This is a genomic window from Pararhizobium sp. DWP3-4, from assembly GCF_049898205.1.
GTDB lineage: Bacteria > Pseudomonadota > Alphaproteobacteria > Rhizobiales > Rhizobiaceae > Pararhizobium.
In genome coordinates, this window is sequence record NZ_JAFCXF010000002.1 from 1 (window position 1) to 443,908 (window position 443,908).

Below are 443,908 nucleotides of genomic sequence, written 5' to 3' on the forward strand. Positions count from 1 at the left end.
CAAGCTCTCGCCGCAGAGCCGCCAGTACACGCTTGATGCTCGTCTGCGCCGGTCTGGCCAGCACCATCCGGGCCCGGTTTTCTTCCGACACGATCATCTGCACGATCTGCCGCCTGCGGCCGACGAGTTCGGACAGAGCCTGCGTTTCGGCATCCCGCAACGGCCGGATTTCGGGCTTCGTCGCCGCAACGAAGGCGGCGATGACGGCTGCATCGATCGGATCGGTCTTGGCTCTGCGGCCGATCGCATTGGCGTAGGCACGTACCTGCGCCGGATTGACCACCAGGACCGCAAATCCCGCAGACGACAGCGCGGCCACCGCCAGCGTCTCAAAGCCGCCGGTCGCCTCCAGAGCAATCACATCGGCCTGCTGCGCCTTCAGGCGGGAAACCAGCCCGTCAAGACCGGCATGGCTGTTGTCGACGAAGAACACGTCGCCTGACGGTGCCAGCGCTATGTCCAGCCGATCCTTCGAAACATCGATGCCAACGATAATATCCATCTTATCCCATCCTTGCCTAATCGGGCTTTGCCTTAGCAAGCGGCCCCGGCGACTGTTCGGGTTCAATGGAACGGCGGACGGAGACCCTTGCTCTCCCACGGGCTTGGTGTCCCAAAGGTGCGACGGTCTTCCATCCGCCACCGCAACTGGCATTACAGCGCCAAATGCGGAAGAAGGGAAGTTACAAAGGTGGCCCGAAGGGCCGGATGAGGGGGCCGCAATCTCCAAATATGCTGACACAGCAGAAGCGGCGAAGCATCCCGCCTCGCCCACTTTTCCGACTGTGCCATAAACCTATCAAACCACCGTCACGCCGTCAAGGATTATTTTCCTATTAGGATTATTTTCTTGAATTTGCGCTCATCGGGATGCGTGTTACACTTTGCCGATGAGAACCGAGGACCTGGAAAAGCGGGCGTTGAGCCTGCCGGGTGCCGTTGAAAGCGCCCATTTCGGCAAGCGCGATTTTCGCGTCGGCAACCGCATCTTCATGTCCCTGCCGGAGGCTGGCCGCGCCGTGGTCAAGTTCACCCCAGGCCAGCAGAAACTGTTCCTCGAAACCGAGCCCGGCGTCTGCGCTGCGGTTCCCGGCGGCTGGGGCCTGAAGGGCTGGACATCGGTCTATTTCATCGACGCCGATGACGGCATCATCGCCCATGTGATGGACACCGCCTGGCGCAATGTCGCGCCGAAAGGTCCGTCAAATGGTCACAAGACATCCGCTGCTTCAGCCGTCCCAGCAAGATTGGGCACCGCCGCTACAGCGCCGTCGTCAACGCAAACCACACGGCAACCAGTGCCAGAAGAGCCGATAAGCCGCGCCGGGCCAATCGTTCGCGGCGCGGATCGTTGAGCACCGGCTCAAGACGCGCTGCCATCAGGGCAATCAAGGCATGAATGATTGTGGCCACCGCGACATAGGCTGCGGTCAATGTCAAAGTCTGTTGCATGACCGGCTGTTCCGGCACCACGAAGGACGGCAGCACCGCGATATAGAACAACAGAGCCTTGGGATTGAGCAGGTTCGTCAGCAACCCACGCAGGAAATAGCCGCGATAGCTGCCCGTCTGCGTTTCCTGCGGCCTGCTTGCAGAAAACCACCCTTCCGCGGCGAGGTAAAACAGAAAGGCGACCCCTGCCCATCGCAGGGTCTGGTAGAGCGCGGTTGAGGACTGGACGAGTGCTGCCATCCCCAGAGCGCTGGCCACACCGATGACGGAAAGCCCCAATGCAATACCGGTGACAGCGGCAAACCCCGCCCGGCGTCCGTCCAGCGCCGAAATGACCGCAAGCCAGGTCATATTCGGCCCCGGAGTGATCTCGATCACCACGGCTGTCAGGATGAAAGGCAGCAGATTGACGGCGGACACAGGCTCGATCATTCCCGACTATAGGACTGAAGACACCGGAGCCAAACGGTTTCTCCGCGCTTACAGCGCAGAAATCCGTTTCCGCAACGCACCCGGTACTTACCGCGCGCTGTGCTCGCCCACCGTCAGCGGCCATTCCACCAGATAATCCTCCAGCTCCTCGACATCGATATCATCTTCGGAAACCGTGCGGCCGCGCACCGAAATACCGGCCTGATGCACGGTTTCCGGATTGCCTGATACCAGCGGATGCCACCAGTAGAGATCGATCCCGTCGCGCACCAGCCGGTAGCCGCAGGTCGGTGGCAGCCAGCTCAGCGTCTCCACCTCTTGCGGCGTCAGCTGGATGCAGTCCGGCACCGTCGCCTGCCTGTTCGGATAGTCCTTGCACCGGCAGCTTTCGCCGTCGAGCAGCGTGCAGCCGACATTGGTCCAGGCGATCTCGCCCGTGTCCCAGTCCTCCAGCTTGTTGAGACAACAGAGCCCGCAGCCGTCGCAGAGGCTTTCCCACTCGACATTGCTCATCTCGGCCAGCGTTTTCGTCTTCCAGAAGGGCTGTTCGCCCATGACGCTTATTCTTCCATCTGTTGGATTTCGACGACAATTTTACAAAACATTGCCGGATTTTTAAGGCTCATTACCGATATCGGCGTAGAATAGAAACCCGGCCCATGCAAATATCGGCCCTGCATAATTTCTTAAACCCAAATCGTTTTAAGGATAAAATTATGCAGCAGGTATAAAACGCTACAGCGACCTTGGTGCGTCGTACGAAGCACTGCGCTGTAGAACTTGACGCCATCAGGATGCCACCGCCTTGCAGGATCCAAGCCAAGACGACAGCCCGACCCCCGAGAATGGCGTCCTGAAGGACGACCGTCCGAGGAAGCGCCATTTCCTGCTGCGCGTCGATTCCTGGATCGATTCGAGCGTCTGGAATGCCGGTTTCCGGCTTGGCGTCTGGTGGGAGGACATCACCATCTTCTTCCGCCGGTTTCGCGTGCGCGGCTGGAAGAAAGTGCTGTTCGAGGTGCTCGGCGAAGGCATGACCTGGGGCACGGCCGGCGCGGTGCTGATGCTGGCCTTGGCGCTCCCGGCTTTTGAGGACACCAAGGGCAACTGGCGGGCGCAGGGCGATTTCGCCGTCACCTTCCTCGATCGCTACGGCAACGAGATCGGCCATCGCGGCATCATCCACGAGGATTCGGTGCCGATCGACGAGCTGCCGGATACGCTGGTCAAGGCGGTTCTCGCCACCGAAGACCGCCGCTTCTTCGATCATTACGGCATCGATTTCTTGGGCCTTGCCCGCGCCATGACCATCAATGCCCGGGCCGGCGGCGTCGTCCAGGGCGGCTCGACCCTCACCCAGCAACTGGCGAAAAACCTGTTCCTGTCGAACGAGCGCACCATCGAGCGCAAGATCAAGGAAGCCTTTCTTGCCGTCTGGCTGGAATGCAATCTGTCGAAGAAGGAAATCCTGCGCCTCTATCTCGACCGCGCCTATATGGGCGGCGGCACGTTCGGGGCGGCGGCGGCCTCGCAATTCTATTTCGGCAAGAACATCACCGATATCAATCTGGCCGAAAGCGCCATGCTGGCCGGCCTGTTCAAGGCCCCTGCCCGCTATGCGCCGCATGTCAACCTGCCGGCCGCCCGCGCCCGCGCCAACGAGGTTTTGACCAATCTCGTCCAGGGCGGGCTGATGACCGAGGGCCAGGTGATTGCCGCACGTCTCAACCCGGCAAAGGTCATCGACCGCGCCGAGGTCACAGCCCCGGATTTCTTCCTCGACTGGGCCTTCGACGAGACCAAGCGCATCGCCACGCCCTTTGCCCAGCATTCGCTGGTCGTGCGTACCACCATCGACATGGGCCTGCAGCAGGCGGCGGAAGAATCGGTCGAATCCAGCCTTAGGCAATATGGCGAGACCTACAAGGTCAAGCAGGGCGCCATGGTGATGATCGAGAATGGCGGCCCGGTGCGCGCCATGGTCGGCGGCCGGGATTATGGCGAAAGCCAGTTCAACCGCGCCACCAAGGCGCTGCGCCAGCCGGGCTCGTCCTTCAAGGTCTATACCTACACCGCCGCCATGGAGAAGGGCCTGAAGCCGGAATCGACCATCAGCGACGCGCCGATCACCTGGCGCGGCTGGTCGCCGCAAAACTATTCCAAGGGCAGCTATTCGGGCAAGGTGACCCTGTTGACCGCCATCGCCAAATCGATCAACACCGTGCCGGTGCGGCTTGCCAAGGATACGCTCGGCACCGAAGTCATTGCCGAAACCGCCAAGAAGATGGGTATCGAAACACCTATTCGTACCGACAAGACCATGCCGCTCGGCACGTCCGAAGTCACAGTGATGGATCAGGCGACGGCCTATGCCGTATTTCCCGCCGGCGGCCTGCAATCGCGCCGCCACGGCATCAGCCAGATCCTCAATTATGACGGCGATATCCTCTATGACTTCAACCGCGACGAACCGCCCGCCCAGCGCGTCGTCAGCGAACAGGCCAATGCCTCGATGAACTACATGCTGACCCAGATCCCGATCATCGGCACGGCGCGCAAGGCAGCGCTGGACAACGGCATTGTCGCCGGCGGCAAGACCGGCACGACGCAGGCCTACCGCGACGCCTGGTTCGTCGGCTTCACCGGCGATTACACCACCGCCGTCTGGTTCGGAAACGACGACTATACCTCGACCAACAACATGACCGGTGGCTCGCTGCCGGCCATGACCTTCAAGCGGCTGATGGACTATGCCGAACAGGGCATCGAGCACCGGGCCATCCCCGGCATCGACAATCCCTTGCCGGGGCCGGATGCGAAAAAGAAGCAAACCGAGACCGCTGCGGCAAAACCCGCCGACGAAAACGCCCTGCCGCCTTTGGTGCGGCCGCGTTCGCTGTCCTCGGAGGTCACCCGGCTGCTGAAATCGCTCGGTGAAAAGTTCGATACCGCACCCGCCTTGAAAATCCAGGCCGAAACGCCCGGCAAAGTCGCCGAAATCGATCCGCAACCGACCGGCGACATCACCAAGGGAGGCCGTGATGGCGGGCGGTGATACTTCCGCTTGTGTGGTGATGGCGGTCACTGGCCTCTCGCCCAGTCGCCCCCCTCTGTCCCTCCGGGACATCTCCCCCACGAGGGGGGAGATTGGCCGAAAGCTCCGCGCACTATCCGTAAGGTGGGCAACGAAGTTTATGGCGATCTCCCCCCTTGTGGGGGAGATGTCCCGGAGGGACAGAGGGGGGTATTCTACCAAGCTCTCGAAACCATCCTTTTCCGCCAATATCCTCGCGCATTCCCGGTAGAATATCTTGTTCCGCATCCCCCTCCTCGTCGCCCTTGCCCTGTCCGTCGCCTTCGCCGTCGGTATCGTTTCCAGCGTATCGGCGCTCAAAGCCACGGCCGGCTTCGGGGCTATTGCGCTTGGTCCCTGGGTGGCCTTTCCGGATGCGCAGACGGAAAACACCGATCCCTATGCCAAGGCCCACCGGGCGCGCGCCGGCAAGCTGCTCTATGGCGGGGCGGAAGGCCTGCAGTTTACCGCTGCCGCAGACAGCACCGGACTAAAGCTGTCCTCCAACTGCTCCTATGATATTACCGGCGTCACCCCGCCCGCCCGCTTCTGGACGCTGTATGCGACCCATGCCAACGACCAGCCGATGAAGATCGCCCCGGAACTGCCGGCGGCAACCAATGCCTGGACGGTGTTGCGCCAGCCCGACAGTTCCTTCGTCATCCACGTCTCGCCGATTGCCCAGCCGGACAATTGGCTGGCGATACGCCGCGCCGGCGCCTTCAAGCTGGTCCTGACCCTGCTCGATACCCCGACGGCCGGCTCGTCCGGGCTCATCGATCTCGCCATGCCGACGATCGTCAAGACGGGGTGCCCGGATGCGTAGCGCGCTGTTTGCCATCCTTGTCGGCCTGGTCGGTGCGGCTCTCCTGCACATCGTCATTATTCTGGCCTTGCCGCAATTTACCGGCAAGGATGCCTATAGCCGGGTGCTCGGCCTCTATGAGATGGACAGTTTCTTTTCGCTGACCAGCGAGCCGGGCCCGACCGGACTTGCCAATGACGATCCGTTCCTGCGGGTCGCCGTCTGCGGATTTTCGGTGGATGCCGGGCCAGCCCGGTTCGTCGCCAAGGGTGCCGTGCCCTTCTGGTCGCTGGCGATCTACGACGCCAATTCCAACGAGATCTTCAGCATGAACGACCATACGGCCGTCAACGGCAATCTCGATCTGGTCATGGCCACGCCGATCCAGCTCGTCGATCTCAGAAAGACGCCGCCCGCAAGCCTTGCACAGTCGATAATGGTGGCGATGCCGCAAGAGGAAGGCTATGCGGTCCTGCGCGCGCTCGCGCCGACGAACAGCTACGAGGAAACCGTGCGCAACTTCCTGGCCGAATCCAGCTGTGAGCCGTTCCGGCGATAGGTCTTTTGGAATGCTCCCGCTGCCCAACGGCCGGGTCTTAAGACAAAAACTCTGAAATGCAATTCACCACGCGCCGGCGCTCCGCCGGAAAGCGTCGAACCGGTAAAAGTCTCAATGCTTCTTCGCGCTGCCTGGGGTCTTTTTCGCCGGGACATGGCCCGGGTGACCGTCCAGCCGCTCATAGCGGATGCCGGTAAACAACAGGATCACCGCATTGCCTGGCGCAACGGGACCCATGGATGGTTTTGGTGGCGCCCGTACAAGGCGCTCCTCTAGCCTGATAACGTCTGCCATGCTCGTCTCCAAAAATGGTTGAGACGGATGAACTACCGTACTGATTTCACCCTGCCCGCTGTGCGGGCTGACGCGTCCGTTGTCATCAGGCTTGGTGGCCGTCAGGCTTCGGGCATCTGCGCCTTTCTCGTTGCTCCTTCTTCCGGGAATTCCGGACGTCATGCCATTCCAATGCGAGAATGCCGATGATATCCAACGACATCACCTGCTGTCGGATTGAGCCATACGATAGTTAACAGCTCCTTAACGGTCAAAACGTCAACTGACGCAAAACGTAACTTCTCAGAAAAAACATCGCTGAAAATGGCACTATCCGCAAATCGAAATGCCCGGCTCCTTGGCACCGGACATTTTTCCCGCCTTGCAGGAATTAGTATAGACGAGCGCTCACGCCAGTCAGTTTCGTAGGGAACATCCCAAACGCGGATGTCTAGCGCCGCGCGAGCAAGCCGAACACGAATGAGACGCCGGCAATCGCCAGGAGGGTCGACACGGGTTCGTCGCGAATGCGGTCGCGAAGCCGCTCGGTCAGCACCTCGACTTCCGAGACCGCAACCGCTTTGGCACTGCTGCCGATGGCGGACACGGAATCCGTCAGGCGTGAAATTTCAGCACGCAACTCGGCCAGCTGGTTCTCCAGATCGGCTTTTGCCGTGCCGGCTTCGACCTCCGCACTGATTTCGGCATCATTGGGCACAGCTGCGAATTTCTTTTCGACCATGGTCAGGGCTCCTTTTTCAATGCTCCCTCAACGCATAGCTCCGCATTTGGTTCCCGCATACAGGCGGCAAACCGCACCTTTCTGCACCTTTTCATCGGCGCAAAATCCTATCCGCTCGTGATTGGTTCATCGCCGCTCGCACTGCTCCGCAGCTTAGGAACGAAGCAGGCGGCCTGCGCGTTACAAGGCATCGAATATTAAAAACGGCACGCCCGGACGCCCCAAAAAAGTCACCTCAAAAAAGACAAAAAACAAAGGTGTCTGCAGAAAACCGCGCCCCACATACGCGCGCCGGATCGATAGGGATGGAAACCAATGACACTACCGCGACGATATTCACTGAAATCAGCATTGATGGCGATAGCGGCGGCTTCGGCCGTTTTCATGCTGCCAGCCATCGCTCAGGCCGCAGAGGGATTTTCGACGGCGAATGTCAACATGCGCTCCGGCCCCAGCACCCGTTACCCTGCAGTCACCGTCATTCCGGTGGGCACGCCGCTTGAAATTCACGGCTGCCTTGCCGACACGCCGTGGTGCGACGTGTCCTTCTACAACGGCCGCGGCTGGGTCGCCGGCCGTTACGTTCAGGCGCAGTACCAACAACGCCGCGTTTTCGTCGGGCCGGACTACTATGGCTCGCTCGGCATTCCGCTCGTGACGTTCGAACTCGGAAACTACTGGGATCGCAACTATCGCAACCGCGACTTCTATCGGGAGCGGGATTTTTACCGCCGCGACCGCGACCGCGTCACTCCGGATCGCCGGCCACGGCGCGACTACAACACCTATGAGCGGCCGCGCGACAACTTTAACGACGGCATCGTCATCGAACGTCCTGGCCGCGACCGGGATAGCGAACGCATCGAACGCCGCCGGGACGACAATGCCCGGCAGTTCGAAAATGATCAGAACAACCGGCGGGAACGCGACCGGGAGCGCATCGAACGCCGCAACAACAACAGCGAGCAGCAGTTCGAGCGTCCGCGTGATCGCAACCGCGGCAATGACGGCGAGCAGTTCCAAAGACGCGACGGAAACCGGGATCCCAATCAGCGTCCCCGCTGCCGTCCTGGCGACGAAAACTGCAGCTAAGCCACGCTTTTCCGCAGGCGGATGAGCGGTAAACGACGGGCGGCACCATGCCGCCCGTTTTTGTATCCGCAACACCAACACGCCCTAGCCGATTTAACGGAAATCGATTTAACGGAACGAAATCCTCGCGCATGGGTTGTCCCTTGTTGATGGGAGAACACCATGTTTCCAAGCCCTCTGCTGCACTGGATCGGCGAATATCGCCGCCGGCAATGTGCTCGAAGCGTCTATCCCGCCGTCGCTCTCATCGCCGACCAAGGCCATCTGGCCGGCTGGAGCCGCGAGGAGGTGCTCGTGGCGATTGCCGATGCTGCAGATCATCAGTTGGCGGATCTCACCGGCGGTCCCAATGCCCCTGTTTCCGGCCAACGCCCTGTTTCCGGCCATACCAAGCCGCAGGCTGCCTCGCCCGAGGAACCAGTGCAAAAGCGCCTCGCCATGCAGCGCAATGGCACGTTTCTCCTGCGGTAAACGGAATATTAACCACGTCGCCCTATTCTCCAATCATCATTCAGCCATGATCGGCAGGGTCGGCATCGCCATTGTCGGCGCCAATGTTTTCAGCGCCTTAGCGTCGATGATAGTGGTAGCGCCAGCGGCATGCAAAGACGCTTTCTCCGGCTGTGTCTGAAATTTCGCCACCCTTTCGAACAAGCAGCAATGCTCAGGTGTTCGAAATCGGGACATTGATGTTATGCGTATGAGTGGGTGTATCCGTGGCGGACCGGTTTCGTGAGTTGGAAAGACCGCAGACAGGGCGGCTGAAGGACGTGGTCCTGATGGCGACCGTGACCGGTTTTGAAGGACTGCGCCATCCCCGCCGGACCGACCTCAAGCAATTTTCCGAACTGTTCGACCCGCTGTTTTCCGCCTCCAGCGACGAAGCCCGCCGCCAGGCTGCCGCCGCCCTCTCCCAATGCCAGCATGTACCGCCATCCGTGGCTCTGCAGATCGGCAATGCCCCCATTTCCATTGCCGCGATCTTCCTCACCCGCTCCAACGCGATCGATGACGCCACGCTGCTGCAGGTGATCCGCAGCCAAGGACAGGCCCACGCCACCGCCATCGCCCGGCGCGACAACCTTTCGGTTCATGTCGTCGATGCGCTTGTCGAGCGCCGCCAGACCGCCGCCGCACCGGCAGAGACGGCCGTTCCCGCCTCGCAGGTCTCTCCCACCGCGCCGACGCCCGACGAGCCGTTGCAGCGCCGGCCGGAGGCGACGGCACAGGGCATGACCACGGCAAAACTGCTGCGCGAGGAAAAACTGCGCAGTGATCTGAAATCGCTGGCCCGCATCCCCCAAAAGACCGTCCCCGTCCTGCCGGGCATCGAGCCCCTCGACCCGGTGCACGAGGCCCTGCTCGTTCGCTTCGCCCGCTCAGGCGAGGCCAATCTCTTTGCCGCCAGCCTGTCGGCGGCACTGTCCTCGAGCCCGGAACTGGGCGAGCGCATCCTGCTCGACATTTCCGGCCAGCAGCTCGCCACGGCATTGACGGCGCTGGACATGCATGCCGATGACAGCCTTTTCATACTCTGCGCATTCTATCCCGACCTTATCGGGCGGCTCGGCGGCACCACGCGCGGCGAAGCACTGCTCGCCTCCCTGTCAGCGGAAACCTGTCGCGTCCGCGTTCAGGCCTGGCTGCAAACGGACAGGAAAGACACGGTCGGCCCCTCCGAGCATCAGGCCTACCTGTCGCCCGACCGTGGCGCGGACCCGCGCCAGCCGGCAGCCCGCCAGGAACCGGCACGCATTGCCGCCGATCTCCAGCAGAAACGGACCTTCGGACGCAGCCGCTGATTTCTTAAGGATTCAGCTGTGTTTTTCGCTCACCACGTCGAACAGGTCGCCGCGCCCATCGACTTCGATCTCCACCACCCAGCAATCCGGGTCGAAACGGATTTCGCGGGCAATCGCCTGATCGACCGCATCGCCTTCTGCGTTGTCCAGCCGGATCTCGAACAGCCGGCCGGGAGCCAGGTCATCGAAGAAACTCTGCGGTGCCGGCGCATAAAGCGTTTCGGTGCCGAGGCGTGACCGCTGCCGGATGAAGATCGCCCCCGCCTCGCCGGCCCCCTTGCGCAGCACGGCCGCATAGGCACCAAGGCCGAAGACCCGGCGAACGAGGGCGGATACGAAGATTTCGGATTTCAGGCGCATGGATGGCTGATACACCGGTGTTGGCGCGGGCGCAAATCTGCGGCCCCTTCACCGGCGCACTCGACCATCGTTTGCGGCAGCAAAAACCGTGACGCAACCGCGTGCCCAAAAAATCAGAGCGCGCCGATTTCCTTCATTTTTTTCAGCACCTTGTCGCTCGGCTGGCCGGTTTCGGGCAGGCGGTAGTGCTTTTCGAAATGGCGGATGGCGGAACGGGTCTGCTCGCCGGCAACGCCGTCGACGGAGACATCGCTATAGGCCAGATTGCTGAGGCCCTTCTGGATGTTCATCACCAGTTCGCTGGAGGCGGGAATATCGGCCTTGGGGATATATTGCGGATCGATTTCGGCATTGCGGATCGCCGCCGCCACCGGATCGAGGTCGCCCTTGCCGCCCTTGACGTTTTCATAGGGCCGCTGTGCCGGTTTTGCCGTGGACAGCGTTTTTGCTTTTGCCGGCGGTGCACCGCCTGCTCCCTGCAGGGCCGCCAAAAGCGTATCGCTGGCGGATCCGGTTTCCGGGCGGCCCGCCTGTTTTTCAAAACGCAGGATCGCGGCAGATGTCTTCGGGCCGGTCTTGCCGTCGGCAGGGCCGTCGTAGAAGCCGCGGCGCGCCAATTCCCTCTGGATGCCGGCAACAAGTGACGTATCCGTTGCGGGCGTCTCTGTGGGTGCGGACTGGATGACCTGCGAAACGGTGTCCGTCTCCGGCTCGGGCTTGGGCTGTTCGATGCTGGCGGTCTGCTGCTGCTCATCCTCGCGCTGGATGACGAATGTCGTCACCTTGCGCGGCGCAAGGCTGTCGTCGTCAGCGCCGATCCTGGCCGATTGCGGATCGCCCAGCGGAAGACGCGTGCGCAGGAACGGCGACGGATGGGCGCCGGGCTGATACCACATGGCATTGGCGGCAACGAAACTGAAGGCGACGGCAAACGCCAGCGAACCGCCGAAGGCGCGCGGATTGCGCGACGCCAGGCGGCCGGCGAAGGTCAGACCGCGCATCGCCAGGCCCAGGCTCACAAGCCCGGGGCCGCGCTGCGCCTTCTTTTTCTTCTCAGGCTGTTTTCGCTTGCGAGCCGTCATGACCTGCACCCCCGTTCATTCCATCGGCATCCCACCGGCTCGCTTCCGGATAGGTCTGGCCATCGGTCTTTACTCGCGTACGCTCCTTCAGGCGCGGCGGAAACTCCACCATTGTCTGTTCCACAGGTTCCTGCTCGTCGACGCCGACAATGCCCGAGCCGTCGAGTGCGATCGTCACGGTGATCACCGTGCCTTCGCCCGGACGGCTGCGGATGTCGAATTGCCCGCCATGCAGCGCCACCAGGCCCTTGACCAGCGACAGGCCAAGGCCTGTGCCCTCGTATTTGCGGGTATAGGCGTTCTGGATCTGCACGAAGGGCTGACCGAGCATCGACAGCTTGTCCTCGGCGATGCCGATGCCGGTATCGCTGACGATCAGGTTGAGATTGCTGCCGGCGATTTCGGCGTCGATGGTCACCAGCCCGCCGCGATCGGTGAACTTGATGGCATTGCCGACCAGATTGATCAGGATCTGCTGGATGGCGCGCTGGTCGGCGTTGACCTCCGCGACATTGCGCATGATCCGGCTGGTCAGCTGCACGCCCTTTTCGCGCGCCTGCAGGCCGAGCATGGCTTCGCAGGCATTGACGACATCGGCGACCCGGAAAGGCTCGGGGATCAGTTCGTAGCGGCCGGCCTCGATCTTGCTCATGTCGAGCATGGTGTTGACCACAGACAGAAGATGGTGGCCCGACTGGTTGATCAGCGAGACATATTCCCGCTGCCGGTCGTTTTCGAGCTTGCCGAAATATTCGCCGGCCAAAATATCGGAAAAACCGAGAATGGCATTGAGCGGGGTGCGCAGCTCATGGCTGACGGCAGCCAGGAACCGGGTCTTGGCATCATTGGCGGTCTCGGCAAGACCGGTCTTGTGAATCGCCTCGGCGCGCAGCCGCGCTTCTTCGGAAACGTCGCGCGACTGGACGAGGATGGAGAACGCGCCTTCCGCCTCGCCAATCGCCGTCATTTCGCAGCGCATGTGGACGAACTGCTCGCCGCCGGCAAAGACGTTGGGATGCTCCAGCCGGATATCGATGGTCGCCTGGCGGTCGCCCTGGCGCAGCGCATCGATGGCCTGCATGAAGAGGATGCGATCGGAAACATGGATCTGCTCGATGAAGCCCCGGCCGTAGGGATTGCGCATCCAGGCCAGATAGGCTTCGGCATCGCGGCCATGAACGGATGTGACCGAGCCGCGGATATCATGGACCGTGACCAGACCGGCAAAACAATCATAGTGGCGGGCGCCGTTATCGATTTGTGTCTCCCGGTTTTCAGCGATGAGATAGGACGGCTTGCGACTGCGCTGATAGGCGATACCGCCGACGGCGGCGATCAGGGCGCTAGCGCCGACCAGGGCAGCACCCACCGGCAGGGCCAGCGAAACCGGCAGGGCGACGGACAGAGCGAGAGGAACGGTCGGGAAGGCCACGAGCGCGGTGGCGGCGACCGCCCGGATAACGGCGAACTCGCGGCTTGCCTCCGGCTCTCCCGCCTGCTGGCGGGGCAGCCAAAGGCGCGCGGCGTCGTCGATGCGCGACGCCATCCTGCCAGCAATGTTACGCAATACTCTCAACGTCCAACCCTGTACGCTCGTTCTTTTCCGGACCCCGTCATGGTTCCGTCCTTTATGGCCGAGCTGTCATCCGGGACCGGAAACGGTCTTTTCGGATGATCGCTTTGCACATCCGAATTTCGCACTGGCGGCTTAATGAAAGGATAAATGAAATTGCGACAAATCCCGCGAAAGGCCCTCAAAGTCCCATTCCGGGACAAATCGCCGGGGCTTTGTCTTTTGTGGTTAATGGGGTGTAAGCGCTGGATTTCAGGTGGTTTTCGGCCTCCTGTTAACCTCTGTGGCAACGATGCCCGGCTGCGCACCCCGCGTTTGCCGCCTTGGTCTGCAATCCTTCGCCTTGAACCTTAATGGCGGCCGCTAAAATACGATGCAAATGCCATTCAAAAGCCGATAATTTCAATTTTAAGAAAATACGGTGCAAATGCCACCGGTTTTGGCAAAGGCATGTTCCGAATCCACGCCTAAGGTGTGATGACAAGGCGCCAAGGGAGCGAACCCGGCAGAGACCGGACGCAGGTTTGAGTGCCTTACCAAAGGATGGGCAAGACAATGTGGTTTCTGATCAAGGGAACATTCTGGTTTTCGCTGGTGCTGGTGCTGTTGCCGTTTCTCGATCCGGCCAGCACCTCGACGCTCGAGCGCGGCCCGAAGGTCGATGTCGGCGACACGGTCTCGGCCGCAACCGAAGCCTTCGGCTATTTCAGTGCCATCTGCATCGAAAAACCGGATGTCTGCGTCAAGGGCACCGAGACGTTCGTGGCGCTCGGCCACCGGGCCCGTGAAGGCGCCAAGATCGCCTATCAGTTTCTCGACCAGCAGTTTGCCGAACCCAGCGATGCCGTGACCACAGGCACAGTGGCCGCCTCCGGGCAGCCAGCCATCGACGTCGCCACCGCCGAACAGGCCGCCGCACAGCCGGAACCGATCTTCAACAGAATCCCGGTGCCGGAAAAGCGCATCGAACCGAAGGCGTCGGTGGTGCGGTAGCGCCTGCCCGGCTTACTACCATGATTTTCGAGACTGCCTGAACTGCCGATTTTACGGTCGCCGTGAGGAACGCCCCTCCCTCACGGCTTTTCTTTTTGCAGTTCTCATTTCGCGGCCCATCGCCTATATCAACGGCATGGACCAGACGAACACATCGCCGATCACCCCGCTTGCCGAGATCATCGACAATTGCGCCTATCTGGACGATTGGCAGGACCGGATGAGCTATGTCATCGAGCTCGGCCGCAAGCTGCCGGAAATGCCGGAAGACAAGCGCACATCCGAGAACAAGGTGCAGGGCTGCGCCAGCCAGGTCTGGCTGGTCACCCATGCCAGCCCTGCGGCAAGCGATCCGATCCTGACCTTCGAGGGCGAATCGGATGCGCATATCGTGCGCGGTCTTGTCGCCATCGTGCTGTCGATCTTTTCCGGGCAGCACGCCTCCGATATCATCAAGACCGATGCCATCGACCTGTTCGGCCGCATGGGCCTGATCGAATACCTGACGGCGCAACGCGCCAACGGATTGCGGTCGATGATCAAGCGCATCAAGGACGAGGCCGCCCGCCAGCTTATCGCCTAGCTTACCAGTCGCCCGCATCGGGCCGGTAGCCCTCAGCACCCCAGGCATGGTTCCTCCTTGGTGCCGCCGGTGGCGGCGCGTAATGGCGGGCAAGCGCCATCAAGGCGGTGCGCAGCATCAGCTTGGCCGAACGCGCCGGCCATTGCCGCTCCCGCTCGACGATTTCCAGCCCCTTCTGGAAGCAGCAGACATCCAGCGCCACACCGCAGAGTTCCGGCCCGATCGCCTCCATCGCCTTGCCGATGCGAAACCGTGCAGACATGGCCGAATCGCTGATATCCGCAGCGCCGCCGGCGCCACCCTTGGTCTTCGTCGACAAGCGTGGCTCGTAGGACATGGTCAGCCGTGGCTGCAGATGCGCCCGGGTGAAATCGGCATGCAGCCTCTCTCCTGCCGCGATCGCCTCCTCAGGCAGGAAAGGCTGGCCGGATTTTTCCTTCAGGCGTGCGGCCGCACCGAGCGGCGATTCCAGGTGATTGACCCGAACGGCCTGACGCACACCCTCGACGTCAGCGGTCGCGGTTTCGATGTCGCGGTGCTGTTCCTGATACGCGTCCGGGGCGCCGACAAGGGCGCGGCGCAGGAAAGGCAGCGCCTGTGCCGTTGGCCGGATGACAGAGCCGTCAAGGCGCAGCAGTCCGAGGGAAAGCGCCCGCCTGACCGTCGATCCCGCGACCGGGCGCGGCGGCTTGCCTACCTGCGGCCCCTTGCCGTGGAGAACGAGCGTGTCTGCCGCCGCGCCGGGCTCCAGCCGCACCGGAGCATGCGTGACGACGGCACGGACGAAACGGACGAGGTTGTTTTGCGCGGTGCGGGCGCAGGGTGTTGCCTCACGCATGGTCCCGCCCTCCCGGCGCGCCGAAGAAGCAGGTGACGACACGCTCCAGCGCGGCGATGAAATCGTCGAAGGCCCGATCGTCGCGCCGGTCCTCGACGACATTGCAGGCATGGCTGACGGTGGTGCGATCACGGCCGAAGGAATAGCCGATATCGGTCAGCGAAATCTGCAGCACGACATGGCAGACATACATGGAGATCTGCCGGACATGGCAGCTGGTGCGGCGGCGGTCGCGCCTGAGCGGCACGCGCTCGCCGACCAGCATGACCATCTCCGCCGTCACCTGGCGCACAAGACGGCATCTGTGGTGGGCGGCAACGGACAGAACCGGGCCCCAGGGATCGGCCAGCGTCCCGGACCCGGGCGGCTGGATGGACTGTGTGACCACGCGCGCTCTTGGGGCCGGCAAAGATTGTTTTGGAGACGCGGGCCGATGAAGAAAATGGCTGAGGTGCATGGCTCACTCCTTTGATAGGAATTAATTCATACACCCTAGTGCGATTGCGGGGATGAATGAAAGCACACGATCACAACTATCCGTTGTTTTTCCAGTGTTTTCGAGCTTTTTGCAGAAAATAATAGGTATTTTTTCCTCGCTTGATTTCTTTCCGGTCTGTGCCGGGCACGAAAAAGCCGGCCTGTGGGAGTCAGACCGGCTTGAAAATCGATTGCTGAAATCGGGTGGTTTACTTGGCGCGGCGCTTGCGGCGCTGACCCAGGCCCATTTCCTTGGCGAGGCGCGAACGCGCTTCGGCATAGGCCGGTGCGACCATCGGATAGTCAGACGGCAGATCCCACTTCTCGCGGTACTCTTCCGGCGACAGCGTGTGATGGGTCATCAGGTGGCGCTTCAACGACTTGAACGTGCCACCGCACTCCAAACAGGTAATCTGGTCGTCCTGAACGGACTTGCGAACCGAAACGGCAGGCTTTGGCTTTTCGATCACAACCGCAACCGGTGCCGGGCTGCTGGTGTTGTTCAGAGCCGCATGCACGTCACCGATCAGTGTCGATAGTTCGGCGACCGGCACGACATGATTGCTGACATAGGCAGCGACGATCTCGGCGGTCAATTCGACCAGCAGGTCGTGGCCCGAGCCCAGCGGTAAATCCGTCATTTTTTCTTTCTCCTATCGGAATCACTTCAAACGTGGCCGCGACGGGTTTATCGCGGACACAACTAAACCATCTTGAGAAAGTGCCCGAACATCATACTCGTCCGCCTGGCCAGATGCGCTTTGCTCCTGACGACGACAGAAAACCACGAGAACCGCATAATACTCCTAATTCCCAGGGATTGGAATCCGTTACCAAAGCACCGGGACAACCCTGCGCCTCAAAGCAACGATCAATAGTCACAACCCATGCTGGAATTTCACAATGAAGTAATACGGAAATGGACACTTTGCCTTTACTCGATTAACATCGATCGAGCAAAAGTCCAACCATAATTTATGCGAGATTTAGCCTATTGAACTTCAAAGGCGGCGCATTCCAGGGTCAACTTGGAAACATTACGATACATTTTGCCGCAGAGGCTGTGCGACTTGCCAAGTAATCGACATTTTACTTGGCATTAACCATATTGTTTGCAGCAATACCAAGCCCCAGCTTCGAGACATTCTAATGAGGAACCCGAGTGGCCGGCGTGACAAAACCGGCGGGGCCGGATCAGAATCGCGCCAAAGCATGCATCGCGGCAGAATGCGTTCGATTAAAGGCACGGGCGCATTCACAGGCTATGGGATTTCGGTGGAGACTGCGGCATCTGGTCGGTCACCGACAGATTGCTCAGCCGGTACCCCGCCTGATGGGCGGCCTTGGCCAACAGGTGGGCCGCGAGCGGCGCTGTCAGCACGAAAAAGGCAAAGCCGGCAAGGGCGCGCAACAGGATGGCGATATCCATCGCATGGATGCCGGCGGCCAGCAGCAGCAGGCCGGAGCCGATCGTGCCGGCCTTGGAGGCTGCGTGCATGCGTGTGTAGAGATCGGGGAAGCGCAGCAGCCCCAGTGCTGCCAGCACGCTGAACAGCGAGCCGGTCACCAGCAGCGCACTGACGGCGAGCGCAATCAGCATATCGAGATCGCCTTCCATTACCGGGCTCCCTTCTTATTGCGGCGCACCGGCTTGCCACGCTTGGCCTTTTGCGCGGCGGGCAGCGAGCGCCCTGCGCCCTGGCCCCTCTCCGGCGACAGTCCGCGCGCCAAAATGAAACGGGCAAAGGCGACGGTGGCCAGGAAACCGACGAGGCTGAGCGCAATGGCGATGTCGATATAGAGATTGAAGCCGCTTTTGATGGCGAGGACGGCGATCAGGCCGATGGCGATCGCCACCAGCATATCGAGACCGAGCACCCGGTCGGGCAGGGTCGGCCCGCGCAGGATCCGCACCACCGTCAGCACCAGGCCGAGCGACAGGGCGGCGAGCGCGAAATAGATCGAGGAAGACAGGATGACGGAGGGGCTCATAGCGGAAAGGCCTCCCGGATGCGGCGTTCGAAGCCGTTGGAAATCGCCCGCTTTTCCGCCGCCGGATCATGGCAATCGAGCGCGTGGACATAAAGCGTCCTGCGGTCTTCGGAAACATCGACCGACAGCGTGCCCGGCGTCAGCGTGATCAGGTTGGCCAACAGGGTGATTTCGAAATCGCGCGTCAGCGACAGCGGAAAGGCAAAAATGCCCGGCCGCAGCCGCATGTTCGGCCGAACCACCAGGATCGCCACCTTGATGGCCGACAGCGACAATTCCTTGAAGAACAGCGCGGCAAGCAACAGCAGTTTGACGGGACGGACACGGTGGCGTGCTACGGCAAACTGTTCGCGCACCAGCCAGATCGACAGCGCCCCGACGGCAAAGCCGAGCAGCAGATTGTGGATGCTAAAACTGCCGGACACGGCCGCCCAGGTCAGCATCAGCAGCAGGTTGACGGCAAGGAATGTCATGGCGCACCTCCCGCCGGGAAAACGGAGTTGAGATAGGCGGACGGCTCGTTGAGCGTCGCTGCGGCCTGTTGGGCGAGGTTCAGCAGGGTTTCGGGAAACAGCCCGATGACAACGCTGGATACCGTCAGGACGAGGATCGGCAACAGGGCGGTGATCGACGGCGGCTGCGGCAGTGCCGCCTCCTGGGCATCCGCCGGGCGCCAATAGGCCAGAAGGAAGACCCGGCCGGTGGCAATCATGGAGAGGAAGCCGGACAACAGCAGGATGGCAGCCAGCCAGGCAAAACCGCCGTCGATGGCAGCCTTGACCAGCATGACCTTCGGCCAGAAGCCGGAAAACGGCGGCAGGCCGGACACCGAGAAGAACAGCATCAGCGACAGCGCCGCAAACAGCGGGAAGTGGCGATAGAGGCCCCCGGCATTGGTGAGCGAAAACCCGCCACTCAACCGGGCGGCGGCACCGGCGGCCAGATAGAGCGCCGTCATCACCAGCATCGAATGCACCGCATAGAAGATCACCCCGCCGATCGCGTCTGCCCCGCCGATGGCGATACCGGCAAGCATGGCGCCGATGCCGGAGATGACGAGGTAACCGAGCAGGCGGCGGGTGTCGCTCTGCGCCAGAGCGCCGAGCGAACCGGTCAGCATCGTCAGCGCCGCAACAATTGCCAGCACAAGGCTCAGCTGCTCACGCTCTGCCGGAAACAGCATGATGCCGATGCGGATCAGGGCATAGATGCCGACCTTGGTCAGCAGGCCTGCAAACAGCGCCGACACGACGATGCGTGGCGTGTGGTAGGAGGCGGGCAGCCAGAAATTCACCGGGAATGCCGCCGCCTTCATCGCGAAGGCGAGGATGAAGAGCGCCGTCAGCGTCACCAGCGGCGCCGTCATCTGCAGGCCGGGCGCCTTGGCCGCGATATCGGCCATGTTGAGCGTGCCGAAGATGCCGTAGAGATAGCCGGTGGTGATCAGGAACAGCGTGGTGGCGACGAGATTGAGAAAGCCGTATTTCACCGCCCCGTCGATCTGCTCGCGCTCGGAGCCGAGCACCAAAAGGCCGAAGGACGAGATCAACAGCACCTCGAACCAGACATAGAGGTTGAAGACGTCGCCGGTCAGAAACGCGCCGCTGACGCCCGCCATCAACAGCATCAGGAAGGGATAGAAGCCGTAGCGCCTGCCGCTGGCATTGATGTCGTCGATGGCGGCGACCGCGCCAATCAGCGCCACCACGGCAGATGTCAGCGCAAACAGCGCCCCGGTGAGATCCACCGTGAACGCGATGCCGAACGGCGGCAGCCAGCGGCCCATGACCATCGTCACCGGTCCGCTTTGGGCGACATGCCAGAGAAGCGCCGCGTCGAGCCCGACCAGAACGGCAAGCGCTGCGACCGCGACCAGCGGCTGGGCCAGACTTTTGTGGCGGATCATCAGCAGGATGGCGCCGATGGCAAGGCACCAGGCAACCGGCAGGATCACCAGCCAGTCGAGCGCCGCCACCGGCTGAAGAACCAGGGCTGCGGAGAGATCGGCGGGAGAGGTGGAAGCGGCCATATCTGTCAGTATCCAAGCGGCGGCGGCTGGACGTCGTCCGGCTCGGCCACGCGCATCGCATCGGTATTGTCCGTTCCAAGGCTGCTATAGGCGCGCCAGGACAGAACCAGAAGGAAGGCGAAGAACGAGAAGGAAATGACGATCGCCGTCAGGATCAGCGCCTGCGGCAAGGGATTGGCGGTGGCGCCAGCCGGCACATCCAGTCCTGCCCCGATCACCGGCGGCACCTCGCGCATGATGCGGCCGCTGGTGAAGATCAAAAGGTTGACCGCATTGCCGAGGATGGCGACGCCGAGCAGCATGCGGATGATGAGTTTCGACAACAGCAGGTAGACGGCCACAGTGAGGAAGATGCCGGTCAGAACGGCGAAAACGGGTTCCATCAGTCTTCTCCCCTTTCCTCAAGCGAGAGGGCAATGGAAGTGACCGCGCCGACGACGACCAGATAGACGCCGATATCGAAGGTCATGACGCTCGACAGCGGGATCTCCTGCCCGAAAACCACGGGATAGACCCAGAGCCCGGTCATGAACGGCACATGGAAGACCATCGACAACAGGCCGGACAATGTTGCCAAAAGCAGCCCGGCACCGGCGACCGACAGGGGATGAAAGACGATTGCCCGCCGAACCGTCTCGACGCCGAAGGCGATGCCATAGATCGACAGGGCGGCAACGGCGATCAGGCCGCCGATGAAACCGCCGCCCGGCTCGTTATGGCCGCGCAACAGCACGAAGATCGAAAACAGCACCATGACGCTGACGATCACCGGGGCGATGGTGCGGAAGATCAGCGATTTCATCGGCCACCCTCCTCTGCATCCGGATCGTTATCGGCGATGCGGCGCATCGCGCCTGCCCGCAGGCGCACCAGCGACAGAACGGCCAGCCCGGCGATCATCACCACGGCAATCTCGCCCAGCGTATCGGTGCCGCGGAAATCGACGATGATGACGTTGACGATATTGGCACCGTGGGCAACGGTTTTCGAATAGTGCGCGAAGAAATCCGACAGCGCCGTATCGAACTGACCCTGCGTCACCTTGAGCAGCAGCAGGCCGGCACCGAGCCCGCAGGCAATGGCGATCGCCGCATCCGGCAGGGTCTGGCGGAACGGCCGGTGATCGGTCGGCGACAGCCTGAGCCGCGTCATCACCAGCGCCAGGATGACGACCGCCAGCGTTTCGATCATGAACTGGGTGAAGGCCAAGTCCGGCGCGCCATAGAGCAGGAAGATGACCGCGACCGAAAAGCCCTGGATGCCCAGCGATACGATCGCCGTCAGCCGGTCCTTGGCGAGGACGACGGCAAACAGCCCGATCACCGCAATGATCATGATCGCCAGTTCGTGCAGGGGGATAGAGGGAAACACCGGTGCCAGTGCCAGTTCGCCGAACAAGAACGGCGGCACGAGAAGGACGATCGCCACCATCACGAAGGTCGCGGTCATGTAGGTATCCAGCCGGCCGTTCTGCAGCCGCCGGGTCACGGCAAATGACACACGAAGGAGGCTGCGAATCGCTTGGTCGAAGCCGCGATCCGGACCCCAGCCGATCCAGTCGAGAACCGACGCCACGCCCGCCCTCACCCGCGCCAGGCCGAGATAGAGGGCAATGCCGATCACGACGGTGCCTGCCGACAACGCAAGCGGTACGCCGATATGCGGCTCGAGCGACATGGTGACGGTGCGTGCTTCGCCGGCGATGGCCGATGCCATCGGCGACGAAATCAACGCGTGGACAGTGCCGGACAGGAACGCGGCTGCAAGTCCTGCAAGCGCCAGCATGCCGGGCCCGAGCCACAGCAGAAGCGGCGCCTCATGGGCATGTTTCGGGGTTGCGACCCGCGTGCCGGCGAATGGCTTCAGCGCAACGGCGAAAGCGACGGCGAACATCAGCGCGTTGCCGGCAATCACCAGCGCCGCAAAGGTGACCGACCGGGGGCCGAAGGCCGAGAGGGCCGCGTAGACCTCCTCCTTGGCCAGAAAACCGAAGAATGGCGGCAGCCCCCCCATCGAGATGGCAGCAGCGAGCGCGATCGCAAAGGTCAGCGGCATGGCCGAGCGCAGACCGCCAAGCTGGGTGACATCGCGCGTGCCGGTCTCGTGATCGATGATCCCGGCGACCATGAACAGCGCGCCCTTGAACAGCGAATGGGCGACGAGATAGAGCACCGCAGCCTCGATCGCATAGGGCGCACCGAAACCGGTGAGCATCACCAGAAGGCCGAGCGACGACATCGTCGTATAGGCGAGCATCAGCTTGAGGTCGGTCTGGCGCACGGCCAGCAGCGCGCCGATGAGGAGCGTGGCGGCACCGAATACCGGCAGGATGAGCTGCCATTCCGGCGTGCCGCCCAGCACCGGATTGAGCCGCATCAACAGATAGACGCCCGCCTTAACCATGGTGGCCGAATGCAGATAGGCCGAGACCGGGGTCGGCGCTTCCATCGCGTTCGGCAGCCAGAAATGGAACGGAAACTGTGCCGATTTGGTGAAAGCGCCTCCGAGCACCAGAACGAGCGCCGCGAGATAAAGCGGGCTCGCCTTGACCACCGGACCAAGCGACGACAAAGCCGAGAACTGGGTGACGCCGGAGATCTGCCACAAAACGATCAGGCCGGCGAGCAGGAACAGCCCGCCGCCGCCGGTGACGACCAGCGCCTGAAACGCGGCCCGGCGCGCGGCCTCGCGGTGATGATCAAAGCCGATCAGGAGGAACGAGGTGATCGAGGTCAGTTCCCAGAAGACGAACAGCATCAGGAAGCTGTCGGAGGCGACCAGGCCCAGCATCGATCCCATGAACATCAACAGGAACGAAAAGAATCGGCCCTGGTGCGGATGGCCCTTGAGGTATCCACCGGCATAGAGCACGATCAGCGCACCAATGCCCGAGATCAGCAGCATGAAGCTCAGCGACAGGCCGTCGATCAGCCAGGAAAACCGCACGTTGAAGGACGGGACCCACGTATAGCCGCCGGTCACGGCTGTGCCTTGGGCGATCTCGGCCGTAAAGCCGGCAAAGTGAACAAAGATCGCAGCCGGTATCAGGGCCAGCACCCAGGCGGCATTGCTGCCAAGCATTCGTGTCAGCAGGGGTGCAACAAGAGCGCCGAGAAAAGGCAGGCAGAGGGCCAGAAATGTCAGGTCGGTGACATTCATGGGTCAGCAGGTCCTTTCGTGCGCGGGGCGGCGGAAAACAGGAAGCGCGGCACGCAAATGCCACAGTGTCTACCGTTGGGAATAAGGCAAGCGATGGGCAAACTCAAGGTTACGGCGGGATATACAGATCCTATTCCCCGGTTGCGGTCCCCAAAACGCCGGCTGCGTTCCGACGCCAAATCTATCGTCAGGCCCGTGACGGCAATTGCCGCCGCCGAAGTTCGTCCTATGTCCTGCGCCATAACGTCACGGAGAAGCCGATGAACGAGAAAAACACCCTGAAAGTCGAAAAGACCGATGCGGAATGGCGGGCGCAGCTGACCCCGGAACAATACCGCATCACCCGTCAGCACGGCACCGAGCGGGCCTTCTCAAGTCCGGATTTCGCGCTGGGTAAAACAGGCGTCTATCACTGCCTCTGCTGCAACCGGCCGCTCTATCGCTCGCAGACCAAATTCGATTCCGGAACGGGGTGGCCGAGTTTCTTCGAACCGATTTCCGGCGACGCGGTGACGGAACATCACGACACCTCCTACGGCCTGAGCCGGACGGAAATTCGCTGCGCCGACTGCGACGCCCATCTCGGCCATGTCTTTCCCGATGGCCCGCCGCCGACCGGCCTGCGCTATTGCATGAACGGTGTCGCGCTGACATTCGAGCCGGAGTGAGTTGTTGCCGGTTTATATCGGGCCGCTGTATGTGCACAGCCCTGCGGCCGATCGCGAATATTCGCCGGGTCTGCAGCGTTCCGTTTCTAAGGGCTTTGCAGCACCATGCTGATGGGGGAGACAGTCTTGAAACATGCGCTCTTGCTGATCGCCGGTCTTTTCATCGCAATTCCTGTTTTGGCAGCGGAAAGTTGGACCCGCTATTCAAATCCGCGCTTCGACTATAGTGCCGACGTGCCGCCCGGTTTCACGCTGACAGCGGAAAGCGACAATGGCGACGGCGCAACGTTTGACGCAAAGGACGGCGCCAGACTGTTGATTTACGGCGCTTATGTCGAGGACGGCGCTTTTGCGGCCGATATCCGCCAGCGCATCATCTGGGACAATCAGAAAGGCTGGCAGATCACTTATGAAAAAGTGACGCCGCGATGGGCAAGCTATTCCGGCGCAAGGGGCGCCGATATCCTCTATTCCCGGGCGGTCGCTCTGTGCGACGGCAGCATTGCCTATTTTCAGCTGACCTACCCGCGCCAAACGCTAAAGGCCTATAACAGCCTTGTCGGCCGCATGGTGAAATCCCTGCGCCCTGCGGCAGGATGCAATCAGGCGCCGACATCAGCACCGGCCGCCGCGCCGAATTAAATGGGCTCCGGTCCGCAACAGAGAGAATTTCATGAACCGTTTTGTGGTGATTTCAGGCTGCTCGGGCGGCGGCAAGTCCACCTTGCTGGCAGCGCTTTTCGATCGTGGATACGCGGTTGTCGAGGAGCCGGGCCGGCGCATTGTCGAAGACGAGACGAAGGGCAGCGGGTCTGCCCTGCCCTGGATCGACATGACCGCCTTTGCCCGCCGCGCCGTGGTGATGGCGCTTCAGGATCGGGATGATGCCAGCCGATATGAGGGCTGGGTGTTCTTCGACAGGGGGCTGGTCGATGCCGCCGCAGCGCTGGAGCACGTTACCGGTGAACCAGCATTGGAAAGGTTCTGTCAGGCGGATCGTTATCACAAACGGGTTTTCCTGGTGCCGCCATGGCCGGAGATTTATGTGACAGATCCAGAGCGGCGTCACGGCCTTGATGCCGCTATGGCAGAGTACGACCGGCTTCTGGCTGCCTACAGCCTGCTTGGCTACGACATCTGCATTCTGCCGAAGACCGGCATTGCCGAACGGGCGGATTTTGTCTTGCAGATGCTCGCGGGCGGCGAACCGGCGCAGTAGCGCCAGTTTCTTCAGTCCGGCGGAACTCACCCCACGTTTCACTCACGTCAAAATGGCACCGGGTGTATAATCGTTGCGTCTATCGCAGCTGCGTCCGCCGTTCCGGCGGCAGGACCGCATAACATTGGCGGGAGTTGAACAATGACACATGTTGAATCCGGGCTGGGCAGGGAAATGGCGAGCCTGCGGGCCGATGATCCGTTTCTTGTCGAGGCTCCATCGCAAGCGCTGGCGCTGACGGGTTATCTTGCCTCAGTGCTCATGACTGCTGCCGCCACGGTCGTGGCTATCGGCATCGATAGCGGCATGAGCATCCCGAACGTTTCGCTCGTTTTCGTCATACCAGTGATCATCGCCGGCGTGATCTACGGGCTCGGAGCCTCCATCTGCTCGGCGATCCTGGGTGCGCTCGCCTACAATTTCTTCCTGACCGAGCCGCGCTACACGCTGGCGGTCAGCGACCCCGCCAATGTCTGGGCGATCGCACTGCTCCTTTTCGTCGGGCTGATCGTCAGCAGCGTTGCCTTCACCTCGCGCCGCAGGGCGACCAACGCCGCCCTCCTGACGAAACAGGCCACCCTGTTGCAAGACTATAGCCGCGACATCGGGGCGGCCGCCGATACGAAAGCTGTCGTTTCCATCACCTCCAAGGCACTTGCGGCGCTGTTCAACGTTCCCGCCGTGGTGATCCTGATGACCGGGAATGAGGCCGTGTCCGTCAACAGCGCCGGTGGTCTGGAGCTTCAGGCGGCCGATCTTGATGCAGCGCGTTCGTCATTGGTGATGAGATCCGTGGCGCGTGCGGGTGTCTACCCGGCCGTGGCCTCACGGTTTGATTTCTGGCCTGTGCCGGCTGCGGCGGGCGAAGATGCCGTCATCGGGATCGCATTTGCGCCCGGCCAACGGCCTTCATCGCCGCAGACGTCTGTCGATATCATTGCGCGTATTTTGGCGCTGGCGCTCGATTGCCAGCGCTTGTGGGCCGGACGCGGCTCTCCCGCATAACCGAAGGTCAGCAGGGACCGGATCGGCCGCTCAGCTCGACGCGCTGCTGATGCAGGTGAGAACGGCGGAATAGTGCACGGCAGCGGCGGTGACGACGAAGCCGTGCCAGATCGCATTCTGGAAGCGCAGCTTTTCCCAGACGTGAAAAATCACCCCAAGCGAATAGATGACGCCGCCAGCCAGGATGAGGATCATCGTCGTTTCCGTCAGCTGCGACAACAGTGGGCCGGCAGCGAAGACGCCGCTCCAGCCCATGGCGAGATAAAGCAGGATCGCCAGCTTGTCGAAGCGGCCGGGAAAGACGCATTTGATCAAGACGCCGACGATGGCGATCGACCAGATGCCGATCAGCATGCCGAACAGAAAGGGATCGTCCCAGCCGCGCTGCAGGAAAGGCGTATAGGTGGCGGCAATGAGGATGAAGATCGACGAGTGATCGAAACGGCGCAGGAACCATTTGGTCTGCGATACCGGATAGAGATTGTAGAGGAAGGAAATCGACAGCGTCGCCACCAGCCCGGCACCATAGATCCAGGCGGCGACCAGTTGTCCCGACGTGCTCCAGACGCTGGCATAGAAGATCATCGCGGTGACGCCGATCAGCGCGAAGGCAAGCCCGACGCCGTGGACGACGCCATCGGCGATCAGCTCTGAGCGATCGTAGTTCCACTTGATGCCCTTGATTTCCACGTCCAGCCTCTCAACATTTCATTCGGTTCGTTGGCACGACGGCCCTGCCTTCGGCAAACCGCCATCGCACTTTGCCGTCAACCGGAGCGCTCGGCAAGCCGATAACGATAACAATTTGACAGGGGGTTAAGGCTGGAACAGGGCGGCAGATCAACATTTGCGACAGGCCCACACACCGGCAGGGCGGAATCAGCTGTTCTGCCGTCCTCCTTCGACGCGGCGGTGCATCGGCGTCCTGCCGATCAAACGCGTTGCCGGAGCGACCGGCGGCGTTTACGGCGTCCCGCTAGCTCAGGCGGCCACGCTTCTCGCCGACGGACGCTTCCAGAGCAAAGCCGTGGTCAGAAAAACGAAAACGATCGCGCCGGCGACGTATAATATCCGCGTGGAAAACGATTCCGCAGCACTGCCGGGCAAGGGCGAAACGCCGAGCCCGAAGAGGATCAGGAACGTCGTCAGCGCACCGGCGTAGACCTTTGCGTCCGCACTTCGCGCCGCCGCACGGCCGCCGACAAAAAGGCAGACGACCAGCACGATGACGAACATGGAAAACAGGTTCGGGCGGATGGTCAAAATGGCATAGGCGACCGATGCGACGATCCCGCCGAACAGGTTGACGATCACCAGCCCAACGGATGCCCGGCCGCTTTCCGTCGTATCGAGTTGCCCCAGCAGGGACGCCACCGTTATCGGAATGACGATCGCCGCGCCCAGCGCCGCACTGGTCAGGCAGATCGTCACGCTCGACAGCAGGATCGCGGTGTTGGCCAGTGCCCGCAGATATCCGGGCGGTGCCGGGACCGGAGGTTGCAGCTGCGGCACGATCGAAGCCGGCTCCGGAATGACCGCATGGGCAAGCCACATCATCGCCGCACCACTTAAAACCCCGAAAGCCAGGATCGACAGGATGGAGGCAGCCAGATCCTTGTTGAGAACACCCAGCAACGGCACCATGACGGCGACGACAAGGACGAGGAAAACCGCCGGGCCGCCTTTGCCGCTCGCCTGTGCGGCGAAACACAAAAAATAGATCAGTCCGAGAACCATGAGAAAGGTCGCCGGGTGGTCGCCGAACCACGCGGTCAAAAGCAGCATGACGATGCCGGTGGCCAGAATGAGGACAGCCATGCCGAGCGTCTTGCCCGCAGGCATGGGCTGCGAACTCGACAGCAGAAACTGGGCGGCAAACAGTGGCCCAAGAAACGGAACGATCGCTCCCATCGCGACCGAGACGGTGAAGCCCACCGAGACCGCGAGCGCGACCCGCAGCCCCTTGCGTCGCTGTTCGGCAACGGGATCAGCCAGCATAGGTCAGGACCGACATGATGCGGATCCAAAGCGAGCCCCAGGCGTTGGTGACCGGGTTGTCGCCGGTATAGACGACCACTGTCGCCTGCGACCCGTAGCGAACCCCTTTCGGCCTGCCTTCGTCCAAAACCAGGCGAACGGGAAAGCGCTGCGCTTCGGCGACCCAGCCGCTGTCGCTTCGAATGGTCGGCAGGCCGGTACTCGGATCGGTGCCGCCCTGCGACACGCCGAGACCGACACTTTCCACCCGGGCTTTGAACAGTTGCCCCGGAAGGGCATCGAACAGCACTTCGGCTTCGTTGCCGACCGTGACATTTTCGAGACTGTTCTCCTTGAAGGCCGCAGCGATCCAGACGGTACCGACATCGATGAAGGTCATGGCGGACTGGCCGGCACTGACGACCTTGCCGATTGACAGCTGCAGGTTGGTGACGACACCTGCGGCCGGTGCGCGAACGGTCGTGCGCAGCAGATCGAGCTGCGCCCTTTGCAGCGCCGCAAGCGCCTCCTTCAGCTGCGGATTGTCGCTGCCCGCCGGACCGAGGTCCTCTTGCGCGCTCAAAAGATCGGCTTGCGCACCGTTTACGGCCGCTTCCGCCTGATCGAGGGCAAGTTTGGCTTCGTCGAGTTTCGCCTGTGCGTAAACCCCTCGCTTGACCAGTTCCGAGGCCCGGCCGAACTGCTCGAGGGCATTGTCGCGGTTCGCCTGCGCCTGGACGAGCCGGGCCTGTACGGCATCGACCTGCGCCGTCGAGGCACCGATCGTCTGGCCGACGCGCTCGAGAGCTGCTTCTGCCTCCGCGACGGCGATCTGGTAGCGGCTCGGATCGATGCGAAACAACACCTGCTCCGCCTCGACAGGGGAATTGTCCGTGACATTGACCTCGACAACGCGTCCCGTCACTTCCGGGGCGATGCCGACGACATAGGCCTGAACCTGCGCCTGCGCGCTGGAGGGGGTTCTTCGTTCCATGAAGATGGAGAGGACGAGCAGAACGAGGGCCAAAGCCACGATGATCAGGGCAACCCGGCGCAAAGGATTTCCGGGCGCCGGCGCCGGCACAGGTTCGCTTGACGTTTCTTCAGAAGCCACGGCTCGTTCCTTTGACTTTCAGCGCTTACGCAGCGGGATTTGTGGGATAGACGACGCGGCTGCTGCGAATGAACAGCGAGCGGATCTTGTCCCAGAAATTGCCGCCGAGGACGAAGAAACTGGCAAGGAACATCACGTCGCCCAGCAACTGCAGCTGCCACATGTTCGGACGAAGATCCGGCCACAACGCGTCGATATAGGGCTCCAACGAAGCCGAGATCAGCGGGATACAGAACATCACCAGGCCGAGATTGTATCGCGCCCGGCTGATATGGGTGTCGGCAGACAGGCGGAAAACGCCGAAAATCTTCCTCTTCAGCTCCTGAAAGCCAGCCTTGCCCATCACCGCGATGACCAGCAGCAGCAGGACCTTGTTGACGATGAAGATCACCCCGGTGATGGCGGCGATTCTTGTGCTCGGCACCCCTGCCCATGCCGCAACCGGCACGCAAAGCCACATGGCGATGGCGATGCAGACAAGAACGATACCGAGCTTGAAACGCCAGGCGGGTGCTTGCGGCGCGACATTGTCTTCCAATTGAACTGACATTTCCTCGTCCCCTCCTGAAGCGCTGACGGGTATCGGCCAGCGCGGTTCCTGCTCTTTTGCCGTCAGAACAAATATAAATCGCAAGTTAGACTTTTAGTACATGGGAAAATACAATCTGCCGGGCCGAATTAGGCTGCGGGATGGTGGCTGGCACGTTCCGCATCGCCGGGGCAGGCAGCATGCTTGCAGACATCGCGCTGTTCGACATCTGCAAGCGATGGATGCGCATCCGTTTTGCATCGGAACCAGGCGCTACCCTGGCCGAATAGCGCCTGCCACTCTCAGAGACGGTTCGGCAACCGCGGCGTTCCGTTCTAACGGTCGATCAGCACCGCGCATTTGCAGTGGCTGGCGACGCGGCTGGCGGTGGAGCCGATGAAATAATCGATCAGTCCCGGCCGGTGCGAGGCGATGATGACCAGGTCGCCTTCCGCCTCCTCGGCAAAATTGTTGATGACGCCGGCGGCACCGCCGATGCGGATTTCGACGCGGCCGTTCGTCACCCCATGTTTTTCCATAAGGCCGGTCAGCGTCTTCTTGGCATGGTCACGCGACGCCTCGATCAGTTCCAGCGGGAAATCGACGATCATATAGCCCTGGGCATAGGCGTTCAGATCCTCGACGACGTTGAGCAGGATGATCTCGCCGCCCTCGTCGACAAGCGACTTGGCGCGCTCCAGAACCTTCTCGCCGTGCTCCAGATGATCCATGGCGATCGGCACGATAATTCTCGAATACATGACTGTCTCCTCGGGTTCGTCGCAGCGAGCGCAGCGCGTGATGGCCGCTGACGGCCAACCTTTGCGCCGCATTGCGCGGATGGATTCAATATAGGTGTGCGGCGGCAAAAGTCACAACCCGCCATACGGTCGCAGGCGATTGTCAACAGGGTGAGAACAGTACATCCTCAACTCAGCATCTTCCGTGAACGCCGCGCGCGCGTCATATAGTCCAGCAACACGATCAGACGGGACCGGACCAGTGGCCAGCTTCGACAGACGCACGTTCATGAAGTTTTCGGCCACGGCCCTGGTCACCGGAGGCACCGTCACCACAGCCAAGGCAGGAAGCACGTCCATGACCGTTCAAGCCGAAGACCACGCCGTCCGCATGCCCGCCTATGTCGATCATTCGCATCTGGTGGTGCGCGACCTGCCGATGGTGTCTGCCTGGTACCAGACGATCATGGGGCTTTCGCCGATCGAAAAGACCGCAAGCGGCGAAACGCTCGGCGTTGCCGGCCGGCCGCTTTTGACATTGACGACGCAGGGCAATGCGGCAATCGCGCCGCAGAATGCGCCGGGCCTGTTCCACACCGCCTTCCTGGTGCCCGACCGTACCGAGCTTGGCCGCTGGCTCGCCCATATCGCCCAGAACAACGTGCCGCTTCAGGGCGCTTCCGACCATCTGGTTTCCGAAGCCATCTATCTCGGCGATCCGGAAGGCAACGGCATCGAGGTCTATCGCGACCGGCCGCGCGAGGAATGGACCTATCTGCAGGACGGCATGGTGAAGATGGCGACGCTGCCGCTCGACCTGCAGGCGCTCTATGACCAGGCCCCGAAGGACAAGTGGAATGGCATGGCCGGCGGCACGGCGATCGGCCATATCCATCTGCAGGTTTCCGATATCCCGCAGGCCAATGCCTTCTTCGGCGATGTGCTCGGGCTTGATCTGATGGCCAGCTATCCCGGCGCCAGCTTCTTTGCCTCGGGCAAATACCATCACCATGTCGGCGCCAATATCTGGAATTCGCGCGGCGCGCCGAAACGCCAGGCCAACATGACCGGTCTGTCGGACTATACCGTGCATTTCAACGATCCGGCCAAGCTGCAGAACGCCGTCGCCAAGCTCGACGAACTGGAGATCCCGGTGACGCGCAACGGCGATACCGTCTCTCTGATCGACCCCTGGGGCATCGGCCTGAAACTGGCCGGCTGACGCCCCGGCGGCACCTCGCCTCAACGTTTTCAACAGGTGCCTGCGACGGATCGTATCAATCCGCCCCTTAAAATTGACTAATATTGTCAAGTATTCTACCCCGCCCGGACATTCGCCATTGCGAATATTTATCCAGGGGTTAGCATTTTGAAAAATAAGAGAATTCTTGCATACGCACTCGCTACTGCGAGCGTTGCGCCACTTCCCTTGCGCGCCGCCGATTGGCGCCCTTCGGTGGAAATCGACGGCACTTGGCGGAGCGGCGATTCGAGCGCCAGCGGCGGCTTCTTCCTGCCCATCCTGCTTGATTCGGGCAGTGCACTGTTCATCGATACGCAAGGCGCCTTCATCGAGGGTGGCGTCCGGCGCGGTTCGATCGGCGCGGGCTACCGCACGCGGGCGAGCGATGAATGGGTCGTCGGCATCTACGGCTATTACGACTACCTGAACAGCGCCTATGACCATTCGTTCAACCAGCTTTCCGTCGGTGTGGAAGCGCTCGGGCCGGTATTCGAAACGCGCGCCAACATCTATCTGCCGCTCGGCAGCGATCACGCGCTCGCCGGCATGGGCCGCGGCGAGATCGATGGTGGCAAGCTGATGTTCCGAGAGGGTATGGAACGCGCCCGGCGTGGTGGCGATATCGAGGCCGGTTTTCGCGTACCGCTGTCGGCCGCCAGCGACACGGTGCAGCTGAAGGTCTTTGCCGGCAGCTACTTTTATGGCGGCGACAATCTCGACGATAAGCTGGGCGCCAAGCTGCGCGCCGAACTGTCCTTTGCCGACCTGCCCGGCCTTCCCGGTGGATCGACGGTGACGATCGGCGCCTCCGGCACCTATGACAACGAAGACCACTTCAAGGGTGCGGCGATGGCGCGGCTGCGCGTCCCGCTCGGTGCTTCCTCCTCGACCGGCCCGGCCGATCCGTTCGACCCGCTGACGCAGCGCGTCGAGCGCAACCGCACCATCGAGACCCATCGTGGCGCCACGGGCGACCTTGAAAACGCGGTTATCGCGTTGAACGGCCTGACCGCCGGCACTGTCGTCGGCGTCTCCGCCGCCAATGGCGATGCAGCCGCCATCAACGCCATCATCGCTGCGGCCGGCGAAAACGCGCTGATCCTTGCCAATGGCACGGTCGGGCTCAACCAGTCGCTGACGCTGAACAACGGCCAGGTGCTGCTCGGCGGCGGCGGTGTTCTCAGCCTGCGCGGCGCCTCCAGCGGCGGCGAAGGCTGGTTCCAGAACGAGGGCGCCGCCACGACGCTGACCGGCTACAATCCGGCCCAGGACGTTGTCACCATGGCATCCAACAGCGCGGTCTCGACCCTGTCGATCACCGGCGGACTGGCCGGCATCGGCAGCACCGGTGCTTCCAACCTGATGATCGACCGCGTCGACATTTCCGGCACCAGCCATGACGGCATCCGTTTCAACCGGGTGGATGGTGCAATCATCCAGAATTCGAGCATCCACGATCTCTACATCTGCGAAAGCAGCACGCAATGCGAATTCTCGGTCTTTAAACCGAACCTTGCACCTTATGCTGCCGTCAGCGCACATGCGACCAAGAACCTGACTGTCCGTGATACCCGAATCGACAACGTGACCTACGGCGTGTTCGCCGGTAGCGCGATCGAAAACATCGATTGGGAGCCGACAATCATCAATGCCGCCAGCAATATCAAGCTGGACAACGTGACGATCTCGCGTTCACGTCGCGAAGGCCTGCTGTTCGTCGCTGCAAGCGACGTTGATCTCAACAAGGTGACGATCGACAACTCGATGCAGGACCGCGACATGGATCTTGTCGTGCTGCAGGGCACGCGCGATGTCGTGATCACCGACATGGTGCTGAAGGGCGGCATCAACGGCCTGATGCTGGTGACCTCCAGCAGCATGCCGGAGGGCGCCGTCACCACCGATGTCAATGTCGATGGCCTGATGATCGACGGCACGCGCAATGCCGGCATCTTCCTCAACCCGGTTTCCGACATCGCCTTCAACAATGTCTCGATCACCAATGCCGGAACCTATGGTGCTTATGTTTATGGTAGCGACTTCGAGTTCCTTGGCGGGCCTGTCAGCGGTATTGCGTTCAACAATGTGACGGTCGATAAGGCTGGCAAGGCCGGATTCTACTTCTCGGGCCCATCGCTCGACCTGACCGGCAATGTCACCGTCACCAACACCCCGAGCAATTGCAAGGTCGATACCGGGTGGAGCGGCGGATCGCTGACGCAGGCGCCAGGCAAGGTTCTGACGTTCAATGGCGGCGTTCTGGACCAGACGAATTTTGCCGGCCGCTGCAAATAATCAGCCTGGGCAGCGACGGCCCGCACCTCCAAGAAGTGTGCGGGCCGTTTTCATTTCAGGCACCGGGGCTTCCCGGTGCCGCCGTTTTCAATCCGCCGCCGCTTAGTGCGTAGCACCAGAGCCGCCGACCGCGACGATCGCATAGGGCATGCCCTCGACCGGAATGGTCGCGGTTTCCTTCAGCGTTTCGCTGTCGATCATCCGTACAAGGCTGTGGCGGGGATCGGTGATGGCGATGCGATCGCCGGCAACAGCCAGCCGCGGACGCGGGTCGCGCCAGTGGCCATCCTTGCTGTAGGGCTCGGTGACGCCGGCGGACCGGACGATCTCGCCGCTGACGACATCCAGCACATGCAGCTGGCCGTCTTCCGTCAGGATATAGGCGTTGCGGAGATTGGCCGGATCGAGGATGAAATCGACGCGGCGGGTGGGAAGCTCGACGAGGCGATAGGGTGCCGCAGCCTCCGGATCGATCAGCACGACCTTGTCCTCACCGTAATTGCCGAGGAAGAACTGCATCGACCGGCCGCCGAGCAGGGTCGAAACCTTGCCTTCCGGCAGATCGCTGCCATAGGCGATCATCTCCAGCTTCGGGCCGTCAAGGCCACCTGGGCGGGCGATGAGAACCCCTTCGGCGCAACCGAAGGCGACCAGACGCGCCGAGGTCGCTTCGCCGTGCAGGCCCGTGCATGTGGCCACATCTCCCAGCTGCTGGCCCGCCCGGTCGACGATGCGCAAGCCGAGCCGTGGGGGAAGCTCGTCCGGCTTCACCTCGGTCCTCATGTTGGGTACGGAAACCAGGACATGCTGGCCCATCGGCACGGCGACGCCGTGATGCGCGGCCGTCGTATCGATGCTTGCGGCATTGCCCTTGCCCTCAAGCAACGCGCTTTCCTGAAACAGATCGACCTTGCCGCCGCGATCGTAGAACACCGCCACATCGTCGCCATGCGTGACCACATGGCCCGGCTTCTTGCCGGAGATGGCGCCGGACAGCAGTTTCGGGTCGGAGATTTCGATATCGCGATGCTCGCCATGATCGGAAAGGGCGATGCCCGACGCGATGACCTGCACCGTGTCCTTGTCGCCCTGCACCGCGAAAACGGACTTGCCGCTCTCGCTCACGGACAGTGCGGCATAGCCACCCAGATCGAAACGGCCGAGCTCGCCGCCGCTTGCCGCATCGAGTGCGCGCACCACCGGCTGGCTGTGATCGGCGACGAACAGCCGCCATGTTTCCTTATGGTCATCGGCAAAGGCCGGAAGGGGAGACAGCGCCGTCAGCGCCAGAACGGCAGCGGTGCGCATCGGTTTGCCAAGATGGATCAGCATGAGGTTCTCCTGCAAAATATTTATGTAATAACGTAACACTCACGGTTGTTATAAAGTTACGATCCTGTTGTCCATACGGAAAATGCGGCACGGGGCCTTCTGCCGCTGTTTAAGACGCGGCTACGGCATGCTGTCTCAATATCGGGAAACACCGGCGGCAGGCCGGTCGGTCGCGTGATGCGGATGCCACATTGACGTTCGATCCGGCGGTGCATGGGCCATTCAACATGGCAGGGGGGCGGCAAGGACATGCTTCAAGCCTCGGGATACCGTCCCTTGGCCTGCACTGATTTCCCCCCCAATAAAGGCCAGGGCCGCGCGGTTACATTCGTGTCAACTACTATTGCTCATCCACAACATCTGGTGTATCCAAAGAATAACAAGATTAAAACTGTGTTACAAATTGATTACGAAGACAAAATTTCATCTTTTTGTCACAAATTTGATGGTTTTCTTGCCTGAAATTTAGGCACAAAGCGCAATATTTTTGTTTGTTTTCGCTCATTACGCAACGAAGAATTCAAGAAACAAAAATCAACTCTCGGTAGAGAGTCTTGCTAGTAGATATAGTGTGAGGCTTAAAAAGATGACCAATATTGCTATCATAATACCTTTCTATCAGGCAGAAGACGGAATTTTGCGCAGGGCGCTCGAATCAGTCGACATGCAGCAGCTGCCTGCCGGCGTTACGCTGAAGGTTGTCGTCGTCGATGATGCTTCACCGCACCCTGCAAGCAAGGAACTGGATGGCTTTGCGTTCAAGGGCGCCCATTCGCTGAACATCATCACGCAGGTCAATTCCGGCCCTGCCGGAGCGCGAAACACGGGCCTCGACAGCCTTGCCGGCGAAGAGATCGATTTCATTTCCTTCCTCGATTCCGACGACATCTGGACCCCTCTTCATATCCAGAGGGCGCTGTCTGCTCTTCGCAACAGCGATTTCTTCTTCTGCAATCACGTCAGAAGCAAACACTATGGCGACTATTTCCGCTGCCTGCCCGAAACATGGCAGGCCCTCAGCCAAAATCGGGGGGCTGGACAGTCGCAGATGGTGAAGGTTTTCGCTGCCGGCGAACTGACGCGGACAATGATTCGCGAGTGCCCGCCACAGACATCGACGGTCGTCTACAATTTCCGCAAAAACCCGAACCTTCGGTTCAACACCTCGCTGAGAAGTGCGGGCGAGGATCACATCTTCTGGATCGAGTTGTCGATTGACAACGCAACGGCGGTGGACCTGCGGGTCAATGTGAGCTGCGGCGAAGGCCTCAATCTCTATTGGTCGAACGTTTCCTGGGAAAGCCCGAAATCGGTCAGCATCCAGGGCTGTCTTGCCATCCAGTACAACTACATGCGCAACAATGCCCGCATCTATTCCATGGATGTCGAAACCATCGCCTTCAGGCAGAGGCTGTATGAGGGTGCCTATGTCTATGCGCTCCTGCGTGGGGCGGCGAAACGGTTTCTTCCTGACCCCAAGGTCTTTACCAAGCTGGTATCACATTACCCGGCCTTCCTCCTGCGCAGCCCCGCCAACCTTGCCTTCTTCGTCATGAACAGGAAGGTGATGACGGACGTGACGTCGGTGAAAAACGTCCCTAACGCGGATCTGGCCGCGTAGGGGGGGCTTCATTTTTTATAGGCGTCGCGCCTTGCCTTCCAACCACTTGGCTTTGGACTGCGCGGCAGGCTTTTGAAAATTCAAAACATTTCGAGCTCAACATGATATCGTCAGCAGCAAGAAACGGTAAATATTCCCTCCTGCATATCGTCAATCTTCAGTACAGACCGACTGGAGGTTTCACCAAGCGTTTCCTGGACGTGTTTATTTCCCTTTCGATGATACTGGTATTCCTGCCAATCATTCTGATGATCGCAGCGCTGGTGAAGCTATCAACCACCGGGTCGATCATCTGCGGCCATGGCGAGATCGGATATGACGGCGTCTCCCTCGTTCGCCTGAAATTTCGGACATCCTCCCCCATGGGCGGAGAGGATTTCGCCCAATATCTGACAACGACGTCGGATGCGGTCTGGACGCGCAAAGCTCAGCCGGACGTCTCGCTTCCACCGCTCGGTGCCGTCCTTCAACATCTGGGTCTGGACGGGCTGCCGCAGCTCTTCAACGTGCTGCGTGGCGATATGAGCATCGTCGGCCCCTCCCCCCTGAGCATGAGGGATATCGAGCGATACGGCTCCAATACCTCGCATTACATCAAGTCGCGCCCGGGCCTGATCGGTTACCGGATGAGCAGCGGCGTGGACGGCCATTACTTCCGGCGTCTGCAACTCGACAAGGATTATTCCGAAAACTGGACGGTGGTGACCGATTGCCGGGAAATCTGGCGCTTTCTGACTGCGGCGCGGCATTGACGGCGGCTCAACAACGAGCAGCCCCGCATCGGCCTGGCGCGCCGTCCGCTTTCGGCATCACGGGCCGGCGCCGGTCCATTCGCACCGGAAGGCCAGGATGGGCTTTGAAAACCCTTTCAGCCGGCGCCGCTTGGCCTGGGTGAAGAGGTCGGCCGCGCCGTACTCCCGAAAAATGTTCTCAGACACCAGGATCTGATCGCTGGAAGCGGCATCGCACAGGCGGGCTGCCAGCTGCACCGTGGAACCGAACAGATCGTTGCTGTCCTCGACAGGTTCGCCGCAGTCCAGCCCGATGCGGATATGAAGCGGCTCGGCATTGCCACGATTGTAGCGCTCAAACCCCTGCTGGATCGCTCTGGCGCAATCGACGGCCGACGCTATCGAGGCGAAGGTCGCCATGACGCCGTCGCCGGTGTGCTTCACCTCGCGGCCGGAGAACTGTCCAAGACACCTGCGCACCACCGCGTCGTGCGCCCGGACCAGTCCGGTCGCCATCCGATCGCCAAGGCGCGCCGTCATCTCAGTGGAGCCGACAATATCGGTGAACAGGATGGCCCGGTGGCCCGAATCCATTTCGGCCGAGGATTGTCCCGGCGCCGGCTCGGGGTCGTAAATCCGGCCAAGAAACGCCTCGACCGCCGACAGGGCAACTTCGACGACCTCGCCGGAAACGAAGCCGTGCGCCTCGCGGTGAACGCATTGGGCTGTTTCAGCGTCAGGCGCGTCCATGAGGCAAAATACGGTTCCGCGCCGCTGGTCGAACCAGTAGGTCAGGAACTTGACACCGTACTGATCCTGAATCGCAATATCCTTGCGATGTGCCTCGGCAGCGTCTGCGGCCGTGATTCCCGTAAGCTCATGCCGGTCGATGAAGATAGGCATCGGAACGCTCCTTCCCCCGGGGCCTGCACCTGCTGGAAGGCTTCATTCTACGTCCTGGAGGCAGCTCCGTCCACCTTTAGTGCCTCCTAAAATACAAAGGGAGGACATCGCTGCCCTCCCCTTTCATTACGATACCTATGTAATACCCGAACTCAGGCCGCGTAACGGGTGCGCTGCTGCATCGGCTGCGCGCGGCTGGTTTCTTCCAGCTTGAAGCGGGCAAGCAGGGTCTGCAGCTGGCGGCTTTCCTCAGCCAGCGTTTCGCTGGCAGCCGTGGTCTCCTCGACCATGGCGGCGTTCTTCTGGGTCATCTGGTCCATATGGTTGACCGAGGTGTTGATTTCGGCCAGCGCCATCGACTGTTCGCGGGCGGCCGTGGCGATGCTCTCGACATGATCGTTGACGCGCAACACCAGCCGCTCGATCTCCACCAGCGCATCCCCGGTTGCCCGCACCAGCGAGACACCGCCTTCAACCTCGGCGGCCGAGGCGCTGATCAGCGTCTTGATCTCCTTGGCGGCATTGGCCGAGCGCTGCGCCAGTTCGCGGACTTCCTGGGCGACGACGGCGAAACCACGTCCGGCATCGCCTGCCCTTGCTGCCTCGACACCGGCATTCAGCGCCAGCAGATTGGTCTGGAAGGCGATCTCGTCGATGACGCCGATGATCTGGCTGATCCGGCTGGACGAACCCTCGATCCGGCTCATGGCGGTGACGGCATTGCGGACGATCTCGCCGGACTTTCCAGCACTTTCCTTGGTTTCGCGCACCATGTCGCGGGCCTCGACGGCGCGGGACGACGAGGTGCGCACGGTCGCCGTGATCTCGTCGAGGGCTGCGGCGGTTTCCTCAAGCGCTGCCGCCTGCTGTTCGGTGCGCTTCGACAGGTCGTTGGCAGCCGAGCTGAGTTCGGCCGAGCTGTCCTTGATGGTGCCGGCGGCACCGCGAACATTGTTCATGGTCGAGCGCAGCGTCACCATCGTCGCATTGACGTTCTGCTGCAATTCGGCGAACGCGCCCTGGAAATGACCTTCCATGCTTTCCGAAAGGTCGGCATCGGCAAGCGCTGCGATGACGCGGCGCACTTCGGTGACGGCAAGATCGATGCTGCCGACCAGTTCGTTGACGCTGCCGGCAAAGCGGTTGAGGTCGTCGTTCTGGTAGTCCTTGCCGATCCGGCCGGTGAAATCACCGGCGACGGCGGCGGCAACGACGGCGCTGATGCTCGACTGCAAATCGCTGCTCAGCGCGTGAAGGGCTGCTTCCTGCGCCTTCATGTCGCGCATCGCCAGTGCGTTGCGGCGGAAGACCTCGACGGCGCGGGCCATTTCTCCGATCTCGTCCTTGCGGGCGGCGTCGGTGCCGGTGCTGTCGAGATTGCCTTCGGCAAGACGGCTCATCGCGGCGGTCAGATCACGGACCGGCGTGGAGATGCCGCGGCGCGCGACCAGCAGGCTGACGACGGCGCCGATGACGATACAGCCGGCAGCGGCAAGGACGGCAATGGCGAGTGCGACCGAGGACGACTGCAGGGCATCGGCGCGGGCTGTCGCAAGCGCCTCGCCGGAATAGGTGCTGTAGACCTTGACGGTGCTGGTGACGATCTTTTGCGCATCCAGCGCCCTGTCGAGACCGGCCTGGATGGCGGCCGCATCCTGCGGGCTGGCCTCGGCGATGGCGACCATGGCGCGGATTTCACCAAAATAGGTTTCCAGCGTCGTCCGGATGGCCTGCAGCTGCTTCAGCTCGGTTTCGTCGGCGGCGGCCTCGATCTTCGGCAGGCGTTCCAGCATTTCCTTGGAGCGCTTCTCGGTCTCGGCGCGGAAATCGGCCGCCTTTTCCGGCTGCGCGGCCAGCTGGTAGGTCATGCGGCTGATGGCGATGATATCGACGCGCAGGTCCATGGCCTCGCGGGCGACTTCTTCCCTGGCGCCGACCGAGACGATGGCCGTTTCCAAGGCCAAAATGCCGCGCGCGCCTACGGATGCAATGACCAGGCATGACAGCCCCATGACGAAAACGACAAGGCTGATCTTCTGGAGAATGGAGAGATTGCGAAAATTCATGGCGGAACTCCGGCTGGGCAACTGACCGCGTGCTGAACGAAAAACGGGAAAGCGAGGCATGATGCCTCTGATAAAGCGCTGCAGGAGATGGGACATCGCGCCACGGCGCAATGACATCACGCCGAAGCGCAATCTGAGGTAATTGCGCTAACACTAAGTTAAGATTGCACTAACACTAAAGGTCAAGCTGGCAATCAAGACGCCGAGGCGGCTGATCCAATACAAAAAAACGTATCGTTTTGACTCTTCACCACTTAAAGTTGCCGACTGCGCCAGCGATCAGATGACTTTCAGCTTGAACCTTGCCCACCCGGTCTCTATCTCGGACATAGACCCCTCGCATTCCCCGGAGATTTCCTTGTCCATCTTCAAGAACCTGCCGCCCGCTCCCGCCGCCCCGAAAAAACCAGTCACCGATACCCGCCACGGCATCACGAGGACCGACGACTATGCCTGGCTGCGCGCCGGCAACTGGCAGGCGATGTTCAAGGATCCGACGATCCTCGATCCGGACATCCGCAAGCACCTGGATGCCGAGAACGCCTATATGAAGGCGGCGATGGCCGATACCGAGGCGCTGCAGAAGACGCTGTTTGCCGAAATGAAGGGCCGGATCAAGGAAGACGACTCATCCGTTCCGGTCAAGGACGGCCCGTTCGCCTACGGCACCTTCTACGTGACGGGGGGCGAGCAGCCTTCGTTCTTCCGCACGCCGCGCGATGGGGGGACACGCTCCGTGCTTCTCGACGGCGACAAGGAAGCTGAAGGCAAGGCCTATTTCCGGCTGGGCGGCGTCGATCATTCGACCGATCACAGAAGGGGTCTGTGGAGCTATGACGACAAGGGCTCGGAATATTACACCCTGCGCGTCCGCGATCTTGCGACCGGCGAGGACCTTGCCGATGTCATCGAGAGCACCGGCGGCGGCGGCGCCTGGGCGCCGGATGGCAAGAGCTTCTTCTACACCGTGCTCGACGACAACCATCGTCCGTCAAAAATCTTCCATCACATCGTCGGTACGCCGCAGGCAGACGACCGGCTAGTGTATGAGGAAGAGGATCCGGGCTTCTTCATGGGCGTCGGCGGCTCGATGCTCGACGACTTCATCTACATCGACATCCACGACCACGAGACCAGCGAATACTGGCTGTTGCCGACCTCCGATCTCACCGGCAAACCGCAGCTGGTGGCTGCCCGCGAAACCGGGCTGGAATATTCGCTGTCGGAAGGCGGCGACGTGTTCTACATCCTGACCAATGCCGACGGCGCCAAGGATTTCAAGATCATGCAGGCGCCGGTTGACAAACCGTCACGCGAAAACTGGACCGACGTCGTGCCGCACACCGCCGGCCGGCTGATCATCTCGCATGGCGCCTATGCCCGCCATCTCGTCTGGCTGGAGCGTGAGGCCGGGCTGCCGCAGATCAAGATCCGCGACCGCCGCACCGGCGAGGAGCATTCCATCGCCTTTGCCGAAGAGGCCTTCTCGCTCGGCCTGCAGGGGGCTGCCGAATACGACACCGACGTCATCCGCTTTTCCTATTCGTCGATGACGACGCCGAGCCAGCTCTACGACTACAATATGGTGACGCGCGAGCGCACGCTGTTGAAGACGCAGGAAGTGCCGTCCGGCCACAATCCCGATGACTACGTCACCCGCCGCGTCATGGCCCCGGCCTCAGATGGCGCCGAGGTGCCGGTCACCCTGCTCTACCGCAAGGATACGCCCCTCGACGGCTCGGCTCCCTGCCTGCTCTATGGCTACGGCGCCTACGGCATCGCCATTCCGGCCTCGTTCAACACCAATTGCCTGTCCTTGGTTGACCGCGGTTTCGTCTATGCCATCGCCCATATCCGCGGCGGCAAGGACAAGGGTTTTGCCTGGTACGAAGACGGCAAGATGGAGAAGAAGACCAACACGTTCAAGGACTTCATCGCGGCGGCGGACTATCTGAATCAACAGAAGTTCACCTCCTACGCCAACATCGTCGCCGAGGGCGGTTCGGCCGGCGGCATGCTGATGGGGGCGATCGCCAACATGGCGCCGGAAAAATTCAAGGGCGTCATCGCCGCCGTGCCCTTCGTCGACGTGCTCAACACCATGCTCGACGACACGCTGCCGCTGACGCCGCCGGAATGGCCGGAATGGGGCAATCCGATCGACTCCAAGGAAGCCTATGAGCGCATGGCAGCCTACTCCCCGTACGACAACGTCTCGGAAAAGCCCTATCCGGCGATCCTGGCGCTGGGCGGCTTGACCGACCCGCGCGTCACCTATTGGGAACCGGCCAAATGGGTCGCCAAGCTGCGCGAAAAGACCACCGGCTCGGAGCCGATCCTGATGAAGACCAACATGGACGCCGGCCACGGCGGCGCCTCTGGCCGCTTCCAGCGCCTGGAGGAAATCGCCTTCGAATATGCGTTCGCGATCAAGGTGGCGGGGAAGATCTCCTAATTCGCATCAAGGACTGATAGTTCCTGCTTCCCGACAGAATATTCGTGATGCGGATGGTCTCGTTTTGAACGACGTAAAGAAACGATGCGACGTTCGAAGACAGCCATCCGCAGCCCCGGCCAGATGTCGGGACGCTCCAAATGGGCAAGGGGCGCGATACCGATCTCTTCGCATTTTCTTTGGATGCGCCGCACGTATTTGAGCGCGGTGCCGCTACTTCCGCTTTTTTCCAAGACATAGGAAAAGATCGTGCGCAAATCCGCCTGGGCGGCCTTTCTGAAAACCACCTTGTGCGGCTTCATCAACGGCGGGTTTCTTCAGCCAGTCTCTCCAGCCAATCGTCCATCTCCTCCATGCTGACATCAGCAGAGCCATCGCCCAGCGACCCGGCGACCCTTGATCGGATTGTTGTCAGCTGGAGCTCATCGTCGCTTTCACGTTGAAGCAACAATTCCACAGCCTCCTGCAGCACATCACTGGGGGAAGCATAAGCGCCAGCCTTCACGCGGTTTTCTATGGCGTCCACCATCTCGGACGGCAGCGATATTTTCAAAATCTCGTTCATGGCCGGTCTCCAACCTCGACAGGTAAAGTAAAGCGAGCGGGGCATGTTGGCAATTCGCCAGAAACAATTTCCGGAGCCAACTCCGGCAGCCGGTGCGCAAAATTACAAGCTCCGCACATGCCTAGAACGCTAATTCTCCCTGCAACCTTGCAGGGAGAATCGGCATGAAGATCGGCGACAGCATCAGCAACTATTATCGCCCGCAAAACGGCAACCAGGCAGCGGGTGCGGCCTCTTCCGGCCTCGCACTCAATATCGACGGTGGTGGCAGCAGCGAGCGCACGCAGGCGCCGACCGTCTCGATCAGCGGCTCGACCCCCTCCTCCTCGCTGTCTTCGGCTCTCTGGCTATCGATGGCCGACAAGCTGGAAGGCGAAACCGGCGCTTTGACCGAGGCGCCGAAGGACAATCCGGCCGACGAACTCATGACGTGGTCGAAGATGTCGGTTGCCGAAAAGATCCGGGCGCAGATCCTCGCCGACAAGGACCTGACCGAGGCGGATCTCGCAGCCATGGACGCCGATGCCCGCGCGGCCATCGAGGCGGACATCAAGCGCCAGCTGGACATCCCGCAGGATGGCGGCACGGCTGAGGCGGAGGCGGCTTCGAACGCCACGATCTGATCCGCGACCATCGGCACCCCGGTTTGAAGGCCCGTTTGCTTGGCAACGCCACTTCTCGCCCGTAACCGGCAGGCCACCAAATCGGCGCGCATTATCCCATCCGCTCCAGCCGCTCGAAGCTGCCGGCGCTGGAACAGCCGACAGCGCGCAATCCGAACGCTGCTGAAACGGGGTGGCTTGCGGCGGAGATGGAAAACGCCGGCGGCTCATCTCTCAGGCGTGCTGCACCGGCTGAAAAAGCATTTTCACCAGACTCCGGAACACGAGAATCTGTTCTGGCAGGCTTTGCGGCTCCTTCAATGCCTTCGACAGCACGATGCCCCCTTCGATCACCGTCGAAACCATGTCGGCAAGCTGGTCCACATCGAATGGTTCGCGCGGCGCATGCACCGCCATGATCTGCTCGAACATGCCGCGGAACCGCCGCCGCCACGTCAATGCGGCCTGACGGTTGATTTCCTGGATCTCGCGATCGAAAAGCCGCTCGTAGTAGCAGATGGTCGCCACCAGACAGCCGGGGTGGCCGTTCGGCAGGTCGGAGAGAAGTTCGGACAAGAGCTTCAGGCCGAGCAGGAAGGATTGCAGCGGATCGTCCATCAGCTCGCGCGCACGGCTGAAAATCTCGTCGTAGATCCGCTCGTCGTTTTCGATGTAACGCGTCAGCAGGGCTTTGGCGAGTTCGTTCTTGTCGCGGAAATGGTAGAAGAAACCGCTCTTGGTGATGCCGGTCTCGGCGATCAGTTCCTCGATCGATGTGCCGCCAAACCCCTTCTGCAGCACGGCTGCCTCCGCCACATCGAGAATGCGGGTCCTCGTCTCCTCGCCCTTGCGCATGTCCCGCTCCTGTACCGCCGGTACGGTTTTGGCCGGTGGCGATGGGAAAAATCGTCCGGCCAGCCACCGGTTTTCCTGCAACCTCATTGATATTGTTGGCATTTCCAAAATCACCCGCCAGTATACCGCAAGACCTCTATTTTAGCAGGAGATAAAACGGCACAAATTCCTTCATCCGGCAGCACCTTCCGGCACTGCCCGAAAACCAAGAAAGGGTGGAGACCATGAGCAAGTACAGACGCGACCTGCCGCAGCTGAAGGGCGGCACCTACCTGACGGACGGCGGCATGGAAACGACACTGATTTTCCACGAGGGCGCAGACCTGCCGCATTTCGCCTCCTTCGTGCTTCTGGCGGATCCGGCCGGGCGGCAGCAATTGAAGGACTATTATGTCCGCTATCTCGACATCGCCGCGAGAGCCGGCGCTGGCTTTGTTCTGGACACCGCGACCTGGCGCACCAATCCCGACTGGGGCGACAAGCTCGGCTATAGCGCTGCGGCGCTGAAGGCGGCGAACGAAGATGCGGTCGAACTGCTGAGCGAGCTTCGCGCTGAATTCGAGCGTCCCGGCGCGCCGATCGTCATCAGCGGCATGGTCGGCCCGCGCGGCGACGGCTACAAGGCCGGCAACATGGACGCCGATGAAGCGGAAGCCTATCACGCGGCACAGATCGAAACCTTTGCCGGCACCGATGCCGACATGGTGAGCGCCTTGACGCTGACCAGTATCGACGAAGCCGTCGGCGTCGCCCGCGCGGCCAAACGGATGAACATGCCGTGTGTGATTTCCTTCACCGTGGAGACCGACGGCAATCTCGTCACCGGCCGGACGCTTCAGGAAGCGATCGAGGCGGTGGACGCTGCAACCGCAGCCTACCCGCACTACTACATGATCAACTGCGCCCATCCGAGCCATTTCGACACCGTCGTCGCGGGCGACGGCGCATGGCTGAAACGGATCGGCGGCATCCGCGCCAACGCCTCGACGATGAGCCACCAGCAACTCGACGAGAGCGAAACGCTGGATGACGGCGATCCCTTCGATCTCGGCCAACGCTACCGGCAACTGACACGCCGGATGCCGCAACTGAAGGTGCTGGGCGGCTGCTGCGGCACCGATCACCGCCATGTCGCGGCCATCTGCGCAGCCTGCGTGCCGATCGACGTCATAGGCGGCTGATCGCGATCGTTCACGTCAGGACAATGATGGTGGCACGCAGGAGCGGCGGCAAACGAAGGCTTGCAATCGAGCATGTCAGGCACGATATCCGGATCAGCTGCGGCTCGCGAACGGGCAATCATGCACTGCCGCTCAAGCTGCGGCATTCGCTGGAGATCGGGATATCATGGACCACACCAAACCGGCACCGCAGACCGACGCCGCCCCGATCCCCTTCGACAACAGCTATGCCCGGCTGCCGGCGCATTTTCATGCGGCGGCCGTTCCGACTGCGGTTTCGGAGCCGTGGCTGATCAAGTTCAACCGGCCGCTGGCGCTTGAGCTTGGCCTCGATGCCGATGCGCTGGAACGTGACGGGGCGGCGATCTTTTCCGGCAACACCATTCCTGCCGGTGCCGAGCCGCTCGGCATGGCCTATGCCGGGCACCAGTTCGGCCAATTCGTGCCATTGCTGGGTGACGGCCGGGCGATCCTGTTGGGGGAAGTCATCGATGGCCATGGCAAGCGCCGCGATATCCAGCTGAAGGGTGCCGGCAAGACGCCCTATTCGCGGCGTGGCGACGGGCGGGCAGCCCTTGGCCCGGTGCTGCGCGAATATATCGTCAGCGAGGCGATGTTTGCGCTTGGCATTCCGACGACACGGGCGCTGGCTGCCGTCGTCACCGGCGAGCCGGTCTACCGCGAACGGGTCCTTCCCGGCGGCGTCATCACCCGCGTGGCAGCCAGCCATATTCGCGTCGGCACCTTCCAGTTCCTGGCGGCGCGCGGCGATACCGAGGGGGTGAAGGTTCTGGCCGATCATGTCATCGACCGGCATTACCCCGAGATCAAGGGCAGCGAGCGTCCCTATCTGGCGCTGCTTCACGCCGTGATCGAGCGGCAGGCATCCCTGATTGCCCGCTGGCTTTCCGTCGGCTTCATCCATGGGGTGATGAACACCGACAATTGTTCGGTCTCCGGCGAAACCATCGATTTCGGCCCTTGCGCCTTTCTCGATGCCTATGATCCGGCCAAAGTGTTTTCCTCGATCGACCGGGGTGGGCGCTATGCCTATTCCAGCCAGCCGGCGATCGGCCAGTGGAACATGGCGCGGCTGGCCGAAACGCTTTTGCCGTTACTCGACCCAGAACCTTCGGAAGCCGTCAATCTCGCCAATGATGCGGTTGCCGGCTATGGAGCACGGTTCCAGACCCACTGGCTTGCGGGCATGAAGGCGAAGATCGGTCTGCATGCGCGAGAAGACGGCGATCTCGACCTCGTCCAGGGACTGCTCGGCGCCATGCACCGCAACGAAGCCGATTTCACGCTGACATTCCGCAGGCTCTGCGATGCCGCTGAAAGCAACGCCGGGGACGGCCCACTGCGCGACCTCTTCGCCAACACCGCCGATATCGACGCCTGGCTTCTCGCCTGGCGCGAGAGGACGGGGCGCGAACCCCTTTCGGATGCGCAGACGGCGGCAGCAATGCGCGGCGTCAACCCCACCTTCATCCCGCGCAACCACCGCATCGAGCAGGCGATCCGCGCGGCGGAAGACAACGGCGATCTGTCGTTGTTCGAAGCGCTGAACGACGTTCTGGCAAGGCCGTATGAGGACCAGCCGAAATTCGCAGCCTATTCCGCGCCGCCTGCCCCTTCGGAGGAAGTGCTGAAGACTTTCTGCGGAACGTGAGGAAGAGCCTTGTGCGAGGCGCTCAGATTGTTCACAGACACTGAAATCGATTGTCTGGCGAGAGTGACACCCCACTCTCCGTCATCCTCGCCCTTGTGGCGGGGATCCAGCGACCCGACGTCTGTCGGATCAAAAAAACCTTTCAGCCCAAAGACTTGGGCTGGCTGGATCTCTGTGACGAGCACAGGGATGACGGAGGATTTGGAAATCGCATAATTTCCCAAGTGACCTGCTGAATGGTAAGAAAATGAGTTCGTCACCCGTCCGAAAGCCTCGTACTAAGTCTCCTCCGGTCACTCCCAGCCGGTTCCGCCGATGGCGGCGCATCCATAAGGCGGCAGGCGGTTTTCGAAATTGGTTTTGAGCTGGGCGCAACCCCATTGGCGCAAGGGTTCCGGCATCCGGCTGTTGAGCTCGATGCCGACCTCGTCGAGCGGATCGTTGGTATTGGTGACATAGAGCAGCCAGCGCCCGCCGATCACGCCAACGACAGCCACGACCGCAACCAGCAGAACCATCAGCAATTTCTTCATCTCGAACCTCGTTGTGGTGAACGTTGCCGTTGACCTATCCTATTTCTCAGCGCGACCGAAATCCTTTCGCGCGGCTTTGCCCGGCTGTGCGTCAAACGCCTGCCTGCCATGCTGAATTTTGATGGCTAGGCCGAAATGTGGCCATTGAAAGGCGGCGGCCTTGCGGTATGTTCGGTGATGTTGCGCGGCGGTTCAACGTCTGCGCGCGTCAAATACCAAGGTTCACCGCGCACAGACCCATCCCGCGCGATGGCCAGCCCCAAGACCGGACTGCCTTTCCCTGAGGCGTTGGATCCAAATGCCCACCGCAACCGGCATTCGTCGCGCGGCGCAGCTTTCCATAACGGGAGATTTTCATGTTGATTCTGTTGACGGCCATCGTCTTTTCACTGATCGGGCTGGGGCTCGGCGGCGGCGGACTTTGGCTTATCGTGCTCGGCGGCAGCTGGTATTATGCCATTGCAGGCCTCGGCTTCCTCATCACCGCCTTCCTGTTGTTTGCGCGGCGCGGCGCGGCGCTGACCGTCTACGCACTTCTGATCATCGGCACGCTCGCCTGGGCGATCTGGGAAGTCGGCTTCGACTGGTGGCAGCTCGGGCCGCGTGGCGGCATCATCATCCTGCTCGGCCTCTGGCTGCTTTTGCCGGCCATCCGCCGCGGCCTTGGCTTTGCAAGCCCGACCGGCCAGGTCTACAAGGCCAGCGCCCTGCCGCTGGGACTGGCCGTTCTCGCCTCGATCGTGGTTGCCGGCTACTCGATGACGCAGGACCCGCTCGATCTGGCCGGCGAACTGCCGGTCGGGACCGCGACTGCGGCCGTCGATCTTGGCGGCAATGTGCCCGATGGCGAATGGCACCAGTATGGCCGCACGCCATACGGCCAACGCTATTCGCCGCTGTCGCAGATCACGCCTGAAAATGCCGGCAGGCTGGAAGTCGCCTGGCAATATCAGACGGGTGACGTGAAACGGCCGGACGATGTCGGCGAAACCACCTATCAGGTGACGCCGCTGAAAATCCACGACACGCTCTACATGTGCACGCCGCACAATCTCGCCATCGCGCTCGATGCGGCGACCGGCAAGGAGAAATGGAAGTTCGACGCCAATTCCGGCATGAACCCGGACCGGCAGCACCAGACCTGCCGCGGCGTGACGTATTATGCCGATCCGGCTGCCGTTGCCGGCAGCGCCTGCGCCGAACGGGTTTATCTGCCGACCGCCGATGCACGGCTGATCGCGCTCGATGCCACCAATGGCAAGGTCTGCGAGAGCTTTGCCGACAAGGGCACGCTGCATCTTGAAACCGGCATGAAATACAATCCGGCCGGCTATTATTACTCGACCTCGCCGCCGGTGATCACCGCGGGCAAGATCATTGTCGGCGGCGCCGTCAACGACAATTACTCGACGCAGGAACAGTCCGGCGTCATCCGCGCCTTCGACGTCAACACCGGGGCGCTGATCTGGAACTGGGACAGTGGCAATCCGGACGTGACGACGCCGCTGCCGGAGGGCCAGACCTACACGACCAACTCACCCAACAGCTGGTCGGTGTTCAGCTATGACGACAAGCTCAACCTTGTCTATATCCCGCTCGGCAACCAGGTGCCCGACCAGCTCGGCATGAACAGAAGCGAGCATGTCGAGAAATACTCCTCGTCGATCGTGGCGCTCGACATCACCACAGGCGCGGTCCGCTGGGTGCGCCAGACCGTGCATCACGATCTCTGGGACATGGACGTTCCAGCCCAGCCGGTGCTGCTCGACATTACCGGCAAGGACGGTCAGCCGGTTCCGGCCTTGGTCGGTCCGACCAAGCAGGGCGATATCTATGTGCTTGACCGGCGCACCGGCGAGCCGATCATCCCGGTCAGGGAAATCCCGGCACCGACCGGCGCCATCGCCGAGGATTTCACCGCCCCGACCCAGCCGATCTCCGATCTCACCTTCTCGCCGCCGCCGCTGACGGACAAGAACATGTGGGGCGTGACGATGTTCGACCAGCTCGCCTGCCGGATCGACTTCAAGCGGCTGAAATACGAAGGCCGCTACACACCGCCATCGCTGGAAGGCAGCCTGATCTATCCCGGCAATTTCGGCACGTTCAACTGGGGCTCGGTCGCTGTTGATCCGGAGCGGCAGGTGATGTTCGGCATGCCGACCTATCTGGCCTTCACCTCCAGACTGGTACCGCGCGAGCAGATCCCGCCTAAGGGACAGGACGAGAAGGGTTCCGAACAGGGCCTCAACCGCAATGACGGCGCGCCCTACGGCGTCTTCATGGGGCCGTTTCTCGGCCCGCTCGGCATTCCCTGCCAGGCGCCGCCATGGGGCTATGTCGCCGGCGCGGACTTGAAGACCGGCAAGATCGCCTACAAGCACCGGAACGGCACCGTGCGCGACATGACGCCGCTGCCTTTGCCCTTCAAGGTCGGCGTGCCCGGCATCGGCGGCCCGATGATCACCAAGGGCGGCGTCGCCTTCCTCGGCGCGGCGGTCGATAACTACATCCGCGCCTATGAGCTCACCACCGGCAGGGTGCTGTGGGAAGGCCGTCTTCCGGCCGGTGGCCAGTCGACACCGATGAGCTATGCCACCGACGACGGTACCCAGTTCGTGCTGATCGTCGCCGGCGGCCACGGCTCGGTCGGCACCAAGCCGGGCGACTATGTGATCGCCTACAAGCTGGCGAAGTAGGCCTGCTTTCAAACGACGGAAAAGCCCGGCGCGAGCAATCGTGCCGGGCTTTTTTCGTGCGCGGGGCCGACCTTCCCCCTCAACCGGCGTCACGGGTTCTTACCGCCTGCAGGTTGCATCCGCCGGTATCATCGGGAACATAAGCGCTCGACGCGAATCGGAGGCTCCATGCACAACGCCGCACTCCCCTCACTGACCCGACCATCCTGCTGAACTATTGGCGATCATCGCAGCTGACGCTTCTGACGGTCGCAGCCTGCGTCTTCCTGTCATCCATTTCCGCTGTCGCCGCCCCCTATCTCTTCTCGCGGCTCATCGACCAGCTCAACAATGACCGCTTTGCCGAAACGCTCGTAACGGGCTTTCTCGTCTATGCGCTGCTCATCGGACTCTCCAACGCGCTGCAGACCATGCTGCAATATCTTTCCTACATGAGCGCCGAAAGCCTCGGCTTTATCGCAGGCACCAGCTTTTTCGAGCGGCTGCTGAGAAAAACAACCGACTTTTTCGTCGAGCATAATCCCGCAGAAATAGAAAATGCGCGCAAGCGCGGCGAACAGGCCCTGACCACATTGGTGGAACTGGCGCTGATCGTCTTCATTCCCGGCACGACGCAGATTGTCCTGACGCTGATCCTGCTCGGCACGACAGTCAATCTCGAGCTTGTCGCCGTCGTTCTGGTCTACGGCATCTGCTTCATTGCGCTGACGAGCTTTGCCAATCGGCGCAGCCGCCCCTTTCTCGATCGGGCTATCGAGGCCGGTCAGGAAAATGCCCGCTTTGTCGGCAATTCAATCAATGCCATGGAGACGCTTCGGTATTTTGGCGCGCACCAGTGGATGCTTTCGCGGTTTTCCGCCAAGGCGCGGGAGATTTTCAACAACTGGCGCGCCTTCTGCCTGCAGAAGATCGGCTTCAGCGTCATTCAGGGGCTGGCGCTCACAGTCCAGTTTGTCATCACATTCCTCATGCTCATGCCACGCCTGCGCGAAGGCACGCTGTCAGTCGGCGACGTGGTGCTTTTCAACGCGTTGTTGCTTCAGCTCAACCAGCCCTTCGAAATGATCGGCCACGCGCTTGATGACGTCATGCGCTCAAAAGCCTCGCTGAAACCGCTCGCCAAGCTTTGGAACTTGCCCGAGGAAACCGAGGCAGGACCAGCCGGTGCATTTGCCGTCGATACCGGTAAGGTTCAGTTCAAAGGCGTGTGCTATCGCTATCCCAACGGCCGCGGCGTCGCTGATATCAACTTTACCGCCCAGCGAGGGCGGATCACCTATCTGACGGGGGAGACGGGATCAGGCAAATCGACGGTGTTCCGCTTGGCACTGAAATCACTGCAGCCGCAGGTTGGCAGGATCACCGTCGATAGCACGCCACTTGACGAAATCGATCGCCGCGAATGGTACCGGCATATCGGCATCGTACCGCAGGACCTGATGCTGCTCAACGAAACGCTGGCAATCAACATCACGCTTGGCCGCCCGCTCGACCAGGAACGGCTGCGGCTGGCTGCAGGGCGTGCTGCAATCCTTGATTTCATCGATGCGCTGCCGGACGGTTTCGAAACGGTCATCGGCGAACGTGGCCTAAAACTCTCCGGCGGCGAACGCCAGCGGATCGCCATCGCACGGGCGCTTTACAGCGATCCGGCAGTCCTGTTCCTCGACGAAGCAAGCTCCGCCCTCGATGCGTCAACGGAACGCGATATCATGGACCACATTCGCACGGTCTGCGACACGGTCACGGTGATTGCCATCACCCACCGCACCACCATGATCCTCCCCGGCGATCAGGTGGTCCGCATTGCAGAAGGCACGCTGGTGGCCGATTGAAACGGGGTGCCACCTTGCCCCAAGGCTGCGGCATCGCCCGCTTGACATGCCTTCGAAAACGCCTGTAGGCTTGCTCTCATCGGTGCAAAATCAGACGGTTACGCATCGAACCATGAATTGCCAGCCCGGAGAGAATCCCAATGCGCCGACTCATTTCTCAAGAAAATCACATTCGAAATTCTGAGAAATTGAGGAACAATGCGTATTTTGAATCTGGGTATCCTGGCCCATGTGGATGCAGGCAAGACTAGTCTTACAGAGCGGCTGCTTTTCGACGCCGGCGTGATCGACAAACTCGGCAATGTCGACGCCGGCAATACGCAGACCGACAGTCTCGAACTCGAACGGCAACGGGGCATCACCATCAGGGCCGCCGTGGTGTCGTTCACCATCGGCGACACGACCGTCAATCTCATCGATACGCCCGGGCATCCCGACTTCATCGCCGAAGTCGACCGGGTGCTTGGATTGCTCGACGCGGCGGTGGTCGTCGTTTCGGCAGTCGAGGGCGTGCAGGCGCAGACGCGCGTGCTGGTGCGGGCGTTGCAGCGCCTTGGCGTCCCGTTCGTCTTCTTCGTCAACAAGGTCGATCGCCCCGGCGCCCGATATGAGGAGCTGCTGGATGTTCTTGGCACCCAGCTGCCGGTTCGGCCGATTGCCATGTCGGGCATCTCGGATGCGGGCAGCAAGCTTGCCCGGGTCGAAGCATATGATCTGCGGAGCGAACCACTGTTCACAGGTCTCTGTGAAACGCTGGCGGAAAACGACGATGCGCTGCTGGGCGATTATGTCGTCGCGCCCGATTGCCTGAACCGTGAAACGCTGGCCCGGTCTCTGGCAGATCAGGTCGCCAAAGGCCTGGTGCATCCGGTCTTTGGCGGAGCGGCAACGACCGGCGTTGGCGTGCCGGCACTGATGTCGGCGATCGCGACGATGCTGCCTTCCCGCAGTCCAGACCCGGATGGCCCGGTCATCGGCACGATCTTCAAGATCGAGCGGGGATGGGGCGGCGAAAAGCAGTGCTTCGTCTCCCTGACATCGGGCACGGTCAAAGCCCGGCACTATCTGGACTTGCCAAGGGGCCAGGCACGGGTAACCGGAATTCATTTGTTCGAGGCTGGGCGGGTTCACAATGTTTCCAGCTTCCGGGCCGGACAGATCGCCCGCGTCAGTGGCCTTAACGGCGCCCGCATCGGCGATATCGTCGGCACGGATCCGTCCTCGGCCAGCCGCGCTCACTTTGCCCCGCCGACCCTTGAAACCCGTGTGCTGGCGCAGCGTGCGTCCGACAATGCAGCACTCTGGCTCGCCCTCAACCAGCTGGCCGAACAGGACCCGCTGATCAATCTTCGCAGGAACGACGATGCGAACGACGTTTACGTCTCTCTCTATGGCGAGGTGCAAAAGCAGGTCATTCAATCGACCTTGCTGACGGATTTCGATCTTGAGGCCACGTTCGAGGAAAGCACGGTCATCTGCGTCGAGAGACTGCTGGGGAAAGGCGCCGGTCTTCAGACCATCTTCAAGGAGCCCAACCCTTTTCTCGCGACCGTCGGGCTGCGCGTCGAACCACGTCCGGAGGGTGCCGGCCACAGCTTTGCCCTGGAAGTCGACGTCGGCCAGATGCCGGCAAGTTTTTACCGGGCGGTCGAGGACACCGTGCTGGAAACGCTGAAACAGGGTGTCTTTGGCTGGCAGGTCATCGATTGCCACGTGGCGATGACGGCGGCCAAGCACAGTTCGCCATCGAGCACCGCCGCCGACTTTCGCCAGTTGACGCCGTTGGTGCTGGCTGAGGCTCTATCGGCGGCTCAAACCGTCATCTGCGAACCGGTCGATCACATCGACATCGAAGCGCCCGTCAGCGCCTTGAACGGCCTGCTTACCCTGCTTGCGAAGGCCGGTGCATCGATGACGGATACCGTGATCGCCAACGGCGTGGTGCGCCTGGAAGGCACGGTCGCATCTGCCAAAACCCAGAGCTTTCAACAGCAGCTGCCGGGGCTGACAAGCGGTATGGGAACGATGGTCGCCAGTTTTGACCATTATGCCCCGATCGCCGGTCCCCAGCGTTTGCGCCAACGCTCAGGCCCCGATCCGTTCAACATGATGGAATATCTGCTGCGCATGCGCCGAAACTCGCTGGACTGAACTTCGGGGCCAGAGAAAGGAAGCTGACGCCCGAGCAGATATATGACCACCTTCGTTGTCCGCTCAGTGCAAGGTTTGCCGCGAAAACTTCAAATTTCGCGACAAACCGATCAACTCTGAAAAGCCGAACTGTTTCCGTCACGCCGCGACTGGCGTGACTTCGACGGTGAGATGCGACAGCCCGGTGAGCTTGGCGAGCTTTTCCTTGTAGAAAGCCGGCGGGTGCGGGTTTTGCGTGGCGATGGCGACGATGGCGGCATTGTGCCCCGGGCCGACCTGCCAGACATGCAGATCGGTGATCGTCTCCTGCGGCGTTTCGATGCGCTCACGGATTTCCGACTGCAGGTCGCTGACTGTGTCGGTCGCGTCGATCAGGATCAGGCCGGTCTGGCGGATCAGGCCGTAGGACCAATGGGCGATGATCAGCGCGCCGACGACACCCATGGCCGGATCGAGCCAGAGCCAGCCGTAGATGCTGCCTGCCAAAAGCGCCAGAATGGCCAGCACCGAAGTCAGCGCATCCGCCATCACATGCAGATAGGCGGACCGCAGATTGTTGTCGGCACCGGGCTTTGCCGCTGCGTGGCCGTGATCCCCGTGGCTGTGGCCGGCATGATCGTGGTGATCGTGGCCGCCCGCAGGCTGGGCCTCGGCACCGTGCGAATGGGTACTATGCGAGTGAGACGCATGAGAGTGACCAGCATGCGCATGAGCAGCATGCGAATGACCGCCATGGGAATGGCCGGTGTGGGAATGGCCGGTGTGGGAATGGCCAAGATGCTGGTGATCGTCCTTGAGCAGGAAGGCGGAGATGAGATTGACGGCAAGGCCGGCGACCGCCACGGCAATGGCCTGCGAAAAGCTGATCTGGACAGGATTGGCGAACCGCAACAGGCTTTCCCAGCCAATCAGCAGCGCGATCATCGCAAGAACGATGGCGCTGGCGAAACCGGCGAGATCGCCGAGCTTACCGGTGCCGAAGGTGAATCGCGGATTGCGCGCCTGGCGCCGTGCGTAGAGATAGGCGAGCGCCGTGATCAGCATCGCACCGGCATGGGTGGACATGTGCCAGCCATCGGCCACCAGCGCCATCGAGCCGTAGATATTGCCGGCGACAATCTCCCCGACCATCATCGTTGCGGTCAGCGCGATGACCAGCCAGACACGCCGCTCGTTGCGCCGGTGGCCGGCGCCGAGGAAGACATGTTCGTGAACCAGGTTTTCTATCGGCATGGAGCCATCCTCTCGATATCGGCGCATCAGGGTTTTAGCGTACGTACGTCCGCAGCACGGCGGACAGTTCATCGACGGCCCGCAGACGTTCCGCGTCGCTTTCGGCGAGCAGCACATGTTCGCGCAGGTGATCTTCCATCACCTCGCCGGTCAGCCCGTTCAGCGCACCGCGAATGGAAGAGAGCAGCTGCAGAATATCGCCACAGGGCGTCTCCACCTCAAGCGCCCGCTCGACGGCCTCGAGCTGCCCTTTCAGGCGGCGCACCCGCGCCAGCAGTTTCGTCTTTTCGCGAACGGTATGGGACATCGGCACCTCAATATAGTATAGGGGGGTATACTATATTGGCGAGATTGGAAAGGCCCTGCGGGCGGCGCCGGATGCGGGAGCGAGGCGTTGCCGATCCGCCATGCTGGCGTCACGGGGACTCTTGATCATGATCTGAGCTGTGGAGACGGCGATCGACGCCGATTGTTTTTTACGGCCTTGGACGGTGCGATGCGCGGCTGGAAAGGCGGCGGCCTGAACAAAGCCGCCGCACAATGCCACCCTTGGAGGGTGGCTGGTTGACAAAGCGGGCACTCCCCCCTCCGTCATCCTCCCCTCGGGTTAAACCCGAGGCTCGTGGCGGGGATCCTGTGACCCGACGTCCGTCGGGTCGAAAAACTCTTTCAACCCAAAGACTTGGGCCGGCTGGATCTCTGTGACGAGCATAGAGATGACGGAGTTTCAGATGATGCACGGTTTCCCAACACGATCTGTCAGCGACGTTGCCGTCAGTCCGCCGCCGCCTGCCTCACCCCACCATCGCGGCGATCAGCTTGCCAACCTCGGCAAATACCGGCTCGAGCTCCTTGGTCGGTTTCTTGCCCTCGGCGATATAGACCGAGGCCAGGATCGTATGGCCTTCGGCCGGGCGCATGAAGCCGATATCGCCGGCCTCGCCCCGGCCGCTGGTGCCGGTTTTTTCACCGATGGTCCAGCTCGTCGGAAGCCCTGCCCGCAGGCGCCGGTCGCCGGTGGTGTTGGCGACGAGCCATGCTGAAAACTGATCGCGCGACGCCGGGGACAGAACATCTTCCAGCAGCAGCTTGCCGAGCGTTTCCGTCATCGCCTTCGGCGTCGTGGTGTCGCGCGGGTCGCCGATCTTTGCTTCGTTCAGTTCCGGCTCGATGCGATCGAGGCGGGTGGTCGCGTCGCCGATCGAGCGCAGCCAGTCCGTCAAGCCCTTCGGACCGCCGAAACTCGCCAAAAGCAGGTTGCCGGCGGCATTGTCGCTGTAGCGTACCGTTGCATCGCACAGTTCGCGCACCGTCATGCCGCCGCCGACATGTTTTTCGACGACCGGCGAATAGGACAGAAGGTGTTTCTTCGAAATCGGAATTCGCCGGTCGAGCTTTTCCTCGCCCTTGTCGGCACGTGCCAGAACGAAGGCGGCAGCCAGTGCCTTGAAGGTCGAGCACATGGCAAAGCGTTCGTCAGGCCGGCGCTCGAAGGACAGCTTGGTTTTCGTATCGAGGACATAGACGCCGAGCCGTCCGCCAATTTGCTTTTCCAGCGCAGCCAGCTGTTCTTCAATGCCCCTTCCGGCGGCAAAGGCCATTTTCGGGCCTAGGCCGATGCTGGGCAACAACAGGCCGGAGCCGATGATGAACGACCGGCGATTGAACGTGAACGACATGTGATGGGTTCTCCATGAATGACTTTGCGGATGGCATCAACGTCTTGATCGCAAAGGCTAATATTAGCCATTTCTCAACCGGCTGTTGCACCAATGGTAACGATCCGTAGAGCGCGATTGTGGCCGGTCTTGGCCGGAAAAGCGGCATCCCAAAATCTTGTTTCGGCCGCAAAAATGAACGGGCACACGATTTCCCGTTGACAATTTTCCGGAAAAGGCGACATTGCCCGCCATGATCAGAACCGCAAACATCGCCCGCTGGTATTTTACGCTGCTCCCATAGGTGCGGCTGTCTGATCTCGTTCAAACAAGCCGCCATCAGGCGGCTTTTGTTTTGGACAGCACCTGATGGCGCAAGAGCCATAAGGTGCCATGAAATGCTGCAGACGACGACCCCAACATCCCTTCTCCATCCCGCCACCCGCGCGCCGATGGTGACCATCCGCGCGGCCAAGCAGCGCGACTTGCCCGAACTGCGCGCGCTGATCAGCGAGCTTGCCGCCCATCATGGCGATGCCGCAGCCGTCACCCCGGAAAATCTCGAGCGCGACCTGTTCGGCCGTATGCCCTGGATCACGGCCCTTGTGGCCGAGGCCGCCGGCGAGCTGATCGGTTACGCCATCCTGGTGCCGCTCTACCGCGCCCAGCAGGGTGCGCGCGGCATGGAACTGCATCATCTCTATGTCCGCCCCGCCCATCGCGGCACCGGCATCGGCCGCCATCTGGTCGCCAAAGCCCGTGAACAGGCCCGCATGGCGGGCGCCACCTATCTCTCGGTCAGCGCCGCCACCGGTAATTTCCAGGCCCACCGCTTCTACGAATCGGAAAACTTCACGCCCGGCCCGGTCACCGGCATGCGGTATCTGCAGACGCTCGCCTGAGGGCGGGCGGTTTTCAAGGCAGCAGCATCATGGCGATGGGCGCGTTCCAAGGAACGCGCCTTGGCCGTCCCCAGCGTGTATGGTTATCTGACAAGCATCGAAAAGCAGGCCGGTTTGAAACTGAGGTAGCCCATGCGCAACTATATCGGACTGATCCACAAGGACGCCAAGAGCGACTACGGCGTATCCTTCCCCGATTTTCCGGGCGTGATTTCTGCGGGAACCGATCTTGACGACGCCCGGCAGATGGGGGCAGAGGCACTGGCCTTTCACCTTGAAGGTCTTGCCGAGGATGGCGTTGCCATTGCCGAACCCTCCAGTCTCGAAACGGTCATGGCCGATCCGGACAACAGGAAGGGCGTTGCCATTCTGGTCGGCGTCAAGATGGATACGAAGAAAGCAGTGCGTGTGAACGTGACACTGCCGGAAGATGTTCTGCGCCAGATCGACCGCTTCGCCGAAGCCAAAGGGTTGACACGATCCGGGTTCATCGCGCTCGCAGCCCTGCACGAGATCGACCGCGACGACGCGGCGTGATCAAAGTCAACACTGTTGAGGCCATATTCAGACTGCTGATAAAGTCATTCTCTCGGCATTTTGCAGGTCATTTGGGAAATTATGCGATTGCCAACCCTCCGTCATCACTGTGCTCCTCACGGGGGTCCAGCCAGCTCAAGTCCTTGAGCTGATTTACGGATGCCCGAAACGTAGGCAAGCGCCTGCCTTGTCTTTAAGAACAGCGAGGTGGGGCACTGCGGGCCGACCCAACCACTCTACTCAACCGCCGGCACCGCCTTCAGATAGGCCGCGATCGCTTCGCGATCGGATGCAGGCAGTTTGGCCATGTTTTTCTGGACCTCGACCATCGAACCGCCGGCGGAATCGAATTCGGGCGTGAAGCCGGTTTGGAGGTAGTTGACGATATCGCCTTCGCTCCATGAACCCATGCTTTTCGAGCCTGGCGTGATGTTGGGGATGCGGCCCTCGCCTTCCGGATTGGGCGCGCCGGCCAGCCACTCTGTTGTCTCGAAACCGCCGAGCGCATTGCGTGGCGTGTGGCATTCGCCGCAATGACCGGGGCCTTCGACGAGGTACTGGCCGCGGGCGATTTTCGGATTGGCCGTATCGACCGTGACACGCGGTTTGTCGGTGAAGAACAAAAGTTTCCAGCCGCCGAGGGCCAGGCGGATGTTGTAGGGGAATGGCAGGTCGTGCGGCGGCGCGACATTGGCGCTCTTCGGCAGGGTTTTTAGAAAACCCCAGAGGTCGTTGATATCCTTCGGCGTCAGCCGGGCGTAGGAGCCATAGGGAAACGACGGATAGAGATGTTCGCCCTGTTTACCGACGCCACGCGTCATCGCATTGCCGAATTCGGCCAGCGTCCAGCTGCCGATGCCGGCGGCTTCATCCGGGGAGATGTTGGGGACGTGAAACGTGCCGAACGGGCTTTTGAGCGGCAATCCACCCGCCAAAACCAACTTGGCATCGCCTTCCGATTTCGCCGCCGCATGACAGCTGGTACAGCCGCCCGCCCAGAATATCTGTTCGCCATTGGCAAGATCCGGCTCGCCCAACCTCTCCCAATGCGAGGTCGGCCAAGGCTCGGGTTTGGTCAGGAACCAGGCCGCACCACCGGCCAAGGATGCAAACACGACAACCGCCGTGACCAGTTTTCGAACCCGCACACCCATCACCCGCTCCACTTGCTCATCCGGAAAACACATTTGGCGCGCCGGACCGGGCGCGCCAAATATCGCAGTTTTAGGGGGACGAGGCCTACCGCATCACTTCTTGATGCGGTAGGCCTGATGACAGTCGCCACAACCTTTGCCGATAATGCCAAGCGCAGCACCGACGCCGGCCTGGTCTGCGGGAAGCTGGGCAAGCGCAACATCGGCGTCGGCGCCGAGCTTGGCGGCCTTGGCCTTGAAGTCGTCCATATTGTCCCAGATTTTCGGGGATGCTTCGGAATTTGCCTCTGAGCCTGCCGGAAACTGATCCGGGAATGCCTTGATATTGGTGCTGATCGTCGTCAGCGCCGTCTTGACGATCTCGGCGTCATAGGGTTTTTCGCCCTTGGCGATCCCGGCAAGCGCGCCCATCGATCCGCCGATCTGCTTCATCAGTCCTTCGCGGACCTTGACCGGATCATCCGCAGCGATGACGGCGCTTACGCCACAGCCTGCAATCACACATGCCGTCAGTATCATTTTCAGCTTCATACAAATCTCCAGCTCTGGCGAGACGCCGCCCGGACTGCCGAAGCGGGCTCTCTCTATCGATGCGCGGGCATGATTGCATTTTGGAGACTTGAGGGAAGTAACATTTTCTTGAAACGGATTTATTTTCAGCGCTGTAACTGCCTGATAAACAGGAGTATTATACTCATATTATCAGTATGTTACCCTTGCGACACCCAGCCATGCCACGCCGTCAGCGCTGCCACCGCGATCAGCACCACGCCGACCGTCTTGCCGATGATTGCAGTGGCGCGGGGGCTGGAGACGATGACATCGCGGCTGCGGCCGGCGGCGAGCGCCAGGCTGCCATAGACGGCAAGCTGTGTCAGCGAGATCATGATCGCCATTATCAAGGCCTGAGACCACAGAGGGCCGAATTCAGGCTTCAGGAACTGCGGGTAAACGGCGAGCATGAACAGATAGGCTTTTGGATTGAGGATGCTGGTCAAGGCGCCGCGGCGAAAACTCGTCCAGCGCGACAGCCGGGCGCCGGGCTCGACCGAGGCGATCGCTATGCTGCTGCGGGCAAGCGACAAGCCGATCCAGGCGATATAGGCGGCGCCGGCGAGCAGCAGCACATTGAAAAGCGCCGGCACCAGGTGCAGCAGGAAGCCGACGCCGAGTGCGGCATAGAGCGTGTGGAACACGCCGCCCGCCATGATGCCGGCGGTCGCCATCAGCCCGGACGCCCGGCCGCCGGTCAGCGCATTGGCCATGACGAAGACCATATCCATGCCGGGCACGATGATGATGCCGAACAGAAGCGTGAAGAAGAGCCAGAGGTTTTCCGCGTAGGTCATGTCAGTTGTCCGTTGCTCAAGAGAAAGGTGCGTTGGGCACAGCGCTGGTTTTTCAAGCGCTTGCCAACATGCTATAGCCTCACCCAACTGACAGGGTTCTGTCAGGAGCGTTTTGCCTGACGAGGAAAATTGGCCCATGCGCAAGGCATCGCGACTGTTCGAGATCATCCAGATCCTGCGGCTGGCCACCCGTCCGGTGACGGCAGCGCAGATCGCCGAAACGCTCGAAGTCACGGTGCGCTCGATCTACCGGGATATCGCAGCGCTTCAGGCAATGCGGGTGCCGATCGAGGGCGGGCGCGGCATCGGCTATATCATGCGCCCCGGCTTCGACCTGCCGCCGCTGATGTTTTCGATCGAGGAAACCGAGGCGATCGTGCTGGCCCTGGCGCTGCTCGAGCGCACCGGCGACGATGAATTGAAGGAGGCGGCAAGGCGGGTCAACCAGAAGATCGCCGGCGCGATACCGGTGCCACTGCGCCAGACATTGCACGCAAGGGCGCTGCATGCCTGGGGCACCATCGCTCCCGCACCGTCCGGGCTCGATCTGGCGCTGGTGCGCCGGGCGATCCGCGACGAACGGAAACTCGCACTCGATTACCGCGACGAATCCGGCCGTGCCAGCCAACGCACGGTCCAGCCGCTGGCGCTGATCTATTACTCCGCCACCGCCGTCGTCGTCGCCTGGTGCGAACTGCGCCAGGCCATCCGCAATTTCCGCGCCGACCGGGTGGAAAATTGCGAGGAAACGGACGGGTATTTTCGCGGTGAAGGTGATGGCTTGCGGGATTTGTGGATCAAAGGATGGCGAACCGGTCCACAATCCGGTCCGCCACTCGCATTAATTCCCTGAGAAGGAATGTTACTTCGTTGCGCCGTGCGCCGGGCCCTCTTCCTTGACTGCGCGCGGGGTTGGCGCGGTGATCGCGCCGTGATTGGGATCGTTGACGTCCTGGCCTTTCGAGCCGTCGGCGGCCGTCGCGCGTTCATGTTCGCGGCTGTCGCTCAGTGTCTGGCGAAGGCTGGTTGCCTCGTCGATAAGGGCGGTCAGTTCCTGTTCGGACAGGCCGGAAATATCAAAAGTGGTTGCCACGGTAGCCTCCTGGGATGAATTGGACCCAGGCTAAACGCACAAGTCGGCAAATCGGCTCATTTGCCGGAAAATTTAGTCGAGGCCGGCAACACGGCGCTGCCTATGCGCCGATCCGCATCACCCGGCTCACTTCCCGTCCAAATCCTTCGATCCCGATCCGGTCGGCAAAAACCGTGACGATCGCAAAGGTGGTTTCGTCCGGCGTGTCGACCATGCCCTTGAACGTCACGAACGGGCGACCGTCGATCTCGCCGAAATTGCCCTCATGGTTATGGCCGCAGAAATAGCCGCGGAAGCAGGAAAAACCCGTCAGCATATCGATGATGCGCTGGCTGTCCCACATGTTGTGGCTATTTTCCGGAAAGACCGGGTAGTGGCCAAGAACGAGAACGGCCTCGCCATTGGCCTGCGCCTTTTCCATGACCCGCGTCAGCCACTCAAATTGCGCCTCGCTGAGCGAGCCATTCCAGGTCTGCGCGTTGATCGCACCTCCGGCCGCAAGCGCGGCCAGCCGTTCGGCTGCCAGCGCCGTGCGCGGATCATCCGGCGCGGCGGAAAAGGTGCTGACATCGCTGCCGTCGAGCACGGCGAAGCGCCATTTTCCGACGGCAAAATCATGGTAGCGGCCGGGCATGCCGAGCCGTTCGGAAACAGCGCCCAGATGTTCCCGTGCCACGGCGAAATCATGATTGCCGAGCAGGAACAGCGTCTTGTGGCGCGACGTCTGATAGATCGGCATGATGTCGTCGAAACTGTTCCAGTCGCGATCGATGATATCGCCGAGCGTCATGACGAAATCCAGTTCCGCCGCGTTGAAGACAGTGATCGCCTCGGTGAGCTTGGCGAGGCTGCGGGCATAATGGCGGTTCATCGCCTCGTGCGGCGGGATATCGGCATATTGCGGATCGGCGATGATACCGAAGCGGAGGATGGGTGTATCGGTGTCTTTTTGCATGGCGCCTGCCTAGAACCGGCTTGTAACAACTGCGTGACATTTGCCGGTCAAAAAGGGCGGCCACAAGCGGCGAAAGGCCTTTGCCCAAACGAAAACACCCGGCGCTTTTCGGCGCCGGGTGCAAATCTGCAATCCGATGAAATGCGGCTTACGCAGCGGCTTCGTAAAGCTCGAGCACGTAATCCCAGTTGATCAGGCTGTCGACGAAGGCTTCGAGGTACTTCGGACGGGCGTTGCGGTAGTCGATATAGTAGGAATGTTCCCAGACATCAACGCCGAGGATCGGCGATGCGCCGTGGACCAGCGGATTTTCGCCGTTCGGGGTTTTCGAGATTTCAAGCTTACCGCCCTTGACGGAAAGCCACGCCCAGCCCGAACCGAACTGGCCGGTACCGGCTGCGATGAAATCGGCGCGGAACTTGTCGTAGCCGCCGAGATCCGACTTGATGGCTGCGTCGAGCTTGGCCGGCAGCTGCGTGCCGCCGCCGCCCTTTTTCATCCACTTCCAGAAATGAAGGTGGTTGTAATGCTGGCCGGCATTGTTGAACAGCGGCTGGTTGGTGCCGTAGGACTTCTTGACGACTTCTTCCAGCGACAGGCCGGAGAGACCGGCTTCTTCAGCCAGCTTGTTGCCGTTGGTCACGTAAGCCAGGTGATGCTTGTCATGGTGATACTCGAGCGTTTCGCGCGACATGTAGGGGGCGAGCGCGTCGTAGTCGTAAGGCAGGTTCGGCAATTCGAAAGCCATGATGGTATCTCCTCTTGTTGGCGGGGTCCATGAAAGCCGGGTTGGAATTCATGAAAGAAATCTGTGAGGCGGAACATAGGGACCACCGCCGCAACAGGCAACCGCCGCCATGCCAAATTTCGCCACAGGTATGGAAAATACTTTCACCGCCGGAATGTTCCACAGGGATGGCCGGGCACAGAATGGACATGATCGTCTCGCAGGGTCGTCATCCCAAATATACGCCATAACGCAAGGAAATCAGATGTCTTTTCACCATCGCACCGCCGTGATCGCCCTTCTCGCCTTGGGCCTTTTGCCATCCGTCGCCACCGCGTCGTCGGATGATGCATGGGCCGCGATGCGGGCCGACGTCTCGGCGAAATGCCTGAAGGCGGCAGCCGGATCGATCGACAAGCCGAAGGCTGTCGTCGATCCGTTCGGCTCCGAAAGCTTCGGCCTGGCGCTCATCAGCGGCAAGCCGAAGGGCGCCAAGGGAACGATCACGCAGATCTGCGTCTACAACAAGCAGACCAAGACCGTCGAGCTGGGTGGCGAACTGACCGAAGCTATGTTGAAAGCCAAAGCAAAATGATATCCGGCGAATGGCGCCGTCAAAATGACACCGGGACAATCCGGGCATTGACCTCCAACGGCCGGACGGTCACAGCTTGCGGACATGCTTCCTCCAGCACAGAGACCCGATATGCTGTTTCATGGCCTGTCCGCCTTCCCGATCACCCCATGCGACGCGGCTGGCCGCGTCGATACCGGCGCCTTGAACGGCCTGCTCAAGCGCATTGACGCCGCAGGTGCCGGTTCCATCGGTCTTTTGGGCAGCACCGGCTCCTATATGTATCTCGACCGGGCGGAAAAACGCTGCGCCATCGAGGCGGCCGCCGATTGCCTTTCCGGCCGCATGCCGGTCATCGTCGGCGTCGGGGCGTTGCGGACCGACGAGGCGGTGGCGCTTGCACAGGACGCCCGCGATGCAGGCGCACAGGGGCTTTTGCTGGCGCCGGTCTCCTACACGCCGCTCGGCGACGATGAGGTGTTCGAGCATTTTTCCGCGGTCGCTGCGGCCACGCCATTGCCGCTCTGCATCTACAACAATCCGGGCACGACGCATTTTACCATCAGCCAATCGCTGTTGTCGCGCCTCTCGGCCATCCCCAACATCGCAGCCGTCAAGAACCCGGCTCTGCCGGCCGCAGACATCACGGCAGCCCATCAGGCAACCATGTCTGCCGTTCCCGCCGGGTTTGCCGTCGGCTATAGCGGCGACTGGCTGGTTGCAGACGCGATCCTTGCAGGCGGCGTGACCTGGTACAGCGTCGTCGCCGGGATATTGCCGGAACCCTCCGTCAAGCTGATGCGGGCAGCCCAAGCCGGTGACGGCGCTGAAGTTCAGCGCATCAACGCGCTGTTCGAGCCGCTCTGGACACTGTTTCGCGACCTCAGCAGCTACCGCACCGTTCATGCGATCGCCAACCTCCTGGACCTCAGCCCCCACGATCCGCCGCTGCCGATCCGCCCGCTTTCGCAGGCCGACCGGGCACGGGTAAAGGCTGCACTTGAGGTTTTGGCGGCGGTCTAACAACGGTGGCGTGCCAAGATGGGCGCGCCTGCTTTTTCTACTGGGCAAAAGCAATGACGGCGGCGGTAGCGCCGACCGCCAGAACCGCCACGATGCACAGCCGCAGCAACATGGCTGCGTCCTCCCGCCCCGTCGTTGCAGGGGTGACGGCAAGAGGAGCAGCGGCGGCATCGCTGCGCCTTTGATACTGATGTAAAAGAACCGCACCACGACCATACAGCATTGAACGAAATCCTTTCCGGTTGGTCTTGCAGGCCGGCAAACCTTAGAAAAAACGTGGCTGTCCGGCGCGTTCCCATTTACGGCGAAACGGCATAGGATTTCGATTGCGCTGGCTCGATGAACATATCAAAATCCCATAAGTCCGCAGCCGCCCGGCGCCTGTCCGCCCGGTCTTAACGGACGGCGAAACGGCTCATTTTTCTGCGCATCGATATTCATCATTCAGGGGGATTTTCCATGGCCAATCCATTGTCCACGCTTGGTATCATCCATACCATCATCAGCGTCGTGCCCATTGTCGCGGGGCTCTATTCCTTTTCGAAATATGCCGCCATCGTTCCGAAATCCAATTCCGGCCGGATCTACATCATTACGCTGTTCCTCTCCGCCATCACCTCGTTCGGCCTGTCGAGCACCGGCGGCTTCAATGCGGGCCACGCGATCGGCATCATTGCCATGCTGGCGGTGATCTTTTCCATCGTCATCGCCCAGCTCGGCTGGTTCGGCCGCCTCAATCGCTACCTGCAGGCGCTGTCGATGTCGTTCACCTTCTTTCTCTTGATGATCCCGGGCATCAACGAAACCCTGTCGCGCCTGCCGCCCTCCAGCCCGATCGGCGCCGGCCCGGATTCGCCGCCGGTCCAGACGGTTACCGCCATCTGGGCGGTGATCTTCCTGCTCGGCATCTGTCTTCAGGCGTTTATCATGCACCGCCGCGCGGGTTCCGGCTCGGGCGCCCTGCCCGCGTGAGACCAGAAACGGCCAGCGCGCAGACAGCCTTGATTTCGCCGGTATTTTAAGGGTTTGTTAAGCCACCTCAGCCGGAGAAACACCATGGCGCTTGGCGCATCGCATCGCTTGCAGGACGGTATCGAGGCCGTCGAGACCATGACCCGTTTCGCCCTTGCCACGCTGGCGCTGGCATCGGGGGTCTATACCTATCTCGGGGTCCGCTCCATCCTCGATGGTTCGGCGACGGCGGTGTTCTTCGCGGCGCTGATCTATTCCTGTGCCGTGTCCGTGGCGATCTATGCGTTCTGGACCTATATGGCGCGGTTTTATCCGCACATCATCGGCGCTGCGGCCCGGACCGCGATGCTCGGCATCATGGCGCTCGGCTGCCTAATGATCATCGCCATGGCGAGCTGGCTGAATGCCGCTGCCCTTGCGGGCTCGGCGGCCCTTGAACAGCACCTGGCCGAAACGGTGGAGGACTACACCGCCGATCTCGACCGCGCCCATCAGAATGCCCTGGCCGCCCAAAGCCTGCTGCCGGATATCCAGCGCGCCTCCGAACGTTTCCAGCGCTTGTCTGATCAGGAACGCGAAAGCGGCGCCCTGACCGGCACCACAGGCGCCGGCAGCGTCGTGCAGCTGCTCGGCCAGATGGCAGCGCAACTGAACGAGCTCGAAACCGGCATTACCGCCTCGCGCGAACGCGTCACCACATTGTTCGACGAAGGCCGTGCCCATCTTGCCACCATGCGCGGCCTCGTTTCCGCCCCCGGCGCCATCGATCCGCGCGCCGACCAGTTTGCCGCCGAAGCCGTGGCGCTGACCGGCACGATCACGGCGCTGGAGCAGACGTCAATCGCCGCCTCCGTCAAGCGCGCGGCCGAAGACCTGTCGCTCGGCTTCATCGCCCCGGTCGCCAGCGGCCTTGAGGCCGATCTGGCCAACCGGCAGGATCAGGTGATGGAAACCATCCGCACCTCGGTTGCCGCGCAATCCAAGGTCCTTTCGGAAGCGGCCGACCAGATCCTCACCCGCGAGCCGGTCGGCGAACGCCGCTTCGTGCCGCTGTCGTCGGCCGCCGCCGTGCTGCGCTACGCCTCGGATTTCATCCCGAGCTGGGCCGGCGCCATCGCCATCGATCTTCTACCTGCCGTCCTCGTCTTCATGCTGTCGATCGCCCATGGCGCGCTGCGCCGGCAGGAACAGAGCCTGCCCTTTGCCGAACGGATCACCGCTGCCGAACTGCTGGAAGCGCTGGAGGTGCAAAAGGCGTTGCAGCGTAGCGGCTTCGATATCCAGACGGCAATCAGCGAGGCGGAGGCAAGAGAACAATCCAACATCACCAATCTCGACCTCTCCGGCAAAGGTCCGCGCAAATGAACGCGACGACCCGTCTGCAAGGGTTCGGGCAGCGGCTGAAAACCTATCTGCTTTCGGCCGATGACGGCATGCTGATGCGCCATTTCTTTCACGGACTGGTGGTCACCTCGCTGGTGTTCATCGTCATCGACTGGAACGAGCTGAACACGGCCAACCAGGCCCATCCCGGCTTCGACCCGATGCAGCCGCAAGCGGCACCGGTGCTGCCTCCGGCGCTCACCGAAGGCGAACCGCAAAACGCCCCCTCCGACATTACCACTGACCCAAGCACGCTGAAGCAGGCGATCCGCTTCGAACTCAAGCCGGGCGGTATCCTGTCGGCCGAAGGCTCGATCGAGCCGGGGGCTGCGGCGCGTTTTGCCAGCGAGATCGAGGCGCGCGGCGAATATGTGAAGACGGTGCTGCTCAACTCCCCGGGCGGGGCGGTCGGCGATGCGCTGGCCATGTCGAAGCTGATCCGCGAGAAGAAGCTCGGCACACGGGTGGCCACCGGCGCCCTCTGCGCCTCCTCCTGCCCGATCGTCATGGCCGGCGGCGTTTCCCGTGAGGCCGAAAAAGGCGCCGTGATCGGCGTTCACCAGATCTTCAACGGCTCGAAGGAAAAACTCTCGCCCGAACAGGCGATGTCGGACGCTCAACGGACCACGGCCGATGTCAGCCGCCATCTGGAGGAGATGGGCATCAAATCCGGCCTTTGGCTGCATGCGATGGAGACACCACCGGACCGGCTGTATTATCTGACCCCGGAAGAAATGACGGCGTTCGCGCTGGTGACGGATGCTGCAACGCCGGTCGCAAAGGCGAAGACGAAATAACCGGGACGTTGACTTCGGCCGATGCCCCGGCGTCGCCCGTGCCTTACTCCGCCGCTTCCGCCCGTCCGAGACCCGTGGCGATGGCTTCCTTCACCGCCAGTTCGGCCATGGCAAGCGCCGCCTCACGCGTCCTGGCGGCGGCAACGAAGCGGCCGTTATGGCAGAAGCTTGCGCCCTTCACCCCGGATGCCGCCTCCAGATCGTCATTGGTAAGCCCGGCCCAGGCGGCAGGCAGGTCGGCCCGGACCTCAAAACCTTCGTCGGCGCGGCGGATGGTGGTCAGGCACCAATCCTTGTCGCGCGGATGGACGACGAACAGCAGGTGATCGGCGCCCGCCTTGACGACGGCCGGACGGAACGGCATACCCATCGGCAATTCCAGAATACGGCCCTCACCCGCATCGACGATCGCCTGATGCACCAGCGCCTCGGCGCGCAGTTTGGCAGCACTTTTGGCAATCCTAGCCTCGACGAAGGCGCGAGCAATGGTGAGCGCGTTGTGGAAAGCACGGTCGTCGGCTTCTGGATCGGTTTCGTCGAAAACAGGTTTCAGGGTTTCCAGCAGCACTGGCAGGGTCAGCCCACCCAAAAGCCCGGCAACCGACGGGCTGAGGGCACCATTGTCGACAAGATCGACCGGCAGCACGAAGCTGGCATCGAACGACGCATGGATATCGGCGGCATGCGCCTCGGGAACACCCGACGCGACGAGATAGTCGCGGCCATAATGCTTCCAGATCAATCCGAACGAACTGTAGGGCTGGCTGTCGTCACGCAGCGGCGCACCGCGCTGATGGTGGTCGAAGATGCGCGCTTGCGCATCATAGGCGCCGCCGACATCATAGATGATCCGGTCGCCGCCGGGCGAAATCCATTCCGGCGAACGGCTGCGCACGATCCGCGCCTGAGGGAAAAGCCTCGTGAGGATGACGCTCGACAACAATTCGTCAGCATGGAAGCCACCGGAATGGGTGACGAGGAATTCTGGGGTCATGCCGGGATACGCCTTGTTGCTTGCGGATGTTCGCTTGGGGTTTTGCACCAGATAGCCATTGCCGGGTGTCATCTCAACCCGTCATCGGCGTGCCTCACATGCGAAATGGAGACTTTTCGGCACAGCGATGCCCGTTTATCGCCAATCGCGGCCATCGGCCTTAACCGATAGCGCCGGTTGGTCACCGGGTTATGACGGGCGCCGAACCGGGAGCGGGACGTCGGACAGGGCTTCATTCGGCCTCGTGCTGATGGCGTGCACCTGGCCGGGGATCTCATCGCCCAGATAGCTCTTATTGCCTGGTAGACCCATCGGGTAGAGTGCGTCGCGGCTGGCCTCGTAGGCAGCGCTCTCACCGGTGCAGAGGCGAATGCGCATATCCTGCGGCGCGACGTCGGTGCGGTTTTGCAGATGAGTGACAAGCCCTGCCTTGGATGGCAAGCGGCCCTCGAAGGCCTGTGTCAGATATTGCGCCGAGCGCTCGTTGCGTTCGCGCTCCGTGGTCGCGCCCAAAACCACCACCATCACGCGTTTTCCATTGCGCGTGGCCAGCCCGACGATATTGCGGCCGGAGGCACAGAGAAAACCGGTCTTCATGCCGATCGTGCCTGAAAAGCGGGTCAAGAGCAGATTGTTGGACTTGATCTCCTTGCCGTCGATGGTGACGGCCGAGGCCAGGAAGAAGCGGCGATATTCCGGAAACAGCCGGTCCACTTCCATGCCCAGGATCGCGAGATCGCGCGCCGTCGTATAATTGGTCTTGTCGAACAGGCCGTTCGGATTGGAAAAATGCGTGCCCGTCAGCCCAAGACGGATTGCCGCTTCATTCATTTTCCGCACAAAAGACGTTTCGTCGGGCGCCACCGCTTCAGAAAGAGCAACAGCGACATCGTTTGCCGATGCGGCGATCATGGCAAACAGCGCGTCTTCGAGCGTCATCGTCCGCCCGAAGGTCAGACCGGATTCGAGAAAGGCCTGTTTCGTGGCGTTGCGGGTCATGGTGACGGGTGTTGTCAGCGTCACCTCACCAGAGCGCAGGGCCTCAAACACCACGAACGCCGTCATCAGCTTGGTCGTCGAGGCCGGATACCAGGGCACCCCGGCATCCTCCTGGTAGAGCACCTGCTGACTATCGGCATCGACGACCAGCACCGGCGTCGCATGGGCCGGTGCCGCCAGGAAAAGCGAGGCAATCAACGCCAATTCTTTCCAGGGCCGTCCAGCCAATATGTTTTCGGTCATCTGCCAGTCTCCGGAGAAAGGCGTCCTCATGACATGCTGCGCCACCAGAGGACAAGCGTTTGCTGCGAAAGCGCAACGAATTGGTCGGCCGGGAGTTCCGGCCGACGATCGCGTTGGGCCACAAAAGCCGCCGGCCCCACAGCCGACAGCTCAGCCATCCGCTTGCGGCGAGGATGGCTGACTGCAACATCCTTACAAATCCGACGCCGATGAATGGGCCCAGTCCATATAGAGGTCCTTGGCCTTGGCGGCGATCGGGCCGGGCTGCAGGTCGCGGTCTTCGAGTTTGGTGACGGGGACGACCTTGGAATAGTTGCCGGAGGTGAAGATTTCGTCGGCGGTCTCGAAATCGGACAGCGTCAGCGTCGTCTCGACCACGTCGAAGCCGGCGTCGCGCAGCAGGGTCATCACGCGCAAGCGGGTGATACCGGCGAGAAAAGTCTTGTTGGAGGCGGGCGTGAAGACGACGCCGTCCTTGACCATGAAGACGTTGGACGAGCCGGTCTCGGCGATATTGCCGAGCATGTCGCGCACCAGCGCATTGGAGAAGCCGCGGCTGCGGGCCTCGATCAGGATGCGGCCATTGTTGGGATAGAGGCAGCCGGCCTTGGCGTCGGTCGGCATGCACTCGATCGTCGGGCGGCGGAAGGGCGAGATGGTCAGCGACTGGCCGCCGGGGCCTTCGCCCATCGGCGCTTCGAACAGGCAGAGCGCAAACCGGGTCGAATCGGGATCGACGGCAACGACGCTGCCGGGCATGCCGTGTTCGCCCCAATACATCGGCTTGATGTAGATCGCGGTCTGGCCGTCGAATTTCTTGACGCCTTCCCAGGCCAGCGCCTCGATATCCTCTGCCACCACCACCGGCTTCAAGCCCAGCGCCAGCGCCGAGCGGTTGACGCGCTGGCAATGCAGGTCGAGATCCGGCGCGATGCCGTCGAACCAGCGGGCGCCGTCGAACACCGTCGAGCCCAGCCACATGGCATGCGAGGTCGGGCCGATCAGCGGCGGATTGCCGGAAAGCCATTCGCCATCGACATAGGTAAAGGTGGTGCTGCGCGCGGACGTATCGACGGCCATGACGGTCTCCTGTTTGTCTTTGTTTGACCCGGCATAACCGGAAAATCGAGAAGTGGGGTAAATAGGTACATCAAAAAAAGTCATGGCGGCAATCGCTGCTGCTCTCTGGCCAAATCCTTGAGGAGAGTTTACCCCCTCTGTCACTCCGTGACATCTCCCCCACAAGGGGGGAGATTGACCGGCCCCATTTGCGCCTCCCTTACGTTGAAACCGATGAGGAAAGCGAATGATCTCCCCCTTGTGGGGGGAGATGTCACGAAGTGACAGAGGGGGGTTTACGCGGCATGATCTCACGATAGGTTCAACCGTCCGCATCCACTGTCATATAAAGGACCGCACCGATGAAAGCCATGTATTACGACGCCTTCGGCAAGACGCCCGACATCCGCGTGCTGCCGGACCCGACGCCGAGCGCCGATGGCGTCGTCATCAAGGTCGAGGCGACCGGGCTTTGCCGCAGCGACTGGCACGGCTGGATGGGGCATGATCCCGATATCAACCTGCCGCATGTGCCGGGCCACGAACTGGCGGGCACGGTCGCCGCCACCGGCAAGGGCGTGCTGCGCTACAAGGTGGGCGACCGGGTGACCGTGCCGTTCGTCTCCGGCTGCGGCCGCTGCGGCGAGTGCCATTCCGGCAATCAGCAGGTCTGCGCCAACCAGTTCCAGCCGGGCTTTACCCATTGGGGCTCGTTTGCCGAATATGTCGCGATCGATTTTGCCGACCAGAACCTCGTGCATCTTCCCGAAAATCTGGACTATGCCACCGCCGCCAGCCTCGGCTGCCGGTTCGCCACCTCGTTCCGGGCCATCGTCGATCAGGGCCGGGTGCGCGGCGGTGAATGGGTGGCGGTGCATGGCTGCGGCGGCGTCGGTCTGTCGGCGATCATGATCGCAACCGCGCTCGGCGCCAATGTCATCGCGATCGATATTTCCGAGACGAAGCTCTCCTTTGCCCGCGAGATCGGCGCCGTCGCCACCATCGACGGCAGCGTCACCGGCGATGTGGCCGAAGCCGTGCGCGAGATCACCAAGGGCGGCGCGCATGTGTCGATCGATGCGCTGGGGTCTCCCGTCACCTGCTTCAATTCGATCAAGAATCTCCGCCGCCGCGGCCGCCATGTGCAGGTCGGGTTGATGCTCGGCGAGCATGCCAGCCCGCAGATCCCTATGGGCCAGGTGATTGGCCACGAGCTGGAAATCTACGGCAGCCACGGCATGCAGGCCTGGCGCTACGACGCGATGATGGCGATGCTTGAGACCGGCAAGCTCAACCCGCAAAAACTGCGCAGGACCTGGGGATCAGCGTCATCACGCGGTTCTGAGGCACGGCCGTCCGGTGTGGCTGCGATGGCGCGCAGCACGACGGTTCACCGCCGCAACCAGAGCGCCGCCGCAAGGCTTCTGCATATCATCTGGCGATTATATTCTGCCGGGGCAGCTTCCCTTTAGCCATCGCCGCCCTATTTCACGTCATACCGCGCAATGCGTCGTTCTTTTTAGGAGTGGGATAAATGGCTTCATCCATGCTGATCAGTATTCTGATCACGTTTCTCGTCATCGTACTTGTTTTGTATCTCGTTGCGCGCCTGCCGATCGACGGCCGCGCCAAGCAGATCGTCCAGATCATCGTGATCATCATCGGCGTTATTTCACTTCTGAAATACCTCGCGGTGTTTTAAACATCGCTCAAGGTTCAGTCGTCCCGGGCGGGAGAGCGATCTCCCGCCTTTGCCCCGTCAACGTTTCAAAGCGAGTTCATTCCATTGGCCGATAAAACCGACGTCAAAACTCCTGACAAAGTAACCGTACGGCGCAGCCCGGACGAAACGTCCGCGGCCGCCCTCAACATCATCAACCAGGAACTGGTGGCCCGAACCAAGAAGACCGCGATGCTGAAAGCCCTGCGGCTCGGCCAGGAACAGGCTGAAGAAAAGCCGGTGAAGAAAGCTGCCGCCAAGAAGAAGAAATAAGGGGCGGGCCGAGCCGCTTGGCCCTGCGTCATTTCGGGGCTTTTCGCAGAATCCAGTGCGCCGTGTTCATGAGCCGCAAGGCTGTGGACTTGATGGATCAAAGACGATCTCGGCATTCTCCCTCTTCTCCCCAGCGCGGAGAAGTGCCGAGCGCATGCGAGGCGATGAGGGGGTTTCCTTACAATTTCAGAGCGTGCCGCCCCCTCATCCGGCCTGTCGGCCACCTTTGCAGGAGAAGAGGGAGCGCCACCCCGGCTCACGCCGCCCGGCGGTAGGCGAAGGTCTTGCCGCCGTCTTGGGTGGAGATCAGGCCCATGCGATAGAGCGACACCAGCACGCTGCAATCTTGCAAGCGGCAAAATAGCCGCAACATCCCGCCGGGTTGCATTCGTCAAAACGCCTCTTCCCCCAACCCCGCTGTCGCTGGTATTTTCAAGCCTGACGGCAACGGAATCATGAGGCGACCGATGGCAGTGGCGGCGGAAAGGCAGGAGAAGCGGGCGGATGCGCTTTATGCGCCTTTGCTTTCGGCCAATGCGGGGCATCCGAACGGCTGGCCGGTGCGGGTGATCGTTTCATCGCAGACCCAGGCGCGGCATAACAAGGCCGTGTGGGCGCCGAGCCATCTGATCTCGATCCGGGCGCCGGGCACCAAACTTCTGTCGATGATCGACCTTCCGGCCGGGCGGCATCTCGAATTGCTGTTCGGCGACGCCACCGATCCGGATGAAGCGGATGCGGCCAAGTCCGCCGATATCGAACAGGCCTTTGTCTTCATCGACACCCTGCCGCAGGACGCGCGTCTGCTCATCCACTGCCTGCGCGGCATCGGCCGCTCGACGGCGCTGACGCTCGGCATCCTTGCCCGCTATATGGAGCCGGAGGATGCGGCGGCGGCTTTGCATGGGCTGAGGCCGGAGGCCAAACCGAACCGGCATGTCACCGGGCTTTGCGACGCGGCGCTCGGTCTGAAGGGGCGGCTTGCCAAACAGGCGCTGCGGTTTCCCGCCAAGGTGTGGAAACCCGCAAAGAGTTGATCCCGATTGCGCCGGGAAACCCCGGTTGCGCCAAGAAACATTGTGCGGCGCACAAATCTTTGACATGATCCCGGCAGAGAACCGTATGGAAGCGGTGATTGCGTGATGCCGCAAGCCCAAGGGCACGGCCAGGCGAAAAAACGCGATCAATCAAGGCGCTGACAGCTCTGTTTCGTGTATTGAAGGAGAGGAGTGCCAAGGGAATGACGGGAGAATTCGATGTCTCATGCGGCCTATGTGTTCGATGCCTATGGCACGCTGTTCGACGTGCACGCGGCGGTGCGCAGGCATGCGGGCGCGATGGGGCCTGACGGCCAAGCCTTTTCCGATCTCTGGCGGGCCAAGCAGCTGGAATATTCCTGGATCCGCACGCTGATGGGCACATATACCGATTTCTGGACGCTGACCGAACAGGCGCTGGACTATGCCTTTGCGCGGTTTCCCTCGGCCGATAAAAAGCTCAAGGCCGCCTTGCTCGATGCCTACTGGCATCTCGATTGCTATCCGGAAGTGCCAAGTGTCTTAAAACATCTGAAGGATCGCGGCGCCCGCATCGCCATCCTGTCGAACGGCACGCCGCAAATGCTGCAATCGGCGGTGAAGAAAGCCGGTCTCGATCTGATCATCGACGACATCTTTTCGGTCGAGACGGTGAAAGCCTTCAAGACCGCGCCTGCGGTCTACGATATGGTGACGACCACTTACCGGCTTTATCCCGATGCCGTCTCGTTCCAGTCGTCCAACCGCTGGGACATTGCCGGCGCCACCAAATTCGGCTTCCGCACCGTCTGGATCAACCGGGCCAACATGCCCGACGAATATGCCGATTTCGGCCCGTCGCTGATCCTGCCGTCGCTGGAAAGTCTCTAGAGTATTTTTGTTTTTACGCATTTCCGGACGCAAAACCGCTCCGCACTTTTGCTGGAACTGCTCTAACACTCAAAGGACACGTCATGTCTTGGTCTGCCGAACAATATATGAAATTCGAGGACGAGCGCACCCGGCCGGCCCGCGACCTGCTCGACCAGATCCCAAACCTGCCGGACGGTGCGCTCTACGATCTCGGCTGCGGCCCCGGCAATTCGACCGAGCTGATCCACGACCGTTTCCCCGCCTATATCCTGACCGGTATCGACAGCGACGAAAACATGCTGGTGGCGGCGCGCAAGCGCATGACCAATACGCGCTTCGAGAAGGGCGACCTGACACAATGGGCGCCGCCGAAGCCCGCCGTGCTGCTGTTTGCCAATGCCGTGTTTCAATGGCTGCCGGATCATCTGAGCACCATCGAGCGGCTGATGGGGCAACTGATCCCCGGCGGCACGATTGCCGTGCAGATGCCCGATAATCTCAACGAGCCGTCGCATGTTTCGATGCGGGAGCTGGCGGAAGACCCGCGTTTCTCGCAATATTATCCGGATGGCGGTGAGCGGCGCGCCGCCCTGCCCGCGCCATCGACCTATCTCGACCGGCTGGAATCGAACTGCATCAAGATCGATGTCTGGCACACGATCTACTATCACCGGCTGGCAAACGCCGAAGCCATCGTCGAATGGGTCAAGGGCACCGGCCTTCGCCCCTATCTCGATGCGCTGCCCGCCGATGCGCGCGAAGCCTATCTGGCTGCCTATCTCCGGCGCATCCGCGAGGCCTATCCGCCGCTTGCGGATGGACGGGTTCTGCTGAAATTCCCGCGCCTGTTCGTGGTGGCGGTCAAGCGGTAGCAATCAACCGCCCACCCGAGGACTACGGCTTTTTCATCAGATGTTCGGCAACCGCCTCGAAGGCCGGCAGCGTGGTCGGGTCGTTGGCGGCGTTGCCGGCTGTCGGGTGCGAGGAGAAGCGGGCAATGACCATGCGCGCCGCCGGGTCGATATAGATCGACTGGCCGTGCACGCCGCGCGCCATGTAAGCGCCGTGCGCATTGTGCGACACCCACCACATGCCGCGATAGCTCCAGCCGGGAAGATTGGCATAGCCGGCCTTTTCGAATGCCGCCTTGTCGCCACCGCCGCCGATACTCTGGATGGCCGCTTCCGGCACCAGCCGTTTTTCGCCCACGACGCCATCGTCAAGCAGCAGTTGACCGACCCGGGCCATGTCGCGCAAACCGGCGTTCAGACCGCCGCCGGCAAAAGGCGTACCGGTCGAATCGACCGTGTAATAGGCATCCTGCTCGGCACCTATCCTGCTCCAGATGCGCTCCGACAAGAGATCGGCAACCGACTTGCCGCTGACGCGCGCAATGATCCACCCGAGCGCATCGGTGTTGATCGTCTTGTAGCCGAAGGCGGCGCCGTGTTCGCCCTGTTTGGCGACGGTCTGCAGATAGTCGTAATAACTTTGCGGGCCTTTATAATCGGCCGGCTTCGGCAGCGGATTTCCGGCGGCCGAATAGGTCCAGACATCGGCATCGGGGTCGGCATAATCCTCGCTGTAGCGCAGGCCGGTGGTCATATCGAGCACCTGGCGCACCGTCGCATCGCCAAAGGCGCTCTTTGCCAATTCCGGCACGATGGTGGCGACCTTTGCCGTTGCGTCGAGCTTGCCTTCGGCCACCAGCATTTCGCCGAGCAACCCGGTCAGCGATTTCGTCACCGACATCGCCCCATGCTGGCCGGCCTCATCCAGGCAGCCGGAATAGCGCTCATAGACAACCTTGCCCTCATGCAGGACGACGATGCCATCGGTATAATTGGCAGACAGCGACTGCGCCCAGGTCATCGGTGTGCTCGCGGCCGATGGCGTGAACGTCAGGCCATCGATTGCAGCGTCGATCGTCCGCTTCAGCGGGCGTGGCGCGCCGAGCCCGCGGCTGACGCCGACCGTCGGCATCAGCTGGCGGAAATGACAGACGGTCCAGCGCATCTTCGGGAAGCTGAAATAATCCGGATCGGAAAAACGGATGATCTTTTCGGCAGGCGGCGGCGCGCCGAGCATCCAGCCGAGCGCCTTCGGATCGGATTGTTCGGCCGTCACCGCAGCCCCCTGTGCATGGCCCAAGACCGGTATCGACAGAGTGGCAAAAGCGATTGCGGCGCTGATCTTAAAAATTGACGACCACATTGATGAAGCCTCCTGTCCAGTTCGGTGCTTTTTTGCCAATCGCGGCGTCCAGTCCGGCGCCCGGAAACGACACGGCGCTGGGGCTTCCCTCGAAATAGAGCGGATCGAAGCGTTCGAGCTTCGAAGTCGAGGGTTCGTCGCCGCCGGGTTGTCAACCCGTATCACAATCTGTCTATCCGATTCCCCACCGGCATGCGCGCCGCGATGACGTGTCCGGTAAAATTACACGCCAAGCTGACAAACAGCCCTCTGGCGCACCGGCCCGGTTAAGGGCATCCTGTCACCACAGAGAATTGTGCCTATGGCTGTTGGAGGACCGCCCATGCGCTGCTTTACTGTACTTGGACCGTCGCAGACCGGAAAATCGACGATCGTGGAAAAGCTCGGCGCGCTGGAGGGCACCCCGAGAAAATCCACCTCTCCCTACGGACTGAACCTCACGGAATTCACCTTTTGCGCCGAAGCCTGGTGTGCGCTGGATACGCCGGGGCTGAACGAGGCGCTTGCCCATGCGCAGCAGGCGCTTCTGGCCAGCGACGCCTGCATTCTCTGCGTCTCGCCCGTTCCGGAAGAAGCGGTGCTTGCCGCCCACTATCTCAGGATGATCGAAGCGTCGGGCACGCCCTGCATCCTGTTCGTCAACCGGATGGACGCGCCGAGGGGCCGGTTGCGCGACGTGATCGCAGCCCTTCAGGACTATGCCAGCCACACGCTTTTGCTGCGCCAGATCCCGATCCGTGAAGGCGACCGCATCGTCGGCAGCTGCGACCTGATTTCGGAGCGGGCCTGGCGCTACCGCGAAGGCCAGACCTCGGCACTGATCGCCATTCCCGACAGCACCTCCGAGCGGGAGCATGAGGCGCGCACCGAACTTCTGGAACATCTGTCGGAGTTCGACGACTGGCTGCTGGAAGAGCTGATCGAGGATCGCGAACCGCCGAGCGACGCGCTCTACGCGATCGCCACACGGGTACTGCGCGAAAACAGGATCATCCCGGTGCTGATCGGTGCTGCCAGCCATGGTAACGGCATGATGCGGCTGATGAAGGCGCTGCGCCACGAGGCGCCGCCGGTAGATGCGCTGCGCGAGCGTCTTGCCATGGCCGGAAAGATCGACAAGAGCAAACTCAAGGCCGTCAGCTTCCACGCCTATCATCGCCAGAACATCGGCAAGACAGTTTTGGCACGCGCGCTGACTGATGGGTTCAAGCAAGGCGCCTCTCTCGGCGGCTCGGGGCTGGGGGCCGTCCAGGATCCGGCCAACGGCAAGGGCAATGTGGTGTTTTCCCCGGTGGCCGGCGACCTCTTTGCGACGGTCAAATCCGATCACCTGCCCGTGCCGGCGCTTTTAACCAATGAGGCCGCCCTTGCCGCACCGGAATGGACGCAAGCGCCGACGCCGATGCTGGAAAGGATATTGGTGCCCGGCAGCGAGCGCGACGAGAACAAGCTTTCGGAAACGCTGGCAAAACTGTCGGAAACCGATCGCAGCCTCAAGATCGTGCAGGAGGAAGGGACCGGCGCCCAGATGGTCTGCGCCCAGGGGCCGGTGCATCTGCGCGATCTGCTGCGCACCCTGTCCGACGTCTTTCACGTCACCACCACCGAGCGCGCACCGACACCGGTCTATCGCGAGACGATCTCGAAACCGGCAGAAGTCCACTACCGCCACCGCAAGCAGACCGGTGGTGCCGGACAGTTTGCCGATGTGAAACTGACCATCCATCCGAATGGGCGCAGCCAGGGATTTTCCTTTACCGAAACCGTCAAGGGCGGCGTCGTGCCGCGCAACTATATCCCGGCCGTCGAAGCCGGAGCCCGCGAGGCGATGGAGAAAGGCCCGCTCGGCTTTGCGGTGATCGATGTCGGCGTGACGCTGACGGACGGCCAGCATCATGCGGTCGACAGTTCCGAACATGCGTTCCGCTCCGCCTCGAAAATGGGCGTGCGGCAGGCTCTGTCGGAAGGGGCGGCCGTTTTGATGCAGCCGGTGTTCCGCAGCGAGATCCACATTCCCTCGGTCTATTCCGGCAATCTGGTGCAGATCGTTTCGTCTTTGAAAGGCCAGGTACTCGGCTTCGACCGGGACGAGACTGCCAAGGGCTGGGATATTTTTCGCGCCCTTGTTCCCGGCGGTGCACTTGACGAACTGGCCCGCGCGCTGCGCTCGGCCACGCAAGGCATCGGCTATTTCTCCAAGACCTTCGATCATTTCGAAGAACTCTACGGCAAGGAGGCCGATGCGATCGTGCGGGCCCATGGGACGCAGCGCGCCGAGCACTGAACGTCAGGGCTTACCGCGCCGCGGATGGATGGTTTCGCCACGGCCAAGCACGGCGACCAGCCTTTCGATGATGCGCGCGCGGGTTTCCGGTTTCCTGGCGGTATGGACACGGTAGAGCACGGCGTAGCGGTTGGCGCTGTCCAGCGTGCCGAACAGGGTTTTGGCACCTTCGTTTCCGTCGAGCGCCTGCTGCAGATCATCCGGGACAGTGATGGTGCTCTGGGACTGATAGGCAGCCTCCCAACGTCCATCTGCCTTCGCCCGTTCGATTTCCACAAGGCCGGCCGGACGCATGCGCCCCGCCTCGATCAGGGCCTCTGCCCGCTTGCAGTTGATCGCTGACCATTTGCCTTTCGGCCGCCGTGGCGTGAAGCGGATCAGTCAGTAATTGCCGTCAAACGGTTTCAGCTGGCCGTCGATCCAGCCATGGCACAGTGCTGAATCGATCGCCTCCGGTTTGGAGACGGTGGACACGCCCGACGCCTTCTTGGCAAATTTCAGCCAGAGCCCGCTCGCTGACAGCGGCTGACTGGCGAGCCAGCTTTCCCATTCGGCGGCATCTGCGAAAGCCAGTACGGGCAGTTCGGCTTGATCCACGGCCATGACCGGTCTCTCCTCACACTGTCAGCGCGCCTGCGGCTCCAGGGTCTGGCGATGGATCGACGTGATTTCCTCGGCCACCAGTTGCTGCAGGCGCCAGAGATTGCGGTCGTGAATGCCGAAATCCTCCAGATGCGAGACGGTGTTGTAGAGATATTCGGCACCCGAACCGAAATGTCCGCAAGCCCGGGCCAGAACGCCCGCCACCTCGTTCAGCGGCAGGCGGGAACGGATCCGCTCGCCGGTTGCCCCCACCCAGAAACCCAGAGCCCGGCAGGGGCCGCTTTCGGATTTGACCGATATCCACCGGACGGCATCGATATTCTCGACGGCGCTGACTTCGCGGCGCAGCATGCGTTCGATCTGTGCGGCGCGGTCGTTGTCCGGCAGCCGGTAGATGACCCCGTCGCAGCGGCCGCCGCGCTCCAGCGCCATCATCAACCCGGGCTGATCGTGCGAGCCGCGCCAGCGGTTGATATGCAGGCAGAAGGACCGGTGCCAACCGAAGGCCGTCGCCCGCTGCCGGTCGGTCGCTTCGAATTCCGGCTTCCAGATCAGCGAACCATAGGCAAACACCCAAAGCGGCTCGCCATGGCTTTCCCGCTCAAGTGCCACGGCGAGATCGCGATATTGCCCGTCGCTGATCGCGGTCCATCGTCCGTCCGGGCCGGGATCGGTGATATCGCGATGGCAAAGCGCCACCATATCCGGTGTCAGAGACATTTTTCGCGGTTGAGGCATCAGTATCTCGTCTCGGCAGGGCAGTGTCGGAAGAAGCATGTGGGGCCTGCCTTCCCAAACTGCCAGACCCAACTGATCAGTCAAGCGGTGAAACAGCCACCCGATACCTGCCTGTTTCCTGTGGCTCCGTTGGTCTCCACAGCTTTCAGGGCCCGGCAAACAATCCGTTCGGCCGCCGCTCAACGCAAGGCATTCGCAGACCTGGTCACGCCGGCCGGTAAATCTGCGCCACCGAACCTCCCGGAAAGGCTGTTGCGCTGATCAGTTTGAGGCGCCTTGGCAGGACTAAATCAGAAAAGATCGGCAAGCCCTTGCCGAGGATCACCGGATGCACCAGCAAGGCGTATTGATCGACCAGCTCCCGGCCGATGAGGCTGCGCGCAAAGGCGACGCCTCCGTGGGCGATGATCGGCTTGCCGTCGCCGCTCTTCAGCCTGGCGATGTCGCCGGCCAGATCGCCGCTGGCCACAATGGCCTCGTCCCAACTGTCCGCGCCGGGCTGTAACTGTCCGGATTGCGTGTTTGCCGCCGCCTTCAGGATCGCGGCCCCTTGTCTTGAAAAGACGGCCTTCGGAATCTGGTTCATCGGCGGCGCGAACACGCCGGTGGAGGTCGGCCAAAAGGCGGCCATGTCCTGGAAGGTACGGCTGCCCATGATATGCAGGCTGGCGTTCGATACCGTCTCCACGCTCCAGGCAATGGCCTCCTGGTCGCCGCTGAACATCCATTCGATCTCGCCATGAGGACCGCTGACAAAGCCGTCGAGCGACATGGACATTTTCAGGATCAACTCTCGCATGGTTTTCTCCTTCGCCAGGACGGGCTGGGCCAATCGGTTCCGGCACCGGGCATTTCCTAATCCATCTTTGCGGCAATAAAATCGATGAAGGCGCGGATGCGCGCCGCCAGATGCTCATGGCCTGCAAAAACCGCGTGCACCTGTTCCGGTTCGTGCGGATTGTAATCCTCAAGCACTTCCACCAGCCTGCCACTGTCAATATCCGGATCGACGTCGAATTTGCCGATGCGGGCAATGCCGAGCCCCGTCAGGCACAGGTTGCGGGCGATCGAGCCGCTGGAGGCCTGCACATTGCCGGGCGCCGGGCGCGTATAGAGCGCCCTGGTCTGCGGATCGCGAAACAGCCACTCACCGGGATTGCGGCCGAAGGTGAAGGTGATGCAATTATGCGTACCCAGATCATCCGGCCGCTGCGGCGTGCCGAAGCGTACCAGATAGTCGGGCGTCGCCACCGTGATGCGGTGACTGTCGAGAAGCTTTCGCGCCTTCAGGCTCGAATCCCGCATCGGCCCGACGCGGATGGCGATATCGGTACGCTCCTCGATCAGGTCGATGACCCCGTCCGTCAGCGACAGTTCAAGCCGCACCTCCGGATACATCGCCAGGAACTCGCCCGCCAGCGGGATGATGTAGCGCTCGCCAAAGCCGACGGTGGCATTGACCCGCAAAAGCCCGCGCGGCGTTGCCAGCCCGCCGCCGGAGACGATCTGTTCCGTCTCGGCAATATCCGCCAGGATCCGCTGCGCCCGGGCGAGATAGATTTCGCCTTCCGGTGTCAGAAGCAGCGACCGGGTGGTGCGCACCAGAAGGCGGGTGCCGAGCCGGTCCTCGATACGGGTGACCAGCTTGCTGACCGCCGATGGTGATAGTTTCAGCCGCCGTCCCGCCGCCGAAAAACTCTTTGCCTCCGCCGCCGTGACGAACACCTCCATTTCGCCCGCCCGATTGTCCATGGCATCGCTTTCTGTGAATTCAATTCACAGTCATTTATCCATTCCCATGGATTATCGCGCAAGTGCCTTTGGCCCATATTCCCCTCAACGCAACTCATGACGGCCAGGATTACCAGTGTGCCGCCACCAACATGTCCGGCCTCCCACCGGCGACAAAGGTGCTCCCATGCCTCTTGCCCTCTTCGCACTGACGATCGCGGCCTATGCGATCGGAACCACGGAATTCGTCATCGTCGGCCTGTTGCCGACCGTCGCCACCGATCTCGGCATCACTTTGCCGCTCGCAGGATTGATCGTCTCGATCTATGCACTCGGCGTCACGTTCGGCGCGCCAATCCTCACCGCGCTCACCGGCCGGATCGAGCGCAAGCCGCTGCTTCTCGGGCTGATGGCGCTGTTCATCGCCGGCAACGCCATGGCAGCCCTTAGCCCGTCCTATGAGACATTGCTGATCTCCCGCGTGCTTTCGGCCTTTGCGCATGGCGTGTTCTTCTCCGTCGGTGCCACCATTGCTGCCGACCTCGTGCCTGAGAATCGCCGCGCCTCGGCCATTGCGCTGATGTTCATGGGCCTGACCGTCGCCATCGTCACCGGCGTTCCGCTCGGCACATTCATCGGCCAGACATTTGGCTGGCGCGCCACCTTCTGGGCTGTTGCAGGTCTCGGCGTCATTGCGCTTGCCGCCATCGCCGCGCTTCTGCCCTCCACCCTGTCCAAGGCCGCACCGGCCAGCATTCTCGATCAGGTTCGCGTGCTCGGTTCGGGCCGCCTGCTTCTGGTCTTCGGCATGACGGCGCTCGGTTATGGCGGCACGTTCGTCACCTTCACCTTTCTGGCGCCGATGCTGCAGGACGTCACCGGCTTTGCCGCCTCCTCCGTCAGCCTCGTTCTGGTGCTCTATGGCCTGGCGATCGCTGCCGGCAACATCATCGGCGGCCGCCTTGCCGACCGCAATCCGGTGAAGGCGCTGAGCTGGCTGTTTGCCATGCAGGCTGCGGTGCTGGTGATCTTCTCCTTCACCGCTGCCTCGCCCATCCCTGCCCTGATCACGCTGGCAGCGCTCGGCTTCCTGTCGTTCGCCAACGTGCCCGGCCTGCAGCTTTATGTGGTGCAGCTGGCCAAGCAGCACCGCCCAGGCGCCGTCGATGTCGCCTCGGCGCTCAACATCGCCGCCTTCAACCTCGGCATTGCTGCCGGCGCCTGGATCGGCGGTCTGGTGGTGGCCTCGCCGCTCGGGCTCCAGGCAACCCCATGGGTCGGCGCCATCCTGGTCGCGGGCGCCCTGGTGCTCACCGTCATCAGCGGCATGCTCGACCGCAAGCCGGAGCCGATTGCCCAGGCGGCGTGATAGTCCGGCCTAACCAATACGGCCTGACCAGCACAGCTTGACCAGAACGGCTCACGCCACATCTATAAGACGTCATTCCAGACCCGGCTCTTCGCCGGGTCTCCTTCCTGAAAGGACATTTCCATGCAGACAGTCAGCGCCAACGGCGCCAATATTCCCGCTCTCGGCTTCGGCACCTTCCGCATGCCCGGCCCCGACGTGCTGCGCATCGTGCCGCAGGCGATCAAGCTCGGTTTCCGCCATATCGATACCGCGCAGATCTATCGCAACGAGGCTGAAGTCGGCGAAGCCATCGCGGCGTCCGGCGTCGCCCGCGGCGATATCTTCCTCACCACCAAGGTCTGGGTCGATCATTACAAGCATGCCGATTTTCTCACTTCCGTCGATGAAAGCCTGAAGAAGCTGCGCACCGACCATGTCGATCTGCTGCTTCTGCATTGGCCCAGCAGCGGCGTGCCGCTCTCCGAGCAGATCGGCGCGCTGAACGACGTGAAGAAGGCCGGCAAGGTCAAGAATATCGGCGTCAGCAATTTCAACACGGCGCTGATGGCGCAATCGGTTGAATTCAGCGAAGCGCCGATCGCCACCAACCAGATCGAATATCATCCCTATCTCGACCAGACCAAGGTGCTGGAGGCGGCCCGCGCCACCGGCATGTCGATCACCGCCTATTATGCCATGGCCGATGGCAAGGTGCCGAACGAGCCGCTGCTGAAAGATATCGGTGCCAGGCACGGCAAGACCGCAGCCCAGGTGGTGTTGCGCTGGCTCACCCAGCAGCAAGACGTGATCACCCTGTCGAAAACGGCAACGGGAAGCCGCCTGAAGGAGAATTTCGACATCTTCGATTTCGATCTCACCAGCGACGAAATGGCCGCGATCCACAAGCTCGCCCGCCCGAACGGCCGCATCGTCAGCCCCGGCGGACTGGCACCGGATTGGGACCGGGCGGACTGAACTATGTGGGACAATGGAGCCGCCGGGCAACCGGCGGCTTGGACTGCTGACAACTCCTGCAAACGATTGTCTGGCGAGAGCGGCACCCCATCCTCCGTCTTCCTCCCCTCGGGTTAAACCCAAGGGGAGGAAGACGGCGGTTTTGGCTGCCGTTTCATTTCCCATACCCCGCAACGATCAGAAACGTCTTTTCAGCAGTCTGGCCACTTGGCATTTCAACACTGCCGATGTTCGGATAAGAGAGGCCCGGGCCGCATTCAAGATGGCCGCGAGGGTCTCATGCAGTCATCACACATAACCACCGATTTCATGCCGGACTGGGCGGCCATCATTGCCGTCATTTTGGGTGCGTCGGCCTTTTCGGTGGCGCAGGGGATCACCTATCCGCTGATTTCGCTGACGCTGGAAAGCCGGGGCGTGACGCCCGCGATGATCGGCTTCAATGCGGTCAGTTTCGCGCTCGGCCTTGCCACCTCGACGCTGATGATCGGCCAGTTGACGGCACGGCTGCGCACCGACAAGCTGATCATCCTCAGCCTTGCCGGCTGCTCGATCTGCCTTGCGACGTTTGCAGCGACAGCCTCGCTGCCGGTCTGGTTCCTCGCCCGGTTTCTCCTCGGCTTCTTCGCCAGCCTGATCTTCATGCTGAGCGAGGCCTGGATGAACTCGGCCTGCCCCGACCGGCTGCGCGGCCGGGTTTCCGGCCTTTATGGCGCCGGCATTTGCGGTGGCTTTGCCGCCGGGCCGCTGGTCATTCCGCTGATGGGGACGGAAGGCGGCTTCGGGTTCGCGCTGACCGCCGTCTATGTGGCGCTCGTCGCCTTCGCCACCGCCCTGTTGACGCTCTCGACCCGCACGACACCGGAGGCTTCCTCCACCCGCGACGTGTTCAGCTTCCTGCGCAAGGCGCCGGTGCTGATCGCCATGGTCCTTGCCTTCGGGTTTTCGGATATCGCGGCGATTTCGGTAATGCCGGTCTATTTCGTCAAGACCGGCCATTCGCAGGCCTTTGCAGCGCTCAGCGTCACGGTTCTGGCCCTGCCGACAGCTTTGGCCCAGCCTTTCATCGGCGTGCTGCTCGACCGGCTGCCGCGCCGGCGCGTGGCGATCGCCATGGGCGGGATCGGCGCCTTCGCCTTCCTGATCATTCCGTTCCTGACCTCGCCGGTTGCCATTCTCGCCGACTTCGCGCTGATCGGCGCGGCGAGCTTTTCACTCTATACCTGCGCGCTGACCATGCTTGGCGAACAGTATCGCGGCAGCATGCTGGTGGCGGGCAGTGCTGCCTTCGCGCTGGCCTATGCGGTCGGCAGCGGCATGGGCTCGGGCGCGACGGGATCGATCATGGACCTGTTCGGCGCTCACGCGGCGCCGGTCAGCGTCGGGCTGATCCTGGTGATTTTTACGCTGTTCCTGTCTTTCGGCGCGCGGGCGAAAACGGCCTGAGGTCTCAGACCTTCACCGGGGTTCCCTGATGAAAAGCCATGCGCCAAACCCCGTTGGTGCGGCGCCAGATCGATGATCGCAGTACGCGCCGGTTTTCCGCCGCCGTTTCATAGGTGAGCAGCGCCACGGTCTCCGACAGGCGCTTCAGCCGGTAGTTTTCCGATTGCACCGGCGGCCAGGCCTGCCCCGCCTCGGCGGCCAGCGCGGCGATGGTGTCGGCGCGGCCATAGGCTTGGCCGGAGCTGCCGAACTCGGTGAAATCCTCGTCCAGCAGTTCGCCGGTCAAAAATGCGGAACCGCGCACCTGCGGGGCGTGGAGACATTCCTCCAGTTGCCTCAAGTGCGCGGCCAGATCGCTATCGGACGTATCGTCCATTCCTTGGCGCTATCAGACGAACTGGCTGAGGCCCGGAACCGAGGCGACGACTTCGTCGACCACGTCCGCGCCGGCCTTTTCCTTGGCGTAGCCGATGGTTTCCTTGGCAAGGGCGGTGATTTCGCCCATGCCGAGCCCCTGCGACATCAGCTGCTGGCCAAGGGCCATGACGCCGCCACCGGCGCCGACTGCATTCAGCAGGCCGCCGAGCAGACCGCCGCCGCCGGTGCCTGCGCCATTATACTGCGCGACCAGCGCATCGGCGCCCGGAATGGCCTCGATCATCTTGGCAACCGGGCCGTCGGCGGCTTCGCGCTGCAGGAAGCCGAGCATCATGCCGATGGCCTTTTCAGCCGTTGCCGGATCGATGCCGACATTTTCGGCGACGCGTGTGACCAGTTCGTTCATGGGTGATTCTCCTCATTTAATTGACGTGAACGTCAAGGTAAATTATCTAGAATTGAAACTCAAGCGCGGTTCGGAACGGGTATCCACAGCGCGAGAACGCAATGATCGTTTCATGCCTTGCTGGCAATGACAATGCGGCCATCCAGCGCGCCAAAGCCGTTTTTTGCATGGCAATCCTTCTGTTGCCGGTGAAAGGCACTCCTCCTATAACAGGCATGGGAAAACAATGTGATGGGGGCCTGCGAACCGCTGGCTTTCATCGGCGAAACGGAGACAAGGCCCATATGCTTGAGGACGGGAAGCTCTATATCGGCACCAGCCGGAAACCGGACGACACGATCAACAAGGGCGAATATCTGGATTTCAAATTCGGCAACCGCCACGGGCTGATCACCGGCGCCACCGGCACCGGCAAGACCGTGACGCTGCAGATTCTCGCGGAAAGCTTCTCCAATGCCGGCGTGCCGGTGTTCTGCGCCGACGTGAAGGGCGACCTGTCCGGCATCGGCGCCATCGGCGAGCCCAAGGACTGGGTGACCAAGCGGGCCGAGCAGATCGGCTTTACCGATTTCGCCTTCCAGGAATTTCCGGTGATCTTCTGGGATCTCTATGGCGAAAAAGGCCACCGGGTGCGCACCACCATGTCGGAGATGGGGCCGCTCTTGCTGTCCCGGCTGATGAACGCCACCGATGCCCAGGAAGGCGTCATCAACATCGCCTTCAAGATCGCCGACGAGGGTGGCCTGCCGTTGCTGGACCTCAAGGATTTCCAGGCGATGCTGAACTACATGGCGGAGAACGCATCGGCGCTGTCGGGCAAATACGGCCTGATCTCCAAGGCCTCGGTCGGCTCCATCCAGCGCGAATTGCTGATCCTCGAACAGCAGGGCGCCAAGAATTTCTTCGGCGAGCCGGCGCTGAAGGTCTCCGACATCATGCGCACCACCCGCGATGGCCGTGGCGCCATCTCGGTGCTGGCCGCCGACAAGCTGATGATGAACCCGCGTCTCTACGGCACGTTCCTGCTGTGGCTGATGTCGGAACTGTTCGAGGAACTGCCCGAGATCGGCGATCCGGACAAGCCGAAGCTGGTGTTCTTCTTCGATGAGGCGCATCTGCTGTTCAACGATGCGCCGAAGGTGCTTTTGGAACGCATCGAACAGGTCGTCCGGCTGATCCGCTCCAAGGGCGTCGGCATCTATTTCGTCACCCAGAACCCGCTCGACGTGCCGGAAACCGTGCTCGCCCAGCTCGGCAACCGCATCCAGCATGCGTTGCGCGCCTATACGCCGCGCGAGCAGAAGGCGGTAAAGACGGCGGCCGATACCTTCCGCCCCAATCCGGATTTCGACTGCGCCACCGTCATCACCAACCTGGGCACCGGCGAGGCGCTAGTCTCGACGCTCGAAGGCAAGGGCGCGCCCTCGATGGTCGAGCGCACGCTGATCCGCCCGCCATCCAGCCGCGCCGGCCCGCTGACGGAGGCCGAGCGCGCCAACGTCATGAGCATCAGCCCGGTGGCTGGCCAGTATGACGCGGATATCGACCGGGAATCCGCCTATGAGCTCTTGGCCCAGCGTGCTGCCAAGTCAACACAGCAGGCAGAAGAAAGCCGCGAGGCATCCGAAGCCCCGGCGCCGGCCGCTCCCGGCGGCAGCCGCTGGACCCTGCCCGGCTTCGGCGATGACGATGCGCAGGCGCCAGCCCAGCCCAAGCCGAAACCCCGCGCCGGCTACCAGCGCGAAAGTGTCGCCGAAGCGGCGATGAAATCCGTCGCCCGCACGGTTGCCTCGTCGCTCGGCCGGGCTTTGGTGCGCGGCATTCTCGGAAGCTTGAGGCGGTAAACACCACACGGATTTGAAACGGAAAACGGCGGTCCAGATGGGGCCGCCGTTTTTTGTTTGTCCTGACCTGCCTCGCCTTAGGCGAGCGTTGCCGAGATTTCAGTGGAGGTGCGCAGCGCGTGGCTGTAGGGGCAGACGATGTGGGCGGCGGCGACGAGTTTTTCGCCCACTTCGCGGTCGACGCCCGGCAGGCTGACGGAGATCGACGGGCTGATGTAGAAGCCGGTGCCGTCCTCGCGCGGGCCGATGCCGACGGTTGCGGTGACCGTTGCGTCTTCCGGAATCTTGACCTTTTCCTTGCCGGCGACGAATTTCAGCGCACCGAGGAAGCAGGCGGAATAGCCGGCTGCAAACAGCTGCTCGGGATTGGTGCCGGTCGCGCCATCGCCGCCGAGTTCCTTCGGAACGGTCAGCGTCACATCGAGAACACCGTCTTCACTGACGGCGTGGCCGGCGCGGCCACCGGTTGCGGATGCCTTGGTCGTGTAGAGAATGGGCATGTCTGTCTCCTTGGTTTCTCAGCGGTTGATGGCGGGGCAAATCCTTGCCTGAATTTTCAATAGCGCATTATTTAATTGTACGCAATATAATTTTGCAAATTGCAAAATCATACTGAAACTGCGAGAATGGACAGTATGACCCGCGATAAAGACATGCGTAAGGACGATCTGAAAGAAGGCGATGCCCTGGCGCTCGGCCAGCAGCTGTGTTTTGCCGTCTATTCGGTCGCCCATGCCTTCAACCGCACCTACAAGCCCCTGCTTGAGAAGTTCGGCCTGACCTATCCGCAATATCTGGTGCTGCTGGCGCTCTGGCAAAAGGACAGGATGACGGTGAAGGGGATTGGCGAGGAGCTGGGGCTGGATTCAGGCACGCTTTCGCCGCTGCTCAAGCGGCTGGAAACCGCCGGCTTCGTCAGCCGCATCCGCGACAAGGGCGACGAGCGTCAAGTGATCGTCACGCTGACCCCGAAAGGCCAAGCGCTGAAGACCGATGCTTTCGGCATTCTGACGGAAATCGGCAAGGCGACCGGATGCAGCATGGCAGAAGCCGCCGCGCTGCGTTCGGCGCTGCATGATCTCAACGATCATCTGGGTGAGAACCAGCCCTTAGGGAACTAGTATCCGCCACGGTGCGGGGTTTTCAGATGACCAGGATTGGAGCCTTGTCGCGCACGCGGTCATAAAGATCGATGACGTCCTGGTTGATCAGACGGACGCAGCCCGACGATACGGCCTTGCCGATCGACTGCCATTCCGGCGATCCATGCAGGCGGTAGAGCGTGTCTTCGCCGTTCTGGAAGATATACATCGCCCGTGCGCCGAGCGGATTGTCGAGACCGGGCGCCATGCCGCCATTGGCGATCGAGTATTTTTGCAGATGCGGCTGACGCGCCACCATCTCGTTCGGTGGCTTCCAACGCGGCCATTTCTGCTTCCACTGGAGAACGCCCCTGCCTGACCAGGCAAAGCCTTCGCGGCCGATGCCGACGCCGTAGCGCATCGCCGACCCGTTGGAGAGGATGAGATAGAGGAAACGCTCGCCGGTATCGACGATGATCGTGCCGGGCTTCTCGCCGAACGTATTGTCGACCTGCTGGCGATAGAAACGGGCGTCGATCTGCTCGTAGGGCACTGCCGGTATATTGAACCCGCCATCGAATTTGGGGCCGTACATGTCGGCATAATAGGCCGATTGCAGCGGCAGGCCCGTCGGGGTCATGCCGTCGCCGACCGGACCCTCCAGCTCTGCACCATAACGCGGATCGGCGAAACGGCCCTCCTGCGAGGGATCGCGAAAATACGGCGCTGTTTCGGCGCGGAAGCGGTCGGTGTTCATCGACGACGCACAGCCTGCAAGGCCGGCGGACGCGACCGCAAGTCCGGACATATTGAGAAACTGCCGGCGGGAGAGTGCTTTTGAGAAGGTCATTGAACTCTGTATATTCCGTTGACGCATATGGCGAAGGCGCGGGCCCAAGTCCGCACAGGCATTCTATCCCGGCAAGCAAATACCGATCTCTTGCCACAAGTATGGCAATTGCGGCTGGATCGGGGCTTGCGGCCCCTCGACGCCTTCACGACTGCGCGAGGGAACGCCGGCGATGCAAAAACGACACAGAAACCGGTTAGCCGGCCAGCAGGGACACGAATGCCGCCGACCCGACCGGACGGCTGAAGAAATAGCCCTGGATGTCGTCGCAGCCGCTTTCTCTCAGGAAATCGACCTGTTCCTGCGTTTCGACACCTTCGGCAATCACCTGCATCTGCAGCTTCTGGGCCAGCGAAATGATCGCGCCGGTGATCGCCCGGTCGTCGGCATCGCCCGGAATATCCTGGACGAAGGAGCGGTCGATCTTCAGGCGGCGCACCGGAAAGCGCTTCAGCGCGCTGAGGCTGGAATAGCCGGTGCCGAAATCATCGATGGCGAGATGGACGCCGAGCGCTTCCAGTTCGTGCATGGTGGCGACAGCCGATGCGACATCCTGCATGATCAGGCTCTCGGTCAGTTCCAGCTCGAGATAACAGGCTTCCAGTCCGCTTTCCTCCAGCGCTTCGGCGACCTTCGACACCCAGTTGCGCTCCTTGAACTGCCGGGCGGACACATTGACGCTGACGACGATCGGCGGCAGGCCGGCGTCCTGCCAGGCCTTGTTCTGGCGGCAGGCCTCGTTCAGCACCCATTCGCCGATCGGCACGATCAGCCCGGTTTCCTCGGCCAGCGGAATGAAGTCGCCCGGTGAAATCAGGCCGCGTTCGGGGTGCTGCCAGCGCAGCAGCGATTCCGCAGCAAAAATCCTGCCCGTCTTCAGGTTCATCTGTGGCTGATAGTGCAGCACGAATTCGCCGCAGGCCACCGCATCATGCAGTTCCTCGTGGCGCCGTAACCGTTCGTGCGCCTTGGCCGCCATCTGGGCGTCGAACACCTGCAGATTGTTGCGGCCGACCTCCTTGGCCCGGTACATCGCCGAATCGGCATTGGCCAGAAGCTCGCTGGCGCTCTCTCCGTGTTCGGGATAGCAGACGACCCCCATCGAACAGCTGACCTGCAGGCTGCGTCCGGCCAGCACGACCGGTGCGCCGATGGCCGCGCGGATCGCCTCCAGCCGCGACAGCATCACGCTGTTGTCCGGCGGCAGGCTATTGAGCAGAATGATGAATTCATCACCGCCGACCCGCACGATCATGTCCGACTTGCGCACGCAGGCCAGCATCCGTCCGGCGACCACCCGCAGCAGTTCATCCCCGGCATGATGCCCGAGCGTGTCATTGATCAGCTTGAAATTATCGAGATCGAGGAAGGCCAGCGCCACCCATTGGCCGGTCACGCGGGCCTGCTCCAGGGCGCTGGCAACGCGCCCGTCAAACAGGGCCCGGTTCGGCAGCCCCGTCAGGGCGTCGTGATGCGCCATGAACTGGATGCGCTCTTCCGCTTGCCGCCGCTCGATGGCAATACCGGCAAGGTGTGCGGCCATGGAAATGAGGTCGGTCTGGTCTGCCGACGGCATGCCGGGTTGATGCGAATAAAGCGCGAACGTGCCGAGCACCTGGCCCTGATAGGACAGGATCGGCATCGACCAGCAGGACCGGTATCCCAACGGCCGCACCATGCCGGCATAGTCTTCCCAGAGCGGATCGGACTGAATATCGCAGACGAACACCGGCTCGCCACGAAACGCCGCCGTGCCGCAGGATCCGGCCTTGGGTCCGATGGCGACGCCATGGATCGCTGCGCAATAGGCAATGTCGAGCCCCGGCGCAGCACCCGTCAGAAGATGCTTCTTGTCGGGTGACAGAAGCAGGATCGAGCCGATAATGCCGGGCAAATGCGCCTCGATCATCAGGATCAATTCATTGAAGAAGTCGGGCAGCGGCGTGCTCGTGGCAATCAGTTCCAAAAGGCGCGCCTGTCCAAGCAGAAGGCGCTCGGCCCGTTTGCGGTCGGTGATATCGCGCGATATGCCGACAACGCCGATGGTTGTCCCCTGCTTGTCGCGCAGCGGCACCTTCGAGGTCATCAGCCAGCGCTCATCCCTGCTGACCGCGTTCAGCTCCTCGATACCGAACATCGGTTCGCCGGTTTCGATCACCCGGCGTTCGGCCTCCTTGAAATGCCGGGCGTTTTCAGGCGTATGAATATCGAAATCGGTCTTGCCAATGATCTCATGAGCTTCACGGAAACCGTTTTCCGTGGCCGTCGCCTGGTTGGCGATCAGAAAGCGGCCTTCGAGGTCCTTGGCATAGATGTAATCGGGAACATGGTTGACCATCGTCTCGAGCCAATAATGGCGATCGGCGATATCGGGTTCAGGGCCGAACATGCGCGTAACTTCGGCGGCAAGCCGCTGACTTGCCGCGATCAATCGCTGCGTGTCGTCGTTGCTGGAAATCCTGGCTCCGCTGTCCCTTCGATAGCGGCTTAAATTCTTCGTCAAGCTGGCCTCCAAAGACGGTTACACCGGTCTAGCCGTCTCTTCCTTGTTCCCCAGCCCGACTTCTAGCAGCCATAAGTTATTCTTCCCTAAAGATAGGGCGGCCGAACAAACGCATTCCGTACAGGAACGGAACAACCACCAACCCCTAATTGCCATAGACCACCTTGCATCGTATCGTTTTGGTGTATTCCGCCCGGCACGATCCGTGCTTTGGCAACCCAAAGGATCTGCCATGCTGAACCGCCGCCTGCTTCTGTCTTCAATAGCCTCGATGGGGTTTTGCGCAGCGGTCAGCCGCGTTTCCAGCGCTGCTGCCATGAAGCCTGCACCGGATGGCCTGCGCGGCACGATCGATATTTCCGGCTATGGCATCACCCCGGATACTGCCGGCGATCAAAGCCAGGCCATCAGCCGTCTGTTCGAGGAAGCCGCAGCACAGGGCTTGCCCGTCTTCCTGCCCGCCGGCGATTACCGCGTCTCCGGCATTGCGCTTCCCGACACGCTCTGGGTCAGCGGCGTTCCCGGCCGCACCCGGCTGATCCACGCGGGCGGTCGCCCCTTTCTCACCGGCGACGGACTGAAAAAGCTCACCCTGTCGGACCTTGTTTTCGACGGCGAAGGCAAATCTCTGGGGAACGAAGCCGGAGGGCTTCTGCATCTGCGCGGGATCGCCGATCTGACCATCGAGAACTGCACGATCACCGGAGCTTCGAAACATGGCGTTCATGCCGAGCGTTGCGGCGGCCGGATCACCGGCAACGGCATTTTGCAAGCGGCCTTCGCCGGTCTCTATGCTGTTGACAGCGCGCGGCTGGCGATCACCGCCAACACAGTCTCCGACTGCGGCAATGGCGGCATTCTCGTGCATCGCTGGGAGGCGGGCGAAGACGGCACGATGGTCAGCGGCAACCGGGTGCTCAAGATCGCCGCAAACAATGGCGGCACCGGCGAAAACGGCAACGGCATCAACATTTTTCGCGCCTGGAATGTGATGGTGAGCGACAATCACATCTCCGACTGCGCCTTTTCCGCCATCCGCGCCAATGCCGCCACCAATGTGCAGATTTCCAGCAACCAGTGCCTGCGCTCCGGCGAGACGGCGATCTATTCCGAATTCGGCTTTCAGGGCGCCGTCGTTTCCGGCAACCTGGTCGATGGCGCCGCCAACGGCATCCTGATCGTCAATTTCGACGATGGCGGCAGGCTGGCCACCGTCAGCGGCAACATCGTCCGCAACCTGCATATCGATGGCCCCTATGTGCATGACGGTGCCGGTTTCGGCTTCGGCATTGCGGCGGAAGCCGACACGGTGATTTCCGGCAACGTCATCGAGAACGCGCCGAAATGGGGGCTGATGCTCGGCTGGGGACCCTATATGCGCGGCATCGTCGCAACCGGCAATCTGGTGCGCGGTTCTGGTGGCGGTTGCGCCGTCACGGTGGTCGAGGGGGCGGGCACAGCGCTGATCGCCAACAACCTGTTTCAGGACGTCAGGGACGGCGCCATTCTCGGTTACCGCTGGAACGGCAAGGTGACGGGCGATCTGCTGACAGGCGGAAGCGAAGCCTTTGCGCACCTCACCCTTGCCGGCAACCGGCTCGCCTGACCCCGTCACATCAAAAGATTTCATGGATGATATCAACGCTCTGCGCTTCAAGCGCCGGCGCGCTTGCCATAGCGTGCGGCGACCGCAAGCAAAGGGGAACGGACATGCTGACGATCTACGGAGTTTACTGCTCGCGCGCCTCGCGCAACTACTGGATGGCGGAGGAACTCGGCATTCCCTTCCAGTCGGTGCCAGTGATCCAGGCGCGGCTGCTGACAGACCCGCTGGCAACTGACGCCCGGATCAACACAAAGTCGCCCTCCTTTCTCGCCGTCAACCCGATGGGGCTGATCCCGGCGATCGAGGATGACGGATTGGTGCTGGCGGAATCGCTTGCCAACAACCTTTATCTCGCCCGCAAGCATGGCGGCCCGCTGGCCGGCGCCACAGTGCGCGAAGAGGGCGAGATGACCGCCTGGACCTTGTGGGCGGCAACCGAGGTCGAGCCGCATACGGTGAAGATCGTGCTGACCCATGACAACGGCGCGGAAAAAACCCCGGACGGCAAGGTTTTGATCGAGGCCTGCGTCAAGGGGCTGGAGCGTCCGCTGGCGCGGCTCGAACAGCAACTGCAGGCACAGGACTATGTGGTCGGCAACCGTTTCACCGTCGCCGATCTCAACCTGGCGGAAGTGCTGCGCTATGCGATGAGCGAGACCTATCTGTTCGACAGATATCCCGCTGTGAAAGCCTGGCTTGGCCGCTGCCATGCACGGCCGGCGTTCGAGGCTATGATGGCCGGGCGGCGCAGGGAGGTGCAGGCCGCCTGACGCCTATTGGAACCCCAGACGGCGCATGCTCCCGGCGATTTCGTCACGCACCCATTGCTTAAAGGCCGTCACTGTCTTGGTTTCACGGCGCGAGGGCGGCGTGACGAAATAATGCGCGAACCCCGTCGTCGCCCGCAGAGGGAAAGGCATCACCAGCCGCTTCTCGATCAGCGAATAGGCGGCCAGCGTCTGCCAGGCGAGCATGACACCCTGCCCGGCGATCGCCGCATCGAGACACAGCGAAGCATCGTTGAAGATATGCCGCGTGACCATCTGCTGTCCCGACAGGCCCACCTCGCGCAGCCACATCTCCCAGCTGAGCGTCGAATGGCCATCGATGACGGCCGGGATTTTCAAAATATCCGCCGGTTGCTTCAGTTTTTCTGCAATAGCGGGTGAACAGACGGGAAAGACCTCCTGCGCCAACAGAAGCTCGGCCTTGACGCCCGGCCAATCGCCAGCGCCGACGCGGATGCCGATATCGACGCCGGCACTTTCCAGATTGACCAGCGCCGTCGTCGCATCGATGCGCAGGCGGATATCGGGGTGTTTTTCGGTAAAACGATCCAGACGGTGAACCAGCCACCGCGCTGCGAAAACCGGGGCGACCGAGATCGTCAGGATCGTTTCGTCGCGCCGCTTTGCCGAGGCGACCGCCTGATCCAGCGTTTCGAAACCGCCGGTCAGGCGGGGCAGAAAACTCTCGCCGAAAGGTGTTGCCACCAGGCCGCGCGGGCTGCGCTCGAACAGGATGCGGCCAAGCTGTTTCTCGGTCTTGATGATCTGCTGGCTGACGGCCCCGACGGTGACGCCAAGCTCGCCCGCCGCCGCCTGCAGCGAGCCGAGACGTCCGGCAACCTCGACCGCCCGCAATCCATTGAGGTGAATGCTGTTCAGATCCTTCATATAGTTTTTCTATATCATGCACGCCACAATCTCAATTGAAATTGCTGAGAACGAGGAGGATCATGTGATCATCGAAGAAGGATGGTGATGCCATGTTGAAGATTTTCTCGATACTGGACCAACTGCTTCCCGCTCCCGCTGACGATGACGCACCGGCAAACTGGAGCCGCGACCCGTTGCGCCACCCGGACATTGCCCGGATGGATACGCGCGAACTGGGCGACCTGCCGTTTCCGGGCAATACCGTGCGGTTGTCGCCGAAACTGCCCTGTGAGGCATGCCAGGCCTGAGCTTGCCGAAGGACTTGAAGCGGGTGCGTTTCAGGCGGCCAGTGATCCGTCTCAACGGGCAAGACGATGACCGGCCATCAGGAAACGGATTTCGAACGGGTAATGCGGCTCGCCACAGCGGCGGGCCTGCCCGGGATTGCGCCGGGAACCTCCTACGGAACGCCGGCGCTTCAGGTGCGCGGCAAGATGTTCGTGCGCATCAAGGAAGCGGGCATTCTCATCGTCCTGTGCGCGCTGGAAGAAAAGGCCATGCTGATCGAGCTGGCGACCGAGTTCTATTTCGAGACCGATCACTACAAGGGCTGGCCGGCCATGCTGGTTCGCCTCGACATCATCGGCGACCGGGATTTGACAGAGCGGCTGATCGCCGCGTGGCGGCAGAAAGCGCCGAAGCGTCTTGCCGCCGGTTTCGTTGCATCTGCAACGCCTTAGCCTAACCGGCAGCGACGGACAGAACCTTTTTCACGGCTGGCCGCTCGGCCATACGCTGGCTGTGTTCGTAGACTTTCGGAAAGCGCCTGGAATCGACCCCGTCGCCTTCCAGCCAGCTGGCAAGGGTGAAGAGGTATGGATCGGCGATCGAATAGGTCTCTCCCATGACCCAGGGACCGGAAAACATGGTGGTTTCGATCAGCTCGAAACACTCGCTCATATTGCTGGCCACCTTCAACGTCATGGCCTCGATCACCGCCGGGTCATCGGCCCAGCGGCCGCCGCGGCGCTTGTGTGCATGCGCCACATGCACGGTCGAGCACAGATAGGCGTTGAAGGACTGGATGCGCGCAAACTCGAAAGGATCCCGCGGGATGCCGACCGGCGTTTCCGCAAATCTCTGGCCGATATAGGCAAGGATCGCAGGGGATTCGGTGATCACCCCGCGATCGGTGAGCAGCGCCGGAACGCGTCCTTTCGGATTGAGGCGCAGAAAATCGGCTGACCGTTGTTGTTGCGTGCCGAAATCGACCCTTTCGGCCTCATAGACCGCGCCGGCTTCCTCAAGGGCGATATGAGAGGCCTGCGAGCAGCTTCCCGGCGAAAAATAAAGCTTCAACATGCAGGCGCTCTCTCCATCTGCCGGCGGTCGGCCGGCATCTTCCGGTGCGGAGCATAGCAACCGCGCCGGCTGTTTGCCAGCCGGCGATCGGGCCGTTTTGATCAGGCGCAACCCGGCACGTCGTCCAGCCGGAAATAGACCGGAATGCCACGCTCGCGGGCAATGCGCACATCGTTGTCGGCGCCCTTGCTTTCGCCCGGCAGACGCAGGACAGCCTCGCACAGCTGCAGAAGCCGCCCGGCGACGGGATGGAAAATCTGCTCGTAGAGGTCGTCCCCCACCTCACGCCCGCCCGCCGCGTGCCAGATCGGCAGCGCCACCCATTCGCCGATCATCGGCACATGCCCTGCCTGAAACAGCGCATGCGACGGCGCTTCCAGACGCTTGAGGTTTGCAGCCATCTTTTCCGGGTCGTCGCTTGTGCCCGATCGGTAGGGGCCGGCAATCAAAATCAGCATGGTTCTCTCTGTTAAATTGCACGATAATTCCAGATTTTTCTGGATATTTCATGATAAATCATGCAATATCGTGCAGTGTCAAGAATGATTTGGAGGCGGAGATGTTGACTTCACAACGGCGGGCGCTGATCGCGGCACGACTGGCCAGTGACGGGCAGATCGTTGCCGGTGAGCTGGCGCAGGAACTTGATTTGTCGGAAGACACGATCCGGCGGGATCTGCGCGACATGGCGGCAGCCGGCCTGTTGAAACGGGTGCATGGCGGCGCGCTGCCGGTAGCGCCGCCTCTGCCGGACCTCGAAACCCGCCAGACGATGTCCACAGATGTCAAGAAACGGCTGGGGCGCAAGGCAGCAGACCTGGTACGTGCAGGACAGTTGATCTTCATCGACGGCGGCACCACCAATGCCGAACTTGTGCGCGCCCTGCCGCGCGAGATGGAGCTGACGATTGCGACCCACAGCCCGGCGATCGCGGCGCTGCTGGAAAAACACCGCGCCGAGGTGATCCTGATCGGCGGCAGGCTCTACAAACATTCGATGGTATCGATCGGTGCCGCCGCGCTTGCTGCGATCGGCGGGCTGCGGCCCGACATCTTCTTCCTCGGCGCCACCGCCATTCATCCGGCCCACGGCCTTTCCACGGGAGACTATGAGGAAGCCGCCATCAAACGGGCCATTGCAGCGCAATCGGCCGAAACCGTGGCCCTTCTCACCGAGGAAAAATTCGGCGCCGTTTCACCGCATCACATCACCGGCATCGAGGACATGGCGGCCCTGATCATATCAGCCGGAATGGCCCCGGAGGCCAGCGCACCCTACCGGCAGAAAGCGGCGCGGATCATCGAGGCGTGAGGATCAGGCGGCTCTTGGCGTGATGCGATCCAGCGCGCTGCCCAATTCCCGCCGCGTCTCCATCAGGTCATGATCCGTCTGCAGCCGAAGGAAAAAACCTTCCGACAATCCAAAATAGCGGGCGAGCCGCAGGTTGGTATCGGCCGTCACGATCCGCTTTCCGAGAACGATTTCATTGATGCGGCGTGGCGGCACGTGAATGGCCCGGGCCAGACCATTCTGGCTCAATGCCATCGGCACCAGAAAGTCCTGCAACAGGATTTCACCCGGATGTGGATTGGCGAGCAGATCGCCGTCAATGATAGTCTGCGATTTCGACATCGTTTGCCTCACCTTCCTGCCATGTAAAACAGATGGGCCACTGATCATTGATCCGTATAGAATACTGCCCTAAGCGATTGCCCTTCAGCATTTCAAGCCGGTTTCCCGGAGGAATGCGCAAGTCATTCAGACTATTGGCGGCATTGATCAATCACAATTTTCGCAGGGCAATTGCCTGAATTTCGGCAGGCAGCCTGTGACTGCGCCGACCACTCCAGATACTTTCAGTTCACGGTCGGTGAAACTCTTGCTCATGGGCAACTATAACGCATCACGTCATAGCCTTCAAACGTGCGATCACGCCGCAAAAGCGTTGGTCACCCGGACATCGCCGACATGGAGGCCGTTCCAGTTTTTCATCGAATGATTGGCCTGGGCCATCAGGCTTTGGTGCAATTCCGGCTCATCGGTGAAGAAGCGGGCGAGCGTGGCGGCGATCATGGCTTCGGCGGCGCGGGTGGTGCCGTCCTCGCATTTCAGCGCAATCGCGATGCCCTTTTCCGGAATGGCGGCGCAGAACACGCCTTCGGCACCGGTCTTGGCAAAGATACGGCCGGGGGCCGTCTGCATCAGCCTGGTGCAGGCGCGCTTGCTGCCGGCGACGTAGAAGGGCTCGGCCATGCAGGCTTCGATCAGGCGTTTCGACGCCTTGGCCCGCAGCGGCTCCAGGCCGTTGCCGGTCGCCATCCTGGCAAAGCCGTGGGCAAGGCCCTTCAAGGGCACGGCGTAAGTCGGGATCGAGCAGCCGTCGATGCCGCAATTGTCATGGGCAAGCACCGCACCTGTCAGGCTTTCCATCACACCGCGGATTTCGCGCTGCAGCGGATGATCATAGGCGACGTAGCCTGCTGGTTCCTCGCCGCTATGGCAGCAGGCGCAGATGAAACCGGCATGTTTGCCGGAGCAATTGTTATGCAGCGCCGAAGGATGCTCCAGAGCGCGGGCCTGGCTGATGATGGTGTCCTGATTGAACGACCAATGGGCGCCGCATTCGAGCGTCGAAACGTCCCTGCCCGCTGCCGCCAGCATCTCGGCGGCCAGAGCCACATGTTCCGGTTCGCCATTGTGCGAGGAGCAGGACAGCGCCAGGGCCCGCTTGTCGAAACCGTAGGCATCGGCGGCACCGGTTTCCATCAGCGGCAGCGCCTGCATGGCCTTGCAGGCCGAGCGCGGAAAGACGCCGGCATCGGTCTCGCCGAGCGAAAACACCGTCTTGCCGTCGCCATCGACAACGATCACCATGCCGCGATGGCGGCTTTCGACCAGATTACCGCGCGTGACTTCAACAAGAACCGGGTTCGACATGGTTGTGCCCTCAAAAATCCAACTTCTCCCCTGTCTTTAGACCAAGACAAAGCAACGCAAAACCCGGGCCTGCCAATGAAATTTGTTCGACGATTGTTTCTTGCCATCCTGTTCGTCTATCTCGTGCCGGCGCTCGCTTCCGCCGGCTGGTGGTATGTCAAGGAAAGGCCCGTCAACTGGCGGGAAGCGGACTGGACGTCGGCCCATATCCTGCCCAAACCGGGCGATGACCAGGACGCGGCGATCTACATCTTTTCGGCCACGACAGGCGGCATGAAAGGTGCGGTCGCCAGCCATTCCTGGATCGTCACCAAGGGACAGGGCGACACGACCTATAACCGCTATGACAAGGTCGGCTGGGGCTCGCCGATCCGCCGCAACGGCTATCCGGCCGATGCGCGCTGGTATTCGAACACGCCGAAGCTGGTCGTCAGCGTCAAAGGTGAAGAAGCCACACGCCTCATCCCGAAGATCGAGCAGGCGATCCAGTCCTACCCCTATTCGAAGCCCGGTGGCTACCGGATCTGGCCGGGGCCGAATTCCAACACCTTCGTCGCCCATGTGCTGCGCTCGGTGCCGGAGCTTGGCGCGGTTCTGCCGCCGGACGCCGTCGGCCGCGATTATCTGCCGGAGGGCAAGCTGTTTTCGGTCGATGCCGACGGAATGGATATGCACGCCACGCTCTACGGGCTGCTGGGCATTTCGGCCGGTGTGCGCAGCGGTTTCGAGGTGCATTTCATGGGGCTGGTCGCAGGGATCGACGTCATGCACCCGGCGGTGAAGATCCCGGCGCTGGGGCGTTTCGGGGTCTGAAAAGGAAGCAAGCGCAATCCTCAAGCGGGAGACAACTCTCGAACGAGGCCTCGATTTATGCTAAAGAGAAGACAAGATATTTCGGAGCAATCCAATGACGCTTTCCATTCGTCTTTCTGATGCCGCTGAAAAGCAACTGGAACAGCTTGCCCGCGAAACCGGGCAAAGCAAGGAATTCCATGTCCATCAATTCATAAAGCAGGGCCTTGAGGAAATAGAAGACTACAATCTCGCCGCAGAAATTGCCGCGCGCGTCCAAAACGGAGAGGAAGCTGTCTACTCTCTGGCCGAGGTGAGGAAAGACCTTGGCCTGGACGATTGAAATCACGGCAAGAGCGCGAAAAAGCATCAACAATCTGGACAGACAAGCCGCAATTCGCGTCCTTTCCTTTCTTTCAGACAGGCTTGCTGCAACTGACAATCCGCGTCAACTCGGCAAACAGTTGACCGGCCCGCTCAAGCATTATTGGAGCTACCGCGTCGGTGACTATCGTCTGTTATGCGAAATCAAGGATGAGAAATTGATCGTGCTGGTTCTCGACGTTGGAAATCGCCGGGAAATATACCGGTAAGGCGAAACACAATCCCGGAGACATTGCAGCAGACAAACAAAAAGGGCCGCTTTGCAGCGGCCCTCCATGAGTTTTGGCCAGGTAAAAGGCCCGGACCGTATCTTCTTGAAGACACGACCCGCAGGAAGGTGTGTTCAGATCGAGGGCTGCCTCGTTCCGATCACTACAACTCCCATGCCCGTTACGAGGTTTATAATCTCATTAGACACTGGATCACCTTCCTTTCGTTCAATTGATGATGGGATAAAGGTAATCCGATTCTTGCCGATTGCAAGAGCCCCTGCTTTAGACTTTAGAACGTCATGACGATCTTGCCGATGTGATCGCCGGCTTCCATCAGGCGGTGCGCTTCGGCGACCTCGGTGAACGGTACGATCGCGTGCATCACCGGGGCGATGTCGCCGTCCTCCAGCAACGGCCAGACATTGTCCTCCAGATCGTCGCGGATCGATTCCTTCTCGACGGCCGTGCGCGGCCGCATGGCGGAGCCCATGATGTGCAGGCGCTTGCCGAGGACGGCTGCGATGTTGGCTTTTTCGACCACGGCGCCGCCGAGGAAGGCGATGATCGACAGGCGGCCGTCCTTGGCGAGGCAGCCGATGTTGCGGTCGAAATAGGGCGCACCGACCATGTCGAGGATGACATCGACGCCGCGTCCGCCGGTTTCCTCGAGGATCACCGACTTGAAATCCTCCTCGCGATAATTGATCGCCCGCTTGGCACCCAGCGCACTGCAGGCGTCGCATTTGTCCTTGCTTCCAGCGGTGACGAAGACTTCGGCGCCAAAGGCGCGGGCCAGCTGGATGGCGGTGGTGCCGATGCCGCTGGAGCCGCCATGGATAAGGATCTTTTCGCCTTCGACCAGATCGGCCATCTGGAAGACATTGGCCCAGACGGTGAAGAAGGTTTCCGGCAATGCCGCCGCACGCGCCGCATCATAGCCTTTCGGCCAGGGCATCGCCTGCGTCGCCGGCAGCGCGCAAAATTCGGCATAACCGCCGCCATTGGCAAGGCCGCAGACCTTGTCGCCGACGATAAACCCTTCGGCCCCCTCGCCCATGGCCACCACTTCACCGGCGACTTCCAGGCCCAGGATCGGGCTTGCGCCCGGCGGCGGCGGATAATTGCCCAGCCGCTGCAGCACATCGGGGCGGTTGACGCCTGCGGCTTCGACACGGATCAGAATGTCGCCGGGCTTCATTTCCGGCAATGGCCCGCGTGCCAAAACCATCTTTTCCGGACCGCCGGGGGACGGCAGGTCGACATAGGTCATTTCGCTCGGCAGGGTCACGGTCTTCTCCTTGATCGGTGCTGACCGCTTATCTAGCGCGCCGGATGAAAACGGCAAAGCCGCTGTTTTTCATCCGCCACCCGCACCGGTTCGACTCAAAGGCTATGCGGGCATGGCTCAGCGCCGCATCGTGGCGAAATTGGGCCGTCCGCGGTGCTGAAAAGATTAAGTTTCTTTAATTTGAAACCGCTGAAAACCCGGCCTAGCGTTGCAGTCGAACCGGGAGCCGCCGGCGGCTCGCAAGCCGCGACGCGACGGGCTTCGGACGGTTTCGAGACGGTCCCGTGCGCGGGACCAAACAAGGACGACACCATGCGTGCTCTTCTGACCTCATTGACGATCCTTTCCGCCATCTCCCTGTCATCGGCCGCCTTTGCGGCCAGCACCACGACCGGAACCATCCGCGCCTATGACATGAAGGCGATGACCGTGACCTTGAAGAACGGCACCAAATTCATGCTGCCGGCGTCCTTCAACAATCCGGGCCTCAAGGTCGGTGAAAAAGTGACGATCGCCTATGAGACAATGGGCAAGAAGCATCAGGCAACGGCAATCACGCCCGTCATGCACTGATCCCGTTCGCATGAGCGTCCCCGATCGCGGCCAGACGCTTCGGGATCATGCAGAAGCGGGCTGGAACCCATGATGGGTTCCAGCCCGTTTTCGTTGAGCAAGACCAGTGCTATGCGCGCTCACCCCTGTGCGGCGCCAAACGTCTCGAAGACCAGGCCGTCATCGCTTTCCTTGGCGCGGCTCTTGATCTCGGCGATGCGGGTGCTGACGGCCTGCGCGTCGGAGAAGACAAAGCCTTCCGGCAAGATAAGTACGGCGATCGAGCAACGCATCAGCGGAAAGATGGAGGTCTCGCCGCTGCGGCCATGGCCGGTCATGTAGCCGGCCTCGCGGTGCTCCGGCGAATAGAGCTGGCGAACGTCGCTGCGGAATTCGCAGAGAACACGGAAGAGAACGGTCGCAACCTCCTCGCGTGTCCAGCCGCTGACGCCGATGAAGAAATCGTCGCCGCCGACATGGCCCAAAAACTTTTCCTCGCCGATGAAATGGCGGCGCATCAGGGCGGCAAACAGCGAGATCGCCAGGTCGCCCTTCTGGAAGCCGTAGTGATCGTTGAACGGCTTGAAGCTGTCGAAATCGCAATAGCAGAAATAGCGGGCCTCGTCGGCATCGAGCACCGCACCCTGCACATAGTCGCGAATGGCGCGGTTGCCCGGCAGGCCGGTCAAAGGGTTCTGTTCCTGCGCCGTCTTCAGCTGCTTTTCGCTGATGATCTTCAGGAGCGACGACGCCGACAGGATGCCGGCATAGCGCATGTTTTCCGTCAGAATCACGCAATCGCTGCCATCCATACCGGCAAAGATCTTCAGCATCTCATCGGCCGGCGTCTCCAGATCGGCAATCGGCGCCGGGCTGACGAAATGCGAGATATGGCGCTGATAGAGATGGTTCTTCAGGAGATCGCGGCCGAAGGGGTGATAGATCATTTCCTTGACGTGATATTCATGCAGCACGCCGCGCGGTTCGCCATTGGCGTTCAAAACCGGGAAGAAGCTGCGCTGCGGCGAGCGGCGGAACAGTTCGAACACCGAATCCAGATCGTCGTTCTCGCGCAGCGCCGGCACCTGTTCGATCTGCTTGCGGATCAGGATGCTGTCCAGCGAGGTCGATTGGCGCCGCGCGCCGGCGGTTTGCTCCAGATGCGGATAGGCCGGCTGCAGATCGGCGAGATGCACGGTCGGACGGGCGACGAAATAGCCCTGGACGAGATCGCAGCCGAGATCGCGGCAGATGGCAAATTCGGCTTCGGTCTCGACCCCTTCGGCGATCACCCTTGTGCCGAGAACATGGGCGGTGTTGACCGTATGGCGCACCATATGGCGTTTGCGCGGGCTGGATTCGATGCCGGAGATGAAATGCCGGTCGATCTTCAGATAGTCCACCGGCTGGTCGCAGAGCAGTTTCAAACCGTTGAAGCCGACACCGAAATCATCGATCGCCAGCTTGAAACCCGCCAGCCGCAGCCGTTTCACCAGGCCGGAAAAATCCGGCATCTTGCCGCTGTCGAAGCGTTCCGACAGTTCGAAGCAGATCGACGACGGCGGAATATTCGATCGTTTGAGGTGCTTGCCGAGCCGCTCGACCAGATCGCCTTCGTGGCCGATCAACCGGCTGTCGAAATTGACGAACAGGGTGCGCGCGGAAAAATCCGGCAGGCTGGCAAATCCGGCAAAGGCGCGGGTGTTGATCATGTGCTCCAGCGCCAGAAGCTGGCCTGCCTCCTCGGCCTTGTCGAGCAGTTCGATCGGCGACTTGAAGCCCAACCGCTCGAAGCCGCGCATCAGTGTTTCGTAGCCGAACACGGAACCCGTGGCGATTTCGGCGATCGGCTGGAAGGCATTTTCGATCGCAAGCTTGGCCAGCGTGACGATCTGGTCGTTGCCAAAACGGCGCAAAGACAACATTTCGGCGGGGACGGCGGACATGGGGAACTCCGGAGGCGATGTAGGATCGCGCGAAGAATCGTTCCACAGGCCTGAATTTTCCGTTTCGCCAACATGACAGTTTGATGAAAGTTCAATGACTGCCGGGAGTTAGCGGCAGGCGCAATCACATCTTCCAAACCGTCCTATCCTTTGGCGAGAACCCCGAAGGCAATGAGGGCAAGGCCCTGCATGACCAGATCGATCGCCAGGAACAGGCCGAGGATCCACAGGCTGTTGACCGGCCAACCGGCGGCAATGATCAGGCCCGCGAGAAGCGTGACGAGACCGCCGAGCGCGATCCATCCCCAGCCGGCAAGCGGCCGCAATTTGAACGCCGTCCAGATCCGGAAGCCTCCGGCGATGATCAGGGCAGCGGCCATCAGCAATGTCAGAGCGGCGGAGGCGAGCAACGGGTTGAGGAACGCAAAGACGCCGGCGACGGTGTAACAGGCGCCGCTGAGTATCCAGTAGAACACGCTTTCCCATTTCTTGACGCGGAAGGCCTGCATCAGGTGCAGCACGCCGCCGATCAGCATGATCATGCCGACATAATAGACGGAGGCGACCGTCGCGGCCATGACATTGCCGAAGGCGATGCCGCCGCCCATGATCAGCGCCACGCCGAGGGCGACAAACCATCCCCACTTTTCCTTCAGCGAAGGCCTGAGAGCAATACTGACAGCTTCAACCATGATGCAACCTCCAGATATTTCATCATTTTCATATGTAATCCTGGATAGAATAACAACATTTTAACATGCGCTGCCCGGCTTCAGAATTTCGCATTCAAATCTTCAGCGCCAGGAGCACGGCGCCGCAGCCGACCATGCAGACACCGAGCCAATGGGCGGCAGAGAGCCGCTCGCCGAGGAACAGCACCGCGAACATGGCGACCAGCACGACGCTGAGCTTATCGACCGGCGCGACCTGCGCCGCATTGCCCATTTTCAGCGCCCGGAAATAGCAGAGCCACGACGCCCCCGTCGCCAGCCCCGACAGGACGAGAAACAGCCAGCTTTTGCCAGATACCGTCGAGGGCTCCTGCCAGTTGCCGGTCAGGAACAGCATCAGGGCGATGGCAAACAGGATGACGATGGTGCGGATGAAGGTGGCGAAATCGGAATTGACGTTTTCAATGCCGATCTTGGCGAAGATGGCGGTAAGAGCAGCAAAGGCGGCGGACAGAAGCGCCCAGGCCTGCCAGGAGGAGAACAGGGATTTCATGGGCGCGCATCCTCTTGCTCGGCCGCTCGCGACAGCCATTGCCAGTTGAACCCGGGATTGTTTCAGTGGCAAGAAAATCCTTGTCAGAGCCTCGATTTTTTATTGATTGATGGATCAATCAAAAATACACTGACGGCAACACAGGGAACAATGATGCCGAAAGTCGGAATGGAACCGGTGCGCCGCAAGGCGCTTGTCGATGCGGCGCTGCATGTGATCGGCGACCAAGGTACGCTGTCGGTCACCATGTCCGACATCGCCCGGCAAGCCGGCGTTTCGGCGGCGCTCGCCCATCATTATTTCGGCAGCAAGGAGCAGCTGCTGGTCGAGACGGTGCGGTCGCTGCTGAAGCAGTTGCGCGACGACACGGTGACGGCCCTGAGCGCCGCCTCAACGCCGCGCGAGCGGCTGTCGGCGATCGTGCGGGTGAGCTTCCAGGCCGACCAGTTTTCGCCGGAGACCATTGCCGCCTGGCTTGCCTTCTACTCCGAGGCGCAGCGTTCGGAAGAGACGCGCCGGTTCCTGGTGATCTATGCGCGGCGGCTGCATTCCAATCTGGTTTCCAATCTCAAGCAGCTCTGTGTCGCAGATGATGCGCAGCGCATCGCAGAGGGTACGGCGGCGATGATCGACGGGCTTTATATTCGCCGGGCGCTAGGCTCTTCGCCGGTGACGGCGGACGCTTCGATCGCGCTCACCGACGACTATATCACGCTCAATCTCAATGCCCGCCAGCCACAGGACAATGCCGCATGACGACCAGGCCGAACATTCTCATCATCATGGTCGACCAGCTGAACGGAAAGTTCTTTCCGGACGGTCCGGCGGACTTCCTGCACGCGCCGCATATGAAGGCGCTGGCCAAGCGCTCGGCACGCTTCCGCAACAACTACACCTCCTCGCCGCTCTGCGCTCCTGCCCGCGCCTCGCTGATGGCCGGGCAATTGCCGAGCCGCACGCAGGTCTATGACAATGCCGCCGAATATGTCTCGTCGATCCCGACCTATGCCCATCACCTGCGCCGCGCCGGCTATTATACGGCGCTGTCGGGCAAGATGCACTTCGTCGGACCCGACCAGCTGCACGGCTTTGAGGAGCGGCTGACGACGGATATTTATCCCGCCGATTTCGGCTGGACGCCGGATTACCGCAAGCCGGGCGAGCGGATCGACTGGTGGTATCACAATCTCGGCTCCGTCACCGGCGCCGGTATTGCCGAGATCACCAACCAGATGGAATATGACGACGAGGTGGCGTTTCTGGCCAACCAGAAGCTCTATCATCTCAGCCGCGAACAGGATGACGAGGCCCGCCGCCCGTGGGCGCTGACCGTCTCGTTCACCCATCCGCACGACCCCTATGTGGCGCGCCGCAAATTCTGGGATCTCTACAACGATTGCGACCAGCTGCTTCCCGAGGTCGGCGACATCCCGCTTGCCGAGCAGGACCCGCATTCGCAGCGGCTGATCCTTGCCTGCGACTACCGGAATTTTTCGGTCACCGAAGACAATGTCCGCCGTTCGCGGCAGGCCTATTTCGCCAATATTTCCTATCTCGACGAAAAGGTCGGCGAACTCGTCGATACGCTGACCCGCACCCGCATGCTGGACGACACGCTGATCCTGTTCTGCTCGGATCACGGCGACATGCTCGGCGAGCGCGGGCTATGGTTCAAGATGAACTTCTTCGAGGGTTCGGCCCGCGTACCGCTGATGGTCGCCGGTCCCGGCATCACCCCCGGCCTGCATCTGGCGCCGACCTCCAACCTCGATCTGACGCCGACGCTCTGCGATCTCGCCGGGATTTCGATGGACGAGATCATGCCCTGGACCGACGGCGAAAGCCTGGTTCCGGTGATCAACGGCGCGGAGCGTATTGCGCCGGTGCTGATGGAATATGCCGCAGAGGGCTCCTATGCGCCGCTGGTCGGCATCCGCGAGGGCAAGTGGAAGTACATTCACTGCGCGCTCGATCCGGACCAGCTCTACGATCTCGAGGCCGACCCGCTGGAATTGACCAACCTTGCCACCGTGCCCGCACATGCGCCGACTTTGCGTGCCTTCCAGGCGATGCGCGACAGCCGCTGGGACATGGAAGCCTTCGATTCCGCCGTGCGCGAAAGCCAGGCGCGGCGCTGGGTGGTCTACGAGGCGCTGAGGAATGGCGCCTATTATCCCTGGGATCACCAGCCGCTGCAAAAAGCATCCGAGCGCTACATGCGCAACCACATGAATCTCGACAATCTCGAAGTGTCCAAACGCTTTCCGCGAGGGGAATAAGATGAAAGCCCAGCCACCAGCCTCCCATTTCATCGACGGCGAATATGTCGAGGATATCAACGGCGCCGCCTTCGACAGCATCTATCCGGCCACCGGCGAAGTGATCGCCCGGCTGCATGCCGCAACCCCTGCCATCGTCGACAAGGCGATCGCCAGCGCCAAGCGCGCGCAGGGCGAATGGGCCGCCATGAGCCCGACGGCGCGCGGCCGCATCCTCAAGCGCGCCGCCGACATCATGCGTGCGCGCAACCGCGAACTGTCGGAGCTGGAAACGCTCGATACCGGCAAGCCGATCCAGGAGACCATCGTCGCCGATCCGACCTCGGGCGCCGATGCGTTCGAATTCTTCGGCGGCGTCGCGGCAGCGGCGCTGAACGGCGATTACATCCCGCTCGGCGGCGATTTCGCCTTTACCAAGCGGGTGCCGCTCGGTGTCTGCGTCGGCATCGGCGCCTGGAACTATCCGCAGCAGATCGCCTGCTGGAAGGGTGCACCGGCGCTGATATCCGGCAATGCCATGGTGTTCAAGCCGTCGGAAAACACGCCGCTCGGCGCCTTGAAGATCGCCGAAATCCTGTTCGAGGCCGGCCTGCCGAAGGGCCTCTACAATGTTATCCAGGGTGACCGCTCCACCGGGCCGCTCTTGGTCAACCACAAGGATGTCGCCAAGGTGTCGCTGACCGGCTCGGTCGAGACCGGCCGCAAGGTGGCGGGCGCCGCCGCTTCCCAGCTGAAGCACGTGACGATGGAGCTTGGCGGCAAGTCGCCGCTGATCGTTTTTGACGACGCCGATCTCGAAAGCGCCATCGGCGGCGCCATGCTCGGCAATTTCTATTCGACCGGCCAGGTCTGCTCGAACGGCACCCGCGTCTTCGTCCAGAAGGGCATCAAGCAGAAATTCCTGTCGCGGCTGAAGGAGCGCACCGAAAAGATCATCATCGGCGACCCGATGGTTGAGGAAACCCAGCTCGGCCCGATGGTGTCGCGCGCACAGCTCGACAAGGTGTTTGCCTATATCGAAAAGGGCAAGGCCGAGGGCGCGACGCTTCTGACCGGCGGCGGCATTCCGAATGATGTGCCGGCCGAAGGCACCTACATCCAGCCGACCGTGTTTGCCGACGTCACCGACGCGATGACCATCGCCCGGGAAGAGATTTTCGGGCCTGTCATGTGCGTGCTCGATTTCGACAACGAGGACGAGGTGATCGCACGTGCCAACGGCACCGAGTTCGGGCTTTCGGCCGGTGTCTTTACGTCCGACCTCACCCGCGCCCACCGCGTCGTCGATCGGCTCGAAGCCGGCACGCTGTGGATCAACACCTATAACCTGGCACCGGTGGAAGTGCCGTTCGGCGGATCCAAGCAGTCCGGTTTCGGGCGCGAAAATTCGCTGGCGGCGCTCAATCACTACACGGAGCTGAAGAGCGTCTACGTGGCGATGAGCCCGGTGCAGTCGCCTTATTGACGGAATCCTGCGGCTGATCTCCCCCCTTGAGGGGGAGATGTCCCGGAGGGACAGAGGGGGGTGGCTCTCCTCGAACTCCGGGCTGGCCCACCCCCCTCTGTCGGCAACGCCGACATCTCCCCCTCAAGGGGGGAGATGACCGAACCACCGCATGCCGAACCAAAAGAGGCCTATTCCATGCACAGCGCAGATTTCGTCATCATCGGTTCGGGCTCCGCAGGCTCCGCACTCGCATACCGCCTGTCCGAGGACGGCAAGAATACGGTGCTGGTATTGGAGTTCGGCGGCAGCGATTTCGGGCCGTTTATCCAGATGCCGGCGGCGCTGGCATGGCCGATGAGCATGAGCCGCTACAACTGGGGTTATCTCTCCGAGCCCGAGCCGAACCTCAACAACCGCAGGATCACCGCACCGCGTGGAAAAGTGATCGGCGGGTCGTCGTCGATCAACGGCATGGTCTATGTGCGCGGCTCGATGGAAGACTATAACGAGTGGGAAGCGCTTGGCGCCCGCGGCTGGGGCTATGCCGACGTGCTGCCCTATTTCAAGCGGATGGAAAATTCGCATGGCGGCGAGGACGGCTGGCGCGGCACCGACGGGCCGCTGCATGTGCGGCGCGGCTCCTACAAGAACCCGCTGTTCAAGGCCTTCGTCGATGCCGGACAGCAGGCCGGCTTCGAGCTGACCGACGACTATAACGGCTCCAAGCAGGAAGGTTTCGGCCTGATGGAGCAGACCGTTCATAACGGCCGGCGCTGGTCGGCGGCATCGGCTTACCTCAAGCCGGCCTTGAAGCGCCCCAATGTCGAACTCATCCGCTGCTATGCGCGAAAAATCGTCATCGAGAACGGCCGGGCTGTCGGGGTCGAAATCGAGCGCGGTGGCAAGATCGAGGTGGTGAAGGCCAACCGAGAGGTGATCGTCTCGGCCTCCTCGTTCAACTCGCCGAAGCTCTTGATGCTGTCGGGCATCGGTCCGGGCGCGCACCTGAGGGAGATGGGCATCGCGGTGAAGGCCGACCGGCCGGGTGTCGGCGCCAATCTGCAGGACCATATGGAATTCTATTTCCAGCAGGTTTCGACCAAACCGGTGTCGCTCTATTCTTGGCTGCCCTGGTTCTGGCAGGGGGTTGCGGGTGCACAATGGCTGTTCACCAAGTCGGGGCTTGGCGTCTCCAACCAGTTCGAGGCCTGCGCCTTCCTGCGTTCCGCCCCCGGCATCAAGCAGCCGGATATCCAGTATCACTTCCTGCCGGTGGCGATTTCCTATGACGGCAAGGCGGCGGCAAAGAGCCACGGCTTCCAGGTGCATGTCGGCTACAACCATTCGAAATCGCGTGGCTCGGTGACGCTGCGCTCGCCCGACGTCAAGGCCGATCCGGTCATCCAGTTCAACTATATGAGCCATCCGGAAGACTGGGAAAAATTCCGCCACTGCGTCCGCCTCACCCGCGAGATCTTCGGCCAGCAGGCGTTCGACCAGTATCGCGGCCCGGAAATCCAGCCGGGCGAGAGCGTGACGACCGACGACCAGATCGACGCCTTCCTGCGCGAGCATCTGGAAAGCGCCTATCACCCCTGCGGCACCTGCCGGATGGGCGACAAGAACGATCCGATGGCAGTGGTCGATCCGGAAACCCGCGTCATCGGTGTCGATGGGCTGCGCGTGGCCGATTCATCGATCTTCCCGCATGTCACTTATGGCAATCTCAACGGTCCCTCGATCATGACCGGCGAAAAGGCCGCCGATCACATTCTCGGCAAGCAGCCCCTGCCCCGCAGCAATCAGGAACCGTGGATCAACCCGCGCTGGCAGACCAGCGACCGGTAAAGGTGTTGCAGCTCTGTGGTCATCATCTTCGCGCTGATGGCAGCCTCCGAAACAGTGATCGTCTCGCTATCCTCGATTTCGAAAAGCATGATGTAGTCGGTTGAGCCGAATGGAAATGAGACCGTCCGTGCCGAGCGCCCGTCATCGACCGTCTCGGCGGAATGTCCCCCTCACAGAAAGCCGATCCACCTGCCCGCCAGAACCGCACCGATCCACACAGCCAGCGATACAAACGCGGCGAGACGAACGCGGATGGAAAGAAGACCATCCGCAATTGCTGCGCGCCAATGCGGATGAAGATGCAGCAAGAGCGCATTGGCGACGCCGAAACAGAGGAGCGCGACCTTCGTCAGGAAAGCGACATTCGTCGCGTAAGCAAGCGGACGCACGCTGAAAAGGCAAAAGCCGGTGACGATTGCCAGCAGGAGGCCCGTCGCCGCCATGCGCGAGAGGAGCGGGCCGACCACGCTGACGGGCACATGTCCGAAAAACCCGAGCAGCCTCAGGTCAAGCGGCAGGATGGCTCCCACCAAAAGCCCGATCGACAGGATATGTGCGGCATTGACGAAGAGGTACAGCGTCGCCGAGCCGCGCATCGCCACGGCGACGGGCCATGCCCCAATCCATGCCAGAAGATCCGGCCCGCTCATCAATTCGTCCGTATGCGCTCCGGATAGATGTCATAGACCTTGCCGGAAACGGTGATCCGGACGGCTTTCAGTCTTTTCTCTTCGGGATCGAGCGAGCGATTGCCGAGCACAACGACTGAATCGCCGGCCTTTGCCGATCCTTGAACGAAGCCTGACCGTTCCGTCTGCCGGGGATTGCCCAGTTCGATCAGCCAGACGCCATCCGTCTGGGTTTCAACATTCAGCGTCGGATGCGGCGGCGCCATCGAAATCTCGCGGATCGTTCCGGAAAGCTCGATCTGATCGGCCTCGGCCCAGGACCAGCCGTGATGCGCGTAGGCGCTTGCAGTAATCATCATCCCGATGAGGCTACCGGTGACAAAGCGCAAGGAAAATGCTCCGGCCATCTCGTGTCTCCTTTTTTGCGACAGGCGATCAGGAAAAACTGGAGCTACAGATGAAAAGAAAAAGGGCCATCACCGATTCTTGAACAGAAGAAGTTGCCGGCAAACAAAGGTGACGGGGGCCGCCGTTCGTTTTCACCACCTCCCGCTAATTGTAAAGAAGGAATAATCTATCAAATTACTAGGTTTTCTTAGAATTTTCCGGTTCGGAGAGATATTTGCTCTGATCCGCCAACATTAGAAATCCATTTTTCTGTCTTTTGTCACACACGGCTGCGATATTCCCTAACAACACAACAGGATATCCTCCCATGACATCCGCATCGCTTGAAAACCGCGCCATAGCGCTCAACAGCCAGCTGGAAAGCCTCGATCTGTCCGGCCGGCTGGCGTTGATCGCATCGCTTGAGGGCAAATCGGTTTTCACCACCAGCCTTGGTATCGAAGACCAGGTCATCACCGCTGCCATCGGCACCGGCAAACACGGCATCGAGGTTTCGACACTCGAAACCGGCCGCCTCTTCAACGAGACCGTGGCGTTGATCGACAAGACCGAAGAGACCTATGGCATCCTGATCAAGCGGTTTTATCCCGAGCAGGACGATATCGATGCCTACGCCGCCAAATACGGTTTGAACGGCTTTTACGACAGCGTCGAAGCCAGGCACGCCTGTTGTGGCGCGCGCAAGGTGAAGCCACTTGCGCGCGCACTCGAAGGGGCATCCTTTTGGATCACCGGCCTGCGCCGCGGCCAGTCGGGCAACCGTGCCGACACGCCGTTTGCCGAAGCCGACCTCGACCGTGGCCTGATCAAGATCAATGTGCTGGCCGACTGGGACATCGAAAAGATCCGTGCCCATGTCGCTGATGAAGCGATCCCGGTCAATCCGCTGCATGCCCGTGGGTACCCGTCGATCGGCTGCGAACCCTGTACCCGCGCCATCAAGCCGGGCGAGCCGGAGCGCGCCGGCCGCTGGTGGTGGGAAAACGACGAGACGCGCGAATGCGGCCTCCATGTCGCAGAAACCGCAGCCTCGGCTATCCCGCCAACCTCATCGATCTCAAGCAGCCCGCTTTCCAGCAGCCCCCTCTCCAGCAGCATTGCGCGATAATCCGCGCAGGCTCGTATCACAGACACTCCCGGAGACTTGAAATGCCCAGTACTCTTCCGGAAACGGAACTGCATAATCCGCAGACTGCCAAGACACCGCTCGACCCGCATCTGAAGGCGCTTGAGAACGAGGCGATCCACATCTTTCGCGAAGTGGCCGCCGAATTCGACAAGCCGGTCATGCTCTACTCCGTCGGCAAGGATTCCTCCGTCCTGCTGCACCTGGCGCGCAAGGCGTTCTATCCCGGCCGGGTGCCATTTCCGCTCTTGCATGTGAACACCGGCTGGAAATTTGCCGAGATGATCGCGTTCCGCAACGACATCGTCAAGACATACGATCTCGACTTCATCGAGCACATCAATCCCCGCGGCAAGGCCGAGAACGTCACGCCGTTTACCCACGGTTCGGCGCTGTTCACCGACATCATGAAGACCGAAGGCCTGCGTCAGGCGCTGGATGCCGGCGGTTTCGACGCCGCTTTCGGCGGCGCCCGCCGCGATGAGGAAGCCAGCCGCGCCAAGGAACGCATCTATTCTTTCCGCACGCCCGAGCATCGCTGGGATCCGCGCGCACAGCGTCCCGAACTCTGGAACGTCTATAACGGCATGATCCGCAAGGGCGAAAGCGTGCGCGCCTTCCCGCTGTCGAACTGGACCGAGGTCGATATCTGGCGCTACATCCAGGTGGAAGACATCCCGCTGGTGCCGCTCTACTATGCCAAGGAGCGCCCCTATATCGAGCGCGACGGCATGATGATCCTGGCCGAAGATCCACGGCTGGAATTACAGCCGGGCGAAACCGTCCAGCACGGCTCGATCCGTTTCCGCACCCTTGGCGACTTTCCGCTGACGGGCGCCATCCCCTCTCAGGCCACCAACCTTGAAGAGGTCATTGCCGAACTGGAAATCGCCACGGTTTCCGAACGGCAGGGCCGCGCCATCGACCGCGATCAGTCCGGCTCAATGGAAAAGAAGAAGCGCGAAGGATATTTCTGATGACCGTTTCCGCAACCGCTCAAGCGACTGAGATTACCACCGGCACGATCACCGCTTTCCCGGCAGTCGAGCCCACGCGCGCGGTGCGCGACACGCGCCCGCTGCGCCTCATCACCTGCGGCAGCGTCGATGACGGCAAGTCCACCCTGATCGGGCGTCTGCTCTGGGATACCAAGGCGGTCAAGGAAGACCAGGCAGCAACGCTGCGCCGTGACAGTGGCAAGCAGAACGATCTCGGCCTGCCCGATTTCGCGCTTCTGCTCGACGGCCTGCAGGCTGAACGTGAACAGGGCATCACCATCGATGTCGCCTATCGCTATTTCGCCACCGACAAGCGCTCCTTCATCGTCGCCGACACGCCCGGCCACGAACAGTATACCCGCAACATGGCAACCGGCGCCTCGACCGCCGACCTCGCCGTGCTGCTCGTCGATGCCCGCACCGGCCTGCTCGAACAGACCCGCCGCCATGCGACCATCGCCTCGCTGATGGGCATCAAGCAGTTCGTTCTGGCCGTCAACAAGTTCGATCTCGTCGGTTATGACCGCGCCCGTTTCGAGCAGATCACCCACGAATTCCGCGAACTCGCCGTATCGCTCGGCGTGCGCCAGATCACCGCCATCCCGATGTCGGCGCTGAAGGGCGAAAACGTCGTCTATGACGGCAAGGCTTCGATGCCCTGGTACGAGGGCCAGACCTTGGTCGAAGCGCTGGAACTGGCAACCGTCCGCTCCGCCCAGACGGTCGGCTTCCGCCTGCCGGTACAGCGCGTTTCGCGCCCCGGCGAAAGCTTTCGCGGCTATCAGGGCACGGTTGCCGGCGGTTCCGTCAAGCCTGGCGACAGTGTCGTCATCCTGCCGTCGGGCATGGTGGCCAACGTCACCAAGATCGTCACCTTCGATCTGGTGCGCAACGCCGCCGTTGCCGGCGATGCGATCACCCTCGTGCTCGACCGCCAGGTCGACGTGTCGCGCGGCGACATGATCGTTTCGCTCGAAAGCCAGCCGCAGGTCGGTCTCGATTTCGATGCTCACCTCGTTGCCCTGCAGTCGGAAGGCATTCAGCCGGGCCGGCGCTACTGGCTGAAAAGCGGCTCGCGCCGCCAGCGCGTCACCGCCAACCCGTTCAGCCAGCTTGACCTGAAGACCGGCAATTGGCACCAGCGGACGGGCGTCCTGGCGATGAACGGCATCGGCAAAGTCCATCTTTCCTTCGACGAGAATGCCGTTTTCGACGCCTATGAACAGAACCGCACCACCGGCGCCTTCATCCTGATCGATCCGGACACCAACAACACGGTGGCCGGCGGCATGATCACCGCCAAGCGCTCCTCGGTGACCGGCCTTCGTTCGGACGAGACCCGCGTGGTCCTGTCGCTGCCGGCCGACCTGGCCGACCAGCTGATGGCAACCGAGCTGTTCTCGCGCCGCCGCGACGAAACCGACCTGCTGCGTATGACTGCCAGTGAAGCGTCGCAGATCTTCGAGGATGCCGCCGGCGGCATCTGACATGGTTTGTCTCGCACGCGCTGGCGCCGACAAGAGGTCGATGGCGGCGCTTGCGGCCATTTCTCTAACAGGCTGATGAAAAACCCTGAAGATGATGATTTGACGAAAGCCGCACCCCACTCTCAGTCCTCCTCGCCCTTGTGGCGGGGATCCAGCGACCCGACGTCTGTCGGGTCAAAAAACTCTTTCAGCTCAATGACTTGAGCTGGCTGGATTCCTGTGACGGGCACAGGAATGACGGAGGATTTGGCAATCGCATAATTTCCAAAATGATCTACCAAATGCCGAGAGAATGACTTTATCAGCAGCCTGCAAAAGCGTTGGAAGTGTCGGCGGCCTCGTAACCTCAGCGGCCATTCAACCGTTCAATATCTGACGCGATCAGCTCCCCGCCTCGACGATCGCCTTCAGCCGCTCCAGATCGGCTGCCTTCAGCGCATCGTCCTCCAGATCGCGCAGCGGCTTGAACCAAGCGGCGGCTTCGCTCAGCGGTTCGGCATAGGGCGCCGGGTATCCGCCGAGGCCAAGCACCCATTCGCGCACGGTTTCGCGCTCCATGCGGCCTGCCTTGTAGCGGTCGTGGATGCTGGTCACGGAAGCGATCAGGTCGTCTATCTTTTTCAAGTCATGTCCTCAAACGGCGTTGTGCGCGACAGCCATAACATGCCGGTGGCTGTGGCCAGAAACATCTTGCTCACGCCAGGAGCAGTGCCGTGCCGTACATGCCGGCGGCAAACACCGTGTGCGAGAGAAAATTCAGCAAACGCACCTTGTTGGCATTCGGCAGTTTCGAGGCCGCCCAGCCGATACCGAGGCCCGGCTGCAGCAGGAACCAGCCGGCGCCGATGGTGACGATGCCGACGATCCAGGCCGGCAGGAAGGTCGGTGCTGCCAGCCATAAAGGCCCGGTGACGGCGACGAGCAGGATGCCATAGGCGATGCCGACGGCATAATGGCTGATCCAGCCGAGCGCCTGCTCGTGGGCATAGGGCTCGGCCGTGCCGATATCGTCGTGAAAGACTTTTCCGGTGCGCAGGTGCCAGAACCAGCGCCCGACCGGCGCCCAGTTCGGCTTGCTCTGGCCAGCCAGCAGGAACAGCAGCAAGGCCCAGACATCCATCAGCACGGTGCCGCCAACGCCGATTGCCACGCTGCGCCATAAAATATCGAACATCGCGGAAATTCCTGCTGAGAAGCCGGGTGACCGCCGGGACAGCGGGCGCGGGAGATGACGGGGGCTGCAACACTGCAGAGATCAGCCGTTGTAATTCACATTTCGTTTTTCGGTCAAGCAAGACTGCGGTGCGATACAGGGGAGAGCGCCGGTCCAGGGACGGGAGGCCTGATCCAGCCGCCTTGCCGGTGCAAGCGCAGGTGCGCAGGTCATCAGCCGGTAACCATCTCTTTCATTTCCCGCCCTGACGGCGGTCGAAATACGGCGGATGCCGTATGTCCCTTGGACGCTGACCGGCCTAGGCACGGATTCTTCCTGCGCATGCAGCGAAGACACGCTCCGTTTGGAGCCTGTCAGCACTAAAGGAGACAGATCATGAAGTTCATTTTTGCCGTTGCGGTATCGTGCACCCTGGCCGGTGCGGCATTTGCCGCCACCGCGCCCTCGCCCATGAAGAAGCTATCCGTTGTGACGAATCAGGCGGGGTTTGAAGTCGCTTACGGCGCCGCTCGGCAGAACGCATTCGGCACCTCCAAGGGCAAAGACGGCGGGCCCGGGAGCGGCAAGTCGCCCCATTGGGGCTGAACCAGCCCCTCCCCTCGGTCACAGACTGGGGGGAGGACTTATCCGCGGTGGGGATGCTTCGCGCTCGGTTACGCCGCTGAACGCGAGCAGACAAGGCACACAGCCAACTGCCGCACAAACGGACGATCCGTTTTGAGGCAATCTGAAAAAATCCGAGATAAGGGGACACAAGGCTTTGAAAGCCTTGAACAAGCTGGTCGGAGTGAGAGGATTCGAACCTCCGACCCCGTCGTCCCGAACGACGTGCGCTACCAGGCTGCGCTACACTCCGTGACCAGCGGCGCCTCTATAGAACAGCATTTTCCTTTCCACAAGGCGCAATTGTGAAAAATCGGCAAGCGGCCTGAAAACAACAGGATAAGTCGCGCGACAACACCGGAACCGACACCGTCCGGCATCTTCCGCCAGCCCGTAATACGACCGCCCCGTCGCCGCTTTCGCCGGATTTCCGCAGCCATCCGCCGCCCCTGCTGGGGCCTTTCGGCAACGCTTGCAAATTTATGCGCATGACCGCGCATATAAGTCGTTGCGCCGATTTTCTTTCAATCGGTTTAGCGCTAGAGGCTGAGGCGACAAGCCTTGGCTGCCAGCGCTTTGCGCCGCCGGGGCGACCGATGTTTCAGAACGAAAGCCAAAGGACGTGACCAGATGAATTTCCGCTTGATGACTGTGGCTGGCCTTGCGCTGGCACTTGCCGGCTGCACCACCGTGGGCCCGGCCCGCAATGCCGTCGAAGCCCGCTGGAAGGGCCAGCCCGCCGGCGTCTTCTTCGCCGCCTTCGGCCCGCCGCAGTCGGACGTTTCCAGCGGAGACATGACGGTCTATTCCTGGAAGGGCGGCTACAAGAAGCGGAAGATCCCGGCGCAATATGCCGAAGGCGAAAACGGCAAGAAGGGCAAGAAGACCGCCTCTGCCCGCACCGAATTCCTCTCCTGCTCCGTCCAGCTCAACGTTTCCTCCGACTACGTCATCCGCTCGATCACGGTACTCGGCGACATCAAGAAATCGTCCGGCCCGAGCTGGTGCGAGGAGTTTTTGGCGGGCGACCAGGCGAAGTAAGGTTTTTTGCCACGGACTGTGCTGATACAACAAAGCCCGCCGATCTTCACCGGCGGGCTTTGTTTTGAGACATTTAATGAGATTCAGCTATTATCCTCAACGGGCGCAACGGGGCCATTTTTCTTGATCGAATCGATGGCATTCTGAGCACTCGCCTTGCTGGAATAACCTTCCGTCGCAAACATCACTTCGTTGTTGTATTTGAAGCGAACACGAAATTCGCCAGCCTTGTCTTTGTAGATTTCAAACTTGTGAGCCATGTGCTCCCCCTCTTATCAGCGTGAATCAAGCCAGCTTAACGTGGCAGCCGCGACCGGCGTTGGCAAGTTTGAACCTGATGTAAAGCGAACGGCGCGCCGGCGAAAATCGGCGATTTTCTCTTTTTGGGCCGCCGGACCAACGCGCTATCTTCTGCAACGTTTCTAAGGGGCAGGCATAGCCCGCTCAATGTTCATCTAGAGGATCCACAAAGCCGCCATACCAAGGGGGGCCTTGATATGATCTACAGATTTGAAAAACAACGAGAAATTAAAATGGCTGGGGCGCCTGGATTCGAACCAGGGGTGCCGGTACCAAAAACCAGTGCCTTACCACTTGGCTACGCCCCAACGCTTGGCGCGAACATATTGCCCTGCCAAATCGAGAGCCGGTTTAGCAAAGCCGCACGTCTGCGACAATGTTTAAGTTTGGGTTTTGCGTGGATTTTTTTGCGTAATTGTGGACGTGGGGCGGGTTACCCCCTCTGTCGGCGACGCCGACATCTCCCCCACAAGGGGGGAGATTGACCGCAAGCTGAGTGCGGCCCTTACTTTGGTTTCCGAGCTATGAAGGAAATGAATGATCTCCCCCTTGTGGGGGAGATGTCACGCAGTGACAGAGGGGGGTGAAAGCGGCAAACACTGTGCAAGGTGATAAGCCAAGGCCCTTCACATCCCCCTTCCCGCCCTCTAGTCTCCATGCAAACCCGGAGACCCCCATGAGCATTTTTCGTGCCCGACCGCCTGCCAAGCCGACCGTTCTTCTCGATGACGATGTTGTCAGGATTACCCGCTGGGATTTCGAGCCGGGGGCGGATACCGGGCATCATGTGCATGGCATGGGCTATGTGGTCATCCCGATGACCGATTGCCGGTTTCTTCTGGAGGAGCCGGGCGGCGAGCGGCGGGTGGATATCGCCAAGGGCCAGGCCTACCGGCGCGAGGCCGGCGTCGAGCACAATGTCGTCAATGCCGGCAAGGAGTTCATGTCGTTCATCGAAGTCGAGTATAAGTGAAGAGACGGCGCATGGACGGTCCGGATTTCGACCTCGACTTCAAGCCCGCCCATGGCGAGGCGGTGACGGTGGCAGACGGCGTTCAACGCATCACCGTCAACAATCCCGGCCCCTTCACCTTCCACGGCACCAACAGCTACATCGTCGGCGGCACATCGGTTGCGGTGATCGATCCGGGGCCGGAGGACGAAGCGCATTTTCAGGCGCTGCTCACGGCGCTGAACGGCCGCAAGGTCACCCATATTGCCGTCAGCCACACCCACCGCGACCACTCGCCGCTCGCCCGGCGGCTGAAGGCGGAAACCGGCGCGCTGATCGTCGCCGAAGGGCCGCACCGGGCGGCGCGGCTGCTGCATTCAGGCGAGATCAATCCGTTCGCCGAAAGCTCGGACATGGATTTCATGCCGGACATCGCGCTGGCCGATGGCGACCGGGTAGAAGGCGACGGCTGGTCGTTGACCGCGCTTCTGACCCCCGGCCATACCGCCAACCATGCGGCTTTCGCGCTCAGTGGCCCTCAAGAGACCGGCATCGTCTTTTCCGCCGATCATGTCATGGCCTGGGCGACCTCGATCGTCGCGCCGCCGGATGGATCGATGACCGATTACATGGCCTCGCTGGAAAAGCTGCTTGGCCGCGACGACCGGCTCTACCTGCCCGGCCATGGCGGCCCGGTACAGCAACCCGCGGCATTTCTACGCGGCCTGCGCGCCCACCGGCGGATGCGCGAGCGCGCCGTGCTGGAGCGGGTGCGGGCCGGCGACAGCCATATAACCGACATGGTCAAGGTGATCTACGCCACCACCGATCCGAGGCTGCATGGCGCTGCCGCGTTGTCGGTGTTTGCCCATCTGGAGGACCTGCTCGAGCGCGGCCAGGTCGAGACCGACGGAGCGCCCTCGCTGACCGGCGCTTTTCGCCTTGCACCCGGCGGGGCAAGCTGATGCAGCCGAGACCGGCCTATAGCTACCGCAGCGATCCGTCAGTACCGGGTTTTGCCGACGATCATCCGATCATCGTCTTCGATGGCGAATGCATCTTCTGCTCGGGCTGGGTGAATTTCGTTCTGCGCCACGACGAACAAGGCCGTTACCGTTTCATCACCGCGCAATCGGCGCTCGGCGCGGCGCTCTACCGGCACTATGGCCTCGACAGCCGCGACTACGAAACCAATATCCTGATCGAGCGCGGCATCGCCTATCTGAAATCCGAGGGGTCGTTGCGCATGGCGGCCGGGCTCGGCTTTCCGTGGAGGCTTGCAAGCGCCCTGCGCATCATTCCGAAAAGCATCCGCGATCCGCTCTACGAACTGGTGGCGCGCAACCGCTACCGGATCGCCGGCCGCCGCAACACCTGCTTCATGCCGAAGCCGGAGCATCGGGCCCGGTTCATTGCATAGGCTGCCGGCGTCTTCGGCTTTAGCATCGAGATCACCAGTCCGCTGACCGGCCGGATCGTTTGCCATAGCGGCTGGCTTCGTCCGGGCTCCGGCTGAACCGCTCGGCGCTGCCGTCCAGAAATGTCCGGGGCCGGGCGCCGTACTGGAAGGTTACGAGCAGAATGACGTCCAACCAGAATCTGAGGAGCGTCGTCATTGTCATCGTCCTTTTCAAATCCAACGATGGCTGAGTATGATCCCGCTTGCCGGCCGGCGACAAACGAGCTTAATGTCGCCTTCGAATGACTTGAGGTTATGCGATGAAGCGCGGACGTTTACCCCTGACCGCCCTGCGCAGTTTCGAAGCAGCCGGAAGGCTGGAGAGTTTTACGCTGGCGGCGGACGAACTGTTCGTCTCGCAAGCGGCCATCAGCCGCCAGGTGCGCGAACTGGAGGCGCTGCTTGGTACTGCCTTGTTCACGCGGCATCATCGCCAAGTGCGCCTGAGCACTGAGGGTGCCCGGCTGCTCGAAACGCTGGCTTCCGCCTTTGATGGCATCGATGCGCGGCTGGAGGAAATCAGGGCGTCGAAGGCTCCTGCGCTTTTGACCATCGATGCCGAACCGGCATTTGCCAGTTGCTGGCTGGTGCCCCATCTCGCCGGTTTTCGGGCGCTGCATCCGCAAATCGATGTTTCGGTGGAATCCGAGGCCCGGCTCGTCGAGTTTCGGGGCAGTGCGACGGAACTCGCTATCCGCCACAGCGCCAAGGCAACCGCCTGGCCACGTTCCGAGGCCCGCAAGCTGTGTGAGGTCGCGATGATACCGGTCCTGTCGCCAGCAATCCTGACCGGGCCGCCGCTTCTGACACCGCAGGACCTTTTATCTTACGCCCTGCTACACGAGGAAAACCGTGATGTCTGGACCCGCTGGTTTGCGGCAGCCGGGCTGACACCCGGCACAGAAGCGATGCGCGGCCCGATCTTTGCCGATTGTGCACTTGCCCTGCAGGCAGCGATGCGCGGCCATGGGATTGCGCTGGTCGATACCATTCTGGCGCAGGACGACCTTGACGCCGGGCGCGTCGTGCAGCCGTTCGATCTATCGATTCCGCACGGAGCCTATTTTCTGGTGGCGCGCGACTTCGCCCAGCTTTCGCCGGAAGCCCTGGCCTTTGTCGCGTGGATTACCGATTGCTTTGCCCAGGCGTCCGGCTGACGGCACGGGATCAATCCCCGGCGATCCCGAGCAATTCCGCATCGAGCGCATGCAAAAACTGGTCGGCGAAGCCGGCACCCCGGCCGAGATCGTGGGCGCCGTAACGCGAGGCGACGCGCATGTCGACGAAGGTGGTTTCAGCCTCTTCGCGCAGCCGGATCAGCACATCGAAACGCAAGCCGACGATCAGCGTGCGCCATTCGCCCTGAAGCAGGATATCGGAGGACCGCCGGCCCGGCGGCATTTCGCCCGTGACCACCTCCGGACGCGACAGCGGGATCGGCACATCATCGGGGTCGCTGTCGGCCGGGGCCGCGTCCGCAGGCTTGACCGCCATGTCTTCAAGGTCGGCCTCGGCATTTTCGACGCCTTCCTGCGCAACGATGGTGATGCCATTCTGCTCCGCCACGATCTTCACGCCCTGAAACACCCGGTCGAGCGCGCCATCGTAGCGGCGGCCGGTCAGCCCCGGATAGGCGATGATCTGTGCTTCCCGGTCGGCCGGCGTCACTTCGGGTGACCGCTTCAGCCAGCCCTGGGCCGCATCCGGCGGCTTGATCCAGGGTGGCGGCGTGACAGTGTCGGTGCTGACATCATAGATTGCCGGCTTGGAGAAATATTCGCCGACCACAAAGCCGGCGGCAGCGATGGGAACAGTCGCGTAGACAAGCGCCGCGAACGCGGCAATGCCGCCGACGGCAGCGACCTGCCAGAACCGGACGAAGCCGGCGATCGCCAGTATCACCGCAAGAACCGCCAGCCCCGCCGACAGCACAACAAGCGCCACGAAATGCGGCGTAACCAGCGGGCCGAACCGATGCGCCAGCAAGGCGCCGATAAACAGACCGAAGGCCAAGCGGGCGATCCGCCGCGCCCAGCGGGCGGCAACAGATGTCGGGCGCTCATACTTGATCATCATCTGGCAGAATCAATCCCTTGGCCGGACACGGCAACCATCTCCTGTTTAGAGCATCATGACGAAAGCTGTGAAGTGGTTTTCGCCGCGATCGCCGGGAGGGGCGCCGAGATCGCCGGGGAGGTGCGGATCCGCGCCGGACAGGACGGCAAACAGCAGCAATTCCGGCCATGCCGCAAATTCGCCATTCTCCTTGATCATGTCTTAACATGGGGATCAGCCGTGTTTTCCCGGTTCATGCGGCGTTGGACCGGTTTGCACACACATCGGAATTTCCAGGTGCGCAGGAAGACCTCTCTTCCTGCGGCTTGAAAGGAGAGTGAGCATGCTATCATCCAACATGGCCGCACCGGCCACCCAAACAGTGATACCGGCGTCCGACACCGGACTGACCATGGAACTGCTCGAACTTGAACTGTCGCTGGACGGCTTCACGACCGGGCCTGACGGCTTTGCCGCCCATGTCCGTGCGGCCGCCGCCGCGATCGACGGCGCCGTCCTGTTCGAATTGCCCGCCTCCGGCTTGGTCGCCGATTGCGACCGCATCGCAGTGCTGCGCATTCCCAAGGATGGCGGTGCCGTGATGGCAACGATCTTTGCCTGCCTGGAAACCGGCGGCAATACGATCCGCATCGAGACGCCCGACGAGACGACGGCGGATCTGAAGAATTTTGCCGAAGCCTTTGTGGATGTGTTGCAACGTATCTGATAGACAGATGCAAATCTGCAATCGATTCAAGGTCTCAGCATGCATATCCGGACGGTCCTGCCGCTTATCGCCCTTGGCGCAATCCTTGGCGGTTGCACCACGTTGACGCCGCAGGAACGCCGTGCCGCAGACGAGAAAACTTGCCTGTCCTACGGTTTTCGCCGTGGCACCGATGCGCTTGCCACCTGCCTGCAGCGCATCGATCTCGACCGCCGTGCCGAGTCGCGTTCGCTCCGATATGACAACGACCCGATGCTCTGGGGCTGGAACCGGCCGGTCATCGTCCGGTAATACTCTCACGTAACGCCGATATCGCCGGCAACGGCAAGGCTGCTTGCAAGAAAATTCCCTATCCGGTGCCAAATGGCGCAGGCTTTTGCTTTGGCAAAGCCGATTGGCACCTATGATGGGCGTGTAACCGATCGGGAGATTTTTCCATGAAAGCCGTGCTGAAAATACTCTGCGCCCTCTTCCTTCTTTCCGCCGTGCCGGCCCTGGCCATCGAGCGATGGCAGCAACTGCCCGACCCCGTGCCCCTGCCGAAAGCGGACAAGACCGGCACCGCCCCGGTCAACGGCATCAACATGTATTATGCCGTCTACGGCTCCGGCCCGCCGGTTCTCCTGATCCATGGCGGCCTTGGCTATGCCGATGTCTGGGGCGCCCAGGTGGCCGATCTGTCCAGGGATCACACCGTCATCGTCGCCGAAAGCCGTGGCCATGGCCGCTCGACCCGCAATGCCGAGCCCTATAGCTACGACCTGATGTCGTCGGACTATCTGGCGCTGCTCGACTACCTGAAGATCGACAAGACGGCGATCGTCGGCTGGAGCGACGGCGGCATTATCGGCCTCGACATTGCCATCCATCACCCGGAACGGTTGACCAGACTGTTTGCCCAGGCTGCCAATTCCAAGGTCGATGGCTTGATCCCGACGGTGATGGAAAACAAGACTTTCGCCAGCTACATCGAGAAGGCCGGCGAGGTTTACAAGAAGATTTCGCCGACACCCACCGAATACGATGCCTTCGTCACCCAGATCAGCGGCATGTGGGCAAGCCAGCCCAACTGGAGCGACGGCGACCTGAAGAAAATCACCACGCCCACCGCCATCGTTCTCGGCGACCATGACGAAGCGATCAGCCGCGACCATACCGACTATCTGGTCAAGACCATCCCGGGGGCTGAACTGATCATCCTCAAGGACGCCAGCCATTTCGCCATGCTGCAGGACCCGCAAGGGTACAACAAGGCGGTACGGGATTTCATCGACAAGTAGGTGAGCTCTGCGCCTCCCGCCTTGATCATGAAGCCTTCGGGAGTTAAGCTAGCTCAGCTAGATTTTTTAAGGAGAGTTCGGATGCGCAAAATTGGAGCCTTCGAGGCCAAGAACACGCTCGGTACCCTTCTTGACCTTGTCGAGCATGGCGAAGAGATCGTCATTACGCGCCACGGTAAACCCGTAGCGCGGATGATCAGAGAGACGCCTTTGCGTGATCGTACAGCTGCGATCGAAGCCGCAAAAGGGATTCGCGCACTTGCGAAAGACATCAAACTCGACGCTTTCGAATGGGAAGAATGGAAGCAGTATCGCGATGAGGGCCGCCGGTGAGTATGGTTCTCGATTGTTCGGCGACGCTGGCCTTTTTGCTGGAGGACGAACAGACACCGGCAATAGCCTCAGTCTTCGACGGGGTCGTTCAAGACGGTGCTGTCGTTCCCTTTCTCTGGTATCTGGAAGTGGCCAACAGCCTGTCTTATTCCGTGCGCAAAAAGCGTATTCCGATCGAAGCAAGAGATCAGCTTCTCGGCTACCTTCAGAAGCTGGACATAACGACCGACGAGGAAACCCATATCCATGCCTGGGCAGCAACACTTAAACTCGCCGACCTGCATGGCCTGACGATATACGACGCTGCCTATCTAGAACTCGCACAGCGACGCCGGTTGCCTTTGGCAACGCTCGATAAGGCCCTTGCACTTGCAGCCCGTCAGTCCGGCGTTACTGTCCTTCCGGAAGGTTAACCGGCCTCACCCCTTGCCATTAATCGCTGCCTGGGCGGCTGCCAGCCGTGCGATCGGCACGCGGAAGGGGGAGCAGGAGACGTAGTCGAGGCCGGTTTCCTCGCAGAAGCGGATGGAGGCGGGATCGCCGCCATGTTCACCGCAGATGCCGAGTTTCAGGCCGTTCTTGGTGCGGCGGCCGCGCTCGGCGGCGATCTGGATGAGTTCGCCGACCCCATCGAAATCGAGCGAGACGAACGGGTCCTTCTCGACGATGCCCTTCTGGATATAGGTGTTGAGGAACTGCGCCGCATCATCGCGCGAAATGCCGAAGGTGGTCTGCGTCAGGTCGTTGGTGCCGAAGGAGAAGAAATCGGCGCTCTCGGCAATCACATGGGCGCGAAGGGCGGCGCGCGGCAGCTCGATCATCGTGCCGACCAGATATTCGATCTCGATACCGGCCTCGCCAATGACCTCCTTGGCCACCGCGTCGATGCAGGCCTTGACGTAATCGAGCTCCGATTTCAGCCCGACCAGCGGCACCATGATTTCGGGGACGACGGGAGCGCCGGTTTCGCGGGCGGCCTCGACCGCGGCCTCAAAGATGGCGCGGGCCTGCATCTCGCAGATTTCCGGATAGGAAATCGCCAGACGGCAGCCGCGATGGCCGAGCATCGGGTTGAACTCATGCAGCGCATCGACGCGCTGGCGCAAGTCCGAAGGGTTCATGCCGAGCACGGCCGCGACATCGGCGATCTCCTCGTCGGTCTTTGGCAGGAATTCATGCAGCGGCGGATCGAGCAGGCGGATCGTCACCGGCAGGCCGTGCATGATCGAGAACAGTTCGGTGAAATCGGAACGCTGCATCGGCAGGAGCTTGGCAAGCGAGAGCCGCCGTCCGGCCTCGTCTGCCGCCAGGATCATTTCGCGCATGACATTGATGCGCTCGCCCTCGAAGAACATGTGCTCGGTGCGGCAGAGACCGATACCCTCGGCACCGAAGGAACGGGCCGCCCGCGCATCGGCCGGGGTCTCGGCATTGGTGCGTACGGTCATGCGGCGGCTGGCATCCGCCCAGGCCATGATCTTGCCGAAATCACCCGACAGTTCCGGCTGCAGCATCGGGATTTCGCCCTTCAGCACCTGACCGGAAGATCCATCGATGGTGATCACGTCGCCTTTGTTCAGCGTCATGCCGGCGCAGATCAGCAGTTCGTTGCGGGCATCGACGCGCAGGTTGCCGGCACCGGAGACGCAAGGGATGCCCATGCCGCGCGCGACCACCGCCGCATGGCTGGTCATGCCGCCGCGACAGGTGAGAATGCCTTCGGCCGCGTGCATGCCGTGAATATCTTCCGGGCTGGTCTCGACCCGCACCAGAATGACCTTGCGGCCTTCCTTTTCGGCCAGTACCGCCTCTTCGGAGGTGAAGACGATCTCGCCGGTCGCAGCGCCCGGCGAGGCCGGCAGGCCCGAGCCGATGATATCGCGGCGGGCGCGCGGGTCGATCGTCGGGTGCAGCAGCTGGTCGAGGGAGGCCGGATCGATACGGGTGACGGCCTGATCTTTGGTGATCGTGCCGCCTTCGGCCATGTCGACCGCAATCCGCAGCGCTGCCTTGGCGGTGCGCTTGCCGGACCGGGTCTGCAGCATCCAGAGCTTTCCGCGTTCGATGGTGAATTCGAGGTCCTGCATGTCGCGGTAATGGCCCTCCAGCCGGTTGCAGATCGCCTGGAATTCCTCGAACGCCTCCGGCATCAGCTTTTCCAGCGACGGCTTGTCGGAACCCGACGCGATGCGGGCGGCCTCGGTGATATTCTGCGGCGTGCGGATGCCGGCAACCACATCCTCGCCTTGCGCATTGACGAGGAATTCGCCGTAAAGCTCGTTCTCGCCGGTCGAGGGGTTGCGGGTGAAGGCGACGCCGGTGGCGGACGTATTGCCGAGATTGCCGAACACCATGGCCTGGACGTTGACGGCGGTGCCCCAGGCGGCGGGGATATTGTGCAGATGGCGGTAGGTGATGGCGCGCGGGTTCATCCAGCTGGAGAAGACGGCGCCGATCGCGCCCCAGAGCTGCACTTCCGGGTCCTGCGGAAAGGCTTGGCCGAGTTCCTCCTCGATCACCCGCTTGTAGAGCGAGATGATATGCTGCCATTCGACGGCGGAAAGCTCGGTATCCTGCTCATGGCCCAGACGGCCCTTTTCATCTTCGAGAATTTCCTCGAAAACCTCGTGGTCGAGCCCCATGACCACATCGGCATACATCTGGATGAAACGGCGGTAGCTGTCCCAGGCGAACCGGGCGTCGCCGGCATCATGGCCGAGCGCCTGCACGGTTGCGTCATTGAGACCGAGGTTGAGCACGGTATCCATCATGCCCGGCATCGAGGCCCGGGCACCGGAGCGCACCGACAGCAGCAGAGGACGCTCTGTATCGCCGAACACGCGGCCGGTGACTGTCTGCATCTTCTCAAGGCCGGCCGAGACCTGCGCCTTCAATTCATCGGGAATGCGGCGGCCATCGGCATAATATTTGCCGCAGGCTTCGGTGATGATCGTCAGGCCAGGTGGTACCGGCAGGCCGAGATTGCACATCTCCGCCAGATTGGCGCCCTTGCCGCCCAGGAGATCACGATCGCCCGCATTTCCCTCGGCTTCTCCCCCACCGAAGGTATAAACCCACTTCGTCATGCCATTTCTCCACCCATACGGCTCCCACCGGAGGTTACAGTATCCTTTTCGGCTTTAAAATGCACCGGTGGCGGAATTATGCTGCATTGCAGCAAAATCTCCGCCAAACCTGTCACAAAAGAGGAAATTGAGGTTTAAGCAGCCGTGCGGCTGCGGCGCCATGTGCTCTTGCCGGAGGCCTTTGCCTGATAGAGGGCCGTGTCGGCGGCACTCATCAACTCATCGGGGTCGAAACCATTTTCGGGGGACACTGCAATGCCGATGCTGACGCTGATGCCGATCTGACTATTGGCGATCCCAAACGGTTTTCCAAGCGCCAGAATGCAGCGGTCGGCGATATCGGCCACCGCCGACGCGGAGGCATGCTGAAGAATGGCAAATTCATCGCCGCCAAGCCGTGCCACCAGATCGCCGTTCACCAGGACCGATTTCAGCCGTTCGGCAACCTGCTTCAACAGCATGTCGCCGGCGGCATGGCCAAATGTATCGTTGACCGGCTTGAAGCCATCGAGATCGAGGTAGTGTACGGCCAGCTCCTGCCCGTCGCGCGCCGCCTTTTCCAGCGCGGATTCAAGCTTCTGGCGAAACTGCATGCGGTTCGGCAGCCCCGTCAGCGGATCGTGATGGGCCAGATGGGTGGCGTGGGCCTCGGCGCGGATGCGGTCGCTGACATCGGCGATCGTCAGAAGCAACCGCCGCGACGGTCCCTCGTGGATGATCCGCACATAGATCAGCACATGATGTTCCGCTCCGTCTGCCGCCTTCTGGTGCCAGACGGTGCGCGCCTCGCAATCCCCTTCCAGCCCCCGCAGCATGGTGCCCAGCCGCTCGCCTTCGCCGCCCGCATGAAAATCGGTAACGCTCTTTTGCCGCATCGCTTCGGCAGGAAAGCCGTAGAGCCGCACCGCCGCATTGTTGACCGCCAGGATGTCCAGCGTCACGGCATCGCAGACCATCATCGGCATCGGATTGGCATCGAACAGCAGCCGGAACGATTCCTCGCGGCGCTTGAGATCGGTGATATCGATGCGCATGCCGATGGCGCCGCCATCGGGTGTCCGGCGGTCGTCGTGGCGCAGCCAGCGCCCGTCCCGCAGCATCTGCTCTTCCTGCGAGACGGGGAGCCGATGCTTCTTCATCCGTTCCTCGATCCAGTGTTGCGGATCCGTGACCAGTTCGGGCATTTCGCCACTGGCCAGGCTGATCTCCAGAATCTCGCGGAACGGCATTCCGGGGCGCAGATGGTCCGCGATCTCAGGATAAAGCGCTGCATATTTCTCGTTCCAGAGGATGTAGCGATCCTCGGCATCGAACACGCAGGCTGCCTGCGGCAGCATGTCGATGAAAAAACCGAGGCGCCGGTGGGCTGCCCTCGCCTCCAACAGTGCCTCATCATTCTGCCGCTCAAGCTCAAGCCGCATCGATTCCATCGAACGTTCATCGATGAGATCGCGGATGACGACACCCGTCAAACCATCGCCGAACCGCACAACGGAGAGTTCTACGGGAATGACACTGCCATCGCCGCGCAAAAGCAAGGTTTCGCGGCGGAAGGAGTTGGCGGACGCGTTCGAGACACCGTGCCATTCCGGCAGGAGCCGCGACACCGGGGTTCTCACCAGAGCCGAGCCGCCACCGGACATCGCCGTCACGGCCTCATTGGCGAAGACGATGATACCGCCCGCATTGACGCACAGCGACGCCACGGGAGCGGCTCCCAACAGCAGCAATGCATCTGCGCCCGTGAACTCCGTCAAGCTGCATACCCTCCGGCGGCCCGGCGCCGCACTTTAAAGGTTATAGGCAAAAGTGTGCGCCCAGATATGAAAGATATCCTTACCGGCCTGGTACGCCAATGGATTGTGGCCGAGTAGCCTCTCTACCATCTTTGCGCATCACTTAACCAATGCTAATATTTATGACCAAGCGGGATATATCGAGGCTGACAACCGCCTCCCCGCTGAGTGCGTCGAATTCTTCCTCCACACCACGCGTGCCAATCTGTGACAGCCGGGGAGTGATTACGATGAGACCGTGCCTGCTGTGGCTGTATTTGCTGGTTTTTGCTTTTGCCGCGCCGCTCGGCGCTACCGCTGCGGAGACGGGAAAACGGCTCGCACTCGTCATCGGCAACGGCCAATACGAGGCTGCAGGCACTTTGCCCAACGCAGTCAGCGATGCACGCGATTTCGGAGCGTTTCTTTCAGCCCGGGGGTTTGAGGCCGATGTGGTGACCGATGCGGATCGCAGTCACCTGGCCGAAGCGATGTCGCGCTTTGTCCGCAAGGTAGGCAAGGACGACACGGCGCTGTTTTATTTCGCCGGTCACGGCATGCAGCTTCGCGGCGAAAACTATCTGGTCGCCACGGATGCGCGGCTGGCCAGCGAATTCGATGTCGCAGCCGAGACGCTGGCGCTTGCGGATGTCATCGAAGCCATTGAGAAAAAAGCGAAGATCGCTCTCGTCTTCGTGGATGCATGCCGCAACAATCCGCTCGCCAACCGTCTCAACCAGGAGATCGAAGGCGCCACCAGAAGCATCGCGACCCGCGGACTGGCGCCGGTCGAAACAGACAGCGCCGGCACCATGGTTGCGTTCGCTGCGGCACCCGGGCAGGTCGCATCCGACGGCAGCGGCAAGAATTCGCCCTTTACCACGGCCCTGATCAGCCATCTCGCAGGCCCCGGCCTTGAAATCGGCACCGCCTTCAAGCGGGTCATCCGCGACGTTCGAAAGGCGACGGATGGCAAACAATCGCCGCAGATCCTGTCGTCGCTGGCCTTGGAATTCTATTTCGACCCCTCATTGCCGAGCGGGGAACAGGCGCCGGTTGACACGCCGGCGATCGATCAGAAGACGATCGCGGTCGAGGCGGATTTTCGCAAGGCATTGCGGATCAATACGCCGCGCGTCTGGACGCTTTTCCTCGGGCAACACCAGACGGGCGAGCAGGCGATACTGGCGCGGCAGATCTTGAACCAGCTGCAACCAAACCCGGCGCTGGGCAGCGGCGCAAACGCTGAAACGCGGGAAACCGGGCTGGGACTGAGCAAGACCCAGCGGCACGATATCCAGGTGGCGTTGATCGGCCGGGGTTTTGCGGCCGGCCAGCCGGACGGCGCTTTCGGCCAGCAGACCCGGCGGGCGCTCGCCGACTATCAAAAGTCCATCGGCATCGGCAATTCCGGCTATTTCGACGAGCAGACAGCCAAAAGCCTCGGAATGGCGGTGCAAGCCTATGGAAACGGCCTTTATTCCTCGCCGCTGGCACGTGTCTACAATCCAAAGGATTTCGAAGGCCTCGAAACCGATCCGCGCGTTCTGAAAGCGGTTGCCTGCAGTCCCTATTATGAAAGGATCTACGGCTCCTTTGACGGACATCTCTACGTCCTCATGCGCGCCGGCCTCATCACGCGGAAATCTGCAGCATCGATTTCGAAACGCTGCGGCGGCTATCTCGCGACGATCACCTCGGAGGCGGAAAACAGCTTCATCGCATCACTTCTCAACAAGGACCCGCGACTGTTCCTGATGGGCTACGATCCCAAAGGGCCTGTGTCCTACAAGATGGGCGCTTGGATTGGCCTCATCCAGGATCCGTCGGGCAAGGAACCACGCGGCGGCTGGAAATGGGAGAATGGCGAACCGATGACATATTCGAAGTGGTACACGAACATGCCGAACGAAAATAAACCCGGCGATGATTATGCCATGTACTACGCCCACAAGCAGGGAAAAGCGGATACCAAGACACAATATGTCGATACCTGGGACGATATGGGGGAAAGCGACGGGGGCTATTCCTTTGTCATGGAATTGCAGTGAGAACTACACCGCTTCACGCAACTGCTCGGCCGTCTGCAGATCGACGGAGACGAGCTGGGAGACGCCCTGCTCGGCCATGGTGACGCCGAACAGGCGGTTCATGCGGGCCATGGTGATCGGATTGTGGGTGATGATGACGAAGCGCGTCTCGGTCGAGGCGGCCATCTCGTCCATCAGGTTGCAGTAGCGCTCGACATTGTGGTCGTCGAGCGGCGCATCGACTTCGTCGAGCACGCAGATCGGCGCCGGATTGGTGAGGAAGACCGCAAAGATCAGCGCCATCGCCGTCAGCGCCTGTTCGCCGCCGGACAAAAGCGTCATCGTCTGCGGCTTCTTGCCCGGCGGACGGGCGAGGATTTCAAGCCCGGCGTCGAGCGGATCGTCGCTCTCGATCAGCTGCAGTTCGGCCGTGCCGCCGCCGAACAGGTGGGTGAACAGCCGCTGGAACTGGACGTTGACGACATCGAATGCGGCCAAGAGCCGTTCGCGGCCTTCGCGGTTGAGGTTCTGGATCGCCGAACGCAGCTTGCGGATCGCGTCTATAATGTCCTCGCGCTCCTTCAGCATGGCATCGAGCTTGTCGGACAGTTCCTTCTGCTCTTCCTCGGCCCGCAGGTTGACGGCGCCCAGCCGCTCGCGCTCGATCTTCAGGCGGTCGAGTTCGCGCTCGATCTGGCGGACATCCGGAAGCTCGGCATCGACGGCAAGGCCGGTCAGCCGCATCACCTCGTGCGGGGCGCAGTTGAGCACCTCGCGGATACGGGCTTCGCTCTCGATCCGCTTTTCGCGGGCGGAAACAAGCCGTTCCTCGGCCCGGCCGCGCTTTTCGCGCGTCTCTGCCAGTTCCGACAAGGCGGTGACGGCGATCCGGTCGGCATCGCGCTGGCGCGTCTCGGCGACGGTCAGCACGTCGGCTGCCTGGCGGCGCGCCTCTTCGGCCTTCGACAGTTCGCTCATCAGAGCCCGACGCTTCTCGTCGAATTCATCGGGGGCTTCGAGCAGTTCCTCGACTTCCTCGCGTGCTTCGCTTTCGCGCTCGCGCAGGGTCTCGATATGTTCCTGCGCGCTCGCCGCCCTGGAGTTCCAGGTCTGCCGCTCCGCCGCGATGGCGCGAATGCGGCGTTCGCGGGCTTCGTTTTCGCGAGCCAAGCCATCATTGATGGCGCGGGCTTCGGCGACCAGCGCCCGGTCTGTGGCAACCGTGGTCATCTGGCTGTTGAGTTTCTGCTCCAGCCCGGCAACGTCTGGGGCATTTTCCAGCGCCTCGCGGCCGGCTTCCATCTGCTCGCCGATTTCCTCGACCTGCAGCGCCAGCTGGCTCGAGGTTTCGGAAAGAACGGCGCGGCGGCGGACGAGATCGCCGGATGCACGCTCGGCTTGCGCCAGCGCATCGCGGGCTTCGGCGAGCTTGCGCACCACCATGCGCTGGGTTTCGCGCGACAGCCGCAGGCGTTCGTCTTCAGTGCGGATGCGAGCCGCAGCGGCGGCAAGCTCGGCTTCGCGCGCGGCCAGCTGATCGCGGGCATCCGTGAGTTCGCCTTCGAGTTCGGCAAGGCGGTTCTTCTGGGCCAGACGCAGCGCTGCGGCACTTGGCGCATCCGCACCGGTGACATGACCGTCCCAGCGCCAGACGGCCCCGTCGCGCGTTACCAGCCTTTGTCCCGCCTTCAACAGCGGCAGCAGGCGCTCTGCCGTGGCGTCGTTTTCAACGATGCCGATCTGGCGCAGGCCGCGATCCAAAGTTTTCGGCGCACGCACGTGTTGCGTCAACGATATGGCGCCATCCGGCAATTGCGGATCATCCGAGGCATCGCCGGGCGCACGCCAATGGGCGGGCGCACCGGGGTCGAGCGGCGATTCCAGATCTTCGCCAAGTGCGGCGCCCAGCGCCGTCTCGAAACCGCGATCGACCTTCATGTCATCAACGACGGGCGGCGCTGCTCCCTGCACGGCCGACGCATCCAGCATGCGCCGGATGGTGCGGGCTTCGGTCTCGATGCCGTTGACCCTTGAGCGGGCGGCATCGACCGACGGGCGGGCGGCAACTTCGACCTGCCGGGCAACAGCCAGCGCCTCTTCGATATCGGCAACGGCATTTTCCGCCTGTTCCAGCGCGGATTCGGCAGCCTCGACCTCTTCCTGCTTTTCGGCTGGATCCGGAAGCGTTTTAATCTGCCGGTCGAGTTCGTCGAGATCGCGGTTCTGGTCGGACAGCTGACGGGCAAGACGCGCCTGCCGCTCGCTCAGATCGCGGATGGTCTTTTCAAGCTGGTTGCGCGACGCCTGGGCCTCGGCCTTTTCGGCCGTCAGCAGGCCAAGGTGGCGTTCGCTGCCGGACAATCTTTCGCTTGCATCGGCAAGCCGCTCGCGGGCTTCCTCGGCCCGCTCGCCGGCTTCGGCCAGCATATCGGCAAGCTCGCTCTCTTCCTCGTCCAGACGGGCCAGAATACCGGCATTGTCGGCGACCATCCGCTCCTCGCGAACGATATCCTCGCGCAGCTGCGACAGGCGGCGCTGCAACTCGTCGCGGCGGCGCAGAATGCGGCCGGCGTCTTCCTCCAGCTGCGACTTGGCGATCTGCAGGCGCTGCAAGGCGGCTGCGGCCCGCGCCTCGGCCTCACGCAGTTCCGGCAGTTTCAGGTTGGCAACCGCCTGCGCTTTGGCCGCTTCCATCTGGGCTTGCGCCTTTTCGGCGACCAGCGAGGTCGCCTGGTTCAGCTGGCTGTCGGCTTCGCCCTCGGCTTGCTTGGCCTGGACCCAGCGGATATGCAGAAGCATCGCCTCGTGGCGGCGGATATCGGCCGACAGCATCTTGAAGCGATTGGCCTGGCGCGACTGGCGTTTCAGGCTTTCGATCTGGCTTTCGAGCTGCGAGGTCACATCCTCCAGCCGCTCAAGATTGGTTTCCGCCCCTTTCAGCCGCAGCTCGGCCTCATGGCGGCGCGAATGCAGCCCGGAAATGCCGGCGGCCTCTTCGAGCAGCTGGCGCCGTGCCTGCGGCTTGGCCGCAATCAGCTCGCCGATCCGGCCCTGGCCCACCATCGACGGCGAACGCGCGCCGGTCGAGGCATCGGCAAAAAGCAACTGCACATCCTTGGCGCGGGCTTCCTTGCCGTTGATGCGGTAGACCGAGCCGTTCTCCCGCTCGATCCGCCGCGTCACCTGGATCTCGTCGCTATCGTTGAAGGCGGCGGGCGCTGTGCGATCGGAATTGTCGAGATAGAGGCCGACTTCGGCGGTGTTGCGAGCGGGGCGATTTCCGGAACCGGAAAAGATCACGTCGTCCATGCCGGACGCCCGCATGTTCTTGTAGGAATTCTCCCCCATCACCCAGCGCAGCGCTTCGACCAGATTGGACTTGCCACAGCCATTCGGCCCGACAACACCGGTCAGCCCACGCTCGATGACGAATTCGGAGGGCTCGACGAAGGACTTGAAGCCGAGAAGGCGCAGTTTGGTGAATTTCATGCGGCTTGCCCCCTCTTCTCCCCAGCGGGGAGAAGGTGGCCCGAAGGGCCGGATGAGGGGGTGGTTCCGCGCCCGGGGTTCCCCCTCATCGCCTCGCGATGCTCGGCACTTCTCCCCGCAGGGGAGAAGAAAGAAAGAAAAACGGGCGCACTGAGGCGCCCGCTGGCCGTTTTGTTAAAACGCTGGGGATCAGAGCATCGAGTCGATAAGGGCCGACATGGTGTCAACCGACATTTCTCCGGAATACTTCTTGCCATTGACGAAGAAGGTGGGGGTGGCCTTGACGCCGAAATCCTTGTCGCCCTTCTGCATCGTTGCCTGCACATCATCCAGAAGTTTCTGGTTCGTCAAGCAGGCCTCGAAGCTCTCCTGTGTAAAACCGGCGAGTTTCGACATCTGCAGCAGCGCATCGCGGCCGTTCGGCGCGGCAGCCCAGGTTTCCTGCTGCTTGAACAGCATCGAGATCATCGGGAAATACTGGCCTTCGGGGGCGCAGCGCGCCAGCATGAAGGCGGCGGCCGCACGCGGATCAAACGGAAATTCGCGCAAGACGAAGCGGACCTGGCCGCTATCGACATATTTGGTCTTGATGGCATCATAGGTTTCGTTGTGGAAACGGGCGCAATGCGGGCAGGTCATCGACATGTATTCGACGATCGTCACCTTGGCGTCGGCCTTGCCGACCGACATTTCCGGCAGCGGGCCTGGCGCCATCAGCTTGGCAATATCGACTTCGCCTTCCGACTGCGGAACCTCGACCTTGGCTGCGGGCGCTGCGGCCTGCGCCACCTGCGTCTGGCCGGCCTGCGCCGTTGCCGGCGTTGCAGCCGAAGACATGGTGGAGGATGTCGTCGTGCCGTCCACCGGCTTGGCTGTGTTGGCAGCCATCATCGAGCCACCCTCGGCCGGCTTCATCGCAGACGTGGACGACATCATCGAGCCGCCATCAACCGGCTTGACTTCGGTCTTGGCGGCCGTGTCGGTGCTTTCCGTCGCAGGCGCGTTTGCAGCCGCATCCTTCTTCTCGTCGCTACAGGCGGCTAGCGTCACAGCGATGGCAGCCACGGCAACGCCGCTCAGGAGGCGCTTGAAAGGGCTCAGTTCAGAAAGGGACATGGTTTCACCTGTGTAAGGGGATAAACGAAAACGGTCGAAAATTCGATAACTTGCCTTGTTCAAGGCGACAAGGGGCTGTTGCTCACCAACGTTCAAACAATTGTGACCGGCCGATGGTCGCGTTCATTTTTTTCGCGGCGCAAGCACCGCCGTGCCAAGGCGCGTCAGCGCCGCCTTCAGGGCATCGTTTTCGATGCCATCGACCAGCGTCTCAAGATGCCGCGCCCGCTCGCCGGTCAGCGGTCTGGGTTTGCGATAGGGTTTGGGCGGGGCCGAGACCGGCTTTTGCACGATGCGCATCTGGTTGATCGCCGGAAAACCGAAGAAACCGTTGATCCGCTGGATCAGTTCGCCCTGCGCATGGGTGAGGAACAGGGCGCGCGCGCCTTCGCAGGCAATGGTCAGCACACCCGGCTGGTAGCCGCCCTCGCCGGTCATTTCTGAGGCGCGGCGCGGCCAGGCGATCTTTTCCGGCCGGGTGCAATCGGCAAAGTCCTCGCCGGCGATCTCATCCCAGGAACCGAGCAACAGCGTGTTGATACCGGCCCGCTTGGCAAGCACCGGATCGATCATGCCATTGGCGATCTCGCTGATCTGACGGCCGCCCTTGCGGGTATAAGGTTGTTTCAACAGATATCTTTCGGGTTGCGAATCCGCCTTGAAGGATGGCGAACACTCCGCCAAGTATAGGAGCCAATCAACCTTCCGGCAAATGATGCAGCAGACAATGAAATCGGCCGATGTGGCCAATACGGCCAAACGGCTTCTCTCCTGGTACGACAGGCACCATCGCGACCTGCCCTGGCGGGTGTCGCCGCCGATGGCACGCGATGGCGTGGTCGCAGACCCCTATCACGTCTGGCTGTCGGAAGTGATGCTGCAGCAGACCACCGTGCAGGCGGTCAAACCGTATTTCCAGAAATTCCTGGCGCTCTGGCCGAAGGTGACCGACCTTGCGTCTGCCGATACCGAGGAAGTGATGAAGGCGTGGGCGGGCCTTGGCTACTATGCCCGCGCGAGAAACCTGAAGAAATGCGCCGAGGCGGTGGCGCGCGAACATTCCGGTATCTTTCCCGACACCGAGGACGGATTGAAGGCCCTGCCGGGGATCGGCGACTATACCGCCGCAGCCGTCTCCGCCATCGCCTTCAACCGGCAAAGCGCCGTCTTGGACGGCAATGTCGAGCGGGTGATCTCGCGGTTGCACGCGATCGAGACGCCGCTTCCATCAGCAAAGCCGCAGATGCGGGCGCTGGTGGCCGAGATGACGCCGGCGGACCGGCCCGGCGATTTCGCGCAAGGGATGATGGATCTCGGTGCGACGATCTGCACGCCGAAACGGCCGGCCTGTGCGCTCTGTCCGCTGAACGAAAACTGTCTGGCCTTGAAAAGGGCCGATCCGGAGACCTTTCCGCGCAAAGCGCCGAAAAAGGAAAAACCGCTGCGCGTTGGCGCCGCCTTCGTCGCCAGCGGCATCGATGGTGCCGTCTATCTGCAAAAGCGCGGCGACACCGGGCTGCTCGGCGGCATGACGGAGGTTCCGGGCACGCCCTGGACCTCGCGCGTCGACGGCGACAATACGATTTCCGCCCAGCCTTTTGCCGCGCCATGGGAACCCTGCGGAACAATCTCTCATGTTTTCACGCATTTTGAGTTGCGCTTGTCGATCTATCGGGCCAAGGTCGGCACCCAGAACAAAACAGGAAACGGCTGGTGGGAACCGCTTGCCTCACTTCGGGCCCAGGCGCTGCCGACCGTCATGAAAAAAGTAATCGCCCAGGCTATACCGGACGCTTTCAAAGACGGTCCGGACAGCCTTGGAAACTGAGGAATACCCGATGAGCAGCGTCGAAATCCGCCACATCGTCTTCGACATCGGCAGGGTGCTGATCCATTACGATCCGCATATCCCGTTCTCGCGAATCATTCCCGACGATGCCGAGCGCAAGTGGTTCTTCGCCAATGTCTGCACCCATGACTGGAACATCGAGCAGGATCGCGGCCGCGATTGGCGCGAGGCGGAAGAGCTTTTGATCGCGCAGCATCCTGATCATGCCGACAGCATCCGGGCCTTTCGCAAATACTGGCACGAGATGGTGCCGCATGCCTATGTCGAATGCGTCTCGATCATGGAAAGCCTGATCGCCAAGGGCTATGACGTCACCATGCTGACCAATTTCGCCTCCGACACATTCAAGGAAGCGCAGAAATTGTTCCCGTTTCTCACCCTGCCGCGCGGCGTGACGGTGTCGGGCGACATCCGGCTGATCAAGCCGGACGTGGCGATCTATCAGACGCATACGAAGGCGTTCGGCCTTGATCCTGCGGCAACGCTGTTCATCGATGACAGCATGCCCAATGTCGAGGGTGCTCGCGCCGCCGGATGGCATGCCGTTCACTTCACCGATCCGCAGACGCTGCAATCCGACCTCTCGGCTTATGGGCTTGCAGTATGACGATGGAAACCAGCATGCCCTTCGATCCCGTGGCTGCCGCCGCGCGCTTTCATGCCGTGATCGGCGATCTCGATTTTGAAGCTATCGACGATTTCTTCGCCGATGACGCAACCTATTCCTCCGGCAAGGTCGGGGGCCTCAAGGGCCGCGCCGATATCATGGCAGCGTTCCGGCGCTATTTTGCCGAATATCCGGACCAGGTGGCCGAAGACAGCCTGATCGAACAGGTCTCCGCGCTCGCGGCCCGGGCCGTCTGGAGCCTCAGGGCCACCAGCGCGACCACCGGATATCCACTTGTCCGCCAGGGCGAGGAAACCATCACTTTCAATGATCAAGGCAAGGTCACCAATGTCGATGTCACTGATTTCTAAGGCTCGTTTCCCGATGCCCGTTGCCGGCGCAGGATGAGCCCTCGGAATCCGGCATGGAACGAGGCTCGCTTGCCAAAAGGCAGCAATGACGGCACCGCCAGCGGAGGCTTCGTCTCTCGGGCATCGTGCCAACAGCACGGGAGATAAGCCTGGCGGAAGAGAGCATCTGAACTTCCGGTGCCGGAAACAGAAACGCCCAGGACCATCGCGGATCCTGGGCGTTTAAGTCTTCTTCCGGGACTGAAGGTGCTAAACCGGTCGAAAACTATCTGTGAACGGAATGGCTTCGATGCCGCGCCGCCAAGCAATTTACGGGCCTGCCCGCGCGCCTCGCGTGGTTGATCACGCGGTCGTCCTTGCTCGTGGTCAAACTATCCGTGAGATGGTTAAATTGTTCTAAAAGACGGCTTCGTCTTCGCGGAAATCAGGTCCGGATTGTCTGGATTTTTTTGACGGCAACAGGCACGGTCGGCACCATCACGCCGACTCACAGCGCGAAAAATCCGCCACTTCCGCCACTGTGGTGAAACTCGTCTTTTCAGGAACTCGTTCCCGTCCGCAGACGGGAAAGGCAGGCCATATGAACGAGACTACCGAGATTTCGAACAGACCCAAAGACAGGCAACACGGCCCGGAGAACAATTCCGAAAGCCCTGCCCGATGGGTGATTCACTGTATCTGCTGCGAAGAGCCGGTCGAGCCGTGGCAGACCAGCGGCTATCAATTCGGCTATTGCGCCCACTGTTTCGATGTCCTGATGGAACCGGCAGGGAAATCCTGAGGCGCACTTTATGCGCTGAATTAACATGCAAACGCCGCGCGACCTCAAGGTGCGCGGCATTTGGTTTTCGGTGGGCGCGGCTGATCAGTTGACCTTGGCCATGCCGCTGCGGATGACGGCGCGCAGGTCGTCGATCGGCTTGAGCGCCGTGCCGTCCTCGTAATGCCAGAAGGTCCAGCCGTTGCAGGCGTCCAACCCTTGCACCTTGGCGCCGAGGCGGTGGATCGAACCGGCGTCGCCGCCGCTGGCCACTGTTCCGTCCGCACGCACGATGGCGCTGTAACGGCGCTTGGCGTCGGTCAGCACCGTGCCGGGCTTGATCATGCCGCTTTCGATCAGCGTGTTGAAGGCGACGCGCGGTTCGGCCTTCTTGCCGGTCATCACCGACAGGGTCGCCTTGCCGAGCGGCTCGACGGCCGCAATCCGCTCGGATGCCGCGTCGATGTAGGCCTGCTCGCGTTCGATACCGACGAAATGGCGGCCGAGGCGCTTGGCAACGGCACCGGTGGTGCCGGAGCCGAAGAACGGGTCGAGCACGATATCGCCCGGCTTGGTCGAGGCCATCAGGATCCGGGCCAGCAGAGCTTCCGGCTTCTGGGTCGGATGCGCCTTCTTGCCGTCGTCGCCCTTCAGCCGCTCGCCGCCCGAGCAGATCGGAAACAGCCAGTCGGAGCGCATCTGCACGTCGTCGTTCGAGGCCTTGAGGGCATCGTAATTGAACGTGTAGCCCTTGCCCTTGGCGCTCGGGCTTGCCCAGATCAACGTCTCATGCGCGTTCTGGAACCGGCGGCCCTTGAAATTCGGCATCGGGTTGGTCTTGCGCCAGATGATGTCGTTGAGGATCCAGAAATTCAGGTCCTGCAGGGTCGCGCCGACGCGAAAGATGTTGTGGTAGGAGCCGATGACCCAGAGCGTTCCGGTGGGTTTGAGGACGCGGCGGCAGGCAAGCAGCCAGGCGCGGGTAAAGGCGTCGTAGGCCTCGAAGGACACGAACTGGTCCCATTCGTCATCGACGGCATCGACCAGCGACTGGTCGGGCCGGTGCAGCGAACCGCCAAGCTGGAGGTTGTATGGCGGGTCGGCGAACACGACGTCGACGGAGTTGTCGGGAAGCGCCTCAAGAGCGGCGACGCAATCGCCTTTGATGATGGAATCGAGCCAGCCTGCAGGGCTGACGCCGCGGGAGATTTCGGCCAACGAAACAACTGATGACATGGACACTCGCACCTACGCTTACTCGGAACTGATTGCCCTTATGGTTACCGAACTTGGTTACCAAATGCTGAAGGGGGCGGAAAATTTGCGATATGATACAGCAGGATGCTGGAAAAGCGCCGATATGACGCGTTCCCGTCACGCTTAACGGGAACGCGTCTTGTGCCGCTTATTGCCTCTGTTCGCTTGCCGCGTGAAATACCCGGCTGTCCTCCGGCGCCTCATCCCGCTCGGCCATGCCGTAATCGCGGATGACGCTTGCAATGCGCAGCCGGTAATCGGCGAAGGTGCCGTTACGGCCGGCATGCTGGGCCGCGCGATGCTCGGGACCGTTGCGCCAGGTGGCGATCGCCGCCTCGTCGCGCCAGAACGACAGAGACAGGATCTTGCCGGGTATCTTCAGGCTTTCGAACCGCTCGATCGACAGGAAGCCGTCGATCTCGTGGAGCCGGGTGTGAAGTTGCGCGGCCAGATCGAGATAGGCGCCGCGCCGGTCGTCGGCCGGCGTCACTTCGAAAATGACGGCGATCAAAACGACACTGCCTTTGCATGCGGGCCGGAGACGTTCTTGAGGAAAATCCGGTCTTCCCTATGGATGAACCGTTCTTTCCTCGCAAACTGATAGTTTTCGATGCCAAGCGGATCGGCAGCCAGCCGCGCGCGATAGGCTTCGTAGGCGGCCAGGCTCTCGATGTGATAGGCGGCATAGGCCGTGGTGGCGGAGCCCTCGTGCGGGGCGAAATAGCCGATCAGGTCGGCGCCGTTGCGCGGGATCGCCTGTCCCCAGTTGCGGGCGTAGGCGGCGAATTCCTCGCGCTTGAACGGGTCGATTTCGTAGCGGATGAAACAGGTGATCATGGGTCTCTCCTTGGTTTGCGGATGCCCCGTTGTGCCATTTTACAGCGACCGGATGCTTCGATGACGATCGAAGTGTCGGGCCTTGCCGGGGTTGCGGGCTGCGGTTAACATCCGCGCATGAAAGAAGGTCCAGATATCGCCCTCATCGGGTCGCTGATCGGCGATCCCGCCCGCGCCAACATGCTGACCGCCCTGACCGGCGGCAAAGCACTGACGGCCACGGAGCTTGCCGGAACGGCGGGGATCACCCTGCAAACCGCCAGTTCGCACCTGTCGAAGCTGGAGGCCGGCGGCCTGATCGCGCAACGAAAGCAGGGACGCCACCGCTATTTCACCCTTGCCGACGACGATGTCGGGCTGATGATCGAGGGACTGATGGGCTTTGCCGCCTATCGCGGTTTTACCCGCCATCGCACCGGCCCCAAGGACCCGGCGCTGCGCAAGGCCCGCGTCTGCTACAATCACTTGGCGGGCGATTACGGCGTGCGCATGCTCGACAGCCTGGTGGCGGAAGAGGTGATCGCCGGAGCCGGTGACACGCTGCATCTGACGCCATCCGGCAAAGACAAAATGACCTCGCTCGGCATCGATCTTGCGGCTTTGACGCGACTGCGCCGGCCGCTCTGCCGCGCCTGCCTCGACTGGAGCGAACGCCGCTCGCATCTTTCCGGCTCGCTTGGCCAGGCGCTTTTGACGCTGTTTCTCGACAAAGGCTGGGCCAGGCGCGAGCCCGACAGCCGCGCCATCCGCTTCACCGGCACCGGCGAAACGGAATTTGCAACACTCTTCCCCCTGCCCGCGCCATCGACGGCCGATCCCCGTCACCGGCACACCGTCGAAGCGTGACCAAAAGCCCGTTGCCGGGCTGGGGTTTTGCCGGAAGGCTGTTTATAGGTCGGATCACCCCTTCAACGCGATACGGCCAATGACATCCTCGACCAGTTTCCGCGAGCGCATCGCGCTCTATGCCTGCCTGACCTCGCTGACCTCCATCAGCATCGATGCGCTTCTGCCGGGGCTGCGGCAGATCGGGGCCGATGTCGGCGCCGCACCTCCACTCTCCACCCAACACGTCATCTCCCTATTCATCCTCGGCATGGCGTGCGGAGAATTGCTGCTCGGGCCGCTCTCCGACGCGCTCGGACGAAAGAAGGCGCTGGTACTCGGCCTTTGCGTCTACGCACTTGGAACGGTGATCGCCATGACCGCCGGGTCGCTGGAAATGGTCATCCTTGGCCGGTTTGTTCAAGGCATCGGCGTCTCCGGCCCGAAGATCGCCACGCGGGCGATGATCCGCGACCAGTTCGAGGGCGATGCAATGGCGCGCGTCATGTCGTTGATGTTCACGCTGTTCATTCTCGTGCCGATGCTGGCGCCGGCCTTAGCGCAGGGCATCATCGCTGTTGGCGGCTGGCGCAGCGTCTTTGTTGTTTATCTCGGGCTGGCGGGCCTTCTCGGCCTCTGGCTGGTGATGCGGCAACCGGAAACCCTGCCGCCCGCTAAGCGCATTCCGTTTCGCCCCCGGCTGCTCGTGCTGAACGGATGGCGCATCCTGTCGAACCGGCGGGTGACGCTGCTGATCGTAGCGACCGGGCTCGTCTTCGGCGCCCAGCTCGTCTACCTCAGCACCGCAGCTGACCTGTTCTATGATGCCTATGGAATCGCTGAGACTTTTCCGTTCTATTTCGCGGCGCTGGCCACCGGGATCGGGCTCGCCTCGTTCCTCAACGCCAAGCTGGTGCAACGTTTCGGTTCGGACACGATGGCGCGCTGCGGCTTCGCCGGCCTCGCAATGGCAGGCCTGGCGATGCTGGCAGTCTCCGCGTTCTGGGGCGGAAGGCCGCCCCTGCCCGTGCTGATGGTGCTCGCCTTTTCGGCATTCTTTGCCATCGGCGTGCTGTTCGGCAACCTCAACGCCATGGCCATGCGCTCGCTGGGACAGGTTGCGGGGCTCGGCGCATCCTTGATCGCCTCCGGCTCAAGCCTGATCGCCACCCTGTTCGCAATCACTCTCGGCGCGTTTTATGACGGCACGACGTTCACGCTGTCGGCCGGCTTCCTTGTCGCCGGCATCAGCGCGCTGGTGCTGGCCGAGCTTGCAGCGCGGGGAGATGCCGCACCCGTGGAAGCCCTACGGTAGACAGCCAGCAGTAATTCGGGCCGTCTTCGTACCTGGTGGCGGTGGACATGGCGGCACCCCTGCAACCGCGTCAGCCTGGGTCACCACGGTGGTGGGCCAGCCGTTGCCACGACCAGCACATCATCGAAACCGGAAATGGCAATGCCGGTGCAGAGCGGCGACCATTCGCAGCGCTCGCAGGCGTCGCGGATCGAGCCTTGCGCAAAGGCCGCACGCATCCGCTGCAGGAAATCTGTGCTGGGCCGGATCGACGCACCGGGACCAGCGGATACCCCGAGCAAAGCCTCAACCGCTTCGCTCGCCTTCAAATCGCGGTCGGTCACACTCTCGCTCAGACAGTGCATGCCCGGTTCGCCAAGCATCGGCCCACAGACATCGTCCGGCCCCTCGACCACCACAATATCCTCGCCCGCAGAAAGACGGGCGGCGATGCGGATGTAATTTTCGGTGAAAGCCTCAGTGTACCCCTTGCCGATGAAGGTCAGCATGCAGAGCAGATGATGCGGGCGCAGGCGGACGGTCATTGTGGGCCTTGGCGGGGTCAAAATCGGGTTTTACCCGGCAATTCCACCAGCGGCAACCGGTGGCCAATGTAGATCATCCGCCTTCGACACGCAGCACTTTGCTCCGCCACGGGTAAAAGTGGCGGAGCCTATGACGGACCATGACCGGGTCCCGTCAAGCGGCGGCACTGCCCACCTGATCCAGTTCCTTGACGACGTCTTCAGCCAGAACAAGGTCCGCTGCGGCAAGGTTTTCGCGGAGATGGCCAACGGACGAGGTGCCGGGGATCAGCAGGATGTTCGGTGAACGGTGCAGCAGCCAGGCGAGCGCCACCTGCATCGGCGTGGCGTCCAGCCGTGTTGCGACGTCCGACAGCGTCGACGACTGCAGCGGGCTGAAGCCGCCGAGCGGGAAGAACGGCACATAGGCGATGCCGTCGCGGGCAAGATCGCCGATCAGGGCATCGTCGTCCCGATGGGCCAGATTATACTGGTTCTGGACGCAGACGATTTTGGCGATGCCACGCCCTTCGGCGATCTGCGTCGCGGTGGCATTGCTCAGCCCGATGTGACGGATCAAGCCCTGCCGCTGCAGGTCCGCGAGCACGGTGAGCGGCGCTTCCAGCGATCCTTCGGCCGGACCGTGCACGCCGAACATCAGGCGAAGATTGACGACATCGATGACGTCCAGGCCGAGATTGCGCAGATTGTCGTGAATGGCGCTGGTCAGCTCTTCGCGGGAAAAAGCCGGGGCCCACGACTTATCCTCGCCCCGCCGGGCGCCGACCTTGGTGACGATGAGCAGGTCGTCGCGATAGGGGTGCAGCGCTTCGCGGATAAGCTGGTTGGTGACGTGCGGGCCGTAGAAATCGCTGGTATCGATATGATCCACACCGCTTTCAACAGCCTCGCGCAGCACGGCGAGTGCTGCATCATGATCCTTCGGCGGGCCGAACACACCGGGGCCAGCAAGTTGCATGGCACCGTAGCCAAGCCTTTTGACCCTGCGGTCGCCGAGAGTGAACGTTCCGGACTGATCGACAGTTGACATGATCTGTTTCCTTTCAAGAGACGATCTCAAGATAGGCGTTGTCGGCACGCATGAAAACGGGGCATAATCAGCACAGCGTGTGCGGGGTGGCGAACAATGAAGACCGATCTTGATGATCTGAACGCGTTTGTGGCAGTGGCGCGTGCCGGTGGTTTTCGCGAAGGCGCGCGCACGATTGGCAGCAGCGCCTCCTTTCTCAGCGAGGCAGTGCGCCGCCTCGAGGCTCAACTGGGCGTCAGGCTGCTCAACCGGACGACGCGAAGCGTGGTGCCGACCGAAGCCGGCAAGGGTCTGCTGGAACGGCTGGGCCCGGCATTGACCGAGGTGGAGGCGGCGCTCGACGTGGTCAACGGCTTTCGCGACCGGCCGGCAGGCACGCTTCGCCTCAATGTGCCGGTCAGCGCGGCGCGGCTGGTGCTGCCGGCGATCATACCGCCGTTCCTGGCCGCCTATCCCGATATCCGGCTGGAGATCATGGCCGACGACAGCTTCGTCGATATGCTTGCGGCCGGCTGCGACGCCGGCATCCGCTATGACGAAAAGCTGGAGCAGGACATGATCGCAGTGCCGATCGGGCCGCGTGTCCAGCGTTTTGCCACGGCAGCTTCCCCCGCCTATCTCGACCGCTGCGGCCGGCCCCGGCATCCGCGCGAACTGCTCGGCCATGCCTGTCTGCTCGGCCGCTTTGCAAGCGGCAGGACGACGGCACCGTGGGAGTTCGAGCTTGATGGCGAGGTGGTGCGGGTCGATCCCGCGGGGCCGCTGATCGTCAGTGTCGGCGGATCGATCGATCTCGCCGTCGATGCCGCCATTGCCGGAACAGGGATCATTTCCCTGTTCGAAGACTGGCTGCGCCCGCATCTGGACACAGGCGCGCTGGAGCCGGTTCTGGAACCCTGGTGGCAATCCTTTTCGGGGCCGTTCCTTTACTATCCCGGACGGCGCCTGGTGCCCGCACCGCTCAGGGCTTTCATCGACTTCGTCAAGGCGCTGCCCAACTGGACCTGATGCTTGGCTGAAACAAATCCGCATTTCCATGTCCGGCGAAACTTGGGCCGCTCCGCCCTTGGCGCATGGCAGGTTTCCGTTCCGCGCGGTTGAGCTTTCCGGGCGCATCGTGTAAACGGCCAGCATCTCCCCAAAGGATTATTTCGGCATGACCAGCATTGATCTCATCATCTTCGACTGCGACGGCGTTCTCGTCGATTCGGAAATCATCGCAAGCGAAGTCGAGGCCGAGCTTCTGACGGAATCGGGCTACCCGATCAGCACCGAGGAAATGGCCGAGCGCTTTGCCGGCATGACCTGGCACAACACGCTGCTTGCCATCGAGAAGGAAGCGGACATCCCGTTTTCGGCGTCGATACTGGGCAAGTCCGAAGCCATTCTCGACAAGCGCCTGGCAAACGATCTCAACATCATTGACGGCGTCAAGCCGATGCTGGCACAGATCAAGCTGCCGCATTGCATCTGCTCGAACTCGACTTCGGCGCGGCTCTCCTCGATGCTGGCCAAGGTCGGTATCAAGGATCATTTCGGCAAGCATATCTATTCGGCCCGCGATCTCGGCGAAGACAAGGTCAAGCCGAAGCCTGACATCTTCCTGCACGGCGCAAAGCAGTTCGGCGTTGATCCGTCGCGCGTTCTGGTGATCGAGGATTCCGTCCACGGCATCCATGGCGCCATCGCCGCCGGCATGCGCGTCGTCGGCTTCACCGGCGCTTCGCATACCTATCCCTCGCATGCCGACAAGCTGACCGAAGCCGGCGCCGAAACGGTGATTTCCCGCATGAGCGCGCTTCCGGGCGTCATTGCGGCGCTGTCGGAATGGTCGGAAACGCTGACGGCGTAACGAATGGGGTTAGTGTATCAGCTAGAGCCAGCACCACCCGCCTCCGTCATCCTCGGGCTTGACCCGAGGACCCATTCCCGAGCATCATCGGGTCATCGCGGGCTATGTCTATATCATCACCAATCACAAACGAGGAACGCTCTACATGCGTGACCTCGGATCTTGAACGCCGTATCTTCGACCATCGTGAAGCAGCTTCACCTGGCTTCACCGCCAAATATGGCTGTAAGCAACTCGTCTGCTACGAAGAACACTTGTCAATCGGCACGGCGATCCATCGCGAGAAATCACTCAAGCGGTGGTACCGACAGTGGAAGATCGAATTGATGAATCCCAAATGGCGGGATCTTTATCACGAGCTTTGGTAGGCTTGGGAGTGGATCCTCGGGTCAAGCCCGAGGATGACGGTATGGTATTTGCGTCTTCCCGATAAAAGCGGCTGAAAAGCCGGTCACGCCAGACAAAAAAAACCGGCACGAAACCTCGCACCGGCTTTTTCGATCAAGCAAAAATCCCGCTTATTTCTTCTTCTTGCCCGCAGCCGGACCTTCGTCGAAGCCGACATAGATCTTGGCGAAATCGCCGGCGCCGCCGGGCAGAGCGATGTTGGTCTTGGTGAAGATGAACTGGGCAGAGCCGGTGCCGGTCTGGACATCGACCGGATACTGCGTCAATTCCGAATAGAGCGTGTTCTTGCCGTCGGTCGCAGCAACACGGATCGGCAGGTTAACGGTACCAGCACCTCCGGCCGGGCCGGAAACGACGCGGCCCTGGACGACGACGGTCATCACCAGCTGGCTTTCGTTCTGGACGCACTGGCGCGTCGTATCGGCCAGCGACGCCTGGTAGACGATCTTGGTCGGATCATCCTTGGCGCCCTTGGCGTAGGTCCGGTAGTTGGCGGTGCCGTCGAGCAGGTAGACCTGCGGGCAAGCGCCCTGGATGACCGCCGGTGTCGGTGCAGCGGCGCTGCCGCCTGCGTCGATCGCACCGCCCGTGTCCGTTTTGTTGCAGCCCGCGACGACCACGAGAAGTGAAATTCCGAGAAGACGGATGGAAACTTTACCAAACACCTGACTTGACCCCCTGCCTTGCACAAATTGATGCCGCAAGCGTGACTGACCGCAAAATAAGGTATTTTTCGGTTTTCAGCCCTGCAACTTGAGCCTTTCAAGACCCTTGGCGATGGTCTATAGCAGCGACGCATTGAAAAATCGATTGGAGTCTGATGCCGGAACGCCAATTTTTCAGGACGCACTGAATCGGCCGGGTACAGACGAAAATCCGATATTTCCGTCAGCTTTGCCAAGGGTTGACGCAAAAAGAACCGCGGTTCGCACCGGGTTCGACTACTGCATATTCTATCCCTCGATCGGAATCGATTTGGGAAAGACTATGAGTGGACTTGAAATGCTGCAGCGACCTTTGCGCGTCATGAGATGGCGCGCGGCGCTGCAGGGTGCCGGTCAATTCCCGCCGCAACGTCTGCGGCAGCAAACAGACGACGAAGGATGGTCAAGGTGAAGTATATCTCGACGCGGGGCGAAGCCCCTTCGCTGGGTTTTTGCGATGCGCTTCTGGCCGGTCTCGGCCGCGATGGTGGTCTCTATGTGCCTGAGGAATGGCCAAGCTTCACCAAGAAGGAAATCCGGGCGATGCGCGGCAAATCCTACCAGGACATCGCGTTTACGGTTTTAAGCCCCTTCATCGACGGAGAAATCCCCGGCGACAAGTTCCGCGCGATGATCGACGAGGCCTATGCGACCTTCCGCCATCCGGCGATTGCCCCGATTGTCCAGACGGGTCCGAATGCCTTCATCATGGAGCTCTTCCATGGCTCGACGCTGGCTTTCAAGGACGTGGCGATGCAGCTGCTCGGGCGGCTGATGGACCATGTGCTGACGACACGTAACGAGCGCGCCACCATCGTCGGCGCCACCTCGGGCGATACCGGCGGGGCTGCCATCGATGCCTTTGCCGGACGCGACCGTACCGACATCTTCATCCTCTTCCCGCATGGCAAGGTCTCGCCGGTTCAGCAGCGCCAGATGACCACCTCGACGGAAAGCAATGTCCACGCAGTGGCGATCAACGGCAATTTCGACGACTGCCAGAGCCTCGTCAAGGAAATGTTCAACGACATCGCCTTCCGCGACAGCGTCGCGCTCTCCGGCGTCAATTCGATCAACTGGGCCCGCATCATGGCCCAGATCGTCTATTATTTCACCACCGCGCTGGCCCTCGGCGGCCCGGACCGGATGGTCTCCTTCACCGTCCCGACCGGCAATTTCGGCGATATCTTTGCCGGCTACGTGGCGCGCCAGATGGGTCTGCCGATCGACAAGCTGGTGGTTGCCACCAACGAGAACGACATTCTTGCCCGTACGCTGGATACAGGCCGCTACGAGATGCGCGACGTCAAGGCCACCACCTCGCCGTCGATGGACATCCAGATTTCTTCCAATTTCGAACGGCTGCTGTTCGAGGTCTATGATCGCGACGCCTCCAAGGTGCGCGGCGCCATGGCCAACCTGAAGCAGTCCGGCTCCTTCGAAATCGAGGACGATGCGCTGAAATCGATGCGCAAGGTGTTCCGGGCAGGCCGGGCAACCGAGAAGGATGTGGCGAAGACCATCGCCAAGACGCTGGAGACCACCGGCTATCTTCTCGACCCGCATACGGCCATCGGCGTCTTCGTCGCCAACAAGCATGAAACCGCGAGCGTGCCGATGGTGACGCTTGCCACCGCGCATCCGGCGAAATTCCCGGCTGCAGTAAAATCGGCCAGTGGTATTGACCCGGCGCTTCCAACGTGGCTTGCTAATCTGATGGTAAGGGAGGAGCGTTTCGACGTTCTTGACGCCGAGCTAAAAGCTGTTGAAACCTATATCAACGAGCGGGCCCGCATCCGGAAATAAGGACGCAGAAAGACGTATGATGAAAGTTGAGTGCACCCGGCTGCAATCCGGGTTGACGGTCGTCACCGAGAACATGCCGCATCTTGAAAGCGTCGCGCTCGGGGTCTGGATCAAATCCGGTTCACGCGATGAAACCACGGACGAGCACGGCATTGCCCATCTGCTGGAACATATGGCGTTCAAGGGCACCGCGCGGCGAACAGCCCGCGATATTGCCGAGCAGATCGAAAATGTCGGCGGCGAAGTCAACGCCGCGACATCCACAGAAACCACCTCCTACTATGCCCGTATTCTAGAGGGCGATGTGCCGCTCGCTGTCGATATTCTCGCCGACATCCTGACGGAATCCTCCTTCGACGAGGACGAGCTGCAGCGCGAAAAGCAGGTCATCCTGCAGGAAATCGGCGCTGCCAACGACACGCCCGACGATGTCGTTTTTGATAAATTCGCCGAAACCGCCTTTGCCAACCAGACGATCGGCCGCCCGATCCTCGGCACGCCGGACACGGTCTTGTCCTTCACGCCTCAGCAGATCCGCACCTATCTCGACCGCAACTACACCACCGACCGGATGTTCGTCGTCGGTGCCGGTGCTGTCGATCATGATAGTTTTGTGCGACAGGTTGAAGACCGCTTTTCCAGCCTGCCGCAAAAGCCGGTGGCTTCTCCGGTGGCCGATGTCGCCCACTATACCGGCGGCGATGTCCGCGAAAGCCGCGACCTGATGGACGCGCAGGTGCTGCTCGGCTTCGAGGGCAAGGCCTATCACGCCCGCGATTTCTACTGTTCGCAGATCCTTGCCAATATTCTCGGCGGCGGCATGTCGTCCCGCCTGTTCCAGGAAGTCCGCGAACATCGCGGCCTGTGCTATTCGGTCTACGCCTTCCACTGGGGCTTTTCCGATACCGGCATCTTCGGCGTTCATGCGGCAACCGGCGGCGAAAACCTGCCGGAACTGATGCCCGTCATCATCGATGAACTGCGCAAGTCGTCGATGAACATCGAACAGCAGGAAATCGACCGTGCCCGGGCGCAGATCCGTGCCCAGCTTTTGATGGGCCAGGAAAGCCCGGCGGCGCGTGCCGGCCAGATCGCCCGCCAGATGATGCTCTACGGCCGCCCGATCCCGAACGAAGAACTGATGGAGCGCCTGTCCGGCATCACCGTCGAACGCCTGACGGATCTTGCCGGCCGGCTGTTCTTCGATACCATTCCGACGCTCTCGGCGATCGGCCCGGTCGAGAAGCTGGCGCCGATGGACGATATTCTTGGCGCACTTTCCAACAAGGCTGTCCGCGCCCGGGCTGCCAACGGCTAGCTTTTTTCTGATGAGCGACCTCCGGGCGTTCGTCGAGCGCCCGGCACTCTCGCATATGGTCTCAACCCATCCGCTGCGGAGGCTTCCATGACACGATCGGTCTTTCGGTTTCTGTCACGGCAGCCGGGCCCGGTCGAGATTGGCAACGCGACGCATATGCTGCGCCTGCCGAAATCAACCGATTACCGCCAATGGTATCAGCTGCGCAGCGAAAGCCGCGACTTTCTCGAGCCCTGGGAGCCGACCTGGCGGGCCGACGAGATGACCGAGAGCGCCTTTCGCTCCCGCGTCATCCGCAACGAACAGGAATTTTCCTCTGGCCAGGCCGTGCCGCTGTTCATCATTTCCCGCGGCGGCGACCAGCTGATCGGTGGCTTGACCATCGGTTATATCCGCAGGGGTGCCGCCCAATGCTGCATGATCGGCTATTGGATGGGCGAACGATATGCCGGCATGGGGCATATGGCGCAGGCCGTCAAACTGTCTATTCCCTACATCTTTTCGAGCCTTCAGTTGCACCGTATTGAAGCAGCCTGTATTCCCGAGAACCACAGAAGCATCCGGCTCCTTGAAAAGGCCGGGTTTCAGCGCGAAGGCTACTTGCGGGAATACCTGAAAATCAACGGGCAATGGCGGGATCATCTGATGTTCGCGCTGCTCTCGCAGGACAGCATGCAACATAAGAATTCGAGTGATTGATGTTTTTGACCCGCCTGCCACTTTCCCCGTCAGCACGAAGGCTCTTGGCGCTTCTCACCGCCATGATGATCGCGTTCTGGCTGATCGGCAACGGCGCGGCTTTTGCCACCGAACCGGTCAAGATTTCCCGCGAGGACACGGCACTCGACCTGACGGCGACGACGGAAATCTACACCGGCCGTGGCGAAGCCTTCCAGGTCTCGACGGCGCCGGGCACCGACGGCATCGTGCGGCGCATCGAGGTGCGCTCCAGCGCCGAAAACCACCAGGGCGACTGGGCCGTGTTTGCGCTTGCCAACGTTTCGGAAGAGCAGCTGGAGCGCGTCATCGTCGCCCCGCATTTCCGTCTGGTGAATTCAAAACTGTTCTGGCCGGACCTCGGCTCGCAGCGCATTCTGTCGATCACCCCGAGCGAAGGCTTTGCGCTCGACCGCCAGCCGAGCGACGAGGCCGACGTGTTCCGCATCACGCTCAACCCCGGCTCGGTCATCACCTTCGTCGCCGAACTCGCCGGTCCCGACCTGCCGCAGATCTACCTCTGGGAGCCGGACGCCTACAAGGACACGGTTAACGCTTTCACACTCTATCGCGGCATCGTGCTTGGCATTGCCGGCCTGCTTGCGGTGTTCCTGACCATTCTGTTCGTCGTCAAGGGAACCTCGATGCTGCCGGCGACGGCAGCGCTCGCCTGGGCGGTGCTGGCCTATATCTGCGTCGATTTCGGCTTCCTGTCGAAGCTGATCTCGATTACCGCCGGCGATGAGCGGATATGGCGCGCCGGCAGCGAGGTGTTTCTCGCCGCAGGCCTTGTGATCTTCCTGTTCACCTATCTCAACCTCAATCGCTGGCACCAGCACCTGAGCTACGCGACGCTCGCCTGGATCCTCGGCCTTGGCCTCTTGTTCGGCGTGGCGATCTATGACCCTGCCATCGCCTCCGGCATTGCCCGCCTCTCCTTCGCGCTGACCGGCACGGCCGGGATCGTGCTGATCGCCTATCTCGGTTTCAACCGCTACGACCGCGCCATCCTGCTTGTACCGGCCTGGCTGTTGATCCTCGTCTGGCTGTTTGGGGCCTGGCTGACCGTCACCGGCCAGCTCGCCAATGACATCGTCCAGCCGGCGCTCGGCGGCGGTCTCGTGCTGATCGTGCTTCTGATCGGCTTCACGGTGATGCAGCACGCCTTTGCCGGCGGTGCCTATAGCCAGGGGCTGTTTTCCGATCTGGAGCGCCAGTCGCTGGCGCTGACCGGCTCCGGCGATACCGTCTGGGACTGGGACGTGGCGCGCGACCGCGTCGTGACCATCCCCGACATTTCCGCCCAGCTCGGCCTGTCGCCCGGCACCATGCACGGCGCCGCCCGAAACTGGCTGCCGCGCCTGCATCCCGACGACCGCGACCGGTTTCGCGCGACGCTCGACGTGCTTCTGGAACACCGCAAGGGCCGCCTGAACCACGAGTTCCGCGTTCGCGCCGAAGACGGCCATTATCACTGGCTGTCGATCCGCGCCCGGCCGGTGCTCGGCGCCAACGGGGAAATCATCCGCTGCGTCGGCACCATCGTCGATATTACCGAGCAGAAGAATTCCATCGACCGGCTGCTGCACAATGCGCTCAACGACAATCTGACCGGGTTGCCGAACCGGCAGATTTTCCTCGACCGGCTGCAATCGCTTCTGTCGCTGGCGCCGGGATCAAGCGCGGTGCGCCCGACCGTCATCACCATCGACATCGACCGCTACAAGCAGGTCAACGACATGCTGGGCATCGCTGCCGGCGACAATATCCTGATTGCGTTGACCCGCCGTCTGCGGCGTCTGGTCAAGCCGCAGGACACGCTGGCGCGTCTCGGCGGCGACGAATTCGGGCTGATCCTGATGTCGGAGCGCGATACCGCCAAGGTCGCCGATTTTGCCGATGCAGTCTCAAAGGCGATCATGGTGCCGCTCAATTTCGGCAATCGCGAAATCAACCTGACGGCCTCGATCGGCCTCGTCTCCTGGGTCGATCAGCAGGAAAATGCCGCGGGCCTGCTCGACGATGCCGAACTGGCGATGTTCCGCGCCAAGAAGGCCGGCGGCAATCGTGTCGAACCTTTCCGCCCGGCCTTCCGCGCTTCGGGCACCGACCGCCTGCAGCTGGAAACCGACCTGCGCCGCGCCATCGAGCGCAAGGAACTGAGCCTCGTCTACCAGCCGATCGTCCGCCTGGTCGATGCCGAGATCGCCGGTTTCGAGGCGCTGATGCGCTGGGAGCATCCCAAGCGCGGCAGCATTTCGCCGTCGGAATTCATCCCGATCGCGGAAAACTCCGATCTGATCAACGAACTGGGCATGTTCGCCTTTGAGCGGGCGACCAGCGACCTCATCGAATGGCAGATCCAGACCGGCGAACTGCCGATCTTCGTCTCCGTCAACCTGTCGAGCGCACAGCTGCTCAACAACGACCTCTATGACGACATCCGCGCGGTGCTGAACAAGAACCATTGCGATCCGCGCAAGGTGAAGGTGGAGCTGACCGAATCCGTCGTGATGGAAAACCCGGAACAGGCGCGGCTTGTGCTGGAAAAACTGAAGGATGCAGGCCTAAAACTGGCGCTCGACGATTTCGGCACCGGCCATTCGTCGCTCGCCTACCTCACCCGCTTTCCGTTCGACACGATCAAGATCGACAAGTCGCTGGTCAGGGACCCCAGCGACAAGCGCTCGATCCTCCTGCGTTCGGTCATCACCATGGCCCGCGAACTCGAAATGCAGGTGGTTGCCGAAGGCATCGAATCCGAGGAAGACGCCATCCAGCTCGCCCAGATGGGCTGCGACTTCGGCCAAAGCTTCCTCTTCGGCCCCCCGATCGGCTCGGAATCGATCCAGCGATTGCTGAAAGAACGATTTCCGCTGATGAAGCGGGCTTGAGTGAGCCGGTTTATATCTTGTGGGTAATTCGACGGGCGTCTGTTTTGGGACCTTTGCGGACATCAGACCGCTTCCAACGATTACGTTATTTTCGGGCAGCAAAATCTGATTGTCAGGCCGGATATTTTTGGTCGCAGAAACGTATGTGCCGCAGCGTAAAATCTTCATCCCTCTCCAATAATGCGAGAAGCTGGTTCACACGTTCTTTGTAAACCTCTTGGGCCTCCTGTTTGCTTCGACCAACACTTACAAATTCGTCCTCAGATCTTTTAGACAACCTGTCGAATTTTTCTTTGTATGGTTTGGACTTTTCGGCCTGCGCCATATCTGCATATGCTTTGGCGATTATCGCAAACAATGCTCCGCATTGAATTACAGTGTCATCGTAAGGAGCCTTGTCATATGGGAGTCTCGTTTGCGAGTGCACAGGAAATGCGCTGACCGCGAAGGCAAAAAGTGCAAAAGAGGCATAATTTCGCATGCTTTGGATGTCCTGACACGGGGATTTTAGCTGCGATGGATAAGGACACACTTTCGTTAAACATTGGTTTTCGTTCACCATATGCGGTTGCCCGGAACGGTGTGAGTCAATCGCAGCTACGGGCGCAAAGCAGCCGGCAGCGATATCTTAGGCGCGGCCGGCCGCATCCGCGAAGGTAAATCGGAATTTTCCCACCATTTCTCAACGAAGCCGATGATCGCGCCCTACCCCGCATACACAGCCCCGGCCTCCCGGATCAGCCTGTTGATGAAATCGAGTTTCTGCACCACCGGTGGCGAGAGCACGAAGGGGTAGCTGTCGGGCTGGCCCATGCTGCGCTGGATGCTGTTCAGCGCGACGCTGAGGGGAACCCAGGCATCGACCAGGGGCTGCGCGCCCACCGCCCTGTAGGGATCGAAATCGACCTCGGCGGCCATGGCCTCGTGGCGGCGCGGTTCGGTGGACAGGCCGAACGAGCGGGCGGTTTCCAGCGTATCGACGATGTGGAAGAAATGCGCCCAGCATTCGGCGAAATCCTCGGCCGGATGGGCGCTGGCATAGGTGCTGATGAACCTCACCTGCCAGTCCGCCGGCGGCCCCTGTTCATAGTTGCGCTTCAGCGCCTCGGCATAGTCCTCCCGCTCATCGCCGAACAGGGCCCGCGCTTCAGCGAGCGTCTGCTCGTCGCGCACGAGCTGCGCCCAGTAGAAATGGCCGATCTCATGGCGAAAATGGCCAAGCAGCGTCCTGTAGGGCTCGTTCATCGATACCCGCACGCTTTCGCGCGTCGCATCATTGGCCTCTGCCGCCCGCAGGCTGATCAGGCCGTCCTCGTGGCCGGTCATGGCCGGCACGATATTGCCATTGGCATCGACCTCGTCGGCGAGGAAATCAAACACGAGGCCGCCCTGCGGATCGGCGTCGCGGCCGGGACGCGGCAGCTTCCAGCGCAGCAGCGAATAGAACAGGTGACGTTGCGCCTGGCCGATCTTCTGCCAGCGGGACAGGCCTTCGGCGTTGTCGGTCACCGGTACGATGCGGTTATAGCGGCAGGCCTGGCAATAGACATGGCCGTCATTGGCCGAGATCAGCCAGTTGCAGATGTCGTGCGCCGCATTGGCGCAGAAGCGGACGTCGGCTTGCGTGCGCGAGGACGCCTGCCACAGGTTTTCACCGGCGGGCGTCAGAGCCTCTACCGCCATCGCCTCGGGCAGGAAACCGAGCTGCGACCCGCAATTGATGCAGACGCGATTGTCGAAGTGAACGGGATTTCCGCAATTACCGCATTCGTAAAGTCTCATGGCCCGCCCGATATGCTTGATGGATTGGATTTCGGCGCAGCTGATGCCGGCCGTGATGTGGTCCCATTCACAGAGAAATGCCCGCCGGCACAAGGCACAGCGGGCATCGGCGCTGAAATCTTCTATCCAGTTGAACCCGTCAGGACAGTCGATTCGCGCACTTTGGAGCCGCCGGGCCCTCTTTTCGAGGTCACCGGCGGCAAGCCGGATTAGAGGCGATCAACAGTGCCCTTGACGGCATCCTTGGCCTTGCCTGTCGCCGTCTGGACCTTGCCCTTGACTTCCTGGCCCTTGCCTTCGGCCTGCAGCTTGTCGCTACCGGTTGCCTTGCCGGCGGCCTGCTTGGCCTTGCCTGCAACCTGATTGGCGGCGCCGGAAATCTTGTCGGAAGTGCTACCCATGATCAGTCTCCTTGAGAGGTTGAGGACAACAACGGAGCGTCCTGTCCTTGCGACTGGAAAACGGAGAGCGGCCTAAATTGTTCCGGCGCCACATCAAAAAGACGGAAAATAGATTGGCTAAGCGTGCCCAGCATCAACCGACAGCATTGCCGCCGCAACGCCCATCGATGCCAGTGCCCGGTCGTATTTATCGCCGAGATCGCGGTCGAAGATCAGTTCCTCGCTCGCCGGGCAATTCAGCCAGCCATTGTTGGCAATCTCGTTTTCGAGCTGGCCTGCGCCCCAGCCGGCATAGCCGAGCATCATCATCGCTTTTTCGGGCCCCTCGCCGCGCGAAATGGCCCGGACGATGTCGAGCGTCGCGGTCAGGCAGATATCGTCGTTGACGGGAATGCTGGATTCGCTGAGATAATCGTCCGAATGCAGAACGAAGCCGCGCCCGGTTTCGACCGGCCCCCCGGTCTGGATCTGGAAGTCACGGGTGACGCCCGGCAGCCGGATCGCCTGATCCTGATCGATGATGTGCAGATGCAGAAGAACGTCCGGAAATGTCAGCTGCTGCGGCCGGTTGAGAACGAACCCCATGGCACCGTCCTCCGAATGGGCGCAGACGAAGATGACGGTGCGGGCAAAATTGCTGTCGAACATGCCGGGCATGGCGATCAGGAACTGACCGTCCAATACGCCGCGTTCGCGTTTTTTCTGAAACGTTGCCATCATGGTCTTAGCCTATCAACTCAGGTTCAAATGAAAGCGTTTCTACCCTGCTCTTTTGTTTTGAAGACCCCTGCCGATCCTTGAGGCCGCGTGCCATCAAGAGAAAATGATCGCGGGGTGAAAGCCGGCATCTTTCAACCCTGCCCCAAAACCGATAAGCCTCAGCGTCATGAAACATCATCGCCTGTTAGAGAATGTGCCTCATTTGGCTGCGCTGGCAACCCTCCCGGCGTATTTTTTTATCACCCCTGCCGCCGATGCCGCGCAGAGCCGATGGGTACAGTCGGAGGGCGGCGAGGTGCGGATCGTCGCCGACAGGCCCGAGCCGGACGGCACGATCCCGGCCATTCTCGACATCCGGCTGAAGCCCGGCTGGAAAACCTATTGGATCGAGCCCGGTGCCAGCGGCATCCCGCCCCAGGTCACCATCGATCCGCGCGGCGGCATCTCCTTTTCCGGGCTGCGCTTTCCGGCGCCAAAAGCCTTTCACGACGGCATTGCCGGCTATACCGGCTATGACCATTCGGTGGCGTTCCCGCTGTCCTTGAAGCGGGAGAAGACTGGGGATCTCAGCCTGAAGATCTCGGTGTTCCTGGGCATCTGCAAGGACATCTGCATCCCGGTTCAGGCCGATCTTGATCTTTCCCTGCCGCAGGAGCTTGCGGAAAACCCGCTCGACCGGGCGCGGATCGACGATGCGGTCGCGGCGCTGCCAATGCAGCCGTCCGACACGTTCAAGGTGACGGCTGCCTCCTTCGATGCCGTTGAAAAACGTCTGCACCTGTCGCTCGTAACGCCGCCGACGGCAACGCCCGCCGAACTGTTCCTGTCCGGCCCTCCCGGCTACAGTTTCGGCACGCCGGAGACTGTCGCGACGGACGACGGCAGGATCACGGCTGAAATCCCAGTGCGTGTTTCAGCAAAGAGCGGCGCATTGAAAAGCGGCTCGGTGAGGCTGGTCGCGCGCGCCGGCGATCGGAGCATCGAAACCCTGCTTGCCTTTGACTGAACCAAATCTATATTCGCATCCGACGCCATGGAGCCGCCGCGCTCCAGCCTTCCCGCAGAGACTTTTAGGAGTGAGACCGTGACCATTTCCGTCGGAGACAAGCTGCCCGCCGCCACCTTCAAGGAAAAGACCGCCGATGGCCCGGTCGAAATCACCACCGAGCAACTGTTTGCCGGCAAGAAGGTCGTTCTGTTCGCCGTTCCCGGCGCCTTCACCCCGACCTGTTCGCTCAACCACCTGCCGGGCTATCTCGAAAACCGCGACGCCATCCTTGCCCGCGGCATCGACGATATCGCCGTCGTTGCGGTCAACGACCTGCATGTGATGGGCGCCTGGGCGACCGCATCGGGTGGCATCGGCAAGATCCACTTCCTGTCCGACTGGAACGCCGCTTTCACCAAGGCACTCGGCATGGATATCGACCTGTCCGCCGGCACGCTCGGCCTGCGCTCGAAGCGTTATTCGATGCTGGTGGAAGACGGCGTGGTGAAGACGCTGAACGTCGAGGAAAGCCCAGGCCAGGCGACTGTTTCGGCTGCGGCCGCAATGCTTGAGCAGATCTGAGCGGTACCGATCCGAGACACGGCCCCCCGCCTCCGTCATGCTCGCCCCTGTGGCGGGCATCCAGAGACCCGGCGTCCGTCGGGTCAAAAAACCTGTCAGCCCGATGACTTGGGCTGACTGGACTCCTGTGACAAGCACAGGAGTGACGGTGGTTCTGGCTGCCGCAGGATTTTCCCAATCACCGTCCGAGAAATGAACCAGCGCTGGGCTTTTTCATTTACGCCATCAGCGCCTATTGCACGTGCCGCTCAACCAGCCTTGCAAGCTGCTCGATGACCGTGCCCCAGCCGTCGTAGAAGCCCGCCTCTTCGTGACTGTTCCGGTCGGCATTGCTCTTGTGCATGACATGGGCGTGATAATCGGTGCCCTCAGGATGATCCTGCAGCGTGACCATGGCCGTCATGAACGGTTGTTCGGCCGGCCGCCAACCGCCGGTCAGGGCATTGGTGAAGACAATCTTTTCGCCATCCTCGACAGCGAGGAAGCAGGCGGAGAGATGCGGCTGGAACGCGCCGCCGTTTTCGCTGATCTGCGTGGTGAAGGCGCCGCCGGGCCTCAGTTCCATCGCGACGACCTTGCATCTGGCCGGTTCGGGTACCCACCATTGCTCGAAGCGCGATGGATCTGTCCAGGCGCTCCAGACCAGCGATCGCGGCGCCTTGATGATGCGGGAAATCGCCAGGTCGAGTTCGGGATTGGGTGATGCACTCATTTTCAATCTCCTTTTGCCTGTGCCTTGGTAACGAATTTTTCCAGCCTGCCGGTGCGGCCGTCCCAGAGCGCGCGTTGCGCCGACAACCAGGCTTCGACAGCGGCGAACCGCTGCTTCTCGAGAACGCAGGTCCGAACCCGGCCCTGCTTGCGGGTCTGGATCAGCCCACTGCCTTCGAGAAAATGAATGTGCTTCATGAACGACGGCAGGGCCATGTCGAATGGCTGCGCCAGGTCGCTGATGCTGGCCGGCCCCTCGCCCAACCGCGCCAGAACGGCGCGGCGGGTGGGGTCTGCGAGCGCCTGGAAAATGCCGTTGAGCTGCGTTGAATGGTGATCCATAAGGCTAAGTATCAGCATCAGACAGTTAGCGCAAGAGCTAAGTGTTCGACGCAAACGCCTCCGCGTTCTTGACTTGAGCAGGCATCCTGTCAGGCTGAGACTAACGCGCTTTGCGGTTCCTTTTCTGCTTCGAGCGCGCGTTCGGGAGACCACGATGAAGACGTTTCTGGGTATTGTTGCTGCTTGTGCCGTCATGACAATTGCCGGACAGGCTGCGGCCAAAATTCCGCTGGTCAATGCCACCTGCCCCGGCAAGATCTTGGTTCACGCCGATCAGGGCGGTCCGATCTACATCAATGGCAAGGAAGGCAAGCTCAAGGTGTTCAATGAGAACTATTACGAAGCCAAGGGCAGCGGCATCACCATTTCGCTCAGCATCAACCCCGATGGATCGGCCGATGTCAGCTATACCGGCAAGGGCGGCGCCAACGGCGTTTGCACCTTAAAATAATTCACAGAGGTATCATGAACCAGAGCCTTGCCCTGATCGCCCTTGTCGTTGCCGACTATGACGAGGCGATCGATTTCTACGTCAACAAATTGGGTTTCGTGCTCATCGAGGACAGCTACCAGCCGGAGCAGGACAAACGCTGGGTCGTCGTCAAACCACCCGGCGACGGAGGCACATCGCTGCTTTTGGCCCGCGCTTCCTCGCAGCATCAGGAAACATTCATCGGCAACCAGGCCGGCGGCCGGGTCTTCCTGTTCCTGCAGACCGACGATTTCTGGCGCGACCATGCGAAGATGGTCGAGACCGGCATCCGCTTTACCCGCGAGCCGAAAGAGGCCCCCTACGGCATCGTCGCCGTGTTCGAGGACATCTATGGAAACCTTTGGGATCTGATTCAGTTCACCGACGGGCGATAGGGCTCAACGCTTCTTCTTGAACGGCTCCATGCCCTTGCGGGCCAGTTCGTCGGCGCGTTCGTTTTCCGGGTGGCCGGCATGGCCCTTGACCCAGTGCCAGGTGACCTTGTGGCTCTGGTTGGCGACGTCGAGCGCCTGCCAGAGTTCGCCGTTCTTCACCGGCTTCTTGTCGGCGGTCTTCCAGCCGTTTTTCTTCCAGCCGTGAATCCACTTGCCGATGCCGTCCATGACGTATTTCGAATCGGTATAGAGATCGACCTCGCACTGGGTCTTCAGGCTGGTGAGCGCGGTGATCGCCGCCAAGAGTTCCATGCGGTTGTTGGTGGTTTCCGCCTCGCCGCCGCACAGGTCTTTCTCGGTCTCGCCATAGCGCAGCACGGCGCCCCAGCCGCCCGGACCCGGATTTCCGGAGCAGGCGCCATCGGTAAAAATATCGACATGTTTCATGCGGGTATTGTCTCGTTAATCAGGCCGTATTCGGCAGCAGTTGCGATCGAGCGGTGGAATTGCAGCTTCTTCAGATATTCGAGCGGGTCTTTCTTGACCACCAGCGCTCCGGCCGGCGTCATCAGCCAGTCGTAGAGCCGGGTCAGGAAGAACCGCAGGGCGGAGCCGCGGGCAAGCAGCGGCAGGGCTTCGATTTCGGCAGATGTCAGCGGCCGCACGCTCTGATAGCCTGCCAGCAGCGCCATGCCCTTGGTGATGTTATAGGCGCCGTCCTTTTCGAAGCACCAGGCGTTCAGGCAGACGGAGACATCATAGGCGAGCAGGTCGTTGCAGGCGAAATAGAAGTCGATCAGGCCGGACAGGCCGTCGCCGAGGAAGAAGACGTTGTCTGGGAAGAGGTCGGCATGGATGACGCCTTGCGGCAGGTCCTTCGGCCAATGGGCTTCGAGGAAATCCAATTCATTGGCGATCTCGGCCGCAAGGCCCGGCTGCACCTCGTCGGCGCGGTCGCGCGCATTGTTCCAGAGCGGCCGCCAGCCGCCGACAGACAACGCGTTGGGGCGGCGGATCTCGAAACCCTCGCCTGCCACATGCATGGCGGCGAGCGCCTTGCCGACTTCGCGGCAATGGCTGGCATCGGGCTTGCGCAGCCACATGCCTTCGAGAAACGAAATCACGGCGGCCGGGCGGCCGGACAGATGGCCCAGCAGTGCGCCATCGGCGCGCGGCAGAGGCAGCGGGCAGGACAGCCCCTTGTCAGCGAGGTGATGCATCAGCCCCAAAAAGAACGGCAGGTCGTTCTGGTCCACCCGCTTTTCATAAAGCGTCAGGATGTAGGCGCCCTTGGTGGTGTGCAGCAGGAAATTGGTGTTCTCGACGCCTTCGGCGATGCCCTTGTAGGATGTCAGCGTGCCGACATCGTATTGCTGCAGGAAGCCGTTGAGATCGTCTTCGGTGATGTCGGTGTAAACTGCCAAGGTCTGATCTCGTGATTGGAGCGGAGGCGGATGGTCTGAGGTCGAGGAGGCCTACCCCCTCTGTCACTATCGTGACATCTCCCCCTCAAGGGGGGAGATCATTCTTTTTCCTTACAGGCTTTCCGGTAAGGCGGGCAAAAGCTTGCGGTCAATCTCCCCCCTTGAGGGGGAGATGTCCCGGAGGGACAGAGGGGGGTACCCTCGGCAGAGCGACAACAGCGAAACCGTTATTCCCCATTCACAAACGCCATGTCCTGCGCCGTCAAAGGCACGTGGCGAAGCTCGCGGTTGACGAGGAAGTTTTCGGTTTCCTCGACCGTATCGGCAAGCTCCACCGCAGCATCATAGCGTTGGCGAAAAGCCTCGATGATCTCGTTGACGATGACTTCCGGCGCCGACGCGCCTGCCGACAGGCCGACTGTAGTGATATCGGCGAAATCATCCCAGTCGATTTCCGACGCGCGCTGGACAAGCACCGATTTTTTCGCACCGGCCCGCAGCGCCACTTCGACCAGGCGCTTGGAGTTCGACGAATTGGGTGCGCCGACGATGATGAAATGATCGCAGCCGGGGGCAGCCTGTTTCACGGCTTCCTGGCGGTTGGTCGTGGCGTAGCAGATCGAATCGGCGGCAGGTGCCGTCAGGTTCGGAAAGCGCTCGTGCAGCCGCTTGATGACGCCGGCGGTGTCATCGACAGACAGCGTCGTCTGGGTGACGAAACCGAGATTTTCCGTATCCGGCGGCATATAGATTTCAGCGTCCTCGACCGTCTCGACCAAAGAGACTGCGCCTTCCGGCAGCTGCCCCATCGTGCCGATGACTTCCGGGTGTCCGGCATGGCCGATCAGCACCACGTGGCGGCCGAGCTTCTGGTGGCGCATGGCCTGCTTGTGGACCTTGGAAACCAGCGGGCATGTGGCGTCGAGATAGAAGAGATTACGCTCCGTCGCATCGGCAGGCACCGACTTCGGCACGCCATGGGCGGAAAAGACCACCGGCTGCTTGCGATGCTCCGGCGGGATTTCATCGAGTTCCTCGACGAAGATCGCACCCTTGGCTTCAAGGCCTTCGACGACGTAGCGATTGTGGACGATCTCGTGGCGGACATAGACCGGCGCGCCATATTCCTTCAGCGCCAGAACGACGATCTGGATCGCCCGGTCGACCCCGGCGCAAAAGCCGCGCGGGCCGCAGAGGCGCAAGGTGATCGGTGTCTTTGCTGGAAGGGACGTCGTCATTGATCAGAATGCCAGTAGGGTGAACATAAGGCCGAGAATTGCCGGCCCGCCCTGCACAAGCAGGATGCGCGGCTTGACCGACCATGCGCCATATATAGCGGCAACGATCACGCACACAAGGAAGAACAGCTTCAGCTGGACGGCAAATTCCGGCGGCGACGCGATCAGCGACCAGACAAGGCCAGCGGCGAGAAAGCCGTTATAGAGCCCCTGATTGGCCGCGAGAACCTTGGTCGCCTGCGCCTGTTCAGCCGTCATCCGGAAGACTTTTCGCCCCTGCGGTCCCGTCCAGAGAAACATTTCAAGCACGAGAAAACCGGCATGCAGGAGAGCCGTCAGGACGATCAGGATGTTTGCAACAATGGCCATTCGATTTTCCCCGCAGTGGTACTGCCTCGACCTTATGTCTTCCGCCGGAAGATGAAAATGCCGCTGATGACGACCAGTGCTCCGGCCAGCCCATACCAGGTCATTGCGTATTGCAGATGGCTGTTGGGCAGGTCGAACTGGGTGACGCCGCCGATCGGCATGCCGCCTTCATGCGGCGTCGCGTCTGCATCGACAAAGAACGGCACGACCTTGGCGGGGTCAAGCCCGACGCTCGACGCCATGACGTCGAGATCCTTCCAGTAAAAAATGTTCTTGGCGATATCATTGTCCGGCACGGCCCAGGACGGCTTTTCCAACAGCTTGGCGCGGGACAGGCCGGTGACGGTCTGCTCGCCGGTCAGCTGGCCCTGCTTGCGCATCTCCGGCTCCTTGGCCTCGAAGGTGACGAAGCCGCGATTGACGAGGACGATCTGACTGTTGGCCAGCTGCAGCGGCGTATAGACATAATAGCCGGTGCGGCCGCCATAGGTGGCGAAGAAATGCCGCTCCTTGTCGTTGATATAGGTGCCGGTGATGCGCACGGTGCGATAATCGATATCCTCGCCCGCCTTGGCCAGGGCCTCGATTTCCGCCAGGTCCGCAGGCGGTGCAGCGCGGCGCTCGGCAATCGATGCCAGAAGCCCCTCTTTCCAGGCCAGCCGCTCCATCTGCCATGTGCCAAGCACCAGGAGGATTGCCAGTGCGACCAGAACCAGACCGATGCCAATGATGCGGCCGGCAAGCCCGCCGCTCTTCTTGCCCGACACGGTATCAGCCACGATCGATTTCGCCTTGGTGTGCATTGTTGCGGAATTGCAGCGTGATCAGCACGCCCTTGAGCATGCGCATGAGAACCAGGCTGAAGACGATGGCGAGCGGTATCCACAACAGGAAATGCACCCAGAGCGGTGGATTGATATTGACCTCCATCCAGAGTGCTGCCCCGACGACGATGAAACCGACGATCAGGATGACGAAGACGACCGGACCATCGCCGGCATCGGCAAATGAATAATCCAGGCCGCAACTCGCACAGGCAGGCTTCATCGTCAGGAAGCCGTCAAACAGCTTGCCCTGCCCGCATCGCGGGCAAAGCCCTCTGATCCCTGCCCTGAGCGGCTCGACCGGCGGGAAATGTGCGCTGTCTTGGTTCATTCGGATCTTCCAAACTGTTCGCCACGGCATGGCGCGGGATATTCAACCGACTACGTAACGCCGGCTCTGCTCGTCGTCCAATGGCAAAGCCTGCGACAAAGACGCCTTTTGCAAGGGGAATGACGGCCTCCTCAAGAAGCAGCGCGATCCGCTACGATCGTCATCTTCAACCCCAGCGTATTGACGATCTTGTGAAGCGTTTCAAACCGGGCCTTGGATCCGCCCCGAAGAGATTTGTAGAGACTTTCGCGCCCCAGCCCAGAAGCCTTGGCAATCTCTGCCATTCCCCGCGCTTTGGCGACATCTCCAAGTGCCGCGATGAAGACATCAGGATTTTCATCCTCCATGGCAGCGGTCAAATATCCTGCGACAAGCTCATCGTCGTCCAGAAATTCGGATGCGTCGAATCTTGCGATGGTTGTCATGATTGATCCTTCCGAAGATGTTTCGCCATCTTCAAGGCCGCCGCGATATCCCGCTTCTGATCGGATTTGTCGCCGCCGATCAACAGCAGATAGACGACATCGCCGGTCCGCTTGAAATAAAGACGGTAACCGGGTCCGTAATGAATTCGCATCTCCGACACACCCTCGCCGATCGGTGAACAGTCCCCAAGATTACGAACTCGGCGGAGCGGACCCGTGCAAGAATTCTAGCCTTCGCCCTCTGGTCCCGCAGTGAAAGCAGCCAATCCCTGAAGACACCGGTTGTTTCAAATACGAGCATGACCATTTGTATCCGAATAGATACATCTCGTCAATCTCAGCATGAGGGCTGAAACAGAAACGGCCGCATCGCTGCGGCCGTTCGGAAGTCTCGCGTTCAATCGATCACATATGAGCGATCGGGGCACCCCAGCCGCCCCAGACGTAGATCGAGAAGAACAGGAACAGCCAGACCACGTCGACGAAGTGCCAGTACCAGGCGGCGGCTTCGAAGCCGAAATGCTGCTTCGGAGTAAAGTCGCCCTTCAGTGCGCGGATCAGGCAGATGCCCAGGAAGATCGTGCCGACCAGAACGTGGAAGCCGTGGAAACCGGTCGCCATGAAGAAGGTCGCGCCGTAGATCGAATCCTTGAAGGCGAACGGTGCGTGAGCATATTCGTAGGCCTGAACGCCCGAGAACAGGACGCCGAGCAGAACCGTCAGCGTCAAGCCGTTGATCAGACCCTTGCGGTCGCCGTGCAGCAGCGCATGGTGCGCCCAGGTGACCGTCGTGCCGGAGAGCAAAAGGATGACGGTGTTGTAGAGCGGCAGGTGCCAGGGATCGAGAACTTCGATGCCCTTCGGCGGCCATACACCGCCGGTAAAGACCGAGCGCGTTGCCTGGATTGCCTCGCCCGGGAACAGGCTGGCATCGAAATAGGCCCAGAACCAGGCAACGAAAAACATCACTTCCGAAGCGATGAACATGATCATGCCGTAACGCAGGTGCAGCGACACGACGCGGGTATGGTGGCCCTCGTGCGCTTCCTTGATCGTATCAGCCCACCAGCCGTACATCGTGTAGAGCACGACGGCGAGACCGATGAAGAAGAACCACGGATGCGCCCAGTTCAGGCCGAACAGGTGCAGCGTGCCGCCCGAGAGGTATCGCATGTAGCCGACGCCGCCGAAGGCCATGACGAAGGCGCCGATCGAGGCGATCAGCGGCCAAGGGCTTGGATCGATGATGTGGTAGTCGTGGTTTTTCTGGTGCGCATCGGCCATGTGGACTATCCCCGAAAAGTCTTTCTCATGTCGTCATTTCCGGCATAGCCGAAAACTGTGATCTGTCAAAGTTTGTTGTCAGTTTCGCCCGGCTTTACCGTCAGCGCCGCAACCGGCTTCGACGGCTCGCGGGCGTAGAACGTGTACGACAGGGTCAGCGTGTTGATCCCCTTGGTCTCAACCGCCTTGACGATTTCCGGATCGACGAAGAACACCACCGGCATCTTCATGTCTTCGCCCGGCTGCAGCGTCGTCTCGGTAAAGCAGAAGCACTCCACCTTGTTGAAATAGGCTCCTGCCGCCATCGGCGTGACGTTGAAGACCGCCTGACCGGTCGTCGCCTTCTTCGCCATATTGGTTGCTTCGAACTCGATCTGCACGGTTTCGCCGATCTTCAGTTCGATCTCGCGCTGCACCGGTTTGAACACCCACGGCAGGTCGGAGGCGATATTGGCATCGAACGTCACCTTGATCTTCTTGTCGAGAATGACGTCGGAGGCCTGCTCGACGCGCTTGGTCGTGCCATTATAGCCGGTCACCCGGCAGAACATGTCGTAGAGCGGCACGGCTGCATAGGCCATGCCGGTCATGCCGACGACGAAGGCGAGACAGGAGGCGACGATGACGCCGTTTGCCCGCTCCTTCTTCTGCTCTGGCGTTTTGATCGGGGCCATGGTCGTTTCCCTACTGAACCATGCCGTTGCTGAACTTGATCAGCGTCACGACATAGAAAATGGCAACGAGGCCGAAGAGCACGATACCGAGCGCGATATTGCGGCCGCGACGCGATTTCTTCTGGGCGTCCGTGAGTGTCACGAGTTCCATCAGGCAACCTTTCCGGCGGTAAGCCACAGCGTGGCAATCAGATGATCGGCCATCAGCGCGGAGAAGATCGCGAAGAGATAGACGATCGAAAATGCAAACAGCTTCTTGGCAGGCACCATCTTTTCGTCACCCTCCGGCATGCGGTGCACGCCGATCGAGTACCAGATGAACCCGAGACCGAGGGCTGCGGCGAAAGCGCCGTAACCAATGCTCGAAAAGCCGAGTATGGTCGGCACGACGCCGATGATTGCGGTCAGGACGGCATAGATGACGATCTGCGTCTTGGTGGTCGCCTCGCCAGAAACATTCGGCAGCATCGGCACGCCGACGGCGCCATAATCGCGCATCTTGAACAGAGCCAGCGCCCAGAAATGGGCCGGCGTCCAGAGAAACGTGATGAGGAAGAGCACGATGCTCTCGATGGCGATGCCATTGGTAACGCAGGCCCAGCCGATCATTGGCGGGAAGGCACCGGCAGCGCCGCCGATGACGATGTTCTGCGGCGTCGAGCGCTTCAGCCACATCGTGTAGATCACCACGTAGAAGAAGATCGTAAACGCAAGCAGACCGGCCGACAGCCAATTGACGACGATGCCGAGAATGCAGACGGAAAACGCCGAGAGCGTCATGCCGAAGGACAGCGCCTCATTCGCGGTGATCTTACCAGCCGGAATAGGCCGCTTTGCCGTGCGGGTCATGATCGCGTCGATATCAGCGTCGTACCACATGTTGAGGGCACCGGAAGCTCCAGCACCCACGGCGATACAGAGGATGGCAATGAAACCGATGAAAGGATTGATGTGGCCCGGAGCCATGACCATGCCGGCCAGCCCCGTAAACACCACCAGCGACATGACGCGCGGCTTCAGCAGCTCGAAGTAATCGCGCGCAGAGGCTTCGGAGAGACGAACGCCGCCTTCCGTGCCGATCGCCTCGTGATTGTCGATAACCTGCATGTCGTCCAGTCCTTGGAATCGTCCGGCGCGTCTATCGCGCCGTGTTGCCGGGCATTCCCGGCGTTGCGAGAAGCCGCCGTTTCCGGCGGCTTCGGATCACATGCGGCGCTTACTTGATGCGCGGCAGCTGTTCCCACTGGTGGAACGGCGGCGGCGATGTCAGCTGCCATTCGAGCGTGTTAGCGCCCTCGCCCCATGGGTTGTCGCCGGCAACGCGCTTCTTGGAGAAGGCTTCGAAGACGCCGAACAGGAAGATCAGCACAGCGAAGGCCGAGATGTACGAACCGTAGGACGACACGGCGTTCCAGCCGGCATAGGCATCCGGATAGTCGATGTAACGGCGCGGCATGCCGGCAAGGCCGAGGAAATGCTGCGGGAAGAACACCAGGTTCACGCCGACGAACATCACCCAGAAGTGCAGCTTGCCGATGAATTCCGAATACATGTAGCCGGTCATCTTCGGGAACCAGTAGTACCAGCCGGCGAAGATCGCGAACACGGCACCGAGCGACAGAACGTAGTGGAAGTGGGCAACCACGTAATAGGTGTCGTGCAGCGAACGGTCGAGGCCGGCATTGGCGAGCTGAACGCCGGTGACGCCGCCGACCGTGAACAGGAAGATGAAGCCGATCGCCCAGACCATCGGCGTCGTGAAGCGGATCGAACCGCCCCACATCGTCGCAATCCAGGAGAAGATCTTCACGCCGGTCGGCACCGCGATGACCATCGTCGCGAAGACGAAGTAGCGCTGCGTGTCGAGCGACATGCCGACGGTGTACATGTGGTGCGCCCAGACGATGAAGCCGACGGCGCCGATGGCGACCATGGCATAGGCCATGCCGAGGTAACCGAAGATCGGCTTCCTCGAGAAGGTCGAGACGATGTGGCTGACAATGCCGAAGCCGGGCAGGATCAGGATGTACACTTCCGGGTGACCGAAGAACCAGAACAGGTGCTGGAACAGGATCGGGTCGCCGCCGCCTTCAGGCGCGAAGAACGACGTGCCGAAGTTGCGGTCGGTGAGCAGCATGGTGATGCCGCCTGCCAGAACCGGCAGCGAGAGAAGCAGAAGGAAAGCGGTGATCAGGACCGACCAGGCAAACAGCGGCATCTTGTGCAGCGTCATGCCGGGAGCGCGCATGTTGAGGATCGTGGTGATGAAGTTGATCGCACCGAGGATCGACGAGGCACCGGCAATGTGCAGGCCAAGAATCACGAGGTCCATCGAAGGCCCTGGCGTTCCCGCCGTCGATAGAGGCGGATAGACCGTCCAGCCTCCTCCCGAGCCATAACCACCGGCCGGGCCTTCGACGAACATCGACAGAAGCACGAGCAGGAAGGCCGGGATGATCAGCCAGAACGAAATGTTGTTCATGCGCGGGAACGCCATGTCCGGCGCGCCGATCATGATCGGAACCATCCAGTTGGCAAAGCCGCCGATCAGCGCCGGCATGACCATGAAGAAGATCATGATCAGCGCATGCGCTGTGGTGAAGACGTTGAACATCTGCTTGCCGCCGTCGATGGCAGCATCGCCCTCGAAGCCATAGACCATGGACGCCAGACCGTGGAAGATCTGGATACCCGGCTCCTGCAGCTCGGCGCGCATGAAGACCGACAGCGTGCCGCCGATGATGCCCGCGAAAATCGCGAAGATCAGGTACAGCGTGCCGATGTCCTTGTGGTTGGTCGAGAGGAACCAGCGCTGAAAGAAAGTCAGCGGCTTGTGGGCGTGGTCATGGTCATCATGCGCATGGTCATGCGCGTGATCATTACGGTGATCGTGGGTAGTGGTAGTTCCGGCCATCGGCCTGTCCCCCTTCGAAATACTTTTCGGGCGAATTACTGTGCGGCGTTTTCAGCGACGTCTACGGTCTTGGCCGCGCCGTCGATGGAAGCCATGAGTGCCTTGTTCGCCTCACCCACATTGGTGGCGGCGGCAGCGAGCCAAGTGTTGTACTTGTCTTCGCTGACCACACGGATGGCGATCGGCATATAGGCATGGTCCTTGCCGCAGAGCTCGGAACACTGGCCGTAGTAGAGACCTTCGCGCTCAGCCTTGAACCAGGTTTCGTTGAGACGGCCAGGAACGGCGTCGATCTTCACGCCGAAGGCCGGCATGGCGAAGGCGTGGATGACGTCGGCTGCAGTCACCAGAACGCGGACGGTCTTGCCGACGGGAACGACGACTTCGTTATCGACGGCAAGAAGACGCGGATATTCGTGCTTGTCTTCCTTGCCGAGCGTCGCGCGGTCTTCTTCCTTCATCATCAGGCTATCGAAGGAGAGCGGGGTTTCGCCGACCTCGTATTCGTAGGACCAGTACCACTGGTTGCCTGTCGCCTTCAGCGTGATGTCCGGATTTTCCGGCGGCGTCAGCTGCGCGGTCAGAAGCTGGAAGGACGGGATCGCCAGGAACAGGAGAACGACGACCGGGCCAAGCGTCCAGACGATTTCGATTGCCGTGTTATGGCTGGTCTTGGACGGGACCGGATTCTTGCTTTCGCGGAACCGGAACACGATCCAGATCAGCAGCGCCAGGACGAAAAGCGTGATCGGAATGATGAACCAGAGCGTGTAATGCTCGAACCATGTAATTTCTTCCATGATTCCGGTTGCTGCGGTCTGAAAATTGGTCTGCCATGCGACCGGCTTGTCAGCCAAAGCATTCGAAGCAAAGAGCAGACAGGCAATCGATGCCAAAACTGCAAAAGCCTTGTTTTTCACTATAGTGTCTCCCTGGGCGCTTGATCAGGATCAAACCGTAACGCAGAATCCTTAGCCATACTGAAGCGCTTCAAACCACAGTTTGATGAACGCCGCAACATCTGTCCATTCAAGCCCATGCGGCATTTTGCGCAAACGACGCTTTTCACACAAACTGTTAAGGCCCTGCGGGCCTTACGAATACCGCCAGCGCGAGAAGTGGCGCTGTTGGGCTTGAGCATTTACGCCAGTCGCCCCGTCCCTATACCATATATAAGGAGCGACAGGCACTCCCACGGCAGCGTCTTACAGCCTGTATCGGAGCCGACTTGCCGTTTTAGGCCTGTTCAGGAGCCCCATTTCCGCCACACCGGGCTGGAATGTACCGCGCAGGGCTTTTCATTTGCGGCTACGCCCTTCAAGAATAGCCAGACTGATTCTTAAGTTTGAGGTTTACATGGGCCTGTCCCTCCTTTCCCGGCTGCCGATCGCGGCGTTCGGACTTGCTGCCACACTCTTTTCCTACACGGCAGCAGCCCAACAGCCCGGAGCACAACAGCCAGGTACACCCGGCACCGTGAAATCCAACCACGGCGCGTGGTCGATCGTCTGCGACCAGCCGGCGGGGGCAACCGCCGAGCAGTGCGCGCTGATGCAGAACGTCATTGCCGAAGACCGGCCCGAAGTCGGCCTCTCGGTCGTCGTCCTGAAGACGGCGGACCGCAAGGCGAAGATTCTTCGCGTTTTGGCCCCGCTCGGCGTGCTTCTGCCGAACGGCCTTGGCCTCAATGTCGATGGCAAGGATATCGGCCGCGCCTATTTCGTCCGCTGCTTTTCCGACGGCTGCTATGCCGAAGTGGTTCTGGAAGACGAACTGTTGAAAACCTTCCGGTCCGGCGCACAGGCGACCTTCATCGTCTTCCAGTCCCCTGAAGAAGGCATCGGCATCCCCGTCGATCTGAAGGGTTTTGGCGAAGGCTACGACGCGCTGCCGTAAGGCATTCAGGCAAATCCGAGGAATACGGCCAGCAGGCGGTTGACGGAAACCATCGTCTCCGCGTTGAGTTTACCGAACGGCGCGCCGACTTTGTCCCTGCGCATCGTCATCACCTTGTCGACCATAATCTGCGACGGCTTGCGCAAACCGTTTTCGTCGTCGGGCTCGACGGAAAGGCGCAGAAGCGGCGTATCCTGCAGTGTTCCCGAAATAAGCAATACGGTCACTGTCGGCGCCTGGTCGAAGAGATCGGATTGAATGATCAGCGCGGGACGCGGTTTGCCGAAATCCCCTGGCAAAGCGATGGTCACAAGATCGCCCCGCTTCATTCTTCGATCTCGCTCAGATCGGCAAAAGCGGCATCCATAAATCCCGCAAGGTCATCATCTGCGGCCTCGGCCTGGGCAATGACCATGGATTGGCGCCGGCACTCGGCTGCAAAACCCGCCTTTCGGGAATCCGGCACCCAAATCTGCAGCGGCCGAAGACCGGCCGCCCGCATGGCGTCCCTTCTCTGCTGAACACGCTCGCTCAAAGCCTTTGCCATCTGCGTCAGCTCCTATTCGTTACATGTAACATAATCCCCCGAACCGGCCTGTCAATAATAACGGCTGACCCCGCACTCAAAACTTGCGGCCATGGTGACGCGTCTCTACATGGGAACAATCATACACGTTGCGGAGCTTCGCCCATGAACACCGATCTCATCAAACTGTTCGACAGCGACGAGGCTGCCATTCGCGAGGTATTGGCGCAGACATTGGCGGGCGCCGATGACGGGGAACTGTTCATCGAGCATAGCCAGTCGGAATCGCTGTCCTTCGACAATGGCCGTCTGAAGGGCGGCAGCTTCAACACCGACCAGGGGTTTGGCCTGCGCGCAGTCGCCGGCGAAGCGGTCGGCTATGCGCATGCGGGCGATCTGTCGCTGTCGGCGCTGAAGCGGGCGGCCGATGCGGTCGGCGCCGTCACGCGCGGTTATTCCGGCACGTATGCCGCAGCCCCCCAGCGCACCAACAAGAAACTCTATGGCGACGAGAACCCGATCGGCGAACCGAGCTTCGAGGCCAAGGTTTCGCTGTTGCAGGAGATCGACGCCTATCTGCGCGCCAAGGATCCGAAGGTCCGGCAGGTCACCGCCTCGATCGCCGCCAGCTGGCAGGTGGTCGATATCCTGCGGGCCGATGGCGAGCGCATGCACGATATCCGCCCGATGACGCGCCTCAACATCTCCGTCGTGGTTGGCGAAGGCGACCGGCAGGAAGCCGGCTCCTATGGCGTCGGCGGCCGTCGCGGCTTTGGCGATTTTGTCGCTGTCGACAACTGGCAGCGCGGCGCCGACGAAGCCCTGCGCCAGGCCCTGGTCAATCTCGAAGCCATCGATGCGCCGGCCGGCACCATGGATGTGGTGCTGTCCTCCGGCTGGCCGGGCGTCATGCTGCATGAGGCGGTCGGGCACGGGCTGGAAGGCGATTTCAATCGCAAGAAGACCTCGGCCTTCGCCGGGCTGCTCGGTCAACAGGTCGCGGCCAAGGGCGTGACCGTCGTCGATGACGGCACGATCGAGAGCCGCCGGGGCTCGCTGACCATCGATGACGAGGGAACGCCTTCCGCCTATAACGTGCTGATCGACGACGGCAAGCTGGTGGGCTACATGCAGGACCGCCAGAACGCCCGGCTGATGGGCATGAAGGCGACCGGCAACGGACGGCGCGAATCCTACGCGCATGTGCCGATGCCGCGCATGACCAACACCTATATGCTCGGCGGCGACAAGAGCCCGGAAGAGATCATCGCTTCGGTCAAGAAGGGCATCTATGCCGTCTCGTTCGGCGGCGGCCAGGTGGATATCACCTCCGGCAAGTTCGTCTTCGGCTGCACCGAAGCCTACCTGATCGACAATGGCAAGATCGGCGCGCCGGTAAAGGGCGCCATGCTGATCGGCAACGGGCCGGATGCGATGCAGCGGATCACCATGATCGGCAACGACATGAAGCTCGATACCGGCATGGGCAATTGCGGCAAGGGCGGCCAGTGGGTGCCCGTCGGCGTCGGCCAGCCGCATCTGCGGATGAACGAAATGACGGTCGGCGGCACGCAGGCCTGATCGGTTTTTTTGGCGAAACCCGGCGGCGATGAGCGCCGGGTGCCGACCTTCAGATTACCCTCCCCTCAGCCGCGCGCCGGCAAAAGCATGCAGTCGTAGGAGTGCCGCTTCAACCAGTCGCAGGCAGCATCGGCCTCCTCGCGGCTATCGAACCCGACGAACCGGGCGCGGTAGATGGCGCCGGCGCCGTTACCGACAGCCTCCGTATAGGGCGAGGCTGATTTCAGCGTCTTTCCCGCAACCGATCTTGCCTGCGCCAGCAGCGCACGCGCTGCCTCTTGCGTCGGTGCGGCCGAAATCTGGATTTGCCAGGTGCCTGCAGGCAAGACGTCTGCGGTATTCTCAAGCTCGTCGATGACCGCTGGACGCTCGGCCGGGATTGTCGCGTGCGACGCGGCGATCAGCGCCGCAACGGCATCGCCGCCCTGGCGCGTGGGCGCGGCAAAGGGCAATGGGACATCGGATGCGCCAATGGCAGCGACCTCCACGGTGCCACGGGTCTTGGCCGCAGCCACCAGCGTGCGGCTGGCCGCGTTCGAAGCCTTGCCCAGATGGCGGTCCAGAAGGGCTGCCATCCTGTTGTCTCGGCTTTTGGCGGTACGGCCACCGAGCACCACGCCGACCACGCGCCGGTTGCCGTGGCGCACGGCGCTGACCAGGTTGAAGCCCGAGGCATTGGTATAGCCGGTCTTGATTCCGTCCATGCCGTCATAGCGATACATCAGGTTGTTGTGGCCGCGAACCTTGCGGCCGCGAAAGACGAAGCTCTGGGTGGCAAACAGTTTATACTCCCGGGGAAAGTCGCGCATCAGCGCGATCGCCAGCGTCGACATGTCGCGTGCCGTCGTTACTTGGGCACCGGCCGGCAGGCCCGAAGCGTTGATGAAGACGGTCCGGCTCATGCCCAGCTGGCGCGCCTTCCGCGTCATCGCCTTGGCAAAATTGGCTTCCGTGCCCCCGAGCTTCTCGGCCATGGCGGCGGCCGCGTCGTTGCCGGAGCGGACGATCATGCCGAGCACCGCCTCGCGAACGGTCAGCGACGTGCCGGCCTTGAGCCCCAGCCGCATAGGCGGCTTGGCCGCCGCCGTCTTCGACACCTTAATCGGGGTATCCCATCTGATCTTTCCACTGCGCAGGGCCTCGAAGGTGAGGTAGAGCGACATCATCTTGGTCAGCGAGGCCGGATGGTTGAGCGTGTCGGGATTTTCCGCAGACAGCACTTTGCCGGTGCGGGCGTCGATGATGATCGCGGCGCTGCCCGCCCACGCCATGGCCGGTCCGGATGCGAACGCCAGGATCGCCAAAAGCAGGCATCGGAAAGTCGTCATGTCGGCCCCCATTTCGAAGGCACCCGCACCCGGGCGCGCACTTGTATCGTTTTGCGACAGAGCCGTGGCTTTGCTGCAACTTTGCGGCGGATTGCGGTTTTACGCGACGACTTTTACCGCAGTGGTAAACGAAGATTTAACGTTGAGCCCGTTCGGCGGGCCTTGAGCGATCAGGAACCGCCGGACAGGACCTTTTCTCCCGCGACCGCGCCATTTTGCGATTTTCATCGGTCGCGGAACCAAACTCACTTGTCCGCGTTAACCGGGCACGCCGCATAACCGACTGAAATTGCGGCCTGTTCAATGCAAGTGGAGATACATCATGGGACGCGGAATTTTGCTCTGGCTGCTGGGGATTCCGATCCCTATTATCATTCTTCTCGCTCTGTTCTTCCGATAGGTGGCGCGATGACAATCCCGGTTTCAACGGTACCAGCCGGCACCACCATCGAATCATCGGATTCCGCCGTGAGCTGGGGTGCAATTATCGCAGGCGCCGTGGGTGCGGCTGCGATCACGATCGTTCTGACGCTGCTCGGCTCCGGCATTGGCCTCAGCATGGTCTCCCCATTCTCATCGCAAGGCGCGTCCTTGACGACCTTTGCCATAACCACGGCGATCTGGCTGATCATCGTGCAATGGGCGTCTGCCGGTTTCGGCGGCTATATCGCCGGCCGTCTGCGGACGAAATGGACGGGTGTCAACCGCGATGAAGTGTTCTTTCGTGACACTGCGCACGGCGTCCTCGCCTGGGCCTTAGCGACATTGATCGTCGCCGGTGCCCTGGGTTCAGCCATCTCCGCGACAGTCGGTGCCGGCGTGCAGGCAACTGCAACCGTGACCGCCGGTGCTACGGCCGCAGGTGCTGCGGCAGCTTCGTCGGATGCGGGCAGCAATGCGACGTCCTACTTTGTCGATAGCCTGTTGCGACCGGCCACCCCGGCTACCGCACTTGCCGGTACCGCTGCCGACGACACGGCAGGCCAGATCTCGCGCATCCTTTTCACCAGCGCCGCAAACGGTGAAATGTCGGCTGGTGACCGCACCTATCTCGATCAGCTAGTCGCAGCCAAGACCGGTCTTCCGGAAGCGGAAGCCAAAGCCCGTGTCGATGGCGTCTTGAAAAGCATCGATGATGCCAAGGTGGCGGCGACCGAAGCTGCGGAGACGGCACGCAAGGCCAGCGCGTCCATCGCCCTGTTCGGCGCCCTCTCCCTGCTGATCGGCGGTTTTGTTGCCGCTGTTGGGGCAGCCCTTGGTGGTCGCCAGCGTGACGAAGTTGATGGCGTCCTGGCTCGTTAACAGCACGCAGCTCCTACAATAATGGAAGGCGGATCGTTAAAGCGGTCCGCCTTCTTCGTTTTCCAACGGCCCGCCACTCTGCCATTCAGCCGGTGTTAACGCCGCCGCCGCTAAGGTTCCTTCTCGACATTTACGCCGGGGAACACTCTTGAAAACCATGCTGCGACAGGCTGCCAAACGTTCGGCCATTACCGGCGGCCTGACGATCGCCGGGCTGTTGCATTCTCTTGGATTGATGCGGCAGGCGCGCGGGCGCGGCGCGATCTTCACGCTCCATCACGTCCGACCGAAACAAGCCCGTGCCTTTGATCCCAATGCCCATCTGGAGATCACGCCGGAATTTTTGGATATGACCATCACGGTGTTGAAACGCGACGAATACCGGTTCATCGCCCTGGATGCCTTGCCGGCCCATCTCGCTTCCGGCGACCGCCGGCCGGTTGCTATTTTCACGCTGGATGACGGCTATCGCAACAACCTCGACCATGCCGCCCCGATTTTCTCCAGGCACGGTGTGCCCTTTACCGTGTTTGTCGCCGGCGGCTTTATCGATCGCACCCATACGCTCTGGTGGGAAACACTCGCCGATCTGCTGGAGGGGCAATCGCAGCTGAGTTTCGACTTCGGCGCAGGCAAAGAAACTGTCGCGCTCGGCAGCCTGCATGAGAAACAGGCAGCCTTCGACAGGTTCGCCGACTTCGTTCATTCGATCGACGAAGCCACCGCGATCGCCCGCTTGAACCAGACGGCCCAGACACTCGGAATCGATGCCATCAAAATAACCGCCGCTATGACGCTGGACGAGGCCGGCCTCAAGGCGCTGATCGAAAATCCGCTCGCCAGCCTTGGCGCGCATACGATCAGCCATCGTTCAGTGACGCGCCTGAGCGACGAAACGGCGCGCGCGGAAATAGACCTTTCGGCCCGGAGGGTGGAACAGATCACCGGATACCGGCCAAAATCGCTTGCCTATCCCTATGGCTTTGCCAGCGCGGTCTCGGCCCGCGACCACCGGCTGGCCGCCAACCTTGGCTTCACCACCGCCGTGACGACGCAACCGGGAACGCTGTCCGATACAGTCAACACCGCGGCCCTACCGCGCATCTCGCTCAACGGCCATTTTCAGAAGGCGGGCTATGTCAGCGCACTGGCATCGGGCATCGCCTTCAAGCTGATGGGAATGCGCTAAGGGGGCGCTGCGGTCACGGATACATCCGCACCTTGTTCCAATCGCCTTCCGCTCCGTCGCGGCGGAATTCGATCCGGTCGTGCAGACGGAAAGCCCCGTCCTTCCAGAACTCGATCGAGGTCGGCTTGATGCGGAAACCCGACCAGTGGGCGGGACGCGGAATCTCGCCGATGGCATATTTCAGCGTGTATTCGGCAACGGCTTTTTCCAGCGCAAACCGGCTTTCGAGCGGCCGCGACTGTTTTGACGCCCAAGCACCGATACGGCTGCCGCGCGCCCGCGTCTTGTAATATTCGTCGGCTTCTTCATTGCTGACGATCTCCACCGGCCCGCGCACGCGCACCTGCCGGCGCAGCGTTTTCCAGTGGAAACACATGGCTGCCTTCATGCTGGCGAGAATTTCCTCTCCCTTCTGGCTTTCGAAATTGGTGTAGAAGACGAAACCACGCTGGTCGAAGTCCTTCAAGAGCACCATGCGCACATCCGGCAGGCCATCAGCGTCCACGGTGGCGAGCGCCAAGGCATTGGGATCGTTGATTTCTGCGGCCTGCGCTTCCTTCAGCCACGTGCCAAAAAGAGAAAAAGGCTCATTCTCTTGCGTGAAGTCACCAGTTGTTAACCCAGTCTCACTCATATTGCCATCCAATGCCGTAACGTGTGGCGGGGACGCGGTCCCGCCCGCCGAACAATAAATGTCAGAGCTTGCACGTTGCGTCTTAGGACCTTGAAGCCGCTCTTTCCAGTCTGACAGGTATGCCATTGCAAGACATAGCAAAGTGGATAGAGGACACAAAGGTTTTATCCCGGTTGAGCGGGATTGCCGCAGTGTGCCTGGCCACGACAACCCTTTCGGGATGCCTCGGCGGTCTTGATTTTTCCGGAACTCCCGATGTCGACAGAACCGTCGCGACCAATTCCGTGCCCTCCGTCCGCAACGGCGAAGACAATTCCGACGCGCTCACCGTCAGGAACGCCGTGTCATCCGCCGATGTGACGAGGATTGCCGGAAACCCCATTCCCTGGGCGAATTCGAGCTCCGGCAGCGCGGGGGTGATCAGCAGCATTTCCGAGGAGCAGGTCAACGGCACCACCTGCCGCCGGTTCACCACCACCCGCCATTCCTATCAGGGCATCGCCAAATTCGACGGCAATACCTGCCTGCTCGGCAACGGCGAATGGTATCTGACCAGTTTTGGCCCGCGCAGCTGACGGCGGGGTGGGTGCCCTTCGCTACCGCGCATTAACCACGCTGCAACAAAGACGCGGCCCGGGGCCATTTACACAACCGGCGCAGGCCCGCAGCTAACCGGAATTTAAGCAGCAGCTTCTCATCATCACCGGCAAAGGGACAAGACCGTCAGAACGCGGCTTTCCGATTGTTTCAACAGGCTGAAAGAACCGCTGGACGCGGCATCGGCTTTCAAGGGCGGTGAGATAGATGCGTGATCCCTATTCAGTGCTCGGCGTCAGACGCAATGCCGGACCGGACGAGATCAAGGCCGCCTGGCGGTCCGTGGCAAAAGCCGTGCATCCCGACCAGAACCAGGACGATCCGCTGGCTACCCAGCGTTTTGCCGAGGCCGGTCGCGCCTACGAGGTGCTGAAGGATCCGAAGCTGCGCAACCGCTACGACTATGCCCGCCGCGAGGCCGAACTGCGCCGCATGGAAGAGATGAAGCGCAAGGCGCGCGGCACGGACGAAGAAACCATCGATCCGGAAACCGCCGAAGACATGATCTCGCGCATTTTCGGTGCAGACGACCGGGCAAAGGCACAGAACGCCCGCCCGCAAGAGAAGAAACCGGCAGCGGCGGCACCGCAGGCGGAAGCGAAGCCGGAACCCAGGCCCGAACCAAGACCCGAGCCAAGGGCAGAGGCGGCGGCCGAGCCCGAAGCCAGCACGGAAGCGAAGTCCGAGCCGGCCGACAAGATGCCCATCTTCGGCGGCTTTCCGCGCGCCGCAGCACCAGCCGCAGAACTGGTCTCGGCCATCGTCCGGCGGATTCGCGGCGCTGCCGGCAAACCAGCGGCTGACAAGGTGCCGGACATCTTCTGCGACGTCACGGTCTCGATCGAGGATATTTTCCGCCGCGAAAAGGCAACGGCAACGCTGCCCGACGGACAGACACTCAAGGTCGCGCTGCCCGCCGGCACCACCGACGGCAGCATCGTGCGCCTCAAGGAGATGGGGTACCGGTTGAACGGCATGCAACGCGGCGATGTCGTCGTTGCCGTGCGCGTCCTCCAGGACGGCCGCTTCCGCACCGATGGGACAGACCTGCGCACCACCCTGCCCGTCAATATCCAGGACGCGATCCTTGGATGCGACATGACAGTGGAGACCCTGACCGGCCCGGTCAGCGTGACCATTCCGGCTTGGTCCGGTTCCGACCATGTGATCCGGCTTGCGGGCCACGGCCTGCCGGCAGCAGACGGCAAACGCGGCGACCTTCTGGTGGAACTGCGGCTGATGCTGTGGGAAAAGCCGGATGAAAAGGTCACCGATCTGATGCGCAGCCTGCGCAACGGCTTGTTCCTGTAAGGGTTTTGCGGCAAAATGCGTGGACGGCTGCGGACGCTTTGACCGCTGACCCAATATTACGGGGACTAACAGTTCCTGATCTCCCCCGCGCTTGAACCACCGGGACGGCTATGTCATAGCCAATGCTCGAAAAATTCAGAGCCGACGCGACCGCAATGGGCGCGAAGGTTCCGGCAGGTTCAACATATGCGAATTCCAGTCGGCCAATGCCTGACTGATGAAAGCATAGGCTTTATTGGGGGCATAACATCATGTCGCAAACATCCGGTCTGATGACAGGCAAACGCGGCCTCATCATGGGGGTCGCAAACAACCGGTCGATCGCATGGGGCATTGCCAAGGCAATTCACGCGCAGGGCGGCGAACTGGCATTCACCTATCAGGGTGACGCCCTGAAGAAGCGGGTCGAACCGCTAGCCGAGGAACTTGGTGCCATCATGGCCGGCCATTGCGACGTCAGCGATGAATCCACCATCGACGCGGTGTTCGAACACCTGGAGAAAACCTGGGGCAAGATCGACTTCCTCGTGCACGCCATCGGCTTTTCCGACAAGGACGAACTGACCGGCCGCTACGTCGATACCTCGGCGGCAAACTTCGCCCTGACGATGAACATCTCGGTCTATTCCTTCACCGCCGTCGCACGGCGGGCGGAAAAACTGATGACCGATGGCGGCTCGATGCTGACCATGACCTATTACGGCGCCGAGAAGGTGATGCCGAACTACAACGTCATGGGCGTCGCAAAGGCCGCACTCGAAGCCAGCGTCAAGTATCTGGCCGTCGATCTCGGCCCGAAGAACATCCGCGTCAACGCGATCTCGGCCGGCCCGATCAAGACGCTTGCAGCCTCCGGCATCGGCGACTTCCGATATATCCTCAAGTGGAACGAGTACAACGCGCCGCTGCGCCGCACCGTCACCATCGAGGAAGTCGGCGATGTCGGCCTCTACATGCTATCGGATCTGTCGCGCTCGGTCACCGGTGAAATTCATCATGCCGATAGCGGCTACCATGTCGTCGGCATGAAGGCCGTCGACGCGCCGGATATCGCCGTCGTCAAGGACTGATCCGCCTGCAAAAACTCCGGGGCTCTCGAACAGACGGGTGTCCCGGCTCCTCGCGTCGGGCTTTTCAGCCCCCTGCCCCGGAGTGTCTCCGTGACCATCTACATGATCCGCCACGGCCAGACCGACTGGAATGCGCAAATCCGCATGCAGGGTCAGAAGGATATTCCGCTCAACGATACCGGACGGCGGCAAGCCAGCGGCAATGGCCGCGCGCTTCTGGCTGTTCTCGGCGATGAGGCTGAAAGATTCGATTTCGTCGCAAGTCCGCTTCACCGCACCCGCGAGACGATGGAACTCATGCGCGAGGCGATGGGGCTTGCCCGCGCCGGCTACCGGATGGACGACCGGCTGAAGGAAGTTTCTTTCGGCGATTGGGAAGGCTACACGATGGCCGAACTCGAGCGGGAAATGCCCGAGCGGGTGGCGGAACGCGAACTGTCGAAATGGGATTTCATCCCGCCCGGTCCGGATGCCGAAAGCTACGAGATCCTCTCCTGGCGCGTCGGCGCATGGCTATCCAGCGTTTCGGCGCCGACCGTCTGCGTCAGCCATGGCGGCGTCATCCGCACGCTGTTCAAGCTCTGCGGCGCCATGGACGCGGAAGAGGCCGCCCTTGGGGCTATTCCTCAGGACAGGATTTTGAAGATCGACAATGGAACGATCGGCTGGCTCTAAGCTTCGCCTTTGCCGAAGGCGGGAAGCGGCCGACTTTTAAATCAGCCCCACCGTCCAAAAGACCCGACACTTGGCCAGTGCCGCGCATGTGGTTTCACTGCACGACTTCCAGATCATTGATGACGCGCTTGCCATCCACTTCAGTATAGAAGACCAGAACCTTGACCCCGGCCTTCAGGCCGTCGAAGTTGAATTCCTCGGGCGCCTGATAATTCTTGCCGTCGTCCAGCGACAGGCTCAATTTGTCGGTATCGACGCCGGTGATCACGGCTTCGACATCGGCACTTTCGGCAAACGCGGCGAGCGGCGAAAAGAAACCGGCCGCGGCCATCAATGCAGCAACGATGAAACGCATCTGTCGTGCCCTCTTCAGTAATTCATTCAATTTTGTTGTGCTCACTGTTTGACCTCCGATTGTGGCAAAAATCGCCCGTTGCCGTGTCATTTAAAATTTTATCGAATTTTGGTCACGCATGGTTAACCAAATTCCCAGCGACGGTGCCCCTCCCCGCTGAAGTGCGAATTTGATAGCAGGAACAGCGTCTAAAGCCAATCTTAAGACTCCCTCACTAGCGTGAGGCCCGGGAATATGAGGTGCATGGCAGTTGAGTAAAAGCGCTACAATCCGTCATCGCGTCTGGACGCTTGCCAGACTGGCGAAACCGTCTCTTATTCCCGCGTTCATCGCCGCCGCCGTCGTCTTTACCGGCGGCTATCTGTTCAAGGAACAGAACCGCCAAAACTTTCGAAACGAGTTGAAGAGCAACGTCCAAAACGAGCTCAATCTTGTCTCCATTCGTCTGCAGAGCGAGATCAACAACAACATCACGGCACTGCGCGGATTTGCCAACAACTTCTCCGTCGATCCGACGATAGCGCAATCGCAATTTGACCAGTTGGCCACCAAGCTGCTCATTCAGAATCCCCAGATGGTGCGCGTCAGCGCAGCGCCGGACGCCGTCATTCGCACGACCTTCCCGCTGAAGGGGAACGAGCGGATGATCGGTACCGACTTCAAGAAATTCCGCTCCTCGAGGATCGCCATCGACCGTGCCGAATCGAAGGCCAAACCCATCCTGGCCGGCCCGGTCAGGCTGCCAAGCGGCCGGACCGGCTTCAACCTGTTTTCTCCTGTCTTCACCCGAAGTGAAAACGGCCTGACCTTTTGGGGCTTCATGGAAGCCGTCGTCGATGAGCGCGACATTTATGCCAGTGCCGGCCTGCTCGGCGGAGACAAGCATAATGACGAAGCCGACGGCGGCCACCGGCACATCAATATCCAGCTGGCCATCCGCGACGTTTCGATCAAGACCAGCGTCCAGGACGCCTTTTACGGCGACACCGACCTTTTCGAGAAATCGCCCGTCATCCGCCGTTTGCAACTGCCCGGCGGAACCTGGGAACTGGCGGCGATCCCGGCAGACGGCTGGGCGCAGGAGCCCGCCAACAGCAGATGGCTCGAGATGGCGATTGTGGTCGCCGCAGCAGTCATCATCATTCCGATCTTCCTCACCGGCGGGTTCGTCAACGAACGTCAGCGCAATATCGCCAAGCTTCGCTCGCGTGAGCGGGAACTGCTGACCGTCTCGCACCGGCTGAACCTGGCGCTCGAATCCTCCAAGATCGGCATCTGGGAAATCGACCTCGACACGCAGGAACGCTCCTGGGATGAGCGCATGTACCATCTGCATGGTCTGCCACCGGGCGGCGGAGCGCCAAGCTACGCGGAATGGCGCAGCACAGTACACCACGACGATATCGGCGCGGCATCGCTGACCCTGTTCAGGGCGCTGGACGAAGATCTGGAATACCGCTCGCAGTATCGCATCGTCATGCAGGACGACAGCGTCCGCCACGTCCGCAATGCCGGATCCACCCATGTTGGCGCCGATGGCAAGGCCAAGATCACCGGCATCAGCTGGGATGTGACCGACGACGTGATGATGACGGAGCAATTGCGAACGGCGAAAGCCATTGCCGACCAGAAGAACGCCGAACTGGAAGAGGCGTTGACCGGCCTGTCGGAACGGGAGCAGCAGCTGGAGGCCATGACCAGACGCCTCGATCTTGCGCTCGGTTCCTACCAGTGCGGCATGTGGGAAGCCGATCTCGTCACGGGCATCACCTATTGGGACGAGCGCATGCACCAGCTCTACGGGCTGACCTATAGCGACGGCGTCACAACGAACGAAACCTGGATCAACGCACTGCATGCGGACGACCGCGAAGAGGCGCTTTCAAGCGTCAGCCGAACAATTTCGCAAAATGTTCCCCATGTCCAGGCCTTCCGGGTGGTCCTGCCGGACCGCACGATCCGGCATGTCCGCTCCGTCGGCAAAATCCACGAGACACCGGGCGGCGGCCGAAAACTGATCGGCATCGCCTTCGATATCAGCGAAGACGTGCTGTTGACGGATGAGCTGCGCAGCGCAAAGGCGATGGCGGAGGCCAAGAACGACGAATTGGCTGACGCCAAGGACCGCATCGAACACAACGCCTTGCACGATCCGCTGACAGGCCTTGGCAACCGGCGCATGCTCGACAAGGCGCTTGAAACGCTGTCGAACGAACGCCAGGACGGCCTGCAGAACATCGCCATCCTGCACATCGATCTCGACCGCTTCAAGCAGATCAACGACACGCTCGGCCATGCGGCCGGCGACGCGATGCTGGTGCACGCATCGAAAATCCTGCGCTCCAGCGCCCGGCCCGGCGATATGGTGGCGCGCATCGGCGGCGACGAGTTCGTCGTGCTGGTCGCCAATCCGCCGAGCAAGGCCTTCCTGTCCGATCTTTCCGAACGCATCATCGTCCAGATGCGCCAGCCTGTCGATTACAACGGCTTTCCCTGCCGTTTCGGCGTCAGCATCGGCATCGCCTGTGCCGGCGACATGGCGATCGATGAGCGCCAGTTGCTGGTCAATGCCGATATCGCGCTCTACCGGGCCAAGGAAAGCGGCCGCAACCGCCACGAATTCTTCACCGACGCGCTGCAGGCCGAAATCATCACGACGAAGCGCATCGCCGACGAAATTCTCGAAGGCATCGAGAAGAACCAGTTCGTCGCCTGGTATCAACCGCAATTCGACGCGGGCACGCTGCGTTTGTCCGGCGTCGAGGCTTTGGTACGCTGGAATCATCCGCGCGAGGGCATTTTGACACCGGACAAGTTCCTGCACATCGCCGAGGAGCTGGATGTGGTGGCAACGATCGACCGCATCGTGCTCGACCGGTCATTGATGGATGCAATGCGCTGGGCTGCAATGGGTATCGACGTGCCGAAGATTTCCGTCAACGTTTCGGCCAAACGCCTGAGCGACGAGACGCTGCTCAACTCCCTGAAGGGCCTGTCGTTCAAGCCTGGCCAACTGTCGTTCGAACTGGTGGAATCGATCTTCCTCGACGAGAGCGACGATATCGTCACCGCCAATATCGACGGCATCAAGAAGCTCGGCATCGACATCGAGATCGACGATTTCGGCACCGGCCATACCTCGATCGTCAGCCTGTTGAAGATCAAGCCGAAACGGTTGAAGATCGACCGCCAGCTGGTCGCCCCCATCCTCAACTCCCGCAACGAACAGGCGCTGATCCGCTCGATCATCGAAATCGGCCGGTCGCTCGGCATCGAGACGGTGGCCGAAGGCGTGGAGACCATGGCGCATGCGGAAATGCTGGGCCTGCTCGGCTGCGACCTGTTGCAGGGCTATGCCTTTGCCAAGCCTTTGAGCTTCGACAAGTTCGTGGCTTTTGCCAGCAAGGAAGCCTTGCAGCTGGCGTCCTGATTGGCCTTTGCGGCGAGACAGACTGTTCACGCGGCAATCGTCATATTTCGCCAGAAAGGTTTTCCCTTTCCGGCGTTTTCCACTATGAGTGCGCCTACTGAATGGCGCAGCGGCTCGCCCGGATGCGCTTGGCCTCATATCCGGTTGCCTGATCCATGTCGCACAATACTTTCGGTCATCTTTTCCGCGTCACCACCTGGGGCGAAAGCCACGGGCCGGCGCTCGGCTGCGTCATCGACGGCTGCCCTCCCGGCATCCGTTTCACCCTGCCCGAGCTGCAGGCCTGGCTCGACAAGCGCAAGCCCGGCCAGTCGCGTTTCGTCACGCAGCGCCGCGAGGACGATCTGGTCAAGATCCTCTCCGGCGTCATGCTGGATGCGGACGGCGAGACGATGATCACCACCGGCACGCCGGTGTCGATGATGATCGAGAACACCGACCAGCGCTCAAAGGACTATTCCGAGATTTCCAAGAGCTACCGGCCGGGCCATGCCGATTACACCTATGACGTCAAATACGGCATCCGCGACTATCGCGGCGGCGGCCGCTCGTCGGCGCGCGAGACCGCAGCCCGTGTTGCCGCCGGCGGCCTTGCCCGCAAGGTGGTTCCGGGACTTCTGGTGCGCGGCGCGCTGGTGCAGATCGGCAAGCACAGGATCAACCGCGACAACTGGGACTGGAACGAAGTGGGCAACAACCCGTTCTTTGCGCCGGACCCGGCCATCGTCCCCGTCTGGGAAGAATATCTCGACAGCATCCGCAAATCCGGCTCCTCGGTCGGCGCGGTCGTCGAAGTGATTGCCGAAGGTGTACCGGCCGGGATCGGCGCGCCGATCTATGCCAAGCTCGACCAGGATATCGCCTCCAACCTGATGTCGATCAACGCCGTCAAGGGCGTCGAGATCGGCAACGGCTTTGGCGCCGCCGAAATCACCGGCGAGGAAAATGCCGACGAAATGCGGATGGGCAATGACGGCCAGCCGATCTTCCTGTCCAACCATGCCGGCGGCATTCTCGGCGGCATCTCGACCGGCCAGCCGGTGATCGCCCGCTTCGCCATCAAGCCGACCTCCTCGATCCTGACCGAGCGCCAGTCGATCGACAGTGACGGCAACAATGTCGATATCCGTACCAAGGGCCGCCATGACCCCTGCGTCGGCATCCGCGCCGTGCCGATCGGCGAGGCCATGCTTGCCTGCACCATTGCCGATCATTACCTGCGTGACCGTGGCCAGACAGGCCGGTTGAAATAACATCCAAGGAAGAACCCCATGCCCTTTGACCAGAAGCGCGTTGCCGATGCCATCCGGGCCTTCGAGGCCGGCGAAATCGTTGTCGTTACCGATGACGACGGCCGCGAGAACGAAGGCGACTTGATCGTCGCAGCCGTCCACTGCACGCCGGAAAAGATGGCCTTCATCGTGCGCCACACATCCGGCATCGTCTGCACGCCGATGCCGAAGGAAGAGGCCAAGCGCCTCAACCTCAACGCCATGGTGGCGGAAAACGATTCGGCCCACACGACGGCCTTTACCGTGACCGTCGATTTCAAGCACGGCACCACAACCGGCATTTCGGCCGAAGACCGGACATTGACGGTGCGCAATCTTGCCAACCCGAATGTCGGTGCTGCCGATTTCACCCGTCCCGGCCACATCTTCCCGCTGGTCGCCCGCGAAGGCGGCGTCCTGATGCGGTCCGGCCATACGGAAGCGGCCGTCGATCTCTGCCGCCTTGCCAGCCTGCCGCCGATCGGCGTCATCTGCGAGCTGGTCAACGACGACGGCACCGTTACACGCGGCCCGCAGGTGACTGATTTCGCCGAAAAGCATGGTCTGAAGCAGGTCTCCGTTGCCGATCTCATCGCCTACCGCCAGCGCAAGGAAACGCTGATCAATCTTGAGGCGACCTTCGACGTCGACACCCCCTATGGCAAGGCCAAGGCGCATGCCTATTCCCTGCCCTGGGATCCGATGCAGCATCTGGCCGTCACCTTCGGCGATATCCGCGACGGCGTCGATATCCCCGTCCGCCTGCATCTGGAAAATGTCGCCGCCGACGTCTTCGGCCGCGATTGCCAGCTCGATCCAATCATGAAGCGCATGTCCGAACAGGGCCGCGGCGTCATCGTTTACCTGCGCGAAGGCTCGGTCGGCGTCGGCGTCTCGACAACGGCACGCGCCGGCAAGCATGAGCGCGAAGAGCACAGCGAAGCACAGGCCCGCGAAAGCGAATGGCTGGAAATCGGGCTGGGCGCCCAGATCCTCAAAGACCTCGGCATCACCTCGATCCGCCTGCTCTCCTCGCGTGAGCGCCACTATGTCGGGCTGGAAGGTTTCGGCATCGAGATTGCGGCGACCGAGATCATCTGAGAGGCAGACGAACAATATGTGAAAGGCCACCGGTCAGCACACGACCGGTGGCCTTTTTGCGTTTGGGGATTATGTTTTTTAACAATCACATATCAGACTTTTTAACATGATTCACGATCGCATTAAGTGTTTGATTTTGCGGCCTTGTTTTAGACGCTGGATTATCTTGAATTATGCGGAAAAGAATAAGTACAGCGGACCATAAATCAGATATCTTCTTTAGCTTGAATAACTGGTTTTATCTTCAGCATTTTCGCGACGACTTGAAGGTGGCGCTTTGAAAACATCCAAGCCTTACCGCCCGTTTTTAGAGAAATCCACTTTCCACCAGCGTTCAAAAGTTTGTCCTTGAGCGCTATGGTGTCACCGCCACGTATAATGAACGATCTTGCCGTATACTCCTCAAGATAGGCCTTAGAAATCTCTTCAGGCAATACATTTTCGGTAGGCGGAATTTCCTGATTACGAGTTGATGCCTTCGCTGCCTCGACAATACGCTTATCAATTACGGGACCAATAGACATCTCACGCAAAACTATAGTTAAATGACGTGACAGTTTCTCTCGAAGCTCATGGATATCTTTGTATTCCTCCTGAATTCCCTTATCTCTAATAGACGCCTTAAACTGCTTCAATTTTTGGTACTGTTCAAGATCTACGGCATCTATATCAACCTGCTTCTTCGAGTAGTAAAGCATTACCGGCTTTTTTTGACTAAGAAACCATTTAATTTCTTCAACTGTACCGCTAATTTCAACCCCAGTAGGAGATCCCAGACGAGTCCAAAACGACCCAATCAAAATGTCGCATCCACGCACAACACGATCATTTATCAAGCCTTGTGGCCGGTCACCCATGGCGGGGGCACTATGAGTTTCCCACATGACTGGTAGAAGGATAATACCCTGATCGGAGGAGTGCAGAGAGTTCCACTCATGCAAACTCTGCGCGATTGCAGCACGCTCATCCAGTACGTCTGAGGGAGAGGCAATCAATACATTCAAAACGGTAGCAGAAAACGGCATTAACTTCCCCCCATGATTTTGATATCCCGCATATAGCAGCGCGAAAACAACTTCAAGTGGAGTTAATTTAAGAGATTCAGCGACAGCCAGTCTGAACCGTTTCAAGAAACATTAACGGATTTAGTTGGCGCCGTTAGTGTTTCTTCCTGCAGAAGCCCACCAAATATTATGCGCGTAAAAGAATGGGTTAGGAACCTGAGTCCTGATCGGCCTTGTAAAAACAAAGAGCGCGTAGGGAGTGAACCATCCGCGCTCCCATATCTTTCTCTGAGGTAGTTTATGCTGCTGCCCTAACCCTCCCACCCCTCCAGAAACACCACCTTCTCGACGCCGGCGAACTTTGCCACGCGGGCCAACTCCGCCTCCAGCCGCTCCATCCGGCCGGCGGATGAACGCACGCCCTTTTCCCACCAGAGCCGCTTGACGTTCAGCGAGCCGGTCTTGCGTTCCGCCTTCATGTCGATGCGGCCGACGATGCGGTCGCCTTCGAGCAGCGGGAAGACGTAATAGCCGTATTCGCGTTTCGGCTCGGGCACGAAAATTTCGATGCGGTAGTAGAAGCCGAACAGGCGTTCGGTGCGGTTGCGGTCGCGGATCAGCGGATCGAAGGGGCTGAGCACCCGAAGACGTGCCGGAGGATCGGCGAGGTCGCCGAGATTGCCGGGAAAGCCGGTGAAGGCGTAGGACAATCGCGGCTTGTCGCCATCGGCGGGCTCGATCATCACCTCGCAAAGTTCATCGCGATGATCGACGACCCAGGTCTTAGCCTCTTCCGGCGAGATCAGCGCAAAAAAGGCAGAGAGTTCGCCGTGGGTGGCAAAACCGAGCCGCGTCAGTGCTGCCCGGCAGCACCAGTCGACGAACTCCTCGTGACTGACATCCGGTTCGTGATGATGGCCGGGGATGACCCGCTCGGTCAGATCGTAGACTTTTTGGAAATTATCCCGCCGGGCGATCGCCACCTTGCCGGTGCGCCAGAGATATTCAAGCGCCGTCTTGGACGGATGCCAGTTCCACCAGCCGCCCGACACCCGGCCCTCGAACTTGAAATCGCGCGCCATGACGGCGCCCTCGGCATGAATTTTCGCGTAGATTTCGTCGAAAGCCTCTTCGAAACCTTCCTCGCGCCATTTGCGCCAGCGCTCCATAATGGTTTCGCCCTCGCGCCGGAAGCGGTGTTTCCAGTAGACGAAAAAGCGGCTCGGGATGATCGAGGCGTCGTGCGTCCAGTGTTCGAACAGCGCGCCGTCCTTTTCCAGAAGCTCGGTCAGGTGCTCGCGCTTGTAGGTCTGGTTGCGGGAAAACAGGATCTGATGATGGGCGCGCTCCACGGTCGAGATGCTGTCCACCTGGACGAAACCGATCTCATGGATCAGATCGAGCAGGCCCTGCTTGCCAAGCGCCCGGTTGGGGGCTGCGGCCAGGCCTTGCTTGTTCAGGAAGATGCGCCGGGCATCGCGGTTGGAAACGAGAATCGCCATGAAACAATCTAGGCAAATGTTCACACTTTGTTCAAGCCCAAACCGGAAGCCTATTTCCATCGGCAAAGAAATCGTCCTATAGAGCCTCGACATTCGAACGCGGGGGACGCGGATTGGACATACGCTTTTCCGGCGCATCAGTGAGATACGGCGAGCGCACGGTTCTTCAGCCGCTAACGCTGTCGCTGACCGAGCGGCGCATCGGCATTATCGGGCTGAACGGCTCGGGCAAGACCACGTTCGCGCGGCTGATCAACGGACTGGTCAAGCCGACCGTGGGCCAGGTGACGGTCAACGGCCTCGATACCGTGCAGGACGCCAGTGCGACGCTGGCCGAGGCCGGCTTCATCTTCCAGAACCCGCAGCATCAGATCATCATGCCGATCGTGCACGAGGATATCGCCTTCGGGCTGAAGAACCGTGGATTGAAGGCCGGCGAGATCGAACGCCGCACAGCCGCAGTTCTTGAGCGCTTCGGCATCGCGCATCTGGCGAGGCGCCGCGTCCACGAGCTTTCCGGCGGCGAGACGCAGCTGGTCGCCATTGCCAGCGTGCTGGTGACCGGCCCCGGCATTCTCATTCTCGACGAACCGACCAACCAGCTCGACCTGAAAAACCGTCTTCTGGTGGAACGCACCATTGCCGGGCTTACCGAGCACACCATCGCCATCAGCCACGACCTGCCGCTGATCGAACGTTTCGACCGGGTGCTTCTGTTCAATGATGGCCGGCTGATTGCCGATGGTCCGGCGTCTGAAAGCATCCGCGCCTATCACGCGGTGGCCGGATGCTGAACGGGCTGAATGTCGAGGGCACGACGCCGCTGCACCGGATGTCGGTGCGGGCAAAGCTCGCCATCCTGCTGGTCTGCGGGCTGGCGCTCTATGCCGTGTCCTCGCTGTTCATTCTCGTCCCGGCCTTCCTCATCGCCGCCGCGATCTATTTCACCACCGGCCTTGCCTTTCGCGAGGCCGTGTCGCGGCTGAAACCGATCCTTTTCACCATCCTCATCCTTCTGATCGCCACCGCCTATCTCACCTCGATGCGCGAGGCGGCCGAAAGCTTTTTCCGGCTGATGGCGATCGTGCTGTTTGCCGGTGCGGTGACGGCGACGACGGCGACCGGCGCCTTCATCGACGAGATCACCCGTTTGCTGCAGCCGCTCGACCGGCTCGGCCTGGTGCGGGCCGCCGATGTCGGGCTTGCCTTCGGGCTGGTGCTGCGCTTCGTGCCGGATATCTTCAACCATTACCAGTCGATCCGCGAGGCGCACCGGGCACGCGGACTGAAGGTGCGGCCGTTGACGATCCTTGCGCCGTTGATCATCCTGACCCTGAAAGACGCCGACACCATCGCCATGGCAATCGACGCACGCGGCTTCCGGCGGCCGAGGGAGAAACAGAGCTGAGGTTTGCCGCGCCTTGAACTTCTTTTCCGGCTTGGCCGGACGCATGTGAAAAAAACACCAATCGACAAAGGACCTGCCATGACCACCAGAGACCTCGTTCTCATTGCCCTCTTCACCGCGATCATCGTCGTGCTCGGCCTTATCCCACCGGTGACGCTCGGTTTCATTCCGGTGCCGATCACCGCCCAGTCGATGGGCGTGATGCTGGCCGGTTGCATCATCGGCGCCAAGCGCGGCGCGCTCGCCTATGTGCTCCTGGTGCTCTTGGTGGCGATCGGGCTTCCGGTTCTGTCCGGCGGCCGTGGCGGACTGGCCGTCATCCAGGGCCCGACCGGCGGCTTCGTGCTCGGCTGGATCGTTGCTACCTTCGTCACCGGCCTGATCGCCGAGCGGCTGGTCAAGGAAGGCCAGAGCGAGGTCAGGCAATTTGCCGGTTTCTTCATCGCCTCCGTCGTCGGCGGCATCGGCGTGCTCTATGCCATCGGCATGCCATGGGTCACCGCAGTGACGGGTACGCCGCTTTCGGCCGTCGCCACCGGCTCGCTCGCTTTCATCCCGGGCGATCTCGTCAAGGCCGTGATTGCAACGCTGGCGGCGCGTGCCGTTCTCGCCGGCTATCCTTTGCTGCACGCACGCGCCTGAGCGCCTCATCATCGTCAAATAGCCCGGGCGCTACGTCCGGGCTATTTGCATTGGCGCACCGCTGTTGAAAACACAGCAAACGCCCTACCTAACGCATGGACCTCGACATCCCGAAGCCATAGGTTCCCGCCATGACCACGATCCTGTTCGAAAACCCGATCTTCCTGGAACACCAGGTTCCCGAAGGCCATCCGGAACGGCCCGACCGGCTGAAGGCGCTGAACCTGGCGCTGGAGCATGAGCGGTTCTCGCCGCTCACGCGGCTTGAAGCGCCGCAGGGCAACGAGGATCTGGTGCTGCTTGCCCACCCGGAACAGCATTTGCGGACGGTGATGTCGGCCATTCCCGAAGAGGGCATCGAGGCGCTCGAGGCCGACACCTATGCCAGCCCTGCCAGTCTGCAGGCCGCCTTGACCGGCATCGGCGGCGCGGTTGCGGCCGTCGATGCGGTGTTTTCCGGCAAGGCCGACAATGCCTTCGTCGCCTCGCGCCCGCCCGGCCACCACGCCGAGAAGAACAGGGCGATGGGCTTCTGCTTCTTCAACAATATCGCCATTGCCGCCCGCCATGCCCAGCAGACATACGGCGTCGAACGCGTCGCCATCGTCGACTGGGACGTGCACCACGGCAACGGCACGCAGGATATCTTCTGGGACGATCCGTCGGTGCTTTTCTGCTCGACGCACCAGATGCCGCTTTATCCCGGCAGCGGCGCCAAGACCGAGACGGGGGCCGGCAATATCGTCAACGCGCCACTGTCACCCGACACCGGCAGCGATCATTTTCGCGAAGCCTTCAAGTCGCGCATCCTGACGGCGCTCGACGATTTTCGCCCGGACTTCATCCTGATCTCGGCCGGCTTCGACGCCCATCACCGCGACCCCCTGGCGCAGATCAATCTGGTTGCCGAGGATTTCGATTGGGCGACCGGGCGGCTGCTCGATATCGCAGGGAAAACCGCCAACAACCGCATCGTCAGCCTGCTCGAAGGCGGCTACGATCTCCAAGGGCTGGCCGAATCGGCCGGAACCCATATCTACCGCCTGATGAGAGGATGACCATGACCACCACCCCGCAAACGGGCGCCGCCCCGATCGACGTATCCGCCCTCTCCTTCGAAAAAGCCGTCGAGGAACTCGAAGCCATCGTTTCTGCGCTGGAGCGCGGCGATGTGGCGCTCGACAAGTCGATCGAGATTTACGAACGCGGCGAAGCGCTGAAGAAACATTGCGAAGCGCTGTTGGGCGCTGCCGAAAACCGCATCGAGAAGATCAGGCTGGACCGGGCCGGAAAACCGCAGGGCGTCGAGCCGCTCGACGGGGAGTGAGTGGATGAACGCTATAGGGCGATGGTCGTTCTGATTTCATCATAGCCTGCATGCAGGCCGGAGGCATCGTGTTCGATTAATCCGGCCTTGGATAAGATTTCCACGTCCTCGTGAACACGCCGGTAGTCGCGACCCAAGCTGCGCGCCAACGCGGCGATGCTGGCCTGCGGGTGGCGGCGCAGATGGCGCAGCAATTCAAGCCGCTTTGTCGTCATCGTCTGCGACAGCGCATCCCAATTCACGAAGGTCAGATGGTCCTCGGAAACAGCTTCGCCCCTTTCAGCGCGATGCCATGCGTCGGCGACCCGCTTCTCCAGGTCGTCAAAAGAACCGCCAATATGGAGCTGCACGTCCTTGCTCATATTCGCTCTCTTCTCACTTTCTCGACATCCAGCCGGAAATCGGCCAGAAGTTTTTCAATGGAGACAAACGCGTACTCTTCTTCGCGGTCGCTATAATGGCGATGATCGCCTTTGCCGCGCTCATTGTCATATCCAACAATTCTCTCGCCCGGGCGGCCGTAAAACAGAGAATATTTGAGAGAGTGGGACGCTGGCGGAACGGATGCCGGCACGCGCCAAACCTTGACCTCCAGGATCGCACCATACTGGAAAACCAGGCGATCGCGAATGATCAGTATCGCTTTCATCACTCAAAATATGTCATGTGACGCCATATGGCGTCAAGCGCCATAAATTGGGGAAAGGACACTGGTAGTTTTGTTGCTGCGAGCCTACCTTAGTCTCGATTTGAACCGACGAGGATCCCCCATGTCCTTCTTTCCCGGAAACGACCCCGAGGCCGGTGATGCGCCGGCATGCGATGCGATCGAGCATCTGATCATTCCGCGCACCAGCGATATCGGCAATCTGCAGGTGCGCCGGGCGCTGCCGTCGGTCAAGCGGCGGCTGGTCGGGCCGTTCATCTTCTTTGACCGGATGGGACCAGCACTGCTCAAGGCCGGGCAGGCACTGGACGTGCGGCCGCATCCGCATATCGGGCTTTCGACCGTCACCTATCTGTTCGACGGCGAGATCAAGCATCGCGACAGTCTCGGCACCGAAATGGTCATCTCGCCCGGCGATCTCAACCTGATGACGGCGGGGCGCGGCATCGTGCATTCGGAACGGTCGCCGGAGAACCTGCGCGGCAAACCGCAATCGATCTCCGGACTTCAGACCTGGCTGGCGCTGCCCGATCAATATGAGGAGATCGACCCGATCTTTGCTCATACGGAAAAGCGCGACCTGCCCTCCTTCACCGTGGACGGGCTGGAAGGCCGGGTCGTCATCGGCCAGTTTGAGGGCATGAAATCGCCGGTCTCGGTGTTTTCAGATACGATCTATGTCGATCTGAGGATCGATCCTGGCAAGAGCGCGCCGTTTCCAGCCGAATGGGAAGAACGGGCGCTTTACATCCTCGAGGGCGAGGCGATCATCGCAGGCGATCATTTTGCCGGCAATCAACTGCTGGTTTTCCGGGCGGGCGACCCGATCACCGTCACCGCCGGCCCATTGGGCTGTCATATCATGCTGTTCGGCGGGGCCGCCCTTGGCTCGGCCCGGCATATCTGGTGGAACTTCGTTTCGTCATCCAAGGAACGGATCGAGCAGGCCAAGGAGGAATGGCGAACCGGCCGTTTCGACATCGTTCCGGGCGACGAGGAAGAGTTTATCCCTTTGCCGGAACGGTAATATTGGTTAAACTCGCAACTGTGCCGCAAGAAAACCGGTTTTTGCAATCCATAACGAAACTGTTTAAAGACGCGGCTCCCAGCGGACACCAACACCAGACATCGCGGCTCCCTTGAAGCCGCGAGAACGAAGGCCTTAGCGTGACACAATTGCCAGTCCATCCAATGCCGGCGACCCCCCTTCTCGATCAGGTTGTTTATCCCGACGATTTGAAGAGGATCGACGACAAGGACTTGCCGCAACTGGCAGCCGAACTGCGCACCGAGATGATAGACGCGGTATCACGCACCGGCGGGCATCTGGGTGCGGGTCTCGGTGTCGTCGAACTGACAATCGCCATCCACAAGGTCTTCAACACCCCGCATGACCGATTGATCTTCGACGTCGGCCATCAATGTTATCCGCACAAGATTCTCACCGGCCGCCGCGACCGCATCCGCACGCTGCGCCAGGAAGACGGCCTGTCCGGCTTCACCCGCCGCGCCGAAAGCGAATACGATCCCTTCGGTGCCGCCCATTCCTCGACCTCTATTTCCGCCGGTCTCGGCATGGCAGTCGCGGCCGATCTCTCCGGCGAAAACCGCAACGTCATTTCCGTCATCGGCGATGGCGCCATGTCGGCCGGCATGGCCTATGAGGCGCTCAACAATGCTGGCGCGCTCGATGCGAGGCTGATCGTCATTCTCAACGACAACGATATGTCGATCGCGCGGCCAACCGGCGCGATGAGCGCTTATCTCGCCCGTCTCGCCTCCGGCCGCACCTATATGGGCTTCCGCGATCTCGGCAAGAAACTGACCGCCTATCTTGGCAAGACGGTCGACCGGGCGATCACCCGCGCCGTCGAACATGCGCGCGGCTATGTCACCGGCGGCACGCTGTTCGAGGAGATGGGCTTTTACCATATCGGCCCGATCGACGGTCATTCCTTCGAGCATCTTTTGCCGGTGCTGCGCAATGTGCGCGACAATTCCAAGGGCCCGGTGCTGATCCATGTGGTGACGCAGAAGGGCAAGGGCTATCCGCCGGCGGAAGCGGCGGCCGACAAATATCACGGCGTCAACACGTTCGACGTCATCACCGGGGCGCAGGCGAAAGCCAAGCCGAATGCGCCGGCCTATACGTCCGTCTTTGCCGAAGCGCTGACGCAGGAAGCCGGCTATGACGACAAGATCGTCGCCGTCACCGCCGCCATGCCGTCCGGCACCGGCCTCGACAAGTTCGCGCTGGCCCACCCGTCGCGCTGCTTCGATGTCGGCATTGCCGAGCAACATGCAGTGACCTTTGCCGCTGGTCTGGCGTCTGAAGGCTACAAGCCGTTCTGCGCGCTCTATTCGACCTTCCTGCAGCGCGGTTACGACCAGGTGGTGCACGACGTGGCGATCCAGGGATTGCCGGTGCGCTTCCCGATCGACCGGGCCGGTTTCGTCGGCGCCGACGGCCCGACGCATGCCGGTTCGTTCGACACCACCTATCTTGCCACCCTGCCTGGCTTCGTCGTCATGGCAGCGGCCGACGAGGCGGAACTCAAGCATATGGTGCGCACTGCGGCGGCCTATGATCAGGGTCCGATCTCGTTTCGCTATCCGCGCGGCGAAGGTGTCGGCGTCGAGATGCCGGAGCGCGGCCAGATCCTTGAAATCGGCAAGGGCCGGGTGATGAAACAGGGCTCGAAAGTGGCGCTGCTGTCGTTCGGCACGCGCCTGGCCGATTGCCTGCTCGCTGCCGAAGATCTCGATGCCGCCGGGCTTTCGACGACCGTCGTCGATGCGCGTTTTGCCAAGCCGCTCGACCACGACCTGATCCGCCAGCTGGCCAAGCATCACGAGGTGCTGATCACCATCGAAGAGGGGGCTGTCGGCGGTTTCGGCAGCCATGTGCTGCAATTCCTTGCCCATGAGGGCCTGCTCGACAACGGCTTGAAAATCCGGCCGCTGGTTCTGCCGGATATCTGGATGGAACAGGCCAAGCCCGAGGCTATGTATGCCAAGGCGGGCCTCGACCGCGCCGGCATCGTTTCGACGGTGTTCAAGACGCTCGGCCAGAAGCAGCAGATCGGCTCCAGCGTCGCCGGCTGAAGCTGTCGGCGCTCATCAACTCTGCCAATCCCACGTGGTACATGCAGGGTTGGCCGACCGTTATAAGCTCATCAGACCACGGATGTTCTCCCGCTCGCCGTTCATCTCTGGTTTCCAAGGTTGCCACCGTCGCGGCATGCGCCATCCAGCCCGTCCTGGAGCAAAACCGTTCCTTTCCCGCCTGATGCTGCCGATACAATTTTAGCAATCGGCCATTTCGGCTGAGCCTTCGCGCGGCGCTCGCTTATTCGGCCTTCGCTGCAGGATCAGGACAGCCATGAGCCTGTTTCGGCACTATTTGAACGCGCCCGGCCGCATGGCCCTTGCCATCCCGGGCCTGACGCGCCATGAGAACCCATGTCAAACGAACCAAAAACCTCCGTCCGCCTCGACCAGCTGCTTTTGAACCTGGGGCTTGTCGCCAGCCGTTCGCGCGCCCGCGATGCGATCCAGCGTGGCACCGTCACCGTCAACGGCAAAGTCGTCACCAAGGCAAGCTCGACCTTTCCCGAGGATGTGACGATCGCCATCGACGATCCCGTCCAGCCCTATGTTTCGCGCGCGGCGCTGAAACTGAAGGCGGGCCTCGAGCATTTCAAGCTGTCGCCCGAAGGACTGGACTGCCTGGACATCGGCGCCTCGACCGGCGGCTTTACCGAAATCCTGCTGCACAATGGTGCCGCCCACGTCATTTCCGTCGATGTCGGCCACGGCCAGTTTCATCCACGCCTGGAGGCCGATCCGCGCGTCACCAATATCGAGGGCCTCAACGCCCGCGTGCTGGACGAGGACAATCTTGATGGCCGCGCGATTTCCTTCATCGTGTCCGACGTCTCGTTCATTTCGCTGAAACTGGCGCTGCCGCCGGCCCTGGATCTCGCCGAGCCAGGCGCCCATTGCATCCTTCTCGTCAAGCCGCAATTCGAAGCCGGCCGCGAGGCGATCAGCAAGGCGGGCCTGCTGAAAGATCCTTCAACTGCGCCTGCGGTGGCGGCCGAACTGGAACGCTGGCTGGTTGAGGACATGGGCTGGACAAGCCTCGGCCTCATCCCCTCGCCGATCGCAGGCGGTGACGGCAACGAGGAATATCTGCTGGCCGGCCACAAACCGCTGGATGAAGACGATGCCTCGGACGACGATGCCGCTGAGGACGAAGGCGAATGAGCACCGAGACGCTGACCATCGAGAAGATCGGCCAATCCGGCGACGGCATCACCCGTGGCCCGTTCGGCCCAGTCTATGTGCCCTTCACGCTGCCCGGCGAAACCGTGGCTTTGGCGGTCAACAAGGACAAGGGCACGGTCATGTCGATGTCCGACGTCTCGCCCGAGCGGGTCGCGCCGAAATGCCGGCATTTCGGACCGGACGGCGAGAACGGCACCTGCGGCGGCTGCAGCCTGCAGCATGCCAGCGACAGCCTTTACCAGGGTTTCAAGCGGCAGCTGGTTCTCGATGCCCTGAAATCGAAGGCGTTGCAGGCCGATGTAGGCCCCCTCGTGCTTGCCCATCCCGGCGAGCGCCGGCGCACGGTGTTTACCGCGCGGCGGACCGAGAAGGAACTATTGCTCGGCTATAACCAGCCCGAAACCCATCACATCGTCGCTATATCGGAATGTCCCATCGCAAGCCCCGGCATCGTGTCGCGGCTTGCAATCATCCGCACGGTCGCCAACGCCATGGCGGTCAATGCCGAACCGTTCCGTATCACCGTGCTGGAAACACTGTCCGGCCTCGATCTCTCGTTCGAGGGCATCAAGGCGATGGACGACCGGCAGCGGCGGATGGCGGTCGAAACCGTTCTTAGCCAGAAAAGCGTTGCCCGTCTCAGCCTCAACGGCGAAATCCTGGTCGAACCGATCAAACCGGTGATCGATTTCGGCGGCGTCTCCGTTTCGCCGCCGCCCGGCAGCTTCGCGCAGGCAACGAAGCCTGGCGAGGAGGCGATGGCCGAACTGGTGATGGCGCATCTCGGCAAGGCCAAGCGCGTCATCGACCTCTTTGCAGGGTCGGGCACCTTCTCGCTGCGCATCGCCCGCAAGGCGCGCGTGCATGCCGTGGAAAGCGAAGACAAGCCGCTGAAGGCGCTGGATTTTGCCGCGCGCAACACGCAAGGCCTGAAGCCAGTCACCGTCGAGAAACGCGATCTCTTCCGCCGGCCGATGATGGCTTCGGAACTGAAGGTCTATGACGCCATCGTCTTCGACCCGCCGCGGGCGGGTGCCGAAGTCCAGACAAGGGAAATGGTCCGCTCCGGCGTCAAGAAGATCGTCGCGGTGTCCTGCAATCCGGTAACTTTGGTACGCGACCTGCGCATCCTCGTCGACGCCGGTTACCGGATCACTTCGGTCACCCCGATCGACCAGTTTCTGTGGTCGTCGCATGTGGAAGTCGTCGCGACGCTGGAGAAGTGAATTTTCAGCCGGCCGATCCGGAGGCTTCAGGTCTTCGGATTGCGTCGCGTATCCAGCACCTTGCGCAGATTTTCCAAGACCGGCAGTGCCTTGGCGATCTCGGACAGGGTGATTTCGCCGGCAATGCCGCGCAATTCCGGCCCAAGAGCCTCGATTGCAGCATCCCGGGCAGCCCTGCCCTCCGCCGTCAGCGAAACCCGCTTTGAGCGGCCATCATGCGGATCGGGGGCGATGGTGATGAACTGCTTGCCCTCGAGATGGCCGAGCGTATTGGTCATCGCACCCTTGGTCACCTGCATCGCCTGCGCGATCGACAAAGGCGTGCGCCCATCCCCCAGCCGGACCAGATGATTGAGCACGACGAATTGCGGCAAGGTCATGCCCTCCGGCATCACCTTCTCGAATGCATTGGCTGACAATTGCGCGACGATGCCGACTTCGTTGAGGAACCGGAACAGCGTTTGCAGGTCGTTTTCGCTCGCCGTCATGCGCTCCTGATCCGGGTGTCCACGGGCCAGCGGGGTGCGCCCTCAATAGCCGGACCGTAGCCGAGACGAACGAACATTTGAAGCGTTTCATTCTCTTCGACCGCAAGCGCTTGACGCATGGCGAGAAAGTGCGGGCGCATTTCGGTAAACTCCTGCAGTGCCTGGCTGAATGGGTGCATCGAGACGCCGGCCGCCGTGGCGGCCAGATTGAGGCGGATATAGTCGCGCCCGGCGGCGATCTGGTCGGCGCGGCTATTGCCTGCGGTCTTCAACCAAAGGAAAGCCATTGCCGTGTCGACCGGCTGTTTGAGGATCGGAATCTGCTGCTGGAACGTCGATGACGTCTGGTCGAGCATGGCATCGCGCGACAACAGACCGGCCATCGACAATCCCTCGATGAACGGGCCGGACAGATCGATACCGTCCGGATTGGCCTCAATTTCGGCGCGGCCGACGCGGATGAGGTCGATGCTCTCCTTCAATGTGTGCGGCGTGGTGATCTCCGTGAAATAGGCCTGCCAGGCGAGCTGTCGCAGCGTCTCGACGCGGGCGGGATCGTTGGTATGGCCAATGGCAGAGATGCGGGCGGCGGCGGCAATTTCGGCAAGTTTGTCCGCCTCTACCGGCCGGGCAAGATCATAGGGCTCCTTGTTCGAGCGGCGCGACAGGACATGCGCAAAAAGCGGATCAGCGCGGATCGTCGCATCCTGAACGAGCCGGATATGGGCGACCGGCCGGTCATCCAGCCGTGGTTGCGGCTCTCCCTTTGGAAACAGCACGATGTCCGCCCGGTATCCCTCCTCGGCCGCCGCTTGTGCCAACAGTTCAAGGAAGCAGCCAAGGCCGATGGTGATCTGCCGGTCGTGCGGATCGGTCTGCGGCAGGCGGCGATCAGCCTGGCAATAGAGCGTGATTTCGTTTTCCGCGAGATCGGCAAACCAGGGCTGCCGGTTGTGCGGGTTGGGCGCCAGGATCGCGAAGGACAATATCCGGCGCTGGAGATCGGCGTCCCGGCGGCCGGCATCCTGCCATGGCCTTCTTGCCGAGACAGGATCGCGGGTGGAAACCCAAAGAGCGCCGGCGGTTGCCGCCAGTACCACACCGCCTGCAACGATACCCATAAACATCCGCCGTGTCGCTGCCATGCCATCCTCCATTTGGTTTAATGAAGAACTATATAGTTTAATGTTAAACCAAATGCAATACCCATCGAGATCTGCGATGGAAACGAAAACACCCGCGCCGGAGATCGGGCGCGGGTGTTTGGGATGCGAGACTGATGTTATCAGGCGGCGCGGCGGGCGTAGTTGCTCTGCCTTGCAGCCGGCACCGACGACTGGGTGTCGCCGATGTTGAACTGGGCGAGCAGGTCGTTGAGGGCGGCGGCTTCCGAGGCGAGGCCGTGGCTGGCGGCGGTCTGTTCCTCGACCATGGCGGCGTTCTGCTGGGTGCCCTGGTCCATGGTGTTGACGGCCGTGTTGATCTCCTGCAGTCCGACTGACTGTTCGCGCGTTGCGGTGACGATCGCACCGATATGCCCGTTGATCTCCTGGACTTCCGCGACGATCGCCTGCAGCGACTGGCCGGTTTCACCGACCAGCGTCACACCGGCACGGACCTGATCGCCCGAGGTGGTGATCAGCGCCTTGATTTCCTTGGCGGCGTTGGCCGAGCGCTGGGCAAGTTCGCGCACTTCCTGGGCAACGACGGCAAAGCCCTTGCCTGCATCGCCCGCGCGGGCCGCCTCGACGCCTGCGTTCAGCGCCAAGAGGTTGGTCTGGAAGGCGATGTCGTCGATGACGCCGATGATGTTGGAAATCTCGCCGGAGGATTTTTCGATCCCCTGCATGGCGTTGACGGCATTGCGAACGACTTCGCCCGACTTTTCAGCACCGGCGCGGGTGCGGGCAACCAGCTGGCCGACTTCTTCGGCACGGCGGGCGCTGTCCTTGACCGTCGTGGTGATCTGCTCGAGAGCTGCGGCTGTTTCTTCGACGGAGGCTGCCTGCTGCTCGGTGCGGCGGGCAAGATCGTCGGCGGCGGTGCGGATTTCGGTGGCGCCGGCATCGATGGCACGGGCATTGGCGCCAACGGCCTGCAGCGTCTGGTGCAGCTTGGTCACCGAATTGTTGAAGTCGGCGCGCAGGCGGTCCAGATGCATGACGAACGGCACCGAGATGCGGTAGCCGAGATCGCCGTCGGCAAGACGACCGAGACCGGTTGCGAGCGCCTCGACAGCCTGCTGGATATCGGCGGTTTCCTTGGCCTTCAGCGTTTCGCGCTCACGGCGCTCCTGCTCGGACAGCGAACGGCCGGTCTCGGCTTCGCTTTCCAGGCGGGCACGCTCGATGGCATTGGTGCGGAACACGGCGACGGCAGCGGCCATCGAGCCAATCTGGTCGCGGCGTTCCTGGCCGGGGATTTCAGCCTTGAGATCGCCGGCAGCCAGGCGCTCCATCGCGCCGGTCATATCGGTGACCGGGCGGATGACGAGGCGGCTGAGCAGCGTTGCGAGGAAGGCGATCATCACGCCGACCGCCAGAAGCGTGGCGATGGTGGCAGCGATCCGGAACTGGCCGATGGCGGAATAGGCAAGATCGGCATCGACGACGAAACCGACATACCATTCGACCGAGGGAAGACCGGCGACCGGCACGAAGCTGACGAGCATCGGCTTACCGTCCAGTTCGGTCTGCATGATCGTCGAACCGATCGACGGCGTCTCGGCCGGGAAAGCGTCGGCAAGCGTCTTGGTGACCAGCTTGGCATCCGGATGCACGAGGATCTGGCCCGACTTGTTGACGAGGAAGGCAAAGCCCTCGCCGCCGACATCGATGTCCTTGACCATCGACACCAGCGTCTTCAGCGAGAAATCGCTACCGGCAACGCCGATCAGCTTGCCGTCCTTCTTCACCGGCGCTGCTGCGCTGATGATCAGTTCGCCAAGCGAAGCATCGATGTAGGGATCGGTCAATACGGTTCCATCAGCCTTGACCACATCCTGATACCAAGGGCGCTTGCGCGGATCGTAGGTCTCCGGCATGGCCTGGACCGGCCAGTTGGTGAATTTTCCGGTTTCCTCACCGACATAGGTGCTGATGAACTCCTTGATCAGAACATCGTTTTTCATGATGCCGAGGAGGCCCGCCTGGTCGGTGGCACCGCCAGCGGCATTGGCGACCATGGCCGTCAGCGTAACGCGGCCGTTCAGCCAGTTGGCGACGCTCTGGGCGGCCTGCTTGCCGGAGGAGGAAATATTCTCCTCGACGGCGCGGGTCGTCACGTCATGCTGGAGGCTGTCGATATAGACGGAAAAGCCGGCAAAGGCGGCAATGACGACAAAGGACGCGGCAACAAGAATGCGCGTCATGAGATTGGATCTTTTCAAGGCTGACTTCCCTAATGCGGACCGGCTGTGGCGCCGGGCGGAGGCTCGAACGGGTCCGCGCACGGGACCGGCGGGCGGCGTTGCCGCGCCAAACCGTTCCGGATTGCGGGTATGGGATGACATGCCACGGAGGCGCAGACGGCGCGCCTCATGCGCCCGACAAAGACCGGCAGACCGGACCTGTGATTGTCAGGACCATACGGGCGGCCGCTTAAGGCAGGGTTAAATTTTCATTGCCGGAAAAGTGAGGATTTGAAGGGCTTTCCGCCTGGGCCACATCCGCCTGCCTTCAAAATCGCAAAAACGGTCCAGCTTTTTTGTTTTACGCAAAGGCGGACGCAATGCCCACTTTTGCCGGAACTGCTCTATTTGGCCGCCTGTTTCAGCGCGGAAAGCAGCGGCCGCTTCTTCAGGCCCCAGGCGGTCGCCAGATGCATGGACGAGGAAATGCCGGCATCGAGCATGTAGGGGCCGGGCGTATCGGCCTTGACCCGCGATGCCGGCCTCGGCTTCAGCGGCGTCCCGTGGCCCATGCTGTCGATCAGGTAGAGTTCGACCGCGACATTGCCTGACGCGTCCTTCCAGACGCGGTGGAGATGGCCATCGACTTCGTTCTGCGCATAGGCATCGCTGCCAAGACCGTGCACATCAAGCCATTGCTGGACGAGCGCATCCGCATTGTTCATGGACACCGTATGATCCTTCGTGCCGTGCCAGATCGATATCGCCGGGAAATCGCGCGTTACCGGCGATGCCGCCCGCACCAGATCCCCCCATTCCCCGGCTGCCCGTTCCGGCGCCGACTTCATCGCAGACAGCGCGCGCTGAACGTCACGGGCGGCACCATAGGGCAGCCCGGCGATCACACCGCCGCCGCGAAAAACGTCGGGATAGGTTGCGAGCATGGCCGCCGCCATCGCGCCGCCTGCGGATAGGCCGGTGACGAAGACACGGCTGCGGTCGATGCCGTGCGAAGACGCCATCTTGGCGACCATCTGGCGGATCGACATCACCTCGCCGCGATCACGCGTGACGTTGCTCGGGCGAAACCAGTTGAAACAGAGATTGCCATTGTTGGAGCGCTTCTGCTCGGCATAGACGACGGCAAAGCCGCGTTCCCGTGCCAAGGTCGACCAGCCGCTGCCGAGGTCATAGGCTTCGGCAGTCTGCCGGCAGCCATGCAGGACAACGACGAGAGGCGACTTTTTCGGCAGGTCCGCCGGGACATAGCGCAGCATGCGCAGGCGGCCGGGATTGCTGCCGAATGCCTTGACCTCCTGCAGCCCCGCAGCCGGTTTTGCCGCCGGCCGGGGCTTTGCCGCCGGTTTCGATGCCGATGTCTTTGGCGAAGCCGTGGAGGCGAGCGCCTTGCGCGTCGCCTTGGCGGCCTTTGCGATGGTCTTTTCCCAACGCCGGTGCTGCTTGAAAATATCGGACAGGGAAAAACCGAAACGAGACCGCATGGACGGATCCTTGGTTGGCGGCATGCCTCCAATGCCGAAATTCCTCCACACACCCGAGGCTATATGGGTCTCTCCGGCGTTCCGGCAAGGTCGGATTGGACTATTCTACGGTCAGCTTCGGAGCGCGGTGGCCCCCCTCTGTCGGCGACGCCGACATCTCCCCCTCAAGGGGGAGATTGGCCTTTAAATCCGTCGCCACAAGGAAAAAGAACAATCTCCCCTCTTGAGCGGGAGATGTCACGGAGTGACAGAGGGGGGTGATGCGGCATATTCAAAGCTTGCGCCCCCCTCATCCGGCCCTTCGGGCCACCTTCTCCCCGCAGGGGAGAAGAGGGAGTTAGCGGCGCATGAAGGCCTCGAAGGCGGCGCGGGCTTCGGCGCTTTTCAATTGCGCGGCGAAATGTTTTGCCTCCTCGTCGATGCGCGCCAGCACGTCGGAGCGGTCGCCGCGAATGAGGTCGCGGGCGATGCGCAGCGCTTCCGGGGGCTTCCTTGCCAGGCTTGCGGCCAGCGACAGCACCTCTTCTTCGATCGCATCGGCACCGGCGATCTTCCAGATCAGCCCGGCCTCCTGCGCCTCAGCGGCCGTGAATGGTTCGCCGGCAGCCAGAAGCGCAAAGGCGCGCTGATGACCGGCGATGCGCGGCACGATCAGGCTGGAGGCCGCTTCAGGAACCAATGCCAGATCGACGAAGGGCGTCTTGAAGATCGAACGGTCCGAGGCGATCGTCAGGTCGCAATGCAGGTGGATGGTCGTGCCGATGCCGATCGCCAGACCGTCAACGCCGGAAACGATGGGCTTTGCCGCACGCGCCAGCGCCTTGAGGAAATCGATAACCTCCTGCCCCATCGATCCGCCCATGGCGAAGGCCATGAAATCGGCCATGTCGTTGCCGGCAGAAAAGCAGCCTTCGGTTCCGAGAAAGGCCGTGACGCGGATGGCCTCATCGGTTCCGGCGACCGTCAGCGCATTGGCCATCTTGGCGTACATGGCTCTTGTGATGGCATTCTTCTTGGCCGGCCGGTTGAAGCGGATCACCTGAACGCCGGGATAGGCTTCGGGGCGCTCGATCAGAACATCGTCGGTCATGGTCGTCTCCTTTAAGCCCGCGTCGATCAGGCCAGTGTTCAATCAAGAAAGTGTTCAATCAAGCAAGTGGTCTATCAAGCAAGTGCGATCCGGGCGCCGGCAAGGCTTGCCGCGCCGGTGACGATGCCGGTCTTCAGCGCCGCCGTTTCGGCCAACAGATTTTCGGCGGCGAAACGGCAAAGCGCGATGCGGACATCGCGGCCGCCATCACCCACATCCGCCAACCCGCCCTTGGCGAGATAGATGCCGGTCAGGGTCAGGCCGAACAGGCGCTGATAGGCGGTCGCACCGGCAAGGGCATCTGCGGACTTGCCTTCGGCCAACCGAGCCAGAAGCCATTCGGTGGTTTCTTCCAGATCGGCGATCGCATCGTCGAGCCTGCTGCCGGTTTCGCCGAAATCGGCAAGGTTGGATGAACCGACCTCTTCGGCCACGGCCTTCAATTCGGCGATGAAGCCGCGCACATGGCCGCCGTCGGACAGAGGCAGCTTGCGGGTGACGAGATCGATCGCCTGGATACCGTTGGTGCCTTCGTAAATCGGTGCAATCCGGGCGTCGCGCAGATAGCGTGCGGCACCGGTCTCCTCGATGAAGCCCATGCCGCCATGGACCTGGATGCCCATCGAGGCGGCATCGACACCGACGTCGGTGCCGAAGGATTTGGCGATCGGCGTCAAAAGACTGGAGCGCTCCTGCCAATGGCGGGCCTCGTCGCCTTGCGACACATGCGCCCGGTCGACGGCACGGGCGCAGGTCAGCGCGATGGCGCGGGCGCCCTGGGTCAGCGCCTTCATGGTCAGCAGCGTGCGGGCGATGTCCGGGTGCTCGATGATCGGGCTCATGCCCGTGCCCTTCCAGCCCGGCGCCTTGCCCTGCGTGCGTTCGCGGGCATAGTTGAGCGCATGCTGGGTGGCGGCATCGGCCATCGCCACGCCCTGTATGCCGACGGCGAGGCGGGCATTGTTCATCATCGTGAACATGCAGTTGAGACCTTTGTTCTCCTCGCCGACGAGATAACCGGCGGCGCCCTTCTCATCGCCGAATCGGCCATCGCCATAGACCATGGTGCAGGTCGGCGAAGCATGGATGCCGAGCTTGTGTTCCAGCGAATGGCAGAACAGATCGTTGCGGGCCCCGAGCGAACCGTCGGCGTTGACAAGGTATTTCGGCACCAGGAACAACGAGATGCCGCGCGTTCCTTCCGGCGCACCGGCAATCCGCGCCAGCACCAGATGAACGATGTTACCGGTGACCTCGTGGTCGCCCCAGGTGATGAAGATCTTCTGGCCGAAAATCCGGTAGGTGCCGTCGTCGCGGCGCTCGGCGCGGGTCTTCAAGACGCCGAGATCGGAGCCGGCATGCGGTTCCGTCAGGTTCATCGTCCCGGTCCATTCGCCGGAAATCATTTTGGCGAGGAAGGTTGATTTCAGGGCTGGGGAGCCGTGCTTTTCCAGCGCATCGACAGCGCCCATGGTCAGCATCGGCGCCAGTGCAAAAGCCATCGAGCCAGCATTCCAGAATTCCATGGCGGCGATATGCAGCATATGCGGCAGCGCCTGGCCGCCGAATTCCTCCGGCGCCGTCAGGCTGTTCCAGCCGCCGGCCGCCCAGTTGCGATAGAGATCGGCCCAGCCTTCCGGAATCTGCACCTTGCCATCGACGAGCTTCGATCCCTGCCGGTCGCCGATATCGGCCAGCGGTGCGACTTCCTCCGTGGCAAAGCGGCCCGCTTCACCGACGATCGCATCGACCAGATCCTCATCGAGATCGCCGAAAATGCCGGCGGCAAGATCCTCACCGAGCCCGGCCACATGCTTCAGCGTGAACAGAATTTCCTCAACCGGCGCCTTGTACATCGTCGTCTCCTCCTGCAATCACCTGACAACATTGCCGCTCATCCGTCCAGCAATGGCGTGTTCGTTGATGCCGAAATTATTGATTTTTACGTAAACGTCAATATTCGATCCGCGGCAGTTATCACGGCTAGTGGCCAGGCCTGTAACAAAACTGTCATGAAACCCGCATACAGCGAAGTCTGGCCTCTCCCGGGACAATGCCGCATGAATCTGATCTCGACCGAAATACCGGGGCTCGTCTGGGCCTATCGCTTCCTGCCGGGCGAAAGCCGCTGCGTGCGGATCGCCGCGGATTCGTCCATCGATGCGCTGCTGGAAGGCGACGGCTGGGTCTGGCTGCATCTGGCGCTCAGCGATGCGCGCACCCCTGCCCTGATCGAACGCATCACCACATTGCCGCAGAATGCGCTGTCGACCCTGACCAGCCATGACACGCAGGCCGCCGTGACCATTTCCGACGATATCGTCTATGGCACGCTGGTCGATTTCGAACGCACGTTCGATGCGGAGACGAAGACCATCGGCTGGCTGCATTTCACCGTGACCGAAAAGATCATCATCACCACGCGGCTGCATCCGCTGCGCAGCATCGACAGGGTCAAGGCGGCGGTGGAGAAGAATGCCCGCTGCGCCCGGCCGATCGATCTGTTCGAGATGATGGTGGTGGAATTCCAGCGCACGTTGATCAGCCTGGTGCTGGAACTGACCGAAGACCTCAACGTCATCGAGGACGATGTCTATGGCGAGGCGGGCCACAACCACCAGCCGCGGCTGGCACCGCTCCGGCGAACCGCCGTTCGTCTGCACCGGCATCTGCGCACGTTGCTGGCGCTGTTGCGGCGGGCCGGCACCTCGGAGGAGGACGAAGTGCCGGAGGGCTTTATCGACGTTGCCGAACGACTGTCGGACAGGCTCGAAGCGGTCGACCGAGATGTGTTCGCGCTGCAGGAACGCGCCCGACTGCTGCATGAAGAGATCGACAGCAAGCTCTCCTCGGAGACCAACCGCCATCTCTACATTCTCTCGCTGATGACCGCTTTCCTCTTGCCGCCCACCCTTGTCACCGGCTTTTTCGGCATGAACACCAGCGGCCTGCCATTTGCCGAAGGCATTCATGGCACCCTGCTGGCAGGTTTTCTGATCATGATGTCGATGGGTGTCGCCTGGACGATCCTGAAGCGGATCGGAATTTTATGACGAACATGAAAATGGCCGGAGATAAATCCCCGGCCTGAAGTTTGTGCTGATCAGATCGTCGAATCAGTAGGGCGAGTTGCACTGCCTGCGCGGGCCATTGTTCGGCTGATAGGTATTGTCGTAGGCGCGGTAGCTGCGATAGCGGTTGGCGCACCATTCGACATGGCTGCCACCATAGCGTGCCGGTGGCTGAGCGACCGCACCGCCGATGATCGCACCGGCAGCAAAGGCGCCAAGCGGGAACCACACCCCATTATATTCGCGGTAACCCGGGCGGTAGTAATTATATCCCCGATGGCCGTTGTAGTAGGAATAGTTCCCCCGGCGATAATAGCCATTTCGGTTGTTATAGACACGCCGGTTGGTATAGCGCGGCCGGTACTGACCATCGCCGCGGCGGGTGTATTGGACGGGCTCGACATTGGCCCGTTCAGCCGCGACCGGGATAGGAACCTGGGTGACGGCCTGCGAAGGCGTAAATGACGTGGCCAGCAACACAGCGGACAGTGCCAGCGATGCCACTCTTAATTGGAAAACACCCATTGGGGCTCCTCCATCAATTGCTATCGGACGATATTGTCGTGCCGATGGAACGATTTGCGGCGGTCTTTGTTCCACGGCACGCTGCAACTAACCACGTTCACGGAATACGCGCCAGACGTGTTAATGCTCGGTTAACCATCTTTCCGCACCCTCGTGACATGGAAAAGCGCCGGACCACACGCTTGGGCAAGTTTTTCCGCCTCGCCGCTTGTCTCGGCGTCGCGCTGCTTTCCGGTGGCGGCCTGATCCCGGACACATCGGCACGCGATCTGATGCCATGGAAATCACCTGACCACGCGCTTGTCATCGATGCCTATGAACTCAACATCATCGACTGGGACGCGATGCTGAAGGACAAGCGCATTGCCGGGTTCATCTCCAAGGCATCCGACGGACTGCCGGAGAGTTTTGACTGTACCGGCGATCACGCCGGCGATACCGTGGCCCACTGCAAGACGATGTGGCGCAAATACGCCGTCAGCCGCGAGCTCTACCAGACACGCCGGCTGATCGCCCGCGCAAGCGGCCTGCTCTGGGGGGCATACCACCTTGCCCGGCCCGGAAATCCGGTCGACCAGGCCAATCACTTCCTCGATTATGCCCAGCCGCGCGACGACGAGCTGATGGCGCTCGACATCGAGGGCATCGATCCTGAAAAATACATGTCGCTGGAAGATGCCGCGATTTTTGCCGGCCATATCAGGACCCGCACCGGCCGTTATCCGATACTTTATACCAATCACACCACCGCCAGATACATCGCTGCCAATCGCGACCGGTTCCCGATCCTGTCGCGGCTGCCGCTGTGGTATGCCCGCTACAAGCCCGGCATCCGCAATGTCTTCCCGATGGGAAACTGGAACGACTACGCGCTCTGGCAGTTCTCCGCCGGTCCGAACTGCGGCAAGCAGCGCTGCCCTTACCGCGTCGCCGGAACCCTTCCGGATATCGACGTCAATGTCGCGGCCATGGATGCCAAGGCGCTGAAGGCGATCTGGGCCAAAGGCGAACTGCTCCCGGAGAAACCGTTCGACAAGCCGCTGCTGATCGCCTCGGGCAAAGCGGAATCCTTCTCCGGCGCCGGCATAAGCATTGATATGACCATGACGGGATCGATCGCCAAAATATCGGTTCCGCTGGGCCTTCGCTAGCCATCGCCAATGCGGTGCAACTGGACATTACGCTACGAGCCGAAACGCAGCGTTCGGGGTGAGCCTGTCCGCTCTTTTTAGACGAACCGTCACTGACGCTCCCGTCAGGCTGCGCCGCTGAGCTGTTCAGCCTGACTTTTCTCTTCGGATTTGCAGGCGTTTTCAGCCGAAACAGCCGGGCCCGACGTTCAGCCTCCTGTCAGCAGACGAGCGCAAAAAAGGGGATCGTCACCCTTCCTGCCCTGATTGCCGGAGCCTGTCTTGAATTTTCGCTCATTGAAGCGGCCCGTCATGGGCAGCATCCCGCTCAGCCTGTCGGCCGCCTTTTTCATTCTCCTTTTCCAGAACCTGACATTCTGGAACGAAGCGTTCTATGTGTTCGGCGGCTTCCACCTCGGCTTTTATACGTTCGTCGCGGCGATCACCCTGCTTGTCATTGCTGGCGTCGTGCTGTTCTCGGTCAAGTACCTGATCAAGCCGTTTCTGGTCTTCCTTCTCATCGCCGGGGCGATGTCCTCCTACTATACCGATTTCTTCGGCGTGGTGATCGACAAGGACATGATCCGCAACGCCGTGGTGACGACACCGCAGGAAGCCGGTCCGCTGATCACCGGCACGTTTCTCCTGCACATCCTCCTCTACGGCATCCTGCCATCGGCGCTGGTCTGCCTGATCCGGATCAGACATCGTCCCTTCATCGGCAAGTTCTTCGTGAACGTCGCGGTTATTTCGCTCTGCCTGTCGCTGTGCGTCGGGCTGATCGTCTCGAACTATTCGGGGATATCCTCGAATATCCGAGAACATCGCGACATGATGGCCAAGCTGACGCCGTTTGCAGCCATCACCTCGGCGATTGGCCTGGGGGTCAGCACCTATCGCGAGATCGGCATCGTCCGTGCTCCATTGGGCACAGACGCCAAGCTCGGCCCGATCTACGCACAAGCGAAAAAACCTATCGTCACCATCATCGTCGCCGGCGAAACCGCCCGGGCCATGAACTTTTCGCTGAATGGCTATGACAGGGAGACCAACCCGCAACTGAAAGCCCTTGGCGTTACCAACTTCACCAAAACCACCAGCTGCGGAACGGCGACGGCCGTTTCGTTGCCCTGCATGTTTTCCGTCTATGGCAGGCAAAACTATTCCGACCGCAAGGCCCGGTCCACCGACACGCTGATGGACGTTTTGCGCCGCGCCGGCGTTGATGGCTATTGGTGGGACAACAATACCGGCAGCAAGGGCATCGCCGACCTCATCAGCTTTGCCAGCCTGACCAAGCAGAAGGATAGCCCGCTCTGCAGGGATGACGGCTGCCTGGACGACATTTTCCTCGGTAAACTCGATGAAAAGCTTGGCGGCATCACCAGGAATACCGTCATCGTGCTGCACCAGCTCGGCAGTCACGGTCCGGCCTATTATCAGCGGTATCCTGAAGAATTCCGGCGCTTCACGCCCGACTGCCGCACGCCCCAGCTCTCCGATTGCTCCCGCGAGGAGATCGTCAACGCCTATGACAACTCGATCCTCTATACCGACCATAACCTCGCCGAGGTGATCAAGCTTCTGAAGAAACACCAGGACAGCGTCGATGGGGCCATGATCTACATGTCGGATCATGGCGAATCGCTCGGCGAGAACGGATTGTTCCTGCATGGCGCGCCGTACATGTTTGCGCCTGCGGAGCAGACGCATGTGCCCTTCATCGCCTGGTTTTCCGACCGATATGCCCAGCTGACGGGCCTCGACCGCAGATGCCTTCAGACCTATGCGGATGCGCCGACCTCGCACGACAACCTGTTCCACACCGTGCTGGGGATGATGAACGTCGTCACCAAGGTCTACAATCCGGCGCTCGACGTGTTTGCAGCCTGCCGCTCGACGGCGGTAGCAAGCCCGGCCGTCCCGGAATCGTAGAACCGCGATTGTAGCAATCCGGCCAGTTTCATGTATTTCCGACGTCGATACGCGATTTTCCGGATCGGGGTATCTGGGGAATATGGACCGGGTGGGTGCGCTTGATATCGATGGTCGGCGGCATGGACAGTTCCGCTTCCAGCAGTGCCATCTCGATCAGGAACACAAGCATCTTCTTGTCGCTGCGTTCGGCGCTCATCTTCGAGGCCTGGAGAAGCTCGTAGGTCAGATCTTTGGTTCGCATATGTCACGCCCCGTATCGATTGTCTTTCTAAACTAGGCCTGGCAACTTACGCGAAGCTTGCTGCGCTTGAACACCCTATGATGGTGGATACATTTTGAAGAGCTGACGTTGATGCAGCAGCGGGCGCCAAGGCCGGGCGTGTTCTCACAGTAAACGACATGTTTTCGCGCTAGGTTGTCGCGCGCAACGGGCGTTATGCCTCGATCTGTACGTCGCCGATCGGCCGTGAACAGCATGCCAAAATGTAGCCTTCGTCGATTTCGTCGTCCAGAATACCGCCATTGTGGTTCATCTCGACTTCTCCGGAAATCTTCATCACCCGGCAGGTCCCGCACAAACCACCCTCGCAGGCAGCACCGATGCGCACGCCAGCCAAGCGCGCCGTCTGCAGGATGGTCTGGCCGGGCTGACACTTGGCGTCCTTGCCGGCCATGGTGAAGGTGACGGTGGAGACGGCTGCCGCATCCGCTTCGCCTGCACCGGCGCGGATGGCAAGCTCTGCCGGATCCGGCGCATTGGCCGGTTGAAAGCTTTCCTCGTGGTAGCGGTTCATGTCGAATCCGACGCTTTCCAGCATCGATTTGACGCCACGCATGAACGGTTCGGGGCCGCAGCAAAAGACGGTGCGTTCGCGGAAATCCGGTGCCAGCAAGGCGAGTTTGGAGGTCTCGATACGGCCACGCAGCCCGTGCCAGCTGTGGCGCGGCGCATGGGTCTCGACGATGAAGCCGAGATTGAGGTTCGGCATATTGCGGGAAATGTTCTCCAGCTCGTCGCGGAACAAGAGATCATCCGGCTGGCGGGCGCAGGACAGAAAAGAGACGTCCGTCTGCGGCGCGCAATCGGCCATCCAGCGGGTCATCGACATCATCGGCGTGATGCCGGACCCGGCCGAGATGAACAGGTATTTTTCGCCGGGATGACGCACGAACGAGAAGTCGCCGAGCGGTCCGAAGGCCTTCAGCTTCATGCCCGGCTTGAGGGTTTCGAACATCCAGCGGGTGCCGATGCTCGACGCCTGCGCCTTGACGGTGACGGCGACCGAAAACGGCCGCGACGGCGTCGAGGACAAAGTGTACGTGCGCATCACCGGATCGTCCGCCTTGACCGGCAGTTCCAGCGTGACGAACTGGCCCGGCAGATAGCGGAACCAGCTGTCCTTGTCGGCCTTGAAGCCGAACGTCATCACGTCCGGCCCTTCGGCGGTGACGGAGATGCATTCCAGGAGCTGCTGCCGGTCGTTGAACGGCTGCAACTCGTCAAAGTGCCGGAAGGATGAGGCAATCGTCATGTCAGGCGACCCGAACCAGAGGGGTGGAGATGGAGCTGCCCTGCAGGCGGTCCGCCAGGAAGTTGGTGTACCATTCGACGAACTGCATCACGCCGCCTTCGTGTTCCGGCGAATAGGGACCGGGCTGATAGGCGAGCGAGCGGATGCCGAAGGCGTTTTCCTCGACGATCTGGCGGTCCTGGTCGTTGGTCTCGGTCCAGACATGCGTCAGCTCGTCGATGCTGTAATCGACGCCCTCGACGGCATCCTTGTGCACCAGCCACTTCGTCGTGACCTGCGTCAGTTCGGGCCCAAGCGGCAGGACGCGGAAGGTGATGGCGTGGTCGGCCAGTACATGGTTCCAGGTCGACGGATAGTGGAACAAGAGCAGCGTGCCGATATGGCTCTGGCTGACATCGTCGGACAGCTGGCGCTTGACGGCGCGTTTGCCGGACATGGTGTAGCTTTCAGCGCCCTCGATCAGCGGCATGCGGGCGACGCGGAACTGGCCCTTGTGATCGATCTTGAACTCGCTCGGCAGGCCCGAGGCTTCGCAATGTGCCCAATGGGCGGCGATGACCGGATCGTCCTTGGCGCCCTGCACGCCGGTTGCCGTCGGTGCTTCCGGATAGGTGCGGCAAAGTTCGGGGTGGTTGGCGGCGCAGTGGTAGCATTCCCGGTTGTTTTCCCAGACGAGCTTCCAGTTGCCCTTTTCGATGATGGTGCTTTCGAAGGCGACCTTGGTGTCTTTTAGATTGTGCGGCGTCAGATAGGACGAGACCATGTCGCGCACCGGTTGGAAATCCATCGCCTCTTCGGCCAGGCAGATAAAGATATAGCCGCCGATGGTTTCGCAGTGGATCGGTTTCAGACCATGCTGGTTCTTGTCGAAATCCTCGCCCATCTGGCGGGCGAACAAAAGCTTGCCATCCAGCTCGTAGGTCCACTGGTGATAGGGACAGACAAGCTTGGCGGACGAGCCCTTGGCACCGGCGCAGACGCGCGAGCCGCGATGGCGGCAGGAATTGTGCAGCGCCCGCACGGTGCCTGTGCGATCGCGGACGATGACGACCGGATATTCGCCGACCTGCACGGTGAAATAATTGCCGGATTTCGGGATTTCGCACTCATGACCGATGAACAGCCAGTCCTTGTACCAGATTTCCTCCATATCGAGCCGGTAGAGATCGGGATCGGTGTAGAAGGCCTGCTCGAGACTGTGCGTGCCGCGCCGGTTCTTCAATGTGCGGAGGACTTCGCTGCGGAGATCCATGGTCATTTCCTTGTGCTCGCCAACTTTTTGAACGTTGCAGCAGACAGGAAAGGAACCGCCGGCGCGCCGGGAGAGCGCGTGGTTACAGTGGTTCTCCTTCCGGCTGCCCGCCGCAACCCAGATATCAATTTCATCACAAGGCTGGTTTCCGGGCTCTGGAGCTGTCCTTGCGGACGATCCCGGCGCCTTCCCGGATTTCTCCAGTGGCCTTTTGCCGAGGTTTCGCTCCACCACCGTTGCGGGGGCAGCGCCGGATTTCGACCGGCTTCCCAATTCTCCGCCCTTCCCTATAAAGACGGCACCTTGAGTGTCTTCATCTAATCCGCACGCCCGGAAAAACAGCCGCCAGTTTACGACATCCGATTCCAGAAAGACGACACGGAACAGATTGCATGCGACCTCGGCCCATGTGGCTATTTTATAAGCATAAACAACGCGATCTGCTGAATTTTCAGCAAAAGGCCGGTTTTCCGCGCAACGCTTCGGCAATCGGCTGCGAAGCGGCCTCTTTGCGACATCGCGCGGCACCAGTGCTGGCGCCGCCATGTGCATACTGCGCGGCAAAAGGTTGATGCCTGGAAAGACTGCATTAACCATAACACGTTAGCTTCATCTCATGAGCGATTACGCCCCGGAGTGCTTTGTCTGCATTCCGCGCATTCTGGTACAGGCCGATGTCAAACTTGAGATATTTCGATGCCGCCGCAGTCAAGAAGCCGGCTCCATCGCCGAAGGCGGCGATCTATACCGAATTCCTGCGCACAGGGCGGATCAACCGGCACCAGCAGGAATGGAGTGCCACAGAAAAACGCTATCTGACCCATCAGGAAGTCGCCACCCGCACCGGCAAGAAGCTCGAAGCGGCCGGTACCGCGACGCATGAGCGGATCAACGGCTTCCATCGGTCGATCCGGTTTCCCAGACTGCTTTTCCACCGCACGCTCGCCGATAGCCCGCATCTCGGTTACTGCCATGTGACGGCCGCGCGGACGAAATTTGCCAAGTTCGAGGATGTCCGCTGGTCGTTCTACATTGCCAATTTCTTTTCCGATATCGGCGACGACCAGCATTTTTTCGAGAAGATCAAACTCGGTTATTCGCGGATGTATTTCGCTGTGGCAACCGAGATGGATGCCGAGGCCGGCAAGCTGACGGTCAATCGCGCTGTGCATGACAACGGGCTGTTGTTTCGCACCCGCGACCCCAAGGAAGCCCTGAAGAACGTGCTTCTGCTCGGCGCCCGCAACGAACAGCTTCGCAAGATCATCGGCAGCCTCTGATCACTGCTTGTAGATCAGCCAATCGCGCCCGGGCGGCTGCTCGCCTTCTGCGCCATGAACGATGGTCTGGTCGCCGCCCTTGCCCTGCGCCCTGGCAAGCGCCTTTTCCGCCGTACCGACAAGATCGAAGGCGTTGCTGGCATCATCCGACATGCAGATGCCCACCGAAAGCGTCACGCAGCCGAGATCGCGCCCGGTTTTAGGATGTGTGAAATGCGTGCCGCGCAAGGCCGAACGCAACAGCGCCACAAGCCGCACCACCTCCCGCTCCTCGCCCGCATTGACCAGAAAACCGAAACGGGTGCCGTCGAAACGGGCCACGAGTTCGCTTGACGGAAACGCCTGCTGGATGATGCCGCCGATATGCCGGGCCAGCGGCTCGGCCAATGCCGCCGCCTGTTCGCCCGACAGGCGGCGGCTGGTATCCGGTTCGGCAATGGCGATGCCGCAGGCAAGCGGCAGATCCGGATCGGCATAGACCTTGGCCAGCGCCTTGTTGAAGGCGCGGCGATTGGCAAGCCCGGTGACTGCATCCGAAAATTTCCGCGCTTCGAAGTCGGCAAGATCCTTCTGGACGCCGGCAATGACGCTCGATTGCGCCGTGACGCTTTGTTCCATTTCGGCATTGTGCGACACCTGCCGCTCGGTGGCCCGCTTCAGCGCCTGGATGGAATTGGCAAGCGCCGCCTGGCTCGCGTCACCGGACACCACCAGCGCTTTCGTCGCCTCGCTGATCAGCTTGCCATAATCATCGAGCTGATCTTTTTCGCGCGACAGGAGGTTCATGAAATTGCTCATCTCGTCGCGCACGATCGTCGTCGATCGCGCCAGCACGCTCGCCTCGTGATGATGCGGCAGATATTTGCGGCCCAGTTCATCAAGCGCCGATTGCGACTTGTACTTGCCGAGCGCGATGAACTCGCGAACCAGGTCCGGATTGGCCCCGCCATAAGCCTCGTAGACGAGTTCGTAATTCCTCGGGATGGCATCGATCCCCATCTGATGCATGGCGGTGGCGATGCGCAGCGCAAGGTCGTTCGGCATGGATTTCTTGTTGGCCATAAGGGCTCCGGCTGAGTGCAGAATCCGACAGCTAGCATGGGCAACTTTCCCCGCTGCTAACCGGACCTGTCGCATTTTAAGAAACCCGAATTCCGGCTGTGGCGAAACGGCACAATCGGCGCAAGCCTGCACATCGCCAGCGAATGCGCTTGGCAACGTCCAGCTTCGCCCTGTAAAGAAAACGCCGGAGCGCCTGCCTGGGTTTTTAAGGACTGGCGCATGACGTTTGGAAGTTTGATGGCGCTGATCATAGACACACGGACCGAGCCGGACCGCGCCTTGGCGGCCGCCTGCGAAACGCTTGGCGAAGGCCTGCCTGTGGCGATCCCGACAGAGACGGTCTACGGGCTGGCGGCAGACGCTACCAATCCGGACGCGATCAGCCGAATCTATGAAATGAAAGGCCGTCCGCGCTTCAATCCGCTGATCTGCCATGTCGCCGATTTCGCCATGGCGGAAGCCCATGTCGCCTTCGATCCCCTATCGCGAAAGCTGGCCGAAGCCTTCTGGCCGGGACCCCTGACGCTGATCCTGCCGATCAAGCCGGACAGCAGCGTCCATCCGCTCGCCTCCGCCGGCCTCGATACGCTGGGCATCCGCATGCCGGACGGTTTTTCACGGGAGGTCATCAAGCGCTTTGGCAGCCCCCTGGCAGCGCCCAGCGCCAATACTTCCGGCAAGATCAGTCCGACCAGCGCCGCCCATGTCGAAGCCGATCTCGGCGGCAAACTGGCACTGATCCTTGACGCGGGTTCAGCGGAAATCGGCCTGGAATCGACCATCGTCAAGGTCGAGGGCGATGAAATCCGGCTGCTGCGTCCAGGCGGTCTGGACGTCGCCGATATCGAGGCGCTGACCGGCTGGAGGGTCCCGAGACCGGACACGGCCGGAGCTGCAATCGAAGCGCCGGGCATGCTGGCTTCCCATTATGCGCCGGGCGCTGCGGTGCGGCTGAACGCAACGGATGTGAAAGCCGGTGAAGCCTTGATCCGCTTCGGTGGCAAGCCCTTGCCGGGCGAGGAAAACGCCGTCGTCGTCCTCGATCTCAGCCCGTCCGAAAACCTGCGCGAAGCCGCTGCCAATCTGTTTGCCTTCATGAAACGGGCCGATGCCTCCAGCGCCCAAACCATTGCCTTCGGCGTCATCCCCAATGAGGGGCTTGGCGAGGCAATCCTCGACCGGATCGAACGGGCTGCTGCCCCACGGGAATGACCCTATGACCAACGCCCTGCCCTCTGCCGATCTCATCGCCCGCTTCGCTGCCATTGTCGGCAACGGGAATGCACTGACGGATCAGGCCGACATTGCGCCTTATCTGATCGAATCCCGCGGCCTCTACAAGGGCAATGCGCCGCTGGTGCTGAGGCCCGGCAGCGTTCAGGAAATCTCGCAGATCCTCAAGCTTGCCAGCGAAACCGGCGTCGCGATCGTGCCGCAGGGTGGCAATACCGGCCATGTGGCGGGACAGATCCCGCGCACCGGGGCCGCCGATATCGTCCTGTCGTTGCAGCGGCTGAACCGCATCCGCGATATCGATCCGGTCGGCAATGTCATCGTCGCCGATGCCGGCTGCATTCTCGCCGATATCCAGAAGGCGGCGGAAGCGCATGACCGGCTGTTTCCGTTGTCGCTCGGCTCGGAAGGCTCCTGCCGGATCGGCGGCAATCTCTCCACCAATGCCGGCGGGACTGCGGTTCTGGCTTATGGCAACATGCGGCAACTCTGCCTCGGCCTCGAAGTCGTTCTGCCGACCGGCGAGGTCTGGGACGGGCTGCGGCGGCTGAAGAAGGACAATACCGGCTACGACCTGCGCGACCTGTTCATCGGCGCCGAAGGCACGCTCGGCATCATCACCGGCGCGGTGCTGAAACTGTTTCCGCGGCCGCGCGGCCATCAGGTCGCTTTTGCCGGACTGAAGAGCGTCGCTGATGCGCTCAGCCTGTTCGACAAGGCCTCCAGCCTCTGCGGCACGGCCCTGACCGGCTTCGAACTGATGCCGCGCCTCGGCGTCGAATTCACCGCAAAGCACATTCCCGGCGTGCGCGATCCGATGGACACCGTGCATGCCTGGTATGCGCTGATCGACATCTCGACCTCGGATTCAGCCGAAAGTGCGGAACGGATGATGTCAGCGCTGCTCGAAACCGAAATTTCCAGCGGCCTCGTCGAGAATGCCGTCGTTGCCGCGAGCGAGGCGCAGCGCAAGAGCCTCTGGCACATGCGCGAAAGCATGTCGCCGGCGCAAAAGCCGGAGGGTGGGTCGATCAAGCACGACGTATCCGTGCCGGTCTCCAGCATTCCGGCGTTCATGGCGGAGGCCGACGCTGCGGTGATGAAAGCCATTCCGGGTGCCCGCATCTGCTCGTTCGGGCACATGGGCGACGGCAATATTCACTACAATATTTCGCAGCCGGTCGGTGCCGACAAGGATCAGTTCATCGGCCGCTGGCGCGAAATGAACGCCATCGTCCATGGCATCGTCCTGAAATACAACGGCTCGATCTCCGCCGAGCATGGCATCGGCCAGTTGAAGCGCGACGAACTTGCCGAAGTGCGCGCGCCGATCGAGATCGACCTGATGCAGCGCATCAAGCATGCCTTCGACCCGGCCGGGATCATGAACCCCGGCAAGGTCCTCAAGGCCTGACGAGCAGAAGGTCAGTAGCCACCCATGCGCAATTGCGACAGGCTGAACAACGTGTCGGCACTGATGCCGCCGCCGCCGCCCGACAGGATCAATTGGGCGCCGGACACATCGACATTGTTCTCGACATCGTAGAGTGCGGTGAAGCGACGCAGCAGCTTTTCCAGTTTTTCCGGATCCTGCAGATCCTTCACATCGAGCACGCGGTTGATATAGGCATATTGGATATCGACATCGGCGCTCGACATCCCCTCGGGGATGCTGAACGCCGTCCGGATGACTTGCATCAGCGCGCCGTCGGCCAGGAGATCATAGGCGGTGTTGACGCCCGTCGCCTGACGCCGGAAATAGAGCGCAAGCCGCACGCCGGCATTGTCCTCGCCCTTTTGCTGCTCAAGCGTCTGGTTGAGGTAGAGGTCCTCGGTTTCCAGCAGCCCGCGCTTGGTCTGTATGCCGATTTCCGGCCGGGCCAGATCGCCCTTGCTGTCGAAATTGTAGGAGGCGACCAGCTCCTTGTAGATCGTCGTGTTCGGCTCCGTATTGATGAAGCTGTCCGGATCGTTGACATCGGATTCGAACATCTTGCGGAGGTAGTCCGTCGTCACCGTTTCCGGATCCAGCTTCGCGGCGACTAGCACGAAATCGACCAGGCGCCGGTTGGACAGAAGATCGTCGAGCGATTTGATCTTTTCGACTTCGGCGCTGTAATACTTCGCTTCGGCGGTCGCCTTGGTTTTGTCATCGTCCGTGGCAAAACGGCTCTTTTCGATGACATAGGATTTGGCGGTGTTGAGGATTTCGGATTCGGCCTGCGCCAGCATCGGAATGCCGGCCGACCCGTCCGCATTGAAATTGAACGCCTTTGCCAGCTGAAGATAGCGGTCGTCCTTCAGCGTATAGACATAGCTCTTCGGATCGGTGAGATCGCTGGTCAGCACCTTCTTCATCTTGCGCACCGTGTCGCCCTCGTTTTCGAGGCCGACGGCAGTCAGTGCCAGTTTCATGATCTTGTTGTCGGAGAGCAGATCGTCGACATTGGAGACGATCTTCATCAGGTTCTTGAAGGAATTGATCAGGGTCTGGTCGGCAGCTTCGTCGGCGTCGTTGTAGCGGACCATGTAGTAATCGGACGTCACCTTGGTTTGCGCCGCCGTCTGCGGCTTATCGCCGGCTGCAAGCGTACCGTCGGCCTTGAAATTGAACGCCGCCCTCAATTCCTTATAATTGGCGTTGTACTCGCCCCCCTTGGTGTTGACGAAGCTCGTCGGGTCGTTCGGATCGCTGGTCAAAATGCTTTCGAGCGTCGCTACCGTCGAGCTGGACGGCAGGCCGAAGGCTGTGAGGATGTAGGAATAGAGCCGGCTGTCACCCTTGATCTGCGCAACTGTCGTAATGGTTCCGATCTTGTCCTCGTAATAGGACTTGTGCAGCAGGGCGACCGATGTCGTGGCGCGCGGTGCCTTGTAGGCATACACTTCCATAGTCGCCTTACGGCTGTCTGCCGCCTGCGCCGTTCCGCCAGATGGTACGGAACCATCCGCCGTGAAATCGTACATCAAGGCCAGATCCTTGAAGACGGCGAGCCGCGCGATCGTCGAGGAACTCTCCGAAACCTTGGCATTCAAATCGGCAGAATAGAAGCTGGTGCCTTTCATGGTCTTGAGCGCGGTCTGCCGCTGCTCGATCTGCGCCTGAAACGCGGCCCGTTCTGCCTCGGTGAGACCGGGTTGGGCCATCTGCGTTTTCAAACCGGCGATTTCGGCCTCGACGCCGGCATAGGCATCGATATTGCCGGTCATTTCCGGGAAAGCGGTATTGATCGTGGTAATGTTGTTCGTCAGGGTCGTTTTTTCGGCCTGCAACGTCACCTTGTCTGCTTCCGGTGTCTCGGGCAGCGCCAGCAGGGCGTCGATCTTGGTTATGCGTGCCTGCGACAGGCCCCGGCTCGTCAGGGCGGAAAGCGCCTGGCTCGATGAAGCCTTGGTCGCCTCTGCGGCCGCTAGCGCGGGTGCAAAGTTTTTGTTGTAGTAGCTGTTCGGATCGCTGGGATCGCTGACCAGCGCGCCGCGCACCTGCTCATAATTGAAATATTTCTCGTCAACGCCGAACACCCGGAACGTATAGGATCGTAACCTATCGTTCTGCAGGAACTGATCCACGTTGGTGATTTTGTCCATCATTGTGTCGTAGTAGCGCGTCTCCTGCGCCATCTTGGAATCGACGTTGGCGACAGACCGGGTATAGAGGCCGATCAGCGCGTCCTCCTGTGCATCACTTTGGACCACCTCTGTCGAATGGGAAAAGCTGAACGCCCTGGCGAAATTGCCATAGCGCTCGTCCGTCAGCATATTGGCGTAGCTGCTGTCGTCGTTGAGGTCGCTCTCCAGCACCTTGCGCATGAAGGCCTTGGCATAAGTCATGTCTTCCAGGCCATGCGCCTTCATGGCATAGGCATAGAGCCGGTAGTCGCCGAGGAACTCGTCGATCGAAGTGACTTTGCCGATATTGGCCTTGTAATACTCGGTTTCGCGGGCGACCAGCGTCTGCTGCGACGTGCGCTGAAGGCTCGTCTTCATGTCGCGCGTGAGGAGATTGTAGTCGATATATGTGGAAACCATTGCCGCTCTGCCGATCGCCTGAAATTGTCCGACGCTAAGACGTCCGGATGGACGCAATGCCGCGCAGTGCGGCCATGATCCGCACTACAATCGCTGGTCATGCTTGTGCGTGGCTTTTCCTCAACCCGGAGGCACGGGATCGGCGGGCCGGAAAAATGCGGCCAATTTTCTTCAGATTTCAGAAACCCTGCTGCGTTGGCCTTTGCTAACCATCAGGAAATGCAAAGTTTTTTAACTGCGATTTTTAAGTGGTCTCAAACCCGGCCCGCCTATCCTTGGCCCACAGAGGACGAAAAGTCCCGACGAGAAGACCGGGAACCGGCTCTCAAGGAAAACAAGGGCGATTGAAATGCTGAAGACACTTTCACAACCGGCTTGGGTTGAAACCACACTGCGCATGGATCCGAAACGCTTTCCCCAGCAGGCAAGCTACACCTTGCACGGACAGTCCAGCAATGTCACCATAAGCCTGGACGAACGTGGAGCGGTGCTGCGCAAGGTTTTGCCGTCCAGCGGCTTGCCGCTGTCGATCGCGCTTCCGGCCCGCGCCTTCAAAGGGGTGGCCGCCCGCGCCATAGACCATGGAGACGGAGAAGTGACCGTGACGCTTGAACTGCATCATGATGACCCGGATCTCTGCATCCCGCTTCTGGTTGCCCACGATCTTGCCGACATTGCCGCCGATTGGCGCACATGGTCGGAAGCCTACCGGATCCCGATGCTGATGGTCGAAGCCGACGGCGTCGCCCGCCCGTTGGAAGATCATCTCGGCGAAGTCCGGACCCGCGATATCAAGCCGCGCCGCCGCCATTCGCTGTTCAACGACCGCCGCCCGCGCTTCCTGATGCGCCGCGCAACCGGCAGCCTGGGCGTCAACTTGAAGATCGACGGCCGGGAAATCATCGCCCGCAACTGATTTTCGACACAATCTCCAAGCCTCCTCCAGTGCGAAAGACCGGCTGTCCCTGCAGCCGGTTTTTTGTTTTTCTTTTCAAACTCTTATCGAGCCTTTGGAAAACCTTGGAAGCGCCTTTTTGATGCCACAGGCAGACGGCACATTGCCGCAACGAGAAGGAGACAAATCATGCGCACATTCATCTTCGCGGCGATTGCCGCCTTTTCCACCCGCTTTGCCCGGACGAAGAAGAACCGGAACAAGGAATTGAGCTGGGCTTGAGGCTTTAAAGCCCCGCTCCCTTGGCGCTGCAAGCGCTGCCCGGTGAATATTTCCTGACGCGACCCCTGCCCTCCGGCCATCCGGAGGGCTTTTTCATGCCAGCCGAACCAGCAGCGCTGCACACAGGCTGGCAAACAGGATCGCCCCGACGACGTTGTTGAACTTGAACAGGGCCAGACACTGAGCGGCATCGTGAATATCGAGCACGAGAATCTGGTAAAACAGCAGGACGGCTGCGATCAACAGGCCGATATAGGCCAGCAGCCCTGCACCCGCGAGCGCAAACGAAACGAACAGCAGCAGGGTCGTCAGCCCATAAAGCGCAAAGAGCCACGGGCGCGGGCGTTCGCCGAACCGCCGCGCGGTCGAGCGCACGCCGATCAGTTCGTCGTCCTCCCTGTCCTGATAGGCGTAGATCGTGTCATAACCGACCGTCCAGGCGATGGCTGCGGCATACAGCACGACCGATGCCCATCCGATCGTTCCGAATTCCGCCGACCAGCCCATGATCGCGCCCCAGGAAAAGGCAAGGCCGAGGAAGAACTGCGGCCAGTCGGTGAAACGCTTGGCGAAAGGATAGACGGCGACGAAGACCAGCGAGAAAACGCCGAGGAAAATGGAAAAACCATTGAACTGCAGCAGCACGATCAGACCGGCGAGCGCCTGCAGCACCATGAAGATCTTGGCCTGCAACCGGGTGACGCGCCCGGACGGCAAAGGCCGCGAGCGGGTACGCGCCACTTCCATGTCGATATCATGATCGACAATATCGTTATAGGTGCAGCCGGCACCGCGCATGGCGACAGCGCCGATAAAAAACAGGATCAGGTGCAGGACGAAACGGCCGGGCGAAAACGTGCCCAGCGCCGCTGCCGTATTGGCCGCCAGCGCTGCCGACCAGAAGCAGGGCCACATCAGCAACTGCCAGCCGATCGGCCTGTCCCAGCGGGCAAGCTGCGCATAGGGCCAGAGCGGCCTTGGCAGCACGCGGTAGACCCAGTTGTTGGACGGCGCATCTTGGACGCGCCCGGAATCGGCAGGACGTGTGTTCATGCCGTTTGTTTGCAGCGCCGGCGGCCGCCGGTCAAGCCGACAGGCCGCCTGCCGGCAAAGCCGGCGGCTATTCCAGCGTGAAATCGAAACGGTATGTGGCCGCGAGACCGACCAGGAACTGGTTGCGGCTGCCGCCCTCGTTGACGAGGCTCGAATCCGCCGCCGGGCCCATCAGCCGTTTGTATTCGGCAAAGGCGCTGGTTTCGAGCTTTTCGGTTGCCTGCCAGGTGATGGCAGCGCCCGCTCCAATGGAGTTCAGGCCCCCCGAAGGGCTATATGTCGAATAGCCCGACTTTGCCGATTCCGATGAGCTGACGCCGTAATAGGCATCGAAATAATCGCTGGTGGCGGCCGAAAGACGCGGGCCGGCGGAGACACGCACATTGTCGCTGACATCGACGAACCCGTCGGCCGCGACATCGGCGACGAGACCGTGATGGCTGCGGATGCCCTGGCGCAACTCGGCGCGGATGCGCAGCCAGTCGGTCGGATAGACCTCGGCAAAACCGCCGAGTTCGCCGCCGAAACGGACGGGATCGAGCCCCTTGAGATCGGACGAGGTATCGTCATCGCGTTCGAAGATCAGCTTGCCGACGACACCGGCGCGAAAGGCGCCCTTGTCGACGAAGGCGAAAGCCGGATTGTCGTTGCGCGAGGAAAACCGCACCGTGCTGCCGGCCCGGCCAAGCGAAATGAGCGGCGCCGCCTGGAAAAGTCGATCGGACGAGCCGTCATATTTCGGTCCGATAAAGCCGGTCGCGCCGACTTTCAGGTACCAGTCTCCGGACCAGAAACGCTGGCGCTCCTGCGCCTGGGCGCAAACGGACGCGGCGAGAAACAACCCTGCGGAAAGGGCAAACAAGGATCGGTGGAACACGTCGCAACTCCAGACACAAAACGCTTCGTTCAGCGGCTTATAGGCTTTGCCTCACTACCATCGCGTTAACCAACCGATTTCAGCGTTTATTTTCCATATGCAGTTCAATCGCTCCCGTTTAGTCGCCATTTTGCCATAGCCGATGTCACGTCAGCGTGCGGGATTTCAGGTAGGTGCTGGGTGAACTCCCGAGCATCCGCCGGAACATCGTGGTGAAGGCGGCGATGTTTTCATAACCGGCATCGAGCGCGACATTGGTCACCGGTTCGCCTTCGGCCAGCCCCGGCAGCGAGGCGAAAATGCAGGCCTGCTGGCGCCAGGTGACGAAACTGACGCCGGTTTCGGCACGAAACAGCCGGGTGAAGGAGCGGCGGCTCATTCCAAGACCACTCGCCCATTGGTCGATGCCGGCATTGGCGTCGGGCGACTTCAGAAAATGCCGGCACAGGCGGCCAAGCCGCGCGTCACTGGGAAATGGCAGGCCGAGCGGCCGCTCCGGCAAAAGGCTGATTTCGTCCAGCAAAAGCTCGATGATCAACCGGTTGCGGCGCGGCGTCAGCGGCTTATGCTCCGCAAGCACCAATTCTTCCATCAGGCTGGACGCCAGCGGCGTCACTGCCAGAACGCGGGGCTGAGCGGCGGATATCACCGAGGGATCGGCATAGATGGAGTGCATTTCGACGTCGCTGATCATCTCGCTGAAATGTTCGAGACCGGCAGGAATGAGCAGGCCATGACCGGGCGGGATCATCCAGCGCCCACCGGCGGTATTGACCAGCACGACACCCCGGCGGGCACACCAAAGCTGCGTCTTGGTATGGCTGTGCGGCAGTCCGCGGGAGCCGGCAGGATACTGGCGGCCAAGCGCCGTGATCGGATCGTCGTTCAGGTCGATCCATAAAAGGTTCTCACGATGGACATCATCGGCTGCAGGATTCCCCGATTTCATGTCGTAATTCTGCATTTGGCCCACTCTCGAAAGAATGCGACCAGAGCACAAAAGCAGGCCATACTCAAGCGATGTAGAGACAGCACATATTCGTGGTTACAATCTCCGTCCGGCGAGGAAGACAACATGGCGAGCATTACATCCCCCACAGGCATCAGCCCGGAAAAGACAGCGGTCTCCGTCATCGTGGCGGTCAGCTTCTGCCACATGCTGAACGACATCATGCAGTCGCTGCTGACCTCGCTCTATCCGCTGCTGAAGGAGAACTATGCGCTCGATTTCGTCCAGATCGGCCTTTTGACCTTCGCATTCCAGGTTACCGCCTCGCTGCTGCAGCCCGCAGTCGGCGTCGTCACCGACCGCTGGCCGATGCCGTTTTCGCTGCCGGCTGCGATGCTGTCGACCTGCGCCGGCCTGATCACGCTTGCCAATGCCCACCAATTCTATGTGCTGGTCATCGGCGCCTGCCTGATCGGCATCGGTTCGGCGATCTTCCATCCCGAAGCATCGCGCGTCGCACGGCTTGCCTCCGGCGGGCGTCACGGCCTTGCCCAGTCGCTGTTCCAGGTCGGCGGCAATACCGGCACGGCAATCGGCCCGTTGCTGGCTGCCTTCATCGTTATTCCGCAGGGCCAGGGAAGCCTGAGCTGGTTCTCCGTCATTGCCCTGGCCGGTTTCATGGTCCTGTCCTGGGTCAGTGTCTGGTATACCCGTCATCGCCGTAGCTCGGCCGGCCGCAAGAGCGTCAGCCGCGCCTTGCCGCTGCCGCGCAACCAGGTGATCTGGACGCTGATCGTTCTCGTCATCCTGACGGCGACGAAAAACGCCTATCTTTCCAGCCTGTCCAGCTACTTCACCTTCTTCACCATCGAGAAGTTCGGCGTCGGCGTCCAGCAAGCCCAGATGCTGCTGTTCCTGTTCCTCGGCGCATCGGCTGCAGGCGTGATCTTCGGCGGACCGATCGGCGACCGTTTCGGCGCCCGCTTCGTCATCTGGTTCTCGATCCTCGGCGTCATTCCCTTCGCGCTGCTGTTGCCCTATGCCAACCTGTTCTGGACGGCGGCACTGGTTGTTATCATCGGCTTCATCTTCTCGTCGGCGTTCTCGGCCATCGTGGTGTTCGCGCAGGAACTGGTGCCTGGCCGCGTCGGCCTGATTGCCGGCATGTTCTTCGGTTTTGCCTTCGGTTTCGGCGGCATCGGCGCTGCGGTCCTCGGCGTCTTTGCCGATCGCAACGGTATCGAGTTCGTCTACAGGGTCTGCTCCTACCTGCCGTTGCTGGGCCTGCTGACGGTGCTGCTGCCGAAGCTTCCGGGCCACCGGTAAGACGCGACGGTTTGTTGAGGGGCGGATAAGCCCCTCAATTCCGCAGCGGCGAAAAGCCTTTCGACCACAAGGGATTGGGTCAGTGGCATCTCAACCCAATTGCAACCCCCGCATTCTATTGTAAGTATTCATCAAGCATTGAGCGTTAAGGTTCTGCCCGGGGACTATCGGGGTGAATTCGATGCGCAATACGTTAATTGCCGCTTCCACTGCGCTCGGCGTATCGATCGCGCCGGCGCCTGCGCATGCGGAAACGCTGAACCTGTTGATCTGGGAATCCTATATCGATCAGAAGATTCTTGATCGATGGACCGAGAAGACCGGCGTTGACGTGCACCAAATCTATTACGACAGCGGCGATGCACGCGACGAAGTGCTTTCGGATCCCGGCAGCAATATCGACATTGCCGTCATCGGCGAGAATGGGGCAGACCTGTTTGGCAAGCGCGGCATGCTGGAGCCGTTGTCGGACAAGAACGTCACCTCGATGAAAGACTACAAGCCCGAGTGGAAATCCCGGTGCGCCGGCTACGCCATGCCCTACCTCTGGGGCACGATGGGCATCGTCTACCGGTCCGACATGGTCAAGACCACACCGACCTCGTGGTACGACCTGATGTCGCCGGATCCGGTCCTGGCAAAACATATCGCCATGTATGACGATCACAACGAGGCCTTCGTCGCGCCGCTGGCCATGCTGGGCAAATCCATCAATGCCAATGATAGCGAGACGCTGAAAGCCGCGTTCGAAGTGATGAAGAAGCAGGCACCCTTCGTTCTCACCTACGATTACGTGATCACTTCGATCCAAAGCCCTGAAAACGGCAGGAATATCTATATGGCGCTGGCCTATAGCGGCGATCAGCACGTGCTCAACGACAAGGCCGGCACGCCGGGAATCTGGCGCTACGCGGTGCCGAAGGAGGGCACCCTCTCCTGGCTCGACTGCATGGCGGTCACCGCCGCCTCGCCCCGCAAGGCGCTTGCGCTGCAATTGGTTGACTTCATCGGCTCGCCGCAAAGTGCTGCAGATAACGCCGTGGCCCTGACCATGCCGACCGCCAGCGAAAAGGCGCTCGAACTGATCCCGGCCGAGATGCGGTCCAACCAGGAAATATATCCGCCCGCCGATATCCTGGCCAAGAGCCAGTACCAGAAGGAACTATCGATCCAGTCGATCCAGACTCGCCGGCGCATCATCAGCTCGATGGCAAATTTCCAGTGACACTTGGCAAACGCGCATTCTTCCTGATCTTTCCGGTCGTTCTGGCAGGCTACCTGCTGGCCGCCCTCTCGGTCTATTTTGTCCAGGGACGGTCCGTTCTGGCTCTCGAGCGGACACGGCTTTCACAACAGCTCGACCATATGGCCGCGCTGTTTCGCAACGAGGTCAGCCAGAGCAGAAGCTTTCTCTATTCCATCCTGGAAGGCAACGCCGTTCGCCTGTTCGTCTCTGAACCGGACGAGGCCTACCGCAACAATGCGCTCGGCCTGCGGTTGCAGCAGAGCGTGCGCTCTCTGTCTGATGATCCGAAGAAATTCATCTCCTTCGCCATTCTCAATCCCGACCTGACCCAGGGTTACTATTTCGAAAACAGCGATGATCCGTTCGCCGAGATCGGTGCGCCGCAATTTGCGCTGGCAAGCCGGCTTGCCGGCGGCAGCCAGCTGCGGGATTGGAGTTTTCTCCACGACGCCGGCGCGCGCCAGTTGATCGTCTACTCGGAGTTCATCGACCCCGTCACCTTCAGCCGCCCGCTGCCGAGCGGAAAAGCCGATGCGCTTCTGGTGCAGGTGGCGATCGAGCCGACGCAGTTCCTGAGCATGCAGCGCACGCTGCAGCACGAGTATGAAACCGAGATCACGTTCGAGACCGCGCCTCAGATGCCGACACCCGGCGACCTGACCGCATCCGTTCGCATGGCGCCCTCGTTGTTCGTAACGCTGACGGTCCCGCCGTCCCACGGTTCCGGCAATATGGGGCAGCTGAAACTGCTGCTGATTTTTGGCGCGCTGGTGATGAGCTTCGTCTCCGTCGGCCTGATGATCGCGCTGATCCGCCGGTTCATCACCAACCCGATCTCGGTTCTCGACCGTCAAGTGACGGCGGTGATGAGCGGCGAGAACGAAGACATCAGGCAAACCGGTGCCGAGGGGGAAATCGGCCGGCTGACCGGTAATATCAAGCAATTGCACGATCAATCGCAGCGCGCGTTGAAGCTGGTGCAGCAGACGTCCTGGACCGATACGCTGACCGGCATCAGCAACCGCGCCCATTTCAACATGCTCGCCGCCGAGGTCATCGAAACGGTCACAACGCAGGCCGGCCATTGCAGCCTTCTGTTCATCGATATCGACCACTTCAAGTTCGTCAACGACAAATATGGACACGAGGTCGGCGACGACCTGCTGAAGACGCTGGCGCTGCGGATCGCCGCAGAAATCAGCGGGATCACTGCCCGGCGGCGGATGGCGCGGGCTGTTTTTGCCCGCCTGTCCGGTGACGAATTTGCGGTTCTGGTACAATCGAAGCCCGGTGACGGCACGATCAGGGAAATGTGCGCCGCAATCCTGGCGCTGTTTTCCAATGGTTTCGAAGTCCGCGGCAAATATTATCCGGTCACGGCCAGCATCGGCGTCGCCATCTGCCCGACGGATGCCACAAACCTTGCCGAACTGATCTCCAATGCCGATGCGGCGATGTACCAGGCAAAGACCAACGGCAAGAACCGATCCTCGCGCTTTTCGCGGGCGCTGCAGGACAAACGCGACCGCATCCGCCATATCCAGGAGGAATTGCGGCTGGTCGATCCCGACGAGCAGTTTCATCTCGTCTACATGCCGATCGTCGATACCGGTGGCAAGGTGATCGGCTGCGAAGCGCTGTTGCGCTGGTTGTCGCCGACGCTCGGCAATATCACGCCCGATGAATTCGTGCCGATCGCCGAAAGCACAGGTCTGTTCACCAAAATCGACTGGTGGGTGATCAACCGGGCGATGTCGGAACACAACCGTCTGAAGCAGCTGTTCGGGCCGGACGCCATTCTTGCGATCAACATCTCGTCGGCGGAACTGCACTCCAAATCGATCAGCGATTATTTCTCCGACTGCGTGGCCCGGCACGGCCTCGATCCGCGCACCATCGAGATCGAACTGACGGAAACCTATGCCGTCAAGCTTGGCGACCAGCTGCGCCGCAACATCGAGACCCTGCGCCAACGCGGTTTCCGTATCTCCATCGACGATTTTGGCGCCGGTTATACCTCCGTGCAGCAGATCATCGAATATACCGCCGATACCATCAAGCTCGACCGGGCCATGGTGCAGAACCTGGCCAACGAGGCATCGTTGCCGGCCTTGAAGGCGATGATCGCACTTTGCCATGCGCAAAACATGTCGGTGGTCGGCGAAGGCGTCGATACCTGCGAGAAGCTGGCCATGCTGACTGCGGCCGGCTGCGACTATTTCCAGGGTTATCTCATCAGCAAGCCGCAGGCGCTGACCGAACTCAGCATCTGGGCGTTGAAACAGACCGTGAGAATTGCCGGCCTTTCAGACGACCGCCTGCCCTTCAACGATCTCGGCGGTCATTCCGGCGTGTCGAATCTGTCCTGAAACGCCGGTATCGCCGGCCCTGTGCCGATTCTGCCTTGACCTTGAAGCCCCCTCGCCTTAACCGCACCTCAACACTGCGGATTGCGGGAGTAGGCGATGAAAGTTCTGTTGATCGGGTCGGGCGGGCGCGAACATGCGCTGGCATGGAAACTGGCACAATCGCCTCGCCTGACGGCCCTCTATGCCGCGCCAGGCAATCCCGGCATTGCCGAAGAGGCGATCATCGCCGGCATCGATACGGCCGACAATGATGCCGTTCTCGCCTTCTGCCGCAAGCAGGCGATCGATTTCGTCGTCGTCGGCCCTGAAGCGCCGCTGGTCGCCGGTCTTGCCGACACGTTGCGCAACGCCGGTATTGCGGTTTTCGGCCCTTCGGCCGCCGCCGCCCAGCTTGAAGGCTCCAAGGGTTTTACCAAGGACATCTGCGCCAAATACAACATCCCGACCGGTGCCTATCAGCGCTTCACATCGGCCGAACCGGCAAAAGCCTATATCCGTGAACAGGGCGCGCCGATCGTCATCAAGGCCGACGGCCTTGCCGCAGGCAAAGGCGTGACCGTTGCCATGACGCTGGACGAAGCGCTCGAGGCGGTCGACAGCTGCTTTTCCGGCACCTTCGGCGCGGCCGGTGCAGAAGTCGTGGTCGAAGCCTTCCTTGACGGCGAGGAAGCGAGCTTCTTCTGCCTTTGCGACGGCAAGACCGCTCTCGCTCTCGCCTCGGCGCAGGACCACAAGCGCGTCGGCGATGGCGATACCGGCCCGAATACCGGCGGCATGGGTGCCTATTCGCCAGCCCCGGTGATGACGCCTGAGATGGTCGAGCGCACGATGCGCGAGATCATCGAGCCGACGATCGCTGGCATGGCCGATAGCGGCCACCCGTTCACCGGCGTGCTGTTCGCCGGCCTGATGATCACTGCCAAAGGCCCGGAACTGATCGAATACAATGTCCGCTTCGGCGATCCGGAATGCCAGGTACTGATGATGCGGCTGAAAAGCGACCTGCTGCCGCTGCTCCATGCTGCGGCCACCGGGACGCTCGCCTCCGTTACCGCCGAATGGCGCGACGAGGCGGCCTTGACCGTGGTAATGGCGTCCAAGGGCTATCCGGGTGCCTACGCGAAGGACACACCCATTGGGAACATCCCGCAGGGGGACGCCGGGACCAAGGTGTTTCATGCCGGAACAGCGCTGAAGGACGGGCAACTGGTGGCAACCGGCGGCCGGGTGCTCAACGTCACCGCAATGGGCAGCACCGTCGGCGCGGCCAAGGACAGCGCCTATGCGGCACTTGACCTTGTGGAATGGGACAACGGCTTTTGCCGCCGCGATATCGGCTGGCAGGCGGTCGAGCGCGAAAAGGCCTGACCGGCGCAAGAGCTCGGCCAACTGGGAAACTCATTCAATTTTTACCAATTCTCCTGACGGGAACGTAACGGAGAACAGATATTTTCCTCTTCTGGATAAGTGCTACAGCCACCTTTGCGCGTCATGCGCGGCGCTGTATCGATCTTAGAGGAGAAAGCCGATGCGCGCCCTTTTGTTCACGTTCGCCAGCCTGGCTGCGGCCAGCACAGCCGGTGCGTCTTCGCTTGAAAACGTCATTTCCGGAGAAAAGGTCAACAGCAGCATCTCGCAGCTTTCCTGCGGCCAGTGCCCGCCTTTGGTGGTCAAGAAGAAGACCGGCTATATCGTGCCGGACGTCGCGCCCGGGACGGAACGGGTCGAACTGAAAACGATCAATGGCGAGATGAAACTGGTGCGCACGGAAGCTTGGCTTGGCGGCTCGCCGGTCGTCTTCATCAGCAAGGCGTCGGACGAAGACATCAGGCAGGCGCAGGCCAACAGTGCGCCCTCGTTCGATCTGGCCAAGGCTGCGACAGGGGACGCGCCACCGGTGGAAGCCGAGGCAAAGGCTACGGTTGAAATTGTCGATATGGCGGCCAAAACCAGCTCTCTCGACCTTGCATCGATGGCCGGACCAGCCGCAGTCACGCCGCAAGACAGCCGTTCACAAGAAGTTGATCTTAAAAATTTCCAACTTCGGCTAAATTGACACTGAACTCCCTGTCCCTGCCCTAACCAGCCGCACACAAAAGGCTGACCGGGCATTCGCCCTCCAGGCGAAAGATTGCGCCCCTGAGAGAAGCAGGGGCGCAATTTTTTGTGTTGTGGCCCGACCTTTCGCACTCAGCCGCCCGCAGCGGCCACCAATTCCTCAATCTGCCGGTCGGAAAACACCTGAATGCCGTTGGCCTTCAAAAGTGCGGCCGTGACCCCGGCTCCTGGCTGGCGTTGCCGCGAAAAACTACCGTCATAGATGAAGCCGGAGCCGCAGGACGGGCTGCCATCGATCAGCAGCGCGTAAGAGCAGCCGGTTTTTCGCGCCAGCGCCAGCGCATTTTCGGCGGCTTGGCGAAACGAATCCGTGACATCGCCGCCCTGGCTTTCCAGCACGCGCGCAGCCCCGGACAGGACGTCGGCACCCGCCTTCCCCTTCGCAATCTCCGCCGGCAGACGCGGAACCGGCATGCCCGCCGACATTTCCGGACAGATCGTCACCAGCCGCCCCTCCTTGCGCCAGCGGTCGAGGGCCGGATGCACAAGCGGCTTGGCCTGCCCGTCATAACGGACGGCATGGCCCATAAGACAGGCGCTGACGAGGATTTTGGCGGTCATGGGTTTTGGCGTTACGCCGCAGCGACGGCGAGGTGAACGCCGGTTTCTTCCTGAAGCTGTCTGATGACATGGAACAGGTTTTTCGCGCGCGGGTTTCCCTTCGGTCCAAACATCCGCATCAGGCTTTTGGCGGGCGTTCCCACCTTTTCAGCGAGGCTTTCGAAGCCCACCGTTGCGTTGATGAAATCCCGCAGAACCGCCTTACCGGTTTCCACATCACCAGACAGCAGAAGCTCGACAGCATCCGACAACAGTGCCGCCTTAAAGCTTGCATCATTGCGGGCTCGCGCTTGAACCGTTGTCTTGAAGTCGCGCGTCAATGGCATGTCAGCTTCCTTTGCGGCGCTTGTAGTCACGCCAGCGCTCCTGTGCGGTATCGATGTCGTTTTGCTGCCGCTTTTTCGTACCACCGGCGAGCAGAATGATGATCTCCTCGCCATCCCGGCCGAAATAGATGCGGTAGCCAGGCCCGTAGTCGAGGCGATATTCGAGCAAACCGTGTCCAACGCCCTTGACGTTGGACAGATTGCCGGACGAGACGCGCGCCAAGGCAATCGTCACTTTCGAGGCGGCTCTCGCTTCGATCGACCCGAACCATTCAGCAAAAGGACTTCTGCCCGTCTGATCCAGATATTCAAGGATCTTCATGTGTCAATGGTAACATATACGCCACCATTGACAAGCGTTGCATCAGCCCGAAATTTTCGAGAAATCGGCAACCGTTCCCGTTGCCGCACGGATAAGACCGAGCAGAGCGAGACGGTTGGCGCGAATGGCCGGGTCTTCGTCGTTGACGAGAACATCGGCAAAGAACTGGTCGACCGGGCCGCGCAGCTTCGACAGGGCTTCCATGGCGGAGCGGAAGTCTTCACCGGCGATAGCGGCACTTGCCTCGGTGGAGGCCTGTGTCACGGCGGCGTAGAGCGCTTTTTCGGCGTCGAGCTTGAGGAGCGCCGGATCGACGGTTGCTGCGATCTGCGTCCCCTTCTTTTCCTCGGCGGCCAGAAGCTGCGTGGCGCGCTTGGTGCCGGCCAGCAGGTTGAGTCCCTCTTCCGACGTGACGAAGGCGGTCAGCGCCTCGACGCGGCGGGCGACCATCAGCAGATCGTCGGCATCCGGTGTCAGAACCGCGTCAATCAGGTCATGGCGGGCGCCGAGATCGCGGAGGTAGACTTTCAGGCGGTCGTGGAAGAAGGAGACGAGGTCGAGGTGTCCCGCTTCAAACCCGAATAAATTTTCAGAGGAAATCCATTCAACGTTGGCGTTGGCCTTTGAAAAATCATCAACCTCACGTTCAATGACTTTATCAAGATAGTTCATTGCTACGTATTTCAAATTCTGAATAGCATCGTCAGTTAACGGGTAGTCTTCGCTATCAACGAACTTCTCGATCTCATGGCCGTTTATAAATTGGTCGGGAATATCGAAGCGCGTAGCACGTGCTTTCTTTTGCTCAATGGTACTAACCCGATACACCGGTAATTGGTGTAAACCGAAACGCACCTTCCGCTCCAGCAAAATCCGCACAACACCCAAAGCGGCACGCCTCAGCGCATAGGGATCCTTCGAACCTGTCGGCTTCTCGTCGATGGCCCAGAACCCGATCAGCGTATCCAGCTTGTCAGCCAACGCGACTGTCAGACCGACCGCATCGGCGGGCAGACGATCGGACGGTCCCTGCGGCTTCCAGTGATCTTCAATCGCGGCGGCGACGGAGGCGTCTTCGCCCTGCAAACTCGCATATTTGCGGCCCATGATACCCTGAAGCTCGGGGAATTCGCCGACGGCTTCGGTGCGCAGATCGGCTTTCGCCAACACAACCGCGCGGTCAACCAGTATTGGGTCGGCGCCTGTCACCTTGGCCAGTTCGGCAGCCAGTGTGCGGATGCGCTGGACGCGTTCGCCCTGCGAGCCGAGCTTGGCATGGAAAGTGACGTTCAGCGCGTCGAGCTTGGCCATGCGCTGGTCGAGCGGTTTTTTCAGATCGAGATCGAATTTTGCAGCCGAGGCTTCGAGCGTTTCGAGATCCGGCAGGTTGCCCTGGTCGCGGGTCCAGAAGTGCTTGGCGTCGGAGAGACGGGCGCGCACGACCTTGCCGTTGCCGTGGACGATTTCCTTGCCGCCGTCCTTCGCCTCGATATTGGCAACGAGGATGAACTTGTTCGACAGGGTTTCCTCGCCCGGCCGGCGGGTGACGAAACATTTCTGGTTGGTCTTGATGGTCAGCCGGATGATTTCCGACGGGATGGCCAGATAGTCTTCCTCGAACGAGCCCATCAGCACCTGCGGCCATTCGACGAGGCCGCAGACTTCCTCGAGCAGGCCTTCGTCCTCGACCAACTCGAGACCATTGGCAAAGGCGATATTGGCAGCGTCGGCGGCAATGATCTGCTTGCGGCGCTCGGCATCGAGGATAACCTTGGCCTTTTCCAGCTTCTCGATGTAATCGGCAAAGCGGCGCACGGTGATGGCTTCCGGCGCGTGGAAGCGGTGCCCGTAGGTGATGTTCGATGCGGTGATGTCACCGACCGTAAACGGGATGACGTGGGTTTCCTCGTGTTCCGGGCCAAACAGGCAGACGATCGACTGCAGCGGCCGCACCCAGCGCAGGGAGCCCGGCTTGGCCGACGCGGCGCCCGAGCGCATCGGATTGCCCCAGGGGAAATTGCGGATGATGCCGGGCATCACCTCGGCGATGATCTCTTCTGCAGGACGGCCGGGCTTGACGATATGGGCGACGTAGAAATCGCCCTTCTTCGGATCGCTATGCACATGCGCCTGATCGATCGAGGTGAGACCGGCGCCGCGCAAAAAGCCTTCGATCGCCTTTTCGTTGGCATCGGTGCGCGGCCCCTTGCGGTCTTCACGCACATCGGCGGAACGGGTGTTGAGGCCGCGAATATCGAGCGTCAGCCGGCGCGGCGTCCAGTATTCCCGCGCCCCCTCATAGGTCAGCCCCGCCTCGACCAGCGCATCGGTCAACAGCTTCTTCAGATCACCGGCAGCCTTGCGCTGCATACGGGCCGGGATTTCCTCGGAGCGGAGTTCAAGCAGAAGATCGGGCATGGAATGGATGCTTTTCTAAGGGATCGATTGACTGCGGGGGATTTAGCAAGCCCGGCGGCAAAAGTCATCCATTCAATGGCGGAAAAGTCAGTGCTCAGGCGGCATCGCGAACCGGGATTCGTTCAATCTCGGCGCGTTTGCGTTCTGCTTCGATCTTGAGATCATAACTTACCTGCAGATTCATCCAGAGTTCCGGCGTGGTATCGAAGAATCGCGCAAGGCGCAGGGCGGTGTCCGAGGTTACCCCAGTCTTGCCCGTTACGATGCGTTCGATGCGGGTCCTTGGAACATTCAGTTGCTTGGCAAGTGTCCCGGCACTCATTTTCAGCGGGTCAAGATAGAGATCTTTCAGAATTTCACCAGGATGGATGGCCGGCAGGCAGATATCACTCATCTGATCAGTCCTTGCGCTCAATGGTAATCGGCGATTTCCACGTCATCGGCGCCGCCGTTCGACCATCGGAAACAGATGCGCCATTGCTGGTTGATGCGGATCAAGTACTGACCTTCCCGATCTCCGGACAATTTCTCCAATCGATTGCCCGGCGGAGAGCGCAAATCCTTCACGTCGGACGCCGCATTCAATAAAACCAGCAATTGCTGCGCCCGGCGAATGAGATCGACCGGAAAACCCTTTTTCACGCTGCCGTCTGCAACGGACGGAGACAGTTTTCCCTTGAAGGAACGGATCACCACTCATCTCCAAAACTGTATCATATACTGATACAACGATTTGGCCGCGTCAAGTATCACGACTTGATACAAGCACCTTAGAGCAATTTAAAACTACCATCCGCCTCCACCGCCACCACCTCCACCGCCGCCGGAGAAGCCGCCGCCGGTGGAGAAGCCGGAGGATGAGGAGCTGGGGGGCGGGGGTAGTGAGGAGGTCATGGTGCTGGCCATCGAGCCTGCAAAGCCGCCCATGCGGTCGCCGAACGAGCCGGCGGCAAAACTATTGCCGCTATACCAGGCCGGCTGGTAGGCGGAAGCACCGGCGGCTGCGGCCAGAAGCCAGCGATCAAAGGTTTCCGACCAGGGTTTTTCGACGCCAAGTGCCACGGCATAAGGCAGAAGCTTTTCGAAATGCTGCGGCGACATCTCCGGCGCACCGGCCATGTTCATCCGCTCTTTTTCCGCGAGCGTCAGATATTGCCGCAGGCCATCGATGCCATCCATCATCTTCGAGCCGATCGGCGTCGGGGCGCCCATCAGATGGAAGAACAGCATGTTGACCAGCACGATGCCGCCAACGCCGATCAAAAGCGGCACCTGATGCGCCTCCAGCGCCATGCTGATGACAACCGCCAAAACGCTGAGCGCGGACGCGACGACAAAAAAGGTCAGAAGGGCGGCGGCGATCAGCAAGCCGATCCGCGCAAACAGGCTGCCGCGCTTATTGAAAGCCTTGCCGATGGCGACCGAAAACACCGAGATGACCACAGAGGCGAACACCGGCACGATCACCAGTGCCACCGTCGCACCGTCGAGAAGGCCGAAAATCAAGATGGCGAGCAGAAACAGTACCGAGATGGCGATGCCCCCGACCACATAGGCCGTGTTGGCATGGTAATATTTGTTGCGGTGCTCCTTTTCCATGGCCGTGCGGAAATCGGCTCCGGCCTTCTGCACCGCCGGACCGTTATCCTTGTCGATCGTCAGCTCACCGCCATTGCGCTGCACGGCGGCCAGCACCGTCGCCTCGCCGGTCGGCAGCGACGGCGGCTTTGGCTTGTCCGTGCGGGTGATGACCAACGAGTTCTTGAAGTCTTTCAGGACGACATAGCCTTCGACCGCGAGATTGAGGGCGGCGGCGGAGAGCGCCGTCCAGCCCTGGCCGGAAAACCCCCTATTGTCGATATAGTTGACCAGTGCCGGGGAGATCCCGTCCGGCGCGTCCCAGCGCGGCACGATGACGCCGCGGGCCGGATCGCGGCCGACCTTCAGCCACATGCGGGAATAATACAGCGCGGCAATTACGAAGCCTGCGATGGCCAGGATCGGCGGCAGATGATCGTAAAACCACCAGGTCCTTTCCTGTGCTACCGATGGCGGGTCGATGCTGCCCTTCGGCATCTTGACGGCGATGGTCAGCCCTTCGTTGGCCTCGAGACGGCGCGTCGTGGTGAAGACCAGCCGGTCGCCATCCTCAAGCGCGCCGGCGTTCTTGCCGGTCGCGCCATGGCTGCCGGTAAAGACATCCAACGCTTCGGCTTTCACGCCGGCAGGCAAGGTAACCGTCGCGGACGCCTCGTCTATCGGAAATGCCCATTCATTGCCGGTGACATTCCAATAGAGCTCGTCATGATCGGGAAAGAAGCGGATCTGGCGGGCGGTCTCGTAGGTGAACTGGAACGTATGTTCGCCGTCGGCCAAGAATACATCCTTGTCGCCGGTATAGATGCGGATGCCGCCGCTGATGCCTTCGGTGCGATAGGGCTCCTGCGCACCGTCCCGCTCGACGGAAATCAGCTTGAAATCGACCTTGACGACGCGACCGTCCGCATCGGTGACGGTCAAGGGAAAATCGCGATAGATGCCGCGCTTGATGCGGTTTCCCTCGACATGGACGGTGATCGTTTCAGTGACGCTCAAAACGCCACTTTTCGCGACGTCGATGACCGAGCGATAGGCGGTAAACACTTCCTCTGCCCGCACAGGCCCGCTGACGGTGAGCAGCAGGGTCAGAACAAGGGAGAGCCATCCCAGCGCCGCGAAAACACGTCTCATGCGATCGATCCCTCCCCGGCCCCAACAGCCGAATATGTCTGCCCGTTAAGGCCGGTCGCCTTCAAGCCCGACGCCCAGCGAGGCGAGCTCATCCCAATAGCGCGGATAGGTTTTTGCCACGCAGCCCGGGTCGAGAATGGTGATGCCTTTGATCTTCAGGCCAGCCAGTGCAAAGCTCATGGCGATGCGGTGATCGGCGAATGTATCGATATCGGCCGGCAGCGTCTGGCCGGCAAGGGCCGGATCGGAGGCAACGAGCAGATCGTCGCCCTCCTCGATGGCGAGACCGGGGCGAATATTGGACAGGCCGGTGGACAGAGCGCGCACACGGTCGCACTCCTTGACGCGCAGGTTTTCGATGCCGACGAAACGCACCGGTGTCTCGTTGAAGGCGGCAAGCACGGCAAGTGTCGGAATGGCATCCTGCATCTGCGAACCATCGATGATCGCCGGCATATGCGGGAACGTGGCGATCACGTCATAGGCTTTCGCATCCGGCTGCGAGAAGGATGCTGCAACAACCCCCAGATCGATCCGGCCGCCGGTCAAGACTTCCGCCGCCCAAAGATAGGTTGCAGCCGAGGCATCGGGCTCGATCAGATAGTCGGCGGCGTGGTAGCCGGTCGGGGCCACCTGCCAGATCGACGGGCTGACCTGGGTGACTTCGGCGCCGAAGGCGCGCATCGCCGCAACAGTGAGATCAATATAACCACGCGCACCGATCTCTTCACCGGCAAGCTCGATATTGACCGGGCGGGAAGCGCCGGCGGCGGCCATCAGCAGGGCGGAGACATATTGGCTGGAAAGGCCGGCATCGATGGTGACGTGATCCCTGGCGAAATCGCCTGTGCCTGAAACAGTTACCGGTGGGCATCCGGTTTCGGCTTCCACCGCCACGCCGAGCGAGCGCAGCGCGGTCACCAGCGGCGCAATCGGCCGCTTGCGCATATGCTGATCGCCATCAACGATCACGGTGCCATCGACAAGAGCCGCAGCGGCCGTCAGAAAGCGCGTCGCAGTGCCGGCATTGCCAAGGAACAGCGGCTTTTCCGGCGGCAGAAGCTTGCCGGTTCCGGTGACGATGAATGTCGTGCCGTCAGGCTCGGAAATCTCCACGCCCATGGCGCGCAGGGCATCGGCCATGTAGCGAGTGTCGTCGCTCTTCAGCGCACCTGTCAGGCGGCTGGTGCCCTTGGCGAGACCGGCCAGAAGCAGCGCCCGGTTGGTGATCGATTTCGAACCGGGCGGACTGACGCGGCCTTCAAGCGGATGGCCGGGCGGAAGGATGGTCAGTTTCTGGTCTGCGGCTTTCATGCTCTTGTCTCTTCATGCCTTCAGCACCGCCAGTCCGTGGCTGTGTGCGCTCTCTCGATTGTGGATAGCCGTCTACGACGGAATGCCCGACCGGGCTAGATCAAAACTTCACCACCGGGACAGTGCGGTCGGCCTCGTTGGTGATTTCGAAAAAGGCCGCTTTGGTGAAACCGAAGGGGCCGGCGATGAAATTCGAGGGGAAGCTTTCGACCTTGACGTTCAAGTCGCGCGCAGCACCGTTATAGTAGCGGCGGGCCATCTGCACTTCGCTTTCGATCTCCTCCAATGATTGTTGCAGTTCGGAGAAATTCTGGTTGGCCTTGAGGTCTGGATAGGCCTCCGCCAGCGCAAACAGTTTGCCAAGCGCCTGGCTCAGCAAGCCCTCGGTTGCAGCGCGTCCGGCAACATCGCCGGCCGGCAGGGCCTGCGCCTTGTTTCGAAGTGCGATGACCTCTTCCAACGTGCCCTTTTCGTGGGCGGCATAGCCTTTGACGGTTTCGATCAGATTGGGGATCAGGTCGGCGCGGCGCTTCAGCTGCACGTCGATACCCGACCAGGCTTCCTCCTTCACCTGCCGCGCCTTGACCAGGCCGTTATAGACAAAGATCAGGTAGAGGATCACGACCGCAGCAATGGCCAGAGTAATCATCGGGGTTCCTTCCGCGCTCGATTTTGCCGCAGCTTAAGGATCGAACGCCGCCGTTGAAAGACAAATTTCAACCGCCCGCTTCACCCTGCCGGTTTTCCCGTTTTATGCATACCAGCCTGTTCCTCCGGGAACCGTGTGACGGCGGCGCTTGATCGATAGTGAGGCATCAGATCAACGCCGAACCCGCAAAGCACCGCCCCCATGAAAACGCTCGCCGCCCTCATCAACGTCATCGCCTTTTCGGCCTTGTTCTTTGCCTATGCGAACATTGGTACCGTTGAAAAGCCGGCAGGCGTCCGCCGTGCCTTGCAGACCTATGCCGGCCAGCTTTCGACCGGCGCGTTTGCGACCGAGAAACCGGCATGGCAGGTTGGCGCTGATGAGCGCGGTCTGATTTGAGTATTGTTTTCTGCGCCAGACGTTTAGCCGTATTCGCCGACATGTCCGCGCATAAGAGCGCCAAAGCTTTCGTACTTCCCTTTTAGGAGCGGCCTAATTTTCCCCATTCCACCGAGTCTTCCGGGGAAAGGACTTCTTCCAGGATCTGCCCGAAACAGACGACGGCGACGCGCTGTTCGCTGGTCTTGGCGATATACATGTATTCGTCTGCCCGGCGGACGAAGGATGCGACGGTATCGTCCGGCTGCAGGAAGGTAACGCCGACGGCAGCACCGGTATAGGTCACTTTGCCCTCTATGGCGATCGGCTTGAAAACCCGCTCCATCGCATCCTGGACATTCTGCTGCACATCAGCGGCCAGTTTCAGGTCGATATCGAGCAGGACGACGAATTCATCGCCGCCAATTCTGGCGATGAAATCGGTGGCGCGAAAGCTTTCGCGCAGGCGGCTGGCGATGGTTCTCAAGACCTCGTCTCCGGCGGCATGCCCCAGCGTATCGTTGACCATCTTGAAGCCGTTGAGGTCGATGAAGGCCAGCGCCAGCTTGCGGTCGTTCAACATGCTGCGCGCCACGGCTTCGACAATCACCTCGTCGAAACAGGCCCGGTTGGGAAGACCCGACAGGGCGTCGGTGCGTGCCGATGCCCGCAAGGCGTTCTCGATTTCGCGCTGCTGCCTGACACGCGCCGATACGTCGACGATAACTTCGACATCGAAGGAGACGCCATCGACAAGGGTTCGCTGCGCCGAGATCAGCGTCGGGATGATCGTGCCGTCGGCATAGACGAGATCGACCTCTTCAAGCTCGTAGGACCCCACTTCCGCCAGCAGCCGGTGGCGGCGATCGCGGGCCGGGTTATCGATCGCGGCGCCATCCGACGTCAGCTTCCTGCCGCGTATATTTTCCCATTTCAAACCCGTCAGCTTCAGATAGGCGTCGTTGACCTTGGCGTAGCTCGACGTCTTCGTATCACTGGTGGTAATCGCCATCGCGATCGGTGCGAACTCGAACATTCGCATCAACATCGAAGCCAAAACTTCCGGGGGCAGAATATCCTCGTCGTCCATTGCGCGTCCTGAACTCAATCACTGGACAAAGCTTAGAACAAACTCCTTAAACGCTTACTGAACAACACGATGCACTGAGGGAATTGATTATGCCCCCATAAGGAGAGCTCCGGAAAAAATCATCCACTGCTTGTATTTTTACTGCAGTTCGATGATTACAGGTGTCAAGGAGGCCGCTGCGCTCTGACAGATTGCACCCCATGCCCGCGCTTTTGTGCAGAGGCCCGGGTGAGCCTGGTGTTGTGGTCAACGGTTAGGCAGCGTCTTTCGCCAGATTGATGCCACCGGCGTCCGTCAGCAGGAAGGCCTCGCCGCAGGCCGTCGCCAGCGTGCGAACGCGCAGAATGTAGCTTTGGCGCTCGGTCACGGAAATCACGCCGCGGGCATCCAGCAGGTTGAAGACGTGGCTGGCCTTGATGCACTGGTCATAGGCCGGGAACACACATTTGTGCAGGATGGCGTTGGCGCCGGTATCGGGTGCTCCGGCTGCCAGAAGCGCCATGCACTCCTTCTCGGCATCGACAAAATGCTGCTGCAGCATCGCCGTGTTGGCATATTCGAAATTGTGCCGGGAATATTCCTGTTCCGCCTGCAGGAAGACATCGCCATAGCTGATCTTCTCGTCGCCCTCGCGGCCGTTGAAGTTCAGGTCGTAGACATTGTCGACACCCTGGACATACATGGCGAGACGTTCCAGACCGTAGGTGAGTTCGCCCGAGACAGGCGAGCATTCGATGCCGCAGACCTGCTGGAAATAGGTGAACTGCGAGACTTCCATGCCGTCACACCAGCATTCCCAGCCGAGACCCCAGGCGCCCAGCGTCGGGCTTGCCCAGTCATCCTCGACGAAGCGGATGTCGTGCAACAGCGGATCGAGGCCGATGGCCGCCAGCGAACCGAGATACAGCTCCTGCAGGTTCGGCGGATTGGGCTTCAGGATGACCTGGTACTGGTAGTAATGCTGCAACCGGTTGGGGTTTTCGCCGTAACGCCCATCGGACGGGCGGCGTGATGGCTGCACATAAGCTGCCCGCCAGGGTTTGGGGCCAAGCGCCCGCAATGTCGTTGCCGGATGGAAGGTACCGGCGCCGACTTCCATGTCATAGGGCTGCAGAACCGCGCATCCCTTGTCCGCCCAGTAAGCGTGCAGCGTCAGAATCAGCGCCTGGAACGAGCGCTTGGGGTTCATGTGGTCCGGGAGAGCGGCGGCGGTCATGGCATCAGTCCAGGTTGAAGGTATCTGGCTGTCTGGTGCCATGATGGGCGAGGAGGGTCAAGGGGCGGAGAATACACCGAATGGAAGGACGATGAAATCACTCACTTTTCGAGATTCGAGAACGGATTGAAAATAGCGAGGCGATCGTCAACGATAAGACCATGTTGCATATCTTCTGAGAAGCATTGTTCAGAGCCCGCCTGCAGGGCTGTGGCAATCATCAACGCATCGAAAACCGAGAAATTATAGCGTGCCGCAAGATCGAGCGCGAGCAAATTGCATTCCTTATCAATCGGCACGATAGCCGCTGCAAGCGCGCTTAAATCACCGATTGCAAGCCGGATTTCCACCCAATTCATGCCCAGTTTACGCCGAGCGACGTTGGCAAACTCGTTCAATGCCTGAACGCTCAAAATAAACGGCTCTGACAGGAGTACTTGCGCCACAGCAGAGCGCGGATCATCGGTGAAAGCGTAAACTAGGATATTTGTGTCAAGCAGCGGCGCGGTCACCGTGTGTTCGCCTCGTCACGATCGAATTTCCAATCGGCTGGCAAGCGCTTGGCAAAAGCCTTGATACGCGCAAGCGCCTTTTCTCGGCTTCGATCATGTTCGATTTCGAAATCGCGCTCGCCCGCAATCCGGACGGCCACTTCATCGCCCTCTTTCAACTGCAAGGTCTCGACCACCGAAGAAGGAATGCGGATGGCGAGACTGTTTCCCCATTTCGAAACCTGCATCGGAGAACCCCATGATATACGCTGGGGAACGTATATCATACTCGGTGCGAAAATTCAAAGAACGCGAAAATAACATCACTCCGGCTTCTTCAGCCGATACTCCCCCGTCACCGGGTCCTTGACCAGCGTGCCTTGCGTGCCGGTTTCCTGCTGGCGGCGGGTCTCCTGCTGGCGGCGGCTCAGTTTTTCGGCGTCGGCCACGAATTTGCGGTAGCCCACCCAGGCGATGGCTGCAAACACCAGCAGTATAATCAGTTGCGGCATGCGCCCTCCCCCGTTTCCGTCAGACTATCAAAGCCCAAAGCGGCCCCATAATGCCTTTTCTTCCGCAACCTCGGCAAGGCCGGAAACGGCGGAGACCGCAAAATGCTCGGCCATGCCGCTTGCCAGCGCCGCACCGGGCTGGCGGCGGCCGAACAGGCCGCGCGAGGCGGAGACCAGTTGCAGCTGGGTCTTTGCGCCGAACCGCTTCGTCATCTCGCCGCGCATGTCGCCGAGGCTATCGACAAGTCCGAGCTCCTGACCACGTTTGCCGGTCCAGAACAGGCCCGAGAAAATGTCGGGCGTATCGGCCAAAAGATGACCGCGCCTCGCCTTGACCATGCCGATGAAGATGTCGTGGATTTCGAGCTGCAGCCCTTTGAGGAACTCGATATCCTTCTCCTTTTCCGGCTGGAATGGGTCGAGCATCACCTTGTTGGACCCGGCGGTATAGACCCGCCGCTCGACACCGATCTTCTTCAACAGTTCCGGAAAACCGAAACCGCCGGACACGACGCCGATGGAACCGACGATCGAGGTCGGGTCGGCAATGATCTCGTCGCCGGCCAGCGCGATCATATAGCCGCCGGAAGCCGCCACATCCTCGACGAAGATGATGACGCGCTTCTTCTTGTCCTCCGCCAGATCGCGGATACGCTGATAGATCAGCCGCGACTGGACGGGCGAGCCGCCGGGAGAATTGATCGAGATGGCAACGGCCGGTGCGTCCTTCATCGAAAAGGCTTTTTCAAGCACCGGCGCGATCGTCGCCAGATTGAGTGCCGGGCGAAACTGGCTGCCGCCCGCCATGATCGCACCATGCAGCCGGACGACCGGGATCGTCACGCCGTCCTTGCGAAAACGCTTCGGCAACAGTTTCCTGAACAGTCCGGCCATCTGAACTCCCTGCATTCATTGTACGTATTGGCAATCATTATGCGTGTTGGCATGTATGCATTGGCGCGGCAAACACAATGGCACATGATGAAAATCATCGATTGCGGTGATAGGCGGTACGGCCGTTGTTCATGTCATCGACAACGGCGGCAAACTTGTGCGTCTCTGCCTCATGCACGATCAGTGGCGCCCGCAGCGTCAGCCGCGCGCGGCTTTGCTTGATCGCCGTGACTAGGATGCGAACGGCATTTTCACCGGCGCGCGGGTGCACGGGCGTGATCTCGATGCCGCCGAAACGGCGGCCGCAGGCGGAGATGATCTCGGCGATCGATTCCGGCCGGGCGATCAAAGACAGTTGTCCGCTGGGCCGTGCGATAGCGCAGGCCATCTTGATCCAGGTGTCGAACAGGCCTTGCGTCATCGCATGCGCCTCAGCCTTCAATGCATCCGGCGTCTTGCGGTCCGAGGCATCGTTGAAGGGCGGGTTCATGATGACATGATCGAAACTGTTGTCGGCAAGACCGGCTGCAACCCTTGCCCGGCCGGTCAGCGATACGTCGGCTTCGAGAACGGATATCCGGCTGGTAAAACGGGCGTTTTCCGCAAGTACCAGGCTTCGCCTGGCAAAATCCGCCATCAACGGCGACCGCTCGACCAGTAGCACTTCGGCATTGTCCAGCCGCGAGGCAACGGCAAAGCCGGCTGCACCGGCACCGGCACCGAGATCGGCGACACGACAGGGCCTTGCCGAAGCGACCAGCGAGGCCAACAGCATCGCATCCATGCCGGAGCGGTGTCCCTGCCCCAGCGGCTGGATCACCTGAAATTGACCGCGGTGAAAGCTGTCGATGGTTTCGGTGGTCATAGGGGAAGCATCCGGAGACGTTTGCATTCTTGGTAGCAATACCCCCCTCTGTCCCTCCGGGACATCTCCCCCTCAAGGGGGGAGATCGCAAAAAACCTCAAGCCCGCCTCACCCTGCCTGATTTCCAGATTGCTGCGGGAAAAGAATGATCTCCCCCCTTGAGGGGGAGATGTCAGCAAAGCTGACAGAGGGGGGTGACTGGACGCGAGTGACATGATTGCGCTTAATCCCGCAATTCCGCCTCGAGCCCGGCATCGATCAGCACCTGCCGCGCCTCGTCGGCATCGTCCTCATCGACCAGAAAACGCCGGGGCAACAGGCCGAGCGACCCTTCAAGAATGCTCATGCCCTGATCGGCGATGAAGCAGCCGATGCCGGCATCCTTCATCAGACTTTCGGCAAACGAGAGCACGACGACGTCGTTGGTACGGATCAATTCCTTCATTCCGGGTCGTTTTCCTGCCTTATTTGAGCAAGCGGGACAATTCGCCTCTTGCCGCCACAAGCCCCCCTTTCTATTGTCCGAACTGGAATTTGAACAGGAGTCCCTTGTGTTGGGCGTAGTGATACCGCTGGAAGACAGCAAAAACAAACAGGCATCGGTCAAGCCGCTCGTCGATCTGACGAAGGCGGACATGGAGCGCGTTAATCAGCTGATCCTGTCCAAGGCGGGATCCGACGTCCAGATGATCCCGGAGGTGGCCAACCACCTGATCTCCTCCGGCGGCAAGCGCCTGCGCCCGATGCTGACGCTGGCCTCGGCCGCCATGTTCGGCTTTACCGGCGACGCCCATATCAAGCTTGCGACCGCAGTCGAGTTCATGCACACGGCCACGCTTCTGCATGACGACGTGGTCGACGAAAGCGATCTGCGGCGCGGCAAATCGACGGCACGGATGATCTGGGGCAACCAGGCCAGCGTTCTTGTCGGCGATTTCCTGCTCGGCCAGGCATTCCGCATGATGGTCGATGTCGGCTCGCTGGATGCGCTCGACGTGCTGTCCACAGCCGCTTCCGTGATTGCCGAAGGCGAAGTGCTGCAACTGTCCGTCGCCAAGAACATGGAGACGACGGAGGACGACTATCTGTCCGTCATCCGCGCCAAGACAGCGGCCCTGTTTGCAGCCGCGTCCGAAGTCGGCCCGATCGTCGCCAAGACCGACAAGGCCAGCCGCAACGCGCTGAAATCCTACGGCATGAATCTCGGCCTCGCCTTCCAGCTGGTCGACGATGTGCTCGACTATGGCGGCAAGGCGGCCGATCTCGGCAAGAATACCGGCGACGATTTCCGCGAAGGCAAGATCACCCTGCCCGTCATTCTCTCCTATCGCCGCGGCACGGCCGAGGAGCGCAGCTTCTGGCGGCAGGCCATCGAAGGCGGTGAGAGCAGCGACCAGAACCTGGAAAAAGCGCTTGGCCTGATCACCCGCTACGGCGGCCTCAGCGACACCATCGCCCGGGCCCAGCATTACGGTACGATTGCCCGCGATGCGCTGGCACCGCTGCCCGAATCACCTTGGAAGGACGCGCTTCTCGAGGTTATCGATTTCTGCATCGACCGCGTCAGCTGACGCGCCGTTGCAAGGATCGGCTGTCGCTTCGAGGAATTTCTTGCCGCACTGCGCCAAAAAAGCCATTCTATCCGTCCATGTTCCAGCTGCCGTCGAGCGGCGCTCACGATCGAGTGAGCCGAAGTTGACGGCAGTATGTCGAATTGCGTTTTGCCTTGCGTTCAAACCGATTCCGGTTTGCCGGGTTATGCGTTATTGATTTGGGACTGATTCCGCGCGAATCCGGTGTCGGCGCCAAGGGGCGCCGCTCGTAACGAAAGGCTTGTCATGCGGCAAAAACACCTTCTTCGCCTGCTCAGCGGCGCTGCCTTCCTGGCCCTGGCGTCGTTTTCCGGCGTAGCCACGAGCTTTGCCGAGGAAAAGCCTGCGGTCGAAGAAAGCAAGCCATTCGATCTGAATTCGGTCAACAGCTTCTCCGGCGCGTTTCTCGCTGCCCGCACGGCCGATGTCGATCACGATCTCGATACGGCAACCAAGCTCTATCGCACGGCGCTCGAATTCGAACCTGACAATGTCGACGTCAAGCAGCGCCTGATGATCACCTCGCTGATGAACGGCGATTTCGACGGCGGCGCCAAGATTGCCGAAGAGTTGAAGACCGACAGTTCCGTCGAGCGCATCACCACGATCACCCGCGCCGTCGAGGCGATCCGCAAGCGCGAATATCGCCACGCGCAGAAAATCCTCAATTATGAAGGCCCGAACGATCTCGACCGGCTGATGAACGGCCTGTTGCTCGGCTGGGCGAAGGCCGGCGAAGGCAAGCCGAAGGACGCGATCGCCGAGATCGAGGCGATGGAGGGACCGGAATGGTTCCGGATCTTCAAATCGTACCACCAGGGCGCCATTGCGCTGGCCGCCGGCGACAAGTCCACGGCCCGCTCCAAGCTGAATGATGCCGTTCTTGACCGCGAAGGCGGCAGCGCTGCCCCCGACACCTTCATGCGCGCCGTCGTTGCGCTGGCAAAACTCGAGGCCCGCGACGGCAACAAGCAGAAGGCACTCGACGCGGTTTCGGTCGGCGAAGGCTTCATCAGCAATTACGCACCGCTGAAAGCATTGCGCACCAGCATCGAAGAAGGCAAGCCGCAGGAACAGCAGGTCCGCAGCGCCACCCAGGGTGCGGCCGCCGTTCTGTTTTCGATCGGTGCGGCGCTCAACCGCGACGGCGCGGAAGACATCGTTTCGCTCTACCTGCAGACGGCGCGGGCGCTGGATCCGGAAAGCGCCGATATCCTCGTCATGCTCGGCGGCATCGCCGAAAACCTGAAGAAGCCCGAGCGGGCCATCGCGCTCTACAAGAGCGTGCCGGAAAATTCGCCGATGCGGCGCCTGTCGGAAATGCAGCTGGGGCTCAGCCTTGCCTCGATCGGCAAGGTCGATGAGGCCAAGCAGCATCTGAAGGAATTGATCGACCTTGATCCGAAGGACGTGCGCAGCTACCTCGCCTATGGCAGCGTGCTGTCGGATGCCAAGGACTACAAGGAAATGGGTCTGGTCTACGACCGCGCCGTCGAGGCGATCGGCCCGGTTCCGCAGCGCAGCGATTGGACGATCTTCTTCCAGCGCGGCATTGCCTATGAGCGCCAGAAAATGTGGGACAAGGCCGAGCCGAGCTTCAAGAAGGCGCTGGACCTCAACCCCGACCAGCCGCAGGTCTTGAACTATCTCGGCTATTCCTGGGTGGATATGAACATCAACCTCGACGAAGGCCTCGGCATGATCCGCAAGGCCGTCGATCTGAAGCCGGATGACGGTTACATCGTCGATTCGCTCGGCTGGGCCTATTTCCGGATGGGCCGTTTCGATGACGCCGTTGGCGAACTGGAGCGCGCGGTCGAACTGATGGCCGGCGATGCCACTATCAATGATCATCTCGGCGATGCGTACTGGCGCGTCGGCCGCAAGCTGGAAGCGGTGTTCCAGTGGAACCAGACGCTGGCGCTGAAGCCCGAGGAAGCGGAAATTCCGAAGATCAAGGCGAAGATCGAAAGCGGCCTGCCGCCGGTCGAAGTCAAGGTTCCGGCTGCCGCCGAAGCCGGCGACACTCAGCCGAAGAAGGTGACGCCGGACGTCGCTGCCGGCAAGAAATCCTGATCTTGCCTTTCAATGGTCATTGAGGATGGCATTTTCGGATTTTCTCTGACGCGCATAGCGCCGGCGAAAATCAATCTGGCTCTGCATGTGGTCGGCCAGCGGGCCGATGGTTATCATCTGCTGGAAAGCCTCGTGACCTTTGCCGATGCGGGAGACCGCATCGGCTTTTCCGTTTCCAATGAAGACCGCTTCACCCTCTCCGGCCGCTTTGCCGCCGATCTGCCGAACACGGGGGAAGCGTCGTATAGAAACCTGGTGCTGAAGGCCCGTGACCTGTTGCGCGCGCATCTCCACGAAAAGGGCATCAAGGCCGCGCCGGTCCATCTGCACCTCGAAAAGAACCTGCCGGTCGCCTCCGGCATCGGCGGCGGCTCGGCGGATGCGGCGGCGGCACTTCTTGGCTTGCTCGATCTCTGGCAGGCTTCCATCGATCGCAGCAGCCTGCAGCAAATAGCGCTGAAACTGGGCGCCGACGTGCCGATGTGCCTTTATGGCCGGCCGCTGGTTGCGCGCGGCATAGGTGAAGACATCCGGACGGTGATGGATTTTCCATCTTTTCCGATGCTGATCGTCAATCCGCTGAAGGCCGTTTCGACCCCGGTGATTTTCAAATCGCTGACGGACAAGACCAGGCCGCCGCTCTCGATGCCTCCGGGCAAGCCGCCGCGTGATGGCTGGATCGATGTTCTGAAAGACCTGCGCAACGATCTGGAGCCGCCTGCCCGCGCTCTTGAGCCGGAGATCGGAGCGGTCTCCGAGGCGCTTGGTCTGACGGGCGCCTCCTTTGTGCGGATGTCCGGATCGGGCGCTTCTTGCTTTGGCCTTTATGCAAGCGCTGAAGCCCGCGACGCGGCGGCGGCTGTTCTTTCCAGGCAGAACCCGAACTGGTACGTTCTGCCCTGCCACAGCGTCCATGGAGAGGAAGACCACGATGACCGAGAGTAAGGAGACAAGACCCTTCGTTCCGGTCGGCATCGCGGTCCTGACGGTTTCCGATACCCGCACGCTGGCGGACGACCGGTCCGGCGACACGCTGGCCGCCCGCATCACCGAGGCAGGACACCGGCTTGAGGCCCGTGCCATCGTACCGGATGACACGCAGAGAATTGCGGCACAGGTAAAGGCCTGGACGCTCACCGACACGATCGACGTGGTGATCACCACCGGCGGCACGGGCTTTACCGGACGTGACGTGACGCCGGAAGCGCTGGAGCCCTTGTTCGAAAAGCGCATGGACGGCTTTTCCGAGGTCTTCCACCGGATCTCCTATGACAAGATCGGCACCTCGACGATCCAGTCGCGCGCCACCGGCGGCGTCGCCAACGCCACCTTCATCTTCGTGCTGCCCGGCTCCCCCGGTGCCTGCAAGGATGCCTGGGACGGCATCCTGAAGCAGCAACTCGACTACCGGCACATGCCCTGCAATTTCGTCGAGATCATGCCAAGGCTGGACGAACACCTGAAGCGCGGCTGACCTCTCCGTTTCAGATAAACCCGATCTTCCCTGTTCCTTTCGTAACAGCGCGCCACGATGCGGCAGTGTAAAACTGTCCTCATCGAAAGACGGAACGAGGATGACAGGATGCAGGCTTATCTATCGACGGCGTCCGGTTTCCAGATCAATCCAGACAGCATGAACGAGGCGGATTTCACGCACTGAAAACCGCCACGCCAAGCGATACGACGCGGTGGCTGGGTTTTACGCGGCAAGACATTTTCACGGTCGATTTTTCAATGACGTCAGGGCAGGTTCGAAAGGGCCTGCTCTTTTTGCGGCGAGTTGCAGCTACAGCGTTTCCGCGCCCGGACGGTTGGCGATCGCCACCCAGGCCGGCACGAGTTCGCTTCCAAGCTTGCGTACGGCTCGCCCGCTGGCAAAATCGCCAAGCTGCATGGACGTTTTGGCGATCACCGCTGCCTGTTGCTTCGACAGCAGCAGCCCCAGCTCGAGCGGCGCCGGGCGGGCGACGATGCGCTGCAGCAACGGCCGGCGATACTGCCGGGAGGGCGAAAAGCGCGCCGGCATCTTGTTCAGCGACATATACTCCGCCACGTCGTCGATCCATCGCCCTACCGGCCGCGCACCTGCTTCAAGCAAGAGCAGCCAATCGCCGCGCGCGGAACGGACGATATCCGTCATGTCCCAACTGGTGCAGAAACGCGCACCCGCAGCGTCTGCCACCCGGCTGGAGCCATCCTGCGATGCGTGATCGAGAACGATCACGTCGCTCACCAGACCTTCCACGGCACCCGCCACAAGCGCCGACAGCGTCTGCGCAAGTTCAGCCTCGTTGTCGCGGGTTTCGGTGATGATCGTCAGCATCGCCGTCCATACCGCATTGCACACAGAATTTCCACAAGCCCTTCGTTTCCGGCCGATTAACATTTGATTCATGATGAATGCGCGCGCGCCCAAGCAGGATGCGGCACTCGGGAGAACGAGATCAACAGCTTTTTCCGATTTTTGTTCTTGCATTGTTCTCGTTTTCGCGATAGGAAAATAATCAGAGGATACTAAAAAGTCTGCAAGGATATTCCTCCGGAGAAACCCATGAACGAGCTGTCTCAGATCAGGCAGGGTGCTTTGGCGCCTGCCAATACGGCAGATATGGCCGAAGCGATGATTGCCAGCTCCGGGCTGCGCATCGAGATCGACCGGCGGCGCGGCCGGGGTGCTGCGATCAATTCGTCCGGGCGGTTCGAACCCCTATCGCGGCAACTCGAGGATGACGGCTGGGATTCCCTGGAGGATCTGCCGGTCTTCAAGACCGAAGTTCAGATCGAAAAGCCCCGCTCGATCATCAGCCGCAACGATTCGCCCGACATTCCCTTCGACCGTTCCGTCAATCCTTACCGGGGATGCGAGCACGGCTGCATCTATTGCTTCGCCCGCCCGACCCATGCCTATATGGGACTGTCGCCGGGGCTCGATTTCGAGGCAAAGCTGTTTGCCAAGCCGGATGCCGCAAAGCTTCTGGAGCGGGAGCTGGCCAAGCCCGGCTACAAGGTGCGCCCGATCGCCATCGGCACCAATACCGACCCCTACCAGCCGATCGAGAAGGAATGGCGGATCATGCGCCAGATCCTTGAGGTTCTCAAAGGAGCCGATCATCCTGTCATGATCGTCACCAAATCGGCGATGGTCATGCGCGATATCGATATCCTGGCGCCGATGGCGGAAAAGGGTCTCGCCAAGGTCGGCCTGTCGGTGACGACGCTCGACCGCAAGCTTGCCCGACTGATGGAACCACGGGCCTCGACACCGTCCAAGCGGCTGGAAGCGATCAAGGCGCTGACGGAGGCCGGCATTCCGGCAACGGTGATGATGGCACCAGTCATCCCGGCTCTCAACGACCATGAGATCGAACGGGTGCTGGACGCGGGCAAGACGGCCGGTGCGACGCATGCGAGCTACGTGCTGCTGCGCCTGCCGCTCGAAGTCAGCCCGCTGTTTCGCGACTGGCTGCTGCGCAACTATCCGGATCGCTACCGCCACGTCATGTCGCTGGTCCGCTCGATGCGCGGCGGCAAGGATTACGATGCCGAGTTCGGCAAGCGCATGAAGGGTGCCGGTCCCTATGCCTGGCAGATCGGCCGCCGTTTCGAGCTGGCGGCAAAGCGGCTGGAACTGAATGTCACGAGGCGCCCGCTGAACTGCGATCTTTTCGTTCCGCCACTCGGGACCGGCGTTCAGCTGTCGCTGCTCTAACGCAACGCTCAAGGGTTTTTCCGGGATCGATCCCGGAAATCGCAATACCGATGCTGTTTCCTGCCCCGAGGCAGCAGCGGTCATCCTGCGGCAACCGCCTCATTGCCGAAGGACTTGCAGGGAATCGGGCTTGTGTGCGAGTTTCGCCGCATGTCACGACGCACACCGCCCGATTCCCCCTTTCTTTTCGACACTATTGAAGGTCCCGACTTCAGCTTCGAGCTGGCCGGGCGCCGCGATGGGCTTTGGCCGGTCGCAGGCACCGATGAGGCCGGACGCGGCCCGTTGGCCGGCCCCGTCGTTGCCGCTGCCGTCATTCTCGATCCCGACAACATTCCGGACGGCTTGAACGACAGCAAGCAGCTGTCGATCGCCCGACGCGAGGAATTGTTCGATCTCATCCTGTCGTCCTCCATCGTCTCCATCGCCTCGTCTGCTGCTGCCAGGATCGATGACACGGATATCCGCAAGGCGAGCCTCGATGCCATGCGGCGGGCAGTCTTTGGCCTTTGCGTGGCGCCGGCCCTGGTGCTGGCGGATGGCCGCGACATACCCCCTGGGCTTGCCTGTGTAGGCAAGGCGGTCGTCAAAGGCGATGCCCGCTCGCTGTCGATCGCGGCGGCCTCGATCATTGCCAAGGTTTCGCGCGACCGGATGATGACCCGCGCCCATCTGGTTTTTCCCGCCTATGGGTTTTCCACCCATGCCGGCTATGCGACACGGCGCCACCGCAGCGCCATCGACGATCATGGCCCCTGCCCGCTGCACCGGATGAGCTTCCGGCCATTGCGGCAGGACGGCGTTGAAACAACGGACGAGGAATTGCCGGGCTGAGCCTTGAGACGACTGGCGCAGTCTTGGAGCAAGGGCTTGGAACAAGGGCCTGCGCCCTGCGTTTCCCTTTTTGTCATTGACGTCAAAAGCACAGCTGCGGTTTTTCTTGTGCGCGGCGCGCCCCCGGTAACAAACAGCCAGGCGGACGGGTTATAGAATCAAAAGCTACATGCACCCGCGATTCCCTCGAAAGGTTTTAAACCGTGTTTATTGGCTTGATCTTCCTCGCCGCCACAACAGCGACCAGCGTTCCCGCTGCGCAAGAGCCGACTGCGGACGCATTGCAATCGGATCTTCAGACCGCCTATAGCTGCAAGGATATCGATGGCCGCAAGGTCTGGAAGGGCGGGCTTGCCTATTACATCCAGTCGTTCGTCTACGACGACGGGACGCCGGATGATGCGGGCAATATGGCAACCGACGCAGTCCTGCCCAGTGATAACAGCGCAGAGACGATGCAGGAGTTCGAACAGGCCTGCCTGACCATGGCGCCGACTGCGAGTACCAGCAACTAAAAAGCTGGGCGCATCCGGCTGCCGATGGCTTTTGCTGGACGAGAGACACATACCGGCTCTCTTCAGCCCCCCGTCACAGGCACATCTTTCCCGGCAGGCGGCACTTCGCAAAAAAGGCAGGCACAAAAAAGGCCGGCGCGCGCCAGCCTTTTCAAATCTTTATGATGCAGTCGTTCAGTTCAGGCGCGTCTTCACGTCGCCGATCGCCTTGGCGAACAGGGCGGCCTGGGTTGCCGCATCCGACTTTGCCGTGATGACGCTTTCGGCAGCAGCGATGGCGATATCGACGGCGGTGGCACGAACCGAGTTGATGGCGTCGGTCTCGGCCTGCTTGATCTTCTGTTCCGACAGAGCCGTGCGGCGAGCGACGAATTCGTCGGTCTTCTGCTTGGCTTCGGCAGTCAGCATTTCAGCTTCGCGTTCAGCAGCGGCAACGATGTTGGCAGCTTCCGCTTCGGCTTCCTTGCGCTTGCGCTGGTATTCGACGAGCAGCGCTTGCGCTTCTGCGCGCAGGCGCTTGGCTTCCGCCAGTTCGTTGGTGATGCGGCCAGCGCGCTCGTCGAGCGACTTTGCCAGCATGCCCGGAACCTTCAGGTACACGATGAGAGCGAGGAAAAGCACCAAGCCGACTGTGGCCCAGAATGTGGCCAGTGAGGTCAAATCCATGATGCTCTCCTTACTTCGCCGCTTTGACCGCGGATGCGATCTCGGCCTTCGATACCTTGCCGCCGATCAACTGCTCGACGACGGCGGCCGCAGTTTCCTCAGCGATCGCACCAACGTCGGCCAGGGCCTTCGTCTTGATATCGGCGATACGGGCTTCGGCAGCGGAAATCTTGTTGTTCAGGCTGACTTCGACCGCAGTGCGATCGGCAGTAGCCTTTGCCTTTGCAGCTTCGCGCGCAGTCGATGCGATCGCGTTGCCCTTGGCCTTGGCAGCGGCCAGTTCCTGTTCGTAGGCAGCAATGGCTGCATCCGCCTCTGCCTTCGAGCGGGCGGCATCGTCGAGGTCGCGTGCGATCGTGTCGTTACGCGTCTCAAGAATGCTGCCGATTCGCGGCATGACGACCTTCGACATCAGAAGGTAGAAAAGACCGAAGGTAATCGCCAGCCAGAGAAGCTGCGATGCGAATGTCGAAGTATCGAAGGGCGGGAACACTCCCGAGCCATGTCCGCCTTCATGGGCTACACCGGTTTCGGTGTGGACCTCGCCGGCAGCGGCGTCGTGGGTCTCTGCGCCTTCGGTGGTGGTTGACTGGGCGTATGCCGCGGTCACAAACATGCTCACCTCCAGGTGCACTCAGAAAAGATGCGGGCCGCGACTTGAAACCGCGGCCCTGCCTTCAAGCCGAACTTAGACGGCGAAAAGGAGAAGCAGAGCTACGAGCAGCGAGAAGATGCCCAGAGCTTCCGTAACGGCGAAGCCGAATACGAGACGGCCGAACTGGCTGTCTGCTGCCGACGGGTTGCGCAGGGCGCCCGACAGGTAGCTACCGAAAATGTTGCCGAGGCCGAGAGCCGTGCCGGCCATACCGAGGCAAGCGAGACCTGCGCCGATGTACTTTGCTGCTTCCGCTTCCATGATTTTCTCCTTCGAAATGGTTGTTGCGGCTAATTTTGGTGCCTTGGCCGGTCGAAACCGGCCAGGCCCACGACTTTATTCCTTAGTGTCCGCCCGGATGCACTGCGTCGTTGAGGTACATGCAAGTCAGCACCGCAAAGACATAGGCCTGGAGGAAGGACACGAGGAATTCGAGGCCCGTAAGGGCCACGGTCATGATGAGCGGAAGGATCGCACCACCGATGCCCAGCGCGCCGAGGGTTCCGAGCGAGGCGACGAAGCCTGCGAACACTTTCAGCGTGATGTGGCCGGCCAGCATGTTCGCAAAGAGACGAACCGAAAGGCTGATCGGACGGGACAGGAAGGAGATCACTTCGATTGCAATAACCAAAGGCAGAAGGATACCGGGTACGCCAGAGGGCACGAACACATTGAGGAAGCCAAGGCCGTGCTTATAGAAACCGTAGACGAGAACAGTGCCGATGACGAAGAGCGCAAGCGCAAAGGTCACGACGATCTGGCTGGTAACGGTGAAAAAGTAGGGAACCATGCCGAGCATGTTCGCTGTCAGGATGAACATGAACAGCGAGAACACCATCGGGAAGAATTTCATGCCGTGGGAGCCGGCGCCTTCGCGCAGCATCGAGGCGATGAATTCATAGGAAATCTCGGAGACGGACTGCATGCGGCCGGGAACCAGACTGCGCGTCGACGTCGTGAAATAGAGGAATGCCGTGGCCACGGCGAGCGTTGCCACCATGAACAGAGAGGCATTGGTGAAAGAGAAATCAATACCGCCAATTTCGATCGGAATGATCTTGTTGACCACAAACTGGTGTACCGGATCTACCTTATCGCCTGCCACAGCCGCTCTCTCTCGTTACAAACCGCCAAGGGGCGGATATTTCAACCTGCGACAACAGCGTGTTTACGCGTCGTCACTCTTGTTCTTGATGCCCTTGCCCAGCGTATCTGCCGGGTGAGGCGCTGCCACCATGCCCGCCGAACGCAGCACGTTCAGCACACCGGCACAAAAACCAAGCAGGAGAAGCACAATCATCCCCCACGGCGCTGTACCCGCAAAATGGTCCAAAAGATAGCCCAGAAGTGCACCGACAATGATCGCCGCCACAAATTCGCTCGAAAGCTTGATAGCGACCTGATAGCCCTTGCGGTTCTGCGCAGCGCGCGCTTCATCCGCAGCGTATTTCGGGTCTTCCTTGCGCTTTTCAGACAGCTCGGACCCGAGGCGTTTCAGCCGATCTTCCAGACCCTCTTTCCGGTTCTCCGTCATGTGGCGTCCTCCCTTTTGCTACCGTCACGGTGATAAACCATGAGCTTGGTCACACAAAGGCCGGATTTGAAGCCACCGCTCGGCCCGTTCTGAAGTCGGCCGCAACATAGTTTTAGGGGCCTGCATAGTCAAGGCACCTGAAGCCCTTGTTAGGGCACAATATTATTGAATAAAAACATTGATTTAGTCGATGAAAGCGAAGACTTGGCCGGATTCGCCGGGAATCACTTGAGGCTTTGCCGGACCATCACAGGAATGGTGCGCCCGGCCTCAGCCGCTTGGCTGGCCATCAGCTCCAGCCGCCGCCATAGGTGCGGTAGAAGATATGCTTGCCGATCTTGGAGACCCGCTTCATCGTCGGACCCCAGTCAGGCTTCACATAGGTCGCATGATAATGCGTCGCGGAGCCGACTTCGGGGAACCAGATCTTGCCGGCAGTCACAGCCAGGGCGATTTCCTTGGCGGTCGCCCAGGCGGAGCGCGACCAGACGATGTCGGGAATGCGATCGCAGGCAAACGAGAACTGGCACCGATTGTACCAACCCTTGTTCTGATAGACGACACCGCAGACCGTCGACGGATAGGCCGGATTGCGGACGCGGTTGAGAATGACCTGGGCGACGGCCGCCTGGCCTTTCAGCGTTTCGCCGCGCGATTCGAAATAGATGCCCGAGGTCAGGCATTTCTGTTCGGCTTCAGAAAAGACCGAGGCAGGCAGCGGATTGGCAGCCCAGGCGTGATCTTCCGGGGCGATATCGGGAATGAAACGGCCACCGGTCTTGTTTTCCCGCAGGATCGAATCGAACGGCGACTGCCGAGAATAGTCGGGCTCAGCGGGTGCGTAGGCGGTGGCAAGAATATCGGCAGACTGGTTGGTCACCAGGCTGGCCAGCATCGGCGACATGCCCGGATCGATCTTCGGAGCCTTCTTCTTGTAGAAGGCCGTGGCAATCTTGATTTCCTTGCCCTGGATCTTGGACTTGGAAAACACCATCCGCTCCGCCGCATCGAACAAAGGATCGGTCAGCGAGCTGGTACGCTGCAGGATCGAGCCTGCGGTAAAATCCTTCGGCGGCGTGACGGGCGCAACGGCAATGATGCGGCCCTTCTTGTCCTTGCGGTTGACACGGTCTTCGTCGGTGCGCGGATCGGCCTGTTTCTGCTCGGCGCTCAGGGAGACCTTGCCACCATCCGGCATGTCGATCCCTGCCCCATCGCCGATCGCGCCGGTGACGACCGGATCGTTGAAGACCATCTCGACCTCGTGCAGCGAGCCTGCCGGCGAGCGGGTCATGTGCATGCGCCAGCGTTCGCCGCCGCGATTGATGCCGGAGAGGAAGGTGGCAAGATCGGAATGGGCAGCGACCGAGGGAAACCCGACGAACAGACCGATGCCCAGCATCAAGGGGGCAGTCCAGCGCGCGGACGGCAAACCGGACGGAAAACGCAACACTTTACTCTTACGCACCAACCGTACTCCACGCACTGACAGACGCGGGTCTCCATCCGGCAAAAATACCCGGACCGTCTATCCCCGCGGAAGTGAATCGGACGAGCGGTGACATCGCGTTCAATCACGTGTTTACCGCTTCAACTGCCCTGACAATGAAGCATTAACCTTGATGGTTGGTTAATGACGCCGGCCTGGAATGCGGGGGCTGAACGCAAAACGCCTCCCGGCCAAGGCGCAGGAGGCGTTTTGGAATTCTGCTTGCAATCAGATGATGACGTGCGAGCCCAGTTCCACCACGCGATTGGTCGGCAGGCGGAAATAGTCGGATGGGTCGATGGCGGCATTGGCAAGGCCGATGAACAGCCTGTCCTGCCAGTGCGGCATGCCCGATTGCGCATCCGGAACCAGCTTGCGCCGTCCCAGATAGAACGAGGTCGACATGATGTCGAACTTCAACCCGGTCTTGCGGAACAGGCCGAGCGCCTGCGAGACGTTCTGGGTTTCCATATAGCCGAAGCGCATTTCCAAGAGGCTGAAGCGCTCCGACAGGCTGCTTGCCGTGACACGCTGGTCCTTGGGCACCACCGGTGTGTTCAACGTGCGGATCGTCAGGATGAAGTTCTGCGCGTGCAGCACGTGGTTGTGCTTGATATTGTGTAAGAGCGCTGCCGGCGTCGATTCCGGATCGCTGGTCAGGAAGATCGCCGTTCCCGGCACCGACACAGGCGCATGTTCGCTCTTGCGCTCGATCGACTTGACGAAGGAGGCGAGCGGAATGTCGGTATGCCGCGTCTTGTCGTGCAGGATCTTGGTGCCGCGCCGCCATGTCCACATGATGACGATGATCGCTGCGGCGATCAGCACCGGCACGTAACCGCCGTCATGGATCTTCAACATGTTGGCGCCGAAGAAGATCAATTCCAGCATGAGCAGCGGCAGCAGGGTGCCGATCGCCAGATAGAGCGGCCACCGCCAGCGCACCCGCACGAACTCGTAGGCGAGGAACGTATCGACGACCATCGCGCCGGTGACGGAGATACCATAGGCGGTGGCGAGCGATTCGGACGAGCCGAAGACGAACACCAGCAGCATGACGCCGAACATCAGCAGCATGTTGACATTGGGAAGATAGATCTGGCCGGTCTGGGTTTCCGACGTATGAAAGATCGCCATGCGCGGCAGGAAGCCGAGATGGATCGCCTGGCGCGTCAGCGAGAAGGCACCCGTGATGACGGCCTGGGCGGCGATGATCGTGGCACAGGTGGCAAGGATGACCACCGGCAGCAAGGCCCATTCCGGGAACATCAGGTAGAACGGATCGGACATCGCTTCCGGATGCTTCAGGACGAGAGCGCCCTGCCCCAGATAGTTCAATGCCAGCGCCGGAAAGACGAGGCCGATCCACGCCCACTGGATAGGCTTGCGGCCGAAATGGCCGAGATCGGCGTAAAGCGCCTCGGCACCCGTGACCGTCAGGAAGACGGCGCCGAGCACGACAATGCCGACATAACCGGCATGAAATAGGAAATGAACGGCATAATAGGGATTGAACGCGGCGAGAATGCCGTAGTCATCGGTAATGTGGCTGATGCCGGCAACCGCCAGCACGATGAACCACAAAGCCATGATCGGGCCGAAGAATTTCGAGACCGCCGCCGTGCCGCGCGATTGCACGGCAAAGAGCAGGAGCAGGATGACCACCGAGATCGGCACCACATAGGGCGACAGCGCCGGCGTCACCAGTTTCAGGCCTTCGACCGCCGAGAGTACGGACAGGGCGGGCGCGATGATCGCATCGCCGATGAACAAGGCAGCACCGGCGATGCCGAGGAAGAACAGCCGGTTGGCGCGCTTGCTGGAATATTTCATCAAGAGCGCCAGCAGCGACAGCGTACCGCCCTCGCCATTGTTGTCGGCCCGCAGCAGGAACAGCACGTATTTCAGGGTGACGATGATGGTCAGCGTCCAGATCATCAGCGAGATCAACCCGATGATCTCAAGACGGGTCACGCCATCAGCGGAAACCGGGCGCAGGGCTTCACGAAACGCGTAAAGCGGGCTGGTACCGATATCGCCATAGACAACACCGATCGAACCAAGGGACAGAGCCAGAAGCTTCCGTATTTCCTTGTCGCGCGTCTCCGGTTTAGCTGCAGAATGAGACATCTGAATATTTCGGGCTCTCAGAGCCAGCCTTTCCAGCGAAAGAAATAGTAGGGGACGATGGCCGAAATCACCATGCCGATCACGGCCATGGGATAACCGAACGCCCATTTCAGTTCAGGCATGAAGTCGAAGTTCATGCCGTAGAGCGAAGCGACGAGGGTCGGGGGCAGAAAGACGACCGCTGCAATCGAGAAAATCTTGATGATGGCGTTCTGTTCGACGTTGATCAGCCCAAGGGATGCATCCAAGAGGAAAGTGATGTTTCCCGAAATGAACGAGGCATGCTCCGACAGCGACTGGATATCGCGCGAAATTGTCCGACAGAGCTCCTTGGTCTCCTTGTTCTCTTGAACAGCCGGGACGGTATAGAGAAATGTCAGGACGCGGGAGAGCGACGCAAGGCTGTCGCGGGTCTTCGCCACCAGCCGGTGATGCGACGCCACGTCCATCAGCTTGGCTTCGAGATAATGCGGCGGGCGGCGCTTGCCGACGGGCCGATCACCGAACACCTGCAGTGACAAGCCATCGATCCGGGCAACGGCGATCTCGAGAATCTCGGCGGTGCGATCGACGATGGTTTCGAAAAGCCGCGTCACCAGGACCGTTCCGGTCGCGCACCCGCCGGGAATGCGGTGCATCGCGGCCGTGAACAGATCGAATGCCTTGGGCTCGTCATAACGGATGGTGATCAACAGGCCCTTGGTCAGAACGAAGGCGATATCGGCCAGCTCCGGATGTCCGCCTTCAGCCTTGCAAACCAGCGATGCCGTCATGAAAACAGCATCCTTGGCGGTGTAGAGACGGCTGGAGGGCTCGATGTCCTTCAGGTCGTCGCGGGTCGGCACGTCGATGCCGAGGAACCCCTCAACCAGAAGATCTTCGGCCTTGTCCGGACGCAGCATGTCGATCCAGACCACATCGGACGGCAGGGACGTGGGAGGCTGCACCGCGCTGATAACCACGGCTTGCCCATTGTCACGATAGGCAGTGATCATGCTGCGGACCTTGTGCGGGCGCCACCGGCGCAGACGCAGGCTATCACCGCATCGCGGTGGCGACGGACGGTAACAGGAGCTGGACTATGGCGAACCGGAACCGGCCGGCCGTATAACATCAAAGCTGCGCGCGGCAGATCCATATGGAAACTCTCGTCGTTTACGACAAACCCTCAAACGGTCATCACAGTCATGCGGAGCCCGACGGAGGGCAGCACCGCTGGTGCAGCCTTGCGGATGCGGGGAGGCATATGGAACAAGGCACGCTCAAAATCAATGCAGAAAGTGGCAAAGCGCCACAATGTCGCCTAAAGACTTAACGACGCTCGCCGCCCGAATGTCAACAGCCGCCCTTTTCGGGTCGGGTTTTCCGCAGCCCGCGCGGCAGATATCAGCGACTTCCCGCTTTCCTCGCGGCTCACTCGAACACGATGTTCGGCATGGTGCGGGCCTTGTCTCCCTGATGGGCGCCGACCTGCTCCCAGACCTTCCTGGCGATCTCGCGATAGACGCGGGCGATCTCGCTGTCGGGCTCGGACGCAACAACCGGCGTGCCTGCATCGGAGGTCTCGCGGATACCCATGGTCAAGGGCACTTCGCCAAGGAACGGCACGCCGATCCGCTCGGCCTCCTTGCGGGCGCCGCCATGGCCGAAGATGTCGTAGCGATTGCCGGTATCGGGAGCGATGAAATAGCTCATGTTTTCGACGATGCCGAGGACCGGCACCTCGACCTTGCGGAACATCGCCAGTCCCTTGCGCGCATCGATCAGCGCCAGGTCCTGCGGCGTCGAGACGATGACGGCACCGGCCAGCGGCACCTGCTGCGCCATGGTCAGCTGGGCGTCGCCCGTCCCCGGCGGCATGTCGACGACGAGCACGTCGAGATCGCCCCAGGCGACTTCGCGCAGCATCTGCAACAATGCCGACTGGATCATCGGCCCACGCCAGATCATCGCGACTTCCTCATCGACGAGGAAGCCCATCGACATGACCTTCAGACCGTAATTTTCCATCGGCCGGATCATCCGGCCTTCGATCTGCTGCGGCCGTCCGGAAATCTTCAACAGGCGCGGCATCGACGGGCCATAGATATCGGCATCGAGAATGCCGACGCGCAGACCATTGGCCTTCAGCGCCAGGGCGAGGTTGACGGATGTGGTCGACTTGCCGACTCCACCCTTGCCGGAGGCAACAGCGATAATTGCGCCCACGCCCGGAATCCCGGCTTTTGCCGCAGCTGTGGGTGTACGCGGGGCGGCCGCGGCGGCAGCCGGTGAGTGACTGTGGCCCGTATGGGAATGGCCGGCATGCGAATGGCCCGGCTTGGATGGCGCGGCAGCGGGACGCTGGACCGGCGCGGAAGACGAGGCGCCTTTCTTGTCGGCCGTCAGCGCCACCATGGCGCCCTTGACGCCCGGGATATCCTTGACCACCCGTTCGGCGGCGGCACGCAAGGGATCGAGTTCGCGCGCCCGCTCGGCCGGGACGGTAATCGAGAAATAGACCTTGGAATCGGAAATGAAGACATCGGAGACCAAGCCCATATCGACGATATTGCCGTCCATATCCGGTCCTCGAACGCCTCTGAGCTTGTCGAGAACCTGTTCCTTGGTCACGTCGGTCATGTCATTCACTCCTGCCGCCAGCGCGGCTGGTTTGCCCTGCTGTCTCTGCCATGCGTTTCTGCACTGTCATTCATACCAGTCCCGCCACTGGAAAACCGACCATCGGGACTGGCTATTAGATAATCGAGCCGGAGTGTTTCGCCAATGAGGCGGGTCAGAAAAACCGGAACAAAAGAAAAGGCCGCTCTCTGCCGTGTGGTGTCCGTACATCCGGGATCACCTTTGGCTGAAAGCGGCCTTGTCTGTCGCGACCTTCTTGGGCGCAGTCCTTATTATAGTCCCCTCTGGACATGCCTTTTACAAAGCAGGAACCGTGCCAGTTTGGGAAAGCCGTTGAAAACCGGCGTTTGGCGATCGGCGCCAGTGCGGCGCAACATCAAATCCGGCTAGTTATTGTGCAGTTGCGTTGCACAGCTTGCGGCATTGCCGGATTTTGCGACAAGGACGTTGGCAGAAGGGCGCCGCCAGGCGGCGCCCTTGTTCTTGCTCAAAATTCGTCCCAGCCGTCATTGGCCGGTGCAGCAGCGGCGCCACCATGTCCCTGGAACGCACCGGCAAGTTTCTGGCCGAGCGAGCGGGCGGGCGACTGGACAGCCGGTGTCGTCACCGAGGCCGGCCGGATGCCCGGCTTTGACAGGGAGGAACTGCGGACGGGAGCGGCGGGTGCCCGGTGCGATCCGGTATCGGCCGCAGCACGGTGCAGGCTCGCCTGTGACACCTCGCCAAGCTGGAAGTTCGACAGCAGCGTCGTCAGCGCCGAGGCTTCGGCGGCAAGCGTGTGGCTGGCAGCGGTCGATTCCTCGACCATGGCCGCATTCTGCTGCGTGCCCTGATCCATGACGTTGACGGCGCGGTTGATGTCGTTGAGGCCGATCGACTGTTCGCGGGCCGCCTCGACGATCGAGGAGACACGCAGGTTGATTTCATCGACCTCGTGGACGATCACTTCCAGCGCCTTGCCGGCCTGGCCGACCAGTTCGACGCCGGTCTTGACCTGCTGACCGGATTTCGAAATCAAAGCCTTGATTTCCTTGGCCGCATTGGCCGAACGCTGGGCGAGTTCACGCACTTCCTGGGCAACGACGGCAAAGCCCTTGCCTGCATCGCCGGCACGCGCGGCTTCGACACCGGCGTTGAGGGCCAGCAGGTTGGTCTGGAAGGCGATTTCGTCGATGACGCCGATGATGCTCGAGATTTCCTGCGACGACGTTTCAATCTGGCCGACGGCATCGATGGCACTCTTGACGACGGCGCTCGATGTCTGTGCACCCGATTTTGCCTTGGCGACCAGCTGGCCGGCCTCTTCGGCACGCACGGTGGAGTCCCGCACCGAGGCGGTGATCTGGTCGAGCGCTGCGGCGGTTTCCTCGACGGAGGCAGCCTGCTGTTCGGTGCGCTTGGCCAGATCGTCGGCCGAGGAACGGATTTCGGCCGATCCGGCCTGAATGCCGAGCGCATTATTGCCGACCGACTGCAGGGTCTGCTGCAGGGTGGTCATCGAGCTGTTGAAGTCTTCGCGCAGCGCGTCAAGCGAGCCGATGAACGGCGTCATCAGGCGGAACGTGACGTCGCCGTCGGCCAGCCGCTGCAGGCCGGTGCCGAGTTCGGTGACGGCAAAGCGCATCTGGCGCTCGTTTTCCTGCGTCTCTGCGGCGCGGCGCTGGCGTTCTTCCTCGCTGAGCGTACGGGTTTCTGCGGCTTCGGCCTCAAGGCGCTGCTTGGCGATCGTCGCGTCGCGCAGGATGGCAAGCGAGCGGGCCATGTCGCCGATTTCGTCATTGCGCTCGGCATCGCCAATGACGATACCGGTATTGCCCCTGGCGATTTCGCCGGTGGCATTGACGATGGCTTCGAGGCGGCGGCGGAAGCGGTTGGAGATCAAGACACCAAGCAGCACCAGCAGTACCGAGGCGACACCGATGATGATGACGGAAATCCAGGCCATGCGCGTCAGATAGGCAAAGACTGTCGATTTCGGCACGGAGACGATTGCGTACCAGGCGGTATCCGGCAATAGCTGGACGGGAACGGCCACGGAAAGGAAGTCCGTCCCATCCTCGCCGGCGACCTCGACCGGCTTGCCTGGGTTGTCAATCATCTGCTGCCACGCGGCAGCATCGACGCTGCTATCCTTGAATGCCTTGCCGAGATTGTCGGCGTTGACGTGACTGAGGAAATGTCCGCCTTGCGAGACAAGCGCGACATTTCCATCGCCGAGCGGCTTCATGCCGGCGAGTTTCGATGTCAGGCTGTCGAGCGCAATGTCGATACCGGTGACGCCGAGTGGCTTGCCATCAACGGTGACGGGACCGACCAGTGTGGTCATCATCACGTCCTTGCCGTCGACCACGTATTTGTAGGGTTCGATCACCACCATCTTCTGTGCCTTGAACGGCAGCTGGTAGTAATCGCCCGGCCCAGGCTTGTCGTAGTCGGTGAGCGGCGTCACATCGATCTTGCCACCCGCACGAACCCAGTAAGGAACATAACGACCGGTCGCGTCATGTCCCGGCTTGTTGACATAATCCGCGTCCTTGCCGTCGAAAGCGTTCGGCTCCCAGCCGCTCCAGACACCGAGCGCGAAGGGACTGTCCTGAAGAGCCTTTCGCATCATCGCATCGGCCGAGGTGCGGTTTGCCGCCCCGGATGTTTCAAGCGCTGAAAAAACGCTCTGGAAGGTCGCGACGAGCTGCAGGCCCTGGGTCAGCTGCGATTTCAGATCGGCGGCGGTCAGCGCGGCGGCGGCGTTCATTTCGTCGACGCTGCGACGTTTGACTTCGGAATAGGAGATCCAGAACAGTGTGCCCGCAGTCACCACCGTGGCAAAGAGCCCGGTCGCCACCACGGAGAATATATTACGGGAGGTCGCAGTCTTGAACAGCATCTCGTATCCTCGCAAGCGCGACGGCAACGGGCGAAGGCCACACGTGTTGCTGCGTCACATGAATATCATTTTGGAAAATGGTGCGGGGGATGCATTCATCCGGCAGTGCAATGCGTCCTTCCAGACGAACGATGCCGGCAATGTAAACAGCGTCTGACGATCCTTCCCCGGTCATACCGAAGACAGGAGTGTTGACGCATCCTCCCAGTGAAATCATTCCACCGGCAGTAAAGGTGCGCTGCAAATCTTAATGTTCATCTAAAAAGCCAGCAATAATCGCAGGGGCTGCTTAAATCTTGGCCGGGCGGCAGCAAGCGCACTCAGCTGATATAGCCCTTCTTCATCGCCTTGACGACAGCTTGCGTGCGATTGACCGCATCCAGCTTCTTGCTGACATGGTTGAGGTAGTGGTTGACCGTGTGTTCGGACAGGCCAAGTATCCCGGCAATCTCCGAACTCGTCTTGCCGGCGGCAGTCCAATTGAGACATTGGATTTCACGCTCCGACAGCGCAACGGGGGCACCCTTCCAGAACGAGCCGATTTCCGTCAGGCGGTTGTAGACATGGATAGCGATCATCTGCAGTTCCATCATCGCAGACATCGGCAGATCAGCACGCCGTCCCATCCAGATCACCGTGGCCCGGCTGCCATCGGCATCGTGAACCGGGAAATAATTAGCCTGCAAAATCCCGTGATCTCGCAACATGCCGATATACTCGTTCGTCTGCGGCAGGCGGCCACTCTCCTTCTCCCAATCGTCAAGCGTCAACTGGAACGGCGTCGTGGTTTCCCTCAGACGGCGGATGCCGGTCGAATGTTTCAGCAGCGAGATGCTGTCATATGTCGTGACCAGATCCGCCGGCATGTTGGACAGGATCGAGGCGCTGGAGAGCTTGTCCGCGTCGAAGGACGGAACCATGCAGACAAGAAACGCCTTGAAGCCGAAGGCCTGGGTGATCCTTTTCATGTAGCGGATCGCATCGAACTGGGTTTCCAGTGCTGCGATATCCGAGGCGAAATCTCCGCCGCGCGACTGCTCTTTTTCAATCGGTTCTGCCATCAACGTATCGCGCATTCACAAACTCCGCCGCACAGTTGAGTGCGTTGCCGGCCAAGCCCGTTGGGGCTTGCCCGATATTTCACCCTACGCATCATGCCGGTTTCCTGCTTGCATTCATAAACATTTCTCAATTGATCAATCCGGCACGTATCGCTTTTGCCACGGTCTGGACGCGATTGACAGAATCCAGTTTGCGGGTGGCGCGGCTGAGGTAGTGGTTGACGGTGTATTCCGACAGATCGAGGATCTTCGCCATTTCCGTGGTGGTCTTGCCCTCGGCCGCCCAGTGCAGGCATTCGACTTCGCGCCGCGACAGCACTGCGGGCATCGGCGCGCGGATATCCCTGAGTTCACTCAGCCGGCCGAACAGGTGAGCGGCCTTGTAGGTCAACTCCTTCAATTCGGCGGAATTGACCAGTTCGCGATTGCCGCCAAAAGCGATCGCGCCACAGGTGCCGTGCACATCGTGGACTGGGATATAGACGCCGCGCCGCAGGTTGACCCGCTCGAACAGGCTGAGGACTTCGCTTCCCCTGCCATCCGAGCGCCTCGGGGAATCAAGCGTGGTATCATAGGTGAAGGGAATGGTGCTCTTGCGCAGACGGGCGATGACCGGACTGCCTGCCATCATATTGGCCGCATCATAGTTGATCAGGAAATCCTTGGGCCAATTCGTCATGACCACCGTATCGGACAGGCTGGAGCAGGTTTTTGCCGGCACGACCATCACCAGAAAGCCGTGAAAGCCGTAGATATGCGAGACTGTTTCCAAAGCCTGCCGGACATCCGCTTCCCGCGTCATCGTCTCGGTCCCCCGTTGTTCCGCGGTAACCGTGCAGGGTGATAGATGTCCGCTGAAATCCACCATTTTCTACCTCTTCCAGGCCCGCACCCAAAGGATTCGGCGTCACGAAATCCGTTCCGCCGCGCCCCAGGCTTTCTTGCCGGTTTCAATCCCGGCAATCCCGTCTTCGAGGCGGGATTTCGAACGTCGGCAGGCACAGAATCTGATATATTAAAACTACAGGTCCGATTTCCCCACGTCCAGTCGATTCGCCATTCACCGTAAAGGCATTACCAAAGTCTAACGGCCAGGGCCAAGACGGATTTCGACGTCTTCGCTGATCGCCAGGGCCACTTGGCGAACAGGGCGTGCCCAGTTTTCCAATTGCTCCATCGTCACCCGATATGCCGGCCCCGTCACGGATATGCCGGCGACAAGATCGAACCCGGCATCATGGATCGGAGCGGCAACACAGCGGATTTCCGTTTCGTGTTCCTCACGATCAAAGGCATAACCCCGCAAACGGGCCTCGTCCAGATCATGCATCAAAGAGGCCACGGAAAGATGTGTATTGGCGGTAAAACGACGGAAAGTCAGCTGGCTCAGCGTGTCGGCGAGCCGGTCCGGCGGCAGCACGGACAGCGCCGCTTTCCCAAGGCCGGTGCAATAGACTGGAGAGGCATTGCCGATCTGCGATTGCATCCGCACCGTCTGGCGGCTCTCGACCTTGTCGACATAGATGATCTCAGTACCACGCAACACACCCAGATGAACCGTTTCGCCGGTTGCTTCATGCAGGCGCCGCAGATGCGGAGCGGCGACGGCGCGGAACTGGTTCTTCGACCAGGAACGGTAGGCAAACTTCAGCAATCGCAGGCCGGGCTCGTAGCAGAGATCACGCCCCTGCGTCAGCAATCCTTCTTCGACGAGATGGGAGAGCTGCCTGTGCAGGGTGCCACGCGGCTGGCCGGACAGGGCCAGAATATCGCTGAACCGCAGCGGCTGGTCCGACGTCACGACCGTCTCCAGCACGGAAAGAACCTTGCCCAGCGTGCCCGTCCCGCTATGGTGTGCAGAAGCCGAAGAAGACATATCCGTTTGGTCGCGTTCCATCATGCCTGTCCATTTGCCGCACGCCGGGGCATTGACTTGACAAGCCAACATCTCCAGCGCGATAATTCCAAATAATAAGATACCGTTCCAAATAATGGAACAGTTAACATGTAAAAGCAAGCATGCGTTGAGATGGCTTGCATCCGGGAGAGCACACAATCATGGCCTTGCCAGCCGCACAATTTCACGACCTGAAAGGGCGTGGCGTCCTGATCACCGGCGGCGGCTCGGGCATCGGGGCCGCTTTGGTCGAAGGCTTTGCGCGGCAGGGTGCGCGCGTTGCCTTTATCGACATTGCCGAATCGGAAAGCATCGCGCTGGTGGAACGGCTTGCCGCTGCGGTCGACCATGCCCCGGTTTTCATCCAGGCCGATCTGCGCGACATTGCCGCGATAAAGTCCGCCGTCGATCAGGCCGCTGCCGCAATGGGGTCGCTCAGTATTCTCATCAACAATGCCGCGCGCGACGACCGTCAACCGCTTGAGGACGTGACCGAAGCGAGCTGGGACGAGAGCCAGGCGGTCAATCTGCGCCATGTCTTCTTTGCCTGCCAGGCCGCCGCCCCGCATATGCGGCGGGCCGGTGGCGGCTCGATCATCAACTTCTCGTCGATCGCCTTCATGCTCAATATGGGTGATATCCCCGCTTATGCGACCGCCAAGGCGGGTATCGTCGGCCTGACCAAATCGCTGGCCGGCAAGCTCGGACCGGACACTATCCGCGTCAATGCGGTGCTGCCGGGCATGGTGGTGACCGAGCGACAGAAGAAGCTCTGGATAGACGATGCCGCGATTGCCGGCATGCTGGAAAAACAGTGCCTGAAGCACATGCTCGTCGCTGAAGACATGGTGGGGCCTTGTCTCTATCTCGCTTCCGACTGTTCGGCGCGCATGACGGCTCAGGCCATGATCATCGACGGAGGCGTATTTTAATGACGGCAGCATCCTATGCGGCAGTGGACTGGGGAACCTCGAGTTTCCGCCTGTGGGTCATCAGCGAAAGCGGGGAGATCCTTGCCGAACGCCGCAGCGGCGAAGGCATGACGACAGCCACCAAGACCGGTTTTTCCGCCATCCTCGAATCCCATCTTGCTGCTGTTGCAGCACCGCCGCATCTGCCGGTGATCGTCTGCGGCATGGCGGGTGCCCGCCAGGGCTGGGTCGAGGCAGGCTATCTCGATACGCCGGCTCCGCTCGGCGCCATCGTCAAGGCGGCCGTCACCGTGCCCGATACCAACCGGGATATCCGCATCCTGCCCGGCCTTGCCCAGCGCAACGAAGACGCGCCCGATGTGATCCGCGGCGAGGAAACCCAGCTGCTCGGCGCCATATCGCAACTCGGCAACGGCAGTCATCTGATCTGCATGCCGGGCACGCACAGCAAGTGGGTGCGCGTCACCGGCGGCATCGTCGATGGTTTCTCCACCTTCATGACCGGCGAACTGTTCGACGTCATCGCCAGGCACTCGATCCTCAGCCATGCCGTTGCCGATGCCGGCGCCTTTGCCAATGATGACCCGGCCTTTCTCGGTGCGGTTGCCAGGGCCGTCAAAACTCCAGCCCTTGCCACCAATCTGGTCTTTACGGTGCGCAGCGGCCAGTTGCTGCATGGGCTGTCTGCCAATGATGCCAAGGCCCGGCTGTCCGGAACCCTGATCGGCCTCGAAATTGCCGGCGCGCTGGCCACGGCAAAGCCCGGAAGCAGCGTTTGCCTCGTCGCGTCCGGAGCGCTTGCCGGTCTTTATCAATCGGCCCTGTCAGCGCTCGACCTTACCCCCGTGACCATCGATGCCGATGCCGCCGTTCGCCAGGGCCTCGCCGCCGCCGCCAACGCCATCTGGCCAGCCTGAAGCCACTCGCCTATTCAAAGAAAGAACAGTCATGACCCGCATCCCTTTCCCGCCGATGAAATATCCGCTGATCGCCATCCTGCGCGGTCTGAAGCCCGAGGAGACGCAGGGCGTGGTTGGCGCACTGCTCGAAGCCGGGTTTACCGCCATCGAGATTCCGCTCAATTCGCCTGATCCGTTCCGTTCGATCGAGACTGCCGTCAAGATGGCGCCCGCCAACTGCCTGATCGGCGCCGGGACTGTGTTAACCACCGAGCAGGTGGAAAAACTCGACGGCGTCGGGGGCAAGCTGATGGTCAGCCCGAATGTCGAGACCGACGTGATCGCGCTTGCGGCTGCCCGTGGCATGGTCACCATGCCCGGCGTGCTCACCCCCACCGAAGCGCTGGCCGCCGCCCATGCCGGCGCAACGGGTCTCAAATTCTTTCCCGCCAGCGTGCTTGGCCCGGCCGGTATCGCGGCGATCCGCACCATCCTGCCGCCGGACCTGGAAATCGCCGCCGTCGGCGGCGTCTCCGACACCAATTTCGGCGACTATGCCAAGATCGACATCAAGAGCTTCGGCCTCGGCTCGAGCCTGTACAAGGCCGGCATGAACGCTGCCGAGGTTGCGGAGCGCGCGCGGGTCACGATCAAGGCCTATGACGCAGTGTTCGGGGCCTGAGCATGAGCGAAACAGTTCCCTTTTCCGGCAGTATCCTCAGCGACCTGACACTCGAACTCGGCGAAGGCCCGACCTTCGATCCGGCCACCGGCATCGCCTGGTGGTTCAACATCAAGGGCCGCGAGCTGCATGAACTGCATCTGGAAAGTGGCCGCAAAACCCTGCATGCACTGCCCTTCATGGGCAGCGTGCTGGCGGTGATCGATCCTCTGCGCCAGTTGATCGCGTCGGATCGCGGCCTGTTCATCCGCGACAGCAAAAGCGGCGAACTGACGGCCTACGCAGCATTGGAAAGCAATCCGAACAACCGCTCCAACGATGGCCGCGTGCATCCGTCCGGCAGCATCTGGGTCAGCACCATGGGCCGCAAGGCCGAAAAGGAAGCCGGCGCGATCTATCATGTTGCCAAGGGTGTGGTGACCCGGCTTTACGGTGGCGTGAGCATTCCGAACGGCATCTGCTTTTCACCGGATGGCAGCATCGGCTATTTCGTCGATTCCGCCATCAATCACATCATGCGGGTCGATCTCGACCCGGCGACCGGTCTGCCGACCGGTGAGGCAACGGTCTTCAGCGACCAGAGCGGCAATCCCGGCGATGTCGACGGCTCTGTCTGCGACGCCGGCGGGCTGATCTGGAATGCGCGCTGGGGCCAGGGTGCCGTCGATGTCTACGCGCACGACGGTACACGGATTGCCCGCCACGCCGTCCCCGCCACCCAGTCCAGCTGCCCTGCGTTCATCGGCGCCAAGGCGGACCGCCTGCTGGTAACCTCCGCCTGGCAGGACATGGACGACGCAGCCCGCAAGGCCGATCCGAATGCCGGCAAGACGTTTGAACTCGGGCTTACCGTCAAGGGCCGTTTCGAACCGGTTTATCAGCTCTGAAGGCTGGGGGATGCTGCACAAAAGCCAAAACTGACAGACGAATGAAAAAGCAGGGTTCAATGCCCGGCTTTGTCATTCCGTAATTTATCGCCCCGCAAGTTCGCGCGGCTACGCATCAGCTATTCGCCACGGCGGATCTTTTCTGTTTGGCCCGGCAAAATAGAGCACTATCCGGTTGCCACCTGGGTCGAACAGCTCAGCCTCGCGCCAAAGCCAGCTCTTGTCTTCCGGTGGTCCAGAGAACGTCACACCGGACTGCATCAGACGACGCACCGTTTCGTCCAGATCGCCGCACTCAAAATAGACGGTCGTTCCGCTGCCAGTGTTTGCACCCTGATGCAGGGAAAACGTGCTGTCACCGTCCGGGCAGGCAAAGCGGACATAATGCGGTCGTGCATCAACGATCGGCTTCAGCCCGAGCGTTTGATAAAAGTGCCAACCGTCATGGAGATCCGGCATCGTGACTGTCACCTGGTTCAAACGCATCGCCCAATTCCCCTTCCGTTTTGCACGCAGCAGTTTTCGTTACATGCTTATATACCGAAAAGTTCCCTCGAAAATTGCATAATTTTTTGCGGAACCACTCATGGCCTGCCACGTTGTGTCTGCATCACCGGTGCGGCGGTAAGATTTTGGATGCCGCGCCTTGATCGACAAAAAGAACGAAAAGGTAGGTTCACAATGACCAAGAAACTCGTGACTTCCGTCGCTGCAGGTGCACTTTTTGCAGGCGTCACCATCTTCGCGCCAATGGGCTTTGCTCAGGAAACCACCCAGCCTTCGGCACAGCCGCCGGCCATGGAAACGCCGATGACCGGCGAACAGCCCGCCGACGCGATGAAGAAGCCGATGGACCAGGCAGCCGCAACTGCGCCTGCGTCTGGCGCCGGTTACCTGACCGAACAGGGGGCCGACCAGATCGCCGCCAGCACCTATATCGGCCAGTCCGTTTACAATGCGTCGGATGAAAGCATCGGCGAGATCAACGACGTGATCTTTACCAAGGACGGCTCGGTCGAAGCAGCCGTGATCGGCGTCGGCGGCTTCCTCGGTATCGGCGAAAAGAACGTTGCCGTTCCGCTCGATACGATCGCCGTCGCCGATGTGCCGAATTCCGACGACCTGAAGCTGACCACGGCGGAAACCGCCGATACGCTGAAGGCCGCACCGGAATTCAAGACCAAGTCGCAACAGGTTGCGGAAAAGAATGCCAATGCCCCGGTCGATACGACAACCACGTCGGCCACGGCACCGGCAACGGACGTGAAGCCGGCTGAATAAGCCTGCATCCAACCTATTAGTAATGGTTTGGATAGTTGGTAATACACAAAGGCGTCACCTTTTGGGGTGGCGCCTTTTTCATATTGAGGCTGCTGGTTCATGAGACGACATCCCCACCGTCTTCCTCGCCCTTGTGGCGGGAATCCAGTGGCGCCGCGTCTGTGGCGCTAAGACTCTTTTCACGCGACGGACGTCGCGTGGCTGGATTCCTGTGACAGGCACAGGAATGACAGAGGTGTTGCGGCTTGAGGCCCAAATTCGCCTCGGTAGTAAGGCACAAAAGCACCGCCGCGTTTCACTCAAAACAGCACCCCATACCTTAGAGCGTCATAAATTCCCGCATGGATATTGCGGCTGGCGACGGCGTCGCCGATGCGGAACAGGTCGAACTCTCCGTCGGGATTTCGCATCTTGATCGGGTTTTCCTGGCGGATCAGGGCTTTGTAATCCACCGCGCCAAGATTGCGCGACAGGGGTTTCAGCTCGAGATAGAGGCCGGCCATCGGCAGGGTGCCGTGCTCGACGACGACCTGGGCGACGCGGCGTTCGATCAAGGCATGCGCCGAATAGTCCGAGCCCAGCACCGCCACCAGCTGATTGCCCTCGCGGCGTACCGATTTCAGCCTTGTGTTGATGGTCACCCGCACATTCTTTTCCGCAAAGGCCTTGGCATAGGGCACATGGTTCATGCCGCCGATCTCCGGCGCGAACATGCGCTCGGGCGAGACGATCTCCAGCTCGGCACCGCTGGCCGCAATCATTTCCGCTGCCGTCATGCCGGTATGCGCACCATTGTCATCGTAAAGCAGGACCGGACCTTCGGGCTTGATGGCACCTGCGATGATATCCCAGCTGGACACCACCAGGTCGTCACCCGCCTCAAGCAGCGGATTTTGCGCGATGCCGCCGGTGGCGATGACGACCAGATCGGGTTTTCGCTCCAGAATATCGGTGGCTTCGGCAAAGACATTGTAATGGATGGGAACGCCGAGCCGCTCCAGCTCGGACAGGCGCCAGTCGACGATGCCGATCATTTCCTTGCGGCGCGGATTGCGGGCTGCCAGCAGAATCTGGCCTCCGGCCGCGCCGGTCGCCTCCAGAATTTCGACCGAATGGCCGCGCTCGGCCAGTACCCGGGCCGCCTCCAGCCCGGCGGGTCCGGCGCCGACCACGACCACCTTTCGCAGTGGCCCGCTTGTCTTGGAAATCACATGCGGGATGGCCGCCTCGCGGCCCGTCGCCGCATTGTGGATACAGAGCGCCCCGCCGCCCTCATAGATGCGATCGAGACAATAGGTGGCGCCGACGCAGGGGCGGATCTGGCTTTCGCGGCCCTCGATGATCTTCTTGACGATATGCGGATCGGCGATATGAGCCCGCGTCATGCCGACCATGTCGAGCTTGCCCTCGGCAATCGCATGCCGCGCGGTGGCGACATCGGCGATGCGGGCGGCGTGGAAAACGGGGAATTTCGTGGCCGCGCGAACGTCGCCGGCGAAATCCAAATGCGGCGATGCGGCCATGCCCTGAATCGGAATGACATTGGTCAGATGCGCATCATGATCGATATGACCGCGGATGATGTTGAGGAAATCGACCTTGCCGGAACCGGCCAGCCGCCTGGCGATCCCAACGCCCTCCTCCCGGGACAGGCCGATATCCCATTGCTCGTCCGCCACCATGCGGATGCCGACGATGAAATCCGGCCCGACGGCCTTGCGGACGGCATCGAGCACCATGTCGGAAAAGCGCATGCGGTTATCCAGCGAGCCGCCAAATTCGTCGTCGCGATGGTTGGTCGCTGGCGACCAGAAGCCGTCCATCAGATGGCCATAGGCTTCGAACTCGATGCCATCGAGCCCGGCCGCCTGCATGCGCTGGGCGGCACTGGCATAATCACCGACGATGCGCTCGATGTCCCAATCCTCGATCTCCTTGGGAAAGGCGCGGTGGGCGGCTTCGCGCACGGGCGACGGCGACAGCACCGGCAGCCAGTCACCCTTGTTCCAGCCGGTGCGGCGGCCAAGATGGGTGAGCTGGATCATCACGGCGGCGCCGTGCTCGTGACAGTCGTCGGCGATCTTCTTCAGCCACGGCACGATCTCATCGGAATAGGCATAGAGATTGCCAAAAGCGGGTGGTGAGTCTTCCGAGACGATCGCCGACCCGGCCGTCATGGTCAGCGCGATGCCGCCCTTGGCCTTTTCCACATGATAGAGCCGGTAGCGGTCCTTCGGCATGCCGTCTTCGGAATAGGCCGGCTCATGCGAGGTCGACATGATCCGGTTTTTCAGCGTCAGATGCTTGAGCTGGTAGGGCTGGAGAAGCGGGTCTTTTGTGTCGATCATGATCTCGGGGCTCAATTTACAAATGTCATGCTGTCATACCCCTCACCAGCGCGCCCAAGCACTCAGCTTCGCTTCGTGCGGGCTTGCTATCCTCTCCCGCAAGGGGAAAGGGAAAACTGAGGCGCCCTGCGCAGACCTTCCTCTCCCCTTGCGGGAGAGGATACGAAGGCCGCGAGAGGCGAAGCCGATCGCTTGGCCGAAGTTGGTGAGGGGTGAACCCTCCCTCCCCTCAATACCAGGCATCCGCCATGCTGTTCTTGCGTTTCGTCATATACTCCGTCAACGCCTCGTCGATTGCCACGTCCAGAGGCGGCGCTTCGTATTCGGCCAGCGTCTTTTTCCAGCGTTTGTTGGCGCGCGCCGCCATGTCGGTGGAGCCGCCCTCCTCGCTCCACTTCTCGAACGGCTCGTTGTCGGACAGGCCTGAATCCCAGAATGCCGTCTGGTAGTTGCGCATCGTGTGGTCACAGCCGAGAAAATGGCTGCCGGGGCCGACCTGCAGGAAGGCATCCATGGCGAGCGTATTGTCGTCCACCACCACGCCTGCGAGGTAGGAATGCAGCGCGCCGCAGAAATCCGTATCCATCACGAATTTCTCGTAGGACATGGCGAGCAGCCCATCGAGGAAGCCAGCGGAATGCAGGATGAAATTGGCGCCGCAATGCACGGCAGACAGCATCGACATGACGCCTTCCTGCATCGCCTGCCCATCCGGCAGCTTCGAATTGGAGAAATTGCCGGCGCAGCGCAGCGGCAGTTTCAGCCGCCGGGCGAGCTGGCCGATGACCATCGAGCCGATCGCCGGCTCCGGCGTACCGAAGGTGGGAGAGCCCGAGCGCAGCGACATCGACGAGAGGAAATTTCCAAAAATCACCGGCGCACCCTTGCGTTCCAGCTGCGTCAGCGCACAGCCGGCCAGCGTCTCGGCATAGGATTGGGCGATGGCCCCGGCATTGGTGACCGGACCCATGGCACCGCCGAGAATGAACGGGACGATGACCGCCGCCTGGTTGGCGCGGGCATAGGCGCGCAGCGATCTGGTCATGGTGCCGTCCCAGACCAGCGGCGAGTTGACGTTGACATTGCCGAGGATGACACAGTTGCGATCAACGAAATCGCGGCCGAAGACGATCCGCGCCATATCGATTGAATCTTCCGCCCGGTCCTCTGCGGTAATCGAGCCCATGAAGGCGCGGTCGGAATATTTGATATGGCTATAGACCATGTCGAGATGGCGCTTGTTGACGGGCACGTCGACCGGCTCGCAGATCGTGCCGCCGGAATGATGCAGCCACGGGCTCGACTGGGCCAGCTTGATGAAGTTGCGGAAATCCTCCAGGGTGCCGTAGCGGCGGCCGTTGTCGAGGTCCATGACGAAGGGCGAACCGTAAGCCGGGGAAAAGACGACGTTCCTGCCGCCGATCTCAACATTATGAGCGGGATTGCGGGCATGCTGGGTGAACTGGGCCGGTGCAGTCGAGACGATCTCGTGCAGCATGCCCGGCTCAAAGCGCACCAGCAGACCATCGACCTTGGCCCCTGCCCGCTTCCAGTGATCCAGCGAGGCCGGATCGTCGCGAAACTCGATGCCGACTTCGCTGAGGATGCGGTCGGCGACGCGTTCGATCTTCTGGAGGTTGTCTTCGCTGAGGATATCGTAGGTCGGGATGTTGCGGGCGATATAGGGAATGCCGACGATCTTCGCCGCATTGTCACGCCGGGCCGTGCGGGCGGGCCGTGCGCGTCTTGCCGGATCTGCTTCAGTAGCCAAGAGCGTTTCCATATGATGCCTCCCCTTTTCCTAATCGAGGCTAATCGTGAAAAAGCCCAGTGTAACGCTGGAAAAATTGGAGGCATGATATAAGCTCACCTTATGGAAACTCTTCGCCGCCTGCTGCCCTCTGCCTCCAGCCTGATCGTCTTCGAGGCGGCCGGAAGGCATCAGAATTTCACCCGCGCCGCCAATGAGCTGGCGATGACGCAGGCCGCCGTCTCCTATGCCATTCGCGGGCTGGAAGAGCAGCTCGGCGTGCCGCTGTTTCACCGGGTGCATCGGGCCGTGCAATTGACCGAAGCGGGCGAAAAATTCCATGCCGACGTCTCGCTCGGCCTGTCGCGCATCCAGAAATCCGCCGAGGAAATCCGCGCCAAACGCCGCGAGACCAATGTGACGCTTGCCGCTTCGACCGCCTTTGCCTCGATGTGGATGCTGCCGCGGCTGACGAAACTACGCGAGGACCTGCCCGAGATCGACCTGCGCATCCAGACCAGCGTGCGCGATCTGGACCTTGAGGAAGAGCCGATCCCGCTAGCCGTCCGCGGCGGTGGTGATCCGGTCCACTGGCCACGCTATCATACGGCACTTTTGGCGCCCGAGGTGATCTGCGCGGTCGCATCGCCCGCCTTCGTCGAAGCCAACGGCATGCCGCAGCGGCCGGCTGACCTTTTGAAACATCCGTTGATCCACCTGGAGGAGCCGGTGAGGCAGGCTTACAGCTGGCAGGAATGGTTTGCCAGCGCCGGCGTGTCCTATCCCGCCAAGGCGCGGCGGCTGACGTTGAACGATTATGTCCTGGTGATCCAGGCGGTGCTGGCCGGCGAAGGGATTGCGCTTGGATGGAACCATCTGATCGAACGGCAGGTCCGCTCAGGCGCGCTCGTTCCGGTGGGCAATCATGTGCTGAAGACGGATCTGGCCTTCTACGTCGTCTGGCCGCGTTCGCGCGAGCTCAATCTCCAGGCACGCCGGGTGCGCGACTGGCTTCTGGAGGAAGGAACGCCGGGAGCGGGAGAGTTGAGCGAAAAATCTCAGACCGCGACGGAGAGCGCCGGGCCGGCTTCGTGATAATTCTCGGCGAGATAACGCAGGGTGGTGACGGAATCGGCCGGCTTTCCGTAGAAATAGCCCTGCCCCATGCCGCAGCCGAGCCCCTTCAGTTTCAAGGCTTCCGAGAAATCCTCGATGCCTTCGGCAACGACTTCGAGGTTGAGGCCATCGCACATGGCGATGATCGCCTTGACGATATGTTCGGATGCCCGGTCGGCGGAAATGCGCGAGACGAAGGCACGGTCGACCTTGACCTTGTCGAAGGAGAAATCTCTCAAACGCCCGAGGCTCGACTGGCCCGTACCGAAATCGTCGAGCGAAATGCGAACACCGGCGGCGCGAAGTTCGGTGACGATCTTTTGCGCCACGTCCGCATCGGTCATCACGGCGGTCTCGGTGATTTCCAGTTCCAGCCGGCGCGGATCAAGGCCGACCTGCCGGATGATCGACAGGACATTGGTGCTGGTCGATGGGTCCATCAGTTGGGCCGAAGACAGATTGAAGGATAAAAACAGTTCCTTCGGCCAGAGCAGCGCGGTCTCGGCCGCCTTGCGCAGCAGCGTTTCCGACAGGGAATCGATGAAGCCGCGCTCTTCGGCGAGCGGCACGAAAACGGCCGGCGAGACATAACCGAGATCAGGATCGCACCAGCGGGCGAGCGCCTCGAAACCGACCACCGTGTCGTTTTTCAGGCTGACGATCGGCTGGAAATGGACATCGACCTCATCGGCGATGATGGCATTGCGCAGCGCCTGTTCGAGCTGCGTCGCGCGCTTCATCTCCTGGGCGATTTCCTGGGAATAGACGGTGATCTGCCCACGGCCGCGCCGCTTGGAGCGATAGAGCGCCGTGTCGGCGCTTTTCAGCAGGTCCTCGAATTCCTCGCCGGCGAAGGGATAAACGGCAAAACCGAAGGAGGCGGACAGGCGGACATTGCGCTCGCCGAGATCGAAAGGGGCCGAGAGCACTTCTTTCAGCATATGGCCGATCTTTTCGGCGGCCTTGCGCTCGAACACCAGCGGCAACACGAAGGCGAACTCGTCGCCGCCGGCGCGGATCACGGTGGCGCCATCCGGCACGCAGGCAAGCAGCCGGTTGGCCACCTGGCAGAGGATTTCATCACCGGCCTCCGGGCCGAAGAGATCGTTGATCGGCTTGAACCCGTCAAGATTGGCAAGGCCGATCGTGAACGGCGCGGGATCACTGGCGCGATCGGCAGCGATTTCGCGCACCTTGTCGCGCAATCTGTAGGAATTGCCCAATCCAGTCAGCGGATCGGTGTAGGCCATTGCATGCAAATCGTTCCGGCTGATGTGCTGAGACGGTGTTTCAGCAGAATTCATAAACGCATTCCCAGGATTGGATTCAAGGCAGTGTCAGGAACAGACGATGGGCATGGAGGGTTAAGATTTCGAAAGCGCCCCTTCCTCTCTTTCCGCATGCTTCTCCCTAATTCTAGGGAGTTGACATGAATAGGGTTCAAACCTGTGCTCTTGCTTGCCTTTTCTGGGCGTTTCATCGCCATTCGGACAGAAAGGGTCGTCAGCCCGTCATGCGCTCGGCTTTGGTGTTGACGAACTTGCGGTAGACGGCCTCGATCATGTCCGGGCTGATCGGCTTGGTGATGTAATCGTCCATGCCGGCCAGCTTGCTCTGCTCGATATCGATATCGAGCGCCTGCGCCGTGACGGCAATGATCGGCGTCTGGAAGCTTGCAGTCTTCTCGAGAGCGCGGATGGCGCGCGTCGCATCAAACCCGTTCATCACCGGCATCGAGACATCCATCAGCACCAGGTTCGGCCGGTATTGCTGCCACAGCTTGACGGCCTCCTCGCCATTGGCGGCGATGCGGTAGGATATGCCGAGGCCTTCGAGGATCTGGGCAAAAACGAACTGGTTGATTTCATTGTCTTCGGCAACCACGACCTCGACCTCGGGCATCGGCCGGCCGGTCAAGCTCACGTCCGGTACGATGATGTCCCAATCGGCCGGGCCTTCAGACTCTGCCGACGGCAAGGCGCCGATCCCGTTTTCGCACAAAGCCAGAATGCTGGCGCGCAGTTCGATGGCTTTCCAATCCTTGGCAATCACCAGCGACGGAGACATCGTCCAGTTCGCCACCGTCGCCAGCGCATCCGCCATCGTGCCATCGATCAGCAGGGCCTCGATCGTGATCCCGCGCGCCGCACACGCATCCCTGAAGGCTGCAAGCTCGGTGGTATTTCTGACCGCGCAGGCGTCATAACCCCAGCGGCGCAATTGCGGCACCAGGTTGATTTCGACAGCTGCCGCCGATGTCATCAAGAGAATTTTCTGCTTGCCCTTCATGTCGGGATCGATGATGGCGCCGGCTTCGACCAGATGCTGCATATCGATCGAACGGAACGGATCGTAGCAATTCTGCGCCGGGGCGAAGGCGCCGTAGTCCTTGATGTCCAAAGGCGACCGGCCGGACGTGATATCATCCAGTCCGCCATAGCCGACAACCAGATCGGTCACGTCGTTCATGCAGGTGACAAGCAGATATTTGCCGGGATCGCCAACGCGGAACTTGCGGGTGACGACCCAGAGATCTTCGCCATCCGCCTGGACGATCTGTTCCGGCTGGCAGTGGGCATCGCCGTTCTCCAGCGTTTCCCGGTCGGAACGTTCGAATTTTTCAGCCAGATCCGGCTCCAGCAGATCCCAGACGGACCGCCCGAGGATGGCGTCGGCGGTCATGCCGTGGATGGCACAGAATGCTTTGTTGACGGCGACATAGCTCAGATTGCGATCCTTGACGCAGATCGGATTGGGCAGGCAATCGAGGATGCCCTCGGTCAGTTCGACGCGCTCCATATCGAGCTGCATCTTCTCTTCGCGCTTCTTCTGCTCGGAAACGTCACTGATCGCGACGATGCCCAGGCCGCTCGACAGGCGACGCTTGCGCACATTGATCCAGCGTTGGCGGCCGATGCGCTCGACGGCGTCGAAACGTTCGCGCCAGTGATGCGACAGATGTTCGGAAATCCATTCGTCGCGATTGGCATGACGGCGGCTGGTCTCGGGCGCCGTGCCGCTGCGAACGCCGGAATCAAAGATCGCGCCGAGAAAATCCTTCAGCCGTGTTCCCGCCTCCAGAAAATGCACCGGAATGGGATAGAACTGGAGAATGGGGCGACTGGCAAAAACGATCTCATCATTCTTGTCGCAGACAAGAATGGCCAAGCCGAGTGCGTCAGATGTCGCCTCGAGCACGGTTTTCTGGATGTTCGCGCCGAAAGACGCTACATCATTCATTGCATAGCCCTCTTATAACCTTGGCGGCTTCTTTTTCCGGGGACATGCTGACAAACGCGCCTATCAGGCCGTATTTGGGGTTCCGTTCCTGGGCGGACAGCTGCGCCACAGGCTCCAAATGACAAAACCTGTGCTCATTCAGGTTGTCGCAGACCGTCGCAGCTTTGTATTAAGGCCAGATTAAACCCGGCCGAATTCGTCCCGGACCACCACCTCGACACAGCCGGGGATAGACCCTCCAGCATCCTTTTCATGTGCAGCCGAATCCCGGACAATAGACCATGGCCATCAAGCAACTCTCAGAAACCCTCATCAACCAGATCGCCGCCGGCGAGGTCATCGAACGCCCTGCCAGTGCGGCCAAGGAGCTGATCGAGAATGCGCTCGATGCCGGCGCCACCCGCATCGAGATCGCCACGGCGGGCGGCGGCAAGACCTTGCTGCGGGTAACGGACAATGGCTGCGGCATGGGGCCGGACGATCTGGAACTGGCGGTGCGCCGCCATTGCACATCCAAGCTCGACGGCAATCTTCTGGACATCCGCACACTGGGGTTTCGCGGCGAAGCCCTGCCCTCGATCGGCTCGGTGGCGCGGCTGACGATCACCAGCCGTCCGGGTGGCGCCAGCCATGGCGCCGAAATCGGCGTGTTCGGCGGCAAGCTGCAACCGGTGAAGCCCGCTGCCGTCAACCAGGGCACCGTGGTCGAGGTGCGCGACCTGTTCTTTGCGACGCCGGCACGGCTCAATTTCATGAAGACCGAGCGGGCCGAGGCCTCGGCCATCTCCGAGGTCGTCCGGCGCATGGCGATCGCCTTTCCGGGCGTGCGCTTCGTGCTGTCCGGGTCCGACCGGACGACGCTGGAATTTCCCTCGACCGGCGACGACCGGCTGGCGCGGATCGCCCAGGTGCTCGGCCGGGATTTCCGCGACAACGCGATCGAGATCGATGCCGAACGCGAGGGCGCGCGGCTGACCGGCTTTGCCGGTGTGCCGACCTTCAACCGCGGCAATTCGCTGCAGCAATATGCCTTTGTCAACGGCCGCCCGGTGCAGGACAAGCTGATCTGGTCGGCCCTGCGCGCCGCCTATGCGGAGACCATTCCGCAGGGGCGCTATCCGGTGGCCGTACTGTCGCTGACGGTCGATCCGGATGTGGTCGATGTCAACGTGCATCCGGCCAAATCGGATGTCCGCTTCCGCGATCCCGGCCTGATACGCGGCCTGATCATCGGTGCGATCCGCCAGGCACTGGCACAGGATGGCGACCGCGCCTCGACGACCGGCGCCAGCGGCCTGATGCGGGCCTTCCGGCCGGAGCCGCAGCGGCCGAACGGCAACTGGACGGCCGCCGCCTCCCCCTACCGGCCGATGGATTTCGGCTCGGCACCTGCCGGTTTCGGTGAACGGCCACAGGCAGCCTTTGCCGGGATGACAATGCCGTCGGCCCGCACACCGTCGAGCGAACCCGAACTTGCCGCCGCCCCGCAACCGGAAAAAGCCCACCCGCTTGGCGCAGCCCGGGCGCAGCTGCATGAAAACTATATCGTCGCCCAGACGGAGGATGGCCTTGTCATCGTCGATCAGCATGCGGCCCATGAGCGGCTGGTGTTTGAGGAATTGCGCAAGGGGCTGAATTCCCGGCCGATCCCGGCCCAGGCTTTGCTCATTCCCGAGATCGTCGATCTGCCGGAAGACGATTGCGACCGGCTGATCAGCCATTCGGCGGAATTCTCGCGGCTCGGGCTCGGCATCGAGCGCTTTGGGCCGGGCGCGATTGCCATTCGCGAAACACCCTCGATGCTCGGCGAGATGGATGCCGTCGGGCTGGTGCGGCAGCTGGCCGACGAGCTGGCCGAATGGGACACCGCCAACGGCCTTGCCAGCCGGCTGGACTATCTGGCGGCGACCATGGCCTGCCACGGCTCGGTGCGGTCCGGCCGGCGGCTCAGGCCCGAGGAAATGAACGCGCTGTTGCGGCAGATGGAGGCGACGCCCGGCTCCGGCCAGTGCAACCACGGGCGGCCAACCTATATCGAGCTGAAGCTTTCCGATATCGAACGGCTGTTCGGACGCAGTTGAGCATCCGGGACGTCAATTGCGCTGGAAATTTCGGCAATGTCGCGCTAGAGCATGGTCACGACAGATGACGCTGGAACGCTCATCTTGACGCGTCCACCGGGATGCCTGTCGAGATGGCGCTTCCAAACAGCGGACGACACTTGATGCGAGGTCGCAGGACGATGAACAGATTCGAGGGCAACGGTAACCGGGAAGCCAAGATCCGCTATCTCGACGGCGACTTTCAGATCGTCTTGCCCGGATCGCATGTCATCTGCGCAATGACCGGCGCCGTCATCCCGGTCGATGAGCTGCGCTACTGGAGCGTGGCGCGGCAGGAACCCTATGCCGACGCCGAAGCCTCCTATGAGGCGGACAAGCGCGCCGGCATCCTGCCAAACCAGATTTAGACGTTCCGTCATTCCAACATAATCGCGCCCGGTGGCACTCGTGCCTACGACTTGCGCAGATTGCGGGTGCGGGCCGCCTTGACCGCAGCATCGATGATCTTGCCCGGTGAGCCGGGATCGTCGAAGCGGACTTCCACCTCGATCACCCTGCTCTTTTCTATCAGCTCCCCGGCGCGGCCATGCCCGGGTTCCAGCCGCACCATATCCTTGGCGGTGGTCACCAGCTGGTAGCCATGGGCGGCGGCATGATCGAGCAGATCGCCGATCTCATCCTCTGAAAAATGGTGATGGTCCGGAAAGCTGCGGGTTTCGGCGATGATCGCCCCTGTTTCGCGCACCGTGCGGAAGAATTTTTCCGGATCGGCAATGCCCACCCAGGCCATAACCGCAACATCCTTCAGCCCGCCATCGTCGAGATGTTCGACATTGGCGGCGTAGATCGGCTTGCCGGCGCGCGCCGAGCGGCGGATCAGCGCGTCGGCACGATCGCCATTACCGATCTTCAACAAAGCTGAGGCATGGCGGATCTGCTGGGGAATCGGCGCGCGCACCGGACCGGCGGGGATCAGGAAACCGTTGCCGATGCCGCGGCGGCTGTCGATCACCAGCAGCGAAAAATCGAAGGTCAGCCGGGCGCTCTGGAAACCGTCGTCCATGATGATGATGTCAGCACCCTCGGCCACCAGCCGGCGGGCGCCCTCGACGCGCTTGCGGCAGACCACGGCCAGGCCCTCGCGGGCGAGAAGCAGCGGCTCGTCGCCGACGTCGCGGGCGCGGTGATGGGTGGGATCGACCACTGTCGTGACGTCGAGCGAGCCGCCATAGCCGCGGCTGAGGAATCCCGGCTTCAGCCCGCGCTGGCGGGCAGCACGGGCAAGCGCGATCGCGGTCGGCGTCTTGCCAGCTCCACCGACGGTGAAATTACCCACGCAGATGACCGGGACAGGCACGGACGCGCGGCGCGCGTGATCCATGCGCGAGCCGGAAATGCGGCCGTAAATCCAGGAGAAGGGCCAGAGGCCGTAGGCGCGCCAATCCGCCTTGGTCCACCAGAATGGCGGTGCATCAGAAACCATCAGTCCTTCCGGGCCTCCCAGCGCCGGCCGGTTACTTCCGGATTTCGCAAAGTCTTGCGCGGCGACATTCTTGTCCTATCAAAACATTTTTTCCATCGAAAAAATGCCGTCTCGGTCCGCGACACAAAACGTCAGATTGCCGGGAATTGCAAGCCGTGCGCGCCTGGAACGAAGCAACGAGCCGTTCATGTGACACCGCCGAACGGTATTGCCAGGCCGACGGTGGCCGCGCGCGATACACCGAGTATTAACCAGGCTAAGGCACTCTCGGTTAACCAGATTTGGTGCCTTCCGTTTTCCTGTTTTTTGTAGCGGACATAAAAATGAACATAAGTTTCAACTCGGCGGCCACCGCCGCTTTGGCGATTCTGCGCCATAATGACAGCACCCATGCCAAGATGCAGGATGTCATCACCACCGGCATGCGGATCTCGGAGGCGGCCGACAATGCCGCCTATTGGTCGATCGCCACCGACATGCGCAACACCACCAAGGCGACGAGCACCGTGATCGACGCGCTGGAGCTGGGCGCTGCCCTCGTCGATGTCTCCTATCAGGGGATGGAGGACCTCATCTCCATCACCTCCGAGATCAAGACCAAGATCATGGCGATGAAAGAGCCGGGCGTCGATCGCTACAAGGTCAGCTCGGAGATCTACGAGCTGGAAAAACAGTTTCTTTCGACCGCCCAGTCCTCGTCGTTCAACGGCCGCAACCTGCTGGTGCCGGGCGAGTTGCACTATACCGAAAAAAGCTATGTCGACGGCAATGGCAAGACGCTCAACTACATCGAGATGAGCCCTCCCGATGCCAATGTCGCCTTCGGCGGCATCGTGGCCAGCTACACGAAGGGCAAAGTCGGCATCATCAACATCTATGGCGACAGCAATCTCAATGTCTTCGGCCCGGCCACCTACAAGAATGACGATGGCAGCACCTCGGCGCAGAACGGACTGGTCGATACCCCACAGGCCGACGGCATGACCGGCGGCGTGGCTCATCAAGACCCCGGCAAGGGAACGGCCTGGCTGCCGGCCTTTAACGGACGCACCCAGATCGGCTTTGCCAACGGCGCCCAGACCGACGACATGTACAGCGCCTCGCATATGGGCGAAGTGCCCGCCGAACTGGTGGGCTACGCGACCGATCTTCTCCTGAAACGCTATGACGATATCCACGAAACGCTGACCGACCGGGGCGCGACGCTTGGCTCGCTCAGCATGCGCATCGAGATGCAGACGGACTTCAACCGCACGCTGACGGCAACGATTCAGAAGGGTGTCGGCCGGCTGGTTGATGCCGATATGAACGACGCCTCCACCAAGCTCAAAGCCATTCAGGCCCAGGTCCAGCTGGCCGTTCAGGCGCTCAACATCGCCAACAATGCGCCGTCGCTGCTGATGCAGCTGTTCCGCTAGAAAACAGGGCCGGCGTTAGACCAAAACCGTCTCAAGCTCGGTAATGTCGTTGAGGCAGTGATCGGATGCCGCCGCCAGCGATTGCGGCGAGCCGGTGCCGGTCAATACGGCCACTGTCAGGCCGGCGCCGGCATTGCGGCCCATGTGCAGGTCGTGGTTGTTGTCGCCGACGACGGCGACCTGGTGGGGCTGAAGCCCGGTCGCGGCGCAGAAACCATGCACCATGCCGGGCTGCGGCTTGGTGCCGAAACCACTGTCATAGCCGGCGACATAGTCAAGATAACCGTCGAAACCAAAGCGCTTGGCGGTTTCGCGGATCGAGCGTTCGTTATCGCTCGAAGCGACGCCGAGGCGGTAGCCCTTGGCATGCAGGCCGGAAAAGAACGCAGCAAGGTCGGTTACCGGCACCGCATATTCAGCCGAATTGGAAAACAGCCCGTCGAGCTTCACCGTCAGGGCCTCGACCGTATAGGGCGCGCCCGCCGCGACCATGCCGGTGGCGATTTCGACGGTGTTGCCCGCTGCCAGCAGGCTATCGGGCAGCACGTGGCCGGTATCGGGATCCATGCCACCGGCGGTAAGCAGGCGCCTTGCCAGTGCCGCGTCGCCATTGGCAGCGATGCTGGCGACTTCATAATTCACCGGAACCCAACTCTTCACATAATCGAGCAGCGTTCCGTCCTTGTCGAAGAGGATGCCGGAAATGGTCCTGTCGGCCGTCATCAATACCCCACCGGAAAAAAATCAGTTATCGCCGCGTGGCTGCAGCCGTGCCTTTACCGTCAGCGGGTTGATATAGGGCTCGAGGCCCCTAATCGTCGCCGACAATGCTCCGCGCATTTCATGCACGGTTTCAAGCCCGGCATCGATCATCTTGCGACGAACCTCGTCGTTGACGAGAAGATAATTCACGCCCTTGGCCAGCATCTCGACATCGCGGATGATCTTGGCGCTGCCGTTCTTGGCGAGCGTCTGGTAGGTGTCGCGGAAATTCTGGACATTGCCGCCCGACAGGATGGCGCAGCCGAGCATGGCCGGCTCCAACGGGTTCTGTCCGCCTTCGGCAAACAGCGAGCGGCCGACAAAGGCCACCTCGGTCAAACGCAGGTAAAGCCCCATCTCGCCGATCGTATCGCCGAGGAAGATATCGGTTTCTGCGGTGATCGGGTCATTGCGGGTGCGCCTTGCGACCGTCAGCCCCTTGGAGGTCAGCATCGTCTCGATCGCATCGCAACGCTCGGGATGGCGCGGCACGATGATGGTCAGGAGGCCGGTGCGCTCCTTCAGCGCCCGATGAACGATACCGGCGGCATTCTCCTCGCCCTCGAAGGTCGAGATGGCAGCCCAGGTCTTGCGATCGCGGATTTGCTGGTGGTAATGCTTCAGCGCATGACTGTCGTGCGGTGGCGCATCGGTATCGACCTTGAGATTGCCGGACACCATCACCGGCAGTGCACCAAGGGTGCGAAACCGGTCGGCGTCTGCCTCGGATTGAGCAATGACCAGCGCCAGGTTTTCAAACAGCGCGTCGGCAAGCCAGAGACGCTTCTTCCAGCGGCCGAACGTACGGTCCGACAGGCGGCCGTTGACCAGCACTTGCGGAATATGGCGCCGCCCCAGTTCCATCATCGTCATCGGCCAAATCTCCGATTCCGCGATGATTGCCAGATCCGGTTCCCAATAATCGAGGAAACGGCTGACGGCAGGTTTGAAATCGAGCGGCACATACTGATGGATGACGCGCGAGCCAAGCCGGTCGGCGACAATGCGTGCCGATGTCTTCGTGCCGGTGGTCAACACCACCGAGATACCGCGGCGGGAGACCTCATTGATCAGCGGGATGATGGCAGTCGTTTCGCCGACGCTGGCGGCATGAAACCAGACCAGCGGTCCGTGCGGACGCGGGGCACTGGCATGGCCGTAACGCTCCTGACGGCGGGCGCTGTCCTCCTTGCCCTTGGCGGCGCGGGCGGCAAGATAGCCCCAAACCAGCGGATAGACCGCCGTGCCGATCCAGCGATAGCTGGACAGAGCCAGCCGGGCGAGCATGTGGGTCATGCGGACAAAACTCCCGTGCACCGGCCAGCCGGAAGGCCGGCCGCATGTGCGGCTTCCGCCTGTTCAGCCGCAAGGCCTGGCTGTCCGAAACGCCCTGGCATCAAGCCTGTTCCGGATCCAGGAGCCGGTGCATGTGGACGATGAAATAGCGCATATGCGCATTGTCGACGGTCAGCTGAGCCTTGGACTTCCAGGCCGTCAGCGCGCTGTCATAGTCAGGGAAAATGCCGACGACATCGAGTTTTTCGAGATCACGGAATTGAACACCGGTCAGCGTTGTCAATTCACCGCCGAACACCAGATGCAGCCGCTGTTTTACTTCCGAATTCTGAGCCATCAGACCTTCCAATTTTTTTGCCGTATTTTGCTCGTGGTTTGCGGCATTCAGGCGGAAAGGTCAATGGCCCTCCAGCCCTTGCGATGCGGCAATCAACGCTGGTAATGCAGGCCTTGCAGCCGCACACAGGACGGTATGGCGAACATTGGGGCGATTGTAGGAAAGCGGCTGCGCATCAAGGCTGAAAAGTGCGCCGCCTGCCCGCTCCAGGATCAGATCGGCCGCCGCCAAGTCCCAATCATGCGAGTTTTTCTTGACGATCGTGCCGTCGATCCGGCCGTCGGCGATCATCGCGATCCGGTAGGCCAGCGACGGCACATGCGGAATCCGCGACACGCTCGCCCGGTAGCCGGGTTCCAGAAGTCCGACCGTTTCCTCGGCAAGCGCGATCCGCAAAACCTCCGCACCGATTGCCTTGACCGTGATCGGCGCGCCGTTCTTCAGCGCTTCACCCGTTACGGTCGCCTGAAACAGCTCACCAAGCGCCGGAGCAAAGAGCACACCGGCGACCGGACGGCCGCGATGCACGACAGCGACGCTGACGCACCAGACATCCTTGCCGGCGATAAAGGCGCGGGTTCCGTCGATAGGATCGACGACGAAGACGGTATCGCAGCCAAGCCGAGCCTCATCGTCGTCAGTTTCCTCCGACAACCAGCCATAGTTCGGCCGGGCCGCCAGAAGTTTTTCCTTGAGGATATCATTGGCGGCAAAATCCGCTTCACTGACCGGCGAACGGCCGCCATTTTTCCACTGGACGTCCGGATCCTTGCGGAAGTAGGACAGCGCTTTTTCCCCTGCAGCCTTCGCCGCCATCGTGATCAGGTCCAGATCGCCGGACCATTGCTCCGGCGATGGGCGAACGGCATTCATGTCAAACTTCCGTTTCCCGCGGCATCGGCCGCGTTAAAGATATTTGGTCGGGCGCTTATCTGCCCGCGAGCGTCATGCCTTCGATGGCGAGCGTCGGGGCAGCGACGCCGAACTTGCGGTCGATATCGTCGGCCAGCGTGATGGCAAAGAACATCTGCTTGAGATTGGACGCAATGGTGACTTCCGAGACCGGGAAGGTCAATTCGCCATTCTCGATCCAGAAGCCGGAAGCGCCGCGGCTATATTCGCCGGTCAGCATGTTGACGCCCTGGCCGATCAATTCGGTGACGTAAAAACCCGTTCCGACGCTGCGGATCAGCTCTTCGCGCGAGACGTCGCCGGGTTCCAGCGCAAAATTGGTCGCCGACGGTGATACCGCCGTGCCGCCACGCGCGCCGCGTCCGTTGGTTTCCAAACCCAGTTCCCGGCCGGTCGAAGTGGACAGGAACCACTGCTGCAGCACGCCATCCTCGATCATCGACAGTTTCTGTCCGGTGACCCCTTCGCCATCGAACGGACGCGAAGAAGAGCCGCGGACCACCAGCGGATCATCGGTAACGGTGATCCCGGCCTTCATCACCGGCTTTCCCATCATGTCGCGCAGGAACGAGGTCTTGCGGGCAACCGAGGCACCATTGATCGCACCGGCAATATGCCCGGCAAAACCGCGCGACATGCGCGGATCGAAGATAACCGTGACATTCTTCTGCGTCGGCACCTGGCGTGGGCCGATACGGGCAACCGCCTTTTCGCCGGCGGTGCGGCCGATCTCGGCTGCGGATTTCAGGTCGGCGAAATAGAGGCGGCTGTCGAAGTCATAGTCGCGCTCCATCTTGGTGCCGTCGCCGGCAATGGCGCTGACGGAACGGCCGAAGCGGGTGCCCATATAGGCGCCGGAAAATCCGTGCGACGTGACCAGGACCATGCCGCCCATGCCGGCAGAGGCGCCGGCCCCGCTCGAATTGGTGACGCCGTTGACGGCAAGTGCGGCCTCTTCGGCTTCAAGGGCAGCCGCCGTCAGGGTTTCCGTCGAGACTTCCGTCGGGTCGTACAGCTCGAGATCCGGATAGGAGCGTGCCAGGCGCTCGCTGTCGGCAAGCGTTGCATAGGGGTCTTCGGGAGAGGCCTTGGCCATCGCCACCGCGCGCTCGGCCAAGACCTTCAGATCAAAGCCCGGATTGGCCGAAACGCTGGCGACACGGCGGCCGACGAAAACCCTCAGCGAGAAATCATCGCTTTCCGATGCGTCGGTGCCCTCGACCTTGCCGAGACGCACGGAGACGGAGCGGGAACGGCCCCGGACCACCACGGCATCGGCCTGATCGGCACCCGCTTTCAGCGCCAAATCGATGAGCGCGGCCGCCCTTGTCTGCAGAACACCGGAATCGATAATATCGGACATGATTTAGCCTTTCATTCCCGCTCCATTTATTGTGCAGTGGGACCGGCATCAAGGGCATATCCTGATTCTTGACCGCCGCCCCCGACCAAATGCCGAATTTAGGGCAAACTCCTGCCCAGCCAGACACGCCAGAGCCGCAATATGCGGCTGCGCGCCAGGGAAAAACACGTATGTCGACGACACCCGCCCTCACCTCACAGGCCCTGCTCTTGCTCGGTGGCGCCGTCGTGGCAGCGCCGATCTTCAAGAAGCTCGGGCTCGGCACCGTTCTCGGTTATCTCGCAGCCGGCATCATCATCGGCCCGCTGCTGCACCAGATCAGCGATGGCGAGCAGATCCTCGGCTTTGCCGAACTCGGCATCGTGTTCCTGCTCTTCATCATCGGACTGGAGCTGAAGCCGTCGCGGCTGTGGCAGATGCGGCGCGACATTTTTGGGCTTGGCACCGCGCAGGTGCTTGTGACCGGCACCGCGATCTCGGCGATCGTTTTCTGGGGCGGCCTGCTCGACTGGAGCGGCAGCGTCATCACCGGTTTCGGACTGGCGCTATCTTCAACAGCCTTTGCGCTGCAGATCCTCGACGAAAACGGCGACACCAACACGCGATACGGCCAACGCGCCTTTTCGGTCCTTTTGCTGCAGGACCTGGCGATCGTGCCGCTTCTGGCGCTGATCCCGCTGCTCGCCCTGCAGGCACCGGAAGATACGACGCCGCCGCTGCAGGATTTTGCCGTCGCCATAGGTGCAATCCTGATCATGGTCATCGCCGGCCGCTATCTGCTCAATCCGCTGTTCCAGGTCATTGCCCGCACCGGTGCGCGCGAAGTCATGATCGCGGCAGCGCTGCTGATCGTGCTGGGCGCCGCAACGCTCATGCAGCTCGCCGGACTTTCCATGGCGATGGGGGCCTTCCTGGCCGGCGTGCTTCTGGCGGAGTCATCCTACCGCCATGAGCTGGAAGCCGATATCGAGCCTTTCCGTGGGCTGCTGCTCGCTTTGTTCTTCATGGCGGTCGGGCTGTCGCTGGATCTGCATGTCATCGTTGAGAACTCTGTGCTGATCCTGATCGCCGTGCCCTTGCTGATGCTGGTCAAGGCCGTGGTCATCTACACGCTTTGCCGTGTTACCGGTTCGCCGCACAATGACGCCGTACGAATCGGCCTGCTCCTGCCGCAGGGGGGTGAGTTCGGTTTCGTGCTGTTTACCGCTGCCGCCACCGCCGGCGTATTTTCCGACAGCTGGGCCTCCCTGCTGATCGTCGTGGTGACCTTGTCGATGGCGCTGACGCCTGCGGCTTCGGCCCTGGCCGGCCTTCTGATGCAGGAGCAGGACGAGGCGATGGAGGAGATGGAGGAGGATTTCGATGGTGCCGGCGCCGATGTGCTGATGATCGGGTTTTCCCGTTTCGGCCAGATCGCCTCGCAGATCCTTCTGGCCGGCGGCCGCGAGGTGACCATCATCGACCATTCCGCCGCCCGTGTGCGCCAAGCGGCGACCTTCGGGTTCCGCATCTATTTCGGCGATGGAACACGGCTGGACGTGCTGCGCGCCGCCGGCATCGAGCGCGCCAAGATCGTCGCCATCTGCACGCAGAAGCAGGAGATCACCGACCGGATCGTCGACATGGTACAGGCGGAATATCCGAATGCCCGGATTTATGCCCGCGCCTATGACCGGCTGCACACCCTGTCATTGCGCGCCCGTGGCGTCGATTACGAGCTGCGCGAGACGTTCGAATCCGGTCTGGTGTTCGGCCGCAAGACGCTGGAAGGGCTGGGGATCGCCGACAACCAGGCAGAGGAAATCATGAACGACATCCGCCGCCGCGACGAGGCCCGGCTGGTGGTACAGGAAGCGGAAGGCATCAGCGCCGGCCGCGACATGCTGCATTTCGAACCGGTGAAGCCGGAGCCGCTGATCAAGCCGAGGCGCGAGACGGCGCCGGCGCTCGCAGCCGACGACGATATCCTGCCGGAATCCCCACCGGTGAAACCGAAGCCGGCCCCCGATGTTCTGGCCGGAGCCGATTGATCCGTCCTAGCCCCCAATTCTGGCGTTGAAGGCGGTATCGAGTGCGGCCTTCAGCTGATCCTTGACCGCGGCAGTGGCGGTCAGCACTTCCTGGGCTTTGAGAAAATCCATCACCCGGAAGCGGCTGACATCCGGGCGCAGGAGGATTTCCGGCGGTTGTGCCTTCATTTTCATCGCGATGATCGACTGCATCATCAACTGGCTGGCGCCGAACAGGCTGTCGATCCGGCTCGGCATGGTTTCGCCGTCGCCATCCGGTCCGCCGACCACATCGACGGCGATGACGATATCGGCCAGCCCCGTCAGATGATCGAACGGGACCGGATTGTAGATGCCGCCGTCGATCATCACACGGCCATCGATGCGAACCGGCATGAAGACGGCCGGAAGGGCTGCCGAGGCGGCCAGCGCCTGATGCAGGTCGCCGTCCTCACAAACGCGCTCGGTCTGTCCATAATAGTCCGTCGTCATCACCTTCAACGGAATATGCAGCGCGGCGAAGTCATTCGGAATGGCCTCCGGGAGGAAGGCAGGCAGGATGCGTTCTATATTGAATTGTCCGACCCGAAAACCGCCGGTCACGGCCTTGGCGAAACTCGCCGGGCGCAGGCTCCAGAGCCGGTTGACGATCTCCTTGCGCCGGCCGACGGTTGCCAGCGTGTGCTCGCGGATATCGGTACCGCTCATCCCCGCCGCCATGCCCGCCCCCATGATCGCGCCGATGGACGAGCCGGCGATGGCGACCGGGCGAATGCCGAGTTCGTTCAGCGTTTCGATCACATGAATATGAGCAAGCCCGCGCGCACCGCCGCCGCCGAGCGCAAGGGCGACGGTCGGGCCGGCTGATGTCTGCGATGTGTCGAGGCCTTGCGTCATGCTCAGCGTCTTTCCGGTATCACGCGGTGCGGTAACGGTAGAAATGCATCTTGGTTTCGCCGAACAGGCGGTCGTCGATGAAGTCGAACCCATCCTGCGGCACGGGATACACATCGGCCCGCTCTTCGAGAACGGCAAGCGCGCCCGGCACCAGCCAGCCGCCATTGGCAGCCGAAGCAAGCGCCTTCTCCCCAAGGCCCTTGCCATAGGGCGGGTCGGCAAAGAGGAAATGGAACGGCTCGACGGTGCCGGCGGGACCGAGATCGGTGGCATCGCGGCGGAAGACGCGCGCCCGGCCGGTCAGGCCAAACGCTTCGATATTGGTGCGCAACAGGCCCCTGCCCTCCGTGCCCATTTCCACGAACAAAGCCTGACGACAGCCGCGCGACAGGGCTTCAAGCCCGACCGCGCCGGTGCCGGCGAACAGATCCAGCACGCGGCCCTCAAGCGCTTCCGGATAGGAATGGCTGAGGATATTGAACAGGCTTTCGCGCGTCCGGTCCGTGGTCGGCCGGATGTCGTTGGAATTGGGTGTTGCGAGCCCGCGCCCGCGAAACTCGCCACCGACGATCCGCACCGGCGCTTAGTTCCCGCGGCCGCGTGGCTTGCCACCACCGGCTGGGCGGCCACCCGAAGGCTTGCCACCACCCGTGCTTGGCTTGCGAGGACCACCAGTTTTCGCGCCGAACGGTTTTGCGCCGCCCGGTTTGCCGCCGAAGGATTTTCCGCCAGCTGGCTGGTCGCCCGAAGGCTTGCCGCCAAACGGACGGTCGCCGTCGCGGCGTGGGGGGCGATCCCCCTGTGGACGGTCGCCCTGCGGACGATCTCCACGCGGCGGACGATCGCCGAAATCACGCGGCTTGCGATCGCCATCCTCACGCGAGAACGACTTTTCGCCAAACGGCTTGCGGGGACGATCGCCTTGCGGGCGGTCACCGGCAGGCCGGTCGCTTCTCGGACGATCGGAGAACGAGCGGGCGCCTTCGGCACGCGGCTTGCGATCGCCGAACGGCTTGTCGCCATCGCGGCGTGGCGGGCGGTCACCTTGGGGACGGGCACCCTGCGGACGATCACCACGTGGGGGGCGGTCACCGAAGCTGCGGGCACCACGATCGTCGCCACCCGAACGCTTGCGGTCGCCACCACGGCCTTCGTCGCGGCTCGGCTCTTCCGTTGCGCGGATCCAGTCGTTGTCATCTGCATCACGCGTGACGATCACGCGCGGGCCGCGATCGGGACGATCGTACACGCTTGCCTTCTTGCGGTCCGGATCGAACTTCCGGTTGGACTTGGTCGCCAGACCATCCCTGGACTTGCCGTAGCGCTTGACGTCCGGCGCGCCTTCCGGGCGCTCGCGGCGTACAGGCTTTTCCGCAACCTCGGCGCCTTGGGCGTCCTTCGGCTTTTTTTCGGCCAAGGGCCGGGCGCCCGGCGCCATCCAGACATTGGCCTTGCGGGCACGGAAACCCGGCTCGCGCTTGGGGCCGTCAAATTTCGCCTCGGGCGCATCGCGTCCGCCACGGTCATTGCGGTCAGGACGGCCGCCGCTGCGGTCGTCATGCCGTGTCGTATCCAGCCGCGACAAAGCACGCTCGCGCTTGTCGCCGGCCTTTTCCTTGAACGCACCACGCTCGCGGGCTTCCGGCTTTCCGGCCGCCCATTCGTTCTTCTGCGGCTTTTCGTCCTCGGCGGCTGCGGCATCGAAGATCGGCGCATCGAAATTCGCCTTGGCATCCTCGATCAGGCGCGGGCCGAGCTGGTCGCGCAGCGTGCGGCCGCGAATTTCCTGGGCCTGGCCTTCCGGCAGTTCGCCGAGCTGGAACGGACCATAGGAAATGCGGATCAGCCGGTTCACGTCGAGGCCAAGCGCACCCATGACGTTCTTGATTTCGCGGTTCTTGCCTTCACGCAGGCCCATGGTGATCCAGACGTTGGAACCCTGAACCTTGTCGAGTGTTGCATCGATGGCGCCATAGAGCACGCCGTCGACGGCGATGCCGTCCTTCAGCTTGTCCAGCGCAGCCTGGTCGATGGTGCCGTGGGCGCGGACGCGGTAGCGGCGCAGCCAGCCGGTGGCCGGCAGTTCGAGCACGCGGGCGAGACCGCCATCGTTGGTCAAGAGCAGCAGGCCTTCGGTATTGATGTCGAGGCGGCCGATGGACAGCACGCGCGGCAGATCTTCCGGCAGGTTGTCGAAAACGGTGGCGCGGCCTTCCGGATCGGAATTGGTGGTCACCAGGCCGGACGGCTTGTGGTAGAGCCAGAGGCGCGTGCGCTCGATGCCGCGGATCGGCTGGCCGTCCACTTCGATGTGATCGGCAAGCGTCGCGTTGACGACGGGGCTGTCGAGCAGCTTGCCGTTGAGCGAAACGCGGCCTTCCATGATCATGCGCTCGATGTCGCGGCGCGAGGCCACGCCGGCGCGCGCCATGATCTTGGAAATGCGCTGCGGCACGTCGGCGCCGACGGTTTCCGTCGCTGATGGACGCGGCTTGCGCGGCTTCTCGGCATCGGTGCTATCAACAGCCGAATGATCGGCAGCGGTGTTGCGCGCGCCGGTATAGGGCTTCTTGTCGGACCGTGCGGGTTTGCCGCCAGGCCGCTGGGGCTTGTCTTTGAATGTCATTTGTGTTGCCTGCCTTTTGGGCTGTCCTATCAGGTCACAGCCCTTGGGTTAAGAGAAATTATCACGGGTATCGACGATGGCTGAGACGAGCCGGTTTATGGATTTGGCCTTGGAACAAGCCAGGATGGCGGCTGCCCGCGGCGAAGTGCCTGTTGGTGCCGTCCTTGTGGTCAACGGCGAGATCATCGCCAGCGCCGGAAACCGCACGCGCGAGCGCAACGATGTGACCGCGCATGCCGAAATCGAAGTGATCCGCACGGCTGCAAGCGCCATCGGGGCAGAACGGCTGAACGGTGCCGATCTCTACGTGACGCTCGAGCCCTGCACCATGTGTGCGGCGGCCATCTCGTTTGCCCGCCTGCGCCGGCTCTACTACGGCGCCGAAGACCCGAAAGGCGGCGGCGTCGATAACGGCGTCCGCTTCTTCAGCCAGCCGACCTGCCATCATGCACCCGACGTCTATTCCGGTCTTTCCGGTCAGAGTGCTGCAGACATCCTCAAGGAATTCTTTGCCGGAAGACGCTGAACGCCCGATCCGGAAATCTTACCCGGCGGCAAAGCTCTCGAGTGCCGCACCGGACAGACGGTAGCGCGTCCATTCCGACAAAGGCTCGGCGCCGATTGCCTCATAGGTCTTGATGGCCGGCTCGTTCCAGTCGAGCACGCTCCACTCGAAACGGCCACATCCCTTCTCGACCGCGATCTGCGCCAGATAGCGCAGCATCGAACGTCCGGCGCCCGATCCGCGTTGATCCGGCGTGATATAGAGGTCTTCGAGATAAAGGCCGTTGCGCGCCAGCCATGTGGAATAGCTGAAGAACCAGACGGCAAAGCCGACCGGCACGCCATCGCGCTCGCAGATGGCGGCATCGGAAACGGAATTTTCGCCGAACAGCGAAGAGGTCACCGATTGAACGGTCGCCTCGACCTCATGTCCGGCCTTTTCGTAGACGGCCAGTTCGGTGATGAAACGCAGAATGGTTTCTGCGTCCTGGGCGGTAGCTTTGCGGATCTCAAACATCGAGCATCAGTAGATCTGGTACCATTTCTTGCCGCTGCCCTTGATTGCAGCTTCCTTCTTGCGGCGGCGGTCCTTGACCTGCTCCGGCTCGCCCAGATCCGCCGTCGCCTCTTCCGGCAGCTTGCGGTATTCGAGCGGCGGGTCGCTGAGGAACCGGCGCTTGTCGGCATAGGCGCCCATCTGGATCTTGCGGGCGTCGCGATAGGCCTGCGTCTGCTCGGCCGTCGTCAGCTTGCGGCCATTGGCGCTGGATTTGGCCAGTGGCGAGACGTAGCTGGGATTATCGGCGTTGGCGTCGGCTTCTTCGCGCAGACGCTGGCGCGTGTCTTCCGGCGATTCGATCCATTGCGGATTGTCCTTGGTGGCCAAATTCTGCTGCGGCTGAACCAATTGCGCGGTTTCGCCTGAAGGCGGCAGCACCAGGCCGGGACGCGGCTGATACTTGACATTATTGGGCTTGGTCGATCCGAGGCTGACGGAACTGCCGAGATCGTCTATCAGATGCTCGCCGGCCGTCTTGTCCGTCCCGTAGGTCGGGCCACCGATGCAGCCGGTCAAGACGACGCTGCCCGCCACAACGGCAAACAGGCCAGCATACATTCGAAACTCTCGCGTCATTCCCATGAAAACCCTTCCAGCGGTGCCGGCACGATCGATACTTGAGCGGCATTGCTGCGCCCATGACGGATAAATCCGCCGATTTTCAGGCAGGTTTACCGGATGAGCGGCAATTACGCAATTCACCCGGTAAACTATCCCTTAAGAAGCGTAGCCGAGTTCGCGCAGCGCAGCGGCATCGCGGGCGGACACATCCGGGAACGCGGCATCGGAGCCGACATCGGCGGTGATACGCCAGGACCGGGCGCATTTGACGCCTTCGGCAAGCGCCGGCTCGACACTGACGGAGGCAACATCGTCCAGCCGGAAGGCTTGCGCCGGGCCGGCATCGGCAACGATCGTCACACCGGACGTGATGCAGATTTCCGCCAGATCCTCGCCTTCGAGCGCTGCCAGAAGATCGGCATCGCCGACGTGGACGACAGGGGCTGCTTCAAGCGAGGAGCCGATCCGCTTGTCGCGGCGCTCGACTTCGAGCGCGCCGGTGACGACCTTGCGCACCGTGCGAATCTTCTTCCACTTTTCAGCCAGTGCCTCGTCGCGCCATTCAGCCGGCACCGCCGGGAACTGTTCCAGATGCACGGAGACGGCCGACGGATCACGCGACAGCCAGGCTTCTTCCGTGGTGAACGGCAGGACCGGGGCAAGCCAGGTGACGAGGCAATTAAACAGCTTGCGGATGACCACCAGGCTCGCACGGCGGCGCGGGCTCGACGGCGCATCGCAATAGAGCGCGTCCTTGCGGATGTCGAAATAGAATGCAGACAGCTCGATGTTGGAGAAGTCAATCAGTGCACGGGCGATCCGCTTGAAATCGAAGGCGTCGTAGCCTTCGCGCACCAGCTGGTCGAGTTCCGACAGGCGGTGCAGCATCAGACGCTCAAGTTCCGGCATTTCGGCAAAGGCGATGTCTTCGCCGCCTTCCCGACCCTTGTCATGCGCCAGCGTGCCGAGCATCCAGCGGATGGTGTTGCGCAGCTTGCGATAGCTGTCGATATTGGTCTGGATGATCGCCTTGCCGAGCCGCTGGTCTTCCCAGTAATCGGTGGTGGCGACCCAGAGGCGCAGGATATCGGCGCCCGATTCCTTCATCACGTCCTGCGGCGCAACGACATTGCCCTTGGATTTCGACTGCTTCTCGCCCTTTTCGTCCATCGTGAACCCGTGGGTGACGACGGCGTTATACGGCGCACGGCCGCGCGTCGCGCAGCTTTCGAGCAGCGACGAATGGAACCAGCCGCGATGCTGGTCGGAGCCTTCGAGATAGACATCGGCCGGCCATTTCAGGTCCGGGCGATCTTCCAGCGTGAAGGTGTGGGTGCAACCACTGTCGAACCAGACATCGAGAATGTCCATGACCTGGATCCACTTGCCGTGGTCATGATCACTGCCGAGAAAGCGGTCCTTGGCGCCTTCGGCGAACCATGCGTCCGCGCCTTCGGCCTCGAAGGCTTCGATGATGCGGGCGTTGACGGCCTCATCGACCAGCACTTCGCCCTCGACGTCGGCAAAGACGGCGATCGGCACGCCCCAGGCGCGCTGGCGCGACAGAACCCAGTCCGGACGGTTTTCGATCATCGCACGCAGGCGGTTCTGGCCGGCGGCCGGCACGAAGCGGGTGTTGTCGATGGCAGACAGGGCGCGGTTGCGCAGGGTGTCGGGCTTGGTAGATACGGCACTGTCCGAACTCGCGGAGACCCCGCCCCCCTCACCCGGCGGATACGCGCCACCCTCTCCCCGCTGGGGAGAGGCGATTTCCGAGGCAGCCGCTTGCTCCCTCTTCTCCCCCACGGGGAGAAGGTGGCCCGAAGGGCCGGATGAGGGGGCCTGCCCCAGATCCTTGTCCATGTAGACGAACCATTGCGGCGTGTTGCGGAAGATGATCGGCTTCTTCGAGCGCCACGAATGCGGATAGCTGTGCTTCAAGCGTCCCCGGGCGAACAGGGTCTTCGTCTCGATCAGCGCCTTGATGACGAGATCGTTGGCATTGCCCTTCTTGCCGTTGTCGTCCATGACGCGGGCCGCGCCGCCGTCGCGATCCGGACCGAAGCCGGGCGCGTCGGCCGTATAAAAACCGGCGTCATCGACGGTGAACGGGATTTTCGACGAGATGCCGCGTGCTTCCAGAGCCCGGGCGTTGTCCATCCAGGCCTCAAAGTCATCGGCGCCGTGGCCGGGAGCCGTGTGCACAAAGCCGGTGCCGGTGTCGTCGGTGACGTGGTCACCGTTCAGAAGCGGAACCTTGAAGTCGTAGCCAAGGGCGGCCAGTGGATGGGCGCAGGTGATAGCTGCCAGTTCATCAGCCTGAAGATGCGCAACAAGCTTCAGCGTCAGTTTAGCTTTCGCTGCACACTCCGCGGCCAACTTGTCAGCGAAGATAAGCGTCTCGCCCGGCTGAGGTCCGAATTCATTCTCGGTTGTCACCACCTCATAGAGACCGTAGCTCAATCGCGAGGAGTATGCGATTGCTCGGTTACCTGGGATGGTCCAAGGCGTGGTTGTCCAGATAACGACAAAAGCGCTTGTCAACTGCTGAAGGCGAGTAGCACTGACTGCTTCGCCTAAGCTAGTCTTTCGAACATCACTGAGCGAGGCTTCGAGCACCGGGAACTTCACCCAGATCGCATCGCTCTCGATATCGGCATATTCGACCTCGGCTTCCGCCAATGCCGTGCGCTCGACGACCGACCACATGATCGGCTTGGAGCCGCGATAGAGCTGGCCGGACTTGGCGATCTTCAACAGCTCGCCGGCGATGCGGGCTTCTGCATGGAAGGCCATCGTCGTGTAGGGATTGTCGAAGTCGCCCTCGATGCCCAGGCGCTTGAACTCGGCCGACTGGATCTTGATCCAGTTGGCTGCGAAGTCACGGCATTCCTGGCGGAATTCGTTGACCGGAACCTCGTCCTTGTTCTTGCCCTTGGCGCGATAGGCTTCCTCGATCTTCCATTCGATCGGCAGGCCGTGGCAATCCCAGCCCGGAACATAGTTCGAGTCGAAGCCGCGCATCTGGAACGAGCGGGTGATGATGTCTTTCAGGATCTTGTTCAGCGCGTGGCCGATATGGATATTGCCGTTTGCATAGGGCGGGCCGTCATGGAGGACGAATTTTTCGCGGCCGGCGGCAGAGGCGCGCAACTGCTTGTAGAGGCCCATCTCTTGCCAGCGGGCAACCGTTTCCGGCTCCTTCTGCGGCAGGCCGGCGCGCATCGGAAATTCGGTTTCCGGCAGATTGAGGGTCTTGGAATAATCAATCTTTTCAACGGTATCGGTCATGGTTTCAGCAATCATATCTGGGCGCGTGTCGCCGCGCATGCGAACGGGATATCATAAGGGAAACGGTGGCGCTCGTGCGGAACGCCGAAAACCCGGACCTTCCGGCGGCTATCAAAGCGCTGGGAAGGCCGGGCCAATAATTCGCTGATCACGTATCAATCGACGATATCGGGTCATGGTGGCCGGTTGTTTAAGCGGTTTTTGCGCGAAAAGGAAGATGACAACGGCAAAGTTTCAAAGAACGATGTGCGCCACGGCGATGGAATGCAATTTCAAGCGCATTATATGATACTGGAGACGGTGGCGAGTTAGCGATGGCACGTTCGATGCGGGAGCAGCACATGGTCAAGCGGACATTTTTTGTGAAGGCGGTTTGGGATCCGGAAGCCAAGGTCTTTTATTCGGAAAGCGACATCGAAGGCTTCCACATCGAAGCCGATACGGTCGACGAATTCGAAGAGATCATTTTCGATACCGCGATAGACCTGATCGTCGCCAATCATATTTAATTTAGATGAGCAGCGTGCAACGGGTTCCCTCTTCTCCCCAGCGGGGAGAAGTGCCGAACGAAGTGAGGCGATGAGGGGGCGCTTCGGCGAAGCCGGAGCAAGACAGAAGTGGCCTTCGGCCCCCTCATCCGGCCCCTACGGGCCACCTTCTCCCCGCTGGGGAGAAGAGGGAACGCGGCAGAAAAGCCCCATCATTCCTTCGGATTTGCCACCATCACGGCGCGGAGCGCGTCGTTGATACGGTCCTGCCAGCCGGGGCCGTCGTCCTGGAAATAATGGAGCACGGCACTATCGAGCTTGATCGATACGAGTTCCCTGGTTTCCGGCAAAGCACGCTTCTCGACAGCCGCTGCTGCGACCTTCTTGACCGGCTTGAACAAAGCTTCGGCGGCATCCATGGCGCTGACGGGCCGGCGGGGCGTGGTGGCCATTGGGATCATCCTTTTAGGAGTTTGCATCCAGACCGAATGCGATTTTGCTGTCGATCATACTGAGCGCCTTGACGCCGGAGAGCAAGGCGCGGGCTTCGGCGTCGTCCTGCTTCATCTGCACCACCAGCGGATCGAGGCCGTCGAATTTCAGCTCGCCGCGCAGGTGGCCGAAGAACGAGACGGAACAGACTTCGCCGTAGAGATCGCCGGAAAAATCGAAGACGAAGGTTTCGAGCAGGGCGATGCCGTTGCTATCGACCGTCGGGCGCTTGCCGAAGCTGGCAACGCCATCATGGATGCTGCCGTCGGCGCGGCGGAAGCGGACGGCGTAGATGCCGTTGCGGAGTTCGACTTCCGGCGGAAGCTGCATGTTGGCGGTGGGATAGCCGAGTGTGCGGCCAAGCTTCTTGCCGTCAATGACTTCCGATTCCACGGTGTAGCGATAGCCCAGCAAACCGGCAGCCTGGGACACATCACCCTCGCCCAGCAGCGCGCGGATATGGCTGGAGGAGATCACCGCAGCACTTTCATCGCGAAAAGCATCGACCAGCGTCACGCCAAAGCCGTTTTCGCCACCGGCGGCCATCAGGAAAGCCGGGCCGCCTTCCCTGCCCTTGCCGAAATGGAAATCGAACCCGGTGACCACATGGCTGGCATGCAGCCAGTCCATCAGGATGGAGCGGATGAAATCGGATGCGGAAAGCTCGGAGAAAGTCCGGTCGAACGGATATTCGATGACGGCGGAAAATCCCATTCCTTCGAGGATGCGCGCCTTCAGTGGTGCCGGCGTCAGGCGGAACACCGGCCTGTCCGGGCGGAAGACGCTGCGCGGGTGCGGCTCGAAGGTCAAAACCAGGGCTGGAACGCCGCGCACTTGTGCCTCTTCCAGAGCCCTGTCGAGCACCGACTGATGGCCGCGATGCACGCCGTCGAAATTGCCGATGGCGATGACCCCGCCACGCAGCGCTTCTGGAAGGGGTTCGCGGGTCTCGTTGCGATGAAAAACCGTCATGTCCGTTAGCCAGTCATCTCTTCGTGCAGGTCAATCACGCCAAATCCGTTACGCCAGTCTCGGCATCCACCATTTCGGCGTGGCACCCTCGTTTTTCAGGAATGCCGTCAGCTTGGTCTCATCGGTCTTTTCGGCAACCATGTATTCGGCCGCATGAATGCCTGCGCTGATATAGAGTACGTCGAGGCCGAAATCCTGTGCGCCCTTGACGTCCGTCGGCATGCCGTCGCCGACCGCGATCACCCGCGACAGGTCGAGCCCGCCGCGAACGGCCTTGGCTTCCGTCAGGGACGCGCGATAGATCGGCACATGCGGCTTGCCGGAAATCCGGGTTTCGCCGCCCAACTCCGCATAGACCTTGGCGATGGCACCGGCGCAAGGAATGAGCTTGTGGCCGCGCTCGACCACCAGATCCGGATTGGCGCAGATGAACGGCACCTTGCGCTTGGCAAGGCTGGAAAGCGTGGCGCGATAGTCGTCGGCAGTTTCCGTTTCATCATCGAAAAAGCCAGCGCAGACGACGATTTCGGCTTCCTCGGAAGAGACCATGCCGACGTCGAGGCCTTCGAGCAGCGGCAGATCCTTTTCCGCGCCGATGAAATAGACCTTCTTCGGACCGGCCGAGATCAGCGCGCGGGTGACGTCGCCAGATGTTACGATCCGATCGTAAGCTGTGTCCGGCACGCCAAGGCCGCGGATCTGGACGATGACGCCGGGATGTGGGCGCGGCGAATTGGTGATCAGAACGACGGTCAGGCCTTTGGCGCGCGCTTCGGTCAGCGCCTCGCAGGCACCCTTGAACGCCTCGACGCCATTGTGCAGCACGCCCCAGACATCGCAGAGCACGACATCGTAGCGGCTGGCAATGTCGCGAAAACTGTTGATCCGAACGGCCATGCTGGCTTCCCGCAGAAAAGAAATGGTCGGGCTGACATCGCAGGCAGGCGTTAAAAACACAAGTCTCCATCGGGAAAAATCGCGGCCGAATTCCAAGGTTTCCGGCGTGCAAAGCGATGGAACCGCTAAAATCCGCGGATCAGCCAACCGGCAACCGCGCAGATGGCCAGCGTCACGACGACGCCGCGCTTGAAGAAAAACAACAGCACGGCTGCCAGAAGCGCCAGGCAGAAGGCCGAGAGCTGGAATGTCTGCCAGACGGGAAGCGGCATCGACATCGGCCCTGTCGCAAAGCGATCCACACTGGCAAAGAGAACATGCAGGCCGAACCAGACGGCCAGATTAAGGATAACGCCGGTGACGGCCGCCGAGATCGCCGCAAGCGCGCCCGATAGCGCCCGGTTGTTACGCAGGGTCTCCACATAGGGGGCGCCCAGAAAGATCCAGAGGAAGCATGGGATGAACGTCGCCCACGCCGCGAGCGTCGCTCCGAGCAAGCCGGACACAAGCGGATCAAGCCCCAGCGGTGCGCGAAAGGCCGCCATGAAGCCAACGAAGGACAGCACCAGCACCAACGGTCCCGGTGTCGTTTCAGCCAGTGCCAGGCCATCCAGCATCTCGCCGGGTTTGAGCCAATGATAGGTCTCTACCGCCTGCTGCGCGACATAAGCAAGCACCGCATAGGCTCCGCCGAAGGTCACCACCGCCATCTTCGAAAAGAACAGACCGATGGCGGTGTAGACGGTGGCGAAACCGAGCACGATGCCAATGATGATGAAGGGCGCGATCCAGAGGACCAGCCAGGTGGCGAGAACCTGAAACGTACGGCTCCAGCTTGAAGCGCTGTCGGGAAAAAAACTGCTGTCGATGACCGAAGGCCTGTCGGCAAGTGCCTGTTTTGCCGCCGCTGCCACGGCTTTTTCGCCCGTTGCCGGCTGCAGGCGCGTGGCGACGTATCCGGCAACGCCGGCCGCCAGCACGACGAGCGGAAACGGCAGATCAAAAAAGAACAGGGCTGCGAAGGCAAGCGCCGCGACGATGAGGGAAAACCGGGTTTTCAACGCCCGGCGGCCGACCCGGATGACGGCCTCGATGACGATCGCAAGCACCGCCGCCTTCAGCCCGAAGAACAGACCGGTCAGCCAATCCGTTTGCTGAAACAGCGCATAGGCGCAGGACAGGCCGAGAATGACGAAAAAGCCGGGCAGGATGAACAGCAGTCCGGCGGCGATGCCACCGCGCGTACCGTGCAACAGCCAGCCGATATAGGTGGCAAGCTGCTGCGCTTCGGGACCCGGCAAGAGCATGCAGAAATTCAGCGCATGCAGGAACCGGCTCTCGGATATCCAGCGGCGCTGCTCCACCAGTTCCTTGTGCATCAGCGCGATCTGCCCCGCCGGGCCGCCAAAACCCAACACACCGATCCTTGCCCAGACTTTTGCAGCCTCCGCGAAGGAGGGATGGCCGGGTGTCACATTGAGGTCGTGTTGTTGGGGCAAGAGCATGCCTGTCAGATAACCATGATCGATGAAATATTTTCGACAGGCCGTTCTTGACTCATCTCGCGGCCATCCTTATCTCCAGGCCGCTAGCACTCAAGCAATAGGAGTGCTAACATCCATCCATCGGATCGCGAAGACGATCCGTGAAGTCATTTGATCGAGGGATTAGACAATGACAAGCACCAATTTCCGCCCGCTGCATGACCGCGTCGTCGTGCGCCGTATCGAGGCCGAAGCCAAGACCAAGGGTGGCATCATCATTCCGGACACCGCCAAGGAAAAGCCCCAGGAAGGCGAGATCGTCGCTGTCGGTACCGGCACCCGTGACGACAAGGGCGCTCTTATCGCGCTCGACGTCAAGGCTGGCGACCGCATCCTGTTCGGCAAGTGGTCGGGCACCGAAGTCAAGCTCAACGGCGAAGACCTTCTGATCATGAAGGAAGCCGACATCATGGGCGTTATCGGCTGATCCAGCCGGTTTCCACCTTTCCACTTTCCATAAAACCAGTTGGGCACCAGCCCGGGAGTTTTTAACATGGCAGCCAAAGAAATTAAGTTCGGCCGTACCGCGCGCGAAAAGATGCTGCGCGGCGTCGACATCCTCGCAGACGCAGTGAAGGTCACGCTCGGTCCGAAGGGCCGCAACGTCATCATCGACAAGTCCTTCGGCGCACCGCGCATCACCAAGGACGGCGTTTCCGTCGCCAAGGAAATCGAACTCGAAGACAAGTTCGAAAACATGGGCGCCCAGATGGTCCGCGAAGTTGCTTCGAAGACCAACGACATCGCCGGTGACGGTACCACGACTGCAACCGTTCTCGCCCAGGCCATCGTTCGCGAAGGCGGCAAGGCCGTTGCTGCCGGCATGAACCCGATGGACCTGAAGCGCGGCATCGACCTCGCAGTCGCAGCCATCGTCAAGGACCTCGTTGCCAAGGCAAAGAAGATCAACACTTCGGAAGAAGTGGCCCAGGTCGGCACGATCTCCGCCAACGGCGAAAAGGAAATCGGCCAATACATCGCTGAAGCGATGCAGAAGGTCGGCAATGAAGGCGTCATCACGGTTGAAGAAGCCAAGACCGCCGAAACCGAACTCGAAGTCGTCGAAGGCATGCAGTTCGACCGTGGCTACCTCAGCCCTTACTTCGTCACCAACCCTGAAAAAATGGTTGCCGAGCTGGAAGACGCTTACATCCTTCTCCATGAGAAGAAGCTCTCCAACCTGCAGGCCATGCTTCCGGTTCTCGAAGCCGTCGTTCAGACCGGCAAGCCGCTCCTGATCATCTCGGAAGACGTTGAAGGCGAAGCTCTTGCTACGCTCGTGGTCAACAAGCTGCGTGGCGGCCTGAAGATCGCCGCCGTCAAGGCTCCTGGCTTCGGCGATCGCCGCAAGGCCATGCTCGAAGACATCGCGATCCTGACCGGTGGCCAGGTTATCTCCGAAGACATCGGCATCAAGCTGGAAAACGTCACGCTCGAAATGCTCGGCCGTGCGAAGAAGGTTTCGATCTCCAAGGAAAACACCACCATCGTCGATGGCGCTGGCAAGAAGGCCGAAATCGAAGGCCGCGTTGCTCAGATCAAGGGCCAGATCGAAGAAACCACATCCGATTACGACCGCGAAAAGCTGCAGGAACGCCTTGCCAAGCTCGCTGGCGGCGTTGCCGTCATCCGCGTCGGCGGTGCGACTGAAATCGAAGTGAAGGAAAAGAAGGACCGTATCGACGACGCGCTGAACGCAACGCGCGCTGCCGTTCAGGAAGGTATCGTTCCTGGTGGTGGTACGGCTCTGCTGCGTGCCTCGATCGTTCTCGACCTCAAGGGCGCAAACGACGATCAGACCGCCGGTATCTCGATCATCCGCAAGGCACTTCAGTCGCTGGTTCGCCAGATTGCTGAAAACGCAGGCGACGAAGGCTCGATCATCGTTGGCAAGATCCTCGAAAGCAACACCGACAACTTCGGCTACAACGCCCAGACCGGCGAATTCGGCGACATGATCGCCATGGGTATCGTCGATCCGGTCAAGGTTGTTCGCACGGCCCTGCAGAACGCAGCTTCGGTTGCTTCGCTGCTGATCACCACGGAAGCCATGATCGCCGAACTGCCGAAGAAGGATTCGGCTGTCGGCGGCATGCCTGACATGGGTGGCATGGGCGGCATGGGCGGCATGATGTAATAAGGCGTTTGCCTTATTACGAATGACGACCATACAGCTTCGCCCATGATCCAAAGTGCTTCAGCGCGTCAAGCGCGCTGAAGTGGCGGCATGGGCGGCATGATGTAATAAGGCGTTTGCCTTATTACGAATGACAACCATACAGCTTCGCCCATGATCCAAAGTGCTTCAGCGCGTCAAGCGCGCTGAAGTGGCGGCATGGGCGGCATGATGTAATAAGGCGGTTGCCTTATTACATCATGCCGCCCATACAGCTTTCCGGGTTTCCGGATTGGGGCAGGCCGCGAGGTCTGCCCTTTTTCGTTTCCCCTCGACGATCTCCATGAAAAGCTCTCAGGCTTATTGCCGAGCTCTGCGGATCATGCTCTGATTGTACTTCGGCCAAATCGCTGCAATCGGGAATATTTATCTCGGATCACAAAATATTTCTTGAACACCATTGAAGCGCTAGAAAAAGCAATTATAACAGCGCTCCAAGTGAACCACAGATTCACAGGGATCAAGAACTCGGACGAATTGACAATAAGATAGTTCAACTTTTCCGTATTAACCGTTTGCCCAACATCCTTTTGATTCCAGATCGCAAAGCCTTTAGATTTTCCTCGCATACAATTTGTTTCGTCTTGCCGACGCACGTGCCCAAGACTAGAAAATTGAGCTTTCTATTTTTTTACAGCGAACCATGCCTCGCCATATATTTGCCGCGTCGCCCGATCCTGTTGAGAAGTAGAAATTGTTTCTTGTGAACACTTACGGGAACAGACGAATGAATTTTGGATTTTGTGACCATACCGGGGTCCGCCTTGTTTAAGATTGCAAGAACAGGCCTAGCACAGCCAGCGAGCGCTGATTCCTTTGCCCATGGCGAAAGCGGGCTGGAGATGCTCGGTCAATTCTGCTTTTCCGAAGGCTGGTCGGGCGACCTGTCGAACGGCCTGTTTCGTCTTGGCGAAAGTGCGGCTGCCATGCATGGCCTCAATCAGGCCGAATGCGGCTTGCTCAACCTGGTCCGCTGCTATGACACCACCGACCGCAATCACGTGCTGGCCCTTTTCGAGCAGGCAGCAACGACCTCCTCGTCCTTCTGCTTTTCGACGACGATCATCCTGCCGTCCGGTCAGAAACAGCCGGTTTTCTGCATCGGCGAATCGACGGGGCTGGAACAACGCTATTCAGGCTCGATTACCGGCGTGTTCTTCTTTCCGCGCTTCCAGCTGGAGGCACGCAGGCACGCCTTCGCCCACCATCAATAGAAGCAGGCGGTAGGCGGGCGCTTGGCCGCTACGGCAGAAGCGTCTTCAAATCGGTCTGCGGGTCCTCGAGCAGAGCCCGGTCCGGCGTCAGGCCGAGATCCAGCAGCTTCTTGCCGGTGACATAGGCCTTGGCATCGTTGAGCGCATCAACGGCGACCAGCTTGCCGGCCGTGAAATACCAGACCGAAATACTGCCTTCGCGCTGTCCCTTGCGCACCACCGTCTCGTCGTGACCGTGGCCAAAGCCGGCGATCTGCAGCTTGACGTCATACTGATCCGACCAGAACCAGGGTTTGGGCTCGTAAGGCGCTTCGCCGCCAGCCAGCAACGCAGCCACAGCCTCGGCTTGATCAACGGCATTCTGGACTGATTCCAGCCGGATGCGGATGTCCTTCCAGGGCAGCACGGCGCAGTCGCCCATTGCATGGATCGAGGGATCGGACGTACGGCCAAAACCATCGACGACAATGCCGTTGGCAACGTCCAGACCGGCGGCGTGCGCCAGCGCGTCGTTGGCCGTCACGCCAATGCCGACGATGACCAGATCGACCGGAATGGTGGAGCCATCGGTCAGTTCCGCAGATGTCACCCGGCCATCGGTGCCGACGAGCCGGACAAGGCCGGTGCCCTCGCGGATATCGACGCCGCGCGATGTGTGAATGTCCTTGACGAGGTAGGAGGTCGCAACCGACGCGACCCGCTGCAGGATGCGGTCGGCCATTTCGATGACGGTGACGTCAAGCCCGCTTGAACGGGCCACGGCTGCGGCTTCCAGGCCGATATAGCCGCCACCGACGATCAGCGCGTGTTTGCCGGGCTTCATCTCCTCGGCAAGACGGTCGGCATCGGTGAAATCGCGCACCACGAAGACGCCGTCGAGATCGCCGCCGGCACTGGCCGGCAATTTGCGCGGGGTCGAGCCGGTGGCGAGCGCCAGCACGTCATACTCCAGCGTCGAGCCGTCGCTGAGGGTGACTGTCTTTGACGATCGGTCGATCGCCGTCACCGACGTGGAAAGGCGGATATCGATAGCGTGCTCGGCGTACCAGCTTTCCGGCCGGTAGAGCAGCCGGTCGAGATCCATTTCGCGCAACAGGTATTTCTTAGACAGCGGCGGCCGTTGATAGGGATGGCTGGCTTCCGCTGCGACGATCGTGATCGGACGCTCGTCCTTCAAGGCCCGCAATTTGGCCACCAAGGCAAAAGCGGCCTGCCCACCGCCCACAACAACAAGTCTGCCTGTCACGTTTGTTCACCCGTCGAGAATGCTTCTTTTCCCCAGACGTAGCCTGTCCGCCCGAGCGTCGTCAACTCGGGCGGACGATGTGCATGTTGGGCGGCGCGCGCGATCAGTCGCGCTTGGGAATGTCCATGCCCTTTTGTACGGCGGGGCGGGCAAGGGCACGATCAACCCAGGCCATGACATTGGGGAACTTGGCATATTCCAGCACATCGGCAGCGCCGTAGAATTTGCGGGCGCCCTCGATCCAGGAATAGGTGGTGATATCGGCGATGGTATATTGATCGCCCATCAGCCATTGCCGGCCTTCGAGACGCCCTTCCAGCACGCCAAGAAGCCGCTTGGCCTCATCGCGGTAGCGCTCCATCGGATAGGAATTGTTGGCGACCTTGTCGGCGGCGAATTTGAAGAAATGGCCGAACTGGCCGAACATCGGCCCGACGCCGCCCATCTGGAACATCACCCATGCCAGCGTCTCGTAGCGTCCGGCCGCATCGGCTGGGATCAGCTTGCCGGTCTTTTCGGCGAGATAGATAAGGATGGCGCCGGACTCGAACAGGCCGATCGGCTTGCCGCCCGGACCATTCGGATCGATGATCGCAGGGATACGGCCATTGGGATTGAGCGAGAGGAATTCGGGCGTCTTCTGATCGTTGGTACCGAATGAAATCAGGTGCGGCTCATAGGGTAGACCAAGTTCCTCAAGCGCGATCGAGACCTTCACACCATTCGGCGTCGGCAGCGAATAGAGCTGGATGATATCGGGATTTTTGGCGGGCCAGCGGGTGGTGATCGGGAAGGAACTGAGATCGGCCATAAGGAACTCCTTGAGGTTGGAATTCGAATATAAGACAGTCGTGTCCAAAATGTCAGGGTGACAAACGGGATTTTTTGGATACGTTTTTGAGGCGACCACAGAGCCAGCCGCCGTGCAGATTGCGTTCGGTAGGATTTTATCCTACCTTCCCTGAGATACACTCTGGAGTTATCTCATGGTAGAGAAACTGAGCATCACGCTTCCCTCCGAAATGGTCGACGCGATCAAGAGCCGCGTCGAAGCCGGTTCCCACGCCTCGACCAGCGAGGTCATCCGCGAAGCGATGCGGACATGGCTACGACTGGAAGAAGAACATGAAGAGCGGATCGAGGGACTGCGTGCCCGCGTGAAGCATTCACTCGAAGACCCTCGACCGAACTTGACTGGCAAACAGGTGCGGGAACGGCTCGACGCGCTTTATGTGAAACATAACAGTTGATCGCGATGCAGCGCTTCCCGGTCGAATATCGCGCCGATGCTGTTGAAGATATCGAGTACCTGTTCAGCTATGTCCTGGAAACAAGCTTCGATGCGGTAACGGCCGCCCGGTTCACTGATCGTGTCTTCGAGCGCTGTGAAAAAATTGGTGATGCCCCCTTTGGCGGCGTATCGAGAGATGATCTCGGGCCGGGCATCCGTGTGGTCCACTTCGAGCGGAAGGCCGTGATCCTCTACATCGTTCGCGATCAAACTGTCTGGATCACCAATGTTTTCTCGGGACGCCGCGATTACGCGGCGCTTCTGCGTCAAACACCAAAGGAATGACGCCATCCGGCCACAAGGCTAGGCGACAGCTCTCTGTACCGCCTCGATAATCTTTGCCACCAGCGGATCGCCCGCATGCTCGGCCTTGCGCGCCCGTACCAGACAGGCCTCAGATCGCAGCATGATGCCATCCGAGAGGATCTTCAGGTGGTTGGCTTTCAGCGTCGAGCCGGTCGAAGTGATATCGACGATGATATCGGCCGAACCGGAGGCCGGTGCGCCTTCGGTGGCCCCTAAGCTTTCGACGATGCGGTAGAGCTGGATGCCGTGCTGGGACGAGAAGAACTGCTGGGTCAGGCGCCAGTATTTGGTGGCGATCGCCAGCCTGCGGCCATGGCGGGCGCGAAAATCGGCGGCGACATCGCCAAGGTCGGCCATGGTATCGACATCGAGCCAGATTTCCGGGACGGCGACGACGACATCGGCATGGCCGAAGCCGAGCCGGGCGCAGAATTCGACGCGGGCATCGGCTTCCGACAGTCCTTCGCGGATCAGGTCTTCGCCGGTGACGCCGAAATCGATCGAACCGCTGCCGATTTCGCGGGAGATTTCTGACGCCGACAGGAAGGCGATCTCGACATCGTCGAGGCCTTCGACACGGCCGCGATAGGAGCGCTCGTTGCCGACGGCGACAATCTTGAGGCCTGCCTTTTCGAAGATGGCGGAGGCATCGTCCTTCATCCGGCCCTTGGAGGGCAGCGCGATGGTGATGGTCATCGGGCGGCCTCCGCTTTTGGCCTGGCGAGCGCCTGCTCCATCCGGTCGAGCCAGAGTGCGAAGCCGACGGCCGGAATGCGTTGCTTTGCGCCGAGCAGCGTCATCAGCCGGTCGAACCGGCCGCCACCGGCCAACACCGCCGAAGAACCTTCGATGACGATCTCGAAGACCATGCCTGTGTAATAATCGAGCGGGCGGCCGAAGGCGGCGCGGTAGGTGAGCGCCTTGGCATCGACACCGGCAATGCCGAGCGCTGCGACACGCGCGTCAAACCGCGACAGGGCGCCGTCAAGCGTCAGCCCGGATTTTTCCGCAAACGCAAAAAGGGCAGCCGGTGCATCGGCAAGCGGCATGTTCAACGACAGGAATTGGCGCAGGACGGAAAGCGTGCGGCCATCGAGCGCGGTCTTTTCCAGCGCCCGCTTTTCCTTCAACCGGGCGGCAATTTCCGTCGGGCTGCGGCTGGCATTGGTGGAATAGCCGGTGGCCTCCATCGTCTCGTCGAGATGGGCAATCAGCGTGGCATCATCGCCGGATGCCAGCAGCGCCTCGATCTCGGCGCTGAGCCCGGTGACCGGCTGCGGGCTCGACAACCGTGTCAAAAGGGTGTCGATCTGGGCTGGATTGCCAAAAGCGTGGATCAGGCGCTTCTGCCAGCCGGCGGGCAGCCCGCAGGCGGCGACCACGGCTTCGAACACCGACTGATCGCCGAGCGTCACATTGAGCGTCTTGCCCGGCAGGCGCGCGGTGAGAATGGCGATGGCATCGCTGATGGCGCGGGCATCGGCGCTCGCCACATCCGTCTCGCCGAGGTCCTCGATACCGGCTTGGTAGAACTCGTTCGCCCCTTCCCGCCGCTGGCGAAAGATTTCGCCGAGATAGGAATAGCGCTGCGGCGTGCCGGTGGCGGTCTCGATATGGCGCAGGCAGACGGGGATGGTGAATTCCGGGCGCAGGCAGAGGCTCTTGCCCGTCTCGCTCTCGGTCATGAAGATACGGCGGCGCAGGTCTTCGCCGGCCATATCGAGGAACGGCTCGGCCGGCTGGATCACCGGCGTATCGACACGCAGCGTTCCCAACCGCTCGAAATCGGCCAAGAGGTCAGCGGCAAAGGCTGGGAGGTTGATCAGGGGCATGAACCGGCAGTTATCCTTCAAGGCACCAAAGGTTGGATCAGTTCGATGCGGTTGCCGAACGGATCGTAGACATAGACCCGCTCATACCCTTCAAGCGGCTCATCATCAACAACCCGGCAGCCCGCAGCCTTAAGGTTTTTCGCCAAAGCCACGAGGTCATCGACCAGAAAGGCCGGATGAGCCTTGAGAGCCGGGCGAAAATCCGCCTCGACGCCGAGATGCACCTTCAGCGCACCTGCTTCGAACCAGCAACCGCCACGCTTGGCCAGATTGGCCGGTTTTTCTCGCTCTGACATACCAAGTAGACCGGAATAGAAAACGCGGGCCTGATCTTCTCCGCCTGCCGGCATGGCGAGCTGGACGTGATGGACGGATAGGAGCGCTACCATGGGCGTTTTGTTCCCAAGCGGCCCCACCCCCCTCTGTCCCTCCGGGACATCTCCCCCACAAGGGGGGAGATTGGCCGCAAGCTCGTTGCCTCCCTGACATTGGACGCGGGGGAAAAGAATGATCTCCCCCCTTGAGGGGGAGATGTCAGCAAGGCTGACAGAGGGGGGTGAACCATCCACACACTCAGTTCCGCCCTATCCGCGCGCCCGGTCTTCCGCCTGCTCGGCCAGCATTTCGCGCACCTTGGCGACGAGGTCTGCTTCGGGCACCGAGACCTGCGCCACGCGGGCTTCGCGCCACGCCGTGTTGTCCTCGATCTCGCCGGACAGGCGCTTGCCTTCGATCAGGTCCTTGATCTGCACGACCCCCTGCGCGCGTTCGTCGCCGCCCTGGATGATGGCGAGCGGCGAGCCGCGGCGGTCGGCATATTTCAGCTGGTCGCCAAAGTTCTTCTTGTTGCCCTGGTACATTTCGGCACGGATGCCGGCATGGCGCAGCGCCTGGGTGAATTGCTGGTACTTGCCAAGGCTTTCAATATCGCGGTCCATGACGCAGACGACGACCGGGGCGATGACTTCCTCCATGCCGAGCTTGCCAAGGTTCTTCAGCGCCGTCATCAGGCGCGAGACGCCGATGGAAAAGCCCGTTGCCGGTACCGGCTGGCCCATGAAGCGGGAGACCAAGCCATCGTAACGGCCACCACCACCGACTGAGCCGAAGACGACCTTTTCTCCCTTTTCGTTGGTGACGGCGAACTGGAGTTCGGCTTCAAAGACGGGGCCGGTGTAGTATTCGAGGCCACGGACTACCGAAGTATCGATACGAACCATTTGCGAACCATAGCCCGCAGCACGGCACAACGCGTTTATTTGAATCAGCTCATCGATGCCCGCCGTGCCTGTGACACTGTCGCTCACCGCAGATCGGCGGCCTTCAAGATAAAGACTGTTGTCGTAGAAGGCGTCGGCGCCTTCATCGGAGTTTAGTCCAAGTCCTAGACCCGACCAAAAATCTGCCGATTTTGCGTCTGTGGCAATCGCCTGAGACAGGTTAGAGTTTTTCGCAGAACCGGGCGATAAGACGAGTAGAACTTTTGAAATCTGTTCGTCATTAAGCCCGACACCCTTGGTGACATCACCGGACTCGTCTTGGCGGCCGGGACCGAGCAGCAGCTTCACGCCTTCCGGCCCAAACTTATCGAGCTTGTCCATCGCCCGCAGCACATTTAGCCTTCGCCCAGCATTCTCCTCACCACCAAGGCCGATGGCTTCGAGCACACCGTCCAAAACCTTGCGGTTGTTGACCCGGATTACATAATCCCCACGCGCAATGCCCAGCGCTTCCATCGTATCGGCCATCATCATGCACATTTCGGCATCCGCCTGGACACCGGCGGCGCCGACCGTATCGGCATCGAACTGCATGAACTGGCGGAAACGGCCCGGACCCGGCTTTTCGTTGCGGAAGACGTAGCCGGCGCGATAGGTGCGGTAGGGCAGCTGGATATCGTTGAAATTTTCAGCGACATGGCGGGCGAGCGGCGCCGTCAGGTCGTAGCGGGCGCTCATCCATTGCTCGTCATCGTCCTGCAGCGAGAAGACGCCCTCGTTCGGGCGGTCGCTGTCGGGCAGGAATTTTCCGAGCGCATCGGTATATTCGAACAAAGGCGTTTCGACTGGGTCGAAGCCGTAGCGCTCGTAGACTTCGCGGATCTTTGCGGTCATCTCGTTGACGGCGCGGATGTCGGCGGCGGAGCGATCGACAAAACCGCGCGGCAGCCGGGCTCTCAGCTTCTGTGGCTTCTTCTTTTTGTCGTTCATGGCAGCAACACTTTCAGCGTCGATCGGTCATGCCCGATCCGTCATGGGAATTGGCGCTTTCCCTAGCCGATCAAGGCCATGGCGGCAAGTCTTTGCGCTGCCGGCACCGGCCTAAAGCGGCCGTGACAGCGTATCCCAGCTGTGAACGATCGCGCCCTCTGCCATGGGTGCTTCGGCCGCAGGAATGAGGATCGTATGGGTGTCGCCGCGGATGATGCCCCTGACTTCCGACTGGAAGCTCATTCGCTTGAATTGCACGAAGCCATCGGGAATGCTGGTCAGCGACATGGCCGCCCCGCCGTAGAAATCGATGCTGGCCAGTTCGCCTGATTTCAGGCTCGCAACTGTTGCCTGATCCTCGATGAAATCGTGATAGAGCCCGGTCATGTAACGGCGGATGCTTTTGCCGACCATCGCCCGCATCAGCGGCGTATCCGTGAATTCCTGCCGCGAGCCGGCGAGATAGCGGATATCTTCGCCCTCCCAGAGATTGCGGCTGTCCTTGGCCGACAGGATCGATTGCAAAAGGACCCTTTCCGTATGTGCGTCAGCACGCCGCAGGAAATCGACGATGGCACCGATGGCGCGCAGGTCCGGCGTGCAGATGCCCCGTTCCCAACGCGAGACGGTCGGCAGCGAAAAGCCCAGTTTCCAGGCAATGTCGCCCTGCGTCAGCCCGGCCTTCAACCGGTAGGCCTGCAATTGCCCGATCAGTTCGCCCCGAATCAGATTCATACAATGCAACTTTTTGTAAAATCAGGAGTTGTGACGGGAAATTTCAATGCGCCAAAGGAAGAGTCAATGATCAATTGCCACGGTTTCGGCAAAAGCTTTTGTCGACTATTTTTTAAAACCATGAAGACCGATTTCTGCTGACTGCAACGCTGCGGCGAACCATCAGAGACAGCGCTTTTCCGGCTGCCTGTAAAGCGCTTTTTGATGAGCGCCCTCAACATGCTGCAGAAAACGTCTCAAACTTGAAAATGCCGCGTACCGGCGGCCATGAAAAAGCGGAACAGCATGCTCAGATTGGTGAAACCCGGCTTCGGCACGATCCTTCCCGAGGACACGCGCGCCCACGAAGAGTGGATCGCCGAACTCACCGGGCATGATTTTGTCATCGAGGGCTGGCACTGCGATCTTTCCACCGGCATATTCTTTGTCGGCGAGGTGGCACAGCGTGTTCACGCGCTTGAGCAGAGCCTCTGCGGGTTGCTGGATATCATTCGCGGATACGCGGAAAATCATCGCAAGATCGTCCTGAGCATTCTGGAAGAAGCAACGGCTGCGGCCTCATCCTTCTGTTATTGCACGGATATCACCGATTCTTCCGCTGGCCCGCTCTTCTGCATCGGGACATCGTCGATCGATGCGGAAGCCGCGACCGGCCGCATGCAGGGTATCTTTGCCTTTTCAATGCCGGGACGCTGACGGAGCGGCCACCTTTGAGCCGATCGAGGCGCCGCCGGTGCTTGTCTGCAGCGCCTGCCGGCGGTGCTTTTGACGGATGTTGACCGAACGCCACCTTGGGCACATAATTTCCTCCAGTGCGTGGGAGGACGTCATGAAGGTATTCAAGAATATCGCAGGCATCGTCATCATCTTGCTCGGCGGCCTGTGGATGCTGCAAGGCTCCAACATCATTCCCGGCATGGCCATGTCGGGCAACAGGGAATGGCTGGTGATCGGCGCCATGCTGGTGATCTTCGCCATCGGGCTGCCTTACCAGAACAACCGCCCCACCACCCGGCTGCACGGCATGCCCGACGATCTCTTTTAGGCCTCTGCCATCCGGGTCAGGATGCAATGTCTAGGGCCGCACGAACGCGCTCCGCAGGTCTTCGATCCGGCTGCGGCAGTAGCAGCCTTCGATATGATCGTTGACCAGGCCCATCGCCTGCATGAAGGCATAGACCGTGGTCGGGCCGACAAAGGTCCAGCCGCGCTTTTTCAAGTCCTTGGAAATGAGCGTCGAGGTCGGCGTCGTCGGGTTGGCAACAATCGCCTCCCAGGTGACCACCTTCGGCCGCTCGTTGCCGCCCGGCTCATGGCTCCAGAAATAGCGCGCCAGCGAACCAAACTCGGCCTTCAGTTCCTGCGCCCGTTTGGCATTGTTGATCGTCGAAACGATCTTGCCGCGATGGCGCACGATGCCGGCGTCGCCCAGGCAACGGACGATATCCTCATCGCCGAAGGTCGCCACCACATCGAAATCGAAACCGGCAAAGGCAGCGCGAAAGGCCTCGCGCTTGCGCAGGATGGTCAGCCATGAGAGGCCGGACTGAAAGCCTTCCAGGCAGATCTTTTCGAACAGCCGGATATCATCGGCCATCGGCTTGCCCCACTCGTCGTCATGGTAGCGCTGATAATCCGCCAGATTGGCATGCCAGGCGCAGCGGTCGATACCGTCCTCCCCGGTGATGATGCCCTTTGCAGTCACGCGATTCTCCCTGAATTGTTTCAACTTCCACGGCGACCACTGCCCGTCATGAACGCGCCACGCTGCCGTTTACCGATTGCCAACCATAGTCCTAAAGCCTCCGATAACCCTACCCAAAGCTTTATCCGGGCGAAGGGGTTTTAATGAACCGGCATTTACCATTCGGTTGCTGGCGGGTGCCACGATCCTTCCATTCCGCCAATCCTTTAATTGGCGTCCGTACCGCTTGTCATCCGCTGAACCGCGGACGGCGAAGCTATGACAGATCCCGGCGAAAGGTAATGAGCCCGTCCGATGCTGAAGAAAACCCTGATCCTTGCCACATCCCTGCTCGTTGCGCTGACCAGTCTTGCCGAGGCGCAGGACCGGTATCAGAACCGGCCGCCTGTCGTCATCAGCCCGGACCTGACCGCGCCCTGGGTAACCCAACTCGGCGGCACACCGGAGCGCGTCGTCTATCGTCAGCAGCGGCCTATCGCGGTTCAGCAGCCGGGCGCCACCCGAAAACAGTATCTGTTCCAGCAGCGCGTCCAGCGCTCCGGCGCCGGTATTGCCCAACCGGTGGCGATGACGCGCGCCCAGAGGCCGGTGCGGCAACTGGACCCGCAATTCCTGCCGCAGACCGTTGCCTATGACAGCCAGGAAAAGGCCGGCACGATCATCATCGATACCAACAACCGGTTCCTCTATCTTGTCACCGGCAACGGCGCGGCGCGGCGCTACGGCGTCGGCGTCGGCAAGCCGGGCTTCGAATGGGCCGGCGCCCACAAGGTGACCCGCAAGGCCGAATGGCCCAACTGGACGCCGCCTGCCGAAATGCGTGCCCGCGAGGCGGCCAAGGGGCACTTTCTGCCGGTCAGCATGAGTGGCGGCCCGGAAAATCCGCTTGGCGCACGGGCCATGTATCTCGGCTCGACGCTCTACCGCATCCACGGCACCAACGCGCCCTGGACGATCGGTTACGCAGTTTCGTCGGGCTGCATCCGCATGCGCAATGAAGACGTCAGCGATCTCTACGAACGCGTGAAGGTCGGCACCAAGGTCATCGTCATCTAAGCCGCCGCTTACCCGCCGAAGGGCCGCACCGTGGCCTTTCGGCAACAGCGGCGCCTTGGGTTGCAGCCCGATCGATCACATTTGCCCTAACCAGAACCCATAAGACTTGCGTAAAACGCGATATTGAATAGCGTTTCGCAACTTGGGACTGGATGAGGGAACTGCCTATGAAATATGTCTTGCAGACAATGGCCGCGATTGGATTTGCCGCTGCTGTTACGTTTAGCGCCTCAAGCGCCTCGGCTTTCATGCCGGGCGAACCCGGCGCAAAGGCCAATTCCGACGTCACGCTGGTGGCAACGGAGCGGAAGCCGGCGCAAAAGTTCTGGCGCACCAAGGTTCGGCTGAGCACGGATGAAGCACCGGGCACCATCATCGTCGATACCAACAACAAATATCTCTATTATATCGAAGGCCCGAACCGGGCGACCCGCTACGGCATCGGCGTCGGCCGCGAAGGCTTTGGCTGGTCGGGCGTCGTCAAGGTGCAGCGCAAGGCCGAATGGCCGGGCTGGACACCACCGAAGGAAATGATCGCCCGCGAGCGCAAGAAGGGGCATATCCTTCCCGCCTTCCAGGAAGGCGGCATCGACAATCCGCTCGGCGCCCGCGCGCTCTATCTCTACAAGGGCGGCAACGATTCCGGCTTCCGCATTCACGGCACCAACCAGCCCTGGACGATCGGTCTCAACATGTCGTCCGGCTGCATCCGCATGATGAACAAGGATGTCGAGCACCTCTACGAACGCGCCTCGATCGGCACCAAGGTCATCGTCGTCGGCCCCGGCAACAAGCAGGGCAATGTCTCCTACAATGACCGTGGCGTCGACCTCCTGCGGACGATCTTCGGCGGCTGAGGGTCTATCTCCCTCTTCTCCCCTGCGAGGAGAAGTGCCTGATGTAGCGAGGCGATGATGGGGTGCTTCGGCAAAACCGGGGCGTACCGCCCCCTCATCCGGCCCTGCGGGCCACCTTCTCCCCGGCGGGGAGAAGAGGGATTTTTACCTCCCCCTTGAGGGGGGAGGTCGCGGCGCAGCCGCGGGTGGGGGTGACCCACCGCAAACACCACAATCCATTGTGCATGCCGCAGATCACCCCACCCCGGCGCTTTGCGCCGACCCTCCCCCTCAAGGGGAGGGTGAAATGCCGGCGGGCTGCTCGCCGCCATAGGCCCAGTCCAGCAATTCGACCGTGTGCAGGATCGGCATGGATGTGCCGGTGGCGATCTGGGTGATGCAGCCGATATTGCCGGTGGCGATGATGTCGGCCTTGGTCGCCTCGATGTTCTTCACCTTGCGCGCTTTGAGCGTCGCCGAAATTTCCGGCTGCAGGATGTTGTAGGTACCGGCCGAGCCGCAACAGAGATGGCCTTCGGCCGGATCGCGGACGGTGAAGCCGGCATTGCGCAGCAACAGTTTCGGCGCCAGGGTGATCTTCTGGCCGTGCTGCATCGAGCAGGCCGAATGATAGGCGACGATCAGGTTTTTTGGCTCCTGGCGGGGCAGATCGAGCGTCGCCAGATATTCGGTAATGTCCTTGGCCAGAGCCGAGACACGCGCGGCCTTTTGCGCATAGGCCGGATCGAGCCGCAGCATATGGCCGTAATCCTTGATGGTGGTGCCGCAGCCGGACGCGGTGATGATGATGGCATCGAGCCCGCCCGTATCGGCAGCCTTCACCCAGACATCGACATTGCGGCGGGCAGCCGCAAGCGCCTGTTCCTCGCGGCCCATATGGTGCACCAGCGCGCCGCAACAGCCCTCGCCTTGCGGCACCACGACCTCGACGCCGAACCGCGTCAACAGCCGGATGGTTGCCTCGTTGATCCCGGGCTTCAGCACCGGCTGGGCGCAACCGGTGAGAATGGCGACCCGGCCGCGTTTTTCGGTTTGGGCAGCGCGGATGCCGGGCACGGATGCTGCGGATGCCGGGGCTATGTCTGAGGGTGCAAGCTCCAGCATGACGCCGAAGGTTTTGAGGAACGGCACCCGCTTCATCGCCGCCGCGAGCGGCTGACCAAGCCGGGCCGCCTTCAGCGCCAGCCGGAACCGGCCGGGATAGGGCAATACCGCCGCCAGCACGCTGCGCACCAGCCTGTCCTTCAAGGGGCGCTTGTAGGTCTGCTCGATATGGACCCGGGCATGATCGACCAGATGCATGTAATCGACGCCCGACGGACAGGTGGTCATGCAGGCCAGGCACGACAGGCAGCGGTCGATATGGGTGACCACTTCCTCATCCGCCCGGCGGCCGTTTTCCAGCATGTCCTTGATCAGATAAATCCGCCCGCGTGGACTGTCGAGCTCGTTGCCGAGCGTCACATAGGTGGGACAGGTGGCGGTGCAAAAGCCGCAATGTACGCATTTGCGCAGGATCCCCTCGGATTCGGCCACATGCGGATCGGTGAGCTGATCGGGGGTGAAGTTGGTCTGCATCAGGTGGCATTCCCCATGTCTGGCCCCTTATCCGGGGACGCATACCCCCCTCTGTCCCTCCGGGACATCTCCCCCACAAGGGGGGAGATTGGCCGCATGCTTAGTGCCACACCCATAAATGCCTCATGGGAAAGGGATGATCTCCCCCCTTGTGGGGGAGATGTCACGCAGTGACAGAGGGGGGTAGCGCGCCGCATACTCATCATCTCCATCACCCCATTTTCCCCGGATTGAATATCCCCCTGGGATCGAACTTTTCCTTGAGCCGCACCGACAGTGCCGCCACGGAAGCAGGCTCCGGCTCGAAGGCCGGGGTGACCGCGCGAACCGCATCCGACGCTCGCACCAATGTTGCATGGCCACCACCAATGCCCCTGATAAACCGGCGCAGCATATCCGCTTCGGTATCAGCCTCCATACGCAGCCAGACGAGGCCGCCCTGCCAGTCGTAGAAGGCGTCGACTCCAGTTTGCAGCCGCAGCGCGGCGACCAGCTGATGACCTGCGGTTGGGGCGACGGAGACGCGCCAGAGCGGTTTTTGCGTGCCGTCGGCATAGGGTTTGACATCGCGGATATCCCGCCAGAGCTTTTCCGTCGCCTCCTGGTCGAGCATTGTCGCAGGCGCGACCTGAGCGAAGGCGGCCTTGAGTTTTTCGGCCCGGACAGCAACCGAGGCCGGTAGCCCCTCAAGGCGCAGGGCCGTTGCAGCGCCCTCCGGATGGCTGCTGCCGACGAAGCGGTAACGCACACTCTCCGTCAGGTGGGCGGCACCGGACACTTCGACCGGCATGGACAGCGCATGCGCCATGGCAGCGGCGGCCTGCGCATCGTCGAGGCCGAATGCCACGATGGTGGCGGCGGCAGGTGGCAGAGGCAGAACCTTGAACGTGACTTCGGTCAGAAGCCCCAGCGTGCCGTGCGAGCCGCACAGCAGCTTGACCAGATCGAGCCCGGTGACGTTTTTCATCACCCGGCCACCGGATTTGATCACCTCGCCCGCGCCGTTGACGAAACGGATGCCAAGCAGGTGATCGCGGGCGGCACCGGCGGTGATGCGGCGCGGACCGGAGACGTTGGCGGCAAAGACGCCGCCGATGGTCGGCTCGCCGCTGGTGCCCATGACACCACGATGATCCATCGGCTCGAAGGCGAGCATCTGGCGATTGCCGGCAAGTGCTGCCTCGATCTCGCTCATCGGCGTTCCCGCCTTGGCGCTCATGGTCATCTCGGCCGGATTGTAGCTGACGATGCCGGAAAGTTTTCGCGCCGTGAGTACCTGCTCTGCCCGGACGCGGTTTCCAAAGCCCGAGCGTGTTGCACCACCGGTTATCTCCAGCGGCATTCCCGCTCCGGCAGCCTGCCGGATGATATCGGCAGCTTCCATCTCTGATGTCGGTTCGAAGTTCATGCTCATGCGGCCGGGCGTCCTTCCAGCGGAAAGACTTTTGACGGGTTCATGATCCATTGCGGATCGAAGGCGGCGCGCGCGGCCATCTGCTGGTTCAGATCGATCTGGGTGAACTGGTGCAGCATCAGGTCGCGTTTCTCGATGCCGACGCCATGCTCGCCCGTCAGGCAGCCGCCGGCATCGACGCAGAGCCTCAAAATATCGTTGCCTGCGGCTTCGGCGCGGGCGGCGTCTTCCGGATCGTTGATATTGTAGAGGATCAGCGGATGCATGTTGCCGTCTCCGGCATGGAAGACGTTGGCGACGCGCAGGCCGTAGCCGTCGATGATCTCGGCGGTTTTCTTCAGGACATAGGACAGCTGGCTGAGCGGCACGGTGCCATCCATGCAGATATAGTCGGCGATGCGGCCGGTGGCGCCGAAGGCGGATTTTCGGCCTTTCCAGATCAGCGCGGCTTCCGTTGCCGACTGGCTTTCGCGGATGGTGGCGACGCCGTGGCGGCGGGCGATGTCGATGATGCTGGCCAGCATCGCCTCCATCTCTGCTTCCGATCCCTCGACTTCGACGATCAGCAGCGCCTCCACATCCATCGGATACCCAGCCTGCGCGAACGCCTCGCAGATGCCAATGGCCGGCTTGTCCATAAATTCGATGGCAACCGGGATGATGCCGGAACCGATGACTTCGGCGACGCAAGATCCCGCCTCTTCCGACGACATGAAGCCGAACAGCACGGGCCGCGTCCCCTCCGGCTTGGCCAGCAGCCGCACCGTCGCCTCGGTGACGATGCCGAGCTGGCCCTCCGAGCCGCAAACGAGACCGAGCAGGTCATAGCCCGGCGCATCCAGCGCCTTGCCGCCCAACTCGATCACCGTGCCATCGAACAGCACCATCTTGACGCCGAGCAGATTGTTGGTGGTGACGCCATATTTCAGGCAGTGAGCACCGCCGGAATTCATGCCGATATTGCCGCCGATGGTGCAGGCAAGCTGCGAACTCGGATCCGGCGCATAGAAGAAACCATCGGCGGAGACCGCTTCGGAAATGTTGATATTGGTGACACCCGCCTGCACCGTGGCAGAGCGGTTGGCAAAATCGATATCGAGGATGCGCGACATTTTTGACAAGCCGATCACCACCGCATCGGATTGCGGAATGGCGCCGCCCGACAAGGACGTGCCTGCCCCGCGCGGCACGACGGGAATGCCGTAGCGGCTGCAATATTTCAACACGGCCGCCACCTGCGCCGTGGTTTCAGGCAGAGCGACGGCCAGGGGCACCTGGCGATAGGCGATGAAGGCATCCGTCTCGAACGGGACAAGCCCGCGTTTCTCGCTGATCAGGCAGCCGGCGGGCAGGATATCGCCGAGGTCCTCGACGATCTGATGGCGGCGCGCGAGCACGGATGGTTTCGGCTCCAGAAAGGCAATCGTCTCCGGCATATCGGCCTCCCGGCGTAGTCGTCCTGCGGCAAACTTGGCACTTTGCGGCATGATTGGTATTTTTTCTTTACCACTTTCACCATGACGCAGCAAATGCTAATCAGTTTTTCTATTTTCGAAACAATGGTCAAGATTGATGACAAATCTGGGCGATCTTGAGGTGTTCACGCGTGTCGTATCCACCGGCAGTATGTCGGCGGCGGGGCGGGCATTGGGTTTTTCCCCAGCTGTTATTTCCAAACGCATCAAACGGCTGGAAGACCGGCTCGGCACGCGGCTGTTTCAGCGGACCACCCGGCAGATATCGCTCACCGAAGCCGGACAGGGATTTTACGACCGGGTGCTGGGGATCATGGCCGGCATCGAGGAAGCCGAGGCCTTTGCTTCCGGCCGCTCCGGCCAGCCGCAGGGCACGTTGCGCATCACCGCCCCCACCTCCTTTGGCCGCATGCATGTGGCGCCGCATCTCGCCCGCTTCATCGAGGCGCATCCCGATCTCATTTTGAATATCGTGCTCTCCGATGAATTCACCGACATCGTCGCCGAGGGGTTCGACCTTGCCATCCGCATCGGCGAACTCAGCGATTCGACGCTGGTGGCGCGCAAGCTGGTGCCGGTGCGGCGTATCCTCTGCGCTGCCCCCACCTATCTCGCGCGCTACGGCGTGCCGGACACGATCGACGATCTCGGCGAGCATATCTGCCTGCGCCAGCACAATCACGACACCTGGAAGCTGGAAAGCGAGGCGGGTTCGATGAGCTTCAAGCCGCAGGGCCGGCTGATCACCAATTCATCGGAAGTGGTGCGCGAAGCCGTGCTTTCAGGCGCCGGCATCGCATTGCGCTCGACCTGGGATATCGGCAGCGACCTGAAATCAGGAAAGCTGGTGCAGGTCCTGCCCGCCTGGGAAGGCTCCCGCAATCTGTTCGTCTCGGCGCTTTATCCCAGCCGCCAGTTTCTGCCAGCCAAGGTGCGGCTGTTCATCGATTATCTGGCTGGGCTTTACGGACCCGATCCCTACTGGGAACGATAGCTCTCCGGTGGAATACGGTCCCAGAAGCCATGCCTGCGGATATGCTGCCTGCGCAGATCCGCGACATAATCGGCATGCGACATCAAACCGTCATTGCCGCCGGGGCGTTTGGCCAGCGCCGCAAGCCGTGCAAGATAATCGGCGCCGTATCCATAGGCCTCTGACAGGCCCCGGCCGATGATGCGATCAAGCAGGGCACGGTAGAGCGCAGTAGCCGCTGCCGGATAGTCGGCAGCCTCGAAAGCCTCGGCGGCGGGTAGCAGAAACTCGTAGAATTCGCCCTCCCAGACACCCCAGCGGGCAACGACATAGCGTGCCGCCAGATCGAGCCTCCCCCAGGCCAGATAGAAACGCAACGCGGCATGCGGTTCGCGGTGATGCTCGACGAACGCAAAGGCCTTGTCCAGCGCCTCGAATTCCTCGAAATCACCGGCCTTGGCGATATATTCGCGCAAGATCCCGGCATCGAGCCCCTGCTCGAAAATCTTCCAGCGCACGGCTTGCGAAGCGCCACGGTCCTTCATCCCATCGAGAATGGCGGCCTCGATCCTGTCCTTGTCCGGCAATGGTTTTAGCCCGCCGGTGAGGATATCGACACGGCGGGCAAAGCCGATCCGGGACTTGCGGGGCTTGCGCACCCAGATCAGTGCTTCGGCGTTGCGCCCGGCCGTATGGAGCCGCTCGGCGACCACGACCGGTTCGCGCAACGCCTCGGGCAGGCTCTCCTCGATCGCCACATAGGCATCGAGATCGGTGCGGGCATCGGCAATGGCGCGGCGCACATGGACGATGGCCGGCAGAATTGTGGTTCCGGCCGGTATCTTCGTGGCCGCAGCCAGGGTTTCGTCCCAGGCTTTCAGGACGCTGGGCGACAGCGCAGCCGCAATCCGCACCGCCAGCAACGTCTTGACGCCGTGATAGTCCATGCCCTGCAGGCCGGGCGTCAGCAAGGGCGGGATACGCGCCTGCTGATCGACGGGCACGAGCGGTGCCAAACGCCCGGCCGCTTCGCAGGCCTGGACATAGATGTTGGCGATGCGGCCGCTGGAATCGTTGACGCGCTCGGAAATCCCCTCATAGCCGAAGACGAAACGGATCAGCCTTTCCAGTGCCATGCCCGGATCGACGGCGCCGAACTCCTTGACGATGCTGGCCGCAATGCTGTCGAGGTCGTTGCCGAAGGCACGTTCCTTCTGCCAGCGGATGCGCGTGCCCGATTTTTCGAGCGCAGTCAGGCGGCTGTCGATCAGCTTGGCCACGCCAGCGGCACCGCTGATGCCGGCAAGCGCCGCGCTCAGCCGTTTCTTGAAGGATGTGTTGAGGGCCGCCTCATCCAGCGCGATCTCGATCAGCCGTTCCAGACCGAGCGCCGTCAGGCCATCCCGGTCGAGTTTCGCCTTCTTCGCCGCTTTTACCGCTTTTGCCATGGTGTCGCCGGGTCGATTCGTTTCGAATATCCCAAAGGCTTAAAGGCTTTCGCGGTCCTCGTCAGCATGGTGCTTGCGGATGCGCCTGACGACCAGCCACATGGCGAGAACGGCAACCGGCACGAAGATACCGGTCAGCACGCTCGACTTGATCGGAATGCCCTCGCTTTCCAGAGCCTTGGCAATGTAACCGAACAGGCCGACGACATAATAGGAGATCGCGGCAACCGAGAGGCCTTCGACCGTCTGCTGCAGGCGCAGCTGCAGTTTGGCGCGGCGGTCCATCGAATTGAGCAGCACGCTGTTTTGCCGCTCGAGCTCGACATCCACCCAGCTTCTGAGCAGCGCCGTAGCACGGGTGAGTTTTCGCGATAGGTTGGCCTGGCGCTCCTCTACCGACTGGCAGGTGCGCATGGCCGGCGCCAATCTCCGCTCCAGGAAGGTTCCGAGCGTTTCATAGCCCGGCACGCCGGTTTCGATCAGCGAGCGGATGCGTTCCTGGACAATGCCGTAATAGGCGCGGCTGGCGCCGAAACGATAGAGGCTCAGCGCCGCACCGGCTTCGAGTTCGGCGGCCAGAAGGGTGATTTCGGCCAGCATCTCGTCGGCCTTTTCGCGGGCGCTGGTGCGCATCCGCTGGGTGACGCCGGTCAGCCCGTCCTCGATCCGGCGGATATCCGGCGAGAGCGATTGCGCCAGCGGCAGGCCGAGCATCGCCAGCGTGCGATAGGTTTCGATATCGAGCAGCCGCTGGACCAGGGCGCCGGTTCCAGCCTCGGTCATGCCGCGGTCGATGACGAGGATCTGCGTCAGGCCGTCACCGTTCTGACGAAAATCGGTCAGCACCACCGACTGGCCATTCTTGATATCGCTGTAACAGAGGCTGGTCGGGTCGAAGGCGCTCATCGCGGCGCGGGTTTCCTCGGAATCCGGGCGGATTTCCAGCCGGATGCCGGAGATCAGCGTTCCCGGCGGCGAAAAGCCATCGCCGAAGGGATGGGTGGTGACCTCGCCGCCGAACTGGTCGGGAATGACGCCGTCCCAAAAATAGGTCGAGAATTCGGTGTGGCGCTCCCAGCGTAGCGTGCCCTGCCCCCAGGACAGCGCATGATGGCTGGCCTCGCGGCTGGGTGGCGAGACACCCCGTGCACGCGACAATTCGGAGAGAACGGCATGATCGACGGCAGCCCCGCCATCGGTCATGAAGGCGAGCTGGAAAATGACGCGCGGCGACGTCACCAGCGCATATGGACGCGCATGGATCTCGCCCAGCGCCTGGGCGCGGGCCGGAGCCGATGGAAATGCAAAACTGCGTTTGGCCATGAAGCGTTTTCCCCTCTCACGCATCAATCAGAACTGTCTTATCAACAGGATGAGCAAAAGGGAAAGGACGCTTTGACGCAGGCCTGCTTTTGCCCTGGGCCAGACTTGCAACGCCCGGCCTTACAAAGTGGCTAAAGAAATTGACCACTTTCGAGCGGGTGACTAAGTTGACGCCAAGGAGAGCTGCCGTGACCGACGACACCATCGACGCCTTTGCCCGCATCCCGCACAGCCGGACCTCCGGCGAAATCATCCAGCAGATCGAGCTCCTTATCCTCGAAGGCGTTCTGCGCGACAGCGAAAGGCTGCCGAGCGAACGGGACCTGTCGCGCCGTTTCGACGTTTCGCGGCCGATCCTGCGCGAAGCGCTGAAGGAGCTGGAGGCACGTGGGCTGCTGGTCAGCCATCACGGCGGCGGCACGTTTGTCGCCGATGTCATCGGCCAGGTGTTTTCCAAGCCGGTGATCGACCTGATCTCGCGCCACCAGAAGGCGACGCAGGATTATCTCGAATATCGCCGCGAACTGGAGGGCATGACGGCGGAGCTGGCCGCACGCCGCGCCACCCGTTTCGACCGGGACATGCTGACGCGCATCATGGACGAGATGCGGGCGGCGCATCTGTCCGGGTCTGCCGAGGGCGGGCTGAAGACCGATGTCGAACTGCACAGCGCCATCGGCGAATGCGCGCATAACATCATCCTGCTGCACACTCTGCGCGCCTGTTACCGGCTTTTGAGCGGCGGCATCTTCTTCAGCCGCGAGGTGCTGTTTGCAGCACCGGGTGCCGGCGACATGCTGCTTGCCCAGCACGAGGCGATCTATGAGGCGATCATGGCGGGAAACCCGGCGCAGGCGCGTGAAGCCGCCCAAGCCCATATCGATTTCATTATCACCGCCACACGGGATGCCGAACGCTCCGGCGAATGGGCCCGCATATCCCAGCTGAGAATGCAGCAGCGCGACCGGCAGGCTGGCGTCTGAGCGTTATCGGCGGCGGAGAAAAGACATGCCCCCGGACAAATAGGCGCTCTTGTCTCGCCAATGCCGCAAACATGCTCTATAAAGCCGCTACAGGCACATTTTTCTGGCGCAATCTCATTAAATTGCCCGTCTTTCGCGTTGCTGCGCCCTTCATACGGTACGCCGCGATAACTATATGTGCTTCACCAAATCTGCGCGTTTACAGGCCGTATAAAGCGAGCATATTTAAGCGATATTGCAGGCTGAAAATGATTCGTTTTTTGAAAGGATGCCCCGACGTTGAATATTCTGAATCGCATTGTCACTGACGTACGCCTGATGTTCCGCCGTCCGGTGCGAATGCAGTGTGCTGCTCTCTGCTACCGGTTCAAGAAGAAAAGCGCGGCTCCCGAGATGCTTCTGATCACCAGCCGCGACACCGGCCGCTGGGTCATCCCCAAGGGCTGGCCGATGGAAGGCAAGATGTGTCATCAGGCTGCCGAACGCGAGGCGTATGAAGAAGCCGGCGTCAAGGGTGAAACCGGCGCAGAGCGGATCGGCTTCTATATGTACGACAAGGGCATGGATCAGGGCCTCAAGGTCCAGTGCATGGTTCAGGTCTATCCGCTGGTCGTTCTGGATATGCTCAAAAGCTTTCCGGAAAAAGGCAGCCGGAAGATGGAATGGGTGAGCTTTCAGGAAGGCGCCAAGCGGGTGGCCGAACCGATGCTCAAGGATCTCATCCTGAGCTTCGAACAGCGGCTGCTTGGCACGATGAACCCGGCTCAAAAGGCCGTGACGCGATAAACGCTGATATAAATGGATAGAACGACGCGAGGCTTCCCCGATCCTGCTGCGCCGGCCGGTGCTTACCCAAATCTCAGGGTGGCAGACTGAATTGGAGAACAGACGGTGACAAAACCGCGCCCGAGCCTCGAAAAGCCGACCCTCGACAAATACCTGGACAAGGTGACCCTGACGGAGGAAGCAACGCACCATGTGTTGCGGCCGTGGGCCGGTGTCGGCCTCGGGCTTTTGTTCATGCTGGTCAGCATGATTTTCGCGGCTGTCTATGTTTCCGAAGAACCAAAATACCTGATCATCCTCGCCGCCGCAGCCGTCGCCGGTTACATGGCGATGAACATCGGCGCCAATGACGTGACCAACAATGTCGGCGCTGCCGTGGGATCCAAGGCGATCACCATGACGACGGCGTTGATCATTGCCGCCATCTTCGAGATCGCCGGCGCCGTGTTTGCCGGGGGACGCGTCGTTTCAACGATCGAGGCGGGCATTGTCGATGCGGCCCAGATGCCGTCCGGCGAGGCCTTCGTCTGGGTGATGATGGCCGCCCTGATTTCGGCCGCGGTATGGATCAACATCGCCACGTGGTCGGGCGCACCGATTTCGACCACCCACTCGATCGTCGGCGGCATTCTCGGATCCGGCGTTGCGGCGGCCGGGTTTTCCTCGGTCCACTGGGGATCGCTTGCGGGCATAACGGCGAGCTGGACGGTGTCGCCTCTGCTCGGCGGCGGCATAGCCGCGCTGCTTCTGGCTTTCATCAAGACCTTCATCATCTACCGTGAAGACAAGATCAAGGCGGCAGTCTTCTGGACACCGATCCTGCTCGCCGTCATGACGGGATCGTTCGCCACCTATTTCGCCGTGATCGGCATCGAGAAAGTGGCTCATATCGGCATGACCCGGGGTATCCTGATCGGGCTGGCGGTGGCGGTGATGACCATCATTGCCGCCAAGCCCTGGATCGTGCGCCAGGCCCAGGGGCTCGACAACCGCAACCAGTCGCTGCGCAAGCTGTTTCAGATGCCGCTGATCCTGTCGGCAGCACTGCTCTCGTTTGCCCACGGCGCCAATGACGTGTCGAATGCAGTAGGCCCGCTTGCGGCGATCGTTGCCAACGTCAACGGCCTTGCGATCGCGCAAACGACCTATGTGCCGCTTTGGGTGATGCTGATCGGGGCCTTCGGCATTTCCTGCGGCCTGCTTTTGTTCGGCCCCAAACTCATCCGCGTCGTCGGTGAGGAGATCACCAAGCTCAATCCGATGCGCGCCTATTGCGTGGCCCTGGCAACGGCGATCACCGTCATCATTGCCACCTCGCTCGGCCTGCCCGTCTCGACCACGCACACCGCCGTCGGCGCGGTTTTTGGCATCGGCTTCTTCCGGGAATGGTACACCCGCAACTCGAAGCGGCGGCTGGAATATGTGCGTCAGAAAACCGGGCATCTGGACTTCGAACGGCGCGTCCAGCACAGTCCGGAAGAATCGCACCGGCGCCGCCTGGTGCGGCGGTCGCACTTCATGACAATCATCGCTGCCTGGGTTATTACCGTTCCCGTTTCAGCGCTGTTGTCGGCGGCGGTCTACATGGTTTTCGCAGTACTCTTCATCTAAGGACTGATCTATGCGCGCCAACTTCCGCATGCAGCGGCTTTTCATCGACGTGCCGCTGGTAAAGGGGACGATCTACGAAGTCTCGCGGGAGCAATTCAACTATCTCGTCAATGTACTGCGCTTCGAAGCGGGCGACGCCGTGCTCGTCTTCAACGGCCGTGACGGCGAATGGCAGGCGGAACTTTCATTTCCGACCAAGAAACGGCTTTTCCTGACGGCGACCGAACAGGCCCGCCCACAACCGGCGCCGTGCGATCTGCACTATCTGTTTGCGCCACTGAAGGTCGGCAGGCTCGATTATCTCGTGCAGAAGGCCGTGGAGATGGGGGCCGGCCTGTTGCAGCCGGTGATGACCCAGCATGTGCAGGGCAAGATCAGCAATCTCGACCGGGTCCGCGCCAATGTCGTCGAGGCGGCAGAACAGTGCGGCGTTCTCGGCATTCCCGAGGTCGCAGAACCGCGCAGGCTGGAAGACATTCTGACCGGCTGGCCGAAAGACCGCCGGATCATCTTTTGCGACGAGGGCGATAGCGGGCAAAATCCGCTGCCGGTTCTGGCGGCGGTGAAAGAACGCAAATTGGCGCTGCTGATCGGTCCAGAAGGTGGTTTTTCGGACAGCGAACGGTCTTTGCTGCGCAGTCTCGATTTCGTCACGGCCATCCCGCTTGGACCACGAATCCTGCGGGCGGATACGGCGGCTGTGGCAGCGATGGCGGTGATCCAGGCGTCGATCGGCGACTGGCAATAGAAACTGAGCAATTCAAGCCGTTCGAGGTGTTGAAAATTTGATCCGGCCTTGAAACAATTTCACTTGCACCACACCTGAAACCGGTTCAATCACCCTCCTGATGTCTGCCGTCCGGCAGGTCCAGCCCGTTCAAAAGAAGACGCCCATGGCCAGAGACACCACCGACCAGACGCCGGTTACCTCCGTTGCAGACCTGACCGAATATCTGGCAGAGGGCAACAAGCCGGAGGACAAATTCCGCATCGGTACGGAGCACGAGAAATTTGCCTTCTTCAAGGCAGACAACAGCCCGGTTCCCTATTCCGGTGAGGCCAGCATCTCGGCACTCTTGAACGGCATGGCGCAGAAAAGCGGCTGGGAGCCGATCATCGACGCCGGCAACATCATTGGCCTCGCCGAACATTCCGGCCAGGGCGCGATTTCGCTGGAGCCCGGCGGCCAGTTTGAACTGTCTGGCGCGCCGCTCGAAAATCTGCACCAGACCTGCAAGGAATCCAACCGCCATCTGGCCGATCTGCGCGAGATCGCCGAGCCGCTCGGCATCCGCTTTCTCGGCATCGGCGGGAGCCCGAAATGGACGCTGGCGGAAACGCCGCGCATGCCAAAATCGCGGTACGACATCATGAGCCGCTACATGCCGAAGGTCGGCACGCAGGGCCTCGACATGATGTATCGCACCTGTACGATCCAGGTGAACCTCGACTTTTCGTCCGAACAGGACATGCGCCGCAAGATGCAGGTGTCGCTGAAGCTGCAACCGCTGTCGACGGCGCTGTTTGCAAGCTCTCCGTTTACCGACGGCAAGCCGAACGGCCTGCTCTCCTGGCGCGGCGATATCTGGCGCGACACCGACAACCAGCGCGCCGGCGTGCTGCCTAATGTCTTCAACGCCGATTTCGGTTTCGAGGATTACGTCAAATGGGCGCTCGACGTGCCGATGTATTTTGTCGTGCGCGACGGCAAGTATCATGACTGTACCCATGTCACCTTCCGCCAGTTCATGAACGGCGCGCTGAAGGGCGAACTCGCCGACTGGGAGCCCAACATGGGCGACTGGACCAACCATCTCTCGACGCTATTCCCGGATGTGCGCCTGAAGCGCTTCCTCGAAATGCGCGGCGCCGATGGCGGCCCGTGGCGCCGCATCTGTGCGCTGCCGGCCTTCTGGGTCGGCCTGCTCTACGACGGCGCAGCGCTTGACGCTGCCGAAGACCTGACCCGCGACTGGACCTATGAAGACACGCTTGCCATGCGCAATGCGGTTCCGGTACAGGGCCTTTCGGCCACCCATCGCGGTACGTCCCTGTTCGACATTGCCCGCGAAGTGCTGTCGATTTCGCGCCTCGGGCTGAAGAACCGCAATCGGCTGAACGGCGACGACGTCGACGAGAGCATTTTCCTCGCCCCGCTCGACGAAGTGCTGGCCAAGAAAGCGACGCTCGCCGAGGATCTGCTGGCGCTCTACAACGGCCGCTGGAACGGTTCGGTCGAGCCGGTTTTCACCGACTACCAGTATTAAGCGCTAAAAGCGCTTCTTCAGGAAATAACGCGGGATCGCGTTCGGCGCGCCTTCGAGTTTGCCGAATACGCTATAGCCGAGCTTCTCATAGAACGGCCGCGCCTGGAACTCGAACGTATCCAGCCAGATGCCGATATAGCCGCGGGCACGCGCAATCGCTTCTGCTTCCGCAAGCAGGCGCGAGCCCAGCCCTTGGCCGCGATATTCGTCAGGCACTGCCAGATATTTGACGAAGGCCCAGCCGAAGCCATCCATGCCATAAAGACCGCCGACGACCGCCTGCGTGTCCGGATCGCGCAGCAGAATGGCGAAATCCGGCTTCTCCTCGATGACACCGATATGGAGCGCTGCATGCTGCTCCAGCACGGCAAGGATGGCTGCCGCATCCTGCGGGCTGGCATTTTCGGGGATGATTTCGATCATGGGACGTTTCATGCGGTTCCGCTCTCAGCTTCGGCAATGCCGAGGATAGGCGAACACCCGAACGTTGTGGAGCGTGAAATTATCCCCGCATGGACGGCTTTGTCCCGGCTAACAAAAAGCGGTGTTCTCGCGGGTTTTTGCCGTTATAGTGCAGACACATGCGTTGCGCTGCCTGCTGGAGAGGACGAAAAGATGATCCCGCTTTTTGATATGATGATGCAGGCGCAGAATGGCAACGCCATGGATGTGATGGCCAAGCAGTTCGGCCTTGCCCAGGAACAGATGGCCAAGGCGACGGCGGCACTGATGCCGGCCTTTTCCACCGCGCTGAAGCGCAACACTGCCAATCCCTATGATTTCAGTACCTTCCTCGCTGCCATGTCGAACGGCAATTACGCCCAGTATTTCGAGGACATGAACAAGGCCTTCACGCCACAGGGATTGGCTGACGGCAACACTATTCTCAACCAGCTTTTCGGCTCCAAGGACATGCTTCAGGCCGTCTCGGCGCAGGCAGCGCAGATAACCGGCATCGGCCAGGACATCTACAAGCAGATGTTGCCGGTAGTGGCGAGTGCGATCATGGGCGGACTGTTCAAGCAGGCATCCGGACAGATGGGCAGCCCGATGGGGGGAATGGCAAACCCCTTCGCCAATACGCCGATGGAAGCGATGATGAAGCCGTGGCTGGAAGCATCCGGCTTTACCAAGAAGCCGCAGCCGGCAGCCAATCCCTTCGACAATCCCTTCACGCAGGCGATGCAGGGCTTCTTCGGCATGGCCAAGCCTGAGGAAAAACAGCAATCCGCACCGGATATGTTTGCCGCAAATCCTTTTGTGAAGGCTTTTCAGGACATGATGAGCGGAAAGCCGCAAGCGCCCGCCGCATCGGAGCTGGAAAAGAAGCCCGCCGATGCCAATCCGATGGCGCCGTTCACCGACATGTTCAACAGCATGTTCGACAGCGGGCTGGAAGCGCAGAAGGAATACCAGAAGAATATCGACGGGTTGTTCGATACCTACCGGAAGAACACCACGGCTTGAACGTCACTCTGCTGGAAGTTGAAGGTCCAAACCCTCGGCATAGTGGGATAACTGTACCGACAATTCCCGTGCTGCAGCGGCCGAGATCGACACTTGGATCTGGTGCGGTGCCTGATCCGTGTCGTGGTAGATTTCGTGTTCGCGCTGCGAGCGGACATAGCCTACGCGCAATACGATCTGCCCCAGGACCGATGCGACCCCCCATTCGACCAATCCATGGGTCTTCATCTTCCCATCATTATCGAAATTCCATTTACTTGTGTCGGCATTGTTCACTGCAAAACTCCTTGCGGGAGGAAGTCGTGTAGCTACAATACGTTGAGCCTACCTAATGTTCCATCAGCCTTAAGAAGTAAGCAGGAGGTACGCGCGCTATCCGCAGATCGCGACAGGAGATGGCGCCCGCAAACTCGCCCTGAGAGTTTCGCCCAACCCACCCATTCTCTCACCAGACCCGGAAAAGAAAAAGCCCGGTACCGGGTCTTGGGGACCGGGCACCGGGCAAGCAGCAGGGCAATTGGCTCTAACCCTGCGGGGAACGGTAACGCGCAGAGGCGGCTGCGCGTCCCTGTTGCGTGCAACGTTTTTCAACGTCTGAGGCACGCAACAAAACTCTTGAACTGCTTAGCGGGACCTTCCGGCCTTGAGCCCCGCGTAGCCAATGCGCGGATCAATCGAGACGCGCATTCCGGTAAAACGTGTTCGCCCGATTGCGGGATGCCTGTGTCAGGTGACGGCCCGCATCGTCGAAAAAGGACGATGTCAGCGCCTCGCGTACTTCGTGGCGGCAAAGCCCCATGTCGAGCAGTTGATGATCGTCGAGATCGCGCAGCCGCCCGATGGAATTTCGGCTTCGCAGCTGGCGCCATACCGACATCAGCACGCCCATCAACCCCGTCTGGCGGGATGTCGCGGACAGCTTCCCGGTTAGGGTGAGGTCAAGTGCGTGGTCGGTCGTGCGCATGATGCTTACTCCTTTTTCAGGGCACGTCAGCGCCGCACGTCTTTCAGACGTGCAAAGGTCGCTGTCATTCTAGGTTTTCCCCGATCGATTTCGATCTTGGAAATTATGCAAGGGCGACCCATCCCCCGCAGGGAGGTCGGCGCGGGGGCTGGGTCGAAACCATGATGGTGGACCGGCTTTGCAGGTGGCTCGCCGGGAACTTTCAGAATGCGATTTGCCAGACCAGATTCGCAAATCCTTATTGATCAGTCCAACGAATGTTTCTAATGGTATTCATCAAACAATCTTATGAGTGCTCTTTTTTGAGGACCAGGACCATGTCCGCACCGCTCGATATCGATCAACTGCAAACGTTCGTTGCCATCGCCGATACCGGTAGCTTCACCAAGGCTGCGGATCGCGTTTTCAAAACCCAGTCAGCTGTCTCGATGCAGATGCGCCGGCTGGAAGAGCGCATCGGCAAGCAGCTGTTCGCCAAGGACGGCCGTGGCAACCGGCTGACGACCGAGGGCGACCGGCTGCTCAATTTTGCCCGCCGGATGATCCGCCTCAACAATGAGGCAATCGCTTCCTTCGACGACAACCGGCTGGAAGGCACGCTTCGGATCGGCACGCCGGACGACTATGCCGACCGCTACATGCCGGAAATCATCGTCCGTTTTGCCAAGACCCATCCGAATGTCGAGCTCAACATCGTCTGCGAGCCCTCGGTGGATCTTGCCGAGAAGATGGCCAAGGGTGAACTCGACATCGCGCTGGTGACGCATAATCCCCGCGCCCGCGCATCCGACGTCGTGCGCACCGAGCCGCTCTGCTGGGTCAGCTCGATCAACCATCCGTTGCCGGAAAACGCGCCGGTACCGCTTGCCGTCGGCAAACGCGACTGCGCCTGGCGGCAAGCCGCCTGCTCGGCGCTCGATGCCACCGGCAAGGAATACAATATCCTGTTTACCAGCTGGTCCTCGACGGTGGTGGCCGCTGCCGTATTGGCCGGCATGGCCGTTTCGGTGCTGCCGGAATCGGCGCTGCGCACCGGCATGAAGGTTTTGACCCAGGCGGACGGCTTTCCTGCGCTGGCTCCGGTGCAGATCGGCATCATGAAGCGTCCGGGTCTCTCGCCCTCGCTGTCGAATGCGATCACCAACCACATCACCGCCTGTCTCGACAACATCACGCCGACGACAAGCACCGATGATCTGGACGGCGACATGAAGAATTTTCCGCGCTATCCGCGGCTGCGGCAGAGCCATATGCTGCCTGGCTGGTAAGGCCAGCGCATCCGGACCAGCAAAAAGGCCGTGCTCCTTGCGGAGGCGCGGCCCTTTTGTATCTGCTTTAATTGATACTCGGCCATAAAACGCGGCCGTAAAAATCGACTGCAATATAATTTGGTCATACGCAGCCCCAAAAAGCACTGCCGGGCATTTATACGATAATTTGAATATATGCCCAATAGGTCAAGTGGACCATTTTTGGTGGAATCCCCTAGGAAATTAGGGGTTGGTTAACGACAGACGGCTTTCATCTCGCCCGCGCAACGCAAACCGGGCCCTTTTCAGAGCCCGGCTTCTTAAATTTTGATGGTTGACCTCCGCCGCCTTGCGGCGTCGATCGCGTGCCGTAGACCGGATCAGGCGATATCGAACCGGTCTGCGTCCATCACCTTGTTCCAGGCCGCAACGAAGTCACGGACGAATTTGCCCTGTGCATCGTTCTGGCCGTAGACTTCGGCCAAGGCGCGCAGCTGGGAATTCGAGCCGAAGACGAGATCGGTGCGGGTGGCGGTCCATTTCAGCTCGCCGGTTGCCCGGTCACGTCCTTCGAAAACGTCCTTATCCGGCGAGGCCGCCTTCCAGACCGTGCCCATATCCAGCAGGTTGACGAAGAAGTCGTTGCTCAGGGTTTCGGGGCGCGTTGTGAAGACGCCGTGCTGGATCTGCCCATGATTGGCGTTCAGCGCCCGAAGGCCGCCGATGAGAACCGTCATTTCCGGAGCCGTTAGGGTGAGCAGCTGCGCCTTGTCGATCAACAGTTCCTCGGCCGATACCGTGAAGCTTGCCTTCTGATAGTTGCGGAAACCGTCCGAAACCGGCTCAAGCACCGAGAAGGATTCGATGTCTGTCTGTTCCTGCGTCGCGTCGGTGCGGCCGGGCGTGAAGGCAACGGCAACATCCTGACCGGCGCTCTTTGCCGCCTTTTCGACAGCGGCTGCACCGCCGAGCACGATCAGATCGGCCAGTGACACCTTCTTGCCGCCCAGGTGGGCGTCGTTGAACGCCCTCTGAATGCCTTCGAGCGTGGCGAGAACCGTCGCCAGCTGCTCGGGCTGATTGGCCTGCCAATCCTTTTGCGGAGCAAGACGGATGCGCGCACCATTGGCACCGCCACGTTTGTCGGAACCGCGGAAGGTCGATGCCGAGGCCCAGGCAGTCGAGACCAGTTGCGAAACCGTCAAGCCCGACGCCAGGATCTTTTCCTTGAGGTCGGCAATATCGGCCGCATCGATCAGCTGATGATCAACAGCCGGGATCGGATCCTGCCAGATCAGGTCTTCGCTGGGCACTTCCGGACCGAGATAACGCACCTTCGGACCCATGTCGCGGTGGGTCAGCTTGAACCAGGCGCGGGCAAAGGCATCGGCGAACTGATCCGGATTTTCGTAGAAGCGGCGCGAGATCTGCTCGTAGGCCGGATCGAAGCGCAGCGCCAGATCGCTGGTCAGCATGGCAGGTGCATGACGCTTTTCAGGGTCGTGAGCATCCGGGACCGAGCGGGCGCCCATGCCGTGCTTCGGGGTCCACTGGTGGGCACCGGCCGGGCTCTTGGTCAGTTCCCATTCATAGCCGAACAGGTTCCAGAAGAAGTTGTTGCTCCAGCGCGTCGGCGTCGAGGTCCAGGTGACTTCCAGGCCGCTGGAAATGGTGTCACCACCCTTGCCGCTGCCATAGCTGCTGGCCCAGCCGAGACCCTGTTGCTCGATATCGGCGCCTTCCGGCTCCCGGTCGACATGGGCGGCGTCGCCGGCACCATGGGTCTTGCCGAAGGTATGGCCGCCGGCGATGAGAGCAACGGTTTCCTCGTCGTTCATGGCCATGCGGGCGAAGGTTTCGCGGATGTCGCGGGCAGAAGCCAGCGGGTCCGGATTACCGTTCGGGCCTTCCGGGTTGACGTAGATCAGGCCCATTTGCACAGCTGCCAGAGGGTTTTCGAGATCGCGGTCGCCGCTATAGCGTTTGTCGTCGAGCCAGGTGCGTTCCGCACCCCAATAGATATCTTCTTCCGGCTCCCAGACATCGGCACGGCCACCGGCAAAACCGAAGGTCTTGAAGCCCATCGATTCCAGCGCGCAATTGCCGGCCAGGACCAGAAGATCGGCCCAGGAAAGCGTGTTGCCGTATTTCTGCTTGATCGGCCAGAGCAGGCGGCGAGCCTTGTCGAGATTGACGTTATCCGGCCAGCTGTTGAGCGGCGCAAAGCGCTGGGTGCCGGAGGACGCACCGCCGCGGCCATCGCCGGTGCGATAGGTGCCGGCGCTGTGCCAGGCCATGCGGATGAAGAAGGGACCGTAATGGCCGAAATCGGCCGGCCACCAATCCTTCGAATCCGTCATCAGGGCGAAGATGTCCTGCTTGACTGCGGCAAGATCGAGCGTCTTGAATGCCTCGGCATAATCAAAACCAGTGCCCAGCGGGTCGGACAGGGCCGAATTCTGGTGCAGAATCTTCAAGTTGAGCTGGTTCGGCCACCATTCCCGGTTCGATGTCCCCTCGCCCGAGTTGCTGGTGAGCGACCCGTGCATGACCGGACACTTGCCCGTATTCTCGACTTTGGCGTCCATTCCTGCCTCCTGTTTGAAATGCAATTTCGTCGGTTCCGCCGCAACATCCCCTAAAAGTTCCATAATTTCCAATTGTATTTAATTGAATTATCGATAGGATAAACTTATCATGATCACCATACGCCAAATGCGCTATTTTGATGCGCTCGCCAGCGCCCGGCATTTCGGGCGGGCAGCCCTGATGGTCAATGTCAGCCAGCCTGCCCTCTCGGCGCAGATCGCCGAAATGGAACGCGAACTCGGCGTCAAGCTGGTCGAGCGCGGCAGGGGGCCGACACTTTTGACCCGCGAGGGCGAAGCGCTTTTGCCGGAAATACGCAAAATTCTCGGTGGTATCGATCAACTCTACCAGCAGGCGCGGCAGGTCACCGGGGTGCTGGAAGGCAAACACCGGCTGGGGATCATCCCGACCGTTGCCCCCTATCTCGTGCCCGTGCTCATTCCGCTGGTGCGCCAGCGCTATCCCAATCTGCAGATCGAGCTGAAAGAGCTTCTGACCGGCCCCCTCCTCGACGAGTTGCGCCACGGCCGGCTCGACAGCGTCATCGTTGCGCTGCCGATCGACGAGGAAAACCTGTCGAGCTCACTGCTGTTCGAAGACAGGTTCCTGATCGCCAGCACGGAGGATGAAAACACCATCCTGATGTCGCCGATGACCGAGGACAAGGTCGATGTCGAGCGGCTGCTTCTGCTCGAGGAAGGCCATTGCCTGCGCGATCATGCGCTGGCGGTTTGCGGCATTCATTCCGGCCGGCGCGTCGCCAATTATGGCGCGACGTCGATGGCGACGCTTTTGCAGATGGTCAGCCACGGCATGGGCATCACGCTGATCCCGGAGATCGCCGTCAACGACGAAAAGACCCGCAACCGCATGCGGATCGTCCCCTTCGCCGAACCGCAGCCATCGCGCAAGATCGGGCTGGTCTGGCGCACGCGCAGCGGCCGCCAGAACGACCAGCACGCCTTGGCCAGCCTGATTTCGGAGGCCGCCAGGCGTCTGCTGCAATAGGTCAGACGACCTTGGCTTTCAGGAACTCCACCGTCCGGCCCCAGGCCAGATCCGCAGATTTCTTATCATAACGGGCTGCCGACGTGTCGTTGTTGAAGGCGTGGTTGACGCCGTCGTAGACGTGGATGGCGAAGTCCTTGCTGTTGTCGGTGAGCGCCTTCTTATAGGCATCGATGCCGGCATTGATGCGGTCGTCGAGACCGGCGTATTGCAACAGAAGCGCCGCCTTGATCTTCGGTACGTCCTCGGCCGGCGGCTGGGCACCGTAATAGGCGACGCCGGCTTTCAGGTCCGGAGAGGCAACGGCCAGCTTGTTGACCATGCCGCCACCCCAGCAGAAACCGATCGCACCGGCCTTGCCGGTGGTGAGGTCATTGCCTTCAAGATAGGTGACGGTCGCAACCGCATTATCGACGGTCTGCTTGCCATTCAGCGCACCGATCATTTCGCGCGCCTTGTCCTCATCGGCCGGCGTTCCACCGGCGGGAGACAGGAAATCCGGGGCGAGCGCCACGAAACCTTCCAGCGCCATGCGGCGGGCGACGTCCTTGATATGCGGATTGAGGCCACGGTTCTCGTGGATGACGATGACGGCGGGCAGCTTGCCGGTCGCATCGGCCGGGCGGACCAGATAGCCCTTCATATCGCCACCGGCACCGGGATAGGTGACATCCTCGGCTTTCACACGTGCATCGGTTTCCGGGACGATTTCCGCCTGAGCGCTATCGGCGGCCAACAGCGGCGCGATGGCTGCGGCGGTTGCGGCCGATCCGGTCAGCGCCGTCAGCTTTCGCATGAAAGCGCGGCGGTCGAGGCTCAAATGGGTGTACTCGTCATAGGCGTTGATCATCGCCTGGGTGATCTGCGGCTTGTCCATGCTTTCCTCCTGTGGCCGGCGCCGTCAGGTCCCAAGGACATGCAGACGCGCTGTAATGGCTTTCGGTCACGACACAGTGCGAGCATGACCGGCCAAAACACAGAATTGCGGCACTTGCAGCGTTAGACAATGACAACACCGCACAGTTGACGCAAACGTGATCCGGACGATGCCGGCCGGATCACGTTTGTTGCCTATTGCATGTACCAGCCGTGGCTGACGACGAGCGACTGGCCGGTCAGCGCATTGGTCTCGAAGCCAGCGAACAAGAGCGCCACTTCGGCGACGTCCTCGACGGTGGTGAATTCGGCATCGACGGTGCCGCCGAGCATCATCTTCCTGACGACCTCGTCTTCCGAGATGCCGAGCGCCTTCGCCTGTTCCGGGATCTGCTTTTCAACCAGCGGCGTCTTTACGAAACCAGGGCAGATGACGTTGGCACGCACGCCGTCCGGTCCGCCTTCCTTGGCCACCACGCGGGCAAGGCCGAGCAGGCCGTGTTTGGCGGTGACATAGGCGGATTTCAGCGGCGAAGCCTCGTGGCTATGCACCGAGCCCATATAGATGATCGCGCCGCCCTTCTGCGCCTTCATGTGCGGAATGCAGGCCTTGGTGGTGAGGAAGGCGCCGTCAAGATGGATGGCGAGCATCTTCTTCCAGTCGGAAAAGGCATAGTCCTCGATCTTGTTGACGATCTGGATACCGGCATTGGAGACCAGCACATCCACCCGGCCCCATTTGGCAACGACGGCGGCAACGCCGGCATTGACGGCGTCTTCGCTGGTCACGTCCATGGCAAGGCCGATCGCCTCGCCTGGCCCCTGCGCCGTCAGGTCCTTGGCCGTCGCTTCCGCCGCTTCGAGCTTCAGGTCGGCGATGACGACCTTGGCGCCTTCCGATACATATTTCTTGGCGATCGCCAGGCCGATGCCGCTGGCCGAGCCGGTGACGATGCAGACCTTGTCCTTGAGTTTCATGGTTTTAACTCCCTATTTTGCAAGATAATCATGGACCACTTCGCCGAGGCCCAGCGTCAGGTCGGAAAGAATATGGACGGCGGACCTGACCTCCAGCACCGGCAGGTCGGCGACAGGCGCCAGCGCATGCGGAAACAGCGCCAAGGCGCCTGGACCTTCCCAGGCGCCCTTCACCGTCAGGTCTTCGAGATAATAGCGGACCAGCTCGCAGATGCGCGGCGTGCAATCGACATGCGGAATGATCTTCAGCATGAAATTCGGCTGTTTCAGGCTTTCCAGGACCTTGGCCGCGTCGAGCGTGCGATGCTTGAAACCCATCGTCGCGGTCGCCACCCGCTGCCCGCCATAATCGAGCGTGCCGACCAAAGCATCTTTCATCGATGACAGCGACGGCTCGGCGAGTTTCTTCGGAAAACCCCAGATCTCGCGGCCACCGGCGATCGGCGCGTCGTCATTCAGATACATCGAGTGCACATAGCCGCCGTGCACGCCCTCGTAAGTAACCGGGATGACCTGGCCGGACTCGGTATAATCGCCAAAGCCGGTCGAATCCGGCATGCGGATGAATTCGTATTTCACCAACGGTTCGTCGAACTGCAGCGGCTCCGGTACCACCCGGCGCAAGGCTTCCGGGTCGGTGCGGTAGGTGATGATCATGTATTCGCGGTTGACGAACCGGTATGGCCCCGGCGGATAGGATGGGCTGGTCAGCGGCATGGCGAAGGCATTGCGGACGACATCTTCGATTTTCATGATTTTTCCCCACGCAGGCGTTGCTCGGCAAGATCGAAAACCCGTATCCCATTGGTCGGGCGCGTGCGATTGAGCCAATCCGGATGGTTGAGCGTCTCGACCACATCGTCATGTCCGGCCTTCCAGTGTTCCTCCACCGAGAGCCGGGAAAACTCGTAATCCTTGGACCCGCTTTCATAGGCCGCATGCCGGTAGATCAGGTGCACCATGGTGACGGCGCTATCATTGCCGATCTTTTCGAGCAGCCGCGCGTCCGGATCGTCCTTCAACTCCGGCGGTAGCTTTTCCATCAGCCGCTTGGCCGCCATGCGGACAGTCTGCAGCTTGCGGAACTGGTCGGTGTTGAGGCGCGTGCGGCTGGAGAAGCGGATTTCCTTTTCACGGGCCTCGACATCGAACAGATCCTTCGGCATCTTCCCCCTCGCGCTGAACAGATCGACCTGGAAAATGCACATGTCGCTTTCCAGTTCGCCGCCGCCGAGAATGCGCTGGAGAGGCGTATTGGAAACGATGCCGCCGTCCCAATAGTACCGGCCATCTATTTCCACCGGCGCAAAGCCCGGCGGCAGGGCGCCGGACGCGGCCACGTGTTTCGGCGAAAAATCGCATTCCGTATTGTCGAAATAATTGAAATTGCCGCTAACGACATCGACCGCTCCCAGACTGAGGCGGACGGCACCGGCATTGATCAGGTCGAAATCGATCAGACCGGCCAGTGTTTCCTGAAGGGGGGCGGTGTCGTACAGGCTGATCGCGGCCATCGGATCGCCTGGAATGTTCCAGGGCGCGAAGGCACGCGGCGTGAAGAAACCGGGAACGCCCGTCAGCGAACCGAGGACGGCAGCCGACTCGTTGAACCACTTGCGCATAACATCGCCATTGCCGAGGAAATGGCCCGGCAGACCGGACGATACGCGATGCCAGAAGGTGCGCAGGTTATCGACACGGGCATCTATCGGGCTACCGGCAATGATGGCGGAGTTGATGGAACCGATAGAGATGCCGGCCAGCCAATCGGGGCGGATACCGGCTTCGTGCAGAGCCTCGTAGGCACCGGCCTGATAGGCGCCGAGAGCACCGCCGCCCTGAAACACCAGAACAGTCTTTCCCGTCGGAATGGTACTCACTGAATGCGCCCCCTTCGTATGCTGCGATTGCGAAATGTTAGCACTTGGAAATGACGGCGTCCTGCTTCCGCAAATTAAGTTTTCGTAATGCGGGACGAGCAGAAGGAAAGCTTATTTCATTTATATTCAATTCGTTAGAAGAACATTCGACGCGCCACCCTACCCGTTCGCCGGGATGCTAACCCAGGACTGCGCGCTGTGCAATGCAACAGAATGTGACGCCGGACCCCGTCAAAAACCGGCGATGTGAACCGCGAAAATTATCCACAGGACGAAATTCAACACGAACCCGGCGACGAAGAGCCGTTGGCGGACGCGCAACCGGTTGGACGTTACATGAATATAGGCATGGGCAAAACGGCTGAGCACGAACAGCCAGGCGATGGCGACCACGGCATGACTGACGCCCGCCGTTACATACAGCAGCGTGCAAACCAGAAAGAAAAGCACGGGCAGCTCGAACTGGTTGATCAGGCTGCGGGCGACGGTGGCGCTGGGCTCCGGCTCGATCGCCGGAATCCAGAAATCCGACGCTTTGGCGGTTCCGGCGCGCACGGCACCGTAACGGCGCCTCAACATCAGGAAATAGATCGCGTGGATCAGCGCGACCTGCGCGATGACCGGCCAGAAGATTGCAGTCGATATGGGCATGATCACTCCGTCGATTCGCACCGGACTTGATCTATAGCGGGCAAGCAGGAAATCCAGAACAGCATCGGCAGCGCTCCTGCAGCCCGCTCCATGCTTGACAGCTGTTTTGTGAATGAAGGATGCTCAAAACAGTGCCTCCGCAGCCGTAAGAAAGACCCGTATGTCCGAACAGCATGCTCCCGTAGCCCCACTGCCCACCCATCATGCCGCCCCGATGCGCGGACGCGACCCTCACGAACACCACCGGGTGGCGACGCCGCTCGAACTGCTGTTCGACCTGACCTTCGTCATCGCTTTTGGCGTTGCCGGGTCACAGCTCGCCCACCTGCTGGCCGAAGGCCATTACGCCGCCGGGCTGATGGGCTTTGGCTTTGCGATGTTTGCCGTCTGCTGGGCCTGGGTGAACTTCTCGTGGTTTGCCTCCGCCTTCGACACCGACGACTGGATCTACCGGCTGACCACCATGGTGCAGATGGTCGGCGTGCTGATCCTGGCGCTCGGACTGCCGCAGATGTTCGAATCGATCGACAAGGGCGCACATGTCGATAATGGTATTATGGTGCTCGGCTATGTCGTCATGCGGGTGGCGATGATTTTTCAATGGCTGCGGGCCGCCCGGCAAACACGGGATTGCCGCCCTGCCTGTCTGTCCTATGTGACGGCGATCTCGATTGCCCAGATCGGCTGGATCGCGCTGATCTTCATCGACATGCCGCTGCTGCCGACCTTTCTCTGCGTCGTCCTGCTCACCCTCATCGAAATGCTGGGCCCAATCATTGCCGAACGCAAAGGCGGCGGCACACCATGGCACGCACACCATATCGCCGAGCGCTACGGGCTGCTGGCAATCATCACGCTCGGGGAAGGTGTCGTCGGAACCGTGGCATCGATTTCGGCCATCGTCGGCGAGCAGGGATGGAGCCTTGATGCCATCCTGATCTGCGTTGCCGGCACCGGGCTCACCTTCGGCATGTGGTGGCTGTATTTCCTTATGCCGTCAGCCCAGGTCCTGCACCGCTTCCGCGAGCGCTCCTTCCTCTGGGGATACGGCCACATTCTGATCTTCGCATCGATCGCGGCGACAGGTGCTAGCCTGCATGTGGCGGCCTATTACATCGAGCACAAGGCGCATATCGGCGCGGTTGCCGCTGTTCTCACCGTCGTCGTGCCGGTGTTTGCCTATGTCACCCTGGTCTTTGCGCATTACGTCTATCTGCTGCGCAAGCTGGAGACCTTCTATCTCGGGCTGATGATCGGCATGACGGCGGTGGTTATCCTGGCCGTCCTGTGTGCTGCCGCAGGCGTCAACATGACCTTCTGCCTTATCATCCTGATGTTCTCGCCGCTCGTTCCCGTCGTCGGTTACGAGGTCAAGGGCCATCGTTACGGCAGCGCCGCCCTTCAGCGGGCGCTGGGGGCGTAGACAAAGAAAAAGCGGCGAAGACATCTCCGCCGCTTTTCATATTCAGAGTCAGTACAGTCGCTCAGCTTGCGCCCGGATAGTTCGGGCTTTCGCGGGTAATCGTCACATCATGGGCGTGGCTTTCGCGCAGGCCCGCACCGGATATGCGCACGAACGTGGCGCGCTCCTGGAAGTCCTTGATGGTCGCGCCGCCGACATACCCCATCGAGGCCTTCAGACCGCCTGCCAGCTGATGCAGAACGCCGGAGACCGGGCCCTTGTACGGAACCTGGCCTTCGATGCCTTCCGGCACCAGCTTCAGGGTGTCGCGCACTTCTGCCTGGAAATAGCGGTCAGCCGAGCCGCGCGCCATGGCGCCGACGGAGCCCATGCCGCGATAGGCCTTGAACGAGCGGCCCTGGTAGAGGAACACTTCGCCCGGGCTTTCATCGGTGCCGGCAAGCAGCGAGCCGATCATGCAGGCCGAAGCACCGGCAGCGATCGCCTTGGCCAGATCGCCCGAGAACTTGATGCCGCCATCGGCGATAACCGGGATATTGGCCGCCTGGGCCGCCTCGACAGCCGACATGATGGCTGCGAGCTGCGGCACGCCGACACCGGCGACGATGCGGGTGGTGCAGATCGATCCTGGGCCGATACCGACCTTGACAGCATCCGCACCTGCATCGATCAGCGCCTTGGTGCCGCCGGCAGTGGCGACATTGCCGGCCATGACGCGAACCGAGTTCGACATGGTCTTGACCTTGGTCACGGCGTCGAGAACGCGTTGCGAATGACCATGGGCCGTGTCGACGACGATCAGATCGACGCCGGCATCGATCAGGCGTTCGGCCCGCTCGATACCATCATCCCCCACGCTGATGGCGGCAGCGGCGCGCAAGCGGCCCTGCGCATCCTTCGAGGCATTCGGGTTGAGCTGCGACTTTTCGATATCCTTGACCGTGATCAGACCGACGCAACGGCGGTCAGCATCGATGACCAGCAGCTTTTCGATGCGGTGCGTGTGAAGAAGACGCTTGGCTTCCTTCTGATCGACGTTTTCGGTGACCGTGATCAGGTTTTCACGGGTCATCAGTTCGTAGATCTTCTGGCCCGGATCGGATGCAAACCGCACATCGCGGTTGGTGACAATGCCGACCAGACGGCCGGGTATGCCGCCCGTGGCATTTTCGACGACCGGAATGCCGGAGATCGAATACATCTTCATCAGCGCCAGGGCATCGGCCAGCGTCGCGTCAGGGCCGATCGTGACCGGATTGACGACCATGCCGCTTTCGAATTTCTTGACCTGGCGGACCTGCTCGGCCTGTTCGATCGGGGTGAGATTGCGGTGGATGACGCCGATGCCGCCGGCCTGCGCCATGGCGATTGCAAGACGGCCTTCCGTGACCGTATCCATCGCCGAGGAGAGGATCGGCAGGTTGAGGTCGATATCCTGGGCGATGCGGGTGGCGATATTCGTCTGCCCCGGCATGACCTCGGAATGTCCGGGTTGCAGAAGAACGTCGTCGAAGGTCAGAGCCTCCAAACCGGTTGCCGTTTCGATGATGCGCGCCATTGCCAAATCCCTTCAGTAAAAGGTGTTCTCCCCGCACAGTTTGACAACTGTGCGGTGGAAGACTCGCCGCGCTCAAGCGGGCGAGAGTTTCTTGGAAGTTGGCGAGGGCTGGTAACACGGATATGACGGGTTGGAAATAGCAAAAGCCCGGCAAGAGTGCCGGGCCAGCCAAGATTCTGTTCGCAAGTGCGATATCAGGTTTCGAACTGGTAGGTTTCCGGCACGAATCGATAGCCCTGTTCGAACTTCTCGATGAAGCCGACGGCCGGGAACGGCATGTGGTAGCCGACGAAGGGCAGGCGGTCGGCGGCGACCATGTCGAAGACCTTTTTGCGCGATGCGGCAGCCTTGGCCTTGTCCATGTCGAACTTCACTTCCCAATCCGGGCGCTGCAGCGACAGCACGAAATGGTTGGCGGTATCGGCGGTCAGCACCAGACCCTTGCCTTCCGATTCGACCTTGAAGACCATATGCCCCGGAGAATGGCCAAAGGCCGCCATCGAGGTGATGCCAGGCACGACCTCTGCACCATCGGCGATGAAGGTCATCTTTTCGGCCAGCGGCACGACATTTTTCAAGACGCCCTTGTGCCCGCCCTCCGCCGGCGTTCCGACGCGGGCTTCGTCCTTCCAGAAATCGAACTCGGCCTGGCCCGCGACATAGCGGGCATTCTTGAAGGCCGGTGCGCCGCCTTCCATCAGTCCGCCGATATGATCGCCGTGCATATGGGTGATGACCACGATACTGACCTGATCGGCCGTGTAACCGGCGGCCGAAATCCCTTCCAGCAGATGACCGGCACCGGCCTGCCGTCCGCCCTCGCCCATGCCGGTATCAAACAGGATCACGTCCTTGCCGGTATCGATCAGGGTCGGCGAGAAGCCGTTGACGAATTTGTCGGTGGGCAGGAAGTTGGCTTTGAGCAGATCGCCGACCGCCTGCGGGGTCTGGTCGGTGCCGAAGGTTTCCTCCGGTTTTTCGCCGATACGCAGGCCGTCGCTGATGACGGTGACGCCGAAAGTGCCGAGCTTGAAACTGCTGGTCCTGCCTGCCGGTATTTTCATCGTGTCCGCTTTCGGTTCGCTTTGCGCAAAAGCCGCCCGCGTCATCACGAACGGTGCCGCCAGGGCGCCAGCGGCCGTCGCTCCAAATAGGGCACGGCGGCTCAAGGGAATAGACGTCGTCATGCTGTTCTCCATTTTTTTGATTGGAAGGCTGGCATTGTTGGACTGAACGGGGGGTGCGTCCGATCAACAAGGCGACAACTAGGGTCTTGACAGGAGATGGCCGCTGAACTCACACGGATGTGATCGCAAAGTGAGCACCGGGCCGCGACTTTCGCCGCGAAAGTTCTATGTTCCCGACGCTCCGCCCCACCGCGCAAGGCCGTTCGCATGAATCGCATCGTTCCGATGATCCTCGCCGTCGCTCTGTTCATGGAGCAGATGGACTCCACCGTCATTGCCACATCGCTGCCGGCGATCGCCCACGACCTCGGCGTCGGGCCGATCACGCTGAAGCTGGCGCTGACGTCCTACATGGTATCGCTGGCGATCTTCATTCCGTTGAGCGGCTGGATGGCCGACCGGTTCGGCGCCAAGCGCATTTTTCGCGCGGCCATTCTCGTGTTCGTCTTCGGCTCGATCCTTTGTGCCGTCGCCGACAGCGTGCTTGCCTTCGTCGTTTCGCGCTTCCTGCAGGGCATGGGCGGGGCGATGATGACGCCGGTTGCCCGCCTCGTCCTGGTGCGCTCGACGCAGCGCAGCGAACTGGTCGGTGCCATGGCGCTACTCACCATTCCCGCCCTCATCGGGCCACTCGCCGGTCCGCCGCTCGGCGGCTTCATCACCACCTATTTCTCCTGGCACTGGATCTTTCTGATCAACGTGCCGGTCGGGATCATCGGCTACATCCTGTCGGGCATCTACCTGCCGGAGATCAAGAGCGATGCGCCGCCACCAATCGATATCAAGGGGTTCTTCCTCAGCGCCATCGCCGCCTCGGGCACGATGTTCGGGCTGTCGGTGATGAGCCTGCCGGCACTGCCGCCGCAAATCGGCGCCGCCGCCGTCGTCATCGGCATCATCTGCGGCTTCCTCTATGTCCGCCATGCGCGGCGCCACCCCGCGCCGCTGCTCGATCTCAACCTGTTCAAGGACAGCGCGTTTCGCGCCGCTGCGATCGGCGGCACGCTGTTTCGCATCTCGATCGGTGCGGTGCCCTTCCTGATGCCGTTGATGCTGCAGGTCGGCTTTGGCCTGACGCCGTTCCAATCCGGCATGATCACCTTCGTCGGCGCCGTCGGGGCGCTGACGACGAAATTCTTTGCCAAGCGCGTGCTGATCTTTGCCGGTTTCCGCACAACGCTGATCTTTGCCTGCGTCGCCGGCACGATCCTGACTTTCGTCAACGGCCTGTTCACACCGGCAACGCCTTACATCGTGATGATGTTCATCCTACTGCTCGCCGGTTTTGCCCGCTCGTTCTTCTTCACCAGCGTCAATGCACTGGCCTTCGCCGATATCCCGGATTCGATGGCGAGCAAGGCCACATCGATGACCGCCGTGTTGCAGCAGATGAGCCTGGCGCTCGGCGTTGCCGTTGCCGGCGCCATCCTTGAGATCGAAACGACGCTGACTGGATCGAAGCTGGAGTTGGGCGATTTCCAGCTCGCCTTCATGCTGATTTCGGCGATCACCCTGACGGCGATCATTCCGCTGATCGGCATGTCGAAAACGGCCGGCGCATCGGTCTCCGGCCACCGGATGCGAACCGATCCCGAAACGGAAACGATTAGCGTCAAATAATGCGGGAACAGCCTATTCGGGCCGCTCGCAGACGGCCGATAGCTTGTTGCCGTCGGGATCGCGGACATAGGCCGCGTAGAAATGAGCGTGAAAGGGCCGCAGCCCCGGCCCGCCCTCGTCGGTGCCGCCATTGGCAAGGGCCGCCTGATAGAAAGCATCGACCACGGCGCGGCTTTGCGCTTCGAGCGCAACCATCGAACCATTGCCGATCGTCGCGGCTTTACGGTTGTGCGGGGTGACGACCCAGAGCCGGCAACGGCTGTCGCTCTCGGCCCCGTAACCGATCTCGACATCATCCTGCTTGCGGCGCTTCAAACCCATCGGCGCGAGCGCCGCGTCATAAAACAGCTGCGCCAGGTCCAGATCATTGGTGCCGATGGTGACGTAGAGAAGCATAGGTCAGTCGGCCTCGACCGAATCCCGCTCGTCGACCACTTCGCGCTCGTCGATTTCGGTCTCGCTGTCATACAGCGAGCGGGCACCGGGCTTGCGGCCCTTGAAACCCTTGGCGAGCAGGAACATCTCGACCGACTCGGCCCGCGAGGCCGCCGGCTTCACATGGATGACCTGCTTGAAATTCTGCTTCAGCAGCGTCAAAAGCTCGCGCTCGGCACCGCCCTGGAAGGTTTTTGCCAGAAAATGCCCGCCTTCGCCGAGAACGTCGATGGCGAAATAGGCCGCGACCTCGCAGAGATGCATGGTGCGGATATGGTCGGTCTGGCGATGGCCCGTTGTCGGCGCTGCCATGTCCGACAACACCAGATCCGGTGTGCCACCCAGTGCCGTCATCAGCTTTTCCGGTGCGGTCGGGTCAAGGAAGTCCAGCTGCAGGATATGCACACCGGCCAGCGGATCGAGCTCGAGAAAATCGATCGCCACCACCTTCGGATCGCTATCGGTCGAGTTCGTCACCTTGGCGGCGATCTGCGACCAGCTGCCTGGCGCAGCACCCAGATCGATGATGCGCTTGGCACCGGTGAGGATCTTGTGCTTCTCGTCGATCTCCAGAAGCTTGAACGCCGCACGGGCGCGATAGCCTTCGAGCTGGGCGCGCTGCACATAGGGATCGTTGATATGCCGCTCGATCCAGCGCCGCGACGACGCCTTCAGCTTGCCCTTCTTGACCTTCTGGCCAAGCTTGCGCCCGGTGCGGTTTCCGCCGATCGGGGGTTTTGTCATTGTGAGTTTCCTTCGTGGGAACCGTACTGCATGCCGCGCGGATGGCGGCGGGCGCGTCCGCGCCGCCAGACACCGTCATCGGCCATCATATCGGTCAAAAGCCCCTCGCGCAGGCCGCGATCGGCGACGCGCATGCGCTCCGATGGCCAGCGGCGGCGAATGGCTTCAAGAATGGCGCATCCGGCCAGAACCAGATCGGCCCGGTCCGGCCCGATGCAGGGATTGGCGGCGCGGGCGGTGAAATCCCAGGACAAGAGACGCGCCTGCATCGCCGAGACCTCGTCGTCCGACAGCCAGAGGCCATCGACCTTGCGGCGATCGTAACGCGGCAGATCGAGATGCACGCCAGCCAGCGTCGTCACCGTGCCGGAGGTGCCGATCAGGTGAAAGCCGTTTTCATCGCCGGGGTTTTCCAGCGTGTGGATGGCCGGGCAATCGAAATTGGACAGCATGCCCTGAACCTCGACCACCATCGCCTCGAAGCTTTCCGGCGAAACGTCCTGGCCGCCGTGGCGCTCCGACAGCGTCACGACGCCGACCGGCAGCGATGTCCAATGGGTGATGTGATTGGCAAGGCGGCTCGACCGGGTTTCGCCGATCTTGATGACGGCGATTTCCGAGGAACCACCGCCGATATCGAACAGAACCACCGATTTGGTTTCGCGCCCGACCAGCGACGAGCAGCCGGAGACGGCAAGCCGTGCCTCGGTTTCGCGGTTGATGATCTCGAGTTCCAGACCGGTTTCGGCCAGAACTCGCTCAAGAAAAGCCTCGCCGTTTTCGGCGGCACGGGCGGCCTCGGTGGCAATCAGCCGGGTCTTGCGGATGTCGCGGGTCTTCAGCTTGGCGGCGCAGACCTTCAGGGCCTCGATCGAGCGGTCCATCGCTTCCTGCGACAGGCGGCCGGACGCACCGAGCCCCTCGCCGAGCCGGACAATGCGCGAAAAAGCATCGACGACACGGAACTGGCCAGGACGGGTCGGCTGCGCAATCAACAGCCGGCAATTGTTGGTGCCGAGATCGAGCGCCGCATAAAGCGGCGAGCCCGAATCGGAGCCATGCAGAAAGGACTGGCCATTGCCACGCCGGTCGTGACCGTTGTTTGCTGAACCATGAAAGCCGGACGGCGGGCGTTCTTCGACCCGCGCGCTGGTAGCGGAAGGTTGCGACGGCTGCTGTTTTGCGGCGTCGCTGACGGGCCGCGGCTTTTCGGTAGCCGCAAGCGGGCGCCCCTGCAGGCTGCGGCGCTGCCGGCTCTTATTGCTGCGTTTGCGGCTGGAATTGTCTGCGCCTGCTACAGCGGCCGCCTTCGGACCAGCCGCCTCGGCCATTGCACCGGAGGCAACGGAAGGCTGTGCCTGGCCGGATTTGGAACGGCGCCTGCGTTTACGCTTGCGCACCGGTTCTCCGGTTGCATCTGTCACTTCGGGACGCCGTGTTTCTCCGTTACCAACGGAGGAACTGGCATTCGCAGAGGCTGCGCGCGACGGTTTTCCCCGCCTGCGCTTGCCTTTGCCGGAACGAGGTACTGACTGCCCATCGTTGCGGTCTGCTGCCGACGCCCCGGAAACGGACGGCTGTTCGCCGTTGTCGGGGTCTCTCACGTGTCTGTCCATTGCGCCGCGCGGAACGATAGCCGCTCAAGGCGCTCTCTTGATTTTCGTTGGATGGACTTTACCAGCGCCGTCCCAATTCGCCAAATTCTTTTTGCACAGCGTCAAGGATCGGCCATCCGCCCACTTCGCACGGCCACCCTCGCGAGTTTTTACCGGGGCTTGCGGATTTTTTGCCAAAATCTATTGCATCCCCCGATCTTTTGTTTATAAGCCCGCTTCACCGGCTGGGCACAAACATCGCCCACGCAGTTTTGGGGAATAGGTTAACGGTAGACCCACGGACTCTGACTCCGTTAGTCCTGGTTCGAATCCAGGTTCCCCAGCCAAATTTTTCTTCGAAACGTTTTCCATCCCACGGCTTTTGAGTTTTCCGGCAAGCGTCGGTCTGTCCGGCGTCCGGCAGCGCATCCCCTCGTGAAATTCGGGGTTTCATTTTCCGGAAAAATCTGCGAAAGGCCTTCCGTCCGCAAGGACAGGGCGCGGCTGCTATTAGATTTAGAATAGGGCCGGGCGGGTAGATTGACGTCTCTCTCGCTGCCACGAAACGCCGTGGCCGTCCACTTCTCTCCGCTCATGGCATTTCCAGGACGACGTCAGCGCGTTGAATATTCATCATATTTCAAGCCAACCCTTCGGACTTTCGGCTGCGTTTCACGCTACCGGTTGATCCGCCCCGCGCAAGCAATGGGCGCTATTTTTGCGTTTCCTGATGAACTTCCTGGAATAGCGGATATGGACGGACAAGCGGTTGCAGCGGCGCGGATTGCCTTTGAACGGGGCGACTATCTGGAAACCCTGACGCTTCTCAGTCCTTCGCTTGGAACAGCCACGGATGCAGAACCCCTCGTGCTTCTCGGCGACGCGCTCGAAAAACTTGGGCTTCCGGCCGAGGCTGCGCAAGCCTTGGAGCAGGCCGCGTCCCATGCCGGCCGCGATGCCGGCGCACTGCTTGGCCGCGCCACGGCGCTGTATGTCGAGGCCGGTGACGATGACCGCGCGCAGCTGATCGGCATCAAACTCTTGGACAGCAGACCGGACGATGCTGGCCTTGCCTATAGTCTGGCTGTGTCGTTCCGGCGCACCGGCGACACAGCTCTTGTCGATCTCGTCAAACCTGCACTGGCCAACAGCGATGAGGCCGATCATCTCAAACTTGCCGGGGAAATTCTTGGCGACAGCGAGCGCAATCCATTGGCGCTGATGGTGTTTCGCAAGCTTGCGGCGCTCTTTCCCGACGATCCCTACACGCAGTTCAAATTCATGTCGGTGGCGCGCGACTTCTGCGATTTCGAGGCGATCGAAAAACTCGAGCGTGCGAGTGCCGGTCAGCTGGCGGGCGGCGACCTCTCCGCATTTGAGGGCGAAACCGCCTATTCGAACCTGTTGCGGTGCGGTGACGAGCGGCTGAACCGGCTGGCGACAAACAATCCCGGCCTGACATCGATCCCCACACCGGCCAGCAGCAGACAGCGACGGATGCGGCAGCATCCCTGGGGCGAGCGCATCCGTATCGGCTATCTCTCCAGCGATTTCTGGAGCGAGCATGCGACGATGCGGCTGCTGCAAAACGTGCTGGAAACGCATGATGACAAACGGTTTGACGTGACGCTCTACTGCTACACGCCGGAGCATCACGCCGCCGCCGATGGCGACCGGTCGCGATGGGGCCGGATCGTTTCGCTGCACGGCAAGACCGATGCACAGGCGGCCGATATCATCCGCCAACACGATATCGACATCCTCGTCGATCTCAAAGGCCATACCGGCGGTTCCCGGTCGAACATCCTCAACCAGATGGTGGCGCCCATTCAGGTTGCCTTTCTTGGTTTCCCCGGCAGCGCGGTGAATATCGATTGCGACTATGTCATCGGCGACCGGATCGTGCTGCCCAACAGTTCCAGACGAAACTACCACGAGAAATTCTGCCTGCTGCCGGAAAGCTACCAGCCCAACGACCCTGTCCACCGGGCTCTACCGCCGGCCACCGGCCGGCAGGCGCTCGGTTTGCCGTCAGACCGCTTCATCTTTGCCGCCTTCAATGCCGCCCGCAAGATATCGCTTGCGGTGATTGACCGCTGGGCGGACATCCTGCGGCGGTCCGAGCGTTCGGTTCTCTGGGTGATGATCGACGGCGACCTGGCTCGCAGCAATTTTCTTGCAGCGTTCGGCAAACGCGGAGTTGGAGCGGACAGAATCATTTTTGCATCCCCGACCGGCTATGACGCCCATATCGCCCGCTTGCAGGCGGCCGATATCGGACTCGATACGTTCCCCTATAATGGCCATACGACCACATCGGACAAATTGTGGGCGGGTCTTCCGGTGGTGTCGCTTCAGGGAAGCAATTTCGCCTCGCGGGTTTCCGAAAGCCTGCTGACGGCGCTCGGCCTGCCGCATCTGGCGGCGGCGACACCGGATGCCTTTGTCGAGCTGGCGGTCAACCTGTCGCAAAGTCCGGACGAGGTCAGGCGGCTGAAACAGCAGATTTCCCGCAACAGGTTTCTGGCGCCGCTGTTTGATGCCGAGCGGTTCTGCCGTCACCTGGAAAGCGGTTACGAGATGATGGTGGAGCGGGCCAAGGCAAAACTGCCGCCAGACCATCTCGAGGTGCCTTGTCTGCCGGTGCGCACGGTTCCCATTTCGAAGCGAGCGTAAAAGCAACCGGCTGCCGGAGAGCACCTTCGGCATTTTGTGCATCGCTTGCCGGATTGCCGGTACAGCCGCAGCGCGATCGGTGCTACAGATCGCAGCCATGTCACCCACGCAGGCCCCGCCTGCCGCAATCACCATGCGCCGTGCAGTCCATCGAACCGGCCGTGACCGGCGGTGTCGGCGTCAATTCTTGAAAGGGCCGTCCATGGCCGAGAAATTCATCGTCATTCCTTATCGCAAGGTTCGGGGCGGAGTGGGACCGGGAGAGATGCGCCAGGCATCCAATGCTGCGAGCGCCGAAAAGATCGCTGCGGCCATGGCAGACCGGTTTGTCGGGGTGGCGGCCTATGCCGTCGAGGTCGATGAAGAAAGCGGCGACATGACCAGTCCGCGGCTGCTGGTGCAATTTGGCGAGATCGCCGAACTGCCGTCGAGCTGATCCCGCCCGTTCCCGCGTATTTTGGAGTAGACATGGGCATTTCTGCCGTGATTAGCGGCTTTTGCCGCCTTCGCCCGCCTTTTGAGGAACAATCGCCTCGCGGCAACGTTTATCGGGCAGTTGCCTGCAACGTTTGCTGGCACAGGCACCATTTCTCGAAAGGATATGTCCGCCATGAATCAACGTTTTGATCCCACTGAAAACCGCAACGTGAATCCTGCAGCTTGGCCGGCCGAACAGGCAGGCCCGCGTATCGATCCGGTGACAGGCGCTCCGGTGAACGATCCGTTGGCCAATCAGCGGCTGCCGGAAGAACTCGAACCCCGCTCGGCACGCTCGAAATGGCCAGTCCTGATCATCCTGCTTGCAGGTCTTGTTCTGGCGCTGCTTGTCTGGCTGCCGGCGGAATTGTCGAGCGATCCGACTAATGGCACGGCAACACAGCCGACGCCGACAGAGCAGACGACAACGCCGCCGGCGGATACCGTCACTCCGCCTGTCGATAACAGCGCGACGCCTGGCACTGCAACTCCCGACACAAGCGTGACGCCGAATACCACAACCACCCCGAACGCCACGCCTGCGACGCCGGAAACTCAGACCCCGGCTACCGGTACCAACACGCAGACCCCGGCTACCGGTACTGCACCGCAGAACTAACAGCGATGGACGTCTGACACGAATGGCGGACCTGCTTCGGCGGCTCCGCCATTTTTATGCGCTGATCCCGGAATATTCCGGAACCGCCTTTTGCAAATGAACCAAATGTCACGCTATCCGTTTCTCCCTCGATTCATCAAAACGAGGACATCACCATGACCGGCAAAACACCGAAGACCACAGGACGCGAGGATGATTACCGCGACTACGAGGAACGGGATGTCAACGAAGGCTGGCCTTACGCGGACGCCACCCCTGGAACCGAGACCAAGGTCGGCAATGGCTCCTATGGAGAAGGCGCGGAAAATTTCGACGAGGCGGGCAATCCCGGTTTCCAGCGCAGCAACGATACCGCGATCGAAAGTGAGGATGGCCCAGACCTTTTTGGCGACGATACCGAGGCGGATGTCGACGACGATGCGCTGGAAGAGTTGATTTCCAACAGTCTTGAAGACAGCAATATCGACACATCGGGTATCGACCTCAAAGCCCGCCGCGGCGCTGTCCTGTTGAAAGGCACTGTCGATACCGCGAAGGAGGCACGCCAGATCGAAGCCTTGATCTATGCCGTTCCCGGCGTGATCAGCATCCGCAACACCCTGGAAACAATCGGTGCGGACAGCGGCATCCCGGTAGATTGGGACGATTGACCGGCAGGCTCCAGCCGCAGCAGGCAATAGCGGCGGCTTTTCAAGCGAATGGCAGGAGGGGATCTATGCAGAAGGCCAGCGCGGGTGCTGCCGGAAGCGGCGATAATGCTGACCGGTCCAGAGAGGCGACCGAACCGGCCAAATTTCTGATCGGCATCGGCCGGGGCGTGGGTGGCGCACTTCTGTTTGCGCTGCCGATGCAGATGACCATGGAAATGTGGGCATTGGGTTTTACCATGGACCGCTGGCGCCTGGTGCTTCTTCTGCTGATCGCCATACCGCTGTTGATCGGCATTTCCCATCGTATCGGCTTTGAGGAGACGTTTTCCTGGAAGGTCGCGATCCGTGACGCGATGATCGCCTATGGAATCGGCATTGTGACGAGCGCCGTAACGCTGTCCCTGTTCAAGTTGTTGGTGGCCGGCATGCCGGCCGAGGAGATCACCGGCAAGATCGCGGTCCAGGCCATTCCCGCCAGCATCGGTGCATTGCTTGGGCGCAGCCAGCTCGGCAGCGGCAAGGACGACACCGAAGACGAGCAGCAGGCCGGCTATGGCAGCGAGCTGTTCATGATGGCGGTGGGCGCATTGTTCCTCAACCTGAACATGGCACCGACGGAGGAAATGATCCTGATCGCCTATAAGATGACGCCATGGCATGCGCTGGCGACCATCGTGATGTCCATCACCCTCATGCACGCCTTCGTCTATGCCGTGTCCTTCAAGGGGGGCCATGAGCTGTCCAGCGATACGCCTTGGTGGCATGCCTTTATCCGCTTTACCCTGCCCGGCTACGTCATCGCGCTGATCATCAGCCTCTACACACTCTGGAGTTTTGAACGGCTGGATGGCGGATCGTTTACGCCGGCGATGATGGCGATGATCGTTCTAGCTTTTCCCGGCGCCATCGGCGCCGCTGCGGCGCGGCTTATTCTATGAGGAACAAACATGCTATGAGGAACAAACATGGCTGACGCGACACCGGTCAAAACCAACAGCCGCACAGTCGGCCGCGGTGCGCACTGGATCGAATGGCTGACGGGCGGGATTTGCACCCTGCTTGTTGCTGCGATGATCGGCTGGATCAGTTACCATGCCGTCGTTTCGTCCGGCGGTGTGCCGCAATTGTCGGTGCAGGTCCTTCGCCAGCAGCCGGCGCCAGATGGCGGATACGAAGTCTCGTTCATCATCGAAAACAAAGGATCACGAACCGCCGCTTCCGTACCGGTCAAGGGCGATGTGACGGATGGGAACACGCTGATCGAGACGCAGGAAATCACCTTCGATTATGTCCCGGCACAATCGGCCGCTACGGGCACGTTGCTGTTTCGAACCGATCCGGCCGCCCACGAGTTCAACATCCGGGCGTCAGGCTATACCGATCCATGACCGGCACGGGTCAATGTCAGACGCGTTTTTCGATGGATACGGACGGGACCGGCGAAACGGCGTTCCACTGGAACTGGCTGCTGGACGGGTCGCCCGCGCCAGGAACCCAGAAGCTGGCCGACGGCATCGACCGGCCTGCCGATTTCGACAGAAGCACCTTCACGGCACGTTTAGCTTCGGACGGATGCGAAAACAGACGACCATCCAGGCTCCAGACGCCGTACTTGACCGCGACGAAGCGATAGCCGTTCTCTTCACGCATCAAAGCGCCCACGGCTTCGCCGCCGAATTCTATCACCTGTTTCTGCATGAAATACGCTCCCGCCGCCGCTTTTCACGACGGTCATTTCCATTTGCCGCGCAACGCGCAGCTGGCCGAGTCCTCGTCTTCAGCCGACCTGTTTAACGGACGACTTTGACGTTTGTTCCAGCTTCAAGGAAATTAATCGGAAAAAAGCAAAAGGATTGGACGCCGAGGATCACCTTCGGCGCCTTACACCGCATGTCAATTAGGCCACAAACCGGTCCGGCCGGAACGGCTTGATGTCGATCACGGTCTTTTCGCCGGTCATTTTCTCGGCAAGTGCCCGGCCGGTAACCGGGCCAAGCGTCATGCCGTGATGGGCGTGGCCAAAGGCAAACCACAGGCCTTCGTGACGCGGCGCCTTGCCGATGATCGGCATCATGTCCGGCGTGCAGGGGCGCGCGCCCATCCACGGCTCGTCGTCGCGGCGTTCTGCCAGCGGGAAGAATTCGCGCGCGACGCGCTCGGCCCGCGTCAACTGTACCGGGGTCTTTGGTGCATCGCGATTGGCGAATTCGGCACCGGTGGTCAGCCGGATTCCGCGCAGCATCGGCGCCAGAAAATAACCCTTCTCGGCATCGAGCACCCAGTTGTTCAGCTGAGCGCCCTCTTCCATGCCGTAATGCATGTGGTAGCCCCGCTTCACCGCTAACGGGAACCGGTAGCCGAGTTTCTTGGTCACGGTATCGGCCCAGGGGCCAAGCGCCACGACGACCTCCTTGGCCTCCAGCGGCCCTTCCGGCGTTGCAACGCGCCAGCCCGCACCTTCGAGAATATGCTCGAGCGTCGCCGCGTCACCGGATACCAGGCGGCCGCCGAGCGACTGGAAATAGCTGAGATAGGCCTTGTTGAGGCTGTGCGGATCGCGGATCGACCAGGGATCGGTCCAGCGCAGTCCGCCGGTGAGATCCGCCCGGATCGACGGCTCCATCACCTTAAGCTCGCTGCTCGACAATTTCTGATGATTGACGCCGAATGTCGACGAAAGCTTTTCCGCCTCCTTGTAGGCCGCATCCCGCGCAGCCTCGGTGCGGAAGACCTTCATCCAGCCGTCCTTGCGGATGAGATCGCCGGCACCGGACGCATTGATCAGGTCGGCATGTTCGGCGATCGAGTTCTCGATCAGCGGCGCATACATCGAGGCGATGTTCTGGTGCTGGGTAAAACCCGAATTCCACCAGTACCGGATGAGAAACGGCACGAGGCCGGGCAATGCGCGGAAATGATAGTGAGCGTCGATCGTGTTGTTCAGCGCATAGCGGAACAGCGCGCCGAAATCATGCGGGAAACCATAGGGAAAAACGCCCTCGCGCTGGATCAAGCCGGCATTGCCATAGGAGGTTTCTTCGCCGGCGCCACGGCGGTCGAGCAGGACGACGGACTTGCCACGCCGCGCAAGGTGAATGGCCGTCGACAGGCCGACAATGCCTGCGCCCAAAACTACGACGTCTGTCTTCATGTCCGGTTCCCCACTCTGCTTTCTGCCTATTTCTTCAGTCTGGTCATGATCTGCTCGAGGAACCCAAGCATCAGCGCGGAGACCACGAAAGCGATATGAATGATGGTCGCCCACATCAGCTGCTCGCTGGTGTAGTTCTGCACATTCAGGAAAATCTGAAGCAGATGGATGGAGGAGATGGCGACGATCGACGACGCCACCTTGATCTTCAAGCTGCCGGAATCAAGCTTGCCAACGAAAGACACTTCGGTATCGCCCTCGTCGAAACGGCTGACGAAGTTTTCGTAGCCGGAAATCATCACCATGACGATCAGGCTGGCAACAAGTGCTGCGTCGATCAGGCCGAGCATGGCGAGAATCATGTCCGATTCATCGTAAGTGAAGACCATGATGGCGATCTTGTAGAATTTGTAGACGAAGGACACTGCGTAGAGCGCCAGTGCCGCAACCAGCCCCAGGTAAAAGACCACCAGGAGCCAGCGGCTCGACAGGATGATCCTTTCAACGATGAGTTCCCGCGATTTCATGCTTGCTGCGGCTCCGGACTGTGCGGTTGCGAGATGGTCCGGTCATGAATAGCCAAGGCCATGGCCTTCGGCAAGGCTGATGCGGGCTGCAGTGGCGCGCCACCGTGAACGAAAAAGGGAACGATGCTCTCGCATCGCTCCCTCCGTCACGCATCGCCTGAGATGGGATCAGGTTCTACGCATCAAACCAGCCACCAACGAGATGACCAGAAAGGCGAGGAACAGGAAGAACAGAATCTGTGCAATACCTGCAGATGCGCCAGCAATACCGCCAAAGCCCAGAACACCGGCGATGATGGCAACAACGAGGAAGACGAGAGCATAATACAGCATCGGACATTCTCCTTAGTTTAATGCATTGGTGGATAAACGCAGGACGTGAACCTTTGTTCCGGGAAAAAAGGCAGGGATGCGACGCATCCCGATTGACACTAATCCTTAACCATGGCGCGAAAGATCGTCCCAATTTGACACGGTTTGGCCATGTATTTCTCGGAACATTAGCCAGGTAGCGAACGTTGTGAAGGCATATACATCATGCGAGATAGTAAAATGACCGTATCGACAACGAACATCTGGAAATCTGCAGCGGCCTCAGCTCGCTTGCCAAGCAAGAGCCGCGATAGACATCAACATATCGGTACGACCTTGCGCGATCTGTACTTTGCGGAAGCACCGCCGAAAACGGACCGGCTGCTTTCGGATCTTTTGACCGATCTCGACGCCGCAGAAAAAGCTTCGCGCAAGGGGTCGGGTCAATGAAACCGAGCACTTCCCGAAAAAAAGATAGCGGCCAGCGGCCGCTTTTTTTTTCCTGCCTGAAAGTCTCCGGCTTCAGTTCCAACAATGAACCGGCGTCGTTTCGACGCCGGTTCATTGAACGCGACCGTTAATTTGCGGGAGCAGCCAAAACGATCCCGCGCGGGTTGGCCTTATAGGCCTCCTCGTCATAAGCGGCCTGGGTTTCCATTTGCGCCTTGGTGAACGGCGAATAGATGACCATCGTACCCTTGGCGTCGGCCATGACCTGAACGCTCTGCGCGCTCATCGCTACCGGCTTTTGCCCGATACCGAGGAAACCGCCGACGTCGATGACATAGGCCTCGACCTTGCCGTTCTTGTCGAGAAGCACGTCGCCGATCTCGCCGACCTTGGTATCGTCGGCGACCTTGACCTCGGTGCCGATCAGCTTTTCCGCGCTGATCAGTCCCGGATCGACCAGCTGCATTTCATCCGGCGGCGTTGCGGTGGTCCCGGTAGAATCGACCGGCGGGGCGATATCCGGGTCTGTCATCTGCGGTGTGGTGCCAGTCACGGATGGCGTCGCTTCCGCAGACTCGTCCGTAATGACCGGTGCAGTCGCGGGCGCAGCGGCTTGATCCTCGGGCACCGTTGCCGCGACGCCATCCATGATGGCAGTGCGCTGAAACTCCGGGGCTGCCTGCAATTCTTCCTTAGTCGCCGAAATGACGATGATGCGCTGACCATCCCTGTCCGACCAGGACACGCGGTCGAAACTGATCGCCACATCCTTTTCGCCGATACCGAGGAACCCGCCCACGCCGATCACCAGCGCTTCTGCGCCGCCATCGGCATTGATGACGACGTCGTTGACATCGCCGATGGCTTCACCCTGTTCGTCAGCACCGGTATAGACGGTCTTGCCGAGGACCGACGTTGCCAGAACCTGTTCGGGGGCGGCTGAAAAATAGCCGGCGGGACCGGGCTTGGCAGCTTCTGAGCTGGTGCTTGCAGCCTGAGCCCCAGCAGCCTTCGTAGCACCTTCCTGCGCCCATGCGCCTGTGGACAACGCGCTGGTCGTCAAAAACGCGGCAAGCGCGGTCGTCGCCATGAGAGTGCGGATCATTGTTGAGCTCCTTCGAGTAAATTTGGGAGAAAGCCATCAGGCCAAACGCCAGGGTTCAACTGGCTGCGATTGCCTTGGAGAACGTAACCGCGCGGATTTTGTTCCATAATTTCAGCTACAGGCAAAATCCCGCACGCAAAAACGGACCCTGCCGCATGCGAGCCTCAGGTGCCGTCTCAGGCTGGCGGGTGCTACGATCGGCCAGTAGAATTCTACCGTCCGTGAAACGCTCAGTTGCTGAGCAGGCTCTGCTGATCCCCTTTGCCGGCCACCAGCACCGGTGCCGCAGGCTGATCAAAGGTCACCTGGACATCAAGCTCATTGGCTGGGGTGATCGCCCATGTGATGGTCGCATCTTCAATATAGAGGGCCGGATCGATCGCAGCACATTTGCCGTAAACGATCTTGTACTTGCCCCGGAACTCATCAAGCGACGGCTGCAACAGCGCCTGGCAGTCCTCGGCGGTTTCGAAACCAACGGCCGGAGCCGGGAGTTCCTTGCATTCGACATTGCCCTGCGTACAGCCGACAAGCATCATGATCGCTGCAATATGTTCCATCGTCGTGCTCCCTGCACATGAATGATGTGGCGGGGAAACGGAGAGGATGGCCGGTAAGTTCCAATCTATTGCCAGCAAAATATTTGACCCTAATGACGCTTGGCCAACGGGCAGAAATGACGGCGGGGATTGGTGGAGCTTTATCCCGCCGAAGCATGGCTTTACTCTCCCGGCGGCGCGATTGGATACATCCCTGCATGTAAGTACAGAGCGCACACTGATACCTAACCGTAACAATTTTCTTACGAAACAAGGGCCTGGCGCGTCTCTGCGCCATGCACTGCTTGCAACGCTTAAATGACAGTACACGCTGGAACAAATTCGCGTGAGCGGCGTTATTGCAGCAGACCCCGTGACCCGCACGGCCGGAACCTGAAGAGGAAATATCAATGCTCGGTACAATTCTCCTGATTGTCTTAGTGCTCTTGCTGATCGGCGCGCTGCCGAATTGGGGCCACAGCCGCAATTGGGGCTATGGACCTTCAGGTGGCCTCGGGCTGGTCGTAGTGATACTCCTCATCCTTGTGCTGATGGGCCGCATCTGATTTGCCTTAAAACTTCATTCTTTCGTCCATCAACACTTTTGAAAAGGAACCAGTCATGAAAAAGATCCTCCTTGCAGTCGCGCTCATCCTTCCGCTCGCCGCCTGCTCCCAGACTGAAAAGGGTGCTGGTATCGGTGCTGCGTCCGGCGCGATCATCGGTGGGGTAGCCACCGGCAATGTGCGTGGCGCTGCAGTCGGTGCTGCCGTTGGTGGTGTGGCCGGTGCCTTGATCGGCAATGCCAACGAGCCGGGCCGCTGCGTCTACCGCGATCGTTACGGCCGCCGCTACACTGCATCGTGCTGATTAGAAGCCTAAAAGCGAGACAGAAAAACGGGCTTCGGCCCGTTTTTTTACGTCTCGAAAAGTTGGGGGAGTTCGGACACGCTTGAAGCGTCAGCCCTGTGTTTTACCCAATTGCTCGGCCTGGTCTAGTTTCTCAAGGAGATCGAGAAATAAATCCGGAATGGGTTCCTGCTCGACGGCGTTGTAAAGGGCCTTGAGTTTCGAGGCGATTTGCGCATTGGGATCGCTGCTGGCGATACCTGTCCTGCTGCCCATACCGGCACGCCGCTGATTTTCCGGTATGTTCGTCATCGTCCGTTTCGCTCCTGAACCCGCATTCGGCGGCGGCCATACAGCGCCGCTTCCACGCGTCCTTGTTTGGTACATCAAAAACATTGCCATATTCCGAATTTTATCTGGCTTCCTTGAAACCGACCTAGAATTCGTTCAGCTGGGAAACTTCCCTTAACGCATAAAACATGTTCAAACCAATGCGATGTTGGTAACGCGCCAGCGTCGGGCACCGGCAAAATTCGGCGCCATCATACTGAAGGAAATCATAAATGTCACTTTCCATGCGGATCGCAGCCCATCTTCCCTATCTGCGCCGCTTCTCGCGCGCCGTGACCGGGTCGCAGACCTCGGGCGACGCCTATGTCGCTGCCGTATTGGAAGCATTGATCGCAGACATCACGCTTTTTCCAAAAGGCGCCAACGACCGGGTCAACCTGTTCAAATTGTTCTGCTCCGTATTCGACACGCTGACCATCGACGTGCCGGAAGCAACGTCGCCCTTCAGCTGGGAAGCGCGCGCAGCAGCAAACCTTTCAGTGATTTCGCCTGCAGCACGCAAGGCCTTCCTGCTGGTCTCCGTCGAAGGTTTTTCGCCTGAAGAAACGGCACAGATCCTCGGCGTCACGGAAATGGAAGCCGCCGGTCTGTTGCGCCAGGCCTCCGAGGATATTTCGAAACAGGTCGCTACCGAAATCCTGATCATCGAAGACGAACCACTGATCACCATGGACATCGAAGACATGGTCACCAGCCTCGGCCACAAGGTGGCCGGCGTGGCGAGAACGTATGGCGAAGCAATCACGCTGTTTGAAAAGACCGCACCGAAGATGATCCTTGCCGACATTCAACTCGCCGACGGCAGCTCGGGCATCGACGCGGTCAACGAGATTCTCAAAAGCACGACGATCCCGGTGATTTTCATCACCGCTTTCCCGGAACGGCTGCTGACCGGCACCAAGCCGGAGCCGGCCTTTCTGGTGACCAAGCCGTTCAACCCGGAAATGGTCAAGGCACTGATCAGCCAGGCGCTGTTCTTCGACGAAAACGCCCGCGCCCGCAAACTCTGAGCCTAGGCCACCGGCGAAGGCCGGTCGATTGCAAAGGCGTCGAACCAGTCTTGACGCTGGCCGGCGCAAAGTTCGGCCAGAATGCGCGATGCCATGAAGCTGAAAGTGATGCCGTTGCCGCCATAACCATAGGCCGCAAGAATGCGCGGCATGCCGGGAACCGCGCCGATCAGCGGCAGGCCGTCGTCGGTTTCTCCAAACGCGCCGGACCAGGAGAAGTCGATGGCGGGATTGGCAGCGGGCCACAGCTTAACGAGGTCCTCGACCAGCTTTTCCGATTTCTCCGGCATCTTGTTGTCGCGCGCCGCCGGATCGACGGTATCGTCGTCGCCGCCGCCGATGATGATGCGTCCATCCGTGGTGGTGCGTGCATAATTATAGGTTTCAGAAGCTTCCCAGATCAGTTCGCCACCTGGCCAGAGCGTACCGGCCGCTTGTGGCACGGTTGCGATCGCCCAGCTCGACGCCGTCCTATGGATGTCGCTGCGGACGAAATCGGGCATGACATATCCCGTTGCCAGGATGACATGCCGCGCCTCGATGACGAATGGGCCATCGGTCTCGACGGTCACCGATCCCGGCGCATCATGGTAAGCCGTCACCATCGCATCGATCAGCCGCGCACCACGCGCCTGGGCATCACGCAACAGGCCCCAGGACAGGAGAAGCGGGTCGGCATCGGCAGAGCCGGGCGAGAGAATGGCCGCTGCCCGATCGATCCCGAAGCGGGACAAGAGGTCCCTGTGATCAAGCGCCATCCCGGGCAGGCCGGCACGCTGCCTTAACAGTTGCTCCTCGCGCAAGGCTGAGGGGCCAGCCTCTCCGGCGGAAATATAGAGGGTGGAGCGGGGCCGGAAGGCGCAATCGAAGCCGAGGCCCTCCACCAATGCGGTCAGTCCCTGCACTGCGGCGACACTGCGCCGGTAGAGCTGGGCGGCCCGTTCAAAACCATAAAATTCGGTCAATTCCCCAAGCGTGCAATCGATTTCCCATTGCAGCATCGCGGTGCTGGCAGCCGTGCTGCCAAGACCGGGTTGCTCACGGTCGACGACAATGACGTCCACCCCACGCGCCGCCAGATGCTGGGTCGCGAGCGATCCGGTGATGCCACCGCCAACGACGAGGACATCCGTCTTGATGCTTTGCGAGAGAGGGGAATTGTTGGGAGCGCGCATGCCGCGGCCCCAGGGCGCCCGGCCGCCATGGAGGTCGGCCTGCACCGTATCGAAAGTATCCAGCATTGGAGGCATTCATGTCGCTTTCAGTTGTCATACACCGGAACGGTCCCGCATCGTGTCTTACCTCTGCTCAACCCGGCAATTGGCGTTCCGGCGGCTGGGTGCGAACCTCGTTGAAGATGGTCATGGCGATCAGTGACAGCGGCATGGCCAGCATGGCGCCGACGGCGCCCCACATCCACGTCCAGAAGATGATCGCCAGGAAGATCAGGAACGGGTTGATTTCCAGCCGGTGGCCGAGAATGGCCGGCGTCACCAGGTTTTCCATGACCAGATGCAGGATGAAAAATGCGGCGGCCGGGGCCAGCGCCAGCAACAGGGCGTCATGCGTCATCAGACCGGCGCAAAGTAGCGCCAGCGTCATCACCGTCACGCCGAGATAGGGGATGAAACTGGAAACGAAGGCGAACAGACCCCAGAGCGGCGCCATCGTCAGGCCGCCGACAAAGGCGATCGAGGCGGTGATCATGCCGAGCACAATGTAGATCAGGCTTGCTGTCGAGAAGTAAAACCCGATCGCATTCTCCGTCGCATTCATGATGCGAATCGCCGCAAGCCGGCGATCGCGGGTGGCAAAGGCAAGGATGATCGTCTTGCGCAGATGCCCGCGTCCGACAAGGAACAGGCCAAGCGCCGCCATGAACACCATCGTCTGGATGAAGGCCGGCGTTACGCCCGCAGCGACCAGCCCGAGCATGGTCCCGGCATTCTGAATGGCCACATCGGTCACGGCTTTTTCGTCCGTACCGGCTATCGCCACCTTTGCCCATTCGAACCGCTGTATATACGGCAGAATCCGCTCGATCGCCCGCTCAAGCATGCCCGGCGCCTGCCCCGCCAGCGATGTCAGCGGTTCGATGAGAGCATTGATCAGGAAGAACAGCCCCACGATAAAAATGGCGGCCAGCAGCAGACCGCCTAGCGCCGGCGGCAATCCGTATTGCGCCAGCCGATCGGCGGCAAGGCCGAGCACCATGCCGATGACGATCGCAAGCGTGACCGGCATCAGGATCGATTCCATCATGTAGATAACGGTCGAGGCAAAGATGATGAACGTCCCGACGATGCTCCAGGCGACCACCAGATCGAGCCCACTCTTCGGCGACGTTTCGGGAATATCCGCCGCAACCACCTGCGCTTCCAGTTCCGCCAGCTTCCGCTTCCTGAAAGCTCCACTCCCCGTCAAGGCAGCACCCATGTTCCGGCTCTCCATGTGGCCCTCCACGGCGCGCAGGCTGCCGGACGGACGATAAGATCAATGTGCGGAAAACACCGGCGCAGAGACAGCGCCGGTGTATAGCGGCTGTTAACGCATTGCTTGTGAAAAAGTTCCGATGGTGCCGGGCAAGAAAACCGAGGACGTCGGCAAAGGAGGCTGTCGCGACGATGAAGCTAGATGGGGAAAGTCATGCGGGCAAGGGTGCCGGCTGCGATGTTGCGATCGTAGGCAAGATCACCGCCCATGGTTGCAGCCATGGCATTGAGTATCTTCGTGCCGAGCCCCGTTCCCTTGACAGGCGTATCCGGATCAAATCCCGTCCCATCGTCCTCCACAAGAAGCTCTATCGTATCGCCATCCCGGCGTGACACCCGGACACGGATTTCACCGGCCGTTCCTTGGGCGTACGCGTATTTGAAGGCGTTGGTCACCAGTTCGCTGACCACCAACCCCAGCGATATGACCTTGTCGGTGGTCAGTTGCAGCATTTCCGCCGTCAGCACGATATCATGTGGCCGTGCCTCGTCGCGCATCGAGGATTGCAATTCGTCGAGCAGGCTTTTCAGATAGCCGTCGAGATCGACCGTGCCGACCTGATCGTTGGCGTAGAGATGGCGATGGACGTTGCCGATGGCATGGATGCGCATCTGGGTTTCCTGCAGCGCGCTGACGGCCACGGGGTCGGCGATCAAGGAGGCTTGCATCCGAACCAGCGAAGCCACGAGGCTGAGGCTGTTGGCGACCCGGTGATTGACCTCCCGCAGCAACAGTTCGGCGCGATCACGCGCCTGACATATTGCCTCCTGCGCCGCAAGCGCTTCGCGCCGCAGCCGTGCCCGTTCCAATGCCTGGTTGAGTGCAGCAACGAACAGATCGACAAAATCAGTGGAGACGCTCTTCGTCACGTAGTCGTCGGCGCCGCGTTTCAGAGCCTCGACCGCGATACTGGCGTCCGCCGAGCCGGTAACATAGACAACCGGCGGATGGTCGGGCATCTCGACGATGACGGGGAGAATATCCAGGCCGGTTTCCCCCAGCAGATAATGATCAAGCGCGACGACATCGATCCCGCCCTCTTCCAGCCGGGCGAGACCGGATTTCCCGTCGATGGCGTTGACGACGGTAAAACCCTGCCGCGCCAAGTTCTTGCGCAGGAGAACTCCAAGCGCCTCGTCATCATCGATATAGAGTATCGTCGTCCCACGATGATCGGCCGATATCTCCCGATCCATCAGGACACCTCCGGCACGGTGACGACGGATAAAAACAGGCCGAGTTGCCGGATGGCGTTGACGAATTTTTCGTATTCCATCGGCTTGGCAACATAGACATTGGCGCCGAGATCATAGCAGCGGTGTATTTCAACGGGATCGTCGGTGGTCGTCAGCACGATGACCATGACCCGCTTGAGATGGTCGCTTTCGCGCACCCGCGCAAGAATATCCATCCCGGTCATGTCCGGAAGGTTGAGGTCAAGCAGGATGAGAAGCGGCCGGCCGGCATGAACCTTGCCACTGCCGTCCGGGCCGAGAAGAAAAGCGAGCGCTGTCATGCCGGACGCGAATGGGACGATCTCATTGGTAACACCGGCGCGCCGGATGTTCTTCTCGATCAGCCGGGCGTGCCCCTGATCATCCTCGATCATGATGATGGCGACCGGTTGCAATCCGTTATTCATGGCTCCTCTCCCCTGCTTTTGTCGATCGGATATCGGCCGCAAACGTGACGATAAAGGTGGTTCCCTGCCCCAGAACCGACTGCACTGCGACGTCTCCTCCCAAGCGTCGAACCAGTGCGCGGACGTGCGCGAGGCCGATCCCCTCGCCTGGCCGGTCCTGGGGTCCGGAGCGCCGGAAAAGTTCGAAAATACGCTCCAGATCCCGCTCGGCTATGCCTCTGCCGTTATCGCTCACCTCAATCGCTGCGTTGCCATGGGTGACAGCTCCCGACACCCGGATAATCGGCTTTCGCGATGGATCGGCGTATTTCACCGCATTGTCCAAAAGGTTACCGAAAATCTGCTGCAGAGCAAGCCGATCCGAGATGACATGCGGCAGGCTTGGTGAAAGCATGACACTGGCACCGCTTTCGTCGAGCCTGTGCTGCAGGTTGGCGACGGTCTCCGACAGCAACGCCGCAAGGTCAAGGGGTTCCCGGCTCAACTGACGGCTTCCGGCCCGCGCGAGTCTCAATATCTCGTTGATCAGATCATCCATGCGCCGCATCGACGAACGGATGAAACCCAGCGCTTCGGGAATGTCGATATCGACCGCCTCAAGGGCAACCTTCTCGGTCAGCGCATCGCGGGATGCAGGCGGCTTTTTCATATAGCCGGCAAAGATGGCCGCCGCCCGTTCAAGTTCGGTGGTGAAGCCCATGATATTGACCAGCGGGGCACGCAAATCATGGCCGACGATATAGGCATAGCTTTGCAGCTCGCGATTGGCGCGCTCCAGGAACTGGGTGCGCTGACCGATCCTGACCTCAAGCATTTCGTTGTGCTCGGCAAGGGCATTGCGCGCTGTCTCCAGTTGACGCGCATGGGCGACAGCGAGGCAGACGGCGCCACCGACCAGGACGACCAGCAGCACCGCGCCGCCCGTGATCGAGATCAACAACCACCGGGCCGCACTGTCGAGAGACATGCCTTTCTGAAAAGCGATATTGCTCGTGACGGAATTGATCCTCGTCATGATTTCGCGAATTTCATCCATCGCCTTCTTGCCTGCATCGCTCCGAACGATGGTGACGGCTTCCGCGTCCTTGCCTGCGGCTTTGGTGGCGATGGTTTTGCGCATTTCGGCAAGCTTGTCGTCCACCAGCCGTTTCAACCGGTCGATGGTCACATCGCTAATGCCCGACTTCATCATGTCGCCGGTAATGCTGGTGAATTGCAGATTGACGAGCGCCTCGGCACGCTTGAAAGGCGCCAGATATTTTTCCTCGCTGGTGATGAGATAACCGCGCTGGCTGGTTTCGGCATCCTGCAACAAGCTGAAAAGCAGCAGTGCGCGATTGTTCAATCCAGACGCTGCAAGGGCATCTTCCGAGTCCAGTCGGGTTTGATTGGCGAAACGGAGCGACGCAAGGACAATCACGAGGAGCAAAACAGCGCCCGCGAAAAGCATCACCGGCACGGCTCTGGAATAGGCCGCCCTTGCGATCACCATTCGCGAACCTGAAGCATGGCGGTCAAGCAGCCCTCTCGAATGCGCCGCCTCATCTACCGCGAGGATCGCGGAATTCGGCATCGTTCAGCTTTTTTGCGAGCGGCTCACCAGCGGAGCCTACAACGTTTGATAGAAAATGAAACAGCTTTGTCACGCCTTGGAGCGACGTCGTCAGTAGCGCTCCGGAGGGAAGACATGCAAGGTCAGCGAAAACAGGCCGAGACCAAGGATCACGACGATCAGCGTATTGGCAATGTCTTCCGATGTCGCAGGAAAGACACCCAGGCCGACAACTGCAGCAGCGAGCAGGAACAGGCATAGCCTTGGCAACCAGTACAGCATGGCACATTCCTTTATGTTGGAGAGCATTCCCTTAGAATACCGAGTTTAACGCAGATCAAGCCGAATAGTTCCATAGCCTTGCGGTGATCCAGGCGAACACATTCGGAGTAGCTCCTGCTCATCCAATTGCTGAGTGATCCAATTGCCGGGCGCGGCGTATGGAGTGCAATGCGATGGAGACTGCCATGCGGAAAATTGCAATCATCATTCTGAGCGTCACGGTGTCCGGCCTCGCTGCGGCGGCGGAAGCGACCCAAATGAAGGAGGCTGATATCCGAAGCCTCATCATTGGAAAGACGATCTATCTTGCCGCTCCGATGGGCGGGGAGTTTCCACTGAACTATCATCCCTCCGGGCAAGTCGATGGCACCGGCAAGGCGCTGGGTCTGGGAAAATTCATTCAGCCGACCGACCAAGGCCGCTGGTGGATTCAGTCCGACAAGCTCTGTCAGCAATTCAAGGTTTGGTACGACGGTTCGCCGATGTGTTTCGACCTGACGGAAACCGGCGAGGGTAAGGTCAAATGGGTGCGTGACAACGGCGAGACCGGCACGGCACGCATCGGAAACTGATCGACAGCAACGAAAAAGCCGGCGCCCTTCACAGGCGCCGGCTTTTTCGCGATCAGCAGCAGCTCTTAGAGAGCGGCGATGACGATGACTTCGACGAGATAGTCCGGAGTTGCAAGCTTGGCTTCGCCGGTCGCACGCGCCGGTGTGTTGCCCTGCGATGCCCAGCCGTCCCAGACAGCGTTCATCTTCGGGAAATCGACCATGTCGGCCAGCCAGATGTTTGCCGACAGGATGCGGGACTTGTCGGTGCCGGCTTCAGCCAAGAGACGATCAACCGATGCGAGAGCCTGCTTGGTCTGCTCGGTCACATCGGAACCGGCTTCACCGACCTGGCCAGCGAGATAGACGGTGCCATTGTGAACAACGGCCTGGCTCATGCGCGGACCGGTTTCGAAGCGTTTGATTTCCATCTTCATATTCCTCGTAAAATGCGGCGGGCCGCATATGAATTGTGGTGACGCAGGCGCTTTACCGCAGATTTCCGGTCAGTGGAACCGTCATCACGCGATTGTCGCACCCAGCGCCGTTCAGGCCGCGTTTTTGCGGGCGAGCCGTGCTTTGATGCTGTCGACATCGGCGCGCGGCGTCGCGGCAAACAGCGTCTTGGTGTAGTTGTGCTTGGGATCACTGAAGACCTCTTCACGGCTGCCGTACTCCACGGCTTCACCGTAATACATCACCATCACGTCGTCGGCGATGTAGCGCACCACCGACAGGTCGTGGCTGATGAAGACATAGGTCAGCTGGAATTCGTCCTGCAGATCGGCGAGCAGGTTGAGAACCTGGGCCTGCACCGACAGATCGAGTGCCGAGACCGGCTCGTCGAGCACCAGGAGCCGTGGATTGAGCATCAGCGCGCGGGCGATCGCCACACGCTGGCGCTGGCCGCCGGAAAACATGTGCGGATAGCGGCCGTAGTGCTTTTCTTCAAGCCCAACCTTCTTCAGCATGGCCATCGCCTTGTCGCGGCGGTCGTCGGCTTTCATATTGGTGTTGATGATCAGCGGTTCGGTGAGGATTTCGCCGATCTTCTTGCGCGGGTTCAGCGTGCCATAGGGGTTCTGGAAGACGATCTGCACCTTCTGGCGCATTTCCGGCGTCAGCCGTTCCTTGGCAATATCGACCTTATTACCATCGATCAGCATGTCGCCCGAGGTTGCCGGATCGATCATGGTGACGATACGGGCCAACGTCGATTTTCCGCAGCCGCTTTCGCCGACGATGGCCAGCGTCTTGCCCTGATCGACGGCAAAGCTCACACCCTTGACGGCGTGAACGGTCTTGGACTTTTTAAACAGGCTGCCCGGGATGTGATAATCGCGGGTGAGGTTTCGGGCTTCGAGAACATGGGTCATCGAACAGCTCCTGCAAAGATCTGGTCGTCGCTGAGGAATTCCGCGATCGTCGGGAGGCGGTCGCCGGTGGCATTGTCTGGAAGTGCCGACAGGAGCGCGCGCGTGTATTCGCTCTTGGGGGATTCAAACAACGACAGCACGTCGGCCTCCTCGATCTTGCGGCCCTTGTACTGGACGATGACACGATCGGCGGTTTCGGCCACCACGCCCATATTGTGGGTGATGATGATCAGGCCCATGCCATGTTCGGCCTGCAGCCGCATCAACAGATCGAGGATCTGCTTCTGGATCGTGACGTCGAGCGCCGTGGTCGGCTCATCGGCGATCAGGAGTTTCGGATTGCACGACAGCGCAATCGCGATCATCACGCGCTGGCACTGGCCACCCGACATCTGGTGGGGGAAATGCCCCAGGCGTTCTGCAGGGTTGGGAATGCCGACCAGATCGAACAGTTCGATGGCCCGCGCCCGGCGCGCCGCCTTGTCGAGGCCGAGGTGAATGCGCAGCACTTCCTCGATCTGGAACCCGACGGTAAAACAGGGGTTGAGGCTGGCAACGGGTTCCTGGAAGATCATGGCAATGTCCTTGCCGACGATCTTGCGCCGATCCGACGGCGACAGGCCGAGCAGATCGATGCCGTTGAATTGCAGCTTGTCGGCGGTGACCTTGGCCGTCCAGGGCAACAGGCCCATCGCCGCCAGCATCGAGACCGACTTGCCGGATCCGGATTCGCCGACGATGGCCAGCACTTCGCCGGCATTGACCTTCATCGAGACGCCATCGACGGCGCGGAATGGACCGGCAGCCGTCTGGAACTCGACGACGAGATTTTCAATTTCGAAAAGCGACATCATGACCTCTTCAACTTGGGATCAAGCGCATCGCGCAGGCCGTCGCCCATCAGATTGATGGCAATGACGGTGACGAGAATGGCAAGACCGGGAAATGTCACGACCCACCAGGCGCGCTGGATGAACTCGCGGGCCTCGGCCAGCATCGTGCCCCATTCCGGCGTCGGCGGCTGAGCGCCCATGCCGAGGAAGCCAAGTGCTGCGGCGTCAAGGATCGCTGCCGAGAAGGCGAGCGTCGCCTGGACGATCAGCGGTGCGAGGCAGTTGGGCAGGATGGTCAGGAACATAAGCCGCAGGGTACCGGCACCGGCGACCCTGGACGCGATGACATAGTCCTTGGTGCGTTCCGACATGACGGCGGCACGCGTCAGCCGCACGAAATGCGGCAGGTTGACCAGCGAGATCGCGATCATCGCGTTGACCAGGCCCGGACCGAGCACCGCCACCAGCACGAGGGCCAGAAGCAGCGACGGAAAGGCGAGGATGATATCCATGACGCGCATGATGATCGTATCGGTGCGGCCGCGGAAATAGCCGGCGATCAGGCCGACGAGAACGCCGGAGATGACCGAAAGCGTCACGACCACGAGGCCGATGAACAGCGAGAAACGGGCACCGTAGATCAGACGCGACAGGATATCGCGGCCGACGGCATCGGTCCCCAGAAGATAGGTCCACTGTCCGCCCTGCGTCCAGCCGGGCGGCAAAAGAAGCACATCCCGGTTCTGGATACTTGGACTATGCGGCGCGACGAAAGCCGCAAAGATGGCGACGAACAGGATGATCAGGAAGATCGCAAGCCCCATCACCGCGCCCTTGTTGCGCGAGAAATAGAACCAGAACTCGGCAAAGCCGGTCTGCGGCTTGGCAATTTTAATTTCAGCGACAGCCATCAGACCCTCCTAATGCCGGATACGCGGATTGATGAAGCCATAAAGCACATCAACGATGAGGTTGATGATCATGATCATGGCGGCGATCAGCATCAGCCCGCCCTGCACGACCTGATAGTCACGCTTGAACACCGAATCGACCATCCATTTGCCGATACCCGGCCAGGAGAAGATGGTTTCCGTCAGGATCGCCCCAGCCAAGAGCACGCCGACCTGCAGGCCGATGGTGGTGATGACCGGTATCAGCGCGTTGCGCAATGCGTGCACGCCGATGACCCTGAACGGCGACAGGCCCTTGGAGCGGGCGGTACGGACATAATCCTCGCCCAGCACTTCCAGCATGGCCGAGCGCGTCTGGCGGGCGATGACCGCGAGCGGAATGGTCGCCAGCACGACGGTCGGCAGGATCAGATAGCTGACCGCCGATCTGAAGGCGCCCGCCTGCCCGGAGATCAGACTGTCGATCAGCATGAAGCCAGTGACCTGCGGGAAGAAGTACATCATCGAGATGCGCCCCGAGACCGGCGTCCAGCCGAGATAGCCTGAGAAGAAGATGATGAGCAGTAAGCCCCACCAGAAGATCGGCATCGAATAGCCGATGAGGGCGACCCCCATCAGCGACTGGTCGAGCCATGTCCCCCGTTTCACCGCAGCGATCACCCCGGCCGGAATGCCGAGCAGAACCGCAACGATGATGGCGCACAGCGACAATTCCAGCGTTGCCGGAAAGAGGTTCATAAAATCATCGAGAACCGGCCGCTTGGTGACGATTGACGAACCGAAATCGCCCGTCACGAGACCGCCGAGATAGTCGAAATACTGAACATACATCGGCCGGTCGAGACCGAGCTGGTGCATGAGTTCGGTGTGCCGTTCCGGAGCCATGACGCGCTCACCCGACATCAACATGACCGGATCGCCCGGCAGAAGTCGAATGAAGGAGAACGCGATCAGCGATACCCCGAGGAACGTGGGTATCAGGACGGCAAGACGTCCGAAGATAAAGCGCAACATGGGAGCCAATCCCTTCTTTCTTTGAAAAACCGACGGCCCGAATGTCTTCGAGCCGCCGGCCATTGCACGCTCTTTGCGGCGTGCCTTTCTTTATTTCAGCCGATCTTACTCGGCGATGTCAACGCCTTCGAAGACGAAGTCACCGAGCGGAGACTGGACGAAGCCCGAGACCTTCTTGCTCATCGGAACGACGGCGAGCGAGTGGTCGAGGGTGTTCCAAGGCGCTTCCTTCTTGAAGACGATCTGTGCCTCTTCATAGAGCTTGGTGCGCTCGGCAACGTCGGAGGTTTCCTTCGCCTTCGTCACCAGGGCGTCGAACTCCTTGTTGCACCACTGAGCGCGGTTGTTGCCGCCCACGGCATCGCAGCCGAGCAGGGTGTCAAGGAAGTTGTCCGGATCACCATTGTCACCGGTCCAGCCGAGGATGGCCGCACCGTCGCGGTCCTTGGCAGACGAGAGCTTCAGGTACTCGGCCCATTCGTAGGAGACGATTTCGGCGGTAACGCCGATCTTGGCAAGGTCGGACTGCATCAGTTCGGCTGCACGGCGGGCGTTCAGCATGTACGGACGCGCGACCGGCATTGCCCAGATCTTCATCTTGAGATCCTTGACGCCAGCGTCTTCAAGCATCTTCTTGGCGACTTCCGGATCGTACTTGTCGTCCTCGACCTTGTCGTTATACGACCACATCGTCGGCGGGATCGGGTTCTTGGCAACCGTTGCGGCACCCTGGAACACGGCATCGACGATCGCCTGCTTGTTGACCGCCATGTTGAGAGCCTTGCGGACCTCGACCTTGTCGAACGGAGCAACGAGCGTGTTGTAGGCGAGGTAGGAAACGTTGAGGCCGGCCTGTTCGGAGATGCTCAGGTTCGGATCGGCCTTGAGTTCGGCAACGTCAGCTGCGTTCGGATAGGACATCAGGTGGCATTCGCCGGCCTTCAGCTTCTGCGCGCGCACTGCGGCATCCGTGGTGATCGCGAACACGAGGTCGTCGATCTTCTGCTTGCCACCCCAATAGTCAGGGTTTGCCTTGTAGCGGATGGCGGCATCCGGCTGGTAGGCGACGAACGTGAACGGACCGGTGCCGAGCGGCTGCTGGTTCATCAGTTCCATCTTGCCATCAGCCTGCAGCTTGTCGGCATATTCCTTCGACAGGATCGAGATGAAGGGCATGCCGAGGTTGGCCAGCAACGGCGCCTCCGGGCGCTTCAGGACAATCTTGACCGTCAGGTCGTCGACCTTTTCAACCTTCTCGAGAAGGTCCGGCAGGCCCATGCCGGAGAAATATTCCCAGGATGCACCCGGAACATACTTGTTCCAAGCATTGTCGGCCTTGTACTGGCGCTCGAAGGAGAAGATCACGTCATCGGCGTTCAGTTCGCGCGTCGGCGTGAAATATTCGGTCGTCTGGAACTTTACGCCCGGACGCAACTTGAAGGTGTATTCCTTGCCATCAGCGGAAATTTCCCAGCTTTCGGCCAGCGCAGGCTCGATTTCCGTCGTGCCGCGCTTGAATTCCACCAGCCGGTTGTAGACCGTGTGCGCGGCAGCGTCGAAGGTCTGGCCGCCAGTGTAGAGACCGGGGTCGAAGCCTTCCGGCGATGCTTCCGAGCAGTAGACGAAGGTCTTCGACCATGCGGAACCGGCCATCAAAGTGGCGATTGCGGTTGCCGCAAGGAGAGTAGAGAGCTTTTTCATGAGTTTGCTTCCCAGCTTTGTTCTTGTTCTCGTATTTTTCTGACGCAGAAGCCGTTGTTTCCGGTCAAGCCCGGATGGAACGACATTTGATCGGGCAATGCAATAAGCGACCCGAAAAATTTGTCCAATTGGAAAATCCTTCCATATGCGACAAGACCGAAGGCTATACACGACTTTCTTTTCGGCACCAGCATCGCCCGGCCGAATCGATTTCGTTTTACCGTTAAAGTCAATCGCAACTTGCACTGATAGCATGCGGAGCGGTGTCATGGCATAAGGTCATTGCGGGGCGGGGAGGACTGTTCAGCTTTCATCTGCCAGGCGGGGATTGGATGAAAGCGACCATATTCAGTCCTCCCTCTCGCCACGGGCATGCCGGCCACCAGCCGCTGTCATCAAAACTGCCGACAACTCAGCTTTTCCGTCCCCACGCAGTTGCTTATCGTGAATCGCACGTTAAAATAGCAATCGCGGAATACGTGGGGGACGGCCGCGACGTGACGACCGATTTAAAGAACCACCGGCAATATTATCATGACAGCGATTTGGAGAAGGCTCTCAATCGGGTCGATTTCTTTCGAATTTTCCACACGATGGCACTCCGTTATGGGTTCGACCATTTTGGTATCCTGCTGCTTGGAAACGAGGGCGATGCCTGCACGCTGACCAACCGGCTGGCGTTGCACGACCTCCCCTCCGGACTTGCCGACGCCTATGACAAGCGCCACCGGTTTGGTGATTCCTCCGTTTTCAAAAGCCTTCACGCATCGTCCATTCCATCGATCTGGAAGGCCGACGATCCCCATCCCGGCCATGGCGGCAATCTTCTCGGACAGCTCGGCTTCGACATGCTGATGTGCGTTCCGGTCGCCGGCATCAACGGGGCGCGGTATGTGGTGCTGTTTCTCGGCGATGGAGCGGACATGGACCGGCAGGCGCATTTCGCGCTGTGCTACGACGCCGTTTGCGCCTTCGACTATTTCTACCGGTTGGTTTTATCCAACAAGGCGGGCCTTGGGCTGACGCCGCGGGAAACGGAAATCCTGCGGTGGATTTCCCACGGCAAGACGGCCAGCGAGATCGCGCTAATCGTCTCGGTCTCGGAACACACGGTCAATTCGCACACGGCAACGATCCTCAAGAAGCTCGATGTCGTCAACCGAACCCAGATGGTGGCGAAAGCGATCCGGGAACAGATCATACAATAACGCCCGCGGGCGTCTGAAAATGCATTTTCACCAGTCTTATTATAGCCATTCACCAAGCGAAATCGCCAGATGACCCAGCCGATCCATATCCTGCTTGTCGACGACGATCCGGCTGAAAACCTGATCATGCGCGGCTTGATAAAAAAGGTCTCTAGCGTGGAGATCCACCTGCACTATTGCCAGACGATCGACGCGGCACTGGACTTCATCCAAGCCGGCACGCCGGTTTCGATGGTTCTGATGGACAACCGGCTGCAGCAATGCGATTTTCGCGAGACCGTGCCGGCGCTGCGCCAGCAGGGCTATATCGGGCCGATCGGGGTTATTTCCTCGTCGCTTGCCGACCCCTATTTCCAGAAATTCGAAGAGTACGGCGCCGATTTCCGCATCGACAAGGGCGAGCTCGACCCGACTGCAATCGAATTCATCCTGCGCGAATATGTGACGAGAGCATAAACGGCAAAAAGCCCGGCTCAACCGGGCTTTTCGTCGATAGAAAATGATATCAGGCCGCAGCCGTCTTCGGGTGGGTGATCAGGTCGATGCCGAGCAGGAAGTTGATCTGTGGCCGGGCTTTCACCAGATCATCGATCGAATATTGCTGCAGGACTTCGAAGAATGCGTTCAGCGCCTTGCGCAGGGCAGCATTGAGGCCGCAGCTGTCAACCAGCGGACAATCGATTTCGCCGGCTTCGAAACATTCCGCCATGGCAAAGCTATCTTCGGTCACCTTGACGATATCGAACAGGCTGATATCGGCTGCCGGCTTCGGCAAGCGCACGCCGCCATTGCGGCCACGCACCGTCTCGACGAGACCGGCCTTGTTGAGCGGCTGCAGGATCTTGAAAAGGAAAAGCTCGGACACGCCATAGGCCTTGGCAATTTCCGGAACGCGGCTGAGATGGCCGTCATTGGCAGCGCAATACATCAGCATGCGGACTGCGTAGTTTGTTTGCTTCGTCAGACGCATCATTCACTCCAGGCTTCGATCGTTCGGCGCCCCTGGGTTCGGATGAACCTGTGAGCCCATAGAGGCACTCAAAAATTCGTGGTCACACAGTCGATTCGACCGGCATCTCACATCGCTGCTCATCATATAGGACGGATGCTAGTTTGGAACAATTCCAAAAAGCAGAAAAACATGATTGAAGCGATCATGATCAGCTTCCAGCGACCTGTCTACCCTCCAGACGGGAAAAGTTGATGTGATACCTCAAGTTTAGGTAGATTATCGCCTCGCCGGCCTAGTCTCCCGGCTGTTTCTCGCGCAATTCCGCCTCATATTCGCGGATCGCCTTCCGGCGGTCCGAGGTTCCAGGATGCGTCGACAGAATGTTGGTGCCGGACGTGTCGCCGAGTTTCTTTTCGATGACCTCGAAAAAGCGTGCGATCGCGGTTGGATCGTATCCGGCCTTTTGCATCAACTCGACCGAATGCCGGTCGGCCGCCGCTTCCGCATTCCTGGAATAGGACAGCGCCAGAAGGCCGCCGCCCTGGACAAGCAAATCCTCGACACTATCGCCGACATCGCCGGCGATCAGCATGATCAACCCCGCCATTCCCGCAGCCCGGTAAATCTGGCGCAGGCTGTGCTCCAGTTCGACATGGCCGATCTCATGCGCCAGAACACCAATGAGCATCTCCGTATCGCCGCCTGAAAGATCGACCAGTTCGTCGGTGATAACCAGCGTGCCATCCGGCAGTGCGAACGCATTCGGACCAATCGCCCCACCCTCGCGGAAGTTCAGCGTATAGGCAGATGGACCACGGGTGGAATTGAGCGCGATGCGGGCAAAACCATCCGAAATCGCCCGCCGCTTTGCCTCGTCCAGCTTCGTTTCGCTGAGGACGGTGCGATCCAGTGTTTCCAGGGTGCTGATCGACATCAGGTGCGGCACCACCGGCGGCGTCACGGCAACGGCAATTTCCACCAGCACCGGCAGAGCATACCGGTAGACCAGGCCGGACAGCAGAAACACCGCGACGACGAAGACCAGAAGCCGCGGGTGAAAGCGTTCGAGGCCGTGAACGAGCCCTGCCCGCTTGCGCCCGTTCGCCCGTTGCAGATCATCGATCGCAGCATTGTCTGTGGTTTCGAACAGCGAGCCATCGGGAAACTCGACACGGCGGGGGATCGCGCCGACCCTGGGGGAAATGTCGAGTTTTAAAAAGATCGCGGACGAGAGTTCACTATCGTCCCCGGCAATGGCCAGAATCTGCCCGTCCCTGTCGACCAAGCGTGACGGGATCGAGCGGCTGGAACCACGCGGATGCCAATCACCCCGGCAGACCGGCTTTTCGTCAGAAACCAAAATCGAAGCCCTCGAACTCCATGAATTCCGCTCCAACTGCAGACCCTTCCTGCTCGACCGTGGCAAGAACGTCACCAACATCTCCGTCGAAGCGGATCGCCGTGTGCTCATTGACGTAACGGGCCATGCGAACCGCAGCCCAAGGGCGCATCAGGCCCAGCGTCAGAACAGTGACGACGACGTTCGACACGGCGATCCAGACATAGCCAAAGCGCGGCAAGTCGCTTTTCAGGTCATGCCTGCCATCGAAGCGGGTCGCCGACCAGGCGATATTGCGCACGCCGGCACGATAAAACAGCGCTGCGATGCCGAAGGCCAAAAGTACGGCCAGATAGGCGATGATGCCGAGAAAGACCATCGATGCCTGGAATTCGGGAGGCAGTGCATTGGGGTTATCGATCAAAGCCACGATCAGGGACAGGTTGGCAAGCGCTGCGACAGCGACGACCAGCAAGCCGAGTACGACGATCAGCGCCGAGAAGAACCAGGTCTGATAGATCGAGCCGAGTTTTGGATCCGTTGCAAACGGCCGGCCGCCATAGCGCAGATTGTTGCCGAGATAGCGATACATCCAGCGGCTGGCGAGAGGTGCCAGGATGCCGAGCGACAGAACGGCCATCACCGGAGCCGCCATGAAGGCGACGAACGCACCGCCCATTTTCCCGACAAAGTTAAAACGGACGTTGCGGTAACTGGTGACGCGGGCGCTGAAACGCAGACCGCGCATGATCAGCCAGGGAAAAAAGCACAGAGCGACCAAACCCACGACGAGGCCGGCAATCGGCAACACCGCCAGGATGATATTGTAAACCACAAGATAGCCAAGGACGATCAACCGTCCGATGAAAATCTGCTTGCCCTTGGCGTGATATTCGAAGGCGCGGCCGAGCAGCACCGTGTTGCCGTAGAAATACCGGTTGCGGCGCACCTTGGCCCAAGCGGAGTAGATGCCCAGCGTGATGATGGTCAAAAGGATATTGACGATCCAGATGCCGAAATATTCCGCCGCTTTTCCGGTAAACGACAGCCGGTGGAAATCCTGCGATGCGGCCGGTAATGGTGCCGTGTCGGTTATGCTCATCGTCGCCCCTCTTGCGTATCATCAAATGCAATTCAACAACGGCCAAACATCCCCCGATATTCGGCCGCTTGGGCAAACTCTTAAACTGTCACCTCCGCAGGTCAACCGCACCAGAAAGTTGACAACAAAAAAGGGCCTCCATACGGAGGCCCAATCGGGGAGAATAGATGATATCCCGGCTTTACTTCATCGTAGGGATGGAGAACTCGGCACCGTCCTTGATGCCGGACGGCCAGCGCGAGGTGATCGTCTTGGTCTTGGTCCAGAACCGGATCGAATCCGTGCCGTGCTGATTGAGATCGCCGAAGGACGATGACTTCCAGCCACCGAAGGAGTGGTAGGCGAGCGGAACCGGGATCGGCACATTGATACCGACCATGCCGATGTTAATGCGCGATGCGAAGTCACGGGCGGCGTCGCCGTCGCGGGTATAGATCGCAACGCCGTTGCCGAATTCATGCTTCATCGGCAGATCAAGGGCTTCCTCATAGGTGTTGGCGCGAACGACGGAGAGAACCGGCCCGAAGATTTCCTGCTTGTAGATGTCCATGTCCGGGGTGACGTTGTCGAACAGGCAGCCGCCGACGAAGTTGCCGTTTTCATAGCCTTGCAGCTTGAAATCGCGGCCGTCGACGACGAGACTGGCGCCTTCTTCGACACCCTTGTTGATCAGGCCGAGGATGCGCTCCTTGGCTTCCTTGGTGACGACCGGGCCCAGGTCGGCCTTCTCGTCGGTGTAAGGACCGATGCGCAAGGATTCGACCATCGGGGTCAGCTTTGCGATCAGGCGGTCGGCAGTTTCCTTGCCTACCGGAACGGCAACCGAAATCGCCATGCAGCGCTCGCCGGCCGAACCGTAACCTGCGCCCATCAGGGCGTTGGCGGCCTGGTCGAGATCGGCATCCGGCATGATGATCATGTGGTTCTTGGCGCCGCCGAAGCACTGGGCGCGCTTGCCGTTCGTTGCAGCCGTGCCGTAGACATAACGGGCGATCGGGGTCGAGCCGACGAAGGAAACGGCGGAAATGTCCGGGTGTGTCAGGATCGCATCGACCGCGCCCTTGTCACCGTTGACGACGTTGAGGATACCGGCGGGCAAACCAGCCTCGATCATCAGTTCTGCCAAACGCATCGGTACGGACGGATCGCGCTCCGAAGGCTTGAGGATGAAGGCGTTGCCGCAAGCGATCGCCGGGGCAAACATCCACATCGGGATCATCGCCGGGAAATTGAACGGGGTGATGCCGGCACCGATGCCGACGGCCTGGCGGATCGAATACATATCGATGTTCGGGCCGGCACCTTCGGTGAATTCGCTCTTGGAAAGGTGCGGAATGCCGATGACGAACTCGCAGACTTCCAGCCCGCGAATGACGTCGCCCTTGGCGTCGTCGATGGTCTTGCCATGCTCACGCGAAAGCATCTCGGCCAGTTCGTCCATGTTGTCGTTCAAAAGCTGCACGAACTTCATGAAGACGCGGGCGCGGCGCTGCGGATTGGTCGCAGCCCATTTCGGCTGTGCGGCCTTGGCGTTTGCAACGGCGGCAGCCATTTCCGCGTCGCTTGCCAGCGCCACGGTTGCCTGAACGTCGCCAGTTGCCGGGTTGAAGACGTTGGCGGTACGGCCGCTGGTGCCCGCAACACGCTTGCCGCCGATGAAATGACCGATCTCGTACATGGTGATCCTCCTGATCTTGATTATGACGGGAGTGTCGCACTACAATATGCACAAATCAACGCGCGATATTCAGGAACCGTTGTGCAGAAATTGATGTTCCAAGCCCGTTCCCTCTTCTCCCTATCGGGGAGAAGGTGGCGCATAGCGCCGGATGAGGGGGCCACACCTTTAGAGATTGACGCCCCCCTCATCGCCTCGCCATGCTCGGCACCTCTCCCCGCTGGGGAGAAGAGGGAGTGTATCCATGAACTGGGATGACGTCCGCATGTTCCTGGCGGTTGCCCGCAGCGGCCAGATCCTGTCGGCCTCCAAGCGGCTGGGGGTCAATCATGCGACGCTGAGCCGGCGGGTCACGGCGCTGGAAGAGTCGTTGAAGACGCGGCTTTTGATCCGCCGGACCAATGGCTGCGACCTGACGACCGAGGGCGAGATCTTCCTGCATGCGGCAGAGCGAATGGAAACCGAGATGCTGGCGGCGCAGGCGCAGATCGGCCGCATAGACACGGCAGTTGCCGGCACCGTGCGCGTTGGTGCACCCGACGGTTTTGGGGTTTCGTTCCTCGCCCCGCGCCTTGGCAAGCTGACGGCCCGCTTCCCGGAACTGCGCATCCAGCTGGTACCGGTTCCCCGCTCGTTTTCGCTGTCGCAACGCGAGGCCGACATCGCCATCACGCTGGAGCGGCCGGAACAGGGCCGGCTGATATCGTCGAAACTGACCGATTACACACTGGGGCTCTATGCTTCCCAGGAATACCTGTCGTCCTATGGTGCGCCCGAAAGCGTGGACGACCTGAAAAACCATCGCCGCATCGGCTACGTCGAAGACCTGATCTTTACCGCCTCGCTGAATTTCACCGGTGAGATCATGCGCAGCTGGGATGCCTCGTTCGAGATTTCCAGCGCCACGGGCCAGACCGAGGCGGTGCGCTCAAGTGCCGGCATCGGCATCCTGCACAACTATATCGCCCGGCAATATCCCGAGCTGATCCGCATCCTGCCGGAGACGACGATCCGGCGGGGTTACTGGACCACCTATCACGAGAGCGCCCGCGAACTCGTCCGCGTCCGCACCGTCGTCGATTTCCTTCAGGAACTGGTGACCGAAGAGCACAGCATCTTCATTTGACAATGCCTATTGCGCGACGGTTGCCGGCAACGGCACGAGGGATGGCTTCATCACGGCCTTCGAGGCCTCCTGCAGCACAACCGCCGGTGCTGTATCGGCTGTGGCCATGACAGCCGTCTCTCCCGGCAGCGGCACTTTAACGGCGTTGACGATGATCTTTTCTGTCTTCTCCGCCGCTTCGGTGCTTGCTGTTTCTACAGGCGTCTCTGCGACGACTGCAGGGCGGCTAACCCGGCGCACCGGCGGGGCGGCGGCGAAGTCTGCCGCAACCGGCCGGGCCTGCCGTTCCGTGAACGGCACAGGCTCAAACGCGCCCGGCCCTGCGGCATAGCCCAGCGCCTGGACGTTTTGCGACGACGCCGGATTAAGGCGCAGCCCCTGCATCAGCGCGACGACGCTGTCGGCCGCGATCGACGGACTGCAATAGCGCATCCGGATCTGGGCCGCGCCGCCGGTCGCGGAAAACCGTCCGCCATCATAGGGGCTGCTGTTCCTTGCAAGCTGCCATGCGTAAACGCAGCTTCCGCCCTGGCCGATGCTGCCGGTCGCGTAGCCGAAGACGCCATAGGCATTGTCGGCAATCACAGGGCTGATCCGCATCGTCACGCCAGCCAAGGCGCTTCGCATCTCAGCTTCGACCTGCGACCGTGACGGCGCACCATTGCTGCGGGTGATCTTGGCGGACGGGTCGATCGTAACGCTCAGCGTGTTCTCGCCAGCAAGGTTGCTCGCATTGACGTAGACGATCGTTTGCTGGATTTTACCCTTGGCGCCGGTCTGCCGTACAGTCGTTGCCGGAAGTCCCGGCAGAGCTGCGACTGCGTGCTCGGGTGACACGGTGGTTGCGAGCGACGGCCAGTTGCCCCCGACAGATCCTGTCCGCAAGAACGGGTCATCGACGGCCGACGTGCACGATGCGAGCATCGAGAGCAAAGCGATTGCTGGAAAACAACTTTTCATCGGCGTGTATCCGTCTGGCTTGTGGCGACAAGGCCGGCTCTCACGCCAGCGTCCGACAGGTGATCGTTGAGGCGTTGGAACACCTGTTTGGCGATCTGCTTGTTGCCGAGATGGTAATAGGCCCAGCCGCGCAACTGGCTGAGATCGGCTGGCTCTGCCACCAGGCTCGCCCGTGCATTCAGCGCATCGAGCGTCTTTTGATATTGCTTGCGATCAAAGCTTGCCCGGGCGCGCTGGAAATAGATTTCCACCCGGATTTCCCGGTCACGTGCGGCACTGAGCGGATAGGCCCGGATGATCGCCTCGGCATCATCCGTCAGACGTCCGCGCAACAGGGTCAGTGCCGTGCCATAGGCGGCATCGGCCTGCACCTGTCCGCCGGCGGCAAGGCCATCGGCGAAGGCTGCGCGTGCCTCGGCAAGGCGGCCAAGACCGAGGTAGCACCAGCCGCCGATCTGGGCCGCATCCGGCGACAGCTGCCCCCGGCTGCGCAGGTCGGCCAGATCGTTGATGCAGGCGGCATAGCGCTTGGCCTGGAAATTGCGGAAATAGTTGGCCTGAATGATCCCACGCGGTTTCACGACCGCAGCGGCCACCCTTCCCTTCGGCGGCGATGCAACGCGAATCTCGTCCCATATATCGGGATAGGCCGAACCATATTTTTCCTGCAGCGCGGCAAATTCCGCCTTTTGTGACAGCCGCAGGTAAGAGAGCGCCAACCCTTTGACGCGCGCAGGGGCCGCTTTCCAGTCGACCGTTTTCTGGAACCAGGCGGCAGACGCTTCGTACTGCTTGGAATTATAGGCGTACCAGGCGAGGATTTCGGCGTGATCGGCGTTCAACGTCTGCAGGATCGTCGTCGAGTAGGACGCAACGATCTTTTCGTCGATCGCAGCCATATCGGGCTTGGCAAAACGCAAAGACAGCGCGTTCATCAGGAATTCCGGGTCGCCGGACAGGTCCTGCAGATAGGTGGTCGCGACCTTATAGGCGTCCTCTTCGAGATTTTGCGCGGCAAGGCTGAGATAAAGCCCCTTGGCATTGGAGGCGTCCGCCTGGATCGCCAGCGCCTTCGTAAACCACCCGGCGCTGACGGCCGGTTGCTTGATCTTTAAATAATACCATCCGAGCAACGCCATATCCTCGATCTTCGCAGGATTTGCTGTCTTGAGTGGCTCCAGTTGGTCATCAGTCAGCGGCACCGTGCGTTTTTCATCAGCATTGAAATCGGCGACCGTCTTGCGCATCAGATCGAAGGCCACGGGCTGCAAGCCTGCCTGCATCGCCGGCGTCACGGCTAGCTTCTGCATCGCCGCCTGGACGTCCGCCGCCGGGAAATCGCGGATCGCCTTCTGCAAAGTCGTCACGAGCTCCGCGTCCGGCAGCCGCTTGTCGCCTTCACGCAAAAGGATGCCGCGATAGACATCGGCCAAAGGCTGTTTCATGCCCGCCTGCGCATAGGCGTCGATCAGCATCCAGAGCAGATCGATCTCTGTTTCCGTTGCGGGATCGATACCGCCGCCGGCCTGGATGATGTCCGTCCAGTTGTTGTCCTTGGCCGCTTCCGTCATCAGCACGCGCTGCTTGCGGCGCGCCAGCTTTTCCGTGAAATCGGCCGTCGGCTGCCAGTCGGGCGCCTCGGTCTTGCGGCGGATGATTTCGGCATCGATGCCGGTGAAATCGCTTTTGTCATAGAGCTGCCAGAGCACGGTTTCGTCGGCGCCGCGTGCCGATTGCGGCAGGTACAGGTCCTCTGGCATTTCGAATTGCGGGAATTTCAGCCGCAGGCGTGCAGCCTCTGCGGCGACGCGCTCATCCTGTTTCTGCCCGGCATAATAATAGAGCGCCGCCATCTCGACCTCATCGGGCTGATTGGCAGCCGTCACGGCTGTCGCTGTCCGCGCAGTGCCGGCAGGTGAAGGCTCGACATCTGCAGGCCCGCCGGACGTCGCCTCATCGAGAATGCGGAAGGAGCCGGCCGCCTGCGTCAGCAGCCTTGCCGAATTCTCCGAAAATGCCGTTGCGGGCATAAGCAGGCTTGAGGCGGCCAGAAGGGCGACCCAGTGTTTTTTCATGATGATCATTGATCCGACCTCACACCCTTGCGCGGAATGGCAAGACCGAGCCACACGGCGAAGATGCCCATCAACCCGACGATGAGCAGAACGTAGAACTGGAAATTGTCGGAGAACCAGGCGGCCGCCAAACGGCGGATGTTGCTGGGGCTCTGGTCGGTCATTCCGGCGATGAAGTGCGATCCGGCCGGCACCGTGTTGACGGCGAGGCTTGCGGTCTCGATCTCGGCCGAACCGCCACTCAACCCCTGCCAGACGGCAGGCTCGACAAGCCGGCGAACGCCAAGCGCGATATCGGCGGGCGATCCCGCATGGACGACGGTCCAGACCGCTTCGCCGGACGGTGACGGGGTCTGCGTCAAGGTCAGCAGCGAATGCCCGGGCTTGAGCATTGCCGTCGTGCCCGAACCGTCTTGGTAGTTCAGCCATTTACCGAAGCGTCCGCCAGCCCCTGAGAACCATTCCTGCAGCTTCGATGTCACGGACAGCGTGTCCTGTGGCCGCGTCGTCGATTTACGGAACGCATCCAGCAATGCGGTGGAATCGTCGTCATTGTTTCGCGCCGGGCTGGCTGCGAAAACATTGCCGCCGATGGTCGCCGTCCTGATCGGATCAACGTCCGCGATGGATACCGCGATCGGCTGAAAGCCATCGACAGGAAAGGCGCTCTTGCCGGCCCTGCCAAGCTCGGCAAAGGCGTTCTGCGTGGAGATCACCAGCGCGTTGCGATCTCCAGCCGGATTGGCGGCACCCAGGCGGATATTGGCGTTGAGTGGATTTCGGGCGGCAAGCGCCAGGCGGGACAGCATGGTGAGGGCGGCGCCGGCGGACTGCGCATCCGGACGCTCGATGAATATGTCGAACGGCCTGCCATCGGCATAGGGATAGGCAGTGCCGGCCAGCGCGCCGATATCCGGAAGACGGCCGATCCGGGCGAGCGCCGGGATTTCGATCCTGGTGTCCTTCAGGAGAATGAACCGTGGCCTGGTGTCGTCGCGGGCCTCGGGCGCACAGGTCTCGTCCGCCTCGACCGGCAGCTCGGCCAGAAGCTCGACCTTGTTGTTGCCCGGCCGGAACGCCCGCAGCGGCAGTTCGATCAGCTTGCCGTCGAACTGTTCGCCGGCGGTGTTGCGGAAGGGATAGCTGGTGACGACGCGGTCGTTGACCCGCACCAGAAACTGCGCCGTGCGCTTCAGGCCGGGAGACGTGGCCGCACTCAGCTTCAGGCCGATCGTTGCATAGTCGGCCGGGTAGAAATCTGCCGGCATGACCATGTTGAAACCTGTGCGCGATAGGCGCCCGGAAAAGACCCGGGTCTCATATCCGGCCTCAGACAGCGTATAGCTTGTTGAAGCATCGGCAATGATCGTCCCGGACTGGCGTGAGAAAATGCCGCTGTCGAGGCTTTCCTTCAGCGGCCCTTGGATGGCCTGAAGCAACTGGCTGCTCATATCGGCGCGGGTCGCGCCCCGCAGGCTGACCGCTGCACGGCCGCCGTTTCCGGCGTCGCGCACCGAAAGGCCGTAGGGTGCCGGCCGTCCATCGGCGTCGCGCGCCTGTGCCCCGGTCTTGTCCGTCGAGACATAGAGATCGATACCCGGACCGGTGCCGGGCTTTTCGCCCACCGTGACGGCCAGATCCTCCCGGTTCATGAACAGCGCCAGCGTTTGCAGCGCGGGGGTCGCGTCGTTCAGCATTTCGGCGGTCGCCGCCTGCGGCAGGACCAGGCGGATATCGGTGACGTTGGCGTCGGTGCGGGCGACGGTCAAGAGATCGGCGAAAGTCCGGAAGCCATGATGTCTGCCGGCAACAAAACCGCTCCGTGAAGGATCAAGCTCGCTCCACAGCTCGTAGGTCGCCTCCAGCGAGCAATCGACCCGATGGAATTGGCGGGCCCGCAGGACCACCTGGTTGCGGCCCGGTTTCAACAGGCCGGGACCGATCGTCAGCGCTTCGCTTTTGAACCCGTTTGGCGAGGCGATCCGGAATGCTCCGGCAGACCGGCCGTTAACCTCGACATCCATGACGGACGTATCCGGCAGGACGGAAACGGCATTGCGATAGGCGAGCGCCAGCTGTCCGCCGCTCGCGGCCTGATCGGACGCGAGATTGAAGCTCAGCCTTGCAACGGCGTCCTCGCCCGACAGGTGATAGGCCGGCAGGGCCTGTTCGAACGGCACCAGACCGGTGACCTTGGCAGCGGCAGCTTCCGCCTGAACCGGGCGGGTCGACAGAATGCTCTCGGTGTCGCCAGGCAGGATGCGGGCAGCGGATGGGGCTGCGTCGAGCAGGCTCTGGGCGGACAACGGCAGCGTCTGCGCCATGATGAGGGCAAGCGACAGGCCGGCTGCCCGGGTGCGAAAAGGCTTAGCCATAGAGCTGCTCTCCCTTGAGAACCGGGGCATGGTCGGCTGTTTTGACAGGCAGCGGCACCGGGGCGATGTTGTTGTCGTTCAGCACCATCGGCGCATCCTCGAAGGACTGGACGACGCTTTCCCGGATCAGGCCGGCGCTGTAGCGGATGGCGCGCAGCGATTCCGTCAGGCTCCAGAGCGCAAACCGGCTGGTGCCCCAGAAGAAGTTTTTGCGCGTCTGGCGGCGCTCCAGACGATCCTGAAGCACCGACTGGTCGGAATACATCAGTTCGGCAATCGCCATCACCGTTTCCGGCGTGCGCTCGGAATAGGCAAAGCCGCAAATCGCCGTCTGGTCGAGCAAACGCCGCGAGCGATAGACGACATTGAAACAGAAGGTCTGGCCGCCCCGGCGCAACTCGACCTTGGCCACCGTCGGATTGACGAGGTCCAGTTTCGGTTCCTTGTCGACGAACTCGATCGACACGCCACCGCTTGAGGCGTCCTGCACGATGACATGATGAATTATGTCGTCGATATGCATCAACGCATGACGCTTGACCGGCAGGCGCTGGTTGCGCCGCAATTCGCGGCGTTCGGCAATCGCTCCGAGGGCCGCACCGGCGAGACCAAGATTGATCAGGTTCCACATCGCGACGATCAGAAGCAGTTCGCTGGCGACCGGCTCCGTCAGGACGCGGTACCCGGAATAAAGGGCAGCGGCGAGCAGCAGGAAGAAGATGGCAAAGTATGGGGTTGCCAGCGGCGACAGCTTGCTCTTGTCCAGCGTCTGGCCTTTGGCAGTGACATTGAAAGTCGGCTTGCGCGGATTGCGCACGACGCTGACGATGCTGCCGAACAGGAAGACGGCCTGGACATATTCGTAGAGCTCGGAAATCCACGGCCAGCGGACGCGGCCGTAGAGATAGCTTTGCATGGCAAACGAGGAGATCAGATAGGTGACCGCGTAGGAAGCGAACTCGAGGATGTTGGCCTTGTAGATTTCCAGCGAGAAGAAGATGTAGAGCAGCGGCGAGAACATGAAGGCGAGCCGCGACAGCGGAAACAGCCAAAACATGTTGATGCCGGCATAGCAGATGCGCTGCGGGATCGAGAGCCCCTTGGCCAGGAACGGCCGCTTCAGGATGAGGATCTGCAGCATGCCCTGACACCAGCGGGCGCGCTGGCCGATGAAGGAAACGAACGTCTCCGGCTGCAGGCCGGCAATCAGCGGCTTGTCGACATAGACCGAGTGCCAGCCCTGGCAATGCAGTGACAAAGCCGTTTCGCAATCCTCGGTGATCGACTGACCGGAGAATCCATCGGTGGTCACCAGCGCCGAACGGCGCAGCACGGCGGCCGAGCCGCAGAAGAACGACGCGTTCCACTTGTCGAGCCCGCGCTGCAGGATCGAATAGAACATCTCGTTTTCCGACGGCATCCGGGCAAAGGTCTGGAGGTTCTTTTCCAGCGGGTCGGGATTGAGGAAATAGTGCGGCGTCTGGACGAGGAAGAGCTTTTCATCCTCCCTGAAGAAGCCGACCGTCTCGCGCAGAAAATCGCGCACCGGGGCATGGTCGGCATCGAACACGACGACCAGTTCCCCTTTAGAAACCTTCAGGCCTTCATTGAGATTGCCGGCCTTGGCGTGATCGTTCTGCTTGCGGGCATGGTAGTGCACGCCCATGGCGGCGCAGAGCGCCTTCAACTGCTCATGGCGGCGAATGGCGGCGACCGACACATGCGGGTTCTTGTGGTTGCGCTTGGCATCCGTGCCGCCGTCATCAAGCAGGTAGATGTTCAGCTTGTCCTTCGGATAGGCCATCGACTTGGCGGCGGCCAGCGTCACGGCCAGAAGCTCGGCGTCTTCATTATAGCTCGGAATGAACACATCGACCGTCGGCAGGTCTGCGGCAGCGCCCATGTCCGGCGTCTTCCGCTTGATCGGATCGATGACCATGAAGAAGCTGATCGCCAGCATCGCCAGGCAGTACATTTCGGCGAGGTAGAGCAGGAAACCGGGAATGAAGTTGAGCGGCTCGGTAATATCCGGCAGCGTCTCGGTGGTGCGCCAGAAACCGTAGCGCAGTGCGATGATGCCGGCAAAGACGAGCGTGATGACGCGGAACGTGCTGTTGTCGGGCCGCGTCATGCCGATGAACATGATGCCGAGAACAGCAAAAGAAAGCATGAGCTGCGCCTGAAGGCTCATCGGCAACAGAATCAAAGTCAAGCCGAGAGCGCCGGCCGGAATAGCCAGATATTTTCCGCACGTCATGTGCCACCAACCCCATCGTCATCTTCAGCGGCGCATCATGCGAGCCGGTTCTACATCGAACAGCCGGAACTTAAGCGGCGAAGGGTCAACAGAATCCTAATTTAAGGAGTGATGGATGGAAACGACACAGGACTAGGTAAACACAAGGTTTACAAACGGCTCCAAGATCTGAGGAGGCCCGGCTTTGGTCGGCATGAAGGAACATGCAGGCCGCCATCGCGTTGATATTCTTGAAGTAGGAGACCGCACGATGACGCTTCCCGCCGACCCCATTCCTGGCCCGATTCCGCCCATTCAGCAGCCGGTACCGGTCACCGAGCCCGAGCCCGACCGGCTCCCGGACGAGGAACCCTTGCCCAATCCCGATGAAAATCCGCAACCGCCGCAGCAGGTGGAACACCGCTGAAATCACTCGTTCCGGAATGACAGGACAGGCGGTAAATCTCCAGTGAGCTGATAGAGACCACAAAGGCCCAGCAATGCAGGCCTTTGTGTCGTCACTTGGTCCCTATGCAGTGCCTCCCGCTGCGACAGGCATCCACACTTTCTCCCTATTCACCTCGGTGGCGAGATCGATCATGACACAGGTGCCATTTCTGATCCGCTTTCGCCAAATGCCGGCGGCGTCTGGCGCGGTTTGAAGCAGACCACCATCGTGCAGAGCCCGCAGCCGCGTGCGCGATAGCTGCAGCTCGCCCGCCAGCAGGCGATCAAGCCGCATGCTGGCCGGAAACGGCACGTTCAGCTCGATGTTGAGCGCGGTCCAACCGGACGTTTCCTCAAGCAGTTCCTTGGCGATTTCAAAGTTTGGAAACTCCTCGATGCGTTGCGATTTCCGCCGCAGAGCCCCGATGTTGAACGTTTCAGCCCTGATCCAATCCGGATTGTTGGACTGTAACGCGTCGAGAACTGCCGGATCGATATCACCGACAGCCTGGCGCTCGAAGATCGGCCGGTTCCAGGTCTTGTCGCAGGACAGGCATTTGTAGATCAGCCAGGCATCGAGCCTGCGGCCGTTGGCGTTGAGCCGGATCTTGCCGCTGCTTTGGAACGGCCTTTGCGTTCCGCATCCGCTGCAGGCGATCCAGGGCTGGGGCGCCGTCTGCGGTATAATGGTCCATCGGACCCGAAGTGAATTGCACATATCGTCTTGGTCTTCCGTTCGGAAGTCCACCAAGATGGTGCAGGAGAAACCCTTGCGGGCGCGGTGTGGCGATGTTCTGGGCGGCTGAAGAGCTGAGACAGCGGAGCTGCACATGGCACATTGTAACAATGCCAGACCGGTCTCATGCCACCACCCGATGAACACATCTGTACGCCGACGGCATCGCCGTCGGGCAATACGGGGTGAAACTGGATTGAGACCGGTATTACTTAGGCAAACTGCAACCTCTGTGCGCCAACGCTCTTCGACGGCGAAGGTAACAAACGAACGGGCCGGTGTGGAGTGCTTTGGCGTACTAAGGAGCGAAAAGATGTAGCATTGCGGCTATTATGCAACTTTGGTATGGCGGCAGACTTGACTTGCGTCAACGAGATCAAGAGCAGCCAAGCCCAAACATAAATTGAACCAAATTTTCGTATGTTTATTAAAATTTTCAAATCCTTATATCTAGAACAGCATATTTCGTTCTGTCATGTCTTAAAATGCATATTCAGGCCAAATCCCTACTTTGCACAAACCGCGTTACCGCGCATAAGATAGCTGAATACAAGAAGTTGAGTGGGGTGATTGTGACTTCTAAGCCAACGCGACAGACTGCAGAAACGCTGAAAACACGCCACGTGTTTTTCGATACAGAAGTCTATCGGAGAGCCGGTTTCAACGTTCGGAACTCTCAGTTCACAACGTTGAAGGAATACGTAGATGCAGGTCGCATCTCCGTTCACATGACAGACATAACTTCAGCAGAGGTTCATCGCCAGATTGGCGAAGAAGTAGCTGACAGAGCTGGTCGGCTAGAAAAAGTCAGCCACTCTTTCAGGAGATTTTCCCAATTAACAGCCGAATGCCCAAAGCTACCAGAGATAGACGAGAAGACCTTGACCCACCACATATGGCGGGGCTTTCTCGACGTCGTTGTCAGTGAACTTTCTGCCGACAACATCTTGGCAATGCAGGTTCCTCCACGCAAAATCTTCGAAAAATATTTCGCTGGTGAAGCACCGTTCAGCAAGCGCGGCAGCAAAGAATTCCCAGACGCCTTCGTCACGGAGGCGCTCGCTGACTACTGCACGAAACATCAAATCAAAATGTATGTTGTGAGCGGCGACATAGCATTCCGCGAGGCTGCTGCTACACATCCAGCACTTATACCACTTATCACGATCAACGAACTTTTGGCCTCCTGCGTTGCAGAGGCAGACATCGACCTTGAGCCGATAGTCGACGCAATCTTCTCGCATCCTGCATTTGAAGACCAATTAATTAACGCGCTCACCGAAGATGTCACCTTTCTGGATGGCGTCTACTTCGGAACTCTCGACGATGGCGAGGTGAGAGATATAACCCTTGACGAGGTCATGGCTGTCGATGGCTACAGTCTCGCGGCAATAGACACAGACTCAATCTCGTTGATCGTCAACGTACCCTGCGTCTTGGGAGCAACCGTTGACTACATGTATTTCGAGCGAGACTACAGCGATGAAGGCCCAGACTACGCGACGACGGCCACCGAGCACTTATCACAGCACAATAGCCTGAAGCTCTACCTTCGCATCGACAAAGACACCGGTCGGTTTATGGAAACGGAAATGCTAACGAAACGCGCTTATTTTGAATGACGGCTCGACTGAAGCCAATTCGAGTGCGCGGCAGATTACTCTAGGAGAGTCATAAACACCGTCGATTCGACTGGCCGCTAGTATTTTCGACCAGTTTCGGACCACCCTCAATAAACTCCAGGGTCAGTATAACTTGTGACGGTGGATTCATATCGACGACATGCTATTAACTACGTCGTTTAAAAGAATGGTACGGTTGGGTGGAATCGAACCACCGACCTCAGGATCCACAAACCTGCGCTCTAACCAACTGAGCTACAACCGCACAACACAGCGATGCACAGACATTATCATGTGCCGCTGAGGGGTCAAATACGGGCAGTCCGTCTTTTTTGCAAGCCATAACTTGCCCGTAGATGTGAAAAAACCGGGTAAAAAATCACCCGGTTCTGTCGTCATGCTGCGCGGTCAAAGACCGCGCCTGCAGAAATCAGTTCTTCTTGAAGCCGGAGATGGCCTTTTCGGCGGCATCCTTGCCTGGCTTCGTCACGGTTTCGGCAATCTTGCGGGTGGCTTCCTGCATCGACTTCGCCTGTTCCATGGCAAGCTCTGCCTGCTTGCGGATGAAGGCGGTCTGCAGTTCGAACAGTTCGGAAACCGACTTGACGCCGAGCAGCGCTTCCATGTGCGACAGCGAGTTTTCAGCATTGGTGCGCAGGGCATCGATCGCCTTGAGGCCGAGTTCGACGGTGCCGGACTGGGCGCTTTCGATCGTCGCTTCAACCGTCTTCGTTGCGTCTTCGGCGGCGGTCTTCATCTTGGAATAGGCTTCCTTGGACTGGGCAGCACCCTTTTCAGCGAAATCGCGAAAGGTTTCGGTGACCTTTGCCGGGTCGAACGAAGCAAGCGAAAAGACATCGTCGGTTTTCTTGGTAGCCATGATCTGCGCTCCTTGGTTTTGGGCCCTCTCATGAGGCACCCATCGTGTGATGATGTCTATATAGGCGATTTCGTTGTGCATTGCAATATATTTGTGCAGTGCAGCATTCATTAAAATCAGCTGCATTAACCTTGCGCCGCGAAAGGCCTGTGCGCCATAGTCTGCAAGCTGGACCCTAGGCGCGCCGGCGTCTATTAATAGACTGTTAACAATCCCGCCCCTTTGGCGGTTGCGCAAACCAGGTCAGCCGATGCCCGCAAAATCGTATCCCTTTATCGACATAGCCGTTCACGAACGGGTGCGGGAGCATTTTGCCAAGGGCGATGCTGCGGTCCTGTTTTCTCCCGACATGAGCCAGGTGCTGTGGTCGAATGGCGAAGGTGCGTTCCTGTTCGGCCTGCCGTCGATCTATGATTTCATCGACAGCGGCGCCAACCGCAACGATGCCGCCTATCGCCAGATGGAGGCCGCCGCCCGGCAGTTGAAGCGCAGCGGCGATAGCCGGGCGTTCCTGATGCGCATCGCCTCGGGTTTCCAGCGCGCTTCGGTCAGCGCCTCGGTCGAGATGATCTCCGTGCGGCCGGGTGAAACGGCCATCCTCTTTGCCGCTCCCCGCAACGGCAAGCCGCTGGCCATTCAGGACCGCGCGGCCAGAATGATCTCGGGCTTCGACGACCCGGACACGCATATGGCCGTACTGGATGGCGATGGCGCCGTGCTTGCCGCCTCGCCCGGTTTTGCAGCGCTGGCGATGACACCGCAGACCTGCCGCTCGCTGGTGAGCGCCGTTACCCGCGACAGCGACTGGCTGCTCAAGCGGCCGATCCCGACGGGCAAAGGCCATCTGCCGGCGGCAATCGGCAAGCTCTCGGAACGTCCCGCCCTGCATCTGCTGTTTGCGGTCGAGACCATTTTGGGCAATCTCGATCCCGGGACGGATTTTGAGGAGATCGCAAACGCCGATGACGACGCGCCAGCCGCAAGCGAGACGGTTGGCAGCGAGGCCGCCGTGCCGGTTCTCTCACCCACAGCCCTGCCCGCCGATGTCATCGACGAGATCGAGCAGATCGAGGAAATCGCTGCCGAAGAGGATGGCTTCGTCGATCCGGATAATGACGCTGCGCCTGCGGCAGAGACCGAACGGCCTTCCGCTGACGCTTTCATGGCTCCTGTTGAACCCGTGGCCGAAGAGACAGAACCGCATCTGGAGTTGCCTTCTGATGCACCGCCGGAGCCTATCGCCTCAGCCGTGGACGATCTGGACGAGGTTGCCGAAACCGGCGCCCCCGAGGAGACTGCCGTTCTGCCTGAAGCCGATGAAACGGTGGCGCAGGAGATCGAGGCTGGCGAACCGTTGCCCGCCGAGCCGGTCGAAGTGCCGCAAGAACCTGTCCACGACCGTGTTGGGCTGGATGAAACGGTTGTGACTGAAAACGCCAGCGGCACACCCATTGTCGAAACCGCCACGGATAATGTGGCAGACGGCGACACCCCGGTCCCAACCGATATCCCGCTTGAAGACATGTCTGCCGAAGACGACGCCCCAGAGCCTGTGCACGGTTTCGTCTTCAACCCGAATAGCCGCGCCGTCCGTTTCGTCTGGAAGATCGATGCGGACGGACGTTTCAGTGAAATCTCCGAGGAATTTGCAACCGCTGTCGGGCCGCATTCCGCCGATATTACCGGGCAAAGTTTTAGCGATCTGGCGGATCGCTATCACCTCGACCCGGGCAACACGATCAGCGAGCTTCTGAAACGGCGCGACACCTGGTCGGGAAAGACGATCTACTGGCCGGTCGAAGGCACCAGCCTGCAGGTTCCGGTCGATCTCGCCGCCCTTCCGACCTATTCGCGCAATCGCGAATTCGACGGTTTCCGCGGTTTCGGCATCGTGCGCGTGGCCGATACTGTCGATGACGAACAGGCAACAGGCCTGACTCTTCACCCGCCCGTGCCGAACGAAGAGACGGTTGCCGGCGAGATTGACGACACGGCGCAGGATCTGTCGGCCGCCGATCACGAGGTGGTGGCGGAAGACACAGCCCCGCACGTTGCGACAGAAGAAAGCAACGCGGCAGCGGAGCCTGTCGAAGCTCCAAGCGAACCGACCGACGGCGCGGAGTTTGCAACCGAATTGACGGCGTCCGAGCCAGGCGACGGCGAGCCGCTTGCCGAGACCGGTGACGAACTTCCGGCGGCCGGCGACCAGGAAGACCCTTTCCGTGGCGAGCGTCCGGCACTGAAGCTGGTCCAGACCCCGGAGCGCCGCGCATCCGATAAAGTCGTCCAGCTCGACAGCCACCGTCCTGGCACCGAACCTTTGAGCCGCAGCGAACAGGCCGCCTTTCGCGAAATCGCCCGTCAACTCGGCGAGAATTTCGGCAAACGTCCAAACGAGGCCGTGCTTGCCACGGACGAGCACGCAGCGGCAAACCCCTCACAGGATGACGCCGCACCAAAAATCGAGACGAACTCCGAGGACGGCCGTGCCGGCATCGCCGATGGCGCTGAACGCACAACCGAAAACACCCCGCCCGAAGCGCCCGCCCCGATCGTGCCTGCGCGCACCAGCGGCAGCAGCAGCCTGACGCCGGAGATCCTCGACAATCTTCCGCTCGCGCTTCTGGTCCATAGCGGTGACGATCTGTTCCACGCCAATTCCGAATTCCTGATGCTGACGGGCTATGCCGATCTGGACGAATTGAGAACGGAAGGCGGCATCGATGCGCTTTTCGCCAGCGACGAGGACGATCTGTTCGACTTGCCGGACGGCACGATGATGCTGATCCGCAACGATGGCCAGCTCGTGCCGGTCTCGGCGCGGCTGCAATCGATCCGCTGGGAAGACAAGAATGCGCTGATGATGGCGCTTTCCGCGACGAAAACGGCGCCGGCACCCGTGGTGACTGCAGACATTCACCCGGCCGAGGTTGCCGAAGAGCCGGCGGAGGCACCGGAAATCCAGGCGCTGCGCATGGAAGCGGAAGAACTGCATTCCATTCTCGAGACCGCAACGGATGGCGTCGTCGTCGTCGGTGCCGAGGGTGAAATCCGCTCGGTCAACCGCTCGGCAAGCGCCCTGTTCAATTATGACGACGGCGAAGTTCGCGGCAAACCCTTCGCCATGCTGTTTGCCCATGAGAGCCAGAAGGCCGTTCTCGATTACCTCGCCGGCCTTTCCGGCCATGGTGTCGCCAGCGTGCTGAACGACGGCCGCGAAGTGATCGGCCGCGAGGCTTCCGGCGGCTTCATTCCGCTGTTCATGACCATGGGCCGCCTCTCCTCGTCCAACGGCTTTTGCGCCGTCATCCGCGACATTACCCAATGGAAACGGACGGAAGAGGAGCTGCGCAACGCCAAGCGGGCCGCCGAAACGGCCAATGCCCACAAGAGCGATTTCCTCGCCCGCGTCAGCCACGAGATCCGCACGCCGCTCAATGCGATCATCGGCTTTTCCGACATGATGGCGAGCGAGCATTTCGGCCCCATCGGCAATCCGCGCTATGTCGAATATGCCGGCGATATCGGCCGCTCCGGCCGCCATGTGCTCGACATCGTCAACGACCTCTTGGATATCTCGAAGATCGAGGCCGGCGAGATGGACCTCGAATTCACCGCCGTCGAGATCAACGATGCCGTTTCGGAGGCCGTCTCCCTGGTCCAGCCACAGGCCAACAGTCAGCGGGTGATCATCCGCACCTCACTGTCGGGTTCGGTGCCGAACGTCGTTGCCGATAACCGCTCGATCAAGCAAATCGCCCTGAACATCCTGTCGAACGCCATCCGCTTCACCCCATCCGGCGGCCAGATCGTCGTTTCGACCGCCTATGAGGCAAATGGCAGCGTCATTCTGCGCATCCGCGACACCGGCGTCGGAATGACCCGCACCGAGCTCGAGCAGGCGATGAAGCCTTTCCGTCAGGTGACCACCGGCGCCCGCAAGCGCGGCGACGGCACCGGCCTTGGCCTGCCGCTGACCAAGGCGATGGCCGAGGCGAACCGGGCGCAGTTCTCGATCAACTCGGCGCCCAACGAGGGCACGCTGGTGGAAATCTCCTTCCCGTCGCAGCGGGTTCTCGCCAACTAGCCACGGCCTGGACATACGGCAGTCACGTGCCGGACGATCGCGGTTGCCGGTTCTGCTCGCGCCAGGAGGCCGGACTGAGGGATGTCACCCGCCGGAACTCGCGGTTGAAATTCGATTTCGTCTGGAAGCCGCATTCGAACATGGCCGAGGTCACCGGCATATCGGTCTCTCGGAGCAGCCGGCACGCTTCGGCAATTCGAAAATCGTTGATGTACTGCGAGACGTTCTTGCCTGCCAACCGGTTGACCGCACCGGAGATCTGACGGGCCGGTACGCCTGCCCGCCGCGCCAGCCGCGACAAGGTCAGGTTTTCGTCGCGCGACAGTTTCTGGTCTTTGAGCAGACGATCGACCCGCTCCAAAACCTCCCGGTCCTGTGCTGCCTGGGCCGGACGGTAATCATCATTCGAAGCTGGCGACGGAGCTCCCCGCTCGCGGGCGGCGACAAGGGCGGTTACACCCAGTAGAAATAGCCCCAAAAGGTTCGCATTGCCGACAAGTAAAACCGTGTGCTGCCCGCTGCTCCATTTGAAATCCAGAAGAACGGCAATGTCGAACAAGGCAGACAGGCAAAGCGATGCGGCCGCGAAATACAGGGCGCGATGTGCGGCGAATACACCTTCAAGACGCGCTTCGTCCAATGCATCGGTTCCGCTGCGGGCGAGATCCAGCAGCGCCAGCGCGTATCCGACAAACAGCACGATCAAGGCAACGTCGATCAATGCGGGTGCCACGAGCACCAGCGCGACCATAACAAGTGGCGGAGCTGCATGAAACCAGCTGATCCTGCCCGTCCCCGCGTCATCGTGTTGCGTCAGGCTGCGGAAACTTGCCCAGACGAGGGGCGGCAGGCCGCTCGGCAAAATAGGCATCACGTATCGCAGCTCCTCGATGCCGTAGCCCCAGCGCAAGCCAACGATCACCGATTGCAAGGCGCACAAACCAATCAAGACAAGGAATGGCCGATTGCCCTTCGAAGGTTCGGTGCCGCGTAACAGGGCGACGAGCAGGATCAGAAGCAGCAAGGCGACGACGAAGGGCAACGGCACGAAGATCAAGACATGTCCTTTGAGTGGCTATCACCGGTCAATGGTGGCCCATATCGCGATTCGGGACGACCTCAATCGTGATCAAGGAAGCGCTATGGCCATGCAACTGGAATTATCTGTGGGTTCCTCGTAACCAAGTGAGATCCTGATGAACCTTTTCCAGATTTTTTGTTCCGTCGTCCTTCCCGTCACATTCGCCGTTCCCTGCTACGCCGCCGAGGTCGGCATGCGTGAAATCAAAGTGGCCGCACCCGAACGCGGGCGCGATCTGGCTGTCACGGTGTGGTATCCCGCCGAAGCCGGAGGCGAACATGTTCTTGTTGGTGACAACAAGCTCTTCAAGGGGGCTGCGGCCTTTCGCAATGCGCCGCTCATCAAGGGAAATTTTCCGCTGGTGGTGATGTCGCATGGCTCGGGCGGCCGCATTGAAGGCATGACCTGGCTTGCAACAGAACTCGCCAAAGCCGGCTTTGTCGTTGCCGGCCCCAACCATCCCGGCACGACCAGCGGCGACTCGACGCCGGCCAACACACCTAAGCTCTGGGAGCGCACGCAGGATCTGTCTGCAGTGATAGACGCACTCACGAAAGATACGGGTTGGAGCGGCGCCATTGACGCTGACCATATCGGGGTCGTCGGCTTCTCGCTGGGAGGCGCCGCCGCCATGGAAATCGCCGGCGCCCGGGCCGACCTCGATGCCTTTGCGCGCTACTGCGATACAAGCGCCAAATGGGATTGCGCCTGGTTTGCAGGCGGCAAGGGATACGTCAACGACGAGCCGGTAAAAGTCGATAAAGTTGATCTGCGTTCAATCGATAAGATACGCTTCGAGCAATTAAACCTCGATCGCCGCATTCAGTCAGCCGTTCTGATCGACCCGGGCCTCGCCCAGGCTTACCAACCGGAGAGCCTGAAAAACATCGCGATCCCGATGAGTTTCATCAATCTCGGCAGTAGCGGAACAATCCCTGCTGCGGTGATCGCCGATCGGCTGGCAGCCCTGTCGCCACAGGGGTCCTATGCCGCCGTGAACGACAGCAATCATTTCAGCTTCCTGCCGGAGTGCAAACCGGGCGCAGCTGAAATGCTGGTCGAATTCGGGGAAATCGATCCGATCTGCACGGATAGCGGCAGCCGGTCGCGGGCGGATATCCATGCCGAACTGACGGGTCTTGTCGTGCAGGCCTTGCAGAAGACGCTCAAGGTTGGCCAGTAAGACGCGGCATTTTTGCGACGTGGAAACAGCAGACAAAAAAGAGGCAGCTGGGAAGCTGCCTCGATAAGTTGAATGCTAAAACAGGTGCTCGAGAGGTAATGACATCATGTCTGCGCTGGCATCTCTGCCAAAGCCAACCCACATCGGCTGGCCTCAAGTTGAGATCACCATGCGCCGTCATTCGTAAACAAAACCTTTCCAGCCGACCCGCAAATTTTAAGCATCGGCCCGGAAGACATAAGCTTTGGTTAATTCGGGGCGCCGGAAATCGTTAACGCGGCGTCGTCAGTTTCCAAGCTCGGGCAAGTTGGCGTAGAGATCGAGCGCTTCCGGATTGGCAAGCGCCTCCTTGTTCTTGACGGGGCGGCCATGCACGACCTCGCGTACTGCAAGCTCGACGATCTTGCCGGATTTGGTGCGCGGGATATCGGTGACGGCGATGATCTTGGCGGGAACGTGACGCGGCGAGGCGCCGCTGCGGATCCTTGACTTGATCGCCTTCACCAGGTCGTCGGACAAGACGATCCCTGTCGCCAGCCGCACGAACAGGATGACACGGACATCGTCATCCCAGTCCTGGCCGATGCAGATCGCCTCGGCCACCTCGTCCATCTGCTCGACCTGATTGTAGATTTCGGCCGTGCCGATGCGCACGCCGCCCGGGTTGAGCGTCGCGTCCGAGCGGCCGTGGATGATGATGCCGCCATGTTCGGTCCACTCGGCAAAATCGCCGTGGCACCAGATATTATCGAAGCGCTCGAAATAGGCAGCCTTGTATTTGGCGCCCTCCGGGTCGTTCCAGAACATCACCGGCATGGACGGGAACGCTCTTGTGCAGACAAGCTCGCCCTTTTCCTGGCGCACCGGCTTACCGTCATCGTTCCAGACATCCATCGCAAGGCCGAGCCCCGGCCCCTGGATTTCACCGCGCCAGACCGGCTTCAGCGGATTGCCGAGCACAAAACAGGAGACGATATCGGTCCCACCGGAAATTGAGGCCAGCTGGACATCCGGCTTGATGCCCTCATAGACGAAGGAGAAGCCTTCCGGCGACAGCGGCGAGCCGGTGGAGGTCATCAGCCGCAGCGACGAGAGATCATGGGTCGAGACCGGCGTGAAGCCACCCTTGCGCACGGCGTCGATATATTTTGCCGAGGTGCCGAAGATGGCGAATTGCTCATCACGGGCATAGTCGAACAGCACGTTGCCATCGGGATGGAACGGCGAGCCATCGAAAAGGCAGAGCGTTGCGCCGAAGGCGAGCCCGGAGACCAGCCAGTTCCACATCATCCAGCCGCAGGTGGTGAAGTAGAACAGCTTTTCGCCCTCCTTCAGCCCGCAATGGAAGCGATGCTCCTTCAGGTGCTGCAGCAAAGTGCCGCCTGCTGAGTGGACAATGCACTTTGGAACGCCGGTGGTGCCGGACGAAAAGAGAATATAGAGCGGATGCGCAAATGGCAGGGGCGCAAACCCAATCTCGCGCGCGGCGAAGGGTTCGATGAAGCCGGCCAGCGTCTGGCCGTTTTCCAGCGATCCGGCCAGCGTTTCAGCATCGCCGGCATAGGGAATGATCAGGGCGGGGACGCCGAGTTTGCCGGTAACCGCCTGAACCTTCGCGGCAACATCCTGGCGCTTGCCGGCGTACCAGTAGCCGTCGCAGGCGATGAACAGCTTCGGTTCGATCTGGCCAAAGCGGTCGAGCACGCCCTGCTCGCCAAAATCGGGGGAACAGGACGACCAGATGGCGCCGATCGAGGCGGTGGCCAGCATCAAAGCAATTGTTTCCGGCATGTTCGGCATCATCGCGGCGACGCGGTCGCCCTTGCCGATGCCCCGTGCCTTCAGGGCTTGCTGCAGCCTGGACACCAGCGCCCGCAGTTCGTCCCAGGACATGCGCGACTGCACCTTGTCCTCGCCCCGGAAAACCAGCGCGTCGCCGCGACCGGTATGGCGCAGGAGATTTTCGGCGAAATTGAGCGTGGCGTCAGGAAAGAAACGTGCGTCGAGCATCACGTCGCCATGGATGAGCGCGCGTTCACCGCGATTGCCGATGACGCCGCAATGATCCCAGACGCCAGTCCAGAAATCGGCGCGCTCGGTGATCGACCAGTCATGGAACGCGTCATAGTCCGCAAACGTTCTCGAAAAGCGTTGTCCGCACCAATCGATGAACGCCTTCATCGGCGTCTGTTCGATGAATTCTGCCGACGGTATCCAAAGGGCCCGATCTGACTGCATATTTTCCTCCGCTTCCCACGCCCGCCTCTATATCATGCTGCGACGCAAGATAAACAGGCCGTGCAAATGATGGCTGTGGCAGTTGCGACATTTCGCGTGTCTACCGTTTGATTTATGAGCGGTGAAAGCCTATCCAGAGGCCTTCAAACCGATTGAAAGTGCCCCGGACGGCCATGAGGCAATTCTTTACCAGCAGCAGCAGAAAAATCGGGTGGCAGGCATTTTTTCTGTCGCGCACCGTCGCATGGCTGCTTGTCGGCGCGGTTATCCTGACTGCGCTGTTCAAAATCGCCCTGCCGCTGTTCGTCTCGACGGCGAGCGTCAAGACGAACATGGAGGATGTGCTGTCGTCGTGGACGGGCGCCCGGGCAAATATTGTAGGCGACCCGCAGATCAGCTTCTGGCCACATCCGGTTCTGACGCTGCGCAATGTCACCTTTGAAGGCGGCGATCCTGCTGCCCCGGAACTGCTGGCGAAGGCCGACGCGATTGCGGCAGGGTTCGATATTCTTGCCGCCTTGCGCGGTACGCCCGTGTTCTATGATTTCCATCTGATCAATCCGGTTTTCAACGTGGAGCGCCGTCTCGACGGAACGTTCAACTGGCGGCGGGCCGGCTGGATGGCCGATGCCATCGCCGGCGCCGCGGGAAAGACGCCGTCCACCGCCCGCAACACCCCGATCGGCGATGTCGAGATCGTCAACGGCACGCTGGAACTGACCGACCGTGTGACCTCCAGCACGCATCGCATCAGCGCAATCACCGGCTCCGTGCAGTGGCGGACCCCGACCACACGGATGAGCGCAGAGCTTTCGGCCCTCATGAATGGCGAGAAGGTTCAAGGGACTATCACCTGCGATGAACCGCTGATGCTGCTTTCGGGCCAGAACAGCACGTTCCAGGCATCATTCAATTCCATGCCGCTCAGCTTCAGTTTCGACGGCAACGGCAATGCTTCAAGCCGCCCTTTCGCGACCGGCCAGCTTCAGCTCAAGGCAAAATCCGTTGGAGCATTGTTGGCCTGGTTCAAAGGCGAGCCTCAGCCGGTTGCGACCACCGGATCGGTCGGCATCGATACCAGCATGACCGTGTCGGCGCAGACATTGAAGATGGACAACCTTTCGCTGTCTCTGGATGATTCCGACGCGACCGGTGTCCTCGGCATGGCATGGGATTTGTCTCGCGGCCCGCGCATCGATGGCACGCTCGCCTTTGACCAGCTGAACCTGACGCCCCTGCTCTCATCGGTTTTCCCGCTTCGCCAGGAGGCCAGCACCGGGAATGGGCCGGAAATGGCTTTCCTCAAGCTGATCAGCCTTGATCTCCGGCTGTCGGCGCAGGAGGTCAGTTATGGTGCGGCTGCCCTGACCGATGTCGCGGCCGGCATCATCGTGGAAAACGGCCGTGCGTCTATCGATATCGGTGACGGCATCTTTGCCGATGGTTCGCTCAGCGGCCGCGTCGCCTTGGCGAATGACGGCGCCGAAGGCGGACAAGTGCAGCTTGCGCTGAAGAATGCAGATCTCGCGTCCGTTTCGGCAAGTCTTGGCCTTGCAGGGCCGTTGCCGCTTGGCCGGGGCATGCTGAGCATCGACCTGTCGACCGCCGACCCCCTGTCGAAAATGACGGCGGCCGGCGTTTCCGGAGAGTTTCGCTATACGGCGAACAATGGCAGCGTGGTGAATTTCGACCTGCCGGAATTCGAGCGGCTTGCCACGCTGGGCCAGGTTTTCAACGTCAGCCACGCCACCAACGGTTCGTTCGCCTTTACCAGGGCGGACATCGCCGCGACCTTGCGCAAGGGCGTTGTCGAGGTGACCACTGCGGATATCACCGGCGGCGGAAAGACGGTGTCTCTCGCCGGAACCATTCCCTTCACAAACGGGAAACTGGCGCTTGCCGGTGCAGTCCGGTCAGACGACAGCGCAACACCTGCCGTGCGCTTCTTTGCCGACGGGTCCTGGCCGAACCCGGTCATTTCCCCCCTGCCCGCGCGCAGCACACAGCCCTAGCGGGTCGATCGACTTTGCCGCAGGGCGTTCTAAGATGAGCAGGCGAATCAGCTCACAGGAGATGTGTCCGTGCTGCGTTTCCTTGCCGCCCTGCTCAAGATCGCGCTGGCATCGCTGCTGACGGGTGCCGGGCTGTCGATCTTCAACATATCGTCAGTGCAGGTCCTTGAGCAGGCCGGGCTGACGCCGGATGTGCTGTGGGCTCACCTTTTGCGCTTTACCAACTGGGCGCTGCCCAACATCATGCTGGGATCGATGATCGTGCTGCCGATCTGGCTGCTGACCTATGTTTTCCTGCCGCCGCGCGAAAGAGAACGCGAGCGCGACTGACGCGCCCGCTGTATTCGCATCAATGTGCGAACGCCGCCTGCTCGTCCTTGACGCGCTGGATTTCCCGGCGGCGCGAAACCACCGAGGCGATCAGCACGCCGATGGCGACAATGCCGATCAGGATGGTGCAGACAGCGTTGATTTCGGGCGTGACGCCCAACCGCACCTGGCTGTAGATCCGCATCGGCAGTGTGGTGGCGCCGGGGCCGGAGGTGAAGCTGGAAATCACCAGATCGTCCAGCGACAGCGTGAAGGCGAGCACCCAGCCGGAAAAGACCGCAGGTGCTATGACGGGCAAGGTCACCTGCAGGAAGGTTGCCACCGGCGTGGCGCCAAGGTCCATCGCCGCCTCTTCGATCGACCGGTCGAAGCTCAAAAGCCGGGACTGCACGACGACGGCGACGAAGCACATGGTGAAGGTGATGTGGGCGAGCGTCAGCGTCCAGAAGCCGCGATCGAAACCGATGGCAACGAACAGCAGCAGCATCGACAGGCCGGTAATGACTTCCGGCATGACCAGCGGCGCGTAGATCATCCCGGAAAACAGCATGCGGCCACGAAAGCGCGTGTAGCGCGTCATCGCGAGCGCTGCCATCGTGCCGAGAACCGTGGCGATGGTTGCCGAGATCAAGCCAACGCGGATCGTGACCCAGGCGGCATCGAGAAGCGCCTGATTGTGGAAGAGCTGCACATACCATTTGGTCGAGAAGCCCGCCCAGACGGTGACCAGCTTGGATTCGTTGAAGGAGAAGATCACCAGAAGCACGATCGGCAGATAGAGAAAGGCGAAGCCGATGACGATCGAAGCGATGTTGAAACGGGACCAGCGCTGCATGACTATCTCCCCTCCGCGTCGGCTTTGGACTGCGCATGCTGGAAGAACATGATCGGCACCACCAGGATCAGCAGCAGGATGGTTGCCACAGCGGCGGAGACCGGCCAGTCGCGATTGGCGTTGAACTCGTTCCACAAGGTCTTGCCGATCATCAGCGTCTCGGAACCGCCGAGCAGATCCGGGATGACGAATTCGCCTACGGCCGGAATGAACACCAGCATGCAGCCCGCCACCACGCCGGGCATGGACAGTGGAAACGTCACCCGCCAGAACGCCCGGATCGGCGTGCAGCCGAGATCCTGAGCCGCCTCCGTCAGGCTGTGGTCCATCTTTTCCAGCGAGGAGTAGATCGGCAGCACCATGAACGGCAGGTAGGAATAGACGATGCCGATATAGATCGCCCAATTGGTGTTGAGGATGATCAGCGGCTGATCGATCACGCCGAGCGTCAGGAGCAGCTGGTTGAGCAGCCCCTCCGGCTTCAGGATGGCAATCCAGGCATAGACGCGGATCAGGAAGCTCGTCCAGAACGGCAGGATGACCAGCATCAACAGCGTCGGGCGGATGGTGCTGGGCGCCTGCGCCATGCCGTAGGCCACCGGATAGGCGATCAGCAGCGTCAGGACTGTAGAGACACCGGCGATCCAGAGGCTGGAGGCATAGGCCTTGGTATAGAGCGCGTCCTCGGTCAGCCAGATATAGTTGTCGATCGAGAACTGCTTGATATTGTCGATGAAGCCGCCAAAACCGGAGGCGAGGTCGAACACCGGCAGATAAGGCGGCATCGCGACCGCGGTTTCCGACAGCGAAATGCGGATGACGATGAAAAACGGTATCAGGAAGAAGAACAGCAACCAGGCATAGGGGATGACGATCACCAGCCGGTTGAACAAAGCCGATCCGAATTTTGCCATGGCTTCAATCCTTCAGCACGACGCCGGCATTTTCATCGAAGGAAATCCAGACTTCCTGATCGTAGCCGAGCGGATCTTCGACGGCACGTACTGCGTTGAGCGACGAGGCCTTGATCACCTTGCCGTCCTTCAGCTTGACGTGAAAAACCGTCATATCGCCGAGATAGCCGATATCCCAGATTTCCCCCTGCGCGGCATTGAGCGGCGCACAGGCCGGCCGGTCGCGGCCGACGCGGATCTTTTCAGGGCGAACCGCAAAGCCGGCCTTGGTGCCGACGGCCGGCGGTTCGGTCGAGGCGACACGAACGGTAAAACCGCTTTGCGTGGCGATCTCGACGGTGCCATTGCCTGCGGATGAGACCGTTCCGTCGAAAATATTCACGTCGCCGATGAAATCGGCCACGAAACGCGAATTGGGCGCTTCGTAGATTTCCGGCGGTGTGGCGACCTGCACGACCTTGCCATGCGCCATGACCGCAATGCGGTCGGCCATGGTCATTGCCTCTTCCTGGTCATGGGTGACGACGACGAAGGTGAGGCCAAGTTCCTGCTGCAGGTCCATCAGTTCGAACTGGGTTTCCTCGCGCAGCTTCTTGTCGAGTGCGCCGAGCGGCTCATCCAGCAAAAGCACCTTCGGACGCTTGGCCAGCGAACGGGCAAGCGCCACGCGCTGGCGCTGGCCGCCGGAGAGCTGGTGCGGCTTGCGTTTGGCGAATTTGTCGAGCTTGACCAGTTTCAGCATTTGCTCGACACGCGCGGCAATATCGGCCTTCGGCATGCCGTCCTGCTTGAGGCCGAAGGCGATGTTTTTCTCCACCGTCATATGCGGAAACAGCGCATAGGACTGGAACATCATGTTGACCGGCCGCTTGTAGGGCGGGATGCCGGCAAGGCTCTGCCCGTCGAGGATGATCTCGCCAGAGGTCGGCTGCTCGAAACCGGCGAGCATGCGCAAAAGCGTTGACTTGCCGCAGCCCGACGCGCCGAGCAGCGCGAAGAATTCCCGCGGATAGATGTTCAGCGACAGATCATCGACCGCGACGAAATCACCAAATTTCTTGGTGACGTTCTTGACGGCGATGAACGGTACGGAATTGGGATCTGCCCAGGGCGCAAAGGAACGCCGGATACTGCCAAGTGACTTCATCATCTATCCCCGAATGACTTGCACAAACGGCGCCGTCCCCGGCGCCACAAAAGAAAATTGCCCGGATTTCAGGTCCGGGCAATTCTTTTCGACTTACTGGCCGGTGACCACTTTGGTCCAGAGCCGCGTCACCAGACGCTGCGATTTGGCGTCATAGGGTGTCACCGTAAAGAGCTTGGCCAGCACCTCCGGCGTCGGATAGATCGCGATATCCTCAAGCACGGCCTTATCGATGAACTGCTGCGAGGCCTTGTTGCCATTGGCGTAGAAGACGACGTTCGACGCCTTGGCGACGACTTCCGGTTTCATCATGTAGTTGAGGAATTCATGGGCTTCAGCCACATGCGGCGCATCGGCCGGAATGGCCATGACGTCGAACCACATCTGCGCGCCGGTCGGCGGGATGACATAGTTGACCGTCACGCCGGCATTGGCTTCGGCAGCGCGGTCGCGTGCCTGGAAGATGTCGCCTGAATAACCGACAGCAAGGCAGATATCGCCATTGGCGAGCGCATTGATATATTCCGACGAATGGAACTTGCGAACGGAGGGGCGGATGGAAACCAGAAGTTCCTCGGCCTTCTTCAGATCATCCGGGGCGCGGCTATCCGGGTCGAGGCCAAGATAGGCAAGCGCCGAGGGCAGAACGTCGGACGCGGAATCGAGGATGTGGATGCCGCAATCCTTGAACTTGGCAGCCATTTCCGGCTTGAAGATCACATCCCAGGTCGGCGCCTCGTCGGTGCCGAGAATCTGCTTCACCTTCTCGACATTGTAGCCGATGCCGGTCGTACCCCACATGTAGTCGATGGCGTATTCGTTGCCGGGATCGTATTTCTGGATGCGGTCGGAAATCACGTCCCACATGTTGGACAGGTTCGGCAGTTTCGACTTGTCGAGCTTCTGGAAGACGCCGGCTGCGATCTGGCGCTGCAGGAAGCTCGCCGTCGGCACGACGACGTCGTAGCCGGTGCCGCCTGCGAGAAGCTTGGTTTCAAGAATTTCGTTGCTGTCGAAGACGTCGTAGACGACCTTGATGCCGGTTTCCTTGGTGAAGTCTTCGAGAATGCTGGCATCGATATAGTCGGACCAGTTGTAGACATTGACCACGCGCTCCTGCGCGGTGGCAATCGTTGCGGATCCACTGAGGATCAACGCGGCAAAGGCGGTGGCAATCGTACGCGGCATAGAATTCCCCTTGATTTTTTCGGGTCAGTCCAGGCACGCCGCCGTCGCCTGCCTGTCTGTCCCTCCGTATGCGCGTTTGGAAGTTAGGCATGTTTTCCAACAACCACAAGCGCTTTTACTGGCCCCGCGCGAACCATCCGGCAACATCTCGGATTTTGGCGATCATTGGCAAAAGGCGAATCTTTTCAGTGCGCCATGCCGGACCGATGACCTGCAAGACCGGGCTGCCGGCGCAAATTAACCATAAGCTCAAATCGATCCCGGGCCGCCGCGTTTACGATTGCTTAACCATGTCTGGAATGCGATTTTGCGCCGCAACGGTTGTGCGTTCGGAGTTGGTGATCATGAGTGTGAAGTCGCAGCGGATCGATCCACGGGAACTGAAGCGACTGTCGGTGCTGCAATCCCACAGGACGCTTCTCGCCATCGGTTTCGACTGGGTGCTGATTGCCGGCGCCATCGCCTTCAGCAAATATATGCAACATCCGCTTGCCTATTTCGCCGCCGTGCTGGTCATAGCCGGACGCATGCACGCCTTCGGCTGCCTGATGCACGAGGCCGCCCATTACCGTATCATCAAGAACCGCACTATCAGCGACTGGATGAGCGATCTTCTGCTCGCATGGCCGATCATGGCGACCGTCGATGGTTACCGCATGAACCACTTGGCCCATCACCAGCACACCAACACCGACGACGATCCGGACTGGGCTGCCAAGCTCGGCATGACGCAGTTCACCTTCCCGCAAAAAGTCTGGCGCGGCGTGGTGCAGCTGCTCGGCTATCTGGTTGCGATCAATTCGGTGCGCGATATCCTGCACATGGCCAAGCGCATCGCCAAGCATGACCGCTCGACCCGGACCTACAAGCTGCTGCGGATCGGCTTCTACGCCGCTGCTGCCGTTATCTTCTCAGTGTTCGGGCTGTGGACGGATGTCACGCTCTACTGGCTGGTGCCCTTCCTCACGTTCTTCTGCCTGTTCCTCTATGTCCGCAGCGTCGCCGAGCATTTCGGCAGCATGGACTATTCCGACGAACTGGGCAGCTCGCGCACGGTCTATCCCTATCTCTGGGAAAAGCTGTTCTTTGCGCCCCACAACATCAACTATCATCTGGAACACCACCTTTATCCCGGCGTGCCCTATTACAACCTGCCGGAACTGCACGCAGTGCTGATGAAGAACCCGACTTACGCCAGCCGTGCGCATATCACCCGCGGCTATACGACGGGGCTTGCATCAGAGTGCTTTGCTCCGAACGCGCCGCTGCTACCGGCCCATCATCCGGTCAGCTACTGAAAATCCCAATCATCTATTGAAAATCAAAGGCGCTTAAACCGGTCACCATCTCATCGAGCCCGAGCGGCCGGGTGACCGGCGGCTCGGCCCGGGCAAGACAGCCCTGCCGCTCGCAGAGGCGGCACGCCGTGCCACCGGCAACCAGCGCCAGCGGCACGCCACCATAGACGGTCGCCGCTGCCTGAACTGCATCGCAGCCAATGAGGATCGCGGTGCGGCGGACGCGCTCCTGAAAATTCGCCCGTGGCCCCTCGACGGTCCGGGCAACCGTCAAGAACTCCCCGCCTCCGAAAATCTCTACCCGATCAGCCAGCACCTGTCCGGCTTGCGCAAACGCCGCATGGACATTGAGCTTGGTACAATTGCCGCCGAAGCGCGCCTGCGGAAAGCCCGACGCACCGGCCTTGCGCAGCCGGTTGCCGGCATGATCGATCTCCATCAGGAAGAAGGGCAATCCGGCAGCCCCTGGGCGCTGTAGCGTCACCAGCCGGCTCGCTGCCTGTTCGAACGAGACCTGGAACCGGGCGCTCAGGACATCGATATCGTATTTCGCCCGCTGTGCTGCGGCGAGAAACCCGCCATAGGGCATCATGATCGCATGGGCGGCATAGCGGGCGAGCTCGAAGCGGCCGATGCGGCGCGCCTCGCCCGTCGAGAATGCCAATTGCTGGAGATCGGCAGCGATGGCCTGCGGAAAGGCGATCTGCGCCGCCTCCATGGCGATCTCCCGCAGCTGCTCCTGCGCCGACAGCCGTTCCGATAAAAACAGCCGCATCGAATGGCGGTCGAAGCGGCGGCGCAGGTCCGGCATGACATGCACGGGCAAAGTCCGCACGGAAAGGCCATGCTCCTTGCGCAGCCATGTTTTTAGCGCCCCGGCAAGATCGTCGCCGGGCGACAGATGCGCATGAAACGCTTCGGCGGCGTCATCGATGCCGGCAAAATAATGCGGCCGGTTTTCGAAGATGTCGCGCACTTCATCCATCGGAAGACGCGCCTCCGACAGTGCGGCCATATGCCCGTGATCGGACAGGAGCGCGCTCAGGTCCTTCAGCCGCAGGGATTGTTCGCGGTAGGCACGGTACAGCTTGAGCACGCCCATTGCCGCATTGGGTGCCGCCTCCGCCACCTCGATCAGCTCCTGATCGCCCGGCAGTTCGCCTGACAGCAACGGATCGGCGAAGACTTCACGCAATTGCGTGACACTGCCGGTCGCCTCGCCCTGCAATTCATCGAGATCGACCTTGTAGACCGAGGAGAGTTTTAGCAGCAGCTGTACAGTCAAAGGCCGCTGGTTACGCTCGATCAGGTTGAGATAGGACGGCGAGATGCCGAGCGCCTCCGCCATCGCCGTTTGCGTCAACGACAGGCCATTGCGGATGCGCCGAACGCGGGCTCCGGCAAAAATCTTGTTCTCAGCCATTTGTCACGCCTTTTACAATTTTGGCCACGACCATCTTATTTACAGATTTTACAAAATTACAGACGGTCCTTGTAAAAGACAAGACATGATAACCCTTTTGAATGCAACAGAAACCCTTTTATTCTAGCAGGTTTGTGCGGTGCACTTTAAAACGCGTCACATCAGATCGACCATCGAGCGGCATCAAACTAAAGTCGAATGGCCCTCGAAAAATTGTAGGAGGAAAATTATGACTGATTTTTACAATCTCGTTCCCGGCGCCCCGCAGGGCCGTTTCGATGGCCTCGATCGCCCCTACTCCGCCGAGGACGTCAAGCGGCTGCGCGGCTCCGTCCAGATCCGCCACACACTTGCCGAAATGGGCGCCAACCGGCTGTGGCAGTTGATCCATGAAGAAGATTTCGTCAATGCGCTGGGCGCGATGACGGGCAACCAGGCAATGCAACAGGTCCGTGCCGGCTTGAAGGCGATTTACCTCTCCGGCTGGCAGGTCGCCGCCGACAGCAACACCGCCTCGTCGATGTATCCCGACCAGTCGCTTTATCCTGCCAATGCCGCACCGGAACTGGCCAAGCGCATCAACAGGACATTGCAGCGCGCCGACCAGATCGAGACCGCGGAAGGCAAGGGCCTGTCTGTCGATACCTGGTTCGCGCCGATCGTTGCCGATGCCGAGGCCGGTTTCGGCGGACCGCTCAACGCCTTCGAGATCATGAAGGCCTTCATCGAAGCGGGCGCCGCCGGTGTCCACTATGAGGACCAATTGGCATCGGAAAAGAAATGCGGCCATCTCGGCGGCAAGGTCCTGATCCCGACGGCCGCCCATATCCGCAACCTCAATGCCGCGCGTCTGGCCGCCGACGTCATGGGCACGCCAACACTGGTCATTGCCCGCACGGACGCCGAAGCCGCCAAGCTCCTGACATCCGATATCGACGAACGCGACCAGCCATTCGTCGACTACGATGCGGGCCGCACCACGGAAGGCTTCTATCAGGTCAAGAACGGTATCGAGCCCTGCATCGCCCGCGCCATTGCCTATGCTCCCTATTGCGACCTGATCTGGATGGAGACCGGCAAGCCGGATCTCGAACAGGCCCGCAGGTTTGCCGAGGCGGTCCACAAGGTACATCCGGGTAAGAAGCTCGCCTACAATTGCTCGCCGTCGTTCAACTGGAAGAAAAATCTCGACGATGCGACGATCGCCAAGTTCCAGCGCGAGCTGGGCGCCATGGGCTACAAGTTCCAGTTCATCACGCTTGCCGGCTTCCACCAGCTGAACTTCGGCATGTTCGAACTGGCGCGTGGCTACAAGGACCGGCAGATGGCTGCCTATTCCGAGCTGCAGGAGGCGGAATTTGCCGCCGAGGTCAACGGCTATACCGCCACCAAGCACCAGCGCGAAGTCGGCACCGGCTATTTCGACGCCGTTTCGATGGCCATCACCGGCGGCAAGTCGTCGACCACCGCCATGCATGAATCGACCGAACACGAACAATTCCGCCCGGCGGCGGAGTAACAAAATTCCCCTCCCCGACCCCTCCCAACAGGGGGGAGGGACTAACTTGCGGCACCTCCGCGTCCGGCCAATTTTCTCTGAGCTCTCGGAGATGTCGGCTTGAGCAACTAGGTGCGGCATACCAGGCCCCTCCCCCTTGTGGGGAGGGGCTGGGGAGGGCCTTAGACTAACATCAACCAGGAGGAACGAGCATGACAGTCCAGACACGCGTCAAGGAACGGGCAGAGGAACAATCCTCGGCCATGACACCGGAACAGCAGGCGATGATCCGCATGGTCGCCAACGACCTGCACAGGCTCAACCAGGCCGTCATGAAGGCCGTGGATGCCGGCGTTTCCGTCGAACTCGTCCGCTCGGCTCGCCATCACGGCGGCGAAGGCAACTGGGGTGATCTGCTGATCCCCGTCATCGTGACGCAGGGACGTGGCTGAGGCATGGTACCCTGTCCACGGAAATCCCGACGGGGCTTTTCCCGCCGGGATTTTGCGTTTACCGCCTAAAGACTTCGGCTTGGCCTCTTGCCGGCGAAAAGATCGGCGTGGCTTTTGAGCAGCCGGAACAGGCGTTCGGAGACCGTGCGGATTTCGCGGCGGTGGCGGTCTTCGCTGTTGGTGACGATCCACTGGCCGTGACGTAGCTGTTTCAGCTCTTCCCCGGCCCGCTCCAGGCCCGGATCGAGATCGCCGACGAAACAGGGCAAAATCACCTGCCCCGCCCCTGCCCTTGCTAGATCGAGCAGTGAGCGCGGCCGGCTGACGATGACGGCGATCGACGCCGCCTGCTCATGCGGAAAGCGCAGATAGGGCGAGATTGCGTCCTCCTCCGACACGGCAAGCCAAGCAGATGAGAGCCCTTCCGGCGCATTGCGCTGGCGGTAGGCGGCATAGGCGACGTCGCCGGTATGACGGCTGGCCAGATGCGGCTCTTCCGGTGCAACGGCCCGCACGCCGACATCGCTTTGCCGGTGCGCCAGCGTTGCCCGGCGCTCGGAAACGGACATGTCGAGGCGGAACCCGTCACGCTCGCTCCAGATCGCCTGGATGTTTTCGCAGACCAGCCACGTCACCCAGGTGCCGGCCATCAGCCGCACTACGGACGCGCCATGCGCTTCCTGCCGCCAGCCATCGACCTTGCGCACCACAGCATCCATGGCCTGCAGCTGTTCGAACAGAGCCTGCCCATCGGCGGTCAACCGGTATCCGGTCTGGCTGCGGACAAACAGCTGCCGCCCGATCCCCTGCTCCAGATCCAGCACCCGGCGACCGACCGTGGCGGGGCTTAAACCAGTGGCCTGTGCAGCGCCGGTCAATCCGCCATGGCGCGCAATCGCCAGAAATATCTGATAGGCATCCCAGGATATGTCTTTCATCAATGAAAAACATACTCCGTATTCTTCCGTTTATAAACTCATTTTTGAAGCATAGGTTGAAGGCGCGAACAGAGCGCGGCCACAGCCCGCCTTATCCCAAATTGAGGAAAGCTTCCTGCAGGACACCCGGTCCGGCAACGGCTTTCTGTTGCCGAGGAGACCTGCGATGCCAGAGATGATGGGAATAGTTTTGTTGGCGGATATGCTGGCGAAAGACGCACGCAAGCCGCACGAATTCCAGGATTTGATCAACCGGAACCGGCTGCCCAACAGGATGTCCACCGCGTTGCGCCTGCTCGCCCTGCGCTGGGTGCGATAAGGCCAAAGACAGAAAGCCCGGCGATCTTGTTGATGCCGGGCTTTTTTTCGTCGAACGATCCGGTTTATCAGGCGGCGCGGCCGATCTGGCGGCCCGTGCTGACCGGCTCCAGACGGAACTGTTCGACCAGCATCATCAGGGTATCAGCCTGATTGGCAAGTTCGCGGCTGGCGCTGGTTGCCTGATCGACCATGGTGGCATTCTGCTGGGTCATCTGGTCCATCTGGTTGACGGAGCCATTGACCTCATGCAGGGCGGCAGCCTGGTCGCGGCTGGCGGTGGCGATCATTTCCACATGGCTGCTGACCGAGACGATCTGCTGGCTGATCGACGCCAGAACCGCGCCGGTTTCCTGAACCAGTTGCGACCCGGAATTCACCTCGTTGGCAGACTTGTTGATCAGGCCCTTGATCTCGCGGGCGGCTCCCGCCGAGCGTTGGGCAAGCTCGCGGACTTCCTGCGCCACCACAGCAAAACCCTTGCCTGCATCGCCGGCGCGCGCCGCTTCGATGCCGGCATTGAGCGCCAGAAGGTTGGTCTGGAAGGCGATCTCGTCGATGACGTCGATGATCTGCTCGATCTGGCGCGAGGCATCTTCGATGCGCCCCATGGCGGCAATGGCGTTGCTGACGACAACCGCGGAACTGTCGGCACTCTTCTTGGTATGGGTGACGGCGACATTGGCCTCGTGGGCGCGTTCGGCCGACGAGCGGACGGTGACGGTGATCTGGTCGACGGCCGCCGCCGTTTCTTCCAGCGAAGCGGCCTGTGCCTCGGTGCGCTTCGACAAAGAATCCGCCGACGCATGCATGTCGTTGCCGCTGCGCTGGATCGACAGGGCATTGTTGCGGATCTGCAGCAATGTGTCCTGCAACCGGATCAGCGAACCATTGAAGTCCATCCGCAGCTGCTCGAGGCGGCCGGTGAACGGTGTGTCGATCTGCTGCGAAAGGTCGCCCTGCGCCAACCGGCCGAGGCCGGCGGCGAGCTGGCTGACGGCGAAATCGATCTGGCTGTCGAGGGCGCGCTTTTCCGTGTCGTTGCGGGTGCGTTCGGCATCGGCCTGGGCGCGCTGCTCCTCACTTTCCGCTTCGATACGGACCTTGGACAGGGCATTTTCCTTAAAGATGCCGAGTGCCCGGGCCATGTCGCCGATCTCGTCGCGGCGGGCACCGCCGTCGATCGAGGTATCGAGGGCACCTTCAGCCAGACGGCGCATGGCGGCGGTGATCTGGCCGATCGGGCCTTTCAGCGTCAGAACCAGCGCACCGCCGGCGAGAAGTGCGATCAGGATACCCACGACCGTTGCAAGGACCGACACCTGGTTGGCCTTGTCGCGTTCGACGGAAGCCGTGGTCTTCTGGCCTTCGGCAAAGGCTGTCAGCTGCCCCCAAATATTGTCGATTTCAGCTGCGGCAGCCGTGAATTCGGCCTCGCGCTTCTGGCTGGTCGCGACCAGGGCCATGCTGTCCCGATCCATCTTCTCGATGATCGGCTTCAGCGAGCCGACCAAGTCCGTGAAGAACTTCAGGTCACCGGCCGTCTGTGCCAGGCTCTGTACGTCCTGACCCATGATGGAAAATTCGCGGGCCAAGCGCTTGCGGCCTTCCTCGTCGGATTTTTCAAGGAAGCTCGCAGCCGCGATGCGGATGGAATAGACCGAGTTGACCAGCTTGCGGGTGTCGGTCAGCACCGTCGCGGCCTTGACCAGCGGCGCGTCGAGCTTGCCGAAGGTGGCGGTGGCGTCGCGCATCTTGACGGTCGCTGCCGTCTGCAGCTGGATGCTGTTCTGGCGGAAACGGGCAACCAGACGGCCAACCGCCGTTGCGTTTTCCTCGCTAAGATCGCCGGTGTCGATCAGGGCCTTCATCTCGGCGATTGTGGTCTTGAAGGTTTCGGCAACCGCCTTTTGATTTGCCGGAAGGCCGGAGGCGATCTTGCGCTGGACCTTGGTCAGGTCGCCATAGGAGCTGCCTGCAAGCTTGATTTTCTCTTCGGGCGTCGCAGCCTTGGCAAAGGCCGACATGAAAGCGACGAGCGTATCGCTCGACGAGGTCAGGCGATCGGCCTCGCGCAGGATCGATTTTGCCGCTTCCTCATCCTTGCGGACGACGCGCTCCATCTTGGTCGCTTCCTCCAGCACCTTCATCTGCTCGCCGAGCAGGCTGCCAAGGCTGTTGGAAATCGACTTGCGCAACGCCACCTCTTCTTCATAGAGCGTCCAGAGCTGGCCGACGCGGTCACCGATCTTGGTGCTGCCCTCGACCGCCTCCTGCAATTGCCGGCGGCCCTCTTCATCATTGACCTGGGCCAGCGTATCGGCCAGCAGCGCCTGCTGCGCCTGCAGCTTTTCGACGACGGCCTGCCGGCTTTCCTCCGATGTCTTCTGAAGGAAGCTGTTCATGCCGGCATAGACATCCTTGAAGCCGCTCAGCGACTGCAGGACGCTGTTGGAAATCTCCATCCGCCCCTGCAGCAGGCCGGACGCGTAGAGCCCGGTAATGCCGACGGCGCAAATGCTGACGACGAACGGCAGGATGAACAGCAGCACCTTGGTCTGGATTTTGAAGCGGGCAAGAATCTTGTCGATGAACATGAACGCACCTTGGCTCGCAGCCTGCGTCCGCCTTCCTCAAGCCTTGACAGGCTTTCCCGGTGCGCCAACAAGCTGGTGATTTGACTGAAAAATCATGCGGCGCATCGCCGCCAGCCTGCCAGGCATTCATTGCATGATCCGCCACCTCCGGGGGCTGAGATCACGGCAGGCTCCGTTGGAAACGATCTTCAACGGCAACGATTAATATTTGAATAAATGCGCTCTAAATCGTTTCAGATGGATTGCGCCGCATATTGGCAGGCAAGGCGGCCGTGTACGATTTTCGAGACTATGCGCCGAAGCAGTGGCGTAACATTGCCGCTGTCATGCCCAAGTGACGCGAGATCGAACTACTTAGAAGGACCAGAAAGCCGGCAGGGCCACGAGTGCTGCAAGGGCGAACATGGCGATCACTGAAACGCGGATCAGCAAAACCTTGCGCTGCGCACTTTCATCGGCCTTAGCGATCGCGATAGCGCGGGCTGTGGAACGGCTGCGTGACTGATTCATGGCATCATGTCCTTTCGACCAAAACCAACAATAGACCCGGATGACCGGGACCGCTAGCCCACTTCATGTTGCGACCGCTCACGAAAGCGGAAAAATGTCACTTTTCTGAAACAATTCTTGAAAACTGCATCCTTGCCGCGCCGCAAAGCCGTTGAGCCAGCGTGCCGAACAGGTTCCGTCAGATGTCTTAACAAGTGCTGAAGCGGCCGTCGCTTTGTCGGCTTATGCCGCTTGACCGGCCGAAAAGCCCGATGCCCAGGCCCACTGGAAATTGTAGCCGCCGAGCCAGCCTGTGACATCGACGCACTCGCCGATGAAATAGAGACCTGGAACATCGCGTGCCTGCATGGTGCGGGAATCGAGCGCCCTTGTATCGACGCCGCCCAGCGTCACTTCGGCGGTGCGGTAACCTTCCGAGCCGGCGGGTGTGATAGCCCAATCCTTGATCGTGAGACAAAAGGCATCGATGGCCTTGTCGGAGAGATCGGCAAGCGGCCGGTTGCTGAGCCCTGCCGTCTCGGTGAAGAATTGCGCCAGCCTTTTCGGCAGCGGTTCGGCGAGCGCGGTCTGCAACGCCTGACGGCCATTTTCCTTGCGCGCCGCTTTCAACACAGCAGCGATATCGACATGCGGCAAAAGGTTGAGGCGGATATCGCCGCCCTCGCGCCAATAGGAGGATATCTGCAGGATGGCCGGACCGCTTAAGCCCCGATGGGTGATCAGCACGGCTTCCTCGAACATCGTCTTGCCGCAGCGCGCCTGTGCATCGACGGCAACGCCCGCGAGGGCACTCAGGCTTTCAAGCTGCACCGGGTCGAGCGTCAACGGCACCAGTCCCGGGCGGGTTTCGATCAATGGCAGGCCGAACTGCTCGGCAATCTTGTAGGCAAAACCGGTCGCACCCATTTTCGGGATCGACTTGCCGCCGCTGGCAACGATCAGCGATGAACAATCGATCGCGCCATCCGCCGTCACGATCCGGAAGCCGGACACGGTTTTATCGACCGTCTGGATCTGTGCGCCAAGCCGAAGAACCGCGCGAACCATCTTCATCTCCGTCAAGAGCATGCGGATAATGTCCTTGGCAGTATCGTCGCAGAAAAGCTGGCCAAGCGTCTTTTCATGCCAGGCGATAGTATAGCGATCGACCAGGCCGATGAAATCGTGCGGCGTATAGCGCGCCAAGGCCGACTTGCAGAAATGCGGATTGACTGAGAGGAAGTTTTTAGGGCTCGCATGGATGTTGGTGAAGTTGCAGCGTCCGCCGCCGGAGATGCGGATTTTCTCGCCCGGCGCCTTGGCATGATCAAGCACGACGACGCGGCGGCCGCGCTTGCCCGCCTCGATCGCCGCCATCATGCCGGCAGCCCCTGCCCCGATTATTACCACGTCGAACTGTTCGGCCAAGACATTCATTCCCGTTTCAGTTTCCTTTCGAAGGCAAGGGCGCCAAAGTCAATCTCTGTTGCTGCGATGAGCGCGAATACAGCCTGTACGGCGGCAAAAGTCCCGGTTTTCACCCTAGCCAATTGCCAAACTGTGGCTATGATGCCCCATCCGAACCCAAAACCGGTGATTTATGCCCGTCAGAAGAAATGCTGCCCAACCAACTGCAAGGACTGTCAAGAGCTCGAAAATACCCGCCGCACTGCAAGCGCCACGTGGAGTGAAGACCTGGAAGGAAGCCGCCGACTGGCTGAAGATCCGCGGCATCGAAGATATCGAATGCATCACGCCCGATATCGCCGGCGTTCCACGCGGCAAGATGATGCCGTCCTCGAAGTTTACCTCCAACACCTCCCTGGCGCTGCCCTCGGCGATCTACCGCCATACGATTTCCGGCGAATATCCCGAAGAGACGGGCAATTTCCGATATGACAGCCGGGATAGCGACATCAAGCTGGTGCCTGACCTTTCGACCCTTTCGGTCGTTCCCTGGGAAAGCGACCCGACGGCGCAGGTGATCTGCGACATTGCGGGTTCGCAGGGCGAGAAGGTTCCCTATACGCCGCGCAACGTTCTGAAGCATGTGCTCGACCTCTATCACCAGAGGGGCTGGAAGCCGGTCGTCGCACCGGAAATCGAATTCTATCTGGTTGCCAAGAACGAGGACCCGGATTATCCGCTGCATCCGCCGAAGGGCCGTTCCGGACGCGCCATCCAGGGTGGGCAGGGCTACTCGATCGCCGGCGTCAACGAATTCGACGAACTGATCGACGACATCTACCATTTTTCGGAAAAGCAGGGTCTCGAGATTGATACGCTGATCCATGAGGAAGGTCCGGCGCAGCTGGAAATCAACCTTCGCCATGGCGATCCGATCGAGCTTGCCGACCAGGTCTTCATGTTCAAGCGGACCATTCGTGAAGCGGCACTGAAGCATGGCATCTATGCGACCTTCATGGCCAAGCCGATGCAGGCCCAAGCCGGTTCGGCCATGCACATCCATCAGTCGGTGATCGAAGTGAACACCGGCCGGAACCTGTTTTCCAACGCCGATGGCTCGCCGTCCAAGGAGTTCTTCTCCTTCATCGGCGGCATGCAGACATTTGTTCCTAAAGCGCTGTCGATGATGGCTCCTTACGTCAACTCCTACCGGCGGCTGACGCCGGACATGTCGGCACCGGTCAACAACGCCTGGGGCTATGACAACCGGACGACGGCGTTTCGCATTCCGGTTTCCGAGCCCGTCGCCCGGCGTGTCGAAAATCGCCTGCCAAGCTCGGACGCCAATCCTTACCTGGCGCTCGCGGCGTCGCTCGGCTGCGGCTATCTCGGCATCGTGCAGGGGCTGGAGCCATCGCCACCTGCCGAGGCTTCGGCCGATAGCGGCACGGTCGATCTGCCGCGCGGTTTGCTGGAAGCGGTATCGCTGCTCGAAGCAGAACCAGCCTTTGCCGAGATCTTCAGCCCGGAATTCATCGCCATCTATGGTGGGGTGAAGCGGGGCGAGTTCGAAACCTTCATGCAGGTGATCAGCCCTTGGGAGCGCGAATACCTGCTTCTCAATGTCTGATACGAAAGGCACAGCCATGCCTTGGCAAAGCCCGATCTCGCCGGGGATCTCCTGGTATGAGTCCAATATGCTGGAGCGGCCGGAATATCCGGCCCTCTCCGGCTCGGTCGAGACCGATGTCGCGATCGTCGGCGGCGGCTTCACCGGACTGCAGGCGGCGTACAATCTGGCCTTGAAGGGCGTGCGTGTGACGCTGATCGACGCCTGCCGGTTTGGCGACGGTGCGTCCGGCCGCAATGGCGGGCAGCTCGGTACCGGCCAGCGCTGGTCTCCCGAAGAGATGGAAGGCACGCTCGGCTTCGAGCGGTCCAAGGCTTTGTTCGACCTGGCGGAAGATGCGAAAAAACATCTTCTTGCGTTCGCATCCGTACACGGCATCGACATCGAATATGTCGAGGGACAACTGAACGTCTGTCATAAGCCTCGCCTCGAAAAAGAGTACCGCGACAGCGTCGAGATCGCCGCGTCGCGTTATGGTTATGCCCACCAGAGCTTCATGGGCCGCGACGAGACGGTGGCTCGGCTCGGCTCGGAGCGCTATCTGTTCGGCATTCGCGATACCGGCACCGGCCATATCCAGCCGATGAAACTTCTGGTCGGGCTGGCAAGGCAGGCGGCTCTTGCTGGTGCCGCGTTGCACGAGCAGACCAACGCATTGAAGATCCACCAGGCCGGTGGCCGCGTCACCATCGAGACGGACAAGGGGACCATTCGCGCCGAACGGGCACTGATTGCCTGCAACGGCTATATCGGCAATCTCGAACCGGTGACGGCACGGCATGTCATGCCGATCCGCTCCTTCATCGGCGCCACCAAGGTTCTCAACGACTTTCCCGATGTGCTGCCGGGTGGCGAAGCGGTGGCCGATTCGCGCTTCGTCGTGCGCTATTTCCGCAAATCACAGGACGGGCGGCTGCTGTTTGGCGGCCGCGAGGCCTATACGGCAGACAATCCGCGCGACATTTCCGACCATATCCGCCGGCAGATCAGCGAAATCTATCCGTCGCTCGAAAATGTCGAGATGACCCATGCCTGGGGCGGCTCGGTCGGCATCACCCTGCCGCGACAGCCTTTCGTGCGCGAGGTCATGCCCGGCGTCACCTCGATCGGCGGCTATTCCGGCCATGGCGTCATGCTGTCAAACTATTGCGGCAAGCTTTATTCCGATATGGTGACCGGCAACCGATCGGACCTCGACCTGTTCCGGGAGCTGAACATTCCGGCATTTCCGGGCGGCGCGCGGTTCCGCTCCGTGCTTTTGTTCGTTGCACTCAGCTGGTATGCCTTGCGCGACAAGTTTTAAAAGCGGCCCTCGAAAAGCCGACGAAACGCATTTTGTTGCGTCGCACCCTAGCGCTTTTAAATCGATTAGATTATACACTCCTCAGACCAGAACGAGATCGAGATTTCTCATGAGCAGCCAGATCATTCCTGTGGAACCCTTTGACTATGTGGTTTTCGGAGGCACCGGCGACCTTGCCGAACGCAAATTGCTTCCTGCCCTTTATCATCGCCAGCTGGATGGCCAACTCACCGATCCGACCCGCATTATCGGTGCATCGCGCAGCGTGCTCAGCCACGAAGAATACCGCAAATTTGCAACCGATGCGCTGAAGGAACATCTGAAGCCAGGCGAGTATGACGACGCACAGGTGAAGACCTTCACCGACCGCCTGTTTTATGTGCCTGTCGATGCCAAGTCGGACAGTGGCTGGGACCAGCTGAAGGCTCTGCTGGACGAAGGCAGGGACCGCGTCCGCGCCTTCTATCTCGCCGTTGCGCCGGCCATCTTCGGCGATATCTCGGAAAAGATTCGTGACCACAAGCTGATCACCAAGATGACGCGCATCGTCGTCGAAAAGCCGATCGGCCGCGACCTTGCCTCGGCGCTCGAACTCAACGACACGATCGGCAAAGTGTTCAAGGAAGAGCAGATCTTCCGCATCGATCACTATCTCGGCAAGGAAACCGTGCAGAACCTGATGGCTCTGCGCTTTGCCAACACGTTGTACGAACCGCTGTGGAACTCGTCCTACATCGACCATATCCAGATCACCGTTGCAGAATCGGTCGGGCTTGAAAGCCGTGCCGGCTACTACGACAAGGCCGGTGCGCTGCGCGACATGGTGCAGAACCATATCCTCCAGCTTCTCTGCCTCGTGGCGATGGAAGTTCCGCCGTCGATGAACGCGGAAGCCGTGCGCGACGAAAAGCTGAAGGTGCTGCGCGCACTCAAGCCGATCAATCCAAGCAATGTCGAGAAGATGACGGTGCGTGGCCAGTACAAGGCGGGCGCTTCGGCCGGCGGTGCGGTCAAGGGCTATCTTGAAGAGCTCGAAGGCGGCGTGTCCAACACCGAGACCTTCGTTGCCATCAAGGCCGAAATCAACAACTGGCGCTGGGCTGGCGTCCCCTTCTACATCCGCACCGGCAAGCGCATGGCCGGCCGCATGTCGGAAATCGTCATCACCTTCAAGCCGATCCCGCACTCGATCTTCGACGAGGCCGCCGGCCGCATCGAAGCCAACCAGCTGATCATCCGCCTGCAGCCGGACGAAGGCGTCAAGCAGTCGCTGATGATCAAGGATCCCGGTCCGGGCGGCATGCGCCTGCGCAACGTCTCGCTCGACATGACCTTTGCCGAAGCCTTCAATGCCCGCAGCGCCGACGCCTATGAGCGCCTGCTGCTCGACGTGGTGCGCAACAACCAGACCCTGTTCATGCGCCGCGACGAAGTCGAGGCCGCATGGCGCTGGGTCGATCCGATCCTAAAATCCTGGGAAGCCGTCAACCAGCAGGTTCAGGCCTATACGGCCGGCACCTGGGGACCGAGCCAGGCCATCGCGCTGATCGAGCGGGACGGCCGTACCTGGCATGAAGTGATCTGAGGACGAAGGCCATGACGGCTGCGATGCATGTATTCGACAATGGTACGGCCCTGGCGGATGGCCTTGCGCAAGCCGTAGCCACGGCCCTGTCCGCGGCCATTGCGGCGCGTGGTGAAGCGAGCATCGCGGTTTCCGGCGGCTCGACGCCAAAAGCGTTTTTCAAGGCTTTATCGGGCAAGGCGATCGACTGGCCAAAGGTCACCGTGACCCTGGTCGATGAGCGCTTCGTTGCGCCCGATACAGACCGCTCAAACGAAAAGCTCGTCAAAGACAACCTGCTGATTAATGCCGCTGCGTCCGCGATCTTCCAGCCTCTCTACTATCCGGCGGCGACGGCTGAAGAAGCAGCGGCTGCGGCCGCCAAGCAGACTGCCTCGCTCGGTCGCCCCTTCGACGTCGCCATTCTCGGCATGGGCGGCGACGGCCATACGGCCTCGTTCTTTCCAGGTGGTTCGCGCCTTGCAGAGGCGCTTGATCCGGCCACGCCACGCGGCCTGATGACGATGGAAGCCGAAGGTGCGGGCGAGCCGCGCCTGACATTCACATTCTCCAGCCTTCAGGATGCCCGACTTCTGGTGCTCCATATCGAGGGAGCGGCCAAGAAGGACGTTCTTGCCAAGGCTGAAGCGCCTGGTGACGAGGCGGAGATGCCGATCCGGGCGATATTGCGCCGGGCCGCCTCGCCGCTTCAGATCTACTGGGTACCCTAAAGCGGGTCGCGATCTCTGGGGATCGCTTCCCGCGCTTTAGGGCTTTGATTCTACGCATGTCGTTATCGCAAACCCGCTGCACACTTTTGCGCGACATGCTTTAAGCCCGCCATCCGGGAACCCAAGACCCGGATAACCGCAACCATGCAGACCACAGGAGTGCCGAACACTCCGGAACAGGATTGCCATGTCCGCCGACAGCCGTATTGCCGCGATCACCGCCCGCATCGTCGAACGCTCGAAACCTTATCGGGAGCCCTATCTCGCCCGCGTTCGCTCGGCAGCATCCAAGCGCGTCACCCGGTCGGTTCTCGGCTGCGGCAACCTTGCCCATGGCTTTGCCGTCTGTTCCCCCTCCGAGAAGGTCGCCCTTTCCGGCGACGAGGTGCTGAACCTCGGCATCATCACCTCCTACAATGACATGCTTTCGGCCCATCAGCCGTTCGAGACCTATCCGGCACTGATCCGCCAGGCGGCCCATGAAGCCGGTGGCGTGGCGCAGGTGGCCGGCGGCGTTCCGGCCATGTGCGACGGCGTCACCCAGGGACAGCCGGGCATGGAGCTGTCGCTGTTTTCCCGTGACCTGATCGCCATGGCCGCAGGTGTCGGCCTGTCGCACAACATGTTCGACTCGACGGTCTATCTCGGCGTCTGCGACAAGATCGTTCCCGGCCTGATGATCGCCGCGATGACATTCGGTCATCTGCCGGCCGTGTTCATTCCGGCCGGGCCGATGACCACAGGCCTGCCGAACGACGAAAAGTCGCGCGTCCGTCAACTGTTTGCCGAAGGCAAGGTCGGCCGCGACGAGTTGCTGGAAGCGGAATCGAAGTCCTATCACGGTCCCGGCACCTGCACCTTCTACGGCACCGCCAATTCCAACCAGATGCTGATGGAGATCATGGGCTTCCACCTGCCCGGCGCTTCCTTCATCAACCCGGGCACGCCGCTGCGCGACGCGCTGACCCGGGAAGCCACCAAGCGGGCACTGGCGATCACCGCGCTCGGCAACGAGTTCACGCCGGCCGGCGAGATGATCGACGAACGCTCGATCGTCAACGGCGTCGTCGGCCTGCATGCCACTGGCGGCTCGACCAACCACACGATGCACCTTGTCGCCATGGCCCGTTCGGCCGGCATCGCGCTGACCTGGCAGGATATTTCGGAGCTTTCCGACATCACCCCGTTGCTCGCCCGCGTCTATCCGAACGGCCTTGCCGACGTGAACCATTTCCATGCGGCCGGCGGCATGGGCTACCTGATCAGCCAGCTCCTCAAGCACGGCCTGCTGCATAACGACGTGCGCACCGTATTCGGCCAGGGGCTGGACGCCTATGCGATCGACGTCAAGCTGGGGGTAAACGGCACCGTTGCGCGCCAACCGGCGCCGGACGTCAGCCACGATCCAAAAGTGCTATCGACTGTCGAACAGCCCTTCCAGCATTCCGGCGGCCTGAAGATGCTGACCGGCAATCTCGGCAAGGCCGTCATCAAGATTTCGGCCGTCAAACCGGAGCGCCATGTCATCGAAGCGCCGGCGAAGATCTTCCACGATCAGTCGGAACTACAGACGGCCTTCAAGGAAGGCAAGCTCGAAGGCGATTTCGTCGCCGTCGTCCGCTTTCAGGGTCCGAAGGCCAACGGCATGCCGGAACTGCACAAGCTGACCACCGTGCTCGGCATTCTGCAGGATCGCGGCCAGACGGTTGCGCTGGTCACCGACGGCCGCATGTCCGGCGCCTCCGGCAAGGTGCCGTCGGCCATCCACATGACGCCGGAAGCCAAGGACGGCGGGCCGATCTCCAAGATCCGCGAAGGCGACATCATCCGGCTGGATGCCATCCATGGCACGATCCAGGTGCTGGTCGATCCTGCGGAACTGGCCGGACGGGCCCCGGCGGAAGCCGATCTGTCGGACAACGAGTTCGGCATGGGCCGCGAGCTTTTCGCTCCCTTCCGCGCCGCAACCGGTTCCGCCGATCACGGCGCCAGCGTGTTCTTTCACTGAAATGGGAAGCTCTCGACCGCAAGGCCGAGAGCTTGTTGCAACGCTTACGGCAACGGCCCCGGATGCATATCGGTCCGGCCGTCATAGCGTTCGATGCTGAGTTCGAAAATATCGATGCCCTCGATACAGCGGGCATTCACTGACACCCGTTCACCCGGATAGCCACTGCGCATCAGGGCCACGCCGCAGGTCGGGCAGAAATGATGCCCCTCGGTGATGCAGCGCCAGACATAGGTGGACATGCGCCGTTTTTCGCTGACAAGCGTTACCTTGCTCGCGGATATTTTCCAATGCAGGAAGCCGGAACGCCTGCAAGTCGAGCAGTTGCATTCGACGACTTCGGAAATCTCGTCATCGACTTCAAGGCAGAGATCACCACAATGACATGAAAGGCGATAGGGTCGGTTCATCGGAACTTGTCTCGCTTCTCTCGCTCAAACCCTATCAATCCGCCTCTCGGCCGCGAAGTCAAGCGGAGGTCACGGCGATGCGCGCGCGGTTTTCGCAGGAGAAAAACAGCGCGCGCAACCATGACGATAGGAAGAAGAAATCAGCGGTAGATATCGAGTACGCGGTTGCGGTGGTTCGGGTGCGTCGAATAGACGAAGATGCGGTTGAGGTCGCGCTCGGACATCAGGCGCAGGAAGCGCGCCTCGATGATGTTGTTGGCATGCACGCGCTTGACGATGCAGCCGACCATGCCGATGCGGGCACTGGGAACATCGAGATAGAAATTCTGCGGCAGCTTGAATTGCGTGGCGATACCAATAACAGCGCTGCTTTTCGATATTTTCAAGAGTTCGCAGCGGCGCGAGGTAAGGTTGAGCATGCCGTTTTCGGTATACTCGATCCGGGCATCGTTGCGCGTGTCCTCCATCGGGAAATTGGCTTCCCGATCGTACATGAAGGACTCTTCCTTGCTGAGATATGTCGGTCTATCGGATGCCTGTCCCCGCATCTTTCTGCTCCACGCCCTTTGTTTTTTGAAACATTAGTGGCGGAGATTTAACAGAGCGTGAGTCGGTGACCGATTCTCACACGACACGCATAAAAAAACCGCCCGGACCTACAGCCCAGGCGGGTTTTAAACATTCCGCCCCGTTCTACGTCCGGTAGCTTTTTCCGCCCGCATCGAAAAGATGCAGCTTTGCCTTATCGGCGGTGAAGCGCACCTTCTCGCCGCGCTTGATGTCGAGGATACCCGGCACCTTGGCGATGATCGGCTCGTTGGCAACGAGCCCCTCGATATAGAGCAGCGTCACTTCGCCCAGCGCCTCGATGATGGCGACGGTGCCTTCGAACAGGAAGCTGTCGCCGGTCGAGACGCGCAGGTCTTCCGGCCGCACGCCGAAGCTTGCCGCCTTGCCGTTTTCGGAAGCCGCTGTCGGAATATCGAGAACATCCGTCTTGCCGCCAGGCAATTCGACCGTGGTCTCGGCACCGGTTCCGACGATCTTGGCCGGGATGATGTTCATCGCCGGCGAGCCGATGAACCGGGCAACGAAGAGGTTGGCCGGACGCTCATAGAGTTCCAGCGGCGGACCGACCTGCTCGATGTGACCGGCCGAGAGCACGACGATGCGGTCGGCAAGCGTCATCGCCTCCACCTGGTCGTGGGTCACATAGATCATCGTCGTATCCGGCATGGATTCGTTGAGCTTGGCGATCTCGATGCGGGTGGCGACACGCAAAGCGGCATCGAGGTTCGACAATGGCTCGTCGAACAGGAAGACTTTCGGATCGCGGCAGATGGCCCGGCCGATGGCGACGCGCTGGCGCTGGCCGCCGGAAAGCGCCTTGGGCAGACGGTCGAGATATGCGGTCAGCTGCAGGATATCGGCGGCGGCGCGGACGCGGCGGTCGATTTCTTCCTTCGATTCCTTGGCGATGCGCATGCCGAAGGCCATGTTGTCATAGACCGTCATATGCGGATACAGCGCATAGGACTGGAAGACCATGGCGATGCCGCGCTGCGATGGCGGCACCTCGTTGACCAGCCGTTCGGCGATGTACATTTCCCCGCCGGAGATTTCCTCAAGGCCGGCGATCATCCGCAACAGGGTCGACTTTCCACAGCCGGACGGTCCGACGAAGACGACGAACTCGCCCTGCTTGATATCCAGATCGATGCCATGGATGACATCCACCGCGCCATAGGACTTGCGGATATTCTTCAGTTGCAAACCTGCCATGTCATCCTCCCCTTCATTCTCTCGTTTTTATCGACATCCGTGGATGCCGGCTTGTTCCGTTTATTGGACGCGGGCGAAAAAGCCGCTCCAGGCCGGTAGCGTGATCTTGTCTTCACCCAGTTGCGATCCGAAACCGTGGCCTTCGAGCCCTTCGAGCCTTCCAACCGGCCGCTCGACGGTCACTGTTTCGCCGCTCATGTTGAACAGGCACAGGATCGTCTCATTGCCGAACGCCCGCTCGAAGCCGAGCAGGGGCGCTTCGTAGGCGCGAAACTCGATCTCGCCCTTGGCAAAGGCCAGATGCTGTTTGCGGAAGGCCAGGAAACGCCGGTAGTGGTTGAGCACCGAGTTCGGGTCCGTCTGCTGCACCGATACGGCGCTGCGTACATGATCCGGCGGGACTGGCAGCCATGGCTTGCCGGTGCTGAAACCGCCATTGACGGCATCCTTGTCCCAAACCATCGGCGTGCGGCAGCCGTCGCGGCCCTTGAAATCCGGCCAGAACTGGATGCCGTAGGGATCCTGCAGGTCTTCGAAGGCGAGATCGGCTTCCGTCAAGCCAAGTTCTTCGCCCTGATAGATGCAGACCGAGCCGCGCAGGGTCATCAGCAGGCTGGCGAGGAATTTCGCATGCGCCTGATGATCGGCGATACCCTGGCCCCAGCGGGTAACGTGGCGCACGACGTCATGGTTGGAAAACGCCCAGCAGGCCCAGCCTTCCGGTGCGGCACGGGCAAAGTCGTGCAGCACCTGCGCTACA

Annotated in this window: 437 protein-coding genes, 4 tRNA genes, 4 pseudogenes and 1 riboswitch (1 of these 446 cut by a window edge); of the genes and pseudogenes, 192 read left to right on the forward strand and 253 right to left on the reverse strand. The window is 61.0% G+C overall.

Annotated features, from left to right (window positions below; all coding sequences use genetic code 11):
* Positions 1-502, reverse strand: a 502-nt coding sequence (locus ACP7E6_RS05080; RefSeq protein WP_426228573.1) for an IS110 family transposase, incomplete at its 3' end; no start/stop codon positions are given.
* Between the two features lie 388 nt (positions 503-890).
* Between ACP7E6_RS05080 and ACP7E6_RS05085 the strand changes: the two are divergent.
* Positions 891-1,196, forward strand: a pseudogene (locus ACP7E6_RS05085) (MmcQ/YjbR family DNA-binding protein); the annotation flags it as partial.
* Positions 1,197-1,260: 64 nt separating this feature from the next.
* Here the strand turns inward: ACP7E6_RS05085 and ACP7E6_RS05090 are convergent.
* Both ACP7E6_RS05090 and ACP7E6_RS05095 read right to left on the reverse strand, forming a co-directional pair.
* Complete coding sequence (locus ACP7E6_RS05090; protein ID WP_426228575.1) at positions 1,261-1,884, reverse strand: LysE family translocator; 624 nt, start codon at positions 1,882-1,884, stop codon at positions 1,261-1,263.
* 87 nt (positions 1,885-1,971) lie between these two features.
* Positions 1,972-2,439 carry a YcgN family cysteine cluster protein gene (locus ACP7E6_RS05095; protein WP_426228577.1) on the reverse strand — a complete coding sequence of 156 codons (468 nt, stop codon included), beginning with the start codon at positions 2,437-2,439 and terminating at the stop codon, positions 1,972-1,974.
* Positions 2,440-2,689: 250 nt separating this feature from the next.
* On the opposite strand from ACP7E6_RS05095, the gene ACP7E6_RS05100 reads away from it, so the two are divergent.
* From ACP7E6_RS05100 to ACP7E6_RS05110, 3 genes are all read left to right on the forward strand, one after another.
* Positions 2,690-4,939, forward strand: coding sequence for a transglycosylase domain-containing protein (locus ACP7E6_RS05100; RefSeq protein ID WP_426228579.1), 2,250 nt, complete (start codon positions 2,690-2,692; stop codon positions 4,937-4,939).
* Positions 4,940-5,195: 256 nt separating this feature from the next.
* Complete coding sequence (locus tag ACP7E6_RS05105; protein WP_426228581.1) at positions 5,196-5,783, forward strand: DUF1214 domain-containing protein; 588 nt, start codon at positions 5,196-5,198, stop codon at positions 5,781-5,783.
* Positions 5,776-6,321: a DUF1254 domain-containing protein gene (locus ACP7E6_RS05110; RefSeq protein ID WP_426228583.1), complete on the forward strand. Its 546-nt coding sequence runs from the start codon at positions 5,776-5,778 to the stop codon at positions 6,319-6,321. Before ACP7E6_RS05105 ends, ACP7E6_RS05110 begins: the two co-directional genes overlap by 8 nt.
* A 111-nt stretch (positions 6,322-6,432) precedes the next feature.
* Here the strand turns inward: ACP7E6_RS05110 and ACP7E6_RS05115 are convergent, their stop codons facing one another.
* Both ACP7E6_RS05115 and ACP7E6_RS05120 read right to left on the reverse strand, forming a co-directional pair.
* Positions 6,433-6,615 carry a hypothetical protein gene (locus ACP7E6_RS05115; RefSeq protein WP_426228585.1) on the reverse strand — a complete coding sequence of 61 codons (183 nt, stop codon included), beginning with the start codon at positions 6,613-6,615 and terminating at the stop codon, positions 6,433-6,435.
* Between the two features lie 430 nt (positions 6,616-7,045).
* The gene (locus tag ACP7E6_RS05120) at positions 7,046-7,336 is read right to left on the reverse strand and encodes a hypothetical protein (protein WP_426228587.1); all 291 of its coding nucleotides are present in this window, start codon (positions 7,334-7,336) and stop codon (positions 7,046-7,048) included.
* A 339-nt stretch (positions 7,337-7,675) separates the two neighbouring features.
* On the opposite strand from ACP7E6_RS05120, the gene ACP7E6_RS05125 reads away from it, so the two are divergent.
* From ACP7E6_RS05125 to ACP7E6_RS05135, 3 genes are all read left to right on the forward strand, one after another.
* Positions 7,676-8,428: an SH3 domain-containing protein gene (locus ACP7E6_RS05125; protein WP_426229415.1), complete on the forward strand. Its 753-nt coding sequence runs from the start codon at positions 7,676-7,678 to the stop codon at positions 8,426-8,428.
* A gap of 162 nt (positions 8,429-8,590) precedes the next feature.
* Positions 8,591-8,899: a hypothetical protein gene (locus ACP7E6_RS05130; protein WP_426228589.1), complete on the forward strand. Its 309-nt coding sequence runs from the start codon at positions 8,591-8,593 to the stop codon at positions 8,897-8,899.
* A gap of 308 nt (positions 8,900-9,207) precedes the next feature.
* Positions 9,208-10,230 carry a DUF2336 domain-containing protein gene (locus ACP7E6_RS05135; protein ID WP_426228591.1) on the forward strand — a complete coding sequence of 341 codons (1,023 nt, stop codon included), beginning with the start codon at positions 9,208-9,210 and terminating at the stop codon, positions 10,228-10,230.
* A gap of 12 nt (positions 10,231-10,242) precedes the next feature.
* On the opposite strand, the gene ACP7E6_RS05140 is transcribed toward ACP7E6_RS05135, so the two are convergent.
* The 3 genes from ACP7E6_RS05140 to ACP7E6_RS05150 form a co-directional block, all read right to left on the reverse strand.
* A complete protein-coding gene (locus ACP7E6_RS05140; protein WP_426228593.1) occupies positions 10,243-10,590 on the reverse strand; it encodes a DUF1491 family protein in 348 nt (115 codons plus the stop codon).
* Positions 10,591-10,703: 113 nt separating this feature from the next.
* Positions 10,704-11,672, reverse strand: a complete 969-nt coding sequence (locus ACP7E6_RS05145) for a peptidoglycan-binding domain-containing protein (protein ID WP_426228595.1) — start codon at positions 11,670-11,672, stop codon at positions 10,704-10,706.
* Complete coding sequence (locus ACP7E6_RS05150; protein ID WP_426229416.1) at positions 11,644-13,218, reverse strand: sensor histidine kinase; 1,575 nt, start codon at positions 13,216-13,218, stop codon at positions 11,644-11,646. Before ACP7E6_RS05150 ends, ACP7E6_RS05145 begins: the two co-directional genes overlap by 29 nt.
* 582 nt (positions 13,219-13,800) lie before the next feature.
* Here ACP7E6_RS05150 and ACP7E6_RS05155 point away from each other — a divergent pair.
* Complete coding sequence (locus ACP7E6_RS05155) at positions 13,801-14,238, forward strand: DUF5330 domain-containing protein (protein WP_426228597.1); 438 nt, start codon at positions 13,801-13,803, stop codon at positions 14,236-14,238.
* Between the two features lie 160 nt (positions 14,239-14,398).
* Positions 14,399-14,821, forward strand: a complete 423-nt coding sequence (locus tag ACP7E6_RS05160) for a SufE family protein (protein WP_426123621.1) — start codon at positions 14,399-14,401, stop codon at positions 14,819-14,821.
* Position 14,822: 1 nt separating this feature from the next.
* Here the strand turns inward: ACP7E6_RS05160 and ACP7E6_RS05165 are convergent, their stop codons facing one another.
* The 10 genes from ACP7E6_RS05165 to ACP7E6_RS05210 all read right to left on the reverse strand — a co-directional run bounded on the left by ACP7E6_RS05165 (position 14,823) and on the right by ACP7E6_RS05210 (position 23,316).
* The gene (locus ACP7E6_RS05165; protein WP_426228599.1) at positions 14,823-15,659 is read right to left on the reverse strand and encodes a DUF6456 domain-containing protein; all 837 of its coding nucleotides are present in this window, start codon (positions 15,657-15,659) and stop codon (positions 14,823-14,825) included.
* A complete protein-coding gene (locus ACP7E6_RS05170; protein WP_426229417.1) occupies positions 15,652-15,930 on the reverse strand; it encodes a helix-turn-helix domain-containing protein in 279 nt (92 codons plus the stop codon). The genes ACP7E6_RS05165 and ACP7E6_RS05170 overlap by 8 nt, the downstream gene beginning before the upstream one ends.
* Positions 15,931-16,345: 415 nt before the next feature.
* Positions 16,346-16,777: a MucR family transcriptional regulator gene (locus ACP7E6_RS05175; protein WP_426228601.1), complete on the reverse strand. Its 432-nt coding sequence runs from the start codon at positions 16,775-16,777 to the stop codon at positions 16,346-16,348.
* Between the two features lie 614 nt (positions 16,778-17,391).
* Complete coding sequence (mnhG, locus tag ACP7E6_RS05180; RefSeq protein ID WP_426228603.1) at positions 17,392-17,754, reverse strand: monovalent cation/H(+) antiporter subunit G; 363 nt, start codon at positions 17,752-17,754, stop codon at positions 17,392-17,394.
* Positions 17,754-18,128, reverse strand: coding sequence for a cation:proton antiporter (locus tag ACP7E6_RS05185; protein ID WP_426228604.1), 375 nt, complete (start codon positions 18,126-18,128; stop codon positions 17,754-17,756). The genes mnhG and ACP7E6_RS05185 overlap by 1 nt, the downstream gene beginning before the upstream one ends.
* A complete protein-coding gene (locus ACP7E6_RS05190) occupies positions 18,125-18,601 on the reverse strand; it encodes a Na+/H+ antiporter subunit E (RefSeq protein ID WP_426228606.1) in 477 nt (158 codons plus the stop codon). The genes ACP7E6_RS05185 and ACP7E6_RS05190 overlap by 4 nt, the downstream gene beginning before the upstream one ends.
* Positions 18,598-20,157: a Na+/H+ antiporter subunit D gene (locus ACP7E6_RS05195; protein WP_426228607.1), complete on the reverse strand. Its 1,560-nt coding sequence runs from the start codon at positions 20,155-20,157 to the stop codon at positions 18,598-18,600. Before ACP7E6_RS05195 ends, ACP7E6_RS05190 begins: the two co-directional genes overlap by 4 nt.
* A gap of 5 nt (positions 20,158-20,162) precedes the next feature.
* Entirely contained in the window at positions 20,163-20,540 is a 378-nt protein-coding gene (locus ACP7E6_RS05200; RefSeq protein WP_426228609.1) for a Na+/H+ antiporter subunit C, read from the reverse strand.
* Positions 20,540-20,959 (reverse strand): Na(+)/H(+) antiporter subunit B, encoded by a 420-nt coding sequence (locus ACP7E6_RS05205; RefSeq protein WP_426228611.1) that lies wholly within the window; start codon positions 20,957-20,959, stop codon positions 20,540-20,542. The genes ACP7E6_RS05200 and ACP7E6_RS05205 overlap by 1 nt, the downstream gene beginning before the upstream one ends.
* Positions 20,956-23,316, reverse strand: coding sequence for a putative monovalent cation/H+ antiporter subunit A (locus ACP7E6_RS05210; protein ID WP_426228613.1), 2,361 nt, complete (start codon positions 23,314-23,316; stop codon positions 20,956-20,958). Before ACP7E6_RS05210 ends, ACP7E6_RS05205 begins: the two co-directional genes overlap by 4 nt.
* A 260-nt stretch (positions 23,317-23,576) precedes the next feature.
* Between ACP7E6_RS05210 and msrB the strand changes: the two genes are divergently transcribed.
* The 4 genes from msrB (at position 23,577) to ACP7E6_RS05230 (ending at position 26,208) form a co-directional block, all read left to right on the forward strand.
* Entirely contained in the window at positions 23,577-23,984 is a 408-nt protein-coding gene (gene msrB / locus ACP7E6_RS05215) for a peptide-methionine (R)-S-oxide reductase MsrB (protein ID WP_426228615.1), read from the forward strand.
* 126 nt (positions 23,985-24,110) lie between these two features.
* Positions 24,111-24,626: a hypothetical protein gene (locus ACP7E6_RS05220; protein ID WP_426228617.1), complete on the forward strand. Its 516-nt coding sequence runs from the start codon at positions 24,111-24,113 to the stop codon at positions 24,624-24,626.
* A 31-nt stretch (positions 24,627-24,657) separates the two neighbouring features.
* A complete protein-coding gene (locus ACP7E6_RS05225) occupies positions 24,658-25,203 on the forward strand; it encodes an AAA family ATPase (RefSeq protein ID WP_426228619.1) in 546 nt (181 codons plus the stop codon).
* 141 nt (positions 25,204-25,344) lie between these two features.
* Positions 25,345-26,208, forward strand: a complete 864-nt coding sequence (locus tag ACP7E6_RS05230; RefSeq protein WP_426228621.1) for a DUF4118 domain-containing protein — start codon at positions 25,345-25,347, stop codon at positions 26,206-26,208.
* Between the two features lie 30 nt (positions 26,209-26,238).
* On the opposite strand, the gene trhA is transcribed toward ACP7E6_RS05230, so the two are convergent.
* The 5 genes from trhA to ACP7E6_RS05255 all read right to left on the reverse strand — a co-directional run bounded on the left by trhA (position 26,239) and on the right by ACP7E6_RS05255 (position 30,589).
* Positions 26,239-26,898: a PAQR family membrane homeostasis protein TrhA gene (gene trhA, locus ACP7E6_RS05235; RefSeq protein ID WP_426228623.1), complete on the reverse strand. Its 660-nt coding sequence runs from the start codon at positions 26,896-26,898 to the stop codon at positions 26,239-26,241.
* 291 nt (positions 26,899-27,189) lie between these two features.
* A complete protein-coding gene (locus tag ACP7E6_RS05240; protein WP_426228625.1) occupies positions 27,190-28,206 on the reverse strand; it encodes a DUF2955 domain-containing protein in 1,017 nt (338 codons plus the stop codon).
* Positions 28,196-29,299, reverse strand: a complete 1,104-nt coding sequence (locus tag ACP7E6_RS05245) for an HlyD family secretion protein (protein ID WP_426228627.1) — start codon at positions 29,297-29,299, stop codon at positions 28,196-28,198. The genes ACP7E6_RS05240 and ACP7E6_RS05245 overlap by 11 nt, the downstream gene beginning before the upstream one ends.
* A 25-nt stretch (positions 29,300-29,324) precedes the next feature.
* On the reverse strand, positions 29,325-29,849 hold the full coding sequence (locus tag ACP7E6_RS05250; RefSeq protein WP_426228629.1) for a transporter suffix domain-containing protein: 525 nt from the start codon (positions 29,847-29,849) through the stop codon (positions 29,325-29,327).
* A gap of 314 nt (positions 29,850-30,163) precedes the next feature.
* A complete protein-coding gene (locus tag ACP7E6_RS05255; RefSeq protein WP_426228631.1) occupies positions 30,164-30,589 on the reverse strand; it encodes a universal stress protein in 426 nt (141 codons plus the stop codon).
* A 337-nt stretch (positions 30,590-30,926) separates the two neighbouring features.
* Between ACP7E6_RS05255 and ACP7E6_RS05260 the strand changes: the two genes are divergently transcribed.
* Both ACP7E6_RS05260 and ACP7E6_RS05265 read left to right on the forward strand, forming a co-directional pair.
* Positions 30,927-31,790 (forward strand): VOC family protein, encoded by an 864-nt coding sequence (locus ACP7E6_RS05260; protein ID WP_426228633.1) that lies wholly within the window; start codon positions 30,927-30,929, stop codon positions 31,788-31,790.
* Positions 31,791-31,937: 147 nt separating this feature from the next.
* The gene (locus ACP7E6_RS05265; protein ID WP_426228635.1) at positions 31,938-34,106 is read left to right on the forward strand and encodes a right-handed parallel beta-helix repeat-containing protein; all 2,169 of its coding nucleotides are present in this window, start codon (positions 31,938-31,940) and stop codon (positions 34,104-34,106) included.
* Positions 34,107-34,208: 102 nt separating this feature from the next.
* Here ACP7E6_RS05265 and aztD read toward each other — a convergent pair whose 3' ends face one another.
* Complete coding sequence (gene aztD, locus ACP7E6_RS05270; protein WP_426228637.1) at positions 34,209-35,438, reverse strand: zinc metallochaperone AztD; 1,230 nt, start codon at positions 35,436-35,438, stop codon at positions 34,209-34,211.
* 213 nt (positions 35,439-35,651) lie between these two features.
* On the opposite strand from aztD, the gene ACP7E6_RS05275 reads away from it, so the two are divergent.
* The 3 genes from ACP7E6_RS05275 to ACP7E6_RS05285 all read left to right on the forward strand — a co-directional run bounded on the left by ACP7E6_RS05275 (position 35,652) and on the right by ACP7E6_RS05285 (position 37,811).
* Positions 35,652-35,900 carry a hypothetical protein gene (locus ACP7E6_RS05275; RefSeq protein ID WP_426228638.1) on the forward strand — a complete coding sequence of 83 codons (249 nt, stop codon included), beginning with the start codon at positions 35,652-35,654 and terminating at the stop codon, positions 35,898-35,900.
* 124 nt (positions 35,901-36,024) lie between these two features.
* Entirely contained in the window at positions 36,025-37,059 is a 1,035-nt protein-coding gene (locus tag ACP7E6_RS05280) for a glycosyltransferase family A protein (protein ID WP_426228640.1), read from the forward strand.
* A 101-nt stretch (positions 37,060-37,160) separates the two neighbouring features.
* Positions 37,161-37,811, forward strand: a complete 651-nt coding sequence (locus ACP7E6_RS05285) for a sugar transferase (protein WP_426228642.1) — start codon at positions 37,161-37,163, stop codon at positions 37,809-37,811.
* A gap of 57 nt (positions 37,812-37,868) precedes the next feature.
* Here the strand turns inward: ACP7E6_RS05285 and ACP7E6_RS05290 are convergent, their stop codons facing one another.
* Both ACP7E6_RS05290 and ACP7E6_RS05295 read right to left on the reverse strand, forming a co-directional pair.
* Positions 37,869-38,693, reverse strand: a complete 825-nt coding sequence (locus tag ACP7E6_RS05290; protein ID WP_426228644.1) for a nickel-binding protein — start codon at positions 38,691-38,693, stop codon at positions 37,869-37,871.
* A 152-nt stretch (positions 38,694-38,845) separates the two neighbouring features.
* Positions 38,846-40,759 carry a methyl-accepting chemotaxis protein gene (locus ACP7E6_RS05295; RefSeq protein WP_426228645.1) on the reverse strand — a complete coding sequence of 638 codons (1,914 nt, stop codon included), beginning with the start codon at positions 40,757-40,759 and terminating at the stop codon, positions 38,846-38,848.
* Between the two features lie 358 nt (positions 40,760-41,117).
* Here ACP7E6_RS05295 and ACP7E6_RS05300 point away from each other — a divergent pair, with 358 nt between their 5' ends.
* Positions 41,118-43,214: a S9 family peptidase gene (locus ACP7E6_RS05300; protein ID WP_426228647.1), complete on the forward strand. Its 2,097-nt coding sequence runs from the start codon at positions 41,118-41,120 to the stop codon at positions 43,212-43,214.
* Here ACP7E6_RS05300 and ACP7E6_RS05305 read toward each other — a convergent pair.
* Together ACP7E6_RS05305 and ACP7E6_RS05310 are read right to left on the reverse strand one after the other, a co-directional pair.
* Positions 43,211-43,516: a type II toxin-antitoxin system RelE/ParE family toxin gene (locus ACP7E6_RS05305; protein ID WP_426228649.1), complete on the reverse strand. Its 306-nt coding sequence runs from the start codon at positions 43,514-43,516 to the stop codon at positions 43,211-43,213. The genes ACP7E6_RS05300 and ACP7E6_RS05305 overlap by 4 nt on opposite strands.
* On the reverse strand, positions 43,516-43,779 hold the full coding sequence (locus ACP7E6_RS05310; RefSeq protein WP_426228651.1) for a ribbon-helix-helix domain-containing protein: 264 nt from the start codon (positions 43,777-43,779) through the stop codon (positions 43,516-43,518). Before ACP7E6_RS05310 ends, ACP7E6_RS05305 begins: the two co-directional genes overlap by 1 nt.
* Before the next feature lie 164 nt (positions 43,780-43,943).
* Here ACP7E6_RS05310 and ACP7E6_RS05315 point away from each other — a divergent pair, with 164 nt between their 5' ends.
* Positions 43,944-44,402, forward strand: coding sequence for a hypothetical protein (locus tag ACP7E6_RS05315; RefSeq protein ID WP_426228653.1), 459 nt, complete (start codon positions 43,944-43,946; stop codon positions 44,400-44,402).
* Between the two features lie 213 nt (positions 44,403-44,615).
* Here ACP7E6_RS05315 and ACP7E6_RS05320 read toward each other — a convergent pair whose 3' ends face one another.
* Positions 44,616-45,236, reverse strand: coding sequence for a TetR/AcrR family transcriptional regulator (locus ACP7E6_RS05320; RefSeq protein WP_426228655.1), 621 nt, complete (start codon positions 45,234-45,236; stop codon positions 44,616-44,618).
* Positions 45,237-45,460: 224 nt separating this feature from the next.
* Between ACP7E6_RS05320 and ACP7E6_RS05325 the strand changes: the two genes are divergently transcribed.
* Both ACP7E6_RS05325 and ACP7E6_RS05330 read left to right on the forward strand, forming a co-directional pair.
* A complete protein-coding gene (locus ACP7E6_RS05325; protein ID WP_426228657.1) occupies positions 45,461-46,417 on the forward strand; it encodes a homocysteine S-methyltransferase family protein in 957 nt (318 codons plus the stop codon).
* 166 nt (positions 46,418-46,583) lie between these two features.
* Positions 46,584-48,089: a protein adenylyltransferase SelO gene (locus ACP7E6_RS05330; RefSeq protein WP_426228659.1), complete on the forward strand. Its 1,506-nt coding sequence runs from the start codon at positions 46,584-46,586 to the stop codon at positions 48,087-48,089.
* Positions 48,090-48,382: 293 nt separating this feature from the next.
* Here the strand turns inward: ACP7E6_RS05330 and ACP7E6_RS05335 are convergent, their stop codons facing one another.
* Positions 48,383-48,622 carry a hypothetical protein gene (locus ACP7E6_RS05335; protein ID WP_426228661.1) on the reverse strand — a complete coding sequence of 80 codons (240 nt, stop codon included), beginning with the start codon at positions 48,620-48,622 and terminating at the stop codon, positions 48,383-48,385.
* 356 nt (positions 48,623-48,978) lie between these two features.
* Here ACP7E6_RS05335 and ACP7E6_RS05340 point away from each other — a divergent pair, with 356 nt between their 5' ends.
* The 3 genes from ACP7E6_RS05340 (at position 48,979) to ACP7E6_RS05350 (ending at position 55,307) form a co-directional block, all read left to right on the forward strand.
* A complete protein-coding gene (locus ACP7E6_RS05340; protein WP_426228663.1) occupies positions 48,979-51,321 on the forward strand; it encodes a glucose/quinate/shikimate family membrane-bound PQQ-dependent dehydrogenase in 2,343 nt (780 codons plus the stop codon).
* A 233-nt stretch (positions 51,322-51,554) separates the two neighbouring features.
* Positions 51,555-53,156 (forward strand): ABC transporter ATP-binding protein, encoded by a 1,602-nt coding sequence (locus ACP7E6_RS05345; RefSeq protein ID WP_426229418.1) that lies wholly within the window; start codon positions 51,555-51,557, stop codon positions 53,154-53,156.
* 198 nt (positions 53,157-53,354) lie between these two features.
* Positions 53,355-55,307, forward strand: coding sequence for a GTP-binding protein (locus ACP7E6_RS05350; protein WP_426228665.1), 1,953 nt, complete (start codon positions 53,355-53,357; stop codon positions 55,305-55,307).
* A 138-nt stretch (positions 55,308-55,445) separates the two neighbouring features.
* Here the strand turns inward: ACP7E6_RS05350 and dmeF are convergent, their stop codons facing one another.
* From dmeF to bla, 3 genes are all read right to left on the reverse strand, one after another.
* A complete protein-coding gene (gene dmeF, locus ACP7E6_RS05355; RefSeq protein WP_426228667.1) occupies positions 55,446-56,540 on the reverse strand; it encodes a CDF family Co(II)/Ni(II) efflux transporter DmeF in 1,095 nt (364 codons plus the stop codon).
* A 34-nt stretch (positions 56,541-56,574) separates the two neighbouring features.
* Entirely contained in the window at positions 56,575-56,847 is a 273-nt protein-coding gene (dmeR, locus tag ACP7E6_RS05360; protein WP_113242928.1) for a Ni(II)/Co(II)-sensing transcriptional repressor DmeR, read from the reverse strand.
* 487 nt (positions 56,848-57,334) lie between these two features.
* Positions 57,335-58,219, reverse strand: coding sequence for a class A beta-lactamase (gene bla / locus ACP7E6_RS05365; RefSeq protein WP_426228669.1), 885 nt, complete (start codon positions 58,217-58,219; stop codon positions 57,335-57,337).
* 377 nt (positions 58,220-58,596) lie between these two features.
* On the opposite strand from bla, the gene ACP7E6_RS05370 reads away from it, so the two are divergent.
* Both ACP7E6_RS05370 and ACP7E6_RS05375 read left to right on the forward strand, forming a co-directional pair.
* Positions 58,597-59,100, forward strand: coding sequence for a GNAT family N-acetyltransferase (locus ACP7E6_RS05370; RefSeq protein ID WP_426228671.1), 504 nt, complete (start codon positions 58,597-58,599; stop codon positions 59,098-59,100).
* A 132-nt stretch (positions 59,101-59,232) separates the two neighbouring features.
* Positions 59,233-59,637 (forward strand): type II toxin-antitoxin system HicB family antitoxin, encoded by a 405-nt coding sequence (locus ACP7E6_RS05375; RefSeq protein ID WP_426228673.1) that lies wholly within the window; start codon positions 59,233-59,235, stop codon positions 59,635-59,637.
* A gap of 236 nt (positions 59,638-59,873) precedes the next feature.
* Here ACP7E6_RS05375 and ACP7E6_RS05380 read toward each other — a convergent pair whose 3' ends face one another.
* The 3 genes from ACP7E6_RS05380 to ACP7E6_RS05390 all read right to left on the reverse strand — a co-directional run bounded on the left by ACP7E6_RS05380 (position 59,874) and on the right by ACP7E6_RS05390 (position 62,140).
* Positions 59,874-60,791 carry a c-type cytochrome gene (locus ACP7E6_RS05380; RefSeq protein WP_426228675.1) on the reverse strand — a complete coding sequence of 306 codons (918 nt, stop codon included), beginning with the start codon at positions 60,789-60,791 and terminating at the stop codon, positions 59,874-59,876.
* Between the two features lie 93 nt (positions 60,792-60,884).
* Complete coding sequence (locus tag ACP7E6_RS05385; protein WP_426228676.1) at positions 60,885-61,322, reverse strand: c-type cytochrome; 438 nt, start codon at positions 61,320-61,322, stop codon at positions 60,885-60,887.
* A gap of 179 nt (positions 61,323-61,501) precedes the next feature.
* Positions 61,502-62,140 carry a LysE family translocator gene (locus tag ACP7E6_RS05390; RefSeq protein ID WP_426228678.1) on the reverse strand — a complete coding sequence of 213 codons (639 nt, stop codon included), beginning with the start codon at positions 62,138-62,140 and terminating at the stop codon, positions 61,502-61,504.
* Positions 62,141-62,276: 136 nt separating this feature from the next.
* Between ACP7E6_RS05390 and ACP7E6_RS05395 the strand changes: the two genes are divergently transcribed.
* The gene (locus ACP7E6_RS05395) at positions 62,277-62,993 is read left to right on the forward strand and encodes a helix-turn-helix transcriptional regulator (protein WP_426228680.1); all 717 of its coding nucleotides are present in this window, start codon (positions 62,277-62,279) and stop codon (positions 62,991-62,993) included.
* Between the two features lie 9 nt (positions 62,994-63,002).
* Here the strand turns inward: ACP7E6_RS05395 and ACP7E6_RS05400 are convergent, their stop codons facing one another.
* The 3 genes from ACP7E6_RS05400 to ACP7E6_RS05410 all read right to left on the reverse strand — a co-directional run bounded on the left by ACP7E6_RS05400 (position 63,003) and on the right by ACP7E6_RS05410 (position 64,936).
* Positions 63,003-63,233: a hypothetical protein gene (locus ACP7E6_RS05400; RefSeq protein ID WP_426228682.1), complete on the reverse strand. Its 231-nt coding sequence runs from the start codon at positions 63,231-63,233 to the stop codon at positions 63,003-63,005.
* Between the two features lie 100 nt (positions 63,234-63,333).
* Positions 63,334-64,188: a metallophosphoesterase gene (locus tag ACP7E6_RS05405; RefSeq protein WP_426228684.1), complete on the reverse strand. Its 855-nt coding sequence runs from the start codon at positions 64,186-64,188 to the stop codon at positions 63,334-63,336.
* A 148-nt stretch (positions 64,189-64,336) separates the two neighbouring features.
* Positions 64,337-64,936, reverse strand: a complete 600-nt coding sequence (locus ACP7E6_RS05410; protein WP_113242939.1) for a superoxide dismutase — start codon at positions 64,934-64,936, stop codon at positions 64,337-64,339.
* 244 nt (positions 64,937-65,180) lie between these two features.
* Between ACP7E6_RS05410 and ACP7E6_RS05415 the strand changes: the two genes are divergently transcribed.
* Together ACP7E6_RS05415 and ACP7E6_RS05420 are read left to right on the forward strand one after the other, a co-directional pair.
* Complete coding sequence (locus ACP7E6_RS05415; RefSeq protein ID WP_426228686.1) at positions 65,181-65,510, forward strand: hypothetical protein; 330 nt, start codon at positions 65,181-65,183, stop codon at positions 65,508-65,510.
* Positions 65,511-65,621: 111 nt separating this feature from the next.
* Positions 65,622-66,512, forward strand: a complete 891-nt coding sequence (locus ACP7E6_RS05420) for a dihydrodipicolinate synthase family protein (RefSeq protein ID WP_426228688.1) — start codon at positions 65,622-65,624, stop codon at positions 66,510-66,512.
* 37 nt (positions 66,513-66,549) lie between these two features.
* On the opposite strand, the gene ACP7E6_RS05425 is transcribed toward ACP7E6_RS05420, so the two are convergent.
* Positions 66,550-66,735, reverse strand: coding sequence for a hypothetical protein (locus ACP7E6_RS05425; RefSeq protein WP_426228690.1), 186 nt, complete (start codon positions 66,733-66,735; stop codon positions 66,550-66,552).
* Positions 66,736-66,971: 236 nt separating this feature from the next.
* Between ACP7E6_RS05425 and ACP7E6_RS05430 the strand changes: the two genes are divergently transcribed.
* From ACP7E6_RS05430 to ACP7E6_RS05440, 3 genes are all read left to right on the forward strand, one after another.
* Positions 66,972-67,484: a hypothetical protein gene (locus tag ACP7E6_RS05430; protein ID WP_426228691.1), complete on the forward strand. Its 513-nt coding sequence runs from the start codon at positions 66,972-66,974 to the stop codon at positions 67,482-67,484.
* Positions 67,485-67,568: 84 nt separating this feature from the next.
* Positions 67,569-68,849: a hypothetical protein gene (locus ACP7E6_RS05435; RefSeq protein ID WP_426123569.1), complete on the forward strand. Its 1,281-nt coding sequence runs from the start codon at positions 67,569-67,571 to the stop codon at positions 68,847-68,849.
* Complete coding sequence (locus ACP7E6_RS05440; protein WP_426228693.1) at positions 68,846-69,664, forward strand: hypothetical protein; 819 nt, start codon at positions 68,846-68,848, stop codon at positions 69,662-69,664. Before ACP7E6_RS05435 ends, ACP7E6_RS05440 begins: the two co-directional genes overlap by 4 nt.
* Before the next feature lie 43 nt (positions 69,665-69,707).
* On the opposite strand, the gene ACP7E6_RS05445 is transcribed toward ACP7E6_RS05440, so the two are convergent.
* The 3 genes from ACP7E6_RS05445 to ACP7E6_RS05455 form a co-directional block, all read right to left on the reverse strand.
* Positions 69,708-70,658, reverse strand: a complete 951-nt coding sequence (locus ACP7E6_RS05445) for an MYG1 family protein (RefSeq protein ID WP_426229419.1) — start codon at positions 70,656-70,658, stop codon at positions 69,708-69,710.
* Positions 70,659-70,847: 189 nt separating this feature from the next.
* Positions 70,848-71,900 carry a D-alanyl-D-alanine carboxypeptidase family protein gene (locus ACP7E6_RS05450; RefSeq protein ID WP_426228695.1) on the reverse strand — a complete coding sequence of 351 codons (1,053 nt, stop codon included), beginning with the start codon at positions 71,898-71,900 and terminating at the stop codon, positions 70,848-70,850.
* Positions 71,901-72,092: 192 nt separating this feature from the next.
* Positions 72,093-72,980: a branched-chain amino acid aminotransferase gene (locus tag ACP7E6_RS05455; RefSeq protein ID WP_426228697.1), complete on the reverse strand. Its 888-nt coding sequence runs from the start codon at positions 72,978-72,980 to the stop codon at positions 72,093-72,095.
* 341 nt (positions 72,981-73,321) lie between these two features.
* On the opposite strand from ACP7E6_RS05455, the gene ACP7E6_RS05460 reads away from it, so the two are divergent.
* The 6 genes from ACP7E6_RS05460 to tam all read left to right on the forward strand — a co-directional run bounded on the left by ACP7E6_RS05460 (position 73,322) and on the right by tam (position 77,713).
* Positions 73,322-74,431, forward strand: a complete 1,110-nt coding sequence (locus tag ACP7E6_RS05460) for a zinc-dependent alcohol dehydrogenase family protein (protein ID WP_426228698.1) — start codon at positions 73,322-73,324, stop codon at positions 74,429-74,431.
* A 62-nt stretch (positions 74,432-74,493) separates the two neighbouring features.
* Positions 74,494-74,661: a Thivi_2564 family membrane protein gene (locus ACP7E6_RS05465; protein ID WP_426228700.1), complete on the forward strand. Its 168-nt coding sequence runs from the start codon at positions 74,494-74,496 to the stop codon at positions 74,659-74,661.
* 84 nt (positions 74,662-74,745) lie between these two features.
* The gene (locus tag ACP7E6_RS05470; protein WP_426228702.1) at positions 74,746-74,952 is read left to right on the forward strand and encodes a hypothetical protein; all 207 of its coding nucleotides are present in this window, start codon (positions 74,746-74,748) and stop codon (positions 74,950-74,952) included.
* 467 nt (positions 74,953-75,419) lie between these two features.
* Complete coding sequence (locus ACP7E6_RS05475; RefSeq protein ID WP_426228703.1) at positions 75,420-75,989, forward strand: phosphatase; 570 nt, start codon at positions 75,420-75,422, stop codon at positions 75,987-75,989.
* Positions 75,990-76,208: 219 nt separating this feature from the next.
* The gene (locus ACP7E6_RS05480; RefSeq protein WP_426228705.1) at positions 76,209-76,859 is read left to right on the forward strand and encodes a haloacid dehalogenase type II; all 651 of its coding nucleotides are present in this window, start codon (positions 76,209-76,211) and stop codon (positions 76,857-76,859) included.
* Positions 76,860-76,942: 83 nt separating this feature from the next.
* Complete coding sequence (gene tam / locus ACP7E6_RS05485; RefSeq protein ID WP_426228707.1) at positions 76,943-77,713, forward strand: trans-aconitate 2-methyltransferase; 771 nt, start codon at positions 76,943-76,945, stop codon at positions 77,711-77,713.
* 22 nt (positions 77,714-77,735) lie between these two features.
* Here the strand turns inward: tam and ACP7E6_RS05490 are convergent, their stop codons facing one another.
* Entirely contained in the window at positions 77,736-78,929 is a 1,194-nt protein-coding gene (locus tag ACP7E6_RS05490) for a serine hydrolase domain-containing protein (RefSeq protein ID WP_426229420.1), read from the reverse strand.
* Between the two features lie 448 nt (positions 78,930-79,377).
* On the opposite strand from ACP7E6_RS05490, the gene ACP7E6_RS05495 reads away from it, so the two are divergent.
* Positions 79,378-81,339 (forward strand): elongation factor G, encoded by a 1,962-nt coding sequence (locus tag ACP7E6_RS05495; RefSeq protein WP_426228709.1) that lies wholly within the window; start codon positions 79,378-79,380, stop codon positions 81,337-81,339.
* Positions 81,340-81,342: 3 nt separating this feature from the next.
* On the opposite strand, the gene ACP7E6_RS05500 is transcribed toward ACP7E6_RS05495, so the two are convergent.
* From ACP7E6_RS05500 to ACP7E6_RS05520, 5 genes are all read right to left on the reverse strand, one after another.
* The gene (locus tag ACP7E6_RS05500; RefSeq protein ID WP_426228711.1) at positions 81,343-81,633 is read right to left on the reverse strand and encodes a YdeI/OmpD-associated family protein; all 291 of its coding nucleotides are present in this window, start codon (positions 81,631-81,633) and stop codon (positions 81,343-81,345) included.
* A gap of 87 nt (positions 81,634-81,720) precedes the next feature.
* Positions 81,721-81,942, reverse strand: a complete 222-nt coding sequence (locus tag ACP7E6_RS05505; RefSeq protein WP_426228713.1) for a YdeI/OmpD-associated family protein — start codon at positions 81,940-81,942, stop codon at positions 81,721-81,723.
* 21 nt (positions 81,943-81,963) lie between these two features.
* The gene (locus tag ACP7E6_RS05510; RefSeq protein ID WP_426228715.1) at positions 81,964-82,680 is read right to left on the reverse strand and encodes a gamma-glutamylcyclotransferase; all 717 of its coding nucleotides are present in this window, start codon (positions 82,678-82,680) and stop codon (positions 81,964-81,966) included.
* A 205-nt stretch (positions 82,681-82,885) separates the two neighbouring features.
* Entirely contained in the window at positions 82,886-83,479 is a 594-nt protein-coding gene (locus ACP7E6_RS05515; RefSeq protein ID WP_426228717.1) for a dihydrofolate reductase family protein, read from the reverse strand.
* 56 nt (positions 83,480-83,535) lie between these two features.
* Entirely contained in the window at positions 83,536-84,432 is an 897-nt protein-coding gene (locus ACP7E6_RS05520) for a LysR family transcriptional regulator (RefSeq protein ID WP_426228719.1), read from the reverse strand.
* A gap of 166 nt (positions 84,433-84,598) precedes the next feature.
* Between ACP7E6_RS05520 and ACP7E6_RS05525 the strand changes: the two genes are divergently transcribed.
* From ACP7E6_RS05525 to ACP7E6_RS05535, 3 genes are all read left to right on the forward strand, one after another.
* On the forward strand, positions 84,599-85,780 hold the full coding sequence (locus ACP7E6_RS05525) for an MFS transporter (RefSeq protein WP_426228721.1): 1,182 nt from the start codon (positions 84,599-84,601) through the stop codon (positions 85,778-85,780).
* A gap of 123 nt (positions 85,781-85,903) precedes the next feature.
* Positions 85,904-86,737 (forward strand): aldo/keto reductase, encoded by an 834-nt coding sequence (locus tag ACP7E6_RS05530; RefSeq protein WP_426228723.1) that lies wholly within the window; start codon positions 85,904-85,906, stop codon positions 86,735-86,737.
* Positions 86,738-87,016: 279 nt separating this feature from the next.
* A complete protein-coding gene (locus ACP7E6_RS05535) occupies positions 87,017-88,183 on the forward strand; it encodes an MFS transporter (RefSeq protein ID WP_426228725.1) in 1,167 nt (388 codons plus the stop codon).
* A 4-nt stretch (positions 88,184-88,187) separates the two neighbouring features.
* Here ACP7E6_RS05535 and ACP7E6_RS05540 read toward each other — a convergent pair whose 3' ends face one another.
* Both ACP7E6_RS05540 and ACP7E6_RS05545 read right to left on the reverse strand, forming a co-directional pair.
* Positions 88,188-88,559 (reverse strand): DUF4440 domain-containing protein, encoded by a 372-nt coding sequence (locus ACP7E6_RS05540; RefSeq protein WP_426228727.1) that lies wholly within the window; start codon positions 88,557-88,559, stop codon positions 88,188-88,190.
* Positions 88,560-88,571: 12 nt separating this feature from the next.
* Positions 88,572-88,967 (reverse strand): hypothetical protein, encoded by a 396-nt coding sequence (locus ACP7E6_RS05545; protein ID WP_426228729.1) that lies wholly within the window; start codon positions 88,965-88,967, stop codon positions 88,572-88,574.
* A 284-nt stretch (positions 88,968-89,251) separates the two neighbouring features.
* Between ACP7E6_RS05545 and ACP7E6_RS05550 the strand changes: the two genes are divergently transcribed.
* Positions 89,252-90,811 (forward strand): helicase HerA-like C-terminal domain-containing protein, encoded by a 1,560-nt coding sequence (locus ACP7E6_RS05550; protein WP_426228731.1) that lies wholly within the window; start codon positions 89,252-89,254, stop codon positions 90,809-90,811.
* 77 nt (positions 90,812-90,888) lie between these two features.
* Here ACP7E6_RS05550 and ACP7E6_RS05555 read toward each other — a convergent pair whose 3' ends face one another.
* Positions 90,889-91,311, reverse strand: a complete 423-nt coding sequence (locus ACP7E6_RS05555) for an organic hydroperoxide resistance protein (RefSeq protein ID WP_426228732.1) — start codon at positions 91,309-91,311, stop codon at positions 90,889-90,891.
* Positions 91,312-91,446: 135 nt separating this feature from the next.
* Here ACP7E6_RS05555 and ACP7E6_RS05560 point away from each other — a divergent pair, with 135 nt between their 5' ends.
* The gene (locus tag ACP7E6_RS05560; RefSeq protein ID WP_426228734.1) at positions 91,447-91,932 is read left to right on the forward strand and encodes a MarR family winged helix-turn-helix transcriptional regulator; all 486 of its coding nucleotides are present in this window, start codon (positions 91,447-91,449) and stop codon (positions 91,930-91,932) included.
* Positions 91,933-91,954: 22 nt separating this feature from the next.
* Here the strand turns inward: ACP7E6_RS05560 and ACP7E6_RS05565 are convergent, their stop codons facing one another.
* Together ACP7E6_RS05565 and ACP7E6_RS05570 are read right to left on the reverse strand one after the other, a co-directional pair.
* A complete protein-coding gene (locus ACP7E6_RS05565; protein WP_426228736.1) occupies positions 91,955-92,743 on the reverse strand; it encodes a L,D-transpeptidase family protein in 789 nt (262 codons plus the stop codon).
* Positions 92,744-92,939: 196 nt separating this feature from the next.
* Positions 92,940-95,246: a sensor domain-containing protein gene (locus ACP7E6_RS05570; RefSeq protein ID WP_426228738.1), complete on the reverse strand. Its 2,307-nt coding sequence runs from the start codon at positions 95,244-95,246 to the stop codon at positions 92,940-92,942.
* A gap of 232 nt (positions 95,247-95,478) precedes the next feature.
* Here ACP7E6_RS05570 and ACP7E6_RS05575 point away from each other — a divergent pair, with 232 nt between their 5' ends.
* Both ACP7E6_RS05575 and ACP7E6_RS05580 read left to right on the forward strand, forming a co-directional pair.
* Positions 95,479-96,852 (forward strand): TIGR03808 family TAT-translocated repetitive protein, encoded by a 1,374-nt coding sequence (locus tag ACP7E6_RS05575; RefSeq protein ID WP_426228739.1) that lies wholly within the window; start codon positions 95,479-95,481, stop codon positions 96,850-96,852.
* A 104-nt stretch (positions 96,853-96,956) separates the two neighbouring features.
* Positions 96,957-97,622, forward strand: coding sequence for a glutathione S-transferase family protein (locus tag ACP7E6_RS05580; RefSeq protein ID WP_426228741.1), 666 nt, complete (start codon positions 96,957-96,959; stop codon positions 97,620-97,622).
* A 3-nt stretch (positions 97,623-97,625) separates the two neighbouring features.
* On the opposite strand, the gene ACP7E6_RS05585 is transcribed toward ACP7E6_RS05580, so the two are convergent.
* Positions 97,626-98,528, reverse strand: a complete 903-nt coding sequence (locus tag ACP7E6_RS05585) for a LysR substrate-binding domain-containing protein (RefSeq protein WP_426228743.1) — start codon at positions 98,526-98,528, stop codon at positions 97,626-97,628.
* A 92-nt stretch (positions 98,529-98,620) separates the two neighbouring features.
* Between ACP7E6_RS05585 and ACP7E6_RS05590 the strand changes: the two genes are divergently transcribed.
* Positions 98,621-98,818: a hypothetical protein gene (locus ACP7E6_RS05590; RefSeq protein WP_426228745.1), complete on the forward strand. Its 198-nt coding sequence runs from the start codon at positions 98,621-98,623 to the stop codon at positions 98,816-98,818.
* A gap of 66 nt (positions 98,819-98,884) precedes the next feature.
* Complete coding sequence (locus ACP7E6_RS05595; RefSeq protein ID WP_426228747.1) at positions 98,885-99,250, forward strand: MmcQ/YjbR family DNA-binding protein; 366 nt, start codon at positions 98,885-98,887, stop codon at positions 99,248-99,250.
* A gap of 1 nt (position 99,251) precedes the next feature.
* Here the strand turns inward: ACP7E6_RS05595 and ACP7E6_RS05600 are convergent, their stop codons facing one another.
* Together ACP7E6_RS05600 and ACP7E6_RS05605 are read right to left on the reverse strand one after the other, a co-directional pair.
* Positions 99,252-99,872: a glutathione S-transferase family protein gene (locus tag ACP7E6_RS05600; protein WP_426228749.1), complete on the reverse strand. Its 621-nt coding sequence runs from the start codon at positions 99,870-99,872 to the stop codon at positions 99,252-99,254.
* A gap of 101 nt (positions 99,873-99,973) precedes the next feature.
* Positions 99,974-100,330, reverse strand: a complete 357-nt coding sequence (locus ACP7E6_RS05605) for a DUF4406 domain-containing protein (RefSeq protein ID WP_426228750.1) — start codon at positions 100,328-100,330, stop codon at positions 99,974-99,976.
* Positions 100,331-100,431: 101 nt separating this feature from the next.
* On the opposite strand from ACP7E6_RS05605, the gene ACP7E6_RS05610 reads away from it, so the two are divergent.
* The gene (locus ACP7E6_RS05610; protein ID WP_426228752.1) at positions 100,432-101,184 is read left to right on the forward strand and encodes a DeoR/GlpR family DNA-binding transcription regulator; all 753 of its coding nucleotides are present in this window, start codon (positions 100,432-100,434) and stop codon (positions 101,182-101,184) included.
* A gap of 3 nt (positions 101,185-101,187) precedes the next feature.
* Here the strand turns inward: ACP7E6_RS05610 and ACP7E6_RS05615 are convergent, their stop codons facing one another.
* The 3 genes and pseudogenes from ACP7E6_RS05615 to ACP7E6_RS05625 form a co-directional block, all read right to left on the reverse strand.
* Positions 101,188-101,505: a HigA family addiction module antitoxin gene (locus tag ACP7E6_RS05615; protein WP_426228754.1), complete on the reverse strand. Its 318-nt coding sequence runs from the start codon at positions 101,503-101,505 to the stop codon at positions 101,188-101,190.
* A pseudogene (locus ACP7E6_RS05620) lies at positions 101,480-101,760 on the reverse strand (type II toxin-antitoxin system RelE/ParE family toxin). The gene ACP7E6_RS05615 and the pseudogene ACP7E6_RS05620 overlap by 26 nt, the downstream one beginning before the upstream one ends.
* A 42-nt stretch (positions 101,761-101,802) precedes the next feature.
* A complete protein-coding gene (locus tag ACP7E6_RS05625) occupies positions 101,803-102,810 on the reverse strand; it encodes an asparaginase (RefSeq protein ID WP_426228756.1) in 1,008 nt (335 codons plus the stop codon).
* A gap of 75 nt (positions 102,811-102,885) precedes the next feature.
* Between ACP7E6_RS05625 and ACP7E6_RS05630 the strand changes: the two genes are divergently transcribed.
* The 3 genes from ACP7E6_RS05630 to ACP7E6_RS05640 all read left to right on the forward strand — a co-directional run bounded on the left by ACP7E6_RS05630 (position 102,886) and on the right by ACP7E6_RS05640 (position 104,195).
* Positions 102,886-103,623, forward strand: coding sequence for a DUF3750 domain-containing protein (locus tag ACP7E6_RS05630; protein WP_426228758.1), 738 nt, complete (start codon positions 102,886-102,888; stop codon positions 103,621-103,623).
* Between the two features lie 94 nt (positions 103,624-103,717).
* A complete protein-coding gene (gene relB, locus ACP7E6_RS05635) occupies positions 103,718-103,945 on the forward strand; it encodes a type II toxin-antitoxin system RelB family antitoxin (protein WP_426228760.1) in 228 nt (75 codons plus the stop codon).
* On the forward strand, positions 103,929-104,195 hold the full coding sequence (locus ACP7E6_RS05640) for a type II toxin-antitoxin system RelE family toxin (protein ID WP_426228762.1): 267 nt from the start codon (positions 103,929-103,931) through the stop codon (positions 104,193-104,195). Before relB ends, ACP7E6_RS05640 begins: the two co-directional genes overlap by 17 nt.
* Before the next feature lie 292 nt (positions 104,196-104,487).
* On the opposite strand, the gene ACP7E6_RS05645 is transcribed toward ACP7E6_RS05640, so the two are convergent.
* A complete protein-coding gene (locus ACP7E6_RS05645; RefSeq protein ID WP_426228764.1) occupies positions 104,488-105,486 on the reverse strand; it encodes an NAD(P)H-quinone oxidoreductase in 999 nt (332 codons plus the stop codon).
* A 312-nt stretch (positions 105,487-105,798) separates the two neighbouring features.
* Between ACP7E6_RS05645 and ACP7E6_RS05650 the strand changes: the two genes are divergently transcribed.
* Positions 105,799-106,059, forward strand: coding sequence for a DUF1344 domain-containing protein (locus ACP7E6_RS05650; RefSeq protein ID WP_426228766.1), 261 nt, complete (start codon positions 105,799-105,801; stop codon positions 106,057-106,059).
* Between the two features lie 119 nt (positions 106,060-106,178).
* Here the strand turns inward: ACP7E6_RS05650 and ACP7E6_RS05655 are convergent, their stop codons facing one another.
* From ACP7E6_RS05655 to ACP7E6_RS05665, 3 genes are all read right to left on the reverse strand, one after another.
* The gene (locus ACP7E6_RS05655) at positions 106,179-107,984 is read right to left on the reverse strand and encodes a GGDEF domain-containing protein (protein ID WP_426228768.1); all 1,806 of its coding nucleotides are present in this window, start codon (positions 107,982-107,984) and stop codon (positions 106,179-106,181) included.
* A 143-nt stretch (positions 107,985-108,127) separates the two neighbouring features.
* The gene (locus tag ACP7E6_RS05660; RefSeq protein WP_426228770.1) at positions 108,128-108,676 is read right to left on the reverse strand and encodes an HdeD family acid-resistance protein; all 549 of its coding nucleotides are present in this window, start codon (positions 108,674-108,676) and stop codon (positions 108,128-108,130) included.
* A 94-nt stretch (positions 108,677-108,770) separates the two neighbouring features.
* Positions 108,771-109,208, reverse strand: coding sequence for an EamA family transporter (locus tag ACP7E6_RS05665; protein ID WP_426228771.1), 438 nt, complete (start codon positions 109,206-109,208; stop codon positions 108,771-108,773).
* Positions 109,209-109,361: 153 nt separating this feature from the next.
* Here ACP7E6_RS05665 and betI point away from each other — a divergent pair, with 153 nt between their 5' ends.
* The 4 genes from betI (at position 109,362) to betA (ending at position 114,782) form a co-directional block, all read left to right on the forward strand.
* Positions 109,362-109,964, forward strand: a complete 603-nt coding sequence (gene betI / locus ACP7E6_RS05670) for a transcriptional regulator BetI (protein ID WP_426228773.1) — start codon at positions 109,362-109,364, stop codon at positions 109,962-109,964.
* Complete coding sequence (gene betC / locus ACP7E6_RS05675) at positions 109,961-111,487, forward strand: choline-sulfatase (RefSeq protein WP_426228775.1); 1,527 nt, start codon at positions 109,961-109,963, stop codon at positions 111,485-111,487. The genes betI and betC overlap by 4 nt, the downstream gene beginning before the upstream one ends.
* Before the next feature lies 1 nt (position 111,488).
* Complete coding sequence (gene betB, locus ACP7E6_RS05680; RefSeq protein ID WP_426228777.1) at positions 111,489-112,952, forward strand: betaine-aldehyde dehydrogenase; 1,464 nt, start codon at positions 111,489-111,491, stop codon at positions 112,950-112,952.
* A gap of 177 nt (positions 112,953-113,129) precedes the next feature.
* Positions 113,130-114,782: a choline dehydrogenase gene (betA, locus tag ACP7E6_RS05685; protein ID WP_426229421.1), complete on the forward strand. Its 1,653-nt coding sequence runs from the start codon at positions 113,130-113,132 to the stop codon at positions 114,780-114,782.
* Positions 114,783-114,952: 170 nt separating this feature from the next.
* Here betA and ACP7E6_RS05690 read toward each other — a convergent pair whose 3' ends face one another.
* Both ACP7E6_RS05690 and ACP7E6_RS05695 read right to left on the reverse strand, forming a co-directional pair.
* Positions 114,953-115,432, reverse strand: a complete 480-nt coding sequence (locus ACP7E6_RS05690) for a DUF6644 family protein (RefSeq protein ID WP_426228779.1) — start codon at positions 115,430-115,432, stop codon at positions 114,953-114,955.
* Positions 115,432-115,770: a DUF6152 family protein gene (locus tag ACP7E6_RS05695; RefSeq protein WP_426125316.1), complete on the reverse strand. Its 339-nt coding sequence runs from the start codon at positions 115,768-115,770 to the stop codon at positions 115,432-115,434. The genes ACP7E6_RS05690 and ACP7E6_RS05695 overlap by 1 nt, the downstream gene beginning before the upstream one ends.
* A 356-nt stretch (positions 115,771-116,126) precedes the next feature.
* On the opposite strand from ACP7E6_RS05695, the gene ACP7E6_RS05700 reads away from it, so the two are divergent.
* Genes ACP7E6_RS05700 through cysN form a run of 3 tightly spaced genes read left to right on the forward strand, consistent with a single transcriptional unit; the run spans position 116,127 to position 119,430 of the window.
* Positions 116,127-116,927 (forward strand): phosphoadenylyl-sulfate reductase, encoded by an 801-nt coding sequence (locus ACP7E6_RS05700; RefSeq protein ID WP_426228781.1) that lies wholly within the window; start codon positions 116,127-116,129, stop codon positions 116,925-116,927.
* 41 nt (positions 116,928-116,968) lie between these two features.
* The gene (cysD, locus tag ACP7E6_RS05705; protein WP_426124970.1) at positions 116,969-117,922 is read left to right on the forward strand and encodes a sulfate adenylyltransferase subunit CysD; all 954 of its coding nucleotides are present in this window, start codon (positions 116,969-116,971) and stop codon (positions 117,920-117,922) included.
* Positions 117,922-119,430, forward strand: coding sequence for a sulfate adenylyltransferase subunit CysN (gene cysN / locus ACP7E6_RS05710; RefSeq protein ID WP_426228783.1), 1,509 nt, complete (start codon positions 117,922-117,924; stop codon positions 119,428-119,430). The genes cysD and cysN overlap by 1 nt, the downstream gene beginning before the upstream one ends.
* Positions 119,431-119,811: 381 nt before the next feature.
* On the opposite strand, the gene ACP7E6_RS05715 is transcribed toward cysN, so the two are convergent.
* Both ACP7E6_RS05715 and ACP7E6_RS05720 read right to left on the reverse strand, forming a co-directional pair.
* Positions 119,812-120,054, reverse strand: coding sequence for a hypothetical protein (locus ACP7E6_RS05715; protein WP_426228784.1), 243 nt, complete (start codon positions 120,052-120,054; stop codon positions 119,812-119,814).
* Positions 120,055-120,124: 70 nt separating this feature from the next.
* On the reverse strand, positions 120,125-120,604 hold the full coding sequence (locus ACP7E6_RS05720; protein ID WP_426228785.1) for a DUF2938 domain-containing protein: 480 nt from the start codon (positions 120,602-120,604) through the stop codon (positions 120,125-120,127).
* A gap of 375 nt (positions 120,605-120,979) precedes the next feature.
* On the opposite strand from ACP7E6_RS05720, the gene ACP7E6_RS05725 reads away from it, so the two are divergent.
* Positions 120,980-121,189, forward strand: a complete 210-nt coding sequence (locus tag ACP7E6_RS05725; protein ID WP_426228786.1) for a hypothetical protein — start codon at positions 120,980-120,982, stop codon at positions 121,187-121,189.
* Between the two features lie 194 nt (positions 121,190-121,383).
* Here ACP7E6_RS05725 and ACP7E6_RS05730 read toward each other — a convergent pair.
* Positions 121,384-121,460 (reverse strand) — tRNA-Pro (locus ACP7E6_RS05730).
* A gap of 377 nt (positions 121,461-121,837) precedes the next feature.
* Between ACP7E6_RS05730 and ACP7E6_RS05735 the strand changes: the two genes are divergently transcribed.
* Positions 121,838-122,248: a hypothetical protein gene (locus ACP7E6_RS05735; RefSeq protein WP_426228787.1), complete on the forward strand. Its 411-nt coding sequence runs from the start codon at positions 121,838-121,840 to the stop codon at positions 122,246-122,248.
* A gap of 83 nt (positions 122,249-122,331) precedes the next feature.
* Here the strand turns inward: ACP7E6_RS05735 and ACP7E6_RS05740 are convergent, their stop codons facing one another.
* Entirely contained in the window at positions 122,332-122,508 is a 177-nt protein-coding gene (locus tag ACP7E6_RS05740) for a YegP family protein (protein ID WP_113316089.1), read from the reverse strand.
* A 274-nt stretch (positions 122,509-122,782) separates the two neighbouring features.
* Positions 122,783-122,856, reverse strand: a tRNA-Gln gene (locus tag ACP7E6_RS05745).
* Positions 122,857-123,224: 368 nt separating this feature from the next.
* On the opposite strand from ACP7E6_RS05745, the gene ACP7E6_RS05750 reads away from it, so the two are divergent.
* The 3 genes from ACP7E6_RS05750 to ACP7E6_RS05760 are packed head-to-tail and all read left to right on the forward strand — an operon-like array spanning position 123,225 to position 124,920.
* Complete coding sequence (locus ACP7E6_RS05750) at positions 123,225-123,521, forward strand: cupin domain-containing protein (protein WP_426228788.1); 297 nt, start codon at positions 123,225-123,227, stop codon at positions 123,519-123,521.
* An 11-nt stretch (positions 123,522-123,532) separates the two neighbouring features.
* A complete protein-coding gene (locus tag ACP7E6_RS05755; protein WP_426228789.1) occupies positions 123,533-124,465 on the forward strand; it encodes an MBL fold metallo-hydrolase in 933 nt (310 codons plus the stop codon).
* Positions 124,465-124,920 (forward strand): thiol-disulfide oxidoreductase DCC family protein, encoded by a 456-nt coding sequence (locus ACP7E6_RS05760; protein WP_426228790.1) that lies wholly within the window; start codon positions 124,465-124,467, stop codon positions 124,918-124,920. The genes ACP7E6_RS05755 and ACP7E6_RS05760 overlap by 1 nt, the downstream gene beginning before the upstream one ends.
* 31 nt (positions 124,921-124,951) lie before the next feature.
* On the opposite strand, the gene ACP7E6_RS05765 is transcribed toward ACP7E6_RS05760, so the two are convergent.
* Positions 124,952-125,116 carry a hypothetical protein gene (locus ACP7E6_RS05765; protein ID WP_426228791.1) on the reverse strand — a complete coding sequence of 55 codons (165 nt, stop codon included), beginning with the start codon at positions 125,114-125,116 and terminating at the stop codon, positions 124,952-124,954.
* 103 nt (positions 125,117-125,219) lie between these two features.
* Between ACP7E6_RS05765 and ACP7E6_RS05770 the strand changes: the two genes are divergently transcribed.
* Positions 125,220-126,116 carry a LysR substrate-binding domain-containing protein gene (locus ACP7E6_RS05770; protein ID WP_426228792.1) on the forward strand — a complete coding sequence of 299 codons (897 nt, stop codon included), beginning with the start codon at positions 125,220-125,222 and terminating at the stop codon, positions 126,114-126,116.
* A gap of 10 nt (positions 126,117-126,126) precedes the next feature.
* Here the strand turns inward: ACP7E6_RS05770 and ACP7E6_RS05775 are convergent, their stop codons facing one another.
* Complete coding sequence (locus ACP7E6_RS05775) at positions 126,127-127,035, reverse strand: DUF1499 domain-containing protein (RefSeq protein ID WP_426228793.1); 909 nt, start codon at positions 127,033-127,035, stop codon at positions 126,127-126,129.
* Between the two features lie 45 nt (positions 127,036-127,080).
* A complete protein-coding gene (locus ACP7E6_RS05780) occupies positions 127,081-127,233 on the reverse strand; it encodes a hypothetical protein (protein WP_426228794.1) in 153 nt (50 codons plus the stop codon).
* Between the two features lie 124 nt (positions 127,234-127,357).
* Between ACP7E6_RS05780 and ACP7E6_RS05785 the strand changes: the two genes are divergently transcribed.
* The 5 genes from ACP7E6_RS05785 to ACP7E6_RS05805 all read left to right on the forward strand — a co-directional run bounded on the left by ACP7E6_RS05785 (position 127,358) and on the right by ACP7E6_RS05805 (position 129,767).
* A complete protein-coding gene (locus tag ACP7E6_RS05785) occupies positions 127,358-127,741 on the forward strand; it encodes a hypothetical protein (RefSeq protein ID WP_426228795.1) in 384 nt (127 codons plus the stop codon).
* 39 nt (positions 127,742-127,780) lie between these two features.
* Positions 127,781-128,032, forward strand: coding sequence for a hypothetical protein (locus ACP7E6_RS05790; protein WP_426228796.1), 252 nt, complete (start codon positions 127,781-127,783; stop codon positions 128,030-128,032).
* A 146-nt stretch (positions 128,033-128,178) separates the two neighbouring features.
* Complete coding sequence (locus ACP7E6_RS05795) at positions 128,179-129,021, forward strand: alpha/beta fold hydrolase (RefSeq protein WP_426228797.1); 843 nt, start codon at positions 128,179-128,181, stop codon at positions 129,019-129,021.
* An 81-nt stretch (positions 129,022-129,102) separates the two neighbouring features.
* Positions 129,103-129,354: a type II toxin-antitoxin system Phd/YefM family antitoxin gene (locus tag ACP7E6_RS05800; protein ID WP_426228798.1), complete on the forward strand. Its 252-nt coding sequence runs from the start codon at positions 129,103-129,105 to the stop codon at positions 129,352-129,354.
* Positions 129,355-129,356: 2 nt separating this feature from the next.
* A complete protein-coding gene (locus tag ACP7E6_RS05805; protein WP_426229422.1) occupies positions 129,357-129,767 on the forward strand; it encodes a type II toxin-antitoxin system VapC family toxin in 411 nt (136 codons plus the stop codon).
* Between the two features lie 6 nt (positions 129,768-129,773).
* Here the strand turns inward: ACP7E6_RS05805 and ppdK are convergent, their stop codons facing one another.
* Entirely contained in the window at positions 129,774-132,440 is a 2,667-nt protein-coding gene (ppdK, locus tag ACP7E6_RS05810) for a pyruvate, phosphate dikinase (RefSeq protein ID WP_426228799.1), read from the reverse strand.
* 134 nt (positions 132,441-132,574) lie between these two features.
* Entirely contained in the window at positions 132,575-134,197 is a 1,623-nt protein-coding gene (locus ACP7E6_RS05815; protein ID WP_426228800.1) for a diguanylate cyclase domain-containing protein, read from the reverse strand.
* A 269-nt stretch (positions 134,198-134,466) separates the two neighbouring features.
* Between ACP7E6_RS05815 and ACP7E6_RS05820 the strand changes: the two genes are divergently transcribed.
* Complete coding sequence (locus tag ACP7E6_RS05820; RefSeq protein ID WP_426228801.1) at positions 134,467-136,266, forward strand: caspase family protein; 1,800 nt, start codon at positions 134,467-134,469, stop codon at positions 136,264-136,266.
* A 3-nt stretch (positions 136,267-136,269) separates the two neighbouring features.
* Here ACP7E6_RS05820 and smc read toward each other — a convergent pair whose 3' ends face one another.
* The 3 genes from smc to ACP7E6_RS05835 form a co-directional block, all read right to left on the reverse strand.
* Positions 136,270-139,734, reverse strand: coding sequence for a chromosome segregation protein SMC (smc, locus tag ACP7E6_RS05825; protein WP_426228802.1), 3,465 nt, complete (start codon positions 139,732-139,734; stop codon positions 136,270-136,272).
* A 189-nt stretch (positions 139,735-139,923) separates the two neighbouring features.
* A complete protein-coding gene (locus ACP7E6_RS05830) occupies positions 139,924-140,850 on the reverse strand; it encodes a DsbA family protein (protein WP_426228803.1) in 927 nt (308 codons plus the stop codon).
* A 123-nt stretch (positions 140,851-140,973) separates the two neighbouring features.
* Positions 140,974-141,480: a DUF721 domain-containing protein gene (locus ACP7E6_RS05835; RefSeq protein ID WP_113318421.1), complete on the reverse strand. Its 507-nt coding sequence runs from the start codon at positions 141,478-141,480 to the stop codon at positions 140,974-140,976.
* A 97-nt stretch (positions 141,481-141,577) separates the two neighbouring features.
* On the opposite strand from ACP7E6_RS05835, the gene mutY reads away from it, so the two are divergent.
* From mutY to ACP7E6_RS05855, 4 genes are all read left to right on the forward strand, one after another.
* Entirely contained in the window at positions 141,578-142,678 is a 1,101-nt protein-coding gene (mutY, locus tag ACP7E6_RS05840) for an A/G-specific adenine glycosylase (protein ID WP_426228804.1), read from the forward strand.
* A gap of 10 nt (positions 142,679-142,688) precedes the next feature.
* Positions 142,689-143,306, forward strand: coding sequence for an HAD family hydrolase (locus tag ACP7E6_RS05845; RefSeq protein ID WP_426228805.1), 618 nt, complete (start codon positions 142,689-142,691; stop codon positions 143,304-143,306).
* A 14-nt stretch (positions 143,307-143,320) separates the two neighbouring features.
* Positions 143,321-143,677, forward strand: coding sequence for a nuclear transport factor 2 family protein (locus ACP7E6_RS05850; RefSeq protein WP_426228806.1), 357 nt, complete (start codon positions 143,321-143,323; stop codon positions 143,675-143,677).
* A gap of 580 nt (positions 143,678-144,257) precedes the next feature.
* Positions 144,258-144,458: a hypothetical protein gene (locus ACP7E6_RS05855; RefSeq protein WP_426228807.1), complete on the forward strand. Its 201-nt coding sequence runs from the start codon at positions 144,258-144,260 to the stop codon at positions 144,456-144,458.
* 84 nt (positions 144,459-144,542) lie between these two features.
* Here the strand turns inward: ACP7E6_RS05855 and ACP7E6_RS05860 are convergent, their stop codons facing one another.
* The 3 genes from ACP7E6_RS05860 to ACP7E6_RS05870 all read right to left on the reverse strand — a co-directional run bounded on the left by ACP7E6_RS05860 (position 144,543) and on the right by ACP7E6_RS05870 (position 146,531).
* Positions 144,543-145,673 carry a site-specific DNA-methyltransferase gene (locus tag ACP7E6_RS05860; protein ID WP_426228808.1) on the reverse strand — a complete coding sequence of 377 codons (1,131 nt, stop codon included), beginning with the start codon at positions 145,671-145,673 and terminating at the stop codon, positions 144,543-144,545.
* Between the two features lie 169 nt (positions 145,674-145,842).
* Entirely contained in the window at positions 145,843-146,205 is a 363-nt protein-coding gene (locus ACP7E6_RS05865; protein WP_426228809.1) for an antibiotic biosynthesis monooxygenase family protein, read from the reverse strand.
* The gene (locus ACP7E6_RS05870) at positions 146,202-146,531 is read right to left on the reverse strand and encodes an NIPSNAP family protein (protein ID WP_426228810.1); all 330 of its coding nucleotides are present in this window, start codon (positions 146,529-146,531) and stop codon (positions 146,202-146,204) included. The genes ACP7E6_RS05865 and ACP7E6_RS05870 overlap by 4 nt, the downstream gene beginning before the upstream one ends.
* Before the next feature lie 117 nt (positions 146,532-146,648).
* Here ACP7E6_RS05870 and ACP7E6_RS05875 point away from each other — a divergent pair, with 117 nt between their 5' ends.
* Positions 146,649-147,377 (forward strand): ArsR/SmtB family transcription factor, encoded by a 729-nt coding sequence (locus ACP7E6_RS05875; RefSeq protein WP_426228811.1) that lies wholly within the window; start codon positions 146,649-146,651, stop codon positions 147,375-147,377.
* 79 nt (positions 147,378-147,456) lie between these two features.
* Positions 147,457-148,671 (forward strand): multidrug effflux MFS transporter, encoded by a 1,215-nt coding sequence (locus ACP7E6_RS05880; protein WP_426228812.1) that lies wholly within the window; start codon positions 147,457-147,459, stop codon positions 148,669-148,671.
* A gap of 80 nt (positions 148,672-148,751) precedes the next feature.
* Here ACP7E6_RS05880 and ACP7E6_RS05885 read toward each other — a convergent pair whose 3' ends face one another.
* The gene (locus tag ACP7E6_RS05885; RefSeq protein WP_426228813.1) at positions 148,752-149,195 is read right to left on the reverse strand and encodes a DUF1284 domain-containing protein; all 444 of its coding nucleotides are present in this window, start codon (positions 149,193-149,195) and stop codon (positions 148,752-148,754) included.
* Between the two features lie 154 nt (positions 149,196-149,349).
* Positions 149,350-150,225 carry an aldo/keto reductase family oxidoreductase gene (locus ACP7E6_RS05890; protein WP_426228814.1) on the reverse strand — a complete coding sequence of 292 codons (876 nt, stop codon included), beginning with the start codon at positions 150,223-150,225 and terminating at the stop codon, positions 149,350-149,352.
* 96 nt (positions 150,226-150,321) lie between these two features.
* On the opposite strand from ACP7E6_RS05890, the gene ACP7E6_RS05895 reads away from it, so the two are divergent.
* The 3 genes and pseudogenes from ACP7E6_RS05895 (at position 150,322) to ACP7E6_RS05905 (ending at position 152,445) form a co-directional block, all read left to right on the forward strand.
* The gene (locus ACP7E6_RS05895; protein ID WP_426228815.1) at positions 150,322-151,233 is read left to right on the forward strand and encodes a LysR family transcriptional regulator; all 912 of its coding nucleotides are present in this window, start codon (positions 150,322-150,324) and stop codon (positions 151,231-151,233) included.
* A 148-nt stretch (positions 151,234-151,381) separates the two neighbouring features.
* Positions 151,382-152,077, forward strand: coding sequence for an HAD family hydrolase (locus tag ACP7E6_RS05900; protein ID WP_426228816.1), 696 nt, complete (start codon positions 151,382-151,384; stop codon positions 152,075-152,077).
* A gap of 94 nt (positions 152,078-152,171) precedes the next feature.
* Positions 152,172-152,445: pseudogene (locus ACP7E6_RS05905) on the forward strand (GIY-YIG nuclease family protein).
* A 150-nt stretch (positions 152,446-152,595) separates the two neighbouring features.
* Here ACP7E6_RS05905 and ACP7E6_RS05910 read toward each other — a convergent pair.
* On the reverse strand, positions 152,596-153,150 hold the full coding sequence (locus ACP7E6_RS05910) for a hypothetical protein (protein WP_426228817.1): 555 nt from the start codon (positions 153,148-153,150) through the stop codon (positions 152,596-152,598).
* 438 nt (positions 153,151-153,588) lie between these two features.
* Here ACP7E6_RS05910 and thrC point away from each other — a divergent pair, with 438 nt between their 5' ends.
* The 4 genes from thrC (at position 153,589) to ACP7E6_RS05930 (ending at position 159,924) form a co-directional block, all read left to right on the forward strand.
* Positions 153,589-154,995, forward strand: coding sequence for a threonine synthase (gene thrC, locus ACP7E6_RS05915; RefSeq protein ID WP_426228818.1), 1,407 nt, complete (start codon positions 153,589-153,591; stop codon positions 154,993-154,995).
* Positions 154,996-155,011: 16 nt separating this feature from the next.
* A complete protein-coding gene (locus tag ACP7E6_RS05920; RefSeq protein ID WP_426228819.1) occupies positions 155,012-156,313 on the forward strand; it encodes a M16 family metallopeptidase in 1,302 nt (433 codons plus the stop codon).
* A gap of 87 nt (positions 156,314-156,400) precedes the next feature.
* Entirely contained in the window at positions 156,401-157,012 is a 612-nt protein-coding gene (locus tag ACP7E6_RS05925) for a GNAT family N-acetyltransferase (RefSeq protein ID WP_426228820.1), read from the forward strand.
* On the forward strand, positions 157,012-159,924 hold the full coding sequence (locus ACP7E6_RS05930; protein ID WP_426228821.1) for an EAL domain-containing protein: 2,913 nt from the start codon (positions 157,012-157,014) through the stop codon (positions 159,922-159,924). The genes ACP7E6_RS05925 and ACP7E6_RS05930 overlap by 1 nt, the downstream gene beginning before the upstream one ends.
* Before the next feature lie 112 nt (positions 159,925-160,036).
* On the opposite strand, the gene ACP7E6_RS05935 is transcribed toward ACP7E6_RS05930, so the two are convergent.
* The 4 genes from ACP7E6_RS05935 to ACP7E6_RS05950 all read right to left on the reverse strand — a co-directional run bounded on the left by ACP7E6_RS05935 (position 160,037) and on the right by ACP7E6_RS05950 (position 162,827).
* Complete coding sequence (locus ACP7E6_RS05935) at positions 160,037-160,405, reverse strand: hypothetical protein (RefSeq protein ID WP_426228822.1); 369 nt, start codon at positions 160,403-160,405, stop codon at positions 160,037-160,039.
* 224 nt (positions 160,406-160,629) lie between these two features.
* Entirely contained in the window at positions 160,630-161,706 is a 1,077-nt protein-coding gene (locus tag ACP7E6_RS05940; RefSeq protein WP_426228823.1) for a zinc-binding metallopeptidase family protein, read from the reverse strand.
* Positions 161,707-161,915: 209 nt separating this feature from the next.
* Positions 161,916-162,107 (reverse strand): CsbD family protein, encoded by a 192-nt coding sequence (locus tag ACP7E6_RS05945; RefSeq protein ID WP_426228824.1) that lies wholly within the window; start codon positions 162,105-162,107, stop codon positions 161,916-161,918.
* 117 nt (positions 162,108-162,224) lie between these two features.
* Positions 162,225-162,827 (reverse strand): YqgE/AlgH family protein, encoded by a 603-nt coding sequence (locus tag ACP7E6_RS05950; RefSeq protein ID WP_426228825.1) that lies wholly within the window; start codon positions 162,825-162,827, stop codon positions 162,225-162,227.
* Positions 162,828-163,020: 193 nt separating this feature from the next.
* Between ACP7E6_RS05950 and ACP7E6_RS05955 the strand changes: the two genes are divergently transcribed.
* Positions 163,021-163,833, forward strand: a complete 813-nt coding sequence (locus ACP7E6_RS05955) for a protein-disulfide reductase DsbD domain-containing protein (RefSeq protein WP_426228826.1) — start codon at positions 163,021-163,023, stop codon at positions 163,831-163,833.
* 78 nt (positions 163,834-163,911) lie between these two features.
* Positions 163,912-164,397 (forward strand): peroxiredoxin, encoded by a 486-nt coding sequence (locus ACP7E6_RS05960; RefSeq protein WP_113243033.1) that lies wholly within the window; start codon positions 163,912-163,914, stop codon positions 164,395-164,397.
* 232 nt (positions 164,398-164,629) lie between these two features.
* Here ACP7E6_RS05960 and ACP7E6_RS05965 read toward each other — a convergent pair whose 3' ends face one another.
* Both ACP7E6_RS05965 and ACP7E6_RS05970 read right to left on the reverse strand, forming a co-directional pair.
* Positions 164,630-165,109, reverse strand: a complete 480-nt coding sequence (locus tag ACP7E6_RS05965; RefSeq protein ID WP_426228827.1) for an SRPBCC family protein — start codon at positions 165,107-165,109, stop codon at positions 164,630-164,632.
* Between the two features lie 2 nt (positions 165,110-165,111).
* On the reverse strand, positions 165,112-165,450 hold the full coding sequence (locus tag ACP7E6_RS05970) for an ArsR/SmtB family transcription factor (protein ID WP_426228828.1): 339 nt from the start codon (positions 165,448-165,450) through the stop codon (positions 165,112-165,114).
* A gap of 154 nt (positions 165,451-165,604) precedes the next feature.
* On the opposite strand from ACP7E6_RS05970, the gene ACP7E6_RS05975 reads away from it, so the two are divergent.
* Entirely contained in the window at positions 165,605-165,901 is a 297-nt protein-coding gene (locus ACP7E6_RS05975; RefSeq protein WP_426228829.1) for a hypothetical protein, read from the forward strand.
* A gap of 14 nt (positions 165,902-165,915) precedes the next feature.
* A complete protein-coding gene (locus ACP7E6_RS05980) occupies positions 165,916-166,317 on the forward strand; it encodes a VOC family protein (protein ID WP_426228830.1) in 402 nt (133 codons plus the stop codon).
* A 3-nt stretch (positions 166,318-166,320) separates the two neighbouring features.
* Here the strand turns inward: ACP7E6_RS05980 and rnhA are convergent, their stop codons facing one another.
* The 14 genes from rnhA to coxB form a co-directional block, all read right to left on the reverse strand.
* The gene (rnhA, locus tag ACP7E6_RS05985) at positions 166,321-166,764 is read right to left on the reverse strand and encodes a ribonuclease HI (RefSeq protein ID WP_426125047.1); all 444 of its coding nucleotides are present in this window, start codon (positions 166,762-166,764) and stop codon (positions 166,321-166,323) included.
* Positions 166,761-167,741 carry a homoserine kinase gene (locus ACP7E6_RS05990; protein WP_426228831.1) on the reverse strand — a complete coding sequence of 327 codons (981 nt, stop codon included), beginning with the start codon at positions 167,739-167,741 and terminating at the stop codon, positions 166,761-166,763. The genes rnhA and ACP7E6_RS05990 overlap by 4 nt, the downstream gene beginning before the upstream one ends.
* A 227-nt stretch (positions 167,742-167,968) precedes the next feature.
* On the reverse strand, positions 167,969-168,979 hold the full coding sequence (gene ispH / locus ACP7E6_RS05995) for a 4-hydroxy-3-methylbut-2-enyl diphosphate reductase (RefSeq protein ID WP_426228832.1): 1,011 nt from the start codon (positions 168,977-168,979) through the stop codon (positions 167,969-167,971).
* A gap of 3 nt (positions 168,980-168,982) precedes the next feature.
* The gene (locus tag ACP7E6_RS06000; protein ID WP_426228833.1) at positions 168,983-169,348 is read right to left on the reverse strand and encodes a DUF1304 domain-containing protein; all 366 of its coding nucleotides are present in this window, start codon (positions 169,346-169,348) and stop codon (positions 168,983-168,985) included.
* 32 nt (positions 169,349-169,380) lie between these two features.
* Positions 169,381-170,151: an SURF1 family protein gene (locus ACP7E6_RS06005; RefSeq protein ID WP_426228834.1), complete on the reverse strand. Its 771-nt coding sequence runs from the start codon at positions 170,149-170,151 to the stop codon at positions 169,381-169,383.
* On the reverse strand, positions 170,120-170,503 hold the full coding sequence (locus ACP7E6_RS06010; RefSeq protein ID WP_426228835.1) for a DUF983 domain-containing protein: 384 nt from the start codon (positions 170,501-170,503) through the stop codon (positions 170,120-170,122). Before ACP7E6_RS06010 ends, ACP7E6_RS06005 begins: the two co-directional genes overlap by 32 nt.
* Positions 170,504-170,634: 131 nt before the next feature.
* Complete coding sequence (locus tag ACP7E6_RS06015) at positions 170,635-170,928, reverse strand: addiction module antidote protein (RefSeq protein WP_426228836.1); 294 nt, start codon at positions 170,926-170,928, stop codon at positions 170,635-170,637.
* Positions 170,925-171,080 carry a type II toxin-antitoxin system RelE/ParE family toxin gene (locus ACP7E6_RS06020; RefSeq protein WP_426228837.1) on the reverse strand — a complete coding sequence of 52 codons (156 nt, stop codon included), beginning with the start codon at positions 171,078-171,080 and terminating at the stop codon, positions 170,925-170,927. Before ACP7E6_RS06020 ends, ACP7E6_RS06015 begins: the two co-directional genes overlap by 4 nt.
* Positions 171,081-171,333: 253 nt before the next feature.
* Complete coding sequence (locus ACP7E6_RS06025) at positions 171,334-172,212, reverse strand: cytochrome c oxidase subunit 3 (protein ID WP_426228838.1); 879 nt, start codon at positions 172,210-172,212, stop codon at positions 171,334-171,336.
* A gap of 65 nt (positions 172,213-172,277) precedes the next feature.
* Positions 172,278-172,886, reverse strand: coding sequence for a cytochrome c oxidase assembly protein (locus ACP7E6_RS06030; protein WP_426228839.1), 609 nt, complete (start codon positions 172,884-172,886; stop codon positions 172,278-172,280).
* Between the two features lie 10 nt (positions 172,887-172,896).
* On the reverse strand, positions 172,897-173,037 hold the full coding sequence (locus ACP7E6_RS06035; protein WP_113243049.1) for a hypothetical protein: 141 nt from the start codon (positions 173,035-173,037) through the stop codon (positions 172,897-172,899).
* The gene (locus tag ACP7E6_RS06040) at positions 173,037-173,993 is read right to left on the reverse strand and encodes a heme o synthase (protein ID WP_426228840.1); all 957 of its coding nucleotides are present in this window, start codon (positions 173,991-173,993) and stop codon (positions 173,037-173,039) included. Before ACP7E6_RS06040 ends, ACP7E6_RS06035 begins: the two co-directional genes overlap by 1 nt.
* A 109-nt stretch (positions 173,994-174,102) precedes the next feature.
* Positions 174,103-175,800 carry a cytochrome c oxidase subunit I gene (gene ctaD / locus ACP7E6_RS06045; RefSeq protein WP_426228841.1) on the reverse strand — a complete coding sequence of 566 codons (1,698 nt, stop codon included), beginning with the start codon at positions 175,798-175,800 and terminating at the stop codon, positions 174,103-174,105.
* 35 nt (positions 175,801-175,835) lie between these two features.
* The gene (gene coxB, locus ACP7E6_RS06050; protein WP_426228842.1) at positions 175,836-176,720 is read right to left on the reverse strand and encodes a cytochrome c oxidase subunit II; all 885 of its coding nucleotides are present in this window, start codon (positions 176,718-176,720) and stop codon (positions 175,836-175,838) included.
* Between the two features lie 436 nt (positions 176,721-177,156).
* Here coxB and ACP7E6_RS06055 point away from each other — a divergent pair, with 436 nt between their 5' ends.
* Positions 177,157-177,696, forward strand: a complete 540-nt coding sequence (locus tag ACP7E6_RS06055) for an invasion associated locus B family protein (RefSeq protein ID WP_060636419.1) — start codon at positions 177,157-177,159, stop codon at positions 177,694-177,696.
* Positions 177,697-177,701: 5 nt separating this feature from the next.
* On the opposite strand, the gene ACP7E6_RS06060 is transcribed toward ACP7E6_RS06055, so the two are convergent.
* Together ACP7E6_RS06060 and ACP7E6_RS06065 are read right to left on the reverse strand one after the other, a co-directional pair.
* Positions 177,702-178,025, reverse strand: a complete 324-nt coding sequence (locus ACP7E6_RS06060; protein ID WP_426228843.1) for a type II toxin-antitoxin system PemK/MazF family toxin — start codon at positions 178,023-178,025, stop codon at positions 177,702-177,704.
* The gene (locus ACP7E6_RS06065) at positions 178,022-178,243 is read right to left on the reverse strand and encodes an antitoxin MazE family protein (protein WP_426228844.1); all 222 of its coding nucleotides are present in this window, start codon (positions 178,241-178,243) and stop codon (positions 178,022-178,024) included. The genes ACP7E6_RS06060 and ACP7E6_RS06065 overlap by 4 nt, the downstream gene beginning before the upstream one ends.
* Before the next feature lie 144 nt (positions 178,244-178,387).
* Between ACP7E6_RS06065 and tldD the strand changes: the two genes are divergently transcribed.
* On the forward strand, positions 178,388-179,803 hold the full coding sequence (gene tldD / locus ACP7E6_RS06070) for a metalloprotease TldD (protein ID WP_426228845.1): 1,416 nt from the start codon (positions 178,388-178,390) through the stop codon (positions 179,801-179,803).
* A gap of 65 nt (positions 179,804-179,868) precedes the next feature.
* On the opposite strand, the gene ACP7E6_RS06075 is transcribed toward tldD, so the two are convergent.
* Positions 179,869-181,131, reverse strand: coding sequence for a D-alanyl-D-alanine carboxypeptidase family protein (locus tag ACP7E6_RS06075; RefSeq protein WP_426228846.1), 1,263 nt, complete (start codon positions 181,129-181,131; stop codon positions 179,869-179,871).
* Positions 181,132-181,539: 408 nt separating this feature from the next.
* Between ACP7E6_RS06075 and ACP7E6_RS06080 the strand changes: the two genes are divergently transcribed.
* Both ACP7E6_RS06080 and ACP7E6_RS06085 read left to right on the forward strand, forming a co-directional pair.
* A complete protein-coding gene (locus tag ACP7E6_RS06080; protein WP_426228847.1) occupies positions 181,540-182,433 on the forward strand; it encodes a hypothetical protein in 894 nt (297 codons plus the stop codon).
* 157 nt (positions 182,434-182,590) lie between these two features.
* Positions 182,591-183,622, forward strand: coding sequence for a polysaccharide deacetylase family protein (locus tag ACP7E6_RS06085; RefSeq protein ID WP_426229423.1), 1,032 nt, complete (start codon positions 182,591-182,593; stop codon positions 183,620-183,622).
* Between the two features lie 13 nt (positions 183,623-183,635).
* On the opposite strand, the gene pdxH is transcribed toward ACP7E6_RS06085, so the two are convergent.
* Positions 183,636-184,256: a pyridoxamine 5'-phosphate oxidase gene (gene pdxH, locus ACP7E6_RS06090; protein WP_426228848.1), complete on the reverse strand. Its 621-nt coding sequence runs from the start codon at positions 184,254-184,256 to the stop codon at positions 183,636-183,638.
* A gap of 125 nt (positions 184,257-184,381) precedes the next feature.
* Between pdxH and ACP7E6_RS06095 the strand changes: the two genes are divergently transcribed.
* The 4 genes from ACP7E6_RS06095 to ACP7E6_RS06110 all read left to right on the forward strand — a co-directional run bounded on the left by ACP7E6_RS06095 (position 184,382) and on the right by ACP7E6_RS06110 (position 187,909).
* Positions 184,382-184,831, forward strand: coding sequence for an RT0821/Lpp0805 family surface protein (locus tag ACP7E6_RS06095; RefSeq protein WP_426125070.1), 450 nt, complete (start codon positions 184,382-184,384; stop codon positions 184,829-184,831).
* 229 nt (positions 184,832-185,060) lie between these two features.
* On the forward strand, positions 185,061-186,164 hold the full coding sequence (locus tag ACP7E6_RS06100) for a DnaJ C-terminal domain-containing protein (RefSeq protein WP_426228849.1): 1,104 nt from the start codon (positions 185,061-185,063) through the stop codon (positions 186,162-186,164).
* 251 nt (positions 186,165-186,415) lie between these two features.
* Positions 186,416-187,234: an enoyl-ACP reductase FabI gene (gene fabI / locus ACP7E6_RS06105; RefSeq protein WP_426228850.1), complete on the forward strand. Its 819-nt coding sequence runs from the start codon at positions 186,416-186,418 to the stop codon at positions 187,232-187,234.
* A 90-nt stretch (positions 187,235-187,324) separates the two neighbouring features.
* Positions 187,325-187,909, forward strand: a complete 585-nt coding sequence (locus ACP7E6_RS06110; RefSeq protein WP_426228851.1) for a histidine phosphatase family protein — start codon at positions 187,325-187,327, stop codon at positions 187,907-187,909.
* A 94-nt stretch (positions 187,910-188,003) separates the two neighbouring features.
* Here the strand turns inward: ACP7E6_RS06110 and ACP7E6_RS06115 are convergent, their stop codons facing one another.
* The gene (locus ACP7E6_RS06115) at positions 188,004-188,264 is read right to left on the reverse strand and encodes a DUF1344 domain-containing protein (protein ID WP_426228852.1); all 261 of its coding nucleotides are present in this window, start codon (positions 188,262-188,264) and stop codon (positions 188,004-188,006) included.
* A gap of 250 nt (positions 188,265-188,514) precedes the next feature.
* Here ACP7E6_RS06115 and ACP7E6_RS06120 point away from each other — a divergent pair, with 250 nt between their 5' ends.
* From ACP7E6_RS06120 to ribB, 3 genes are all read left to right on the forward strand, one after another.
* A complete protein-coding gene (locus ACP7E6_RS06120; protein ID WP_426228853.1) occupies positions 188,515-191,694 on the forward strand; it encodes a bifunctional diguanylate cyclase/phosphodiesterase in 3,180 nt (1,059 codons plus the stop codon).
* 155 nt (positions 191,695-191,849) lie between these two features.
* Positions 191,850-192,947 (forward strand): chorismate synthase, encoded by a 1,098-nt coding sequence (gene aroC, locus ACP7E6_RS06125; protein WP_426228854.1) that lies wholly within the window; start codon positions 191,850-191,852, stop codon positions 192,945-192,947.
* Positions 192,948-192,965: 18 nt separating this feature from the next.
* A complete protein-coding gene (gene ribB / locus ACP7E6_RS06130; RefSeq protein ID WP_426228855.1) occupies positions 192,966-194,066 on the forward strand; it encodes a 3,4-dihydroxy-2-butanone-4-phosphate synthase in 1,101 nt (366 codons plus the stop codon).
* Between the two features lie 206 nt (positions 194,067-194,272).
* Here the strand turns inward: ribB and ACP7E6_RS06135 are convergent, their stop codons facing one another.
* Together ACP7E6_RS06135 and ACP7E6_RS06140 are read right to left on the reverse strand one after the other, a co-directional pair.
* Positions 194,273-195,091 (reverse strand): hypothetical protein, encoded by an 819-nt coding sequence (locus ACP7E6_RS06135; RefSeq protein ID WP_426228856.1) that lies wholly within the window; start codon positions 195,089-195,091, stop codon positions 194,273-194,275.
* A gap of 290 nt (positions 195,092-195,381) precedes the next feature.
* Positions 195,382-196,572, reverse strand: a complete 1,191-nt coding sequence (locus ACP7E6_RS06140; RefSeq protein WP_426228857.1) for a winged helix-turn-helix domain-containing protein — start codon at positions 196,570-196,572, stop codon at positions 195,382-195,384.
* 113 nt (positions 196,573-196,685) lie between these two features.
* Here ACP7E6_RS06140 and ACP7E6_RS06145 point away from each other — a divergent pair, with 113 nt between their 5' ends.
* From ACP7E6_RS06145 to ACP7E6_RS06165, 5 genes are all read left to right on the forward strand, one after another.
* Positions 196,686-197,366 (forward strand): energy-coupling factor ABC transporter ATP-binding protein, encoded by a 681-nt coding sequence (locus ACP7E6_RS06145; protein ID WP_426228858.1) that lies wholly within the window; start codon positions 196,686-196,688, stop codon positions 197,364-197,366.
* Complete coding sequence (locus tag ACP7E6_RS06150; protein ID WP_426228859.1) at positions 197,360-197,980, forward strand: energy-coupling factor transporter transmembrane component T family protein; 621 nt, start codon at positions 197,360-197,362, stop codon at positions 197,978-197,980. The genes ACP7E6_RS06145 and ACP7E6_RS06150 overlap by 7 nt, the downstream gene beginning before the upstream one ends.
* Before the next feature lie 78 nt (positions 197,981-198,058).
* Complete coding sequence (locus ACP7E6_RS06155) at positions 198,059-198,622, forward strand: biotin transporter BioY (RefSeq protein ID WP_426228860.1); 564 nt, start codon at positions 198,059-198,061, stop codon at positions 198,620-198,622.
* Between the two features lie 131 nt (positions 198,623-198,753).
* Entirely contained in the window at positions 198,754-199,680 is a 927-nt protein-coding gene (locus tag ACP7E6_RS06160; protein ID WP_426228861.1) for a histone deacetylase family protein, read from the forward strand.
* A 2-nt stretch (positions 199,681-199,682) separates the two neighbouring features.
* A complete protein-coding gene (locus tag ACP7E6_RS06165; RefSeq protein ID WP_426228862.1) occupies positions 199,683-199,949 on the forward strand; it encodes an exodeoxyribonuclease VII small subunit in 267 nt (88 codons plus the stop codon).
* An 11-nt stretch (positions 199,950-199,960) separates the two neighbouring features.
* Here the strand turns inward: ACP7E6_RS06165 and ACP7E6_RS06170 are convergent, their stop codons facing one another.
* The gene (locus ACP7E6_RS06170) at positions 199,961-200,311 is read right to left on the reverse strand and encodes a hypothetical protein (protein ID WP_426228863.1); all 351 of its coding nucleotides are present in this window, start codon (positions 200,309-200,311) and stop codon (positions 199,961-199,963) included.
* Complete coding sequence (locus tag ACP7E6_RS06175) at positions 200,308-200,598, reverse strand: toxin-antitoxin system TumE family protein (RefSeq protein WP_426228864.1); 291 nt, start codon at positions 200,596-200,598, stop codon at positions 200,308-200,310. Before ACP7E6_RS06175 ends, ACP7E6_RS06170 begins: the two co-directional genes overlap by 4 nt.
* 121 nt (positions 200,599-200,719) lie before the next feature.
* On the opposite strand from ACP7E6_RS06175, the gene ACP7E6_RS06180 reads away from it, so the two are divergent.
* From ACP7E6_RS06180 to ACP7E6_RS06195, 4 genes are all read left to right on the forward strand, one after another.
* Complete coding sequence (locus ACP7E6_RS06180) at positions 200,720-201,643, forward strand: pirin family protein (RefSeq protein ID WP_426228865.1); 924 nt, start codon at positions 200,720-200,722, stop codon at positions 201,641-201,643.
* A gap of 164 nt (positions 201,644-201,807) precedes the next feature.
* The gene (dxs, locus tag ACP7E6_RS06185; protein ID WP_426229424.1) at positions 201,808-203,721 is read left to right on the forward strand and encodes a 1-deoxy-D-xylulose-5-phosphate synthase; all 1,914 of its coding nucleotides are present in this window, start codon (positions 201,808-201,810) and stop codon (positions 203,719-203,721) included.
* Between the two features lie 357 nt (positions 203,722-204,078).
* Positions 204,079-204,885, forward strand: coding sequence for a TlyA family RNA methyltransferase (locus ACP7E6_RS06190; protein ID WP_426228866.1), 807 nt, complete (start codon positions 204,079-204,081; stop codon positions 204,883-204,885).
* Complete coding sequence (locus tag ACP7E6_RS06195; RefSeq protein ID WP_426228867.1) at positions 204,882-206,132, forward strand: class I SAM-dependent RNA methyltransferase; 1,251 nt, start codon at positions 204,882-204,884, stop codon at positions 206,130-206,132. The genes ACP7E6_RS06190 and ACP7E6_RS06195 overlap by 4 nt, the downstream gene beginning before the upstream one ends.
* 26 nt (positions 206,133-206,158) lie before the next feature.
* On the opposite strand, the gene ACP7E6_RS06200 is transcribed toward ACP7E6_RS06195, so the two are convergent.
* The 6 genes from ACP7E6_RS06200 to ACP7E6_RS06225 all read right to left on the reverse strand — a co-directional run bounded on the left by ACP7E6_RS06200 (position 206,159) and on the right by ACP7E6_RS06225 (position 214,417).
* Positions 206,159-206,620 carry a MarR family winged helix-turn-helix transcriptional regulator gene (locus tag ACP7E6_RS06200; protein WP_426228868.1) on the reverse strand — a complete coding sequence of 154 codons (462 nt, stop codon included), beginning with the start codon at positions 206,618-206,620 and terminating at the stop codon, positions 206,159-206,161.
* The gene (locus ACP7E6_RS06205; protein WP_426228869.1) at positions 206,617-207,765 is read right to left on the reverse strand and encodes an Acg family FMN-binding oxidoreductase; all 1,149 of its coding nucleotides are present in this window, start codon (positions 207,763-207,765) and stop codon (positions 206,617-206,619) included. Before ACP7E6_RS06205 ends, ACP7E6_RS06200 begins: the two co-directional genes overlap by 4 nt.
* A 140-nt stretch (positions 207,766-207,905) precedes the next feature.
* Positions 207,906-209,990 (reverse strand): methyl-accepting chemotaxis protein, encoded by a 2,085-nt coding sequence (locus ACP7E6_RS06210; RefSeq protein WP_426228870.1) that lies wholly within the window; start codon positions 209,988-209,990, stop codon positions 207,906-207,908.
* Between the two features lie 383 nt (positions 209,991-210,373).
* On the reverse strand, positions 210,374-211,471 hold the full coding sequence (locus ACP7E6_RS06215) for an extracellular catalytic domain type 1 short-chain-length polyhydroxyalkanoate depolymerase (protein WP_426228871.1): 1,098 nt from the start codon (positions 211,469-211,471) through the stop codon (positions 210,374-210,376).
* A gap of 337 nt (positions 211,472-211,808) precedes the next feature.
* Positions 211,809-212,561 (reverse strand): crotonase/enoyl-CoA hydratase family protein, encoded by a 753-nt coding sequence (locus ACP7E6_RS06220; RefSeq protein ID WP_426228872.1) that lies wholly within the window; start codon positions 212,559-212,561, stop codon positions 211,809-211,811.
* Between the two features lie 74 nt (positions 212,562-212,635).
* On the reverse strand, positions 212,636-214,417 hold the full coding sequence (locus ACP7E6_RS06225) for an acyl-CoA dehydrogenase (protein WP_426228873.1): 1,782 nt from the start codon (positions 214,415-214,417) through the stop codon (positions 212,636-212,638).
* A 204-nt stretch (positions 214,418-214,621) separates the two neighbouring features.
* Here ACP7E6_RS06225 and ACP7E6_RS06230 point away from each other — a divergent pair, with 204 nt between their 5' ends.
* Positions 214,622-215,614: a transporter gene (locus ACP7E6_RS06230; protein ID WP_426228874.1), complete on the forward strand. Its 993-nt coding sequence runs from the start codon at positions 214,622-214,624 to the stop codon at positions 215,612-215,614.
* A gap of 63 nt (positions 215,615-215,677) precedes the next feature.
* On the opposite strand, the gene ACP7E6_RS06235 is transcribed toward ACP7E6_RS06230, so the two are convergent.
* Positions 215,678-216,157: a BA14K family protein gene (locus ACP7E6_RS06235; RefSeq protein WP_426228875.1), complete on the reverse strand. Its 480-nt coding sequence runs from the start codon at positions 216,155-216,157 to the stop codon at positions 215,678-215,680.
* 158 nt (positions 216,158-216,315) lie between these two features.
* Between ACP7E6_RS06235 and ACP7E6_RS06240 the strand changes: the two genes are divergently transcribed.
* Together ACP7E6_RS06240 and ACP7E6_RS06245 are read left to right on the forward strand one after the other, a co-directional pair.
* A complete protein-coding gene (locus tag ACP7E6_RS06240) occupies positions 216,316-217,308 on the forward strand; it encodes a glycoside hydrolase family 25 protein (protein WP_426228876.1) in 993 nt (330 codons plus the stop codon).
* 291 nt (positions 217,309-217,599) lie between these two features.
* A complete protein-coding gene (locus ACP7E6_RS06245; RefSeq protein WP_426229425.1) occupies positions 217,600-219,222 on the forward strand; it encodes a phosphoethanolamine transferase in 1,623 nt (540 codons plus the stop codon).
* Positions 219,223-219,250: 28 nt separating this feature from the next.
* Here the strand turns inward: ACP7E6_RS06245 and ACP7E6_RS06250 are convergent, their stop codons facing one another.
* The 3 genes from ACP7E6_RS06250 to ACP7E6_RS06260 form a co-directional block, all read right to left on the reverse strand.
* Entirely contained in the window at positions 219,251-219,466 is a 216-nt protein-coding gene (locus ACP7E6_RS06250; RefSeq protein WP_426228877.1) for a hypothetical protein, read from the reverse strand.
* Positions 219,467-219,659: 193 nt separating this feature from the next.
* Positions 219,660-220,757, reverse strand: coding sequence for a 2Fe-2S iron-sulfur cluster-binding protein (locus ACP7E6_RS06255; RefSeq protein WP_426228878.1), 1,098 nt, complete (start codon positions 220,755-220,757; stop codon positions 219,660-219,662).
* A gap of 1 nt (position 220,758) precedes the next feature.
* Complete coding sequence (locus ACP7E6_RS06260; protein ID WP_426228879.1) at positions 220,759-222,009, reverse strand: aromatic ring-hydroxylating oxygenase subunit alpha; 1,251 nt, start codon at positions 222,007-222,009, stop codon at positions 220,759-220,761.
* A 122-nt stretch (positions 222,010-222,131) separates the two neighbouring features.
* Positions 222,132-222,330, reverse strand: a riboswitch (cobalamin riboswitch).
* Between the two features lie 353 nt (positions 222,331-222,683).
* On the opposite strand from ACP7E6_RS06260, the gene ACP7E6_RS06265 reads away from it, so the two are divergent.
* The gene (locus tag ACP7E6_RS06265) at positions 222,684-223,289 is read left to right on the forward strand and encodes a DUF6656 family protein (RefSeq protein WP_426228880.1); all 606 of its coding nucleotides are present in this window, start codon (positions 222,684-222,686) and stop codon (positions 223,287-223,289) included.
* Here ACP7E6_RS06265 and ACP7E6_RS06270 read toward each other — a convergent pair whose 3' ends face one another.
* On the reverse strand, positions 223,290-224,351 hold the full coding sequence (locus ACP7E6_RS06270) for a diguanylate cyclase domain-containing protein (protein ID WP_426228881.1): 1,062 nt from the start codon (positions 224,349-224,351) through the stop codon (positions 223,290-223,292).
* Positions 224,352-224,588: 237 nt separating this feature from the next.
* On the opposite strand from ACP7E6_RS06270, the gene ACP7E6_RS06275 reads away from it, so the two are divergent.
* Positions 224,589-225,563, forward strand: a complete 975-nt coding sequence (locus tag ACP7E6_RS06275) for an L-threonylcarbamoyladenylate synthase (protein ID WP_426229426.1) — start codon at positions 224,589-224,591, stop codon at positions 225,561-225,563.
* A gap of 4 nt (positions 225,564-225,567) precedes the next feature.
* A complete protein-coding gene (locus ACP7E6_RS06280) occupies positions 225,568-226,998 on the forward strand; it encodes an FAD-binding oxidoreductase (protein WP_426228882.1) in 1,431 nt (476 codons plus the stop codon).
* An 11-nt stretch (positions 226,999-227,009) separates the two neighbouring features.
* Here ACP7E6_RS06280 and ACP7E6_RS06285 read toward each other — a convergent pair whose 3' ends face one another.
* Complete coding sequence (locus ACP7E6_RS06285; protein WP_426228883.1) at positions 227,010-229,613, reverse strand: DUF1217 domain-containing protein; 2,604 nt, start codon at positions 229,611-229,613, stop codon at positions 227,010-227,012.
* Between the two features lie 349 nt (positions 229,614-229,962).
* On the opposite strand from ACP7E6_RS06285, the gene ACP7E6_RS06290 reads away from it, so the two are divergent.
* Complete coding sequence (locus ACP7E6_RS06290) at positions 229,963-230,529, forward strand: DUF6101 family protein (RefSeq protein ID WP_426228884.1); 567 nt, start codon at positions 229,963-229,965, stop codon at positions 230,527-230,529.
* 354 nt (positions 230,530-230,883) lie between these two features.
* Here ACP7E6_RS06290 and ubiA read toward each other — a convergent pair whose 3' ends face one another.
* From ubiA to ACP7E6_RS06305, 3 genes are all read right to left on the reverse strand, one after another.
* Positions 230,884-231,843: a 4-hydroxybenzoate octaprenyltransferase gene (ubiA, locus tag ACP7E6_RS06295; RefSeq protein WP_426228885.1), complete on the reverse strand. Its 960-nt coding sequence runs from the start codon at positions 231,841-231,843 to the stop codon at positions 230,884-230,886.
* 67 nt (positions 231,844-231,910) lie between these two features.
* On the reverse strand, positions 231,911-232,684 hold the full coding sequence (locus ACP7E6_RS06300) for a MipA/OmpV family protein (protein ID WP_426229427.1): 774 nt from the start codon (positions 232,682-232,684) through the stop codon (positions 231,911-231,913).
* A 181-nt stretch (positions 232,685-232,865) separates the two neighbouring features.
* The gene (locus ACP7E6_RS06305) at positions 232,866-233,669 is read right to left on the reverse strand and encodes an AraC family transcriptional regulator (protein ID WP_426228886.1); all 804 of its coding nucleotides are present in this window, start codon (positions 233,667-233,669) and stop codon (positions 232,866-232,868) included.
* A 126-nt stretch (positions 233,670-233,795) separates the two neighbouring features.
* Between ACP7E6_RS06305 and ACP7E6_RS06310 the strand changes: the two genes are divergently transcribed.
* The 5 genes from ACP7E6_RS06310 (at position 233,796) to ACP7E6_RS06330 (ending at position 240,666) form a co-directional block, all read left to right on the forward strand.
* A complete protein-coding gene (locus tag ACP7E6_RS06310; RefSeq protein ID WP_426228887.1) occupies positions 233,796-234,995 on the forward strand; it encodes an MFS transporter in 1,200 nt (399 codons plus the stop codon).
* 181 nt (positions 234,996-235,176) lie between these two features.
* Positions 235,177-236,220, forward strand: a complete 1,044-nt coding sequence (locus ACP7E6_RS06315; protein ID WP_426228888.1) for a polyamine ABC transporter substrate-binding protein — start codon at positions 235,177-235,179, stop codon at positions 236,218-236,220.
* Positions 236,217-238,610: a putative bifunctional diguanylate cyclase/phosphodiesterase gene (locus ACP7E6_RS06320; protein ID WP_426228889.1), complete on the forward strand. Its 2,394-nt coding sequence runs from the start codon at positions 236,217-236,219 to the stop codon at positions 238,608-238,610. Before ACP7E6_RS06315 ends, ACP7E6_RS06320 begins: the two co-directional genes overlap by 4 nt.
* A 96-nt stretch (positions 238,611-238,706) precedes the next feature.
* Positions 238,707-239,978 (forward strand): phosphoribosylamine--glycine ligase, encoded by a 1,272-nt coding sequence (gene purD, locus ACP7E6_RS06325; RefSeq protein ID WP_426228890.1) that lies wholly within the window; start codon positions 238,707-238,709, stop codon positions 239,976-239,978.
* A 160-nt stretch (positions 239,979-240,138) separates the two neighbouring features.
* Positions 240,139-240,666 (forward strand): plant virulence effector HPE1-like domain-containing protein, encoded by a 528-nt coding sequence (locus tag ACP7E6_RS06330; RefSeq protein WP_426228891.1) that lies wholly within the window; start codon positions 240,139-240,141, stop codon positions 240,664-240,666.
* A 134-nt stretch (positions 240,667-240,800) separates the two neighbouring features.
* Here ACP7E6_RS06330 and ACP7E6_RS06335 read toward each other — a convergent pair whose 3' ends face one another.
* The 9 genes from ACP7E6_RS06335 to ACP7E6_RS06375 form a co-directional block, all read right to left on the reverse strand.
* On the reverse strand, positions 240,801-241,289 hold the full coding sequence (locus tag ACP7E6_RS06335) for a DUF523 domain-containing protein (RefSeq protein ID WP_426228892.1): 489 nt from the start codon (positions 241,287-241,289) through the stop codon (positions 240,801-240,803).
* Positions 241,290-241,300: 11 nt separating this feature from the next.
* The gene (locus tag ACP7E6_RS06340; protein ID WP_426228893.1) at positions 241,301-241,615 is read right to left on the reverse strand and encodes a DNA-binding protein; all 315 of its coding nucleotides are present in this window, start codon (positions 241,613-241,615) and stop codon (positions 241,301-241,303) included.
* Position 241,616: 1 nt separating this feature from the next.
* The gene (locus ACP7E6_RS06345; RefSeq protein WP_426228894.1) at positions 241,617-241,937 is read right to left on the reverse strand and encodes a type II toxin-antitoxin system RelE/ParE family toxin; all 321 of its coding nucleotides are present in this window, start codon (positions 241,935-241,937) and stop codon (positions 241,617-241,619) included.
* 42 nt (positions 241,938-241,979) lie between these two features.
* Entirely contained in the window at positions 241,980-244,355 is a 2,376-nt protein-coding gene (gene glyS / locus ACP7E6_RS06350; protein ID WP_426228895.1) for a glycine--tRNA ligase subunit beta, read from the reverse strand.
* Positions 244,356-244,449: 94 nt separating this feature from the next.
* The gene (locus tag ACP7E6_RS06355; protein ID WP_426228896.1) at positions 244,450-244,749 is read right to left on the reverse strand and encodes a HigA family addiction module antitoxin; all 300 of its coding nucleotides are present in this window, start codon (positions 244,747-244,749) and stop codon (positions 244,450-244,452) included.
* 17 nt (positions 244,750-244,766) lie between these two features.
* The gene (locus ACP7E6_RS06360; RefSeq protein WP_426228897.1) at positions 244,767-245,048 is read right to left on the reverse strand and encodes a type II toxin-antitoxin system RelE/ParE family toxin; all 282 of its coding nucleotides are present in this window, start codon (positions 245,046-245,048) and stop codon (positions 244,767-244,769) included.
* 93 nt (positions 245,049-245,141) lie between these two features.
* Entirely contained in the window at positions 245,142-247,085 is a 1,944-nt protein-coding gene (locus ACP7E6_RS06365) for a DUF2207 domain-containing protein (RefSeq protein WP_426228898.1), read from the reverse strand.
* Positions 247,086-247,130: 45 nt separating this feature from the next.
* Complete coding sequence (locus ACP7E6_RS06370; RefSeq protein WP_426228899.1) at positions 247,131-248,399, reverse strand: 3-phosphoshikimate 1-carboxyvinyltransferase; 1,269 nt, start codon at positions 248,397-248,399, stop codon at positions 247,131-247,133.
* 100 nt (positions 248,400-248,499) lie between these two features.
* Complete coding sequence (locus ACP7E6_RS06375) at positions 248,500-249,048, reverse strand: LemA family protein (RefSeq protein ID WP_426228900.1); 549 nt, start codon at positions 249,046-249,048, stop codon at positions 248,500-248,502.
* Between the two features lie 201 nt (positions 249,049-249,249).
* On the opposite strand from ACP7E6_RS06375, the gene ACP7E6_RS06380 reads away from it, so the two are divergent.
* Entirely contained in the window at positions 249,250-249,447 is a 198-nt protein-coding gene (locus ACP7E6_RS06380; RefSeq protein ID WP_426228901.1) for a hypothetical protein, read from the forward strand.
* Positions 249,448-249,529: 82 nt separating this feature from the next.
* Here the strand turns inward: ACP7E6_RS06380 and ACP7E6_RS06385 are convergent, their stop codons facing one another.
* From ACP7E6_RS06385 to ACP7E6_RS06420, 8 genes are all read right to left on the reverse strand, one after another.
* Positions 249,530-250,516, reverse strand: a complete 987-nt coding sequence (locus ACP7E6_RS06385; protein WP_426228902.1) for a GGDEF domain-containing protein — start codon at positions 250,514-250,516, stop codon at positions 249,530-249,532.
* A gap of 253 nt (positions 250,517-250,769) precedes the next feature.
* The gene (locus ACP7E6_RS06390; RefSeq protein ID WP_426228903.1) at positions 250,770-251,732 is read right to left on the reverse strand and encodes a glycine--tRNA ligase subunit alpha; all 963 of its coding nucleotides are present in this window, start codon (positions 251,730-251,732) and stop codon (positions 250,770-250,772) included.
* A gap of 101 nt (positions 251,733-251,833) precedes the next feature.
* A complete protein-coding gene (locus tag ACP7E6_RS06395) occupies positions 251,834-252,244 on the reverse strand; it encodes a PIN domain-containing protein (protein ID WP_426228904.1) in 411 nt (136 codons plus the stop codon).
* A complete protein-coding gene (locus ACP7E6_RS06400) occupies positions 252,241-252,471 on the reverse strand; it encodes an AbrB/MazE/SpoVT family DNA-binding domain-containing protein (RefSeq protein ID WP_426228905.1) in 231 nt (76 codons plus the stop codon). The genes ACP7E6_RS06395 and ACP7E6_RS06400 overlap by 4 nt, the downstream gene beginning before the upstream one ends.
* Before the next feature lie 75 nt (positions 252,472-252,546).
* Entirely contained in the window at positions 252,547-252,735 is a 189-nt protein-coding gene (locus ACP7E6_RS06405) for a hypothetical protein (RefSeq protein WP_426228906.1), read from the reverse strand.
* A 27-nt stretch (positions 252,736-252,762) separates the two neighbouring features.
* Positions 252,763-253,629: a S49 family peptidase gene (locus ACP7E6_RS06410; RefSeq protein WP_426228907.1), complete on the reverse strand. Its 867-nt coding sequence runs from the start codon at positions 253,627-253,629 to the stop codon at positions 252,763-252,765.
* Positions 253,630-253,723: 94 nt separating this feature from the next.
* Positions 253,724-254,494 carry a tRNA1(Val) (adenine(37)-N6)-methyltransferase gene (locus ACP7E6_RS06415; RefSeq protein ID WP_426228908.1) on the reverse strand — a complete coding sequence of 257 codons (771 nt, stop codon included), beginning with the start codon at positions 254,492-254,494 and terminating at the stop codon, positions 253,724-253,726.
* A gap of 223 nt (positions 254,495-254,717) precedes the next feature.
* Entirely contained in the window at positions 254,718-254,939 is a 222-nt protein-coding gene (locus ACP7E6_RS06420) for a DUF2007 domain-containing protein (RefSeq protein WP_426228909.1), read from the reverse strand.
* A 109-nt stretch (positions 254,940-255,048) separates the two neighbouring features.
* Between ACP7E6_RS06420 and ACP7E6_RS06425 the strand changes: the two genes are divergently transcribed.
* The 4 genes from ACP7E6_RS06425 to moaB all read left to right on the forward strand — a co-directional run bounded on the left by ACP7E6_RS06425 (position 255,049) and on the right by moaB (position 259,636).
* Positions 255,049-256,065 (forward strand): polyprenyl synthetase family protein, encoded by a 1,017-nt coding sequence (locus ACP7E6_RS06425; protein ID WP_426229428.1) that lies wholly within the window; start codon positions 255,049-255,051, stop codon positions 256,063-256,065.
* 267 nt (positions 256,066-256,332) lie between these two features.
* On the forward strand, positions 256,333-258,162 hold the full coding sequence (locus ACP7E6_RS06430; protein ID WP_426228910.1) for a tetratricopeptide repeat protein: 1,830 nt from the start codon (positions 256,333-256,335) through the stop codon (positions 258,160-258,162).
* A 12-nt stretch (positions 258,163-258,174) separates the two neighbouring features.
* Positions 258,175-259,107, forward strand: coding sequence for a 4-(cytidine 5'-diphospho)-2-C-methyl-D-erythritol kinase (locus ACP7E6_RS06435; RefSeq protein ID WP_426228911.1), 933 nt, complete (start codon positions 258,175-258,177; stop codon positions 259,105-259,107).
* Complete coding sequence (moaB, locus tag ACP7E6_RS06440; protein ID WP_426228912.1) at positions 259,094-259,636, forward strand: molybdenum cofactor biosynthesis protein B; 543 nt, start codon at positions 259,094-259,096, stop codon at positions 259,634-259,636. The genes ACP7E6_RS06435 and moaB overlap by 14 nt, the downstream gene beginning before the upstream one ends.
* Before the next feature lie 312 nt (positions 259,637-259,948).
* Here moaB and ACP7E6_RS06445 read toward each other — a convergent pair whose 3' ends face one another.
* Entirely contained in the window at positions 259,949-260,485 is a 537-nt protein-coding gene (locus tag ACP7E6_RS06445; protein WP_426229429.1) for a glycosyl transferase, read from the reverse strand.
* Positions 260,486-260,713: 228 nt separating this feature from the next.
* On the opposite strand from ACP7E6_RS06445, the gene ACP7E6_RS06450 reads away from it, so the two are divergent.
* The 3 genes from ACP7E6_RS06450 to ACP7E6_RS06460 all read left to right on the forward strand — a co-directional run bounded on the left by ACP7E6_RS06450 (position 260,714) and on the right by ACP7E6_RS06460 (position 263,220).
* Positions 260,714-261,871, forward strand: coding sequence for a PA0069 family radical SAM protein (locus ACP7E6_RS06450; protein WP_426125155.1), 1,158 nt, complete (start codon positions 260,714-260,716; stop codon positions 261,869-261,871).
* Positions 261,872-262,021: 150 nt separating this feature from the next.
* Positions 262,022-262,705: a ribonuclease HII gene (locus ACP7E6_RS06455; protein WP_426228913.1), complete on the forward strand. Its 684-nt coding sequence runs from the start codon at positions 262,022-262,024 to the stop codon at positions 262,703-262,705.
* Between the two features lie 203 nt (positions 262,706-262,908).
* Positions 262,909-263,220: a hypothetical protein gene (locus ACP7E6_RS06460; RefSeq protein WP_426228914.1), complete on the forward strand. Its 312-nt coding sequence runs from the start codon at positions 262,909-262,911 to the stop codon at positions 263,218-263,220.
* Between the two features lie 174 nt (positions 263,221-263,394).
* On the opposite strand, the gene ACP7E6_RS06465 is transcribed toward ACP7E6_RS06460, so the two are convergent.
* The 13 genes from ACP7E6_RS06465 to ACP7E6_RS06525 form a co-directional block, all read right to left on the reverse strand.
* On the reverse strand, positions 263,395-263,886 hold the full coding sequence (locus ACP7E6_RS06465) for a F0F1 ATP synthase subunit B (protein WP_426125161.1): 492 nt from the start codon (positions 263,884-263,886) through the stop codon (positions 263,395-263,397).
* A 10-nt stretch (positions 263,887-263,896) separates the two neighbouring features.
* A complete protein-coding gene (locus ACP7E6_RS06470; RefSeq protein WP_426125163.1) occupies positions 263,897-264,502 on the reverse strand; it encodes a F0F1 ATP synthase subunit B in 606 nt (201 codons plus the stop codon).
* A gap of 72 nt (positions 264,503-264,574) precedes the next feature.
* A complete protein-coding gene (locus ACP7E6_RS06475) occupies positions 264,575-264,802 on the reverse strand; it encodes a F0F1 ATP synthase subunit C (RefSeq protein WP_056332699.1) in 228 nt (75 codons plus the stop codon).
* A gap of 82 nt (positions 264,803-264,884) precedes the next feature.
* Positions 264,885-265,646, reverse strand: a complete 762-nt coding sequence (locus ACP7E6_RS06480) for a F0F1 ATP synthase subunit A (RefSeq protein ID WP_426125166.1) — start codon at positions 265,644-265,646, stop codon at positions 264,885-264,887.
* Between the two features lie 63 nt (positions 265,647-265,709).
* Complete coding sequence (locus tag ACP7E6_RS06485; protein ID WP_426228915.1) at positions 265,710-266,075, reverse strand: AtpZ/AtpI family protein; 366 nt, start codon at positions 266,073-266,075, stop codon at positions 265,710-265,712.
* 289 nt (positions 266,076-266,364) lie between these two features.
* Positions 266,365-267,543 carry a cell wall hydrolase gene (locus ACP7E6_RS06490; protein WP_426228916.1) on the reverse strand — a complete coding sequence of 393 codons (1,179 nt, stop codon included), beginning with the start codon at positions 267,541-267,543 and terminating at the stop codon, positions 266,365-266,367.
* A gap of 249 nt (positions 267,544-267,792) precedes the next feature.
* Positions 267,793-269,694: a potassium transporter Kup gene (locus tag ACP7E6_RS06495; RefSeq protein WP_426228917.1), complete on the reverse strand. Its 1,902-nt coding sequence runs from the start codon at positions 269,692-269,694 to the stop codon at positions 267,793-267,795.
* 17 nt (positions 269,695-269,711) lie between these two features.
* Positions 269,712-270,689 (reverse strand): magnesium transporter CorA family protein, encoded by a 978-nt coding sequence (locus ACP7E6_RS06500; protein WP_426228918.1) that lies wholly within the window; start codon positions 270,687-270,689, stop codon positions 269,712-269,714.
* A 418-nt stretch (positions 270,690-271,107) separates the two neighbouring features.
* Complete coding sequence (apbC, locus tag ACP7E6_RS06505; RefSeq protein ID WP_426228919.1) at positions 271,108-272,316, reverse strand: iron-sulfur cluster carrier protein ApbC; 1,209 nt, start codon at positions 272,314-272,316, stop codon at positions 271,108-271,110.
* 487 nt (positions 272,317-272,803) lie between these two features.
* Positions 272,804-275,200 (reverse strand): methyl-accepting chemotaxis protein, encoded by a 2,397-nt coding sequence (locus tag ACP7E6_RS06510; RefSeq protein ID WP_426228920.1) that lies wholly within the window; start codon positions 275,198-275,200, stop codon positions 272,804-272,806.
* Positions 275,201-275,520: 320 nt separating this feature from the next.
* Positions 275,521-276,276 (reverse strand): LuxR family transcriptional regulator, encoded by a 756-nt coding sequence (locus tag ACP7E6_RS06515; RefSeq protein WP_426228921.1) that lies wholly within the window; start codon positions 276,274-276,276, stop codon positions 275,521-275,523.
* A gap of 112 nt (positions 276,277-276,388) precedes the next feature.
* Positions 276,389-277,129, reverse strand: coding sequence for a helix-turn-helix transcriptional regulator (locus ACP7E6_RS06520; RefSeq protein WP_426228922.1), 741 nt, complete (start codon positions 277,127-277,129; stop codon positions 276,389-276,391).
* A 216-nt stretch (positions 277,130-277,345) separates the two neighbouring features.
* Positions 277,346-278,161, reverse strand: coding sequence for an IclR family transcriptional regulator (locus ACP7E6_RS06525; protein ID WP_426229430.1), 816 nt, complete (start codon positions 278,159-278,161; stop codon positions 277,346-277,348).
* A 158-nt stretch (positions 278,162-278,319) separates the two neighbouring features.
* On the opposite strand from ACP7E6_RS06525, the gene ACP7E6_RS06530 reads away from it, so the two are divergent.
* The 4 genes from ACP7E6_RS06530 to ACP7E6_RS06545 are packed head-to-tail and all read left to right on the forward strand — an operon-like array spanning position 278,320 to position 281,558.
* Positions 278,320-279,090 (forward strand): SDR family NAD(P)-dependent oxidoreductase, encoded by a 771-nt coding sequence (locus ACP7E6_RS06530; RefSeq protein WP_426228923.1) that lies wholly within the window; start codon positions 278,320-278,322, stop codon positions 279,088-279,090.
* Positions 279,090-280,007, forward strand: a complete 918-nt coding sequence (locus tag ACP7E6_RS06535) for a 2-dehydro-3-deoxygalactonokinase (protein WP_426228924.1) — start codon at positions 279,090-279,092, stop codon at positions 280,005-280,007. The genes ACP7E6_RS06530 and ACP7E6_RS06535 overlap by 1 nt, the downstream gene beginning before the upstream one ends.
* Before the next feature lie 31 nt (positions 280,008-280,038).
* The gene (locus ACP7E6_RS06540; RefSeq protein ID WP_426228925.1) at positions 280,039-280,671 is read left to right on the forward strand and encodes a 2-dehydro-3-deoxy-6-phosphogalactonate aldolase; all 633 of its coding nucleotides are present in this window, start codon (positions 280,039-280,041) and stop codon (positions 280,669-280,671) included.
* Positions 280,672-280,673: 2 nt separating this feature from the next.
* Positions 280,674-281,558: an SMP-30/gluconolactonase/LRE family protein gene (locus tag ACP7E6_RS06545; protein WP_426228926.1), complete on the forward strand. Its 885-nt coding sequence runs from the start codon at positions 280,674-280,676 to the stop codon at positions 281,556-281,558.
* A gap of 108 nt (positions 281,559-281,666) precedes the next feature.
* Here ACP7E6_RS06545 and ACP7E6_RS06550 read toward each other — a convergent pair whose 3' ends face one another.
* Positions 281,667-282,044 (reverse strand): VOC family protein, encoded by a 378-nt coding sequence (locus tag ACP7E6_RS06550; RefSeq protein WP_426228927.1) that lies wholly within the window; start codon positions 282,042-282,044, stop codon positions 281,667-281,669.
* Positions 282,045-282,239: 195 nt separating this feature from the next.
* Between ACP7E6_RS06550 and ACP7E6_RS06555 the strand changes: the two genes are divergently transcribed.
* Positions 282,240-282,839: a PRC-barrel domain-containing protein gene (locus tag ACP7E6_RS06555; RefSeq protein WP_426228928.1), complete on the forward strand. Its 600-nt coding sequence runs from the start codon at positions 282,240-282,242 to the stop codon at positions 282,837-282,839.
* A 299-nt stretch (positions 282,840-283,138) separates the two neighbouring features.
* Here ACP7E6_RS06555 and ACP7E6_RS06560 read toward each other — a convergent pair whose 3' ends face one another.
* Together ACP7E6_RS06560 and ACP7E6_RS06565 are read right to left on the reverse strand one after the other, a co-directional pair.
* Positions 283,139-285,187: an FAD-dependent oxidoreductase gene (locus tag ACP7E6_RS06560; RefSeq protein WP_426228929.1), complete on the reverse strand. Its 2,049-nt coding sequence runs from the start codon at positions 285,185-285,187 to the stop codon at positions 283,139-283,141.
* 229 nt (positions 285,188-285,416) lie between these two features.
* Positions 285,417-286,970: a trimethylamine methyltransferase family protein gene (locus tag ACP7E6_RS06565; protein WP_426228930.1), complete on the reverse strand. Its 1,554-nt coding sequence runs from the start codon at positions 286,968-286,970 to the stop codon at positions 285,417-285,419.
* A gap of 90 nt (positions 286,971-287,060) precedes the next feature.
* Between ACP7E6_RS06565 and ACP7E6_RS06570 the strand changes: the two genes are divergently transcribed.
* Positions 287,061-288,032 (forward strand): LysR substrate-binding domain-containing protein, encoded by a 972-nt coding sequence (locus ACP7E6_RS06570; RefSeq protein WP_426228931.1) that lies wholly within the window; start codon positions 287,061-287,063, stop codon positions 288,030-288,032.
* Here the strand turns inward: ACP7E6_RS06570 and ACP7E6_RS06575 are convergent.
* Positions 287,996-289,357 (reverse strand): putative bifunctional diguanylate cyclase/phosphodiesterase, encoded by a 1,362-nt coding sequence (locus ACP7E6_RS06575; RefSeq protein ID WP_426228932.1) that lies wholly within the window; start codon positions 289,355-289,357, stop codon positions 287,996-287,998. The two genes, ACP7E6_RS06570 and ACP7E6_RS06575, sit on opposite strands and share 37 nt — an antisense overlap.
* Before the next feature lie 199 nt (positions 289,358-289,556).
* Positions 289,557-291,293 (reverse strand): response regulator, encoded by a 1,737-nt coding sequence (locus tag ACP7E6_RS06580; RefSeq protein ID WP_426228933.1) that lies wholly within the window; start codon positions 291,291-291,293, stop codon positions 289,557-289,559.
* A 281-nt stretch (positions 291,294-291,574) separates the two neighbouring features.
* Between ACP7E6_RS06580 and mutL the strand changes: the two genes are divergently transcribed.
* The gene (gene mutL, locus ACP7E6_RS06585; protein ID WP_426228934.1) at positions 291,575-293,374 is read left to right on the forward strand and encodes a DNA mismatch repair endonuclease MutL; all 1,800 of its coding nucleotides are present in this window, start codon (positions 291,575-291,577) and stop codon (positions 293,372-293,374) included.
* Between the two features lie 161 nt (positions 293,375-293,535).
* The gene (locus tag ACP7E6_RS06590) at positions 293,536-293,763 is read left to right on the forward strand and encodes a DUF2093 domain-containing protein (RefSeq protein WP_113243156.1); all 228 of its coding nucleotides are present in this window, start codon (positions 293,536-293,538) and stop codon (positions 293,761-293,763) included.
* A 44-nt stretch (positions 293,764-293,807) separates the two neighbouring features.
* On the opposite strand, the gene lpxK is transcribed toward ACP7E6_RS06590, so the two are convergent.
* Entirely contained in the window at positions 293,808-294,839 is a 1,032-nt protein-coding gene (gene lpxK / locus ACP7E6_RS06595; protein ID WP_426228935.1) for a tetraacyldisaccharide 4'-kinase, read from the reverse strand.
* Between the two features lie 323 nt (positions 294,840-295,162).
* Here lpxK and ACP7E6_RS06600 point away from each other — a divergent pair, with 323 nt between their 5' ends.
* Positions 295,163-296,257, forward strand: a complete 1,095-nt coding sequence (locus ACP7E6_RS06600; RefSeq protein WP_426228936.1) for a flagellin — start codon at positions 295,163-295,165, stop codon at positions 296,255-296,257.
* 15 nt (positions 296,258-296,272) lie between these two features.
* Here the strand turns inward: ACP7E6_RS06600 and ACP7E6_RS06605 are convergent, their stop codons facing one another.
* The 5 genes from ACP7E6_RS06605 to ACP7E6_RS06625 all read right to left on the reverse strand — a co-directional run bounded on the left by ACP7E6_RS06605 (position 296,273) and on the right by ACP7E6_RS06625 (position 300,927).
* Positions 296,273-296,980, reverse strand: coding sequence for an HAD family hydrolase (locus ACP7E6_RS06605; RefSeq protein ID WP_426228937.1), 708 nt, complete (start codon positions 296,978-296,980; stop codon positions 296,273-296,275).
* Positions 296,981-297,001: 21 nt separating this feature from the next.
* Positions 297,002-298,315 (reverse strand): lipid IV(A) 3-deoxy-D-manno-octulosonic acid transferase, encoded by a 1,314-nt coding sequence (gene waaA / locus ACP7E6_RS06610; protein ID WP_426228938.1) that lies wholly within the window; start codon positions 298,313-298,315, stop codon positions 297,002-297,004.
* Positions 298,316-298,415: 100 nt separating this feature from the next.
* Positions 298,416-298,652, reverse strand: coding sequence for a DUF4170 domain-containing protein (locus tag ACP7E6_RS06615; RefSeq protein WP_318412638.1), 237 nt, complete (start codon positions 298,650-298,652; stop codon positions 298,416-298,418).
* A gap of 60 nt (positions 298,653-298,712) precedes the next feature.
* Positions 298,713-299,525, reverse strand: a complete 813-nt coding sequence (locus ACP7E6_RS06620; RefSeq protein ID WP_426228939.1) for a 3'(2'),5'-bisphosphate nucleotidase CysQ — start codon at positions 299,523-299,525, stop codon at positions 298,713-298,715.
* A gap of 55 nt (positions 299,526-299,580) precedes the next feature.
* Complete coding sequence (locus ACP7E6_RS06625; RefSeq protein WP_426228940.1) at positions 299,581-300,927, reverse strand: TldD/PmbA family protein; 1,347 nt, start codon at positions 300,925-300,927, stop codon at positions 299,581-299,583.
* A gap of 170 nt (positions 300,928-301,097) precedes the next feature.
* Between ACP7E6_RS06625 and ACP7E6_RS06630 the strand changes: the two genes are divergently transcribed.
* Positions 301,098-302,957, forward strand: a complete 1,860-nt coding sequence (locus tag ACP7E6_RS06630) for a monovalent cation:proton antiporter-2 (CPA2) family protein (protein ID WP_426228941.1) — start codon at positions 301,098-301,100, stop codon at positions 302,955-302,957.
* A 6-nt stretch (positions 302,958-302,963) separates the two neighbouring features.
* On the opposite strand, the gene ACP7E6_RS06635 is transcribed toward ACP7E6_RS06630, so the two are convergent.
* The 3 genes and pseudogenes from ACP7E6_RS06635 to ACP7E6_RS06645 form a co-directional block, all read right to left on the reverse strand.
* Entirely contained in the window at positions 302,964-303,833 is an 870-nt protein-coding gene (locus tag ACP7E6_RS06635; RefSeq protein ID WP_426228942.1) for a patatin-like phospholipase family protein, read from the reverse strand.
* A gap of 19 nt (positions 303,834-303,852) precedes the next feature.
* On the reverse strand, positions 303,853-304,410 hold the full coding sequence (gene rsmD / locus ACP7E6_RS06640) for a 16S rRNA (guanine(966)-N(2))-methyltransferase RsmD (protein WP_426228943.1): 558 nt from the start codon (positions 304,408-304,410) through the stop codon (positions 303,853-303,855).
* Positions 304,397-306,459 (reverse strand): annotated as a pseudogene (locus tag ACP7E6_RS06645) (pseudouridine synthase); the annotation flags it as partial. The pseudogene ACP7E6_RS06645 and the gene rsmD, both read right to left, overlap by 14 nt.
* 76 nt (positions 306,460-306,535) lie before the next feature.
* On the opposite strand from ACP7E6_RS06645, the gene ACP7E6_RS06650 reads away from it, so the two are divergent.
* Complete coding sequence (locus ACP7E6_RS06650) at positions 306,536-306,985, forward strand: nucleoside deaminase (protein ID WP_426228944.1); 450 nt, start codon at positions 306,536-306,538, stop codon at positions 306,983-306,985.
* Between the two features lie 18 nt (positions 306,986-307,003).
* Here the strand turns inward: ACP7E6_RS06650 and ACP7E6_RS06655 are convergent, their stop codons facing one another.
* From ACP7E6_RS06655 to ACP7E6_RS06665, 3 genes are all read right to left on the reverse strand, one after another.
* Positions 307,004-307,480: a GNAT family N-acetyltransferase gene (locus ACP7E6_RS06655; RefSeq protein WP_426228945.1), complete on the reverse strand. Its 477-nt coding sequence runs from the start codon at positions 307,478-307,480 to the stop codon at positions 307,004-307,006.
* A 6-nt stretch (positions 307,481-307,486) separates the two neighbouring features.
* A complete protein-coding gene (locus ACP7E6_RS06660) occupies positions 307,487-308,104 on the reverse strand; it encodes a hypothetical protein (RefSeq protein WP_426228946.1) in 618 nt (205 codons plus the stop codon).
* Between the two features lie 135 nt (positions 308,105-308,239).
* A complete protein-coding gene (locus ACP7E6_RS06665) occupies positions 308,240-311,374 on the reverse strand; it encodes an isoleucine--tRNA ligase (protein WP_426228947.1) in 3,135 nt (1,044 codons plus the stop codon).
* A 314-nt stretch (positions 311,375-311,688) separates the two neighbouring features.
* Here ACP7E6_RS06665 and ACP7E6_RS06670 point away from each other — a divergent pair, with 314 nt between their 5' ends.
* On the forward strand, positions 311,689-311,883 hold the full coding sequence (locus ACP7E6_RS06670) for a DUF1902 domain-containing protein (RefSeq protein WP_426228948.1): 195 nt from the start codon (positions 311,689-311,691) through the stop codon (positions 311,881-311,883).
* Positions 311,884-312,074: 191 nt separating this feature from the next.
* Here ACP7E6_RS06670 and ACP7E6_RS06675 read toward each other — a convergent pair whose 3' ends face one another.
* The 4 genes from ACP7E6_RS06675 to chrA all read right to left on the reverse strand — a co-directional run bounded on the left by ACP7E6_RS06675 (position 312,075) and on the right by chrA (position 315,728).
* Positions 312,075-312,314, reverse strand: coding sequence for a BrnA antitoxin family protein (locus ACP7E6_RS06675; protein ID WP_426228949.1), 240 nt, complete (start codon positions 312,312-312,314; stop codon positions 312,075-312,077).
* A 13-nt stretch (positions 312,315-312,327) separates the two neighbouring features.
* On the reverse strand, positions 312,328-313,326 hold the full coding sequence (locus tag ACP7E6_RS06680) for a bifunctional riboflavin kinase/FAD synthetase (RefSeq protein ID WP_426228950.1): 999 nt from the start codon (positions 313,324-313,326) through the stop codon (positions 312,328-312,330).
* 48 nt (positions 313,327-313,374) lie between these two features.
* Positions 313,375-314,223, reverse strand: a complete 849-nt coding sequence (locus tag ACP7E6_RS06685; protein WP_426228951.1) for a TIGR01459 family HAD-type hydrolase — start codon at positions 314,221-314,223, stop codon at positions 313,375-313,377.
* 125 nt (positions 314,224-314,348) lie between these two features.
* Positions 314,349-315,728 (reverse strand): chromate efflux transporter, encoded by a 1,380-nt coding sequence (gene chrA / locus ACP7E6_RS06690; protein ID WP_426228952.1) that lies wholly within the window; start codon positions 315,726-315,728, stop codon positions 314,349-314,351.
* A gap of 169 nt (positions 315,729-315,897) precedes the next feature.
* On the opposite strand from chrA, the gene groES reads away from it, so the two are divergent.
* The 3 genes from groES to ACP7E6_RS06705 all read left to right on the forward strand — a co-directional run bounded on the left by groES (position 315,898) and on the right by ACP7E6_RS06705 (position 319,157).
* The gene (gene groES, locus ACP7E6_RS06695) at positions 315,898-316,194 is read left to right on the forward strand and encodes a co-chaperone GroES (RefSeq protein WP_275789194.1); all 297 of its coding nucleotides are present in this window, start codon (positions 315,898-315,900) and stop codon (positions 316,192-316,194) included.
* 66 nt (positions 316,195-316,260) lie between these two features.
* On the forward strand, positions 316,261-317,904 hold the full coding sequence (gene groL, locus ACP7E6_RS06700) for a chaperonin GroEL (RefSeq protein ID WP_426228953.1): 1,644 nt from the start codon (positions 316,261-316,263) through the stop codon (positions 317,902-317,904).
* Between the two features lie 803 nt (positions 317,905-318,707).
* Positions 318,708-319,157 (forward strand): hypothetical protein, encoded by a 450-nt coding sequence (locus ACP7E6_RS06705; RefSeq protein WP_426228954.1) that lies wholly within the window; start codon positions 318,708-318,710, stop codon positions 319,155-319,157.
* 28 nt (positions 319,158-319,185) lie between these two features.
* On the opposite strand, the gene ACP7E6_RS06710 is transcribed toward ACP7E6_RS06705, so the two are convergent.
* Both ACP7E6_RS06710 and ACP7E6_RS06715 read right to left on the reverse strand, forming a co-directional pair.
* The gene (locus ACP7E6_RS06710; RefSeq protein WP_426228955.1) at positions 319,186-320,403 is read right to left on the reverse strand and encodes an NAD(P)/FAD-dependent oxidoreductase; all 1,218 of its coding nucleotides are present in this window, start codon (positions 320,401-320,403) and stop codon (positions 319,186-319,188) included.
* Positions 320,404-320,506: 103 nt separating this feature from the next.
* Positions 320,507-321,214 (reverse strand): glutathione binding-like protein, encoded by a 708-nt coding sequence (locus ACP7E6_RS06715; RefSeq protein WP_426228956.1) that lies wholly within the window; start codon positions 321,212-321,214, stop codon positions 320,507-320,509.
* Between the two features lie 175 nt (positions 321,215-321,389).
* Here ACP7E6_RS06715 and ACP7E6_RS06720 point away from each other — a divergent pair, with 175 nt between their 5' ends.
* Positions 321,390-321,653: a ribbon-helix-helix domain-containing protein gene (locus ACP7E6_RS06720; RefSeq protein WP_426228957.1), complete on the forward strand. Its 264-nt coding sequence runs from the start codon at positions 321,390-321,392 to the stop codon at positions 321,651-321,653.
* A 5-nt stretch (positions 321,654-321,658) separates the two neighbouring features.
* Entirely contained in the window at positions 321,659-321,979 is a 321-nt protein-coding gene (locus ACP7E6_RS06725; RefSeq protein ID WP_426229431.1) for a type II toxin-antitoxin system RelE/ParE family toxin, read from the forward strand.
* An 18-nt stretch (positions 321,980-321,997) separates the two neighbouring features.
* Here ACP7E6_RS06725 and hisG read toward each other — a convergent pair whose 3' ends face one another.
* The 5 genes from hisG to ACP7E6_RS06750 all read right to left on the reverse strand — a co-directional run bounded on the left by hisG (position 321,998) and on the right by ACP7E6_RS06750 (position 326,777).
* Positions 321,998-322,696: an ATP phosphoribosyltransferase gene (hisG, locus tag ACP7E6_RS06730; RefSeq protein WP_426228958.1), complete on the reverse strand. Its 699-nt coding sequence runs from the start codon at positions 322,694-322,696 to the stop codon at positions 321,998-322,000.
* Positions 322,693-323,832 carry an ATP phosphoribosyltransferase regulatory subunit gene (locus ACP7E6_RS06735; protein WP_426228959.1) on the reverse strand — a complete coding sequence of 380 codons (1,140 nt, stop codon included), beginning with the start codon at positions 323,830-323,832 and terminating at the stop codon, positions 322,693-322,695. Before ACP7E6_RS06735 ends, hisG begins: the two co-directional genes overlap by 4 nt.
* 17 nt (positions 323,833-323,849) lie before the next feature.
* Positions 323,850-324,221 (reverse strand): VOC family protein, encoded by a 372-nt coding sequence (locus ACP7E6_RS06740; RefSeq protein ID WP_426228960.1) that lies wholly within the window; start codon positions 324,219-324,221, stop codon positions 323,850-323,852.
* 195 nt (positions 324,222-324,416) lie between these two features.
* Complete coding sequence (gene hisS, locus ACP7E6_RS06745; RefSeq protein ID WP_426228961.1) at positions 324,417-326,042, reverse strand: histidine--tRNA ligase; 1,626 nt, start codon at positions 326,040-326,042, stop codon at positions 324,417-324,419.
* A gap of 111 nt (positions 326,043-326,153) precedes the next feature.
* Positions 326,154-326,777, reverse strand: coding sequence for a helix-turn-helix domain-containing protein (locus ACP7E6_RS06750; protein WP_426228962.1), 624 nt, complete (start codon positions 326,775-326,777; stop codon positions 326,154-326,156).
* Positions 326,778-327,062: 285 nt separating this feature from the next.
* Between ACP7E6_RS06750 and ACP7E6_RS06755 the strand changes: the two genes are divergently transcribed.
* Together ACP7E6_RS06755 and ACP7E6_RS06760 are read left to right on the forward strand one after the other, a co-directional pair.
* Complete coding sequence (locus tag ACP7E6_RS06755) at positions 327,063-327,473, forward strand: hypothetical protein (RefSeq protein WP_426228963.1); 411 nt, start codon at positions 327,063-327,065, stop codon at positions 327,471-327,473.
* A 133-nt stretch (positions 327,474-327,606) separates the two neighbouring features.
* Positions 327,607-327,822 carry a hypothetical protein gene (locus tag ACP7E6_RS06760; RefSeq protein WP_426228964.1) on the forward strand — a complete coding sequence of 72 codons (216 nt, stop codon included), beginning with the start codon at positions 327,607-327,609 and terminating at the stop codon, positions 327,820-327,822.
* A gap of 30 nt (positions 327,823-327,852) precedes the next feature.
* On the opposite strand, the gene ACP7E6_RS06765 is transcribed toward ACP7E6_RS06760, so the two are convergent.
* Positions 327,853-328,482: a DNA-3-methyladenine glycosylase I gene (locus tag ACP7E6_RS06765; protein WP_426228965.1), complete on the reverse strand. Its 630-nt coding sequence runs from the start codon at positions 328,480-328,482 to the stop codon at positions 327,853-327,855.
* Positions 328,483-328,776: 294 nt separating this feature from the next.
* Here ACP7E6_RS06765 and ACP7E6_RS06770 point away from each other — a divergent pair, with 294 nt between their 5' ends.
* Both ACP7E6_RS06770 and ACP7E6_RS06775 read left to right on the forward strand, forming a co-directional pair.
* The gene (locus ACP7E6_RS06770; protein ID WP_426228966.1) at positions 328,777-329,538 is read left to right on the forward strand and encodes a L,D-transpeptidase; all 762 of its coding nucleotides are present in this window, start codon (positions 328,777-328,779) and stop codon (positions 329,536-329,538) included.
* Between the two features lie 167 nt (positions 329,539-329,705).
* On the forward strand, positions 329,706-330,395 hold the full coding sequence (locus ACP7E6_RS06775) for a L,D-transpeptidase (protein ID WP_426228967.1): 690 nt from the start codon (positions 329,706-329,708) through the stop codon (positions 330,393-330,395).
* 270 nt (positions 330,396-330,665) lie between these two features.
* On the opposite strand, the gene glcF is transcribed toward ACP7E6_RS06775, so the two are convergent.
* The 3 genes from glcF to ACP7E6_RS06790 form a co-directional block, all read right to left on the reverse strand.
* The gene (gene glcF / locus ACP7E6_RS06780; RefSeq protein ID WP_426228968.1) at positions 330,666-331,973 is read right to left on the reverse strand and encodes a glycolate oxidase subunit GlcF; all 1,308 of its coding nucleotides are present in this window, start codon (positions 331,971-331,973) and stop codon (positions 330,666-330,668) included.
* Between the two features lie 211 nt (positions 331,974-332,184).
* Positions 332,185-333,387, reverse strand: coding sequence for a glycolate oxidase subunit GlcE (glcE, locus tag ACP7E6_RS06785; protein WP_426228969.1), 1,203 nt, complete (start codon positions 333,385-333,387; stop codon positions 332,185-332,187).
* Complete coding sequence (locus ACP7E6_RS06790) at positions 333,384-334,823, reverse strand: FAD-linked oxidase C-terminal domain-containing protein (protein ID WP_426228970.1); 1,440 nt, start codon at positions 334,821-334,823, stop codon at positions 333,384-333,386. Before ACP7E6_RS06790 ends, glcE begins: the two co-directional genes overlap by 4 nt.
* Before the next feature lie 136 nt (positions 334,824-334,959).
* Here ACP7E6_RS06790 and ACP7E6_RS06795 point away from each other — a divergent pair, with 136 nt between their 5' ends.
* Positions 334,960-335,856, forward strand: coding sequence for a LysR family transcriptional regulator (locus tag ACP7E6_RS06795; RefSeq protein ID WP_426228971.1), 897 nt, complete (start codon positions 334,960-334,962; stop codon positions 335,854-335,856).
* Here ACP7E6_RS06795 and ACP7E6_RS06800 read toward each other — a convergent pair.
* Positions 335,841-337,283 (reverse strand): DUF6880 family protein, encoded by a 1,443-nt coding sequence (locus tag ACP7E6_RS06800; protein WP_426228972.1) that lies wholly within the window; start codon positions 337,281-337,283, stop codon positions 335,841-335,843. The genes ACP7E6_RS06795 and ACP7E6_RS06800 overlap by 16 nt on opposite strands.
* A gap of 39 nt (positions 337,284-337,322) precedes the next feature.
* The gene (locus ACP7E6_RS06805) at positions 337,323-338,606 is read right to left on the reverse strand and encodes a DUF3422 family protein (protein ID WP_426228973.1); all 1,284 of its coding nucleotides are present in this window, start codon (positions 338,604-338,606) and stop codon (positions 337,323-337,325) included.
* 188 nt (positions 338,607-338,794) lie between these two features.
* Between ACP7E6_RS06805 and ACP7E6_RS06810 the strand changes: the two genes are divergently transcribed.
* From ACP7E6_RS06810 to ACP7E6_RS06830, 5 genes are all read left to right on the forward strand, one after another.
* Entirely contained in the window at positions 338,795-339,589 is a 795-nt protein-coding gene (locus tag ACP7E6_RS06810) for a FadR/GntR family transcriptional regulator (RefSeq protein WP_426228974.1), read from the forward strand.
* Positions 339,590-339,868: 279 nt separating this feature from the next.
* On the forward strand, positions 339,869-340,375 hold the full coding sequence (locus ACP7E6_RS06815; protein WP_426228975.1) for an NUDIX hydrolase: 507 nt from the start codon (positions 339,869-339,871) through the stop codon (positions 340,373-340,375).
* A 105-nt stretch (positions 340,376-340,480) separates the two neighbouring features.
* A complete protein-coding gene (locus ACP7E6_RS06820; protein WP_426228976.1) occupies positions 340,481-341,986 on the forward strand; it encodes an inorganic phosphate transporter in 1,506 nt (501 codons plus the stop codon).
* 10 nt (positions 341,987-341,996) lie between these two features.
* On the forward strand, positions 341,997-342,734 hold the full coding sequence (locus tag ACP7E6_RS06825) for a 16S rRNA (uracil(1498)-N(3))-methyltransferase (protein WP_426228977.1): 738 nt from the start codon (positions 341,997-341,999) through the stop codon (positions 342,732-342,734).
* Positions 342,735-342,879: 145 nt separating this feature from the next.
* Positions 342,880-344,253 carry a glutamate--cysteine ligase gene (locus ACP7E6_RS06830; protein ID WP_426228978.1) on the forward strand — a complete coding sequence of 458 codons (1,374 nt, stop codon included), beginning with the start codon at positions 342,880-342,882 and terminating at the stop codon, positions 344,251-344,253.
* Positions 344,254-344,256: 3 nt separating this feature from the next.
* Here ACP7E6_RS06830 and ACP7E6_RS06835 read toward each other — a convergent pair whose 3' ends face one another.
* A complete protein-coding gene (locus tag ACP7E6_RS06835; RefSeq protein WP_426228979.1) occupies positions 344,257-344,676 on the reverse strand; it encodes a GNAT family N-acetyltransferase in 420 nt (139 codons plus the stop codon).
* A 192-nt stretch (positions 344,677-344,868) separates the two neighbouring features.
* On the opposite strand from ACP7E6_RS06835, the gene ACP7E6_RS06840 reads away from it, so the two are divergent.
* Positions 344,869-345,720 (forward strand): DUF937 domain-containing protein, encoded by an 852-nt coding sequence (locus ACP7E6_RS06840; RefSeq protein WP_426228980.1) that lies wholly within the window; start codon positions 344,869-344,871, stop codon positions 345,718-345,720.
* A gap of 3 nt (positions 345,721-345,723) precedes the next feature.
* Here ACP7E6_RS06840 and ACP7E6_RS06845 read toward each other — a convergent pair whose 3' ends face one another.
* Both ACP7E6_RS06845 and ACP7E6_RS06850 read right to left on the reverse strand, forming a co-directional pair.
* Entirely contained in the window at positions 345,724-345,996 is a 273-nt protein-coding gene (locus ACP7E6_RS06845; RefSeq protein WP_426228981.1) for a hypothetical protein, read from the reverse strand.
* 394 nt (positions 345,997-346,390) lie between these two features.
* Positions 346,391-346,684, reverse strand: coding sequence for a DUF1127 domain-containing protein (locus ACP7E6_RS06850; RefSeq protein WP_426228982.1), 294 nt, complete (start codon positions 346,682-346,684; stop codon positions 346,391-346,393).
* Positions 346,685-347,001: 317 nt separating this feature from the next.
* On the opposite strand from ACP7E6_RS06850, the gene ACP7E6_RS06855 reads away from it, so the two are divergent.
* Positions 347,002-347,952 (forward strand): LysR substrate-binding domain-containing protein, encoded by a 951-nt coding sequence (locus ACP7E6_RS06855; RefSeq protein WP_060504715.1) that lies wholly within the window; start codon positions 347,002-347,004, stop codon positions 347,950-347,952.
* A 362-nt stretch (positions 347,953-348,314) separates the two neighbouring features.
* Here ACP7E6_RS06855 and katG read toward each other — a convergent pair whose 3' ends face one another.
* A complete protein-coding gene (katG, locus tag ACP7E6_RS06860; protein ID WP_426228983.1) occupies positions 348,315-350,522 on the reverse strand; it encodes a catalase/peroxidase HPI in 2,208 nt (735 codons plus the stop codon).
* A gap of 109 nt (positions 350,523-350,631) precedes the next feature.
* Here katG and ACP7E6_RS06865 point away from each other — a divergent pair, with 109 nt between their 5' ends.
* The gene (locus ACP7E6_RS06865) at positions 350,632-351,531 is read left to right on the forward strand and encodes a hydrogen peroxide-inducible genes activator (RefSeq protein WP_426228984.1); all 900 of its coding nucleotides are present in this window, start codon (positions 350,632-350,634) and stop codon (positions 351,529-351,531) included.
* A 1-nt stretch (position 351,532) separates the two neighbouring features.
* Here the strand turns inward: ACP7E6_RS06865 and ACP7E6_RS06870 are convergent, their stop codons facing one another.
* The 5 genes from ACP7E6_RS06870 to ACP7E6_RS06890 all read right to left on the reverse strand — a co-directional run bounded on the left by ACP7E6_RS06870 (position 351,533) and on the right by ACP7E6_RS06890 (position 355,916).
* Positions 351,533-352,408 (reverse strand): dienelactone hydrolase family protein, encoded by an 876-nt coding sequence (locus ACP7E6_RS06870; protein WP_426228985.1) that lies wholly within the window; start codon positions 352,406-352,408, stop codon positions 351,533-351,535.
* A 194-nt stretch (positions 352,409-352,602) separates the two neighbouring features.
* Positions 352,603-353,385, reverse strand: coding sequence for a 3-hydroxybutyrate dehydrogenase (locus tag ACP7E6_RS06875; RefSeq protein ID WP_426228986.1), 783 nt, complete (start codon positions 353,383-353,385; stop codon positions 352,603-352,605).
* A 12-nt stretch (positions 353,386-353,397) separates the two neighbouring features.
* Positions 353,398-354,138 (reverse strand): acetoacetate decarboxylase, encoded by a 741-nt coding sequence (locus ACP7E6_RS06880; protein WP_426228987.1) that lies wholly within the window; start codon positions 354,136-354,138, stop codon positions 353,398-353,400.
* Positions 354,135-355,265, reverse strand: a complete 1,131-nt coding sequence (locus ACP7E6_RS06885; RefSeq protein WP_426228988.1) for a DUF3734 domain-containing protein — start codon at positions 355,263-355,265, stop codon at positions 354,135-354,137. The genes ACP7E6_RS06880 and ACP7E6_RS06885 overlap by 4 nt, the downstream gene beginning before the upstream one ends.
* A 231-nt stretch (positions 355,266-355,496) precedes the next feature.
* Positions 355,497-355,916 (reverse strand): MAPEG family protein, encoded by a 420-nt coding sequence (locus ACP7E6_RS06890; RefSeq protein WP_426228989.1) that lies wholly within the window; start codon positions 355,914-355,916, stop codon positions 355,497-355,499.
* Positions 355,917-356,076: 160 nt separating this feature from the next.
* Between ACP7E6_RS06890 and ACP7E6_RS06895 the strand changes: the two genes are divergently transcribed.
* Positions 356,077-357,339, forward strand: coding sequence for a low temperature requirement protein A (locus ACP7E6_RS06895; RefSeq protein ID WP_426228990.1), 1,263 nt, complete (start codon positions 356,077-356,079; stop codon positions 357,337-357,339).
* Between the two features lie 61 nt (positions 357,340-357,400).
* Here the strand turns inward: ACP7E6_RS06895 and guaB are convergent, their stop codons facing one another.
* Entirely contained in the window at positions 357,401-358,897 is a 1,497-nt protein-coding gene (gene guaB, locus ACP7E6_RS06900; RefSeq protein ID WP_426228991.1) for an IMP dehydrogenase, read from the reverse strand.
* 194 nt (positions 358,898-359,091) lie between these two features.
* A complete protein-coding gene (locus tag ACP7E6_RS06905) occupies positions 359,092-360,084 on the reverse strand; it encodes an MBL fold metallo-hydrolase (protein ID WP_426228992.1) in 993 nt (330 codons plus the stop codon).
* Between the two features lie 207 nt (positions 360,085-360,291).
* Between ACP7E6_RS06905 and ACP7E6_RS06910 the strand changes: the two genes are divergently transcribed.
* Positions 360,292-361,704 carry a DHA2 family efflux MFS transporter permease subunit gene (locus ACP7E6_RS06910; protein ID WP_426228993.1) on the forward strand — a complete coding sequence of 471 codons (1,413 nt, stop codon included), beginning with the start codon at positions 360,292-360,294 and terminating at the stop codon, positions 361,702-361,704.
* Positions 361,705-361,716: 12 nt separating this feature from the next.
* On the opposite strand, the gene ACP7E6_RS06915 is transcribed toward ACP7E6_RS06910, so the two are convergent.
* From ACP7E6_RS06915 to ACP7E6_RS06925, 3 genes are read right to left on the reverse strand one after another with little or no spacing between them, the layout of a single operon-like run.
* Positions 361,717-362,100, reverse strand: a complete 384-nt coding sequence (locus tag ACP7E6_RS06915) for a VOC family protein (protein WP_426228994.1) — start codon at positions 362,098-362,100, stop codon at positions 361,717-361,719.
* Between the two features lie 3 nt (positions 362,101-362,103).
* Positions 362,104-362,883 (reverse strand): RlmE family RNA methyltransferase, encoded by a 780-nt coding sequence (locus tag ACP7E6_RS06920; protein ID WP_113316614.1) that lies wholly within the window; start codon positions 362,881-362,883, stop codon positions 362,104-362,106.
* The gene (locus tag ACP7E6_RS06925) at positions 362,880-364,487 is read right to left on the reverse strand and encodes a Ppx/GppA phosphatase family protein (RefSeq protein WP_426228995.1); all 1,608 of its coding nucleotides are present in this window, start codon (positions 364,485-364,487) and stop codon (positions 362,880-362,882) included. Before ACP7E6_RS06925 ends, ACP7E6_RS06920 begins: the two co-directional genes overlap by 4 nt.
* A gap of 264 nt (positions 364,488-364,751) precedes the next feature.
* On the opposite strand from ACP7E6_RS06925, the gene ACP7E6_RS06930 reads away from it, so the two are divergent.
* From ACP7E6_RS06930 to ACP7E6_RS06960, 7 genes are all read left to right on the forward strand, one after another.
* Positions 364,752-364,825, forward strand: a tRNA-Gln gene (locus tag ACP7E6_RS06930).
* Positions 364,826-365,231: 406 nt separating this feature from the next.
* The gene (locus tag ACP7E6_RS06935) at positions 365,232-367,154 is read left to right on the forward strand and encodes a glycosyl transferase (protein WP_426228996.1); all 1,923 of its coding nucleotides are present in this window, start codon (positions 365,232-365,234) and stop codon (positions 367,152-367,154) included.
* 202 nt (positions 367,155-367,356) lie between these two features.
* Complete coding sequence (locus ACP7E6_RS06940; RefSeq protein WP_426228997.1) at positions 367,357-367,590, forward strand: hypothetical protein; 234 nt, start codon at positions 367,357-367,359, stop codon at positions 367,588-367,590.
* A 174-nt stretch (positions 367,591-367,764) separates the two neighbouring features.
* Complete coding sequence (locus tag ACP7E6_RS06945) at positions 367,765-368,250, forward strand: hypothetical protein (RefSeq protein ID WP_426228998.1); 486 nt, start codon at positions 367,765-367,767, stop codon at positions 368,248-368,250.
* A gap of 155 nt (positions 368,251-368,405) precedes the next feature.
* Complete coding sequence (locus ACP7E6_RS06950; RefSeq protein WP_426228999.1) at positions 368,406-368,900, forward strand: BON domain-containing protein; 495 nt, start codon at positions 368,406-368,408, stop codon at positions 368,898-368,900.
* Positions 368,901-368,965: 65 nt separating this feature from the next.
* Complete coding sequence (locus ACP7E6_RS06955; RefSeq protein WP_426229000.1) at positions 368,966-369,838, forward strand: TIGR02587 family membrane protein; 873 nt, start codon at positions 368,966-368,968, stop codon at positions 369,836-369,838.
* Between the two features lie 27 nt (positions 369,839-369,865).
* The gene (locus ACP7E6_RS06960; RefSeq protein ID WP_426229001.1) at positions 369,866-370,288 is read left to right on the forward strand and encodes a TIGR02588 family protein; all 423 of its coding nucleotides are present in this window, start codon (positions 369,866-369,868) and stop codon (positions 370,286-370,288) included.
* 16 nt (positions 370,289-370,304) lie between these two features.
* Here the strand turns inward: ACP7E6_RS06960 and ACP7E6_RS06965 are convergent, their stop codons facing one another.
* From ACP7E6_RS06965 to ACP7E6_RS06980, 4 genes are all read right to left on the reverse strand, one after another.
* Entirely contained in the window at positions 370,305-370,598 is a 294-nt protein-coding gene (locus ACP7E6_RS06965) for a hypothetical protein (protein ID WP_426229002.1), read from the reverse strand.
* 199 nt (positions 370,599-370,797) lie between these two features.
* A complete protein-coding gene (locus ACP7E6_RS06970) occupies positions 370,798-372,051 on the reverse strand; it encodes an NAD(P)/FAD-dependent oxidoreductase (protein WP_426229003.1) in 1,254 nt (417 codons plus the stop codon).
* Between the two features lie 26 nt (positions 372,052-372,077).
* Positions 372,078-372,578, reverse strand: coding sequence for a TIGR00645 family protein (locus ACP7E6_RS06975; protein ID WP_426229004.1), 501 nt, complete (start codon positions 372,576-372,578; stop codon positions 372,078-372,080).
* 168 nt (positions 372,579-372,746) lie between these two features.
* The gene (locus ACP7E6_RS06980; protein WP_037105882.1) at positions 372,747-372,911 is read right to left on the reverse strand and encodes a DUF1328 domain-containing protein; all 165 of its coding nucleotides are present in this window, start codon (positions 372,909-372,911) and stop codon (positions 372,747-372,749) included.
* A gap of 219 nt (positions 372,912-373,130) precedes the next feature.
* Here ACP7E6_RS06980 and ACP7E6_RS06985 point away from each other — a divergent pair, with 219 nt between their 5' ends.
* Entirely contained in the window at positions 373,131-373,340 is a 210-nt protein-coding gene (locus tag ACP7E6_RS06985; RefSeq protein WP_426229005.1) for a hypothetical protein, read from the forward strand.
* A gap of 127 nt (positions 373,341-373,467) precedes the next feature.
* Here ACP7E6_RS06985 and ACP7E6_RS06990 read toward each other — a convergent pair whose 3' ends face one another.
* Positions 373,468-374,445 carry a PRC-barrel domain-containing protein gene (locus tag ACP7E6_RS06990; RefSeq protein ID WP_426229006.1) on the reverse strand — a complete coding sequence of 326 codons (978 nt, stop codon included), beginning with the start codon at positions 374,443-374,445 and terminating at the stop codon, positions 373,468-373,470.
* Between the two features lie 230 nt (positions 374,446-374,675).
* A complete protein-coding gene (locus ACP7E6_RS06995; RefSeq protein WP_426229007.1) occupies positions 374,676-375,005 on the reverse strand; it encodes a hypothetical protein in 330 nt (109 codons plus the stop codon).
* 389 nt (positions 375,006-375,394) lie between these two features.
* On the opposite strand from ACP7E6_RS06995, the gene ACP7E6_RS07000 reads away from it, so the two are divergent.
* Together ACP7E6_RS07000 and ACP7E6_RS07005 are read left to right on the forward strand one after the other, a co-directional pair.
* Positions 375,395-375,550 carry a DUF3309 family protein gene (locus tag ACP7E6_RS07000; protein WP_082512023.1) on the forward strand — a complete coding sequence of 52 codons (156 nt, stop codon included), beginning with the start codon at positions 375,395-375,397 and terminating at the stop codon, positions 375,548-375,550.
* Between the two features lie 55 nt (positions 375,551-375,605).
* Entirely contained in the window at positions 375,606-375,854 is a 249-nt protein-coding gene (locus tag ACP7E6_RS07005; RefSeq protein WP_426229008.1) for a YMGG-like glycine zipper-containing protein, read from the forward strand.
* A 90-nt stretch (positions 375,855-375,944) separates the two neighbouring features.
* Here ACP7E6_RS07005 and ACP7E6_RS07010 read toward each other — a convergent pair whose 3' ends face one another.
* Positions 375,945-376,109 carry a NepR family anti-sigma factor gene (locus tag ACP7E6_RS07010; RefSeq protein WP_426229432.1) on the reverse strand — a complete coding sequence of 55 codons (165 nt, stop codon included), beginning with the start codon at positions 376,107-376,109 and terminating at the stop codon, positions 375,945-375,947.
* A 287-nt stretch (positions 376,110-376,396) separates the two neighbouring features.
* Here ACP7E6_RS07010 and ACP7E6_RS07015 point away from each other — a divergent pair, with 287 nt between their 5' ends.
* Positions 376,397-377,194 (forward strand): response regulator, encoded by a 798-nt coding sequence (locus ACP7E6_RS07015; RefSeq protein ID WP_426229009.1) that lies wholly within the window; start codon positions 376,397-376,399, stop codon positions 377,192-377,194.
* A gap of 2 nt (positions 377,195-377,196) precedes the next feature.
* On the opposite strand, the gene ACP7E6_RS07020 is transcribed toward ACP7E6_RS07015, so the two are convergent.
* The 6 genes from ACP7E6_RS07020 to ACP7E6_RS07045 all read right to left on the reverse strand — a co-directional run bounded on the left by ACP7E6_RS07020 (position 377,197) and on the right by ACP7E6_RS07045 (position 383,163).
* Positions 377,197-378,435, reverse strand: coding sequence for an NAD(P)/FAD-dependent oxidoreductase (locus ACP7E6_RS07020; protein WP_426229010.1), 1,239 nt, complete (start codon positions 378,433-378,435; stop codon positions 377,197-377,199).
* A 67-nt stretch (positions 378,436-378,502) separates the two neighbouring features.
* Positions 378,503-379,630 (reverse strand): AI-2E family transporter, encoded by a 1,128-nt coding sequence (locus ACP7E6_RS07025; protein WP_426229433.1) that lies wholly within the window; start codon positions 379,628-379,630, stop codon positions 378,503-378,505.
* Between the two features lie 194 nt (positions 379,631-379,824).
* On the reverse strand, positions 379,825-380,883 hold the full coding sequence (locus ACP7E6_RS07030; RefSeq protein WP_426229011.1) for a sensor histidine kinase: 1,059 nt from the start codon (positions 380,881-380,883) through the stop codon (positions 379,825-379,827).
* A complete protein-coding gene (locus tag ACP7E6_RS07035) occupies positions 380,883-381,329 on the reverse strand; it encodes a response regulator (protein ID WP_426229012.1) in 447 nt (148 codons plus the stop codon). Before ACP7E6_RS07035 ends, ACP7E6_RS07030 begins: the two co-directional genes overlap by 1 nt.
* A complete protein-coding gene (locus tag ACP7E6_RS07040; protein WP_426229013.1) occupies positions 381,322-382,821 on the reverse strand; it encodes a sensor histidine kinase in 1,500 nt (499 codons plus the stop codon). Before ACP7E6_RS07040 ends, ACP7E6_RS07035 begins: the two co-directional genes overlap by 8 nt.
* Positions 382,822-382,992: 171 nt before the next feature.
* Positions 382,993-383,163 (reverse strand): hypothetical protein, encoded by a 171-nt coding sequence (locus ACP7E6_RS07045; protein WP_426229014.1) that lies wholly within the window; start codon positions 383,161-383,163, stop codon positions 382,993-382,995.
* Between the two features lie 185 nt (positions 383,164-383,348).
* Here ACP7E6_RS07045 and ACP7E6_RS07050 point away from each other — a divergent pair, with 185 nt between their 5' ends.
* The gene (locus tag ACP7E6_RS07050; RefSeq protein WP_426229015.1) at positions 383,349-383,735 is read left to right on the forward strand and encodes a hypothetical protein; all 387 of its coding nucleotides are present in this window, start codon (positions 383,349-383,351) and stop codon (positions 383,733-383,735) included.
* 65 nt (positions 383,736-383,800) lie between these two features.
* On the opposite strand, the gene ACP7E6_RS07055 is transcribed toward ACP7E6_RS07050, so the two are convergent.
* The 6 genes from ACP7E6_RS07055 to ACP7E6_RS07080 all read right to left on the reverse strand — a co-directional run bounded on the left by ACP7E6_RS07055 (position 383,801) and on the right by ACP7E6_RS07080 (position 389,549).
* On the reverse strand, positions 383,801-384,145 hold the full coding sequence (locus ACP7E6_RS07055) for a RidA family protein (protein ID WP_426229016.1): 345 nt from the start codon (positions 384,143-384,145) through the stop codon (positions 383,801-383,803).
* Positions 384,146-384,262: 117 nt separating this feature from the next.
* Positions 384,263-385,090 carry a dipeptide ABC transporter ATP-binding protein gene (locus ACP7E6_RS07060; protein WP_426229017.1) on the reverse strand — a complete coding sequence of 276 codons (828 nt, stop codon included), beginning with the start codon at positions 385,088-385,090 and terminating at the stop codon, positions 384,263-384,265.
* Positions 385,087-385,941 carry an ABC transporter ATP-binding protein gene (locus ACP7E6_RS07065; protein ID WP_082546598.1) on the reverse strand — a complete coding sequence of 285 codons (855 nt, stop codon included), beginning with the start codon at positions 385,939-385,941 and terminating at the stop codon, positions 385,087-385,089. The genes ACP7E6_RS07060 and ACP7E6_RS07065 overlap by 4 nt, the downstream gene beginning before the upstream one ends.
* Positions 385,941-386,834, reverse strand: coding sequence for an ABC transporter permease subunit (locus ACP7E6_RS07070; RefSeq protein WP_426229018.1), 894 nt, complete (start codon positions 386,832-386,834; stop codon positions 385,941-385,943). The genes ACP7E6_RS07065 and ACP7E6_RS07070 overlap by 1 nt, the downstream gene beginning before the upstream one ends.
* 9 nt (positions 386,835-386,843) lie before the next feature.
* Positions 386,844-387,848, reverse strand: coding sequence for an ABC transporter permease subunit (locus ACP7E6_RS07075; protein WP_426229019.1), 1,005 nt, complete (start codon positions 387,846-387,848; stop codon positions 386,844-386,846).
* A 105-nt stretch (positions 387,849-387,953) separates the two neighbouring features.
* Positions 387,954-389,549: an ABC transporter substrate-binding protein gene (locus ACP7E6_RS07080; protein ID WP_426229020.1), complete on the reverse strand. Its 1,596-nt coding sequence runs from the start codon at positions 389,547-389,549 to the stop codon at positions 387,954-387,956.
* 497 nt (positions 389,550-390,046) lie between these two features.
* On the opposite strand from ACP7E6_RS07080, the gene ACP7E6_RS07085 reads away from it, so the two are divergent.
* Positions 390,047-390,757: a helix-turn-helix transcriptional regulator gene (locus ACP7E6_RS07085; protein WP_426229021.1), complete on the forward strand. Its 711-nt coding sequence runs from the start codon at positions 390,047-390,049 to the stop codon at positions 390,755-390,757.
* A 69-nt stretch (positions 390,758-390,826) separates the two neighbouring features.
* Positions 390,827-391,213: a response regulator gene (locus ACP7E6_RS07090; protein ID WP_426229022.1), complete on the forward strand. Its 387-nt coding sequence runs from the start codon at positions 390,827-390,829 to the stop codon at positions 391,211-391,213.
* 49 nt (positions 391,214-391,262) lie between these two features.
* Here the strand turns inward: ACP7E6_RS07090 and rirA are convergent, their stop codons facing one another.
* The 4 genes from rirA to ACP7E6_RS07110 all read right to left on the reverse strand — a co-directional run bounded on the left by rirA (position 391,263) and on the right by ACP7E6_RS07110 (position 395,828).
* The gene (gene rirA, locus ACP7E6_RS07095) at positions 391,263-391,727 is read right to left on the reverse strand and encodes an iron-responsive transcriptional regulator RirA (protein ID WP_426229023.1); all 465 of its coding nucleotides are present in this window, start codon (positions 391,725-391,727) and stop codon (positions 391,263-391,265) included.
* Positions 391,728-392,001: 274 nt separating this feature from the next.
* Complete coding sequence (locus tag ACP7E6_RS07100; protein ID WP_426229024.1) at positions 392,002-393,069, reverse strand: M48 family metallopeptidase; 1,068 nt, start codon at positions 393,067-393,069, stop codon at positions 392,002-392,004.
* Entirely contained in the window at positions 393,059-394,150 is a 1,092-nt protein-coding gene (locus ACP7E6_RS07105) for a YjgN family protein (RefSeq protein WP_426229025.1), read from the reverse strand. Before ACP7E6_RS07105 ends, ACP7E6_RS07100 begins: the two co-directional genes overlap by 11 nt.
* 181 nt (positions 394,151-394,331) lie before the next feature.
* The gene (locus ACP7E6_RS07110) at positions 394,332-395,828 is read right to left on the reverse strand and encodes a CoA-acylating methylmalonate-semialdehyde dehydrogenase (RefSeq protein WP_426229026.1); all 1,497 of its coding nucleotides are present in this window, start codon (positions 395,826-395,828) and stop codon (positions 394,332-394,334) included.
* Positions 395,829-396,072: 244 nt separating this feature from the next.
* Between ACP7E6_RS07110 and ACP7E6_RS07115 the strand changes: the two genes are divergently transcribed.
* A complete protein-coding gene (locus ACP7E6_RS07115) occupies positions 396,073-396,954 on the forward strand; it encodes a LysR family transcriptional regulator (protein WP_426229027.1) in 882 nt (293 codons plus the stop codon).
* 6 nt (positions 396,955-396,960) lie between these two features.
* Here ACP7E6_RS07115 and bcsN read toward each other — a convergent pair whose 3' ends face one another.
* From bcsN to bcsA, 4 genes are read right to left on the reverse strand one after another with little or no spacing between them, the layout of a single operon-like run.
* On the reverse strand, positions 396,961-397,914 hold the full coding sequence (gene bcsN / locus ACP7E6_RS07120) for a cellulose biosynthesis protein BcsN (RefSeq protein ID WP_426229028.1): 954 nt from the start codon (positions 397,912-397,914) through the stop codon (positions 396,961-396,963).
* On the reverse strand, positions 397,911-399,989 hold the full coding sequence (locus ACP7E6_RS07125; RefSeq protein ID WP_426229029.1) for a bacterial transcriptional activator domain-containing protein: 2,079 nt from the start codon (positions 399,987-399,989) through the stop codon (positions 397,911-397,913). Before ACP7E6_RS07125 ends, bcsN begins: the two co-directional genes overlap by 4 nt.
* Before the next feature lie 5 nt (positions 399,990-399,994).
* Positions 399,995-402,364, reverse strand: coding sequence for a cellulose biosynthesis cyclic di-GMP-binding regulatory protein BcsB (locus ACP7E6_RS07130; protein ID WP_426229030.1), 2,370 nt, complete (start codon positions 402,362-402,364; stop codon positions 399,995-399,997).
* The gene (gene bcsA / locus ACP7E6_RS07135; RefSeq protein WP_426229031.1) at positions 402,357-404,621 is read right to left on the reverse strand and encodes a UDP-forming cellulose synthase catalytic subunit; all 2,265 of its coding nucleotides are present in this window, start codon (positions 404,619-404,621) and stop codon (positions 402,357-402,359) included. Before bcsA ends, ACP7E6_RS07130 begins: the two co-directional genes overlap by 8 nt.
* 184 nt (positions 404,622-404,805) lie before the next feature.
* Here bcsA and ACP7E6_RS07140 point away from each other — a divergent pair, with 184 nt between their 5' ends.
* A complete protein-coding gene (locus ACP7E6_RS07140) occupies positions 404,806-405,027 on the forward strand; it encodes a hypothetical protein (RefSeq protein WP_426229463.1) in 222 nt (73 codons plus the stop codon).
* 102 nt (positions 405,028-405,129) lie between these two features.
* On the opposite strand, the gene ACP7E6_RS07145 is transcribed toward ACP7E6_RS07140, so the two are convergent.
* A complete protein-coding gene (locus tag ACP7E6_RS07145) occupies positions 405,130-405,765 on the reverse strand; it encodes a DUF1062 domain-containing protein (RefSeq protein ID WP_426229032.1) in 636 nt (211 codons plus the stop codon).
* Positions 405,766-406,406: 641 nt separating this feature from the next.
* Here ACP7E6_RS07145 and ACP7E6_RS07150 point away from each other — a divergent pair.
* A complete protein-coding gene (locus tag ACP7E6_RS07150) occupies positions 406,407-407,405 on the forward strand; it encodes a PIN domain-containing protein (RefSeq protein WP_426229033.1) in 999 nt (332 codons plus the stop codon).
* Positions 407,406-407,593: 188 nt separating this feature from the next.
* On the opposite strand, the gene ACP7E6_RS07155 is transcribed toward ACP7E6_RS07150, so the two are convergent.
* A tRNA-His gene (locus ACP7E6_RS07155) sits at positions 407,594-407,670 on the reverse strand.
* Positions 407,671-407,835: 165 nt separating this feature from the next.
* Positions 407,836-408,285 (reverse strand): phasin, encoded by a 450-nt coding sequence (locus ACP7E6_RS07160; RefSeq protein ID WP_426229034.1) that lies wholly within the window; start codon positions 408,283-408,285, stop codon positions 407,836-407,838.
* A 250-nt stretch (positions 408,286-408,535) separates the two neighbouring features.
* Between ACP7E6_RS07160 and ACP7E6_RS07165 the strand changes: the two genes are divergently transcribed.
* Positions 408,536-412,372 (forward strand): ATP-binding protein, encoded by a 3,837-nt coding sequence (locus ACP7E6_RS07165; RefSeq protein WP_426229035.1) that lies wholly within the window; start codon positions 408,536-408,538, stop codon positions 412,370-412,372.
* 22 nt (positions 412,373-412,394) lie between these two features.
* Here the strand turns inward: ACP7E6_RS07165 and ACP7E6_RS07170 are convergent, their stop codons facing one another.
* Positions 412,395-413,420 carry a helix-turn-helix domain-containing protein gene (locus ACP7E6_RS07170; RefSeq protein WP_426229434.1) on the reverse strand — a complete coding sequence of 342 codons (1,026 nt, stop codon included), beginning with the start codon at positions 413,418-413,420 and terminating at the stop codon, positions 412,395-412,397.
* A 148-nt stretch (positions 413,421-413,568) separates the two neighbouring features.
* On the opposite strand from ACP7E6_RS07170, the gene ACP7E6_RS07175 reads away from it, so the two are divergent.
* The gene (locus tag ACP7E6_RS07175) at positions 413,569-414,636 is read left to right on the forward strand and encodes an alpha/beta hydrolase family protein (RefSeq protein ID WP_426229036.1); all 1,068 of its coding nucleotides are present in this window, start codon (positions 413,569-413,571) and stop codon (positions 414,634-414,636) included.
* Between the two features lie 285 nt (positions 414,637-414,921).
* Here the strand turns inward: ACP7E6_RS07175 and ACP7E6_RS07180 are convergent, their stop codons facing one another.
* Positions 414,922-416,874 (reverse strand): acetoacetate--CoA ligase, encoded by a 1,953-nt coding sequence (locus ACP7E6_RS07180; protein ID WP_426229037.1) that lies wholly within the window; start codon positions 416,872-416,874, stop codon positions 414,922-414,924.
* A 173-nt stretch (positions 416,875-417,047) separates the two neighbouring features.
* Between ACP7E6_RS07180 and ACP7E6_RS07185 the strand changes: the two genes are divergently transcribed.
* Positions 417,048-418,886, forward strand: coding sequence for an AsmA family protein (locus ACP7E6_RS07185; protein ID WP_426229038.1), 1,839 nt, complete (start codon positions 417,048-417,050; stop codon positions 418,884-418,886).
* Positions 418,887-418,955: 69 nt separating this feature from the next.
* Positions 418,956-419,216, forward strand: a complete 261-nt coding sequence (locus ACP7E6_RS07190) for a DUF6460 domain-containing protein (RefSeq protein WP_426229039.1) — start codon at positions 418,956-418,958, stop codon at positions 419,214-419,216.
* Between the two features lie 19 nt (positions 419,217-419,235).
* On the opposite strand, the gene ACP7E6_RS07195 is transcribed toward ACP7E6_RS07190, so the two are convergent.
* The 4 genes from ACP7E6_RS07195 to ACP7E6_RS07210 form a co-directional block, all read right to left on the reverse strand.
* A complete protein-coding gene (locus tag ACP7E6_RS07195) occupies positions 419,236-420,051 on the reverse strand; it encodes an ABC transporter permease subunit (protein ID WP_113313256.1) in 816 nt (271 codons plus the stop codon).
* 2 nt (positions 420,052-420,053) lie between these two features.
* Complete coding sequence (locus ACP7E6_RS07200; RefSeq protein WP_426229040.1) at positions 420,054-420,965, reverse strand: ABC transporter permease subunit; 912 nt, start codon at positions 420,963-420,965, stop codon at positions 420,054-420,056.
* A gap of 4 nt (positions 420,966-420,969) precedes the next feature.
* Positions 420,970-422,112, reverse strand: coding sequence for an ABC transporter ATP-binding protein (locus tag ACP7E6_RS07205; RefSeq protein WP_426229435.1), 1,143 nt, complete (start codon positions 422,110-422,112; stop codon positions 420,970-420,972).
* 93 nt (positions 422,113-422,205) lie between these two features.
* Positions 422,206-423,300 (reverse strand): polyamine ABC transporter substrate-binding protein, encoded by a 1,095-nt coding sequence (locus tag ACP7E6_RS07210; protein ID WP_426229041.1) that lies wholly within the window; start codon positions 423,298-423,300, stop codon positions 422,206-422,208.
* A gap of 344 nt (positions 423,301-423,644) precedes the next feature.
* Here ACP7E6_RS07210 and ACP7E6_RS07215 point away from each other — a divergent pair, with 344 nt between their 5' ends.
* Positions 423,645-424,598: a fatty acid desaturase family protein gene (locus ACP7E6_RS07215; protein WP_426229042.1), complete on the forward strand. Its 954-nt coding sequence runs from the start codon at positions 423,645-423,647 to the stop codon at positions 424,596-424,598.
* Between the two features lie 13 nt (positions 424,599-424,611).
* On the opposite strand, the gene ACP7E6_RS07220 is transcribed toward ACP7E6_RS07215, so the two are convergent.
* Positions 424,612-426,021: a helix-turn-helix domain-containing protein gene (locus ACP7E6_RS07220; protein ID WP_426229043.1), complete on the reverse strand. Its 1,410-nt coding sequence runs from the start codon at positions 426,019-426,021 to the stop codon at positions 424,612-424,614.
* A gap of 229 nt (positions 426,022-426,250) precedes the next feature.
* On the opposite strand from ACP7E6_RS07220, the gene aceA reads away from it, so the two are divergent.
* Together aceA and ACP7E6_RS07230 are read left to right on the forward strand one after the other, a co-directional pair.
* Positions 426,251-427,540 carry an isocitrate lyase gene (gene aceA / locus ACP7E6_RS07225; RefSeq protein WP_426229044.1) on the forward strand — a complete coding sequence of 430 codons (1,290 nt, stop codon included), beginning with the start codon at positions 426,251-426,253 and terminating at the stop codon, positions 427,538-427,540.
* 191 nt (positions 427,541-427,731) lie between these two features.
* The gene (locus tag ACP7E6_RS07230; RefSeq protein WP_037119629.1) at positions 427,732-427,971 is read left to right on the forward strand and encodes a hypothetical protein; all 240 of its coding nucleotides are present in this window, start codon (positions 427,732-427,734) and stop codon (positions 427,969-427,971) included.
* A gap of 65 nt (positions 427,972-428,036) precedes the next feature.
* Here the strand turns inward: ACP7E6_RS07230 and ACP7E6_RS07235 are convergent, their stop codons facing one another.
* Positions 428,037-428,909, reverse strand: a complete 873-nt coding sequence (locus tag ACP7E6_RS07235; RefSeq protein WP_426229045.1) for a LysR family transcriptional regulator — start codon at positions 428,907-428,909, stop codon at positions 428,037-428,039.
* A gap of 166 nt (positions 428,910-429,075) precedes the next feature.
* On the opposite strand from ACP7E6_RS07235, the gene ACP7E6_RS07240 reads away from it, so the two are divergent.
* Positions 429,076-429,228, forward strand: a complete 153-nt coding sequence (locus ACP7E6_RS07240) for a hypothetical protein (protein ID WP_426229046.1) — start codon at positions 429,076-429,078, stop codon at positions 429,226-429,228.
* Positions 429,229-429,295: 67 nt separating this feature from the next.
* On the opposite strand, the gene ACP7E6_RS07245 is transcribed toward ACP7E6_RS07240, so the two are convergent.
* From ACP7E6_RS07245 to ACP7E6_RS07255, 3 genes are all read right to left on the reverse strand, one after another.
* Positions 429,296-431,824 (reverse strand): methyl-accepting chemotaxis protein, encoded by a 2,529-nt coding sequence (locus tag ACP7E6_RS07245; RefSeq protein WP_426229047.1) that lies wholly within the window; start codon positions 431,822-431,824, stop codon positions 429,296-429,298.
* 354 nt (positions 431,825-432,178) lie between these two features.
* Complete coding sequence (locus ACP7E6_RS07250) at positions 432,179-432,334, reverse strand: hypothetical protein (protein WP_426229048.1); 156 nt, start codon at positions 432,332-432,334, stop codon at positions 432,179-432,181.
* A 222-nt stretch (positions 432,335-432,556) separates the two neighbouring features.
* Positions 432,557-433,741, reverse strand: a complete 1,185-nt coding sequence (locus ACP7E6_RS07255) for an NAD(P)/FAD-dependent oxidoreductase (RefSeq protein WP_426229436.1) — start codon at positions 433,739-433,741, stop codon at positions 432,557-432,559.
* Positions 433,742-433,913: 172 nt separating this feature from the next.
* Between ACP7E6_RS07255 and ACP7E6_RS07260 the strand changes: the two genes are divergently transcribed.
* From ACP7E6_RS07260 to edd, 5 genes are all read left to right on the forward strand, one after another.
* Positions 433,914-435,350 carry a glutamine synthetase family protein gene (locus ACP7E6_RS07260; protein WP_426229049.1) on the forward strand — a complete coding sequence of 479 codons (1,437 nt, stop codon included), beginning with the start codon at positions 433,914-433,916 and terminating at the stop codon, positions 435,348-435,350.
* Complete coding sequence (locus tag ACP7E6_RS07265) at positions 435,343-436,653, forward strand: NAD(P)/FAD-dependent oxidoreductase (RefSeq protein ID WP_426229050.1); 1,311 nt, start codon at positions 435,343-435,345, stop codon at positions 436,651-436,653. The genes ACP7E6_RS07260 and ACP7E6_RS07265 overlap by 8 nt, the downstream gene beginning before the upstream one ends.
* 109 nt (positions 436,654-436,762) lie before the next feature.
* On the forward strand, positions 436,763-438,238 hold the full coding sequence (gene zwf, locus ACP7E6_RS07270) for a glucose-6-phosphate dehydrogenase (RefSeq protein ID WP_426229051.1): 1,476 nt from the start codon (positions 436,763-436,765) through the stop codon (positions 438,236-438,238).
* Positions 438,239-438,249: 11 nt separating this feature from the next.
* Positions 438,250-438,948 (forward strand): 6-phosphogluconolactonase, encoded by a 699-nt coding sequence (gene pgl, locus ACP7E6_RS07275; RefSeq protein ID WP_426229052.1) that lies wholly within the window; start codon positions 438,250-438,252, stop codon positions 438,946-438,948.
* 187 nt (positions 438,949-439,135) lie between these two features.
* Positions 439,136-440,956 (forward strand): phosphogluconate dehydratase, encoded by a 1,821-nt coding sequence (edd, locus tag ACP7E6_RS07280; RefSeq protein ID WP_426229053.1) that lies wholly within the window; start codon positions 439,136-439,138, stop codon positions 440,954-440,956.
* A 44-nt stretch (positions 440,957-441,000) separates the two neighbouring features.
* Here the strand turns inward: edd and ACP7E6_RS07285 are convergent, their stop codons facing one another.
* From ACP7E6_RS07285 to ACP7E6_RS07300, 4 genes are all read right to left on the reverse strand, one after another.
* Positions 441,001-441,366, reverse strand: coding sequence for a GFA family protein (locus tag ACP7E6_RS07285; RefSeq protein ID WP_426229054.1), 366 nt, complete (start codon positions 441,364-441,366; stop codon positions 441,001-441,003).
* 140 nt (positions 441,367-441,506) lie between these two features.
* Positions 441,507-441,914 (reverse strand): hypothetical protein, encoded by a 408-nt coding sequence (locus ACP7E6_RS07290; protein ID WP_426229055.1) that lies wholly within the window; start codon positions 441,912-441,914, stop codon positions 441,507-441,509.
* Positions 441,915-442,059: 145 nt separating this feature from the next.
* The gene (locus ACP7E6_RS07295; RefSeq protein ID WP_426123712.1) at positions 442,060-443,148 is read right to left on the reverse strand and encodes an ABC transporter ATP-binding protein; all 1,089 of its coding nucleotides are present in this window, start codon (positions 443,146-443,148) and stop codon (positions 442,060-442,062) included.
* Positions 443,149-443,208: 60 nt separating this feature from the next.
* Positions 443,209-443,908, reverse strand: the end of a protein-coding gene (locus ACP7E6_RS07300) for an alpha-glucosidase (protein WP_426229056.1). Its footprint extends 953 nt past the window's final position; only the last 700 of its 1,653 coding nucleotides appear in the window; its start codon lies off the right edge, out of view; the stop codon is at positions 443,209-443,211.

What these genes read in the sequence shown, in the direction of transcription:
- ACP7E6_RS06575 (WP_426228932.1), bottom strand. Translation starts at nt 289,357, where the DNA reads ATGAATTCTGCTGAAACACCGTCTCAGCACATCAGCCGGAACGATTTG.
- ACP7E6_RS07065 (WP_082546598.1), bottom strand. Translation starts at nt 385,941, where the DNA reads ATGTCGCTTTTCGAAATTGAAAATCTCGTCGTCGAGTTCCAGACGGCT.
- ACP7E6_RS05860 (WP_426228808.1), bottom strand. Translation starts at nt 145,673, where the DNA reads ATGTCATCAGTTGTTTCGTTGGCCGAAATCTCCCGCGGCGTCAGCCCT.
- ACP7E6_RS07160 (WP_426229034.1), bottom strand. Translation starts at nt 408,285, where the DNA reads ATGGCTACCAAGAAAACCGACGATGTCTTTTCGCTTGCTTCGTTCGAC.
- ACP7E6_RS05515 (WP_426228717.1), bottom strand. Translation starts at nt 83,479, where the DNA reads ATGCGAGAGTTGATCCTGAAAATGTCCATGTCGCTCGACGGCTTTGTC.
- ACP7E6_RS06655 (WP_426228945.1), bottom strand. Translation starts at nt 307,480, where the DNA reads ATGTTTGAGATCCGCAAAGCTACCGCCCAGGACGCAGAAACCATTCTG.
- ACP7E6_RS06285 (WP_426228883.1), bottom strand. Translation starts at nt 229,613, where the DNA reads ATGGTTTCCACATATATCGACTACAATCTCCTCACGCGCGACATGAAG.
- ACP7E6_RS05975 (WP_426228829.1), top strand. Translation starts at nt 165,605, where the DNA reads ATGAAGACGTTTCTGGGTATTGTTGCTGCTTGTGCCGTCATGACAATT.
- ACP7E6_RS05230 (WP_426228621.1), top strand. Translation starts at nt 25,345, where the DNA reads ATGACACATGTTGAATCCGGGCTGGGCAGGGAAATGGCGAGCCTGCGG.
- pdxH (WP_426228848.1), bottom strand. Translation starts at nt 184,256, where the DNA reads ATGAGTGAGACTGGGTTAACAACTGGTGACTTCACGCAAGAGAATGAG.
- ACP7E6_RS06805 (WP_426228973.1), bottom strand. Translation starts at nt 338,606, where the DNA reads ATGGCCAAACGCAGTTTTGCATTTCCATCGGCTCCGGCCCGCGCCCAG.
- ACP7E6_RS06770 (WP_426228966.1), top strand. Translation starts at nt 328,777, where the DNA reads ATGCTGAAGAAAACCCTGATCCTTGCCACATCCCTGCTCGTTGCGCTG.
- ACP7E6_RS05940 (WP_426228823.1), bottom strand. Translation starts at nt 161,706, where the DNA reads ATGAGACTTTACGAATGCGGTAATTGCGGAAATCCCGTTCACTTCGAC.
- ACP7E6_RS07075 (WP_426229019.1), bottom strand. Translation starts at nt 387,848, where the DNA reads ATGTTGCGCTTTATCTTCGGACGTCTTGCCGTCCTGATACCCACGTTC.
- ACP7E6_RS06240 (WP_426228876.1), top strand. Translation starts at nt 216,316, where the DNA reads ATGGAAAAGCGCCGGACCACACGCTTGGGCAAGTTTTTCCGCCTCGCC.
- ACP7E6_RS05425 (WP_426228690.1), bottom strand. Translation starts at nt 66,735, where the DNA reads ATGCTGTATGGTCGTGGTGCGGTTCTTTTACATCAGTATCAAAGGCGC.
- ACP7E6_RS05440 (WP_426228693.1), top strand. Translation starts at nt 68,846, where the DNA reads ATGAACGCGACGACCCGTCTGCAAGGGTTCGGGCAGCGGCTGAAAACC.
- waaA (WP_426228938.1), bottom strand. Translation starts at nt 298,315, where the DNA reads ATGACCCACATGCTCGCCCGGCTGGCTCTGTCCAGCTATCGCTGGATC.
- ACP7E6_RS06000 (WP_426228833.1), bottom strand. Translation starts at nt 169,348, where the DNA reads ATGGCCATTGTTGCAAACATCCTGATCGTCCTGACGGCTCTCCTGCAT.
- ACP7E6_RS05190 (WP_426228606.1), bottom strand. Translation starts at nt 18,601, where the DNA reads ATGACATTCCTTGCCGTCAACCTGCTGCTGATGCTGACCTGGGCGGCC.
- ACP7E6_RS07145 (WP_426229032.1), bottom strand. Translation starts at nt 405,765, where the DNA reads ATGTGCAATTCACTTCGGGTCCGATGGACCATTATACCGCAGACGGCG.
- ACP7E6_RS06475 (WP_056332699.1), bottom strand. Translation starts at nt 264,802, where the DNA reads ATGGAAGCGGAAGCAGCAAAGTACATCGGCGCAGGTCTCGCTTGCCTC.
- ACP7E6_RS05930 (WP_426228821.1), top strand. Translation starts at nt 157,012, where the DNA reads ATGTTTTTGACCCGCCTGCCACTTTCCCCGTCAGCACGAAGGCTCTTG.
- ACP7E6_RS05655 (WP_426228768.1), bottom strand. Translation starts at nt 107,984, where the DNA reads ATGTCCGCCGTCCCCGCCGAAATGTTGTCTTTGCGCCGTTTTGGCAAC.
- ACP7E6_RS06535 (WP_426228924.1), top strand. Translation starts at nt 279,090, where the DNA reads ATGACGGCAGCATCCTATGCGGCAGTGGACTGGGGAACCTCGAGTTTC.
- rirA (WP_426229023.1), bottom strand. Translation starts at nt 391,727, where the DNA reads ATGCGTCTGACGAAGCAAACAAACTACGCAGTCCGCATGCTGATGTAT.
- ACP7E6_RS06040 (WP_426228840.1), bottom strand. Translation starts at nt 173,993, where the DNA reads ATGCAGGTTATCGACAATCACGAGGCGATCGGCACGGAAGGCGGCGTT.
- ACP7E6_RS05850 (WP_426228806.1), top strand. Translation starts at nt 143,321, where the DNA reads ATGCCCTTCGATCCCGTGGCTGCCGCCGCGCGCTTTCATGCCGTGATC.
- ACP7E6_RS07055 (WP_426229016.1), bottom strand. Translation starts at nt 384,145, where the DNA reads ATGGAAATCAAACGCTTCGAAACCGGTCCGCGCATGAGCCAGGCCGTT.
- ACP7E6_RS05700 (WP_426228781.1), top strand. Translation starts at nt 116,127, where the DNA reads ATGACATCCGCATCGCTTGAAAACCGCGCCATAGCGCTCAACAGCCAG.
- ACP7E6_RS07205 (WP_426229435.1), bottom strand. Translation starts at nt 422,112, where the DNA reads ATGAAGTCACTTGGCAGTATCCGGCGTTCCTTTGCGCCCTGGGCAGAT.
- ACP7E6_RS06625 (WP_426228940.1), bottom strand. Translation starts at nt 300,927, where the DNA reads ATGTCCGATATTATCGATTCCGGTGTTCTGCAGACAAGGGCGGCCGCG.
- ACP7E6_RS05920 (WP_426228819.1), top strand. Translation starts at nt 155,012, where the DNA reads ATGATGAAAGTTGAGTGCACCCGGCTGCAATCCGGGTTGACGGTCGTC.
- ACP7E6_RS07235 (WP_426229045.1), bottom strand. Translation starts at nt 428,909, where the DNA reads ATGAAAGACATATCCTGGGATGCCTATCAGATATTTCTGGCGATTGCG.
- ACP7E6_RS05150 (WP_426229416.1), bottom strand. Translation starts at nt 13,218, where the DNA reads ATGGCGTCGCGCATCGACGACGCCGCGCGCCTTTGGCTGCCCCGCCAG.
- smc (WP_426228802.1), bottom strand. Translation starts at nt 139,734, where the DNA reads ATGAAATTCACCAAACTGCGCCTTCTCGGCTTCAAGTCCTTCGTCGAG.
- glyS (WP_426228895.1), bottom strand. Translation starts at nt 244,355, where the DNA reads ATGCCCGATCTTCTGCTTGAACTCCGCTCCGAGGAAATCCCGGCCCGT.
- ACP7E6_RS06650 (WP_426228944.1), top strand. Translation starts at nt 306,536, where the DNA reads ATGGCTGAGACGAGCCGGTTTATGGATTTGGCCTTGGAACAAGCCAGG.
- ACP7E6_RS06340 (WP_426228893.1), bottom strand. Translation starts at nt 241,615, where the DNA reads ATGCCATTGACGCGCGACTTCAAGACAACGGTTCAAGCGCGAGCCCGC.
- ACP7E6_RS05340 (WP_426228663.1), top strand. Translation starts at nt 48,979, where the DNA reads ATGTTGATTCTGTTGACGGCCATCGTCTTTTCACTGATCGGGCTGGGG.
- ACP7E6_RS05380 (WP_426228675.1), bottom strand. Translation starts at nt 60,791, where the DNA reads ATGGGTGTGCGGGTTCGAAAACTGGTCACGGCGGTTGTCGTGTTTGCA.
- ACP7E6_RS06875 (WP_426228986.1), bottom strand. Translation starts at nt 353,385, where the DNA reads ATGAAACTCAAGGACAAGGTCTGCATCGTCACCGGCTCGGCCAGCGGC.
- ACP7E6_RS06660 (WP_426228946.1), bottom strand. Translation starts at nt 308,104, where the DNA reads ATGGGAATGACGCGAGAGTTTCGAATGTATGCTGGCCTGTTTGCCGTT.
- ppdK (WP_426228799.1), bottom strand. Translation starts at nt 132,440, where the DNA reads ATGACGAAGTGGGTTTATACCTTCGGTGGGGGAGAAGCCGAGGGAAAT.
- ACP7E6_RS06245 (WP_426229425.1), top strand. Translation starts at nt 217,600, where the DNA reads ATGGGCAGCATCCCGCTCAGCCTGTCGGCCGCCTTTTTCATTCTCCTT.
- ACP7E6_RS05460 (WP_426228698.1), top strand. Translation starts at nt 73,322, where the DNA reads ATGAAAGCCATGTATTACGACGCCTTCGGCAAGACGCCCGACATCCGC.
- ACP7E6_RS06675 (WP_426228949.1), bottom strand. Translation starts at nt 312,314, where the DNA reads ATGGCCACCACGCCCCGCCGGCCCGTCAGCGCCATGGATGCCGCCGAA.
- ispH (WP_426228832.1), bottom strand. Translation starts at nt 168,979, where the DNA reads ATGACGACGTCCCTTCCAGCAAAGACACCGATCACCTTGCGCCTCTGC.
- ACP7E6_RS05175 (WP_426228601.1), bottom strand. Translation starts at nt 16,777, where the DNA reads ATGACGGATTTACCGCTGGGCTCGGGCCACGACCTGCTGGTCGAATTG.
- ACP7E6_RS06315 (WP_426228888.1), top strand. Translation starts at nt 235,177, where the DNA reads ATGCGCAATACGTTAATTGCCGCTTCCACTGCGCTCGGCGTATCGATC.
- ACP7E6_RS06335 (WP_426228892.1), bottom strand. Translation starts at nt 241,289, where the DNA reads ATGACCGCCAAAATCCTCGTCAGCGCCTGTCTTATGGGCCATGCCGTC.
- ACP7E6_RS05760 (WP_426228790.1), top strand. Translation starts at nt 124,465, where the DNA reads ATGCAGCCGAGACCGGCCTATAGCTACCGCAGCGATCCGTCAGTACCG.
- msrB (WP_426228615.1), top strand. Translation starts at nt 23,577, where the DNA reads ATGAACGAGAAAAACACCCTGAAAGTCGAAAAGACCGATGCGGAATGG.
- ACP7E6_RS05945 (WP_426228824.1), bottom strand. Translation starts at nt 162,107, where the DNA reads ATGGGTAGCACTTCCGACAAGATTTCCGGCGCCGCCAATCAGGTTGCA.
- ACP7E6_RS05475 (WP_426228703.1), top strand. Translation starts at nt 75,420, where the DNA reads ATGGCAGTGGCGGCGGAAAGGCAGGAGAAGCGGGCGGATGCGCTTTAT.
- ACP7E6_RS06775 (WP_426228967.1), top strand. Translation starts at nt 329,706, where the DNA reads ATGAAATATGTCTTGCAGACAATGGCCGCGATTGGATTTGCCGCTGCT.
- ACP7E6_RS06840 (WP_426228980.1), top strand. Translation starts at nt 344,869, where the DNA reads ATGATCCCGCTTTTTGATATGATGATGCAGGCGCAGAATGGCAACGCC.
- ACP7E6_RS06445 (WP_426229429.1), bottom strand. Translation starts at nt 260,485, where the DNA reads ATGCTGACGATCATCACCGAAACCCGCGACAACGAGGCTGAACTTGCG.
- ACP7E6_RS05205 (WP_426228611.1), bottom strand. Translation starts at nt 20,959, where the DNA reads ATGAAATCGCTGATCTTCCGCACCATCGCCCCGGTGATCGTCAGCGTC.
- relB (WP_426228760.1), top strand. Translation starts at nt 103,718, where the DNA reads ATGACGCTTTCCATTCGTCTTTCTGATGCCGCTGAAAAGCAACTGGAA.
- ACP7E6_RS07185 (WP_426229038.1), top strand. Translation starts at nt 417,048, where the DNA reads ATGAGGCAATTCTTTACCAGCAGCAGCAGAAAAATCGGGTGGCAGGCA.
- ACP7E6_RS05120 (WP_426228587.1), bottom strand. Translation starts at nt 7,336, where the DNA reads ATGGTCGAAAAGAAATTCGCAGCTGTGCCCAATGATGCCGAAATCAGT.
- ACP7E6_RS05405 (WP_426228684.1), bottom strand. Translation starts at nt 64,188, where the DNA reads ATGCAAAAAGACACCGATACACCCATCCTCCGCTTCGGTATCATCGCC.
- ACP7E6_RS06755 (WP_426228963.1), top strand. Translation starts at nt 327,063, where the DNA reads ATGCTCAGATTGGTGAAACCCGGCTTCGGCACGATCCTTCCCGAGGAC.
- ACP7E6_RS06275 (WP_426229426.1), top strand. Translation starts at nt 224,589, where the DNA reads ATGGCGCTGATCATAGACACACGGACCGAGCCGGACCGCGCCTTGGCG.
- ACP7E6_RS06915 (WP_426228994.1), bottom strand. Translation starts at nt 362,100, where the DNA reads ATGCTTCTCTACGTCACCATCGGCACCAATGATCTGGACCTGGCGCAG.
- ACP7E6_RS06155 (WP_426228860.1), top strand. Translation starts at nt 198,059, where the DNA reads ATGACCACCAGAGACCTCGTTCTCATTGCCCTCTTCACCGCGATCATC.
- ACP7E6_RS05780 (WP_426228794.1), bottom strand. Translation starts at nt 127,233, where the DNA reads ATGATCAAGGAGAATGGCGAATTTGCGGCATGGCCGGAATTGCTGCTG.
- moaB (WP_426228912.1), top strand. Translation starts at nt 259,094, where the DNA reads ATGACCGAGAGTAAGGAGACAAGACCCTTCGTTCCGGTCGGCATCGCG.
- ACP7E6_RS06795 (WP_426228971.1), top strand. Translation starts at nt 334,960, where the DNA reads ATGACAAATCTGGGCGATCTTGAGGTGTTCACGCGTGTCGTATCCACC.
- ACP7E6_RS06895 (WP_426228990.1), top strand. Translation starts at nt 356,077, where the DNA reads ATGTCCGAACAGCATGCTCCCGTAGCCCCACTGCCCACCCATCATGCC.
- ACP7E6_RS05115 (WP_426228585.1), bottom strand. Translation starts at nt 6,615, where the DNA reads ATGGCAGACGTTATCAGGCTAGAGGAGCGCCTTGTACGGGCGCCACCA.
- ACP7E6_RS05870 (WP_426228810.1), bottom strand. Translation starts at nt 146,531, where the DNA reads ATGATCACCTGTTTCATCCGCTACGAAATCGACCCGTTCAAGCGCGAG.
- ACP7E6_RS05250 (WP_426228629.1), bottom strand. Translation starts at nt 29,849, where the DNA reads ATGTCAGTTCAATTGGAAGACAATGTCGCGCCGCAAGCACCCGCCTGG.
- ACP7E6_RS07210 (WP_426229041.1), bottom strand. Translation starts at nt 423,300, where the DNA reads ATGCCGCGTACGATTGCCACCGCCTTTGCCGCGTTGATCCTCAGTGGA.
- ACP7E6_RS06940 (WP_426228997.1), top strand. Translation starts at nt 367,357, where the DNA reads ATGGCCGAGAAATTCATCGTCATTCCTTATCGCAAGGTTCGGGGCGGA.
- ACP7E6_RS06830 (WP_426228978.1), top strand. Translation starts at nt 342,880, where the DNA reads ATGGCCAGAGACACCACCGACCAGACGCCGGTTACCTCCGTTGCAGAC.
- ACP7E6_RS05895 (WP_426228815.1), top strand. Translation starts at nt 150,322, where the DNA reads ATGAAGACCGATCTTGATGATCTGAACGCGTTTGTGGCAGTGGCGCGT.
- ACP7E6_RS06740 (WP_426228960.1), bottom strand. Translation starts at nt 324,221, where the DNA reads ATGGTAGCGCTCCTATCCGTCCATCACGTCCAGCTCGCCATGCCGGCA.
- ACP7E6_RS06965 (WP_426229002.1), bottom strand. Translation starts at nt 370,598, where the DNA reads ATGCAGAAACAGGTGATAGAATTCGGCGGCGAAGCCGTGGGCGCTTTG.
- ACP7E6_RS05495 (WP_426228709.1), top strand. Translation starts at nt 79,378, where the DNA reads ATGCGCTGCTTTACTGTACTTGGACCGTCGCAGACCGGAAAATCGACG.
- ACP7E6_RS05755 (WP_426228789.1), top strand. Translation starts at nt 123,533, where the DNA reads ATGGACGGTCCGGATTTCGACCTCGACTTCAAGCCCGCCCATGGCGAG.
- ACP7E6_RS06065 (WP_426228844.1), bottom strand. Translation starts at nt 178,243, where the DNA reads ATGGCAAAGGCTTTGAGCGAGCGTGTTCAGCAGAGAAGGGACGCCATG.
- ACP7E6_RS06685 (WP_426228951.1), bottom strand. Translation starts at nt 314,223, where the DNA reads ATGGCCGTTCGGATCAACAGTTTTCGCGACATTGCCAGCCGCTACGAT.
- ACP7E6_RS07240 (WP_426229046.1), top strand. Translation starts at nt 429,076, where the DNA reads ATGCCAGAGATGATGGGAATAGTTTTGTTGGCGGATATGCTGGCGAAA.
- ACP7E6_RS07115 (WP_426229027.1), top strand. Translation starts at nt 396,073, where the DNA reads ATGAACTGGGATGACGTCCGCATGTTCCTGGCGGTTGCCCGCAGCGGC.
- ACP7E6_RS05320 (WP_426228655.1), bottom strand. Translation starts at nt 45,236, where the DNA reads ATGCGCAAGGGCGAGGAGACGAGGACCCGCATTCTCGATGTGGCGGAG.
- ACP7E6_RS05185 (WP_426228604.1), bottom strand. Translation starts at nt 18,128, where the DNA reads ATGAGCCCCTCCGTCATCCTGTCTTCCTCGATCTATTTCGCGCTCGCC.
- ACP7E6_RS06470 (WP_426125163.1), bottom strand. Translation starts at nt 264,502, where the DNA reads ATGTTTGTGACCGCGGCATACGCCCAGTCAACCACCACCGAAGGCGCA.
- ACP7E6_RS06670 (WP_426228948.1), top strand. Translation starts at nt 311,689, where the DNA reads ATGGCACGTTCGATGCGGGAGCAGCACATGGTCAAGCGGACATTTTTT.
- ACP7E6_RS06935 (WP_426228996.1), top strand. Translation starts at nt 365,232, where the DNA reads ATGGACGGACAAGCGGTTGCAGCGGCGCGGATTGCCTTTGAACGGGGC.
- ACP7E6_RS05690 (WP_426228779.1), bottom strand. Translation starts at nt 115,432, where the DNA reads ATGAGCGGGCCGGATCTTCTGGCATGGATTGGGGCATGGCCCGTCGCC.
- ACP7E6_RS06150 (WP_426228859.1), top strand. Translation starts at nt 197,360, where the DNA reads ATGCTGAACGGGCTGAATGTCGAGGGCACGACGCCGCTGCACCGGATG.
- ACP7E6_RS05170 (WP_426229417.1), bottom strand. Translation starts at nt 15,930, where the DNA reads ATGGTCATGCTGGTCGGCGAGCGCGTGCCGCTCAGGCGCGACCGCCGC.
- ACP7E6_RS06135 (WP_426228856.1), bottom strand. Translation starts at nt 195,091, where the DNA reads ATGCCGTTTTCTGCTACCGTTTTGAATGTATTGATTGCCTCTCCCTCA.
- ACP7E6_RS06035 (WP_113243049.1), bottom strand. Translation starts at nt 173,037, where the DNA reads ATGGAACTCGTGACACTCACGGACGCCCAGAAGAAATCGCGTCGCGGC.
- ACP7E6_RS06255 (WP_426228878.1), bottom strand. Translation starts at nt 220,757, where the DNA reads ATGACGATTGCCTCATCCTTCCGGCACTTTGACGAGTTGCAGCCGTTC.
- ACP7E6_RS05950 (WP_426228825.1), bottom strand. Translation starts at nt 162,827, where the DNA reads ATGATGGCAACGTTTCAGAAAAAACGCGAACGCGGCGTATTGGACGGT.
- ACP7E6_RS05590 (WP_426228745.1), top strand. Translation starts at nt 98,621, where the DNA reads ATGTTGAAGATTTTCTCGATACTGGACCAACTGCTTCCCGCTCCCGCT.
- ACP7E6_RS06790 (WP_426228970.1), bottom strand. Translation starts at nt 334,823, where the DNA reads ATGCCGGAGACGATTGCCTTTCTGGAGCCGAAACCATCCGTGCTCGCG.
- ACP7E6_RS06455 (WP_426228913.1), top strand. Translation starts at nt 262,022, where the DNA reads ATGTCACGACGCACACCGCCCGATTCCCCCTTTCTTTTCGACACTATT.
- ACP7E6_RS05965 (WP_426228827.1), bottom strand. Translation starts at nt 165,109, where the DNA reads ATGAGTGCATCACCCAATCCCGAACTCGACCTGGCGATTTCCCGCATC.
- ACP7E6_RS06370 (WP_426228899.1), bottom strand. Translation starts at nt 248,399, where the DNA reads ATGAAAGCCGCAGACCAGAAACTGACCATCCTTCCGCCCGGCCATCCG.
- ACP7E6_RS05390 (WP_426228678.1), bottom strand. Translation starts at nt 62,140, where the DNA reads ATGACCTACGCGGAAAACCTCTGGCTCTTCTTCACGCTTCTGTTCGGC.
- ACP7E6_RS06330 (WP_426228891.1), top strand. Translation starts at nt 240,139, where the DNA reads ATGCGCGCCCTTTTGTTCACGTTCGCCAGCCTGGCTGCGGCCAGCACA.
- ACP7E6_RS06190 (WP_426228866.1), top strand. Translation starts at nt 204,079, where the DNA reads ATGTCAAACGAACCAAAAACCTCCGTCCGCCTCGACCAGCTGCTTTTG.
- betA (WP_426229421.1), top strand. Translation starts at nt 113,130, where the DNA reads ATGCACAGCGCAGATTTCGTCATCATCGGTTCGGGCTCCGCAGGCTCC.
- ACP7E6_RS06115 (WP_426228852.1), bottom strand. Translation starts at nt 188,264, where the DNA reads ATGCGTTTCATCGTTGCTGCATTGATGGCCGCGGCCGGTTTCTTTTCG.
- ACP7E6_RS05325 (WP_426228657.1), top strand. Translation starts at nt 45,461, where the DNA reads ATGAGCAAGTACAGACGCGACCTGCCGCAGCTGAAGGGCGGCACCTAC.
- ACP7E6_RS06220 (WP_426228872.1), bottom strand. Translation starts at nt 212,561, where the DNA reads ATGACCGACGATGTTCTGATCGAGCGCCCCGAAGCCTATCCCGGCGTT.
- ACP7E6_RS06020 (WP_426228837.1), bottom strand. Translation starts at nt 171,080, where the DNA reads ATGCGAATTCATTACGGACCCGGTTACCGTCTTTATTTCAAGCGGACC.
- ACP7E6_RS06160 (WP_426228861.1), top strand. Translation starts at nt 198,754, where the DNA reads ATGACCACGATCCTGTTCGAAAACCCGATCTTCCTGGAACACCAGGTT.
- ACP7E6_RS06165 (WP_426228862.1), top strand. Translation starts at nt 199,683, where the DNA reads ATGACCACCACCCCGCAAACGGGCGCCGCCCCGATCGACGTATCCGCC.
- ACP7E6_RS05455 (WP_426228697.1), bottom strand. Translation starts at nt 72,980, where the DNA reads ATGGCCGTCGATACGTCCGCGCGCAGCACCACCTTTACCTATGTCGAT.
- zwf (WP_426229051.1), top strand. Translation starts at nt 436,763, where the DNA reads ATGAGCAGCCAGATCATTCCTGTGGAACCCTTTGACTATGTGGTTTTC.
- mnhG (WP_426228603.1), bottom strand. Translation starts at nt 17,754, where the DNA reads ATGGAAGGCGATCTCGATATGCTGATTGCGCTCGCCGTCAGTGCGCTG.
- ACP7E6_RS05785 (WP_426228795.1), top strand. Translation starts at nt 127,358, where the DNA reads ATGCTATCATCCAACATGGCCGCACCGGCCACCCAAACAGTGATACCG.
- ACP7E6_RS05605 (WP_426228750.1), bottom strand. Translation starts at nt 100,330, where the DNA reads ATGCTGATTTTGATTGCCGGCCCCTACCGATCGGGCACAAGCGACGAC.
- ACP7E6_RS06985 (WP_426229005.1), top strand. Translation starts at nt 373,131, where the DNA reads ATGACCGTATCGACAACGAACATCTGGAAATCTGCAGCGGCCTCAGCT.
- ACP7E6_RS06430 (WP_426228910.1), top strand. Translation starts at nt 256,333, where the DNA reads ATGCGGCAAAAACACCTTCTTCGCCTGCTCAGCGGCGCTGCCTTCCTG.
- ACP7E6_RS05560 (WP_426228734.1), top strand. Translation starts at nt 91,447, where the DNA reads ATGACCCGCGATAAAGACATGCGTAAGGACGATCTGAAAGAAGGCGAT.
- ACP7E6_RS05855 (WP_426228807.1), top strand. Translation starts at nt 144,258, where the DNA reads ATGAACGAGACTACCGAGATTTCGAACAGACCCAAAGACAGGCAACAC.
- ACP7E6_RS06950 (WP_426228999.1), top strand. Translation starts at nt 368,406, where the DNA reads ATGACCGGCAAAACACCGAAGACCACAGGACGCGAGGATGATTACCGC.
- ACP7E6_RS05145 (WP_426228595.1), bottom strand. Translation starts at nt 11,672, where the DNA reads ATGACGGCTCGCAAGCGAAAACAGCCTGAGAAGAAAAAGAAGGCGCAG.
- guaB (WP_426228991.1), bottom strand. Translation starts at nt 358,897, where the DNA reads ATGGCGCGCATCATCGAAACGGCAACCGGTTTGGAGGCTCTGACCTTC.
- groES (WP_275789194.1), top strand. Translation starts at nt 315,898, where the DNA reads ATGACAAGCACCAATTTCCGCCCGCTGCATGACCGCGTCGTCGTGCGC.
- ACP7E6_RS05665 (WP_426228771.1), bottom strand. Translation starts at nt 109,208, where the DNA reads ATGAAATCCCTGTTCTCCTCCTGGCAGGCCTGGGCGCTTCTGTCCGCC.
- ACP7E6_RS06080 (WP_426228847.1), top strand. Translation starts at nt 181,540, where the DNA reads ATGACAATCCCGGTTTCAACGGTACCAGCCGGCACCACCATCGAATCA.
- ACP7E6_RS06100 (WP_426228849.1), top strand. Translation starts at nt 185,061, where the DNA reads ATGCGTGATCCCTATTCAGTGCTCGGCGTCAGACGCAATGCCGGACCG.
- bcsN (WP_426229028.1), bottom strand. Translation starts at nt 397,914, where the DNA reads ATGAAAAGTTGTTTTCCAGCAATCGCTTTGCTCTCGATGCTCGCATCG.
- ACP7E6_RS07060 (WP_426229017.1), bottom strand. Translation starts at nt 385,090, where the DNA reads ATGACCCATGTTCTCGAAGCCCGAAACCTCACCCGCGATTATCACATC.
- ACP7E6_RS07285 (WP_426229054.1), bottom strand. Translation starts at nt 441,366, where the DNA reads ATGAACCGACCCTATCGCCTTTCATGTCATTGTGGTGATCTCTGCCTT.
- ACP7E6_RS05290 (WP_426228644.1), bottom strand. Translation starts at nt 38,693, where the DNA reads ATGCCTATCTTCATCGACCGGCATGAGCTTACGGGAATCACGGCCGCA.
- ACP7E6_RS06265 (WP_426228880.1), top strand. Translation starts at nt 222,684, where the DNA reads ATGTCAAACTTGAGATATTTCGATGCCGCCGCAGTCAAGAAGCCGGCT.
- bla (WP_426228669.1), bottom strand. Translation starts at nt 58,219, where the DNA reads ATGTCGTTCACGTTCAATCGCCGGTCGTTCATCATCGGCTCCGGCCTG.
- ACP7E6_RS05775 (WP_426228793.1), bottom strand. Translation starts at nt 127,035, where the DNA reads ATGATGATCAAGTATGAGCGCCCGACATCTGTTGCCGCCCGCTGGGCG.
- ACP7E6_RS05410 (WP_113242939.1), bottom strand. Translation starts at nt 64,936, where the DNA reads ATGGCTTTCGAATTGCCGAACCTGCCTTACGACTACGACGCGCTCGCC.
- ACP7E6_RS07045 (WP_426229014.1), bottom strand. Translation starts at nt 383,163, where the DNA reads ATGCTGTACTGGTTGCCAAGGCTATGCCTGTTCCTGCTCGCTGCTGCA.
- ACP7E6_RS05415 (WP_426228686.1), top strand. Translation starts at nt 65,181, where the DNA reads ATGTCTTTTCACCATCGCACCGCCGTGATCGCCCTTCTCGCCTTGGGC.
- ACP7E6_RS06010 (WP_426228835.1), bottom strand. Translation starts at nt 170,503, where the DNA reads ATGAACCAAGACAGCGCACATTTCCCGCCGGTCGAGCCGCTCAGGGCA.
- ACP7E6_RS05370 (WP_426228671.1), top strand. Translation starts at nt 58,597, where the DNA reads ATGCTGCAGACGACGACCCCAACATCCCTTCTCCATCCCGCCACCCGC.
- ACP7E6_RS06200 (WP_426228868.1), bottom strand. Translation starts at nt 206,620, where the DNA reads ATGACGGCGAGCGAAAACGACCTGCAAACGCTGTTCCGGTTCCTCAAC.
- ACP7E6_RS06680 (WP_426228950.1), bottom strand. Translation starts at nt 313,326, where the DNA reads ATGACGGTTTTTCATCGCAACGAGACCCGCGAACCCCTTCCAGAAGCG.
- ACP7E6_RS06380 (WP_426228901.1), top strand. Translation starts at nt 249,250, where the DNA reads ATGAAAACGCTCGCCGCCCTCATCAACGTCATCGCCTTTTCGGCCTTG.
- ACP7E6_RS06030 (WP_426228839.1), bottom strand. Translation starts at nt 172,886, where the DNA reads ATGGCCCCGATCAAAACGCCAGAGCAGAAGAAGGAGCGGGCAAACGGC.
- ACP7E6_RS06485 (WP_426228915.1), bottom strand. Translation starts at nt 266,075, where the DNA reads ATGACGGAGAACCGGAAAGAGGGTCTGGAAGATCGGCTGAAACGCCTC.
- ACP7E6_RS05630 (WP_426228758.1), top strand. Translation starts at nt 102,886, where the DNA reads ATGAAATTTGTTCGACGATTGTTTCTTGCCATCCTGTTCGTCTATCTC.
- rnhA (WP_426125047.1), bottom strand. Translation starts at nt 166,764, where the DNA reads ATGAAACATGTCGATATTTTTACCGATGGCGCCTGCTCCGGAAATCCG.
- ACP7E6_RS06890 (WP_426228989.1), bottom strand. Translation starts at nt 355,916, where the DNA reads ATGCCCATATCGACTGCAATCTTCTGGCCGGTCATCGCGCAGGTCGCG.
- ACP7E6_RS06005 (WP_426228834.1), bottom strand. Translation starts at nt 170,151, where the DNA reads ATGCACACCAAGGCGAAATCGATCGTGGCTGATACCGTGTCGGGCAAG.
- ribB (WP_426228855.1), top strand. Translation starts at nt 192,966, where the DNA reads ATGCCCTTTGACCAGAAGCGCGTTGCCGATGCCATCCGGGCCTTCGAG.
- aceA (WP_426229044.1), top strand. Translation starts at nt 426,251, where the DNA reads ATGACTGATTTTTACAATCTCGTTCCCGGCGCCCCGCAGGGCCGTTTC.
- ACP7E6_RS06995 (WP_426229007.1), bottom strand. Translation starts at nt 375,005, where the DNA reads ATGGAACATATTGCAGCGATCATGATGCTTGTCGGCTGTACGCAGGGC.
- betB (WP_426228777.1), top strand. Translation starts at nt 111,489, where the DNA reads ATGAAAGCCCAGCCACCAGCCTCCCATTTCATCGACGGCGAATATGTC.
- ACP7E6_RS06910 (WP_426228993.1), top strand. Translation starts at nt 360,292, where the DNA reads ATGAATCGCATCGTTCCGATGATCCTCGCCGTCGCTCTGTTCATGGAG.
- fabI (WP_426228850.1), top strand. Translation starts at nt 186,416, where the DNA reads ATGTCGCAAACATCCGGTCTGATGACAGGCAAACGCGGCCTCATCATG.
- ACP7E6_RS07030 (WP_426229011.1), bottom strand. Translation starts at nt 380,883, where the DNA reads ATGGATCGGGAGATATCGGCCGATCATCGTGGGACGACGATACTCTAT.
- ACP7E6_RS05350 (WP_426228665.1), top strand. Translation starts at nt 53,355, where the DNA reads ATGCGTATTTTGAATCTGGGTATCCTGGCCCATGTGGATGCAGGCAAG.
- ACP7E6_RS06800 (WP_426228972.1), bottom strand. Translation starts at nt 337,283, where the DNA reads ATGGCAAAAGCGGTAAAAGCGGCGAAGAAGGCGAAACTCGACCGGGAT.
- ACP7E6_RS06075 (WP_426228846.1), bottom strand. Translation starts at nt 181,131, where the DNA reads ATGACGACTTTCCGATGCCTGCTTTTGGCGATCCTGGCGTTCGCATCC.
- ACP7E6_RS05610 (WP_426228752.1), top strand. Translation starts at nt 100,432, where the DNA reads ATGTTGACTTCACAACGGCGGGCGCTGATCGCGGCACGACTGGCCAGT.
- mutY (WP_426228804.1), top strand. Translation starts at nt 141,578, where the DNA reads ATGAAATCGGCCGATGTGGCCAATACGGCCAAACGGCTTCTCTCCTGG.
- ACP7E6_RS06355 (WP_426228896.1), bottom strand. Translation starts at nt 244,749, where the DNA reads ATGAGTGATATCTGCCTGCCGGCCATCCATCCTGGTGAAATTCTGAAA.
- ACP7E6_RS05420 (WP_426228688.1), top strand. Translation starts at nt 65,622, where the DNA reads ATGCTGTTTCATGGCCTGTCCGCCTTCCCGATCACCCCATGCGACGCG.
- ACP7E6_RS05625 (WP_426228756.1), bottom strand. Translation starts at nt 102,810, where the DNA reads ATGTCGAACCCGGTTCTTGTTGAAGTCACGCGCGGTAATCTGGTCGAA.
- ACP7E6_RS05110 (WP_426228583.1), top strand. Translation starts at nt 5,776, where the DNA reads ATGCGTAGCGCGCTGTTTGCCATCCTTGTCGGCCTGGTCGGTGCGGCT.
- ACP7E6_RS06570 (WP_426228931.1), top strand. Translation starts at nt 287,061, where the DNA reads ATGGAAACTCTTCGCCGCCTGCTGCCCTCTGCCTCCAGCCTGATCGTC.
- ACP7E6_RS06560 (WP_426228929.1), bottom strand. Translation starts at nt 285,187, where the DNA reads ATGATCGACACAAAAGACCCGCTTCTCCAGCCCTACCAGCTCAAGCAT.
- ACP7E6_RS06955 (WP_426229000.1), top strand. Translation starts at nt 368,966, where the DNA reads ATGCAGAAGGCCAGCGCGGGTGCTGCCGGAAGCGGCGATAATGCTGAC.
- ACP7E6_RS05740 (WP_113316089.1), bottom strand. Translation starts at nt 122,508, where the DNA reads ATGGCTCACAAGTTTGAAATCTACAAAGACAAGGCTGGCGAATTTCGT.
- ACP7E6_RS06600 (WP_426228936.1), top strand. Translation starts at nt 295,163, where the DNA reads ATGAACATAAGTTTCAACTCGGCGGCCACCGCCGCTTTGGCGATTCTG.
- purD (WP_426228890.1), top strand. Translation starts at nt 238,707, where the DNA reads ATGAAAGTTCTGTTGATCGGGTCGGGCGGGCGCGAACATGCGCTGGCA.
- ACP7E6_RS06580 (WP_426228933.1), bottom strand. Translation starts at nt 291,293, where the DNA reads ATGAATGATGTAGCGTCTTTCGGCGCGAACATCCAGAAAACCGTGCTC.
- ACP7E6_RS07090 (WP_426229022.1), top strand. Translation starts at nt 390,827, where the DNA reads ATGACCCAGCCGATCCATATCCTGCTTGTCGACGACGATCCGGCTGAA.
- ACP7E6_RS07290 (WP_426229055.1), bottom strand. Translation starts at nt 441,914, where the DNA reads ATGCGGGGACAGGCATCCGATAGACCGACATATCTCAGCAAGGAAGAG.
- ACP7E6_RS06540 (WP_426228925.1), top strand. Translation starts at nt 280,039, where the DNA reads ATGACCCGCATCCCTTTCCCGCCGATGAAATATCCGCTGATCGCCATC.
- ACP7E6_RS06905 (WP_426228992.1), bottom strand. Translation starts at nt 360,084, where the DNA reads ATGACGACGTCTATTCCCTTGAGCCGCCGTGCCCTATTTGGAGCGACG.
- chrA (WP_426228952.1), bottom strand. Translation starts at nt 315,728, where the DNA reads ATGCTCTTGCCCCAACAACACGACCTCAATGTGACACCCGGCCATCCC.
- ACP7E6_RS05725 (WP_426228786.1), top strand. Translation starts at nt 120,980, where the DNA reads ATGAAGTTCATTTTTGCCGTTGCGGTATCGTGCACCCTGGCCGGTGCG.
- ubiA (WP_426228885.1), bottom strand. Translation starts at nt 231,843, where the DNA reads ATGAACACACGTCCTGCCGATTCCGGGCGCGTCCAAGATGCGCCGTCC.
- ACP7E6_RS06250 (WP_426228877.1), bottom strand. Translation starts at nt 219,466, where the DNA reads ATGCGAACCAAAGATCTGACCTACGAGCTTCTCCAGGCCTCGAAGATG.
- ACP7E6_RS05285 (WP_426228642.1), top strand. Translation starts at nt 37,161, where the DNA reads ATGATATCGTCAGCAGCAAGAAACGGTAAATATTCCCTCCTGCATATC.
- betI (WP_426228773.1), top strand. Translation starts at nt 109,362, where the DNA reads ATGCCGAAAGTCGGAATGGAACCGGTGCGCCGCAAGGCGCTTGTCGAT.
- ACP7E6_RS05580 (WP_426228741.1), top strand. Translation starts at nt 96,957, where the DNA reads ATGCTGACGATCTACGGAGTTTACTGCTCGCGCGCCTCGCGCAACTAC.
- ACP7E6_RS07125 (WP_426229029.1), bottom strand. Translation starts at nt 399,989, where the DNA reads ATGAAAAAACACTGGGTCGCCCTTCTGGCCGCCTCAAGCCTGCTTATG.
- ACP7E6_RS05430 (WP_426228691.1), top strand. Translation starts at nt 66,972, where the DNA reads ATGGCCAATCCATTGTCCACGCTTGGTATCATCCATACCATCATCAGC.
- ACP7E6_RS05480 (WP_426228705.1), top strand. Translation starts at nt 76,209, where the DNA reads ATGTCTCATGCGGCCTATGTGTTCGATGCCTATGGCACGCTGTTCGAC.
- ACP7E6_RS05155 (WP_426228597.1), top strand. Translation starts at nt 13,801, where the DNA reads ATGTGGTTTCTGATCAAGGGAACATTCTGGTTTTCGCTGGTGCTGGTG.
- ACP7E6_RS06520 (WP_426228922.1), bottom strand. Translation starts at nt 277,129, where the DNA reads ATGGTGGATTTCAGCGGACATCTATCACCCTGCACGGTTACCGCGGAA.
- ACP7E6_RS05800 (WP_426228798.1), top strand. Translation starts at nt 129,103, where the DNA reads ATGCGCAAAATTGGAGCCTTCGAGGCCAAGAACACGCTCGGTACCCTT.
- pgl (WP_426229052.1), top strand. Translation starts at nt 438,250, where the DNA reads ATGACGGCTGCGATGCATGTATTCGACAATGGTACGGCCCTGGCGGAT.
- ACP7E6_RS05555 (WP_426228732.1), bottom strand. Translation starts at nt 91,311, where the DNA reads ATGCCCATTCTCTACACGACCAAGGCATCCGCAACCGGTGGCCGCGCC.
- ACP7E6_RS05090 (WP_426228575.1), bottom strand. Translation starts at nt 1,884, where the DNA reads ATGATCGAGCCTGTGTCCGCCGTCAATCTGCTGCCTTTCATCCTGACA.
- aztD (WP_426228637.1), bottom strand. Translation starts at nt 35,438, where the DNA reads ATGCTGATCCATCTTGGCAAACCGATGCGCACCGCTGCCGTTCTGGCG.
- ACP7E6_RS05980 (WP_426228830.1), top strand. Translation starts at nt 165,916, where the DNA reads ATGAACCAGAGCCTTGCCCTGATCGCCCTTGTCGTTGCCGACTATGAC.
- ACP7E6_RS06420 (WP_426228909.1), bottom strand. Translation starts at nt 254,939, where the DNA reads ATGAAGGAATTGATCCGTACCAACGACGTCGTCGTGCTCTCGTTTGCC.
- ACP7E6_RS05535 (WP_426228725.1), top strand. Translation starts at nt 87,017, where the DNA reads ATGCAGTCATCACACATAACCACCGATTTCATGCCGGACTGGGCGGCC.
- ACP7E6_RS05225 (WP_426228619.1), top strand. Translation starts at nt 24,658, where the DNA reads ATGAACCGTTTTGTGGTGATTTCAGGCTGCTCGGGCGGCGGCAAGTCC.
- ACP7E6_RS06545 (WP_426228926.1), top strand. Translation starts at nt 280,674, where the DNA reads ATGAGCGAAACAGTTCCCTTTTCCGGCAGTATCCTCAGCGACCTGACA.
- ACP7E6_RS07105 (WP_426229025.1), bottom strand. Translation starts at nt 394,150, where the DNA reads ATGAGCATAACCGACACGGCACCATTACCGGCCGCATCGCAGGATTTC.
- ACP7E6_RS05890 (WP_426228814.1), bottom strand. Translation starts at nt 150,225, where the DNA reads ATGTCAACTGTCGATCAGTCCGGAACGTTCACTCTCGGCGACCGCAGG.
- ACP7E6_RS07215 (WP_426229042.1), top strand. Translation starts at nt 423,645, where the DNA reads ATGAGTGTGAAGTCGCAGCGGATCGATCCACGGGAACTGAAGCGACTG.
- ACP7E6_RS06175 (WP_426228864.1), bottom strand. Translation starts at nt 200,598, where the DNA reads ATGAAAGCGATACTGATCATTCGCGATCGCCTGGTTTTCCAGTATGGT.
- aroC (WP_426228854.1), top strand. Translation starts at nt 191,850, where the DNA reads ATGTCGCACAATACTTTCGGTCATCTTTTCCGCGTCACCACCTGGGGC.
- ACP7E6_RS06085 (WP_426229423.1), top strand. Translation starts at nt 182,591, where the DNA reads ATGCTGCGACAGGCTGCCAAACGTTCGGCCATTACCGGCGGCCTGACG.
- ACP7E6_RS07175 (WP_426229036.1), top strand. Translation starts at nt 413,569, where the DNA reads ATGAACCTTTTCCAGATTTTTTGTTCCGTCGTCCTTCCCGTCACATTC.
- ACP7E6_RS07295 (WP_426123712.1), bottom strand. Translation starts at nt 443,148, where the DNA reads ATGGCAGGTTTGCAACTGAAGAATATCCGCAAGTCCTATGGCGCGGTG.
- ACP7E6_RS06920 (WP_113316614.1), bottom strand. Translation starts at nt 362,883, where the DNA reads ATGACAAAACCCCCGATCGGCGGAAACCGCACCGGGCGCAAGCTTGGC.
- ACP7E6_RS07015 (WP_426229009.1), top strand. Translation starts at nt 376,397, where the DNA reads ATGTCACTTTCCATGCGGATCGCAGCCCATCTTCCCTATCTGCGCCGC.
- ACP7E6_RS05395 (WP_426228680.1), top strand. Translation starts at nt 62,277, where the DNA reads ATGCGCAAGGCATCGCGACTGTTCGAGATCATCCAGATCCTGCGGCTG.
- ACP7E6_RS06850 (WP_426228982.1), bottom strand. Translation starts at nt 346,684, where the DNA reads ATGCGCACGACCGACCACGCACTTGACCTCACCCTAACCGGGAAGCTG.
- ACP7E6_RS05140 (WP_426228593.1), bottom strand. Translation starts at nt 10,590, where the DNA reads ATGCGCCTGAAATCCGAAATCTTCGTATCCGCCCTCGTTCGCCGGGTC.
- betC (WP_426228775.1), top strand. Translation starts at nt 109,961, where the DNA reads ATGACGACCAGGCCGAACATTCTCATCATCATGGTCGACCAGCTGAAC.
- ACP7E6_RS05970 (WP_426228828.1), bottom strand. Translation starts at nt 165,450, where the DNA reads ATGGATCACCATTCAACGCAGCTCAACGGCATTTTCCAGGCGCTCGCA.
- ACP7E6_RS06870 (WP_426228985.1), bottom strand. Translation starts at nt 352,408, where the DNA reads ATGGACAAGCCGCAGATCACCCAGGCGATGATCAACGCCTATGACGAG.
- ACP7E6_RS05295 (WP_426228645.1), bottom strand. Translation starts at nt 40,759, where the DNA reads ATGAATTTTCGCAATCTCTCCATTCTCCAGAAGATCAGCCTTGTCGTT.
- ACP7E6_RS06225 (WP_426228873.1), bottom strand. Translation starts at nt 214,417, where the DNA reads ATGTACAAGGCGCCGGTTGAGGAAATTCTGTTCACGCTGAAGCATGTG.
- ACP7E6_RS06375 (WP_426228900.1), bottom strand. Translation starts at nt 249,048, where the DNA reads ATGATTACTCTGGCCATTGCTGCGGTCGTGATCCTCTACCTGATCTTT.
- ACP7E6_RS05445 (WP_426229419.1), bottom strand. Translation starts at nt 70,658, where the DNA reads ATGACCCCAGAATTCCTCGTCACCCATTCCGGTGGCTTCCATGCTGAC.
- ACP7E6_RS06750 (WP_426228962.1), bottom strand. Translation starts at nt 326,777, where the DNA reads ATGAATCTGATTCGGGGCGAACTGATCGGGCAATTGCAGGCCTACCGG.
- ACP7E6_RS06855 (WP_060504715.1), top strand. Translation starts at nt 347,002, where the DNA reads ATGTCCGCACCGCTCGATATCGATCAACTGCAAACGTTCGTTGCCATC.
- ACP7E6_RS05820 (WP_426228801.1), top strand. Translation starts at nt 134,467, where the DNA reads ATGAGACCGTGCCTGCTGTGGCTGTATTTGCTGGTTTTTGCTTTTGCC.
- ACP7E6_RS06980 (WP_037105882.1), bottom strand. Translation starts at nt 372,911, where the DNA reads ATGCTGTATTATGCTCTCGTCTTCCTCGTTGTTGCCATCATCGCCGGT.
- ACP7E6_RS07195 (WP_113313256.1), bottom strand. Translation starts at nt 420,051, where the DNA reads ATGCAGCGCTGGTCCCGTTTCAACATCGCTTCGATCGTCATCGGCTTC.
- ACP7E6_RS07110 (WP_426229026.1), bottom strand. Translation starts at nt 395,828, where the DNA reads ATGTACGAGATCGGTCATTTCATCGGCGGCAAGCGTGTTGCGGGCACC.
- katG (WP_426228983.1), bottom strand. Translation starts at nt 350,522, where the DNA reads ATGGACGCCAAAGTCGAGAATACGGGCAAGTGTCCGGTCATGCACGGG.
- ctaD (WP_426228841.1), bottom strand. Translation starts at nt 175,800, where the DNA reads ATGGCCGGAACTACCACTACCCACGATCACCGTAATGATCACGCGCAT.
- ACP7E6_RS05260 (WP_426228633.1), top strand. Translation starts at nt 30,927, where the DNA reads ATGACCGTTCAAGCCGAAGACCACGCCGTCCGCATGCCCGCCTATGTC.
- ACP7E6_RS06620 (WP_426228939.1), bottom strand. Translation starts at nt 299,525, where the DNA reads ATGAATGCCGTTCGCCCATCGCCGGAGCAATGGTCCGGCGATCTGGAC.
- ACP7E6_RS06170 (WP_426228863.1), bottom strand. Translation starts at nt 200,311, where the DNA reads ATGAGCAAGGACGTGCAGCTCCATATTGGCGGTTCTTTTGACGACCTG.
- ACP7E6_RS07200 (WP_426229040.1), bottom strand. Translation starts at nt 420,965, where the DNA reads ATGGCAAAATTCGGATCGGCTTTGTTCAACCGGCTGGTGATCGTCATC.
- ACP7E6_RS05465 (WP_426228700.1), top strand. Translation starts at nt 74,494, where the DNA reads ATGGCTTCATCCATGCTGATCAGTATTCTGATCACGTTTCTCGTCATC.
- ACP7E6_RS05750 (WP_426228788.1), top strand. Translation starts at nt 123,225, where the DNA reads ATGAGCATTTTTCGTGCCCGACCGCCTGCCAAGCCGACCGTTCTTCTC.
- ACP7E6_RS07080 (WP_426229020.1), bottom strand. Translation starts at nt 389,549, where the DNA reads ATGAAAAAGCTCTCTACTCTCCTTGCGGCAACCGCAATCGCCACTTTG.
- ACP7E6_RS07010 (WP_426229432.1), bottom strand. Translation starts at nt 376,109, where the DNA reads ATGGGCAGCAGGACAGGTATCGCCAGCAGCGATCCCAATGCGCAAATC.
- ACP7E6_RS06235 (WP_426228875.1), bottom strand. Translation starts at nt 216,157, where the DNA reads ATGGGTGTTTTCCAATTAAGAGTGGCATCGCTGGCACTGTCCGCTGTG.
- ACP7E6_RS05720 (WP_426228785.1), bottom strand. Translation starts at nt 120,604, where the DNA reads ATGTTCGATATTTTATGGCGCAGCGTGGCAATCGGCGTTGGCGGCACC.
- ACP7E6_RS07020 (WP_426229010.1), bottom strand. Translation starts at nt 378,435, where the DNA reads ATGCTGGATACTTTCGATACGGTGCAGGCCGACCTCCATGGCGGCCGG.
- ACP7E6_RS07220 (WP_426229043.1), bottom strand. Translation starts at nt 426,021, where the DNA reads ATGGCTGAGAACAAGATTTTTGCCGGAGCCCGCGTTCGGCGCATCCGC.
- cysN (WP_426228783.1), top strand. Translation starts at nt 117,922, where the DNA reads ATGACCGTTTCCGCAACCGCTCAAGCGACTGAGATTACCACCGGCACG.
- dmeF (WP_426228667.1), bottom strand. Translation starts at nt 56,540, where the DNA reads ATGCCGATAGAAAACCTGGTTCACGAACATGTCTTCCTCGGCGCCGGC.
- ACP7E6_RS05595 (WP_426228747.1), top strand. Translation starts at nt 98,885, where the DNA reads ATGACCGGCCATCAGGAAACGGATTTCGAACGGGTAATGCGGCTCGCC.
- ACP7E6_RS07025 (WP_426229433.1), bottom strand. Translation starts at nt 379,630, where the DNA reads ATGGGTGCTGCCTTGACGGGGAGTGGAGCTTTCAGGAAGCGGAAGCTG.
- ACP7E6_RS05550 (WP_426228731.1), top strand. Translation starts at nt 89,252, where the DNA reads ATGCTTGAGGACGGGAAGCTCTATATCGGCACCAGCCGGAAACCGGAC.
- ACP7E6_RS06590 (WP_113243156.1), top strand. Translation starts at nt 293,536, where the DNA reads ATGAACAGATTCGAGGGCAACGGTAACCGGGAAGCCAAGATCCGCTAT.
- ACP7E6_RS06230 (WP_426228874.1), top strand. Translation starts at nt 214,622, where the DNA reads ATGAATCTGATCTCGACCGAAATACCGGGGCTCGTCTGGGCCTATCGC.
- ACP7E6_RS06435 (WP_426228911.1), top strand. Translation starts at nt 258,175, where the DNA reads ATGGTCATTGAGGATGGCATTTTCGGATTTTCTCTGACGCGCATAGCG.
- ACP7E6_RS05615 (WP_426228754.1), bottom strand. Translation starts at nt 101,505, where the DNA reads ATGTCGAAATCGCAGACTATCATTGACGGCGATCTGCTCGCCAATCCA.
- ACP7E6_RS07000 (WP_082512023.1), top strand. Translation starts at nt 375,395, where the DNA reads ATGCTCGGTACAATTCTCCTGATTGTCTTAGTGCTCTTGCTGATCGGC.
- ACP7E6_RS07005 (WP_426229008.1), top strand. Translation starts at nt 375,606, where the DNA reads ATGAAAAAGATCCTCCTTGCAGTCGCGCTCATCCTTCCGCTCGCCGCC.
- ACP7E6_RS05330 (WP_426228659.1), top strand. Translation starts at nt 46,584, where the DNA reads ATGGACCACACCAAACCGGCACCGCAGACCGACGCCGCCCCGATCCCC.
- ACP7E6_RS05435 (WP_426123569.1), top strand. Translation starts at nt 67,569, where the DNA reads ATGGCGCTTGGCGCATCGCATCGCTTGCAGGACGGTATCGAGGCCGTC.
- ACP7E6_RS06195 (WP_426228867.1), top strand. Translation starts at nt 204,882, where the DNA reads ATGAGCACCGAGACGCTGACCATCGAGAAGATCGGCCAATCCGGCGAC.
- ACP7E6_RS05735 (WP_426228787.1), top strand. Translation starts at nt 121,838, where the DNA reads ATGAATTTCCGCTTGATGACTGTGGCTGGCCTTGCGCTGGCACTTGCC.
- ACP7E6_RS05520 (WP_426228719.1), bottom strand. Translation starts at nt 84,432, where the DNA reads ATGGACAATCGGGCGGGCGAAATGGAGGTGTTCGTCACGGCGGCGGAG.
- ACP7E6_RS07040 (WP_426229013.1), bottom strand. Translation starts at nt 382,821, where the DNA reads ATGGTGATCGCAAGGGCGGCCTATTCCAGAGCCGTGCCGGTGATGCTT.
- hisS (WP_426228961.1), bottom strand. Translation starts at nt 326,042, where the DNA reads ATGAACGACAAAAAGAAGAAGCCACAGAAGCTGAGAGCCCGGCTGCCG.
- ACP7E6_RS05540 (WP_426228727.1), bottom strand. Translation starts at nt 88,559, where the DNA reads ATGGACGATACGTCCGATAGCGATCTGGCCGCGCACTTGAGGCAACTG.
- ACP7E6_RS05695 (WP_426125316.1), bottom strand. Translation starts at nt 115,770, where the DNA reads ATGATGATTACTGCAAGCGCCTACGCGCATCACGGCTGGTCCTGGGCC.
- ACP7E6_RS05335 (WP_426228661.1), bottom strand. Translation starts at nt 48,622, where the DNA reads ATGAAGAAATTGCTGATGGTTCTGCTGGTTGCGGTCGTGGCTGTCGTT.
- ACP7E6_RS06405 (WP_426228906.1), bottom strand. Translation starts at nt 252,735, where the DNA reads ATGCCGCAACTGATTATACTGCTGGTGTTTGCAGCCATCGCCTGGGTG.
- ACP7E6_RS05385 (WP_426228676.1), bottom strand. Translation starts at nt 61,322, where the DNA reads ATGAAGCTGAAAATGATACTGACGGCATGTGTGATTGCAGGCTGTGGC.
- ACP7E6_RS06530 (WP_426228923.1), top strand. Translation starts at nt 278,320, where the DNA reads ATGGCCTTGCCAGCCGCACAATTTCACGACCTGAAAGGGCGTGGCGTC.
- edd (WP_426229053.1), top strand. Translation starts at nt 439,136, where the DNA reads ATGTCCGCCGACAGCCGTATTGCCGCGATCACCGCCCGCATCGTCGAA.
- ACP7E6_RS06970 (WP_426229003.1), bottom strand. Translation starts at nt 372,051, where the DNA reads ATGAAGACAGACGTCGTAGTTTTGGGCGCAGGCATTGTCGGCCTGTCG.
- ACP7E6_RS05255 (WP_426228631.1), bottom strand. Translation starts at nt 30,589, where the DNA reads ATGTATTCGAGAATTATCGTGCCGATCGCCATGGATCATCTGGAGCAC.
- ACP7E6_RS06400 (WP_426228905.1), bottom strand. Translation starts at nt 252,471, where the DNA reads ATGCAGGTTTCGAAATGGGGAAACAGTCTCGCCATCCGCATTCCTTCT.
- apbC (WP_426228919.1), bottom strand. Translation starts at nt 272,316, where the DNA reads ATGACCGACGTGACCAAGGAACAGGTTCTCGACAAGCTCAGAGGCGTT.
- cysD (WP_426124970.1), top strand. Translation starts at nt 116,969, where the DNA reads ATGCCCAGTACTCTTCCGGAAACGGAACTGCATAATCCGCAGACTGCC.
- ACP7E6_RS05805 (WP_426229422.1), top strand. Translation starts at nt 129,357, where the DNA reads ATGGTTCTCGATTGTTCGGCGACGCTGGCCTTTTTGCTGGAGGACGAA.
- ACP7E6_RS05575 (WP_426228739.1), top strand. Translation starts at nt 95,479, where the DNA reads ATGCTGAACCGCCGCCTGCTTCTGTCTTCAATAGCCTCGATGGGGTTT.
- ACP7E6_RS07130 (WP_426229030.1), bottom strand. Translation starts at nt 402,364, where the DNA reads ATGGCTAAGCCTTTTCGCACCCGGGCAGCCGGCCTGTCGCTTGCCCTC.
- thrC (WP_426228818.1), top strand. Translation starts at nt 153,589, where the DNA reads ATGGTCAAGGTGAAGTATATCTCGACGCGGGGCGAAGCCCCTTCGCTG.
- groL (WP_426228953.1), top strand. Translation starts at nt 316,261, where the DNA reads ATGGCAGCCAAAGAAATTAAGTTCGGCCGTACCGCGCGCGAAAAGATG.
- ACP7E6_RS05450 (WP_426228695.1), bottom strand. Translation starts at nt 71,900, where the DNA reads ATGACCGAAAACATATTGGCTGGACGGCCCTGGAAAGAATTGGCGTTG.
- ACP7E6_RS06210 (WP_426228870.1), bottom strand. Translation starts at nt 209,990, where the DNA reads ATGACGCGCATTCTTGTTGCCGCGTCCTTTGTCGTCATTGCCGCCTTT.
- ACP7E6_RS06025 (WP_426228838.1), bottom strand. Translation starts at nt 172,212, where the DNA reads ATGGCCGATGCGCACCAGAAAAACCACGACTACCACATCATCGATCCA.
- ACP7E6_RS06550 (WP_426228927.1), bottom strand. Translation starts at nt 282,044, where the DNA reads ATGCGTTTGAACCAGGTGACAGTCACGATGCCGGATCTCCATGACGGT.
- ACP7E6_RS05845 (WP_426228805.1), top strand. Translation starts at nt 142,689, where the DNA reads ATGAGCAGCGTCGAAATCCGCCACATCGTCTTCGACATCGGCAGGGTG.
- ACP7E6_RS05135 (WP_426228591.1), top strand. Translation starts at nt 9,208, where the DNA reads ATGGCGACCGTGACCGGTTTTGAAGGACTGCGCCATCCCCGCCGGACC.
- ACP7E6_RS06495 (WP_426228917.1), bottom strand. Translation starts at nt 269,694, where the DNA reads ATGTCTCATTCTGCAGCTAAACCGGAGACGCGCGACAAGGAAATACGG.
- ACP7E6_RS06945 (WP_426228998.1), top strand. Translation starts at nt 367,765, where the DNA reads ATGAATCAACGTTTTGATCCCACTGAAAACCGCAACGTGAATCCTGCA.
- ACP7E6_RS06990 (WP_426229006.1), bottom strand. Translation starts at nt 374,445, where the DNA reads ATGATCCGCACTCTCATGGCGACGACCGCGCTTGCCGCGTTTTTGACG.
- ACP7E6_RS05795 (WP_426228797.1), top strand. Translation starts at nt 128,179, where the DNA reads ATGAAAGCCGTGCTGAAAATACTCTGCGCCCTCTTCCTTCTTTCCGCC.
- ACP7E6_RS05375 (WP_426228673.1), top strand. Translation starts at nt 59,233, where the DNA reads ATGCGCAACTATATCGGACTGATCCACAAGGACGCCAAGAGCGACTAC.
- ACP7E6_RS05165 (WP_426228599.1), bottom strand. Translation starts at nt 15,659, where the DNA reads ATGCGTGAGGCAACACCCTGCGCCCGCACCGCGCAAAACAACCTCGTC.
- ACP7E6_RS05660 (WP_426228770.1), bottom strand. Translation starts at nt 108,676, where the DNA reads ATGGTTGAAGCTGTCAGTATTGCTCTCAGGCCTTCGCTGAAGGAAAAG.
- ACP7E6_RS06760 (WP_426228964.1), top strand. Translation starts at nt 327,607, where the DNA reads ATGAAGGTATTCAAGAATATCGCAGGCATCGTCATCATCTTGCTCGGC.
- ACP7E6_RS06880 (WP_426228987.1), bottom strand. Translation starts at nt 354,138, where the DNA reads ATGAAAATCGAAGATGTCGTCCGCAATGCCTTCGCCATGCCGCTGACC.
- ACP7E6_RS06055 (WP_060636419.1), top strand. Translation starts at nt 177,157, where the DNA reads ATGGGCCTGTCCCTCCTTTCCCGGCTGCCGATCGCGGCGTTCGGACTT.
- ACP7E6_RS05505 (WP_426228713.1), bottom strand. Translation starts at nt 81,942, where the DNA reads ATGGCCGTGGATCAAGCCGAACTGCCCGTACTGGCTTTCGCAGATGCC.
- ACP7E6_RS06565 (WP_426228930.1), bottom strand. Translation starts at nt 286,970, where the DNA reads ATGGAAACGCTCTTGGCTACTGAAGCAGATCCGGCAAGACGCGCACGG.
- ACP7E6_RS06015 (WP_426228836.1), bottom strand. Translation starts at nt 170,928, where the DNA reads ATGACAACCATCGCAAGATTCGACGCATCCGAATTTCTGGACGACGAT.
- ACP7E6_RS06720 (WP_426228957.1), top strand. Translation starts at nt 321,390, where the DNA reads ATGGTAGAGAAACTGAGCATCACGCTTCCCTCCGAAATGGTCGACGCG.
- ACP7E6_RS06665 (WP_426228947.1), bottom strand. Translation starts at nt 311,374, where the DNA reads ATGACCGATACCGTTGAAAAGATTGATTATTCCAAGACCCTCAATCTG.
- ACP7E6_RS06140 (WP_426228857.1), bottom strand. Translation starts at nt 196,572, where the DNA reads ATGGCGATTCTCGTTTCCAACCGCGATGCCCGGCGCATCTTCCTGAAC.
- ACP7E6_RS06630 (WP_426228941.1), top strand. Translation starts at nt 301,098, where the DNA reads ATGTCGACGACACCCGCCCTCACCTCACAGGCCCTGCTCTTGCTCGGT.
- ACP7E6_RS06465 (WP_426125161.1), bottom strand. Translation starts at nt 263,886, where the DNA reads ATGGATTTGACCTCACTGGCCACATTCTGGGCCACAGTCGGCTTGGTG.
- ACP7E6_RS07035 (WP_426229012.1), bottom strand. Translation starts at nt 381,329, where the DNA reads ATGAATAACGGATTGCAACCGGTCGCCATCATCATGATCGAGGATGAT.
- mutL (WP_426228934.1), top strand. Translation starts at nt 291,575, where the DNA reads ATGGCCATCAAGCAACTCTCAGAAACCCTCATCAACCAGATCGCCGCC.
- ACP7E6_RS06725 (WP_426229431.1), top strand. Translation starts at nt 321,659, where the DNA reads ATGCAGCGCTTCCCGGTCGAATATCGCGCCGATGCTGTTGAAGATATC.
- glcE (WP_426228969.1), bottom strand. Translation starts at nt 333,387, where the DNA reads ATGAGCATGAACTTCGAACCGACATCAGAGATGGAAGCTGCCGATATC.
- ACP7E6_RS05305 (WP_426228649.1), bottom strand. Translation starts at nt 43,516, where the DNA reads ATGAAGCCGCACAAGGTGGTTTTCAGAAAGGCCGCCCAGGCGGATTTG.
- ACP7E6_RS05875 (WP_426228811.1), top strand. Translation starts at nt 146,649, where the DNA reads ATGAAAGAAGGTCCAGATATCGCCCTCATCGGGTCGCTGATCGGCGAT.
- ACP7E6_RS06060 (WP_426228843.1), bottom strand. Translation starts at nt 178,025, where the DNA reads ATGAAGCGGGGCGATCTTGTGACCATCGCTTTGCCAGGGGATTTCGGC.
- ACP7E6_RS07260 (WP_426229049.1), top strand. Translation starts at nt 433,914, where the DNA reads ATGCCCGTCAGAAGAAATGCTGCCCAACCAACTGCAAGGACTGTCAAG.
- ACP7E6_RS06345 (WP_426228894.1), bottom strand. Translation starts at nt 241,937, where the DNA reads ATGAAGATCCTTGAATATCTGGATCAGACGGGCAGAAGTCCTTTTGCT.
- ACP7E6_RS07245 (WP_426229047.1), bottom strand. Translation starts at nt 431,824, where the DNA reads ATGTTCATCGACAAGATTCTTGCCCGCTTCAAAATCCAGACCAAGGTG.
- ACP7E6_RS07265 (WP_426229050.1), top strand. Translation starts at nt 435,343, where the DNA reads ATGTCTGATACGAAAGGCACAGCCATGCCTTGGCAAAGCCCGATCTCG.
- ACP7E6_RS06260 (WP_426228879.1), bottom strand. Translation starts at nt 222,009, where the DNA reads ATGGATCTCCGCAGCGAAGTCCTCCGCACATTGAAGAACCGGCGCGGC.
- ACP7E6_RS07180 (WP_426229037.1), bottom strand. Translation starts at nt 416,874, where the DNA reads ATGCAGTCAGATCGGGCCCTTTGGATACCGTCGGCAGAATTCATCGAA.
- ACP7E6_RS05275 (WP_426228638.1), top strand. Translation starts at nt 35,652, where the DNA reads ATGGGCCATTCAACATGGCAGGGGGGCGGCAAGGACATGCTTCAAGCC.
- ACP7E6_RS06510 (WP_426228920.1), bottom strand. Translation starts at nt 275,200, where the DNA reads ATGCTGTTCAAGACTGCGACCTCCCGTAATATATTCTCCGTGGTGGCG.
- ACP7E6_RS06415 (WP_426228908.1), bottom strand. Translation starts at nt 254,494, where the DNA reads ATGACCACCGAAACCATCGACAGCTTTCACCGCGGTCAATTTCAGGTG.
- ACP7E6_RS05500 (WP_426228711.1), bottom strand. Translation starts at nt 81,633, where the DNA reads ATGCGTCCGGCCGGCCTTGTGGAAATCGAACGGGCGAAGGCAGATGGA.
- ACP7E6_RS05525 (WP_426228721.1), top strand. Translation starts at nt 84,599, where the DNA reads ATGCCTCTTGCCCTCTTCGCACTGACGATCGCGGCCTATGCGATCGGA.
- ACP7E6_RS05880 (WP_426228812.1), top strand. Translation starts at nt 147,457, where the DNA reads ATGACATCCTCGACCAGTTTCCGCGAGCGCATCGCGCTCTATGCCTGC.
- ACP7E6_RS05650 (WP_426228766.1), top strand. Translation starts at nt 105,799, where the DNA reads ATGCGTGCTCTTCTGACCTCATTGACGATCCTTTCCGCCATCTCCCTG.
- ACP7E6_RS06865 (WP_426228984.1), top strand. Translation starts at nt 350,632, where the DNA reads ATGATCACCATACGCCAAATGCGCTATTTTGATGCGCTCGCCAGCGCC.
- ACP7E6_RS05885 (WP_426228813.1), bottom strand. Translation starts at nt 149,195, where the DNA reads ATGACCGTCCGCCTGCGCCCGCATCATCTGCTCTGCATGCTGACCTTC.
- ACP7E6_RS05130 (WP_426228589.1), top strand. Translation starts at nt 8,591, where the DNA reads ATGTTTCCAAGCCCTCTGCTGCACTGGATCGGCGAATATCGCCGCCGG.
- ACP7E6_RS06205 (WP_426228869.1), bottom strand. Translation starts at nt 207,765, where the DNA reads ATGGCAGCGACACGGCGGATGTTTATGGGTATCGTTGCAGGCGGTGTG.
- ACP7E6_RS06180 (WP_426228865.1), top strand. Translation starts at nt 200,720, where the DNA reads ATGTCCTTCTTTCCCGGAAACGACCCCGAGGCCGGTGATGCGCCGGCA.
- ACP7E6_RS06515 (WP_426228921.1), bottom strand. Translation starts at nt 276,276, where the DNA reads ATGCGCGATACGTTGATGGCAGAACCGATTGAAAAAGAGCAGTCGCGC.
- ACP7E6_RS06500 (WP_426228918.1), bottom strand. Translation starts at nt 270,689, where the DNA reads ATGATCACTGCCTATCGTGACAATGGGCAAGCCGTGGTTATCAGCGCG.
- ACP7E6_RS07165 (WP_426229035.1), top strand. Translation starts at nt 408,536, where the DNA reads ATGCCCGCAAAATCGTATCCCTTTATCGACATAGCCGTTCACGAACGG.
- ACP7E6_RS06280 (WP_426228882.1), top strand. Translation starts at nt 225,568, where the DNA reads ATGACCAACGCCCTGCCCTCTGCCGATCTCATCGCCCGCTTCGCTGCC.
- ACP7E6_RS05545 (WP_426228729.1), bottom strand. Translation starts at nt 88,967, where the DNA reads ATGAACGAACTGGTCACACGCGTCGCCGAAAATGTCGGCATCGATCCG.
- ACP7E6_RS05200 (WP_426228609.1), bottom strand. Translation starts at nt 20,540, where the DNA reads ATGGAACCCGTTTTCGCCGTTCTGACCGGCATCTTCCTCACTGTGGCC.
- ACP7E6_RS06310 (WP_426228887.1), top strand. Translation starts at nt 233,796, where the DNA reads ATGGCGAGCATTACATCCCCCACAGGCATCAGCCCGGAAAAGACAGCG.
- tam (WP_426228707.1), top strand. Translation starts at nt 76,943, where the DNA reads ATGTCTTGGTCTGCCGAACAATATATGAAATTCGAGGACGAGCGCACC.
- ACP7E6_RS07250 (WP_426229048.1), bottom strand. Translation starts at nt 432,334, where the DNA reads ATGAATCAGTCACGCAGCCGTTCCACAGCCCGCGCTATCGCGATCGCT.
- ACP7E6_RS06290 (WP_426228884.1), top strand. Translation starts at nt 229,963, where the DNA reads ATGCTGAAGACACTTTCACAACCGGCTTGGGTTGAAACCACACTGCGC.
- bcsA (WP_426229031.1), bottom strand. Translation starts at nt 404,621, where the DNA reads ATGACGTGCGGAAAATATCTGGCTATTCCGGCCGGCGCTCTCGGCTTG.
- ACP7E6_RS06555 (WP_426228928.1), top strand. Translation starts at nt 282,240, where the DNA reads ATGACCAAGAAACTCGTGACTTCCGTCGCTGCAGGTGCACTTTTTGCA.
- ACP7E6_RS05530 (WP_426228723.1), top strand. Translation starts at nt 85,904, where the DNA reads ATGCAGACAGTCAGCGCCAACGGCGCCAATATTCCCGCTCTCGGCTTC.
- ACP7E6_RS06410 (WP_426228907.1), bottom strand. Translation starts at nt 253,629, where the DNA reads ATGGCCGGACTGTTCAGGAAACTGTTGCCGAAGCGTTTTCGCAAGGAC.
- ACP7E6_RS05315 (WP_426228653.1), top strand. Translation starts at nt 43,944, where the DNA reads ATGAAGATCGGCGACAGCATCAGCAACTATTATCGCCCGCAAAACGGC.
- ACP7E6_RS06305 (WP_426228886.1), bottom strand. Translation starts at nt 233,669, where the DNA reads ATGAAATCGGGGAATCCTGCAGCCGATGATGTCCATCGTGAGAACCTT.
- ACP7E6_RS06605 (WP_426228937.1), bottom strand. Translation starts at nt 296,980, where the DNA reads ATGACGGCCGACAGGACCATTTCCGGCATCCTCTTCGACAAGGACGGA.
- ACP7E6_RS05585 (WP_426228743.1), bottom strand. Translation starts at nt 98,528, where the DNA reads ATGAAGGATCTGAACAGCATTCACCTCAATGGATTGCGGGCGGTCGAG.
- ACP7E6_RS06735 (WP_426228959.1), bottom strand. Translation starts at nt 323,832, where the DNA reads ATGCCCCTGATCAACCTCCCAGCCTTTGCCGCTGACCTCTTGGCCGAT.
- ACP7E6_RS06365 (WP_426228898.1), bottom strand. Translation starts at nt 247,085, where the DNA reads ATGAGACGTGTTTTCGCGGCGCTGGGATGGCTCTCCCTTGTTCTGACC.
- ACP7E6_RS07050 (WP_426229015.1), top strand. Translation starts at nt 383,349, where the DNA reads ATGCGGAAAATTGCAATCATCATTCTGAGCGTCACGGTGTCCGGCCTC.
- ACP7E6_RS06525 (WP_426229430.1), bottom strand. Translation starts at nt 278,161, where the DNA reads ATGATGGAACGCGACCAAACGGATATGTCTTCTTCGGCTTCTGCACAC.
- ACP7E6_RS05790 (WP_426228796.1), top strand. Translation starts at nt 127,781, where the DNA reads ATGCATATCCGGACGGTCCTGCCGCTTATCGCCCTTGGCGCAATCCTT.
- ACP7E6_RS06450 (WP_426125155.1), top strand. Translation starts at nt 260,714, where the DNA reads ATGAACGAGCTGTCTCAGATCAGGCAGGGTGCTTTGGCGCCTGCCAAT.
- ACP7E6_RS05925 (WP_426228820.1), top strand. Translation starts at nt 156,401, where the DNA reads ATGACACGATCGGTCTTTCGGTTTCTGTCACGGCAGCCGGGCCCGGTC.
- ACP7E6_RS05565 (WP_426228736.1), bottom strand. Translation starts at nt 92,743, where the DNA reads ATGACCTTCTCAAAAGCACTCTCCCGCCGGCAGTTTCTCAATATGTCC.
- lpxK (WP_426228935.1), bottom strand. Translation starts at nt 294,839, where the DNA reads ATGGTTTCTGATGCACCGCCATTCTGGTGGACCAAGGCGGATTGGCGC.
- ACP7E6_RS06385 (WP_426228902.1), bottom strand. Translation starts at nt 250,516, where the DNA reads ATGGACGACGAGGATATTCTGCCCCCGGAAGTTTTGGCTTCGATGTTG.
- ACP7E6_RS07230 (WP_037119629.1), top strand. Translation starts at nt 427,732, where the DNA reads ATGACAGTCCAGACACGCGTCAAGGAACGGGCAGAGGAACAATCCTCG.
- ACP7E6_RS07070 (WP_426229018.1), bottom strand. Translation starts at nt 386,834, where the DNA reads ATGGCTGTCGCTGAAATTAAAATTGCCAAGCCGCAGACCGGCTTTGCC.
- ACP7E6_RS05210 (WP_426228613.1), bottom strand. Translation starts at nt 23,316, where the DNA reads ATGAATGTCACCGACCTGACATTTCTGGCCCTCTGCCTGCCTTTTCTC.
- ACP7E6_RS06635 (WP_426228942.1), bottom strand. Translation starts at nt 303,833, where the DNA reads ATGACGCAAGGCCTCGACACATCGCAGACATCAGCCGGCCCGACCGTC.
- glcF (WP_426228968.1), bottom strand. Translation starts at nt 331,973, where the DNA reads ATGCAGACCAACTTCACCCCCGATCAGCTCACCGATCCGCATGTGGCC.
- ACP7E6_RS05765 (WP_426228791.1), bottom strand. Translation starts at nt 125,116, where the DNA reads ATGACGACGCTCCTCAGATTCTGGTTGGACGTCATTCTGCTCGTAACC.
- dxs (WP_426229424.1), top strand. Translation starts at nt 201,808, where the DNA reads ATGCCGGCGACCCCCCTTCTCGATCAGGTTGTTTATCCCGACGATTTG.
- hisG (WP_426228958.1), bottom strand. Translation starts at nt 322,696, where the DNA reads ATGACCATCACCATCGCGCTGCCCTCCAAGGGCCGGATGAAGGACGAT.
- dmeR (WP_113242928.1), bottom strand. Translation starts at nt 56,847, where the DNA reads ATGTCCCATACCGTTCGCGAAAAGACGAAACTGCTGGCGCGGGTGCGC.
- ACP7E6_RS06270 (WP_426228881.1), bottom strand. Translation starts at nt 224,351, where the DNA reads ATGGCCAACAAGAAATCCATGCCGAACGACCTTGCGCTGCGCATCGCC.
- ACP7E6_RS05240 (WP_426228625.1), bottom strand. Translation starts at nt 28,206, where the DNA reads ATGCTGGCTGATCCCGTTGCCGAACAGCGACGCAAGGGGCTGCGGGTC.
- ACP7E6_RS06215 (WP_426228871.1), bottom strand. Translation starts at nt 211,471, where the DNA reads ATGCGGTCTCGTTTCGGTTTTTCCCTGTCCGATATTTTCAAGCAGCAC.
- ACP7E6_RS05770 (WP_426228792.1), top strand. Translation starts at nt 125,220, where the DNA reads ATGAAGCGCGGACGTTTACCCCTGACCGCCCTGCGCAGTTTCGAAGCA.
- ACP7E6_RS05195 (WP_426228607.1), bottom strand. Translation starts at nt 20,157, where the DNA reads ATGGCCGCTTCCACCTCTCCCGCCGATCTCTCCGCAGCCCTGGTTCTT.
- ACP7E6_RS06615 (WP_318412638.1), bottom strand. Translation starts at nt 298,652, where the DNA reads ATGGCTCAGAATTCGGAAGTAAAACAGCGGCTGCATCTGGTGTTCGGC.
- ACP7E6_RS06835 (WP_426228979.1), bottom strand. Translation starts at nt 344,676, where the DNA reads ATGATCGAAATCATCCCCGAAAATGCCAGCCCGCAGGATGCGGCAGCC.
- ACP7E6_RS05935 (WP_426228822.1), bottom strand. Translation starts at nt 160,405, where the DNA reads ATGCGAAATTATGCCTCTTTTGCACTTTTTGCCTTCGCGGTCAGCGCA.
- ACP7E6_RS06960 (WP_426229001.1), top strand. Translation starts at nt 369,866, where the DNA reads ATGGCTGACGCGACACCGGTCAAAACCAACAGCCGCACAGTCGGCCGC.
- tldD (WP_426228845.1), top strand. Translation starts at nt 178,388, where the DNA reads ATGAACACCGATCTCATCAAACTGTTCGACAGCGACGAGGCTGCCATT.
- ACP7E6_RS05600 (WP_426228749.1), bottom strand. Translation starts at nt 99,872, where the DNA reads ATGTTGAAGCTTTATTTTTCGCCGGGAAGCTGCTCGCAGGCCTCTCAT.
- ACP7E6_RS05900 (WP_426228816.1), top strand. Translation starts at nt 151,382, where the DNA reads ATGACCAGCATTGATCTCATCATCTTCGACTGCGACGGCGTTCTCGTC.
- ACP7E6_RS05310 (WP_426228651.1), bottom strand. Translation starts at nt 43,779, where the DNA reads ATGAACGAGATTTTGAAAATATCGCTGCCGTCCGAGATGGTGGACGCC.
- ACP7E6_RS06390 (WP_426228903.1), bottom strand. Translation starts at nt 251,732, where the DNA reads ATGACCGCCGCCGCTCTCCCGGACCACATGAACCCCAAGCGCTCGTTC.
- ACP7E6_RS05095 (WP_426228577.1), bottom strand. Translation starts at nt 2,439, where the DNA reads ATGGGCGAACAGCCCTTCTGGAAGACGAAAACGCTGGCCGAGATGAGC.
- ACP7E6_RS05280 (WP_426228640.1), top strand. Translation starts at nt 36,025, where the DNA reads ATGACCAATATTGCTATCATAATACCTTTCTATCAGGCAGAAGACGGA.
- ACP7E6_RS05830 (WP_426228803.1), bottom strand. Translation starts at nt 140,850, where the DNA reads ATGTCCCTTTCTGAACTGAGCCCTTTCAAGCGCCTCCTGAGCGGCGTT.
- ACP7E6_RS06825 (WP_426228977.1), top strand. Translation starts at nt 341,997, where the DNA reads ATGCGCGCCAACTTCCGCATGCAGCGGCTTTTCATCGACGTGCCGCTG.
- ACP7E6_RS06975 (WP_426229004.1), bottom strand. Translation starts at nt 372,578, where the DNA reads ATGAAATCGCGGGAACTCATCGTTGAAAGGATCATCCTGTCGAGCCGC.
- ACP7E6_RS06715 (WP_426228956.1), bottom strand. Translation starts at nt 321,214, where the DNA reads ATGGCCGATCTCAGTTCCTTCCCGATCACCACCCGCTGGCCCGCCAAA.
- ACP7E6_RS05490 (WP_426229420.1), bottom strand. Translation starts at nt 78,929, where the DNA reads ATGCTCGGCGCGCCGCCGCCTGCCGAAAAGATCATCCGTTTTTCCGAT.
- ACP7E6_RS05510 (WP_426228715.1), bottom strand. Translation starts at nt 82,680, where the DNA reads ATGCCTCAACCGCGAAAAATGTCTCTGACACCGGATATGGTGGCGCTT.